Below are 448,696 nucleotides of genomic sequence, written 5' to 3' on the forward strand. Positions count from 1 at the left end.
GAATGCGTTGCTCAAGCCGCCGGCGCCGACGTCATGGATCGCCAGGATGGGATTGGACTCGCCCTGCTGCCAGCAATGGTTGATGACCTCCTGCGCGCGGCGCTCGATTTCGGGATTGCCGCGCTGCACCGAGTCGAAGTCGAGCTCGGCCGCGTTGGCACCGGTCGCCATCGAACTCGCAGCGCTGCCGCCCATGCCGATGCGCATGCCGGGGCCGCCCAGCTGGATCAGCAACGAGCCGGCCGGGAACCGGACCTTCTTCGTCTGGCCGGCGTCGATGCTGCCCAGGCCACCGGCGATCATGATCGGCTTGTGATAGCCGCGCTGCACCGTGCCGTCGTCGGAGGCGACAGCCTGCTCGTATTCGCGGAAATAGCCGAGCAGATTGGGCCGGCCGAATTCGTTGTTGAACGCAGCGCCGCCGAGCGGGCCCTCGGTCATGATCTGCAACGGGCTGGCAATGTGCTCGGGCTTGCCGTATTGGCCGTCCTCGGGCCAGAGCTTCGACACCGTGAAGCCGGTCAGCCCTGCCTTGGGCTTCGAGCCGCGGCCGGTGGCGCCCTCGTCGCGAATCTCGCCCCCTGCGCCGGTGGACGCACCCGGAAACGGCGAGATCGCGGTCGGATGGTTGTGCGTCTCGACTTTCATCAGCACGTGGCTGAGCGCACTTTCCTTCGTGTAGCCGCCCTCGCCGCGCGGCACGAAGCGCTCGACCTGCGTGCCTTCCATGATCGACGCGTTGTCGGCATAGGCGACCACCGTGTGCTGCGGGTTCTGCCGTTCGGTGTGGCGGATCATGCCGAAGAGGCTGTGCGACTGCGGCTGGCCGTCGATCACGAAGTCGGCATTGAAGATCTTGTGCCGGCAGTGCTCGCTGTTGGCCTGCGCGAACATCATGAGTTCGACGTCGCTCGGGTTGCGGCCGAGTCTGGTGAAGGCCTCGACCAGGTAGTCGATCTCGTCCTCCGCCAGCGCCAAGCCGAATTGCGTGTTCGCTGCGACGAGCGCTGCGCGCCCGCCGGTGAGCACATCCACATGCGCCATCGGCTGCGCCGGCAGTTCGGCGAACAGCGCGGCCGCGCTGTCCAGCGTCGGCAGCACCGATTCGGTCATGCGGTCGTGCAGCATGGCCGACACGCCCACCAGTGCGTCGGTGCCGAGCACCGGCGCCTTGCCCAGCAGCGGTCTTTTCAACAGCAACTGGTACTCGGTGACACGCTCGATACGCCGCACCGCAAAGCCGCAGTTGTGGGCAATATCGGTCGCCTTGGAGGCCCACGGCGACACGGTGCCAAGGCGCGGCGCAACGACGACCGAAGCCCCTGCGCCCCGCTCCTCGAATGGCTCGCCGTAGGTCAGCAGTGCCTGCAACTGTGCCTGCTGCGCGGCGTCGGGCGCCGTATCGGTGGCAACCAGGTGGACGAAACGCGCCGAAACGCCATCGATGCGCTCATCGACCGCCTGCAGGCGGGGCAGCAACTGGCGGGCCCGGAAATCGCTGAGTGCGTCGCCGCCTTCGAAACGCGTTACGACGAGGGGATGGTGCGGGGTCACGGGCTGCGTCACGGGTCGGGATAGGCCTTGAAGACCTGGTTTGAAATGGAACAGACGGGGGGCAAAAAAGGCGGCTGGCCGCTGACTGGGGCCATCCGCGCAGGCCAGGGATTTTAGTCGAGCACAGAGAGATAATTGACAGTTATGAGCATTACCTACAACGACGCCGCCGGCATCGCAGCCATGCGAGTCGCGTGCCGCCTTGCCTCCGAGGTGCTGGACTACCTCACGCCGCTGATCAAGCCCGGAATCACCACCAACGACATCGACCGCTGGGCAGCCGAATACATGGTGAAGCAAGGCACCACCTCGGCCACGGTCGGCTACATGGGCGCGAGCAGCACGCCGTACCCGAAATCGCTGTGCACCTCGGTCAACCACGTGGTGTGCCACGGCATTCCCAACGACAAGCCGCTCAAGAAGGGCGACATCGTGAACGTCGATGTCACGGTCATCAAGGATGGCTGGTTCGGCGACAACAGCCGCATGTTCATCGTCGGCGACGCCTCGATCGCGGCCAAGCGGCTGTGCGCAGTCACCTTCGAGGCGATGTGGCACGGCATCCTGCAAGTCAAGCCGGGTGCCCGCCTCGGCGACGTGGGCCATGCGATCCAGAAGTTCGCGGAAGGCAACGGCTACTCGGTGGTGCGCGAGTTCTGCGGGCACGGCGTTGGCCGGCACTTCCATGAAGAGCCGCAGGTCCTGCACTATGGCCGGCCCGGCACCATGGAAGAGCTCAAGCCCGGCATGATCTTCACGATCGAACCGATGATCAACGCCGGCAAACGCGACATCAAGGAAGACGCCAAGGGCGGGCAATACGACGGCTGGACCATCGTCACGCGCGACCATTCGCTCTCGGCGCAGTGGGAACACTCGGTGCTGGTCACCGAAACGGGCTATGAGGTGTTGACCTTGTCGGCCGGCAGCCCGCCGCTGCCATCGTTCGTGAAAGCCACAGCCACTTGATCGAAACCGCCGCGGTAGACGTGCCGATGTTGCGCGAGGCCTATCGCGCGCACAAGCGAGCACTGTTCGACACACTGCGATTTGCACGTGCCCCCACGCGCAGCGTCCATACCGTGCTGCGCCAGTTGTCGGCGCTGGCCGACGAGACCTTGCGCGCCCTCTGGAACGACGCCGACTTCGGCAACCAGTTGGCGCTGGTGGCGGTGGGTGGCTTCGGACGGGGCGAACTGTTCCCCTACTCCGACGTCGACGTGCTGCTGTTGTTGCCCGAACCGCACGAGGGCGAAGTCGCGCCGGGGCGCCTGGAGGCTTTCATCAGCCGTTGCTGGGACGCAGGCCTCGAGATCGGCTCCAGCGTGCGCACGCTCGGCGAATGCCTCGCGGAAAGCGTCAGGGACGTGACGGTGCAAACCTCGCTGCTCGAATCGCGTGTGGTCGCGGGCGACAAGAAGCTGTATGCGGCCTTCCGCAAGGAATTCCAGGCCGCCATCGATCCGCAGGCCTTCTTCATCGCGAAGTCGCAGGAGATGCGGCATCGCCACCAGAAGTTCGACAACACGCCCTACGCGCTGGAGCCGAACTGCAAGGAGTCGCCGGGCGGCCTGCGCGACCTGCAATGCATTCTGTGGATGACCAAGGCGGCAGGCTTTGGCCAGCGTTGGGACGACCTCGCGAGGAACGGCCTGGCCACCGCCTTCGAGGTGCGGCAGATCAAGCGCAACGAGGCCCTGCTGAGCCTCGTTCGCGCGCGCCTGCACGTGATTGCCAACCGGCGCGAAGACCGCCTGGTGTTCGACATGCAAACCGCCGTGGCGGCCACCTTCGGCTACGAAGGCGAATCGCAGCGCAAGGCCAGCGAAGCCCTGATGCGGCGCTACTACTGGGCGGCCAAGGCCGTGACCCAGCTCAACCACATCCTGCTGCTGAACATCTCGGAGCGGCTGCAACCGCTTGGCGAAGAACTGGTGCGCATCAACGATCGCTTCTTCGAGAAGGCCGGCCTGATCGAGGTGGCGAGCGACGACCTGTACGTGCGCGACCCGCACGCCATCCTCGAGACCTTCCTGCTCTACCAGAAGACCATCGGCGTGAAGGGCCTGTCGGCGCGCACGCTGCGTGCGCTCTACAACGCCAGGCATGTGATGGACAGCAAGTTCCGCAACGACCGCGTGAACCACATCACCTTCATGCGCATGCTGCTGGAGCCGCGCGGCATCACGCACGCCTTCCGGCTGATGAACGAGACCTCGGTGCTCGGGCGCTACCTGCGCGCCTTCCGCAGCATCGTCGGGCAGATGCAGCACGACCTGTTCCACGTGTACACGGTGGACCAGCACATCCTGATGGTGCTGCGCAATATCCGGCGTTTCTTCATCGCCGAGCATGCGCACGAATACCCGTTCTGCTCGCAGCTGGCGGCTGGCTGGAACAAGCCGTGGATCCTGTATGTGGCGGCGCTGTTCCACGACATTGCCAAGGGTCGAGGCGGTGACCACTCGCGGCTCGGCGCGCTCGACGTGCGGCGCTTCTGCGCCCGGCACGAGATCGAGCGCGAAGATGCCAGGCTCATCGAATTCCTCGTGGGCGAGCACCTGACCATGAGCACGGTCGCGCAGAAGCAGGACCTGAGCGACCCCGAGGTCATCAGCGCGTTCGCGAAGAAAGTCGGCAGCGAGCGGTATCTCACCGCCTTGTACCTGCTGACGATCGCGGACATCCGCGGCACTTCGCCACGCGTCTGGAATGCATGGAAGGGCAAGCTGCTGGAAGACCTCTACCGGGTCACGTTGCGCGCCCTTGGCGGCCATATGCCGGATGCGGGTGCCGAAATCGAGGCGCGCAAGCACGACGCACTGGTCGAACTGGCGCTCTACGCGCAGCCGGCCGATGCGCACAAGGCCCTGTGGGAGACGCTCGACATCGGCTATTTCATGCGCCACGATGCGGGCGAGATCGCGTGGCATGCGAAGCAGTTGTCGCGCCGCGTGCCGATGGCCGGCGTGCCGATCGACCCGCATGCGGCGGCCGTGGTGCGCGCACGCCTTTCACCGGTGGGCGAGGGCCTCCAGGTCGTTGTGTACACGCCCGACCAGATGGACCTTTTCGCGCGCATTTGCGGCTACTTCGAGCAGGCATCGTTCAGCATCCTGGATGCAAAGGTGCACACCACCACCAACGGCTATGCGCTGGACACCTTCCAGGTGGTTGCCACCTTCATTCCCGAGCACTACCGCGACCTGATCAGCCTGGTCGAATCCGGGCTCAGCAAGACGCTGGACGAAGCCGGCGCTCTTCCCCCGCCGGGCAAGGGCCGCGTGTCGCGCCGGGTGCGCAGCTTCCCGATCAAGCCGCGCATCAGCCTGTTGCCCGATGAGAAGGCGCAGCGCTGGCTGCTCAACATCTCGGCCAGCGACCGCGCCGGCTTGCTGTATTCGGTGGCGCGCGTGCTCGCTCGGCATCACCTCAACCTGCAGCTCGCCAAGGTCACGACGCTGGGTGAAAGGGTGGAAGACACCTTCCTCATCAGCGGGCCGGAGCTGCAGGGGCAACGGGCGCAGTTGGCGATCGAGACGGAGTTGCTCGAAGCGTTGGCATCCTGACCGCATGGCCGCCGCGCCTCATCACCGCGCGCGGGGCTTCCAGAACAACTACGTCGAGTTCGAACCGCGGTCGCTCGCCGACGTCTTGCGTTGGCGCATGGCAGCGGCGCGCGAGGGCCTTCCGCGGCCCCCGACCGCGCCGATTCCACAGGTGCCGCCGATGCTCGACTTCCTGCGTACGAATGCGCGCGGTCCGGCGCAGCAGCCGGCGGTCACCTGGATCGGCCACTCCACCGTGCTGGCGCAGATGGGCGGCGTCTCGCTGCTCACCGACCCGGTGTTTTCGGATCGCGCCTCTCCGTTCGGCTTTGCCGGGCCCAAGCGCCGCCAGCCGCCGGCCGTGGCGCTGGTGGACCTTCCCCACATCGACCTGGTGGTGGTGTCGCACAACCACTACGACCACCTCGACCGCCCGAGCGTGGAGGCGCTTCGGCGGCAACCCGGCGGTTCGCCCCTGTTCGTGGTGCCATTGGGGCTTGCGGCATGGTTCACCGGCCTCCGCCTGAGGAACGTCGTCGAACTGGACTGGTGGCAGAGCCATCCCCTGGCAGTGCCCGGACGTGCGGATGTCGAGGTAATGCTGGTCCCCGCGCAACACTGGTCGGCGCGCGGCATGCGCGATCGAATGCTGACCTTGTGGGGCGGGTTCGCGGTCCTGGCGCCGGACTGTCATCTGTTTTTTGCAGGCGACACCGGCTATTCGCGCGATTTCATGGACATCCGCGAGCGCCTCGCAAGCCGGCAGACCGCGGCGCTGGGAGGTGGTTTCGACATCGCGCTGCTGCCGATCGGCGCCTACGCGCCGCGCTGGTTCATGTCGGCGCAGCACATCGACGTGGCCGAAGCCGTGAAGATCCATCTGGACCTCGACGCCAAGCGATCACTCGGCATCCATTGGGGCACGTTCGAGTTGACCGACGAGCCGTTGGACGAACCGCCACGAAAGCTCGCCACCGAACGCGAGGCGCGGCGAATCAGCGACGATGCGTTCTTCACGCTTGCGATCGGCGAAACCCACCGGCTGCCGCCTCGCACGTAGTTCCTGTTACCGCGCCTGAGTGCCCAACCTGCGCTCAAGCCAGGCGCTGTAGCGCGACAGCCCGAAGCACATCACCCAATACACCAGCGCCAGGAACAGGTAGCCCTCGAGGTAGAACGGCCGCCAGGTCGGGTCGCCGCCCAGCGCCAGGCCCAGCGCGCCGGTCAGTTCGAACAGGCCAACCACCGTCACCAGCGATGTGTCCTTCAGCGTGCCGACGACGTTGTTGGTCAGCGCCGGCACGACAAGCCGCAAGGCTTGCGGCAGGATGATGTCGCGCTGCACCGGCCAGCGGCCGAATCCGAGTGCCATGGCCACCTCGGTCTGGCCGCGCGGCACGGCCTGCAGCCCGCCGCGGATGATCTCGGCCAGGTAGGCCGCCACGAACAGGCTGAGCCCGGCCAGTACGCGCACCAGCACATCCGGTTGCCAGCCTGCCGGCCAGAGCAACGGCAACAGGAACGACGCCATGAACAGCACCGAAATCAACGGCACGCCGCGCACCAGTTCGATGTACGTCGCACTCAGCGTGCGCGCCGCCGGCCACAGCGAGCGCCGTCCCAGCGCGAGCAGCAAGGCCAGCGGAAACGCCAACGCCAGCCCCACGACGGCCAAGCCGATGGTCAGCGGCAAGCCGCCCCATTGGCTCGTCGGCACCAGCGCCAGGCTAAACACGCCGCCGCGCATCAGCACGACGAACACGGCCAGCGCCATCATCCACAGGGGCAGCAACCACCACCGCCAGAAGCGGGGCCAGGCGCTCAGTAGCGTCACGGCCGACAATACGGTCACGGCGACGGCCGGACGCCATTGGTCCGCGTAAGGATAGCGACCGAAGAGCATCGGCCGCCACTTCTCCGCGACGACGCCCCAGCACGCACCCTGCGCGGCACGGCATGCATCGGCATCGGGACGAAGGACAGCATGCCGCACGGCCCAATCGAACAGATGCACGCCGGCCCATGCGAACAACGCCAGCAGCAGCAAGGTCGCGACGGCACGCAACGGCGAACCGAACAGCTCGGTGCGCACGCCTGCGCCGGCGCCGGCGTTCATTGCCACCCTCGCAATGCCACGCGCGCGTTGTAGCGATTCATCAGCGCGGAGATCAGCAACGACAGCGCGAGGTACACGGCCATGATCACCGCAATGCATTCGAACGCCCGGCCGGTCGAGTTGAGCGAGGTGTTGGCGATCGAAACCAGTTCCGGATAGCCGACCGCGACCGCAAGCGAAGAATTCTTCGTCAGGCTCAGCAACTGGTTGGTCAGGGAAGGCACGATCACGCGCAGCGCCTGCGGAAGCACCACGATGCGCAGTTGCTGCCCCGGCGTGAGGCCAAGCGCCTGCGCTGCGAGCTTTTGGCCAGCCGACACCGACCCAATGCCCGCGCGCACGATCTCCGCAATGAAGGCCGCGTTGTAGAGCGCGAGCGCCAGCACCACCGCCAGGAATTCGGGACTCAGCGCCGCGCCGCCGGTGACGCTGAAGCTCCCGTGCTCGGGCCATTCGAGATGGCTGGGCCAAAGAGTGCCCGGCTCGCTCACCGGCCAAGGCATCGCCAGTCCGCCCTTGCTGAGCCAGACACCGGGCACCAGTTCGATGGCCTCGGTCGAGTCGGGCAACAGTTGCGTAATCGCAAAGTACAGCATCAGCAGTTGCAGCAGCAACGGCACGTTGCGAATCGTCTGCACATAGATTGCGCACAGCCAACGAACCAGCATGTGCGGCGCCAGCCGGCCGATGCCCAGCAACGTGCCGAGCACCACGGAGATCGCCGCCGCGAGCACCGATGCACGCACCGTGTTGATCAGGCCTGCGAGGAATGCGCGCCACAGCGGCTGGCTGCCCTCGAAGTCGAGCCAGCCCTCGGCCACTTCGAAGCGGGCCGGATCCATCAGGAAATCGAAGCCGGAACGCACACCCCGCGCACGCAGCGTTTCGAGCGCATGGTGAACGAGCCAGAACGCGCCGCCCACCACGGCGATCACCAGCAACGCTTGCAGCGCCCAGGCCAGCCAAACTGCGCGCCGGGTTCCCGGCGCTGCGCGAGTCATTTCACCGGCAACGCGTAGAGCAGGCCGCCCTTGTTCCACAAATTGTTGGCACCGCGTGGCAACTTCAGCACCGACTTCGGCCCGACGTTGCGCTCGAAGATCTCGCCGTAGTTGCCCACGGCCTTGATCGCACGGTACGACCAGTCCTTGTCCAGGCCAAGCAGCTTGCCGAGGTCGTCGCCGCTGCCGACCAGGCGTTGTTGTGCCGGGTCCGTGCTGGTGGCCTTGAGCGCATCGATGTTCTCCTGCGTGATGCCGGCCTCTTCCGCTTCGATCAGCGCATTCGGCACCCACTTGACGATGGCAAACCATTCGTCGTCGCCGCGCCGGACGGCAGGCGCGAGCGGCTCCTTCGAGATCAGCTCCGGCAGGATGACGTAGTCGTCAGGGTTCGTCGCTTCCTTGTTTCGCAGGCCCGCCAGCGCCGACGTGTCGGTGGTGAAGGCCTGGCAACGACCCGCGAAGAAGGCCTTGAAAGAGGCTTCGAAGCTCTCGAACACCACCGTCTTCACCGCAATGCCGTTGGCCTTGGACCAGTCGGCCACGTTCTTCTCGTTGGTGGTGCCGGACTGCGTGCAGATGGTCGCGCCCTTGAGTTGCTTGGCGCTGGTCACCTTGATCTTCTTCGGCACCAGGAAGCCCTGGCCGTCGTAGTAGTTGATGGTGGTGAAGTTGAAGCCCAGCGAAGCGTCGCGCGTCAGGTTCCAGGTGGTGTTGCGCGCAAGAATGTCGACTTCGCCGGCCTGCAATGCGGCGAAGCGCTGCTGCGAGTTCAGCGGCACGAAGTCCACCTTCTTCGCATCGCCGAGCACCGCCGCGGCAATGGCTCGGCATGTGTCCACGTCGAGGCCCGACCAGTTGCCCTGCGTGTCCGGCGCCGAGAAGCCGGCCACGCCATTGGTCACGCCGCACTTGACTGTGCCGCGTTGCTTGACGGCGTCGAGCGTCTTGCCGGCGAAGGCCGGAGTGGCGGCAACGAGCGCGAAGGTCGCCGCAACAGCGGAAACAGCGGCAAGGGCGGGTCGAAAACGATGGGTCATATTGGTTCCTCGGGTGTCAGCAGCGGGCAGTTTACGGGGATGCCCCTTGTCGCTGCAAAGGAGAGAATTGAACACCCCCGATGCGCCTGCGGCGCCTCCCCCTCAAGGGGGCGATACCAGCGGCCCGGCAAAGCCGGATCCGCGGTATCCCTGGTATCCGGCGGCGCCAGTTTCATGCGGCGTGGATCACGCGATAGCGTGGTGGAAAACTGAAATGAAACACCCCCGAAGCGCCTGCGGCGCCTCTCCCTCAAGGGCCTCAAGCGGGCGCACCCGGCGGCCCGGCAAAGCCGGTTCCGCGATATCCCTGGCTTTTGACGGCGCCGGTTTCATTCGTCGCGGGTGCCCACGAACAGACTTCGCCGTGCTCGTCCTGGTTTCATGCGTCGCGCAAGACGCTCGGCGTCATGGAGAACTGACATGACAGACAATCGCAGCCCATCTTCAATCCAAGTCAAGAGGTTTCCCCGCATGATCCGTTCCGATGACACTGGCAAGCTGATTCTCCGCCTGGTTTTGGGCGTGCTGATTCTGCTGCACGGTATATCCAAGCTCAGTACCGGCGTCGGCTTTGTCTCCAACATGCTCGCCGCGCACGGTTGGCCTACCGCGCTGGCCTATCTGGTGTATGTCGGCGAGATCGTTGCGCCGGTGCTGCTCATCGTCGGCATCTATACCCGGCCAGCCGCATGGATCACCGTGATCAACATGCTGGTCGCCATTTCGCTGGTCCACATCAAGGACATCCAGTCTTTCGGCAAGAGTGGCGGCTGGGCGCTGGAACTCCAGGGCATGTACCTGTTCACCGCGCTTGCCGTGGCATTCCTTGGCGCAGGCCGGTTCAGCGTTGGCGGGACCAGCGGCAGGTACAACTGAGGCACGTCACTTCAGTGCGCCATGACACCCAGCGTCTTGCGCGACGCATGAACCCGGGACGAGCACGGCGAAGTCTGTTCGTGGGCACCCGCGGAACCGGCTTTGCCGGGCCGCTGGGTGCGCTCCCCTGGAGGGGGAAGCGCCGCAGGCGCTTCGGGGGGGTGTTTTATCCTAGTCGTCCTGCACTGCATCGAGGCCCGGGAACAAGACCTCGGTGAAACCGAAGCGCGAGAAATCCCGCACGCGCATCGGGTATAGCTTGCCCAGCAGGTGGTCGACTTCATGTTGCACCACGCGCGCATGGAAGCCGCTCACGGTGCGGTCGATGGCGTCACCGTACGGGTCGAAGCCGGTGTAGCGGATGTTCGCGAAGCGCGGCACCACGCCGCGCAGGCCGGGCACCGAAAGGCAGCCCTCCCAACCCTCTTCCTCTTCATCACCGATGGGCGTGACGACGGGGTTGAGCAACACCGTGCGCGGCACCAGCGGTGCATCCGGATAACGGGGGTTGACGACGTCGGTGCCAAAGATCACGAGTTGCTGGTCGACGCCGATCTGAGGGGCAGCGAGGCCGGCGCCGTTCACCGCTTGCATGGTCTCGAACATGTCGCGCACGAGCAAGTGCAAAGCATCGGTGTCGAATGCGGCCACGGGTTGCGCGACGCGCAACAAGCGCGGGTCGCCCATCTTCAGGATCTCGCGAATGGTCATGGGGCATTATCGCGAGCGTTACTTCAGCACGTCAGGGGCCGGTGGGGCCCGGGGCGCCTGGCGGACCCTGGATGACTCTCTCGCCGCCTGTCCTCCAATCCGGCCTTCCTGGTGCGCCTGCACCCGGTGCAGCCTGACGAGGCCCGGAACCCTGGCGCTGTTCATAGCCAGGACGGGGCCCGTGGGCCGGACCCGGCCCGTACGCCTCCGGTCGCCCATAGTAGCCAGGATGGCCGTAATAGCCGGGGCGACCGTAATAACCATTGCCGCCCCAATACCCGCCGACGCCAATGCCCACCGACACCGGCGGTGCAACGACGACCGGACCAGGGTCCGCGTAGTAGGGTTGCGCATAGCCCTGGTTACCGTAGTAGTAGCCTGGCGCGACGCATCCTGTCACCGCGGTCACGGCGCCGACCGCGGCCAGCACACTGAGCAAACGAAATCTGGTCATGGCAAATGCCTCCTGGTTACCTTGAACAACGGCCCACCGCGATGCGTGTTGACCGCAGCAGGACGACCCGAGGTAAACCCAAGGTAAACCTCAAGCCGGCTTTTCCAACATTTCGAGCATTGTTGCCTCGTCGATCACTTCGACGCCGAGTTCGCGCGCCTTATCGAGCTTGCTGCCCGCTTCGGCCCCTGCAACGACAAATGTCGTCTTCTTGCTCACGGAGCTTGAAACCTTGGCACCGGCTGCTTCCAACTTGTCCTTTGCTTCGTCGCGGCCCAGCGTAGGAAGAGTGCCGGTGATGACGAAGGTCTTGCCCGCGAGCGGCTTGGGCGTGCGCGCCGCGGGCTCGCCCTCTTCCCAATGCACGCCGCAGGCGCGAAGTTGCTCGACGACTTCGCGGTTGTGCGGCTGGTCGAAGAAGGTGCGCAGGCTCTGCGCGACGACCGGGCCTACATCGTTGACTTCCAGCAGTTGCTCTTCGCTCGCATCCAGGATGGCGTCGAGCTTCCCGAAGTGCTTTGCCAGGTCCTTGGCCGTGCTCTCGCCAACGTGCCGGATGCCGAGGCCGAACAGGAAGCGCGGCAACGTCGTCTTCTTCGATTTTTCGAGCGCTGCCACGATGTTCTGCGCCGACTTCTCTGCCATGCGATCGAGCCCGACCAACGTCACGAAGCCGAGCTTGTAGAGATCGGGCAAGGTGCGGATCAGGTTGGCGTCGACGAGTTGTTCGACCAGCTTGTCGCCGAGCCCTTCGACCTCCACCGCGCGGCGCGCCGCGAAATGCAGGATCGCCTCCTTGCGCTGTGCGCCGCAGAACAACCCGCCGGTGCAGCGATAGTCGGCCTCGCCCTCCTCGCGCACCGCGTCGGAGCCGCAGACCGGGCATTTGTGCGGCATCGTGAAGACCGGGCCGCGCTGGTCGGCCGGCTTGGCGATGCTTTCGGGCACGACGCCGACGACCTCCGGAATCACATCGCCGGCACGCCGCACGATGACCGTGTCGCCTACGCGCACGTCCTTGCGCCGTGCTTCGTCTTCGTTGTGCAGGGTGGCATTGGTGACCGTGACGCCGCCGACGAACACCGGCGCAAGCTTGGCTACCGGGGTGAGCTTGCCGGTACGGCCGACCTGGATGTCGATGGCCAGCACTTCGGTGAGTTGCTCCTGCGCCGGGTACTTGTGCGCCACCGCCCAGCGCGGCTCGCGCGACACGAAGCCGAGTTGCCGCTGCAGCGCCAGGCTGTCGACCTTGTAGACCACGCCATCGATGTCATAAGGCAAGCCGTCGCGCGCCCGGCCCATCGCCTCGTGGAACGCCACCAGCGCCGGAGCGCCCAAGGCCCGTTGCGTCTGCGTCGCGACCGGAAAACCCCATGACGAAAACTGCTTCAACCAATCGAATTGCGTCGCGCAATCTGGACCGCCTTGCTCGGCCGGCGTGACTTCGCCCAGCCCGTAGGCGAAGAAGCTCAACGGTCGGGCCGCCGCAATCGCCGGGTCGAGCTGACGCACTGCGCCGGCCGCTGCATTGCGCGGATTGACGAACACCTTCTCGTTCTTCTGCCCGGCTGCGATTTTCTCGCGCTGGCGCTCGTTCAGCGCCTCGAAGTGGTCGCGGCGCATGTAGACCTCGCCGCGCACTTCCACCACGGGCGGCGCCTTGCCGCTGAGCCGCAAGGGAATCTGCTGGATGGTGCGGATGTTCTGCGTGACGTCTTCGCCCACTTCGCCGTCGCCGCGCGTGGCGGCCTGCACCAGCACACCGTCTTCGTAGCGCAGGTTCATCGCCAGGCCGTCGAACTTGAGTTCGCAAACGTACTCGATGGGCGGCGCATCCTCCGCCAGGCCAAGTTCGCGACGCACGCGCGCGTCGAAGGCGCTGGCGCCGCTGGCGGTGATGTCAGTTTCGGTGCGGATCGACAGCATCGGCACCTTGTGCCGCACCTTGACGAAACCGTCGAGCACCTTGCCGCCCACGCGCAAGGTGGGTGAATCGGGCATGCGCAATTCGGGATGGTCGGCTTCGATCGCTTGCAGCCGCCGGAACAGCTTGTCGTACTCGGCGTCCGGCAGCTCGGGTGCGTCGAGCACGTAGTAAAGGTGCGCGTGGTGGCGCAGTTGTTCGCTCAATGCAGCGGCTTCGCGTGCCGCCTGCTCCCGCGTCGTCATCTGTGGATCCTGGAACGGCCAGTGGCCGGTGTGTCATGGGGTCGCCCGTGGCCAGGAGTCGGCGCGCGGGCGGGTCGGGTCAATGATAGGTCAGCGCTGCGGGCGAATCTTGTAGATCGCGTTGTTGCCGTTGGCGCTCATGTAGATGGTGCCGTCGCGGCCGACCGCGACGCCGGTCACGACGTAGGGCGGCGGCATGCCGGGGCCGCCGGCAATACCGATGGGCAGGTTCTCCGCGACAACGCGGCGCTTGCCATCGGCCGGGTCGATCTCCACCAGGCGGCGTGCTGCCGCCTCGGCCACGATAAAGGTGCCCCACGGCGTCTGCGACAGCCCCTCGGGCAAAGCCAGCCCTTCGGCCACCGCACGCAATGGCGCGCTGGCATCGAGCGGCACACGCGTGAGTTTGCCGGCAGCCTCGGTGACATACAGCGCGCCGTCCTGGCCCATCACCATTTGCACCGGACCTCCCAGCCCGCTGATCAGCACCGTCTTCCTCGCGAAGTCCTTGCCGCTGGCACGCGTGATGGAGCCGGTGGCGATCTCGGCATAGATCACGCTGCCATCGGCCATCGGGATGGCGTCGTAGGGTGCCTTCAGGCCGTGGATGATGTAGTCGGTCTTGAACGTCTGACGGTCTACCAGTTGTACCGTGCCGGTGAACCACGATGCCAGCGCAATCTGCTTCGTGGACAGTCCCACGGAGAAGGGATAGTCCAGCTCCGGCTCGCGCTGCATGCGAAACACGTCGCGCACTGCGCCCGAACGCACGTCGACCTGGCGAAAGCCGAAGATGTCGGCCACCCAGAGGGTGTCGCCATCGATCTTCATGCCCGCGGGCACGGCGACCTTGCCGCTGGTGAGTGTGCGCAGATCACCGGTGGCGGGGTTGAAAGCCTGCACCGAGTTGTTGGCCATGTTCGACACATAGATGGTGCCGTCCGGCGCGATCGCGAGGTTGTCGAGAGAAGCTTCGAGTTGCTTGGCGACCGTCTTGCGACCTGTCGCCAGATCGACCCGGACCAATTCGCCCGAGCGCGTATCCACCACCCAGAGGTTGCCCTTGCCGTCCAGGTTGGCCGCCGCCGGGATTTTGAATCCGTCGGCGATCACGGTCATGTTGCCGTTGGCCGGATCGATCCTGACCACCTGCCCCTTGAACCACAGAGGCCCGTAGAGCATGCCGTCGGGTCCGACCTCGAATCCATTGAAGCCGCCCATGTCTTTCTTGATGAGCCGCGGCGGCGCCTTGCCGGCACGATCGATTTCCCACAGCGCATCGCCGAGGAACACCTGCGATGCATAGAGCTTGCCGTTGCGGCGGTCGAAATCGAGCGAATTGAGGCCCGGGAGGTCCTTGGCCAGCACCTCCATCGGCGCGCCGTCGCTCTCGCGGTAGCGCAGCACGCCCATCAGGTAGTTGGTCCACGCCATCTCGCCGCGCGGACCAATGGCGATGTCGTCGGCCTGCCCTTCAGGCGAAGGAACGAAGACCTTTGCGGTCCCCGTGAGGCGATCGACTTCCCACATCGAATTGCCGACCACGGACCCTGCCAGCAGACGGCCCTTCTGGTCGACTGCAAGGCCATGCACGCCAGAGAAGGCTGAAGGCAGGACAAGGACCTCTGGCGCGGCCCAGGCCGCCGGCCGCGTCGGCGGCGCGGTGGACGCGGCGGACGGAGTGAACGGGGTGGTCGGGGCGGAGGTACATGCGCCCAGGAGGGTGAGCGTCGCGGCACACAGGGCGGCAGGCAAGGTGAATCGCTTCAAGTGAGTCTCCTTTCGCCGCGACAGGCGCGCGGCAATCAGCTGAACAGGCGCCGTGCCAGCGACGAGCCGGCTGAGAGGTCGCGGGAATCGAGCGTGTCGTAGAGCTGCTGGAGGTCGGCGCCGATCACGTCCATGACCTCGTCGCGCAGCAGTTGGCCGTCGCCGTCGGTCACCACCCCATCCATTTCGGCCGCCAGGGCCGCAGCCACTTCGCGCATGCGCTCGAACGGGCGCTCGCTGCGATCGACCTGCGGCACGTCCAGGCTCAACGTCAGCTCGCGGATGGCCGATTGCGCCGGGTCATCGGCCAGCGCGGCCTGCGTATCGAACGAGAGGCCGAGGATCGGCGGCATGCCGGGTTCGCTCGTCGGCAGGACCATGCGGCCAGGAATCATGCCCGCGACGAAGCCGTGCCGTGCCGCGCTCTGCTGCACATAGCCGGGGCTCCATGCCGCATGCAGGGCGCGCAGCACGAAGCCGAGTTGGGCATCGTGCGCACTGGCGAACTGGTCGAGTTCGCGGCCGCGCGCCACTTCGTCGAGCATCTCGGGAAACTCGGGCGCTCCGTTGACCATGTCGGCAAAGGCCTGCGCCTTGACCACGAATTCGGAGTACTCGATTTCGTTGAGCGCGCCGGTCCGGTTGGCCAACTGCACACCCACCTGGAACGCCCCGTAGCGCTGACCGGGCACCGGCTGCTCCCAGTTGGCCGTGTGTTCGTTGAGGCCTTCGATTGCCACCGGCTTGCTGCCGGCGCGTCGCGTCGCCGGCATTGCCGCCAGTGCCGCATCGCCCGAGGCCAGTCCGTCGAGCGATACCGGTGCGATCACGTCGATCAGCGGATCGAGGCCGCCCCGTTTGTCGGCAGCGGAGAGGGTCGAGCCGCTTGGCGCAGGCAGGTCCGGGTCGAACAGGGGCTCGTGCCGCTCGCTGCCTGGCTGGTGATGCGCATCGAGATGCAGCACCGGCTCCGTGCCGAAGGCCGACGATGACGCGGCTTCGAGCGGCGCCGGTTGCGATGCCGCATCGGGCTGCCTGGGCGCATTGCGGCGCGACATCCAGGCGTTGTAGCCAATCACTGCGGCCAGCACGAGGCCGCCAAGGATGGCAAGGGCAACCGTCAGATTGCTCATGCCGCTTCAGCCATCGATTTCGCGGCCTCCATGTCGACTGCGACGATGCGCGAAACGCCCTGCTCCTGCATCGTCACGCCGATGAGTTGCTCGGCCATTTCCATGGCGATCTTGTTGTGGCTGATGAAGAGGAATTGGGTTTCGCGGCTCATGGCGGTAACGAGTTTGGCATAGCGCTCGGTGTTGGCGTCGTCCAGCGGCGCGTCCACTTCGTCGAGCAGGCAGAACGGTGCGGGGTTCAGCTGGAAGATCGCGAACACCAGCGCGATGGCCGTGAGCGCTTTCTCGCCGCCCGAGAGCAGATGGATGGTCTGGTTCTTCTTGCCGGGCGGCTGGGCCATCACCTGCACGCCGGAGTCGAGTATCTCGTCGCCCGTCATCATGAGCCGGGCGGTGCCGCCGCCGAACAGCTCGGGGAACATGCGGCCGAAATGGTCGTTGACGATCTTGAAGGTGCCGCCCAGCAGTTCGCGAGTTTCGCCGTCGATCTTGCGGATGGCGTCCTCGAGCGTGCCGATGGCCTCGTTCAGGTCGGCCGATTGCGCGTCGAGGAAGGTCTTGCGTTCGCTGGCAAGGGCCAGTTCGTCGAGCGCCGCGAGGTTCACTGCACCGAGCGCCGCAACTTCACGATGCAGCCGGTCGATTTCACCTTGCAGGCCGGTGAGGCGCACCTTGTCGGTTTCGATCGACAGGGCCACCGCTTCGATGTCGGCCTGCGCGTCGATCAGCAACTGGGCGTATTGCTCGAAGCCGAGGCGCGCGGCCTGTTCCTTGAGCTGGAATTCGGTGATGCGGCTGCGCAGCGGCTCCAGCTCGCGTTCGAGCTGCAGGCGGCGTTCGTCGCTGGCGCGCAGTTTGATCGTGAGGTCGTCGTACTGGCTGCGCATGGCCCCCAATGAAGCTTCGCGTTCGAGCTTGAGCGCCAGTGCGTCCTGCAGGCCGGCTTGCGCCGCCGCGTCGGAAAGCCGGGTCAGTTCTCCCTGAGCACGCTCCTGTTCCTCGGCCAGCGCGACCGATTGCTGCGTGGCGGTTTCGATCGCGCGGTTCAATTCGCCGCGACGCGCTTCCAGCGTGCGCTGCGAGAACGTCGCTTCCTGTGCCTGGCGTTCCAGGCTGCGATGCTGCTCGCGGCTGGCTGCGAGCAGGCGCGCGGCTTCGATGACGCGCTCGTCCAGCTGTGCGTGGCGCTCCTGGCTGTCCGCCAGCTGCATGTCGAGTTCTTCGAATCGCGCCTCGGCGGCGACACGGCGCTCGTGCAGTTCTTCAAGCTGCGCATCGACTTCGCCAAGGTCGGTAGCGAGTTGCTGGCTGCGGGCTCGGGTCTGCTCGGCCAGTTGGGTCAGTCGCAGCGTTTCGACCTGCAGTTCATGCGTACGCGATCGGGTCTCGGCCGCTTCACGGCGGGCAGTGACCAGGCGCGACGCGGCATCGCCGTAGGCGGCCTCGGCGCGCACCAATGCGGTTCGGGCCTCGTCGCTGATGAGTGCCTGCGCACGAATCTGGCGTTCCAGGCTTTCCATTTCCTGCTGGCGAGCCAACAGGCCGGCCTGCTCGGAGTCTTGCGCATAGAAGCTCACGCCGTGTGCGGACACCGCATGGCCGCTTTTCACGTAGATCACCTCGCCGGCCTTCAGGCGATTACGTTGCGCCAGGGCTTCATCGAGGTTCTCCGCGGTGAAGCAATCGTGCAGCCAGTCGACCAGCAAGGCCTGCAAGCCGGCATCGTTCAGCCGCAACAGGTCGGACAGGCGCGGCAGTTCCGATGGGGCCGCCGCAACGCCCGCGCTCGGCGGGCTGTAGAAGGCCAGCTTGGCCGGCGGCGCGTCGTTGCTGAAGGCGCGCACCATGTCGAGGCGGCTGACCTCCAGCGCGCCCATGCGTTCGCGCAGCGCTGATTCGAGTGCGCTTTCCCAACCCTGCTCGATGTGGATACGGCTCCACAGGCCCTGCAGGCCGTCGAGGCCGTGCTTGGCGAGCCAGGGCGCGAGCTTTCCATCGGTCTTGACCTTTTCCTGCAGCGCCTTGAGCGCTTCCAGGCGGGCGGAGAGCTCGGTGAGCCGGCCGCCCTCGGCGTTGACGGCCTGCTGGCGCGTTCGGCGGTCGTCGTCGAGTTGCGGTACCGCTTCCTGCAAATCGTGCAGCCGGCCCTCGGCTTCGCTCGCGGCTTCCTGGCCCGCGGCCAACTGCTCGCGCAACGCGGCGAGGCGTGCTTCGTCGGGCGCATCGAGCGAGCGCTGGTCGTTGCGCAGGCGTTCTGCGCGCTGCTGCAACTGGCGCGTCTGCTCTTCGATGTTGCGCTGGTCGGCGGCCAGCACCTGGATCTGCTGCTGCACCTGCACGACGCTCCCGCGCTGTGCGTTGGCCTGGTCCTGCGCGCGTTGCTGGGCCTCTTCCAGCTCCGGCATGCGCGCGTCGTGCTCCTCGAGCTGCGCAGCCAGCAAGACGGCCTGTTCTTCGGCATCGATACCCTGCCCCGCCAGCGTTTCGATTTCGGCTTCGGCGTCTTCGCGGCGCGTGCCCCATTGCCCGATCTGCTCGCGCAACTGCACCAGGCGCTGTTCGACGCGTGCCCGGCCTTCGACCACGAAGCGGATTTCGCCTTCGAGCCGGCCCACTTCCGCACTGGCTTCGTAGAGCTTGCCCTGGGCCTGGTTGACCTGGTCGCCGGCCGCATAGTGGGCCTGACGCACGGTTTCGAGTTCGGACTCGATGCGGCGCAGATCGGCCGTGCGGCTCTCGAGATCATTGATCGCCTTCTCGGCCTCGGCCTTGACCTTGGCCTGGTCGCCTTCGCTTTCGGTGCGCTTCAGCAACCAGAGTTGGTGCTGCTTGCGCGTGGCGTCGCCGTTCAGCGCGTTGTAGCGCGCTGCGACTTCGGCCTGCTTCTCGAGGCGTTCGAGGTTGGTGTTGAGCTCGCGCAGGATGTCTTCCACGCGCGTGAGGTTTTCACGGGTGTCGCCAAGGCGGCTCTCGGTCTCGCGGCGGCGCTCCTTGTACTTGGAAACACCTGCCGCCTCTTCGAGGAACAGGCGCAGTTCTTCTGGCTTGGATTCGATGATGCGGCTGATCGTGCCCTGCCCGATGATGGCGTAGGCACGCGGTCCGAGGCCGGTGCCGAGGAACACGTCCTGCACGTCGCGGCGGCGCACCGGTTGGTTGTTGATGTAGTAGCTGGAGGTGCCGTCGCGCGTGAGCACGCGCTTGACCGCGATTTCGGTGAACTGGCTCCACTGGCCGCCGGCGCGATGATCGGCGTTGTCGAACACAAGTTCGACGCTGGAACGGCTGGCTTGCTTGCGGGTGGTCGTGCCGTTGAAGATCACGTCCTGCATCGATTCGCCGCGCAGTTCGGATGCACGCGATTCGCCGAGCACCCAGCGCACGGCGTCCATGATGTTCGACTTGCCGCAGCCATTGGGCCCGACCACGCCGACCAGTTGGCCCGGCAGCATGAAGTTGGTGGGTTCGGCGAAGGACTTGAAGCCGGAAAGTTTGATGGAATTGAGGCGCACGACGAGTCGGCCAAGGCGTTGATTTGTAAGGAAAAATGCACAGCTCGAGAGGCTGTCTCGCAAGGGGGCGATGATAACGTGCGACTGATGAGTGATATGCCCCGTTCGCCCGCCGGTTCAACCACCTTTCGCCGCTGGACCGTGCTGTGGGGCGCGACCGCGCTGTCGCTTGGCCTGGCGGGCTGCAGCAGCGTGCTCCATTCGACGGAACGGGCCGAGCCGTATGCCAACAACGAAATCATCCAGTCCAGCGCCAACCGCATCGCGAACCTGGCCCTGCGCGACAACCTGCAGTCGATCCGACGGGTGCAGTTGTCGCTCTACCGCCGCAACCCGCGCGAGTGGCGCAAGTGGGCGCAGAGTCCGGAGGACGCCATCCAGCGCACCTGGGAAACGATCATGCAGGGCACGCCGCTGCCCGAATTGCGTGGCGCCACCGGCATCGACGCCATCCGCATGGCCTTCGAGACCAGCCCGCAGGGCTACCAGGGCGACCGCGTGGCCGCATTGGCGGTCGGCTGGGCGAGCATGCTCAAGGAAGCCAACGGCAACACCTGGGACCAGACCATGATCGACGGCGTCAATGCCGAGAACAGCTATCGCGCGGCGCGCAACGTGGAGATCTCGCTCTGGCTCATCTCCTCGAAAACCGGCCCGGACGGCCAGCCGTTGCTGCTGTCCACCGAGATCAGCGACCGCGGCCGCAATCTGGTGGCGGACCGCGAGTTGTCGAAGGTCGTTGCGCGGCTCGACCTGATGGCCGCGCAGGCCGACGAAAAATACCGGCGCGCGGCACTGGACTTCGGCCAGAACTTCGTGCTGGGGAGCCTGACGCCGTTCCTGGCCATGATCAAGCCGTGATTTCCGCAAGACCCGGCACCTAAAATGCTTCGCGCTTTCTCCCCTCCACTCTTCCCGGGCACCACGACATGAGCTCCATCAATTTCATCGGCGGCGAAAAAGGCGGCGTCGGCAAATCGGTTACGGCGCGGGTGCTCGCGCAGTACTTCATCGATCGCAGCCGGCCTTTCGTGGGCTTCGACACCGACCGTTCGCACAGTTCCTTCACGCGCTTCTACGAGGGCTTTGCCTCGCCGGTGGTGGTGGACAGCTTCGAGGGGCTCGACACCGTCGTGAACGGCTTCGAGACCCAACCGCAGCAAAGCGTGATCGTCGACCTGGCCGCGCAGACGCTGGCGCCGCTGTCCAGTTGGATCAAGGAATCGGACCTGTTCGACGTGTTCAAGGAACTCGGCGTCGCCGTGAACTTCTGGCACGTGCTCGACGATGGCCGCGATTCCACCGACCTGCTCGGCAAGCTGATCGACACCTTCGGAACACAGCCGAACTACATCGTGGTGCAGAACTACGGTCGCGGCAGCGATTTCGGCATGCTGCTCGGCTCGCAAGCACTGGCCAAGGCGACTGCGGCCGGCGCCCACGTCATCGCCATGCCGCGCCTGCACGAAACCAGCATGCGCAAGATCGACGCGCAGAACACCAGCTTCTGGAAGGCCGTGAACGACAAGGCCGGGCCGAATGCGCTCGGCCTGCTCGAGCGCCAGCGCGTCAAGACCTGGCTGGCAACGGCGTACGCCGCTTTCGACACGCTGCCGCTTTGATTTCTTTGCTTTTGAATCGTCCCATCGATCGTCAATCGCACGTACCTTGTTTAGCGATGAGACGGTTTTCTCGGCCGCTCTTATACGGTGAAATGCATCTCACGGCCCTCCGGAGGCTTCGTCTTTGGGCATCGCGGCGACAAGCTGAGCCGCCGCTTTGCGCTCCTCGCCACTGGTCCTGATGGGCGCAGCCCTCGTCTATGCCTTTGTTGGTGGCGGCAAGACGACAGTTGAAGCGAGGCCGTGATAGCTGGCGACCTGACTCTTCAAAAAGGCGCGCCTGCTGCTGATGCTGCATCAGGCGTCACCGCGCAGGACGTACTTGAGCGCGCGTACGATCCCGTGGATGACGCCCACGGCTCTCGCGGATGGCAAGCCGCGGCGCGGCAGGATGTTTTGGTCGTTCGCCACCAAGCGGCTGGCCGCCTGGGTGGTCGCCAACACCACCGGTGAGACTCGCCTGCGCGCCAGCCCGTGTCGGACTACTTGGCTGAAACCGACGGTCCGAAAAACCAGCGCGACGCGGCGCTGGCCAATGGCGCCAGGCTTATGGCCGAGCTGGTCGGCGCACCATCAGCACGATCAGCAGCAGCCCGAACACACCGAACGCGACGAAGGACCAGTTGGCGATCGACAAGCCGAGGAAGGTCCAGTCGACCTTGGAGCAATCGCCGCTGCCCTTGAAGATCATCGGCAGCGCGCGTTGCAACGGAAAGGTCTCGATCATCCCGTAGATGTCGCGGCCACAGCTGATGAATTCGGGCGGATGCCATTGCAGCCAGCTCTGGCGTGCAGCGGTAAATCCTCCGCCCACGGCCGCCAGCAGCGCCAGGAGTGCGGCCGGCACTTGCAAGGCCTTGCGGCCCGTGGCCGCGGCCACGGCGGCGAACACGGCAACCAGCACCAGCGCATAGCGCTGCACCACGCACATCGGGCAAGGTTCGAGTCCCACCACGTGCTGCAAGTACATGCCGAAAGCAAGCATGCCGATGCAGGCGATGCAGATAAGCGCGAAAGCGCGGCGCGGTGCGCCGAAATACCAATCTATCAAGGAGAAACCCAGTCTTCTACGAACACCCTGGCCTTGCGCGGCTGGGCAACAACGGTGTCGCCCTCGTGCAAGCCCAGGTCACGGAACTGTTGCGCAGGGAGTTGCGCTTCGATGATGGTTCCGGAGCCCGGATTATCTGGATTCGAATCCGTGGGCTCAAGTTCCAGCCGCGCGATCGGGCCGACGACGATTGCGCGTGTGAGCGTCGCAACGATACCGCTGGCGCCTGGCGTGAAGCGCGAGATGTCGAGGTCGTGCGGCCGGACGTAGGCCAGCGCCTTGCTGTCCTGCACTGCGCTGTGCTCGGGCGCCTGGAGGCGAATACCCTCGACCTGCACTTCGCCCTCGTGCGCGCGACCGTGGAAAAGGTTCACGTCACCAAGGAAGCCATAGACGAACGGGCTGGCCGGGTGATCCCACACGTCCTGCGGCGAGCCGACCTGCTCGATCTGGCCCTTGTTGATGACGACCACGCGGTCGGCCACCTCGAGCGCTTCTTCCTGGTCGTGCGTGACGAAGATCGAGGTGACGTGCAACTCGTCATGCAGACGGCGCAGCCAGCGGCGAAGTTCCTTGCGCACCTTGGCATCGAGCGCGCCGAAGGGCTCGTCGAGCAAGAGCACTTTCGGCTCGACCGCGAGTGCGCGCGCCAATGCGATGCGCTGGCGCTGGCCGCCGGAGAGCTGCGACGGATAGCGGTCGGCCAGCCAGTCGAGTTGCACCAGCTTCAGCAGGTCCATGACTTTCTGCTTGATTTGCGATTCGCCCGGGCGCAGGCTGCGCGGCTTCACTCGCAGACCGAAAGCCACGTTTTCGAACACGCTCATGTGGCGGAACAGCGCGTAGTGCTGGAACACGAAGCCGACGTTGCGCTCGCGCACATGCACGTCGGTGGTGTCCTCTCCGGAGAACAGGATGTTGCCCGTGTCAGCCGTTTCCAGGCCCGCGATGATGCGCAGCAGCGTGGTCTTGCCGCAACCCGAAGGTCCGAGCAGCGCGACCAGTTCGCCCGACTCGATGTCGAGGTTGACGTTGCGCAGCGCCTGGAAATCGCCGAATCGCTTGCTGACGTTTCGAATTTCAATGCTCATGATGTTTCTCTCTGTCTTCAGGCGGTCGGCCGCTCTGGCGGAAGATCCGCAATCGCCTTCATCTCGCGCTCGTGCCGCCACTCGATTACCGACTTGATGACCAGCGTGACCAGCGCCAGGATGGCCAGCAGCGAGGCGCACGCAAAGGCAGCCACCGACTGGTACTCGTTGTAGAGCACTTCGACGTGCAGCGGAATCGTGTTGGTCTGCCCGCGGATATGGCCCGACACCACCGACACCGCGCCGAACTCGCCCATGGCCCGTGCGTTGCAGAGGATGACGCCGTACAGCAGGCCCCACTTGATGTTGGGCAAGGTCACGCGCCAGAAGGTCTGCCAGCCGGTGGCGCCAAGCACGATCGCCGCCTGCTCCTCGTCGCTGCCCTGCGCCTGCATCAGCGGGATCAACTCGCGCGCGATGAACGGGAAGGTCACGAACACGGTGGCCAGCACGATGCCGGGCACCGCGAAGATGATCTTGATGTCGTGATCCGCCAGCCACGGCCCGAACCAGCCCTGCGCGCCGAAGACCAGCACGTAGATCAGGCCCGACACCACGGGCGACACGGCGAACGGCAAGTCGACCAGCGTGGTCAGGAGCGCCTTGCCGCGGAACTCGTACTTGGCGATCGCCCATGCGGCTGCCACGCCGAACACCAGGTTCAACGGCACCGCGATTCCAGCCGTCAACAACGTGAGGCGGATCGCGCTCCACGCATCGGGCTCCTGCAGCGCTTCGAGGTACGCGCCAAAGCCCTTGCGCAGCGCCTCGGCTGCGACGGCGGCGAGTGGCAGCACCAGGAACAACAGCATGAACAGCAGCGCGACCGTGATCAGGGTCCAGCGGACCCATTTCGACTCGGTGGTGCCAGCACTGGCGCGGCGAATGACGTTTGCCGGCGCGCTCATTCGGTAACCTCCATGCTTCGCACTCCGGTGCGGGTGCCTTCGGGCGGCCGGGCGGCACTCATCTGAAAACCTCCGTGCTTCGCACTGCGGTGCCGAGCACCTTCGGGCGGCCGGGCGGCGCTCATCTGAAATCCTCCGTGCTTCGCACTGCGGTGCCGAGCGGCACTCATGCCAGTGCTCCCGACGACCGACGACGCTGCCACGCCTGCAACCCATTGATCACAAGCAGCAGCACGAACGAGAAGATCAGCATCACCAGCGCGACCGCCGTCGCACCCGCGAAGTCGTATTGCTCGAGCTTGCCGATGATGATCAGCGGGGTGATCTCGGACACCATGGGCATGTTGCCCGCGATGAAGATCACCGAACCGTATTCACCGATGGCGCGCGCAAAGGCCATCGCAAAGCCGGTCAGCAGCGCCGGCGTGATCGACGGCAGGATGACCTTGGTGAAAGTCTGGAATCGGGTGGCGCCGAGCGAGGTTGCAGCCTCTTCGAGTTCTTTCTCGGTATCTTCGAGCACCGGCTGCACCGTGCGCACGACGAACGGCAATCCGATGAAGATCAGCGCAATCACGATACCTGCCGGCGTGAATGCGAGCTTGATGCCATGCGGCTCCAGGAACTGGCCGACCCAGCCATTGCCCGCGAGCAGCGCAGTCAGCGAAATGCCGGCCACCGCGGTCGGCAACGCAAAAGGCAAATCAACCAGCGCGTCGACGATGCGCTTGCCCGGAAACTTGTAGCGCACCAGCACCCAGGCCACGAGCAAACCGAACACCAGGTTGATCAACGCCGCAATCAACGAGGCGCCGAAAGTGAGCTGATAGGAATGCGCCACGCGTGGCGCGCTCACCGCTGTCCAGAATTGCTCCCAGGTCAGCGTGAAAGTCTTGAGCACCAGCGCCGACAGCGGCAACAGCACGATCAGGCTCAGGTACAGGATCGTATAGCCGAGCGTGAGATTGAAGCCGGGCAGCACACGACGCGACGCCCTTGGGGCGCCGGCAAGCGAAAGCGGCGCCACCGCGGACGGCAGCGCCGAAGAAACACCACTGCTCATTTACTTCGAGCCAGGTACGTAGAGTTTGTCGAACTGCCCACCGTCATTGAAGTGCACCTTCTGCGCTTCGCTCAGGCTGCCGAACAGTTCCTGCACGGTGAACAGTTGCACCGGCTTGAAGGTCGATGCGTACTTCTTGAGCACCGCTGCCGAACGCGGGCGCAGGGCGTGCTTGGCGGCGATCTCCTGCGCTTCGTCGGAATACAGATAGTCGAGGTAGGCCTTGGCGAGTTCGCCGGTGCCCTTCTTGGCGGTCGTGCGCTCGACGACGGCCACCGGGTTCTCCGCCACGATGCTGATCGACGGATACACCGCATCGACCTTGCCGGCGCCGAACTCGCGGTCGATCGACACGACTTCGGATTCGAACGTGATCAGCGCATCGCCGATGTTGCGCTGCAGGAAGGCCGTGGTCGCATCGCGGCCGCCGCGCGCCAGGATCGGCACGTTCTTGAACAGCTTTCCGACGAACTCGGCCGCCTGCGCGTCGGTGCCGCCCTTCTTCTTCACGTAGCCCCATGCGGCCAGGTAGGCGTATCGCCCGTTGCCGCCGGTCTTCGGGTTGACGATGACGACCTGCACGCCGGGCTTGACCAGGTCGTCCCAGTCCTTGATGCCCTTCGGGTTGCCGTTGCGCACCAGCATCAGCATGGTCGACGTGGTCGGCGCTGCGTTGTCGGGGAAGCGCTTGGCCCAGTCCTTGGCCACGATGCCCTTGTCGGCGAGAAACTCGACGTCGGTCGTGGTGTTCATCGTGACCACGTCGGCGTCGAGGCCGTCGGCCACGGCGCGGGCCTGCGCGCTGGAGCCCGCGTGCGACTGGTCGATCTTCACGTCCTTGCCCGTGGTCTTCTTGTAGTAGGCCACGAAGGCGGTGTTGTAGTCCTTGTAGAACTCGCGGGCCACGTCATACGACACATTGAGCAGCGTGTTGCTCTGTGCGTAGCTGGCGACGCTTGCAAACAGCGCGAGGCTGGCGAGCAGGAACTTGGAATACTGGATCGGAGAAGTCATAAGGATGCGAGAGGTTCAATGGAATCCCGACGCGCCGACCGATGTGCCGGCGTGCCTGTCAGCGACTGCAGCAATGCGAGGCCAAGGGGCCAGTCGCCGTGTCCGGAGTCGATGTTGATGTGGCCTGCATTCTGCATGCGGACGAATTCGCTGCCCCAGGCGCGAGCATAGGCGCCCGCCAGGCGGATCGGGCAAAAAGGATCGTTGCTGCTGGCCACGACGATGCTGCGATAGGGCAACGGCGCGTAAGGAACGGGTGCGAAATCGTGCAGCACCGCCCGGCGCTCCGGATCGGCCGGGGCCACGAGCAAGGCGCCTGCGACACGCTCGACCGCTTCATTGCCCAGATGCGCCGTCGCAATGCACCCAAGGCTGTGCGCGGCAATCACGACCGGCTCGGGGCGCGAAAGAATCAGCTTTTCGAGGCTCCCGACCCAGGCTTTGCGCGTCGGAGCGATCCAGTCGTCCTGCGTTACGCGTTCGGCGCCGCGCAATTGCTCCGCCCACAGGCTTTGCCAGTGGCCGGGGCCGGAATCACGCCAGCCGGGAACGATGATGAGTCTTGAGGTCACTTGGTGGGGTCGGCCCATCGGGAATCGGACCCGCGATTGTCCGGACCTCGCTTCAGATAACAAACGAATATCTGCTTGTATGAATATGGCGAATTAAGCATAAGAAGTCAGTTGGATGACATATACCCTCGGCACAATCGGCGCCTTTGCGGACCGGGTCCGTTACTTTTCTCGCGTCCGCACCGATGTTCGACAAACGTTCTTTTCCCCGCCAGGTCGTCGCATCCGGCGGCAACCGATGGGATTGGGCCCTGCTGCCGCTGGTGCTGGCACTGCTTTTTGCACTCGCGTACGGCGGGTCGCAGATGGCGCGGCCCTACGAGTTGGGCCAGACGCTGCCGATCAGCCTCGACCCGTGGATGCTGCCGTACTACCTGCTGCGCACCACCTTGCGCATGTTCCTGGCGCTGGCGGCATCGCTGGTGTTCAGTTGCGTCTTTGCGGTGGTGGCGACCAAGTACCGCGCGGCCGAGAAGGTGCTGGTACCGCTGCTCGACATCCTGCAGTCGATCCCGATCCTGGGGTTCCTGTCGATCACGGTGACCGGCTTCATCGCCCTCTTCCCTGGCAACCTGCTCGGCGTGGAATGCGCCGCCATCTTCGCGATCTTCACGTCGCAGGCCTGGAACATGGCGTTCAGCCTCTACCAGTCGCTGCGCACGGTGCCGGCCGAACTGCGCGAGGCAGCGCAGGTATTCCAGTTGTCCGGCTGGCAGCGCTTCTGGCGGCTGGAGTTGCCGTTCGCGATGCCGGGGCTGCTGTGGAACATGATGATGTCGATGTCCGGCGGCTGGTTCTTCGTGGTGGCCTCGGAGGCCATCTCGGTGTCGAACCAGAACATCAAGCTGCCGGGCGTCGGCTCGTACATCGCGATGGCGATCGAGGCGCGGGACCTCGGCGCGATCGGCTGGGCCATCGTCGGCATGCTGATCGGCATCACGCTGTATGACCAACTCTTCTTCCGGCCGCTGATCGCCTGGGCCGACAAGTTCAAGTTCGAGGAAGGCAGCAGCGAGGATTCGCCCAACTCCTGGCTGCTGACCTGGCTGCGGCGCACTGACCGGATCAAGCACGCCGTGCATCGCGTGACGGCGTTGCTCGATCGCACGGTGACGCTGTTTCGCAGGGATCACGACGGCACGTCGATCAAGGCTCGCCCGCGCCCGGCGAACGCCACCGCCATGCGCGTGTGGGACGCGATCATTGCCGCGGCGGTACTGATCGCGGTGCTGTGGCTCACGCGCTTCATTCACACCGAAGTCGGCTGGAGCGAGGTCGGGCACGTGTTCCTGCTGGGTTTCTTCACCATGCTGCGGGTGCTGGTGCTGATCGCGCTGGCGGCGCTGGTGTGGGTGCCCATCGGCGTTTGGATCGGCATGAATCCACGCTGGGCCGGGCGGCTGCAGGGCGTGGCGCAATTCATGGCTGCGTTTCCGGCGAACCTGATGTTTCCAGTGGCAGTGCTGTTCATCGTGCGCTGGCACCTGAACCCGAACATCTGGCTGGCGCCGCTGATGGTGCTGGGCACGCAGTGGTACCTGCTCTTCAACGTGATCGCGGGTGCGTCGAGCGTGCCGACCGAACTGCGCTTTGCGGCCCAGAACCTGGGCCTGCGCGGCTGGCTGATGTGGAAGCGTTACCTATTGCCGGCGGTGTTCCCCAGCTTCGTGACGGGCGCGATCACGGCCAGCGGCGGCTCGTGGAACGCAAGCATCGTGGCCGAATACGTGACCTGGGGCGACACCACGCTGAAGGCCGCGGGACTCGGCAGCTACATCGCCGAGATGACGGCCATCGGCGACTTCCCGCGCATTGCGCTGGGCATCGGCGTGATGTGCGTGTTCGTCATGGGCATGAACCATTTCGTCTGGCGCCGGCTCTATGACCTGGCCGAGAACCGGATGCATTTTTGAGGAGCTCTGGATGGCCGAAGGCATTGTTGAACTGAAGGGCGTCGGCAAGTCATTCCGCGCCTCCGACGGCGCTGCGCGGTCGGTGCTCGAGGGCGTGGACCTGCGCCTGGCCGAGGGCGAGATCGTTGCGCTGCTGGGCCAGTCGGGCTCGGGCAAGTCGACCCTGCTGCGCATCCTGGCCGGCCTGATCAGCGTCGATGGCGGCTCGGTGCGCTATCGCGGCCAGCCGCTCTACGGGCCGGCGCGCGGCATTGCGATGGTGTTCCAGTCGTTTGCGCTGTTCCCGTGGCTGACGGTGCAGCAGAACGTCGAACTGGGTCTGGAGGCCCGCGGCGTGGACCCGGCCGAACGCGCACGCCGTGCCGAGGCCGCCATAGAACTCATCGGACTGGCGGGCTTCGAAGGCGCCCTCCCACGCGAGTTGTCGGGCGGCATGCGGCAGCGCGTCGGCATCGCGCGGGCGCTGGTCGTCGAGCCCGAAGTGCTGCTGATGGACGAGGCGTTTTCAGCGCTGGACGTGCTCACCGGCGAACGCCTGCGCGACGACATCCTGCAGCTGTGGGATGGCGGCTCGATGCCGACGAAGGCCATGCTGATCGTCTCGCACAACATCGAGGAAGCGGTGCTCATGGCCGACCGCGTGCTAATCTTCGCGACCGATCCGGGACGTGTGCGCGCCGAATTGCCCATCCACCTGAAGCGCCCGCGCGACGCGGACAGCCTTGAAGTGCGCGCCCTCATCGACGAGGTCTACTCGCTGATGACCCAGACCGCGCCGGTCGGCGGCCCGGCACGCGCCGAACCCACGGTCATCCACCTGACCGACCGCCTGCCCGATGCCGACGTCGGCCGCATGGAAGCGCTGCTCGAAATGCTGGTCGACGATGACCGCGATGGCCGCGCCGACCTGCCGCAACTGGCCGAGGAAGCCGAACTCACCGACCATGAGTTGCTGCCGCTCGCACAGGCGCTGACGCTGCTCGGTTTTGCGCACCTGGCCGATGCGGACCTGCACCTGACCGAACTCGGCCGACGCTACGTTGCGGGCGCCCACACGCTTCGCCAGCAACTGTTCGGCCAGCAACTGCTCGCCCATGTGCCGCTGGCCGCGCACATCCGGCACAGCCTCGAACAGGCGGCCTCCGGCGAATTGCCGGAAGAGCCCTTCCTCGAACTGCTGCGCGAGAGCCTGGATGCGCCCATCGCCGAGCGCGTCCTGCGCACGGCCATCGAATGGGGGCGCTACGGCGAAGCCTTCGAATACGACTTTCACACCGGCCTGATCCACCTTCCGGAGGGAGAGGACGCGGCTTCGGCCGAGGCCGGTTGATGGCAGTCGCTGGCCATCCGGACGGCACTCAGACGACGACCTCGTGCGGCTCGGCGCCGTCGAGGTTCTCGGCAAGGAAGTCGATCAGCTTGCGCACCGCCGGTACCAACGCGCGGCGCGCTGGAAACATGGCGTGGCAGATGCCCGGTGCAGGGCCCCAGCCGGGCAGCACCTCCACCAGTTGGCCGCTGCGGATCTGCGGGCGGCACATGTAATCCGGCAGCACCGAAGCACCCGTTCCCCCGAGCACCGAAAACCGCACCGCCGCCAGGTCGTCGACAACACAGCGCGGCGAGTGCTGGTGCACGTAGACCGCGCCGTTCGGTCCTTCCAGCCGCCAGTTCTCGCGGCCATCGCCATCCGAGGCCATCGCGACCGTGTCGAGCCGCGCCAGGTCCTCGGGCTCGAGGACCGGCCCCTGCCTGCGCAGCAGGTCGACACTCGCGACCAGCAGGCCGCGGCTCACTCCGAAACTCTTCGCCACCAGCGTCGCGCTGTTTTCGATGACGGGCCGCACGCGCAGCGCCAGGTCAACGCCCTCTTCGACCGGATCGACCGGACGGTTCAGCACCATCATCTGCACCCGCACCGCCGGATAGCGACTCATGAAGATCGGCAGCAGCGGCCCCAGGCTGCTCTGTGCCAGCGTGACCGGGCAACTGATGCGGATGGTGCCGCGCGGCTCGGTCTGGATGCGCGCCACCGACTCGGCTGCCGCCTGGGCCTCGTCGCGCATCGCGGCGCAGTGGCGCAGGTACAGCTCGCCGGCCGGCGTCAGCGACAGGCTGCGCGTGCTGCGCTGCAGGAGCTGCACGCCCAATTGCGTCTCCAGCTCCGCCACACGGCGCGACAGGCGCGACTTCGGGATTCCCAGCGCGCGACCCGCAGCTGCGAAACCACCCCGCTCCGCCACCTCGGCGAAATAGACCATGTCGTTGAGGTCTTGCATTGGGATTGTCCTGAATTTGGAACGATGTAGGCCATTTTCAGCTACTTATCAATCAATCGCCACAAATTTAGACTTCTCCCCATGCCGACGCGTTTGCCGGCTCACTTACTGAAAGAGAGCGAAAGATCATGAAACTGCTGCACGTTGATTCCAGTGTTCTGGGCACGAATTCCGTTTCCCGGCTGCTCACGGCCGAAGTGGTCGCCGAATGGCGCAAGTCGCATCCGCAAGCCACCGTCGACTACCTCGACCTGGCCGTGGACACCCCCAACCATTTCACCGCTGACGCCATCGGCATCAAGACCGGCCTGCAAGAGGAGCCGACCGAAGCCCAGCGCTTGGAGAATGCCGTGTCGGAACGCCTGGTGAGCCAGTTCCTCGCCTCGGACGTGATCGTCGTCGGCGCACCGCTCTACAACTTCAGCGTCCCGACGCAACTGAAGGCCTGGATCGACCGCCTCGCGCAGATGGGCCGCACCTTCAAGTACACCGACAAGGGCCCGGTCGGCCTGGCCGGTGGCAAGACGGTGATCGTGGCGTCCAGCCGCGGCGGCTTGTACTCGACCAGCGAAGGCGGCAACGCGATGGAACACCAGGAGAGCTATCTCAAGGTGGTCTTCGGTTTCTTCGGGATCACCGACGTGCGCTTCGTGCGCGCTGAAGGCCTGAGCATGGGCGAAGCAGCCAAGGATGCCGCGCTGGCTTCAGCACGGTCGGATATCCAGATTGCAGTGGGTGCCGCTGCCAATCAGGATCTGGCGGCCATCGCAGCCTGAAACAAGCATAGAGGGCCTGCCCATAGGCCCTTGCCTTCGCGCCCCTGCGCCATCTCCGGCAATCGACTAAAAGCGTCCTCGGGCAATCGGATGCCCGAGGAGCAAGCCAATGAGATTTCTGGTGGTGGGCGCTGGCGCGCTCGGCGGGTATTTTGGGGGGCGGCTGTTGCAGGCCGGACAGGACGTGACCTTCCTGCTGCGGCCGCGTCGTGCGGCGCAACTGGCGGCCAACGGGCTGTGCATCAAGAGCCCCGCGGGCAACGCACGCATCCCCGATCCGCCACATGTCCTGTCCGACGACATCGGCGCACCATTCGATGTGATCATCGTCGCGTGCAAGGCCTACGACCTCGCGCACACCATCGAGTCCTTTGCGGCAGCGGTCGGGCCCGATTCCGTGGTGCTGCCGTTGCTCAACGGCATCCAGCACCTGGACGTCATCTCCGAGCGCTTCGGCAGCGAGCGTGTGCTGGGCGGACTTTGCCTGATCTCCGCAGTGCTCGACGAAGCCGGTAGCGTGCTGCACCTGAACGACATGCACGGCCTCACGTTCGGCGAGCGTGGCGGCGGCCGGTCGGCGCGGGTCGACGCCATCGCAGCAGCCTTTGCGCCGGCCAACTTCACCAGCACCGCGAGCGACAACATCATGCAGGCGATGTGGGAGAAGTGGGTGTTCATCGCCTCGATGGCCGGCATCACGACGCTGATGCGCGCGAGCATCGGCGACATCGTCAGCGCCGGTGCACAAGACATGGCGCTGGCCCTGTTCGAGGAGTGCCGCGCCGTCGCCGCGCACAACGGCTTTGCGCCAAGCGCCGAGGCGGTCGAGCGTGGCCGCGCGATGGTGAGCGCCGCCGGCTCGCCGATCACCGCTTCGATGCTGAAAGACATCGAGCGCGGTGCGCCTACCGAGGCCGACCACATACTTGGCGATCTGCTGAGCCGCGGGCCGCAAGCCGATCCTGGCCCGTCGATGCTGCGCATCGCCTACGCGCACCTGAAGACCTACGAAGCGCGCCGATCTCGCGAAGAAGCCGCACGGGCTGCCTGACGCAGCGCTGCTTCGCCATCGCGTCGGGCTACGAGCATGAGTTTGCGGTCAACGGCGTATTGCTGGTGGCCGGCGGAATCGTCGGCCCGAGGTGGGTGAACCCCGGGAAATCGGTCGCACGGCTTGAGGCGGCGCCATGAGAGGCCAACCTCGAGATATCCCTGTCGCCATCGGCCCGCGCGTATGAAAAGATGGCCTCCGTCGCTTCGCGTCCCAGGAGAAGTCATGCCGCGCATCCGCCCGCAGAAGTTCGTCCATGTTGTCTATCGCACGCGCCGGTTCGAGGCCATGCTTCGCTGGTACGCGACGGTTTTCGATGCCCATGTCCAGCACCAGAATCCGGTGCTGGCCTTCCTGACCTACGACGACGAACACCATCGCTTCGCATTCATCAACCTCGCGGTGCTGCAGCCCGAAGGCACCGAAACCGATCGCACCGGCATCATCGGTGTGGACCATGTTGCCTACACCTACGCGTCGCTCGACGACCTGTTCGAGAACTACGCGCAACTCAAGGAGAAGGGCATTGCGCCTTACTGGTGCATCCACCACGGCGTGACGGTGTCGATGTATTACGCCGACCCGGACGGCAACCAGATGGAGTTCCAGGTCGACGCCTGCGCGAACAACGACGAGGCCAATGCCTTCATGGAAGGCCCGCACTTTGCGGCGAATCCGATCGGCGTCGAGTTCGATCCTGAAGACTGGATCGCCCGCATGCGCGCGGGAACGCCGTCCGCCGAATTCCTGCCGCGCAGGGTGCACTTGCCGGTGTCGCCGGTTCGAGGTTCGGCTGCATGAGCGATGAATTTGTGGACGTGCTGGTGGTTGGTGCGGGACTGTCCGGCATCGGCGCCGGCTACCACCTGCAAACGCTTTGCCCGGACCGCAGCTATGCCATCGTCGAGGCGCGCAACGACCTGGGCGGGACGTGGGACCTGTTCCGCTATCCGGGCGTGCGATCGGATTCCGACATGCACACGCTCGGCTATTCCTTTCGCCAGTGGACCGACCTGAAAGCCATCGCCGCCGGGCCGACCATCCTCAACTACCTGCGCGAGACGGCGCGGGAGTACGGCATCGACCGCAAGATCCGCTTCGGCCATCGGATGCTTCGCGCGGACTGGTCGACACCGGATGCGCAATGGACCGTCGAGGTTCGCCGCGAGACCGATGGCAGCATCGTGAACCTGCGCTGCGGCTTCCTGTTCATGTGCAGCGGGTACTACGACTACGCCGGCGGCTACCAGCCCGACTTTCCGGGGAGGGAGCGCTTCGGCGGGCGCATGGTGCATCCGCAGGAGTGGCCCGAGGACCTGGACTACGAAGGCAGGAAGGTCGTCGTGATCGGCAGCGGCGCGACGGCAGTGACGCTGGTGCCGGCGCTGGCCGGGAAGGCCGCCCACGTGACCATGCTGCAGCGCTCGCCGACGTGGATGGTGGCGCGGCCTTCGGTCGACCCGCTCGACACCAGGCTGCGGCGGCGCCTGCCCTTGCGGATGGCGCTGACGCTGACGCGCTGGAAGAACGTGTTGCTAGGCATGTTCATCTTCCGCCTGTGCAAGCGAAGGCCGCAGCGCATGCGTGAACTCCTGCTGGGCGGCGTGCGCCGGGCGCTCGGACCCCAGGCCGACATCGCCACGCATTTCACGCCACGCTACAACCCGTGGGAGCAGCGCCTGTGCCTGGTGCCCGACGGCGATTTCTTCAAGGCCATCAACACCGGGCGCGCATCCGTGGTCACGGACCACATCGAGTCGTTCACCGAAACCGGTTTGAAGCTGAAGTCCGGCGCCGCGCTGGACGCCGACATCGTCGTCAGCGCCACGGGTCTCAAGCTGGCCATGCTCGGCAACACCGCGCTGTATGTCGACGGCCAGCGCGTGGAACCGGCGCGCACGGTCAACTACAAGGGGCTGATGTACACCGGCGTGCCGAACATGGCCAACACGTTCGGCTACACGAATGCCTCCTGGACGCTGAAGGCCGACCTCACCGCGAAGTACGTCTGCAGGCTGCTCAACCACATGCGAAAGACAGGTGCGCGCCGGTGCATCGTCCCCCCGACGGGACCGGATACACCGCTGATGCCGTGGGTGGATTTTTCTTCTGGCTACTTCCAGCGCGCTGCGGAAATGCTGCCCAAGCAGGGCACTACCAAGCCGTGGAAGCTCAACCAGAACTACATTGCCGACCTGTTCGCGATGCGCTTCGGGGCAGTCGCCGATGGCGTGCTCGAGTTCACCTGATCACTCCGCCGCCGCGCCCTTCAACGGCAGGCTCGGCCGCCACACCTTGTCGATGGTGTCGACAGTGACCGGCTTCGACTCCGAGAGGCGTCCGAAGTGGTCCGTCACGAAACAGGCCCGGTCGATGTACTTGCCCCGGTTCCACTCGGTGACGAAGACAGCGCCAGCCGTGCCGTCCGCATTGCGGCGCACTTCCTCGACATAGGCCACGCGTTCGCTGTTGCCACGGTCCTGGATGTACATGATGACGACGTCACCGGGCTGCACGTCCCTCGGCTCGACATTGCCGCGCCATGCCTTCGGCTGGCCGCGCTGCCGCTTGCCGGTCTTCAGGACGATGTAGTCCAGCGAGTAGCCGTGCTGCTCGATCCATTTCGCGCAATCGCGGTTGAAGTCGAACGCCTCCTCGGCATGCACAGCGGCCGCTGCGCATAACCACAAGGCGGCGATCAACACAGGACGCATGGCCTGGCCTCAGGCGTTATGGGTCTTGATCCAGGCCACGTACTTGTCCATCCAGCCCTGCAGGAACTTCTTCGTGGACTCGATGCCTATGTGGCCCTTGTCGTCGAACAGACCTTCCTTGTTCTGCACGAAAGCCTCGGGTTGGCCCATCGTCGGCACGTCGAGGTAAGCCAGCACATTGCGCAGGTGCTGTTGCGCCATCGCGGTTCCGATGGCGCCGACCGAGATTCCGACGACGCCGGCGGGCTTGCCGGCCCAGGCGCTTTGGCCATAGGGGCGCGAGGCGTTGTCGATCGCGTTCTTCAGCACGCCGGGAATGGATCGGTTGTATTCGGGCGTGAGGAACAGCAGGCCCTGGCAGGACACGATCTCGGTCTTGAAGCGCTTGACCGACTCGGCCTGGTTGCCGTCCTGGTCCTGGTTGTACAGGGGCAGGTCGTCGATGCGCAGGTGCTCCAGCACGAAGTCGTCAGGTGCGAGGGCAGCCAGCGCGAGGGCCAGCTTGCGGTTGAACGAGTCCTTGCGGAGGCTGCCGATGACAACGCCGATCTTGAATGTGCTCATGAATTCCTCGTTGGTGAGTTGAAGAAACGACTGACTCATTGGCCGGATTCGGCCAGCGCCGTGTCGATCACCTTGTGCAGGTGATCGAGCCCGAACGACACGTCGCAGAACGCGCCGTTGACATAGAAGGTAGGTGTGGACCGCACGCTGAGGCGGCGGCCGCTTTCGAGCTGCGCCTGCACGCGCTGCAGGTAGACGTGGTCGCTCATCTCATTGGAGAAGCGCGGCATGTCGAGGCCGGCCTGCGTGGCGTACTGGCGGATGTGCTTCGCGTCGAGTTGGAGCTGGTGTGCGAACAGCAAGTCGTGGAACTGCCAGAACTTGTGCTGCGCGGCGGCGGCCTCCGAGGCCTCGGCCGCGATCTCGGCATGCGGATGGACTTCGCGCAGAGGAAAGTGGCGGAACACGAAGCGCACGTCATTGCCGAAATGCCCCAGCACGATCTTCAGCGCAGATTGCGCCTGCCGGCATGAAGGGCATTCGAAGTCGCCGTATTCGACCACCGTGACGCGGGCCGACGCCGGGCCGCGCACATGGTCGGTTGCCGGGTCGACGGCCAGCAGAGCCGCCGGGTTGAAAGGATGGGCCATGGCAGTTCCTTTCGCGATGGATCGTGTGGATGCTATTTGGCGGATACCGCGGCCGGCACCGCATTGGGGTCGCGCGCGAGTTCGCGCGACAGGGCCTGGGTGACGCTGCAGCCCGGCGGCACGTCCTGCGTGACCCACACGTTGCCGCCCACGGTTGCACCCTTGCCGATCGTGACGCGACCGAGGATGGTGGCGCCGGCATAGATCACCACGTCGTCCTCCAGCACCGGATGACGCGGCAGGCCCTTCATGAGGTGGCCGTCGCTCTCGATCGGAAAGCGCTTGGCGCCGAGCGTGACGTGCTGATAGAGCCGCACGCGCTCGCCGATGACGGCCGTCTCGCCAATGACCACGCCGGTGCCGTGGTCGATGAAGAAGCCCGCGCCGATTTGCGCGCCGGGGTGGATGTCGATCCCGGTCTGCGCATGCGCGCGCTCGGCCACGATGCGGGCCAGCAGCGTGAGGCCGAGCTTGTAAAGCCGGTGCGCCATGCGGTGATGGATCATCGCCAGGACGCCCGGATAGCACAGCAGCACTTCGTCGACGCTGCGCGCGGCCGGGTCGCCGTGAAAGGCGGCCATCACGTCGGTGTCCAGCAACTGCCGGATGCCGGGCAAGGCGGCGGCGAATTCGCGCACGCGCTGCTGCGCTTCGGCACTCAGTTCCGCCAGTTCGGCCGCTGTGCGACGACGCTCGTGCCGCAGTTCCAGCGTGGCTTGCGCATGCAGGTGGTGCAGCGCGTTGTCGAGCGTGTGGGCGACGTAGAAGTCCTCGCTCTCCTGGCGTAGGTCGGTCGGGCCGAGCCGCATCGGAAACAGCGCGCCGGTGAGCGCCTCCACCACATCGGCCACCACCTCGCGCGAAGGCAACTCGCGCTCGCCGCCGGTCTGCATGCGCTGCTGCGTGTCGCGCCATTCGCGCCGCACGCCTTGCAACGCCGCAACGACCTCATCGACCTGAAAAGCTGACATATCAATTCTCCGCGCGCCCTGCGCATCTGGCCACTGCAAATTCGTGCGCATCCTCGCATTGTTTCGCGGCCCGTGCTACGAGGCGCCGCATAAAACCATGGCGCCGCGCCTTCAACCCGGCCGCAGGAAATGAAGGTGCTCCTGGACGAGGTGTCCGCTTCAAGCGGCGGCTTGGCGCGCTTCGAGTTGCTTGACGGCCTCGCGCTTCGAATCCTCGATCAGTTTCTCCGCCGCGTCGGCGGCGAGTTCCACGTTGCCCGCTTTCAGGGCTTTTTGCATGGCCCGCCAATTGCGCGCCGATTCCTTGCGTCGCGCCGGTGTGGCCAGGCCAAGTTGTGTGTAGCGCAGCGTCTGGCGCGCCAGCGACGCAAGGATGTCAGCCATGCGTTCATTGCTGCAACTGTCGCGCAGCATGCGGCTCAGGCGGAACGAGGTATCGAAGTACGCAGCGGCGGCTTCCGGGTCCTGGGCCAGCGTGTCCAGCGATTTGATGTCCGCTTCCATGCTCGCCGCCAGAGCGACCGCCTCCTCGGGACTCAGCCGGCCCACCATGGCCCCTGACAACTTGCGACGAATCTCGAAGATGTCGCCGACCTCCTTCATCGAGAGTTGCGTGACGTGCGCGCCGCGATTGGGCAGGATGCGCACGACCGAATCGCTTTCCAGGATGCGCAAGGCTTCACGCACGGGTCCGCGGCTCACCGCGAACTCCTCGGCCAGCGCCTCCTCGCGAATGCGATCACCCGGCGCGTATTCGCCGCTCGCAATGGCGTTGAAGATGCGCTCGGCGATCTGCTCGGGCAGCGTCATCAGTTGGCGGGTGGGCTTGCCCCGCATCGATGCATCGGGCCGAATCATCTGTTTTGTCATGTCGGATACTCTGGATGTCTACATGAGTTGAAACGATGTTGTCAACAATCACGTTGTAGTCAGCCGATTAAACCACAGGACATTTTCATTGGGGCGCGCGTGCCCTCCCCGGCGCCGCCCGCTCAAGACTCGCGCCGCGGCATATGCGCTAAGGCGTCCAGTACCAGACCGTCGAATTCGTCAGGAAGGTCTCCCACATTGCATGCGGCTTGGCGGGATCATCGCCGTCGTTGAGTCGGGCGAGATGCCAAAGCGCCTCGATGCGCTCGCGCGACGAGTCGCCGAGGCCATCTTCCGTGCCCTTGGCAAGGTAGCGGCCGGTAAAGCTTGTCAGCGAGCCGTGCTGCTCCTTCTGATTCTTCCAGAGCACCGTGAACCCGATCAGCATGCCGTCGGTCATTCCGTGCGCGTCGAACCACGCGCCGGGATCGGGAAATCCGACCTTCGTCTGATAGCGTCCCGTGAGGTGGCCGCCCTCCCCGATGGAAAGAATCTCGAGGCCGCTCCCATTGCGGCCGAGCCAACGTCCAATCCGGATAGTCATGGTTGTCTCCTCTATTGAGATTGCGGGGGATGGCAAGACGTCCCGGCACTTCGAAGGCCCCGCAAGAACCGCCATCGCCTCCATCGTATGACGACCTAGCCTCGTTGGGAAATCATCGCCGCGGCTACGAGGACATCAGTTGCGCATCATCGAGGAGCGTGACCCTGCCGGTCCCCAGCGAATATTCTGCACCGACCACGCTCAATTGGCCGCTTTCGATCAGGCCTTCGAGGATCGCCGAGCCGTGGCGCAACTGGTCGACCGACTGGCGCACATTCGCCCGTACGCTTTCGCAGATGAGCGTCTCGCGGTCGTAGCCGAGTTCCGGCGCCAGCAGTCCGGCCACGGCGGGCTCGATGCGCTCGGCGATGAAGCGCATGTTCGGCGAACGGGCTTCCGCCGGCCGCCGCAAGCGCTCCAGGGTGCCGAGAATGGCGCCGCAGTGGGAGTGGCCCAGTACCACGACCAGCGGCGTGCCGAATGCGGCGGCGGCGTACTCGACGCTGCCCAGTTGCGAGGGCGCGACGATGTTGCCCGCGACGCGAATCACGAACAGGTCGCCGAGGTCCTGGTCGAACACGATCTCCACCGGCACGCGCGAGTCCGAGCACCCGATGACGATGGCGAACGGCTCTTGCTGGAAGTCGGTCCGCGCGCGTCGCAAGCGCTTCATGAATGTCTCTTCGTTCCCGACGCCCGAGGCGAAGCGCTCGTTGCCTTCCCGCAGGCGCTGCAATGCTTCCTGTGCTGTCATCATGGATGTCATCTCCTGTTTGTGGATGCCTTCGCGCGAGTGGACTCAGCGCGCGATGTGGATGAACGCGACCACCAGGATCGCGAGGAACACGGTCTCGCTGACCATCAGCATGATCGGCTTCATGCCGACCTTGGCAAAGTCCCGCATGTTCGACTTCATGCCGACGGCAGCCATGGACACCACGAGCAGCCAGGTCGACAGCGTCTGCAGCGACTGCTGTGCGACGGCCGGGATCACGCCGGTGCTGTTGATGGCGACCAGCACGGCAAACGCCACCACAGACACGAGGATGCCGTGGAAGTCGGTGCGCGCGGGCGCGTGCCAGGCGGGCAAGGTCGCAGAGAGATTCACGGCAGGAAAAGTTGGGGAATCTTGCTGGCGGCGTTCAGCCGGCGTTCTGCGCGACCCGGGCACGAATGCGCGCCGCATCCGCCTCGTAGCTGCGCGAGGTCAGCACGAAGAAGAAGGCCGCCGCGAGCGCCATCGCAGGTGCCACGGTCAGCGCGAGCTTCAGGCCCAACACGTCCGACAACATGCCGACGATCAGCGGGCCCGGCGCGAGCCCGATGAGGTTGTTGGCCAGGGCCATCGTCGCGGTCACAGTGGCGCGGACGCCGGGATGCGTGACGTCGCAGGCAATCGCGGCGGAACAGCCACCCTGCGCAGCAGCGAACAAGGCACCCGCAAAGATCAGGCCCATCGCCAACGAGCCCGGCGGCAGTGCGAAGCCGGCAATGAGCACCAGGGCCGTCAACGCGGAATAGACGGCCGGCACCAGCGCCCGCAGCCGCGGATTCTTCGCGCTCAGCCGGTCCGCCAGGCCACCACCGAAGACCATGCCGACGCCCGCCGCCATGACGGCAACGGCGGCCATGAGCGCGCCGTGCTTCACGTCCATGCCGTAGTAGCGGACGAAATAGGTGGGCAGCCAGGCAATGAGCATCGCCGGCATCGCCATCTGCAGCCCGCTCGCGATGTACGCGAGATTGCCCGAGCGAGCGGCAAAGACTTCACGCCCGACTTGGCGGGCACTCAGGCGCGCCGTGGCACCGCCGCCCCGCACCTCGGCCGTCAAGGCGACTGTCTTGTAGTCGCGCACGACGAAGGGATAGATCAAGGCCAGAAGCAGGCCCGGCGCACCCACCGCGAAGAAGGCCATGCGCCAGCCCGCCTGGGCCGCCACCGCGCCGCCGATGACCACACCCAGCACCGAGCCGAACAGGCTCGCCGACAGGAAGGCACCAAGCACGGCCGCGCGCTGCTTCGCAGGAAACACGTGCGCCAGCAATGCGGCACCGGCAGCGCCGTAGGCCGCTTCACCCAGGCCCACGAAGGCCCGCGCCCACAACAGCTGCCCATGGCTTTGTGCGAGACCGCAGGCGATGGTCGCCAGGCACCACACGAACGCCATGAGCGTGATGCTCCTGACGCGACCCCAGCGGTCGGCGACCAGCGAGATCGGCACCGTCAGCACGCCGACAACCAGCGAGACAACGCTCACGAGCATCGCCAGCTGCGAATCCAGCAGCGACCACTCGAGCTTGAGGACCGGCATGACCGCCCCAATGACCTGCCGCGACAGGTAGTCGGACATCATGAGGCCGAAAGTGAGGGCGAAGACGCACCAGGCGTAGAGGCGCGAGAACCGGACCGGCTCCGGCGAGAAGGCGCCGACTGGCGCGGTCGACAAGGCGTGGCTCATGGTTTCGACTGGCTCACTCGGGCTGGAAGTTGATCGATTTCAGGACGGCGCCATTGCGCTCGAAGTCGGCGCGCAGCGTGCTGGCCAATTCATCGGGCGTGCGCGGCTGGCCGGCATCGAGGCCGAACTCCCGCAGGCGCTCGCGCATTGCCGGTTGCGCCATCACTTTCAGCGCGGCGTCGCGCAGGCGGGTCTGCGCCGCGGCAGGCACGTCAGGCGTGATCCACAGGCCGACCCATGCCAGCGCTTCGAGCTGCGGATAGCCCACCTCGGCAAACGTGGGCACGTTGGGAAGGTTGGGCGAACGCTGAGGCAGGCTGACGGCGTAGGGCACGACCTTGCCGGCCTTGACCAGCGGGATGGCATTCGGGATGCCGGCGAACATCAGCGGCACATGCCCGCCGACCACGTCGACCAGTGCCGGTGGCGAGCCTTTGTAGCCGACGTGCGCCATGTCGATGCCGGCCGCCCGGTTCAGTTGCAGCCCCATGATGTGCGAGACCGTGCCCGCGCTGTAGGAGGCATAGCTCACCTTGCCAGGATTGGACTTCACGTAGGCGATCAGCCCAGCCAGGTTCTTTGCCGGCACCGCGGGGTTGCCCACCAGCACGAGGCCGCCGCGCGCGAGCTCGACCAGCGGCTTGATCTCCTTTGCCATGTCGAAGCGCAGCTTCACGATGTGCGGGATCTCGCTGACGATCGCATCGAGCGTGACGATCATCGTGTTGCCGTCGTGCGGCGACTGCATCAGGTCGCTGACCGCCACGGCGCCGCCCGCGCCGGGCTTCGAATCGACGATGACCGTCTGGTTCAGCTCTTTCTGCAGGCCGTCGGACAGCAGGCGCGACACGACGTCGAGCGTGCCGCCGGGCGGCCCGGCCACGATGATGCGTACCGGCTTGTCCGATGGCGCCTGCGCGAACGCAGGGGCCGCAGCGAGCAAGGCAAAAGCTGCGCCAAGAATGGCACCGAGCTTGCGGCGGTTGGATGAATAGGTCATGAATGACTCCGCTTGTCTTGTCTTGCGTTGTGTTGGGTGGGCTGGTGCTGCGCATGCGTTCAGATGTAGGTCGGCCACGAGCGCATGTCGTGCTCGCCGATGCCGCCGTTGCGTTCGCGGCGATGGGTGGCCATGGCTTCGATGAGCCAGCCGCGGGTCTGCTGCGGGGCGATCACCACCTGCACGCCGAAGGCGCCGGCCAATGCGTAGGCCGAGGTGTCGCGCGACAGTTCGGTCTTCAGCTGGTCGAAGCGCTCGGGATCGTCCTCGCGCTTGATGCCGTGCAGCACGCTGACGCCGATCTGCGGGTCCATGAAGCTGGTGTCGGCACTCGTCCAGGCCGCCACCTCGTCGCTGTTGCGCCCGCCACCCATGTTGATGTAGGCCTGCCCGTAGCTCTTGCGCAGGATCACCGACAGCTTGGGCACGCTGCACAGCTGCACCGCGTGGATCATGTTCATGATGTGCGCCGGCGCGGCCTTGCGCTCGCCCTCGATGCCGACCAGGAAGCCCGGGGTGTCGACCAGGAACAGGATCGGGATGTTGAAGGAATCGCACATCACCAGGAACGAGGTGACCTTGCGGCAGGCCTCCGGGTCCATCGCACCGCCCTTGAACATCGGGTTGGACGCGACGATGCCCACGCTCTCGCCGTTCAGGCGCGCCAGGCCGGTCACGGCGGCGCGACCGAAGCGGTCCTTCAGGTTGAAGAAGCTGCCTTCGTCGACGATGCCGGCGATGACCTTGCGCATGTCGTAGGTCTTGCTGCGCGCGGACGGCACGAGTTCGAGCAACTTGTCCGGGTCAGGGGCAATCGCCTCTTCCGCGGGAAGGCTGGGCGGCCGGGCACCCGCATGCGAGGGCAGGTAGCTGAGGAAACGGCGGATGGCCGCGAGCGCTTCCTCGTCGCTGTTGACGATCACGTCCACGAGCCCCGTCTGGTCGGCATGCAGCTTCCAGCCGCCGAGTTCCTCGGGGTCCACGGCTTCGCCGATCGCCAACGACGTGACGCGCGCGCTCGACACCGCGAGGAACGCGCCCTTGCGCATCACCACGAAGTCGGACAGGCAGGTGTACCAGGTCGACGAGCCCAGGCACGGGCCGAGTACGGCGCTGACCCAGGGGATTTCGCGGCGCCGGCAGTATTGCTGCGGGTCTTGCCCGGCTGAGGCCATGGCTTCGGCACCCAGGCTGTCTGGCACCCGTGAACCGCTCGATTCGCCGAGGAAGACCAACGGCATGCCGTTGCGTGTGGCGGTCTCCTTGAGGCGGGCGATCTTGCGAATGTTGATGGCAGAGGACGACGCACCCATGACCGTCATGTCGTTCGACACCACGGCGACACGCCGCCCTTCGATGCGTCCGGTTCCGGTGATCTTGGCATCGGCCGGCGAAGATTGGCGATCGGCCGCCATCACCGAGACGGCCAGCATCCCGGTCTCGCTGAACGAGCCGGCGTCCACCAGGTGCTCGATGCGTTCGCGCGCGTTGAGGTGGCCAGTGGCACGGCGCTTCGCGAGCTTGGCTACGCCGCCCATAGCGAGGGCGATGCCGACGCGGGCGTCGAGGTGGGCGCGTTGCTCCTCGTAGCCGCAGAGGCTGGCGGCCGCGACGGGGACAGACGCGCTGGGCGCTGCAGACGTGGCCATCATGCGGATGCCTCTTCGAAGAGCGCGAGTTCCTGGCCGTCGCGCACCGGCGCGCCCTCGGCGACGCACAGCTCGACCAGCCGGCCGGCCTCGGGCGCGAGCACCGGGATCTCCATTTTCATGGATTCGAGCACCATGAGGATGTCTTCGGCCTGGAGGGTGTCGCCCGGCCGTGCCAGGATTTTCCATACGGTGCCGGTGATTTCGGAGCGGATCCTTGTCTGTGTGGTCATGTTCGGGTGTCTCATGTATTTGCCGGGTTGAATTCGGATGAGCTGAACTTTACTCGACATTAGGATTGTTGACAAGTGGAATGTGCCCATATGTTGGCGGGGATGAAATCCTTCCCGATTGAAGTTGAAAGATTGGCGCGAGGACCTGGCTTGAAGTAGGCTCCAACCTGGTGTTCGACGGCTATCGTCAACAGCGCTGGTATCTGCAACGACACCGCCTCCAGCAATGACATCTCGCTTGTTGGCTGGCCACCCGGCGCAGGGCCGGCCTGATCCTTGCAATACCCCAAGGCGAAGACGAATTGCTCGCGCTGTGCCAGATCAAACGAAAGAGGTCCAATGATTCAACTGCCAACTTCACGATGGTGCCTTGCCGCCTGTGCGCTGCTGCTCGGCGGTTGTGCCACTCGCCCGATCAACCCGCCGATCACGCAGGCCGATCCGGGCAAGGGCTATCGGTTCGAGACGCGCCAGGCCGAGGTCAAGGACAAGGACACGCTGGTCATCCTCGCCTTCTCCGGCGGCGGCACGCGGGCCGCGGCGTTCTCCTATGGCGTGCTCGAGTACCTCCGGCGCACCGAGATCGTCAACGCCAAGGGAAGAGGTCGCCTGATCGACCAGGTCGACATCATCACGGGCGTCTCGGGTGGCAGCTTCACCGCGCTGGCCTACGGCCTGTACGGCGACAAGCTGTTCGACGACTACGAGCAGCGCTTTCTCAAGCGCGACATCCAGGGCGAGATCGTCTCCCGGTCGCTGAACCCGCTCAACTGGGCCAAGCTGTCGTCCACCGCCTGGGGGCGTTCGGAGCTCGCCTCCCAGATGTACGACGAGTACCTTTTCAAAGGCGCCACCTTCGGCGACCTGAATCGCGGCAAGGGACCGTTGATCCTCGCCTCGGCGACCGACATCTCGAGCGGCTCGCGTGTCGTGTTCCAGCAGGGCGTCTTCGACATTCTTTGCTCGGACCTGAATGCCGTACCGTTGTCGCGCGCCGCGGCGGCCTCTTCGGCGGTGCCGGTGGTGCTCTCGCCCGTCACGCTCAACAACTACGGTGGCACCTGCAAGCTCACGCCTCCCCAATGGGTGAACCGATTCATCGACACGGACAACCCGCCGCGGCCGGCCGCGCGGGCGATCCGCTCACTCCGGTCCCTGAGCGACTTCGGCGACAGCGCCAAGCGGCCCTACCTTCACCTGGTGGACGGCGGCGTCTCCGACAACGTGGGCATGCGCGGCGTGCTCGATTCGCTGGAGATCCTCGAAGCCATGCAGGAAGCCGGCGTGCCGACGCAACTCGACCAGGCCAAGCGCATCGTCGTCATCATCGTCAATTCGCTGTCGTCGCCTCCCACGAATTGGGATCAATCGGAGTCGCCGCCCGGCAGCGTGGAGATCCTGCTGAAGTCGAGCGGCGTTCCGATCGACCGCTACTCGTTCGAGGCCGTGGAACTGCTGCGCGACATGGCCGCGCGATGGAACACCATGCGCCGAATCCGCACCTCGTCCACGATGGCCGCCAACAAGGATCCAGCGCTTGCGGCTGCCATACGCGGGCCGGACGCGGAGATCTATGCCATCGACGTATCGTTCGCAGCGCTGAAGGACAAGGCGGAACTGGAATACCTGAACCAGCAGCCCACCACCTTCGTACTGCCCGACGAAGCCGTCGACCGCCTGCGCGCCGCGGGCGGGAAGATCATGGCGGATTCACCCGAGTTCAAGCGCTTGCTCAAGGATGTGGGCGGCACGCTGGCCGAGCCAGCGGCCGCGCGACGAAACGCCAGTCCGTGAATTCGCGAACCGGAAGGGCCTGGCGCGAGCAAACGCCGGCTCGACCCAGCCATCGCGCTCCTTGCCGCGGCGGTTTTCCTCCAGCCTTGATCCTCAGCGCATCGTGCGACCAACCGGGCCGAGACGCCGGCCGGTTGCCTGGTACGCGTCCTCCACCCAGGCGCACAGCAGCGGTCGCGTCGATGCCGGCTCGATGATGTCGAGCACGCCGAAGCGTTCGGCGGTGCGCATCGGCGAGGAGATCGCGTGATAGTGCGCTTCCAGGTCGAGGCGATGCGCAACCGGGTCTTCGGCGGCGGCAATGTCCTTCTTGTAAGCCGCGGCGACGCCGCCTTCGACCGGGATCGAACCCCAACGCGCGGAAGGCCAGGCATAACGATTCGGTAGCGAGGTGCCCGAAGGACCATGCAACGGGCTCAGCATCGCACCAGCCAGCCCAACGCAGCGCCGCAGCACGATTGCCAGCCACGGCACACCCGACTGCTCGATCGCGTGCATCGCCTGCAACGCGGCCGAGATGGTGCCTTCGCGCTCGGCATCGGCCCCGGTCATCACGCCCGGCTGGTCGGCCAGGTTGACGATGGGCAAATGGAAGGTATCGCACAGGTCGACGAAGCGCGCCATCTTCAGCGCGGCCGAGCGCGTCAGCGCGCCGCCCATGATCATGGGGTTGTTCGTCATCACGCCGACCGCGTGGCCGTTCAGGCGCGCGAAGCAGGTGATGGTCGAGCCGCCGAAATCCGGCGACATCTCGAAGATCGAGCCCTCGTCGAAGATGGACTTCAGGATCTTGCGCGGCTGGAAGATCTTGCGCTTGTCCGCCGGGATCGCCTTGTTGAGCCACGCGTCGCAGCGGTCGACCGGATCGTCGCAGGCGACGACCGGCGGGCGCTCCCACACGTTGCCGGGCAGGTACGACAGGAAGCGGCGCGTCACTTGCATTGCCTCTTCCTCGGTATCGACGGCCAGGCCGACGGCGCCGCTGTAGCGGTGCATCGCGTCATAGCCGCCGAGCGACTCCTTGTCGATGTCGATGCCGAGCGCCTGCTTCACCACCGGCGGGCCGCCGGCGAAGATCTGGCTCTTGCCGCGGATCATGATGCCCAGGTGCGAAGCACCCACGCGCACCGCGCCAAGGCCAGCACAGGCCCCGAGTGCGATGCCGACCACCGGCACCACGCCGAGCAGTTGCGTCATCGGGAGCATCGGATAACCCGGGATCTTGGTGTGGCCCAGCTTGTCGAGCAGCTTCACGCTGCCGCCGGCGCTGTCGATCATGCGAACCAGCGGCAGTTTGTATTCCCAGGCGTAGCGATCGGCGTAGATCCACTTCTCCGACACCGAGCCCTCGGACGAGCCGCCGCGGATGGTGAAGTCATCGGCCGCGACGACGGTGCGCCGCGAGTCGATCTTGCCGATGCCGACGACGGCATTGCTGGGCGTGAAGGATGCGCGCTTGCGATCCGCACCGTACTTGACGGAGCCTGCCAACACGCCGATCTCGCCGAAGCTGCCGGCGTCGAGCAGATGGTCGATGCGCTCGCGCGCGGTGAGCTTGCCCAGCGCACGGTGCTTGGCAATCTGCTCCTCGCCGCCGAGTGCAGTCGCGATGGCGCGGCGCTCGGCGAGTTCCTGGAGGTCCTCGGCCCAGTCGCCTGTGGCTGATGCTGCTGCTGCTGCTGTTGCTGCTGTTGCTGCGGCTGCTGTTGCTGCGGCTGCTGCCGCGGCGGGAGGGGAAGTCAGCGCGGTGTTCATTTGGAAATGGCTCCTTCGGGGTGGCGCGCGAGGTAGGCATCGCGCAGGTCGTTCTTGGTTACCTTGCCCGCGTGGTTGCGCGGCAGCGCGTCGACAAACTCGATCACGCGGGGTTTCTTGTAGCCGGCGATCAACTCGCCGCTGTGCCGCGCAAGCGCCGCGGCATCGATGGATTCGCCGGGCCGGCGCACCACGAATGCGGCGACCACTTCGCCCCACTCGGCATCGGGCAGCCCGAGCACGGCCACCTCGGCAACACCCGGATGCGCGTGCAACGCGTCCTCGACTTCGCGCGCATAGACGTTGAAGCCGCCGCTGATCATCATGTCCTTGTTGCGCCCGACGATGTAGAGGAAGCCCTCGTCGTCGAAGCGGCCGAGGTCGCCGCTGTAGTACCAGCCGCCACGGATGGATTCACGCTCCAGGTCGGGTCGGCGCCAGAAGGCCACTTCGCCGATGCCGCGGTGCGCGATCGCGATCTCGCCGATTTCGCCGGCTTGCACCGGATTGCCGTCGGCGTCGCGCACCGTGATCTCGACATCCTTCGTGGGCCGGCCACACGAGGTGGTGCGCTGCGAGGGCTTGCCGTCCTGCAGGTGGTCCTGCGGATAGAGCACGCACAGGGGCTGCACGGCCTCGGTCATGCCGTACTGCTGGCGCAGGATCGGGCCCAGGCGTTCCAGCGCCTCGTGGATCATGTTCGTGGGCGTCGGCGCGGTGCCGTAGTGCACGCGGTCGAGCGACGACAGGTCGGCGCGCGGGTTGGCCGCCACCACTTCGAGCAGGCGGCCCATCATGGTGGGCACGACCATCAACTGGCTGATGCGCTCGCTGCCGATCTGGGCCACCACGTGCTCCGCATCGAACTTGTCGGCCACGATGTTGCGTGCGCCGCGCAGGTAGCACGGCAGCAGGTGCACGCCGGCGGCGTGCGTGAGCGGGCCGACGTGCAGCATCGCGTCATCGGTGCCGAGGCGATATTCCATGGCGGCGAACTGGTTGGCCAGGCGCGCCTCCCAGCGCTCGATGCTGTAGGCCACGCCCTTGGGCTTGCCGGTGGTACCGGAGGTGTAGGCGATGCGCAGGAGCAGGTCGGCCGGCACCGTGAGATGCGGCGCCTGGTCCGAGGCGCGCGCCAGCAGCTCGTCGTATTCGCGCACGCTCGCGTCTTGCCAGCCCACGCCGATCACCACGCGCAGAGAGGGGACCCGCAGGCGCGCCTTCAGTACCGAGTCACGGAACTCGGGGCCGGCGATGAGCACCGAGGCCTCGGCGTCGTTGAGGATCGCCGCCTGCTCGTGCACCGTGTGGCGCGCATTGAGGGCAACGTAGCCCTGCGCGGCCTTCTCGGCGGCGAACTGGGCCTCGATGCTCTCCACCGAGTTGTTGAGCAGGACCGCGATGCGTTCGCCGGGGCGTTGGCCCAGGCCGATCAGCGCATTGGCGAGCTGGTTGCTGCGCCGCTCGATCTGCGTGTAGGTGAAGCTGCGGTCGCGAAACACGATCGCGGTGCGGTCGCGGAACTGGCGGGCGGCCCATGTCAGGGCGTGGCCTGCGATTCGGGTGGAACTCATTGGAGTGTGTCCTGTGGATGCTGGGTGCCCGCTGCGGGCGCAGCAGGCGTTTCTTCAGGGTTCGAACGGCGTGCCGCGGCCTTCCTGGGCTGCAGTTGCCGCGCGGCCTCGCGTGCCGACGCGTCGATCATTTCTTCGGTGGCCGCGGCGGCACTCTCGAGATCGCCCGCCTTCATCGCGTCGACCATGGCGCGCCAGAGCCGTGCCGATTCCTTGCGCCGGGCGGCTGTCGCCAAGCCCAGCTTCGAATAGCGGCGCGTCTGCCGCGCCAGCGAACCGAGGATCTCCGCGAGCCGCTCGTTGCCGGAGCTCTGCGCCAGCACGCGGGCGAGCTGGTAGGTGACGGCGAGGTAGTCGTCGCCCGCACCCGGATCCCGGGCCAGGGCTTCGAGCTCGCTGACCCTGCCTTCGATGTGGGCGATCAATTTGTCGTCGGGGCGCCCGAGGCTGCGGACCATCGCGCCCACCAGCTTGCTGCGGATCTCGAAGATGTCGGCGACCTCCTTGACCGAGAGTTGCGTGACGTGGGCACCGCGGTTGGGCAGGATGCGCACGACCGAGTCTTTTTCGAGGATGCGCAGGGCCTCGCGAACCGGTCCGCGGCTGACCTCGAACTGCTCGGCCAGCATTTCCTCGCGGATGCGATCGCCCGGCGCGTATTCGCCGTTGGCGATGGCCGCAAAGATGCGCTCGGCGATCTGCTCGGGCAGCGACATCAGCTTCACGAGGCTCACTCCTCTTCGAAGATCGCGATTTCCTGGCCCTCGCGCACCGGCGCGCCCTCGGCGATCAGCAGCTTGATCAGCCGGCCGTTCTCGGGCGCCAGTACCGGGATTTCCATCTTCATGGATTCCAGGACCATGATGGTGTCGTCGGCTTGCAGCGCATCGCCTTCCTGCACCACGATCTTCCACACCGTACCGGTGATGTCCGATCGAATCGTCGTTTGTGTCGTCATGTCGAGTCCTTCGTTAAGCCCGACCCTGCGTCGGAATGAACGTACTGTAATCGACATTTGGATTGTTGACAATAGGCATATCTGCATGTTTTAATTCATTCCACTGCAGCAGACGGCTGCGCTGTCAAAGCGGACACTTCCGCCCAAACCCCCTGGAGACAAATCCATGCCTCTTTCCCATACCGACGTACGTCGCATCCTCGAGATCCTCGATAGCGCCGAACACCTCGAATCGCTGGACGTAACAGTTGGTGAGTTCGAACTCCATGCACGCAAGCCAGGGGCCTCGGCCTCCATCCGCGAGCGCGCACCGCAGGCCAGTGCAAGCCGCCCTGCCGCTTCGGCGCAAGGCGCCGCGGACGCCGCCGCATCTGCGGCCCCTCCGGCCCCTGCTGCCGCCGCAACTGCCGGATCCGAAGCGCTGACCGAAGTGCCCGAAGGCCTGGTTGCGGTGCGCGCGCCGATGGTCGGCACCTTCTACTTGCGCCCGAGCCCCGACCAGCCGGAGTTCGTGACGGTCGGCGCCGCCGTGCAAGCCGGCGACACGGTCTGCCTGGTGGAAGTCATGAAGATGTTCAACACGGTCCGCTCCGAAGTCGCAGGCACCGTCGAACGCATCCTGGTGGGCAACGGCAAGCCCGTGACGCACGACCAGATCCTGATGTTGGTCAAGCCTGTGAAAGGAGTTTGAAGTCATGAACACGACTGCCGCAATCCCCGTCGCTACGCGCGACATCCGCCGCGTCTTCGTCGCCAACCGTGGCGAAATCGCCGTGCGCGTGATTCGCGCCTGCCGCACGCTGGGCATCCAGGCCGTGGTCGGCGTCTCCGAAGCCGACACCGACACACTCGCCGCGAAGATGGCCGACGAAGTGGTCGTGCTCGGGCCGCCGCTGGCCGCCGAGAGCTACTTGCGCGCCGACAAGATCGTCGAGGCGGCGCTGCGCACCGGCTGCGACGCGGTGCATCCCGGCTATGGTTTCCTGTCGGAGCGCTCCTCCTTCGTGCGCGCCTGCGTGGAAGCGGGCCTGGTGTTCGTCGGCCCCTCGGCGGACTCGATCGACGCCATGGGCGACAAGATCACCGCCGTCGGCCTGGCGCAGAAGGCCGGCGTGCCGCGTGTGCCGGGCACGGGCGCGCTGGCCGACGTGGCGCAGGCAAAGCGCGCCGGCGCGGAGATCGGCTATCCGGTGCTCATCAAGGCGACCGCCGGCGGCGGGGGCCGCGGCATGCGCATCGTGCGCGACGAGAGCGAACTCGAGTCGCTGATGAGTTCCGCAGCGAATGAAGCCAAGTCCGCCTTTGGCGACGACACGCTCTACATGGAGAAGTTCATCGAGCACGCGCGCCACATCGAGATCCAGGTGATGGCCGACTCGCACGGCAACGTGGTGTATCTGGGCGAGCGCGAATGCTCCACGCAGCGCCGCCACCAGAAGTTGATCGAGGAAGCGCCCTCCCCGGCCGTCGATCCGGCCATGCGACAGGCCATGGGCGAATGCGCGGTGAGCCTCACCCGCAATGCCGACTACTGCGGCGCCGGCACCATCGAATTCGTGGTCGACCAACGCGACAACAAGTACTTCTTCCTCGAGATGAACACCCGCATCCAGGTCGAGCATCCCGTCACGGAAATGATCACCGGCTTCGACCTGGTGGCCGAGCAGATCCGCGTGGCGGGCGGGCTGCCGCTGTCCTTCACCCAAGCCGACGTGCAATTGAAGGGCCACGCTATCGAATGCCGCATCAACGCCGAAGATCCGGAGCGCAACTTCCTGCCGCGTCCCGGGCTGATCTCGGTGTGGGACGTGCCCTCGGGCGAAGGCATCCGCGTCGATTCGCACTGCTATGCCGGCTACACCGTGCCGCCTTACTACGATTCGCTGCTCGGCAAGCTGATCGTGCATGCGGCCACGCGCGAGCAGGCCATCCAGCGCATGCACCAGGCACTGGCCGGCCTGCGCGTCGAAGGGCCGTCCACGACCGCACCGTTCCATGACTCGGTGCTGGCGCACGAGGACTTCATCAAGGGCAACGTCACCACGCGCTGGGTCGAGGAGACCTTCCTGCCCCAGCGCAAGGCGGCACAGAAGGCCGCGGCCCGGGCGCTCGCCCAGGAGCAGCCATGAGCGCATCCACGATCCGATACACCGACGTCAGCCTGACCGACGGCCAGGGCGCGCGCTGGGCCGGCGCCATGACGACGCCGATGGCGCTGGCCGTCGCCACCCGGCTGGCGGCGGCCCAGCCCGCGGCCATCGAGGTCGTCTCCAGCGCCACGATGCAGCAATGCGTGGCTCGCGGTGAAAACCCGTGGCAACGCATCGAGCTGCTGCGCGAACGCTGCGCCGGTATCGCGCTGCGCGCATCGCTCTCGCTGTTGACCGCCCACGGCAAGCGCGGCGCCGACGTGGTCACGACCGAGGTCGCCACGCTGTGGCTGGGCGAACTCGCCCGGCGCGGCCTCACCGAAGTCGTGCTGATCGACCCGTTGATGGACATCCAGCGCCTCGCGCCGGTGATGAAGGCGGCCACGGCGCTCGGGCTGACCGCCATCGCCGCACTGCCCTGCGCGTCCGGATCGACGCACGGCGACGAAGCGTTGCAGGCGCAGGCCGCCGCACTCGTGGCCGCAGGCGCAACGCGCGTCATGCTGCGCGACGAAGCCGGTTTGCTGACGGCGGATCGCCTGGCAACCCTGCTGCCGGCGCTGCGCGTTGGCCTGGGCGCCACCCCACTCGATCTGCACCTGCGCTGCCAGACGGCGCTCGGGCCCATGATCGCCCTCGAAGCGGTACGCATCGGCGTCGACGGGCTGGACACCGCCTTTGCGCCGCTGGCCAACGGCGCCTCGGTGCCCGCGCTGGGCACCTTGCTGAAGTCGCTGCGACTGCTGAAGATCGGAACGCCGGCCAGCGAGCAGCGGCTGCATGCGGTGCGCGAAGCCGACCGGCTGCTCGCGGAAATCGCCGACCGCCATGGCTTTGCGTCGGGTCGCGCCTGGGTCTTCGACCTCGCGCCGTATGCCCACCAATTGCCGGGCGACGTCGCCGCGCAGTTCATGCAACGCCTGTCCGAAGCGGGTTTGTCGCACCGGCTGCACGCCTTCGCCAACGAGTGCGCGCGTGTGCGCAACGACATCGGCACGCCGCCGATGCTCGCGCCCTTCGCGCAGCCCGTTGCCGAACAGGCGCTGCTGCATCTGCAGGGCATGCCCCGCTACGCCGAGCTCCGGCCCGGCGTGCGGAGCGCCTTGCAGCAAGTGCACGGCACAGCCTCGGGCGCCGTCGACGACAGGCTGATGAAGCGCGTCGGTGCGCTGCCGCCAACGCCGGCGCCGGCGCTGTCAACGCTGCGCGCAGCAACCCCCGGCGCCACCGATGCCGAGCTCGTGCTCGCGCACGTTTGCGGCGTCGCACCCCAGGCGCAGCCTGCGGCGGCATCGTCCGACGCCCTGCGCTATCTCGGCGCGACGCCCGAGGATGCACTCCTCGCCGCCCTCACCGCACGTGCCTCGCGCTACGCGCAGCTCGGCGTGCGCGGCCCCGGCGTTTCCATCGAAGTTCAAGGCACCAAGGACTGAAGCCATGCTCGAACATCTCAGACAACTCGTCGCCGCGGAAACCGCGCGCACCGGCAAGCGCCGCACCGTCCACCTCACCGACGACACCCTGCGCGACGGCCAGCAATGTCTCTGGGCCACCCGCATGCGCACCGAGCAGATGCTGCCGATCGCCGAGCGCATGGACCGCGCGGGCTACCTGTCGATCCAGGCAATTGCCCTGGTGCAGTTCGATGCCAGCGTGCTGTTCCTGAACCAGGACCCGTTCGAGCGCATCCGCCAGCTGCGCGAGCGCATGCCGCGCACGCCCCTGCGCGCGGCCATCCGAAGCAACCTGATGCGCGGCTTCTTCCCGGTGGCCGACGACATCACCGAACTGTTCGTCGAACGTCAGATCGCCAACGGCGTGCGCGAAATCGGCATCTTCGACGCGCTCATGTGCTCCGACAACCTCGCCCCCAGCATCGCCGCGGCGAAGCGGCACGGCGCCAACGTCACCTACCTGCTCGGCTACAACATCGCGCCCGGCTACGACGACGCGCTGTATGCGAGCAAGGCGCGCGAAGCCGTCGAACGCTTCGGCGTGCAGACGGTGACGCTCGGCGACGCGGCGGGCATCCTGACGCTCGAGCGCGTGCGAACGCTGGTGCCGGCGATCAAGGCCGCGATCGGCGACCGGGCCAGGCTGGAGTTCAACACGCACTGCCTGACCGGCCTCGGCCCGCTGCTCGCCATCGAGGCGGCCGTGCATGGCGCCGACAGCCTGCTCACGGCGGTCGACCCGCTCGCCAACGGCAACTCGCTGCCGGCCGCGCAGATGATCGCGCGCAACCTGCGCGAGATCGGCTTCGACGTCAACGTCGACGACCGCCTGCTCGACGAGGTGGGCGACTATTTCGGCGCGCTGGCCGAACGCGAGAGCCAGCCGGTCGGCGTGCCGGCCGAATACGAGCCCAGCCACTACATCACGCAGTACGCGGGCGGCGCCATGAGCAACCTGGAATCGCAGCTCAAGCTCGCTGGCATGTCCGACAGGATGCCGGCCGTGCTGGAAGAGATCGGCCGCGTGCGCGTGGAGTTGGGATCGCCCATCATGGTCACGCCCTACCCGGCCATCGTCGGCGCGCAGGCGGTGATGAACGTGCTCAACGGCGAGCGCTACAAGGTCGTGCCCGACGAAGTCAAGAAGTACGTCTGCGGCTATTTCGGCGACCTGCCGCTGCCGGTGGAGGGCAACGTGAAGGACAAGGTCATCGCCAACGGCTCGAAGGACGTGGCGCTGAAGCCGCCGGTCATCGAGCCGGTTCTGCCGGGCCTGCGCCAGCGCTACAAGAACATCGGCGACGACGAACTGCTGCTGCGCTACATGTATGGCGACGAGAAGATCAACGCGCTGAAGCCGACCGGAACAGGCGACATCTACAGCCTGAACGACCCGGTCGTCGACCTCGTGTCCGGCCTGGCGCAGCGCAAACGCAAGTCGCATGTGCAGGTGTCCGGTGGCGGCTTCTCGTTGAGCGCGAATTGACCGGAGGACGAACCCGTGGCCAATTCAGAGTCAGAGAGCGATTCGAGGAGCACCTTGTGAACCCAACCATCCAGCCCCCCCAGCCCATTCCCACCGCCGAGACCACGCACTACTGGCAGTCGGCGCTCGAAGGCCGGCTCAAGGTGCAGTACTGTCCGGCCTGCAACCGGCACCAGTTCTACCCGCGCCGCTTCTGCACCACCTGCCTGTCGGAGCAGATCGAGTGGGTGCAGGCCAGCGGCAACGGACGCGTCTACACCTACACCGTGTGCCACGTCGCCGCGCATCCCGCATTCGAGTCGCGCGTTCCCTATGCGATCGGGATGATCGAGCTCGACGAGGGCGTTCGCATGCTCGCGGGCATCGTCGGCTCGGACTTCCGGCACCTGGCCGTCGACGCACCCGTTGAGGTGTGCTTCGAACCCGTCGGCAACGAGATCGCGCTGCCGATGTTCCGCCTCACGGGCGGCGATTCGCCGGCCGCCTGAAGGCCCCAGCGGCCCTCAAGTTCACATATCTGGAGACAACATGATCATCGATTCCTTCGACGCCGGCGCCACGGCGTTTCCCGACCGCATCTTCGTGCAGGGCGGCGGCATGCACATGAACTACCGCGAAGCGGCCGACGCGTCGCACGCCGTCGCCGCGGCGCTGGTGCGCGACGTCAAGCCCGGCACGCACGTGGCCGTGCTCTCGCCCAACCACCCGATGGTGCTGCCGGCCATGCTGGGCGTGATGCGCAGCGGCGCGGTGTACGTGCCGCTCAATGCGCGCGACCCGATCGAGGACATCGTTTGGTTCGCCCAGTTCTGCGAGATCGCGGTACTGGTCTGCCACTCGCAATATGCGCCGCACCTGGAGCGCATGAAGGCGGAGATCCCCTCGCTCCAGCGCATCATCGGCCTGACCGAGCCGCTGGAGCCCGGCGCCGCCTCCATCACGCAGTGGCTGGCCGACTTTGCCGGCCAGCGGGTGAACGTGCGCCGCGGACCCGACGACGTCGCGCTCATCAAGTCGTCCGGCGGCACCACCGGCCGCCCCAAGGCAATCATGCAGAGCCACCGCTCGCTGGAGACCGCCTATCGCATCGCCAACCAGTTCACCCCGCCGAAGAAGGACCCGGTGCACCTGGTGGTCGCGCCGCTGACGCATGCCGCGGGCGCCACCATGGTCGCACTGGCGCGCTTCGGCACGCGCAACGTGATCGCGGCCTCGGCCGACCCCGCGGTGATCCTGGAGGCGATCGAGCGCGAGCGCGTGACGCACATGTTCCTGCCGCCCACCATGATCTACCGCCTGCTCGCGCACCCCGACGTGGCCACGCGCGACTGCTCCTCGCTCGAGTACGTGATGTACGGCGCGGCGCCGATGTCGGTCGACAAGCTGCGCGAAGGCATCGCCCGCTGGGGCCCGGTGTTCATGCAGAGCTATGGCCAGTCGGAAGTGCCCGGCGTCATCACCTGCCTGTCGCGCAAGGACCACTTCGTGCACGGCGACCCCGAGCTCGACAAGCACCTGGCCTCCGCCGGCCGCCCGTCCGGTGCCTGCGAAGTGGCGCTGATGGACGACGACGGCAACATCGTGCCCACCGGCGAGCGCGGCGAGATCGTTGCGCGCGGCGACCTGGTCTCGCCCGGCTACTACAACAACCCCGAAGCCACCGAGGCGGCACGCGCCTTCGGCTGGCACCACACCGGCGACATCGGCGTATTCGACGAGAACGGCTACCTGTACGTGGTCGACCGCAAGAAGGACATGGTCATCTCGGGCGGCTTCAACATCTACCCGAGCGAGATCGAGCAGGTGATCTGGGGCCACCCGGCGGTGCAGGACTGCGCCGTGGTCGGCCTCCCCGACGCCGACTGGGGCGAACGCCTGACCGCGGTAATCGAGCTCAAGCCCGGCAGCAGCGCGACGGCCGAGGAAATCACCGAGATGTGCAAGAAGCGCTTCGGCAGCCTGAAGACACCCAAGCAGATCGAGTTCTGGCCCACCCTGCCGCGCAGCCCGGTGGGCAAGGTGTTGAAGAAGGACGTCCGCGCCAAGCTCACGGCCGACGCCGCGGCTCACGCCTGAAGGGAGCGAAATGGACCCCAAGAGTTTGAGCGGGCGCTATGCCATCGCCGGCATCGGCGAGGCGGGCATGGGAAAGGCCCAGCCGGGCGATACCGCGCTGTCACTGCAATGCGAAGCAGCGCGCCAGGCGATCCTGGACGCCGGACTGAAACCCTCCGATGTCGACGGCGTGTTCGCGCACTGGGACGACCGCGCCGCCGGGCTGCTGGTGACGGAGTACATGGGCCTCTCGCCGAGCTATGTCGACAGCACCGTCGTCGGTGGGCAGTCGAACCTGACCCACGTCGCCCATGCGATGGCGGCGATGGAAGCGGGCCTGTGCGACGTGGCGCTCATCACCTACGGCAGCACGCAGCGCCTGGACCGCAGCCGCGCGCGCGGCGGCCACGCGCAGGACGCGCGCATGCCCAGCGGGCAGTTCGTGCTGCCCTACGGCATGCTGAGCCCCATCGGTTTCTATGCGATGCAGGCGCGGCTGCACATGCACCGCCACGGCACGCGCGCGGAAGACCTCGGCGAAGTCGCGCTGGCGGCGCGTCGCTGGGCGCAGCTCAACCCGGATGCGATTGCCCGCACGCCGTTGACGATGGACGACTACCTGGCCTCGCCCCTGGTCGCCGACCCGCTGCGCAAGCTCGACATCTGCCAGGTCACCGACAGCGCCGGCGCCGTGGTGCTGGTACGGGCCGATCGCGCACGCGACCTGCCCCGCAAGCCGGTGCTGGTGCAGGGCTTTGCCGAGCGCTACATCCACCACAGCACGCCTTTCGGCATGGACGACTGGATCGACAACGGCGTGCTCGCCGAGATGGGCCGCCTGGCGCTGGAGCGGGCCGACCTGAGCCGCGCCGACATCGACCTGGTGCAGATCTACGACGCCTTCACCATCGGCGTGCTGATCGGCCTGGAAGCGCTGGGCTTTTGCGGGCGCGGTGAAAGCGGCGCCTTCGTGCAAGGGGGACGCATCGCGCCCGGCGGCGCGTTCCCGATGAACACCTCGGGCGGTGGCCTGTCCTTCAACCACGGCGGCATGTTCGGCATGCCACTGATGATCGAATCGGTGCGCCAGTTGCGCGGCGACTGCGGCGACCGCCAGGTGCCGGGCGTGCGCAACTGCCTGATGCAGGCGGGCGGACTCGTGATGTCTGCCTACATGGTCATGGTGCTGGGCACAGACTCGCCATGAACGGCAGCAAGTGGTCGACGATCCAGCTCGCGACGTTGGATCCGCACATACGTGTTCTGACGATGTGCAGGCCTGATCGACGCAATGCGATCAATGCGGAGATGGCAAGGGAGCTGGAGGACTGCCTGATCCGACCGGCCGCGTTCCGGTCGGGTGCGGACCAGGTACATCACCGGATCGACGAGCCCCCACGCAAGCAATGCAGCCGAGGGCCGCGAGTTGTTTCAAGGCCTTCGGGGCTGCGCGGCGCATGAGTTCAGGTGCATCTGTAAGCCTCCGCAACAGTCCGCCGAAAAACCACCTCCGGCAGTAGCATGCCCCGCCACTCCACAAAGGACTCACCATGGACCCGATCCTGGGATCGATACAGCTCTTCGCCTTCAACTTCGTCCCGCAGAACTGGATGTCGTGCGACGGGTCACTGGTCCAGATCCGCCAGTACACGGCGGTCTTTTCGCTGGTGGGGACCACGTACGGCGGCGATGGCATGACGACTTTCGGGTTGCCCAACCTGAAGGGCAAGGAGCCGGTTCCCGGTTCCATCTACTGCATCTGCATGCAAGGCGTCTTCCCGTCGCGGCCTTAGTAGTCACCCGCAACGCCGGTCCGGTACGATGCGGGTCCCCCATCCGTATCCGCCTGACATTGCCGGCTTCATGAACTGCCTCCTCAAGTACCCTGCCCTCGTGTTCGGAATCGCCCTCGCCGGCTGCGGCGTGGTGCCGAATGATGTCATCCAGATGCGTGACGGCAACCTGCGTGCGTCAAGCTACAACGGGGCTGCGACCTACTGCGAGAAAAAGCAGTTGATCGCCGTCAACCTGCGCAAGGCGCCGGGCGATTCGGGCGTGGATTTCCGATGTGAGTGAGCAGCACTGCGAAGTCTGTTCGTGGGCACGCGCGGGCCCGGTTTTGCCGGGCCGCCGGGGTGCGCCCCCTTGAGGGGCTTGAGGGGGAGGCGCCGCAGGCGCATCGGGGGGTGTTGAACCTCCCCGCGGAACCGGCTTTGCCGGGCCGCCGGGTGCGCCCTTGAGGGGGACGCGCCGCAGGCGCATCGGGGGTGCTTCTTTTCAGCTCACCACTTGTTGCGCAGTTCGCGCAGCTTGATGAACACCGTCTTCGCGTCCGGCTGCTCCGGCAGGTCGGGAAACTCCGCCCGCAGCACGGCGATCACGCTCGGACTGCTCAGGCGCAAGAAGGTGTTGATCTCCTTCTCCTCCTGCAGCGTGGTCACGCGGGCCTTCGCCGGGTCTTGTGCGGCCGCTTCCGGCAGCAGCGCCCTGGCAGCGGCGTTGTCGGGTTCGCGGGCGAGCGTGAAGCGCAGGTTGTTCTCGATGTAGTCGTGGCCCGGATACACGCGCGTGTTGGCCGGCAGCTTCGCGAGCTGGTCGACGAAGGTGGTGTAGAGGCTGTCCGCGCTGCCGCCGTTGTGGACGTTGCCGGCGCCGGCGTTGAACAGGGTGTCGCCGGAGAACAGCGCCGGCTGGTCGGTGTGGGAGCGCAGGCAGATGTGGCACATGGTGTGGCCGGGCGTGTCCATGCATTCCAGTTCGACGGTCTTGCCGACCTTGATGATGTCGCCGGCCTTCACGCCACGGTCCACGCCAGCGATTCGCGAGCCCGACTGGTGATGCGCGATCACCTTGGCGCCCGTCGCCGCGACCACGGCCTCGTTGCCGCCGGTGTGGTCATGGTGCTCGTGGGTGTTGAGGATCTGCGTGATGTCCCAGCCCTTGTCCTTGGCCGCGGCCAGGCACTTCTGGTGGTCCAGCGGGTCGATGGCCAGCGCCTCGCCCGTCTCGGGGCAGGCGATCAGGTAGTTGTAGTTGCGGTAGGCGTTGCCGGTCCAGATGCGCTCGACGATCATGGGGATGCTCCAAATTTCACGGCGATCATGCCACCGTGCGGATCGCGGCGCAGAGCCAGCCTTTCGTCACGCCGGCGCAACGGCCTTGGCTGCCGTCCAGCGCTGCAGGATCTCGCGCGCGCCGTTCTTCGCCGGGTCCATCATCTCGTCGTGGTTGGCCCGCTTGGCGCACAGCTCGATCACGTACCCGTTCGGGTCGCGGAAATAGATCGAGTCGATGACGCCGTGGTCCGATGGCCCCCGGCATTCCATGCCCTTTTCCCGGGCCTTGGCCATCATCGGCTGCAAGACCTCGGCGCCGACTTCCAGCGCGATGTGCAGGTCGAAATCATGCTGCGCCTTGAATTCGAAGGGCATGTCGTCGACCTCGAAGAAGGCCAGGTGCGAGCCGTCGTCCAGCCGGTAGAAGGTGTGCAGCGCATGCGTCTCGCGGCCGGTCTTGGTGCGCCCGAGTTCCAGGGTGGTCACCAGCGGCAGGCCCAGGAAATCCTCGTAGAACGCGCGCGTCTCTTCCGAGTCGCGGCAGCGGTAGGCGTTGTGGTGCAGCTTGCGGATCATGGGGGTCACTCCTTGGTTGATGAAGGCACTGACGAAGGCGCACTCTCAGACGGCCATCATCGGCTTGCTCTTCAGCGAAGCCGCATAGCCATCGATCACCGAGAAAACCTGTGCCCAGCTCTTGAGCGCCTTCATGCGGCCGAGCCAGGCCCGGACGTTGGGAAAGGCGGCCAGGTCGCTGCCGATCACCTCGGCCAGTGCCACGTATGACACGGCGTGGTAGTCGGCGATGGTGATGGCGTCGCCGCACAGGTACTTGCTACCCGCACCCAGCACGTTCTCGTCCAGCACCTTCAGCCAGCCCTGCGCGCGCTCGCGCCCGCGCTCCAGCGTCGCAGCCTGGGCTTCGTCGCTTCGGCGCTTGTGGGTATCGAAGATCTGCGGGTAGACCAGGCCATAGACCAGGTCTATGCACAACTGCGTGTTGACCCAGTCCATGCGCTCGTTGACGCGGGCGCGCTTCTGCAAGTCCTTCGGGTAGGCCGGCGAATCGGTCTTGTCGGCCAGGTACTTGAGGATCGCCGAGTTCTCGGTCAGCACGAAGTCGCCATCTTCGAGCGTGGGGATCAGCTTGTTCGGGTTGAGGCCCGTGTAGGGCAGTTTCGTGTGCTCGCCGGTGAAGATGTCGACCACCTGCATCTCAAGCGGAATACCGGCTTCCGCAGCGAACAGCATGATGGGGCGGCTGGTGGTGGAGATCGGGTGGTAGTAGAGCTTCATGGCTTGTGTCTCGCGATGGTTGGATGGGGCGCCGATATGGCATCCGTGCGCGGCAAGAACGATAGGCGCTGCGGCCGCGGCTGTCCATGCTCGCCGCTGCAAACGCCGCGTGCAAGAATGCGGCGCAACAAATCGGCAGTCGCGCCCGGCCTCCGGACCGCCCGCCAACCACCTGCACGAAGGGCCCGCCCCATGACGCCTGAGTGGAGTGATTTCAAGGTGCTGCTCGCACTGGCCCGCGCGGGCTCGGTGGCGGGTGCCGCGCGCGAACTGCAGGTCGACCACTCCACCATCAGCCGCCGCCTGGCCGCGCTCGAAGAAGCGGTCGGCGCCAGGCTGTTGATCCGCGGCGGACGCGAGTTCGCTTTCACGGCCGAAGGCCGCACCCTCCTCGAAGCCGGCCAGGCCATGGAAGCCACCCTGACGCAGGCCTTGCGCACGGTGCGCTCGGCCAAGGCCGAAGTGGATGGCAACGTCCGCGTCTCGGTTTCGCCTGGCTTCGTGCCGGTGCTGATCCGCCTGCTGCTGCCCGCCCTGCGCGAGACCCATCCGGAACTGCGGGTCGAACTGGACGGCGGCTTCCAGCGCGTCGACCTGGCACGCGGCGACGCCGACATTGCCGTGCGCATGGCCCGCCCCGAGGAGCCCGACCTGGTCGCTTGCCATGTCTTCGACTGCGGCTGGTCCGTCTATGCGGCCGAGTCCTATCTGGCCGCACGCGGCTACCCCGCGACCTTCGACGAGCTGGCCGGGCATGAACTGGTGCTCTACGCCGAGGACATGCACCACGTGGTGCCGTTGAAGTGGATGGAACGCTACCGCGGCCCGGCAGGCAAGCTGTCGCGCATGGACAACCTGGAGATCGCCTGCCAGGCCATTGCTGCCGGCGGCGGCATCGGCGTGCTGCCGTGCTTCATCGCCGACGCTGTACCTGGCCTGCGGCGCGTGTTCGCCGAGCGCGTGGCCGTCAACCCCGGCTGGGTCGTGTACCACGAGGCGGCGCGCGATACCCCGCGGATACGCGTGGTGGCCGATGCGCTTGGGGCATTCTTCCGCGCCCATGCGGCGATGTTCATGGGCGATGCGACCTCCGGCGGCACGATGCCGACGTACCTGCCTCAGCCGGGGGATGCACCGCAACCGGATGCCGCCTAGGTACCAGACCGCGCTGAACCTGGTCTGAGCTCCATGCTTCGCCCCGATTGCGGACAATGCACCCATGACCCTCCACACCTGGTTGCTCTACCTCGTCGCCGCCACCGGCCTGTCGCTCACGCCTGGCCCGAACAGCCTGCTCGTGCTCACCCACGGCGCGCTGCACGGCCATCGAAAAACGCTGTACACCGTCGGCGGCGGGGCGCTTGGATTTGTCGCGCTGATCGCGTTGTCGATGCTCGGCATCGGCGCGCTGCTCCAGGCGTCGGCGCATGCGCTGACCGTTCTCAAGTTCGTCGGCGGCGCCTACCTGATCTGGCTCGGCATCCAGCTCTGGCGCGCGCCGGCGATCCAGTTGCGTGCCGATGCCGCGACAAGCGACACGCGGCGCCACGATGTTTCGCCAGGGCCTGCTGACTGCGGTGTCCAACCCGAAGGCCCTGCTCTTCTACGGCGCCTTCCTGCCCCAGTTCATCGACCCCGCCCGCGACCTCGCCACCCAGCTTGTGATCATGGCCGTGGTCTTCGTGACGATCGAGGTCATCGTCGAATACCTGCTTGCCTTGCTGGCGCACCGCATTCGCCCGCTGCTCGAACGCGCGGGCCGCAACTTCAACCGGGTCTGCGGGGGGATGTTCGCGGCGATGGGTGCGGCGTTGCCGATGACACGATGAGCGGCCCCACGGCCAGCGCCTGACCGGCTCGCCTGCGCCATGGCACGTCCCGTTCACCTCCCGTTCACCAATACCCAAGCGCCTTCCACCACAGACCGCCGATCGTGGCGAAGATCAGCAGTTCGACCATGCACATGACGAAGCCCACGCGCCACCAATTGCCCAGCGTAACGAAACCGCTGCCGAAGATGATCGGCGAGGTGCCCGTTGCATAGTGCGTCAGCGTCATCATGATCGACGAGCCGGCAGCCATCATCAACATGAAAGGCGCCACGTAGCCGGCCGGGATCAGCTGTGCCCCTACCGAGAGAAATGCCAGCAGCATGGCGCTGATGTGCGCCGTGGTGCTGGCAAACAGGTAGTGGGAGAAAACGAAGGCCAGCACCAGCGTCGCGGCGATGGACAGCCGCCCCATGCCGCTGGCCACGATCGCGTCTTTCATGGCCTCCGAGAACCAGGTGATCACGCCAAGCTTGTTCAGTTGCTCGGCCATCATCACCAGCGCGCCGAACCACACCAGCGTGTCCCAGGCGCTTTTCTCCGACAGCACGTCGTTCCAGTCGATGGTGCCGGTGATGATCAGCACGAACAGGCCGAGAAACGCGACCACCGTCGGATCGAGCGTGAACGCCGGCCCCAGCAGCATCGCCGGCACGTTGGCCCACAGCAGGAGCAGCAGGCCGAAGGTGCCCAGCATGACCTTCTCCTTCGGCGCCAGCGGGCCCATCCGCGCGAGTTCGCTGCGCGCGTATTCCACCGCGTTGGGTGTGACCTTCAACTGCGGCGGCGACAGCAGGTAGATCACGAGCGGCATCACCAGCAGGCATGCCAGGCCCGGAAGGAGCATGCACAGGGCCCATGCCGTCCAGGACAGATTCAGGCTCTGGTTCGTTGCCTTGGCGATGTAGTCCACCACCAACGGGTTGGGCGCGGTGGCGGTGAGGAACATCGCCGACGTCACCGGGTTGGCATGGTAGTTGACGAGCGCCAGGTAGGTGCCGACCTTGCCCTCGGTGCCTTTGTCCGGATCCGAATCGAAGGCGGCCGCGATGGACCGCATGATCGGGTGCACGATGCCGCCGCCCCGCGCGGTGTTGCTGGGTGTGAAGGGTGCCAGCACCAACTCGCAGACGGCCAGGCCGTAGCCGATGCCGATCGTGCGCCTTCCCAGCAGCGAGATGAACATCAAGCCGATGCGGCTGCCCAGGCCCGTCTTCTTCAGGCCGTGGGATATGAAGATCGCCACCACGATCAACCAGATCAGGGGGCTGTCGAAGCTGCTCAGTGCATCGGCGATGGCGCCCTTGGACGAGTCCGATGTCACTTGCGACAACGAGACGATCACGATCGCCATCATGGCCATGACCCCGATCGGCATGACCTTGAGAATGATCGCGACGATCGTCGTCAGGAAGATCGCGACCAGGCCCCATGCCTTGGGTGTGAGCCCTTCGGGACATGGAATCACCAGCAGGATCCCCAGGACGGCCGTGGTGATCAGTGCGGGTCCGAGCCGGAACGGCACCGCCCCGTTGAAATAGCGAAACGTCGCCTTGAGACGGGTGAACATGGTGCGATCCTCGGCGTTGAAGCAGTCGAATTTGCAGGCGGGCGGGACGCGCGGCGGCAGGCGAGCGGATCTTCTGCTCGCCCTTCACCGGCACGGCGGGACGCCAGTGTCCCGCGGGCTCGTATTGAACGCAACGCAAGCGCCATCGCACGCATGAAAGGCAAGTTCACCAACTTGCCAGGAACGAAGGCCCCCAGCGCCATTGCCGAATGACAAGACTCGCCGTCCCGCGCATGATGGCGCTCCTCGCGACTCCGAAAAAAAGGAAAGGCAATGACACTCCGCTCCACCCTGCGCTCGACCTCCCTCGCCGCCGCGCTGGCGGCCGGCGCAACGCTCGCCCACAGCGCAGGCTTCGAACTCGCCAGCCCGACCATCAAGCCCGGCAGCATGCTGTCGGACGCACAGGTCTTCAACGGCTTCGGCTGCACCGGCAAGAACATTTCGCCCACGCTGAAATGGAGCGGTGCACCGAAGGACACCAAGAGCTACGCCGTGACGGTGTACGACCCGGACGCACCAACCGGCTCGGGCTGGTGGCACTGGGTGGTCTACAACATTCCGGCCAGCGCCAACGAGTTGCCCGAAGGCGCGGGCGGTGCCGACGGCAAGGGCTTGCCGGCCGGCAGCGTGCAGGGCCGCACCGACTTCGGCGCGCCGGGCTTCGGCGGCGCCTGCCCGCCGCCCGGCGACAAGCCGCACCGCTACGTCTTCACTGTCTTTGCGCTGAAGACCGACAAGCTCGACATACCGGCAGACGGCAGCGCGGCGCTGGTCGGCTACATGGTCAACGCGAACAAGATCGGCTCCGCCACGTTCACGGCGAAATACGGCCGCAAGAAGTAGCGGCAGCGGTCCAGGCTCAGGCGACGAGGCCCAGCGCGCGGGCCTCGTCCTCGTAGGCCGGATACGAGGCCTTCATCACCGCGCCGTTGAGGATCATCTCGGCCACCAGTTCGCGCGAGGCGGCATCGAAAACGCGGGTTCGCACCCAGACCGATTCGGTCCGGGCGCTTTCGCTGAGCGCGATGATCTCGCGCTCCAGTTCATAGGGCTGGTCGACGAACAGCGGCCCCTTGAGCAAGCGGATTTCCTGGCCCGCGAACAGCCCCACGGCCGGCCTGCGCCCGCTCAGCCCGGACTCGGCGGAGGTCGAGCCGAGCAGCACGCTGATCATCTCCGTCGGGATGATCGGCCGACCCCAGGGCGACTGGTTGCCGGTATCGCGTGAATACCAGGCACATGGCTCGGTGATCACCTCGAGCTTGTCGGCCAGCGTGAACGGATAGTGGTCGCCCATGTGATCGTCGAAGCCCATGCGGATCTTCTCGACGACCGCGCCGCGCTGTCCCACCTTGAGGTCGCGGTTGATCACCAGGCCCGTGGCCGGGCGCAGTTTCGCGATGCGCTGCCGGATCTCGTGCGGCAGGCCGTTCGCATCGCCCACGGAGGCCGAGCCGGTAAGCACCGGTGTGCCGTCGCGCTTCTCGGCCCAGATGCGCACGAAGCGTGGTTGCGACGGCGTCGATTCGACGAACGCCCGCACCTCCTCGCCCTCGACCACCATGTTCTGGTAGTGCGCGCTGATGCAGCCCGTCTCGAACCAGGCCTGGCCGAACACCTTGTAGAGCAGCGGATCGAACTGGCTGAAGTGCGTCGGCCCTTCGATCGGCCCTGCCCGCAGGCCGAGCCCCTCGGCCATGGCGTCGTCGTGGATGGACTTGTGGCCGTCGTAGCGCTGGTCGGCCAGCATCTGGCGCGGCTTGCGCAGCGGGCCGCAGAGGAACGGGGATTCGGCGAAGGGCTGGGTCATGGTCGGGTCCGGAGTGGTCGCAAAAATTCTATGGCGATACGTGCATGTGCGAAGTCACGCAAGTGCCTCGCCGATGCGCGGCCTCCGGGCCGGGCGTCGCATGCGCTCGACGGCTTTCTGCAGCGTCAGGTGCAGCACGTCGCGCTGCGCATGGCTGCCGCCGAGCCGGTGCGCCGTCGCGGGCAGGCTGGCCAGCAGCGTGATCGCCAGCGCATCGTTGCCCGTGCCGAACGCGATCAGCGCGCGGCACGAGGCCAGGCCGAGTTGCCGCGTGGTCTCGCCGTGCCGCGTGGGCAGTTGCTGCGCATGGGACAGCGACTGTTCGAGGCGGTGCGCCCTGCCCCAGTCGCGCGCGCCGACGAAGGCGAGCGTTGCATGCAGGTCGTTGAAACTGCAGAAGCCGTCATCGATGCGCGGCTCCCACGCTTGCGCGAGTTCGGCCCAGCGCACCCCCGGATCGCCGCCGGCCAGTTCGGCGCGCCACAGCAAGGCGGCCGCGTCGATCAGGTCGGCGATATCGCCCGACCCTGCCCGCATGTACCGGTCGTACAGCGCCAGCGCCACATCGAATTCGCCGCGCGCCAGATGGAACAGTGCCAGGTGCCACCGGCAATGCGTCGCGACCACCGTGTCCTTTCCCCATGCATCGATGTGCCGGTTCATCCATTGCACGCCGTCGTCGGCACGGTCGGTCATCTCGAAGACGTGCGCCAGGGCATGGTGCGCGCGCGCGTTCAGCGCATTCGCCTTCAATGCGGCGTGGGCGGCCTCCTCGGCACGCGCGTAGTCTCCGCATTCCTCCAGCGCGAACGCATGCATGGCCAGCACCGCGTGATAGCCGGGCATGGAATACGACCAGTCCGGCAGCACGGCGGACACCCGCTCGCGCATCGCGGCCATGTCGCCGGTGACATGGTCCAGCGCATGCACGACCTGCAAGGCCAGCACATCGCGCGGGTGCAGCTTCAGCAGCGCGCCCAGTGCGGACTTGGCGCCTTCGTAGTCATCGCCCAGCACCGCGGCGATGGCGGCCAGATGCCGCTGCTCGCGAAGGCTGCACGGCAGGCTGGCCGCGCACGCAAAGACCGGCCGGGCCAGCCGCACGCGCTGCGGGTCGCGGCTGCACAGGAGCAGCCAGGCGCGCAGCACATGCGCCATCACCAGGCCCGGCGCCTCCTGCAGGGCGAGGTCCACCTCGGCATCGGCACCAGTGCGCCAGTTCTGGAAGGCGGCGACCGCGCGTTCGAAAGCGGCAAGGCCTGCGGGCGTGGCGCCGGTGATGCGGCATCCGCGGGCGTCGACGCTCGTCATATCGCCACCCGCCGATGTGGAGGCGCCGCCGGCGCGATGTTGAGGTTCATGCGCAACAGGTTGTCCGGGTCGAAGCGCTGCTTGACCTCCTGCAGGCGCGCGTAGTTGACGCCGTAGCTTGCGCTGACGCGCTCGGCCTCGTCCTCCGTCAGGAAGTTGACGTACCCGCTTCCGGTGGCATGCGGCGCGGCCTCCTCGAAAGCGCGGCGAGCCCAGGCGCGCACCTTGTCGTCGTCCTGGGGGTCGGACCAGCGGCCATGCAGGTTCATGATGTAGTGCGCGTCGCGGCCGGCGAAAGCCGTGGCGGTGGGTCGCACGCGCGCCATCGCGCCGCCGAGCTGTGCAATGAATATCTCGCACTCGGGCCCCGGCAGGAAGGCGGCCGACGCGATGACGACATCCAGCGCCGCATCGCTCATCTTGCTGAAATTGTTCGACTTCCAGTAGTTGCGCCCGCCTGCCGTCAGCAGCGGATCGAACGCGGTCTGAAAGCCGGCATAAGGCGTAGGCCCCACCGCAACGCCGACTGGGTCGCCGAACTTCATTACCGCAGCCGCCGCGCGCTCGCCCTCGTCGAGGCTGCCGCTGTAGACCAGCGCAAGCACCACCACCTCCTTGCCATGCACCGACTCCGGCAGGAACGGCAGCGGCGGCGCCTTGCGCAGCACCGCCCACACGCTCAGTTCATCAGGCGCATCGACCGTGAAGTCACGCCATGCCCGCATCACCTGGCGGGCCTGCGCGAACGGATAGACGACCAGGCCGCTGTAGAGCTCGGGGCCGACCGGATGCAACTGGAACTCGAACGAAGTCACCACGCCGAAGTTGCCGCCGCCACCGCGCAGCGCCCAGAACAGATCCGGCTGCGAGGTGGCCGATGCCACGCGCCTGGCGCCATCGGCCGTCACCACGGTGGCACTCCTCAGGTTGTCGATGCTCATGCCGTAGCGACGCGTCAGCCAGCCGAAGCCACCGCCCAGCGTGAGCCCCGCCACGCCGGTCGTGGAGTTGATGCCGAGCGGCGTGGCCAGCCCGTGCGCCTGTGCCGCGCGATCGAAATCGCCCAGCAGCGCGCCGGCGCCGACACGCGCCGTGCGCTTTTCTGCATCGATGTCGATCGAACGCATGCCCGACATGTCCAGCATCAGCCCGCCTTCCGCCACCGCATTGCCCGCGATGTGATGGCCGCCGCCGCGCACGCTCACCAGCATGCGATGTGCGGCGGCAAAGCGCACGCCGGCCTGCACGTCGCTGTCCGTCAGGCACCGCGCGATCAGCGCCGGGCGACGGTCGACGGTGCTGTTCCAGACCTTGCGCGCCTCGTCGTACGTCGCATCCGCGGCCGTCAATACACCACCGCTGACCTGCGCCGCGAAGGCGGCAATGTCGAGCTGAGACACTTGCCGGACGTCCTTGTCCAGCGTAAGGTAGGTCGTTGATTGCATGAGGTGCTCCTGTGACGAACGTGTTGAAGAACAAGCCACCGCGATGGGTTCTCGACGGGTGCCACCATTTTTTTTCTTCGCCTCGTTGCGCGCTTCACCGCGCGTCCACCGCACTTGATTGCGAATCCGTCGTTGTGCACGTGCAGCCCGCCGGCTTGATCGGATGTCCGCGCGACTTGATCGAAACGCCGCGATGATCTGCGCATGAGCCACGACACGCTGTCCGACGTGCTGCGCGGCGTGCGCCTGCGCGGTGCCGTGTTCTTCAACATCAGCGGCAACAGCGACTGGGCCGCCGAAGCCCCTTCCGCCAAGGAACTCGTGCCGATGCTGATGCGCGGCGTCGACCACGTCATCGAATACCACGCAATCGCGCAGGGCAGCTGCTGGGCCGGCATTCCTGGCGGACCCTCGGTGCAACTGTTTGCCGGCGACGTCGTGATGTTTCCGCACGGCGACGCGCACGTCGTGTCGAGCGCGCCGGGCATGCGCGGCGACGGCGATTTCAGCTGGTTCCCCGGCGTGGAGGCGGCGGGCCAGTTGCCGCTGCGCGTGGCCTACAACGGCAGCAACGTCCTGCTGCCGCCAGCGACGCAGCAAAGCGAGGATGCCGACGTCAACATCGTATGCGGCTTCCTCGGCCTTGACCTCCAACCCTTCAACCCGCTGATCGACGCGCTGCCGCGCCTTCTTCATCTGCGCGCCAGCGAAGACGATGCCTGGATCGCGAAGTTCACCCAGCAGGCCGTGGCCGAGTCGCATGCGCAGCGCCCCGGCGGAGAGGCCATGCTGGCGCGCATGAGCGAGATGATGTTCGTCAATGCGGTGCGCCGCTATGCCGACCACCTGCCGGCGCAGAGCGCCGGCTGGCTCGCCGGCCTGCGCGACCGCTTCGTCGGCCGCGTGCTCGCGCTGATGCACGAGCAGCCGTCGAGGGAGTGGACCGTCGACGAACTCGGCCGCCTGGTGGGCTTGTCGCGCTCGGCACTGCACGACCGCTTCGTGCAACTGGTCGGCGTGGCACCCATGCAGTACCTGGCGCAGTGGCGCATGCAGGCGGCGGCGCGCATGCTGCTCGAAACGCGCGCCACCGTTGCGGCCGTCGCACTGGATGTCGGCTACGACTCCGAAGCTGCGTTTGCGCGTGCGTTCAAGCGTGTCGTCGGCAAGCCGCCCGGCGCGTGGCGACGCGAGCGCGATGGCGCTGCGCAGTAGCCGGCGGTCCGGGCACTGACAACCACGTCAAACGGCGCGATCATCGGCAGCATGCCCAACGCGTTCGACTTCACGGCCTCGCCTTTCGACTGCCTGGATGCCGCCGAGCAGGGAATGGTTCGCGACAGCGTCGACATCGCCTACTTCCGCGCGGGCGAGACGCTGCTGGCGCCCGGCATGGAGCCGCTGCACCTGTTCGTCGTCATCAAGGGCCACGTTTCGCAGTTCGACGGCAACGAAGCCATCGCCAGCTACGGCCCCAACGACTGCTTCGACGGCCGTGCGTTGGTGGCCGGACGCGCGAGCAGCCGCTTCGTCGCGGCCGAAGAGGTGCTGGCCTACCAGCTCGCCAAGGCGACCGTCAATGACCTGATCGCGCGCAACGCGGGATTTGGCGCCCTGCTGTTTTCCGACCTGTCGAACAAGCTCGGCGCCCTGTCCCAGCGCCACGGCCAGCGCGAGATGCAGGCACTGGCGATGTCGCGCGTCGAAGACGCGTTCCTGCGACCGGCGCATGTGGTCGAGGGTGCCGCCAGCATCGTCGAAGTTGCCCGGGTGATGCAGGCGAACCATTCGAGCAGCGTGCTGGTTCGCGACGGCGAGCGGCTCGGCATCTTCACGAACACCGGTCTCCAGCGCGCCGTGGTCGACGGCCGCCCGCTGGCAGGCTGGCCGGTGCGTGAGCTGGCCACGTTTTCGCTGGTGAGCATCGCGCCCGCCGCCCCGCTGTTCGATGCGTTGGCACTCATGATCCAGCACCAGGTACACCGGCTGGTCGTATCGCAGGACGGGCGCATCGTCGGGTTGCTGGAACAACTCGACCTGTTGAGCTTCCTGTCGAACCACTCCTACCTGATCACTGTGCAGATCGTGCGGGCGCAAGACCTCGATGCCCTGCGGGCGGAGGCAGAGAAGATCACGCGCTTCGTCGCCCTGCTGTACCGCGGCGGCACCCGTGTCGGGCAGATCGGCAGCCTGGTGCAGGCGCTCAACGCCAAGTTGTTCGAGCGCGCGTGGCAATTGATTGCCCCGCCCGACCTGCTGGCCGACAGCTGCCTGTTCGTCATGGGCAGCGAAGGACGCGGCGAGCAACTGCTCAAGACCGACCAGGACAACGGGCTGATCCTGCGCGACGGTTGCAGCGTGGATCCCGCCGTCGTCGAAGCGGCGTGCAAACGCTTCTCCGCGGCGCTGCGCGACTTCGGCTACCCCGACTGCCCCGGCGGCATCATGGTCAGCAACCCGGCCTGGCGCCGCGGCGCGAGCGAGTTCGCGGCCGTCGTGCGCCACTGGCTGCGGCAGCCCGACGCCAACGGCCTGATGGCGCTCGCCATCTTCATCGACGCGCATGCCGTGGCCGGCGACGCTGCGCTGCTCGCAGGCGTGCAGGCCGGGATCGATCAGCTCGTCGCGGCCGACGACGCATGGCTCGGCCGCTTCGCCGCCGCGGTCGATGCGTTCCCCGACGCAGGCGGCGGCTGGTGGAACCGCCTGCTCCTCGGCGAGCACGACAAACAAGCAATCGACCTGAAGAAGGCGGGCATCTTTCCGATCGTGCACGGCGTGCGCAGCCTTGCCCTGCGCGACCATGTGCAAGCCACCGGCACGGCGGCCCGGCTCGACGCCCTGGTCGCACTCGGCCGCCTGTCGCAGGAACTTGCGAACGACCTGGCCGACAGCCTGCATTTCATGATGGGCCTCAAGCTGGCGGCCGGCCTGGCCGAACTGGACGCGGGCCATGCGGTCAGCGGCGCCATCCCGACCGGGCAGATGAGCAGCCTCGAGCGCGATCTGCTGAGGGATGCGCTGGCTGTCGTCAAGCGCTTCAAGGTGTTGGTGCGGCACCAGTTCCACCTGGAAATGGCATGACGCCGCGCTGGCTCGATGCGGTGCGCCGCCGCTGGATGCTCTATCACCTGGCCGATACGCGCTTTTCCTTCATGTACGACGCACCACCCCAGGAGGAATGGGTCACGCTGGATTGCGAGACCACCGGCCTCGACGTGCGGCGCGACCAGATCATTTCCATTGGCGCGGTGCGCATCGTCGGCAATCGGCTGTTGACCAGCCAGCGCCTCGAACTGCTGGTGCGACCCGAGCGCGCCTTGAAGAGCGAGAGCGTGCGCGTGCACCGGTTGCGCGAACAGGACGTCGCCATGGGCATGGCGCCCGCCGACGCGATGCGCCGGCTGCTGGACTTCATCGGCAGCCGGCCGCTGGTGGGCTACTACCTCGAGTTCGATGTCGCCATGCTCAACCGCGAGATCTGGCCCATGCTCGGCGTGCGCCTCCCGCAGCCGAAGATCGAGGTCTCGGCGATGTACTACGACTACAAGAACCGGCAGCTGCCCGCGCCTCAGCGCGGCGGCACGATCGACCTGCGCTTCTCGACGATCATGAAGGATCTCGGGCTGCCGCTGCGCGATGCGCACGATGCGCTGAACGACGCCGTGATGGCGGGGCTTGCTTTCGTGAAATTACGCAACATGAAGTGAGCGATTGACGCAGCGGCCGGGCCCGGATGGCCGCTGCTACGGCCGCTACTACGCCGGCTTGCCTTGCGCCTCCGCGTTCCGGCGCAAGGTCGGCAAGCCCACACCCGACGCTTCGAAACCGCCGTCCACGGCCAGCACCTGTCCATTGACATAGCCCGCTTCCTTGCTGCAGAGAAAACCGGCGGCCGACGCGATTTCTTCCACCGTGCCGTATCGGGCCAGCGGAATGGTGTCGTAGTAGTCCTCGCGGATGGCTACGGAGTGAACCAGCTTTGCCATCTCCGTTTCCACCGGCCCGGGCGCGATGGCGTTGGAGCGGATGCCGACCGTCCCGAGTTCGACGGCCTGCTGCTTGGTCAACTGGATCAGCGCGGCCTTGCTGGTGCCATAGGCCACGCGCAACGTGCTGGCCCGCAAGCCCGAGATGGACGCGATGTTGACGATGGCGCCGCCACCCGTCTTCAGCATCACCGGCACGCAAGCCTGCGAGCAGAGGAAGGCACCGTCCAAGTTGGTCGACAGCACGTGACGCCACTCGGCGAAGCTGGTCGTCCCGATGGTCTTGAACACCGCGACACCAGCGTTGTTGACCAGCGCGTCGATGCGGCCGAACTGCGATTCGACTCGCTCCACAGCCTCCTGCACTTGCGCCGGGTTCGAGACATCGCATTGGATCGGCAGCACGCGTTCCGCTTCGCGCAACCCCGCCGCCGCCTTGAACAGTTCGACGCGGTCGATGTCCAGCAGCGCAACGCGGTGCGCGTGGTCCAGGAACCATCTGGCAATGGCCAGCCCGATGCCGCGCGCCCCACCCGTCACCACGGCCACCGGCATGGCCGGACGATCATCGTGCTGCTCGATCTTTGCTGCGTTCATTCGCTTTCGCCTTTAAAGAAAACCAATCGACAACCAGGGAACGGCGGCCACGAGGATCGTGCCCAACAACAGGGCGACCATGTAGCCCACGATCGGACGGATGCCCCGGTCCGGGTTGACGCGGCCGATGGCGCAGGCCGCGTAGTACCCGACGCCCAGCGGCGGCGCGAACAGACCGAGACCCATCGACAGCACCACGACGATGGCGTAGTGCACTTCGTGGATGCCAAGCTGCCGCGCAATCGGAAACAGCAAAGGGCCGAGCAATACGATGGCCGGAATCCCTTCGAGCACGGAGCCGAGCAGCACGAACGCCACGATCGACACCGCCAGGAACATCGGTGCGCCGCCGGGCAGCGACCCCATCATTTCCGCCAGCGAGCGAGAGAAGCCTGATTGCGTCAGCCCCCAGGCCATCGCGGTGGCCGTGCCGATGATGAACAGGATGGCGCCGGACAGCGAAGCCGTTGCCACCAGCATCGGGCCGAGCCGCTTCCAGTCGAACTGCCGGTACACCAGCAGCCCGGCAACGATGGCATAGGCGATGCCCAGCGTCGAGACCTCGGTCGCGGTCGCGACCCCTTCCACCACCGCGGCTCGGATCACGAACGGCAGCGCCAACGCAGGCGCGGCAATCGCGAAAAGCTTGCCGACTTCCTTCCAGGTCACGCGCTTGACATGGCTCAGGTCCTCCTGCCGATAGCGAAACCAGACCACGCCGCACAGGAACAGCCCGAGCACCAGCGCCGGCAGCAATCCCCCGGTGAAAAGCGCCGCGATCGACACGCCGGTCACCGAGCCGATCGTGATGAGCACCAGGCTGGGCGGAACGGTTTCGGTTTGCGCCCCGGTGGCGGCAAGCAGCGCGACCAACTCGCCATCGTCCGCGCCGCGCTGCTTCATCTCGGGAAAAAGAGCCGGCGCGATCGCCGCCATGTCCGCAGCCTTCGAGCCGGAGATGCCGGACACGAGATACATCGCGCCGACCAGCACATAGGACAGCCCGCCACGCGCATGGCCCAGCAAACCGGCCAGGAACGCGACCATTGCACGGGCCATGCCCGTCATCTCGATCAGCAGCCCGAGGAATACGAACAGCGGCACGGCCAGCAGGATCAGGTGCGACATGCCTTCGTCCATCCGGCCCACGATGACCAGCAAGGGCGCGTCGGTGGCAAGCGCGATGTAGCCGAAGGTTCCCAGGCCGAAGGCAAAGCCGATCGGAATCCCGGCGAACACGCAACCGGCGACCACGCCCACGAAAAAGACCAGCAGGTTCAGCCGCCCCAGGTCCTCGAACAGCGGCTTGCACAGCCAGAAAGCGAACGCGATCGCGCCCACGGCGACGAGCGCCTGCACGCTGTGCCTGAAAGTGGCGTACTTCAGCAACCTGAGCACCGCAAAAAGCGTCATCAACGCGAGCCCCACCGGCAATGCCGCGGCACGCCATGCATTGGAGATGCCGAGTGCCGGCGTGGTGACCGCCGCCTCCTCGGATGCGAAATCCCATGCCGGATACAGCACCATGGCCAGGAAGACCAGGCATGCGCCCGTGGCAACGGCCTCCAGCAGCGCGGCGCCTTGCGGCCCGGCGCTGCTGACGACCGCGGTCATGCGCATGTGTTCGCCCCTGCGCAGCGCGACCGCGGCACCGAACATGGCCAGCCAGAGGAAAAGAATGGACGACAACTCGTCCGACCAGACCAGCGGGGCATGCAGCACGAAGCGCGCAACGACCCCGGCAAACAGCACGATGACTTCGGCCAGCACGAGCACTGCGGCGGGTACCTCGACCAGCAGGCCAAGCGCGCCGTCGAGCCGGCCCACCCACGGGCGCCCCTGGATCGCAGTGGATGGCGCATGCAGGTGCGGGTCTTCCCCTTGCGCACCTTCGATCGCGCCGTCTGCCACCACGCTCACGCCAGCTTCTTGGTGCTGCGCTCGAGGATCGCCCAGGCCTCGTCGCCGAATTTGCCCTTCCATTCGGAATAGAAGCCGGCCTCGCGCAGCCGGGCACGGAAGGAGTCCGACTTCGCCTCGTTGAAGACCATGCCCTTGGCGGCCAGTTCCTTCTGGAGCGTCGCATTCAGTTCGGCGACGTCCGCGCGCTCCTTCACCCCAGCCGCGTTGATGTGCTTGGCGACGATGGTGCGGACGTCCTCGGGCAGCTTCTCCCACGACCGCTTGTTGGCCAGGAACCAGAAGCCGTCCCACATGTGGTTGGTCACCGAGCAGTACTTCTGCACTTCGTTGAGCTTGGCCGTGGAAATCACCGCCATCGGGTTTTCCTGCCCGTCCACCACCTTGGTCTGCAGCGCGGTGTAGACCTCGCTGAAGTTGATCGAAGCGGGCGCGGAGCCGAAGGCCTTGAACATCGATGTCCAGAGCGGCGCCACGGGCACGCGGATCTTGAAAGCCTTGAGATCGTCCGCGGTCTGGATCGGCTTGCTCGACGACGTGATCTGGCGGAAGCCGTTGTCCCAGTTCTTCTCCATCACGACCAGGCCGGCCTTCTCGATTTCCTTGCGGACGTGTGCGCCCAGTTCGCCGTCGACCGCCTTCCACACCGCGTCGTAGTTGTCGAACGCGAAGCCGACGCCGGTGATCGATGCCGCGGGCACCAGCGTCCCGAGGATCAGCCCCGACAGCGTGAAGAATTCAACCCCTCCCGAGCGCACCTGGCTCAGCGTGTCGGTGTCGGACCCGAGCTGGCTGCTCGGATAGATCTGGATGTCGACGCGGCCGTTTGTCTCCGCCGCGATCGCCGCCGACATCTCCTTCGCCCGGATGTTCAACGGATGCGTCACCGGCAGGTTGTTCGCGTACTTGAGCGTGAACTGAGCCTTCTGCGCCAGCGCAAGCCCCGGAATGCCGAGGGTCGGAATGGCAATGGCGCTGGCGGCCGAGGTGACGAGATTGCGGCGCGTGATGTTCATGGATGTCTCGGGTTTTGGATGGAACCGGGCGAGTTTAGATGTGCGCCCAAGCACGCCGCCTCCGGGGAAACGTTGCACTTCAGTGCGCCGTGACGCGGGGCGAGCCACGGTACTTGGTGTGCACCAATTGGGCATCGCGGTGCCGCACTAGCGCGGCTTGCGCAGCACGGCCACCATCTCGGCGACGATCGACGCCGCAATCTCCGCCGGCCCGATCGCACCGATATCCAGGCCGGCGGGGCCATGGATCCTGGCGCTCTGTTCGGCCAGCACGCCGGCCTGCTCCAGCCGCGCCAACCGTGCCGCATGCGACTTGCGGCTCCCCAGCGCCCCGATATAGAAGACGTTCCTGCGAACGGCTTCGATAAGCGCCGGGTCGTCGATCTCCGGCGCATGCGCCAGCACCACCACCGCGCACCGGCTGTCGAGCCGAAGGTCGCGCATCGTCGCGGCCACGTCGCCCACCAGCATCGCCGCGCCGACGAACTGTGGCCCGCCGGCCATTTCGGCGCGCGGGTCGATGATGGTCACCTCGAAGCCCAGCAATTGCGCGGCATCGCGCAAGGCGCGCGCGGTGCGCACCGCGCCCACCACAAAAAGACGCAGCGGCGCATTGAACACCTGGAAAAGCACCTCCTCCCCGTCCACCAGCGCGATGGCGGTGTCGTCCATTCGCGCCCGCTTGTGCGCCTCGCTCGCCCACGCGCCCGAGGCAGGCCCGTCGCCCGAGATAAGCAAGCGACGCCCATCGGACAGCGCCGTGCACAACACGACGCTGTGCCCGCTGTGCAGCGCTTCGAGCATTTCGCGTAGCACGCCGACCTGGGCACCCTGCCCGCTGCCGATGCATTCGAGCCGGATCTCCAGCGCGCCACCGCAGGCCATGCCCGCGGCCGAGGCGGTGGCGTCGTCGACCGACACGTTCACCATCGCGTCCTTGCCCTCTGCCAGCGCGCCCAGCGCTGCCGACACCACGAGCGTGTCGACACTCGTGCCGAACAGGGTTCCGAAATGGGTGCCGTCTTCGTGTACCGCCATCTGCGTGCCGGCGCGCCGTGGCGCGGTGGACCAGGCCTTCACCACCGTGGCCAGCGCCACGCCGGCGCCGGCGTCTTTCCATTTCAGCACCTGCTCCACCACCGCCGCCGCCGGCAGGCGCGTCTTGTCACCGTGTACATCCGTCATGCCAATTCCTTTGCAATCAAAAGGGCCGTTCCAATCAGGCGTCGACGACCGCCAGCAGGCTGGTCATCGAGCGGATCTCGGCTTTGCAGGCAGCCGTCGCTGTCGCCTCGATGTTGCGGTAGTGCGCGATCAGGCGCCGGCCCACGTCTGTGACCACGCTGCCGCCGCCGTGTTCCCCACCCTTGGCCGATTCGACGGCCGGCTTCTTCAACGCGCCGTTGAGTTCGTTGATCAGGATCCAGGCGCGTCGGTAAGACATGTCGATGCTCTTCGCACCAGCCGTGAGCGAGCCCGTCTCGAGGATCGCTTCGAGCAGGCGGATCTTGCCCGGACCGATCGCAATGGTGTCGCCCGCGGTGATGCGCATGCGGAAGCGGACGACGGGCTTGATGGAAGGCGATTTTGCAGATCCCGCAATCTTCGCGGATTTCGCAGGGGCAATGGGCATGTCGGCGTGAAGGCAGGATTTCGTGGGAACCGCAGGTTACCCCGAAGCCGAGCGACAGGGTAAATCTCTCGAGGTGCCGATAGAGGGTGCTGCAGTTGCCACCACCAGAGCTAACCTTCGCGCGGGCTGCCGAGCAGCGCCGCGTTCGCATGAAGCCGGACAATGTCGTCCTTCGATTGCTCGAGGGGCCGGAGGGGCGTCCCTTCCTCACGCGCTCGCGGCTTGTCACCGACGAGGAGTGGCGGCAACTGGAACCGGCCCAGTTATCGTAATATCCACCAAAACATATCGCGCGGCCTTCAATCCGTGGCAGGCTTGCGCGATTCTTCTCCGGGTTCGATGGAGCGTCCGATTCATGTCAGCATCCTTCGCCCTCAATCTGTCGCGCTCTTCAGGCCTTGCCATCGGCCCGGTGCCGAACGCATACCGGCGGGTCGTTTGCTGCGAAGACGAGGTGGCCGAATCCACCAGCGAGAGCAAGGGCATGCTGGTCGGCGCGCAGATCGTGGTGTTTCCGGTGGACTGCGTCGATCACGACTCGGTGACCAATCTCAAGCGGCTGTGCGCCCGGCACGAGGTGCCATTCCTGCCGCTGCGTACCGCGAGCGTGACGTGCTTTGCAGCAGCCCTGCTCGCGCACGCGGCGCAAGAGGCTCCGGCGAAACCAGCCTTCCGCATGTGCCTGCGGCACGGCTGAAAAATCGACCGGCAGGGTCAGTCGGTACCGACCATCACGCTCGACGCCTTGATGACGCCGTACGCCTTGGCGCCCTCGACCAGCTTCATGGCTTCGGCCGAGTTGGAGGTGATGGTCGAGACGATCTCGACGCCGGGTGCGATCTCGAGCGTGACTTCGGTGGAGACCGGACCACGGACGATCTTGAGGATTTTTCCAGCGAGGACGTTGCGTGCGCTGATCTTCATTGCGACTCCAATGAGGGGGATCGAGGGTATCGACTGGCGCGGACCTTGGACCGTGAATGCTGCCCACACGAGAACTTTTCACGAGCGTTGTATTCCGTAGATCATATCGCGACGACAACCGTCGCTCTCCGGGTCAACCCTCGCGCGGCGCCTTCCCCACCATCTTTTCCGCACGCAGAAAGTCGAAGTCAACGCCCTTGTCCGCCTGCGTCACGGATTGCAGGAAGAGCTTGCGATAGCCGCGCCCGGCGGTCGGCTCGATCACCGGCGACTCTTTCGCGCGGCGTTCCATTTCGTCGTCCGGCACCAGCAGCGCAATTTCGCGGTTGGCCACGCTCAGGCGAATGCGATCGCCGTTTCGCACATGGGCCAGCGGACCGCCGATGGCGGATTCCGGCGTGACGTGCAGCACGATGGTGCCGAACGCCGTGCCGCTCATGCGGCCGTCCGAGATGCGCACGATGTCTTTCACGCCGGCGCGTGCGAGCTTGCGCGGGATCGGGATGTAGCCCGCTTCGGGCATGCCGGGCGCGCCCTTCGGGCCGATGTTCTTCAGCACCAACATGTCCTGCGCGGTCACGTCGAGATCGTCGCTGTCGATGCGCGCCGCCAGATCCTCGATGTTCTCGAAGACGACGGCGCGGCCTTCGTGCTCCATGAGCCTTGGGTCGGCCGCGGACTGCTTGATGATCGCGCCGCCCGGCGCCAGGTTGCCGCGCAGCACCGCGATGCCGCCCTGCGGATAGATCGGGTTGGCGGCCTGGCGGATCACGTCCTGCCTGAACCCGGGGCCGGCGCGTTCGATCTCTTCGCCCAGCGTGCGGCCCGTCACCGTGATGGCGCCGAGCTTCAGCAGCGGCTTGAGCTCACGCAGCAACGTCGCCATGCCGCCGGCACCGTGAAAGTCTTCCATGTAGTGCTGGCCTGAAGGCTTCAGGTCGAGCAGCACCGGTGTGTTGCGGCCCATGCGGTCGAGCGCGGCCAGATCGATCTCGAGGCCCATGCGGCCTGCGATCGCCGTCAAGTGCACGATACCGTTGGTCGAACCGCCGATCGCCAGCAACACGGTCATCGCGTTCTCGAAGGCCTCGGGCGTCAGGATCTTGTCGATGGTCAGGCGGTCGCGCGCCATCTGCACAGCTTGCCTGCCGGTCTGCTCGGCGATGCGGATGCGGTCCGCCGTTACCGCGGGTGGAGAAGCGCCACCCGGCATCGTCATGCCCAGCGCCTCGGCAATGCACGCCATCGTACTGGCCGTGCCCATCACCGAGCAGGTGCCGACACTGGCCACCAATTGGTTGTTGACGTCGACGCTCTCCTCCACGTCGATCTCGTCAGCGCGGTACTTGGCCCAATAGCGTCTGCAGTCGGTACACGCGCCGACACGCTCGCCACGGTGGTTGCCGGTGAGCATCGAGCCGGTGATCAGCTGGATCGACGGAATGCCCGCCGACGCCGCGCCCATGAGCTGCGCCGGCACCGTCTTGTCGCAACCGCCGATGAGAACGACGGCGTCCATGGGCTGCGCGCGAACCAGTTCTTCGGTGTCCATCGACATGAGATTGCGCAGGTACATGCTGGTCGGCGCGGCAAAGCTCTCGTGGATGGAAATCGTCGGGAATTCCATCGGCAGGCCGCCGGCCAGCATCACGCCGCGCTTCACCGCGTCGATGAGTTGCGGTGCGTTGCCGTGGCACGGGTTGTAGGCACTGCCGGTGTTGGCGATGCCGATCACGGGTCGGTCGAGCGCCGCGTCGGTAAAACCTGCCCCCTTGATGAAAGCCTTGCGCAGGAAGAGCGAAAAGCCCTGGTCGCCGTAGCTGGTGAGGCCTTTGCGCATGCCCGAGTTGTCGGGCCGGTCACCGGGTTCGAATGGGGATTTGGGCATCGTGGTCCTGCTGATCGTGGGGGATCATGCCAACTTGAACACACGCTGAGCACTGCCGGCAAGGAGGGCCGATCATCATGGATCTCCAGCCGGCTCCGGAATATTGAAGCGATCCTTGAAGCGATCCGGGGGCGAATTTGCCCTCCTCGGGAGGGCAGACGCCCTTGCGTTTGCCGCCCATACTTTTGAAGCGGTTGGCTGCCGCGTGCGGCCACGGCCCCTCGAACGGAACTCCGTTCGCGTCGAAGTGGCGCCCGTCGCGTAGCCGCAGCCGCGAGCAAAGGAGAAGCTCATGAACAGGAACCTGTTGGGATCGAGCTGCCGACACCTCGCGTGGTCGCTGCTCACGGCACTGTCCATCGCATCCTGTGGCGGTGGAGGCGGAGAGACGTCCGGCTTCGCGGCATCCGCGCCGTCCACGTCGTCCGCGAAGCCGTCATCGACCGCGACGGAATCGTCGACATCGGCACTTCCGGCCACCGACGAAACGGCTCCTGGCGTGGAGACGGCGGACGTCGGCAATGCCAAGCCGGAAGCGGGCAACCAAAAACTGACGCTGGTGTCCATTCGGCTTCTGTCGAGTGCACCGCAGTGGGTCTCGGGTGGCGATGCACGCATCGAGGTGCAAGCGCCGCCCATCCTGCACGACAAAGTGGAGATCTGGATCAATGGGCAGAAGCCTGCGCAGGCGCCGGTCCTGGTTTCCAATGGACGCCGGTTGGAGGGCGTGGTCAGCGGCTTCGTCAACGGTGACAACACGCTCCAGGTCCGTTTCCTGCATGGCCTGGTCGTCGCAGCGTCGATGCGCCTCACCAACTACCCGATCGAGGGCCCGATGTTTTCGGGCCCGCACCAGGTTCCGTTCGTCTGCACCACGAGCCAGTTCGGACTGCAGCCGAAAGTCGACACGGCGACCTCGCCTGGCTACAAGGTGCTCGACGCTGAAAGCCACATCATTGGCTACAGCCGCGACTGCTCCATCGAAAGATTCACTACTTATTGGTATCGGGCTTCCGACAACACCTGGAAACTGCTGCCGCCCGGTGATTCAGTGCCGGCCGACATGACTCAGGTGACCCTGCCAGACAAACGCACGGTGGAGTTCATCGTGCGCCGTGAAGTCGGCACCATCAATCGATTCCTCTACAGCTTTGTCATGCTGGCGCCACGTAAAGACAATCTTGAGCACACGGACACAAGTCTGTGGAACGGCCGCCTCAGCTACTATTTCGGCGGCGGCGTCGGGATCGGCCATACACAAGGATCCGTGAGTGACACGCTCGTGCCTGAAGTATTGGCGCAGGGCTACGCCATCGCGCACTCGAGCGGTAACAGCACACGCAACCATTACAACCTGCAGTTGGCCGGCGAGACCGCCATGATGACCAAGGAGCGCTTCATTGAACGCTACGGCGTGCCCACCTTCACCGTGGGCCTGGGCGGCTCCGGCGGTGCCGTCCAGCAGTACAGCCTGGCGCAGAACCATCCGGGCGTTCTGGACGCCCTGATGCCGCTCCAGTCCTACCCCGACATGGTTTCGCAGGTGACCCACGTCGGCGATTGCGAGTTGCTGGAGTACTACATGGACATGACCGACCGAAACAACACGCGGTGGAGCAATGTCAAGAATCGCACGCTGCTGGTGGGCATGAACGGCGAGCCGGCGGTGGTTGATCCGATGTTGCTGTCGAAGCAGATCCTGGGCCTGGTCTTTCCGAGCACGAGCACCGGCTCGACCGAGTGCGTGAAAGGCTGGCGTGGCGCCTTTCCGCTGGTGATGAACCCGTGGTTTGGGAGCGTACCCAACGCGACGTTCTATGAACCGATGACCGACACCGTCACCACACAAACCAATGGCCCCCCCCACATCCAGTGGTCGCACTTCAACGACGCGGTCAACATCTACGGCCACGGCGCGGACGGCTACGCTCGCCATACGTGGGACAACATCGGCGTGCAGTACGGCTTGAAGTCAATGAAGGAAGGCAGTATCACGACGGCGGAGTTCCTTGACCTCAACTTCAAGGTGGGAGGTTGGGTGCAGCCGAAGGACATGGTGCAGGAGGAGTATCCGTTCGTCGTGGACGCGTCGCCGGTGTTCGACCCCTGGAGCCATCTCAACATGACTTTCTCCCCGGCCCCCGACGTGCCGGCGCCGCGTACCGAAGGCAACATTGACGCCATGAAGGCGGCCTACGCCTCCGGCCTCGTGTTCAGCGGCAACGATCCGCTGCCGACCATCGACAACCGTCAGTACCTGGAGCGCGAGGTCAACATGCATGACGCGCATCAGTCGTTCGCGGTGCGCAAGCGCGTGCTGCAGAAGACCGGGACCACCGACAACCTGGTGATCTGGTTCACCGACACGGTGCCCGCCGCGCCGGGCAGCCCGCCGCAGGTGGACAAGAACCTCTTCGCGTTCAGCGTCATGGACCAATGGATGGCCAGCATCCGCGCTCATCCGGAACTGGGCGTCGCCGGGAACCGGCCGGCCGATGCGGTGGACAGCTGCTTCGACGTCAGCGGCAATCTGATCGCTCGTGGGCCAACAGTCTGGGACGGGATTCTCGACGACAAGCCGAAGGGCGAATGCACGAAGGTCTTCCCGCTGTTCAGCAACTCGCGCATCGTCGCGGGCGCGCCTTTCGAAGAAGGGGTCTACAAATGCGCGCTCAAGAGCGTGGACGCCGCACTGGGCGATGGCACCTATGAACCGTGGAAGCCGGACGACGCGTCAGTCGCGAAGCTCAAGCTGATCTTCCCGCAGGGCGTGTGCGACTACAGCAAGCCGGATCTGGGCCGCCCGTCGCCGTCATGAATGTTTCGATAGTCATCGGCGTCGGGGGCATGGGATTGGCCTGCGCGCGCCGTATGGGTGCGGGACAGCGACTGCTGCTGGCCGACTGCGACGATGGCGTACTGGCATCGGCCGCAGCGGGGTTGCGAGACGCCGGCTACGACGTCCTGACGCACGCGGTGGATGTGGCGGATCCGCAGTCGGTGCAGCGGCTCGCCGCAGCGGCACAAGCGGCCGGCCGGCTGCGAGTCCTTGTGCACACTGCCGGGCTGTCACCGACGATGGCGCCACCCGAGCGCATCTATGCCGTGGACCTGCGCGGTGCCGCGCTGGTCATGGATGCCTTCCTTCCTCTCGCACAGGAGGGCAGCGTCGCGGTCATCATCGCCAGCGCAGCACCCCAGATCATGGCGACGCCGGTCGAGCTCGAACGACAACTCGCCACAGCGCCGAGCGACACGTTGCTCGACGTGGTCGGCACACTGCACAAGGACGACTCCTATGGCGCCTATGCGGTGTCCAAGCGCGGCAATCAATTGCGCGTCGAAGCAGCCGCGGGCGCCTGGGGCGAACGCGGCGCGCGCATCGTCTCGATCAGCCCCGGCCTCATTCGCACGGGCATGAGCGTGCGGGAGGAAAAGGCGAGCTCCCAGATCGCAGCGCTCCGCGCCGCGGTGCCGCTGAAGCGCGTCGGCACGCCGGAGGACATTGCGGCGGCGGTCGAATGGCTTGTCGGGCCGAATGCGAGCTATGTGTCCGGCATCGACTTGCGCATCGACGGGGGCGTTGTCTCGCTGGTCAAATGGACACCCTCGACCTGAAATCGCTCACGAGCGGCTGAGCTTGCGCAGGGCCTCCTCACGGGTGTGTACGTCGAGTTTGCGGTAGACACGATCCGCATAGTCCTTTGCCGTTGCAAGACTGATGTGTAGCCGCGCCGCGATGGTGGTAAATGAATGGTTCTGCTGCAAGAGCAAGCACAGTTCCTTCTGCTTGTCAGAGAGCCCGGCAGCATGCATGTTGCGCATCATCACCAGGACCAGGGGCTCCTGCTGCTGCACCGTGACGCCGACCAATCCATTCGCACAGTCCGAGACGGGGTCAAGCCAATGGGCCCGGAACACAAAGCGCCCAAGAAGGCTCTCGCAATGCGCCACAGGCGGGGCGGCATCGCGTCCCTGGGATATGCGCACCAGGTTGGCGAAGACGTTCAGCACCGGCGGCGGAACGTGCACCGCTTTCGTGCGCCGACCTCCATTCGCCGACGCGCCCGGCTGTGCCGAAAGATAAAAAATCTCCCGGGCCCGTGCGCTGATGAACGCCACTTCCGCATGCGTATTGAGGATCACCAGTCCACTGTCGCCGCTGTCTGCAAACTCGGTCGTGGCGCCGTCGGCACTGCACGTGTCGCGCGGCTGCATGGCATGCGCAACGTACGGCAGCATCTGGCGCAGGGTGTCTTTTTCCGCGGCACTGAATTCAGGTTGCCGCGCCGATCGTCCCAATATCAAGGCTCCCAGCCCCTTGCCGCTCGCCGTATCACGCACGATGCCGTCGATGACGTGATGCAGGGTGTACGGCCGATAAATCAAGTGATAGATGTCTCCACGGTAGAAGTCCCGCGTAAATATCGGGAGCAGGTTTCCGACCTCGCGACCACGACGCATCGTCGTCTCGAAGTCGAAGGGCAGCGCGCGCTCCACGACCCCCGCGAAGTTCTCCGTCAGCGTCGTCACTACTTCGGGAATCACGTATTCCGGCGTGAAGCCGGCCAGATGCCCGGTTTCGTCAGCCCAGAAAAATCCATTTGTCTCCAGAGGAAGCAGTTCGTGCGCTGTCGCCAGCAGACTGGGCATCACGGCCTGAGGGTCCAGGCCGAGGCAACACAGGCGCCGGAAGTGAGCCATGGCCGACATTCGTTTCATGTCATGTCCCTCCTGGGTTTTGCGACCGCAGCCGAGTGGCGCGATGCCCTCCGGCATCACAGGAAAAAGCGCCAATTGCCCTCCCAGGAGGGCAGACTCTCAAGGGCCAACCGCTCTCTGGTATGACAGGGAAGAAAGTTCTTCAGTGTCGGAAAGAGGCTGATTCTGGGATCGTTGAATGGGCCTGCCACGGGATGTTTGGATCGGTTGCTTCTGTTGCCGGACATGCCTTGACAGCGAGCGTGCCGCGCACCGCAAATCGAGCCAGCCAATATGGACTTCAGAGAAGAAGCCCATGGAAGGCGTACTCACGAGATCGAGCCTGCGACGCCTTGCCGTGTCGCTGTTACCCGGGCCGGTATGGCCCGAGACCGTGGGACTGTTGCTCGGCACTTCTGTCAAGCCGTCCGCCAGGGCTTTGGCGGCGCATCGCAGATCACCGTACCGTCGGCGACCGGCTTCGCAAAGGGCGGCGCCCGGGTGCCACGGCAACCCGGCTTCGGATGCAATGCGGACCCGAGCGGCAAGTGCACTGCGGATCACCCATCGACGCTGGGCCACCTGATCATCGCGCGCTTCGTGCCGAGCGAAATGTATCGGCAGGGGCTTTTCTGAAACCTCGTGCGGGGTCGCCCTCTACAACTTCGCGATCGACACCTCCGTCGACTTCACCAGCGCGACCACATCGGAGCCGGGCTTGAGCTGCAGCTCATCGACCGAACGCGTGGTGATGACCGAGGTGACGACGCCCCAGGCGGTCTCGACGTCGACTTCGGAGACGACATCGCCGCGGATGATTTCCTTCACCTTTCCGCGGAACTGATTGCGGACGTTGATGGCTTGAATGGACATGGAATAGCTCCTTTGGTTTGAGAAAAATCAGAGTGCCCAGCGCAATGCGTGGGCGGGGCCGTTGGCCCAATGCGGGTCGTTGCGGGCCGGTTCGCCATCGGGCTTTTGCAGCACGCGATCGAGGATGCGTTTCTCGATGGCAGCAAACTCAGGATCACCTTGCGAGCGCGGCCGGGCCAGCGCGATGTTCTCGTCGAGCGCAATGCGACCGTCCTCGATGAGGATCACGCGATCGGCAAGCGCCACCGCCTCCTGCACGTCGTGCGTCACCAGCAGCGCGGTGAAGCGATGGCGCTGCCACAGGTCTTCGATGAGGCGGTGCATCTCGATGCGGGTCAGTGCGTCGAGCGCACCCAGCGGCTCGTCCAGCAGCAACAGCCGAGGGTGATGCACCAGCGCTCGCGCCAACGAGACCCGCTGGCGTTGCCCACCCGACAAGCGCGCCGGCCACTCGCCCGCGCGATCGGCCAGGCCCACTTGCGCCAGCACTTCCTTGCCACGCACACGCGCCTGCGCCGGCAGCCCCAGCAAGACGTTGTCGAGCACGCGCCGCCAGGGCAGCAGCCGCGCTTCCTGGAACATGATCCGCGTGTCGTCGTGCAGCCCGTCGACGGCGCGGCCGTCGGTGAAGAGCGCGCCTTCGCTGGCCTGCTCCAGCCCGGCCACGAGTCGCAGCAAGGTACTCTTGCCGCAACCGCTGCGTCCGACGATGGCGATGAACTGGCCCGGCTCGACGGCAAGCCGCGTATTGCGCAACACCTCGCGCTGCCCATAGCGCTTGTAGAGGCCGCGCGCTTCGAGCTTGACGCCGCCTTCGATAGCGGAGGATTGTTCTGTCACAGGTCTTCCTTCAGGTCGATTTCTTTTGATAACCGGGGTGCCAGCGCAGCCACCAGTGCTCGAGGCCCCGTGCGAACAAGTCAGCCAGCTTCCCCAGCAATGCATACAGCAGGATCCCCACCAGCACGATGTCCGTCTGCAGGAACTCCCGCGCATTCATCGTGAGGTAGCCGATGCCAGCCTGCGCCGAAATGGTCTCGGCCACGATCAGGATCACCCACATGAGGCCCAGCGAAAAGCGCAGTCCCACCAGGATCGACGACAGCGCCCCCGGCAGGATCACTTCGCGATAGAGCTGCCAGCGCGTCAGTCCGTAGGTGCGGCCCATCTCGATGAGTTGCGGGTCGACGTTGCGGATGCCGTGGAAGGTGTTGAGGTAGATCGGGAAGAACACCGACACGCTGATGAGAAACAGCTTGGCCGTTTCATCGATGCCGAACCACAGGATCACCAGCGGAATCAGCGCGAGCGCGGGAATGTTGCGCACCATCTGGATGGTCGAGTCGAGCAGCTTCTCGAAGAACTTCACCGATCCGGTCAACAGCCCGAACGCCAATCCGAGTCCGCCGCCAATCGCAAGCCCGGCCAGCGCCCTTCCCGCGCTGACCTTGACGTGCGTCCACAGCTCGCCCGACAGGGTCAGCGTCCATGCCGCCTTGACCACGTCGATGGGTGCGGGCAGCACGCGTGTCGACAGCCAACCCAGCGACGAGGCGATCTGCCATGTGACGATCAGAGTGACCGGCACCAGCCACGGCACGAGTCGCACGGCTACGCCCGATGCAAATGCCTTGATGCCACCGCTTGCGGAGGGCGTTTCGCCGAGAGCCAAGGTCTGTACTTGTTCTGTCATGGTGCGGCGCTTTTTCAACTTTGCGAATGCAGCCGCGAAGGCGCATCGAGATTGGCGACCACTTCGCCGAAAGGCCCGCCCAGCGTGCCGCCGCGCAATTGCGTCTTCGACCTCTTCGACAGCAACGGGAACACCAGCTCGGCGAAGCGATAAGCCTCTTCGAGGTGCGGATAGCCCGAGAGGATGAACTTGTCGAGCCCGAGCGCCGCGTACTCCTCGATGCGCGCGGCAACGGTCTTCGGATCACCCACCAGCGCGGTGCCCGCACCGCCCCGCACCAGGCCCACGCCGGCCCAGAGGTTCGGGGAAATCTCCAGATCGGCACGCGTGCGCTTCCTGCCGCCCGCATGCAGCGCGGCCATGCGGCGCTGCCCCTCGGAATCCATGCGCGCGAACGCGGCCTGCGCGCGATTCACGGTGTCGTCGTCGACTCGGCTGATCAGGTCTTCGGCCGCCTGCCATGCGGCTGCTTCGGTCTCGCGCACGATCACATGCAATCGAATACCGAACTCGACCGTGCGCCCTTTGCGCGCAGCCCGCGCCCGCACGTCGGCCACCTTCCTGGCCACCTCGGCCGGCGGCTCACCCCAGGTCAGGTAGGCCTCGACCTGCTCCGCGGCCAGCTCATGCGCGGCCTCCGAGGAGCCGCCGAAGTACACCGGCGGATACGGCCGCTGCACCGGCGGGAACAGCAGCTTCGCGCCCTTCACGCTCAGGTGCTTGCCCTCGAAGTCGAACGACTGGCTATCGTGGCTGCGCGCAAGCACTTCGCGCCAGATGCGGATGAATTCGGCCGACTGCTCATAGCGCGCCGCATGGTCCATGAACACGCCATCGCCTTCGAGCTCGGCCTGGTCGCCGCCAGTAACGAGGTTGACCAGCAACCGCCCGCCCGAGAGCCTGTCGAAGGTCGCTGCCATCCGCGCAGCCAGGCTCGGCTGATGCAGGCCCGGCCGCACCGCAACCAGGAACTTGAGCTTGCGCGTGGCGCCGATCAGGCTCGACGCGATCACCCATGGGTCTTCGCACGAGCGGCCGGTCGGAATCAACACGCCTTCATAGCCGAGTTGGTCGGCGGCACCCGCGATCTGTTGGAGGTAGGCCAGGTCGACCTGCCGCGCACCTTCGGTGCTGCCGAGGTAGCGACTGTCGCCGTGCGTGGGGAGGAACCAGAAGATGTTCATCGAATTGCTTTCAGGGTTGTGCCGGACGCCAGACGACTTGCGACACGTTCACAGGCTTGGGAATCAGCCCCAGTTGAAAAAAGGCGTCCGCCACGCGTTGCTGGTCACGCACCGTGGCGCCCTGGATCGGGCCGGCTGGAGACGGCGGGCGGCGCTGCAGGAAAAGACTCACGACGCCCGCATCGAGCCCGCTGAAGTCGGCGATGAGCTTGATCGCGCCGGCCCGGTCCTGCTGCGTCAACCTGTCGGCACGCGTGAGGTCCTCGAACAACGCAGTGAGCACATCGGCATGCTGCTCGGTGAAGGCGCGCGACGCGAGATAGAACGAGTTGTTGCCGGACAGCCCGCGCCCGCTGGTCAGCACGCGCGGCTGGATGGCCAGTTCAGTCGCCGCATAGAACGGATCCCAGATCGCCCAGGCGTCGACGGCCTTGCGCTCGAAGGCGGCGCGCGCATCGGCCGGCGTGAGATACACGGGCTGGATGTCGGTCCACTTCAAGCCGGCCTTCTCCACCGCGCGCACCAGCAGGTAGTGCGCGCTCGAACCCTTCTGCAGCGCGACCTTCTTGCCGCGCAGGTCCGCCAGCGACTTCAGCGGCGAATCCCTCAGCACGAGGATGGCCGAGCTGTCCGGCTTCGAAGGCTCGGCGCCCACATAGAGCAAGTCCTTGCCGGCCGCCTGCGCGAACACCGGAGGCGAGTCGCCGGTGAGCCCGAATTCAAGGCTGCCGACCGCCAGCGCTTCGAGCAACTGCGGCCCCGCAGGGAATTCGATCCATGCGATCTTCGCGTTCGGATAGCGCTTTTCCAGCCAGCCCGATTGTTTGACGATGACCAGGTTGGCAGCGGACTTCTGATAGCCGATGCGCAGTTGCTGCAGCGGTTGCTGCGATGGGCCCGCGGCTTGAGCCAACGCGATCGGCCCGCCGACGCCCCACGCGCCTGCGCTGATCGCCAGCAACCGCAGGAGTTCGCGCCGCTTCATGCGACCCCCGCGCCAGCGGCCTCGAGCAAGTTGATCTTCTTCGGAATCAGCTTCAGCTCGAAGAAGGTGTCGGCGATCTGCTGCTGCTCGCCGAGGATGGCCCGGGTGATCGCCGACGTGCCATAGGCCGCGCGATTCACCGACACATCGACCACCGGCTTGGGCAGGCCCCACAGCGCCGACAGTTCGGCCGCATACGGCCCCTTGTTCGCGACGGCCCATTGGTCGAGCTTGTCGATCTCCTCGATCACGACCTTGATCACATCCTGGTTCTTTGCCACATACGGCAGCGACGAGAAGTAGTAGCCCCGGTTGCCGACCACGCCCTTGCCGTCGGCCAGCACGCGTGCACCGAGCGTGAGTTCGGCTGACGCGAGGAATGGATCCCAGATCACCCAGGCGTCGATCGAGCCCTTCTCGAACGCAGCCCGCGCATCGGGCGGCGGCAGGAAGACCAGGTTGAGATCGCTGTATCGCAGCCCCGCCTGCTCTGCCAGCTTGACGATGAAGTAGTGGACGTTGGAGCCCTTGTTCAGCGCGACCTTCTTCCCCTTGAGATCGGCAACGCTGCGGATCGCGGAATCCTTGTGCACCAGCACGGCCTCCGCACCGGGACGCGGCACGGTTGCAGCCACGTAGGCCAGCGGCGCGCCGGCAGCCTGCGCGAAGATCGGCGGCGCCTCGCCGACGTCGCCGAAGTCGATCGAGCCGACGTTCAGCGCCTCGAGTTGCACCGGCCCCGCATTGAACTCGGTCCAGGTCACCGCGACACCGAGCGGCGCGAGCCGCTTCTCCAGCGTCCCGCGCCCCTTGAGCACGCTGAGTGCGCCCTTCTGGTTGCCGACACGAAGCGTGCGGGTCGGGCTCTGCGCCAGCGCCGACGGCAGCGCGATGGCGGTGGCCGCGCCCCGGATCAGGCGGCGGCGTTGAATCGAAACGGATGAGGTCATGAAGTGTTCCTTCGGGCGTGCGTTGTCCCGCGCCGCGCGCTGGCGGCGAAAAAACCGGGACGATGAATGGAGGGAGGCAGCGACCGCCGCGCAACGAATCGGCGCGGCCACAGGGTCAAAAACTACATCGCACCCGCGAGAAATGCACCGGCTCGAAACCCCGCATCGGCGGCAGCTTCAGCCCTTCCGCGGCCAGCACTTCAGCCGCGTCGTCGAGCCGGTGCGCCAAGTCGTCATGCACGCGAAACTCACCTTGCGGCGTCGCCGTGATCTGCGCATCGGTCGCGTAGATGCCCGGCAGGATGTGCCGCGCCGCCAGCGCCTGCAGCACCGGCCGCAGCGCATAGTCGAGCGCCAGCATGTGGTTCGCGCTGCCGCCGGTGGCCAGCGGCAACACCGTCTTGCCTTTCAGCGCGCCTTGCGACAGCAAGTCGAGAAACACCTTCAGCACGCCGCTATACGCCGCCTTGTAGACCGGCGTGGCAACCACCACCACGCGCGCCTGTGCCACCTGGGCGATGGCATGCGCAATGGCAGGATGCTCCCACTCGGCCAGCAACAGCGGCTGGGCCGGAAGCTCACGGGCATTGACGCGCTCGATGCGCGCACCACGCTTCAGGAGCCGGCTTCCCACCGCTTCGAGCAATGCGGTGGAACGGGACGGCGCCGACGGGCTGCCGGCAATCAGGAGGACGGTCACGAGAAGCTGCTTTCCTGGAATTTCAGGGTGAGTTCACCCACGACGCCTGCTGCACAGGCGCATTTCGGTAGATAGGAAAAGGCGCGCGGCCTACTTCAGCTTCGCGGTGTAGATCTGGTCGAAGGAGCCGCCATCGGCGAAGTGCGCCTTGTCCGCCTTGGTCCAGCCGCCGAAGGCCTCGTCGATGGTGAACAGCGTCAGCTTGGGAAACTGCTTGTCGTACTTCACCTTGGCCTTGTCCGAGGTCGGGCGATAGTAGTTGCGGCCGGCGATGTCCTGGCCTTCGTCGGAATACAGGTACTTCAGGTATTCCTCGGCCACGGCCCGCGTGCCCTTCTTGTCGACCACCTTGTCGACCACCGTCACGGTCGGCTCGGCCAGGATGCTGATCGATGGCGCCACCACCTCGAACTTGTCGGCGCCGAATTCCTTCAGCGCCAGGTTGGCTTCGTTCTCCCAGGCCAGCAGCACGTCGCCCACGCCACGCTGCACGAAGGTGATGGTCGACCCGCGCGCGCCGGCGTCGAGCACCGGCACGTTCTTGTAGAGGCTGCCGACGAAGTCCTTCGCCTTCGCGTCGCCGCCGTACTTGCGCTTCGCAAACTCCCACGCGGCCAGGTAGTTCCAGCGCGCGCCGCCCGATGTCTTGGGGTTGGGCGTGATCACCTGAATGCCGGGCTTGACCAGGTCGTCCCAATCCTTGATGCCCTTCGGGTTGCCCTTCTTCACGAGGAACACGATGGTCGAGGTATAGGGCGCCGAGTTTTGCGGCAGGCGCTTTTGCCAGTCGGGCTTGACCAGGCCGCCGTGCGTCACCAGCGCCTCCGTGTCGCCGGCCAGTGCCAGCGTTGCCACGTCGGCGTCGATGCCGTCGATGATTGAGCGAGCCTGCTTGCCCGAACCGCCATGCGACTGCTTGATGACCACGTCCTGCCCGGTCTTGGCCTTCCAGTAGGCGGAGAAGGCCTTGTTGTAGTCCACGTACAGCTCACGCGTCGGGTCGTACGACACGTTCAGCAGGGTGACGGTCTGGGCGAACGACGGCAGCGCCGTCAGGGCCATGGCAGTGCCGAGAGTGGCGCCGAGGGAAAGCTTGATAAAGTCGCGGCGAAGGCTCATGGGGGTCTTTCGAAAGCAAATCTGCGGTTGAATACTGCGGATTCTGAGAGTCCCCTTAAAAAACTGGAACAACCGTTTTCTCAGTTCTTAATAGCCAAATCAACTAAAGGCAACCCCAAATGGCGCGAATGGTTCAGTGCGTAAAGCTCGGCAAGGAAGCCGAGGGACTCGATTTCCCCCCCTACCCCGGCGAGCTCGGCAAGCGCCTGTGGGAAAACGTCAGCAAGGAAGCCTGGGCCGCCTGGCTCAAGCAGCAGACGATGCTCGTCAATGAAAATCGCCTCAACCTTGCTGACCAGCGGGCGCGCGAGTACCTGAAGCGCCAGATGGAAAAGCACTTCTTCGGCGACGGCGCAGACGTCGCGCAGGGATACGTTCCGCCGACGAACTGAGCACTCCCGCGGGCTCCGCACGTTTCGGATCGCTCTCCGGCGATGGGTGAACCGATAACCTGGCGCCCTGACGGCGTTCCACGCAGCGAGCGATTCGACGACATCTATCACACGGAGACCGGCGCCCTCGCCCAGTCGCGCCATGTGTTCCTTGCCGGCTGCGGCCTTCCCGCAGCCTGGGCACATCAGCCGCAATGGCTGATTCTCGAAACCGGCTTCGGTTTTGGCTTCAATTTCCTGACAACGTTGCAGGCTTGGCTCGCTGACCCGGCGCGACCTCGCATGCTGCATTTCGTATCGATCGAGGCGCATCCGGTCGGCACGGAAGACCTGCTGCGCGCCGCTTCGGCCTACCCCGAACTGGCCGACCTCGCCCGGATGCTGGCGGCGCAATGGGTGGAATTGCTGCCCGGCTTTCACCGCATGAGCTTCGAAGGCGGCCACGTCCTGCTGACGCTGTGCATCGGCGACGTGCAAGCCATGCTGCGCGCGCAGCGCTTCGAGGCCGACAGCGTCTTCCTCGACGGCTTCAGCCCCGACCGCAATCCCGCGATGTGGTCGCCAGAGACGCTCAAGGCGGTCTCGCGATTCGCCAGGCGCGGCACCGGCATCGCAACCTGGACCATTGCGCGCGCCGTGCGCGATGCGTTGACCCAATGCGGGTTCCAGGTGAAGAAAGCGCCCGGACTGCCCCCCAAGCGCGACTGCCTGCGCGGAACCTTCGACCCGGCGTGGACGCCACGCCGCCGAACCCCCGCGGCCGAACGCGCCGTGCCAGGCCGATGCGCAGTGATCGGCGCTGGCCTCGCAGGCGCCGCCGTGGCCACAAGCCTTGCCCGGCGTGGCTGGCAGGTCGACGTATTCGACAAGGCCCATCACGCGGCGGCCGGCGCCTCGGGTTTGCCTGTGGGCATGCTCGCGCCGCACGTCTCGTCCGACGACGCCCTGCTCTCGCGGCTGACGCGCGCCGGCATCCGCGCGACCTGGCAGCAGTTGGAAACCCTGTTGTCAGAGGGCAGCGACTGGTGCGCGAGCGGCGTGCTGGAACGTCGCCCCGACGGCGACGTGCGCGTGCCGCCCGGCTGGTACGCCGATGGACCCAACCTCTCCTGGCCGGCGAGCGCATCGCAGGTCGACAGGATTCGGTTGCCCGAAAACGCCCCCGCGCTGTGGCACCGGCGCGCCGGATGGGTGCGACCACATGCGCTCGTGGCGGCGTGGCTCGAATCGCCGGGCGTTCATCTGCACACGGGTTGCGAGGTCGAGCGCATCGGGCCCTCGATGGCGGGTTGGTGCCTGTTCGGTGCCAACGATCGACTGCTGCGCGAGGCCGACCGCGTCGTGATCGCTGCGGGCTTCGAAAGCGGCCGCTTCATCGCATCGCTTCCGTTGCAACCCGTGCGCGGCCAGGTCGAATGGGGAACCGTGCCACCTGGCGCGACGTTGCCGACGACACCCGTCAACGGCGACGGCCACCTGATCGCCGGCGTGCCCTATGGCGACGACCTGCTGTGGCTCACGGGCGCGACCTTCGACCGCGACAGCGTCGACGTCGCACCTCGCCGCGACGATACCGATGCCAACCGCGAGCGCCTCGCCCGGCTGCATCCGGCAGCCGCATCGGCGCTGGCCGCAAGCTTCGAAGCCAACGCGCCCTGGACCGGCGTGCGCTGCGCCTCCGCCGACCGCAGGCCGCTGGTCGGCCCCGTGCCCGGCCCTCCTGGGCTCTGGGCCTGCACCGCATTGGGCTCGCGCGGCCTGAGCTTCGCTGCGCTGTGCGCGGAACTGTTGGCAGCGCAATGGCACGCGGAGCCGCTGCCGCTCCCCGCCACGCTGGCCAGGGCGCTCGATACGCGCCGAATGAACTGAAACACCCCCGATGCGCCTGCGGCGCCTCCCCCTCTAGGGCTCTAGGGGGCGCACCCGGCGGCCCGGCTAAGCCGGTTCCGCGGGGGAAATCAAGCACCCCCGAAGCGCCTGCGGCACTTCCCCCTCGAGGGGGCGCACCCAGCGGCCCGGCAAAGCCGGTTCCGCGGGTGCCCACGAACAGACTTCGCCGTGCTCGTCCTGGGTTCATGCGTCGCTGGTCCCGCGATTGCGTGGTGGAGATTGCGCACCCCCGAAGCGCCTGCGGCGCCTCCCCCTCGGGGGGCGATACCAGCGGCCCGGCGAAGCCGGTTCCGCGGTATCCCTGGCATTTGACCCGGTTTCGTGCGTCGAGGGTCACGCAATAGCGTGGTGGAAAACTGATTTGACAGGGCTGCCAGCTACCTCACGTTAGCTTTAGTCGTCGTCCGCCACGCTGGCAAACCGCGGCAAGTGCCAGTCATATCGCACCGCCAGGAAGCGCAATGCAAAGCACACGGCCAGCGCCACCGCCGTGCGCCAGTCCGAAGACCACAGCGCGCTGCGGCCATAGATTTCGATGAAGGCTGCCGCCAGCGCCGCCAGCGCGTAGATCTGCCCCTTGAGGATTGCCGGCACACGGTTCAGCAGGATGTCGCGCAGGATGCCACCACCCACCGCCGTCAGCATGCCGAGAAGTACCGATGCCTCGTTCGTCAGGCCGTACGCCAATGCCTTTTGCGCACCCGACACGGCGAAGAGCCCCAGACCCAGGCTGTCGAACAACACCACCGGAAGCTCCAGCCGCTCCCGCACGATGCGCGAATACATCGCCATCACGGCCGCCGTCGACGAGATCGCCATGTATCGCCAGTCGGAAATTCCGGCCGGTGGTACCGCGCCGATGCACAGGTCGCGCAGCACGCCACCGCCGCAGGCCACGATGAACGCGACCACCAGAATGCCGAAAACGTCGAGCCCCCGGGTGCGCGCCGCCACCGCGCCGCTGAACGCAAACGCGAAGGTGCCCGCGAAGTCGAGCAGGTTGAACAGGAAGTGAGGGGTCATGTGGGTGCCGCCAGTGGGTGCCGCGCATTCTGCCGTTGCGCGCACCGCAGCCCAAGCGTGGAGAATCCCGCATGGCCATCCGTTACGACATCCAGCACACCACCATCTACAGCTACAACCAGCCCGTGACCTTCGGGCTGCATCGTGTAATGTTCCGCCCGCGCGAAAGCCACGACCTGCGCGTGCTCGCGACCGATCTGCAGATCAGCCCGCAAGCCAATGTGCGGTTGATCCAGGACCCGCATTCCAATTCGGTCGCGCTGGTGCAACCGCTCGGCGAGGCGACCGAACTCAAGGTGGTGTGCTCCTTCACCATCGAACAGGTGCCGCCCCCTGTGGACTTTCTCAGCGAGCTGGACCCGGCTGCCGAGTTCCTGCCCTTTGCCTATTCCCTCGAAGACCGGGCCGACCTGGAGCACTACCTGCGACCGCATCACCCCGACCCCGACGGCACCCTGATTCGCTGGGCGCACCAATTCCTCTACACCGACGAGCCCAACGGCACGCGCGACGTGCTCGCCCGCATGAACGCGCACATCGGAAAGACCCTCATCTACAAGTCGCGCGACGAGGAAGGCACGCAGAGTCCGCTCGAAACCCTGAACCTCGGCACCGGCAGTTGCCGGGACTATGCGCTGCTCATGATGGAAGCCGCAAGGCGCCTCGGCGTGGCCACGCGGTTCGTCTCAGGCTACCTCTATGACGCGGCACTGGACAAGGCCGCCGCTTCGGTGGATGCAGAGGACGAGGACGGGGCCGCGGAGGCCGGCGTCACGGTGGGCGCGGGCTCCACGCACGCATGGCTGCATGCCTACCTGCCCGGCGCCGGCTGGGTCGCCTTCGACCCGACCAACAACCTCATGGGCAGCAGCCAGTTGATCCGCGTCGGCGTGGCGCGCGACCCGGCGCTGGCCACGCCCATTTCGGGAAGCTGGTTCGGCGAGCCCGATGCCTACGAAGGGTTGACCGCGACGGTGCAGGTCCGACGCGTCAGTGCCTGATTCACCCTGATCCAGAAACACCCGCGCGCTTGACAAGCCGCGTGCTTCGGCTCAACACTTAACCAAATGGTTCAGTTATCGGATCCCGATCTCGACCTGGTCTTCGCAGCCCTGGCCGACCGCACGCGGCGTGATGTGCTGATCGCTCTGGGCCAACGCGACCGGAGCGTCTCGGAGCTGGCGCAGCCACACGGCATGTCGCTCACCGGCTTCATGAAGCACCTGCGCGTGCTCGAAGCGGCGGGGCTGATTGCCCGTTCGAAGGAAGGTCGCGTGGTGCGCTGCGAGCTGTCGGCCGGACCATTGCAGGAGGCCGCGGTGTGGTTGTCCCACTATGAAAAGTTCTGGACCGCGCGACTCGATGCGCTGGGCCGCTATCTCTACCGCCAGGAAGAAGTCACCCCATGCCCGACTACAAGCCAGACTCCGGTGCCACCACCCGTGAACGCCCCGCTCTCCGCCTCGAGCGTGACTACCCGGTCCCGCCAGAAAAGGTCTGGCGCGCGTGGACCGACCCGCAAGCGCTAGTCGAATGGTTCGGCACCGGCGCGCCCGGCTCGGTGACGCTTGCCGAGACCGACGTGCGCATGGGCGGGCAATTCCGCATCGAGTTCCACACCCCCGACGGCGAACAGCACCGCGTGGGCGGCCGCTACCTTGACGTGGCGCCGTACCGCCGCCTGCAGTTCAGCTGGGCCTGGCGCAGCACGCCGGAGCGCGAGTCGCTGGTCACCATCGAACTCGCGAAGACGCCGACCGGCACGCACATGGACTTCATTCACACCCAGTTCTTCGACCAGGCCGCGCGCGACGGCCATGAAGGCGGCTGGATCCAGACCTTCGAAAAGCTCGCGCGCCACCTCCATCAACCCTGAACGGCAACAAAGGAAAGTCCGATGCAAAAGATCACCCCGTGCCTCTGGTTCGACGGCAACGCCGAAGAAGCGCTCAACTTCTACGCAAGCATCTTCAAGAACTCGCGCGTCTACGACGTCAAGCGCTACGGCGATGCCGGCCCCGGCCCCAAGGGTTCGGTGCTGGCCGCCAACGTCGAACTCGATGGGCAGCAATTCATGGCGCTGAATGGCGGGCCGATGTTCAAGTTCACGCCGGCGATCTCTCTCTTCGTGACCTGCGAGTCACAGGAAGAAGTCGACCACTACTGGAACAGGCTGCTCGAAGGCGGGCAACCCTCGCAATGCGGCTGGCTCAGCGACAGGTTCGGCGTGTCATGGCAGATCGTGCCCAGGGCGCTCGGCGAGATGCTGCAGGACAAGGATGCGGCGAAGGCCAATCGCGTGATGAAGGCCATGCTCAAGATGGTCAAGCTGGACATTGCGGCGCTCCGGCAGGCTTACGCCGAGGCCTGATCGATCGCCCCCTGGCGTCAGAGGCTCAAGTCGGGCCGCGCCAGTCGCCGCAATCCGTCGCGCATCCGGACCGCCATGCGCCGCAGCCGCGCCATCCGACCCTGCGCGATCGAACGCTGCAACTGTGCGAATTGCCGCTCGGCCTCGGCGGCACGCGCCCGAGCCCTGTCGAGCTCGCGCCGCAGCGCCACCCGGTCCAAGGCACCATGATCGGGAAAGCCCGGGCCGAGCGTGAACGTTCCACCAGCGCCCGCGAGTGGGCCGTTGGCGTCAACGGCCAGGTCGCGGCCGACCCGCACCTTGCCCGGCTCGGCCAGCCGCTGGTGCGCCTCGAGCGCCCGCGCACGCGAAACCTTGTCGCCGAGCACCGGCTGCAACTTGGCGCAGAGGTATTGCGCGTCCTCGACGAAGCGCGGGAAGTCGAGCAGCACGATCGGCACTTCCTTCTTCACCAGTGCATGCACGAGTTCATGGAACCCCACCGCGAGCAGGCGCGCCTGGTCGAGCGGATTCAACGAGTACACGATGCCCCCGGGCGTGGTGCCCCACGACTCCCAGAGCGTGCAGTCGTCCGGCACGGTCTCGATCGCGCAGCGCGCACGCAACTCGTTGAGGGTCCGGCTGGCCGCCGCTTCGACGATGCCGCGCATCGGCAGGATCACCGCGTCCACCACGATGTCGTCGCGGACGAGCAAGCGCTCCGCGTATTCGTAGAGCCAGGGCGACTTCAATACGTAGGGATGGTCGGCCGCTTGCATGGGCACGTCTTCCAGCCCGGCGTTGGCGTTCTCGTCGTATGTCGGGGTTGCGTGCTTGCCGATGTGCGTTTCCAGGCCGCACCCGTCCAGGTATTCGACCAGGAAGGTCGTGCCGGCGCGGCCGGTACCGCCGATGATCAAGTGATGTTTCATGAGGGGCGAACCGCGCTAGGCAACGGCCTGCCCTCCTTCGCTGATGGAGGAGAAGAGAAAATCTACCGCCGATGGCAGTTCGCATGTTGAGGTGTCGATTAGCAAGTCCGGATGAAGCGGCGGCTCGTAGGCATCCGAAACACCGGTGAAGCGCGCTATCTCGCCCCGCCGTGCACGTGCATAGAGCCCCTTCACGTCGCGCTGCTCGCACACCGCCATCGGCGTGTTGACGTAGACCTCCAGATACGCCGGCCCGATGATTTCCTTTGCCAGGCTGCGTTGCCCGCACAGGGGCGAGACCGCGGCAACGATGACGACGATGCCCTGGTCGCTGAGAAGGCGCGCGACATGCGCGATGCGGCGAATGTTCTCCAACCGGTCTTCCGGCCCAAACCCGAGGCCGTGACTCAGGCCGTCTCGAATGTCGTCGCCATCGAGAACGGCCACCGCCGCGCCATGCGAGACGAATCGTGTGCGCAGCCCTGCCGCCAATGTCGACTTGCCCGCCCCCGAAAGTCCTGTGAACCATGCCACGCGCGAAGTGGTTGAAACGAGGTTCAAGGGGAAGCGGGCGCGGGTGTCGGCTTGCATGGAGTGCTTGGCGGTGGCTGGGCACCCAAGAGACTAGGCACGCGTCTTGAACGTTTCCTTTCGCCCAGGTAAAGAATTGTTTCGATTGCCCTGCCGCCCTATGCTGGCAGGCTCTTTGCGAACGGAACCCGACTCATGCGCTACCACCCTCTTGGCCGTACCGGCCTCTACGTTTCCGAGCTGTGCCTGGGCACCATGACCTTCGGTGGCTCAAGCGGCATCTGGAACAAGATCGGCGAGCTTCAGCAAGCCGAGGCCGAGAGCCTGATCGGTGCCGCGCTCGACGGCGGCATCAACTTCATCGACACCGCGGACGTCTATTCCGAGGGCGTATCGGAGCAGATCACCGGGCAAGCCCTGAAGAACCTGAAGGTGCCCCGCGAAAATGTGGTGGTCGCCACAAAAGTCTTCGGCGAGACGGGCCCGGGCCCCAACGCACGCGGCGCCTCGCGCGGCCACATCATGGACGGGGTCAAGGCGAGCCTGAAGCGCCTTCAGCTCGACCACATCGACCTCTACCAGATCCACGGATTCGACCCCGCCACGCCCATCGAGGAAACCGTGCGCGCGCTCGACCAACTGGTGCGACATGGCCATGTGCGCTATGTCGGCGTGTCGAACTGGGCTGCGTGGCAGATCGTCAAGGCACTGGGCGTTGCGGAGCGGCTGGGCCTCGCGCGCTTCGAGTCGCTGCAGGCCTACTACACCATCGCCGGCCGCTACCTGGAGCGCGAACTGGTGCCGATGCTCCAGAGCGAAGGCGTCGGCCTGATGGTGTGGAGCCCGCTGGCCGGCGGACTGCTGAGCGGCAAGTACGGGCGCGGCCAGCAAGGCGAAGCGGGCAGCCGCCGCACCAGCTTCGACTTTCCGCCGGTGAACCGCGAGCGCGCCTGGGACTGCGTCGATGCGATGCGGCCCATCGCGGTGGCGCACGGCGTGTCGGTGGCGCAAGTCGCGCTCGCCTGGCTGCTGCACCAGCCGCAAGTAACGAGCGTGATCGTCGGCGCCAAGCGGCCGGAGCAGCTCGCCGACAACATGGCCGCCACCAAAGTCGCACTGAGCGCTGCCGAACTGCAGGCGCTCGACGAAGTCAGCCGCCTGCCCGCCGAATACCCGGCCTGGATGCTGGAGCGGCAAGGCGACGTCCGGCGACAGCAGATCGCCACTGCCGCGGCACCGCGCGAGGCGTGATCCGGCGCGCTACAACCGGCCGCCGCACCCACTGAACAGACACTTCAAAACGGAGAAGCTTCATGGCAGACAGTCCACTCGCCGGCAAGATCGCACCCGCCTCGATGCGCGCCAACCTGCCGCGCCTCGTCACCGCCTACTACGCGCTCGCGCCCGACCCGGGGGTGGCCGCGCAGCGCGTGGCCTTCGGCACCTCGGGCCACAGGGGATCGTCGTACAACGCCGCGTTCAATGAATCGCACGTGCTGGCCATCTCGCAAGCCATCTGCGAATACCGCGCCGGGAAAGGCATCGACGGCCCGCTGTATCTCGGCATCGACACGCACCCGCTGTCGGAGCCGGCCGCCGCGAGCGCGATCGAGGTGCTGGCGGCCAACGGCGTCGAACTGATGCTGGCCACCGATGACGACTACACGCCGACGCCCGCGATCTCCCAGGCGATCCTGGTCTACAACCGGGGGCGCACGGCGGGCCTGGCGGACGGCATCGTCATCACGCCGTCGCACAACCCGCCCGATGACGGCGGCTTCAAGTACAACCCGCCCAACGGCGGGCCGGCCGACACCGACGTCACCAAGTGGATCGAGAACCGTGCCAACGAACTGATCAAGGCCAACCTGCAGGGCGTCAAGCGCATCCCGTATTCCAAGGCGCTTCACGCCCCCACCACGCACCGGCACGACTACATCGCCAACTACGTCGCCGACATCGGCAACGTGATCGACTTCGACGCCATCCGCTCGGCTGGGGTGCGCATGGGCGTGGACCCGATGGGCGGCGCGGGCGTGCACTATTGGTCGCGCATCGCCGACCACTACAAGCTCGACCTCACCGTGGTCAACCCGGACGTCGACGCCACCTTCAGCTTCATGCCGCTCGATTGGGACGGCCGCGTTCGCATGGACCCGTCGTCGATTCATGCCATGCAGAACCTCATCGGCCTGAAGGACAAGTTCGACGTGGGCTTCGGCTGTGACACCGACCATGACCGCCACGGCGTCGTCACGCGCAGCGGCGGGCTGATGCGGCCGAACCACTACCTCGCCGTGATGATCGACTACCTGTTCCAGCACCGGCCCCATTGGGGCGCCAACGCCGCCGTCGGCAAGACCCTGGTCAGCAGCACCATGATCGACCGCGTCACCGCACGGCTGGGGCGCCCGCTGCAGGAAGTGCCGGTCGGCTTCAAGTGGTTCGTGGGCGGCCTGATGGACGGCAGCCTTGGCTTCGTCGGCGAGGAGAGCGCGGGAGCGTCGTTCCTGCGACGCGACGGCACGGTGTGGACCACCGACAAGGACGGCCTCGCCCCCGCGCTGCTGTCGGCCGAAATCACGGCGGTGATGGGGCGCGACCCAAGCGAGTTGTACCGGGGGCTGACGCAGGAATTCGGCGACCCGGCCTACGACCGCGTCGACGCGCCGGCCACGCCGGAACAGAAGGCCAGGCTGTCGAAACTCACGCCCCAGCAGGTCGCCAGCACCGACCTGGCCGGCGAGAAGATCGAGAAAGTGCTGTCGAACGCGCCCTCCAACGGCGCGGCAATCGGCGGCATCAAGGTCATGTCCGCCGACGGCTGGTTCGCCGCGCGACCATCTGGCACCGAGAACATCTACAAGATCTACGCCGAGAGCTTCAAGGGCGAGGAGCAACTGCGCCGGATCATCAGCGAAGCGCAGGCCATCGTCGACAAGGCGCTGGCCGGCTGACGCGCCGGCGCGAGACCTGACCTGCTTCCAGTTGCAGCACAAGCCGCCAATCCGGCGGCAGCAGCGCGGCGGACGAGGAAACGGGGGGATGGCAAAGCTACATCAGCGACCGTTTGCCCGGGGCCATTCTCTTATCCGAATTTGAGTGAAAACCCTTCGGAAACCCGCATGAACACTGGTGAATAAGCTTATCCGCATAAAGCGCGCACCAAAAAATCGTTTGTTTCCATAAGCGCTGCTTTCAGAATCCCGCCTTCTTGGGCTGGCGTTGGCCGCACCATTCTTCAAGATCTTTTCACGATGTACCAATACACAGATTTCGATCGCCAGTTCGTGCAGCAGCGCGCGGCGCAATTCCGCGACCAGCTCGAACGCTGGCAAGCCGGCAAGCTGCATGAGGACGAGTTCCGTCCGCTGCGCCTGCAAAACGGCTGGTATGTGCAGCGCTACGCGCCGATGCTGCGCGTGGCCGTGCCCTATGGCGAGCTTTCCAGCAAGCAACTGCGCGTGCTCGCAAGAATTGCCCGCGAATACGACGAGCCGGAGGCCGAGGTCTACAGGAACGCGCTCAAGACCCAGGGCAAGCTCGGCACGCAGAAGCTGCCGACGCACTACGCGCATTTCTCGACGCGCCAGAACGTCCAGTACAACTGGATTCCGTTGAGCAAATCGGCCGACGTGATGGACCTGCTCGCTTCGGTCGACATGCACGGCATCCAGACCAGCGGTAATTGCATCCGCAACATCACCAGCGACGAGCGTGCCGGCATCGCCATCGACGAAGTGGCTGATCCGCGCCCCTTCGCTGAAATCATGCGCCAGTGGAGCACGCTGCACCCCGAGTTCGCTTTCCTGCCGCGCAAGTTCAAGATCGCCATCACCGGCGCGGCCGAAGACCGCGCCGCCACCGGCTGGCACGACGTGGGATTGAACCTGCGCAAGAACGAAGCCGGCGAGATCGGATTCCGCGTCCAGGTCGGCGGCGGCATGGGCCGCACGCCAGTCATCGGCACCGTCCTGCGCGAGTTCCTCCCGTGGAACCAGATCATGAATTACCTCGAAGCGGTGATTCGGGTCTACAACCGCTACGGCCGCCGCGACAACATCTACAAGGCGCGCATCAAGATCCTGGTGAAGGCCGAAGGCCAGCGCTACATCGACGACGTCGAAGCCGAGTACAAGCAGATCCTCGAGCACGACGGAGCGCCTCACCTCATCACGCAAGCCGAATATGACCGCGTGGCCGCGTGCTTCGTGCCGCCGACGCTGGCCACCCGCGTGCTGCAAAGCGCCGAGCAGACCGACGCCGAATTGCGCGCCCAGGCCGCCGACGACGTGCTGTTCGCACGCTGGCTCGCCCGCAACGTCGCGCCGCACAAGAATCCCGCGCTGCGCGCCGTCACGCTGTCGTTCAAGCGCCTGCGCCAGGCCCCCGGCGACGCCGATGCCGACCAGCTCGACACCATCGCCACGCTGGCCGACCGCTTCTCGGCCGGCGAAGCCCGCGTCACGCACGACCAGAACGTGGTGCTGCCCTGGGTACATGCCGAAGATCTGCATGCGCTGTGGCTCGCCGCCCGCGCGGCCGGCTTCGCCAGCGCCAACGTCCACCTGCTGACCGACATGATCGCCTGCCCCGGCGGCGACTTCTGCGCGCTGGCCAATGCCCGCTCGATCCCGATCGCCGAAGCCATCACCGAGCGTTATCAAGACCTCGACGAGCTCGACGACCTCGGCGAAATCGACCTGCACATCAGCGGATGCATCAATTCCTGCGGCCACCACCACAGCGGCCACATCGGCATCCTCGGCGTCGACAAGGACGGCAAGGAGTGGTACCAGGTCACGCTCGGCGGCTCCGACGGTTCCGAGCTCAGCGGTGCGGCACAACCCGGCAAGGTGGTCGGCCCTTCGTTCTCCGCGGCCGAAGTGCCGGAAGTGATCGAAGCCGTGCTCGGCACCTACCGCGACACCCGCCAATTGGGCGAAACCTTCATCGACACGCTGCGCCGCGTCGGCCTCGACCCGTTCAAGGTCTCGGCCAACGGCGCGCGCTTCAAGGCGGAGGTGGCGGCATGAACCGCAAGCTGCAAATCCTCGCTGCGGAAGAGCACATCGACGACGGCGACCCGAAGGTCCTGCAACTCGCCAACGACGCCGATCCGCAAGCCATCGAGGTGTGCCTGAACGACATCGAGCGCATCGACCTGGTCTTCCCGAAGTTCACCGACGGCCGTGCCTACAGCCAGGCCTTCCTGCTGCGCCGCCGCCTCGGCTTCAAGGGCGACATCCGCGCGACCGGCGACGTGCTGATCGACCAACTGGTGCAGATGCAGCGCACGGGCTTCTCCAGCGCGGTGCTGAAGGAAGGCGTGGACGCCTCCGATGCGCAGCGGCAGTTCGACCGTTTCGCAGCCTTCTACCAGGGCGACGCGGTCGAGACCGCGCCCGTATTCAGCCGCTGATTGCCGCCAGATGAACGCAATTTCCCTCTACGCCAAGCCATCGGCCGACTTCGATGCGAAGGTTGCCGAAAGCGTCGCATTGCTGCAGAGTGCCGCGCGCGACTACGCGCCGATCACCCAGGCTTCGAGCCTTGGCGCGGAAGACATGGTGGTCACCGACCTGCTGCAGCGCCACCATGTGCAGTCGGCCATCTTCGTGCTGGAAACGGGCAAGCTCCATCCCGAGACGCTCGCACTGATCGATCGCCTGCAAGCGCACTACGCCCGCGACGTCGAGCGCTACTATCCCGACCCGGCTGCCGCGGCCGCCTTCGTCGCCGAGAACGGCGAACAGGCGATGTACCGCAGCCTCGGCCTGCGCAAGAATTGCTGCGACATCCGCAAGATGGAGCCGCTGGAGCGCGCCCTGTCGGGCAAGCGCGCCTGGATCACCGGCCTGCGCCGCGAGCAATCGGGTGCGCGCGCCGTCGTCGAATTCATCGAGCACTCGCCGCACACCGGCAAGGACGGTGTCGAGTCCACGCGGACCAAGATCAATCCGCTCGCCCGCTGGACCTGGGGCGACGTGTGGCACTACATCGCCACGCACAAGGTGCCCTACAACCCGCTGCACGACCAGTTCTTTCCAAGCATCGGCTGCGCACCGTGCACCCGCGCCGTCACGCTCGGCGAAGACTTCCGCTCCGGCCGCTGGTGGTGGGAGCAGGAAAGCGCCAAGGAATGCGGCCTGCATGTCGCGGCCGACGGTACGCACGAGGGTGAAGAGCCCGCTGCGTTCGAGCCGCTGGGCGCCGTGTCGGTCATTCCCATCCGCGCCATCCCGAACTGAGCCCACAGAGCTTCTTCCATGAACGCCCGTACCGACATCGAACTGCTGCAACCAATGCACTCCCCTGCGCGCCTGTCCAATACCCACCTCGACGCGCTCGAGGAAGAAACCATCTTCATCCTGCGCGAAGTGGCCGCCGCATTCGAACGGCCGACGCTGCTGTTCTCCGGCGGCAAGGACTCGCTGGTGCTCCTGAAGTGCGCCGAGAAGGCGTTCGGCGCAGGCCGCATTCCCTACCCGCTGCTGATGATCGACACGGGACACAACTTCCCGGAAGTGACCGACTACCGAGACCAGCGCGCAAAGGAACTCGGCGCCGAGTTGATCGTGCGCAGCGTCGAAGATTCGATGGCCCGCGGCACCGTGCGCCTGGCGCATCCCGGCGAATCGCGCAACGCACACCAGTCGGTGACGCTGCTCGAAGCGATCGAGGAATTCCGCTTCGACGCGCTCATCGGTGGCGCTCGCCGCGACGAGGAAAAGGCCCGCGCCAAGGAACGCATCTTTTCGCACCGCGACTCGTTCGGCCAATGGCAACCGAAGGACCAGCGCCCCGAGCTCTGGACGCTGTTCAACACCCGCCTCGCGCCCGGCGAACATTTCCGCGTGTTCCCGATCTCGAACTGGACCGAACTCGATGTCTGGCAATACATCGAGCGCGAACATGTCGGCCTGCCGGCGATCTACTACACGCACAAGCGCGAAGTGGTCGAACGCCGCGGCCTGCTGGTGCCGGTGACCGGTCTCACCCCCGCGCGCGACGGCGAAACCATTCAAGTGCGCGACGTGCGCTTCCGCACCGTCGGCGACATCACCACCACCTGTCCGGTCGAGAGCCTGGCCGCCGATGCCGGCGATGTGGTGCTCGAGACACTCAACGTGGACGTGAGCGAGCGCGGCGCGACGCGCATGGACGACATGACCTCCGAAGCTTCGATGGAGAAGCGCAAGAAAGACGGATATTTCTGAGATGACCACGAACGTTCTGAACGTCCCGGCCGAAGTGCACGGCCATGGCGACACCGGCACTGCCCTGCGCTTCATCACCTGCGGCAGCGTCGACGATGGCAAGAGCACGCTGATCGGCCGCCTGCTGGTCGACAGCAAGACCGTGCTGCAGGACCAACTGGCCGGCGTGCAGCGTGGCGGCGAAACCGATCTGGCCCTGCTGACCGACGGCCTCTCCGCCGAGCGCGAGCAAGGCATCACCATCGACGTCGCCTACCGCTATTTCTCGACCGCCAGGCGCAAGTTCATCATCGGCGACGCACCCGGCCACGAGCAGTACACGCGCAACATGGTCACGGCCGCCTCGGCCGCCGACGCCGCGGTGGTGCTGGTCGACGCAACCAAGCTGCCCTGGGCCGGCGAAGTGCCCGATGGCGAAATCGTCCAGCAAGACCTGCTGCCGCAAACCCGTCGCCACACCCTGCTGTGCAACCTGCTACGCGTCCAATCGATCGTGTTCGCGGTCAACAAGCTGGACGCAATGGACGATGCCGAGGTCGCCTTCGAGCGCATCTCGACCGCATTGAACGCCTTCGCCGAGGCAGCCAACGTGGAGGTCGCGGCCATCGTGCCGATCTCCGCACTCAAGGGCTGGAACGTGGCCACGCGCCATGCCAACTGGTGCAACTATGAAGGCCCGAGCCTGCTCGAGTTGCTGGAGCAACTGCCGGTGACCGAAAAGGACGAGGCGGTGCCCTTCGCCTTCCCGGTGCAGTGGGTCGAGAAGTTCTCTGCGTCGGCCGACACGTCGCAAGGCCGCCGCATCTTCTGGGGCCGCGTCGCCAGCGGTCACGTCGAACCGGGCCAGCGCGTAACCGTGCTGCCGAGCAAGCAGACGGCAACGGTGGCGCAGGTCCTGAATCACGTGCGACAGCAGTACGCCGTGCATGCGGGCCACAGCGCCGGCATCGTGCTCGACCGCGAACTCGACGTTTCGCGCGGCGACTGGCTGCTGGAGCCCGAGGCGTTCGAGCCGGTGCGCGAGATCACCGCCACCATCGCCTGGCTCGACGACGAGCCCCTCGTGGCCGGCCGGGTCTACTGGGCGCTGCAGGGCCATCGCTGGGTCAAGGCCAAGGTTGCGCGCATCATCGATCGCGTGAACATCACGACGCTCGGATCCGAGCCCGCCACGCAGCTCGAGGCCAATTCGATCGGCGACGTGGTGCTCTCATTGCAGCAACCGCTGGCTGTCCTGCCTTTCGCGAAATCACGCGCGCTCGGCTCATTGGTGCTGGTCGACACCGCCTCGCACAAGACCTCGGCCGCCGTCCTCGTGCAGCCTTCTGTCACAACCAACTAAAATATCCGGTTTCCCCCGATTACCTGCTTTCGCCAAGAAAATGACACACGTCGTCTCCGAATCCTGCATCCGCTGCAAATACACCGACTGTGTAGACGTGTGCCCCGTGGACTGCTTCCGCGAAGGCCCCAACATGCTGGTGATCGACCCCGACGAGTGCATCGACTGCGCAGTCTGCATTCCGGAGTGCCCCGTCAACGCGATCTATGCCGAGGAAGACCTGCCGGCCAACCAGATCGCCTTCATCAAGCTGAACGCCGAGCTGGCGCTGGCCGATGGCTGGAAGAGCATCACCAAGCGCAAGCCCGCGCTGCCCGATGCCGAAGAGTGGAAAGACGTGACCGACAAGATCGGGGAGCTGGTCCGCTGAACGCGGCTGCCGACCCCGCTGTCGTCGAAACCGACGCGCTGATCATCGGCGCAGGCCCGGTTGGCCTGTTCCAGGCCTTCCAGCTCGGACTGCTTGAAATCTCCTGCCACATCGTTGACGCCCTGCCCCGTGCGGGCGGCCAATGCGTCGAGTTGTACGGCGACAAACCCATCTACGACATACCGGGCACGCCACGCACAACCGGGCAGGGGCTGGTCGAATCTCTGCTCGAACAGATCGCGCCGTTCAAGCCGACCTTTCACTACGACGAGCAGGTCGCCACGCTGGCGCGGCAGCCGGATGGCAGGCTGTTGATGGGCACTTCCCGCGGAACGACCTTCCTGGCAAAGACGGTGTTTATCGCGGCTGGCGTCGGCGCCTTCGTGCCGCGCCGCATGACGGTCGAAGGCATTGCGCGCTTCGAAGGATCGAAGCTTTTCTACCACCCTGAAGCGCTCGAGCAATTTGCCGGCCGAACAGTGGTGGTGCACGGCGGTGACGATGCCGCCCTCGAAACCGCATTGGCGCTTGCGGGTCAGGCGAAGCAGGTCACCTTGCTGCACCGCCGCGATGCCTTCAACGCCGACGATGCACTGGTTGCACGATTTCGCAAAGCCGTGTCGGCGGGCGATATCAGGCTCGCCATCGGCCAGCCCACCGGTTTCGACGGCACACGGGTTCAGGTTGCGACACCCGACGCCCAAACCGTCGACCTGTCCGTGGACGCCTTGATCGCCTGCCTCGGCATCTCCCCACGCCTCGGCCCCATCGCCGATTGGGGCCTTGAACTCGAGCGCAAGCAGGTCCCGGTCGACACCGAGCGCTTCGAAACCCGCGAGCGCGGCGTATTCGCCGTCGGCGACGTCAACACCTATCCCGGCAAGAAGAAGCTCATCGTCTGTGGCTTCCACGAGGCCACGCTGGCCGCCTGGGCCGCCACGACCGTTGTCTTCCCGGGACAGTCGATCCCGCTCCAATACACCACGACCAGCACGCGGTTGCACACGCTGCTGGGCGTCGGCTGAAACTACAATCCACAAAGTTGCGCACATCGCGCGCAGCCACGCTAGGGGTGCCGGCCGTTCACCAGACGGTTGGCTGAGAGAGTCCCTTTGAACCTGATTGAGGTAATCCTCGCGCAGGGAAGCTGGTCCGGCGGCCGTCACGTTGTCTCGCGTGCATTCACAGCCATCGAACCGCGACCTGCCAATCGCTTTGCAATGGAGCAAATGGATGGCGCAGCCTTCTGACATTTCTTCGGCGTCCCGCAACGAGGCGCTTACGCCCTTGCCGGATTCCGCCCGCGCCTTCGGCTGGCACGACCATGTGTCCCTGTGGTTCAGCCTCGGCGTCGGCCTGCTCGTGATGCAGGTCGGGGCGTACCTGGTGCCCGCCGTGGGCACGCAGGCCGCGGCCGCCGCGATCGTGATCGGGTCCTGCGTCGGCGCTGGCCTGCTGGCCTGGACCGCGCGGCTCGGCTGCGAAAGCGGATTGGCCAGCGCGGGGCTCATGCATGCGACCTATGGGAGTGCCTTTGCGCGGCTGCCGGTGCTGCTCAACATCGTGCAGCTCGTGGGCTGGACCACCTTCGAGATCGTGATCATGCGCGAGGGCACGCAGGCCATCGGCAAGCAGGCCTTCGGCCTTGCGCTCGACAGCACGCTGGGCACGCTGCTCACCACCTTGCTATGGGGTGCAGTGCTGCTGGCGCTGCTCGCCGGCTCGATGGTCAGGTTGGTGCGGCGCTTCGTCAGACGCTTCGGCCTGCCGCTGGTGGTGATCTCGCTGGCCTGGCTCACCTGGCAGTTTGGCGGGCAACTCGCCGCCAAGGGCTTCGGAGCGTTCTGGTCGCGTACGGGTGACGGCACCATGGGCATGTTCGGCGCACTGGACCTGGTGATAGCGATGCCGGTCTCGTGGCTGCCGCTGGTGGCCGACTATGCACGGCATGGCAAGCGCAGCGCCGGCGCGCTCGGCAGCGCGTTCAGCGGCACGTGGGTCGGCTACGTGGTGGCGAACATCTGGTGCTATGCGCTCGGCGTGATGGTCGTGAGCGCGGCCGACACCGGCACCGGCCTGGTCACGGCGCTGCTGCTGGCGCAGGGCGGTCTGCTTGCCCTCGGGTTGATCCTCATCGACGAGCTCGACAACGCCTATGGCGACGTGTATTCGGGCGCCGTTTCCACCCACAGCCTGCTGCCGCGCCGGAGCGTGAAGCAATGGGGTCTTCTGATCGGCGTGCTGTGCATTGCGCTCGCAATGGTGCTGCCCATGCATGCGCTGGAGCGCTTCCTGTTGCTGCTCAGTTCGGTGTTCGTCCCGCTCTACGGCGTGATCCTCGGGCGCCTGGGCATAGGCGCCGCGCCGTCCGGCATCGGCACGCATCGCGTCGACTGGGGCGCCGCGACCATCTGGATCGTGGGCATCGCGCTGTACCATGGCCTCGCGGACTGGGCGCCGCAATTGGGGTCGGCGCTGCCGACCCTGGCACTGACGTTCGTAACCGCGTGGCTCAGCCGGCCGACACCGGAAAGCGATGCGTCGGCACTGGCGCAAAACCGTGGTTGAGCGGGCCGTGGCCCGCGCCGACCTTTACGTCGGCCCCGGCCGTCATCGCACCGATCACGTAGGCACGCGCGTGTTGCACGGCCTCGGGCAGCGCATGGCCGAGCGCAAGATGCGCCGCGATGGCCGAGGACAGCGTGCATCCGGTCCCATGCAGGTTCTGGCTCGCAATGCGGGCCGAACCGAAGCGTCGCGGCGGGCTGCCAGCCTCGGCGAGCACGTCGACGATCTCCTCGCCCTTCAGATGGCCACCCTTGAGCAGCACGGCATGCGCACCGAGGGCGAGCAAATCGCTGGCGGCGCGATCAAGGCCATCCACCCCATCGATCTCGCGCCCGATCAGCAAGGCCGCTTCATCCAGATTCGGCGTGATGACCATCGCGCGTGGGAACAGTTCGTTCACCAGCCGCTGCACCGTTTCGTTCTCGATCAAGCGGTCGCCGCTGGTCGCGACCATCACCGGGTCGAGCACCACGTTCGGCAGCCTGTAGTGGTCGATCGCCCACGCCACGACCTCGACCACCTCGGGCGCATGCAGCATGCCGAGCTTGACCGCATCGACGCCGATGTCTTCCACCACCGACTGGATCTGTGCCTTCAGAAATGCGGGCGGCACCGCGAAGATGCCGCTCACGCCCATCGTGTTCTGCGCGGTGAGCGCAGTGATCGCGGTCATGCCGTAGCACCCAAGCGCGCTGAAAGTCTTGAGATCGGCCTGGATGCCGGCGCCGCCGCCACTGTCGGAGCCGGCAATCGAAAGCACGCGCGCATAGCGCAAGGGAGCATTGGTCATCCGCAAAATTATCGACCACTCGCATGACGAATCGCGACGCCCTTCCGTTTGACGCAGCCACGGTGCTCGGCGCCGGCCTCATGGGCCGGCTGCTCGCGTTGTCGCTGGCGCGGCGCGGATGCCAGGTCTCGCTGCACGATGCGGGCGGTCCCGAGGCCGACGGGGCGGCCGCGCGCGTAGCCGCAGCGATGCTGGCGCCGCTGGCCGAATCGGCCGTGGCGCCGGCTTCGATCGTGCGGATGGGCCAGTACGGGCTCGAACGCTGGCCCGAACTGCTGGCATCGCTCGCGCAACCGGTCTTCTTTCAACGCGAAGGCACGCTGGTGCTGTGGCATCGACAAGACGCGCCCGAAGCCGCGCGCTTTGCCGGCGTGCTCGCGCGCACGGCGCAAGAGGTGCCCGAGTTGCCGGCAATGCAGCGGCTCGATGCCACCGGCGTCGAAGCGATCGAGCCCGCCATCGGCAGGCGCTTTGCGCAGGGCCTGTTGCTGCCCGGCGAAGGCCAGCTCGACAACCGCGAACTCCTCGCCGCGCTGCTGGCCTCGCTGCAAGCGTTACCGAACGTGCAGATGCATTGGCACAGTCCGCGCGCACCCAAAGATTTCGTGGCCGGCGCGTCGGAACGCATCATCGACTGCCGCGGCCTCGGCGCCAAGCCGCAATGGCCCGAGTTGCGCGGCGTGCGCGGCGAGGTGATTCGCGTGCATGCGCCCGAGGTGACGCTGCGGCGGCCGACCCGGCTGGTGCATCCGCGCTACCCGCTCTACATCGCGCCCAAGCCGGATGGCGTGTTCGTCATCGGCGCGACCGAAATCGAGTCCGAAGACATGTCGCCCGCCAGCGTGCGCTCCACGCTCGAATTGCTGAGCGCCGCCTACTCGGTGCACAGCGGCTTTGCCGAGGCGCGCATCCTCGAGATCGCGACACACTGCCGCCCCACGCTGCCGAACAACCTGCCCGCCATCCGCTGGGTGGACCCGCGAGTGATGCAGGTCAACGGGCTGTACCGCCACGGGTTCCTGATCGCACCCGCGATGCTGGACACGGCCATCGAACTGCTTGCCACCGGCGCGTCGACACTGGCGCCGCGCTTTGCCCTTGAAACCTGAATGAACATCCTCATCAACGACACCCCGCGAGAGCTGCCCGCCGGCGCCACGCTGGCCGACGCCATCGCGCTGCTGGCGCCCGTGCCGCCCTTCGCTGCCGCCGTCAACCAGCAGTTCGTGCCGCGCTCGGGCTATGCGGCGCACGCGCTGCAGGACCAGGACCGCATCGAAGTGATCCGCCCCGTGACCGGAGGTTGAACAAGCCATGAAGAGAGACATCATGAACCCAGACGATCCACTGGTCCTCTACGGCCAGACTTTCAACAGCCGCCTGCTGCTCGGCACCGCGCGCTACCCATCGCCCGACGTGCTCGAGGCCGCGGTGAAGCGCGCGCAACCCGCGATGCTCACCGCCTCGCTGCGCCGCCAGACCGCGACGCCCTCCAACGGCAGCGACAACGGCTTCTGGGAGCTCCTGCGCAGGCTCGACGTGCCGGTCCTGCCCAACACCGCCGGCTGCCATAGCGTGCCGGAGGTGATCGTCACCGCGCAGATGGCCCGCGAACTGTTCGACACCCCATGGATCAAGCTCGAACTCATCGGCGACGACTACACGCTGCAGCCCGACACGCTAAACCTGGTCGATGCCGCATCGCAGCTCATTCGCGACGGCTTCCAGGTGCTCCCGTACTGCACCGAAGACCTGGTGCTGTGCCAGCGCCTCGTCGACGTCGGTTGCCAGGCGGTAATGCCCTGGGCCGCGCCCATCGGCACCGGCCGGGGCCCCGTCAACCCCTACGCACTGCAGCTGCTGCGCGAGCGGCTCGACGTGCCGATGCTGGTGGATGCCGGCCTCGGCCTGCCGTCGCACGCATGCCAGGTCATGGAATGGGGCTACGACGGGGTGCTGCTGAACACCGCGGTCGCGCTGGCGCAAGACCCGGTCGCCATGGCCGGTGCCTTCGCCGACGCGGTGCAGGCGGGCCGTTCTGCACGCCGCGCCGGCGCCATGGCCGCGCAGGAATCCGCCCAGCCCAGCACGCCAGTCCTTGGCACACCTTTTTGGCACCAGTCATGAGCACCGTTTCCGCCCAGGCCATCTTCGACGCGCACACCGCCCGCTTCGGCGCCGCCGATGCCTTCGACACGCCCGACTTCACCCGCGACGATCCCGTGTACCGCGCCGCCAAGGAGGCCTGCCTGCGACTCGGCTTCATCGACGCCGATGCCGAATGCCTGGCACAGGCCTGGGAGGCGCGCAGCGCGCGCCTGGGCTTCGACGCGGGGGCATGGCCAGAGGAGCCGGTCGACTTCGGCCTCGCGCCCTGGCCGCGCAGTCTGGCCTTCGCGCCCTGCCCCCGGGCCTTGGGCCTGTACGCCGTGCTGCCCGATGCCGAATGGGTCGGCCGCATGGCCCGTGCCGGCGTGCCGACTGTGCAACTGCGCTTCAAGTCCGACGACACGCGCGCCGTCGAACGCGAGGTGCGCGCCGCCATCGAGGCGGTGGCCGGCACCCCGGCCCTGCTCTTCATCAACGACCACTGGCAGGCCGCCATCGAGGCCGGCGCCTACGGTGTGCACCTCGGCCAGGAAGACATCGGCGTGGCCAACCTGTCCGCCATCCGTGCGGCCGGCCTGCGGCTGGGCCTCAGCACCCACGGCTATGCGGAGATGCGCCGGGCCGACGCATTGAGCCCCAGCTATATCGCCATGGGCGCGGTGTTCCCGACCACGCTCAAGCGCATGGCAACCGCGCCGCAAGGCACGGCCCGCCTGCGGGCCTACGCACGCCTGCTGCGCGCCTACCCGCTGGTCGCCATCGGGGGCATCGACTTCGAGCGCCTGCCCGCCGTACTGCAGAGTGGCGTCGGTTCGGTGGCCGTGGTCCGCGCGCTGGTTGCGGCGGCCTCCCCCGAAGCCGAGGTCGCGCGCTTCCGGCTTGCCCTGCAGGGCAAGCCCGGACAGGAAACCGGTCCTCTGGGGCACTTGGCCTAATTTTCAAACGGATCTAGCTTTTTCCGACTAGTGCTTTGCGACGACCATAGGTCCATCCCAATCACTTCCTCAAGGAAAAAGACATGTCGAACCCATCGCTGAGCACCGTTGCCCTCCACGTCGTCGACCAATACGGCGTCGCCGGCAAGACCCTGGCCCAAGCCTATCGCAGCGGCGTCGAGCGCCTGGTCGACACCGCCAAGTCGCGTTTCGCTTCCGCCCTGCAAGAGCGCTCGGTGCCACTGGTCAACGACCAGATCAAGTCGGACCTGATCAACGCCCAGCAAGTGCTGGCCGACTTCATGCTGAAGCGCGCCAACGCCGCTTCGGACCGCGCTGTGCAAGCCATCGACGCCATCAACGCCCGCGCCGCCAACGGCATCGAAGCTGTTGCCAAGACCGTGTCGCGCTTCGAAACCGCATTCGAAATCTCGAACCTCGAAGCCGTCCGCACGCTGAACCAGCCGGCCGCCACGATCGTGACGCAAATCGCCGATAAGATCGTCGAAGGCGCCAAGGCCATCGAAGCCCGCGTCGCTGCGGTCGCCGGCACCGAAGTGGCCGTCGTCGCAACGCCCGCCAAGCCGGCCCGCCGCGCTGTCCGCAAGGCCTGATAGGCTTCGGTCGCGCACATTGATCCGCTGACCTAGCTCACACCATCCGCATGCCATCGCCCACCGCCAAGAAGACTGCCGCGAAAAAAGCCGCCGGATCCAAGACCTCCAGGGCCAATGTCGCTGGCAAGGTCAAGGCTGAAGCGGCTGCGCCAGGGGAAACCGGCGGCAAGGGCGAAGGCCTGTTGCGTGCGGGCCTCAAGGTCCTCGGGGGTCAGACGCGCGTCGTCGAATCCTTGCTGGGCATGCCTGCCGCCACCGCGCGGCAGGCTATGCCCGCCGTCAAGAAGAACTCCCTCGAAGCACTCGGCGAAACGCTGGGTTTTCGCAAGCTGGAAGACGTGTTCGACCAGCGCATAGCGACTGCGCTCGAGCGCCTGGGCATGCCCTCGGTCGACGAGCTCAACAGCCTGCGCGAGCAGGTCCGCCAGTTGGTGGCAGAGCGCGACAAGGCGCTGGCAGCCGCCTCCACCCGCCGCAAACGCTGAATCCCCGCCGCGCCTGCCTGCCTGTGGCCAGCTCCAATACCCGGGACCGGATTCTGCAAACCAGCCTCGCGTTGTTCAACGCGCAAGGCCTGCCGTCGGTATCGACGCACCGCATCGCTGCTGAAATGGGCATCAGCACGGGCAATCTTCACTATCACTTCCGGGCCAAGCGACTGATCGTCGATTGGCTCTTTCGTCGTTTCGAAGACAAGCTCGCCACGCTGGACGAAGCCGCCGGCGAGGTTCGCGCGATCGACGACCTCTGGCTGGCACTGCACCTGCGCTTCGAGGCCATCAGCGAGTACCGCTTCGTCTTCCGCGACATGGCGCACCTCGAGAGCGAGTATCCCGACGTCGCCGCCCGCTCCCGCGCGCTGATGGCACGCAACCTGCTAAACGCCCGCACGCTTTGCGAAAACCTGGCGGCCCAGGGCGTACTCGAGGCCACTGCCGACGAGGCCGAGATGCTGGCATTGCAGCTCGTCTTCACGACCACCTGCTGGCTGTCGTTCGAGCGGCTCGTCGTGCAGAACGCGAGCAACTCGGGGCGGTTCGATGCCGGACTTGCCGCCTACTACACCCTGACCTTGCTCGCGCCCTACGTGGACCCGCAGTCGAAGGCCTACCTCGTCTACCTGCGTTCGAAATACGTGCAATAGCGCAGTCGGGGCGCAATCCGGCGCAGTCCGGTTCGTTCCGCTGTCAAAACGCTTCACAGCATGAAAGAAGACTCACCCATGACAACAGCCGCTTCCCACGCCGCCGTCGCACCGCCGTCCCGCGTGCTGCAGTACGCCGAGTTCCGCGCCGCCTGGGAACTGGGTGCCACGCTGTCCCTGTGGCCATTGCTGAAGCTTGCACCGCGCGGCGACGGGCATCCGGTCATCGTCTTCCCGGGCCTCGGCGCCACGGACTGGTCGACCCGGCTGCTGCGGCGCTACCTGCGGGGCCGGGGCTACGACACCCATGGCTGGGGCCTGGGTCGCAACCTCGGTCCGCGCATGGGCGTGGAGGCCGGCATGCTCGGCCTGCTGGAAGAACTGCATGCGCACAGCGGCCGCAAGATCAGCCTGATCGGCTGGAGCCTCGGCGGCGCCTACGCGCGAATGCTGGCATCCAGGCGGCCTGAATTCGTCCGCAGCGTGATCACCCTCGGAAGCCCCTTCGCAGCCGGCCCCCAATCCACCCACGCCTGGCGCATTTATGAAGGCCTGAGCGGCCAGAATGCGGACGACAACGTCCGAATGAAATACGTGCGGCCGACCCCGCCGGTGCCAACGACTTCCATCTTCAGCCGCAGCGACGGCGTCGTCGCCTGGCGCGGCAGCCTGGAAACGCCCGGCCCCACCACCGAGAACGTCGAAGTGTTTGCAAGCCACATTGGCCTGGGCGCCAATCCCACGGTGCTCTATGCCGTGGCCGACCGCCTGTCGCAGCCCGAGGGCGAGTGGAAGCCCTTCAACCGAAATTCCATCAAGGCCCTGGTCTACCCCAACCCGCATCGCGGGCTCTGAGTATCGAGCCCTCCCGCGGGGCGTGATCGTCTTCTACCGAAGCAGCGATCCGCCCTGCGCGAAGTCATGCCCATCGCGCATGGACAGTCTGGAACTGATCAAGGTATTCAGCGAGGTCACGTTGCAAGGCGGCTTCGCCCGCGACGAGTGCGGCCGACAAGTCAGGCTGCCAATGGCAGTCGAGGTCAACGCCGCGCGGACGCGGTTGGCATGAAGGCCGAAGCAGGGTCTCGCCACGAATACTCCACGAAGCGCCGGATCACCAGGCCCGGCGGCGAGTCGATCGACGCAACCGAGGAATTCGGCTCCTTCGCATCGACATACCGCATGGACGGGAAGGGTCATAGTCTTGGCGGACACCCCTGAATTTGTAACAGGCGGGATTCAGGCGTTCCTCCAGGAGAGGAACAACTAGGGTTTGAACAACCCTCCCCGCCGCTAGGCATTCCAAAAGGACGCTATGCCTACGCATCAGTTAGCTCTCATCCCGCACAAGGTCGCCGAGTCGGTAATCGACCAGCGTGCCCGTGACGGGTACATCGGTACATCAACGCCTCGGCCATGTCTAGGGCGGCTGGCAAACTCATGGCGGACTTCAACCGTTTGGGCCAACAAAGGACTTCCTCAGTGAACTCGCGGCCGATATGGGAACTCCCATACGGACCTCGCACAGGCCGTAAAAGGCGGCGAGCCGCAGCATCAGGGCACTTGGGCACACCCACAAGTGGCCATCCACTTGGCCACTTGGCTGTCGCCAAAGTTCGCGGTCCAGGTCTCGAAGTGGGTGCGCGAGCGGATGTCGGGCAAGCATGCGTCGACGAAGCTGCCGCATCACCTTGAGAGGCACATGATCAACCTGCACAAGATTCCGCGCGGCAATTTCTCGGCGCTGCAAGAAATGACCAACTCCATGATCGGCCCCATGGAGGTCAACGAGTATCGCCTGCCGGAGCACCTGAATGCCTGACATTTCGCCGGCCAAGATGTTGTGCAAGTACCTTCGTGAAATCTGCGACATCGACACGACAAAGCTCTTCAAGTACACGCACACCTTTCCTGACGGCCGGGAGGTAGAAGCCAACCTCTATCCTGACGCCTACGTTGCGATATTCCGAAAGCTGATGGCTGAAAAATGAATACCCATCAACGCGATCGAGTATTTCAAGAAGCGCGACCCATCGGCGCTCCCGGCATTGGACAAGGTGTTGCTGGTATTCAACCAACAAACCTACGGTGCGACTCGGGACTAATCGCGCAAATCCGAACCGCTAAGGGCGACACCCATCGATTCAAGACCGATGTGCGAGGCTGTATGCTTCCACAGTGTTTTGCATCGTCAATCTCTCGCGTTTCCGCGGCTCTTGGCTGGGCCGAAGCCAAGTTGTTGAAGCGCACCCTCTGCGCGGCGACCTCGACTTCCGGCGGGTGGCACCAGAGGCCCGCCACCGGTTCGGCCCTCAGGCCATGGCGGCGAATCTCCTCGATCCGCGCCGGCTGGAACACAGCCTCACGCACGATCTGCACTGGGCCAGGGTGGTCCAGATCAAGGGAGGCGGCGTGATGATGAAAGGCACGGAATTGCTCTTCAAGGGCTCCAAGAGCGCGGCAATCCAGTGCGTGCAGACCTGGTGGTGCATCGTCGACCCCCGAGCAGGGTTGGCCGCGCTTGGATCGCATGCGCGCCAGGCGTCACTACCGGATTCCATCCCGACGACGATCGAGGGGTAGCGCGACAGGCAGCACGCGGCCAAGAGCATACCCTTGGCGTTGCTCACAACGAGGCCGTCGGCATCGCGTGTGTGTGCCTGCCGGGCAGCGCTCGAATCGGCGGAGGAAGTTTGAACCGCTGGCAATCTTGCGTTCTCAAGGCGACCGCGCTTCCCGGCCCACCCGGCGCTGATCAGTGGTAGTCGTCAGGCTGGCACGAGGGCTTTTCGACGATGGCCACGACCCATAATAAATGAACGGCAAGGTTTTTCAATCCACAAGTGAGCAGCGGATGCCATTGCCAAGACACTTCCCCAGAATAGAAAAACTCCGAATGACGATTGTGCCAACGATAGATGCTGTTCGAACCAAAATAAAATGGTTGCATGAAAAAGGTAAAGCGCAAAACTCGCTTCGCCTAAAAATACGAGGACCGGGAACGCAAGGACTTTCGATACGAGGCCACGGCCAAACGCGAATACCACAACAGCGATTGCGAATACAGGTGCCGACCCGCTTCCGATGAGAAAGTATTGGACGACGGGCACCCATTGTTGGGGAAGAATTACTCCGAGCGGTAATCGTGGGGTTAAATGCATTGAAAGAGCTATGAGGCACACAATAGCGACTTCCACGACTGTCCATGAGGTAATACTTGAATGATCGGTCTTTCCTACATACATGAAGACTTTACAGGCGATCATTCCTAGTACAAATTCTGAAAGTCTGGCGATTGGATTCGTATAAATCATGCCCATAGCGTTCAAGGTGGAAGTATTGACATCCATCGGAATCTCGTAGCGCACCACGAGCCACAGAAAAAGGATCGTGAGTAAAACGACGAGAGCTAAGACTAGTCCCCACGCTCGGCGCAAGCCGATCAGGGCCATCGGGAAAACAACATAGAAAAACGCTTCGGTGGAGATGCTCCACGCAACCCCGTTGAACGTCAGATACGAATCTCTGAACGGAATCCACGATTGAATCAACAGAACATTTCCGACCAATACATAAGCCACACCGAGCGGATTCAAGCCGGCTATATTCCACATGCCTGTAATTGTTGGAACTGCTAGCAGAGCAACTATGTGTAACGGCCACAATCGCGCAAAGCGAGCTTTATAAAATGAGAAAAGACCTGTTTCAACGTTTGGATAGTTGTAGGTGAGGATGAATCCGGACAGCACAAAGAAAAATGAAACGCCTTGTGCGAGCGAGAAGTTGAGCGCCAGCCCCAAGGAGCCAAACAGGCCATGTGCGTGACCGAAGACAATCATGGCAGCGGCGAAGAATCTCAACGACGTCAGCGCGTCCAAGCGCATCTTTCCATGCGTTAACCCGGTCTCTATGAAGTTTGTCATTTACCAGACGCTTGAAAAATACGGTATGCTACCGCATCGCATTTCGTGCCAACTGCAGGTTTGCGCGCATTGACGTTGAACGGACGAACGTGGGCCCCTTCAACACAGACGATATAAAACGACGAACATGTTTGTCGGACCTTGATGCTGGCTCTGGTTTGGGCCCAATGTGCCGACCGCATCGCTTTGCATGCCAGCCGCTCGCCCCCTCGAAAGAAGTGACGCCCGGATGAATTGCGCAGCGCGCGTGACGAAGATCCAAGGGCGGGGTGCTGATCGATGGATAGGAGCGCCACCCCGGCAAAGCCTCAACCCGTCAGACCTGGTGGTGCCTGATCGGGCCGATGGACGACATGACGGTGCCCCAATGAGAAAATCCCCGGCCGAAGCCGGGGGACGGGGTGTCAGGGCTTGAACGCCCTACTTGGGAGCAGGCTGTAATCCGTCGGCGTACCGCTCGCAGGCAACCCCGGCGATGCGGGCAGCGTCAAGGCCCTTTGCCAGTTCGCCCGCTCTGCTGTCAGCGCGTCCGAACACGTCGGCGAGCACACCGATAGGGTCGCCGGCTGGCGGGCTTCCGCTGGCAGGGCCGGGATCCGCGCTGGCTTCACGGACGGCGGCGACGTACCGGGCGAGCTGGCCGCGCAGGCTTGCAGCAGCAGCGTCAGCCCGACCGACAGCAGCAATCGCTTCTGCGGCTTGTTTCCTTGCGTCATCGACGATCTCCTGTTTCTGGGCCTCGCGGCGGAATTCCTCGGCACGAGCAGCCTGATCGGCAACCTGGGCGGCCTGGGCGTACCGCGCGCGGTCGTTGGCCAGTTCGGTACGCGCGTCCCGCAACCTGGGCCTTGTAGTGGCTCACGCGAGCCTGCTGCAGCCCGCACAGCGCGATCAAAGCGGCGAAGGCTATGGCCACTTACCCCTGCGGCGAAAGCAGCGCCATCATGCAACCACCTCCCCCACGGGCGAAACAACAGGAGCCAGAAAATCGCTCTCACGACAGCACCGCCATGTTCTTCTCGTATTGCATGGTCCGCTCGGCCAGGTGCATCAGGGCCTTGCCGTTCACCCGCAGCGTCACTCCGCGCATGTCCGCGGAATCGGCCGGCCCATTGCAGTTGTTGGTGCCCCAGAACCAGCCCGCCGTCAGGGCTGCATGCTGGGGCTCCGTCACAAGGCTCGGCTGATTGATGTAGTCGAACCCCAGTGCATCCCCTGCAGCGCGGTAGTTCTTTTCCCAGGTCAACTGGATCAAGCCCCGGCCCCAGTACCCGGCGTAGAGCAGGCGCCCGAGTGCCATGGGGTTGCGGGTGTAGGCCTGTGCTTCGGCCGCGTTCTTGAAGGCGCGCGGGTAGATCGAGGCCAGGCGCGTGGCATCCTTGTAGTAGAGGCTCTCCTCCACTTGGGAGAGCTTCGCCGACTCGATCGCAACCGTGGCGAGAAACGCTGCCTGCCGGGTCGGCGTGTCGATGCCAAAGCGCTCCATCGCAGCAGTCAGGGGTTCGGCATAGGTCTGCGCGTCGGCCAGCGTCGAACTCGTGCAGTTCGCCAGTATTTGTGCGTCCATCATTCCTCCATCAGGGTTCCGAAGTCGGTATTGCCACCCCTGCGCTTGGCGACGCGGTACTTGAGCGCGTAACCGAGGCAGGCGACGGCGATCCCCGCGCGCAGGCACATTCCGGCGTTGAATGCGTAGACGTCCTGCTGTGCCGACAGCGCCGCAGAGGCCAGCAACGAGAGGATCATCAGTATGAGCCCGAGCTTGATCATCAGCCCTTAGTGAATCCGGGGGTGCAGCACGACAACAGACAGCGTCAGCACGCAAAGCAGCACGGTGTCTACGGTCGGTTCGTAGGTGCCACCGGGCAACCGCTCATTGGGTGTGCCGAGCCACAATGCCCACGCAGGAAGATCGCCCCGGATCGTCAGCACGGCGTGCGCAAGCTGCGCCACCAACAGAACAAGGCGGGGGTGTGGCTCAAGATCGCCCTGCCCGACAAGCTGGTGAAGATGATCGATGTCGCGATCGGCCGCGTAAAGAAGGTCACACGGCTGCAGCAGCACCTGATGCACAGACTCGACGGCAAGCCCTACACCTACGACGGCCTGGCCTCGATGCTGCGCCGGTCAATCGAGGCCACCAACGAGTCGCGCAAGGCGCGCGGCCGTGAGCCGATGGAGTCCTTCGGGTTTCGGGACCTGAAGGGCAAAGGCGCCACCGACATGTGGAAGAGCGGTGTCCCGATCGAGCAGATTCAGTTGCTGCTCGGCCACAAGAGCAAGAACACCACCGAGATTTACATCAAGCAGCGCTGGCGCGAAACCGCCCAGCCAAACATGGTGGACGTGGCTTAAGAGTACTGGATATTTGGCAACTGCCAAATAGAAAAAGGTCCTGCTACCTTTTCGATAGCAAGACCTTCAATGCCGATGCGGCTAATTTGGCTCCTCGACCTGGGCTCGAACCAGGGACCTACGGATTAACAGACCCGGATAGGACTCCGCGAGCCTCTATCGTACACGTAACGACACGTGCCGCAAGTTACATTCAGGGCCGGATCAATCCCGGAGTTTGCATGTTCGATTTCTCGTCTCCCCTGAAGCTCGCGGACATCGCGACGATCGCGGTCACATTTCTGAGCCCTTTTTTTGCCGTGCAGGCGTCCGAGTGGCTTCGCAGCAGGGCCCGAGACTACGAGTCGAGAGAACAGGTTTTTCACACGTTGATGAGCACTCGCAAGGCGCGCATGGCGCCGATGCACGTCGGCGCTCTGAATCGGATCGACCTGGTGTTTCCGGCTAAGCGGTTCCCGAAAGTCAGCGACGCGTGGAACTTCTACTTGGCGCATCTGATGATGGATCAAGGCACCACGGATGCCGAAATCAAAGCTTGGCTCAAAGTCTCGGACGACCGGTTTTTTCCCCTACTGCGGGCGATGGCTGCGGCACAGAAGGTGTCGTTCACAGACACGTCGATGCAACACAACGGCTACTACCCAATGGGCTATGTTTTCAGCGAGGGCCAGCAGCAAGAGGTGCGGGCCGCTGCGCTCGAAGTGTTGCGAGGCGATCGGGCCATCGCGATCAAAGCTGCGCCGTCTCCCAAACAGGGTTGATGCTGTGGCATTGACACTCGACTGGCTGCTCGACGCTACCCACCTGGTCACGTTTTTAGCCGGGACCGCCGTCGGCGCCGCCGGCACCTATCTTGCCGACAAGGCCACAGACAAGCGGCGCGATGCGGAGAGGGTCGACGCGCGGCTCGTTCGCTTTCGCCAGTTGAAGGCGCATATGCTGCTCCTGATCGCCGAGATGCGGAAGGACATCTCAGACCCTAGGCTGGCGCTGATCCGCGACATCGCGGTTCTCCCGACCGCCAGCACTGGTTTCATTCCATCCAAACCAACCTTGGTCTACCACGAGGACGAGCACGAGGACTTGATTGTGAAACTCGACGCGCTGGCTGCCGCCGGCTTCGCGGTGTGCGTAAACGAGACCCGACCTCAGCGCTACCGGATGGGTGAGGACCTCGCGTTTCTCGTGCTGAACGACAAGTGAGATGGCGGCTCACAATGGCTTGCCGGCACGGCCGAGGCCGCTATTCACAGGCGGCAGGATGTCGGACTCAGGGCGAGCGCGGCCCCACGCATCGAGGTCATCGACCAGCCAGCCGACGCGGCCCTGACTGAGCTTGCGGGGCTTCGGTGCGTCGCCTCGAGCGACCAGGTTGTCCAGCGTGCCCACCGACAGTGCAAGGTAGGCCGCGGCGTGGTCGCGCGCCAAGTAGAGCGGGCGAATATTGAAGACGGGTTGTGCGTCGGTCGTGCGAGGTCTTTTCAAGCGCGGTGCTCCTTTGAATTGGAAAATAATTAGGGCCCAATCGGGGCCTTCTGTTCGGGGTGGGTCGTAATCTTTAGGCGGCCATCGCTGCCTCGCAACCGTGGTTGATCGACCATGCTCGGCCGCACATCGCGCAGGCTTTTGGAAAACTCAGTCCAGCGCTCGCCGCGCCCCCGACTGCGCAGCAATTGCGCGGACGTGGCCGGCTCGTTCAATTGCGCGCTCAAACGCAAGCCCTACGCGCTCCAATTTCGGCATTGCGGAATTGACCCCCGCATAGGCCGCCGTGTACGCATCCTCGGCGCTGCGGATCGCCAGGCGTTCGTCGCAGGTCATGCTGAATTCGACCTCGTCGCAGAAGTCCTGCAGCGTGGCCAGACGGTCGTCGAACGGCGTGCCGTTGGGCATCTTGGGGATGTCGCGGGGGCCGCTATAGCGTGTGCCGGGCGCGCGGAGGTACTCGAGCACCAAGACGATCGTTGCAGGATGGGTCGAGGGGATAGATGAATGCATTTAGTTTCTCTTTAGGTGCCGCCCGATCTTGGTGCGGTCATTAACTGTAGCGAAATATTAGGTTGCGGGTAAGAAAACATCGCTATATTGCCCGTCCCATTAATTACGACTTACCTGTTTTCTTTAGCAATTGCACAACAAAGTTCTTTGGCAATTGCTAAACAAAAGAGCCCTGAAAGGTGAGGGCCAATCGGGGCGTTGTGCCAGACTGTCCCGGTCCACGTCGGTTACATTTCTTGTTACACAACTCTGAGACCTTTGCAATGCCGATGGCGAAACGCACCGCTCTGATCCTGACCTCCGCCCTGTTCGCGTGCTCACCAGCGTGGGCCCTCTACAAGTGCACCGAGGGCGGGAAGACCTCGTTCCAGGAGATGCCCTGCGCCGCCGGCGGCGTGGTCATCAAGGAGCAGTACGCCCCGGAGAAGCTCGGCAGCAAGCCGGCGCGGCCGTCGGTCCAGGAGCAGAGCGCGTCGCTCGAGAAGGAGCGCCTGCGCAAGGACGCCGAGTACGCGCTGCGCGACAAGCAGAACGAGCTGGACAACTTCCGCGAGCGCTGCGCGCGCACCGTGGCGGTCATCAACGGAAACCGGACACGCTACAACGACAACCTGACCGGCGCTGCGCTCGCACAGGCCGACGCCACCGCGGCGCAGGCCCAAGCGACCAGTTGCAGCGGGCAGACACAGGTGCTGCAAGGCCAGGTTGACTCGCTGCAGAGGAAGTGCGACGCGATGGGGTGCAAGGCGCCGCTATAGGCGGGAGTTTCCGCAGAAACCTCCGAGGTTTTCAGGAAACCCCGCGGGCCCGGCTGAGTTGCCCCAATAGCGCCGTCAGCACGTTCGCATCGCTCGGTGACGCCACGTTGACCGACCCGCTGGTGCCGTTGGGCAAGTTGATGTTCACGGTGTGGGTGGTGCTCTGCTGCGCCGCTTCCGGTCGCACCGGCGCGTGGTCCGCGGCGTCCTTGGCGGCCCTCTGGCGCTCATCGGCCGCCGCCTTGCGTTGCGCATCCTCCAGCGCGCTCGCTGTCGCTGCCTGAAGCGTGCGCGTCGAACTGAAAGCCTCGGGGCTGATCGACCCGGCGCCGCCGGACTTCATCATCGCCTGAAGCCACGCACCGGCGTCGTCGGCCTGCCTCTTCGCGGCCTTCAGTTCCTCGACGCTCATGCCCTCGCCGCGGGTGCGTGCCGCCTCAAACGCCTTGTCGAGCGGGGCCAAGTTGTTGAACGTGCCCTTGGCCGACCCGTCCTTGTTCTTCTCGAACCCGTCGGCGGTCTTCGGCTTGTTTTCCTCTTGCTGCTGCGTCCGCTTGCGCTCCAGGTCGAGCAGGCGCTGCAGCTTGTCGGCCAGGATGGCCGCCGCATCGCTTTCCTGCTGCTTGGCTGCGGCCGCTGCGAGCGTGGCCTGAATCTCTGCCTCTTTCGCCGGAGTCAACTGGCCCGTTGCGCGCAGTTCGTTCTCCTTCGCTTCGGCGGCCTCGCGGATGGCCTGCGCCTCGCGACTGGCGGTGTCGGCCGCGGTGCGCGCCGCGTTGATCTCCGACTGCTGTGCAATCGCATGTGCACGGGCCGCGCCAGCCGCGTCTCCGCTTGCCCTTGCCACCTCTTCCAGCGCGCCAGCGCGCAGGCGATCCACGTTGATCGCGCCTTGCGCCAACCGGCTGTTGATCTGCTCGGCCTGCACCTTGCGCTCGGCGGCTGCGGTCGCATCCTTCAGTGCATCACGATATAGCAGCAGCGCTGCCGATGCCTTCGCATGTGCGTCGGCAACCTGCTCGCTGGTGGCCTTGCCGTCCTTCTGCGCAGCGACCAGGCGCTCGACCTCCGTTGCGGCAGCCTGCGCCGCGCCGCGCAGTTCGTAGACGCGTGCCGAGTTGTCGGCATAGGCGGCGGCACTGGCTTTCGTGGCTTCCGCCTCGATGCCCTTGGACGTGGCAAGCGCGCGCGAGCCGTCTGCCTCTGCGCGTTTGGCCGCGGCGTTCTGTTGCGCGGCTTCGATCTCTTTCTTGGTCGCCTCCGATGTGTCGTTGCGCTTCGCCGCTTCCGTCTGCAGCGCGAGGGCGCGCGACTGTGCAAGGATGGCTTCGAGTTCAAGCGCGCGCGCCACGTCGCGGGATGCGGTGGCCTGCACCTGCGCAGCGGCGGCGGCCGCTTGCCGCTTCTCGATGTCGCTGCCATACACACCGACCAGTTGCACGAGCACCGCGCTTTCGGCTTGGTGCGCGATTGATTGGGCCTTCACCAGGTCGGTGTACTTCTCCGCGCCCGTGGACAATTCGGCATAGTGCGCCTTCATGGCGAGCGCCGACTCGCCGGCCGCCTTTTGTACGGTCGTGGCACGCGTCTGCGCGTCTACGGCGTTGTCTACGGCGCGCGCCTGGGCTTGCGTTGCGTTCGTCGCGCCGTTGAGCGCCTTGTCGACCAGGCCGGCCGCTTCGGCGGCTTGGCGTAGTTGCTTGTCGTACTTGGCGTTAAGTTCGGCTGCGGTGCCAAGCTCGTAGTTGCCCGTGGCAACTTTCGCGATGAATTCACCGATTGCTGTGCCAGCAACATCAGTCGCGTGCGACACCCCTTGCACGCCAACTGCGAGAGCGCTCAGCCCCTTGGCGATGCCCTTGGATGCCCCGCCTTCACCAACCGCAACCATCGTGTCGGTGATCGTGTTCTTCAGGCGCGCCCACTCGCTCGTGATCGTCTGTGGAGGCGCAGCCTTCGCGTACAGGTCGTTGAGACCCTTCGTCAGCGCCGGCAGGATGTCGGCCGCCAGGACCTGTCCGTTGCTCACCATCGCAACCAACTGCTCCACCGTGATGCCGGCACCGTCCGCCGCGGCTTTCATCGCGCCGGGCAGGGCTTCGCCAAGCTGGCCGCGGAGTTCCTCCATGCTGGCCGTGCCCTTTGATGCGATCTGCGAGACCGCGACCAGGGCGTGCTCCGTCTCGGCGCTTGTCTTGCCGAGCACGGACATGGCGCGCGAGACTGCCTCGAACACGTCGCGGGTTGCTTGCCCCTCCAGCACCGTGCCCTTAGTGCTGGCTGCCAAGCTCTGATAGCTGCGGGCCAGGGTCTGCACCTCGATGCCGAGCTTATCGGCAGTGGCGCGGATGAACTCCATCTCCGATCGCGCTTTACCTGCGCTTCCGAAAATCTGTTCGAAGCCACGGTTGAGAGACTCCTGCGCAGCGATCGTGCGAACGAACTGATCCGCAGAAAACGCCGCTGTCATGAGCGGCCCCAGGCGCCGCAGCAGGTCGGACGCTTCGCCGGTGCTCTTCGATACGCGATCAATGCTTGTGCTTGCGCCGGCGGCGCCCTTCGATGCTGCTGCGAGTGCGGCCTTCGCTTCGGTCTCGAGCGCCTTCTGAGCCACGGCCGCGGCCTTCGCTTCGGCGGTGGCCTGCTTGAGCGCGGCGGCTTGCGCGCGCAGGGCTTTCTCCTCCGCGAAAATTTCGAGGTTGGCTGCCTTCGTTGCGGCTTGATATTCCCCGGTCTTTTTGGCCGCGCTGTCGGTCTCGATGCTGGCCAGGCGCTGTGCGTCCTTCTTCTCTTGCAGACTTGCCTTCGTCGCGTCGATCGCGGTGCGGGCGCTTTTCTCGGCTTCGCGTGCGCGGGTCAGCGCGGCATCGTTCGCGTCGACCGCAGCGGCCAGTTTCTCGAACCCGGGCGCCGCTTCGCCGCCAGCCTTCGCCAGGTCGCGGACCTGATCGCTAAGTTTCTTGATGTCGTCGCCGCCCTCGACTTGCGTCTGGAGGGTCATCTTCACATCGCGATTCGTTGCCATTGCTTTCTTTCGTGTTTGGGTGTGAGTGCGGCTAGGCGCTGTTCAAAGGCGCCGATCCAAGTGGCCTGCACGTGTCGGTCGAACGCGGTCACCGGTGGGTGTGCCGCGCAGTAGTCGGCGAGGGCGCGCTGGCGGCGCAGCAGCCGCCGCAGTTCCGCCGCACGGTGCTCTGCGCCGCGTTGCATGCCGTCAGGCTTCGCGGGGCGCGAGGTCTTCACCGAAGTGGGGCTGCAGGTCGGAGACAAGCACGTCGGTGATCGTCGCTGCGGTCAGGTCAACACCGGGGCCGACGATGCGCACCGCGCCGGCTTCCCCGAGGGGCACGATGCGCAGACGGTTGGCTTTGACCGCAGCGTGCACGCGCTGCTCAATGCGCCGTGCGGTCTCGGGACTCACGATGCGCTCTTGATGAGAGGTCGCACCGCGATCGTCCGAAACGGCACGAACCAGGCCAGCGCCGCGGCGACGCGAAGTTGCCTCTCTTGCGGAGTGCCGCGGGTCCAGGCGCGCGCCCTGCGCGGGCACCTGATTTCGAGGTCAATCATGACTGCCCCATCCGACGAGAATGGCCGCGTGGGGTCGCTGGCCGGGCCGCGGGTCGATGATTTCGCCGCGTGCTTCGGCCTCCAGGGCCAGTGCTTCTTCGCGCAGTTCCAGCGCGATGAGTTGGCGCTCCAAGTCCGCGCGCTTCTGCGCGCGGACTTCGGCGTCGAGACCTTCAGGCAGTGCGACAGCGAGCAGTTCCCTGAAGCGCTCCACCATCGCGTCCTTGCCGACAGCTACCGTGATCCATGCGCGCGTGTTGTCTTGCAACATGGATACGGCCAGCGTAGGGTCTACGCTGCACCCGTACGTGTCGGTCGTCATTAGGTCGATACTGCTGCCCTTGGCGGCCTTCTGCATGTCGGCCACCACGCGTTCGGTCTCGGCGGCGTGGATCGCTTCGATCTGCGCAACGATCGCCGTATCGATCTCGGCGCGTGACGCCTGGGTCAGCGTCGGGTCGGCCAGTTGCCCGTTGATCGCAACGATGGAGGCCTGCACCTCGGTAAGAGGTGATCGATTGATGTTTTTCATTGCAGGTTCACCCCGTGCTTTTGTGCGAGGGCGCGCAGTGCGCCGGAATATTCGGCCCACACCTGGGCGCGTTTTGCGAGGGCTTCGTGTGCCGTACGGTGACGCTCGATGCGCGCGGTCAGCGTAGCGAGGATGCCGTCCTCCGTGCGGCATTGGCGTGCTTCGGCTTCGGCGTCGGCTGCGGCCTCCTCGTCGCTTTTCATGCGCCGGAATGCTCCAGACGTCTGAGCGTTTTGCTTGCGCTGTCGCGCCTCCTGCACGGCTTCGATGTGCCGGCGCATATCTGTCTGTGCTTCCTGCATGGATGCTGCAGCCGTGCGTGCCGCAGACATTACGTCCTTGGCTTGGTCCAGCTTCACCATAAGGCGCTCGACGTTGACGTCTTCCATTACTTGGTTCTCCGGTGATGTGCCCACAAAGTGGACGGTGTGATAACTGGTTGCACAGCTGCGAGTACGGCGGCGTGGGGCGTGGGTGTGCTGAGCGGTTTGAACACGGCCTTGACGTGCGCCGGCAGGTCCGCGCGACCCATGTCGAATGAAGCCCGGGCCTCGATGGCGTCGGTCACGACCGTGGCGAACTTCATCGACACGGCTTCGTCGGCCGTCAACCAGGTTTCGGCTGCGAGCAGTTCCTTCATCTTGTCGGCGGGCATTCCGGTCCGCGAGACGTAGATGGCCAGCAGCGCGGCGCCGATCTTGTCGAGCACGTCGGCGCTCTCGCGCAGGTCGGCGGCGTTGCCGTAGACGCCCGTGATCGGGTTGTGAATCATCATGAAGCTGTTGCTCGGCATGCTGATCGTCGTGCCCGCCATCGCGATGACCGATGCGGCCGATGCTGCAATGCCGGCCACGTTCACATTGATGATCTTGCCCGACCCCTTGAGCATGTTGTAGATCGCCAAGCCGGCGAACACGTCGCCACCAGGCGAGTTGATCTCGACCGTGAGCGTCGAGCCCTTGACTGCGTCGAGCGCAGTGCGGAAGGCTGCGGCGTGGGTGCTGAAAATCTCGTCGTAGATCGAGAGGGCGGCGCCGGACGCCGACGCTTTGAAGCTGAAAAAGGGCTTCATGCGACTGCAGGCACGGCGGTGGCACCGAGCTTCTCGATGATGGTGCTGATGGCGTCATTCGGGATGAGCCGGTAGCCGAGTGCCTCGGCCTCTTCGGTGATGTGCGCCAGGCGCTGCTCGGGGGGTGCTACCGTCGCGTTGCGCAGCACTGCGGCTACGGCGTCAATCAGGGCGTCGACAGCACAGGTTGATTCGTCGGCTATTTCGTTGGCGCGGCGCGCTGCGGCGGCGAGTGCTGTGTCCGTGGCGCGATTTGCGGCATCGACTCGCCGTACAGCCGCGGCAACTGTGGGTTTGGTGGTGAGCACAGACTCGTCGACCCGATACAGGGTGTGCATCTTGATTTCTTTCAAGGTAGGTGATTCAGCGAAACAGGTCGGCGGGGCTGGCGGGTGCCGGCTCGCCGCAGATGAAGTGCTCGAGCAAGCGGCTATGCACGTAGCACTCGGAGCCGATCTCGACCAGCCACAGGCCGCCGAGTTCGCCCGCCGTCACGGCGGCTTTGAAGCGTTTGACGCCTAGGCCGAGTCGATCGGCGGCGGCGGCGGCGGTGATGAGCGCCGGTGCGTTGGGGTTGCTGTGTGTCTGCATGGTCCGCATGGTGGCGGACGGTGCCGCTTGGGGGACTGCGGCCAAATTTCGCAGGGCGCGGTGCCGGTAGCGTGCGGACAGTGCAGCTAGGGTGCGGACGGTGGAGCTGCGCGGCCCGGTTTGGCCGGGCGCGCGCCCTCATCAGTCGATATAGTTATGATATATAACGGTTATCAAGATGAAAAATCCGAAATTCGTCTGACGCGTGCCCGTCCACGATCCCACACGGGTATGGCAGACCTCCAGGAGCCTCCCTTGTCGCCAATGAGCCGGCGAGTCACCCCCGGCGGTGGGACGCGCGGGCCATCAAGCGGCCCACCACGGGGCAATCAGGGCTGCAGTGGGGGCAAGGGTGCATGCGCGGCTGCCAGCGCGTCCACGGCTGCGAGCCAGCAACGCATGTCGAACGCATCGCCGAGGCACGCCGCGTGTGACCAGGCGCATGGCACCCCGAGGTGTGCGACCAGCGCTTCGAACTCCGGCCACGGCGTATCACCGGCACGCGCATGCAGGTCGCGCAACAGCGCGGTTGCCCATGTGTCGGGCAGTTGCAGTGCGGCCAGGTAGATGCACGCGTAGCGCGCGGCCGTTGGGCTGAGGGTGCGTACGTCATCGCGCAGTGCGGCCAGCGCCGGGTGCGGGCTCATGCTGCGGGCCCTTGCGCCATCCAGCGGATCGCGGATCGCGCGGCCTCGAGCTCGCCGTGGCTGGCAACGATTGCCCAAATGCTCACGTCATCCTCGCGCGCCAATTCGCCACGCTGGTGCGCGGTCCAGGCTGCGGCTACTGCGCGGTGCCGATCGCTGATCGCGCCGAGGTCGGCGAGGTGGTGGCCGGCTGCTGCCTGCAGGGCGGCTCTATACGAGGTCTCGGTATTCATGGTGCGCTGGTGCACGCCGGGTTACAGCGTTACAGCGGTTACGTCGGGTGCCTATTGCCAGATTTCTTTCTATAAATTAGTTTTTCGTTTTCTGTGGGTAGAGCGGGCTGTAACTGCTGTAACCCTGTAACCGGCCTAGAAGAGAGGGTCGCCCCCGGCGTCGGCCGCTTGGTCTGCCGGAGGCACGCGGCAGGCTTCGGCGACTTGCTCCGCTGGCGATGCGGCTTGCCACCTGCCGACGTTGCGGATGGTCCAGCATCGTGCGGCCGTGCCGTTGATCTTCAGCGGTCGCGACAGGCTCTCGCATCCGAGTTCTTCGAGGGCGCGCCGCATCGCGGGGGTTGGCGTGTCGCATGTGCCGTCGGACAGCGCTTTCGCCACGTCGCGGTTTGTCACGATGTCGACTGGCCAACCCGCCACGAACTCATCGGCGTACTTCTGTGCCAGTGACTTTGACGCCGACACTGCGGCCTTCTTCGCCTCGCTCATCGGGGGGCGCTCGCCGGGGTTGAATCCGCGGATGTCCCGATCGCGCAAGAAACACCCCACGCTGTTGACGAACTCCGCGTCTGCCAGCGCCGCGTAAAGCTGGCTGTAGACGATGGCCGCGCGCGGTGCAGACGTGTGTTGGACAACCCACCAGCGCCGGTCCCCGTTGTCGATCGGGAGCGCGTTTTTGTGATTCGAGAACACGAGCCACCTGCACGCGTTGTGCTCCTGATATTCGGTCTTCCCCTTGGGGTTAACGTTCCGAACGTCCGCTGTCATGAGGGCGCGTAGCTTGTTCGCATGGCGGTGCGGGTTCTCGCCGGCCCCCGCTTGTATCTCGTCGACGATAGCGAGGGTTCGCCCGCTCAATGGCCCGTTGAACTGCGAGTCGAGCATGTTCTGCAGGTCGACATTTGGCGCGACCGATCCGCGCCATACACGTGCGAGCAGACTGGCAAGCCAATTGCGACCGGTCCCCATGTTGGAAGCGAAGTGAAGCCATCCATAGTGTGGCAACTCGCCGGGTCGCTGCTCCAAGTGCGCAAGCCAGTCGAGAAACTTGCCGCGCTCCGTCGCGTCGGGGAATAGGTAGTCCAGTTGATCCAGGAACAAGCGGATATTCCCGCTCGCTGGCCAGCGCTCGCTTGGCCGCCAGGTGTTCAGTGCGGTCCTGCCGTCTGGGTCGCGGCATATGCGCCGCGCGCCGGGGTGGAAGGTGCGCGTGGTCACCGTCTGGCGCACTGGCGACTTTTTCCAAATGAGTGCATTTGGAATCTCGCGCACCTTTGCCCCGTCGCCGTTCTTTGTCGGGCGGCCTTCGATCTCGGTCACCGATGCGGCCGTGAGCGCAGCGAAGTCCGAGAAACTCAGCACTTGCCTCGGTTCATCGATCCGGCCAACGCCGGAGCCTTCAGCAATCCAAACGCAATTAGCCTCCATCTCGGCGACGGTCATGATGGCGGGCATGACATCGATGACGGCCTCTTGCAACTTGACGTTCTCAGCCTTCTGAGCCTCGCGTCGATCATCGTCACGGTGCACCGGCGAGTCGCAATCGCTGAACCCGCTGAGGTCGACCAGGTCGAAATATCGACCGTTGTGCATGTGGCTGTAGATCGTCGGGCCGCCGCCGTTCGTTCGCTTCAGCATCATCTTCCCGACGCGTAGGTCCTTGCCGCCGTCGGCAGGGTCTGCGCACTGCATGCCGTCGTAGATGTCGGGCGCCGCGAGAATCTCGTCGACTGTTACAACGGTGCCGTTCTCCAGAGTCACGGGGAAACTGCCGGCAATCTGGCTGCCCTGCGCCCGAGTCGCGTGTTCGTTGGCGATGGCTGCAAGCTCGCCGTCGGACGCACCCGCCGCCGCGTTCTGCTTCGCCTTCTCGAGTGCCCATACCGCACGGATGCGCGCGGACTCCGCGAGCACCTCCGGCGCGCGCGTCAGGCGGTCGCGGACCTGTGCAACCTGCCGGCGCTCCGTCGCGGTCAGCGGCGCGAGTGCGTCGATGTTCAGCACGCTGTCGCCGAACAGGTCCGATGTGAGCCCGTTGCCAGACTCGAACATCCGCGACGGTGCCATGCGTTGCACGAGACCCGGGCCGCAGTCGGCGCGCACAAAGTCGAGGCGCTCCGGCTGGTACATGCACTCGTCGATGAGCGTGCGCACCATTGGCTTTCCGTCCCCGGCGTAGCGCGTATAGCCGTGCCCGGCCAGCAACAAGCGATCGAAGATCAGGTCGCCCAACTCTCGAGACCGGCTCGCATCGCTGATGAGCAGATACAGGCGCTGGCCTTTGACGCCAAACACCTCGACGCCGGATTTCGCGTCATAGATGCAACTCGACGTGCTCGGCGCCCAAATCATGGTGGCCATGCTGAGGCCAGGCACCGCGGTGCAGACCGCGGCGTGCAGGGCATCGGGGGAAAACAGAGGCGCTCCGGCCAGGGGGTCGTGATCCAGGACGAACACCCCCACACCGGCGGGGTAGGCCACGTGGGCCCCTGCGCGCGCAACGGTCGTTGCTGCGTGTCCACCCTTGGCCAGCGCCTTCTTCGTCACCACGGCTGCGTGCGCATGCTCCGTGACGCCGAATGCCAGGGCCTCGCAGTTCGTCAGCGTGTCGCGCAGCGCTGCCAGGCCGGCCAGTCCGTGCACGTGCTCAGTCCGCACCGTGCCGTCAAAGAACTGCGCGTGCACCTCTTTGACGATTGCACCGTCGGGTCCGCGAGCAATGCGCTTGCCCAATGGGGTTTGCCGCTTGAACACGCTTACCGGGACAGGTTGCGACGTGAGCGAATAGCCTGCCAATGCAGGGGCATGCGCCTGATCGATGGCACCGCTCATGCCGCACCTCGCTGCGCGATTGCGCAATTTTCTGCTTGCCCGTTTTTTGAGCAGCCTCTAGAATTGAGCGCAAGGTTGAATTCGAACGCAGCCTGATCCTCATGAACGCCGGCCCCTGCCAGGGTCGGCGTTTCCACTTGTGGGCCCATGCAACGGTGCGCCTCCGCGTGCGCGTCGCGCAGAATCTCGGGCCAGTAGGTTCTAACCAACGCCATGCATGTCGCAACGTCCCCCTCCGTGTGCCCCGCTGCGAACGGTTCGTCTGTAGACGAAAGCTCACCGTCGCCACACTCGAGCGAATCGGAAATTTCAAAGGCTTCCATATCGGAGTCCTCGTGCATGCGCTCAGCGACGTATCCGGCTAAGCCGATGGCTCGCCTGGCCGCCACCGTGGCCGGCACTTGGAACATGTAGAACCGGCCGCCCCAATGTTTTTCTTCGAGCCCGCCTCGATGGTTGTGCTCGATCGTGACGACCCCTCGCATCCCGTGGTGCCACGCGACCCATCTATGCGCGTGCTCGTGTATGCAAGCCTTGAGCAGGTCGTGTGCCGCCACGGCGTTGGTGCCTATGATCTCGCTCATACTGCGCCCCCTGCTCCGATTTCCAACACGCAACGGTCGAATTTCGGCGCGTGAACCCACAGGCGGCCGGCGATGGTCAGCAGCGCGCCGGAGCGCGCGAGCGCGTCACGATGCTGGCGGACGTACCAGCGAATTGATTGACATCCCGGAAAAATGTGGGACGTGCATTGCTGGTAATCGTCCAGTTTCTTGAGGTCAGCGAGCGCCGACGGTGCCGAGATATCCATTGCAAAACTCCTAAGTTGACGAGCCTGTCAGAGCCCGCACGACACAGATGCGTGTCGTTAGGAGGAATGTCGCGTCTTGTGGTGCGCGGCACCATCGAAGCAAATCAGCGATTTGCCTCTAACCCGCGGATGGTTTGCTCGCCCTCTCGGCCTCCCACCGCGCGAAGTCAGCGAGCATGCGTTTGTGACCATCAATGACTTCGACGCGGTGTTTGTAATAGGCCTTGCCGACGACACCGCCGATTCCTTGATCGGCGCGGCCCTGCGCGACTTCGATGGCCGCAATAGCCTCCTCGACGGTCTCGCCCTTGTGGATGCGCTCGTACACAGCGCAGGCGGTCTCGTACTCGGTTTCTTCTTGCGCAACCGTCGGCTGCCGGCCGCGGGGTCGCTTGAGGACCAGCGGGTCGGCATGCCCTTCGCGCGCGCGGCGGCAGACTTCCAGCAGGTATGCCGCCGCTTCCGGATCGAGCGGTGCGCCCTCCTCGATCGACGCTTCTATGCGATGCAGCGCGTGAAGCGCGGTAAACCGTTCGCCGAACGATTCGTCACAAAGGGCGTGCCACTCATAGAACCTGCGCGTCTTCTCGTCTTCTGTCATCCGATGGTGCCCAAAACGCGATTCACGAGCGCGGCCTTGTGGCCGGTGGCCAGATGGCTATAGCGCTTCGTGACCTGAAGTTGTCGATGCCCTAACAAGTCGCCGATTTCCAGCAGTGTGGCGCCGTTCTGCGCCAGCATCGACGCGCAAGTGTGCCGCAGGTCGTGAAAGCGGAAATTGCGCACCTTGGCGGCCTTGAGAGCTTCTTTCCACCGCTCCTCGAACCCGTAGCGCTGCGAAGGGATGCGCGTCGAGGCGAACACCAGCCCCTCGGGTCTGGCGTCCCTGCCGTAGGACTTGAGCAGGTCCATCACGCCGTCCACCAGCGGCAAGGTCTTTGGGTCGCCGTTCTTGCTGCGTCCGACGTAGGCCACGCGGTGCTCGTGGTCGATGTCTCTCCAGCGCAGCCCCGTGAGTTCGCCCTTGCGTGCGCCGGTCGTGAGAGCCATAAGCACGAGCAGATAGAGCCGCGGCCAGGGCGACGCCTTGCATGCTTCCATCACGCGCTGGCGCTCCTCCAGCGACAGGAAGCGGGTTTTTTCGTTGTTCTCTGCCCTGCGCTCGACGCTGCGGCACGGATGAATGAAACCCTTGGGAGCGATCCGCTTTTTGATCGACCAAGTGAGCACGGCCGCGATGCTGGCGCTGTAGCGGTTGATCGTGGCGGGAGCGATCGCCTTGCGCTTGGCCTTGTAAATGGGCTGGCCGGCGGCGTCGAGCCCCGCGTAATAGGTGGCCGGCTGCTGCGCCAAATCCTCGAGCGCCGCGTGGATGTGGTCATCCGTTACGTCTTGCAACGCGGTCGAGCCTATTCGCGCGATCCACCACGAGAGCCGCTGCAAGCGGGTGCTGTCGCGTCCGTCGTAGTGCGCCATGTAGAGGCCGACGAGCTTGGACACAGTGATGTCACCGGCGCGCATGGGGAGGGAAGGCAAGCCGCCCGCGAATGCGGGGGCAGGAAGGCCGGTTTGCGCTGTGCTGACAGACACAGTGCCGTCACCGGCGGACTTGTTCACGATTGCCATTTAAAAGCTCCTGACGATTTAGACACCGCCGTTACCGGCGGACTACTCGCGGAGACCTAAAAGGCCCGTCAACTATAGGATTCTGGCTCCTCGACCTGGGCTCGAACCAGGGACCTACGGATTAACAGTCCGGCGCTCTACCAACTGAGCTATCGAGGAATTTGTGCAGCCTCAAATTATAGCGTGGTTTTGGGGCCTTGGAAAACTTACAACATCGGGCGAACTTCTCGCGCCGCCTCGAACAAGAGTGGCAGCAGGTCGTGCTGTAGCTGCGATGCCGGACGAGGTGCACCCGGAAGCACGACGTTGAGCGCGGCCACGGTGTGGCCCTGCATGTTGCGCAGGGGCACTGCCAACGCCTGCACGCCCAGTTCGTGCTCCTCGGTAGCAATGCAATAGTCATCGGCGCGCACCTGAGAGATGCGCTGGCGCAGCGCCTTGGCCTGTGTCAGCGTGTGCGACGTCAGCCGAGGCAACACCCGCCCTTTGAGCCACGCATTGAGGCCCGCCGCGCTCATCGTCGCGAGCAATACGCAACCCGTCGACGTGGCATGCACAGGCAATCGGGCGCCCAGATGCAGACCGTAAGCCAGGGCGTGCGTGTGCGCGCCATAGCCGCCACCGCGCGCAATGATGACGACCTCTTCGCCGTCCAGCACCACGGCGGAAAACGACTCATGTGTTTGTGCGGCAAGACGGTTCAGGGTCGGCTGCAAGGCGCGCGGCAATCTCGACGAGGCAAGGTAGCTTCCCGAAAACCGCAGCACCTTGGGCGCCATCCAGAAATAGCTGCCATCGGTCTCCAGGTAGCCAAGATGCGTCAACGTCAGCAGGTGGCGCCGCGCCGCCGCACGCGTGAGCCCGGCACGCTCGGCCGCCAGCGTCGCGTTGAGCCGCTGGCGCTCGGTATCGAAGCTCTCCAGCACCGCCATGCCCTTGGCGACACCTTCGATGAAATCGGCTTTGGCGATGGCCATCTGAAGTGCCCTGGAAGACTCGCTGCGCGATCATCGCGCAGACGTTTTGATCATCGCACACATCCGTCGATTCGGGCTTTCGAGTTCGACGCCCGCCCCCTACGCTTGCAGCCGACAAAGGAGACACCCCATGAGAACGCAAGTCGTCATCGTCGGCGCCGGCCCCGCGGGCCTGTTGCTCGGGCAGCTTTTGTACCGCGCAGGCATCGACAACATCATCATCGAGCGCCAGAGTGGCGACTACGTGCTGAGCCGTATTCGCGCCGGCGTGCTGGAGCAGGTGACGATGGACCTGCTGCAACAGGCCGGCGTCGATGCGCGCGCACAGCAAGAGGGCCTGCCGCACGACGGCATCGAACTGCTGTTCAAGGGCACCCGGCATCGCATCGACCTTCACGGATTGACGGGCGGCAAGAAGGTCACCGTGTACGGCCAGACCGAAGTCACGCGCGATTTGATGGCAGCCCGGGCCGCCGAAGGCCTCACAACGATCTACAACGCGACGCCGGTCAGCCTGCACGATTTCGAAACCGCGAGGCCCTCCGTGCGGTACCAGAAAGACGGCGCCACGAAAGAGATCAAGTGCGATTTCATCGCCGGATGCGACGGTTATCACGGTGTCAGCCGCGCCAGCGTTCCCACTGATGCGCTACATCTCTATGAAAAGGTTTATCCGTTCGGCTGGCTCGGCATCCTGGCCGAAGTGCCGCCGGTCTCGCACGAACTGATATATGCCAATACCGGGCGCGGATTCGCACTGTGCAGCATGCGCAGCGAGCACCGCAGCCGCTATTACCTGCAGGTGGCAAGCGACCAGAAAGTCGAGAACTGGAGCGACCACGCCTTCTGGGACGAACTGCGCAATCGCCTGGACCCCGAAGCGCGGGAGTGTCTCGTCACCGGACCATCGCTGGAAAAGAGCATCGCGCCACTGCGCAGCTTCGTCGCTGAGCCGATGCGCTTCGGCAGCCTGTTGCTGGCCGGAGACGCCGCTCATATCGTCCCACCGACGGGCGCCAAGGGCCTCAACCTGGCAACCGCCGACGTCGGATTCCTGTCGCGCGCACTCGAGATCCATTATCGCGAGCGGAGCGCATCCGCCCTCGATCGCTATTCCGAGTTGTGTCTGCGCCGCGTCTGGAAAGCCGAGCGATTCTCGTGGTGGTTCACCTCGCTGATGCACCGGTTCCCGGAAAACGGCGAGTTTGGCCAGAAGATCCAGGAAGCCGAACTCGACTACCTCGTCAACTCGCGCGCGGCGTCGACCTCACTCGCGGAAAACTACGTAGGCCTGCCGCTGGAATCCTTTTGAATCACGAGGCAGACACGCAAACGCGTGTATACCTCCAGCATGCAAATCACATGGATCGCGCCCGGCGAATCGTTGCCCGACCCTGCATTGGCCTGGGGCCCTGACGCGCCCGTGCCCGGCCTCCTCGCGGCCGGGGGCGAGTTGGGCGTCGAGCGTTTGCTGGAAGCCTACGGCAACGCCATCTTTCCGTGGTTCAGCGACAACCAGCCCATCCTGTGGTGGAGCCCCGAGCCGCGCATGGTGCTGGAGGTGGCACGCTTCCGCCTGCACCGGTCGTTGCGCAAGACGATCGACCAGTTTCGGCGTCGGAACGGCTGCGAGGTTCGCATCAATCACAACTTCGAAGCAGTGATCCGGGCCTGCGCCGCCACGCCGCGTGCCGGCCAGTCCGGCACCTGGATCGTGCCGGACATGGTGGAAGCCTATGTCGCCCTGCACCATTCCGGCCATGCGCACAGCGTCGAGACCTGGATCGACGGCCGGTTGGCCGGCGGCCTCTATTGCGTGGCGATCGGCCGCGCGGTGTTCGGCGAATCCATGTTTGCGCGCCAGGCCGATGCTTCCAAAATCGCCCTCGCCGCATTGGTGAGCTTCTGCCGCCGCCACGGCATGCCGATGATCGACTGCCAGCAGAACACGGCCCACCTGGCCAGCCTGGGCGCCAGGGAGATGCCGCGCGGTGCATTCATCTCGCACGTGACGCGCGCTCGCAACCAGCAAGGCCCCACCTGGCATTTCGACCCCGTATACTGGAACGAACTCCTGCTTGCGCGACCTTCGCCACTGACGTGACGCACCTCAAGGATCTTCCGCTCCACACGCTGCAGTTCTATGCGACAGCGCCCTATCCGTGCAGCTATCTGCCGGACCGACAAGCGCGCTCCCAGGTCGCTACGCCCAGCCACCTGATCCACAACGATGCCTATTCCGACCTGGTGTTGGCCGGCTTCCGGCGCAGCGGCATGTTCACCTATCGCCCCTATTGCGATGGTTGCCGTGCCTGCGTGCCGTTGCGGGTAAAGGTCGAAGAGTTCACTCCCACGCGCAGCCAGCGCCGCGCCATGGCGCGCCACGGCAACCTGCAGGCGCGCGTGCTCAAGCTCTGCTTCGTCCCCGAGCACTATCAGCTGTACCTGCGATATCAGAATGGCCGCCATGCGGGCGGCGGCATGGACCACGACAGCATCGATCAGTACACCCAGTTCCTGCTGCAGAGCCGCGTCAACTCGCGCCTGGTCGAATTTCGGGAAACCCTGCCCGATGGCGGCGTCGGCGCGCTCAAGATGGTGTCGATCCTCGACGTGCTGAACGACGGACTTTCCGCCGTTTATACCTTTTATGAACCTGATGCTGGTGCAGGTTACGGCAACTATGGCGTACTGTGGCAAATCGCGCAGGCGCGCACGCTGGGGCTGCCGCACGTCTACCTTGGCTACTGGATCGCGGGCAGTGCCAAGATGAACTACAAGGCGCTCTACAGACCGCACGAGTTGCTCATTGACGGGCGTTGGCAAGCGCAAAGCGATTTCACAAAGTAAAATCGCGGGCGATACAACCCTGTACCGCCGCCCATGAGAAAACCCCAATCCGACGTTGCAGCGACACCTGTCATCCAGGTGATCGAGCGCATGTTTGCCTTGATCGACGTGCTGGCCTCCCGCGAGGAAGCCATCTCGCTCAAGGAGATCAGCGAGAAGACTGGATTGCACCCTTCCACCACACACCGAATACTGAACGACCTGGCCGTCGGCCGATTTGTCGATCGGCCCGAAGCCGGTAGCTATCGGCTCGGGATGCGCCTGCTGGAACTGGGCAATCTGGTCAAAGGCCGACTCAACGTGCGCGACGCTGCTTTGACGCCCATGCGAGAACTCCACAAACTCACGCAGCAGCCGGTCAACCTGAGCATGCGCCAGGGCGACGAGATCGTCTACATCGAGCGCGCCTACAGCGAGCGCTCTGGCATGCAGGTGGTACGCGCGATCGGCGGCCGTGCGCCGCTCCACCTTACCTCGACCGGCAAGCTGTTTCTCGCGGCCGACGATCCGCAGCGCGTGCGCAGCTACGCCACGCGCACCGGGCTGGCCGGCCATACGCGCAACAGCATTACGCAGTTGCCGGCACTGGAGCGCGAATTATCGAAAGCGCGCCAATACGGGATCGCCCGCGACAACGAGGAGCTTGAACTGGGTGTCCGCTGCATGGCCGCCGGTATCTACGACGACCAGGGCAAGCTGATTGCCGGGCTTTCCATCTCTGCGCCCGCAGATCGGCTCGACGACGGGTGGCTGCCGAAGCTGCAAGCCACTGCAAACGAAATTTCCGGCGCGCTAGGCCACAGCACCGACACGCCTGCGACGACGCCTCCAGCCTGAAGGCAGTCGAGGGGAGGTGAAAGCCGTTGTCAGGCTTCCGCCTGAGTCGGCCTGAGTCGGCCTGAGTCGGCCTGAGTCGGCTGACCGGAGAAGGTCGCCGGCAGAAGAGCCCGCCGGCCGCCTGAAGGGTGCCGCTCAACCGGCAGCGCCGACCGTCACGATTTGATGGCGCGCCGCAGGCGCCGTCATCAATTGAGTCGCTTCCACCCAGCGGCGAACGCGCTCGGCGTCGCCGATGCGGCTCAGCTTGCCGGCGGAATCCAGGAACACCATGATCAGCTTGCGACCGGCGATCTTCGTCTGCATGACCAGGCACTGGCCTGCTTCCGAGATGTAGCCGGTCTTCTGCACGCCGATGTCCCAATCCGGGTTCTTGACCAGCCGATTGGTGGTGTTGAATTGCATCATGCGATTGCCGACCTCAACCTGGTATTCCGGCGATGTCGACAGTTCGCGCACCGTGGCGTCGGCCGATGCTGCATTCACAAGCAGCGCCAGATCCTGCGCGCTCGACTGGTTACTACTCGACAAGCCGGTCGGCTCGACATAGCGGGTGTCCTTCATGCCGAGCGAACGCGCCTTGGCGTTCATCATGCTCACAAAGGTCGCCAATCCACCCGGATAGGTGCGACCTAGCGCATGCGCTGCGCGGTTCTCACTGGACATCAACGCCAGGTGCAGCATCTCGCCACGCGACAAGGTGGTGCCCACGCGCAGGCGCGAGCGGCTGAATTTCTCGGTGTCGACGTCGTCTTCGGTGATGGTGATCGGCTCGTCCATCGGCAGATGTGCTTCGCTCACGAGCAAGCCCGTCATGAGCTTGGTCAGCGATGCGATCGGCAACACCGCATGGTCATTCTTGCTGAACAGCACTTCGCGTGTGTCCTGGTCAATGACCAATGCCACGCTCGACTTCAGGTCGAGTTCGTCCTGGCTGTGCAGGCCGGCGAGTTGTCCATACGAAAGCTTCGGCGGCGCTGCGTCGGCCAATCGAACCACAGAGCGACGTTGCACGGCGACAATCGTCCTGCCGTGGCGCGTGCGAACCGTGGCCACCACGTTCTTGCCAGCGCGAACCGAGCGGTCGGCCTTTTCAGCCTTGGTGGCAACTGCGGCCTTGGCTGGCGCAGACTTGGAGGCAGTGGTCGCCTTCTGCTTCGACGAAGCACCGGCCTGGGACTTTTTGGCGGAAGCAGAGTCAGGGTGCTTGGCGGCCTGCGCTGCGGACAACAAAAACGCCGTAGCACACAGAGCGACGGCGATCATACGAAATGCGGGTTGAAACCGCTGGCTGGAAACTCGGTGTAGTCGGGCTTCAGGCATCAATAAATCTCCAGCGGCGACGAAAGAAGTGCGCAGTTTAACGATATCGAAAAAGACACGCAATATCAGTTAGTTGCATTCGCTTCCTCAATCGAACACAAAGGAACTCAAAAAAGCTAACCTTGTGCGGCAATTCTCTCAGCTTGGCTCTGTAACTTGTTGAGCGCACTCAGATATGCCTTGGCCGAAGCCACGACGATATCCGGGTCTGCCCCAACGCCATTCACCACCCGCCCGGCGTTCTGCAGCCGCACGGTCACTTCTCCCTGGCTCTCGGTCGATCCGCTGATCGCATTCACCGAATAAAGCACCATCTCCGCCCCACTCTTCACAAGTGACTCGATCGCCTTGAGCGAGGCATCGACCGGGCCGTTGCCATCCGATTCACCCGTGACTTCCTTGCCATTGGCAGTGAACACCACGCGCGCCTGGGGCCGCTCCCCGGTTTCGCTGTGCTGGGACAGTGAAACAAAAGCAAACTGCTCTCCAACGTGCGACCCGTCCTCGTCGCTGACCAACGCGAGGATGTCTTCATCAAATATTTCGCTCTTGCGGTCGGCCAGTTCCTTGAAGCGGGCAAAGGCGGCGTTGATGTCGCCCTCGCTTTCCATGGCGACGCCCAGGTCCAGCAGTCGCTGCTTGAACGCGTTGCGACCGCTGAGCTTGCCCAGCACGATCTTGTTGGTAGTCCAGCCGACGTCCTCGGCCCGCATGATCTCGTACGTATCGCGGGCTTTCAAAACGCCATCCTGGTGGATGCCGGACGCATGCGCGAAGGCGTTGGCGCCAACCACGGCCTTGTTCGGCTGTACGACGAAGCCCGTCGTCTGGCTTACCATGCGGCTGGCCGCAAGTATGTGCTGGGTATCGATGTTCATGGTCAGGCCGAAATAGTCCTTGCGGGTCTTCACAGCCATGACGATTTCTTCCAGCGAACAGTTGCCGGCCCGCTCACCCAGGCCATTGATCGTGCATTCGACCTGCCGAGCGCCGCCCAGCTTCACGCCGGCCAGCGAATTGGCCACGGCCATGCCGAGGTCGTTGTGGCAATGCACCGACCAGATCGCCTTGTCGCTGTTCGGGATGCGTTCGCGCAACGTCTTGATGAAGTTGCCGTAGAGCTCCGGGATCGCGTAGCCCACGGTGTCCGGCACGTTGATCGTCGTCGCACCTTCAGCGATCACGGCTTCCAGGACGCGGCACAGGAAATCCACGTCGCTGCGATAGCCGTCTTCAGGGCTGAATTCGACATCCGCAATCTGGTTGCGCGCAAAGCGCACGGCCAGCTTCGCCTGCTCGAACACCTCGTCGGGCGTCATCCGCAGCTTCTTCTCCATATGCAGCGGCGACGTGGCGATGAAGGTGTGGATGCGCCCGCGTGCGGCGCCCTTGAGTGCCTCGGCTGTGCGCGAGATGTCGCGGTCATTGGCTCGCGCCAGACCGCACACGGTCGAGTCCTTGATGACGCCGGCGATCGCCTTCACCGCCTCGAAATCGCCATTCGAACTGGCCGGAAAGCCGGCCTCGATCACGTCGACCTTCAGCCGCTCGAGTTGCCTTGCGATGCGCATCTTTTCGTCGCGCGTCATGGACGCGCCCGGCGATTGCTCCCCGTCGCGCAAGGTCGTGTCGAAAATGATCAGTTGGTCGGTCATCGTGTCTCTCCGTTTTCTTGCAATTGCCGAGCTGCGCCTCAGGCCGGCTCAGCCACCGATTGTGCGCTGCGGGCACCTCGTTCTCGCGCCCGCTTCAGGCCCGAAACGATGGCTTTCAGCGAGGCGGAAATGGTGTCTGCATCAATCCCCACGCCGAACAGAGTTTGCGACTCGTCGACGCGCAACTCAAGATAGGCGACCGCCTTGGCGTCGGCGCCCGCGCCGATGGCATGCTGGTGATAGTCGATCACCCGCACGGCATGGCCGGTGGTGTCGACCAGCGCATGAATGAAGGCGTCGATCGGACCGTTTCCGCGCCCCTCGATCGGGCAAATCTCGCCGTTCCACGGCAGATCGCCGCGCAGCACCACCGAGGCGCCCTCCCCCTCGCCTTGCTCCTCGAGCACCCGGTGTTGCAAGGCATGTACTGTGTTCAGTCCGTACTCGCGCTCGAACAAGGCGTAGAGGTCGGCCGCGCTCAGCTCCTTGCCGGCAACATCCATCACGCGTTGCACAGTCTGCATGAACTCCATCTGCAAGCGGCGCGGCATCTCAATGCCGTATTCGCTTTCGAGCAGATACGCCATACCGCCTTTGCCCGACTGACTGTTGACGCGGATCACGGCTTCGTAGCTGCGCCCCACGTCCTTTGGGTCGATTGGCAGGTAGGGCATGTCCCAGATGTCGCCTTCCTTCCGCGCCGAAAACGCTTTCTTGATCGCGTCCTGGTGCGAACCCGAGAATGAGGTATAGACCAGGTCACCCACATAAGGATGGCGCGGGTGCACCGGAATCTGGTTGCAATGCTCGACCGTCGCGCGGATGTCGTCGATGCGGGAGAAGTCCAGCTCGGGCGATACGCCCTGGGTATAGAGATTGAGCGCGACGTTCACCAGATCGAGGTTGCCAGTACGCTCGCCGTTGCCGAACAAGCAGCCTTCGAGGCGATCGGCGCCAGCCATCAGCGCAAACTCGCCGGCTGCGGTGCCGGTGCCCCGGTCGTTGTGCGGATGCACCGACAGCACGATGCCGTCACGCCGCTCCAGATGGCGATGCATCCATTCGATCATGTCGGCAAAGATGTTCGGCGTGGAGTGCTCGACGGTCGAGGGCAAATTGATGATGCACTTGTTCTGCGGCGTCGGTTCCCAGACCGCAGTCACGGCATCGACCACACGCTTGGAAAAAGAAAGATCGGTGCCCGAGAACATTTCCGGCGAGTACTGGAACGTCCACTGCGTGTGAGGCTGCTTTGCAGCACAGTCCTTGAACATCTCGGCATGCACGGTTGCGAGTTCGACGATCTCGTCCTCGTTCATTCCGAGGACCACCTTGCGCATCACCGGCGCGACGGCGTTGTACAGGTGGACGATTGCACGGGGCGCACCCTGCAGCGAATCGAAGGTGCGCGCGATCAAATGGTCGCGCGCCTGGGTCAGCACCTGGATGGTCACGTCATCGGGAATGCGGTCTTCCTCGATGAGCTTGCGTACAAAGTCGAATTCGACCTGCGAAGCCGAGGGAAAGCCGACCTCGATCTCCTTGAAGCCGATCGCCACGAGCTGTTCGAACATGCGCATCTTGCGCCCGATGTCCATGGGCTCGACCAGCGCCTGGTTCCCGTCGCGCAGGTCCGTCGACAGCCAGATCGGGGCCTTGGTCAGCACGGCATCCGGCCAGGTGCGATCCTTGAGGCCGATCGGTGCGAACGCGCGGTACTTGCGGTCGGGTTGCTTCAACATTTGATTCTCTCCATTGGGGGTGGTGAACCAGCAACCCCAAACAAAACGGCCCGTTGCTGGTGCGAACGGGCCGTGAAAAAAGGTTTGCGCGTGCGCTACCGTCTCCGCCCGAAGGGGATCAGTAGTAGGGCCAGCGAAATCTTTTGCATGAAGAGAGCGAGTGTAGCAGAGCGAGAGCGCCTGGCAATCAGTTGTGCAGGCCGCGTTCGTCCGGCTCATCGGTCGAGGTGCTGATCACGCTCACCGGATGACCCTTGGCCTTGCGCCATGCATAGACCACATAGCCGCTCAATCCGTAGGCCACGAACACACCGAACAACACCGTCGGCGGATCGATGTTGATGATCGCGATACCCAGCGCAATCAGCACCATCACTGCGAACGGCACGCTCTTCTTCATCTGGATGTCCTTGAAGCTGTAGAACGGCACGTTGGTCACCATCGTCAATCCCGCGTAGAGCGTGAAGGCGAAGGTGATCCACGTGATCTGGTTCCACGTCAGGAACAACACTTCGCCGCCCCGCCGTCCGGACTCGGTGATAAGCCAGATGAATCCGGCCACCAGGGCAGCGGCCGCAGGCGACGGCAGCCCCTGGAACCACCGCTTGTCGACCACGCCGGTGTTGACATTGAACCGCGCCAACCGAAGGGCTGCGCAGGCGCAGTAGACAAAGGCGGCGATCCAGCCCCATCGGCCCAGCCCCTTGAGCGACCATTCGTAGGCAATCAGCGCCGGCGCGGCGCCGAAGGACACCATGTCGGACAGCGAATCCATTTGCTCGCCAAACGCGCTCTGGGTGTTGGTCATGCGGGCCACGCGACCGTCCAGGCTGTCCAGGATCATCGCGGCCCCTACGCCCATCGCCGCCAGGTCGAAGCGCGAATTCATCGCCATGACGATCGAATAGAAGCCACCGAACAACGCGGCCAGCGTGAACAGATTGGGAAGGATGTAGATGCCCTTGCGGCGCTTGCGCGGCAGGACCGCGTCAGGCACGGTGTCGTCATGCATCAAATCGGCCTCCAGCGCACGTGAGTTGGGCGCATTCAGCTATCGGATTCATAGCAGGACAGGGTTGGATTCGCATTGTCGGCAGTGTAGTTCAGGCAGTCTCGTGCGCCTCTAAAGAAAAAGGTCCTTCGGACTTTCCAGTGGGTCAAAACGCCGCGGCAGTTCCGGTCGCTTGGAGGCACAAACAGCCCCGCCAGACCGGAACCCGCACCAGCGCTCGCTTTCCGAGGCATCGAGGGAATTCACGAAGGTGCGATTGGGCAGTTTCATGTCGGTTGCAGCCGCTCGAATTTCCCCAGGCGACCCACTCCAAACCCTGAAGGACCAAGAAAAAAGGCCACCCGCGGGGTGGCCTCCTGTGGTCGCAGGGGCGATCAGTTGCGGGTCTGGTCGACCAGCTTGTTCTTCTTGATCCAGGGCATCATCGCGCGCAGCTTGTCACCGACGACCTCGATCTGGTGCTCGGCGTTCAGGCGGCGGCGGCTGATCAGCGTCGGTGCGCCGCCGGCGTTTTCGAGCACGAAGCTCTTGGCGTATTCGCCAGTCTGGATGTCCTTCAGCACCTGCCTCATGACCTTCTTGGTCTCTTCGGTCACGATGCGCGGGCCGGTGACGTACTCGCCGTATTCGGCGTTGTTCGAGATCGAGTAGTTCATGTTGGCGATGCCGCCTTCATAGATCAGGTCGACGATCAGCTTGAGCTCGTGCAGGCATTCGAAGTACGCCATCTCGGGCGCGTAGCCGGCTTCCACCAGCGTCTCGAAGCCGGCCTTGATCAGCTCGACGGTACCGCCGCACAGCACGGCTTGTTCGCCGAACAGGTCGGTCTCGGTTTCTTCGCGGAAGTTGGTCTCGATGATGCCGGCCTTGCCGCCGCCGTTGGCGGTGGCGTAGCTCAGGGCCAGGTCACGGGCCTTGCCGGACTTGTCCTGGTGCACGGCCACGAGGTGGGGCACGCCGCCGCCCTGGGTGTAGGTGTTGCGAACCGTGTGGCCCGGGGCCTTGGGGGCGACCATCCAGACGTCGAGGTCGGCGCGCGGCTGCACGAAGCCGTAGTGCACGTTGAAGCCGTGCGCGAAGACGAGCGATGCGCCTTCCTTGATGTTCGGCGCGACATCGTTCTTGTAGACGTTGGCGATCTGCTCGTCGGGCAGCAGGATCATGACCACGTCGGCCGATTTCACGGCGTCTGCGACTTCGGCGACCTTCAGGCCGGCCTTCTCGACCTTGGGCCAGGAAGCGCCGCCCTTGCGCAGGCCGACCACGACCTTCACGCCGCTGTCATTCAGGTTCTGTGCGTGGGCATGGCCTTGCGAGCCGTACCCGATGATGGCGACGGTCTTGCCCTTGATCAGGCTCAGATCCGCGTCCTTGTCGTAATAAACCTTCATGAATTGCTCCTTCGTTGATTCGGGGTGTGTGTTGAAACTGGATTCGTGGAATTCAGACGCGCAGGATGCGCTCGCCGCGGCCGATGCCGCTGGCGCCGGTGCGCACCGTCTCGAGGATCGCGCTGCGCTCGATCGCCTCCAGGAATGCGTCGTTCTTGCCATGGTCACCGGTGAGCTCGATGGTGTAGCTCTTGTCGGTGACGTCGATGATGCGGCCGCGGAAGATCTCGGCCATGCGCATCATTTCCTCGCGCTCCTTGCCGACGGCGCGCACTTTCACCATCATCAGCTCCCGCTCGGTGTAGGAGCCTTCGGTCAGGTCGACGACCTTCACGACTTCGATCAGGCGGTTGAGATGCTTGGTGATCTGCTCGATGACTTCATCGGAACCGGTGGTGACGATGGTCATGCGCGACAGGCTCGAATCTTCGGTCGGGGCGACCGTCAACGATTCAATGTTGTAGCCACGGGCCGAAAACAGGCCCACCACGCGGGAGAGTGCGCCGGGCTCGTTTTCGAGCAGCACGGCAATGATGTGTTTCATAAGCGGAAGACTCCTCTTTTCGGTGCCCTCCCCTCGCAGCGGTAACCGCGAGGCTCGGCAGCCAATAGATTCGTCTGGATCAGGTTGAACAGGATGCCGACTCGCCTGGCGAGCCGGCCGGTGGTCTCTTTACAGGTCTTCGGAACCCAGCAGCATTTCCGTGATGCCCATGCCGGCCTTCACCATCGGGAAAACGTTCTCGGTGGGGTCGGTGCGGAAATCCATGAACACGGTCCGATCCTTGAGCTTGCGTGCTTCGCGCAGCGCCGGCTCCACGTCCTGCGGACGTTCGATCAGCATGCCGACGTGACCATAGGCTTCCGCGAGCTTCACGAAGTTGGGCAGCGCATCCATATAGCTGTGGCTGTAGCGGCCGGAGTATTCGATCTCCTGCCACTGCCGCACCATGCCGAGGTAACGGTTGTTCAGCGACACGATCTTGATTGGCGTGTTGTATTGCAGGCAGGTGGAAAGTTCCTGGATGCACATTTGCACCGAGCCTTCGCCGGTGATGGTGAACACTTCCGAATCGGGCTTCGCGAGCTTGATGCCCATGGCGTAGGGAATGCCCACGCCCATGGTGCCAAGGCCGCCGGAGTTGATCCAGCGACGCGGCTCGTCGAAGCGGTAGTACTGCGCAGCCCACATCTGGTGCTGGCCGACGTCGGACGTGATGTAGGTATCGGCGTCCTTCGTCATGTTCCAGAGCGTTTCCACCACGTACTGCGGCTTGATCACGTCCTTGTTGCCGCGGTCGTAGGCCAGGCAGTCCTTGCTGCGCCAGGCTTCGATGGTCTTCCACCAGTCAGCCAGCGCACCGGCGTCTGGCCTGGTGGTGCTTTCGCGGATCATCGAGATCAGTTCGGTGAGCACATCCTTCACGTCGCCGACGATCGGAATGTCGACCTTCACGCGCTTGGAGATGCTCGACGGGTCGATGTCGATGTGGATGATCTTGCGTTCGTTCTGGGCGAAGTGCTTCGGGTTGCCGATCACACGGTCGTCAAAACGCGCACCGACGGCCAGCAGCACGTCGCACGTCTGCATCGCGTTGTTGGCCTCGATCGTGCCGTGCATGCCCAGCATGCCCAGGAACTTGCGGTCGCTTGCCGGGTAGGCACCCAAGCCCATCAGCGTATTCGTGACCGGATAGCCCAACATGTCGACCAGCGTGCGCAGCTCGTTGGTGGCGTTGCTCAGCAGAACGCCACCGCCCGTATAGATATAGGGCCGCTTGGCATTGAGCAGCAACTGCAACGCCTTGCGGATTTGCCCGCCATGGCCCTTGCGCACGGGGTTGTACGAGCGCATTTCAAGCTTTTCCGGATAGCCGGCATAAGGCGTCTTCTTGAAGGACACGTCCTTCGGCACGTCCACGACCACCGGGCCCGGACGCCCGCTACGGGCAATGTGGAAGGCCTTTTTCATCGTCAGGGCCAGATCCTTCACGTCCTTGACGAGGAAATTGTGCTTGACGATGGGACGCGTGATGCCGACGGTGTCGCATTCCTGGAACGCGTCGAGTCCAATGGCGGCGGTCGGCACCTGCCCCGAAATGATGACCATCGGGATCGAGTCCATGTACGCCGTCGCGATACCTGTGACTGCGTTGGTCAGGCCGGGGCCGGAGGTGACCAGCGCCACGCCGACTTCACCGGTGGCGCGGGCATAGCCGTCTGCCGCATGGACCGCCGCCTGCTCATGCCGGACCAGCACGTGCTGCATGGTGTCCTGCTTGTAGAGCGCGTCGTAGATGTAGAGAACCGCGCCGCCCGGGTAGCCCCAGATGTACTGGACGTTCTCGGCCTGCAGTGCCTTGACCAGCACTTCAGCGCCCATGAGTTCTTGTGTTTGGTTGCCCATCCCCGAGGATGCGGCTGCTGCGGAAACGAGTTCCGATTTGGTGATTTCCATGATGAACCTTTTGTGATTTTCGGGAACGAAAAACCTTGGGTGCCCCTTGCCAACCCTTGTGAGGTCGCGTCGGGACTTGAGGCCAAAGCCATGAGCGGACTGGATGCTCCGCCGGACCGTGACCCGTTTGCGTTTTGACGTGCGACTTCGATTATGACACCTCCAAAGGCCGAATCCTGACCAAAACGGCCGATGCGATAATTCGCGCCGTCCAAAACATAACGCCTCCAAGAGACACCCCACGCAGCGCCTCACCGCGTCGACCCCCGTTTGGCTACCGAAAAAGAACTCTCCGATTTCCTCAAAAGCGTCGAAAAGCGCGCCTTCAAGCGCTCGATCTATCACGTGCGCGATGAGGAAGCGGCACTCGACATCGTGCAAGACAGCATGATGAAGCTGGCCGAACACTATGGCGACAAGCCGGCTGATGAACTGCCGATGCTGTTCCAGCGCATTCTGTCGAATTGCACGCTCGACTGGTTCCGTCGCCAAAAGACCCGCCGGGCGCTTTTTTCGAACCTGAGTGACTTCGAAGCCCCTGATGACGACGGCGAATTCGATCTGCTGGGAAACTTCAGGTCGCCTGCAGATTCCCGCGAAACCGAGAGTGCCGAGGACACAACCCGCCGTGCCCAGATTTTTCATGCCATCGAAGAGGAGGTTGCCGCGCTGCCGGCGCGTCAACGCGAGGCGTTTCTAATGCGTTACTGGGAGGAAATGGACGTTGCCGAAACAGCCGCCGCGATGGGCTGCTCGGAAGGCAGCGTCAAAACCCATTGTTCGCGCGCCGTTCATGCCCTGGGCAAAGCGCTCAAGGCCAAAGGTATTTCGCTATGAACGTAACACTTTCGCAAACTTCCGCCGCTGTTGAAGAGCAATTCGCCCGCCGCGTAACGGCTCGTCTGTCAGCCGGCAACGCCGATCTCCCGCACGACATTGGAGAGCGCCTGCGTGTGGCGCGCCAGCAGGCAGTCGCCCGACGCAAGATCGCCCCGGCCCTCCGCCCTGCGCAGGTGGTCATGACTTCAGGTGGGGCAGCCACGCTGGGTGGGGGATGGTGGACGCGCGTGGGCGCCGTGGTGCCGTTGATCGCGCTCGTGATCGGATTGATCACGATCAGCATCGTGCAGGACGAGAACCGCGTCAACGACATGGCCGAAGTCGATGCCGCCCTGCTGACCGACGACCTTCCGCCTGCTGCGTTTACCGATCCGGGCTTTGCGCAGTTCCTCAAGACCGACGCCGGCGACACCGCTTCACGTTGAATTTTCGCCACACTGACCGCATGCTCCAACGCCCCGCCTTTTGCGCATCCGCGCGCACACCGCTGCGCCCGCAACCGTCGGGCGCAGTCGTTTGGGGCAGTTCGCTTCTCGCAGCCATGATTGCAGCGTTGGCATTTCTGCAGGCAGCGCCGGCCGCCGCCCAGCCCGGCGCCCCCGCTGCGCCAGCCGAGGCCAATGCAAAGCCTGCCGTACCGTCGAAGCCGCTTTGGGCCAGCCTGTCGGCTGACCAGCAGGCCGCTCTAAAGCCCTTGGCGTCGCAATGGGACACCATCAGCGGCTTCCAGAAGAGCAAATGGCTGGCGATCTCGCGCAATTTCGAATCCATGAAACCCGAAGATCAGGCGACGCTGCACAGCCGGATGAGCGAATGGGTCACGTTGAGTGCGCACGAGCGCGCCCTGGCCCGGCTGAACTTCGCCGAAGTCAACCGCTTGCCGGTGGACGAGCGAAAGGCCAAGTGGGAGGCATACCAGGCGCTCAGCGAAGAAGAAAAGCGCGACCTGGCTGAACGCGCGCGCGTACGCCAACCCAGCGCCGCCCTGCCGGTGCGACCGGTCCCGGAAAAAAAGCTGGCGCCGGTGCCGCCATCGACTGCAATGCTCGGCAAGGGCGCGCACAGTCCGCGCATCCAGCTTGCGCCACCTCCGACAGCGCCTGCGGCTGCCGCGACCGCGGCGGCACCGCCGGCTCCGATCGCAACAGCCGTCCCTGCGACTCCTGCGGCGGAAGCCGGCACACCCGTGCCGGCTTCCGCCGAAGCCCAGGTTCCCGCGCCTGCGGCGCCTGCTACGATTCCGCCGGTCCGCACAACCGAGCAACCTTCCTCCGCGCCTTGACCCGGCGCCGGGCCCATGAACGCTGGCGCCACCACCCATTCCGACTCCGCAAGCTCCGCCACCCCATCGACGCCACCGCTGCCTGATTTCACCGCCCCGGGCCTTTGGCGTCGCATGGCCTGCTGGACCTATGAGGGCATGCTGCTGTTCGCCGTCGTCTTCGTGTCTGGTTGGCTGTTCAGCACGCTCGGGCAAATGCGTGACGCGATGGACCAGCGCCGGCACCTGCTTCAGGCCTTCCTGTTCGTCGTGTTTGGCGTGTATTTCGTCTGGTTCTGGATTCACGGCCAGACGCTCGCGATGAAGACCTGGGGCCTGCGCATGGTCGATCGTCATGGCCAGCCGCTGAAGCAAGGCCGCGCCCTGGTGCGCTATCTGCTGAGTTGGATCTGGTTTCTGCCGCCATTGGCCGCCATGGCGCCTTTCAAGGTGTCGGGCGGCGAATCGGTACTGCTGCTGGCCGGCTGGGTCGCCGTTTGGGCGATGCTGGCGCGATTCCACCCCGAAAAGCAGTTCTGGCACGACGCCTGGGCCGGCACGCGCCTGATCCCCTCCCAGCCGATGAGCCGTCGATGAGCCTGCCCGACCCGGCCGTCAACCCTCAAAAAAACCGCAGCGGCCTGACGCGGCTTTTCCACGCGACGTTGATTTCGGTGAACGGCCTGCGCGCGGGCTGGGGCGAGACCGCGTTCCGGCAAGAGGTGCTCGCCGCGATCGTGCTCGTTCCGCTGGCGGTCTGGCTTGGCCGCACCTGGGTCGAAGTCGCGCTGCTGGCCGGAAGCGTGGTGGTGGTGATGATCGTGGAACTGCTCAATACCGCCGTGGAAGCGGCCATCGACCGTATCGGGCCTGAATGGCACGACCTGTCGAAGCGGGCGAAAGACATGGGCAGCGCGGCGGTGTTGCTGGCCCTGCTGCTAGCGGGCGGGATCTGGCTCGCCGCGCTGTGCAGCCGATTCCTGAGTTGAACGCGGCATGATCGGGGCATGAACCCTGATTTTTCGATTTGCGTCTATTGCGGCTCCCGATCCGGCGAGCGTCCCGAACATACCCTCGCAGCGCAGTCTGTCGGCCGCTGGATCGGCGAGTGCGGCGGGCAGCTTGTCTACGGCGGCGGCCGCACGGGCCTGATGGGCACTGTCGCCGAAGCCACACGCGCGGCCGGTGGCCGGGTGGTCGGCATTATTCCCAAGGCGTTGGTCGACAAGGAACTGGCCAACCCGCTCTGCGACGAGCTACACGTCGTCGAGACGATGCACGAACGCAAGGCGATGATGGGCGAACGCGCCAATGCATTCGTGGCGTTGGCCGGCGGCATCGGCACGTTCGAGGAGCTTTTCGAAATCTGGACCTGGCGCCAGCTTGGCTACCATGACAAACCGGTTGGCGTTCTCAACACCGCGGGCTACTACGACACCATGCTCGCGTTCCTCGCGCAAAGCGTGCGCGAAGGCTTCATGGGCGACTGGCAGATGAGCCTGGTGCGCAGCGGCACGGAGCCGGCCACGCTGCTGGGAGAACTGCTGGAAGAAGCGCGCCGCCACCCGAGCGGCGACAAGCTGGCCCAGGTGCTGTAGCCAGCGGCGGCGAAATCAGATCGCCGCTTCGTCCAGCTCGCCGGTGCGGATCCGGACGATTCGCTCGACGTTGGTGACGAAGATCTTGCCGTCGCCAATCTTGCCGGTGCGCGCGGCGCTCACGATGGCTTCGATGCAGCGCTCGACGTCGTCGGTGTTCACGACCACCTCGACCTTCATCTTCGGCAGGAAATCGACGACGTACTCCGCACCGCGATACAACTCGGTGTGACCCTTCTGGCGGCCGAAGCCCTTGACTTCGGTGACCGTCAGGCCGGTTACACCGACGGTTGCCAGCGCCTCGCGCACATCTTCGAGCTTGAAGGGTTTGACGATGGCAGTGATCTGTTTCATTGCGGAGGTTCTCCCGGCGGTTTCGGAAAAGGGGGCGGCCGATTATGTCATTCGCGCACTGTTAGGCTTCGGGTCGATGAGTGCAAGTCCTCCCGTTACCCGCCCTGCTTCGGTCTATGCGACGCTGGTCCAGTGGGTCAACGGCCAAGCCTGGCTGCTGCTGGTGTTCACCACGCTGATCTGGGGTGCCAACGCAGTGGCGGCCCGCCTCGCGGTAGGAGAAGCCTCGCCGATGCTGGTGACCTCCGCGCGCTGGGTCGTTTGTTGCGTGGCGCTGGGCCTGACTTCGCGCAGCGATATTGCCACGCACTGGCGCGCGCTGATCCCGCACTGGCGCTTCATCGCCTTGATGGGCACGCTGGGATTTACCGGCTTCAACGCCCTTTTCTACACCGCCGCGCATCACACCACCGCGATCAACATTGCAATCATCCAGGGCACGATTCCAGTGTTCGTGCTGGTTGGCAGCCTGTACCTCTACCGCACCCGGATCAGGGCGCTGCAAGTCGTTGGCGTGACGCTGACGCTTGCCGGCATTGCAGTGGTCGCGTCGCAGGGGCATCTGGAGCGGCTGGCCCAGTTCCAGTTCAATGTGGGCGACGTCTGGATATTGATCGCCTGCCTGCTCTATACCTTCTATGCGCTCGGCTTGCGGCGGCGGCCGGCGGTGCCGTCGATCGTGTTCTTTGCGGCCACCGCCGCAGTGGCGAGCATCGTGTCGCTGCCACTGCTGGCGGCCGAAATGGCGATGGGCAACTTCACGGTGCCGACGGTGAAGGGCTTGTTGCTGATCCTTTTCATCGGGACGTTTCCGTCATACATCTCGCAGCTCACATTCATTCGCGCCGTGACGCTGATCGGGCCGGCACGGGCCGGGGTGTTCCTGAACCTGGTGCCGATCTTCGGACCGCTGCTCGCGGTGCTGGTGTTGGGCGAGCCGCTCTCGACCTTCCACGCGGTCGCGCTCGCATTGGTGCTGGGCGGGATCTGGATTGCCGAATACCTGGGCGCACGCAAATTGTGACGAAGCGCCATGTGACTGACGACGCCATTCTGCGCATTCACCATGCGCCTTCGGAGATCGACGCGGCCGCCTGGAATGAGTTGCTCGCACTGCAAGCCGATCCAAGCCCCTTCATGCGGCACGAATACCTGCATGCGATGCACGAGAGCGGAAGCGCCGTGCCGACAAGTGGATGGACTGCGTCGTTCGTGACGCTGTGGCAAGGCGAACGCCTGACCGGCGCATGCCCGGTCTATATCAAGGACCACTCGTACGGCGAATACGTGTTCGACTGGGCCTGGGCCAATGCCTATGAGCAGCACGGCTTGGCCTATTACCCGAAAGCCGTCGCGGCGGTGCCGTTCACGCCCGTTCCGGGTGCACGGCTGCTTGCACGAGATTCGGCGAGCAGGGCATTGCTCGCGCAAGGACTCGTGCAGTGGTGCAAGCAAGCCGGACTGTCGTCGTTGCATTTGCTGTTCGGAGCCGACGAAGACATTGCCGCTTGCACCGATGCCGGGCTGATGCTGCGCCACACCGTTCAATTCCATTGGTCGAATGCGCATTACCTGAACTTCGATGCCTTCCTCGCCAGCCTCTCCCACGACAAGCGCAAGAAGATTCGCCAGGAGCGCCGCAAGGTGGCGGACGCCGGCGTGACTTTTCGATGGGCCCGCGGCGCCGACATCTCTCCGGACGACTGGGATTTCTTCTACCGCTGCTATGCCCGCACGTACCGCGAGCACGGCAATCCGCCCTACCTCAAGCGGGACTTCTTCCAGCGAATGGCCGACAACATGCCCGACGCATGGCTGCTGTTTGTCGCCGAGCGCGGCGGGCATCCAATTGCGACGAGCTTGATAGCGCTCTCGGACGACAAGCCGCGCATCGATGGGGGCCGCGGACCCGAAGTGGCCTATGGCCGCTACTGGGGTGCACTGGAGCGCGTGGATTGCCTGCACTTCGAGGCATGCTATTACCAACCGCTGCAGTGGTGCATCGCGCATGGGGTGCAGCGCTTCGAAGGCGGCGCGCAAGGCGAGCACAAGATGGCCCGCGCGCTGATGCCCGTGAAGACCACCAGCGCGCACTGGCTGGCGCATCCGTCGTTCGCGGACGCGGTCGAACGCTTCCTCGAGCGCGAGGGCGAAGGCATCGCCAATTACCTGGAACACCTCGACGAGCGAAGTCCTTTCAGGGCGGCTTGACCGGCTCGGCAACAGGCCGAAGCGCGACGACTGTCTGCCCGAGGTGCTTGGGACTCGGCCAGTCGGCGCCACACCAAACGGTGTCGAGAAATAAAAAAGCGCCGGGGCCGGCGCTTTTCTTGTCGTGATCCGCTATGGAGGGATCAGCCCTTGGCCTTGTTGTAGTTGGCGACGCCGTCCACGACTTCTTTCCGGGCTTCGTCGAGGCCCTTCCAGCCCAGGATCTTGACCCACTTGCCGGCTTCCAGGTCCTTGTAGTGCTCGAAGAAGTGGGCGATGGTCTTCAGGCGCATCGCATTCACGTCGTCGATCGACTTCCAGTGGCTGTAGATCGGCAGCACCTTGTCGGTGGGAACGGCCAGCACCTTGCCGTCGACGCCGGCCTCGTCTTCCATCATCAGGATGCCCAGCGGACGGCAGGGGCAGACCACACCGGGCATCAGCGCGTAGGGCGAGATCACCAGCACGTCGACCGGATCGCCGTCGCCGCTCAGCGTTTGCGGCACATAGCCGTAGTTGGCGGGATAGTGCATCGACGTGGTCATGAAACGGTCCACGAAGATCGCACCCGATTCCTTGTCCACTTCGTACTTGACCGGATCGGCGTTCATCGGGATCTCGATGACCACGTTGAAGGCGTCAGGAAGGTTCTTCCCAGGAGAAACTTTATCGAATGACATGTCTTTGTTGGTTGATTGGATGAAACAGCACGGACTCGGAAAAACCCGGAGTTTAAGACTCGCCTCACCACCAAGTCATACGGAATGCGACTTTTCACTGTAAATTGGCTCTGTTGGCCAATCGGCCTCCCATTTTTTGCGGGAGGCTTCGAGGAAGCAACGCGGCGGAAGCTCAGGCCCGTACGTGTTGCGCGCAGGGCTTGGGCTTTCCGTCTCCACCAGTCCCCACGAACTCCTGGAGAAAGCAAAGCATGATCGGCAACACCCCCCTGATACTCGCCATGGTCTGCGGCCTTGTGGCCGTAGCCTATGGCTTCTGGGCCCGCAGTTGGATCCTCGCCAAAGACGCCGGCAACGCGCGAATGCAGGAAATCGCCGCGGCAATCCAGCAAGGCGCATCGGCCTACCTCGCGAAGCAATACACGACCATCGCGATCGTTGGCGTGGTCCTGGCGGTGCTCATCGCCGTGTTCCTCGACCTGACCACGGCCGTCGGCTTCATCATCGGCGCGGTGCTGTCGGGTGCCTGCGGCTTCATCGGCATGAATGTGTCGGTGCGCGCCAATGTGCGCACGGCCCAGGCCGCGACGAAGGGCATCGGCCCGGCGCTGGATGTGGCGTTCAGGGGCGGCGCGATCACCGGCATGCTGGTGGTCGGGCTCGGGCTGCTGGGCGTCTCGGCATTCTTCTGGTTCCTGGGCGGGGGCAATCCCGTCGCGGGCAAGAGCCTGGCGAGTGTGCTCAACCCGCTGATCGGCTTTGCCTTCGGCTCTTCGCTGATCTCGATCTTTGCGCGGCTTGGCGGCGGCATCTTCACCAAGGGTGCCGACGTCGGCGCCGACCTGGTGGGCAAGGTCGAAGCCGGAATTCCGGAAGATGATCCGCGCAATCCGGCCGTGATCGCCGACAACGTGGGCGACAACGTGGGTGACTGCGCCGGCATGGCGGCCGACTTGTTCGAGACCTATGCGGTGACGCTGATCGCGACCATGGTGCTCGGTGCATTGATGGTGACCGCTGCGCCAATGAACGCCGTCATGTACCCGCTGGCGCTGGGCGGCGTGTCGATCATCGCGTCGATCATCGGTTGCTTCTTCGTCAAGGCCTCGCCGGGCATGGTCAACGTGATGCCGGCGCTCTACAAGGGCTTGGCGGTGGCGGGCATCCTGTCCCTGATCGCCTTCTGGTTCGTCACGAGCTGGCTCATTCCCGACAATGCGATCGCCGCGAGCGGCAGCCAACTCAAGCTGTTCGGCGCGTGTTTCGTGGGCCTCGCACTGACGGCTGCGCTGGTGTGGATCACCGAGTACTACACCGGCACGCAATACAAGCCGGTTCAGCACATTGCGCAAGCTTCGACCACTGGCCACGGCACCAACATCATCGCGGGCCTCGGCGTGTCGATGCGTTCGACGGCGTGGCCAGTGATCTTTGTCTGCATCGCGATCCTGGCGTCGTATTCGCTGGCTGGTCTCTTCGGCATCGCGGTGGCTGCCACGTCGATGCTGAGCATGGCCGGCATCGTGGTCGCGCTCGACGCCTACGGCCCCATCACCGACAACGCCGGCGGCATTGCCGAGATGAGCGAACTGCCGGACAGCGTGCGCGCCGTGACCGATCCGCTGGACGCCGTGGGCAACACGACCAAGGCCGTGACCAAGGGCTATGCCATCGGTTCTGCCGGCCTTGCATCGCTGGTGCTGTTTGCCGACTACACGCACAAGCTCGAAGGCTTCGGCCAGGCGATCGACTTCAACCTGAGCGACCCGATGGTGATCGTCGGCCTGTTCATCGGCGGGCTGATCCCCTATCTCTTCGGTGCGATGGCGATGGAAGCCGTGGGCCGCGCCGCCGGCGCGGTGGTCGAGGAAGTGCGCCGCCAGTTCCGCGACATCAAGGGCATCATGGAAGGCACCGGCAAGCCTGAGTACGGCAAGGCCGTGAGCATGCTGACCGGCGCGGCGATCAAGGAAATGATGATTCCGTCGCTGCTGCCCGTGGTGGTGCCGATCCTGGTCGGCCTGCTGCTCGGGCCGAAGGCGCTGGGCGGCCTGCTGATGGGGACCATCGTGACCGGCCTCTTCGTCGCCATCAGCATGTGTACCGGCGGCGGTGCATGGGACAACGCCAAGAAGTACATCGAGGACGGCCACCACGGCGGCAAGGGCAGCGAGGCACACAAGGCCGCCGTGACGGGCGACACCGTGGGCGACCCCTACAAGGACACCGCCGGCCCGGCCGTCAATCCGTTGATCAAGATCATCAACATCGTCGCGCTGCTGATCGTGCCGCTGGTGGTGCAGGTTCATGGCGTCAAGGCGGCTGCAGTGCCGGCCACGCCGGCGCCTGTGATCGCACCAGCCCCGGGGGCGAGTGAAGACGCGATGATCAAGATCGAAAAAGGCATCGTGAAGTTCTACTTCGCGACCGGCAAGACCGACGTCGCGCCGAACGCGAAGGAATCTCTGGCCGACGTGGTGAAAGCCGTACAGAGCGGCAGCATTGCGCTGGTGAGCGGCTACCACGACGCCAGCGGCGACCCGGCCAAGAATGCGGAACTGGCCAAGCAACGCGCCGAAGCCGTGGCTGAAGCCCTGAAGGCGGCCGGCGCCCCGGCCGACAAGGTCGAGCTGACAAAGCCCGAGCAAAGCCAGGCCGATGGTCCGGCGGCCGAGGCGCGACGCGTCGAAGTCAAGATCAAGTCCTGAACATGCCCAGCGCCGCGCGGCTCGAGGCTTTCATCGCCGCAGTCGAAGGCGGCGACCACGTGAAGGCCGTGGAGGACTTCTACACCGAGAACGCGAGCATGCGCGAAAACCAGGCCGAGCCGCGTCGCGGCCGGCCGGCGCTGATCGCCAACGAGACCGCGGCGAAGGAACGCACGGCCTCCGTGTTTTCAAGGTGCGTGCGGCCTGTGCTGGTGAATGGCGACCACGTCGTCATTCGCTGGATCTTCGACTTCACCGGCAAGGATGGACGCAGCATGCACATCGAGGAACTCGCCTGGCAACGTTGGGAAGGCGACCGGATTGCCGAGGAAGAGTTCTTCTACGACCCGGCACAGATGAAGATGCGCTGAAACGGCGCCGCCATGCCGGTGGCTCGCCGGCCGACATGACCATTGCGCTTGCCATTGCCGCGCGTTACTGTCGTGCAGCAACTCCGAAGGCGAAGCAATGATCAGGCGACGGCGGTTCGTTCTGGCTGGATTGATCTCGTCGATCGACGTGGTGATTGCCGACACGCTCGCGCCCACTCGCGGCGGCGCCCTGAAAGTGGTCCATATCGCCACGCTGGTTCCAGGCCAGCCCGGCTGCAATACCGTCCCCGCGGGCGACGCCTTTCGCAGAGGGCTCACCGATCTGGGTTACGACCCGCTTGCAGGCGTCGATTCCCGGTGCGTCATCGACTACTCCGATTTACCGCGTCTTGTCGCAGAGATGCTAGGCAGCAAGCCCGCCCTCTTCGCGGTGTGGGCCCTCCCGCAGACGGTGCGTGCCGTGCGCCAGGCTGCGCCGACGATTCCGATCGTCTTCGTGGATGTCCCCGACCCGGTGCAACTCGGGTTCGTGGAATCACTCAGCCACCCGGGCGGCTATTCGACGGGCATCTCCAATGTCAGCCACGACCTGATCGCGAAGCGCGTGCAACTGCTGCGCGAGGCATTGCCTCATTCTTCCCGCCTCGCCGTGCTGGGCAACCTGGCCAATCCGCTTCAGGCCGACTACCTGCGCGCAACCCGGGAAGCGGCACTCACGCTCCACCTGGAGCCCCGAACGTACGCGGTTCAAGAGACGAGCGATTTGCCGCGAGCGTTCGCTGCCATGCGCCAGGACGACATGGAGACCGTGGTGCTCTTGCCGGATGCCTGGTTCTACCCGAGACGCGCGGAAATCATCGGGCTTGCACAACGCCATCGCATTCCGGCGATGTACACGAACCTGGGGTATCCGGCGCTTGGCGGACTGTTCACCTACGCGGCAGACCTGATCGACATGAGCTATCGGGCCGCGGCCTACGTCGACAAGATTCTGAGGGGCGCGAAGCCGGCCGATATCCCCGTCCAGCAACCAACCGCGTTCGACTTCGTCATCAACGCCCGGTCGGCGCGCGAAATCGGGCTGATTGTGCCGCCCTCGGTCATGCTGCAGGCCTCGCAGGTAATCGAGTAACCGCCGGGTGTGGCGCAGCACACCGCTGACCGTGTGCTACAGCAAACTCTCCGGCACCAGTGGCCCGACGACCCGGATCTTGAAGCGCTGCAGCCAGGTCGATTCAGGCTCGTAATGCAGGATCACTTCCTTGTCTTCGTCCATGGTGAGCCACTCGATCGTGCTCTTGTTGGCCAGCAGCCGCAGGCGATAAGCGCTCTCCAGCTTGCTGATGTTGATGATGCGCAGCATTTCGCGCGCAAGCTGCGGGCTGTCGACCATGATGCCGAGCTCGGTGTTCTCCGTGGCAGAGCGCGGGTCGAGATTGACGGAGCCGAGGTACAGCTTGCGCTTGTCGACCACCGCAGTCTTGGCATGCAACCGGCCCAGCGACTTGCCGAACATGCCGAGGCGCTCGTTCTTGGTGGTGCGTGCAGGACTCAGCTCATAGAGGTCGCAGCCGGACGCCAGCAGCCGTTGGCGATAGCGCGAATAGCCGCTGTGCACCAGCGGCTCGTCATTTGCCGCGAGCGAGTTGGTCAGCAGGGTGACGCTCACGTCGCGCTCGCGCAACGACTCGAAGGCTTCCATGCCCTTCTCTCCCGGCACCAGGTAGGGCGAGGTCAGCAGCACCTCGTTCTCGGCAGTGAGCAGTTGCGTCCAGAAGCGCATGGTGACGCTGGTGGCCAGCGCCTCGTCCTCGGACATGTAGCGCAGCTTCGTGGGCGGATCGGATACCGCGTTGGCAGGCCCCCACAGCAGGCCGATGCGGCCCCCGTCGAGTTCTTCGCCGATCGGACCATAGCCGAGCACGTCCGTCGCGGGCAGCACCACCTTGGGCGGCCGGGCGCGCATGCCGACACGCCTGTCGAAATCCTCGACCATCGCGGCATGGCCACGCTGCGGCTTGACGATGTCGGCGATCGGGTAGACAACATCGCTGTTCCAGTACGCGTCGTAGATGCCCTCGAGCTGCGGAACGATCTTGCCGACCGCGAGGGCGTCCATGTCGACGAAGTTGGTCGCATCGTTTAGCACGAAATATTCATCGGCAATATTGCGTCCGCCCAACACCGCCATCACGCCGTCCGCAATGAATAGCTTGTTGTGCATGCGGTGGTTGAGCCGCGGTATGTCGAACGCCGAGGCGGCGAACCGGCCCGCAAGGCCGCCGCGCGCACAGCAGAACGGGTTGAACAGCCGCACCTCGATGTTCGGCGTGGTCGACAGTGCCAGCAGTAGCTGGTCCGTGTACTCCGTGTAGAGGTCGTCGACGAGCAGCCGCACGCGCACGCCGCGCAAGGCGGCCTCCTTCAGCGAGCGCAGCAGCAATCCTCCGGCGCCGTCGTTCTCCAGCACGTAGTACTGCAGGTCGAGCGAGTGTTGGGCACGCCGGGCGAGCTGGATGCGCGCATCGAGCGAGAAGACGCCCAGCGGCATCAGGCGAAAGCCGGAATGCTCGCCTGGAGGCGTCGATGCGGCGACGATTCTTGCGAGTACGGTGTCGGCGCTTGGCGCGAGCGCGGCGTTCTGCGGAGTCGCACTGCGCTCCGGCAGCGTGCCGCAGGCCGTGAGCGCCCCCGCCAGCCCCATTGCCAGCACGGCCCCGAGGCAGCGACGAAGCAGGCGGCGGAATAAGATGGCGCGCATCTGTTTGAAGGAATTGACCATGACGTTCCGATTCAACCGGTTACTTGCCTGGGTGCCGATGATGCTCGCATTCGGGTCCGCGGGGCCAGCCGTCGCGGCCCTGGATGTGGGGCAGAAAGTGGCGCCATTCACCACACCGGCCGCGTTGGCCGGCAAGCCCTTCACCTACTCGCTGCAAGAAGCGCTGGCCAAGGGGCCGGTGGTGGTGTATTTCTTTCCGGCGGCGTTTTCGGTGGGCTGCTCGATCGAGGCGCATGCCTTTGCCGATGCCATGGAACAGTTTGCCGCACTGAATGCGACGGTGATCGGCGTGTCGACCGACGACATCGAGACGCTGTCGAAGTTCTCCAACCAGGCCTGCCAGGGCAAGTTTCCAGTGGCTTCGGACGAGAGCAAGAACATCACCAAGTCGTTCGATGCGGTCATGCAGACGCGACCGGACTACGCTAATCGCATCTCGTACGTGATTGCGCCGAATGGCTCAGTGGTGTCTTACTACCAGAGCCTGAATCCATTCAAGCATGTCGAGAAGATGCTCGACGCGGTCAAGGAGATCAAGAAGTAGCCTGGGCTCAATACTTGATCTTCACGCCGGCCTTGGCGCCTGTGTTGTTCTTGCCGTCGGAGAAGCCTTCGGCCGAGAACGAAGTCTTGCCGCCCGTCTCCCCGCCTGCCGAATAGGTCGGCCGCGGACCTGAGGTATCCGTTCCCGCGAAAGTCTTGCCCCCGTCGGGACGCTCCACGCCCACCTTCGCGCCCTTGCTGTTGAGCGAGTCCTCGGTAGAGGTCACGTTGGGGCTGACGTACACAGTGCCTTTTTCCCCGCTTTCGACGGGGAGCTTGAGTTCATCTGCAACGGCGGTACTGCATGCGGCGGCAAGGCAGAGCGAGAGAACAACGTAATTGCGCATTGCACCATTTGCGACCACGATCCAGCATCTGGCTGTAGGTGAAGGACTGAACCCTGCGAACGACGCGATGCTTGCCGGGGTTGCGCGCGCGCCCGTAAGATTCTTGCGCTGGTGAACGGGCTACGTTTGCTGACCCGCGATGCCAAAGGCCATCGCAGCTACTACACGAAAACTCGACATCATCTCGCCCTGACCGGCTCGCATCCTTCCCTCGCCATGCAACTCAACTACATCGCCAACACCAGCGTCGTCTCCGCTTCGGGCCGCACGCTGCCGGTTCTTGATCCGTCCGATGGCCAGGCGTTCGACGAACTGCAGCGCAGCAATGCGGCCGACATCGACGATGCCGTCGGCGCTGCGCGCGACTGCTTCGACAATGAGTGGCACAAGGTCAGTGCGGCTGAGCGCGGCCGGCTGCTCCATAAGCTCTCGCAGAAGATTGCACAACACGCCGATGAACTGGCGCTGCTCGAACAACGCGACTGCGGCAAGCCGGTGAAGCAGGCGCGAGCCGACGCACTGGCGTTGGTGCGCTACTTCGAGTTCTATGCCGGCGCTTGCGACAAGCTGCATGGCGAGACCATTCCCTACCAGGACGGCTACAGCGTCTTCACCTGGCGCGAACCGCATGGCGTCACAGGCCACATCATTCCGTGGAACTACCCGATGCAGATCTTTGGCCGCAGCGTCGGCGGCGCGCTGGCGGCGGGCAATGTCTGCGTGGTCAAGCCGGCGGAGGACGCGTGCCTGTCGCTGATTCGCGTGGCGCAACTGGCGGCCGAGGTCGGCTTTCCGCCAGGTGCGCTCAATGTCGTGACGGGTTATGGCCACGAGGTCGGCGATGCGCTGGCACGGCACCCAGGCATCGACCACATCAGCTTTACAGGCAGCCCCGCGGTCGGCACGCTGATCCAGCAGGTCGCGGCCGAACGGCATTGCCCGGTGACGCTGGAGCTGGGCGGCAAGAGCCCGCAGATCATCTTCGCGGACGCGGACCTCACCGCCGCAATCCCGGTGCTGATCAACGCCATCGTGCAGAACGCGGGACAGACCTGCTCGGCCGGCTCGCGCGTGCTGATCGAGCGCAGCATCTACGAGCCGCTGCTCGAACGGCTCGGCCACGCGTTCGAAGCGCTGCGGGTCGGTCCTGCGGCCATGGACCTCGACGTCGGTCCGCTGATTCGCCAGTCGCAGCTACAGCGCGTGTGGGACTTCCTGAGCGACGCGCAACATGCCGGCATTCCGATGGTGGCGCAAGGCGTGATCGTCGACGAGGCGCCTGAAAGCGGCTTCTACCAGGCACCCACGCTGCTGCGCGACGTGCCGGTGACGCACCGGCTGGCGCAGGAAGAAGTGTTCGGACCCGTCCTGGCGGCGATGCAATTCGCCGACGAGGACGAAGCAGTCTCGCAGGCCAACGCCACGCCGTTCGGCCTCGTCGCCGGCATCTGGACGGCCAATGGCGCACGCCAGTTCCGCATGGCCAAGCGCGTACGCAGCGGCCAGGTGTTCATCAACAACTACGGTGCCGGGGGCGGCGTCGAATTGCCCTTCGGCGGCGTGAAGTCCTCGGGCTACGGCCGCGAGAAAGGCTTCGAGGCGATGTACGGCTTCACGACGCTCAAGACCGTCGCCGTGCGACACGGTTGAAGTCCGGGGTGCCCTCCGAGCCGTGCGGCGCCAGCGATCCAATCACCACAACTCCAGGAGACTCCATGCGCGTCAAGGACAAGTCCATCATCGTCACCGGGTCGGGCGGCGGCATCGGCGAGGGTATCGCCAGGCGGCTTGCGGCGGAGGGTGCGCAAGTCATCGTCAACGACGTCAACGCGGCGGCAGGCCAGCAAGTCGTCGAGGCGATCCTGCGCGATGGCGGGCGCGCCTCCTTCTTTGCGGCCGACGTCACGAAGACGGCGGACGTGAAGGCACTGGTCGACGTCGCGATCGAGCGCCATGGCAAGCTCGACGTCATGGTCAACAACGCGGGCTGGACGCACCGCAACCGCCCCGCCCTCGAAGTGAGCGAGGAAGAGTTCGACCGTTGCTTCTCCGTCAACGTGAAGAGCATCTACCTGTCGACCATTCATGCAGTACCGGCGTTTCGCGCCAACGGCGGCGGCAGCTTCATCAACATCGCGTCGACGGCCGGCGTGCGCCCTCGCCCGGGCCTCACCTGGTACAACGGATCGAAGGGCGCGGTCATCACTACCAGCAAGTCACTGGCTGCCGAACTGGGGCCGGACAACATCCGCGTGAACTGCATCAACCCGGTGTTCAATCCGGACACCGGCCTGGCTGCCGAATTCGCCGGCGGACCGGTCACCGAAGAGCGCAAGGCCATGTTCCGCGCCACCATTCCGCTCGGCCGCTTCTCGACCGCACTCGACGTGGCCAACGCGGCGCTGTACCTGGCGAGCGACGAGGCCGCCTTCATCAGCGGCGTGTGCATCGAGGTCGACGGAGCGCGCTGCGTCTGAAAAATTAGACAGCTCCGAAGCGCCTGCGGCGCCTCCCCCTCGAGGGGGCGCACCCGGCGGCCCGGCAAAGCCGGTTCCGCGGAAAGGTTAAAGCACCCCCAAAGCGCCTGCGGCGCCTCCCCCTCGTGGGGCGCACCCGGCGGCCCGGCAAAGCCGGTTCCGCGGGTGCCCACGTACAGACTTCGCCGTGCTCGTCGACGGTCACGCGATAACGTGGTGGAAAACCGAGATGAGTCGAAGCTATCCCTCGCCTCGTGCGAATGCCCTGTCGAGTCCCTGTGCGCGTCATGGATAGCCCGATGCACCCTCCGGGTGCAGGCGATGGGGTAAATTGACAATTCCCATGAACAGCAAAGTCATCCCCGTCTCCGAAATCGGCCGCGCACATCGTGCCGCCGCGGTTGCGCAGGCGCGGGTTCCTGCGGTCGGGCACCTCGAGGATCAACTGCGCCGGCCGTTGACCGACCTGCGCATCAGCGTGACGGACCGGTGCAACTTCCGTTGCAGCTATTGCATGCCGAAGGAAGTCTTCGACAAGGACTACAAGTACCTGCCCCACGCGGCGCTCCTTAACTTCGAGGAAATCGCGCGGCTGGCGCGGCTGTTTACCGCGCATGGCGTGCGCAAGATTCGCCTCACGGGCGGCGAGCCGCTGCTGCGCAAGAACATCGAAGTCCTGATCGAGCAGCTAGCCCAGTTGCGTACCGTGGATGGCGCACCGCTGGACCTCACGCTGACCACCAATGGTTCCCTGCTCGCGCGCAAGGCCGCCACCCTCAAGGCTGCCGGCCTGCAGCGCGTGACGGTCAGCCTGGACGGCCTCGACGACACGGTCTTCCGCCGCATGAACGATGTCGACTTTCCGGTTGCCGATGTGCTGATGGGCATCGACGCCGCGCAGGCCGCCGGGCTCGGGCCGATCAAGGTCAACATGGTCGTCAAGCGCGGTACCAACGAGCAGGAAATCCTGCCGATGGCGCGCCACTTTCGCAGCACAGGCGTGGTGCTGCGCTTCATCGAATACATGGACGTGGGGGCCACCAACGGCTGGCGCATGGACGAGGTGATGCCTTCTGCCGAGGTCATTGCGCTCATCGCGAACGAGTTTCCGCTGCGGCCGCTCGAAGCCAGCGCGCCCGGCGAAACGGCGCAGCGCTGGGCCTATGCCGATGGCGCGGGCGAAATCGGCGTGATCAGCAGCGTCACGCAGGCCTTCTGCCACGACTGCAGCCGCGCGCGCCTGTCGACCGAAGGGAGGCTCTACACCTGCCTGTTTGCAAGCCGCGGCCACGACCTTCGCCCGCTGCTGCGCGGCGATGCGGACGACACGCAATTGCTCTCGGCGATCGGCCACATCTGGCAGGGCCGCACCGACCGGTATTCCGAGCTCCGCGCGCTTCGCGATCCCGACCTGGCGACCGAAACCGGCGCGGCACGTCGCGTCGAGATGAGCTACATCGGCGGCTGACAATGGGTCGCAACATGCCCCACGTAGCGGCGGACATCACCGGGCTGGTTCTTGCCGGCGGCCGCGGCTCCCGCATGGGCGGCGTCGACAAGGGCTTGCAGACCTTCAATGGGACGCCGCTTGCACGACACGCGGTGCAGCGACTCGGGCCACAGGTCGGCAGGATGGTGATCAATGCCAACCGCAACCTGCCGACCTATGAATCGTTCGGTGTGCCGGTGTGGCCCGATGGCATCGCCGACTATGCAGGGCCGCTGGCTGGCTTCCTGACGGGCCTGGAACGCTGTCAAACGCCATGGCTGCTGACCGTGCCTTGCGACACGCCGCTGTTTCCGCCGGACCTGGCCAGCCGCCTCGCCGATGCACTCGCGCAGGCGGATGCCGAGATCGCCATGGTCAGCGCCCCGGAGCCCCAGGACGAAGGCGGCCCACCGGTCCTGCGCGCTCAACCCGTGTTCTGCCTGCTGCCCGTCAACTTGCTGGCCAGCCTTCGCGAATTCACCGTGGCCGGCGGCCGCAAGATCGATGCGTGGACTGCGCGGCATCGCACCGTGCTCGTCCCGTTCGACCGCGAGGACGATGCGCCCGACGCCTTCTTCAATGCCAACACGCTGGCAGAACTCGCGGCGCTGGAAACACACCGCGCCAAATGAGCCGCATCGCCGATATCGCGGCTGCACTGGCCGGCTATGACCCGAAAGCGCTGAGCGTCGACGGCGTTCAGGCCTTTCTCGCCGAACTCGTCGCGCCCGCCATCCTGCGCGAGCGGGAACGCGTGCCGCTGTTCGAGGCCCTCGGCCGCGTGCTGGCCGAGGACGTGGTCTCGCCCTTCAACGTCCCGCCACACGACAATTCGGCCATGGACGGCTTCGCCTTCGATGGTGCGGTGCTCGACACGCCTTCATCCGGATTCGTCAGCCTGCGGGTGGCAGGCACCGCATTCGCGGGCACAGCCCGGCATGGCGCTTTGACCCGGGGCGACGCCCTCAAGATCATGACCGGCGCGGTGATGCCGGCGGGTTTCGACACCGTCGTGCCGCAGGAGTTCTGCACCGTCGACGGCGATACCGTGCGCTTTCCTGCCAACGCCCTGCGCCCCGGCGACAACCGCCGCTTTGCCGGCGAAGACTTGAGGCAAGGCCTCCCCGCGCTGCTGCAGGGCGAGCGCCTGACGCCGGCCGGACTCGGCCTGCTCGCCAGTCTCGGCCAAGCCGAAGCGCCGGTGTTGCGCCGCCTGCGCGTGGCGTACTTCTCGACCGGAGACGAGATTCTCAGCCTCGGCGAGCCGCCGCGCGAAGGCGCCGTCTACGACAGCAATCGCTACACGGTGTTCGGCCTGCTCACGCGGCTGGGCTGCCAGGTCGTCGACCTCGGCATGGTGCGCGACGACCCGGCCGCGCTCGCCGACGCGCTGACTGATGCTGCCGAGCGCGCCGACGCGATCATCACCAGCGGCGGTGTCAGCGTCGGCGAGGCCGATCACACCCGCGCCGTGATGAAGCAACTGGGTGACATGGCGTTCTGGCGCGTCGCGATGCGGCCGGGCCGCCCCATGGCGGTCGGGCTCATTCCCAGGTCGTCCGCGGGCGATGCCCATGAGGGCGCCGCGGTGCTCTTCGGCCTGCCGGGCAATCCGGTCGCCGTGATGGTCACCTTCCTCGCCTTCGTGCGCCCCGCCCTGCTCCGGCTCATGGGATGCAACGCAGCCAATGCCGCGCCGCCACCCATGCTGCGCGCACGCAGCGTGGCGCCGATCCGCAAGAAGCCCGGCCGCACCGAGTACCAACGAGGCCGGGTCACCTGCCTGCCCGGTGCGCTACCGGAAGTCCGCATCGCCGGCAACCAGGGCTCGGGCGTGCTGAGTTCGATGGTCGAGGGCAACGGACTCGTCGTCCTGCACCATGCGCAAGGCAGCGTGGCGCCCGGCGACGAGGTCGACGTGATGATGTTCGACGGCGTTGTGTAGCCATGCTCGCCGCCCGCGTCGACATGCTGCAGCAGATGCCCATATTCGGCGGCATCAGCGCGGACACGCTGGAGTTCCTGCTGGAACCTGCGCCCATTGTCGAAGTTCCCACCGGCGACTTCTTTTTTCGCGAAGGCGACCCGCCGCACGGCATGTTCGTACTCGAGGCGGGTCAGGTCACCGTCTTCAAGAGCTGGAAGGGGCGAAACCTGTTGCTGCATCAGTTGAAGCAAGGCGACTGCTTCGGCGAGATGTCACTGCTGGACCTGTCGCCGCGCAGCGCATCCGTGCGTGCCGGTGCGCCCTGCACCGCGGTGGCACTGACGCCAGCCAATCTTTATCGGCTGTATGAGCACAACACGGCCCAGTTCGCGCTGATCCAGATGAACATCGGGCGCGAACTGAGCCGGCGAATGCGCGTCGTAGACGACCTGTTGCTGCGCGCCAGGATGGGCGAGGTGCTGCCGCCGCCACAGCATCTCCCGCCATAGCCTAGATTCGGCCCAGCGCCCGGTCCACGCCCTTGTTGGCCAGCATGTCGGCGCGCTCGTTGCCCGGATCGCCAGAATGGCCCTTGACCCAGCGCCACTCGATGGTGTGGCCGCCGTCCTGCACAAGATGGTCGAGCCGCTTCCACAACTCGACGTTCTTCACCGGCTGCTTCGCGGCAGTCATCCAGCCCTTTGCCTTCCAGCCCTTCACCCATTCGGTGATGCCTTGGCGCACATACTGGCTGTCGAGATAAAGCACCACCTTGCACGGCCGCTTCAGCGCGGCCAGGCCCTCGATCACGGCGGTGAGTTCCATGCGGTTGTTGGTGGTGTTCAGTTCGCCGCCAAATATCTCTTTCTCGGTCGCGCCCGACTTGAGCCATGCGCCCCAGCCGCCCGGGCCGGGGTTGCCCTTGCAGGCGCCATCGGTGTAGATCTGTACCTCGTTCAACTCGTTCGTCCTTGCTTCTTGAAAATCACGGTCGAGGCGGCGGGGGGGCACGGTGCACCTTGCCCGCGACGGGCATCGGCGCACTGGCGCGTGCGCCGGCGCGGCGCCAGTCGGCACTTAACAGCCGCAACCCGCGTACACGCTTCACCGCCACCAGAAAATAAACAGCGCCAAATATCGGCCACCAACGCTCGCCCGCCGCATCGAACCAGCGAAATCGCTCTAGCCACGCCTCGCTGCGCACCGCAGGCCGATACGCCCCAAAACGGCCCGATTCGACCTCGAAACTCAACAGCCGCAGCCAGTCCCGCATGCGCCGGTAGGCGATGAATTCCCCGGCTTCGGGCAAGAACAACTCGCCGAAACCCAGGCGACGCCATAAATGGGCACGCCGCTGCCGCATTCCCCACAGGCTGTGGGGGTTCAGTCCGCAGATCACCACGCGCCCTTCGGGCACCAGCACGCGCTCGACCTCGCGCAAGGTGGCATGCGGGTCTTCACTGAGCTCCAGGGCGTGCGGGAGCAGCACCAGATCAAGACTGTTGGCCGAAAACGGCAACGCGGTGAAGTCCGTGAACAAAGCCGCAGAAGAGGCCTCCCCCTGCTGCGGCACCTGCGGCAGCGCCAGCCAGCGGTGCCGCATCCGGTTCGCACGCAGCGCGTCTATGGCAGGCAATCCGAGTTGAAGCGCGTGGTAGCCGAACATGTCGGCGACGGCCTGGTCGAATTGCAGTTGCTCCCAGGCCAGCAGATAGCGGCCGGGCGGGGTCTGGAACCAATCCTGCAAACCTATAATTTGACCGCTCATGACCTTCGTTCCGCTGCCCGCTTTGGCTGACAACTACATCTGGATGCTGAGGCACGGGCCCGATGCCATCGAGGTAGACCCGGGCGATGCCCAGCCGACGTTCGAAAACCTTGGGCGCGGCGAGCCGCAACTGGCCGCGATTCTAGTCACGCACCGTCGCGCGGATCGCGCCGGCAGCGCCGCCATCCAACCCCGATGGTCGGATGCCGGACGCGACAACCACCTTTTTCTTCGCAGCCGCGAAACCACCCTCCTTGAAGCAATGCACGTCCGCACCGGCCTTTCCGCCGCGGCCGACGCCGGCGGGGTGTTCACCGCACTGCACCAATGGGAACCCGACCTCTGATGAAATTTTTGCTAGCCGCCTGCATTGCGGGCACCCTGCTGCTCGCGGGCTGCGCGACCGGTACCCGGCCTGCCGGTTCCACCGCGACTTCTTCCGCCGCAAGCGCGACCCCGAAATATCCCAGCGATCCGCTAATGCCCATCACGACGGGCAAAGCCACTTCCCAGAGCGTGGCGCCATTGGCACCGCCCACGGACATGTGGGACCGCATCCGCCGCGGGTTCAAGATGCAGAACCTCGACAACGACGCGGTTCACGAGCGCGAGCAGTGGTACGCGAGCCGGCCCGACTACATCCAGCGCATGACCGAGCGGTCGAACAAGTACATCTTCTACATCGTGGAAGAACTCGAGCGCCGCGACATGCCGACCGAGCTTGCGCTGCTGCCGTACATCGAGAGCGCCTTCAACCCGCAGGCCGTGTCGAGCGCGCGCGCCGCCGGCATGTGGCAATTCATGCCGGCCACCGGCACTGACTATTCCCTGAAGCAGAATATCTTCCGCGATGACCGCCGCGATGTGCTCGCGTCCACTCGCGCCGCGCTCGACTACCTTCAGAAGCTCTACAACATGTTCGGCGACTGGCAGTTGGCACTGGCCGCCTACAACTGGGGCGAAGGCAGCGTCAGCCGCGCCATTGCCAAGAACCAGAGGCTGGGCCTGCCCACCACCTACAGCGACCTCACGATGCCGGGCGAAACGCGCCTGTATGTGCCCAAGCTGCAGGCCGTGAAGAACATCGTGGCCAATCCGCAGGCGTTCAACACCGACCTGCCGCTGATTCCCAATCACCCCTACTTCCAGACCGTCACCTTGACGCGCGACCTCGACGTGGCGTTGGCCGCAAAGCTTGCCGACGTGCGCATCGAAGACTTCCGCGCGCTCAATCCCGCCGCGCACAAGCCGATCATCCTGGCCGCCGGCACCCCGCAGATCCTGCTGCCGTGGGACAACGCGGCGGTCTTCACGCGCAACTTCGAGGCCTACAGCCAGGGCCAGTACGCCAGTTGGACCGCCTGGACCGTCGAGACGACGATGACCGCCTCCGACGCAGCCCAGCGCACCGGCATGAGCGAGGCCGACTTGCGCGCCGTCAACAACATCCCGCCGCGCATGCTGATCAAGGCCGGATCCACGCTGATCGTGCCGCGCTCGGCCAAGGTGCAGGAGGACGTCGCCGCGGTGGTGGCCGACACCGGCCACCTGAGCTTCCAGCCCGAGATCGTGACGCGCCGGACTACCGTGAAGGCGGGCCGCAATGACACGCCGGCCAGCATCGCCAGCCGCTACCGGCTCAGCGCCGGCAGCGTGGCCGACTGGAACGACGTGCGGATCAACCACAAGTTCCCGCGCGGCGCCAGCGTGGTGGTCTATGTGCAGGTGCGCACCATGGCGACCGCAAGGGTTGGCAGCGGCGCGGCGCCGGCGCATGCCGCGGCGTCGCAGCGCGGCGGCGCCGCTCGGGTGCAGGTTCCCAGCAAGCAGGTCGTTTCGGTCTCGACGAGGCCAACCGCCCAAGGATCCGGCAAGCGGGCCGTGCACGAAACCAGCAAGCAAGCGGCCCACGAAAAGCCCGCCGGCACGCCGACCAGGAAGAAGCACTAGCCTCGGGTTCAGCGCGCAGCGGCCTGCGCGCGCGACTGCCGCCGCCACACGGCCTCGAGCAATGCCACCGCTACCATCACTGCGGTGGTCAACGCTCCCACCGTTGCCACCGACAGGTGCGATGCAAACGGCACGATCAAGGCCAGCGCGGCCAGGCCGCCAATGTGCGACTGCGGCAGGAAGCCATACACCACGCGCTTGAAGAGCGCGTTGCCGAACAGGTAGATGGCCGGCCCGCCCAGCAGCGCACCGAGGTACTTCCACTCGAAGTGGTGATCGCCATGGCCGATGACGAGCTCGTCAGCCACGGCCGAGACGATGATGCCCGCCACGAGCACAACATGCGTGTAGTGGAACTTGGCGCCGATGCCGCCCGGATCGTCGGAGTGTTCGATCACGTGGGCCGCGTCCTTGCTGCTGGTGTCGAAGTACATCCACCACATCGCGATGCTGCCGAGAAAGGTCACCAGCATCGTCAGCACGGCGCCCAGAGCCCACTCCTTCGCCTGCCCGAATGCAACGCCGCTCGCCAGCACTGACTCGCCCAGTGCCACGATCACGAACTGTTGGCAGCGCTCCGCCAGGTGGCCGCCGTCGATGGTCCAATCGGCCGTGGTGGATCGTCCAAGGCCCGGAAACCTGAAGCCAATCATTGGGGCGACGTACTCGCAGAGCACGCCGGCAGCCCAGAGGGCGAGCCGCAAGTTACCGTCCGCCAAAGCCCCAGTCACCCACAACACCGCGACCACCGAGGTCCACGCCAGGATGCGCCGGAAGTTCGGGACCAGCGCGTGCCGTTTGCCGAGCGCCAGCAACACCCAGAGCGTCCGGCCCACCTGGATCACCGCGTAGCAACCGGCAAACACGAGCGCCCGTTCGCCAAACGCCTGCGGCAACGCGGAAGCCATCACCAGCGCGACCAGCATGATCGCGAACAGCACCAGCCGGATCGGTATCGCCGTCGGTTCGAACCAGTTGGTCACCCATGCCGTGTACTGCCAGCCCATCCAGACCGCGAACCACAGCAGCAGCGTCTGCAGCGCGCCGAGCAAGGTGAGATGGTCGAGCAGGTAATGCGACAGTTGGGTGACCGCAAAGACATAGACCAGGTCGAAGAACAATTCTTCGTTCGACACCCGCGCCGCCGCATGGCGCGAGCGCAGCAACGCAGGTGAGTGGCGTCCAGGCTCGTTGCTGTCGTTCAACAAAATCTCTCCTGTCTTGCTTACAGCTTCTCGGTTTCGCCGCTGCGCGGTTGCCACTTCATCAAGCGCCGCTCGATCACCCCCACGACGCCATCCAGCACCAATGCAAAGATCGTCAGCACGACGATTCCGGCGAACACCGTGTTGACGTCGAAGGTACCCTCCGCCTGCAGGATCAGGTAGCCCACGCCCCGCGCCGAACCCAGGTACTCGCCAACGACCGCACCGACGAAGGCCAGGCCAACGGAAGTATGCAGGCTGGAAAACACCCAGCTCGTCGCGCTCGGCAAGTACACCGTGCGCAGCAGTTGCCGCTGATTGGCGCCGAGCATGCGCGCATTGGCCAGGATCACCGGGCTCACCTCCCGCACACCCTGGTAGACGTTGAAGAACACGATGAAGAACACGAGCGTGACGGCCAGCGCAACCTTGCTCCAGATGCCGAGCCCGAACCACAGGGAAAATATCGGCGCGAGGATCACCCGCGGCATCGAGTTGGCCGCCTTGATATAGGGGTCGAGAATCAGGCTGGCCGTCGGCGCGAGCGCCAGCCACAGCCCGCAGGCCAACCCCACCGCGGTGCCGATGGCAAAAGCCAGCACGGTCTCGACCAGCGTCGTGCCAAGGTGCAGGTACACATCGGCATTGCCCTTCAAGCCATCGGGAAAGAACATGCTGGCCGGCAAGTCGACTGGCACGAACCAGCTCCAGATCCGCCCTGCCACCTGGATCGGCTCACCCAGGAAAAATGCAAACTGCTGGTTGCGCGACGCGACGTGCCATACCACCAGGATGACGGCAAGCAGCGCGAATTGCCAGAAACGGGCATTGCGTTCGTTGAGCAGCATGTCAAGCCGCCTTCTTCAATTGCTGCGCATAGCCCTTGAGCACTTCGTCGCGCAGCACGTTCCAGATCTGGGTGTGCAGTTCGACGAAGCGCGCATCGGTGCGCACCTCGGCGACGTCGCGCGGGCGCGGGAGGTCGATGCTGAATTCGCCGATCGGACGCGTCGCGGGGCCTGCCGACAGCACAACCACGCGGTCGCTCATCGCGATGGCTTCGTCGAGGTCGTGCGTGATGAAGAGCACTGCCTTCTTCTTCGCGGCCCAGAGGTCCAGCACCTCGTTCTCCATGAGTTGGCGGGTCTGCACGTCGAGCGCGCTGAAGGGCTCATCCATCAGGATGATGTCCGGGTCCAATGCCAGTGTCTGCGCCAGCGCCACGCGCTTGCGCATGCCGCCCGACAGTTGATGCGGGTAGCGATCGCCAAATCCCGACAGGCCGACGCGCGCCAGCCAGGCCTCGCCCTGCGCCCTTGCGTCCGCATCCGGCACACCGCGGTACTGCAGGCCCACCATGACGTTGTCGAGCGTGCTGCGCCAAGGCATCAGGGCTTCGCTCTGGAACATGTAGCCGGCGCGCCGGTTGATGCCAACCAGCGGCTCGCCAAAGACTTTGATCGCCCCCGACGATGGCTCCAGCAACCCGGCCCCCACGTTCAGCAAGGTCGACTTGCCGCAGCCGGTGGGGCCGACCACCGACACGAACTCGCCGGCCTCGATGCGCAGCGTGGTATCGGCCACGGCCGTGTACCGTTGGCCGGGGTCGTCCTTCGAGCGAAAGGTACAGCTGATGTCGAGGAGTTCGAGTGCGTAGTCAGACATGAAACAGGACGAAATCTTGGCATTCGGGCCCAAACAAAAAACCCGGCCGAAGCCGGGTCTGGTGCGCCTGCAGGTCAGGCCTTGAACTTGTCTTTGGCTCGCTTGGCAAAGTCATTGGTGTACAGCTTGTCGATATCGATTTTCTCGGGTTTGACCGTGTTGTCGAAACTGCCGATGGCGGTGAGCGCGGTCTTCGGCCCCTCGGAAGGCACCAGGCCGTCGACGGCAATCGATTCGCGCACCTTGTCGAACGACGCAAGGTACAGCGCGCGGTCGCCCAGCAGGTAGGTCTCAGGGACGGTCTTGATGATGTCGCCCGGTCCGGCCGTCTGCAGCCACTTGAGGCCATGCACGATCGCGTTGGCGAGTGCCTGGCATGTGTTGGGATTCTTCTGGATGAACTCGGAAGATGCGTAGAGGCAGGCCGCCGGCATCGGCCCGCCGAACACTTCCTGCGTGCCCTTGAGCGTGCGCGTGTCGCTGATGATCTTCACGTCGCCCTTCTGCTCGAGCATGGTCATCACAGGGTCCGTGTTGCTGATCGCGTCGATCTGCCCCGCGCGCAGCGCCGTCAATGCGCCAGCCGCCACGCCCACGCCGATGTAGCTCACGTCGCTCGCCTTGACACCGCCGCGCGACAGCACCAGGTTGGCCACCATGTTGGTCGACGACCCGGGCGCGGAGACGCCGATCTTCTTGCCCTTGAGGTCGGCAATGGTCTTGTACGCGGGCATGTTCTTCGTCGACACGCCCACTGCGATCTGCGGTGCCCGGCCTTGCAGCACGAAGCACTGGAAGTACTGGTTCTTTGCCTGCAGGTTGATGGTGTGTTCGAACGCGCCCGAGCACACATCGGCCGAGCCGCCCACAACGGCCTGCAGCGCACGCGAGCCACCGGCGAAATCGGAGATCTCGACATCCAGTCCCTCGGTCTTGAAGTAACCAAGTTGCTCGCTGATGGTCAGCGGCAGGTAGTAGAACGCGGCCTTGCCCCCGACAGCGATGGATACCCTAGTCTTTTCAAGCTTGCCCTGCGCGTGCACGAAGGGAGCGGATATTGCGACAGCACCGAGTGCTGCAGCAGTGGTGAAAGTACGGCGTTTGAGCATGGGAGCCGGCGCGAAAGCCGTCGGTGCCTGTGTGAAGTTGATCCGAGCTTAGGGAGCGCCATCCCCACCTGCATCAGGAACATCCCGTGCGGGTTTTCACGTAAGAACGAAGTCCTCCCCTCGGTCGGGAAAGGCATCGCGGCTTCTAGCAGGATGCGAGCGTCCACGAAGCGCTGCGTGCGTTGCGAAAAGCCTTCGCACACAGCGCGATGCAGGCAATCCGCAGCGTCAACGCCGGTCTACAAGCGCGTGCGCAATGGTCCCGAGATCGACGTATTCGAGTTCGCTGCCAGCGGGTACGCCGCGCGCCAACCGAGTGACCGTGAGGCCGCGCTGGCGCAAGGCCTCGCCGATCACATGGGCCGTGGCTTCCCCCTCGGCCGTGAAGTTGGTGGCAAGAATCACCTCGGCCACATCGCCATCCAGTGCGCGGTCGAACAGCTTCTGCAAGCCGATGTCCTTCGGTCCGATGCCGTCGAGCGGGCTCAGCTTGCCCATCAGGACGAAGTAGTAGCCGCGAAACGCGCCGGTGCGCTCGAGCGCGGCCTGGTCGGCTGGCGTTTCGACCACACAAAGCTTTCCGGCGTCACGTCGCGGGTCGCTGCAGACACTGCAAATCGCCGCTTCCGTGAACGTGTTGCAGCGATCACAGTGCCGCACCTGGAGGGCCGCCTGCTGCAAGGCGCGCGCAAGCAGTTGTGTGCCTTCGCGATCATGCTGCAACAGATGAAACGCCATGCGCGAGGCCGACTTGACGCCTACACCCGGCAGGCGGCGCAATGCCTCGACCAGCGCGTCGAGCGAACTGGAATCAGCCATGCATGTGCAACAGGACTAGAACGGCAGCTTCATGCCGGGCGGCAGGCCTGGCATGCCAGCGGAAAGCTTGCCCATCTTCTGCTCGCTGGTCTCCTCGGCCTTGCGCACGGCGGCGTTGAAAGCGGCAGCGACGAGGTCTTCAAGCATGTCCTTGTCGTCCGCCAGCAGGCTGGGGTCGATGGTGATGCGCTTGACGTCGTGCTTGCAGGTCATCACAACCTTTACCAGGCCCGCGCCGGATTCGCCTTCGACCTCGATGGTGGCCAGTTCTTCCTGCGCCTTCTTGAGGTTCTCCTGCATCGCCTGGGCCTGCTTCATGAGGCCGGCAAGTTGTCCTTTGTTGAACATGGGTTTGATCCTGAATGGTTGAAAAAATCGGGTGAATGCTAAACCGCCGCAACAGGCGCCGGGTGTCACGCCGGCCGCAGCGTCCCCGGCACGATGCGGGCATCGAAGTCGCGCATCATGCTCTGCACGAGCGGGTCGTTGTGGATTGCCTCTTCAGCCGCCTTCTGCCGCGCTTCGGCGGCCAGCTTGTTGCGCCGCGCCGGGCTGTCGACCACGTTGCCAATCTCGACGGCGAGCTTGACGCCGTGCCCGAGTGTTGCCAATGCCGCCTGCAACTTCTCGCGACTGGCAACCTGGTTGAGGGATTCGCGCTCGACACGCAGCAACCACTGGTCGACGTCGCGCGCCACCAGCTGCGACTGCAACGCCAATTCGCGTGTAAGCGCGCTGATGGCTTCGGCCGCCACCAGTTGCGAGACCGCCTCGTGCCAGAAGTCGCCGTCCTCGCTGGTCACGAGCGGCGTGCTGGATGACTGCTCACGGGCCATGTCACGCATGCCGGGAGGCGGCTGAACGCGGACCTGCATGGCGACGACGCCGGGTACGCCCTGCGCGGCATCCACGGCCGCTGCAATCTTCCTCGGCTCCGCAGCCGCAAGTGCAGGCGGCTCGACGATCGCAAGGCGATGGCCCGGTGGCGCATGGATGACGGGCGCGACCGTCGCGACCCGAGACTTCGCGGCAACGGGGGTGTCCGCCGGCGAGGCCACGGCGACAGCCCGTTCCACCGGCCTGACCGCCCGAACCGGCTCATTCAGAGTTTTTTTTTCCGCGGACGGCTTGAATGCGAGCAAGCGCAGCAACACCATCGTGAGCGCCGCGTACTCATCGGGCGCAAGCCCCAATTCACCCCGGCCATGCAGGCACAGGCTGTAGAGCAATTGCGTTTCATCGGGCGGCATGGAGGCGGCCAGGCGCGCCGTCTCGGCGGCATCCGGATCGGTGCCGTCGGCGGCATGGTCCGCGCGCGCGGGCACCGCCTGCAACACCGCCATGGCCTGCAGCACGGTGGTCATCTCTTCCAGCGTGGAAGCTGCCGATAGGCCGTCACGCCGCAATGTCTCGGAGGTTTCGACCACGGTCTTGCCGTCGCCCGCCGCGAGCGCGTCGATGAGCCTGAACACATGCCCGCGGTCGACCGTGCCAAGCATCTGCCGCACACCTCCCTCGACCAGGGTGCCGTTGCCAAAAGCGATGGCCTGGTCGGTCAGGGAAAGCGCATCGCGCATCGAGCCACGGGCCGCGCGCGCCAGCAATCGAAGCGCCTGTACATCGGCCGGCACGTCTTCGGTTTTCAGCACCTGCGTCAAATGTTCGAGCACGGTCTCCGGCGCCATCGGCCGCAGGTTGAACTGCAGGCAGCGCGACAGCACCGTGACCGGCACCTTTTGCGGGTCGGTGGTCGCCAGGACGAACTTGAGGTACTCGGGCGGTTCCTCCAGCGTCTTCAGCATCGCGTTGAAGGCGGTGCTGGTGAGCATATGCACCTCGTCGATCATGAAGACCTTGAAGCGCCCCTGCACCGGCTTGTAGACCGCCTGCTCCAGCAGCGACTGAACTTCGTCGACGCCACGGTTGGAGGCCGCGTCGAGTTCGGTGTAGTCGACGAAGCGACCTGAATCGATGTCCTTGCACGCCTGGCACACGCCGCACGGCGTGGCCGTGATGCCACCCTGCCCGTCCGGGCCCTGGCAGTTGAGCGACTTGGCCAGGATGCGCGACACCGTGGTCTTGCCCACGCCGCGCGTGCCGGTGAACATATAGGCGTGATGCAGGCGCTGGGTGGTCAGCGCATTCGACAGGGCCTGCACGACGTGCGCCTGCCCCACCATCTCCTCGAAGTTCCGGGGACGGTATTTGCGGGCGAGCACGAGATAGGACATCGGGCCATTTTAGGGGCCGGTCCTATGCCGTTTCAGCGCGGGATGTATGCCGTTGTGCAGTTGAAAACCCTGTAATGGCTCACTAGTATGAAATGTCAAACGGAGGAGAACCGACATGGCCGTTGCTCCCAGCACCAAGCGCAGCGCGAAAGCTGCCAAACCCGCAGATCCCGCAAAGTCCAACCGGCTGCGCTACTGCGCGCAACCGGTCCAGACCCCGCGCATTTTCGACAGCAGCGTGCCTGCTGGCCGGGCCTTTGCCATCATGAGCGCAAGCAAGAAATGGGTGAACGGCACCACGCTCACCTACTACTGCTTTCGCAAGGGTGATGCGGTGCCGGCGGCCTGGTTCGGTGTCGCAAGCGACATAGCCGCCGTCGACAACGCCTTCGAAACCTGGGCCAAGCTGGGCCTCGGCATCACATTCAGGCGCGTCGACCATCCCGCCGACGCCATGATCCGCATCGGCTTCGACCAGAACGATGGTTCATGGTCATACGTCGGACGCGACGTGCTCAACACGAGGGACCCGGCCGAGCGCACCCTCAACTTTGGTTGGCCGCTGACGACGCCGTACGGCGGCGACACCGCACTGCACGAGATCGGCCATTCGCTGGGCCTCGAGCACGAGCACCAGAATCCGAATGCCGGCATCACCTGGAACCGCCAGGCCGTGCTGGACTACTTCAGGGGTCCACCCAACTCCTGGCCCGACGACCAGATCGACTGGAACATCCTGCGCAAGATTCCCGCGGCCGAAGTCAAGGGCACCAACTGGGACCCTGATTCGGTCATGGAATACCAGTTCGAGGCGGGCCTGATCCAGGCCCCGGCGAAATACGTGAATGGCCTGACACCAAAGGGCGGCCTCTCCGCAGCCGACAAGAGTTGGGTGATGCAGTCCTATCCCGGCGCCAAGGCACCGGCGGTGCCGCAACTCAAGGTGGGCTTGTCGCAGTTGCTGAAACTCATGGCCGGCGAGACGCGTGTGTTCGAGTTCGCGCCGACGCGCACCCGCACCTACGACATCGGTACATTCGGCACGTCGGACACGGTGCTGGTGCTGTTCGAGGTCACGCCCGCGGGCAATGTGCAGATCGCAGGCAACGACGACAGCGGCACCAACCTGAATGCCCATGTGCAAATGCGCCTGCAAAAGGGCCGCAAGTACCAGGCCGGCGTGCGGCTTTACTACGCCGATGCGGCGCTGGAGACCTCGTTGATGGTCTGGTGAAAACCGTCATCTACAATAGAGATTGACGGGCCTCCCCGCATGGTGAAGCGGCCAACCGGGTCAGGTGGGGAACCAAGCAGCCCTAACTGTGGAGTCAGTGCCGGGGGTAAGGCTCGTCAACCTCATTTCGATGGCTGCCAGTGGCAGCCATCGCCCCGTCAGCGGACGCAAGCCCTACTTTTATCGGCACTCTAGGATTCAAGAGATGGCCGTCGCGCGCGCCCGCAGGTTCACCGGGCCTGCCGGGCCTACTGGGCAAATGCAATCATTTGCCATGCGCTACACCCATCGCAGGACCGAGTGCGCGGCGCACAGGCCGCTGGCCATGCTGAGCGTGAGCAAATACCCACCCGTCGGCGCCTCCCAGTCGAGCATCTCGCCGGCGCAGAAGACGCCCGGCAGCGCCGCAATCATCAGGTTTGCGTCGAGCGCCTCGAAGCGCACACCGCCTGCGGTGCTGATCGCTTCATCGACCGGCCGCGCGGCCCGCACGCGCAACGGCAACGCCTTGATGGCCTCGGCCAGGCGCTGCGGCTGGTGCATATCTTCCCGGGTAAGCTGCTCGTGCAACAAACCCGACTTGATGCCGTCCAGGCCGAGCCGGCTCTTCAAATGGCTGGACAATGACCGGGCACCGCGTGGGTGATTGACGGCCGCCAAAACCTGCGCGGCAGTGCGATCCGGCAGCAAGTCGATGCGACAGGTCGCGCCCTCGCCCCCCGATGCATTGATCTCGTCACGCAAGAGCGCCGAGGCTGCGTACACCAGGCTGCCTTCGACACCTGTATCCGTTGCGACGAACTCGCCCTTGCGCGCGAACGAGCGCCCTTGCCTGTCGGTGAACGACAAGGCCACCGACTTGAACGGATGGCCCGCAAACCGGCCGGCGAAATGCGCGCTCCAGCCCACGTCGAAGCCACAGTTGGCCGGCTGCAGCGGCGCCAGCGGCACCTGCCGCGCCTGCAGCCAGGGCCACCAGGCGCCGTCGGAACCCAGCCGCGCCCAACTCGCGCCCCCCAACGCCAGCACCACGGCATCAGGCCTTGCATGCTGCTCGCCTTGCGGGGTAGCAAATCGCAATGCGGTCGGCGGCGCCTCGACGCCCTCCCAACCGATCCAGCGGTGGCGCATGTGGAACTGAACGCCCGCCGCGCGCAGGCGGTGCAGCCACGCGCGCAAGAGCGGCGCGGCCTTCATGTCCTTCGGAAACACCCGGCCCGACGTACCGACGAAGGTCTCGATGCCGAGGCGGTGCGCCCACTCCTGCACCTGCCGCGGCCCGAAAATTTCAAGCATCGGCTGCACCTGCGCACGGCGTTCGCCGAAGCGGCTCGCGAAAGCCTCGAACGGCTCCGAATGCGTGAGGTTGAGCCCGCCGCGCCCAGCCAGCAGGAACTTGCGGCCGACCGAGGGCATCGCGTCGTACACATGGACTTGCGCGCCGGCTGTACCCAGCACTTCAGCGGCCATCAGGCCCGCGGGGCCGCCTCCGACAACGGCAATGGTTTTTTTCTTCTCGGTCATTCAACTCGATTCGTGCGACAACATGCTCGAAAGACGGACTTCCGGGGGCTTCTGTCAGGGGGAAAACTATGGCGGCGATAGCCCTTGCCCTCGGCACGGCATATCTTGGTTTCTGTCACAATGACCCGCACTTTAGCGGCCTCACTGCTCACCGCATCCAAAGGACAAAACATGGCAAGCGATCTCATCAAACACATCTCCGATTCCTCATTCGAAGCCGACGTGCTGCAAGCCGGCAAGCCCGTGCTGGTGGACTATTGGGCCGAATGGTGCGGCCCGTGCAAGATGATCGCGCCGATCCTCGACGAAGTCTCGAGCACATATGAAGGCAAGCTCCAGGTTGCCAAGATGAACGTCGACGAAAACCGCGACATTCCTGCCAAGTTCGGCATCCGCGGCATTCCAACGCTCATGCTGTTCAAGGACGGCCAACTCGCCGCGACCAAGGTCGGCGCAATGAGCAAGGCCCAACTGACGGCGTTCATCGACCAGCAACTCGCCTGATTGCACGCGGAGGGCGGCGCGCAACGCGCCGCCCTCCAGATTTGCTGCATAATCCGCAGCAGATCACCGGCACGCCACAAGCGCCCCGGTTCGAGTTCCCCGGTTTGTGAGGCACCTCTCGCCTCACATTTCAAACCTCCCCCCGTTTTTCAGTCGCTCACCCCGAAGAGGGGTCATTCAATGCACTTAAACGAACTCAAGGCACTCCACGTGTCTGAAGTCCTCAAGCAGGCCGAAGCGCTTGAGATCGAAAACACCGGCCGCATGCGCAAGCAGGAGCTGATGTTCGCCATCATCAAGAAGCGCGCGAAGGCCGGCGAACAGGTGTTCGCCGATGGCGTGCTCGAGATCCTGCCCGACGGCTTCGGCTTCCTGCGCAGCCCCGACACCAGCTTTACGGCCAGCACCGACGACATCTACATCAGCCCGAGCCAGGTGCGCCGCTTCAACCTGCACACCGGCGACATGGTCGAAGGTGAAGTCCGCACGCCGAAGGACGGCGAGCGCTACTTTGCGCTGACCAAGCTCGACAAGGTGAACGACGGCGTGCCCGAGCAGAACAAGCACAAGGTGATGTTCGAGAACCTGACGCCGCTGTTCCCCAAGGAGCAGATGAAGCTCGAGCGCGACGGCATCAAGAGCGACGAGAACATCACGGGCCGCATCATCGACATCATCGCGCCCATCGGCAAGGGCCAGCGCGCCCTGCTCGTGGCGCCGCCCAAGAGCGGCAAGACGGTGATGATGCAACACATCGCCCACGCGATCAGCGCCAACTACCCCGACGTGCACATGATGGTGCTGCTGGTGGATGAGCGGCCCGAGGAAGTGACCGAAATGCAGCGAACGGTGAAGGGCGAAGTGATCGCTTCGACCTTCGACGAGCCCGCTGCGCGCCACGTGCACGTCGCCGAAATGGTGATCGAGCGCGCCAAGCGCCTTGTCGAACTCAAGAAGGACGTGGTGATCCTGCTGGACTCGATCACCCGCCTGGCCCGCGCCTACAACAACGTCGTGCCCTCTTCGGGCAAGGTGCTGACCGGCGGTGTGGACTCCAACGCGCTGCAGCGCCCCAAGCGCTTCCTGGGCGCCGCGCGCAACGTGGAAGAAGGCGGCTCGCTGACCATCATCGGCACCGCGCTGGTCGACACCGGCAGCCGGATGGACGAAGTGATCTTTGAAGAGTTCAAGGGCACCGGCAACTCCGAAATCCACCTCGACCGCCGCCTGTACGAAAAGCGCGTGTTCCCATCGATCCAGCTCAACCGCAGCGGCACGCGCCGCGAAGAACTCTTGCTCGCACCCGAGATCCTGCAGAAGACCCGCATCCTGCGCCAGCTCATGTACAACATGGACGAGATCGAGTCGATGGAACTGATGCTCAAGAACATGAAGGCGACCAAGACCAATGTCGAGTTCTTCGACATGATGCGCCGCGGCGGATAACGAGCGCTGCACCCCAGGGTACGTGTCGCCTGGCACCGCGGGGGCGGCACCGAACCGCCCGGCAAGCCCGCCCGATGACACCCTTCGAATTGATGCCCGTCACCTGACGGGCATTTTTCATGGCGCCAGCGCGCGGCCTTCTGCGGCACTGAGGGTGCCGAGGTCGAGCAGTTCCATCAGCGCCACGGCCTGCTCCGGCGGCACCGGATTCGGGCCGGCGCCGAGGATCGCGTCCCGTACGGCCGCGTAGTAGTCGACGTAGTTGCCACGGCGATTGGGCCATTCGATGGTCTGCACCCAGTCGTCGACCGCGACCACCTTGAGTTCACCGACCTGGGGATCGACACCCCAGCCCTCGCCGCCAGGGCGCTCTCCCGCCTTCAGCGCATCTTCCTGCACGTCGACGCCGTACTTCACATAGCTGCCTCGGTTGCCATGCAGGATGTAGCGCGGCGCGGCATGCGCGGCCAGCGTACTCGCGTGCAGCACCACGCGCAGCGGAGCGTGCGGACCGGTTTCGTAGCGCAGCATTGCGTGGAAATGGTCGTTGACCCTGGCGCCGTCGCGCAGCGCAGCGATGTCGAGCTGGAGCGTGTCGGGCTTGCCGAACAGCCGCACGGCCTGGTCGACCAAATGAGCGCCAAGGTCGACCCAGACGCCGGCGCCGGGCACGTCCTGCTCGCGCCATCGCGCCCGTACGTGCGGACGAAAACGGTCGAAATGCGATTCGAAATACACCAGGCGGCCCAGCCTGCCGCTGGCGATGACGTCCTGCAGCGTCAGGAAATCGGCGTCGAAACGCCGGTTCTGGTAGACCGCGAGCACCCGCCCCTGTTGCCGGGCCAGCGCCGCCAACTCGCGCGCCTGGGCCGCGTTCAGCGTGAACGGCTTGTCCACCACCACGTGCTTGCCGGCCTCCAGTGCGGCCCTGGCCACCGGGAAATGCGCCTCGTTGGGCGTCGCGACGACGATCAGGTCGATGTCGGGCAGCGCCAGCAATGCCGCCATGTCCGGCACGATGGAGGCGCCGGGCCACTCGGCCTGCGCCTTGGCGGCCTGCGAGGTCATGATGGCGCCCAGCGCCATTCCGGGCACGGCGGAAAGCACCGGTGCATGAAAGGTCTGGCCCGCAAATCCGTAGCCGACGAGGCCGGCGCGCAAGGTTCTGGAAGTCATGAAGTGACGATTTGCCCGGAAATGCATCAGTATGCGATAATCGTAGGCTCCGCGAAAAGTGCGGCCGGGTATTCGCTCGGCGTGGCTCTCGCATCGACCCCCAAAGGAAAGACCATGAAAGCAGGCATCCACCCCAATTACCGCGAAGTTCTGTTCGTCGACATGTCGAACGGCTTCAAGTTCGTGACCCGTTCGTGTGCGAACACCAAGGAAACGGGCACGACCGATGACGGCCGCGAACTCCCGTTGTTCAAGCTGGACACCACCAGCGAATCGCACCCGTTCTACACCGGCACGCAGAAGTCGGTCGACAACATGGGTGGCCGCGTCGAGAAGTTCCGCAACCGCTTCGGCAAGACCACCGGCGCTGCTTCCAAGTAAGCTTGCCGTTCCAGGTCCAGGCAGCCCGGTTTACCGCGCTGCCTTTTTTTTCGACTCAGACGCCCCCTTTCACGCCCGTCCGTTGAGCCAGCCGACGCCCGCCATCGTTGCCCAGGCCGCAGTGCGCCGCTTGCCGCGTGTCGCGCTGATCTTGCTTTGCGCCGCCTACCTGATGCCAGGGCTGGTCGGCCGTGGACCGTGGAAGAACGCGGACGTCGCCGCGTTCGGCTACATGGCCGAACTGGCTCGCAGCACCGAAGGCGCGGCGCGCTGGTTCGATCCGCTTCTGTTCGGCCTGCGGCCGGAATCGCCCGCACTGCTGCCTTACTGGATCGGTGCCTGGGCGATCAAGCTGGCGCCCGCGTGGATCAATCCCGACCTTGCGGTGCGCTTCGTGTTCGCGTTACTGCTCTGGGGCACGTTCACCGCGACCTGGTACGCCGTCTACTTCCTCGCGCGAACGCCGCGAGCGCAGCCCGTGGCATTTGCCTTCGGCGGCGAGGCCCAGCCCGCGGACTACGCCCGTGCCATCGCCGATGGCGCCCTGCTGGCGCTGATGGCGACCCTGGGGCTGCTGCAACTTGGCCACGAAACCACGCCTGCGCTGGCGCAGCTGTTCTTCACGGCCAGCCTGTTCTACGGCATTGCCGCCTTGCCGTACCGCCCGATTGGTGCGCTGGCGGCGCTGGTGCTGGGCGCGGTCGGCATGACGCTCAGCGGCGCACCGACGCTGGCACTCATCCTCTGCGCTGGCTGCGCGTTGTTCCTTCTGTGGGATCGCAAGCAAAGCCGATCGGGCGATGAACGCGATCCGCAGGCCGAGGGCAATGCCTACCCGCTGTATGCGCTGCTGGCGATCATCGTCGTGGGTGTGCTGGCAGGTAGTCTTGCAACTTCGTACGGGCTGATTCGCTGGCACATCGTGTTGCCGGGCACCTCGGCGAGCTCATCGCTGAGCAAGGACCTGCGCAGCCAGGTCAAGCTGCTGTTGTGGTTTCCGTGGCCGGCGTGGCCGCTGGCGGGCTGGACGCTGTGGCGCTGGCGCCGGCAACTCAATGCCCGTCACGTGATCCTGCCCTTGTGGTTTGTGCTGGTACCGCTGGCAGCCACGCTCACCACCGACTTCTCGGACCGTTCGCTGCTGCTCTCCCTGCCCGCGTTTGCAACGCTGGCGGCGTTTGCGCTGCCGACTTTCCGTCGCAGCGTGGCGGCGCTGCTCGATTGGCTGACGCTGCTCACGTTCACCACGTGCGCAATCTTCATCTGGCTCTACTGGATCTCGCTGCAGACCGGGATTCCGCCCAAGCCGGCCGCCAACGTGGCCCGGCTCGCGCCAGGATTCGTCCCAAGCTTTTCCGCCACCGCCTTCGTGTTCGCGCTGGCCGCCACGGTGGCCTGGTTCTGGCTGGTGCGCTGGCGCACCGGGCGCCATCAGGCTGCGCTGTGGAAGACGCTGGTGCTGCCGGCCGGCGGCACCGCACTGTGCTGGATGCTGGTGATGACGCTCTGGCTGCCCGTGCTCGACTACGCGCGCAGCTATGCGCCGCAGGTGCAGATGATCTCGCAACGGGTCGGCAACACGCCGTGCTTGTCGGAGCTCGGCCTCCAGCGCCCGCAATTGGCGGCGCTGCTGCACCATGGCCATTTTGAATTGCGGCCGCTCACGGGGACGAACGACTGCCGCTGGCTGCTGGTCAATCCGGAGGTGATCGGCCGCCTGCAGAGCCTCATCGACCTGAACCAGTGGCGATTCGACGGCACGCTGCGCCGCCCGTCCAGTGACACGGACGACCTGCTGCTGTACCAGCGCATCGCGCCGTGACCGCGGCCGCGCGGGTCGGCGAATGGCGAGTGATCGCGCACCACGCCGGCACGGTGCTGGTCGGGCAACTGGCCGTGATGGCCTTCAGCGTCTGCGACACCATCGTCGCAGGCCGCTATGCCGAAGGCGCATTGGCGGCCCTTTCCGTCGGCTCGGCCATCTTCATCAGCGTGTATGTGTCGCTCATGGGCGTGCTGCAGGCGCTGCTGCCGGTGTGGGCCGAACTGCATGGTGCACAGCGCACGGCGGAGGTCGGCCGCTCGGTGCGGCAATCGCTCTATCTCTGCGGCCTGGCGATCGTGCTGGGAATGGCGATCATGCTGCATCCGGGCGCGCTGATGCGCTGGACGGGTGTACCGGATGCAATGCAGCACGACGTGGGCCAGTACCTGTCGGTGCTGGCATTCGGCTTGCCGCCGGCCTTGTTGTTCCGTCTGTTCGGCACGCTGAACCAGAGCCTTGGCAAACCGCAACTGGTCTCCTGGCTGCAGTTCGCTTCGCTGGTGTTGAAGGTGCCGCTGTCGGTGTGGCTTTGCTTCGGCGGCGCGGGGCTGCCGGCGCTTGGCCTGGTCGGCTGCGGCTGGGCCACGCTGATCGTGAACTGGAGCATGCTGGCGTGCGCGCTGTGGCTGCTGCGGCATGCCGGCCTCTATCGCCGCTACAGCTTCTGGCAGCGCATCGAGCCGCCGGACTGGCGCCAGTTGGCCCATTTCCTGCGGCTTGGCGGACCCGCTGGTCTCGCCGTGCTGGTGGAGATCACGTCGTACACGCTGATGGCGCTGTTCATCGCGCGGTTGGGCACGGTCGCCGCCGCAGCGCACCAGGTCGCATCGAACCTCACGGGCGTGGCCTACATGATGCCGATGTCGCTCTCCATCGCGACCAGTGCGCGCGTGAGTTTTTGGCTGGGTGCGGGCGAGCCGCAGAGGGCGCGTCGCGCGTGCCGCGAAGGCTTCGCGTTGGCAATCGGCATGGCGTTGTTGATGGGTGGGCTGATGGCGCTGTTGAGTGGCCCCTTGTCCGGTATTTTTTCGGCCGATGCGGAAGTCTCGGCGCTCGCGGCGCTGCTGTTGTGCGCCGCGGCGGCGTACCACGGCGCAGATGTGGTGCAGACCATGTGCGTCTACGTGCTGCGCTGCTATCGCGTCACCGTGGCCCCGCTCGTCATCTACTGCGCGCTGCTGTGGGGCGTGGGACTGGGCGGCAGCTACCTGCTGGCCTATCGCGGGCTGGGTCCGTGGGCGGCCATGCAATCGCCGCTCGCGTACTGGCTGATGAGCACGGCGGCGCTGTGGCTCACCGCCCTGCTGTTCGGCGCCCTGCTGTGGCGCACGATCAAGCCGCCACGGCGCGCGCGACCCGAACCCGCGTGACAGGGAACAGCAGCGCAAAGCGCGAGCCTTGGCCTGGCGTGCTCTCGATGCGCAGCTCGGCTCCGTGGCGCTGCGCGATGTGCTTGACGATAGCCAGCCCGAGGCCCGTGCCGCCGGTCTCGCGCGAGCGGCTGCGGTCGATGCGATAGAAGCGCTCGGTGAGCCGAGGGATGTGCTCGGCCGCAATGCCCGGCCCACTGTCGCGCACGGCGTATTCGCCACGGCCGTCCGGCAGCAGCTTCCACGTCACTGCGATCTCGCCGCTGCCGGGCGTGTAGCGGATCGCATTGCTCAGCAGGTTCGACATGGCGCTCTGCAGCTCGGTCGATGCGCCGGCGATTTCCGAATCGGCCTCGATCGCGAAGCTCAGCGCGTGGCCCTGCGGCGCCAGCCTGCCCGAGAGTCCGCGACCCTCGTCCTCGCACTGCGCCAGCAGCGCGCGCACGCGTGTCCACTGGTTCGACGGCGGTGCGGCGCTGCCTTCGAGGCGCGACAGTGTCAGCAGGTCGTTGACGAGCATTTCCATGCGTTGCGACTGCTGGCCCATCAGTCGCAGGTAGCGCGCGCGCTCCTGGGCGTCCAGCGGGAGGTTCTGCAGCGTCTCCACAAAGCCGGCCAGCACGGTGAGCGGTGTCCGGATCTCGTGCGAGACGTTGGCGACGAAATCGCGCCGCATGGTTTCAGCCTGTTCCAGCGCCGTGACGTCGCGCGTGAGCAGCATGCGGCGATTGCCGGCGTATGGATGGACCTGCACCGACAGTCGCACGGGATGGCCGGGCATGCTCGAGCGCGCCGGCGCATCGATCAGCACCTGCCTGCTGTAGTTCCACGACGCAAGGTAGGCCACGAAGGCCGGGTCGCGCACGAGGTTGGCCAGGTGCTGCAGCAGGTCCCGCTCGGTGTCGATGCCGAACTGCGCCGCCGCCGTCTGGTTGCACCATTCGATGCGGCCCTGCTCATCGATCAACACCACGCCGTTGGGCGACGCCTGGATGGCGGCGAGGAACTCCTGCAAGCGGTCTTCGGCTTGCTGCGTCTGCTTTTCCCGCTCGCGCAGCAACTTGCGGATGCGCTCCGACAACTCACCCCATACGCCCGATCCGCGCGATGGCAGGTTGGCCACATCGGTACGCAGCACGCGCAGCAGCCGGCCCGCGCGCCATGCGTCGAGCACCAGCCAGAGCAAGGCTCCGAGCCATGCGCCCGCCCACGCATGCTGCAAGCTGAAAAGGCCCGCAGCGCAAGCAGCCCCCATACAGGACGCTATCAAAAACGTAGCAATTCGGAAGGGCATGGCGGGAAATTATCCGCGCCTCGGGAGGCGTGGGAAGCCTGCGCACTCAGGATGCGATCAGGCGGTGATCTGAGCGGTCAGGCGATAGCCGGCGCCGCGCACGGTTTCGACCATGGACGCCGCCGCGCCGAGCGATTCGCGCAGACGCTTGACGTGCACGTCGACCGTGCGTTCCTCGATGTAGACGTGGTCGCCCCATACCTTGTCGAGCAGTTGCGAGCGGCTGTGAACGCGCTCGGCATGCCGCATCAGGTAAGCCAGCAGCTTGAACTCGGTCGGGCCGACCTTGAGCGACTGCGTTTGCCAGGTCACGCGGTGCGTCGACGTGTCGAGCACCAGATCGCCGATCTCGACGCGCTCGGCCACCATCTCAGGCGCGCGTCGGCGCAGCACGGCCCGGATGCGCGCGAGCATTTCCTGCGTGGAAAACGGCTTGGTGATGTAGTCGTCGGCCCCGGCGTCGAGGCCCGCCACCTTGTCGGGCTCGTCGCCGCGTGCGGTCAGCATGAGGATCGGAACCGCCTTGGTGCGCGGATCCTTGCGCCATTGGCGCGCCAGCACCAAGCCGCTCTGGCCGGGCAGCATCCAGTCGAGCAGGATCAGGTCGGGCAAGCCGGCATCGATCTCGCGCTGCGCAGAGACGCCGTCTTCGGCCCAGATGGGGTCGAAGCCGTTGTGGCGCAGGTTCACGGCGATCAGCTCGGCGATCGATGATTCATCTTCGACGATGAGGACTCTGGGTTTCTTCATTCGGTCAGGCGTTACTGCAGTGCAGACTCGATTTCTTCCATCGAAGTGTGCCGCACATCGGCGCCCTTGACGACGTAGATGATGAACTCGGCGATGTTCTTCGAATGGTCGCCGATGCGCTCGATGGCCTTGGCCAGGAAGAGCAGATCCAGGCTTGCGGAAATGGTGCGGGGGTCTTCCATCATGTAGGTGACCAGCTTGCGCACGAAACCGTCGAACTCCTTGTCGATCTCGTCGTCTTCCTTCAGGATCGACACGGCCGCCGCGGTGTCGAGCCGCGCGAAGGCATCGAGTGCCTTGCGCAACAGGCCCGAGGCCAGGTCGGCGGCGATGCGGATCTCGCTGGATGGCAGCGTGCGGGCCGAACCGCTTTCGATGATCGACTTGACCATGCGTGCGATCTTGTTCGCTTCGTCGCCGACGCGCTCGAGGTTGGCCGTGGTCTTCGAGATCGCGATCAGCAGGCGCAGGTCGCGCGCGGTCGGCTGGCGCCGCGCGATGATGGACGACAGGTCGCGGTCGATCTCCATTTCCATCGTGTTGACGCGATGCTCGGTCTCCATCACGCGATCGGCCGCATCGGCGTCGAATTGCGAGAGCGCATACACGGCCTTGTGGATTTGCGACTCGACCATGCCGCCCAGCTCCATCACGCGCGACGAAACGCCGTTGAGCTCGCTGTCGAACTGGCTCGAGAGATGTTTTTCGGTCATGTGATGTCTCCTCAGCCGAAACGGCCGGTGATGTAGTCTTCGGTTTCCTTGCGCTGCGGCTTGAAGAACATCTGCTCCGTCGCACCGAACTCGATCAGGTCGCCGAGGTACATGTAGGCCGTGTAGTCGCTGCAGCGTGCGGCCTGCTGCATGTTGTGGGTCACGATGACCACGGTGTACTCGCTCTTGAGTTCCGCGATCAGCTCTTCGATCTTTGCCGTCGAGATCGGGTCCAGCGCGGAGCATGGCTCGTCGAGCAGCAGCACCTCGGGCTTGATCGCGATGCCGCGTGCGATACACAGGCGCTGCTGCTGGCCGCCGGAAAGGCCCGAGCCGCTTTGCTGCAGCTTGTCGCGCACCTCGGTCCAGAGCGCGGCCTTCTTGAGCGCCCATTCGACGCGGTCGTCCATGTCGCTGGCGCTGAGGTTCTCGAACAGCTTCACACCGAAGGCGATGTTGTCGTAGATCGACATCGGGAACGGCGTCGGCTTCTGGAACACCATGCCGACCTTGGCGCGGATCAGAGCCACGTCCTGCTTCGACGTGAGAAGGTTCTCGCCGTCGAGCGCGATGGTGCCTTCGGCGCGCTGCTCCGGGTACAGCTCGAACATGCGGTTGAAGGTGCGCAGCAAGGTCGACTTGCCGCAGCCCGACGGGCCGATGAAGGCCGTGACCTTGTTCTCCGGAATCTCGAGGTTGATGCCCTTGAGCGCGTGGAACTTGCCGTAGTAGAAGTTCAGGTCCTTGACCGAAATCTTGGAGCGCGCGGGTTGCGCGAGTATGGCGGACATGTTTTCTTTCAAAGCTTGTTGCGCGTCAGGACTCGCGCGAGGATGTTGAGGCCGAGCACGGCAATCGTGATGAGGAACACGCCGGCCCAGGCCAGCTCTTGCCAGTTCTCGTACGGGCTCATGGCGAACTTGAAGATGGTCACCGGCAGGCTGGCCATCGGCTGGGTGATGTCGGCCGTCCAGAACTGGTTGTTGAGTGCGGTGAACAACAGCGGCGCGGTCTCGCCCGCGATTCGCGCCACGGCCAGCAGCACGCCGGTGACCACGCCGGCACGCGCGGCGCGCAACGTGATGCTGATGATGACCTTCCACTTCGGCGTGCCGAGCGCGTAGGCCGCCTCGCGCAGTCCCGGCGGCACCAGCTGCAGCATGTTCTCGGTCGTGCGGATCACCACCGGGATCACGATCAGCGCCAGCGCCAATGCACCCGCCAGGCCCGAGAAGTTCTTGAAGTACGCCACCACTAGCGCGTAGACGAACAGGCCGATCACGATCGACGGCGCCGACAGCAGGATGTCGTTGACGAAGCGGATCAGGTTCGAGAGCCAGCCCTTGGGGTTGTACTCCGCGAGGTAGATGCCGGCCATGATGCCGATGGGCGTGCCGACGAAAGTAGCCATTGCCACCATCACCAGCGAACCGAAGATCGCGTTGGCAATGCCACCCGCCTCGTTCGGTGGCGGCGTCATTTCGGTGAAGGTGGCCAGCGCGAGACCGCCGACACCCTGGCGCAGCGTCTCCCAGAGGATCCATACCAGCCAGAACACACCGAAGGCCATTGCGGCCAGCGATAGCGTCAGTGCAATCTGGTTCACGCGCTTGCGGCTTGCAAACCTCGCCGAGCGCGTTTCATGGAGGTCCTTGATGGCAAGCAGTTTCTCCGCGGTTGTCATGCATTCTTCCCTTCGCTCTTCTGCATGCGTTGCAGCAGCAGCTTCGACAGTGTCAACACCACGAAGGTGATGAAGAACAGCACCAGGCCCAGGTACATCAACGCCGCCTGGTGCATGCCGGCGCCGGCTTCGGCGAACTCGTTGGCAAGCGCCGAGGTGATGCTGTTCGCAGCCTCGAACACCGACAGCGAGTTGAGCTGGTTGGTGTTGCCGATCACGAAGGTGACGGCCATCGTCTCGCCGAGCGCACGACCCAGGCCGAGCATGATGCCGCCGATGACGCCGGCCTTGGTGTAGGGCAGCACCACCTTGGAAACGACCTCCCACGTGGTCGAGCCGAGCCCGTAGGCCGATTCCTTGAGCAGCGGCGGCGTCACCTCGAACACGTCGCGCATCACCGAGGCGATGAACGGAATGATCATGATCGCGAGAATGATGCCGGCCGACAGGATGCCAATGCCCACCGGCGGGCCGGACACCAGCGCGCCGAGGTAAGGCACGCCGGCCAGCAGCTTCTGCAGCGGTTGCTGCACAAACGCACTGAGGATCGGGCCGAATACCAGCAGGCCCCACATGCCGTAGACGATGGAAGGCACGGCCGCGAGCAGTTCGATGGCCGTGCCGAGCGGGCGCTTCAGCCACGAGGGCGACAGTTCCGTCAGGAACAGCGCGATGCCGAAGCTCACCGGCACCGCGATGACCAGCGCGATCAGCGAGGTCGCCAGCGTGCCGTAGATCATCACCAGGCCGCCGTACTCGTCTTGCACGGGGTCCCACACTGTGCTGCTGAGGAAGCCGAGGCCGTACTTTGAAATGGCAGGCCAGGCACCGACGAAGAGCGACAGCAGGATGCCGATCAGGAGCGCGAGCGTCAACAGCGCGGAGCCTTTCGCGGCCCAGGCAAACAGCCGGTCGGTGAACGCGCCCGATCGCGGGCGCTTGACCGGCGGTGGGCTCAGCGCCGCTTGCTCGGCCGCTTGGTCGGCCGCTTGGTCGAACGCCGCGCCGTTGGCGGGAAAAGTGGATGACAAGGATCGCTCCGTTACTGATGAAGTGGCGCGCGTTCGGCGTTCGAGAATTACTTGACCAACGCAGGCGAGACAGGCTTGCCCGAGGTGTCCTTGATGTCGCCCCAAGCCTTGGTGATGGCGGTCTTCACAGCGTCAGGCATCGGCACGTAGTCGAGGTCGTCGGCCGTCTTGTCGCCGCTCTTGTAGGCCCAGTCGAAGAACTTCAGCACCGAGGTCGCGTTGGCCGGCTTGTCCTGCACCTTCTGCATCAGGATGAAGGTGGCGCCCGTGATCGGCCAGGCGTCCTTGCCGTTCTGGTTGGTCAGCACCTGGTAGAAGGTCTTGTTCCAGTCGGCGTTGGCGGCTGCCGCCTTGAAGGCGTTGTCGTCGGGCGAGACGATGGTGCCGGCCGCGTTCTGCATCTGCGCGTACACCATCTTGTTCTGCTTCACGTAGGCGTATTCGACGTAGCCGATCGAGTTGGGCAGTTGCTTCACGAACTGGGCAACGCCTTCGTTGCCCTTGCCGCCCGTGCCCACCGGCCAATTGACGGCCGTGCCTTCGCCGACCTTGCTCTTCCAATCGGCGTTGACCTTGCTCAAATAGTTGGTGAACAGGAAGCTGGTGCCCGAGCCGTCGGCGCGGCGCACGGGGGCGATGGCTGCGTCAGGCAGCGCGAGCGAGCCGTTCAGGGCCTTGATCGCCGGGTCGTTCCACTTCGTGATCTTGCCGAGGTAGATGTCGGCCAGCACGGTGCCGTTGAGCTTGAGGTCGCCGGGCTTGACGCCGGCAATGTTGACCACGGGAATGACGCCGCCGATGACGGTCGGGAACTGCATCAGGCCCTTGGCCTTGAGTTCATCGTCGGTGAGTGGCATGTCCGAAGCGCCGAAGTCGACGGTCTTGGCTTCGATCTGCTTGATGCCGGCGCCCGAGCCGACAGACTGGTAGTTGACTTGCGTGCCCGTGGCCTTGTTGAAATCACCGGCCCATTTGGCATACAGCGGTGCGGGGAAGCTGGCGCCGGCACCGGTCACGTTTTGTGCATACACGGGAATGCTGGCGAAGGCCGCGGCCACGAAGCCGAAGGCTGCAAATTGATTAGTCGTTTTCATGAGGACTTCCTTTGAAGTAGAGACAAACCCTGAGCCAGGGTCTGCCGGCACTCTAGAAAGCTTGTGTGACAGCCTCGTGACATTACCGCGCGGCTGTCACAGTGTTGTCATGCGCATCCACACAATCGGGTCCGGGCCGTCCGTATGCCATCCGGACTACCATCAACGCCCCGCCCGTCCCCCGGAACCATTCCCTCATGCAAAACGGCACCCGCCTCGCCGCAGTCGATCTCGGCTCCAACAGCTTTCGCCTTGAGATCGGGCAGCTGGACCACGGTCAAATCCACCGTACCGAATATTTAAAGGAGACCGTGCGCCAGGGCAACGGCCTCGACAGTGCACGCAACCTCACGCCTGATGCGATGCAGCGCGGCTGGGACGCACTGGCGCGGTTTGGCGAACGCCTTGCCGGTTTCAAGGGTTCGCAGGTGCGCGCCGTGGCTACGCAGACACTGCGTGAAGCGCGCAACCGTGACGAGTTCCTGTTGCGCGCACGCACCATCCTGGGCTTCGGCATCGACGTCATACCGGGACGCGAAGAGGCGCGCCTTATTTATCAGGGCGTGGCGCACATGCTGCCCCAGACCGATGCGTCCGACCAGGAACGCCGCCTTGTCGTCGATATCGGTGGCCGCTCGACCGAAATGATCTTGGGCCGGGCGCTGCAGGCCGATGTCATGGAGTCCTATCGTGTCGGCAGCGTCGCCTGGTCGATGAAGTATTTCGAGAAGGGGCAGTTCACGGTCGCCGCGTTCCGCGCTGCGCAAATCGCCGCCACGGCCGTGCTGGACGAAGCGCTGTCGCTTTACGCGCGCGACCGTTGGGACGAGGCTTATGGCGCGTCAGGCACCATCGGTGCGGTGGGCGACGTGCTGGCCGCGGCGGGCGTGGCTCCGATCGGCATGGTGACGCGGGACGGTCTGGCCTGGCTGGTCGACCGGCTGCTGAAGGCCGGCCACACCGACAGGCTGCGCATGGAAGGCATGCGCGAGGATCGCAAGGCCGTGATCGGAGGCGGCGTGAGCGTGCTGCGTGCGGTGTTCGACCTGCTCGACGTCGAGGAAATGCATGTCGCACAGGGCGCGCTGCGGCACGGCGTTCTCTATGAATTGCTGGAGCGGGACGAAGGCGTTGCCGACTTGCGCGCACGCACCGTCACGCGCCTGGCCACGCGCTTCCAGGTCGACGCGGCGCAAGCCCGCAGGGTCGGCGATGCAGCCGCTGCCCTCTACGTTCAGCTCGACCCCGCTGCGCGCGGCGGCCAGACCACGAGCCGCGCAGGACGCGCGCTGCGCAAGCTGTCCTGGGCCGCGCAATTGCATGAGATCGGCACGCAGATCTCGCACAGCGAATACCACAAGCACGGCGCCTACATCCTCGACAACACCGACGCGCCCGGTTTCGCCGTCAACGAAATGCACGCGCTGGGCCAGTTGGTGCTGGGACATCGCGGCAAGCTGCGCAAGCTGGGGCCGATCCTGGACGATGAGGTCTTTGCGCGCCAATTGCTCGCACTGCGGCTCGCCGTGATCCTGTGCCATGCCAGGCGCGACCCGGAGGCCGATGCATTGAAGATCACGGCGCCGGCAGGACGAACCTTCGGCATCGCCGCGCGTCCCGGCTGGGCCGACAGCTATCCGCAGTCGGCGCACTTGCTGCGGGAAGAGGTCGTGGCCTGGCAAAAGACCGATTGCGCCGTGACCTTGCGCGGCTGCTGAATTTCTAGAGCAGCTCCGGCGACTGCACGCCGACCACGATGGTCTGCACGTCGCCATCGCGTTCGCGCGCGCGAATCCACCAGACCGCCCCCTTGCGTACCGCGCAACTCTCGGCGCGCAAGCCGAGCAACTGCGCGATCGACTGGCCCAGCGAAGGCTGATGCCCGACCATCAGCACCACCGACTTGCCATTCGGCCAACCGGCGGCAGTCAGCAATGCATCGGCCGTCGTGCCCGGGCTGAGTTCTTCCCGAAGCTTGTATTTGCGGCCCAGCGCCAGCACGGTTTGTTCGCAGCGCCGCGCGGGGCTCGACATGATGCGGGTGCCTTCGGGCAATTGGCGGTCGAGCCAGCCAGCCATGCGCTTGGCTTGCTTCTCGCCGCGCGCAGTGAGCGAGCGCTGCATGTCGTCGCAGCCTTCGGTCCAGTCGTCGGCTTCGGCATGTCGCCAGAAAATCAGATCCATCTCCGTCCTTGAAAAAATGTTCAGTCGCGTACCGCGGCACGGCTCAACCCGCGTGAGGCATAGCGGCCCATGAGTGCACTCTGCGCACCGTGGCCCTCGATGTTGCGCGAGGCGCCGCTTTCGTCGGCATGCGTGTCGCGATCGACACGGCGATAGGTGCCGTTGGCCTCCAGGTCCCAGGCATCGCGCCCGTCATGCAGGTAGGCCACCAGGCATTCGTCGATGAGGCGCTGCCGCAGGCCAGGGTCGGTCACTGGCCAGGCCACCTCGATGCGCCGCATCATGTTGCGGTTCATCCAGTCGGCGCTCGATAAATAGAGGCTCTCGTCTTCGCCGACGCGGTAGTAAAAGACGCGCGAGTGTTCCAGGAAGCGGCCGATGATCGAGCGGACGCGAATGTTGTCGGTCAGGCCCGGCACCTGCGCCGGCAAAGTACAGGCGCTGCGCACGATCAGGTCGATCTTCACGCCCTTCTGCCCCGCGCGCACGAGGGCCGCGATCAACGCCTCGTCGGTCAGCGCGTTCATCTTGGCAACCAGGCGCGTCGGCTTGCCAGCGGCCGCGGCCGTGCCGAGGGCATCGATCTGCGCGACCGTGTTCTTGTGCATGTCGAACGGCGCCAGCCACATGCGATGAAGCTTCGGCACCTTGTTCTGGCCGGCCATGTGCACGAACACGGCCTCCATGTCCGCCGTGAGCATCGGGTCGGCCGTGAGGTGACTGATGTCGGTATAGAGCCTGGCGGTGCGCGGGTTGTAGTTGCCGGTGGCCAGGTGCCCGTACCGGCGCAGCTTGTTCCCTTCGCGGCGCGTGACGAGCATCATCTTGGCGTGAGTCTTGAGCCCGACCACGCCATACACTACCTGCGCGCCGATCGACTCCAGCATCTCGGCCCAGTTGATGTTGGCCTCTTCGTCGAAGCGCGCCTTCAACTCGACGACCACGGTCACTTCCTTGCCGCGGCGCACGGCTTCGCGCAGCAGGTCCATCAACGCCGAGTCGGTCCCGGTGCGGTAGATGGTCTGCTTGATGGCGAGCACGCTCGGGTCATAAACGGCCTCGCGCAGGAAAGCGATCACGCCGTCGAAGCTCTCGAAGGGCTGGTGGATCAGCACGTCGCCGAGCTGCAGGCGCTCGAAGAACGATTGCACCGGCGAGAGCGCCACCGGGTACGAAGGCTGATACGGCGGGAACAGCAGCGCGGGGGCGTCGATCAGGTCGACGAACTGCGTGAGACGTGCGAGGTTCACCGGTCCGTGCACGCGGTAAAGCGCCTGCGCCGGCAAGTTGAACTGCGCCATCAGGAAGCCGGCAAGCGATTCCGCGCAACTGGCCGACACCTCCAACCGCACCGCCTGCCCGAAGTGACGATGCTGCAAGCCCTGGCGCAACGCGGTTCGAAGGTTCTTCACGTCCTCCTCGTCGACCGCAAGATCGGAATGCCGCGTGACGCGGAACTGCGAGAAGTCGCCCATCTCGCGCCCCGGAAACAGGCTGGCCAGGTGCGCACGGACGATGCTGGAGATGGCAATGCACAAGGTCTGGCCGCCCGAGATCTTGGCCGGCATGCGCACCACGCGCGGCAGCACGCGCGGTATCTTGACGATGGCGATCGGATTCTCGCGGCCGAAGGCATCCTTGCCCGCGAGACGCACGATGAAGTTGAGCGACTTGTTCGCCACCTGCGGAAAGGGATGCGCCGGGTCGAGGCCCACAGGAATGAGCAGCGGACGCACTTCACGCTCGAAGTAATCCTGCACCCACTTGCGCTGCGCGGGGTTGCGCTCGCCGTGCGAGATCATGCGGATGCCGTGCGTCGAGAAGGCCGGCATCAGTTCGTCGTTGTAGAGCGCATATTGCTGCGCCACCAGTGCGTGCGAAGCCGAGGCCAGGGCCTCGAACGACTCCACCGTGTAGTTGCCCTTGCGGTCGCCGGCATCGGCCGCGATCAGGTGCGGCGCAGCGCGGACTTCGAAGAACTCGTCGAGGTTGGACGACACGATGCACAGGTAGCGCAACCGCTCGGTCAGCGGTACTTCGGGCCGGTAGGCCCAGTCGAGCACGCGCCGGTTGAACGCGAGGATGGCATGGTCGCGGTCCAGCAGCGTGAGGGTGGGCGCGTCGGACGGCGCGGATTGGGCAAGTTCAGGTCGGGCAGGATCTTCGGAAGCGGGGAACATGTTGTTGATTTTGGGACAAGTCGCCTAGTTTGCGGCCGTGTCCGACCGTATGACAAGCGTATGACGGTTTCATGACAGCCTGTCACCGCTATCGTTCCAGGAAGTGCCTCCGCGCGCGCGGCGGCAGGTCGTCGATGCGGATCAGCATGGGCAGGTCGGCACTGTTGAAGTCGGGATCCCAGGCCGGTGGGCCGAGTACCCAGGCGCCCATGCGCAGGTAGCCCTTGATGAGGGCAGGCGGCTCGATCTGCAGGCTGCTGTCGAGCCGATCCACCGGCAGCGGCAGGCGCGGTTGCACCTGGTACTGCACCGGTGCCAGGTGCATGGCCGACAACTGGCGCCAGATGCTGGCCGCCGCATTGCCCCCGGCGACACCGAGGTGGCACATCGGGATGCTGGCACTGCCCATCATGGTGTCGAGCCGGTTGCGGCTCATGAAGTCGCCCAGCGCACGCCAGAGCGCCAGGATCACGCCGCCGTGGCGATGATCGGCATGCACGCAACTGCGGCCCAGCTCGACCATGCGCTCGCGGAAAGCGCGCAGGCGGGTCAGGTCGAACTCGGTATCGCTGTAGGTGCCGCCGACGCGGCGTGCCTGCGCGGGCGTCAGCACGCGATAGGTGCCGATGACTTGCTGCGTCGCCTGGTCGCGTACCAGCAGGTGCTCGCAGAAGTCGTCGAACAGGTCGATGTCATGGCCGGCGAGCGGCGTCGGGAGGCGCGCGCCCATTTCGCCGACGAAAACCGCATGGCGAAGGCGCTGCGCGGCGCGCACCTCGTCCTGGTGTCGGGCCCAGTGCACGGTCAGGCCGGCCTTGGTGTCCGGCGCGGGGAGTTGCGGCCTGTGCAACAGCACCGGCTGTTGGGGGACTGCGCAGGCCGAGCGGGGAGATGGCGGAAACGGGGTGGGGTAGCTCGTTCATGTCCCGGGAGTCTGGTCAGGCACGATGAAAGGTGCGTGTCACCGCCATGGCAAATGCGTGAAACTCGGCGTTCGCAGGGAGTTGCTTTCCAGGAGATTGCATGGCAACCGAAGCCCGGATCGAAGTCGAAACCCGCCGGCACCAGATGTTCCCGGTGCTGGGCGCAGCGGATATCGCCCGCATCACGCGCTTTGGCAGCGTGCGCCGCTACCCGGCCGATGCCTGCCTGTTCAGGGCCGGCGAGCCGGGGCCGGGGATGTTCGTGGTGCTCAAGGGCGTGGTCGCGATCTCGCAGCGAGACGGCCTGGGGCGTGTGACCCCGATCGCCGAACAAGGACCGGGGCAATTCCTGGCCGAGGTCGGGCAACTGTCGGGCCGCGTCGCGCTGGTCGATGGCCATGCGATGGGTGAAGTCGAGACGCTGCTGGTGCCGCCCGACCAGTTGCGCGCACTCATCATTGCCGAGGCCGACCTGGGCGAACGCGTGGTGCGCGCGCTGATCCTGCGGCGCGTCGCGCTGATCGAAGCCGGCGCCAGCGGTCCGGTGCTGATCGGGCCACCGGACTCGGCCGACGTGCGCCGGCTGCAAGGCTTCCTGGGCCGCAATGGCTATCCGTACCACGTGGTCGATGCCACGCACGACGCGGATGCGGCCGCCTTGCTGGAACAGTACGGCGAAGCGCCCGTGATCGTGGTCTGCCCCAACGCCTCGGTGTTGGTGAACCCGAGCGAAGATGCGCTGGCGCGCTGCCTCGGCATGGTCGACACGGTCGAGCACTCGGAGTTGTTCGACGTGGTGGTGGTGGGCGCCGGTCCGGCCGGGCTGGCAACGGCGGTGTATGCCGCGTCGGAGGGGTTGCGCGTGATCGTGGTCGACTGCCGCTCCTACGGCGGACAAGCCGGCGCCAGTGCGCGCATCGAGAACTACCTGGGCTTTCCGACCGGCATCTCCGGTGGCGCATTGGCCGGCCGTGCGTTCGTGCAGGCGCAGAAGTTCGGCGCGGAGATGCTGATCCCGGCCAAGGTGATGTCGATGGATTGCAGCCGCGCGCAAAGCCACGGCGAGCTGTCGGTCACGCTGGCCGATGGTCGCGAGTTGCGTTCGCGTACCGTGGTGATTGCCAGCGGCGCACGCTACCGGCGGCCCGCGGTGCCGCGCCTGGCCGACTTCGAAGGCCGCGGCATCTGGTATTGGGCGTCGGCATTGGAAGCCAAGCTGTGCTCGCAGCAGGAGATCGGGCTCGTCGGCGGCGGCAACTCGGCCGGGCAGGCGGCCGTGTTCCTGTCGCAACACGCGGCCAAGGTCAACATCCTGGTGCGCGCGCCCTCGCTCTCGGCCAGCATGTCGCGCTACCTGATCGACCGCATCGAGGCCACCCCCAACATCGAACTGCATCCGCACACCGAATTGCAAGGGCTGCATGGCGAGCCTGAGACCGGTCTCGAAGGAGCCACATGGCGCAACCATCGCAGCGGCGCCGAATACCACTGCCCGGCCCGCAACATCTTCCTGTTCGTCGGCGCCGAGCCGGAGACCACCTGGCTCGAAGGCTGCGGCGTCGCGGTCGACAAGCATGGCTTCGTGCTGACCGGCACGGCGGCCAGCGCCGGGTTCCCGTCGCGGCCTGCGGCGGCGCTGGAGTCCACCGTACCGGGCGTCTTCGCCGTGGGCGATGTGCGCTCGGGGTCGGTCAAGCGGGTGGGTGGCGCGATCGGCGAAGGCGCTGCCGCGGTCGCGCTGATTCACCAGCACCTGGCGGGCACGCACGCGGTGGCGTAAGCAGGAAAATCGCGCCGCGCTTATCCTGCGCGGCATGAACACGCAAGCCCCCATCGACGTTTTCTCCTGGCCCACGCCGAACGGCCACAAGGTCCACATCATGCTGGAGGAGTGCCGCCTGCCCTATGTCGCGCACCCGGTCAACATCGGCGCCGGCGACCAGTTCGCGCCGGCGTTCCTGAAGATCAGCCCGAACAACAAGATTCCCGCGATCACCGACCCGAACGGGCCGGACGGCAAGCCGATCTCGCTGTTCGAATCGGGCGCGATCCTCGTGTACCTGGCCGGCAAGACCGGCAAGCTCATGCCCGCCGGCGACCGCGCCCGCTACGAGGTGCTGCAGTGGTTGATGTTCCAGATGGGCAGCGTCGGGCCGATGCTCGGGCAGGCGCACCACTTCCGCCTGTATGCACCCGAAAAGCTCCCCTACGCGATCGACCGCTACAGCAACGAGGCCAGGCGCATCTATGGCGTGATCGACAAGCAACTGTCGACCAGCAGGTTCATCGCTGGCAAGACGTATTCGATCGCCGACATCGCCATCTTCCCGTGGCTGCGCAGTTGGGAAAACCAGGGCATCACACTTGCCGACTTCCCGCACTTGAAGGCATGGTTCGACGCGATCGCCGCGCGCCCCGCTGTGCAGCGGGGCGTGAAGGTGCTGGCCGAATTCCGCAAGCCGCTCACCGGCGATGCGGCGCGCGACATTCTTTTTGGCAAGACGCAGTACGAAAAGCGGTGAGCTGGCGAGCGGGGCGAGTGGGCGGGCTATAATCGCGGGCTCGTCGGGGTGTAGCGCAGCCTGGTAGCGCATCTGGTTTGGGACCAGAGGGTCGAAGGTTCGAATCCTTTCGCCCCGACCAACAGTTGATACAAAGGCCGCCAAGGTCATCTCCTTGGCGGCCTTTTTCATTGGGGAAAATCAATATGTATCGTGCAGGGCAGTACAGCACGATACACTGACTGCCATCGCAAACCGGGGGTACAGACGGGGGTACAAAGCAGCTCTTGGGGGGACTTGGACGCCCTGTACCCCCACTCCCCAATGAAAACACCCCCGGTTGCCACCCCCACCGCCCGGAGTTGTACCCCATGCCGCTGACCGATGCCCAGTGCCGGAATGCTCCCATCCCGACCGACCGCAAACAAGCTCGCTACAGCGATGCCGGCGGCCTCTACCTCCAAGTCAGCCCGGCCGGCTCGCGCCGGTGGTTCTGGAAGTACCGCCTCGGCGGCGTAGAGAAGCAGCTCGCCCTTGGCTCTTACCCTACGGTCGGCCTGACTGCGGCGCGCAAGGCTCGCGACGCGGCAAAGCTGGAAAAGGCTGATGGTCGTGATCCTGTGCAAGCGCGCAAGCTTGCCAAGCTCAAGGCCGTGGCCGTCGCGTCCGACACGTTCAAGGCTACGGCGCTCGAGTGGTTCGGCAAGCACGAATCGCGCTGGAGCACCCACTATGCCATCCGGGAGAAGCGCAATCTCGAAAAAGACCTGTTTCCGTACTTCGCGCCGCGACGCGTCGCCGACATCGAGCCCATTGAGTTGCTGGCCGCACTGCGTCGCGTAGAAGAGCGTGGCGCGCTCGACGTGGCCGGCCGGGTGCTTATCACCGCGCGTGCCGTGTGGCGCTATGCAGTCGCCACGGCCCGCGCCCCGCGCGACATCACCGCCGACTTGAAGGGCGCACTGACGCCGCACAAGAAGCGCCACTTCGCGGCCATCACCGACCCGGACAAACTGGGCGACCTAATCCGCGTCATCCGGGGCTATCAGGGCGGCGCCATCGTGCGCACGGCGTTGCAACTCGCGCCCATGCTGTTCCAGCGCCCCAACGAGCTGCGCGGCGCAGCGTGGGCTGAAATCGACCTTGACGCTGCCCTGTGGACCGTGCCGGCCGCCCGCATGAAACGACGCAAAGACGGCAAGGAAAACGGCGACCCGCACTTGGTGCCGCTGCCCCGCCAGGCCGTGGACCTCTTGCGCAAGCTGCACCCGCTCACCGGGCACGGCGTGATGGTTTTCCCCGGCGAACGCAGCCATGAGCGGCCCATCAGTGACAACACGCTGCGCGCTGCGTTGTTGACCCTGGGCTACGGGCCAACCGTGCAAACGGTGCACGGTTTTCGGGCGACGGCGCGCACGCTCCTGGCCGAAGTGTTGGAAGTCGACCCGTTGGTGATCGAAGCCCAACTGGCCCACGCCGTGAAAGACGTAAACGGCAAGGCATACAACCGCGCTACGTACTTGAAGCAGCGCGCCGACATGATGCAGTCGTGGTGCGACTACCTCGACAAGCTGGCCATCGATGTGATCCCGCTGCGCACTATGGCCTGACATCAACCTGTCTTATTCGCCGGCCCTGGGCTAAATCCGAAACCCGTTTCCCTGACGGGCTGGGCTGGCACCTTCCTTCAGGGCGCGTGAGGGACGCTTTGGAAAAACGCAATCGACAATTGGAACTGACCTCAAGAGCCGGGCACTTGCTTTCGTATTCGGACAGGAAACTCGATGCCGAGGCCATCGAAGTTTCGGACGATGCCGAGCGCAACCTCGCTCACATCATCGCGGAAGAGACCGAGCGATCGCGCGAGTCACAGCGGGGCAAGCATGGGTTGTTGCCTCCCAGAGGGTTTCCTGTGAAGACCCTGGACTACGTTGACACGATGTACTGGGACGAATTTCTGCAGGATGACGTGCTGCAGGCTTGCGGCGAGCGCGCAAACTTGTCGCCACCGGAGGTACTCGGCTTCGTACTCAAAAAGTGTCACCCGTCGAACTGGCACGCGCTCTTCTGGATGAGGGCTTGGTACGAAGAAATCCACCGCCGAGTGCGCACTGACGTGACTGAGATCGCCGCAGACTTAGGAAAGGTCTATGCCCAAAAACGCATTGAGGACGCGCGAAATCGAGTTGCGCCAGCGGCGGAGGAAAGGAGAAGGATTGGCGCTAAGGTCTCAGCCAAGATCGCCGAACTGGCTGAGCCGTTGCGCGGCAAGAAGTCCAAAGAGACAGCCGCGATTCTGATTGCTTCGGCCATTGGCAAGTCCCCGGCAACAGTCAGAAGAAAACTGAGCGAACTTTTCCCGAAGGAGGCGTGGAAGGCACCAAAAAAGTGACGGATCGATGAATTGGCGTGCCAGCATGAACGATGCACCGGAGAGGCAACCGAGATGGTCGCCACAGTCCCTATCAATCGCCAGCAACCGCCAGCGGGAGATAAAGGACTCCAACCATGATTCTCAGAATGCCGGCCGTCAAGGCTGAAACCGGGCACCGCAGCCACGCGAGCATCTACAACGCTATCCGCGCCGGGCTATTCACCAAGCCTGTGCAAATCGGTGAGCGATCGGTAGGCTGGCCATCGCACGAAGTACGGGCCATCAACGCGGCGCGCATCGCCGGAAAATCTGACGACGACATACGCGACCTGGTGAATCGCCTGCACGCCAAGCGCGCAGAGCTGGCCACGGCTTGAGGGGGCACACATGACCTCCGAAAAGACGAAAACCCCAATGGTGGCAGCCGAAGGGGTTCTCAAGAAATCACAAACCAGCCTGAATTCTGCCGACGAGGACGCTAACGCCAAAGCGCCGCACTCCGAAGAGAAGCAATTCGCAATACTGGTGGCGCAGTACGCACTCAAGGGCCACGCGCTGTTTCGCGGCAACCCAGCCGACGGTGCAGCCGTCTACTACGCGATGCGTTGGGGCATGGTCAAAATGCTCCCCACGCTCGAGGCAGCCCGCGCATTCCTGTCGGGGATCGGGGGTGCGCAATGAACGCCATCGATCGATTCATCACCGCAATCGAAGCGGCCGGCCTGGCGCCACCGACGACGATCAACGACGACGGCAAGTTGCACCGCTTCAGCCCCACCGGCAAGCGTGGCGACGATGCAGGTTGGTACGTGCTTCATCAGGACGGCGTGCCGGCAGGTTCGTTCGGTGACTGGCGTTCCGGTGAATCGCGGAATTGGTGCGCGAAGGCCGACAGCGACATGAGCGAAAGCGAACGTCGAGCACAAAGCGAACGCGTCAAGGCCGCGCAGCGCATGCGCGACGCCGAGACGGCTCGCCGGCAAGGTGAGGCCGCAGCTACTGCGCTCTCACTGTGGGAAGCCGCGGCCCCGGCAGTGGCACACCCCTATCTGACCGCCAAAGGCGTGAAGCCCTACGGGATCCGCGCGGACGGTCATCAATTGTTCGTGCCGATGCGTGACGCTGCGGGAAAACTTCACAGCCTCCAGACCATCGCGCCGGACGGCGAGAAACGCTTCATGCCTGGTGGTCGCGTCAAGGGCTGCTACCACGCGATCGGCAAGCCCAGCGGCCGGGTGATCGTCTGCGAGGGCTATGCCACCGGCGCAACGCTGCACGAAGCAACCGGCGATGCCGTGGCGGTGGCGTTCAATGCCGGCAACCTGCAAGCGGTTGCAGTTGCGGTGCGCTCCAAGTACCCCTGTCTGACCATCATCATCGCGGCCGACGACGATTGGCAAACGCCCGGCAACCCGGGCCTGACGGCTGCAAAGCAAGCAGCGCATGCTGTGCGTGGAAAGGTCGCGGCGCCCGACTTCGCCGGACTGCAGCGCGGCGACAAGGACACCGACTACAACGACCTCCGGCGCCTTGCTGGCGCGGTGCGGACCGGGGGTGAAGCGTGAGCGCGGGCCTTGTAGCTGTGCGCGCCAGCGTCGACGCAGCGGTTCTTGTGCTCGATGGATGGGGCGTGCCGCTGCCGCTGCCCGACGCTTTGCCCCCAGTGATGCCGTTCGATGCAGACCTGCTGCCCGTCGAGATCCGCGGCTGGGTGATGGACATCGCGCATCGTATGCAGTGCCCACCGGACTTTCCTGCTGTGGGTGCCATCGCAGCCATCTCCAGCCTGATCGGTGCTCGTGCGGTCGTGCAACCCAAGGCAAAGGACGACTGGCAGGTGGTGCCGAACATGTGGGGCCTGATCATCGGCAGTCCGGGCGTGATGAAGTCGCCAGCGCTGAGCGAAGCCTTGCGCCCGTTGCATCGCCTCGAGGCCGCAGCCCGTGAAGCGTGGGAGCTGGAAAAAGAAACCTGGGACCTTGATGCCAAGGTGGCCGAGATGGCGAACGACGCCAACAGCAAGTCGGCGCGCGCCCTTGTTGCGAAGGATCCGGCCAAGGCGCGGGCGTTGCTCAAGCCAGCCGATGTCCCTCCTTCGCCGCTCGAGCGTCGATTCATCGTCAACGATGCCACCGTCGAAAAGCTCGGCGACTTGATGAGTTCCAATCCTTGGGGCTTCCTGGCCTACCGCGACGAAATTCATGGATTGCTCAAGGGCATGGACCGCGAGGGGCAGGAGGGTGCTCGAGCGTTCTACCTGCAGGCGTACGACGGCAATCAGGGCTATACGTTCGATCGCATCGGGCGCGGCACGGTGCGCATTCCTCGCGTCTGCCTGTCCATGCTCGGTGGTATTCAGCCAGGCCGGATACAGAGCTATGTGCGTGACGCCGTTTCCGGTGGTGCCGGCGATGACGGGCTGCTCCAGCGGTTCGGCCTGACGGTGTGGCCCGATGTCAGCGGCGACTTCAAGAATGTCGACCAGTGGCCCGACACCCCGGCCAAGCAGATGGCGGGCGACGTGTTCGACCGTCTTGGCGCAATCGGCACGACGGGCGAGCCGCGCATCTGGCGTTTCGATCCGCCCGCTCAGGGGCTGTTCAACGAGTGGCGCGAGCCGTTCGAGCGCGAGATCCGCAGCGACGAAATTCACCCTGCTCTTATAGCCCACCTGTCGAAGTATCGGAAGTTGATTCCGGCACTTGCGTTGGTGTTCGCCATGATCGAAGTCACCGATGCCGGCGTGATTACCGAGTCGCACCTCACGCGGGCGCTTGCCTGGAGCGACTACCTTAGGAGCCACGCCGAGCGGCTCTACAGCGCGGCCGTGATGCCGGAAACAAGTGCAGCTAAGACCTTGCTCTCCAAGATCGTTGCCGGCGCCCTGGGCTCGACCTTCACGCCCCGCGAAGTTGCGGTGAAGCATTGGACCGGGCTGACGACACCCGACGCCGTGCGCAAGGCGGCTGAGCTGCTTGCGGACTACGATTGGTTGCGTGGCGGCGTCGTGCGTACCGGCGGGCGTCCGAGCGAACGCTACGAAGTCAATCCGCGAGGTGCGGCATGAACTGGCTCGCAAGGCTCAAGAAATTGAGCGAAGGTACCCCTGGGGACGCTACAAAAGATACAGAAACCCCTTTCGTAGCTTTCGTAGCCCCACCCCCGGCACTTTTCGCTGAAATTGACGGGGTCAACGACCCTGAGTTTGCGGACCAGACCGCAGCGGCGTGTGGCGATCCGCACCCAGTGCGGGTCGTGCCAAGCGATCAGCACATGGCCATGGTGATGCTGTTCCATCGGCGCGGGCTTCGCAATGACGATGCCGAACAACTTGCGCTTGATGTCGCCCGGCGTGCTCGCGATCTGGATGACCGGCGAATATGCATGGAGTGCCGGCACCTTCAAGGCAAGAAGTGCGCTATTCCGGTCATAGCGGGCGCTGGCGAGATCGTTACGCCCTTCCTGAGGCTACCCCAACGGTGCCCTGGTTTCGAGAGCGCCGCCCTACCCTAAGAACTTTCACACGAAGCGCGTCGTAGTTCGCGTCCTCGTGCGCGAGCAGCTTCGCCAGCTCGCTGTCGGTCTCGGCGGGGTTCTCCATGCGTAGCCTGTTCGGCGTCCCAACAGGCAAGGACCGCACCTAATGAAATAGTATTGGTGACGTTCCCCGGGACCCGATTTGACGGTGACTGTAGTCGGCCGTGTCCACGAGACCTTTGCCCGACAGTACCCCTGCCCCGTCTCGATCATTTGAAAAACATACTGCGCACTGAGATGAAAACCAACTACAAAAACACAATGATCGGACTTGCGGTCGCGACGGCCATGCTCGTTTTGGCCACCGCCGCCACCGCCCAGGTGCACCGCTGCATCGACGCCGGCGGCAAGGCCACGTACAGCGACGTGGCCTGTCCCACCTCGGCCAAGAGCGCGGAGCAAGTGCTCGGGCGAGAGGCCACCGCGCCCCGCTACGACCCTAATGCGGCTCAGCGGACCATGGACAGCATTCAGAGAGCCGGCGCGCTGCAGCGCGCGACAGTGGAGGGCGTCATCCGCCAATCGCAAGGGCAACCCACCGGCACATATGACGCCGAGCCGCCGCCTCAGCAGAGGTCCGCGCAGAGCGACCAATCTGCCGGCGAGAGTTGCGACACGTATTCGACGCGCAAGGGCTGCATTGGCGGCCGCCGGGCCGACAACCCGAACTGGTCACCGCGTCGGGGGTACTACGGCAACGGCGGGCCCGCCGATCAGAAATGGGAACAGGAAGCGGCGGCCACAGCAGCTCGCGCCGCAAACCCGGCACCACCCACGATGCTCTCCAACTGCAATGCGACGGGCTGCTGGGGCAACAACGGCCAGCGCTACAACCAGGCAGGTAACGGCGACCTGATCGGGCCGAACGGGTCGCGCTGCCGCCCGGCCGGTGGTGGCAGGTTCCAGTGCAACTGAGGTCTCGTTTACCGACATCAAGGTGGTGTCGATACAGCCGACATCCCAAGTCATCGAGGTTTTCTACCACATGCAAGCCTGCCGGGCGGAGATGCTGGTAATGACCGATAGCCGATACGCGCAGGGGAGCGTCATCTCGCGCCCATGTCCGACTGCACGCTGGCCTCCAGCACGTTCACCGAAGGCGCGTTTGCGCCGCCCAAGAGATTGGGTTGCTCGGTGCTCGTGTCGGCACCCGCACGGCGCTGGAGCGCAAGCGAGACCTCCTGGCGCACGAAACCAACCTCGGGCAACGCCGCGCGCCGGTTCAACTCCTTGACCCAGTCCGGCCCGATCAGCACCAGCACGACGCGAGCCACTTGGATGGCGTCCCTCAGGTGCTCGGGAAAGTCTTGGCCGGGGACAATCGACTCGCGGGTCGTAAAACAACTCCTTCTCGTCGAACAATTGCGACAGGCGGTCGTGCAGACGCCCCGCATGGCGGCCCGATTCACCGCGTCGGTAGCTGACAAAGATTGCTGCCAAGTTCATCCCCTTCGCAGGCGGCGCTCAAGGCGAGCGACAGCAGGCATTGTGCTTCGGGTCGGTGCCGGTCGGGCCATTGGCCTGACTTAATCCCGCCCGGCTGTCACTCCCTCGCTGGCCCCTCCGCGTCCTGGCAGCGATGAACGGGCGCCGCAGCCGTTGAGACTGCGGATGTGGACAAAGTTATCGTAAAAAGGCGAAGCTCGACGTGCGAAGTACGCGCCGGCCGTAGGCGCGAGGGTCCGGTCACGGCTGCACGATAGTGGGGGCTCAGTGCAGCCGTGAGTCTTCGGCGTCGTCATCGGGCGTCGGGTTCGCGACCACCGTCAAGGCACTGCGGCCGATGCGCTGGAGCAGTGACGCCAACGGGTCGGTGGTGCCCGCTTCGACCGTGGAGATGCCGTAGGCTTCGCGCTCCAGGCGCACGAGATTCTCCAGCATTTCCGTGACCTTCTTGGCGCTGTCGATGCGACCGACCGTCGAGATCACTTTTCGGTAGGTCTCGTTCAAGCGGTCGCGGCGGGGCGACCGTTGTCATCGGTGCCCGAGGTGTCCATGGCCTCGCCCAGGCGCAGAAACAGGTCGAGGTTCCCGGTCTGCGCCTCCAACTCGGCCAGCAAGGCCCGAAACAGCCATGTGGTGCATGCGATGTCGGCGCGTTGGGACAGGCGCACCTGGAACATCACGTCGGCGTTCGCATCGACGATGGCGCACTCGGCAATGCGGGTGGCGGTGCGCACGGCGTTGCGCACCGCGGCACTGCGTATCAGTGTTGCGGCCTTCGCCTGGATCTTCGCGCCGAGGTCGCGCGACCAGTCTTCCTTGCTCGCACGCTTGTGGATGGTGGACTCGGCTACGCCATGCTCACCGGCGAGCGGCACAGGTATGTCAAGGAGAGCGCGCGCCGTTGCAATCCCAAACGTCTTTGGTGTGAGTAGCCCGGGCTAAGCCGCATTGGCGACCGCCATGGGGGCGCTGTTTGTCGGACGTGATGAAACGCGGCTTCTCGCACTCGATGTCCGGGTAGGCAGGAAGTGCACGACTGAACCACGTGCACCTGTGAACGGCGGTCAGGAACCGCAACCGATTCGGTTGGTGATCTGCAAGTGAATCGTTCGGCATCTTGAGCACAGGCTGCATCGGTCCTTGCCGGAATACCCTGTCTAGTGGCGCAAGGGCAACTTACCTTGGCGATCGCGACCCGGCATGAGTAGCCGCAGGAAGGCGGCCAGCGATCGCAGAGAGCGGCGAAATCATCACCCGAAGGGGGTTGGCAAGGGGCGAGACCAAATCAACGCGCAGGCGATGCGAAATACTAGGGCACCTCCACGTTGGGCAGACGTGCGCCGCTGTACAGCGCAGTCCGTTGCACGCCATGCTGCCCGCGAAGCCCGTCCGCCCCTTGGTTTGAGGTATCCGGCGTAGCGCAGTACGATGTGCCCGCTTGCCAATACCCTATAGCGCGCCATGTCCTCCACCATCGAAGTCATTGCCTGCATCGAGTTCGACCTTGGCGCGGATGACAAGAAGGTTTGGGTCATCGAAACGCCGGTCAAGCCAGGTGATTTCGTCGTCGTTGGTGACACGATCGTCACGCTGGAAAACGAGCTAGCGACGCTGGAAATGCCGTCTCCGAAGTCGGGAAGGATCATAAGGGTGCTGGTCAAGGTGGGCGACGTGGTGACAAAGCACAGCCCCATCATCGAAATCGAGGCTCTCAAGGTCTCCCGCGACATGCCGGACCTGCCGTCGAACGCCTCGACGCAAAAGGAGTGTCGAAATAACTGCGTGTTCCTCGTCCATGGGCACAACGAGGCCCTTCGGGAAATGTGTGCGCGCTTGATGGAAAAGTTGGGCCTCAAGGTGATCATCCTGAACGAGCAGGTCAAACGAGGCGAGACCATCATCGAGAAGTTGGAGCGGCATTCTGTGGTGCAATTTGCGGTTGTTTTGATGACAGGCGATGACATCGGCGGCAAAAAGGGGGCGGGAGCAGACAGCCAGCGATCTCGCGCGCGACAAAATGTTGTGCTGGAGCTTGGCTACTTCATGGCGCGGATCGATCGAAAGAACGTTTGTGTCCTGTATGAAAGCGGCGTCGAATTGCCGTCGGATTACTACGGGGTGGACTACATCGAAATCGACGAAAAGGGAGCGTGGCGATACGCACTGGCCAAGGAGTTGCGGCAGGGCGGCCTTGACGTAGACCTGAACAAGTTGTGAGCGTGGCGTCGATGCATTGGGGCTTGGCAACGCCCGCCTTGCCACAAGTAGAACTGCGGGTGCGGTCGATCGCGCGCCGGCGGCTCGATTTCCAGCCCCCACCCGCGCTTGCTCATTGGGGGAGGCACAGTTGAAAAAAGCGGACGTGCTGATGGGTGCTGACGCCGGTGGAGGCATTTTTGACCGGGAGTAGTACAGCCCGCGGTGTTGGCGCCTTGAACGTGCCCGCGCGGTCGCGGTCAGCAGTCGGATCAACTGTCGGAAGGGCGGCAGCCGGGTTGCCGGCCTCTCGAACGGCATCGACCACCACCTCCTGGATTAAATGCTCGCCGATGGGCGCCCACACGGTGAACCCCAAGCGCCCCCAGCGCGCAACACCCTGTGCGACTCGGCCAGCGCCCGCAGCGGAAACGCGAAATGGTGAACGCCAAAGCCGATGACAACGGCGTCGAACGTGTTGTCCGCGAACGGAAGAGCTTCAGCGTCAGCTACCCGGAATGACAACGCCGGGTAATGCGTCGTCGCCGCATCGACCATGCTCGGCGAGAAATCAACTGCCTCAACCTGCGCGCCAAATTGCGCAGCCATCGCTGCCATGTATCCACTTCCACATGCCACATCGAGCAACTTGGTCCCCGGCCCGGCGCCGACTGCGTCAAGGAGCTGTCTGGCAAAGAGGCTCGTTATGGCCTCGAACGAGCCTGCATAAAACGGCGACGCGCGCTCCCATCCGGCATGCTCGAAATCACGGTAGAGATGATCTGCCACGTTCGATGGCACCAAGATCTCCTCGTTCGCGTAGCGCCCAACGCCTTTCGCTCGCGCCTCCTGGTCAGCGACTCAGCACCTTCCCTCCTGGCACCGCACTTCGGCGGCGGTCAGCCGACCTCGTCATCGCCAACATGCTCGCCCGTCGCCGACCCGATGCCCCAGCATGCGATTGCTACTGCTACACCTGCTACTTTTGCAGCGCCATCGGGCGGAGCTGCTCGAAATGTAGCAACGGAAGCGAAAGTAGCAGTAGCACCGCCTCGGACGGTAGGTGAGCGACGACCACGCCGAGGCCGCCCGCCTTCAGAACATTTCGTCGTGCGATCGCCGGTGGCTTGGCGGGCGCGATGTACGGCGTCGAGGGCATTGCCGCTCACTGGTTAGCGGCACTCCGAGGGCGAATGAAGGCAGACGGGCTGCTTGCGAGGGTCGATGCTTCCAAGACAGGCAAGCAAGGCGAAGGCTGTTGACGGCAAACTCGCGAGCGCGCAAAACACCTCGCAAATCTGTGGAATCGTTCACAACTGCAATTCGGCACTGATGCCTATTCTTCAGCGTTGTGATGGGCCGTTTAAGAAAAGTCGTACCAACCTGAGCCAATGAAATCTGAGACTGAGAAGAAGATCTACATTCCGGGATTCGTCGGCCCCCACGTTATCATCGACGCCGCCGCGCCAAAGGAGGCCGTGGTCCTTCTTGATCAACACGGACAACGCTTGGCTCCTCTCAAGGTCAAGCCACCTGCTCCAAACAATGAGGTTCGTTATAGGTCATGCCTCACACCACTTATAACCTCGGACAGATCGGCGATTGAAGAGAAGCGCCTGCCGCCCATTCAAGTAGCACAGAAAGCCAGGATTGAACGGATGGCTGCGCTTCGCGCTAGCTTTACGGATCGGCACCCCGCTACGAATTGGATCCCCACGCAGCTTCTACGATGTAGCGATCGGACAGACAAATGGCGCAAGGTCCACACAGAGTTGGACGAACGTGTACCGGACTGGGAGCGCGTTGTCGTTTCGCCTTCGTTCCTTGCATGGTTGAAGGCCGTGAATCCGTTCACCCAAGTGCCACGTGGCAACCTCTTCCAAAGTTTGGACAGCTTCGCGTCGCGCTATGAGCGCCCAATTCTCATCTTCTTCTTGCTCCGTTTTCTGCAAGAGCAAGTTTCGGGGGTAAAGCCGTACAGGCAATTTGTTGAAGGCACCAGCTTTCAACGCGGCGAGCTTATCCTTGGGCGCTACGAAGTTCTGGACAAGCTTGGTGCGGGCGGTGTTGGAAATGTTGTGCTGGTGTACTCCCACGAAGTTTCGCGTCTCTATGCCCTGAAAGTCCTTCGGCATGAGCATCGGGCGAACGCCGCTGCGGTCGCGCGCTTCCGAAAAGAAGCTGAATTGTGGGTTGCGATCGGTGAGCACCCTAATCTTGTCTCAGCGGAGATCATCGAAAGCACAGCGGGCGAACTCCTGATCTTTATGGAGTACGTCGAGTCTGACAGCCGAGGCCGCGCAACGCTCGCCGATCACCTTTCAGGCCCCATCGATCTCCAACAGGCGATTCGCTGGGCGCTACAATGTTGTGATGGAATGACCCATGCATATGGGCGCGGCATGCGGGCTCACCGGGACATAAAGCCCGCCAACATTCTGGTCGATCGCGACGGTAGCGCCCGGATCACAGATCTTGGCTTGGCTGGCATGCATCTCCAAGAGCCAAAGCCTTCGGGCGCAGTCCCGACGACGCAACGTGCGTTCGAGACTGTGGTTGGCTCCACATTTGGGACGCCACCATACATGTCCCCCGAGCAATTCCTCGATGCAACCGCATGCGACCAGCAGAGTGACATCTACAGTTTCGGCGTAGTACTCTTCCAGCTTGCGACTGCCGGCACACTGCCGTTTATGCCTTCGCGCGACGACGGATCGGGAATCTTTGCGCAGTTCGCGCGCCTCCACATGCGACAACCTGTACCGATGGTTGCGTCGCCCCTAAATGGCGTTGTCCAAGGTTGCCTTCGCAAACGCCGCGTGGAACGTTTCTTCACTTTTGCAGAGGTGCGGCAGGCGCTCTGCCGGGTGGCGGCAGCCGTGGGAATCGATGTACCAGCCGATGCCATGCAGGCGCCGGAAGTGCGCTCTTGGGACGTTGGCCAACGGGCCGTCAATCTCGAACGGCTTGGAAAGCACGATGAGGCGCTTGAGGTTTACCGAGAGTTCGCAAGCACTCCGTTGGCGGGGACAGGTGCGCAATTTGATCTCGGGGTCGCATTGATGCGAAACCGCAAATATGCAGAGGCTTACGAAGCCTTTGTCAAAGCCATGGAGCACTCCCCGGCAGCGACTTATGCGCTCCGTGCGGAGTGCATGATGGAACTCAATCGCCCGAAGGAGGCACTTCGCGATGCAGAGTGCGCGCTGCAACTCGAGCATGACCTGCCCAAGGCTTGGCATGCGAAGGGATGGGCGCTGCAATCAGCGGCTAGGTTCAAGGAATCGGTGGAGGCACTAAGGCATGCACTGCCTCACGAATCAGGAAATGGGCGCTTCTGGCTGCGTTTCGCTGTCTCAAATCTTAGGCTCCACAACCACATTGACGCCAAGGAGTTTGCAAAGAGGGCAATTGAGCGTTTGGCGCCATCTGAAAGGGATGCTCGCAATGAGGCGCAGCGAATTATCGATGCTCCGGTGCCCTGGCGGAGTTGATGTAAGGATGCGGAGCATCTAGCGAGTCGGCCCAACTGCGGTCATGACGCCGAACCGCGCCGCAGTATTCTGTCTGATTGCGATCGACGCGGCTGGCCATCGCCCCGAATCGCATGAAAGCGCACTGCGCCCCTAAAACAGATCTACAAGAGGCGCGCATTGAGCATGGACCTATAAGATTGGCGACCATACGAAAGCTGCCCCACCTTTATGCTCGAATCAACCAAGAAGACCCTCTGGGCCACCGCTGACAAGCTTCGCGCCAACATGGACGCCGCCGAGTACAAGCACCTTGTGCTCGGCCTGATATTCGTCAAGTACATCTCTGACACCTTCGCCGCACGCCGATCGGAACTCACGCGCCGCTTCGGCGACAGCGCCGACCCGTATCACTTGGCCGACAGCACCGATGAGGTGATCGAAACCGAGCTCGAAGACCGCGACTACTACAGGGAGGTCAACGTCTTCTGGGTGCCCGAAGCGGCACGTTGGGAAGCCCTCCGCGCCGCAGCCAAGCAGCCCGACATTGGCAAGCGCATTGACGAGGCGCTATCGCTGGTCGAGGTCGAGAACTCGAAGCTCAAGGGCATCCTGGACAAGCGATTCGCACGTGCGCAACTGCCTGACGGCAAGCTCGGCGAACTCGTAGATCTGGTCTCGACCATCGGCTTCGGTCACGACGCCGCGCAGGCGCGCGACGTGCTCGGTGAGGTGTACGAATACTTCCTCGGCATGTTCGCGAGCGCCGAGGGCAAGCGCGGCGGCCAGTTCTACACGCCGCGCAGCATCGTCAAGACACTCGTCGCAGTGCTCGCGCCGCATCACGGCAAAGTCTACGACCCGTGCTGCGGGTCCGGCGGGATGTTCGTGCAGAGCGAGGAGTTTATCGAAGCGCATGGCGGCAAATTGGGCGATGTGTCGATCTATGGGCAGGAGGCCAATCCAACCACGTGGCGTCTGGCTGCCATGAACCTTGCGATTCGAGGCATCGAGTTCAATCTCGGGCGCGAGCCTGCCGATACTTTCGTGCACGACCAGCACCCCGATTTGCGTGCTGACTTCATTCTTGCCAATCCACCGTTCAACATCAGCGACTGGTGGCATGCAAGCCTGACCGGCGACGCGCGCTGGCACTACGGCGATCCTCCGCAGGGCAATGCCAACTACGCATGGTTGCAGCACATGCTGCACCACCTGAAGCCCGCAGGGCGCGCCGGCATCGTGCTTGCTAATGGGTCGATGAGTTCAAGTCAGAACACCGAGGGCGACATCCGCCGCGCGATGGTGGAGGTCGACGTGGTTGAGGTCATGGTGGCCCTCCCTGGACAACTGTTTTTCAACACGCAGATACCCGCTTGCCTATGGTTTCTGGTCAAGGAAAAGCGGGCACGCAGGGGCGAGGTGCTCTTCATTGACGCTCGAAAGCTTGCAACCATGATCAGCCGCGTGCAATGCGAATTGACTGACGAAGTCATCGACCGCATCGGTGCCACTGTCGCTGCCTGGCGCGGCGAAACGACGGCAGCTCAGTACGAAGACATTGCAGGCTATTGCCGCAGCGTGCCGTTGGCCGAGATCGGCGAGCACGGGCATGTCCTCACGCCGGGTCGATATGTCGGTGCCGAAGAAGTCGAGGATAACGACGAAGACTTTGCCGACAAGATGCAAAAGCTCACGGAGAAGCTGGGCGAACAGATGGCCAAGGGCGCGGAGCTTGACCAGCTTATCCGCCAGAAGCTGGAGGGACTCGGGTATGAGTTCTGACTTGCCAGACCTGCTGTTAGAGGACTGCCTTGACGCCTTGATCGACTACCGAGGAAAGACGCCCGAAAAGACGAGTTCGGGCATTCCACTGATAACTGCCAAGATCATCAAAGGCGGTCGGATCGAAACGCCGACAGAGTTCATCCCGAGGAACAACTACGACTCATGGATGCGTCGCGGTTTGCCGAAGGCGGGCGACGTTGTCCTGACCGTTGAGGCTCCTCTCGGCGAGGTGGCACAACTGGGGCCGGAAAAGGTTGCACTCGCCCAACGGGTGGTCACTCTACGCGGCAAGACAGGGGTGCTTGACAGTACGTACCTCCTCTACTTGCTCCAGACCGATGAACTGCAGTCACAGCTCAGGGCCCGTGCGACTGGAACCACGGTCCTTGGAATTAAGCAGAGTGAGCTGCGGAAAGTTCGCCTGAAACTTCCGCCGTTCGATCTGCAAGTCGCAGCGGCGGCGACACTGAAAGCCCTCGACGACCGCATTGCCCTCCTGCGCCAGACCAACACCACCCTCGAAGCTATCGCGCAGGCGCTTTTCAAGTCGTGGTTCATCGATTTCGATCCGGTGCGTGCGAAGCAGCGAGGGATCGCGCCCAACGGAATCGACGAAGCCACCGCGACGCTATTTCCGGACAGCTTCGAGGAGTCGGAATTGGGCTCGGTGCCGAAGGGATGGCTGGCCACCATTCTGGCAGAGGCATTCGACATCAACCCGCCGAGAAGGCTGAAGAAAGGCGGTGCGTCACCGTATCTGGATATGGCGAGCTTGACCGCCAGCGGACATTGTGTCGCGTCGCCGATCCAACGTGAAATGGGATCGGGCGCCAAGTTTCGCAACGGCGACACCTTGCTTGCACGTATCACGCCTTGTTTGGAAAACGGGAAGACCGCCTTCGTTGATTTTCTTGAAAATGAACAAGTCGGCTGGGGATCGACGGAGTTCGTTGTGCTGCGTCCAAGGGCGCCTTTACCTGCGTATTTCGGCTACCTGCTTTGTCGCCACCCGGCATTCAGGGAGTACGCCGTGCAGAGCATGTCCGGCACGAGTGGCCGACAGCGGATACAGAATAATGTCCTCGGGCGCTATGTGGTTGCGGTCCCAAGCGATGAAATCGCGGCGGCCTTCGCCGCCATCGGAGAGCCAGTGCAAAGATCTATCGCGGCAAATCACCAGCAAGCTCTGACCCTCGCCACCTTACGAAACACTTTGCTTCCCCGTCTGATCTCCGGCCAACTGCGTCTGCCCGAAGTTGAGGGCCGGATTGCCGAGGCCAGCGCAGCGTGAAGTATTCGTTCCACTGCTGAGAACACATGAACGCACGTCCTCGCACAATTCAGATCTTCTTGCCGACTGGCGACCCCCGCGGTATCCAGGTGGCGGCTTTGACAACCAGTATTGTTCAGGTAATCGAGGTGCCGCGACCGCTGCTTCCCGAGTTCCTTCAAATGCCCGAGTCACGCCAGGTAGGTGTTTACTACTTGATTGGTGATGACGAGGAAAGGGATCAACGCGCCGTCTATGTGGGGCAGACTGGGACGCTGGGTAAGCGGCTCAGCGAACACGACTTGGACGCCAAACGCCAGTTCTGGAACCGTGCTCTGGTTGCTATCTCATTAACTCATAGCCTAACCCAGACGCATGCGATGTACTTGGAATGGCGAAGCATTCAGCAAGCCAACATGGCGCAGCGTTACAGCGTGGAAAATGGAAATGCGGGCTCCAAGCCGCATACCCCAGCGTGGTTGGAAGCGGATTGCGGAGAAATCTTTGACACGATCCGCACGTTAGTAGCCACCTTGGGTCAGCCTGTATTTGAGCCGTTCGCCGTCCGGCGAGAAAGTTCGCTGCGGCAAAGCGATGACTCAGGGATAGGAGTGCCAGCCGCAGCCGTTGAGGCGTTTCGATGCAAAGGGCCTGAGGCCGATGCTGCGGGGCAATACACGGAAGAAGGAATGGTGGTCCTCAAAGGTTCTCGATCTCGCGCGCAGATTGCCCCAAGCATGATCTCAATGTCCGCTGGCAAGCACCGACAGCGCCTGCTCGACGCCGGTGAGTTGGTGCTGGACGGCGAGTCGTATGTCTTTCAACGCGACGTACTTTTCGGCACCCCCAGCGGGGCTTCGGACGTGGTGCTTGGACGCAGTTCCAATGGCTGGATGGAGTGGAAGGACTCCGCGGGCCGAACACTGGACGAGTTAAAGCGGAAAAAAGCTGCGGGCCTCACCGCAGCGGCGTAATGAACCCCTTTCTCGTCCCGGGCAAAGCGTATGACAGAAGATCAGCTTGAACAAGAAGCCCTTGGCTGGCTCACCGATGTGGGCTACACCCATGTCTACGGTCCCGACATTGCGCCTGACGGCACGTCGCCCGAGCGCCATGACTATCGCCAAGTGGTGCTTGTCGAGCGACTTCGCAACTCGATTGCCAACCTCAATCCCGGCATTCCGCCTGCCGCCCGCGACGACGCGCTCAAGCAGGTGCTGGATCTCGGAATCCCCGCGCTGCTATCGGCCAACCGACGCTTCCATCAGCTTCTCGTCACGGGCGTTCCGGTGGAGTTCCAAAAAGACGGCGAAACGCGCGGTGATTTCGTCAAGCTGATCGACTGGGCCGAGCCCGCGCGCAACGAGTGGCTTGCGGTCAATCAGTTCAGCATCAAAGGCCCGCATCACACGCGCCGCCCGGACATCATCCTTTTCATCAACGGGCTGCCGCTCGTCCTAATTGAGCTGAAAAATCCAGCTGACTTGAAGGCGGATATCTGGAAGGCATACGACCAAATCCAGACGTACAAGGAACAAACGCCCGATGTGTTCCAGTACAACGAGGTGCTCGTCATTTCCGATGGCACCGACGCGCTGCTGGGTTCGCTGTCGGCGGACCGCGAACGCTTCATGGCATGGCGCACCATCGATGGTGTCACGCTCGATCCACTAGGCCAGTTCAACGAATTGCAGACTCTAGTTCGCGGCGTGCTTGCTCCGGCTTACCTGCTCGACTACCTGCGTTTTTTTGTGCTCTTCGAGGATGATGGCAAGCTCGTCAAGAAGATCGCGGGCTATCACCAGTTCCACGCCGTGCGGGCTGCCATCGCGCAGGTGGTTGCAGCATCACGCCCTGATGGCGCTGCATCGACCAAAGGCAAAGGGGGCGTGGTGTGGCATACCCAGGGAAGCGGCAAGAGCATCACGATGACGTGCTTTGCGGCCCGCGTGATGCAGGAAGCCGCGATGGAAAATCCAACCATCGTCGTCATCACCGACCGTAACGATCTTGATGGTCAGCTCTTCGGCGTCTTCTCGCTGGCACAAGACCTGTTGCGCGAGCAGCCCGTGCAAGCGAAGACCCGGCAAGAGCTTCGTGCGTTGCTCGGCAACCGGCCTTCTGGCGGCATCGTCTTCGCCACCATCCAGAAGTTCATGCCCGGTGAGGATGAGGACACATTTCCCCTGCTCTCCGACCGGCACAACATCGTCGTCCTGGCCGACGAAGCCCACCGCACGCAGTACGGCTTCGAAGCCAAACTCAAGACGGTCAAACAGCGTCCATCTCCGACGGCCACGGTTCTAACCACTGGCTCTGGAGAGCCCGCCACGCACGTCGTTGCCCTTGCTCCGCCGCCCTCGACAGTCGAGAAGTATCAAGTCGGATACGCGCAGCACCTGCGCGATGCTCTCCCCAATGCGACCTTCGTCGCGTTCACCGGCACGCCAGTCTCCAGTGAAGACCGCGACACGCGCGCCGTGTTCGGCGACTACATCCATGTCTATGACATGCAGCAGGCGCGCGAGGATGGTGCCACGGTGGCGATCTACTACGAGTCGCGGCTCGCCAAGCTTGGGCTGAAGGACGAGCTGGCTGACATCGACGCGGAAGTCGATGAGCTGGCCGAAGACGAGGAAGACAGCGAGCAGGCCAAGCTCAAGAGCCGCTGGGCCGCGCTCGAAAAAGTCGTGGGTGCTGAGCCGCGCATCGCCAGCGTTGCGGCGGACCTTGTGGCGCACTTCGAGGAACGCAGCAAGGCGCAGACCGGCAAGGCGATGGTCGTCGGCATGAGCCGCGACATCTGCGTCCACCTGTACGATGAGATCATCAAGCTGCGCCCCGACTGGCACGACGCCGATCCCGAAAAGGGCGCCGTCAAGATCGTGATGACGGGCTCGGCCAGCGACAAGGCTCTGCTGCGCCCGCACATCTACAGCGGCCAGGTCAAGAAACGGCTGGAGAAGCGTTTCAAGGACCCCGCCGATCCGTTGCGGATGGTGCTCGTGCGCGATATGTGGCTCACCGGCTTCGATGCACCCTGTGTGCACACCCTCTACATCGACAAGCCGATGAAGGGTCACAACCTGATGCAGGCCATCGCACGGGTCAATCGTGTCTTCAGGGACAAGCAGGGCGGCCTAGTGGTCGATTACATCGGCATCGCGAACGAACTCAAGTCAGCCTTGAAGGAGTACACCGCCAGCAACGGACGTGGGCGGCCAACCGTCGATGCGCATGAAGCCTACAGCGTGCTGGCCGAGAAACTCGACGTGCTGCGCGCCATGCTGCACGGCTTTGACTACAGCAGCTTCTTGACCGAAGGGCACAAGGCGTTGGCAGGTGCCGCCAACCATGTGCTTGGCGTCAAGGACGGCAAGCAGCGTTTCGCCGACACGGCCCTTGCGATGAGCCAGGCATTCACGCTCTGCTGCACCCTGGACGAAGCCAAGGCCGTGCGCGAGGAAGTCGCGTTCTTCCAGGGCGTCAAGGTGATTCTCACCAAGCGCGACCTCACGAAGAAGCGCCGCACTGACGAAGAACGCGAACTTGCGATCCGCCAGATCATCAACTCGGCGGTGGTCTCCGATCAGGTCGTCGATGTGTTCGATGCGGTGGGCTTGGACAAGCCCAACATCGGCATCCTTGACGATGCATTTCTCTCAGAGGTACGCAATCTGCCCGAGCGCAACCTTGCGGTTGAACTGCTTGAGCGTTTGCTTGAGGGTGAAATCAAGAGCCGCTTTGCCAGCAACGTTGTCCAGGAAAAGAAGTTCTCCGACATGTTGGCCAACGTCGTGCAACGGTATCAAAACCGATCTATCGAGGCCGCGCAGGTGATGGAAGAGCTGATCCAGATGGCCAAGAAGTTCCGCGAGGCGGCTGGACGAGGCGAAGTCCTCGGCCTGACCGAGGATGAAGTTCGTTTCTACGACGCGCTCGCCAACAACGAGTCCGCAGTGCGCGAACTCACTGACGAGACGTTGAAGCTGATCGCGAGCGAGCTGGCTGCCAACCTTCGCGCCAACATGACTGTCGATTGGTCCGCGCGCGAAAGCGTCCAGGCCAAGCTGCGCCTGATGGTCAAGCGCATATTGCGCAAGTACAAATACCCGCCCGATCAGCAGGAAGGCGCAGTGGACCTGGTGCTGCAACAGGCGAAGGCGCTGGGCGAGGCTTGGGCTTAGCTAGGTCACCCGGTATGCGATGTATAGGAGAAGCACAGCGCAAAAGTAGATGGAGGTTCGCACTTGCCCGATGGCTTTGAGCATTGGCGCCTGAAGGCACAGCACCGTTGCGACATCCTGGCGCGCATAGAGGATTGCCAATCCCTCTTTTTCCTTGTCCCATTCCAATTCTCCATATTCCCCGCGCCACGGCAGCATGCCGTACTGATCGGATCCACCCAGCGAGATGAGTGATGCTTCGGCCATCACGTTATCTGGCCAAGGCTTGCTGCGCCTTGCCACCAGTTCTTCGCGTTGCCGCTTCAGGGCTTGCTGATCTTCCTCACGCAACCTCTTCCGAGTCTCTTTGTCCATACTCGATTCCTTTCACATGGTGGACACCAGTCCGCAACAGATCGGATCAGAACCTGCAGACAGAAAGGGTAGCGCGGCAGTTCACAAACACTCGCGCACGTAGCGGTCGATCTCACGCTGCGCCGTCAGCAACGCTGCGGTAAGCAGTTCATGTGAACGTGGCTGGATTTCTTCCCACAGCTTGACTGCACCCGCCTGTGGCGCCGCCAAGCCAGCACGAATGGTGTTCACGTGTTTGTCGGTCCAGATGGTTAGTTGAGGTGCCGCCCTGAGCAATGCCCGGTATGGCCTCCACGTGACCCACGCTCCATCCCAGCCATCTTCTTTTCCAAGCAGTATGAGCTGTCCGACCAACGGCACGTCGCTGACCGTGCACACATAGTCGAGAAGCGAACGCGCCTGTCCGAGGTTGACACCCGCGCGCGGGCTCGCGCCGACATCCTCCAGGATCGAGCTTCCTGATATCGGCTTGATGAGCCCACGGTCATCCCGCCGCCGCAAAAGGGCATCGAGAAACTGCGTGGCGTGTTCGCCTTGTGTCATGCCCATTTCGATTTCCTTTGCCTCAGTCGGAATCCGGACCCACATCCGGTAGTTTGCGCTTTGCGTTTTCCCGCCATTCCCACGGCGCCATCGGAGCCGGTTCAACTCACAGACCCAGCCGCTGGGTACGTGCCATCCGTTCGGCATCGGCATAGGCCACGCCGTCGGTTGGTGTCTGCTCCTTCGGGTAGGCCACGTAGATCCAGGCCATGCCGCGCTTCACCTGCACCCGGTTCATGTCTTGTCCTTGCTGCAGCACTTTGCCCACCACGCGACCGTAGCGGTCCAGCTTCTTCCAGTCCACCGTTAGCTTTCGCCGAGGCATCATGTACAGCAGCGCGGGCCCGGCGATTAAGTGCGAGAAAGCCCCGTCGGCAAAATTCTAGAAGGTTGCCCACCCGCGACGGCCTGAGCAAGGCCGGTCTGGCCTTCACTTCCCTCGCGGGTCGGGCCCAGCTCGCTCGCCACGTCCTCTCTCCTGCGTGCGGGCCGGCGCGATGCGCTTGCGTAGCTGGCAGGTTCTCTCATGGCTCGGCTCTCATACCCGGCCTACTGGAGTCGAGCTTTGCGAGCCTGCACCTGGGCCAGCGCCTCGCGCAGTTCCTCGCTCGTGCGTGGGGCGAGTCCGTTGCGCGAGCCCTTGCCACCGCGCCGGGGCACAATGACCTTCGATGACTTGAAGTGCTCCAGAAGGGCCTTGGCGGCACGCACCCGGGCTGCGGCGCTGGCTCGGGGATCGCCGGCAACGGCCTGAAGCGTGTCGAGCATCGCGCGCTCGGGCTCGCGCCGCTCGGCCTCGGGCAGGAGGGACTGGAGCGCGGGCATCACGGGCGCGGTCATGCGGGCTGCTCGTCGTCGCCCTTGTCCGGCACGCCCGCATCGTCCTGGGCCGGCACGGTGCGGCAGGGGTAGGGTCAGGCACAGGTTGCCCGCCCTGCTGCGGCACGGGCTTGCGCTCCTCGACATGGAAGGGCCATGGACGGTTCGGGGTGGTCACGCCGGCCATTGTTGCGCGGGGTGTCGGTGGCGTCCACCTGAAGTGGCGCGGCCACGAAATTCCCCAAAGGCGCCCGCCTTCCCCTGTACCCCGACCGGCAGCATTTGGCGCAAGGACTTCTGGCGGCCGAAGCCCGGCAGCACGCGACCGTGGAAGCCTTACACGCGCGGTGATCTGGACAAGGTTGCCAAGGCGGGCGGCAACTTCGGGTTGGCGCTGGGCTCGACCTCCGGGCGCGGGCCGACTGCGGATGCATTGAACATGGCGGCCATCGACTTCGACACCAAAGAACCGGCCACCGCCCTGCTGTTGACCCACGCAAGGCGATTCACCCTGGCACGGTACGGACGGGAGGCCGCCCGGCGCTTCGGCCGGGTCGGGCGCGCGATGCTGCTGATGCGTACCAGTGAGCCCATGCGCAAGACTGCCATCGAGTTCGAGGGCGGGCAGAAGATCGAGCTTCTCGGGGAAGGCCACCAGATTGTGACCGACGGCACGCACCCGAGCGGCGCACCTTATCGACTCGTGCCGCCGCTGAACAAGATGCGTCCGGCCGACCTGCTTGAAGTGACGGTAGCGGAAATGCGGGAGCTGATGGTCGAACTGCGCGAGGTAGCTGAGCTGGCGGGCCTGGTTGTGGTCAGCGACGCCAAGACCCGGGCCGTTGGCGGGTCGCACGCGCCACCCGACCCCGCCGAGCTTGGTTGGCGACCTGACCGAAGTGAATAAGCTGCTGCCGCACATTACGGGCCTTGATGGCCGGGCGAAGTGGGTGGACTTCATGCATGCGCTCAACCCGTCCGACTATCATGAGCGTTCACCGCGCCGCACTGTCCCCCACGAGAATTCAAAATGACTCGCACTCTCGGCACTGACGCGCCCGATCCTTGCGAATTCAGCTTCGTGTGCTCGAAGACCTGGGCCGAACTGCGCCCGACCTTTGCGCCGGACGTACGCTATTGCGACAACTGCAAGCGCGACGTGTTCAAGATCACGACCCGCGCCCAGCTCGATGAAGCCCGTGCTCTGGGTCGCTGCGTGGCTTGGGCGCGGCTGGCTTCCTCACGCGCACGCGGGGGCCCGTCCATGCTGGTGGGCGACCCGGTAATGCCGCCGTGGCCACCGAAGTCATGACCATGGGTGGCGTGCCCCGCATCGACCTCGACCGGCTGCTGATGCCGCCGATGAACGAGGGGTTGTTCGAGCAGTCATGGTGGAACGAGTGCAGTGCGTACTGGAAGCGCCGCCGCGAGGGTGATGACCGGACCGCGAAATGCGCCATGCTGGCCGAGGGCCTGGAGCGCATGGAGCAGCGACGGGAAAAGGACCGGCGCTTTCAGGAGAAGTACGACGAATGGCGCTGGTTTGTCAGCACCGAGGAGCTGGAACTGCTGGTCGAGCAGTCCACCGACGAGGCCGGCTGCCTGCTGCGGCACGAGTTGCGCATGATGCGCACCTACACGGCCCCGGGCGAGTGGCACTTCGCCATGCGCGTGCTGCTGGAGGAGGCGCCCAAGCATGTGCTCGCGCACCTGCTGCTGTGGACGGCGGTCGAGGTCCGCATTGCCCGGGCGCGCATCACTGGCAGCGCGCATTGGCGGCCTCACGAAGCCGATCCTCCGGAGCCGGAGCCCGCATTCCGCGCCTCGAAGTTCAAACCTCGGTCATATGGGCGGTGAATCTCGAATGGGCGGTGAACCTCGCGGCCCGCGGGGTTGCTGGCGAGTCGCCGGATAGCACTCAGAGCTTTGGTCCAGGACAACCCGCACATGCACACTTACAGTGGTGACCCCACCTATTCCCCGTGGTTTCCGGCGACCCTCCGGCCCGAGCGACGGGGCACGTATGAGGTGCTGCTGGCGGTAGGCAGCCAGCGTTGCTTCGCGCATTGGGATGGCTCGGCCTGGTCGGCCAATTGGGATGACCACGGTGCTATAGGAAGCCACGCCGAGGATCTCGCGACCGTCACTCACTGGCGCGGCTTGACCGAGCGCGCGGCACAGCGTGGCCGCATCAGGGTCAGTGTTGGGCGATTGAGGGGGCACATTGGCCCATGAGATTCGTCGGAGGGACCGTAGGTCTGCAACGTCACCTACCACATGCCATCGACCCACACCGCCTTGCATCGGGCATCATCGAAGCAGAATGACGGTCTCCTCGCATCCGACTGTCACGTGATCGATAGCCAGCAACCCCAACCCCAGCCCCTCAACCTGGCCGAGCTTTTCTCCGATGGCGAGTTAATCCGACGCGCCACCGCGCCAGTACTCGACGCATGTGCCCGCGGCCTCGGCCGCGACGAAGTCATTGCGATTTCTCGTGCAACACGGCCGGGCATCCGCGCCAGTTTCGCGGAGGAGCGAGCCGCCGCGCTACCTGAGTTGGTCCAGTGGGCTGGCCTGTGTGACGATGAGTTGGCGTGCCTCGCCCGGTGGCTGCGCAAGCTCGACACGATGCCACCCGACATCGAGACGGCAGGAGCGTAAGTTGAGCGAGCTGGACGATGACGCCCACCTTGCCAAATTGCTGGAAGCCAGCGAGGCTCTGGACGAAGACATGGACAACCTGCTGCGCAAGTGCCAGCCACGGTCGAAGCGGGGCGTCATCACCTTGGCGTTATGTGGCACCGCCTTCGAGCATGCCCTAAGTCAGCGCTTGCTGATCGAGGCTGGATTGACCGGCACGGCCTTGGCTCTGTGCAGACTGCACTTCGAGGCCGTGGTGCGGGCCGCTTGGACCGCGCAGTGCGCAGACGACGAGTGGCTCGACAAGTTCACCACGCCCATTGAAGGGCCTAGGCATCGGGAACCCGCAGAGCAGTTGCCCATCGCAACGATGCTCAACCACATCGGCCAGCAGATTCCACTCCTTGCCGTCGAACTATCGCGGCTATTGTCTACGATCAAGGCAATGCATTCGTTTGTGCACAGCGGATCGCAGGCAGTCGCTCATGCCCTGATGCCGTCATACCCCAGCGATAAATTGATGGCCGTGGTCTGGAATCGAAACCTGATGCTGTTGTACGTGGCAAATGCCGCGGTCATTGCAGTCCAAGACCCCGCCTTGGTGCCACGCATGCGCCTACTGCGGGAAAAGCATGGTTCATGCATGCCACCGACCTCACAAAGCTAACTGCATGCATTGCACGCCGGCTGCGCGGCGGAAAGCCTCCTGACGCAGAAACCAAGACTATCCATGCCACTCGCAAGCCTCCTAGCAATCCACGAACGTGAAAGTCTGTACTCGGGTGCCAATGCCGCGATCTGGCACTCGCATCGCCTCGCTGGGGAGCTCGCCAAAAAAAGAGCCCGTGAAGAGGACTACGTTGCGACATTGGTGACGGACGGAGTTGGAATTTTGGCGCATCGATGGGCCCCGATGCTGCGATCAAAAGGCATCTATCTGAAATTGTCAGGAGTGTTCTGTCATGGACATCCTCAAGTGTCGTTCGGAACGCCTCCAAGCCGAGTCGAGCTCGCCGATCTGCTCGTGGTCCACCAACACACCAAGGCAAGTCGAAAGTCTGCACGTGCCATCCTGCTGCAAGCAAAGATGTCAACTAACGGGACCCATAGCCTGTCGTCCTCGGACGCACAACTTCAGTTATTCAGGGGATGGCCACCATTTGAATTTGTGTCTGGAGGGCTCGCGCCGGGGATGCGACTCCTCAAGGAAAAAGGTCGAGGTTCACGCTACGCTCTTGTGCATGACGGCGTTGCGTATCCCGAAGACATTCCGTGGGCCGATCAATGTCCATGGGCGGTAAGCCGAGCAGATCAAAAGCTAACTGCCGACCGTTCGCTAGCTCGCCTTCTCGGTGACATTCTTCTGAATAGGGACGGGCGGCCGTTTCAGCTAGGTGTGCCCAATGATGACTGGTCGAGGACGATTCACGAGTTGCTGAAGACTACTGGGCAACGAACCTACAAGCGGGCAAACATTGGGCGTGGGGAGGTGCCGCGAATCACCGAAGCATTTTCCTCAGCGCCGGGGCTGATGCTGACTTTCTCTCAAGACTATCCATTCGCCCAGCGGTCCGTTAGTTCGCGCACATCGGTTCTTGAACGCTACTTTGGTGGTGTGGCGAAAGTGCAGAGGGGCGGCGAGATCCCCACCTATCCTTCAGGTGAGCAGAGCGATGGACCCGACGGAGGCATTTCTAGCCTCATCATTGAAACGGCGGAGGGCTTCGAGTAGGCAGGTCAATAAGTCGCCGACCAATACGGTCAGGCGGTTCGAGTTTGCCTTTTAGCCATGGGCGGCGGTGGGTGAGATGCGAGCCGTCGCAGCAACTCACTCGCCGGCTCATCGGCAGGGTCCTGCGGCACGAGCTCGCCGCGGAAGGCTTTGGCCAGCAGCGCAGGCGTCAGGCGGTCGGTGGCCGCTTGGGCTTGAACAACGCGAGCTTCAAGGCGATCAGCGAATGCATATATGGCCTCCACCTTCGAGACTATGTTGGCCTGTTCTTCGGGATCGGGTAGCCGCGATGTGCTTCGTCAACAATGATGCAGTCATATTCATCGACGGGTGGCGGAGCGTCGCTCCCAAAGATTCGCTTGACCATCGCCTGCACGGTCGCCACCTGAACGCGGGTTTCGGCCTCGGCAGCCATGTCGCCCAACTCCGCGACGTTGAATATCTTGGACAACGGCTGGTTCTGCTCCAGGGGGGCCTCGTTGAATGCATCCTGAGCTTGATTTCCCAAGGCAGTCCGGTCTACGAGAAACAAGATGCGGTGAAATCGTTCAGCTTTCAGCAGCCGGTACATCAAGCCGATGATCGTCCGGGTCTTGCCAGTGCCTGTTGCCATGGCAACAAGGCAGTTTGTCTGGCCGTTTCCGATTGCGCTTTCGACCGCCGCAATCGCCTCGTTCTGATAATCACGCAAGCGCAGGTACGCGAATCCCTCATCCTTCAGCCGCTGCTGCGCTGCCTCCCGACTTCGGGTAAGGAGGTTGATGAGCCCATGCGGCGAATGAAATCCCGGAAGCGATCTTGATGTATTCGATGGTTCCCGAACATCTCGGTGCCACGTACCGCTGAGTTCGGCCAATTGCTTGACCTGCGCGTGACCATTGCTGGAATAGACGAAGGGCAGCTCGAAGTGGCCACCTTGGCCGTCCGACCAAGGGTCCGCTCGACCTGCAACCCTCCAAGCGGGCTCGTGATCTGTTCCTTGCACGAACCCACGTGCATAGCGTTCCGCCTGTGGAATTTTCCCGGAGACATTGACGTTCTGACGTTGGCTTCGACGGCCGCGACGGGCGTCAATCCTGCGAACAGCACGTAGTCAGCGGCCTGGCGCCCCTTGATGGGCCATTCCGCGATGGCCTTGTTCTTTCCGCGTTCAGGCTGCACGCCCCGCGAGTAGGTAAGCTGAATCGTGTCAGCCTCCCATCCTGCCTCCATCAATTGCAGATCGATAATCTGGCGGGTGGTCGCTTCGTCGATCTGGACCTTCTTGGCAGCCTCTGCCGCGCGATTGGCGAACTTGCTGACGGACTCTTCACCGGCGCGAACGCGATCTTTTTCGAGCTGAGCGTCAAACTCGGCCTGAAGCTGCACAACACGTGGCTGGCCTCTTCTGCAAGCTGCTGATAGATGGCGTTTTTCTTCGTGGGCTCGCTGGGCCATGGCGCGCTCATGCGCAGCATGCTCTTCCAGTAGTTCCGCCGCCCTAGCTTGAGCCGCCTGTACGGTCTGCGCGTCCTGAAGTTGCGCATCAAGATGCTGTATCTGCTGCTGTAGTTCGCTCAATCGGCGGCTCGGATCGTCCGGCATGACGAAGGGGCCGGCCTTGAAGTCTGGGTTCTTGCCGAAGCTGCGATGAAACCAGACCGATATCTCGCGAGCAACCTTGATCGCATCCAAACCTTCTCGGAAGCCAATCCGATGTTCGACTTCATGTGCGGCCAGGTTGCCAGTGCGTCGCAGCAGGTGGAACAATTGCCGGACTTGCGCATCCATCCCGAGCCGCATATCGACTGCCCGCAGCAACTCGGCCTGGGTTGGCTGTGAAAGGGTCACGCCGATCCGTGCTGCAATATCTTGCGTGATCGCCTCCGCGAGCAACCTCAGCTTCACGACGCAGCTCGCAGGCTCGAAGGGGAACAGCCTTTCTGCGCTGGCGCCCAGTTCTGCTAGCAGTTGCGAGTGTTCGGACAGGAAAGCGAAATTGCTCGACGATGCCATCGTTGCCATGCGGGAGGTAAGAACGCCCGGACGATACATGAATCGTCCACGGGCTCCATCAACAAGTTTCACGGAATGACGTTGTCGCCATTGCGTCGCCTGCCTTTAAAGGTCCGGCGATTCACCGAGCGAGCAGGGCTGCTACACAACCTGAGGCCCGCAGGGGCTTTCGTGAACTAGTGCACGGAGCACTTCGCTCAAGTATTGCCGTTTGCGACCCAAAGGGTCGGTAAAATTCATTCCGTGGTGCAGCGATAACGCAGCGCCCTCACCCCTACAAGGACGTACACCGATGAATCCATTCGCAGCCTCCAAGCCGCCGTGACGGTTTCCAGCGACGACCACGCGAAGCCGATGCGAATCACGCCGCCGGTCACTGACTATCGCGCGCCGACACCGAAAGACCTCCAAGATCTCAAGGAGCAGTTCGGGCTCACGGCCTATGAAATGGCGCGCCTGTTCGCAGTGCAGCCGGAGCAGTGGCGCAAGCACACAGGCGGGCAAGCACCGCGCGAAATCAGCGTGACGCGAGCGTTCTTCATGGCGGCATTCCAGGTGCTCAGCGATGACGAGATCGAGCGCGTTGTGGCGTACATGGCGAGCTTCGGCGCGCGCTGGAACATGGACGCCGAGCCACCGCCGCGGCCTGAGCCGCGCTACCGCCAGCGCAACGAAGCCTCCTGAGGCTTGAGCCCCAAACAAGGGGCACCAGTCCCGTTCACGGGGCATCACGACAGGCGTCGACGCATGCACTGCATCTGAGTGCATGCGTGGGTGATGTCACCCTCTTTATAGGAAAACAAAATGTCCGAGGTCCATCGCAATCTCACAGCCGCATTGCTTCTTCACTGCAGTCAGTCCGACAAGATGACGCTCGCCGTCGAATGCCGCAAAGCGTCGCAGGAGTTCTGAACATGAAGCGCCTCAGGATGATCACCTTTGCCAGCACCATCGCTGCTTCGGCAGTGGGCGCTTCGGCGCAGACTGGCCCGGACGCGACCTTCAGCCTCAAGGGCTACGCCCTTGGCGCGGACATGGCGAGCTGCCCGGCTGGTTTCACCACACGCAAGAGCGGCGCCAAGACGCTGTGCGGCAGCCCCAGCCAGACGCTCGCCGGCCAGCCAGTAGAAGTCTTTCTCATCAACCTGTACCGGGGCAAGGTCATAGGGGTTGCTGCTGCCGGCGTGGAGAACCCAAGGGACGTTACCCAGGCGCTGGTATCGAAGTTCGGTGAGCCGACGACATCGAATCCGGAGGCCAACGAGTACGCGTGGACCAGGGGCGGCCATGCGTTGGTCGTGAAGCCGTACAGCTCGACGACTGCCATCGTAGCGGTGAAGGACTTCGCGGCCTACGACGCTGTCAAGGCTGAAGACGCCAAGGATCTGTGATGACGCAAGCCATAAAGCAAGCAATCCTGACTGCGGCTCGCAGCGCCGGGCGCAAACTACTCGTTCAAAAGAACAGGACTAAATTTGCCGTGACCGCTGCTCTGATGACATGCATGGCTGCGCAGGCCGATGTGACTTACGTCAAGCACCTGACATCCGTTGCAGACATAGTGTCCACCCCCAGCTTGCTGAACAACACGCCCGGCTCGCTGTACCTGACCGACGAGCAGGCTGGCACATGCGCTCTATCCAGAGGATACGTGGCGTATGTGCGCGGCGCCACAGGCCGAACCATATTCGGCTGCTGGACGAACTACAACGGGATGGTGCAGTGGTGGGACCAGCACGGCGCATCGGCCATGCTTTACCCCACCGACTTCACCAAGGTCGAGCTGCACAAATGACGACAACGATCTGGGTATTCATATGGTTCATGCACGGCCTGGGCGCGCCGCCCGATCTCGTCCACGCCAAAGCCAGCTCGACTGCCAGGAAATGCTCTCCGCGACGCTCGCAAGCAATCCGGGCGAACTGGTGCAGTGCTCGGCGATGGACTTATTCACAACCGAGCCTCTCATCAAGCCTTCGCTAAGGAAAACGTAGAGGAAAGGGCTCGCCTCGCGTCATTTCCATCTAAGTCAATTATGAATCTCATCGTCACTGCGGCGCTGGTCGCCGCTTCCATCAGCGCCAACTCGGGCATATCCAGCGCGGCACACAACCCCGAACTTGTCTTCATGAGCAAGCAGGCCGTTGCAGCCATCTCATGGGCAAAGGGCAAGGAGGCCCAATATTTCCAGGACGGGAACTATGGCAAGGAGGCCCAACGCCTGCGGGCCTTTGTGCATCTGCCCGATGGCTACAGCGTAGACCTCTGCTGGATGCTCAACGAGGAGACTCGACGTACTCTCGTCTGGTCCCAGCGAAGCGGGCCTTTGTAAGGTTGCGAGGCTGAAATGAAGCGCCGCATCAGTTGGCGTCGGCTGGCGCTGGTCCTTTCCCTGCTGTCCATGCTCGTAGGGCCCATATGGGTCCGCAGCAACCAGATGGACGAAGCCCAAAGCATCTACACGGATATGAGCGCCGCCTGCTACCGCGAATGGGCAGGCCACAAAGAAAATCGCCCCAACTGCTCTGAAGTGGCGTCGGGGTGGCGCAGGGAATTCATGAAGGACGGTGACATCCGCTACCGCAACGACCTGCTGTTCATGGCTGTCGTTCCAGTAGTGCTGTTCTGGTTGTGCTTCCTAATTCTTTGGGGTCTGTACCGTGCTGTCTCGGTCAGGAAATCATGAAGCGCCTCCTCATCGCGGCGCTGGCCGTCGCATCTCTCGGCTCCCATGCTGGCCTGACCGACCCGCATGTCTCCAACACCCTGCGCCTGTACGGCGAGTGCGCGTGGTATCGCGCAAGGTCGGGGGGCACCTACGCGGAAAGGCAAAAGGACGGCCCTGCTCTCGACCGCGCCGCCTTGGCGCTGGCCCGAGAGTTCTGGGGGTACTTCTACGATGTGGGGTCGGCTGACATCAAGCGCGGCATGAGCCGCGACTTCTTCATCGGCATGTACTTCGGTCGGGACACTGCGGAGGGGGAGGCCGACGCCGAGCGGCGTTTCGTGGGGCGGGTCGGCGGTGTTGCCAAAATTGATGAGCAAGCCACGCAGGCCGCGCGCTACCTGTACACCGAGCGCAACTGCAACCTGCTCGCGAGGTCGCCATGACGGCGGCTCAGGGGTGAACTGAAGCGGGATTGCCGATGACTCCCGTCTATGACGTCTTCACCCTTGGCCTCTTCATCTCCGTCATCATGTACTGGGCTTGCGCTTCCTCCTGGCAACCGACATACCCCCGGAGATCCAATACTGACCTGAGGAATAGATCCCACCACTCGGGTACCAACCTTTAACAAATGGGGGCTCCGGCGGAACAAGAAACTCCTGCAACGAACTGGAGTCAGCAAAGCGATCAAAACCATTTCGTGCAAGTGCGGCCTCCGCCTCAGCGAAATCCTTGAAGGGCAGCCGGTCGAACACGCGAGACAGATCGTCAACGAAGTAGACGGTGCACTGCTTTGAATCTGTGTCGTCGTCGATGAGTGCCCAGTTCTGCTGAAGCATTTCAACAACCTTGACCCAGAAGTCTCGGCTGCGAATTTCTACGGAATTCTGATTGCGATACATCACGTCCTTTATTGAGTTGGGAACGCAAAATTGACTTGGACTTGCCGGGTGCGTTTGAAACGCACGTCACTCTGCTGAAAGACTGCCGGTTGCGAAGTTGACCTGGGCATTCGGCGAAGCTCGCCACCTGCTCGCCGGCCGCGCTTTGATCGCGTAAACGCAACCACCTTTATCAAACTGACCGGCCGGTCGGCCCCTTGCCCGTCAAGCGTGGCACGCGCGGTCGGCACGGCGATGTCGAGATCGCCATAGCGCAAGCGGCCGTGCTTGAGTCCGGCCAAGCACCGAGGCGCGACCGACCGTGAGGCCGCAGCACCGCATTTTGACGGCGCCACATGGCGTCTCTCGCGACGACATCCATACATCCATAATGCCCCGCGTCATCGTCCAGCCTCGGCAGCATAGCGGCGGGTCGCGCCAAGCGCGCAGGCGACAGCATTTACCCATTGATACAAGTCTTTCGGCCATCACGGCTTCCCATACTTCGCGGTGATGCTTGCTGCGAGCCTGGCAATCGACGCGGACTTTTTGTCGATGATTTCTGCAAGTGCATGCTCAGTGATCTCAAACGCCGCAAGCAGATCATCAGCGTTGACGTAGTCAGTGTGGCTGCCGACATTGCCCAACCACTTTAGTGCCATAAGGTGTGCACCGTTCGCCGGGTCATTCTTGGAAAAGGCATCGATTCGCTGGTCGAGCGGCAGGTAGCCGCCCTTCTTGCTTTTCGCGGGTATCCCGAGATGATCAAGAAGTCTTTCAACCGCCACCCGAATTCGACCCGCCGCAGCGGGACGATCCACCCAATAGAGTGAGAAGGCAAATGTCAAAGCCTCTGCGACGCTATCTGGGCACTGTTTAGGAAGTGTGATCAACCGCAGCGTTGGATGACAGTAGCGCAACTCGAAAGCATCCTCGTAGTCTGCGCCGCCTTGCTCGTCCGGAACTATCTCCACTGTTCCCGTGCCGGCCAAGCTAAACGCCTCCGAGCAGAGTGCATTGCTGCACATGCCCCAAGCGACGAATGAATGCACCACGTTCTCTGGCCCCCACCAATCCTCGGCGCTCTCTGCAATTGACGCCTTCGTGGGCGCATGCTTGAAGGACCCGGGCTCGACTGCAACCACTCCCGCGCTGCAACTTGGGCAAGGCCAAGGCGGGCACTTCTGATCCCAGATCGATCTCTTCCAGATTTCTTTGTTCATGCAGCAAGCCTAACCGAGTGACATGCCGCCTCGACTGTTCAAAATCGACCGATTTCGTACATCCTCACTGCATATGTCCAAAAAATAGCTCGACTCACTTATGGACATGTGTCAATATACGGACTACGTTTTCGGACATGTACTGGAGTTTTTTTCATCATGACTCGCGTCTTCGCGTACTGCCGCGTCAGCACCTCTGATCAGACCACCAACAATCAAGTGCAAGAGATCGCTGCGGCCGGCTTCACTGTCACCCCGCAACGCACGATCACCGAAACCGTCTCAGGTTCGGTTGCTGCTTCGGAGCGGGCAGGCTTCGGCAAGCTCTTGGACAAGTTGGAGGCTGGCGATGTTCTCGTCGTCACCAAACTGGACCGGCTTGGGCGCAACGCGATGGACGTACGGGCAACGGTGGAGGCACTGACGGGACTCGGTGTCCGTGTTCACTGCCTGGCGCTTGGAGGCGTGGATCTCACAAGCCCGGCGGGCAAGATGACGATGGGCGTCATCGCTGCCGTCGCGGAATTCGAGCGAGACCTGTTGATTGAACGGACGCAATCCGGCTTGGCGCGCGCAAAGGCGGACGGAAAAACTCTTGGACGGCCGTCGGCCCTTAAGGCATCCGAAGTTGCCGACGTGGTGCGTCGCCTGGATGCGGGTGAGGCGATTGCGGCGATCGCCCGGGGGCACAAGACAAGCCGGCAGACGATTATGCGGGTGCGAGACGCTCAGCAGGACGGGGCACTCCGATAGCCTCGACTCTGGCGGCTCAGCAGAGCCCGCTAATCGCCGTCGCTCGCAGGCACCAATGTGCCATCCAGAGGGCCGCCGACTATCATTTCGCCCGATCTACCGGGCATGAGGGTGCCTGCAGCGGGCATTGGACCGCGCGGAGCCCAATGGCATCATTCCTTTTCGACGAAAAACGACAGGACAATCAGTCGATGAAAATCGTGTCGTACAACCTGAGAAACCGTGGCAACACTCGGGCTGACAATCATTGGGTTCAGCTACTTCGCCAGTTTGAGCCGGACATTGTTTGCGCTCAAGAGTCACTGCATCCCGGTCAGTACTTTCCAGAGGATGAGTTTTCGACATTCAAGAGCTGCGTGCATGCCCTGGTCCCGCAGCACCGGAAATGGGGGAGCGCAATATTCTCGAGAAAGCATGTCCTCGAACCAGTCGAACTACCAGAACTGAACGGCTGGGTCGTTGCGGCAAAGGCCCATGGCGTGATTGTCGGAGGGCGAACTCAGGCCGTATTCGTAGTCAGCATTCATGCGCCTTCGCCAGGTCCGTATCTGCCAGTTGTCAGCGCGGTCCTTGACCAAGTTGCAAGAGTTTGGGATGGCACGCCCCTCGTCATCTGCGGCGACTTCAACGTGACCACCGCGTTGCGGCATCCTTCTGAGGCACCCATGACGAACTCCCTGGGCGAACGGCAGCTCCTTACGCGATTGCGCAGGGAGTTTGGCGTGGTCAACGCATGGCAGACTATGAGCCCGAATGAAAATCTGCCGCAGACACTGCGTTGGACGCGCAACCCTGCGACGGCCTACCACTGCGACGGGATTTTCATCAGCCACCATTTCTTGCCGCACCTTGTGAGCGCCAGCATTGAATCCGCTGGCGAATGGGCAACCATGAGCGACCACAATCCAATCGTCGTGTCGCTCGAAGAAGGAGAATGAGTCCTTGGCAAATTCGGATTCCACGCGCTTGGCAGTTTTGATCGATGCAGATAATGCGTCCTCTTCGGTTGTCCAGGAACTCCTTGAGGAAGTTGCAAAGTACGGCACGGCTACGGTAAAGCGTGCGTACGGAGATTGGACAACCACCAACCTGACTGGTTGGAAGGCGCATCTGCATCGTCATGCGATCCAGCCGATTCAACAATTCGCGTACACGCAGGGCAAAAACTCTACCGACTCGGCCTTCATCATCGATGCGATGGACCTGCTGTACGCCGGCAATGTGGACGGTTTCTGCATTGTTTCGAGCGACAGCGACTTCACACGCCTGGCGACTCGCATGCGCGAGGCTGGGAAGGTGGTCTACGGGCTTGGGGAGCGCAAGACACCGGAGCCGTTCATCGCCGCCTGCGACAAATTCGTCTTCTTTGAGGTGCTGAAAAAATCTCCCGAGTCGGCTGTTACTCAACCCGTACTCGATGTTCCGGATCTCAAGGGGCTGTTGCTGCACGCGATCCGCGAAACGCTTCGTGAGAACGGTTGGACCCGCCTCGCAACTGTTGGTTCTTACCTCGGCAAGAACCACACCTCGTTTGACGCGCGCAACTATGGATTCAAGCGACTCAGCGAGCTTGTCAGGAAGCAACCCTACCTCGAAGTGGCGGACGTGCCCGATGCAACTGGGTTCGTGCACGTTGAAGTACGCCCAAAGTGACAGCAGCGCGGCTGTAAAGAGCGGAATGGGAAGATTCATGAATCGATGGAACATCCCGAGCCCACTTGAGCAAGAGGTGCTGGCACGAGATACGGCGTGCGTCTATTGCCAAATCGACCTTTCGATTCCCGCATTAGCCACGACCCACCGGCAGTGTGGTTCCGCTACTCGCCGGACCGCCAGGGCAAGCACCCGCTCGAACACCTCAAGCGCTACCACGGCATCCTGCAGGCTGACGCATACTCGGGCTATGAGGGCGTGTGCTGCTTTGCCGCCATGTCGCGGCGCGCCCTGTCGCGGTGCCCCGGGGGGGTAGCCCGTTCGGAGGAGCCACGGTAGGCTGTCTTGCATGCATCAGTTTGGAAACAATTGTCTTAATATTTCCCGCCTTCGGAGCCAATCCCAGGTTAGCCGTGAGAACGGCAATCGCCTTCCAAAAACCCTGGTTCAGGACATTGCATGAATTACAACCTTGCGCTCTCGGTATGGAAGCACGGCCGTTCAACCCCGGATGCATTGGCGATCGCTTCCGAAGGACAGACGATCACATATGGCGAAGCTGCCAGTCAAGCCGCGCGACTGGCGGCATGCTTGCGGCAAAGTCCGCTCTGGCAGCGGCCCGATGGGGCTCGTCCACGTGTCGGCATCCTTGCTTCCCGCAGCGCCATCGCTTGTCTTGGCGTGCTGGGCGCTGCGTGGGCTGGCGCAACCTATGTGCCGATTGGCCCGAAGATTCCGACGGAGCGCTTGCTGACCCTGCTGTCGCTGTGCGACCTGTCGGCGATCATCGCTGATGACCAGGGCGTGAAGCTGCTCAGCGCGGAGGTGCTGCAGGCATGTCCACCGCTCGTGATATGCCCGCGCGCCAGTGAACTCCCCGCGGACGGAGGAACGTGGCAGACGCGCGTCGACCTGAAAGCCTTACCGCCTGCGGATTCCAGCGAGCCAGTTGCAGTCGGCGCCCGCGACACGGCGTACATCATTTTCACGTCGGGCACGACCGGGACGCCCAAGGGCGTCATGGTGTCGGCCGGCTCGATATGCATCTATGTCGAAGAGGTGGGGAAATTGCTCGACCTGAACCCATCGGATCGTGCGATCGAGACCTGCGAACTGACTTTCGACTTTGCGGGGCACAACATGCATCCCACGTGGCACGCGGGTGCTTCCCTGCATGTGATGCCGGCATTGCGCGCCATGAACGCAGTGAGATTCGTCCGCGACAACGCCTTGACCGTGTGGAGCTCGGTGCCGTCCCTCGCCGGCATGTTGCGTCAGGTCAAGGCACTGGTTCCCCACGCGATGCCGAGCTTGCGGATCACCACTTTCGGTGGTGAGCAGTTGCCGGACGGCGTGGTCACGGCATGGCAAAGGGCCGCTCCCAACAGTTCCATCGTCAATCTCTACGGCCCCACCGAAGCCACCATTTTTTGCCTGGCCCAGGACATCGGCGATCCCCATCCGCTGACGCCGGGCCGCAACATCATGTCGATCGGAATTCCGATGGTCGGCAGCGAGGCGGCAGTGCTGGACGAACATGGAAAAGAAGTGCCGGACGGTACGCACGGCGAACTCGCCCTGGCAGGCGTGCAGCTCGCCGACGGCTACCTTAATGCGCCGGAACTCACCGCCAAAAAGTTTCCGATGATCGACGGCAAACGCTGGTACTTGACCGGCGACCTTGCCATGCGGGATTCGACGGGAGCATTCCACTGCCTCGGTCGCATCGACAACCAGGTCAAGATCCTGGGCCATCGCATCGAGCTCGAAGAGGTCGACGCGCATTTGCGCAATGTGACGAATGCCGACGTGGTTGGAACCGTGGCCTGGCCGTTGAATGACGGCAATGCCCAGGGCCTCGTGGCTTTCGTCGGGGCGAGTGACCTCGACGATGTGCAAGTGCGCGCGGAACTGAAGACGAGGCTTCCTGCCTACATGGTTCCGAGCCGGATCGTGGCCCTGGAAGACATGCCATTCAATCAGAGCGGCAAGGTCGACCGGAATGCCCTGCGGCAATTGCTCGCGCAAGAGGTTGCCTGATGCCTATGTCGGCGGTACAGGCAGCAGTTGGGCGCGAGGGGAAAAGCCGTGGCTCCGTTCTTGCCGACCTTCGCAACCTCTGGGCCATCGACGAACGGGAGAGCAGCGTTCGCTTCGCGCAGTCGCCACTCGGCAAACTGGTGCTGGTGGCCCTGTTCGCCGCCATTGCCAAGGGAATTTCGGCGGGGTTCATGGTCGTCTTGGCCGCTGCGGCTTGCGCCTACCTGCCTCGCTATCGCAGTTGGGTCGTGGTGGTGGCTTCGCTTGGCATCCTTGTTCGTCATCCGTACTACGGCCTGGAGGAAATCGGCACCATCCTGGCGCAGGAAGGTCTTTCGGATGCCATGGCCCCTCGGCTTGCCATTGGGGCGCTGGTACTGTTTTTCGGCTGTGCATGGGGTGCTTTCGCCCTTGCACGCCGGCACAGGGATTTGCTGTTTGTTCGACGCCCCGTCGTGGCCTTGCTGTTGCTCGAGACTGCCATCTGCATGCTGGCCTGCTCGCCGCTGGTGCACGGTGCGGCGCGGGCCGCCCTGTGGGCCATCTTGAGCGTGCTCACGGCCTACACATGGTTCCTGGCCTATGGCCTGGCGGACCAACGCTCGCGCTCGCGGGGCCCGCTCTCTTTCCAGATGGGCATTCTTCATCCCTTGTGGGGATCGACCACGGCGCCCTTTGGCAAGGGCGCGGCCTTTCTGCGAAAGCACGAAGCTAAAACTCCCGAGGAATTGGCCATCACGCAAATCAAGGGGTTGAAGCTGATGGGCTGGGCGGCCGTGCTGTGGATGCTCGAGAACGCATTGTCCTGGGTCTGCGAACGTCAGTTGCACATCCCGTTGACCGAGTCGGCGGTGAGCGCTTTCCTTCGAGGCGATCCGTATCAGATCGCCGTGAGTTGGGGCAGTCTGATCTGGGCAACGTTGCACGGCGCGATCGCTCTCGCCGTCTTCGGGCATCAGATCGTCGCGATCGCGCGGCTTGCAGGATATCGGTTGCCGCGCAACACCTGGCGGCCGTTGGAGTCGCGCACGCTGGCGGAGTTCTGGAACCGCTATTACTACTATTTCAAGGAACTCCTGGTCGAGCTCTTCTTCCTTCCAACCTTTCTCAAGGTCTTTCGCAATCATCCGCGGCTGCGCGTCTTCGTGGCAACCTTCATGGCGGCCGGGGTTGGTAACGCGATCTTCCATTTCATCAGGGACATCAAGTTTGTTGTCTCCATGGGCCTGCAGGGCGCCCTGGAGAGCTTCACGAGCTACCTGTTCTATTGCTCGATACTGGCCTTCGCGATTGGAATTTCCCAGGCCCGCATGAATGCAGGCAGGAAGTTGTCTACGAGCTTCGTTGGAAAGCTCTGGTCGGCGCTTTGCGTGTGGTCTGTCGTGGTCTGCATTCACATCTTTGGCGACGAGTCGCGCAGCGTCGCATTGGTTGACCGTCTCCGCTTCATGTTCAGTCTCTTCGGAATCAACGTATGAAATCCAACGACAAAACCAGACTGCGCGAATTCATTCTGCAAAGCCTTGCAGGGCTGGGCGACAAAGGCGCCGTTTCGGATGATGACTCGCTGTTCGCGAGCGGCCGGCTCGACTCGCTCTCGATGACCAAGTTGGTTATGTACCTCGAAGACGCATGCGGCATCGATTTTGGTGACGTCGACTTCGACGCGGACCTGCTCGATTCGATCAACCTGATCGAGCAGTTCGTCGACGCGGAACAGTCAAGGGCCGTGCGTTAAAGCTGCGGCAGTCGCAGTTCGCCACTCGCCGCAGAGCCGGCCGCGCAAATCTGAACACGCCGCAAAGTGGATAGGCTGCTCCCATGGGCGAGGACAGAGCCCGGATGACAGGAGCAGACGACATGAGTAAAAGACCCCGCCGCAATCACTCAGCGGCATTCAAGGCCAAGGTGGCGATCGATGCGCTGGCCGACGGCAAGACGATCGCCGAAGTGGCGCTCAAACACGACGTCCACTCCAATCAGGTGCCTGAGGGGGTTGACCATGAGTACATGGCTCAACCGGGGGCGCCTTCGGCGGCCTGGCAGCGGCCTTAAGATTGAAAGAATAAACCCGCAGCCAATCCACTTATCTCAGGTCGCCGCGTGTTCAAACGAGCGGGGCCGGCTCTGAGTTCACTGCCTGGCACTCGGCGGTGTAGACCTCACCAGCCCCCGCGGGCAAGATGACGATGGGCGTCATAGCGGCTGTCGCAGAGTTTGAGCGAGATTTGTTGATTGAACGAACTCAATCGGGTTTGGCGCGAGCAAAGGCGGAGGGCAAAACGCTCGGACGGCCGTCGGCCCTTGATGCGTCCGAAGTTGCCGATGTGGCGCGACGCCTCGGGGCGGGTGAAGCGATTGCGGCGATCGCCCGGGCGCACAAGACGAGCCGGCAAACGATCATGCGGGTGCGCGACGCTCAGGTGGTTCGGGCATAGTTCGCTGGCATTCGGTCGTGCCGAAGCAAACAGGTGCGAGCGGGCACCTGGACCTGCAATCGGCCACGAGCCGTCAGTCAGTTCGCGCCCACCGACGACCGCAAAGCGCCCATCAGCGGCCGCTCGCGTGCGCCGCGATATTGCTCCCCAAAACGTCTTCGCGAATCCGGTTGTCGAGCGGATTTTGGCAGACCACGAAGGGGGTCTGGTCCGGTGGCTGGAGGTCAGGGAGCAGGCGTACACTTTTCGGTCCAGAAGAACGCGAGGCGGAGCGATCAAGATGATGGATCGACGCAAGCTGATCGGCGCGATGGCTGCGTTCAGCGCGACGCTTGCCGCTCGAGCGCAAGTGCCGGGCCGCATCTATCGCATCGGCTACCTCGGCAACACGAGCCCCCAATACGACACGCCGGCTGAAACGCGCATCATGAACGGACTCGTGGTTCGGCTGCGCGAGCTTGGTTTTTCGGAGGGTGAGAACACGGTCATCGAACGGCGCTTTGCCGATGGCAGGAACGAACGCTACGTCGATTTCGCTGCCGAAATGGTGAAGCTCAATGTCGATACCGTTGTCGCCGGCAATGTGGCGGGCGTGCGGGCGGTCCTGTCGGCGAGTCGCACCATGCCCATCGTCACGACAACCGGCGATCCGGTTCAAGCGGGTTTTGCCGCGAGTCTCGCGCATCCCGGCGGTCAAGTGACTGGAATGGCCAATCTGGGCACCGAACTCATTCCCAAGCAGCTCGAACTGCTCAAGGCGGCGGTGCCCACGGCCAGGCAAATTGCCATTGCTCGCTGCCCGGATTGCCTTCTGAAGGCCGGCGTGAGTGCGGCGGAAGTCGATGCCCTGACTGTCGAGTTTGAAGAAGGCGCGCGATCATTGGGATTGAAATTGCGGCATCTCAATGTCAATGCCAAGGACGACTTCGACGCGGTCGCCGCCGGATTGCGGCGGGAACCGCCTGATGCCCTGCTGATCGGGCCGACCCAGATCAACCAGGTCTTGCGCGATGAGTGGGTGGCCTTGGCCGGCGAAATGCGCTTGCCGACGCTTGCGCTGTATCCTGGGTTCGGGGCGATGTTGTCTTACGGTGCCGACTTCGTCGCCATCTACCGCAGGGCTGCCGAATTTGTCGCAAGAATTCTCAATGGAGCGAGGCCGGGAGACCTGCCCATTGAACAACCGACGAAGCTCGAGTTTGTCGTCAATCTCAAGGTCGCGAAGTCCATTGGCGTCACGGTTCCGCCCGCGCTCCTCTTGCGCGCTGACGACGTGATCAGATGAGAGGGTCTGACGTCGCAATGCCAGACCGAATTCAGTGTAAGGAGACCCAATCGAGGGCGCTTTGCGTTCTGGTTGAGAGAAAGTCGAGTGACTGATCAGTGTGCGAAGCAGCCCCGCGCGGTGACAGCTTGAATGACTGCAACGGGCCCAAACTTGCCGGTCGCGCGATCCCGCGAATCTGCACACCATGTTGGTCCAAGCTACTTTGAGGGCCACCACGGTCACCCAGCCGGCCGTTGACGCGGGCCGCGCTGTGGGCCCTGCAGCGGGCATTAGAGCGGCCGGAAGCGCCCGCGGTGCAGGACACATCGCTCAGGACCACCCTATACGAACCGTCGTACGGGGGGCAGCGATCGGCCAGGCTTGGCATCAGGCAGCGTCGGTCAACGTAGGTGGCCTGGATCCGGTTTTCCTCGCTGACTAAGGCAGTTGCTCCAGGATCTCCCATAGGTTTGGGCTCTCGTCGGGCGACTGTCTCAGGATTCCCGGTCTGTCCCAGTCGATCCGGTTGAACAGACTCTCCGCCGAGTCGCTGCTCGCTATTTGCATCCCCCAATGGCGGGGCTCCGACTCCTGTGATATTGCCATCAGGTTCGGGGCGTGCTCCGTTGACATTTCCATTGCCTGACGCGCCTTCGCCGGCCCCACTCCGTCCAGAAGGCGCTGTACCTTTTGGCCCCACATTTCCCGGTAGATTTCCAGATCCTCCGGCTTGTGGTCCCCTCGCACCGACAGGGCTTCTTGTTGCCCCGGTGTCAGGTCGCCCTGCGGCATCCATTGCATCTCGATACTGGTCATAGACTTGGTCCCATGTTTCGGCGCGCAAGATCTTACGCGGCGCCGGGTCAAAATGCGGGCAGATTGCAGCCGCTCCGTGATGTTGATGACACGCACCGGCTATCGGCGCTTCGGCCTCGAGGTCTTCCATAGCGGGCATACCGGCCCCCATCAGCCGATCGAGCGCAAGGCGCTCGTCCGGCGTCCTGAATGGCAGGAAATCCGCGAGCTACGCAGGGCTGTACATGTCAGGCAGCATCATCCACCGTCTGGGGCTCAGCCAGTTGCGCCGCGGCCTGACGCGCCCGCAGCCCGGCAAAGATCGTCGCGATGCGACTGGCGCGCTCGGCGTCGGTCAGCACCTTGCCGGTGCTCTGCTCGGCGGCCTCGGTCTTGTCGTTGATGCCGTAGGCGACTCGCTCGGCGTTAACCAGCGTCACGATCTGGTCGACCAACTTCTTGCTGATGTCGGCGCGCTCGCCAAGCGCGAACGCTCGGTCGATTGCGGCCTTTTGCTTGTCGCGGCGTTTCTTCTGGTCATCCTTGGTTTCGTCGGCGGGCGCGTTGACGGCCTCGGTCAGCACCTCGATCAACCCAAGTCCTTCCGGGCTCGATAGACATTCCAAGTCGCCGAACAGGACTTGAACCAAGTTGTTCGCGCGGTCGATGAAACCGCGATGCTTGATCCGAACGTGGGCAATCAGGCTTGCGTTTGCCGCAACAAGTTGCCGCTCGGTTTCCGTGGAAACCAGACTGGGAACCGACGCTTTGGAAACCAGCAGATCGGCCTTGGCGTGGATCTTCGCATTTAGGTCGCGAGTCCATTCGTCACGCTTGGCGCGCTTTCGAATGGCTGGGTGCGAGACTCCGTTTTCCTCTGCGATGAGGCGGAGTGGTTTGATGCCGGCACGGTAGTCGGCCTCTATCTGTTCCCAGTTCGGGGATGGTTTGCTGTCGGGGGTATTGCTCATGGGGAGTGATGGTGGTCGATGTGCGTGGGAACCGGAAACGCCAATGGGGTGAAAGGGTTTGGGAACCGGGTCAGCGCGGGCACCAGCGGCAGATTCGGCGGTGTCGGTCATCGTGTCCGTGCCCGACTTGGGGGGCAGGACTCGGCTGGAAACGGCAGGAGTGGACAAATCGAGGGATCCATGGCTCCCATCCGGCCAGCGGGACGTGCATGGTGCCGCCCTGGTCGGCGGCCCTTGCACCGTCCACCCGATCAAGACGGACCGCGACTTGGCCGGATGGTCTGCGCTCATGGATGCTCTGCGCCGGCGCTCAGTCTGGCTCGATGGCTTCCCAATCGACCTTGGGGCGCGCTCGGGACTTGGATGATGCTGGGCTATGACCACGTCTGGCCATGATTCGCCCGCATGAGTGATTGTCTCGGGCGAGAGAAAGCCAGCTTGCGGCGGTCGAGGGGGGGCGCACGCGCCCGGGATGGGTTCGCCGCGGCGAAAGCCTGCGGCGCTGTCTTGGGCGTCGTGGACGCGGCGCTGGCGCCAGTAGCCGGCGATCTCGGGCCGAGCTTGGCGAGTTTTGTAGCAATTGCTCCTTTTTTGATAGGAGTTTGCTTGGTCATTTGCTACGTCGGAGGATCCGCGGGTTGACGTGGACACGGCTGTGACAGGTCGTGAAATCACCTGCCCTGTTCGTAGACGGGGTCGGCGTGAGGCAGGCGGACTTCCTCGCGTGCTCCCACTTGAAGCGCCTCCGTTCGGTTCCAAGAAATAACGGGTATCAAGATCAAACCGGGGGTACAAACGGGGGTACAAAATCACCCCGATGACCTGTAGATCCAACATTCATGCGGGCTACGGGCGATCTTTCAAGCGGTTTCGCCCCGACCAATGAAAGTTCAATGCCGGTACGGGTTTGCAGCCTGTACCGGCATTTTGCTTTGATGGCCGGATGTCTACGTTTTCCGCGGGTGTCTGCGTTTTCACGCGCGGGCGCGGAGTGCGCGCGGAGGGAAGTTGTGATACTTTGCAGCGCCCGTATCGGCCACAAGCGGAAGTACGCGGTCATCGCCACTTCAGGCGGCCTGGTCAAAGGAGAATCTGATGACAAAGACGCAGGTGCTGGTGATTGGGTTGGAACCGAACCTGGTCGACTTCAGCACGATGCCAGACATGAACGCCGAAAAGGTTCGGGCTGGGCTGGAAGCGGACCAAGCAAAGCTTGCCGCTCTGGGGTACGAGGCAGAACTCTGCCTGACTGACCTAGGGGACACGGCTGCGGACGCGGTTGCTCGGAAGCTTGCTGAAAAGCCGTTCAATTGCGTGGTCATCGGTGCCGGTATCCGGACCATCCCCGCTTACTTTCTTCTCTTCGAACAGCTGCTCAACGTGGTTCACCGGGCTGCCCCGGGAGCCCGAATTTGCTTCAACACCAAGCCGAGCGACACGGCGGAAGCCGTCCAGCGTTGGGCATAGCGCTGCGTTTCGCCGGCAGCAGTCGGCCATGAGCCGACCTTCGCGGCTGTGGCACGATGAATGCAGGAAGCGGCCGCTCCCCGTGGCGCGACACACCGATGACCCCGAACCAGCACAATCGCCGAATGAGTTGAGGCTTAGAGCGATGACACCACCTGCAATCACAGTCCGCGCAGCGTATGAAGGCGATGCTCTCGCGGCGGCGGCCTGCGTCAACGCTGCTTTCGAGCCCTATGTGGAGCGAATCGGCAAGCCGCCCGCACCGATGCTCTCTGACTATGCAGCACTCGCCGCCGAAGGGAAGGTCTGGGTCGCCGAGCTGGGCGGACAGGTGGTTGGTGTTCTGGTTCAGTACGAGACCGCAGACGGCTTCTACATCGATACGGTCGCAGCGTACCCGCAGACGCACGGTACCGGGGTGGGCCGTGCATTGTTGGAGTTTGCCGAAGGCGAGGCTTGTGGACGAGGTTTCGAGTCCATCTACCTCTGCACGAACTCCAAGATGACTGAGAACCAAGTGCTTTATCCCAAGATTGGTTACGTCGAGTACGACCGCCGAGCCCAGAGCGGCTACGAGCGTGTGTTCTATAGAAAGCGACTTTAACCATGGGGGGCGAGCAACAAGGCCTCACATGGGAAGGACTGCAGGGAGCCCATTTAAGTCAATCGCCCGCGACGTGGTTCGCCAGTTGACGAGCAAGCCGGCCAAGCCAAGCAAGATCCCAAAGAGCACGCCGAACTCGGATGACACAGGCCAGCCGAGGTAGCGGCCGGCGCCGTGGTTTGGGTGGGCATCGTGGTCCCTGATGGACCGCGAGCCCCGGTGTGTGCTCTGCGTTTATGGGGTTCGACCCACCCCGGATTCAAGGGGGGTCAATCAACGATCATGCAGAGTCAATTGAGGCGCCAAGCCTGAGACGCCGGTGCTTCAGAACGACCACAAGCCGCCGATCGAGATGCGACTGCGAATGACTGATTGCTTTCTTGGCCGCAGGCGAGTAGTGCCCGCAAAAGGTCTCTTACCAAGTGAGCATAGTCATCGTCGATTGCGATGTTGCTTCCGCGGGCACCATCGTAGACTCGCGACCCAAGGTGGAGACAACATGGCAATCAACTTCAAACTCGCAATCGCGGTCGTTTGCCTCGCGGCCCTGCTTGGGTGTTCGACCAGCAACCTGCAGGTCGCCGAAGTCGGCAGTTATCACGTGGGTGGACGCGCCGTGACGCTGTCGGGCTTGCCGGAAAAAGAGCTGCTCTTCACCCCAGGTGCGCCACCGCTCAAGCTCAATCCCAATGGCGATTTCGAGGTGGAAGCGCTCTACACGCGCTATACGCTGCTCGCGAATCCCAAGAGCAGGTATCCGCTGTTGCTGTGGCATGGTGGTGGCCTTTCCGGAGTGACTTGGGAGACCAAGCCGGACGGTGCACCTGGTTGGGAGAACTACTTTCTTCGGGCAGGCTATAGCGTCTACGTGAGCGACGCCGTCGAACGCGGCCGGGCATCCTGGGCGCGCTACCCCGAGATATTCAAGAGCGAGCCCTTCTTCCGTCCGAAGAAGGAAGCCTGGGAGTTGTTCCGCATCGGCGACACCGATTCGTACAACACCGCCCCGGCACAGCGCACGGCCTTGCCGGGCACGCAGTTCCCGGTCGCCGCCTTCGACCAGTTCGCCAAGCAGTCGATCCCGCGCTGGGGCACCAACGATCCGGCCACGCAGGCGGCCTACGACGCCTACGTCGACAAGGTCTGCCCGTGCGTAATCGTGGTGCACAGCCAGGGCGGCAACTTCGCTTTCAACTCGGCGTCGAAGTACCCGGACAAGGTCCGGGCGCTGGTGGCGGTGGAGACATCGGGCTCGCCCAACCCGGACACCTTCGACTTCGCGCGCGTCAAGGGCGTGCCGATGCTCTGGGTGTGGGGCGACAACCTCGGCAAGTTCCCGTTCTGGGGACGCATCGCGGCCCAGCAGGAGAAGTTCCGCGGCAACCTGATCGCGGCCGGCGGCATCGGCGACCGCATCGTGCTGCCCGACGTGGGCATCAAGGGCAACACGCACATGCTGATGATGGACCGCAACTCGGACCAGGTCGCTGGCCTGATCGATCAGTGGCTCGCCAAGCAGGGCCTCAAGAAATAGGAGACTCTGATGAATACACACAAGAGAACATTCCTGCTCGCCGCTCTCGCGGCGCCCTTCGCCACTCCCATGGCCGCGTTCGCGCAGCAAACGTATCCGACGAAGCCGGTGCGCATGATTGTTCCGTTTCCACCGGGCGGCGGCACCGACATCCTGGCCCGACTGGTGGCCAGCAAGCTGGGCGAATCCGCCAAGTGGACGATCGTCGCCGACAACCGCGCAGGCGCGGGCGGCACCATCGGGATCGCGGAGGCGGCAAAGTCCGCGCCCACCGGCTACGACATGGTGATGGGGCAGAAGGACAACATGGTCGTGGCGCCCTGGCTGTACAAGCACCTGAGCTACGACCCTACGCGGGACTTGGTCGCAGTCGCCAGCGTGGCCTACACGCCGGTCATCATCGCGACCGGCGCCAATTCGCGTTTCAAGACGCTGGCGGACGTGGTGAGTGCGGCGCGCGCGGCGCCCAATGGCGTCACCTATGGCTCGCCCGGCAATGGCACAACGATCCATCTAGCGGGCGACCTCTTCGGCAAGGCGGCCAAGGTCGAACTTCGCCACGTGCCTTACAAGGGTTCGGGGCCCGCGTTGATGGACGTCTTGGCAGGCAACGTCGATCTCCTGATGTCGTCCGTGCCTTCAGCTATGAATCAGATCAAGGCGGGCAAACTGCGGCCGCTCGCAGTGACATCGGCGGTGCGCAGCAGTTCGCTGCCCGACGTGCCCACGGTGGCGGAACTCGGCTACAAGGGCTTCGACGTAAGCACCTGGTACGGCATCTTCATGCCGGCGCGGACGCCGGCGGAGGTGGTCGAAACAGTAAATCGGAAGATCAACGAACTGCTGGCGACACCAGAAATGAAGGCAGCCATCCAAGCGCAGGGTGCGGAGCCGCTGCCGATGACGCCGCAGCAGTTTTCGACCGTGTTTCAAGACGACTATCGGAAGTGGGAGGCCATCGTGAAAGCCTCCGGCGCTACGATTGAATAGTGCAAGTTGCAAGTGCCTGGCACCCATGGTTTTTCGCCAAGGGACGGCGACCGCTTCCAAGTGAACATGGTGATCGACCAACGAATCGTGATGACAGCATCGGGCTCATTTGATTCATCCGCCCGCTTGCTTCCGGATGATGCCCCGGCGCTAGCCAGACCTTCTGCGAAATCAGATAGCCCCCGGCGAGGGCAATAGCTCCAGCGACCCAGGCAGACAAGGTGGCCACCACCACGCCAAGCAAGATGCTTGCAGTGCTCAATTCGCAGCTCCTTCGGTCAGTTGCTCACGGACCTCGGCACGGATGGCCTTCGGTGCCGCCTTGGCAATGCGGGTCGCCTTGTCGGCGAGCATCGCCATCACGCGGCGCCGAACAGCTGCCATGTCGATGGTGAGGGGTGAGTGGGGGTTTTTGCGGTTCCACTCGCGCACTTGATCGCACACCGCTTGCTGCGCCACTGCGTCCTTCTCATACACGGCCTCGGCTATGTCACCCGCGAAGTCCTGCTTGGCCAGCACCGCCGCGCACCTGGTCGATACGGATGCGATCGGTGAAATACTTGAGTCGCTGTTCCTGGCCGTCGAGAACCTGGTCACCGATCAACGGCTCCGTGTTCATCGGCATGAGCAGCGACGGTCACTTCGTCGCCGGCACCGGACTCGAGGTCGTCGATGCGCTGGATGGGCAGGGCGCGCGTCCTCGCCCTCGCCGACGAACTTCTTTGGACCAGTACGACGCCTTGGTTGATGGCCACAGCCATCAAGGACGCCCACTCTTTACGGCTTGGACATCGCCCACGCCTATGAGGGTACGCATAACACGCTCCTATGCCGACTCTGCGGCGAGGTAGCGCGTCTTGCGCATGAAACCGGGACAGCCCCCGGAGGCTGGACCTGCTCCAGACTCAATGCGTCTGCAGATCCGACACGAAGAAATCTATATCAGGTTTTGGGAAATACAACAGCCCTCGCCTTCCCGGCGCGCGCACGTGCGCTGCGGCAACATGAATGCTGATGCCTGAAAGGGCCAAGACCCGCAGTGAAAAATGTTTATGGCAGTAGGACTTCCAGCATGAGCAATCCGTCGGCCGTCTGAAAAGTGTCGGCGCCCGTCCGGATGACGCTGCGGCCTACCTCGAGACGGTACTCAATGACCTCCGTTGTCGGCTGATGTTCCCCTGGGGTAGGGGTCGTCTCCACCTCCACGTATCGCAAAACGACATGTCGCTTTCCGACCTGGTCCGTCACGGGGATGCGTTCAGCCGGTACCTTTCGTATCATCGCGAAGTCCATTTATGCTGCAGTGCAGCAATTTTCGCGCTAACCCCCTTGTCTGCGCCAGTAACACCCCCACGCCTGACACGGTGTCTTGCCCGCGTCACTCGGCTGACACACTTTTGTCACAAAACCGCCAGCTGAGGGATATTCGTCGTTGACAGGTTTCGCCACCCGTCGCTTGCCGCGCAATCCGATAAAGCAACTACCCGTTAGTAACAGATGTAATCTCGCGGGTTGACCGGGGGCTGACGGGTGGCGGTGGCGCACGTTCTGCTAGTTGGCCATCACGGCGGGACATGCGCCCGCTTACCCATCCTTGGAGAGACCCGCATGAACGCAATTAAGAAAGCCCGCGAAATCATCATGGCCGATCCGACCAGTGACACGGCCCGCACGCTGTCTAGCCTGGTAGTCGCGCTGGAGACTGAATCGGTCTTTCCACTTGCCAAACTCTACGAGTTGGATCTCAAGGACTTCGCCGTCGCGATTGAGATCCTCGACGAGTGGCGGCTCGACCGCTATTACGCGCGCAAGGGAAAGCTTTTGGATGTGTCGTATCTGGTGAACAACCAATCGGCACCCTGATTCCGTCAAAAGGCACGACGCGCACCCGCGGCCGCAGCGATGCATATGTGGCGGCCAAAGGATGGTTCGGCGTCCCATCTCCTGTGGTCAGCCGAGGCTTGTCGCCAAAACGATTCATCCAGCGGCGGTCGGTGCGCTGACAAGTGCAGGGAGGGATGCCGGTGCCACAGGCCAACCCTAGGGCTGGGACGAACTGGCGCGCGCCGGAGCGCTGCGGGCAGACTTCGTCATCACCCTGGACGAGCCCACATTGGCGTTCGAGCCGATGTGGCCCCGATCAACCGTATACGGCGTTGTGGGCCTTTGCCGACGCCGCTGCCCTTGACGACCGGGAGCAGACGGCGCACCCGGATCAGCCGGTCACTTGGCCCTGATCGCGCGCAAAATTGCCGCACGCGCGCACTGGGCGGCCACTCGCTAGCCGCGCCATCATCAGTAACCACAGTGCACAAAGAGGCCGCCATGACAGATTCAGAACTGACGTCGGATGTCCGCGCGTTCTTTGATAAGTACAAAGATGCCTTCGACTCAATAGACGGTCAGCGGATCGCTGCGCTGTACCACATCCCGACCGTGACGATGCGGGGCGATGGCTCGATTCACACTCTTCAATCCCGTCAGGAGCTTGCGCGTTTCTTCCAGGGCGTGGCCGACAACTATCAGAAGGACGGCTACGCTGGCGGGCGGTTTGACGAGCTTCAGGTCAGCCCGATCGGCGGGCGCAGTGCCCTGGCGACGATGGATTGGGAGATGTTGCGACGCGACGCCAGTCTCATCCGCAAGTGGCGCCAGTCCTACAACCTTGTCCGTGATGGTTCCAGCTGGCAAATTCTGGTTTCTACGTTCCATGTGCCTCGCGCAGGCACCACATAGTCGCAACGTCTGGCAGCCGAGCTGTCGTGCGCCGGCGGCGGACAGGGATTCAGGCCCGGTGCCTCACAGCCTCGGGTCGAGCGCAAGGAACAAGGCGGCGGCCGCCACTGATGCGCGCGACCAATGCGCTTGAGCCTTCGTAGCGACTCGAGGCTTGTCGACGACCACATCCTCGTGCAGCGTGAGCCGCAGGCGGGCGGTCTTCGGCGAGTTGCCGTCCAACCCGAGCACGATGCGCCCGTTGTCGAACGACAGGCGCTCACCGATGCGGAGGTTGCGGATCAAGGTCGACAGGTTGGTGGTTCCGAGTTCGCCGAGTTCATCGAAGACAACTTCGCGGACCTTCAAGGCGAGGAAGCGCGGATCACCTTGAGCGACGCATCGAGGAAAAACCCCGCGCGCCCGCCCATCACGACCGCACCGAGGCCAGCGCCCTGCGCTGGGCGATCGGCTAACTGGAATCCAAGAAAGGGCAGTCAGAGTGACCTACCCACCCCTTAGCACCCCCCGCACCTGTCCACCAGCTTGGGTCGTCGAGTTCAGGATGCGTGAGCCGTGAACTTTTCAAGCTCCGCGCGCAGCGCGGCGATGGTTGCCTCGAAATGCCAGCGACGCTTCCATTCTTCAGGATCAGGGTATGGCCCACGCCCAGCTGCAAAAAGGGCAATTTTTTCTCTGAGCGCACGCTCCGAGGTGCCGAGTTCTCGCATCGCGACATGGAGTCGATCGAGGAGATCGGTCTTCGTATCAGCTTCCATATGGGTATTCCGAGCTTCAGGGTTCTGAAGCCTGACGCCACTATCCAAATCTATTTGGAGCCTGATCCCTCAACTTCACGTAGGCAACAGCCTGCAAGCGCCGCTGCTGCCCTGGAGGTCGGCATGACCACCTATATCTTCACTCTGCTTGGCGAGGCATACAACCGCCTAGCCGACGCCGCGCACGCACTCAAGGCCAAGATCGACACCGGCAACGCGAAGCCGCAGAACCCCATGTTCGCCACCAGCCGAGGTCGGCGGTGCTCATTCAAGGATCGGCACGTGAGTCGCAAGGGACCGCTTTCAGCGCAACAATCGACAGATCAAAACACCGACTGCTGCGCCGATCAACTCCGCCACCACGAAGCCAGTCGCGCTGCCGGGGGCGATCCCGGCAAAGCTGTCGCTGAACATGCGACCGAACACCGCCGCCGGGTTGGCGAACGAGGTGCTGGCCGTGAACCAGTAGGCAGCGCCGATGTAGCAGGCCACCCACTGCGCAGCCTTGCCTGCTGGCGCGCGCAGGATCACCAGCACCAACCCCGAAGTGGCCACCAATTCAGCTAGCCATTGCCCCGAGCCGCTGCGCATCCTGGTACTCCACTGGAGCACGCTCATATCGAACATGGCGTTGGCCAGCCAGGCACCCAGCATCGCGCCTGTCAACTGGGCCGCTACGTAAACGCCCAAGCTCGCCGCCGGCAGTTCGCGGCGCAGCGCCATGACGACGCTGACCGCAGGATTGAAGTGCGCGCCACTGAGGGGACCGAACACCTCGATCAGCACGTACAGCGCGAACACGGTAGCGAGAGTGTTGGCCAACAGTGCGATGGCCACGTTACCCCCTGCCAGCCGCTCGGCCATGATGCCCGAGCCCACGACCGTGCATAGCAAGGCGGCCGTGCCAAGCAGCTCGGCCAGCGCATTGCGCCAGGGGATCATGACTTGCCGGCCAGTTCTCGTGCCTGCGTCTGGAGCACCAACTTGTCCACCCCGGCCAGCGGCAGGTTCACCAGCAGTTCCAGCCGGCGCCGGATGGCATGCAGCGTCTGGCGAAAGGCTTCCAGCTTCTGCTCCGGCGAACCCTGAGCGTCCGAGGGGTCGGGATAGCCCCAGTGCGCCGTGGCCGGTTGCCCGGGCCAGTACGGACAAGCCTCGCCGGCGGCGTTGTCGCACACGGTGATGACGAGATCCAAGGGCGGTGCGTCAGGTTTGCCAAATTCGTCCCAGCTCTTGCTGCGCAATCCTTCGGTCGCGATGCCTGCATTGCTCAGCACTTCCAGCGCCATCGGATTGGGCTGCTGATTCGCGCGCGGACTGCTGCCGGCCGAGAAGGCGTGAAAGCGCCCGCCGCCCATGTGGTTCAGGGTGGCTTCGGCCAAGATGCTGCGCGCCGAGTTGTGGGTGCACAGAAACAGCACATTGATCAGTTTGGTCTCGCTCATGTCGGCTCAGCAGCAGTTGGCTTTGTTCTCGATGGTCGCGTTCACTGCCTCGCCCGACGCACCCGGGGCGTGCAGCACGCTGCTTGGTCAGGCGCCGGCGGGGCTTCACGGAAGGTGGGGATGCTGTCCAGCGTCTGGAATTGCTCCCAGGCGATTCCCTGCGGGTCGGTGATCCAGTGTTTCTCGCTGCGCGCATAGCAGCAGGTGGTAGCGCCCTCGTCCAGCAGAGCGCGATCCGCGGCAGCGGCGCGGCCCTTCAACTCGGCAAGCTCTTCTGCGTTCTGCGCCTGGATGCCCAGGTGGTCGATACCCGGCGCGCCACCGGTGGACAGCGCGAAGTTCACGGGCGGGTCGGCCAGCATCCACTTTGCGTAGTCGGCTTCGACCCGCGTCGGCTCGGCCGCGAACAGCCTGGAATAGAAGGCGATACTTGCTGGCAAGTCCTGCACCTTCAGGTGCACATGGAATCGTTTCATGGGGTTTTCCTTCAGCACGAACAGGCGGTCGGCGCGTCCACGGCACATGCTGCGCCTTGGCAGCAGTTCTCGGTCAGATAGCCCAGCAGCGCATTCATGCGCTCGAACGAGGCCCGATAGATGAGCTTGCGGCCTTGGCGCTCCTGGCTCACCAGGCCTGCATTCATCAGTTCCTTGAGGTGGAAGGACAGCGTTGCGGGCGGAATGCCGGATCCCTCAGCCATCACGCCCGGTGTCATGCCCTGGCGGCCGGCGATCACCAATGCACGAAATACGCGCAGGCGGGCACCTTGAGCCAAGGCAGCAAGTGATCGGACAGCATCGTTTTCTTCCATATTTCCATCATACTGGAACTATGGATATTTAGGAGCGAGTCGGCAGATCCCGATGAATGAGATGACGGCTTTTGGACGCTGCAGATCATCGCCGTAAATCTCGCCAGGCGTTCCGAGGCGGTACGCCTGCACCAGATTTGCTGCGCCTTGACGCGCGCCTGCGCTGCTTCAGTGTGGGCGTCGTGGCTGCGTCAGGTTCCGTCAACGTTGTACTTGCCCCCGCATCGCAGGCCTGGCCTCCTTGCCGATCGACCCATCGGCCCGTCCGGCAAAGTAGCGATAGATGCCTTCGATGTTCGCGTCGACAAGCGGGTTGCCGCGGTAGGCCGGCATGCCCCGAACGGCATTGCCGTCGAGCACCGCGCGAACGAAGGGCTCACGGCCCTGCGTGCGGACGTAGTCGACGATGGATGGCGCTGCCAGGCCCTCGTAGTCTTTGCCATGGCAGCGCTCGCAGTTGACGGTGCGCAGGACTTGCCACGCGCTCGCGACGGCTGGATCGTCGATCGAAATGCGAAGTCCCTCCGTCGTCGTCTGGTTGTCCGGCGCGCCGAGTTCGCCGGACAGTACAAGGAAGAGCGGCGCGGCATAGCGGGCCAGTCGGCCAGCACTCAAGAGCTTGTTGAAGCACGCTGCGAACCACATCGCTCGCTCCCCGTGCCAATCCTTCGTTGGTACCCATTGCAGCTAAGGGCCGGCGTTTGCGATCTGCCCGACAAACTTCCACCCTTCGTCGAAGGCATACATGAAAGTGAAGCCGGTGGGACCGTCGATAAACACCGTCAATGGCCGCGCCAGTACCGGTTGCGGTTCGGACGGAAGCGTGGGTGGCTTCAGCGCCGTCTTCATGGACTGGGCACCACCACCCTGCCCTTCTTGCGCAACGGCGTCCCAGCCTGCACGCAGACGCCAACCGGCGTCCGCCGAATAGACGAGTGTCGAGTGTTCGCCCTTGGGGCCACTGAGCAGCAGCGTCAGCGGCGCGCCCTGGGCCTGCGCCTGCGGCGGTGTGAAAGCGGACTGGCCAAAGGCCGCGGATGCTGCGCCAGCCAGCGCAAGGACGGCGGCCGCGGCAACGGGCATATGCCATGACGAACGGGAAGAATGGAACAGCTTCATCATCAACTCCTCGGATCCGACTGTTGCAAGCGTCCGATCCATGTCGATTGCGTGCGTGTCAACTACAGGGCGCCATCGGCTTGTTCGAACTGGACAAATCGTAGGCACCGAGGCATTTTTTCGATGTGCTGTCGCGCACACGAAAAATGTGCGGTGCAGTTTTCATCCACTGGATGAGGGAGGCCCGGCAACCGAACGATAATCGACAGCTTTGCGGCGCATGCCATTCCCGCATCACTGCCCGTAGCTCAGTTGGATAGAGCACCTGCCTTCTAAGCAGGTTGTCGGGGGTTCGATCCCCTCCGGGCAGGCCATAGGTGCATACCGTACGACACGGCGTTCAGTGCGCGGTGGCACCACGAGGTTGGACGCTTGAAGATCCCAAAGTGCGGACGTAGCACTGCAAGTCTGCCCCGTAGCAGCTGCACGAAACCGCCTCCAGCGCCGGCCTGTCGAGAATCGTCATCTCGCCGCGCTTGTACGAGATGAGCCCCTCGCGTTGCAGCAGCGTCGCTGCTTCCGAGATTCCGCTTCGGCGCGCGCCCAGCATGTAGGCCAGGAATTCCTGTGTGACGCGAAACGTATCGGACTGCGCCCTGTCGTGACTCATCAGAAGCCACCTCGCGAGGCGGGGCCCGACCTGGTGAAAGCGCACGCACGAGGCCGAGGTCGTGAGCTGCGAATTGATGACATGGACATAGCGGTCCATCGTCTTCTTGAGCGCCTTGCAGCTGTCGAGTTCTAAACGGAATGCATGGATCGGGATCCGCAACGCCGACCCTGCGCCCTGGACGAGTGCCCGGACCGGCGCTTCCACGACTCCCAGGACGACCTGCGTTCCGACCATGCCCTCGGTGCCCACCATGCCAACCTCCAGGCTCGGGTTGCCCTCGGTCGTCGCCACGAGCGACACGAACCCGCTGGTCGGGAAGTAGACATACCCGGGAGTTTCCCCGGCGTCGACCAGCACGGCGGACAGGTCCAGCGGCACAGCCGTCGCCAGCAACAGCAATCGCTTTCTGTCGCGCGCCGGCAGAACGGCAAGAAGGTGGTTTCCGATGGTGCCCAAGCCGTCGCTCCCGGAGTTGATCCTCCATGGGCGGAGGCGCACTCGAGGCGATGCGTTGGCTGGTGCCGTTGGATGGAGACCCAGTATGCGCTATTCGCCGACGCCCAGCCTTGGCAGCAGACGCTCGTACTCTTTCTTGACGACCCGGTAGCACTCGCAGGTGCGCTTTTCCAGGCCAGGACGATCCAGCACGGAAATCCGGCCTCGCGAGTAGCGAATCAGGCCCGCTTTCTGCAGTTGCGATGCCGCCTCCGTCACGCCGGTGCGACGCACGCCCAGCATGCTGGCAATCAGCTCCTGCGTCATCACCAACTCGTCGCCCTCGAGGCGATCGAGGCTCAAGAGCAGCCAGCGGCAAAGCTGCTGATCCAGCGAATGATGGCGGTTGCAGACCGCCGTCTGGGACATCTGGGCGATCAGGGCCTGGGTGTAGCAAAGCAGCAGGCGCAACACCGGTCCGGCGCGACTGAACTCGGCATTCAACGCCTGCGCGGCAAGCCTGTATCCCTTGCCCGCGCTCTGCACGACTGCGCGATTGGGCGTCGAGTTTCCGCCCATGAAAAGCGAGACGCCAACCAGTCCCTCCCTGCCGACCACCGCAATCTCGGCCGACGCACCGTTCTCCAGGACATACAACAGCGAGACGATCGCCGTCGTCGGGAAGTAGACGTGCCGCAATCTCGAATCGGATTCGAACACGACATGCCCGAGCGGCAGGTCGACGGGTTCCAGGTCGGGTAGCCAACGCTCGAGTTCGGCATCGGGCAAGGCCGAGAGCAGGTAGTTCTCTCTCACATCGAACGCTGTCGCCATCTTCCGTTCACCCCGCCAAACGCGCGACGCCTCAAGACATCGACGCCATCAGGGCCAAAGTATAAATAGCGCCGCCGGCCAGTATGTCCGCTACCGAACATAGTTACATTGCGGTCGATGTCTTCCACACGGCCTCGGCGGGGGGACATTGCCGTTCGAGATTTGCGCGGCTCTTGCCCCTGGAGCCGTGCGCATCGATTGCGTTCCGGCCAAAAAACGCGCCCTGTGTCCGGTAGCGGACGTCACTGGGGGCGCTGCTGCGCTAAGGTGGTCGGACCGGGCGCATGCGCGGCAATTCCTGGAGCAGCAAATGAGTGCAAGGAATCCATGGCATCCCGATCAGCCATTGCACCGCGACAGCGCCGCGTCCCAACCCTCGCTGCCACTGCAGCCTCCGGGCGATTCGGCTCATGAGGCGGGGATGTCGGATGCCTGGGAGCAGTGCGGCTTGGCCAGCCAGGAGCGGGCCGCCGTACGCAATATCTACCTGCTGTTCGGATCATCCCGATCCGGTGGGATGCGGGTCGACACATCGGCCGATTTTCAGTCGTCGCATTTCCATCCGCATTCGGACCGCGCATGGGGCGATGCCCCGCCACGGTCCACGGGCCGCTTGTGGATTCGCGCCGTGTGTGTGCTGATCGCGGCTGGCGTGGTCTTGGCAGGCTGGATCTGGCTGGTCCGACTTCTATTGGCCGCGTAGCTTCGATGTCCAGCGCCCCAGCCCTGCCTCACTTCCAGCCCGACCCGTTTGTGAAGGATGGCTGGCTCGGCACGCCCGAGTTTCCCGGCTACCGCGCGAACAATGTCGTCGCCAGGCTCGATGACGAGCCTCAGGTCGATCCCAAGCATTTGTACTTCCACCTGCTCCTGCTCGATGCCAGCGGTCAACTCCAGGACAACCACTCGGGCCCTTGCCTGGCACTCGCCCGGCAGCAGTCACTGCCCGAGCGAATTCGCTTCGTGCGCGTCGTCGCCGAACTGGTCCGTTTCGCCCCCTGCGAGGATCGCGGACTGTCGGCGATCGGTCAGGCACTGACGCTCGTTCGCGAGGCGGGAGTGGACCGCGGCTGTCTCGTCGTTGCTGCGCAAGTGCTCGACAATGTCTGCAGCGAAGAGGCCGTCGTCGCGAGCCTGGTCCAGCTCCTCAAGCTGTCCCTGGGTGAAGAGGACGCGCGACGGGTGATATCCGGCGTCGCAGGAAGCCTGGCGCGCCGGTCGGACATCGATGCGACCCTTGCCGCAGGCGTTGAATGGACGACCGCCGAGGGGTGCAGCAGCGCCGATCTCTCGCGCGAAAGCAATCTCCACGCGCAGATGTTCCACATCGTGCGCACCGTGGGCAAGTCGCATGCGCGCCGCTATCTGCGGGAACTCGTTGGCAGTGACCTGGTGCCGTTGCCCAAGATGCTCGGCGTGTGAGTCCGATGGTTGCCGTGTGCAGTTGCGAACAGCCGCGACAGCGCCGGATGATCTTCGAGATCCCAGCAATCTCATGCTGGCCGGGATCGGCTTCGGCTGTTCAAAGCAGTTGCGCGATCGTCACCCCGGCATCCGACCCAAGATTTCCGCCAACGTCAGCTCGTCATGGAGCGTGCGCGTGAGCGCGCGCTGACAGGCGGGCCGTTGAGCGTGAGGGTGGCGACGAAGTCGTTCAGTTCGTAGTTGAGTGGGGTCAGGTCGTTCATGGTCTCCGTTCCTTCGCCTGCGCCTCACAGCGCCACCTGCTTGCGCAGGAAGGCCAGTTGCGTGCGCACGTTCTCCTCCAGGAAATCGCCGTAGTACGGCTGGAAGTGGTCCGACGCATGCAGCGTGAAGCGCGCATCGGCCATGCGCCCCGCCGCCTTGCGCGCAACCTGGGCCGAGACGATGCTGTCGTTGGCGCCCGCAATCACCAGGGTCGGCACACGCACCCCGCGCGCCTTGCGGATCGGGTTGTAGCGCGGAATCTTCAGCGCAACGCGCGCCAGCACCTTGTTCTCCCAAGGCCCGTCGACGATGGCCTGGAGCTGCTGCATGCCACCCCAGGCCTCGGGGCCGGTCAGCACGGCGAGGTCGCCGGGGCGGCCGACCACCGGCAGGTAGTGCGGCCGGCCGATCAGGCTGCCGGCCAGGTCGCGCAGTCCCGCGAGGGTGAGCCTGAGCACCTTGAGGAAGGGCATGTGCGCGACCGCGGCCAGCCCACTCATCAGCGGATGGCCGGCGATCACCGCGGCGATGCGGTGTCCGCGCGCCGCCATGCACACCACGTGGCCGCCGGAAAGCGAGGTGCCCCACAGCACCATGCGCTCCCCGTCCACCTGCGGCAGCGACTTCACATGCCGGATGGCCGCGTCCCAGTCCTCCAGATGGCGGAAGGGGTCGACCCAGTGGCGCGGCTGGCCTTCGCTGTCGCCGAAGCTGCGGTAGTCGAACAGATAGACGGCATAGCCGGCCTCGACGAAGCGTCGTGCATGCGGCATCAGCATGGCGCGCACGCCGGCAAAGCCGTGCGCCATCACGATCACCGGCGGGCACTCGCCCTGGCCGGGCAACAGCAGCGTGCCGGCACAGCGCAGGCCCTTGCTCTCGAAGGAGGAATCGATGTTTTTCATCGTCGCGACGCCCCGGTTCACGCGCCCACCGAGACCGGTGCGCGGTGCGGCGCTGCTGCAGCGGCCCGGGGGGCCTGCGCGCTGCCGAACTCCAGAGCCGCATCCTCCACCGGATCCTTCAGCAGCATCACATGGTCTTTCTCGGGGCTGTGCAGGATGCGCCACGGCAGCCCGCGGCCCTGGCGCGGCAGCTCGGACGCGCCGCGTTGCGCGTAGCCCGACTGCAGCGCCGCGACGATCGATTCGTCCTGCATCTGGCCCTGCGGCGCGCGGGCAGTGACGACAGCGATGCCCTTCTCGTCCATGTGATTGAGCAGGCGGCAGATGTAGGCCGCCGACATGTCCACCTTGAGCGTCCAGGAGGCATTGACGTAGCCGAAGATCCAGCCCATGTTGGGCACGTCCTGCAGCAGCACGCCCTTGTAGGTCATGCGCTGGTTCACCGGCACGGCCTTGCCGTCCACGCTGAGCTGCATGCCGCCGAAGGACTGGATCTGCAGGCCGGTGGCCGTCACGATGATGTCGGCCTGCAGTTCCTTGCCGGACTTCAGGCGGATGCCGCTCTCCGTGAAGGTGTCGATCTGGTCGGTGACGACCGAGGCCTTGCCGGCGCGGATGGCCTTGAACAGGTCGGCATCGGGCACCGCGCACAGGCGCTGGTCCCAGGGGTTGTACTTGGGCGAGAAGTGCGTCATGTCGAAGTCCTCGCCCAGCTGCTTGCGCACGCCGGCCAGCAGCAGCTGCCGCATCTTGCCGGGCCAGCGCTTGGAGGCCTTGTAGATCACGCGCGAGATCAGGAGGTTGCGCTTGCGCGCCATGCCGAAGACCCAGCGATCGGGCAGCACGCGCCGCAGCACTTCGGAGATCTTGTCGTAGGAGGGCAGCGAGAACACATAGCTCGGCGAGCGCTGCAGCATCGTGATGTGGGCGGTGTCCTTGGCCATGCTGGGCACCAGCGTCACCGCGGTGGCGCCGCTGCCGATCACCACCACGCGCTTGCCGCGGTAGTCGAGCTGTTCCGGCCAGAACTGGGGATGGATGGTCTGGCCCTGGAAGCGCTCGATGCCCGGGAAGCTCGGCAGGTAGCCGGCGTCGTGGTTGTAGTAGCCGGTGCAGCTCACCAGGTAGCTGCAGGTGAAGGTCACGGCCTCGCCCGTGGCCTCGTCGATGGCGCCCAGGGTCCAGCGCTTCTGCTCGCTGCACCAGGCCGCCTGCGTGGTCCGGATGCCGAAGCGGATCTTCCTGTCGACGCCGAACTCGCGCGCCGTGTCGCTGACGTACTGGCGGATCGAGGGCCCGTCGGCCAGCACCTTCAGTTCGTGCCAGGGGCGCAGCTTGTAGCCAAAGGTGAACATGTCCGAGTCGGAGCGGATGCCCGGGTAGCGGAACAGGTCCCAGGTGCCGCCGATGGCCTGGCGCCGCTCCAGGATGCCGACGCGCTTGCCGGGGCATTCCTTCTGCAGGTGGCAGGCCATGCCGATGCCGGACAGGCCGGCACCGATGATCAGGACGTCGTAGTGGTTTGTCTCCATGTCTTTCTTTCTCTCGCGTTGGGGTGGATGGGTTGTTGAGTCGATGGCAGGAGTATTCCGGGCATCCGCCTTCTGTTCTTGACATGACGAGACTTCTATTTGACATTCCGAGACATGACGGCCATGGTTCGGGCAAGCGGTCTGCGGGGCTACCTGGCGCTCATGCGCAGCCTGGGGCACGACCCGGTCGCGCTGCTTCGCCGCTGCCGCATCGCGCCGGAATCGCTGGCCGACGAGGACGCCCTGGTGTCGCTGCGCGCCGGCGTGCAGCTGCTGGAGGCCAGTGCCGCAGAGACCGGCTGTGCCGACTTCGGGCTGCGCCTCGCGCAGGCGCAAGACGCCAGCGTGCTCGGGCCGCTGGCCCTCGTGCTGCAGAACGCGCCCACGGTGCGCGAGGCCTGGGGCTATGTGTCGAGCCACATGTTCGTGCACAGCCCCGGGCTGGTGGTGGGCGTGCATGAGCGCAGCTCCCTGATCGATGGTGCCGCGGAGATGAGCTTCGAGCTGCACCTGGCGCGCTTGCCGGCACAGCGCCAAACCGTCGACCTGTGCCTGGGCGACATGCACCGCATCACGCGCCTGCTGGCCGGTCCAGGCTACCAATTGCGGGCGGTCTCGCTGCCGCATGCACCGCTGGCCCCGCTGGCGGCCTACAGGCGCTTCTTCGACGGCGCACCGGTCCATGCCGAGCAGCCGCGCGCCGCCCTGCACCTCGGGCCCGCGACGCTGGACGCGAGGCTGCAGGACACCAACCCGGCCTTGCGGCAGATCACCGAGGACTACCTGGCGCGGCACTTCCGCATGCCCGGAGAAAGCGTCTCGGCGCGCGTGCGCCTGGCCTTGCGCCGCACGCTGGGCACGCCGCGCGGCAGCAAGGCCGACGTGGCCGACCTGCTCGCGCTCCATCCGCGCACCCTGCAGCGCCACCTGGCCGCCGAGCGCACCAGCTTCGAGGCGCTGCGCGAGGAGACGCGCAGGAATGCGGCGCTGCATTACCTGCGCGAGACCCGCATCCCGATGGGGCAGCTGGCCGACCTGCTCGGCTTTTCCGAGCAATCGGCAATGACGCGCTCCTGCCGGCGCTGGTTCGGCATGCCGCCGACCGAGGTCCGGCGCGGCGCCGAAGCGTCGCCTGCGGCCAGCGCGCGCCACCCCGGCCCGCGATGACGACGCGCCTTGCCGCCCGACGCGGGCGGCACCCGGCACTGGCGCACGCCTTGGCCGGGCCTGATCTCAAGGGTATTCCCCCATTTGTCGGCAATTGACCAGCAGCTGTCAACCACGGACTTTGTTCGATCCGGCGAATTTTTCGATCATCCCTGCACGCCATCCGATGCGGATCACGCGTGCCACTTGACCACCTTTTCAGACCCCAACTCATACAGGAATCCCACCATGTTTCACCACCAGGTCGACACCTCCGTCATCGACGACGCCTCCACCCCCTGGGTGCCCTTCTCGCCCTACAGCAACGACGTGCTGATCAAGTACTTCAAGGCCGACCCCGTGCGCGGCGAGACCATCACGCTGCTCAAGGCCCCCGCCGGCGCACAGATGCCCAAGCACCACCACTCGGGCACCGTCATCGTCTACACCATCAAGGGCAGCTGGAAGTACATCGAGCACGACTGGGTCGCCGGCCCCGGCAGCATCGTGTTCGAGACCGCGGGCTCGGCCCACACCCCCACCTTCGTGGGCGACAGCGACGAGGTCATCACCCTCAACGTGGTGGTCGGCGACCTGCTCTACATGGACGACAACGACAACGTGCTCGCCATCGAGAACTGGAAGACCGCGGTGCAGCGCTACGAGGCCTTCTGCCAGGCCAACGACATCGCACCGCGCGACATCACCGCCTTCAACTGAGCCACCCGGCACGCAGGCGCCGCGCGGCGCCTGCTTCACCACCTTCACCGAGATTTCCATCATGAAAGCTGTCGTCTGCCAAGACGCTGAGCTCAGCATCGCCGAGCTCCCCGAGCCGCAGCCCGGCCCCGGCCAGGTTCTGCTCAAGGTGCTGCGCTGCGGCATCTGCGGCTCGGACCTGCACGTGCGCCATCACTGCAACCACATGGGCCAGCTGGCCGGGCGCATGGGCTACGCCAACTTCCCGCGCGCCGATCAGCCGATGGTGTTCGGCCACGAATTCTGCGGCGAGGTGATCGAGCACGGGCCGAAGACCAGCCGCAAGCTGCGCGCCGGCACCCGCGTGTGCGCCGTGCCCTTCCTGCGCCACGGCACCGCGGACTTCGAGCTGATCGGCTGGTCGACGCGCTATCCGGGCGCCTACGCGGAGCGCATCATCGTCGAGGAGTCGATGATGGTGCCGGTGCCCAACGGCCTCGATGCCGACCAGGCCGCGCTGACCGAACCGATGGCGGTGGCCCTGCACGCGGTGCAGCGTGCCGAGGCGAAGAAGAACGACGTGGCGATCGTCGTGGGCTGCGGCCCGGTCGGTCTGACCATCATCTGCATCCTCAAGGCACGCGGCGTCCGCACCATCATCGCGAGCGACTTCTCGCCCGGTCGGCGCGAGCTCGCCAGGCGATGCGGCGCGCACGTCGTGATCGATCCGGCCAAGGAGTCGCCGTACGAGAACTGGGAACAGTACGGCTTCGTCGGCACGCTGCCCGGCCTGCTCGAGCTGGCCATCGGCACGCGCGAGAAGCTCGGCAAGCTGCCGCTGCCCTGGTGGCAGGTCTGGCGCGTGGCCGAGAAGGCCGGCCTGAAGCCCAAGCGTCCGCTGGTCTTCGAATGCGTGGGCGTGCCTGGCGTGCTGCAGAACATCATCGAGGGCGCACCGCTGTTCTCGCGCGTGGTCGTGGCCGGCGTGTGCATGCAGCAGGACAAGATCGAGCCGGCATTGGCGATCAACAAGGAGATCGACCTGCGCTTCGTGCTGGGCTACTCGCCGCTGGAGTTCCGCGATGCCCTGCACATGATCGCCGAGGGCAAGGTCGATTGCTCGCCGCTGATCAGCGGCCTGGTCGGGCTCGAAGGCGTGAACCATGCCTTCACGGCGCTGGGCAATCCCGAGGAGCACGCGAAGATCCTGATCGACCCCGAGCGCATGGGCGCCGAGCTGGCATCGATGCCCCGCGGCGCGCCGCTGATGGCGGCCTGAGGACCAACGGGGCGCGCTGGCCGCCAATGCGCCGGCGCGCCCACCGGCTCAGGCGCCGCGCCGCGCGGCGGCCTGCTGCTGGAACTCGCCGGGCGTCATGCCCGCCTGGCGCCGGAAGGCCCGGCCGAAATTGGCCGGGTCGCTGAAGCCCAACTGCAGCGCCACCTGCGCCACCGTCGCGTCGCCACGGGCCAGCATCGCGCGCGCGCTCTCGAAGCGCACCTGCTGCGAGAGATCGCGAAACTGCAGGTGCTCCTTCTTCAGGTTGCGGTCGATGGTGCGCGCCGAGATGTTCATCCGGCGCGCCAGGTCTTCCAGCGTGACCTGCTGGCCATGCGCCTCGCGCAGCATCATCGTGACGTACTCGCCCCACCCCGCATCCGGCACCGGACGGTGGTGGCGCGGTGTCTTCATGCGCTCCTCGAACTGCTCCACCACCCGCGGCAGCGCCATCGGCAGCGGCCTGTCGAGCACCGCGCTGCCCATCTCGATGGTGATGCCGGGGAGTGCCCCCTCGTCGAAGTGGAAGCGCACCGGCAGCAGCCTCGTGTAGCGCGCGTGATGTGCGGGCGCGGGCATCGCCATGCGCACGTCGTATGCGGGCGGGTCGGATTCGAACAGCAGCTGGAACTGCGCCTGCACCGACACCGCGATCATCTCCATCGCAAAGCGCATGGTGTCCGGTGGCATGGCGACCACCGGGCTGAACACGCTCTCCCCACCGCCGGGCCCGCGCCGGTAGCGCATCGTGAACAGCTCGTTGATGAAGTGGTAGTAGCGACTCGCGAGGCGCAGCAGGTGGTCGAGGTTCTGGCAGCTGAGCAGCGCATAGCCGAGCTCGTCATGCGCGTTGAGCTTGATCATCCGTCCCACGTCGAAACCGAGATCGCCGCGTCCCGTGAGGCGACAGGCCGCGACGACCAATGCGTCGACCTCGCCCGGCAGCAGCGTGCCGTCGCCGCGCTCGAAGCGCGCCGGCTCGATCTGCGCCATGGCCAGCAGGCGTGCGGTGTCGGTGCCCTGTGCCGACAGGTAGCCCAGCATCAGCGAGAAGTACCGCACCGGCACGCGCTTGGTCGAAAGGTTCATGGCTTGGTTTTTTACGTCCTGGCCGGGCTCGCGGGCTACCCCAACGCACAGGGTATTCCCCCGTTTGTCGGCAATTGACCAGCAGCTGTCAACCACGGACTTTGTTCGATCCGGCGAATTTTTCGATCATCCCTGCACGCCATCCGATGCGGATCACGCGTGCCACTTGACCCCCCCTTTTCAGACCCCCACTCACACAGGAATCCCACCATGTTTCACCATCAGGTCGACACCTCCGTCATCGACGACGCCTCCACCCCCTGGGTGCCCTTCTCGCCCTACAGCAACGACGTGCTGATCAAGTACTTCAAGGCCGACCCCGTGCGCGGCGAGACCATCACGCTGCTCAAGGCCCCCGCCGGCGCACAGATGCCCAAGCACCACCACTCGGGCACCGTCATCGTCTACACCATCAAGGGCAGCTGGAAGTACATCGAGCACGACTGGGTCGCCGGCCCCGGCAGCATCGTGTTCGAGACCGCGGGCTCGGCCCACACCCCCACCTTCGTGGGCGACAGCGACGAGGTCATCACCCTCAACGTGGTGGTCGGCGACCTGCTCTACATGGACGACAACGACAACGTGCTCGCCATCGAGAACTGGAAGACCGCGGTGCAGCGCTACGAGGCCTTCTGCCAGGCCAACGACATCGCGCCACGCGACATCACCGCCTTCAACTGAGCCACCGCACGCCCGCGCATCGACCCATCCCGGGCGGGCCATGCGGCCCGCCATTCCTTTCCACCTCGAGAGTCTTTTTCGTGCCCTCTGCCCTTTCGCGCCTTTCCGTCGCAAGCCATCGCCTGAGTGCGATCTCCAGCGCCGCCCTGGCCCTCATCGCCGTCGCCCTGCCCGCCCACGCCATGGAGATCGACACCGGCAATCCGGATGTCGTCCTGCGCTGGGACAACACGCTGCGCTACAACCTCGGCGCACGCACACAGGCCCAGGACCCGGCCATCCTGGCGAATCCCAACTTCGATGACGGCGACCGCAACTTCAGCAAGAACTCGCTGATCGCCAACCGCCTCGACCTGCTGAGCGAACTCGACCTGGTGGTGGACAAGAAGTACGGCTTCCGGGTGAGCGGCGCGGGCTGGTACGACAACGCCTACACCAGCCTGGACGACCGCAACAATGCCACGGCCAACACGCTGGTCAACGGCGTGCCCACCGCGGGCGCGTTGTCGCCCTACACCTCGCGCTATGCGAAGGGGGCCTCGGGCGAACTGCTCGATGCCTTCGTCTTCGGCAGCACCACCCTCGGCGACACCGACGTCAGCCTGCGCGCCGGCAAGCACACCGTCTACTGGGGCGAGAGCCTGCTCGGCGGCGGCGCGGTGCACGGCATCTCGTACGGCCAGTACTCGCTCGACCTGTGGAAGGCGCTCGCCACGCCGGGCATCGAGGCCAAGGAGCTTTACCGGCCGCGCAATTCGATGACCTTGCAGGTGCAGCCGACGCCCGAGCTGTCGATCTCGGCACAGACCTTCTTCGACTGGGAAAGCGCGCGCTACCCCGAGTCGGGCAGCTACCTCACCGTCAACGATGCGCTGCTGCATGGCGGCGACTCGCTCATCGCCGGCCCCGGCCAGCGCCTGCTGCAAGGCGCGAGCGGCGATCCCCGCAAGACCGGCGACTTCGGCCTGTCGGCGCGCTGGAGCCCGAGCTGGCTCGACGGCACCGCCGGCCTCTATGGCCGGCGCACCGCAGACATCCAGCCGCAGCTCGCGTTGCTCCCGGGCGTGGCGGCCGGCGTGCCGGCCGGCGCGTGCAGCGCCGCGGGCCTGCGCCCGCTCGGACCGACCACCTGCCAGATCAACCCGGGCGTGGCCACGCTGGCGCAGATCCAGGCGGGCCAGGTCGGCCAGTACCGCGCCTACTACGGCCGCGACATCGACATCTACGGCCTGAGCCTGGCCAAGAACGTGGCCGGCCTGAGCCTGGGCGCCGAGCTGAGCTACCGCCACAACATGCCGCTGCAAAGCGTGCCGGTGACCGTGCTGCCGGCGGCCCTGGCCAACCCGGCCGCTGGCCAGGTCTCGCTCGGCGCGCTGGCCGCGCTGGGCAACGACACGCCCGGCGCACGCGGCAACACCATGCACGGCGTGTTCAACCTGCTGGGCACCGTCTCGAAGACGCCGCTGTTCGATGCCGCGAGCTGGAACGCCGAGCTGGTGTGGAACCGCTGGCTCGGCGTGACTCAGAACCCCGGCGCCTTCAAGGGCAGTGCGGCCTACCGCGCCAACCCGGCCAACATCGACGCGGTCAGCAAGGACTATTTCGGCCTCGGCCTGAACTTCACGCCGACCTGGTACCAGGTGTTCCCGGGCGTGGACCTGTCGATGCCGCTGAGCTGGTCGGGGGGCCTGTCGGGCAACTCCGCCGTGACCTCGGGCGGCAACGAGAAGGCCGGCTCCTTCGGCATCGGCATCGCTGCCGACCTCTACAGCAAATACAGCGTCGCGCTGCGTTATGTCGGCTTCTATGGCGACTACGTCAAGACGCCGGCCGGCGCCCTGAACGTCGCCAACGGCACCAACGCGGTGCTGTCCGATCGCGGCCACGTGCTGCTGACCTTCAAGACCACTTTCTAAGTCGAATCCACCCCCACCCCACCCCAAGGAGACATCCCATGAACACCCTTTCCAAGACCGGCACCCTGTGGGCCGGCGCAGTGCTCGCACTGGCCAGCCACTGCGCACTGGCAGCCGTCGCGCCCGAGGAAGCCAAAAAGCTCGGCACCACCCTCACGCCGACCGGCGCCGAGCGTGCCGGCAATGCCGACAAGAGCATCCCCGAGTACACCGGCGGCCTCACCGCGCCGCCGGCCGGCTACGAGAAGGGCTCGGGCATCCGCCCCGACCCGTTCGCCGCCGACAAGCCGCTATACGCCATCACGCAGCAGAACATGGCGCAGTACGACGCGAAGCTCACGGCCGGCACCAGGGAACTGCTGAAGAAGTACCCGACCATGCGCGTCGACGTGTACCCCTCGCACCGCTCGATGGCATTCCCCAAGTACGTGCTGGACAACTCGGTGAAGAACGCCACCTCGGTCAAGACCACCGACGACGGCCTCGCCCTCGAAGGCACCTTCGCCGGCATCCCGTTCCCGATCCCCAAGACCGGCAACGAGGTGATGTGGAACCACCTGCTGCGCTACACCGGCCAGAGCTACTACACCCAGTACGACTCGATCAACGTCGATTCCACCGGCAAGGCGGTGCTCGCCACCACGGGCCAGATCTACATGGACTACCCGTACTACGACCCCAAGCGCAGCCGCCCCTCGGCGGACAGCGACATCTACTTCCGCACCAAGATCGCCTACACGGCACCGGCGCGCCGTGCCGGCGAGGCCCTGCTCGGACAGGACTACATCAACCCGATGAAGAACGGCCGCCGCGCCTGGCAGTACCTGCCCGGCCAGCGCCGCGTGAAGCTGGCACCCGACATCGCCTACGACACGCCCAACCCCGGTTCGGCCGGCGCCTCGACCTACGACGATGCCTGGATCTTCAACGGCGCGATGGACCGCTACGACTTCAAGCTGGTGGGCAAGCAGGAAATGCTGGTCCCCTACAACACCTTCAAGCTGCTCTACGCGAAGGACCCGTATGCGGCGACCACGCCCAACCACATCCACCCGGATTTCGTGCGCTGGGAAGCCCACCGCTTGTGGGTGGTGGAAGCGACGCTGAAGGCCGACAAGCGCCACATCTATGCCAAGCGCACCTTCTACATCGACGAGGACAGCTGGATCGCCGTGGCTTCCGACCAGTACGACGCGCGCGGCCAGTTGTATCGCGCGGGCTTTGCCTACACCAATCCGTCCTATGACGTGCCGGCGCCGGCAAGCATCGGCCAGTCGATCCACGACTTCACCACCGGCGGCTACAACATGACCGGCCTGATGGGTGCCTACAACGTCGGCGTGAAGTACACCGAGCCGCAGTCGGCCAACGCCTGGTCGGCCGACGCGCTGGCCGGCAGCGGCGTGCGCTGATCCGGAGACGACCCGTGCAACGCAGAAGCATGCTGCTGGGCGCCCTGGGCGCGCTGGCCGCCTCGGGCGCCACGCCCGCAGTCGCCGCGGCCGGCGAGGTGCTGGAGCGCCCGGCGCGCGCCAGCGCGCTGGCCGGCGCGCGCCTGATCACCGGGATCGCGCGTGCCGGCAACTGGCTCGTCGCGATCGGACAGCGCGGCCACGTCGTGCTTTCCGACGACGGCGGCCAGCGCTGGACCCAGGCCACCGTGCCGGTGAGCTCGGACCTCACGGCCGTGCGCTTCGTCGACGCCCAGGTGGGCTATGCGACCGGGCACGACGGCGTCGTGCTCGGCACGCGCGACGGCGGTCTGCACTGGAGTCGCCTGCTCGACGGGCGCCAGGCCAACGCACTGGCCCTTGATCGCATGCAGCGCCGCGCCGCTGCACCCCACGCAAGCGAGGAGGACCGCCGCCTGCTGGCCGAGGCCCAGCGCAATGCCGAGGCCGGCCCCGACAAGCCCTTCCTCGATGTCTGGTTCGCCGACGCCGACAACGGCTTCGTGGTCGGCGCCTACGGCCTGGTGCTGCACACCGCCGATGGCGGCAAGACCTGGGCGTCGTGGTTCGACCGCGTCGACAACGCCGGGCTGCTCAATCTCTACGCGATCCACGCCGCGGGTGGCGCGCTCTACATCGCCGGCGAGAGCGGCCTGCTGCTCAAGCTCGATCCCGAGGCCGGACGCTTCCGCGCGCTGGCCTCGCCCTACAAGGGCAGCCTGTTCGGCCTGGCCGCCACCCAGGCCGGCCTGCTGGCCTTCGGCATGCGCGGCCACGCCTTCCTGAGCATGGACGAAGGCGCAAGCTGGGCGGCGGTGAAGACCGGCCTCGGGGCCAGCATCGTGGCCAGCGCCGTCGGCGCGGACGGCACGCTGGCGCTGGTCGACCAGGGCGGCGGCATCGCCATCAGCGGCGATGGCGGCCGCAACTTCGCGGTTCCTGCGCTGCAGTCGCAGCTGCCGCTGGCCGCCGTCGCCTTCAGCGGCAACACCGCACTCGTGCTCGGCGGCCCACGCGGCCTGCGCAGCATCGAACTGATCTCCAAGGACAAGTAAATGGCTATCTCATCAGGGCTGGACCGCATGCCGGTCGTGCGCGACCTTGCCCGCTTCCCGCGCGATTCGGGCTCGTGGCTCGAGCGCGCCGTCTTCAACCACAGGCTGCTGGTGGCGCTGGCCTGCCTGGCCGCGACACTCGTGCTGGGCTTCCTCGCGACCCGCGTGTCGCTCAACGCCAGCTTCGACAAGATGATCCCGGTGGGTCATCCCTACATCCAGAACTACCTGCAGAACCGCAGCGACCTGCGCGGCATGGGCAACACGCTGCGGGTGGTGGTGGAGAACGACAAGGGCGACATCTTCGATGCGCGCTACCTCGACGCACTCAAGCACATCAACGACGACCTGTTCCTCACCGAGGGCGTGGACCGCGCCTGGGTCAAGTCCCTGTGGACGCCCGGCACGCGTTGGACCGAGGTGACGGAAGAAGGCTTCCAGGGCGGCCCGGTGATGCCCGACAACTTCGACGGCAAGGCCGCAAGCGTCGACAAGCTCAAGCTCAACGTCGCGCGCGCCGGCCTGGTGGGCAACCTGGTGTCCAACGACTTCAAGTCGAGTGCCATCGTCGCGCCGCTGCTCGACGGCGGCAAGGACAAGCGCCTGGACTACTGGCGCCTGTCGCGCGAGATCGAGACCAGGATCCGCGACAAGTACGAGCGCGGGCTGGCTGCCGACGGCCAGCCGTGGGGCGTGAAGGTGCACGTGATCGGCTTCGCCAAGATCATCGGCGACCTGCTCGATGGCCTGGTGCAGGTGATGATGTACTTCGGCGCGGCCACCGTCATCGCGGCGTTGCTGCTGTACGGCTACACGCGCTGCGTGCGCAGCACGGCGATGGTGCTGGCGTGTTCGCTGGTCGCGGTGCTGTGGCAGGTCGGGCTGGTGCAGTTGGCCGGTCTCGAACTCGACCCCTATTCGATGCTGGTGCCCTTCCTGGTCTTCGCCATCGGCGTGAGCCATGGCGCACAGAAGATGAACGGCATCATGCAGGACATCGGCCGCGGCACGCACCGGCTGGTCGCTGCGCGCTACACCTTCAGGCGCCTGTTCCTGGCGGGCGTCACTGCGCTCATGGCCGATGCGGTCGGCTTCGCGGTGCTGATGCTGATCCCCATCCCGGTGATCCGCGAACTCGCGATGACCGCCAGCATCGGCGTCGCGGTGCTGATCTTCACCAACCTGATGCTGTTGCCGGTGCTGCTGTCCTATGTCGGCGTGAGCCCGGCGGCAACCGAGCGCAGCCTGCGGGTGGAACAGGACCAGGCCGCCGGCCGCGGCGCAAGTGCGTGGGGCGTGCTGGACAAGTTTGCGCAGCGACGCAGCTGGGCACTGGCGGCGGTGCTGGGCTCGCTCGCGCTGGCCGCGTTCGGCTTCGCCGTGAGCCTGAAGCTGCAGGTGGGCGACCTCGATCCCGGCGCACCCGAGCTGCGGCCCGACTCGCGCTACAACCGCGACGACGCCTTCGTCGCAAAGAACTATTCGCTGTCCAGCGACCTGTTCGCGGTGATCGTCAAGACGCCCAAGGAAGGCTGCCTGAAGTACGAGACGCTCGCGCATGTCGACCGCCTGGCCTGGGAACTGCAGCAGCTGCCCGAGGTGCGCGCCACGCTCGGCCTGCAGGACGTGGTGCGCCAGATCACGGCCGGCTCCTTCGAGGGCAACCCGAAGTGGCTGACCATCTCGCGCAACCAGGACGTGCTGAACTACGGCGCGCAGCAGGCCACGGTGAACAACCCGGAGCTGTTCAACACCGAGTGCTCGGTGATGCCGCTGGTGGCCTATCTCTCGGACCACAAGGCCGAGACGCTGCAGAAGGTGCTGGCCGTGGTGGAGGACTTCGTCAAGGCGCATCCGACCGATCCGGCCATCGTGCAGGTGCTGCCGGCCGCGGGATCGGCGGGCATCGAGGCTGCGACCAACATCGTGGTGCGCGAAGCCAACCGCACCATGCTGTTCTATGTCTACGCGGCGGTGATCGCGCTGTGCTTCCTGACGTTTCGCTCGTGGCGGGCGGTGCTGGTGGCGGTGATCCCGCTGGTGGTCACCTCGATCCTGTGCGAGGCGCTGATGGTGTGGCTCGGTATCGGCGTGAAGGTCGCGACCCTGCCGGTGATTGCACTCGGCGTGGGCATCGGGGTGGACTACGCGCTCTATCTGCTTTCGGTGCAGCTGGCCGGGCAGCGCCGCGGCCTCCCGCTGGGCAAGGCCTATGGCGACGCGGTGATGTTCACCGGCCGCGTCGTCGCGCTCGTCGGCATCACGCTCGCCGCAGGCGTCATCACCTGGGCCTTCTCGCCCATCAAGTTCCAGGCCGACATGGGCATCCTGCTGACCTTCATGTTCCTCTGGAACATGGTCGGCGCGCTCGTGCTGATCCCCGCGCTGTCGCACTTCCTGCTGAACGACAGCCACTTCAGGAAAGCCAATCCGGCCGGCCTCGCCGTGCCGGCCTGACCCACCACCAACGATCAAGGAAAGAACATATGAACGGACTCATGATGCAGCAATCGCTGCTGATCTCCTCGCTGCTGACGCATGCCGAACGGCACCACGGCGAGCAGGAAATCGTCTCGCGCCGTGTCGAGGGCGACATCCATCGCTATACCTTCCGCGACATGGCCGCGCGGGCGCGCCGCATGGCCAACGCCATCGCCGCGCTGGGCGTGAAGCACTCCGAGCGCGTCGCCACGCTGGCCTGGAACGGCCACCGCCACATGGAGCTGTACTACGCGGCTTCGGGCTCCGGCGCAGTGCTGCACACGCTCAACCCGCGCCTGCATCCGGACCAGGTGAGCTGGATCGCGGACCATGCCGAGGACCAGGTGCTGTTCTTCGACATGAGCTTCCTCCCGCTCGTGGAAGCCATCGCGCCGCGTGTGAAGACCATCCGCCACTTCGTCGCCATGACCGACCGCGCCCACATGCCGAAGGACGCGCGCGTGCCCGGCCTCCTGTGCTACGAGGACCTCATCGACGGCAGCAGCGACCGATTCGACTGGCCCGAATTCGACGAGAACACCGCCGCCTCGCTGTGCTACACCTCCGGCACCACCGGCAACCCCAAGGGCGTGCTCTACAGCCACCGCTCGACGCTGCTGCACACCTTCGCGGCGGCCTTGCCCGATGCACTGAACTGCTCGGTGGCCGACGTGATCCTGCCGGTCGTCCCGATGTTCCATGTCAATGCCTGGGGCCTGCCGTACGTGGCCTGCATGGTCGGTGCCAAGCTGGTGTTCCCCGGCCCGGCGCTCGACGGCAAGTCGCTGCATGAGTTGTTCGAGCGCGAGGGCGTGACGCTCTCGGCGGGCGTACCCACGGTCTGGCAGGGGCTGCTGGCCCACGTCGAGTCCCATGGCCTCTCGTTCCGCACGATGCGGCGCACCATCATCGGCGGCTCGGCCTGCCCGCCGGCGATGATCCGCACCTTCCAGGATCGCTACCAGGTCCATGTGCTGCATGCCTGGGGAATGACCGAGCTCAGCCCGCTGGGCACCGTGTGCAGCTTCAAGCCGAAGCACCTGGCGCTGTCGCAGGAAGAGCGCTTCGCGGTGCAGGCCATGCAGGGACATGCGCTCTACGGCGTCGACATGAAGATCATCGACGAAGACGGCAGCGAGCTGCCCTGGGACGGCCAATGCAGCGGCGACCTGCTGGTGCGCGGACCGTGGATCGTCTCGCAATACTTCCGCGGCGAAGGCGACCCGCTGGTCCATTCGGACGGCAAGGGCTGGTTCCCGACCGGCGACGTGGCCTCCATCGATGCCGACGGCTTCATGCGCATCACCGACCGCAGCAAGGATGTCATCAAGTCCGGCGGCGAATGGATCGGCTCCATCGACCTGGAGAACATCGCCATGGCGCACCCCCAGGTGGCGATGGCGGCCTGCATCGCGGCCTACCACCCCAAGTGGGACGAGCGACCGCTGCTGGTGGTCGTGAAGAAGCCCGAGCAGGCCCTCAGCCGCGAGAAGCTGCTGGCCTTCTACGAAGGGAAGATCGCGAGCTGGTGGACCCCCGACGACGTTGTCTTCGTCGACGAGATCCCGTTGGGCGCGACCGGCAAGATGCTCAAGCACAAGCTGCGCGAGACCTTCAAGTCGTACCAGCTGCCGACCGCCTGGAGCGCGACATGAATCGTTCCCTTCGTGCCGCCCTGAAGGCGACCGTGGCCGCCCTCATGCTGATCGACGGCCTGGCTCAGGCCGTGGCGCAGACCGCGCTGCCCTTCCCACGGCCACCGTCGGCCAGCGTGACCGGTCCGTCGCTCGCCGAGTCCAGGCACATCCGGCGCCAGGCACCGGCGCACCTGGCCGCCGACGCGCCCAACGTGCTGATCGTGATGCTCGACGACGCCGGCTTCGCGCAGGCCGACACCGTCGGCGGGCCGATCCACACGCCGACCTTCTCGCGCATCGCGAACACCGGCGTGACCTACAACGCCTTCCACACCGCCGCCATCTGCTCGGCCTCGCGCGCGGCGCTGCTGACCGGGCGCAACCACCACCGCGTGGGCAATGGCGTGATCGCCGAGCTCGGCACCGACTGGGACGGCTACACCGGCGAGATCCCGAAGAGTTCCGCGACGATCGCCGAGGTGCTGCGCGACTACGGCTACCTCACGGCCGCCTTCGGCAAGTGGCACAACACGCCGCCGACGCAGACCACGGCAATGGGCCCTTTCGATCGCTGGCCCACCGGGCACGGCTTCGACAGCTTCTACGGCTTCATGGGCGGCGAGACCTCCCAGTACCAGCCGCGCCTCTACCGCAACACCACGCCCATCGAGCCGCCGCACGACCCGGCATACCACCTCACCGAGGACCTGGCCGGGCAGGCCGTCGACTGGCTGCAGCAGCGCCGCGCCACCGCGCCGGACAAGCCCTTCTTCATGTACTGGGCGCCGGGCGCAGTCCATGGCCCGCACCAGGTGAACAAGCAGTGGGCGGACAAGTACAAGGGGCAGTTCGACGGCGGCTGGGACGCCTACCGCGAACGCGCCTTCGCACGCCAGAAGCAGCTGGGCTGGATCCCGCAGGACGCGCAGCTCACGCCGCGGCCGTCCACCCTGCCGGCCTGGGACAGCCTCGAGCCCCAGGAAAGGAAGTTCCAGGCGCGCCTGATGGAGGTCTACGCCGGCTTCCTCGAACACACCGACACCCAGGTCGGCAAGCTGGTCGATGAGCTGGAGAAGGAGGGCATCCGCGACAACACGCTGATCTTCTACGTCTTCTCCGACAACGGCGCCTCCGCCGAAGGCATGCTCGGTTCGATCGCGGAACTCAACGCGCACAACGGCGTCAACCTGGGCGCGAAGGAGCACATGGCGGTGCTGGAGCGCGACTACGGCGGCCTTGGCGCGCTGGGTGGCCCGAAGCTCGAGAGCATCTACCACGCGGCCTGGGCCTGGGCCGGCATGACGCCGTTCCAGGGCACGAAGCTGGTCGCCGGCTACTTCGGCGGCACCCGCACGCCGCTGGCGGTTTCCTGGCCCAAGCGCATCAAGCCCGACGCCAGGGTGCGCAGCCAGTTCCACCATATCAACGACATTGCCCCGACGATCTACGAGACGGTCGGCATCACGCCGCCGCAGACCGTAGACGGCGTGACGCAGGACCCGATCGACGGCGTCAGCATGGCCACCACCTTCGGCGATGCGCAGGCCAAGTCCAACAAGCCGGCGCAGTACTTCGAGAACCTGGGCAGCCGTGGCCTCTACAAGGACGGCTGGATCGCCTCGGTGTGGGGTCCGCGTACGCCGTGGGTGCCGGGCTACGCCCAGTTCATGGGATGGAAGCCGGCCAACGACCAGTGGGCGCTGTACAAGCTCGACGGCGACTACTCGCAGGCAGTCGACGTCTCGGCCGCGAACCCGCAGCGGCTGGAGGAGATGAAGCGCGAGTTCGACGCGCAGGCCCGGGCCAACAAGGTCTATCCGCTGGGAGCCGGTCTCTACCCCGCCATCGACCCGCAGGCACGGATCGAGTCGCCGTATTCCGAATGGCACTTCAGCGACCGCGTCACCCGCCTGCCGGAGTTCGCGGCGCCGAACCTGCGCTCGCGCAGCAGCGTGGTCACCGTCGACGTCGATCTGCCGGCCGATGCCCAGGGAGTGCTCTATGCGATGGGCGGCATCGCCGGCGGCGTGAGCCTGTACGTCGATCGCGGCCAGCTCGTCTACGAATACAACGCGCTGGCGCTCCAGCGCCACGTGGCGCGCTCGACCACGCCACTGCCGCGCGGCCGCACGCGCATCGAGGTGGAGACGCTGGTGGACTCGCCCAAGCCAGGGTCGGCGGCACAGGTGCTGCTGCGCATCAACGGCACCGAGGTGGGCCGCGCCGCCCTGCCCTACACGCTGCCGCTGTTTTTCACGGCGACCGAGACTTTCGATGTGGGTCGCGATCTGGGGTCGCCGGTGGCGCTGGCCTACTTCGACCGCGCGCCGTTCAGCTTCAACGGGCGAATCCACGACGTGCATGTGGCCTATGCGCAGGCGGCGCATTAGGCCGGCGCCGACCGGCGCCAGGCTTCAACCGCGATGCGCCATCTGCGGGCAAGCGCCTCAGCGCGGGATGCATTCCTCACTGCGTCAAGCTGTTGACGATCTTCGTCTTCGCCGCGTCGTAGTCGCTCTTGCTGATGAGCTTCTGGTTGTAGAGGGACTGCAACTCGGCGAGCTTCTGCTTCGGCGTCTTGGTGCCTGCCGCGGCGCTCGCTGCGGCGGCCGCCTGGTTGGCGGCTGCAGCCGACTGCTGGGCCGCGGCTTCCGAGGCCTGGGCCGCAGCCTGGGCCGACGCGGAGGCCGCTGCGTCCCTGGAGGCATTGGCCGCCACGGCCGAAGTCTCGACCGCCCCGGCCACCACCGCGGTACGCACCGCCGTTCTGCGCCACACGCCGAGGATCGCCCACGCGGGCTCGGCGCAGGCCCACAGCGTCAAGGCCGCCAGCACGCTCGACAAGGCCCTGCGGGGCAGCCTGCTTCGCATTTCGGTTCGCGTCATGTTCGTTCTCCTGTTCGCGGCGGCTTCACTTGGCCCGGGTGTAGTGGAGTTCCATCATCTTGAACATCTTGCTGCCCGCGCCCTGGCCCCAGAGCTCCGACATGTGGTCGCCGTTGTCCAGGATCGACACGCGCAGCTCGAGCGGCGTGGGCTTGGCCGTGAGCGGGTCCAGCACGCTGGCCTTCAACGACGCGGATTTCGTCGCGCCCGCAAAGCCGCCCCGGTACAGGGTCATGGCCGTGCTGCCGGCGTCCAGCCAGGCGATCTGGTAGTTCTTGCCGACGTTGTCGTAGGCGACGTAGCCGATGCCATTGAAGGGTTCGCCCATCACGTTGGCCGACAGCATGATCTGGATGTAGCGATGGTCCAGGACCCAGACATTGACGCACGATCCCTGCGCATCGATCGGCGGCTGGTCCGGGCCCAGCCAGATCTTCATCTTGACGTCGAAGGTGCCGATCATCGGCTCGAGCCGGGCCTGGCCCGGCCCGGGCGTGTTGGCCTTGACCAGGGCCTTGGCCAAGGCCGCTTCGCTCGCTTGGGCGCGCGCGGCGTTGCCGCCCGGTTGCTGGGCCCACGCGGGCGCCGCCAGGTGCAGGACGGCAACCGCGAGGCCCATGAGGCGATAGATCTTCATGGGGTTTCCTTTCGCATCTAGAGGGTTCTGCGCCGGACGGCAACCAGCAGCAGCGTGATAAGCACATGCAGCGCGACGACCGGCCAAAGCAACACGCCGCCCACGTGCGCGATGGCACCGAGACAGGCGAGGTACAGCGCGACCAGCGGGTTGTAGATCAGCATCGCCCGGTACGCCGCCGATGCGCCCTGTGCGCGCCCTCGGGCCGGCCAGCACGCGATGCCCAGCGCGAGCAGCGCAATGCCGACGAAGCGCCCGAGTGCCTCCGACATGCTGGACCGCTCGATGCCGAGCAGCACCAGCACGAGCATGCCGGGCGCGATCATCAAGGCGCCGCCGGCGGCGATCTCGCTCAAGGCGGCGAGCATGAGGACCTTGGCGGGCGCGTCGAAGCTCATGGGTTGCTCCGGTGATCAGCGCACGCCGACCCGGTTCACGGGACCGCCCCGGTTCATCGGTGTCCCGGGCCGGGCGCCCACGCCAGGCGCGCCGACCCCGACAGTGGAACGCCGGGCCACGCCGGCATAGCTCATCGGCGTCGCGGGCCTGCCGATGATGGCGTGCGCCGGCGCGATCACGCCCTCCGGCCCGGTGCCGGCCCAAGCGGCAGCCGCCAGCGCCACCACGAACGCCGTCCTGCAAATCGTGCGTGTCATTTGCCTTCTCCTGCCGGTACGCCCGGCGGCAATTCATCGAAACCGCCCAGTTGATCCGGCTGCAGTTTTTGCGCGCCGGCGGGGGGAACGAACGCGAAGGCGTCCCGCGCAATCCTGGGATCGGTCTTCCAGTTCGTCACCCTGATCGTGTATTGCGGCGCGCCAGCCATGGTCTTGCTGGTGATGACCAGCTTGCAGGGAATGGGCCGCTCGCCCACTTCCACCCACAGTTGCCAATCGGTATCGAAGTTGCGGAAGGCGAGGTGATCGCAGGCCCGGCCATCGACGACGCCCTGGCCAATGTGCTTGGCTTCCATGATGTCGGCGGCGAGGTGCTCGTAGGAATTCGACAGCAGGAGGTCGCCGCCGGGAAGCGCGATCCCGTGGCCTTCCCGCAGGGCCACGATCAACTCGTCCACGGTGCCCGGCGCCTCGAACTGGGCGTAGCTGTTGCTGCCCTTGCTGACGATGCCGACGGTGTTGCCGTCGTAGTTCAGCGCCACGTCGGCATAGCCGCCGACGCGGTGCGCCCGCAGCTTGTTCGGCCGGCTCAGCAGGATGTCGCCGGAGTTGGTGAACTGGATCTTCTCCATCTGCGGCGTGATGACTTCGATGTCGCTGTCAAAGCTCAGTCCGACGGTCGGCTGGCGCCCGACGTAGTCCGACATGGCCTTGAGGATGGCCTTCGGGTCGCGCGCCTGGGCCTGCGCGCCGGGTCCCGCCATGGCCAGCGCAACCGTCGCTGCCACCGCCAGCATGCGCCCGCGCCGGAACGACGCGCGCGCTGGCTTGATTCGACTGTCCGTGTTCGTCATTTCCATCCTCCATGGATGCCGGCACCCGGCGTTCTCTTGCAGCAATTCAACAGTTCATCCGGCAAGCCGGCGGATCGCCGCGAGCACGTCGGCACCGGGATCGTGCTTGCGGAAATAGGCGGTGCATCCCACGGCCTGGGCTTCGACACGCGTCTCTTCGTCGTCATGCGCCGTGATGAAGATGAAGGGCGCATGCCCACCCTTCGCAACGAGCCGGCGAGCCAGCTCGATGCCGGACATGCCGCCGAGCTTGACGTCGAGCACCAGGCAGTCGAAGCCGGGATGCTTGGTGTCGGCGAGGAAGTCCTCGGCCGAGGCATAGGTGACCGGTTGCATGCCCGCGGCGCGCAACAGCCGTCCGAGCGAACGGCAAAGGCTTTCATCGTCATCGACGACTGCGACATAGATGGGGGTCCTCGTGCTCATGGGATGTCCATGGGCACTGTGGGCGCCGGCGTGCGGACTGTCTACTTCCCTTTAGGGAAGGTCGGTGCGCTCATGGCCGCCCATGCGCCCGGCTTCCTGCACGAGTTGCGTGAGTGCCGTGACGGAGCGGACCTGGAGCTTGGCCATGATGGAGGTGCGATGAAGCTTCACGGTGCGTTCGTTGATGGCGAGGTCGCCGGCGATCTGCTTGTTGAGGCGTCCCCTCAGCACATGCGAGAGCACCTCCAGCTCGCGCGCGGACAGCGCGTCGAAGCGCCCTTGCAACGCCTGCCGGTGGGCGCGTGCTTCACGCTCCCGTGCATCGCGTTCGAGCGCGCGACGCACCGCATCGAGCAGCTGTTCCTTGGGTGCATGCTTCTCCAGGAAGTCCTCGGCACCGCTGCGCATTGCGCGCACCGACGACGAAATGTCGCCATGGCCCGTCAGGAAAAGCAGCGGCAGCGGGTTGGGGGTCGCCGCCAGGGCCGCCTGCAGTTCCAGCCCGTTCAATCCCGGCATCTGCATGTCCGCCACCACGCAGCCCGGCGCGTCGGCCTCGCGCTGTGCAAGAAAGTCCATGGCCGACTGAAAGGTCTTCACGATGAATCCGCTGGCCAGCAGGAGGCGCGCCGTGGCGGTGAGGAAGGACGCATCGTCGTCCACGATGTGCACGGTGCCTTCGGCCGCATTCATCGGGTCGGTTCCTGCAGCGCGACCGGCAAGGTGAAGCGAAGACTCGCGCCTCCACCTTCGAGGTTTTCCGCCCAGAGCCGGCCGCCATGGGTTTCGATGAGCGTGCGCGAGATCGACAGGCCCATGCCCATGCCGCTCGGCTTGGTGGTGAAGAAGGAACCGAAGACCTGTTCGAGCTTGTCCGGCGGAATCCCGAGGCCGCTGTCGGTCACCGCGATCTCCACGGCCTGAAGTCCGTTGCGCACCGCGCTCACCACGATGCTGCGGGCCTTGCGTCCCGCTTCGTCGATGGAGTCCATGCCGTTGGAGATGAGATTGAGGAGCACCTGCTGCAGGTGCACCCGGTCGCCCAGCACCAGCGGCATGTCGTCCGCGATCTCCACGACCATCTTCACCTGCCGCGCCGTGGCGTCGGGACGCACCAGGGCCGCAACATCGCCGACGATGTCGTCCACGGCGAGCGGCTGCATCTCGATGTCGCGCCGCTTCAGCAAGCCGCGCATGCGGTCGATCACGGCGCTCGCGCGCTGGTCGTCGCCGAGGATGTCTTCCACGATGGCGCGCAGCTCGTCGAGGTCCGGCGGTTGCGCCTCCAGCAGCAGCGTCGCGGCTTCGGCATTGCGCAGGATGGCGCCCAGCGGCTGGTTGATCTCGTGGGCCAGCGCCGACGCGAGTTGGCCCATCACCGAGACCCGACCCACATGAGCCAGTTCCTGGCGCAGGTGCAGCATCTCCTGCTCCGCTTCCTTGCGCACGGTGACGTCGCTGCAGGTGCCGCGCGTGCGCACCGGTCGATGCCGCTCATCGAACTCCACGCGCCCCTGGGCGGCGATCCAGCAGGTTCGGCCAGCCGGCATCACGGTGCGGAATTCGGTCTGGTAGTGGCCATCGCCAGCATTCGCCTGTTCCATCGCCTGGCGCACCAGGTCCCGATCGGCCACATGCACGCGCTGCAGCAGTTTCTCGAACCCCGCAGGCTCCGTCGGCGTGAGGCCGAACAGTTCCCGCATCCTGGCACTCGCCCAGACCTCGTCACGCGCGAAATCCCGAACCCAGAGCCCGAGCTTCGCCGCTTCGACGGCGAGGATCATGCGCTGCTCGCTTTCACGCAGGTCCCGCACGAGCTTCGACGCGCGCATCACGTCCCGGCTGAGTTCGTAGGCCATCGCCAGCACCAGGCCCAGGGAGAACAGGCTGATCGTGACGGGCGCCTGGATGATTCCCCAGAAGATGAGCATGGTCTGAAGATTGCCCGCCAACGCGAAGAAGGTCGCGCCGACCCCGACCGTGAGCACGGCACTGCGCTGGCGGCGCCGCCACGCGGTGAGACTCGCATCCGCCACGAAGACCACCAGCGCGATCGAGCTCAATTGCCCGACGAGCATGCTCGGGTTGGGTGTACCGATCGGGACGGCCACGAGGTCGCCGAGGAACGGGATCCGGTCCAGCGCAGTGATCTCTCTGTAGTTGAGGTTCTGGCCGGTGGTGAAGTTGAGCAGCAGCGAGATACCGCGCAGTCCGATGACGCCCCACCCGAGCCAGGGGCGGCCGGCCTCGAAGTAGGTCCGCACGAAGAACACCAGCGACACGATCACCAGCCATATCGGCACATGCGCCCAGCGCACTGCCATGGCGAATTGCTCCGGCGTCTGTGCGAGCAGCACCGACACCTCGCAAAAGGCGAAGAGCGCGGTCGACACGGCCATCATCGAAAAATAGAAATTCGGCCATGCCGTCCGGTCGCGCATCCAGACCGGCAGATGAACGCCGGCCAAGGTCAGGCTCGCCGCCGCGACCATCGACCAGACGACGGTGACCCAGCTCATGACCATGCACCCGGCCCTTCGCGCGTTTCGCAACGCGCTCGGCCCGCATGCATGGTCCGGATGGCCCTCAGCGAATTCGTCTGCATCGTTTGCCCCGTCCCGAACAATCGCCCATTGTGTCCCCGGGCGCCGCGCCTTGAAAGCCCCGCGCCGCCAGCCGCGCGCCGCCAGGAACGCGCCGTCAACTGCCCGAAGGGGAAGGTGCGCCCACAGGCCGAAGTCCATATTCTTGCGGCGCGAGCAAGGTCCAGCGGTCGCGCTGCCGTTCGCTCGCAGCGAAGGAGCCCACCATGCACAGACTCAGTTGGATAGCCGCCGCCTTCACGCTCTCCATGCTCACGGACGGCATGGCGATCGCGCAGCAGGTGACCGGCGTGCTGGGCACCCCCGGTGCCACCACCACGCTCGACGGCAGGCAACTGCCGCCGCCCGACCCGAAGTTCGGCGGCGAGATCACGCAAAAGGCTTCGGAGTCCAAGGAATGGTGGGCGCCGCGCGTGGTGCCGCCGAAGAACGCGCCCAACGTGCTGCTGATCATGACGGACGACGTCGGGTTCGGTGCGCCAGGCACTTTCGGCGGCGTGGTCCCGACGCCGGCGATGGATCGGATCGCGAAGAGCGGCGTGCGCTACACGAATTTCCACTCCACCTCGCTCTGTTCTCCGACCCGCGCCGCGTTGATCACCGGGCGCAACCACCATGTCGCCGGGTTCGGCGTGGTGGGCGAGATCGCGACCGGATTCCCGGGCTACGACTCGGTCATCCGCAAGGAGAACGGCACCATCGGCGCGATCATGAAGCAGAACGGCTACTCGACCTCCTGGTTCGGCAAGAACCACAACACGCCCTTCTACCAGGCGACGCAGGCCGGCCCCTTCGACCAGTGGCCCAACGGCATGGGCTTCGAGTACTTCTACGGCTTCATGGGCGGCGATGCCAGCCAGTGGCAGCCCAACCTCTACCGCAACACCACCGCGATCTATCCCTTCGAGGGCAAGCCCGGGTGGAACCTGACCACGGCGATGGCCGACGAGGCCATCCAGTACATGAAGGCGAACAAGGAGGTCGCGCCCGAAAAGCCCTTCCTCGTCTACTACGTCCCGGGCGGCACGCATGCGCCGCACCATCCGACGCCGGAGTGGATCAAGAAGATCGGCGACATGCACCTGTTCGACGGCGGCTGGAACAAGCTGCGCGAGACCATCTTCGCCAACCAGAAGCGCCTGGGCATCATGCCCGCCGAGGCGAAGCTCACGCCCTGGCCGAAGGAACTGCCGCAGTGGGACGCGCTCGGCCTGGAGGAGAAGAAGCTGTTCATCAAGCAGGCCGACGTCTACGGGGCCTACCTCGCATACACCGACCATGAGATCGGCCGCGTCATCCAGGCCGTCGAAGACCTCGGGCAGCTCGACAACACCCTGATCATCTACATCAGCGGCGACAACGGTGCGAGTCCCGAAGGCATGCTCAACGGCACGCCGAACGAATTCACCACCTTCAACGGCGTGCCGGTGCCGGTCAAGGACCAGTTGCTCTGGTACCCCTTCTGGGGCTCCGACCGGACCTTCCCGCACTTTGCCGCACCCTGGGCATGGGCGATGGACACGCCCTTCAAGTGGACCAAGCAGGTGGCCTCTCACTTTGGCGGGACGGCCCAGGGCGTGGCCATGTCGTGGCCCGGCCATATCAACGATGCCGGTGGAATCCGGCGCCAGTTCCACCACATCATCGACATCGCGCCGACCATCCTCGAAGCCGCCGGACTCTCCGCGCCGGACACGATCAACGGCATCAAGCAACGCCCCATGGACGGCGTGAGCATGGCCTACACCTGGGACAAGGCGAATGCAGCCGCCCCCTCGAAGCGCCCCACGCAGTATTTCGAGATGCTCGGCAACCGTGCCATCTACAACGACGGCTGGGTCGCGGCCACGACCCCGGCGACGCTGCCGTGGGAACTGAGCACCGCCACCCCGCCCGATGTCATGACCGGCTACAAGTGGGAGCTCTACAACGTCGCGGAAGATCCGACCCAGTCGAACGACCTCGCGGCGACGATGCCCGAGAAACTCAAGCAACTGCAGGACGTCTTCTATGCCGAGGCCAAGAAGCATGACGTGCTGCCGCTCGACAACTCGTCGCTGGCGCGCTGGAACGCGCCGAAGCCCACCCTCACCGCGGGACGCACCGTCTTCACCTACAAGGGAACGCTGACCGGCGTGCCCAACAGCGGTGCGCCGAGCATCCTGAACAAGTCCTACACGATCACGGCCGAAGTGACCATCCCCAAGGGCGGCGCGGAAGGCGTGATCGTCACCGACGGCGGGCGCTTCGGCGGCTACGCACTCTTCCTCAGCAAGGGCGTGGCGGGCGTTCGCAGCGGCAAGCCGGTGTTCCTCTACAACCTGCTCGACCTCAAGCGCACCGTGTGGGCCGGGCCCGAACTGGGCGCCGGCAAGCACACCATCGTCTTCGACTTCAAGTCCGCCGGCCCCGGCCTGGGCAAGGGCGGCACCGGCGTGCTGCTGGTGGACGGCAAGGAAGTGGCCCGCAACTCGATCGAGCACTCCACCCCGGTCACCTTCCCGGAGGACGAATCCTTCGACGTCGGCCAGGACACGCGCAGCGGCGTCGCCATGCTCGAATACCGGTACGAGCCGCCGTTCAAGTTCACCGGCACCATCGACAAGCTCACCTTCAATATCAAGCCCGAGCAATTGAAGGCAGAAGAGCTGAGGCAGGCACCGGCCAGGGCGCATGCGCTGGCGCGGGCGAGAGACTAGGTCGGGCGCAGGCACGGCGTGCCTGCTTGCGGCGGCCGTCGGTGAAGAACCGAAGCGGTCATTTTTCTTCCCCAACTTTCCCAGGAGCGAATCATGAGAACCAAGCTGTTGACTTTGGCGCTGTGCGCTGCCGTACTCGCCGGCGGTTGCGTGTCGGAGCAGAAGTACAAGTCGGAGGTCGCCACGGCCACCAACTACCAGGCGCTCAACACCAAGCTCTCGAGCGAGCTGAGCAGTGACCAGGCGCAGATCACGCAGATGCAGAACCAGCTCAAGGTGACCATGGTCAACGAGGTGCTCTTCCCCGAAGGCGGCTGGACGCTGAGCCCGAAGGGCGAGCAGGCGCTCGGCAAGATCGCGCCGACGCTGGCCAACCTGCCCGGCCAGCAGATCGTCGTGCAGGGCTTCACCGACAACGAGCCCATCGGTCCGGCGCTGAAGGCACGCTTCCCGTCCAACCTCGAGCTCTCGTCGGCGCGAGCGGACGCGGTTGCACGCTACCTGGTTTCGAAAGGCGTGCCGCAGAACACCGTTTCGGCCCAGGGCTTCGGTGACGCACGGCCCGTCGCCGGCAACGACACGCCGCAGGGCAAGGCGAAGAACCGCCGCGTCGAGATCGTGATCGCGGCGGCCGGTCGGCCCTAGCGTCTCATTACTTGCCATCACCTGGCCTGGCATGACAAATACTTAGACGTGATGCGGTACGTCCTGGGCGAATCGAGGGTGTACCGCAAGCTCGCCCCATGCCATTCGGAAGCTGGTCATGGCCACAAAGCGGCGCCATCGCTACGCTTGCTGCCTGTCGCGTCCGTTCGATGTGGGTCAGGTCCCACTCTGCAGGCGCTCGGCATTGGAAGCGGCCAGGTCTTAAGGGAACAATAAGGGGAACTATCGAAACATCGAAACCGACGTTGCCAGGAATAACGCTGGCTCCATGGGCTTTTTCGATTCCCTCCGTGCCAGGCCATTCGCTCTCATCGCTTTCGCTACGATCGGCCAGTCAATCACCGCCGACTCCAGCACGACATGAGGGCCTTCAACCGATTTCACCGCCGACTTGGCGTCGACCGCGACGATGCAGACGTTCGCTCGACCGTCTACATCGCGATCGGTGCCGGGGTGCTGCTCGCGCTCGTCAAGTCGCTTGCCGCCGGGATGACCGACTCGGCGTCGATGCTCGCCGAGGCGGTGCATTCATGGGTGGGCACGCTGACGGACGGCTTCCTGGTCGCCGCGTACCTGGCGGCCCGGCGCCCGCCCGACGAAACGCATGTGCTGGGCTATGGACGCGAGTCCTATGTGTGGTCGCTGTTCGGGTCGGTGGCGATGTTCACCGTGGGCGCGGAGGTCGGCATCTGGCGCGGCATCCGTCAACTCGGCGCCGCCGACATGGACACCGAATACCTGATCGGCTACGTGGTGCTGGCGGGCTCTTTCGTGTGGCAAGCCTGGTCTTTCGCGCAGGCGGTGTCCTTCGTGCGCAAGCGCGCGGCCGAGCTCGACCACGGGCTGTTCGCGCATGTGTTCAGGACCTCCGATGCGCAATTGCGCACCGTCGTCACCGGGGACTTCATTGCGCTGGTCGGGATTGTCGTGGCGGCGGCCGGCATGGCGCTGCACCAGTTCACCGGCAACGTGGCCTGGGACGCGGCAGGGTCGTTCATCGTGGGCCTGCTGATGGGCGCGGCCGGCCTGTTCCTGATCAACACCAACCGACGTTTCCTGGCGGGTGCAACCCTCACGCCGGGACAGCGCGCAACCGCCATACAGGCGCTGTATGCGCTACCCGAGGTGAAGCGGGTCACCTACCTCTACGCGGAATTCATCGGGCCCCAACGCATCGTCGTCGCGGCACGCGTCGAACTGCGGGGCGAACTTTCGCAAGCCGACCTTGCGCGCACGCTGCGGCGTCTCGAGCAGACGATCATGGAACACAAGCACATCGGGCGCGTCACCCTGAGCCTCGCGGCGCCGGAAGAGCCGGACGCGCACTGACTCCCTCGGATCGCGGATCGCGGGTCGCGTGTCGCGTGTCGGGTGTCGCCGATCGCGGGTCGCGGATCAGCCTGACTCGGCGTCCTCGAGCGTCGAGAACATCACTGCGAAGATCTCGCGCGTCGTCAGCGACCCGCCGGCATCCTTCTCGACCACGATGAGTTGCTGCGCATCGGGCAGCCCGGCCGGTATCACCATCTTGCCGCCGGGCTTCAACTGGTAGGTGAGCGCGGGCGGGATCAGTTCGGGAGCGGCCGTCACGATCACCTTGTCGAACGGCGCGTGTTCGGGCCAGCCGTGGCAGCCGTTTCCGACCTTGATGTCGACGTTGGGATGGTCTTGCTGCGCGAGCCTGCGCCGGGCCTGATCGGCCAGTTCTTCGATCAATTCCACGCTGAAGACCTGCGTCGCGAGTTCAGCCAGGACTGCGGACTGGTATCCAAGGCCGGTGCCTATCTCCAGCACCCTGTCGGTCGGCTGCACATCGAGCAGGTCGGTCATCACCGCAACGATGAAAGGTTGCGAAATCGTCTTGCCGAAGCCGATGGGCAACGGTGAATCGACGTACGCGTAAGGCCGCAGTTCGAAAGGCACGAACTCGTGGCGCGGCACCTTGCCCATCGCGTCCATGACGCGCCGGTTCAGCGCCGCCTTGCCCAGATACGAGGTCGCAAAGATCGTCTTCGCGGCGATTTCCGCGAGCATGAGTTGCCGCAAGTTCGTGAAGTCGGGTTCGCTCACTGAGTAACCTCCGTGCCGCGCACTGCGGTGCGAGCGCCTTCGGGCGGCCAGGCGGCGCTCTGGGTAACCTCCACGCTGCGCACTTCGGTGCGAGCGCCTTCGGGCAGCCGGGCAGCGCTCTGGGTAACCTCCGTGCTGCGCACTTCGGTGCGAGCGCCTTCGGGCGGCCGGGCAGCGCTCACGGACCTCGTGAAGCAGCGTGCTGCACCGCCCATGGTACGCCTGCCGGGCGCTCAGCGGACCGGATCGATCGGCGTGGCGAGCGCGCAGCGCTGCTCGATGGCTTCGGCGGCGTCCAGGCACTGGTCGTCGCGGAAACGCGCGCCGGTCAACAGCACCCCGATCGGCAGTCCGGTGGCCTCGTCGCGGTCGGCCGGCACGCAGGCCGAGGGCAGGCCCATCAGGTTGGCCGGCAGCACCGGGCGCACCATCTCCATGGTCGCCTTCGCGCCCGCCTCGGAGGCCGCATCGAAGCCTGCCTCGAACGGCAGTTGGCTCCAGGTGGGCGATAGCACCAGCGGGTATTCGGCCAGGAACTGCGACCAGGCCCGGGCAACGCCGTCGCGCTGCATGAGCATGATCGACATGGCGGCTGCGTCTGGCAGCGGCGGCACGGCGGACTGCATCATCGCCAGGAAGGTCGCGCCGCTGCCGCCGATCAGCGGCATCAGTTGCGGCATCACGGCGGCAAAGTCACCGAGCAGGAATTGCGTCCACACGGCGATCGCGTCCTCATAGCGCGGCGGGCAGGTTTCGACCACCGCGTAGCCGGCATCGGACAGCGCGTCGGCCGCCCGTCGCACGGCGGCAGCCACACGCGGATCGGTCCCGCCGCCGGGCGGCTCGGCAACCACGGCGACGCGCAGGGGCCCGGGCGCCGCACTGCCGGCCAACGGCGCGGTAATCGACCAAGGGTCGCGCGGATGGGCGCCCATCATGACCTGCAGCGCCGCCCGCACGTCGGCCACGCGCCGCGCCATCGGCCCCTGCACCTGCATCAGCTGCACCGCCAGCAGGCGATCCTCGCCCGGGACCAGGCCGGCATCGGGCACGCGGCCGGCGGAGGGCCGGATCGAGGCGATGCCGCAGGCATTGGCCGGGTTGCGCAGCGAGCCGCCGATGTCATTGCCCAGGCCGATCGCGCACATGCCGGTGGCCAGCGCGACCGCATCGCCGCCGCTGGAGCCACCGGCCGTGCGGGCGGCGTTCCAGGGGTTGAGCGTTGCGCCATGCAGGCAGCTGTCGGTGTGCACGCGCAGGGCCATGTCGGGCAGGTTGGTGCGGCCGATGGGGATCGCGCCGGCCGCCCGCATGCGTTCGACGACCGGTGCGTCCAGCGGCACCACGGCGTCGGCCAGCCCGGGCACGCCCCAGGTCGTGGGCAGGCCGGCCATGTCGATGTTTTCCTTGACGGTGATCGGCACACCGTGCAGCGGGCCGAGCGCTGCACCGGCGGCGACCTTGCGATCCGCCGCCTCCGCCGCAGCGCGAGCCTCGTCGGCCAGCACCCGTACCACGGCGTTGACTCGCGGGTTGACGGCCGCGATGCGCGTCAGGTGGGCTTCAACGACCTCGGCACACGAGACCTCGCGCCGCGAGACCATTCCTGCCAGTTCGAGCGCGGAATGTGTCCACAGCGGATTCATGGATGGCCTGCCGGGTGGAGGCGGCCGTCACCGCTTGCAGAGGGCCAGCACCACCTCCTGCTCCGTGCAGGGGCGGTTGCGCGGTTGCGGCGGCGCCGACGACGCCGCGCTGACGGCCGCCGTCTTGCCGGCAATGCAGGCGCGCAGGCGCTTTTCCATCGGCGGGTAGTAGCGCCAACCCTGGCCAAGGGGCGGCAGTTCCAGACGCACCTGTTTCCACTTCGGATGGCCGTTGGCCTGGAGCTTGTCGAAGTTCGCGCAGAGCGATTCGGCAAATTGGGTGAGGTTTCCTACGGTCGACTGCAGGCCGTAGTCATAGGTGACCAGATAGGCCTTGACGGTCCAGGTCGGAATGTCGGCCGTCAGCCAGGACGAATAGCTGGACGCGCGGATCGTCGCGGGGAAGTAGGTCTTCTTCCCCCGCGTGGTTTCCGGTGCCTTCTCGTCGAGCTTCAGGATCTTGATGTAGTTGCGCGCCTCCGGCTGCATGTCGGTGAACAGCTTGGCCGGCTGCCCGGCGACGATGATGGCAATGTCGATCGTCTTGTCGACGGTCAGCGCGACCAGCGCGTCTTCATTGCTCAGGAACTGCGCGTTGGCCGCAGGAATCGGCTCGCCGAACATCAGCTGGTAAAGCGTTCTCGACGTCAACGCGGTGCCGCTGCCGATCGGCCCGACGCCGAGCTTCTTGCCCTTGATTTCGTGGATGAACTCCAGCGGCGAGTCGGCGCGGGCGACGAAATAGATCTCTTCGTCATAGAGCGGCATGATCAGCCGCAGCGGCCGGATGATGTTGCCGGCCTCGGAATTGCCGGCCTTGGCCTCGTCCAGAAAGGCCTGGAAGACGTCGGACTGGACCAGCGCCAGCTTGACGCCGGGCTCGAAGCGCATGCGCTGGACGTTCTCCGCCGAACCCTTCGAGTCCAGCACCTCGAGGTCGATGCCGGCAGGGTCGGCAATCCACTTGGCGAGGTCGCGGCCGATCTGGATGTAGGTGCCGCTCTTCGACGCGGTGACGATCTTGTACTGCGTCCGGGTCTGCGCGAAGGCCGGCAACAGGAAGGCCATGAATAGCAGTCCCGCGAGGATGGATTTGATTCGCATGCTGGCTCCAACTAAAGGTGGAAGTCGCGCCAGGCAATGCCGGGCCCGTTCTTGGTGCTCCCTGTCGTCTGGTTCTATCTTTTTGCGCACAGCGCCAATGCCGCGAGCGCATCACTGCAAACTTTGTTCCCGGCGGCTGCCGGGGCGCTCGCTGGCTCACGGACGGCAATCTTCGGCACAACCACTGTCGCGGCGGGCGGGGCCGGGGGCTCGGGCGCGACGGCAGGCGCAGCGACGGTGGCGGCGGTCGGCGCGACGGCGGCCGCGGCGACCGGAGCCGGTGCTGCGGCGGGCGCATCCGCGACGTTGTCGGGCACCTCCTCGCGCACCGAGGCCGATTGCCGCTGTTCCTGAAGTTTGCGATCGAGCGTCTGCTGCAGCGACTGCACGGTCGGGTTGTTGGCATGGTCGGTGTCGAGGACCTCGAGCCCGCGCTCCGCCACCACCAGGTCGCCGCTTTTCAATGCGCTGCGCACCATCTCCACATTCATCTTGAACTCACGCAGCTTGGCGTCCTCGCGCTGCTTGTCGAGATAGAAATGGTCGAAAGCGAAGGCGAATGCGAGCAAGCCCACCAGCGATGCGGCAATGCCGAGCACGAGGCGGTTCGGCGTGATGCCACTGTCGGCCCAGTCCACTCGCCCCTCGCCGGCCGCGTTCCGCCGCCAAGGCACGCCGGGGCGGACAAAGCCCACATTGGAGCCCACTTCCTCCATGATCGCGGTCGACGGGACGGGGTGGCTGGTCACATCGCTCGGCTCTTGCGGGTCCATGAGCGGGTAGTCGACCTCGTACGTTGCCAGCGACCTGCCCACGCCGTGCTCGATCGCGACCTCGACGTCGTACCTTGGATCGCGTGCGCCATCCGCCCCGGTGCGATCGGTACCGCAGAACGGGCAAAACCGCTCACGCTCCTGCAGCAGCTCACCACAATGTTTGCAGGGCTCCAGCAACGATGTGTCCGAAAAATCGGCCAGATTCACCATGGTTCTGAACGGGGGTCGTGCGCAGGACGGGGCATGCTCGTTTCATTTTGGCCCTGATTTCGTGCTGCACCAACCCCATCGGGCGGCCGACTTGACAACCCGGCCGTTACCCCGATTGCCGGAGGACCAGTCGAGGCTCCACCAGGAAGGTCTGCCTTGCCCGGCCGGGTGTCTGGATGCGGCCGAGCAGGATCTCCGCGGCATGTTCTCCCAGCTCGCATGGGCGGATGTCCACCGTGCTCAGCGGCGGATTGGAGAGCGCGGCGTCCTGCACGTTGTCGAAGCCCATCAGCGCAAAGTCCTCGCCGGCGCGCATTCCGCGTTCGCCCAGCGCCGACAGCGCGCCAAACGCCACCACGTCGTTGTAGCAAACCGCAGCGGTCGGACGCGGCGTCCTGTCCAGCAAGGCGTTCATGGTTTCGTAGCCGCCGGTGCGCGTCGGCTGCGCAGGCACCAGCAGGTCTTCGTCGAAGGCGAGATTCCGCTCGGCCAGTGCCGCCCTGAATCCCTTCAGCCGCTGTTCGAGCACCACGCCAGTGCGCCCGCCGATGAATCCGATGCGCGTGTGCCCCGCCTCGATCAGGTGCCGTGTAGCGGCATAGATGCCACGCTCGTTGTCGGCGCCTGCGAAGTCGTACTTGCCGGGCCCCAGTGTGCGGACCATCACGACCAGAGGCATTCCCCACCCCTCCACATCCCGGGTCAGGCTGCGCGGAGTTCCATAGGCCGGGCACAGGACAAGGCCCGCCGCGCCCTGCTCCCTCATGGTGCGCAGGACCCGGTCCTGGCGGTCGACGTCCTCGCTGGTGTGGGCCATCAGGACGATGTATCCCGCCTCGACCAGCTTGCGCTCGACACCGACCAGGATCTCCGCGAAGAAGGGGTTGGTGAGGTCGTTGACGATGACGCCGATGGTCTTTGACGTCTTGCCGCGCAGTTCTCCTGCACGGCTGTTGTAGACGTAGCCGATCTTGCGCGCCGCCTCCCGTACCCGCTCAGCCGTGTCCGGCGGAATCAGCGGGCTGTTCTTGAGGACCAGCGAAACGGTCGACTTGGAAACCTCCGCCGCCGCGGCGACGTCGAGGATCGTGACTGCGCGTGTCGAGTTCGATTTGCTCATGGTGGTCTAGGTGTTTTCCCGCACTTAAATAAAAGCGCTTGATCTTTTACTGGAACGTTCCAATAATTCATTCAACCGTTCCAACAAATGTAGCCGCAAAGGAGACGACATGGACATCAGAGACAAGACCGGATGGGGCCTGATCGGCGCGAGCACCATCGCCTCGGAGCACATGATCGAGGCCATTCGCGCACAGCAAGGGCATGAGGTCGTGGCCGTTGCCAGCAGCAGCGCGGACCGTGCCCGCGACTTCGCCGCGAAGCACGGGATTGCGGGCGCGTACGACTCGGTCGGGAAGCTCCTTGCCGATCCCGCCGTGCAGGTGGTCTACATCAGCACCACCAATGAACTGCATCGCGACCAGGTGATCGCGGCAGCGGCAGCCGGCAAGCACGTTCTCTGCGAAAAGCCGCTGGCCCTGGACCTGGACGACGCGCAGCAAATGGTGCGCGCCTGCGTCGAGGCCGGCGTGGTGATGGCCACGAACCACCATCTGCGCAACGCGGCCACGCATCGCAAGATCCGCGAGCTCGTCCAGGGTGGTGCGATTGGCCGCCCGCTCTTTGCGCGCGTTTTCCATGCCGTGTACCTGCCGCCGCATCTGCAAGGCTGGCGCATCGACAAGCCCGCGGCCGGCGGTGGCGTGATCCTCGACATCGCCGTCCACGACGCCGACACGCTGCGCTTCATCCTGGGCTCGGAACCGGTCGAAGCGGTTGGCGTCTCGCAGTCCGCCTCCCTCGCCCGCGAAGGCCTGGAAGACGGCGTGATGGCGGTATTGCGCTTCGACAACGGCGTGGTCGCGCAACTGCACGACGCCTTCACCGTGCCCTTCGCCGGGACGGGCATCGAGATCCACGGCGACAAGGGCTCCATCATCGGCCGCAACGTGATGACCCAGAAGCCGATCGGCGACCTGCTGCTGCGCGACGCGCAAGGCGAGCGCGCCGTACCCATTGACCACGAAGGTCTCTATGCCCGCGGCGTGGCCCGGTTCTGCGCCGCCCTTCGCGGCGAAGGCGAGCCCGCCGCCACCGCGAGGGATGGGGTGCGCTCCCTCGCCACGGCACTGGCCATTGCACAAGCCTGCCGCACGGGCAAATCCGTCCGCGTGGCCCCACTCGAAGCCTAGGAAATTCCATGAAAAAAGTGATATCCGCCGACCAGGCGGCGGGACTTGTTCGTTCCGGAGATGTCGTGAGCATCAGTTCGTCGAGCGGCCTCGGCTGCCCTGACAAGGTATTGGCCGCCCTCGGCGCGCGCTTCGACAAGGAAGGCCTTCCGCGCAACCTGACCACGCTGAACCCCATTGCCGCCGGCGACATGTACGGCATCAAGGGCATCGACCACATCGCCAAGCCGGGACTGCTGTCCCGCGTGCTGGCCGGGTCCTATCCGAGCGGCCCCTCCTCGCTGCCGATGCCTGCCATCTGGCACATGGTGGTGGACAACGAGATCGAGGCCTACAACATCCCCAGCGGGATCCTCTACGACATGCATCGGGATGCCGCCGCGAAGCGCCCCGGCGTGCTGACCAAGGTCGGCCTCGGCACCTTCGTCGACCCGGACCTGCAGGGCTGCGCCATGAACGAGGCCGCGGCCGCCAACCCGGTCGTGCGCAAGGAGACATTCGACGGACAGGAGTGGCTCTACTTTCCGGCGATCGCGCCGCAGGTCGCCATCATCCGTGCCACCACGGCCGACGAGCACGGCAACCTGACCTACGAACATGAGGGCGCCCTGCTCGGCGGCCTGGACCAGGCCCTGGCCGCTCGCAACAACGGCGGCATCGTCATTGCGCAAGTCAAGCGCGTCGTCAAGCAGGGCAGCCTGCGCCCGCATGACGTGCATGTGCCCTGCAACCTCGTGGACTACCTCGTGGTCGACCCCGAGCAATGGCAGACCACGCAGACGCCCTACGACCCGGCCATCAGCGGCGAAATCGCCCAGCCCCTTGCGACCTTCGAGCCGCAAGCGTGGGGCGCCGAGAAAGTGATCTCGCGCCGCGCGGCGATGGAACTGGCGCACGGCCATGCGGTGAACCTCGGCTTCGGCATCTCGGCCAACGTGCCCCGCATCCTGCTGGAGGAAGGGCTCCATGGCGAAGTCACCTGGGCCATCGAGCAAGGCGCCGTGGGTGGCATGCCGCTGCTTGGCTTCGCGTTCGGATGCGCATCCAACGCGGACGCGATCATGGCCTCGCCGAACCAGTTCACCTACTTCCAGGGTGGCGGCTTCGACGTGACCTTGCTGTCCTTCCTGCAGGTTGACGGCAACGGCAGCGTCAACGTCTCGAAGCTGGGTTCGAAGCCCTACCTCACCGCGGGCTGCGGCGGCTTCGTGGACATCACCGCGCATGCCCGGCGCATCGTGTTTTCCGGCTTCTTCACGGCAGGCGCCAAGCTCGAAGTGGGCAACGGCAGGCTGACGATCCTCAAGGAAGGCAAGACCCGCAAGTTCGTCAAGTCGGCCGAGCACATCACCTTCAGCGGCGTGATCGGGCGCCAGCGCGGGCAGCGCGTGACCTACGTGACCGAGCGCTGCGTGATCGATCTCGAGGACGATGGCCTGGTCGTGCGCGAGATCGCACCCGGCGTCGACTTGCAGCGCGACGTGCTCGACCAGGCCGAGGTGGCGCTTCGGGTGGCGAAGGACCTGCGGGTGATGGACGCGGCACTGTTCACCGACGCGCCGTTCGGCCTGCAGCTCAAGGCCGAGGAGCCGCGTCGAGGCGCCGTATCCGAGGTCGCGGCAAAGCGCCGTGCAGCCGAGGCAGCGTTGCTCGCCGACGCGGTCGACCTGCCGGTCATGGTCGAGGAGAGGCAACGTGTCTGAGTCGCTGGTCCATCTGGAGCGCGACGCACACGTCGCGACGGTCACGCTCAACCGGCCGGCCAAGCTGAACTCGTTGACGCCGGCGATGCTGGATCGACTGGAACTTGCAGCGCGGGAATTGGACGCCGACACCGATGTGCGGGTCGTCGTGCTCTTGGGCGGCGGCGAGAAGGCGTTCTGCGTGGGCGCCGACATCAACGAATGGGCCGCGCTGCAGCCGCTGGACATGTGGCGCCGCTGGGTGCGCCGCGGTCACCAGGTGTTCGACCAGTGGGCGCGCCTTCGGCAGCCGGTCATCACCGCCGTCAATGGGCACGCGTTCGGCGGCGGCCTCGAACTGGCGATCACGGGTGACATCCGCATTGCCGTCGACACAGCGCAGTTCGCGCTGCCCGAAGCATCCATCGCGACGTGTCCCGGTTGGTCCGGCACGCAGCGACTGGTGCAGCTGATCGGCGCGAGCCGTGCCAAGTACCTGGCGCTGAGCGGCACCCGCTTGTCGGCCCGCGATGCGTTGAGTGCCGGGCTGGTTCACGAGGTAGTGCCTGCCTCCGAACTGAGGACCCGCGCCGCCGCGCTGGCCCGCGAGATGGCGACGAAGGCGCCGGTGTCGTTGCAGCTGACCAAGCAACTCATCAACGCGGCGGCAGGCGAAGACGCTGCCGCCACGCTGGAGGCGATGGCGGGCGCCCTCGCCGCTTCGACGCAGGACGCCACCGAAGGCATCCAGAGCTTTCGCGAAAAGCGCGCACCCAGCTACCTGGGCCGCTGATCTTTCAAACACAGGACAACTCCATGAGCACCCTTTCAATCACCCAACCCGACGTACTGAGCCGCACACCTTTCCAGGGCAAGCTCCTGATCGACGGCAAGTGGGCCGATGCAGCCGACGGCTGCACGCTGGACCGCCGCTCACCGGCGCACGACACCCTGGTCGCGGTCTATGCCAAGGCGGGCGTCGTCGACGCCGAACGCGCCATCGCCGCGGCGCGCAAGGCCTTCGACAAGGGACCGTGGCCGCACATGAAGGGCGCCGAACGTGCGCGCATCCTGCGTGCTGTCGCCGAAGGCATCCTGGCGCGCAAGCACGAACTGGCATTGATGGAGACGCTGGAGAACGGCAAGCCAATGAGCCAGTCGCTGGCCGAGATCGACGGCGCTGCCGACCTGTGGCACTACGCCGCGACACTGGCGCGCAACCTGCACGGCGACAGCTACAACACGCTCGGCGAGACGACACTTGGCGTGGTCCTGCGCGAACCCATCGGGGTCGTCAGCATCATCACGCCCTGGAACTTTCCGTTCCTGATCGTCAGCCAGAAGCTGCCGTTCGCCATGGCTGCAGGCTGCACCGCGGTGGTGAAGCCGGCCGAGGTGACGTCCGGCACGACCGTGATGCTCGGCGAGATACTCCAGGCCGCCGGCGTGCCCGATGGCGTCGTCAACATCCTGGTCGGCCGCGGCAGCGTGGTAGGCGACGTACTGGTCACGCACCCGGATGTCGACATGCTGTCTTTCACCGGCTCCACCGCCGTTGGCAAGCAGGCCGTTGCCAAGTCCGCACAGACCTTGAAGAAGGTCTCGATGGAACTGGGCGGCAAGAACCCCCAGATCATCTTCCCGGACTGCGACTGGGACGCGGCCGTCGATGCCGCAGTGTTCGGCATCTACTTCAACGCCGGCCAGTGCTGCAACAGCGGCAGCCGCATCCTCGTGCATGAAGCGATTGCGCAGCGCTTCACGGCCGCGGTTGTCGAGCGCTCGAAGCTGGTGAAGGTCGGCGACCCGCTCACGCCCGGCGTGCAGGTCGGCGCGATCACCACCGACAAGCAACTCGAGACGATCCTGTCGCACGTCGAAGGCGCGCGCCGCGGTGGCGCCACGGTCGCACTCGGCGGCTCGCGCATCGACACGACCGGCATGTACGTCGAACCCACCGTCGTCACGGGCGTCACCCGCGACATGGCGATCGCCAAGGAAGAAGTCTTCGGGCCCGTGCTGGCAGTCCTGACCTTCAAGGACCTGGACGAAGCCGTCGAGTTGGCCAACAGCACGCTCTATGGCCTGTCGGCCGCGGTCTGGAGCCAGGACTTCAGTACCTGCCTGGCGGCAGCACGGCGCATCAAGGCCGGCACGGTCTGGGTCAACACCTTCCTCGAAGGCCATGCCGAGCTGCCCTTCGGCGGCTACCACGAAAGCGGCATCGGCCGCGAGCTCGGCCGCTTCGCGACCGAGGACTACACCGAGACCAAGACCCTGCACATGCACATCGGCGCGCGCACCGACTGGTACCTGCCGCGCTGACTTTCCCTCGCCCGACCACCGCTCCGACCCCTGAACCCCCGCCCCAACTACTTACTGGAGACATCATGAAGAAGCAGCTCATCACCCTCGCGATCGCCGCATCCTTTGCGGTCCCCGCCCTCGCCCAGCAACAAAGCGTGGAGGTCCTCCATTGGTGGACCTCCGGCGGCGAAGCCTCGGCGCTCAACGTGCTCAAGCAAACGCTCGAGAAGCAGGGCGTGACCTGGAACGACATGCCCGTGGCCGGTGGCGGCGGCGAGGCCGCGATGACCGCGGTGCGCGCCCGCGTCACGGCCGGCAACCCGCCGACGGCCGTGCAACTGCTCGGCTTCGACGTACAGGACTGGGCCAAGCAAGGCGTGCTCGCCGACCTGAACGACCTGGCCGCCAAGGGTAATTGGGACAAGGTGGTGCCACCTGCGCTGCAAAAGTTCTCCAAGTTCAACGGCAAGTGGATTGCGGTGCCGGTGAACCTGCACACGACCAACTGGATCTGGGCCAACAAGGAAGTGCTGGCCAAGGCCGGCGTGACCAGCGAGCCCAAGGACTTCGACGAATTCATCGCCAGCGCCGAGAAGGTGCAGAAGGCCGGCTTCATCGCGATCGCGCACGGCGGCCAGCCTTGGCAGGACGCGACCGTCTTCGACAGCGTCGTGCTGGCGACCGGCGGCGTCGACTACTACAAGAAGGCCTTCATCGACCTCGACACGAAGACGCTCGGCTCGCCCACGACGCTGAAGGTGTTCCAGCGCATGTCGCAGATCCGCAAGCTGGTCGACAAGGACTTCTCGGGCCGCGACTGGAATGTCGCGTCCGGCCTGGTGATCAGCGGCAAGGCAGGCTTCCAGATCATGGGCGACTGGGCCAAGGGCGAGTTCGTCAATGCGAAGAAGGTGCCGGGCAAGGACTTCAATTGCTACCGCTTCCCGGGCACGCAGGGCACGGCGGCATTCAACACCGACAACTTCGCGATGTTCAAGCTGAGCGATCCGGCCAAGACAGCCGCGCAGATGAAGATGGCTGCGGACGTCATGGACCCGTCCTTCCAGTCGTCCTTCAATGTCATCAAGGGTGCCGCACCTGCACGTTCCGACGTCGCGGATGCAGCCTTCGACGAGTGCGGCAAGAAAGCCATCAAGGACGTGGCCGAAGCCAGCAAGAACAATACGCTGGTCGGCTCCATCGCGCACGGCCATGCGGTGCCGGCCTCGATGAAGAGCGCCTTCTACGACGTGATCACGCGTCACTTCAACGGCCAGATCGACGACAAGAAGGCTGTCGCGGAACTGGTGTCGGCCGCCAAGAACTGAGCGCCCGACCTTCCCTCGACCTTCGGGTGGCGCACGCCACCCGGCCAGCGGAGCCCTGCCATGAAATCCGGTTACCTACCCAAGCTGCTGTTCAGCCCCAGCGTGTTTCTCGTGCTGGTGTGCGTGTATGGCTACATCATGTTCACGATCTACCTGTCCTTCACCACGTCGACGATGCTGCCGACGACGGAATGGGCCGGAACTGCCGCCTACGCGCGACTGCTGGGGCTGGAGAACTGGCAGGTGTCGCTGTCCAACCTCGCGACCTTTGCCAGTCTCTACATCCTCATCGCGATGGCAATGGGCCTGGGCCTGGCGATCCTGATCGACCAGAAGATCCGCTCGGAAAGCCTGTTCCGGTCCATCTTCCTCTATCCGATGGCGCTGTCCTTCATCGTCACCGGCACGGCCTGGAAGTGGCTGCTCGACCCCGGCGTGGGACTGGAGCGATCCATCCATCTGCTGGGCTGGGAGAGCTTCTCCTTCACCTGGATCAAGGACAGCGAGATGGCGATCTACTGCGTGGTGATCGCCGCCGTCTGGCAGACCAGCGGCTTCGTCATGGCGATGTTCCTGGCCGGCCTGCGTGGCGTCGACACGGAGCAGGTCAACGCGGCCAAGGTCGACGGCGCCAAGACCTGGCAGATCTACCTGCGGATCATCCTGCCGCAGCTCGGGCCGGTGTTCGTCTCGGCCTTCGTGATCCTGGCGCACATGGCCATCAAGTCCTACGACCTGGTGATCGCGCTGACCAATGGCGGACCGGGCCGATCGACCTGGCTGCCTTCCGTCTTCATGTACCAGTACACGTTCACCCGCAACGAGATGGCTGTTGGCGCCGCCAGCTCGGTGCTGATGCTGGTCGCCATCGGTGCCGTGGTGCTCCCCTACCTCTTCAGTGAAATGCGGAAGGTCAAAAATGGCTAATGCAGCAACCCATGCCGCGCCGCACGCGCACGGCGCCAGTGGCATCCAGCCCCGGCTGGACATCGCCCGCATCGTTCTCTACGTCGTCCTGTTCGGCTTCGCCGTGGTGTTCCTGATGCCGGTCTACGTGATGGCGGTGAACTCGTTCAAGCCGCTCGACGAGATCCGTACCGGCAACATGATGTCGCTGCCGATCGACTGGACGATCGCACCTTGGCTGAGCGCTTGGAGCACCGCGCAGATCGGCGTGCAACCAACGGGACTGAAGCCCTTCTTCATCAACTCGTTCCTGCTGGTGATTCCGTCCGTGGCGCTCTCGACGCTGATCGGCGCGTTGAACGGCTACATCCTGACGCAGTTCAAGTTCCGCGGGGCCAACCTGATGTTCGCGGCGATGCTGTTCTCGGTGTTCATTCCGTTCCAGATCGTGCTGATCCCGATGGCCAAGACCTTGGGCTTCCTGGGCCTGGCGGGCACGGTGAAGGGCCTGATCTTCGTCAACACGGTGTATGGCATCGGCTTCACGACGCTGTTCTTCCGCAACTACTACGCGGCGTTTCCGACGGAGTTGATCCGCTCGGCCCGCATGGACGGCGCCGGCTTCTTCGGTGTGATGGGTCGCATCCTGCTGCCCAACAGCACGCCGATCATCGTCGTGACCGTGATCTGGCAGTTCACCAACATCTGGAACGAGTTCCTGTTCGGCGCGTCGTTCAGCGACTTCAGCTCCTACCCGCTCACGGTGGCGTTGAACAACCTGGTCAACAGCAGCACCGGGGTCAAGGAATACAACGTCCATTTCGCGGGCGCGTTCATCGCGGCAATTCCAACGCTCGTCGTGTACCTCGTGTCCGGCAAGTACTTCGTTCGCGGCCTGATGGCCGGCTCGGTCAAGGGCTGAACGCCCCTATCGCCCAAACCCTTTCAGGAGATAAATCATGGCATCCCTCGACCTCGTCAACGTGCAGAAAAGCTTCGGCCCGATCAAGATCCTGCACGACATTTCCATCGGCTTGCAGGACGGCGAGTTTCTCGTCCTGGTCGGCCCCTCCGGCTGCGGCAAGAGCACCTTGATGAACATCATCGCCGGGCTGGAAGAGCCGACCGCCGGCTCGCTCAAGCTGCAGGGCCGCGACATCACGAACGTGGCGCCGGCCGAACGCAACATCTCGATGGTGTTCCAGTCGTACGCGCTGTACCCGAACATGACCGTCGCCAAGAACATCGAGTTCCCGCTCGAGATGCGCAAGGTCGAGAAGTCGGCGCGCGCCGAGCGGGTCAAGTCGGTGTCGAAGCTGCTCCAGATCGAGCATCTGCTCGATCGCAAGCCGCGGCAGCTCTCCGGTGGCCAGCGCCAGCGTGTCGCGATCGGCCGGGCGCTGGCGCGTGAACCGCAGCTCTATCTCTTCGATGAGCCGCTGTCGAACCTCGACGCACAACTTCGCGTAGACATGCGCACCGAGATCAAGAAGCTGCACCAGCGGCTGAAGGCGACCATCGTCTACGTCACGCACGACCAGATCGAGGCGATGACGCTCGCGACGCGCATTGCAGTGATGAAGGGCGGAGTCCTTCAACAGCTCGGCACGCCGTATGAGGTCTACAACCAACCGGCAAACACCTTCGTCGCGAGCTTCATGGGATCGCCGCGCATGAACCTCGTCAAGGCGCGCGTGTCCGGAACGGGCGGCGCGTTGAGCCTGGACATCCAGTCCGGCCAGGGCGCGCGCGTGAGCATTGCGTTGCCGCCCTCGGCGACGCCGGCGGGGTTGCAGGCCTATGCCGGCCAGGAAGTCATCGCCGGCATTCGTGCCGAGGCTGTGAGCCTGGCGCGGGACGGCATGGTCGCGGGGCCGACGCATTGCTTCGTCGATGCCCGCGTCGAAGTGATCGAGCCGACGGGCGCCGACACGCTGGTGGTGCTGAACCTGGGCGGCAACGAGTTCACGGTTCGCCTGGAGCCCGACGCGCCGCTCAAGCCCGAGCAGAACGCGCGCTTCCTCATCGACCTGTCGAAGCTCGTGTGCTTCGACGCGAAGACCGAATCGCTGATCGCGTGAGCGCCATGACGACACGCGACGTTTACGACGTGGTAATCATCGGCTCCGGGGTCGGCGGCGGCGCCGTCGCCCGCCAGCTGGCGGGCACCGCTGCGCGCGTGTTGATCCTGGAACGCGGCCCGGTGTTGCCGCGCGAGCCCGAGAACTGGAGCCCGGAATCGGTGTTCGTCGACCTACGTTATCGCAGCGCGGAGACCTGGACCAGCGGTGAGCGGCGGTTCAGGCCGGGCCAGTATTACTTTGTCGGCGGCCATACCAAGTTCTATGGCACGGCCATGTTCCGCTTCCGGGAGCAGGACTTCGGCGCACTCGAGCACGAAGATGGTGTTTCGCCAGCGTGGCCCATCAGCTACGGGGACCTTGAACCCTGGTACGCGCAGGCCGAGCATCTCTTCGGCGTTCGCGGACAGGCCGGGCTCGATCCGACCGAACCGCCGCGCGGGGCGCCCTACGAGCATGCACCCATACCGCATGAGCCGGTGCTTGCCGACATCGCCCGGCGCCTCGAAGCGCAGGGACTGAAGCCCTTTCCAATGCCTGCGGCGGTCGACTTCGGACCGGGCGGCCGTTGCCAGCGCTGCGGCACCTGCGACGCATTTCCTTGTCGCATCGATGCGAAGGGCGATGCCGAGACATGCCTCGTTCGGCCGGCCCTGCTGCAACCCAACGTCCAGTTGACCTCCGAGGCGTATGTGGATCGCCTCATCACCGACGACACCGGACGCCGCATCGTGGCAGCGGAAATCATCGAGCGCGGCGTGAAGCGGCGCATCCGTGGCGGCCTGTTCGTGTTGAGCGCGGGTGCCGTCAACTCGGCGGCGTTGCTGCAACGCTCGGCGACAGCGCGCCATCCGCGGGGCCTGGCCAATTCCAGCGATGTCGTCGGCCGCCACTTCATGAACCACAACTGCACCGGGCTGATGGCCTTGCATCCCGTCAAGCGCAATCACACCAGGTTTCCGAAGACGCTCTCCATCAACGACTGCTACTTCAGCGACCTGGAAGGCAAGGGACCGCCGTTGGGCAACCTGCAACTGCTGGGCAAGTTGAGCGAACCGATCCTGCGTGGGGCCATGCCGGCATGGACGCCCCGCGTGCTGCGCCAGTGGGTGGCCGAACACAGTGTCGACTGGTATGTCATGTCCGAAGACCTGCCGCACCGTGACAGCACCGTGCGCGTCAACACCGACGGCACCATCGACCTGCGCTGGCACCGCACCAACATGGGCGCCCATCGCAAATGGGTGCGGACCGCGAGCCGCATCATCCAGCGCACCGGGTATCCGATCGTGCTGGCGAAGCCCTTCACGATGGACACGCCTTCCCACCAGTGCGGCACCGTGCGTTTCGGCAACGACCCCGCGACCTCGGCGCTCGATCCGCTGTGCAAGGCCTGGGACCACGAAAACCTCTACGTGGTCGACGCCAGCTTCTTTCCCTCGTCAGCGGCCGTCAACCCCGCGCTGACCATCGCGGCGCAGGCGCTGCGCGTCGGCCATCACCTTCGAACGGAAGTCCTTCAATGACAATGACCCGACCCCTGGCGGTGGTGACCGGCGCGCGCCGCGGCATCGGCGCCGGCATCGCGATCGAACTCGCATCGCGTGGCTTCGACATTGCCCTGACCGACATCGAAGCAACCGGCGCGGAGCCCACGCTGGCCGCCGTCGAGGCGCACGGCGCGCGCTGCAAGCTCTTCGAGTCCGACCTCGGCCACGTCGAGGAACATGCCGCGGTCATCCGGCGTATCGCCGAATGGCACGGCCCCATCTCGGCCCTGGTCAACAACGCAGGCATCCCGGCACCGAGCCGCGGCGATCTGCTCGACGTGACGCCCGCATCGTTCGACCGCGTGCTCGAAGTGAACCTGCGCGGCACCTTCTTCTTCACCCAGGCCGTGGCGCGCCACATGGTCGAAACGCATTCCACGCACTCGCGCGCCATCGTCACCGTTTCATCGGTCAGCGTGGAGATGGCCTCGATCGAGCGTGGCGAGTATTGCGTTTCCAAGTCGGGCCTGGGCATGCTGACCAAGCTGTTCGCGCTGCGGCTCGCACCGCTGGGTATCGGCGTATTCGAAGTCCGGCCCGGCGTGATCCGCACACCGATGACCGAAGGCGTGGCCGGCAAGTACGAGCAACGCATCACCGATGGCCTGGTGCCCATGGGGCGCTGGGGCTACCCCGAGGACGTGGCCCGCGCGGTGGCAGCGCTGGCCAGTGGACAGCTCGGCTTCTCAACGGGCAGCGTCATGCACGTGGACGGCGCCCTTTCCATTCCGACGCTATGAAAACCGAAAACTACGACTACATCATCACGGGCGGCGGCTCCGCCGGCTGCGTGCTGGCGAACCGGCTGAGCACCGATCCCTCCGTGAAAGTACTGCTGCTCGAAGCGGGCGGCTCGGATCGACACCCGTTCTTCCACATGCCCGCGGGCTTCGCGAAGATGACCAAGGGCATCGGCTCATGGGGTTGGCAAACCGTTCCGCAAAAACACATGAAGGACCGCGTGCTGCGCTTCACGCAGGCGAAGGTGATCGGCGGCGGCTCGTCGATCAATGCCCAGCTCTACACGCGGGGCGTTGCCGCCGACTATGACGAGTGGGTCAGCGAGGAAGGCGCCACCGGCTGGTCCTATCGCGACGTGCTGCCCTACTTCAAGCGCTCCGAGAACAACCAGCGCTTCGCCAACGAATTCCACGCATACGGTGGCCCGCTCGGTGTGTCGAATCCGATCAGCCCGTTGCCGATCTGCGAGGCCTACTTCCAGGCGGGGCAGGAGCTCGGCATTCCGTTCAACCCCGACTTCAACGGTGCGTCTCAATGCGGCCTCGGCTATTACCAGCTCACGCAATTGAATGCGCGCCGCTCGTCGACCTCGACCGGGTTCCTGAACAGGCAGGTTCGCGCGCGGCCCAATCTGACCGTGATGATGCAGGCGCGTGCGCTGCGCGTGGTGGCTGAAAACGGGCGCGCGGTCGGTGTCGAGGTCGTCAGCGGAAGCGACACGACACCACGCGTGATTCGCGCCGATCGCGAAGTGATCGTGTCGTCCGGCGCGATCGGTTCGCCGAAGCTGCTGATGCAGTCCGGCATCGGGCCGGCCGACCACCTGCGCGCCGTCGGCGTGCCGGTGGTCCATGACCTGCCGGGCGTGGGCGGCAACCTGCAGGATCACCTGGACCTGTTTGTCATCGCCGAGTGCACCGGCGACCACACGTACGACAAGTACAACAAGCCGCAGCATGCCGCACTGGCCGGCTTGCAGTACCTGCTGCTCAAGACCGGACCCGTGGCTTCCAGCCTGTTCGAGACCGGCGGCTTCTGGTATGCCGATCCCAAGGAAAACGCGCGCTCGCCGGACATCCAGTTCCACCTCGGCCTCGGCTCCGGCATCGAGGCGGGCATGGCCAAGCTGAAGAACGCCGGCGTCACGCTGAACACGGCCTACCTGCGGCCGCGTTCGCGCGGCACGGTGCGACTTGCCAGCAGGGACCCTGCGGCGGCGCCATTGCTCGACCCCAACTACTGGTCGGATCCGCATGACCGCGAGATGTCGATCAAGGGACTGCGCCTGGCGCGCGACATCCTGCGTCAGCCAGCCATGAAGCGCTACGTCCAAACGGAGATCCTGCCGGGCACGCGGCTGGAAACCGACCAGGAACTCTTCGACTACGCCTGCGCCAATGCGAAAACCGACCATCACCCCGTCGGCACCTGCCGCATGGGTCCGGCGAGCAACCCCGACAGCGTCGTCACGCCGGACCTGCGCCTGATCGGCATGCAGGGCCTGCGTGTCGTCGATGCCTCCGTCATGCCGCGCGTGCCTTCGTGCAACACGAACGCGCCAACCATCATGGTGGCGGAGAAGGCCGCCGATCACATCCTCGGGCTGAAATGACGCCCACCCCCGCGCGCCTGCGGCGCTCCCTCCGAGGGGGCGCACCCAGCGGGCCGGCAAAGCCGGTTCCACGGGCGCCCACGAACGGGCCTCCGACAACTGATACGCCGCACATGTTTCCACCCACATCCAGGAATCCATCATGCAGATCACTCTTCCCCAGGCCGATGGCACGCTGATGCCGTACACGCTGAAGGCCCAGCCGATCGTTCCGACCGGAACGCCGGCCCCCTTCAATCGCACCGTATTCGCCGCCGCCCACGTGGTCGTGAATCCACTGGCAACGGTCGACCCCTGGGACGCTTCGCCCGTCATCGACTGGGAGCGCACGCTGGCGTTTCGCGAGCACCTCTGGTCGCTCGGCTTCAAGATTGCCGAAGCGATGGACACCGCGCAACGCGGAATGGGTGTGGATTGGCCCGTCGCGCGCGAACTGATCCAGCGCAGCTTGCGCCACGCGAAGACCATCCCCGGCGCGGATCTCGCCTGCGGTGTCGGGACGGACCAACTGGTGCCCGGCCCCGACGTGACGCTGGCCCAGGTCGAGGCCGCGTATCGGGAACAACTCGAAGTCGTCGAGGCCGAAGGTGGCCGCGCGATCCTGATGGCAAGCCGCGCGCTCGTGCGCTGCGCTCGCAGTGCCGACGATTACCTGGCGCTCTACGGCCGGCTGCTGAAAGACGCCTCGAAGCCGGTCGTGCTGCACTGGCTCGGCGAGATGTTCGACCCCGCCTTGTCCGGCTACTGGGGCTCGACCGATCTGCCGACCGCGCTCGACACCGTCGCGCAACTCGTGCGCGACAACGCCTCGCGCGTGGAAGGCATCAAGGTCTCCCTGCTCGACGCGAAGTGGGAACTCGACCTGCGCCGACGCCTGCCCGCCGGCGTGAAGATGTACACGGGCGACGACTTCAACTATGCCGAGTTGATGGCCGGCGACGCGCACGGTCATTCGCACGGACTGCTCGGCATCTTCGACCCGATCGCGCCGGTAGCAGCGGTGGCACTTGGCGAGCTGGCCGCGGGCCGGACCGAACGCTTCCGCGAACTGCTGGACCCCACCGTGACGCTCTCGCGCGAGATCTTTCGTGCGCCGACCCGCCACTACAAGGCAGGCGTCGTGTTCCTGGCCTGGCTCAACGGCCACCAGGACCACTTCTCGATGGCCGGCGGCCTGCAATCGGCACGTGGCGCGGCGCATTTCGCCAAGCTCTTCGAACTGGCCGATGGCTGTGGCGTGCTCAGCGATCCAGAACTCGCACTGCTGCGAATGCAGCGCTATCTGTCCGTCGCCTGCGGGTGAAACGAACCACCCCCGATGCGCCTGCGGCGCCTCCCCCTCCAGGGGGCGCACCCGGCGGCCCGGCGAAGCCGGTTCCGCGGGTGCCCACGAACGGACTTCGCAGGCTCGTCCTGGATTCGAGCGTCTCGGGTCACGCGGTAGCGTGGGGTGAAATGAAACACCCCCGATGCGCCTGCGGTGCCTCTCCCTTTAGGGGGCGCACCCGGCGGGCCGGCGAAGCCGGTTCCGCGGGTGCCCACGAACGGACTTCGCAGGGCTCGTCCTGGGTTCATGTGTCTTGGATCACGCGATAGCGTGTTGGAAAACTGAAATGACTACGACTTTCCCCAATGCAGCCGCCTTGGCGCAACACAAGCCCGGCGTTTCCAACCCGGATCTCTATCGCGCCGCATGGGCCGCCTCGATCGGCAGTGCCCTCGAGTACTACGATTTCGCCCTCTACAACCTGGCCTCGGCGCTGATCTTCGCGCCATTGTTCTTTCCGTCGAGCGACCCCAGCATCGGGCTCATCGCGAGCTTCGGCACCTACTTCCTCGGGTTTGCCATTCGCCCGGTCGGCGGCGTCGTGTTCGGCGTGCTGGGCGACAAGTACGGGCGCAAGTTCGTGCTGATGGCGACGATTCTGCTGATGGGCCTCGCCAGCACGCTGATCGGCCTGCTCCCGACCTACGCCACGGCCGGCATCTGGGCGCCCATCCTGCTGGTCGGATGCAGGCTGATGCAAGGGTTCGGGGCCGGCGCCGAACAGGCCGGTGCGTCCGTGTTGATGTCGGAGTACGCCCCGGCCGATCGGCGCGGATTCTTTGCCGCGCTGCCCTTCATGGGCGTGATGCTCGGAACCGTGATGGCGGCGGCAATCTACTTCATGCTGGTTCGCGTCGAGGACATCTCGCAAAGCTGGCTGTGGCGCCTGCCGTTCCTGCTGAGCGTGATCATCATCGCGGTCGCGGTGTGGATCCGGCTCAAGCTGAAGGAGTCGCCCTCTTTCACCAAACTCGAAGCGCGCCACGAGGTCGATGCGCATCCGCTGCGCCACCTGATGCAGAACTCGAAGGCCTCGGTGCTGAAGGTGATCGGCTTGCGGATGGCGGAGAACGGCGGCTCGTCCATCTACCAATCGCTGGCGATCAGCTATATGGCGACGGCGACCGGGCTGAAGGGAACCATCGGCCCGCTGGCATTGCTGGTCGCGGGCGCCACCGGGGCGCTGATCATCCCGTTCGCGGGCATGCTCAGCGATCGGCTGGGCCGCGTCCCGGTGTATCGCGGCTTCGCGATGTATCAACTGCTGACGGCGTTTCCGGCCTGGTGGATCTTCAGCCAGGGCAATGCGACGGCGAGCATCGCGACGCTGTCGGTGAGCCTGATCGGCGTGTGGGGCATGTTCGCGACCCAGGGCGCCTTTCTGCCGGAGATGTTCGGCGCGCGCCATCGCTATGCGGGCGTGGCGCTCGGCAAGGAGGTGTCTGCCGTGATTGCAGGCGGCATCGCGCCACTGATCGGTGCATCGATCATTGCGTGGGCAGCAACACGATGGGCGGACGCGGGCGGCGCCGTGGTCGCGTGGATTCCACTGGCCTCCTACGTCGCGGTGCTGAGCCTGACCGGCGTCATCACGACCTACCTGACGCCGGAGACGCGAGGCCGCGATCTCGATGCGATGAACGATGCCTGAGGCACACGCATGAACATCGAACGAGACCTGGAACGCATGGCCATCCAGGAGCAAAGGCTGTGCTTCGCGCAATTCGACAATGCTGCTGCCTGGGACCTTGGGACGCGGCTGCGCTCGCGTGCCGAGGTCATCGGCATTGCACTCGCCATCGAGGTTCGCGTCGCACGGGAGACCGTCTTTTTCTTCGCGATGCCCGGCACGACGCCCGCCAATGCCGACTGGGCCCGGCGCAAGCGCAACACGGTCGAGCTGCTGCACAACAGCTCCTACGCAGTCGGGTTATCGCTTGAAGGCGAAGGCATGTCGCTGGAACAGAAGATGGGGCTGCCGGCGCGTGATTTCGCGGTGCACGGAGGCGCCTTCCCGATCCGTGTGGGCACCATGGGCTGCGTGGGCGTCGTCACCGTCTCAGGTGCGCCGCAACGCCAGGACCATGCCGTCGTCGTTGCCGTGCTGGCCGAAATGTGCGGCGTGCCGCCGGCGGACGTGGCGCTGGACTGACCTCATGCGACTTTGCATTTGAAAGCACGAGTGTTCGGGCATCGCCTCTGGATGCGGCTGGGTGTTTGACATGGGTCGTCGAGGTGTTCTGTCGTGGCATCCAAGGCTCGAAACACCTCCAGACCGTCTTGAGCAAAGGTGCCTGCGGGCCCGGCTTGGCGCGCCTGTGGAGCGCCGAGAAGCGCAGCGCAGCCGGCCGCACGCGCTTCGGGGGTGCCTTGCTTTTTAGTTCTTCTCCGCGAGCTGCGCCAGCACCGCGGGATTCTCCAGCGTCGAGGTGTCCTGCGTGATCTCCTCGTCCTTGGCCAGCGAGCGCAGCAGGCGCCGCATGATCTTGCCGCTGCGCGTCTTGGGCAGGTTGTCGCCGAAGCGGATCTCCTTCGGCTTGGCGATCGGCCCGATCTCGCGGCCGACCCAGTTGCGCAACTCGGTGGCGATCTTTTTCGCTGCCGCGCCGGTCGGACGCTCGCCCTTCAGCACGACGAACGCGCAGATCGCCTCGCCCGTGGTGTCGTCGGGGCGCCCGACCACGGCCGCCTCGGCCACCAGGTCGGTGCAGGACACGAGCGCCGATTCGATCTCCATCGTGCCCATGCGATGGCCGCTCACGTTCAGCACGTCGTCGATGCGGCCGGTGATGGTGAAGTAGCCGTTGCCGGGGTCGCGGATCGCGCCGTCGCCGGCCAGGTAGTAGCCCTTGAGTTCCGGCGGAAAGTAGCTGCTCTTGAAGCGATCCGCCTCGCCCCAGATGGTGCGGATCATGCTCGGCCACGGCTTCTTCACGACCAGGATGCCACCTTGCCCGTTCGGCACATCGTTGCCGGTCTCGTCGACGATGGCCGCCGCGATGCCGGGGAACGGCAGCGTGCAGGAGCCCGGCACCAGCGGCGTCGCGCCGGGCAGCGGCGTGATCATGTGGCCGCCGGTCTCGGTCTGCCAGAAGGTGTCGACGATCGGGCAACGGCCGCCGCCGACGTTCCGGTGGTACCACTCCCAGGCGGCGGGGTTGATCGGCTCGCCCACCGAGCCGAGGATGCGCAGGCTCGACAGGTCGTAGCTTTTCGGATGCACGGCGTCGCTGGCGTCGGCCAGCTTGATCAGCGAGCGGATGGCCGTGGGCGCGGTGTAGAACACGCTGACCTTGTGATCCTGGATCATTTTCCAGAAGCGGCCCGCATCGGGGTATGTCGGCACGCCCTCGAACACGACTTCGGTGGCGCCCAATGCGAGCGGGCCGTAGGCGATGTAGGTGTGGCCGGTGACCCAGCCGATGTCGGCGGTGCACCAGAACACGTCGTCGTCCCTGATGTCGAAGGTCCATTTCGTCGTGAGCGCGGCATGCAGCAGGTAGCCGCCGGTCGAGTGCTGCACGCCCTTGGGCTTGCCGGTCGAACCCGAGGTGTACAGCAGGAACAACGGATGCTCGGCACCCACCCATTCGGGCTCGCAGACCTCGGGCTGCCCTTCGGTTTCATCGTGCATCCAGTGGTCGCGCGATGGATGCCAGCCGGTCTTGCCGCCGGTTCGGCGATACACGATCACGTCCTTGACCGATTCGCACCCACCCAGCGCGATGGCGTCGTCGACGATGGCCTTGAGCGGCAATTGCTTGCCGCCGCGCACTTGCTCGTCGGCAGTGATCACCATCACCGCGCCGGCACCTTCGATGCGGTCGCGCAGGCTCTGCGCCGAGAAACCGCCGAACACCACGGAATGGGTGGCGCCGATGCGCGCGCAAGCCTGCATCGCGACCACGCCCTCGATGCTCATGGCCATGTAGATGACGACGCGGTCGCCCTTCTTCACGCCGCGCGCCTTCAGCGCATTGGCCAGTCTGCAGGTGCGCGCCAGCAGGTCGCTGTAGGTGACGCGGGTGACCTGGCCATCGTCCGCCTCGAAGACGATCGCGACCTTGCCGCCAAGGCCGCGCTCGACGTTGCGGTCGAGGCAGTTGTACGAGACGTTCAGCGTGCCGTCTTCGAACCACTTGAAGAACGGGGCATTGCTGTCGTCGAGCGACTTCGTGAACGGCGTCTTCCAGGTCACGAACTCCCGGGCGAGGCGCGCCCAGTAGCCGCCATAGTCGGCCTCGGCTTCGGCCACCAGCGCCTGGTGAGCGGCCATTCCGAATACGTGGGCGCCTTGCATGGTGGCTTCAGGCACCGGGTGAACGGTTGCTGCGTCGTTGCTCATGGTCTTTGTCCTTGAAGTCTGGTTGAACATGGGGATGCGGGAATTTCAGTCGTCTTCATGCGCTCGCAGCCAGCTTGCGATGGCGGCCGCGCTTCGGAAGTCGTCGCAGGCGCGCGCGGGAATGTCGGGGTAGCGGTGGTTCCACATGCGGGTGAGCGCCTGGCCCGGGCCGACCTCCAGCACGCAGCGCACCTGGCGTGCGGCGATGTTTTCCATGCACTCGTCCCAGCGCACCGTCTGCGCGATCTGGGCGGCGAGCGCGGTCCTTGCGGCGCTTGCATCGCGAAGGCGGTCGCCGGTCGCGTTGCTGAACAGCGCGATGCGCGGCGATTGGAATGGCACTTCCGACAACGATTGTGAGAAGCGCTCCGCCGCGTCCCGCATCCAGGGCGTATGAGACGCGACGTTGATGCGCAAGCGGGTGCATTGCGCGCCGTGGTCTTCGGCCCTGCGTTGCGCCAGAACGAGCGCTGCCACCGGGCCGCCGAGCACGACGCTCTCGATGCCGTTGCGGATCGCGAGCGCCAGGCCGGTTTCTTCGCGCAGGCGCTCCAGCGCGGGCTCCGCAAGACCGCTGACGGCGAGCAGGCCGCCGACAACGCGCGAGGCGCTGCTGTCCATGGCCTCGGCACGTAGCGGTGCCAGCGACGTTGCCGTGGCGCTGTCGTACACGCCTGCCGCTGCGAACGCCGCCAGCTCGCCGACGCTGTAGCCAGCGACCACCGCCGGCTGCGGCGCGAGCGGCGCCAACTGGCCCCAGGCGGCGAGCCCCAGACCGGTCAGCAGCGTCTGCGCGCGGGTGTTGTTCGCAGCCCAGACCGGGTCTGCAAGATGAGCACGCCAATCGTCCACGCCCAACCGGGTGCGCACCTCGGCCACACGCGCATCGTCGGCCAACCAAGGCAGCATGGCCGGGTGCTGGGTGCCTTGGCCTGAGAACATCAGCGCGAAAGTCATCGGGTCATTTCCGTGCTTCGCACTGCGGTGCGAGCGCCTTCGGGCGGCCGGGCAGCGCATTGGATAACCTCCGTGCTTCGCACTGCGGTGCGAGCGCCTTCGGGCGGCCGGGCGGCGCATTGGATAACCTCCGTGCTTCGCACTGCGGTGCGAGCGCCTTCGGGCGGCCGGGCGGCGCTCATGAAACGCCACAAATCCGCATGACCCAGCATGCCGCCGCAAGCGTGTCGGCAGCGCCGCCGGGCGACAGTCGGCGCGCAACGAAATCCTCGGCGATGCCCTGTGCCTGCGCGAGTGCGCCTTCCCCTGCCGCGCCGCCGCCGTCGATGAAATTCCTCGCGGTGTCTTGTGCATGGCGCAAGCCGGCGAGGCCACCACGGTGGGCAAGGTTGCTGTCGTCCAGCACGGCCATCACGTGGAACAGCGTGTCGAGCCGCGCCAATTGCGGCGTCAGGCCATTCGCAAGTCCTCTTGCCAGCGCCGGCACTGCAGTCTCGAACAGCACCGGAAACCCCAACGCCGCTTCCTCCGACGCACCGCGCAGACCCAGCCGCCGCGCGGCAATGCCGCCCGGCAGCGTCGACACGCGCCGGCTGCGTGCCAGCAGCGCGGCGCCCCAGTGCCGGCGCAACACGTCGCGCAGTTGCGCCGGTTGCCAGGGTCCTTCACATTCACATTCGCGCGAAACGGCGCCGGCGGCAGCGCACAGCAGGCCCAGCATGAAGATCGCGCCGCGGTGCGTGTTGATGCCCCGGGTGGCAGCCAGCATGCGCGCCTCGGCTTCGATCCCGCAGCGCTCGAGCACCGCGAAGTCCGCGCCGGCATGGCCAGCCTCGGCAATCCGCACGAAGTAACCGCGCAGCGAGAACAGGCTGCGCATGAAGGTGTGCGCGTCCATGTCGTCGTGGCTGCCGTTGTCGACCAGCGTGACCAGCCCCGGCTTGGGAGTCAAGGCAAGTTCGTCGTGCAACGCCAGTGTGGCGGCGCGGCCGATCGCCGCCGGCGTGAGCCGCTCGACCAGCGGCAGGGGCCTCTTCGCAGCGTTCAGGCTGCGCGCGCCCTCCGGTGAAAAAGCGGCGGCATTCATGCTGCGAGTTCCGTTGGGTGGACGCTTGCGCACCAGGACGTATCCTGCTGCAGCGATGCGCCTGTCAGCCGCTTGACCATCACGGTCCGCGCGCGTCCCGCGCGCCATTGCGACCATTCGCGCCAGGCCACCGCCCGGCCGTCGGCAAACATGAGTTCTCCGTCCAGTCGCGGCTGCGCCACATCAAGGCGGGCCAGTTGCAACACGACCTCGTCGGCATGCGCGGCATCTTTCACCGCGACCCACACATCGAGATCGGAGCCCGGCCGGATGTGATCCAGGCGGCTGAGCGCTTGCCAGCCATAACTGCCGTAGACGCGCGCCGTTGCATCGCAGGCGGCGAGACCGGCTTGCAGATCCCCGGCAGCGACACGCGCGGATTGCGGCAGCAAATGGCTCACGTCGGCCAGCGCGGGAAATTCGTCGAAGCGCAGCAAGGCAGACGGCGGAACATGCAGCGCCAGCCGGCGCCGCGCCCACCGGGACGGCGCCGGCAATCCCAGGGCCACCAGATCGCAGTCGCCAATTCCGGCCGTCTGCCGCGTCACGACCAATGGCAATCGATGTGTTGCCCAGTGCGCCAGGCACTCAGCTGCCTGCACGTCCCACGGCCGGGCAAGCACCGCGGCCCAGCCTTCGCCGGAGAGCCGCACGAGTCGATGTCGGCGCAGCGTTTCCATGGTGCCCGCCCTGCCCCGTCAAGCCGCTGCCAGCACGCGCTGCACGACGGAAGCCGCGAGCTTGCGTCCACCCCGCTCGGCGCCATCCCGCGCGCGCGTGTCCTCCACCGGCGTGTTCCTCAGCGCCTCGCGCAGCGCCCCTGCAAGGTCACCCTCCCACAGCGCGCGAACGCCGCCCATGGCCACGTAGTTGCCCACGCCCGGCGCAAACACCGGGTTCGATTGCGACAGCGCGGTGAGCGTTTCCTCGGAGAGCTTGGTCACCCGCGCCATCGCCGGAATGCGCATCACGCGGATCTCGGCCTCGGGCAGCGCGTAGCAGCCGTCAGCGATCAGGCCGGAGGTGATGAAGCCACCCGAGAGCGCCTGGTCGTACACCAGCCCGATCACCGGATGGCCGCGTCGCCGCGCCAGGTCGATGCACATCCCCAGGTGCGCCATCGCGCGGTTGATGCCCAGGGTCTCATCTCGCCGGCGCAACTGCTGGCCCTGCGTATCGATGAAAAGCAGGATCGGGCGGCCCGGATGCTGCGCGATCGTGTCCAGGATCACGCGCGCCTGTTCCAGCGCCACCGCGACGCCGATCGGTGCGTGATTCGTCGTGCCGACGACCGTGATGGGCTGGCCTTCGAAGATCACGTCGCCTTGCAGGAAATCCCCCGCGGCGCGCATGCCGTGAAAGGAGCCGAAGAGCTGCGTCGCGAGTTGGTTCCAGTGCATGTTCATTCTCCTGGTCATGCCGCACGCAACGCGCGCACTTCGTCCACATCCAATTCGGGTACGCGCCCGGCGTTGTCGATGCCGAGTTCGTGCCAGAGCAGCGTTGCCTGGTCCTCGCCGTCGGTTTCGCACGGCAGCATGCGCAGGCGAGCGTCGAGCAGCGCATGCTCCGCTTCCAGCGCCTCGAGGGTCACCGGCCGCGACACCTTCATCGCGGCGATGGCCGCGGCGCGGAACGCCTGCACGTCGTCCTCGACCAGCGCGTCGCAATCGCCGGTCAGCCAGCGATGCTTGCCGCCGCTGGTGCGCCATACGAGCGCCCGGTCGCGCGAGTCGTATTCCTCCACGCCGTGCGATGCCTCGATGACTTCGGGGCCCGACATCGCGAGGCGGCCCATATCGCTCATCACGATGAAGTCCGCGCAGCGCGCCACGATGCCCATGCCGCCGAAGCAGCCGTTCGCGCCGCCGATGAGAAAGACGACCGGAATGCCCGCGGCGCGCACGTCGAGCACGGCCCGCATCACTTCCGACACCGCGATCAGGCCCGCGTTGGCTTCGTGCAGGCGCACACCGCCCGACTCGGCCAGCACCAGCACGGCAGCCGGCTTGTCGCGCAAGGCGCGCTGCAGCAGGCCGACCAGCTTGGCACCATGCACCTCGCCGACGCCGCCACCCATGAACTCACCTTCCTGCGCGGCGACGAACACCTCGTGCCCATCGAGCCTTGCCCGCCCGATGGCCACGCCGTCGTCGAACGCGGAGGGCACGCCAAGCTGCGCCAGGTGCGGACTGGTCAAGCGCTCGGCCGGCGGAATCCATTCATGAAAACTGCCCACGTCGAGCAACAGCGAGAGCCGCTCGCGAGCGGAACATTCGGCAAAGCTGATCATGCGCACGCTCCTTCCGGCAGTTCGGCCACCGCCTGGTCCAGGCGCAGGCTCACCACGGCGGGCGTGGCGCCCATGTCGTTGATCGAGACGCGCACGCCGCCGATGGGATGGCGTGCGAAGAAGTCGTCCGCCACGGCCTGCCAGATCGGGCCGAAGCCGCGTGCGGAGGTCTCGACGCGCACCGCGCAGTCGTCGCCACCGGCCGCCTCGAGCATCACTTCGAGATTGCCCGAGCCGACCACGCCGACCAGCACCGGCTCAAAGGGCTTGACGCGCCGGCCGCCCGAAAAGGAAAAGTCGAGGGTTTCAAGGCCCACGGGAATGTCGCTCATGTCGTTCTCCTTACCAGTTGCGGAAGCGCTTGGGCGGCTGGTACAGCCCGCCGGATGCGCGCACAAGGTCGCGCATGCTGCGCGCGGCCAGCAGGTTGCGCGTGGCGTCGCGCGGATCGATGCCGAGGTCTTGCGGCCGGCGGATCACACCGCGATCGCGCAGGTTCTCCACCGCGCGCTTGTCGCGCCCCAGTCCTACCGCCGTGTAGCCGGCCACGCCGCGAATCGCCTGCTCGCGCTCCGCGTCGCTGCGGCACATCAGCAGGTTGGCGATGCCTTCCTCGGTGAGGATGTGCGTCACGTCGTCGCCGTAGATCATGATCGGCGGCAGTTCCATGCCGGCCTGTTCCTGCAGCGTCCAGGCGTCGAGCCGTTCGACGAAAGCCGGCTGCATGTGCTCGCGGAAGGTCTCGACCATCTGCACGACGAGCTTCTGCCCGCGTGGCGTACCGGCGGCGCCGCTGCGGCCTTCGCGGGACTCGCGGCCGGCCTTGAGCCAGGCCGGGCTGGAATGGCGCCGGCCGCGCGCATCGGCGCCCATGTTGGGCGCCCCGCCGAAGCCGGCGATTCGGCCCAGCGTCGCGGTCGAGCTGTTGCCGTCGAGGTCCATCTGCAAGGTCGAGCCGATGAACAAATCGCAGGCGTAATGGCCTGCCGCCTGGCAGAACGCGCGGTTGCTGCGCAGGCTCCCGTCAGGCCCGGTGAAGAACACGTCGGAACGCGCACGGATGTAGTCCTCCATGCCCAGCTCCGAGCCGAACGAATGCACCGACTCGACCCATCCCGCTTCGATCGCCGGAATCAGCGCCGGATGCGGATTCAACGCCCAGTGCTTCGCGATCTTGCCCTTCAGGCCCAGCGATTCACCATACGTCGGCAGCAGCAGCTCGATGGCCGCCGTGTCGAAGCCGATGCCGTGGTTCAGCCGCTGCACGCCGTACTCGCCGTAGATGCCCTTGATCGCCATCATCGCCATCAGCACCTGGATCTCGCTGATCTGCGCTGGGTCGCGCGTGAACAGCGGCTCGATGAAGTTGGGGCGTGGCGCCTTCACCACGAAGCTGACCCAGTCGGCCGGGATGTCGATGCGCGGCAGCGTGGTCGTCGTGCCGTCGACCAGTTCGTTCACCTGCGCGATGACGATGCCCCCTGAAAACGCCGTGGCCTCGACGATGGCCGGCGTGTCTTCGGTGTTGGGGCCGGTGTAGAGGTTGCCCTCGGCATCGGCCGCCTGCGCCGCCACCAGCGAGACCTTCGGCGACAGGTCGACGAAGTAGCGCGCGAACAATTCGAGGTACGTGTGGATCGCGCCGATTTCGATGCGCCCGGCCGACACCAGCTTGGCCAGCCGCGCACCCTGCGGCCCCGAGAAGCTGAAGTCGAGCCGCGATGCGATGCCGTTCTCGAAGATGTCCAGGTGTTCCGGCAGCGCCAGCACCGACTGCACCATGTGCAGGTGATGCACGCGTTGCGGATCCAGTTGCACCAGCGCCTTCGCCAGGAAGTCGGCCTGCTTCTGGTTGTTGCCTTCGAGGCAGACGCGGTCGCCGGGTTCGAGCACGGCTTCGAGCAGCTTGCCGATGCCTTCGGTCGCCACGCACTTGCCCTTGAGTTGCGAGCCGAGCGCTTGCGAGACCCGCGCCAGCCGCTCGGCGCGGTTGTCGGCCTTGGTGTTCCAGTTCATGCGGTCCATGTCGGCAACCTCAGTGCACAAGTGCCTTGACGGCGAAGAACAGCAGCGACGGCCCCAACAGGCAACCGAGGCCGGTGTGGAAAGTCGCGACCAGCGCGCCGTACGGCACCAGCTTGCGGTCGGTGGCGGCAAGCCCTGCCGACACGCCGCTCACCGTGCCCGCCAGGCCGCCGAATACCATCGCCGAACGCGGCGTCTTCAGCCCCAGGAACTTGGCCGCGATTGGCGTGCCGACCATGACGATGATGGCTTTCACCAGCCCCGTGGCGATGCTCAGCGCCATCACGTCCGGCGTGGCGCCGATCGCTGCGCCGGTCACCGGTCCGACGATGTAGGTCACCGCACCGGCGCCGATGGTCGTCATGCTCACCGCGTCCGAGTAGCCGAAGCTCCAGGCGATCGCGGCGCCGACGATGAAGGGCAGCACCGTGCCCAGCAACAGCGCCACCACGCCGATCAGCCCCGCCTTGCGCGCCTCGGTCGCCTGCACTTCGAAGGCCGTTGCGACGATCGCGAAATCGCGCAGCATCGCGCCGCCCATCAGGCCGATGCCGCCGAACAGCGACATGTCCGCCAGCCCCTTGTGGCCGCCGGTCTGCGTGCCGCCCCAGTAGGCCAATGCCAGGCCGATCACGATGGCGATGGCCGAACCGTGGACGCGGCCGAAGGTGAGCCGACGCGAGATCTGTCCCGAGACCAGGACGATGAAGCCGACGACGGCGAAGGCGGTGACGAGGCCGTTCAGGGCCGCGGCTTTTTCAAGGATTTCGAGCATGGCGTTCACTCCGCGTCAGCAAGCAAGGGGTTGTCGTGAAGCATCGGCGTGGAGACCGGTTCGTCGTCGGCCGGGCGCTCCATCCGGTTGATCACCGCGATGGCGACGGCGCAGGTGCCCACCGCCGCGATTGCCGACAGCAGTGCCACCGGGCCGCCGCGCAGTGCCGAGACCATGTCCTGCTGGGCCGCCATGGCAACGACCACCGGGATGTACATCGCGCCCCAGTACTCCACGCCAAGCTCGGTGAGCTTGGGCAGCATGTCCTTCTTCTGCATGTAGAGCCTGGCAAAGATCAGCAACAGCATCGCGATGCCGACACCGCCCACGTTGGTCTTGACGCCGAGCGCCTGCCCGAGCAAGTCGCCGATGAAGATGCCGAGCAGATGGCAGACAGCCAGCAGCGCGGTGCCGTAGATGATCATGGTTGGGTCTCCTGGGTTCGTGCCGCGCGACTGCGCGACCCGGAGGAACTTGGCGCTGTTTTCTGCCGTTCAGATGCAGCGCTGTTCCCTGGAGACGAAAGGTACCGACCGCACCCGATACGATCAATTAACCACCCGAGCGCAAAAACGCGCGCGGTGAAATGATCGAGGGTTAACCCGCAATCGACCGTGGCGCGTCCGCGCCGCTCAGGCCAGTTCCGCCCGGGCCTTTCGGCACACCGCCAGCAGCGCCAGAAGATTCGGATCGCGCTCGCGCGTGCGCAGGAAGCTGACGCCGATCTTCTGCCGCATCAGGTAGCGCTCCTGCAGCGGAATCAGTTGCACCCGCTGCGGCATCACGCTGCGCACGCGGCCGGGCAATAGCGTGTAGCCGATGCCGCCGCTCACCAGGTTCATCAGCGAAAAGATGTCGCCGGTTTCCATGACGACATTCGGCGTGAAGCCGGCGATGCGGAACGACTCCTGGAAGCCGGTGTAGGTCACGAAGCCCTCGCCCAGGCTCACGAAGTGCTCGTCCGCGCAGGTACTCAGGTCGACCTCGGGGAGATCGGCGTAGCGCGAGCCGGTCGGCGCGGCGAAGAAGATGTCGTCCTCGAACAGCAGCTCCGACTCGACGTCGGCCGCACCTTCGGGCTTGCCGATCAGCGCGGCATCGACCGTGCCGTCGCGCAGGCGCTGCAGCAGGTCGGCATTGGAACCCAGCACCAGTTCCAGGTGCAGTTCCGGCTTGCGGACTTTCATTCCCATGACGATCGCCGGCACCGTGCGGCTGGTCAGCGAAAAAAGCGAACCGATCCGGATGCTGTCGGCCGAATAGCCAGCCAGTTCGCGCGTAGAGCGGATGCCGTCGGCCATGGTGCGCAACACCTCCCGTGCCACCTCGGCCAGTTCGCGCGCGGCGTCGGTGGGATGCAGGTTGCGGCCCTCGTGGCGAAACAGCGCGCATCGAACGCCGGCTTCCAGCGAATGCAGCGCCCGGTGCACGCTCACCGTGCTGATGTCGAGTCGCTCCGCGGCCCGCGCGAGATTGCCGGTCTCCATGAACGCCAGGAGGATTTCGAGCTTGCGGAATGTGATTTCCTCGTCGATGCGGATGAGCATGGGAAGGGTTTCGCTGGTGGGGTTCCGGGTGTGGCGGATTATTGAGGCGAAGCGGGGCCGCAGGCCTTCTCAAATTCCAAAGCGATTCGACAATGACCCTTGCCACTTGGCCGTGAATAACACCAAAGGTCAGCCCAAGCGTCGGCGCGCATCAGCGTAGCCGAGTTCGAATGCCGCCTTCACACTCGATTTCCCGGTGCAGTCCCAAGTAGACACCGGAATCCTTTGGCTCGGCTGCCAGTAGGTACGTCCGTTTTGATGGAAGTACGCCGGGCGGTCAGGATAGTGGCGCGTCAGCAAGATCAACGTGCGCGCCTGCTCTTCAGTGGATTGGCTGGACTGGCGCGTTGTCCATGTAGCCGCCATCGAACGCCCACCGGCCGTCCAGCATCACCGGATGCGTCACCGGGGGTGCTGCGGCCGAGGCATTCAGCCGTTCCTGCGCCGCTTGGAAGGAACTGCAATGCTGAAGGTCGTAGAACTGCTGTCGCAAGCCCAAGAATCGCGGCAGACGCGGATGAATGCTGTGGCTGATCTTCTTGTCCACGATGTACGCCGGGTGGCCGCGACCGTTGATAAATGGCTGACGAGACCTTCATTCCCGGCAGAAATCCGATGCTGCAACTGCTCCATTTCCTGCCGGCTCTCGCCTTGCATGCGACTCCACCGCATGGCGCTAGTAGTTCATTGAGTCTGTCGACCAATAAGGCCGGCAGGCGGACTGCTATCACAAAGTTGCGTCAGCCACGCCTGTTCAGCAGGGCTGGTTTCGCTCATTCTTGCCGCGCTCAGAATCGTCGAGGTCGCATTCGCGGATATTTCGCGGGCATTCGCAGGGCGACTTGTATTCAACAGGAGCCATGTGAGAACGTGCTCCCGTGCAAGGGGAAGGGATGTCTTGCCGCTCGCTGAAGGCCATGTGTTTCCGTCGGGGTCAATGGGCGCAAATTGAATCAGATTCGGCGACCCGACACGCGAGAGGATCACCGGACAAACGATCCCGTATTTCTGGTCCGAGAGCATCGTACAAACCGCTCCGTTGCGCATGCCTGCGTTGAGAATCTCGCAGCCCTCGCGGGTCACTGTCAAACGGACCGGAATATTGGCAATGCCCAGTGCTCTGAATGTGGCGAGCGCAACGGCACTGAAGTTGCCGAGCATGCACAGCACAAAAATCATGGACAGCACGGCAAAGATGACGCCCCTGACCATTGCTTTGGTCGTGCCGAAATGCGTAACGACTGCGTTCTGAATCACTTGCAGTACGCACCAGATTGCCATCGCCCTATATACCGGCCATTCGGACTTCTCTCCCGGATCTCGCAAATTGATGAGCCACTCCAGCGACAGCGAGAGAGTGAGTACCCAGATCGAGCCGAGCCACCAAAACTCGAATAGAACATCTGCGCCGGTCCACCAACTTCGTTTTCCTGAGTTTGTCCGCTTTACTGAATGCAGTGCAAGACAGCACGCAAGCAACAGGCTCCATGAGATCAATTCAAAAAGTATCTGATCGCTTGAAATCCGCAACCAGTCAGGCCAAGCGACTTGGCCCCATCGGCTGTATTGCAGAACGATAAGGAGGACGAAAAGCAATGCCGGAACGCTGCTCCAGGCAACGTATTCGGCTCTCAGCTTCGCCGGCAACCGGGAACTCAACATTCCACTGGCAATCAGTGCGGGTACCAACCCAGTGCTGCCGAGGAAAAAGAAAATCATCAATCCCAGCACTGACACGGCTGCAAGAAGTGCCGCCGAGCCCGCCAAATCGAGATCCGGCATGTGCTTGAGCGAGACAAAGAGTTGCAGTGTCATCAAGCCGCCGACGACCAGGACCAAGGTGAAGATGGTCTTGATCTGGCTCCCTATTTCCGAGCCAATCCACCGAGCCTGGCTGGATGGCGACTTTTGAGTTCCGCGCCGAAGCTCCTTTCTAAATTTGAACTTCATGTTGCCTCTCCATGCATGCGTTTCCTCCTTGCTGCGATCCATGTGTTCACCGTTCACTTCGAAAGTGCACCGTCAACTCCATTTGCGACTTCGCCGCTCTCCGTCGTGCGCACGGACACAGCGCCGGGGCGCGGGCGGATCGAGGGAAAGATTTGGTCCCACAGTTCGAGCGCCTGTAGATCTGAAATGCTCGATGGGCCCTTTGGGGCGATCTTCTTGCCGCCAACAATCACCGACTCGCCCGTGATCATGAGGACGAACATGTAGGGTTGAGCGACGCTCTGGTTCTTCGCGTCGGTCTCGGCCATGAAGACCTGCTGATAGGCGGATTGAGAACCAGCGGTTCTTGCATTCTCGGAAGGCGCCGTGGCAAGAACCTCCTGCGCCTTCATGCCACCGAGCGCTTGCTTGCTCTGGCGCAGAACATCGATGCTCGGGACATCGATGCGCGGGCGAAATGGTCCAGGCTCTGGCGGACGCCTTGCGCGGGAGAACAAGCTCTCGCTCGGCTGGCCGGCGAGCGCGTTGTATTCGATCTCCAGGCGAAGGTCGGGCGCGGACCCGCTCTCGAAATTGAAGGACGTAGCCTCGTTGCTCTGGCCGATGTCGAAGACCACGCCCTGGAAGCAGAATCCGGCCTGGGCATCGCGGGACTGCGGGTTCCAGGGGCGCAATTGGGCTGCGATCTGCTTGAGCCGGACTTCAGCGGGTTTGGGGTCGATGTTGCGGTAGTTGATGGACGCCAATGAGGACTTCTTGTCGTAGGAGTGCTGCTGATAACGAACATAGCGCTGCCCGACCAGTTGATGCACTTCGCTCTGGATGATGTTGTCGTAGATCTTGTCGTCATGCCGCCGAAACAGCGCCGCACCACTGGCGATCTTTTCTGCATGCAGCAGCATCGGTCCCTTGGTCGCCCGGTTGATCGTCTCGTTCAGTTCCTTGTATCGCGCGGCGACTCGGGCATTGAACTGTTCGGGCGTGAACAACTCGGGCTCCATGGTGGCGTCGACCGTTTCGAAATCCTTGTCGAGCCCGTAATAGAACCTGATGGCGAGTGCCGGGCCGGAGTCTTGCTGGAAGTCGGCTGGCAGATCGATGAGGAAGCGACCCAGGCAGTGGGTACGGCGTTCGGTGGGGATGGTGGCCATGGGTGTGAAGGAGGGAGGCTGGACCTGCGCGCAGGCGACCACAACGAGCGCTGCCGCGAGCGCCCAACCCGTGCCCACGAGCCGTTTCAAATCCGGCTTCATGCGCTCCCCTCTCCGCCACGCCCCTTCTGCGCTCGCACTCGCTGAGCCTCCTGCTTGCGAGCCAAGTCTTCACCCCACACATCCAGTTCGCGCCGCCACGTCCATTCCGTATACGGCCGGAACTGCGGCTCATCGGTGACGTCGGGTTGGAACACCGTGCCGGCCAGTCGCGGCTGGAAGATTCGTGGCTCCGCGTAGTACGCGTTAAATCGGTAGGCTGGATGATTCACCTGCTTCATCCAGAAGCCGCCGCGCGGACACACGTCGCCGAAGCGGCAGCGCGGCGTGACGTCGCCCATCTGCGTCATGCCCATGGGCAGCGCGCCGGGGCGCGGGCGGATCGAGCCGATGGCCTCGCTCCACAGCTTGAGGGCCTGCGCGTCGGAGATGCTGGATTCGCCTTCGGGTTTGATCTCCTTGTCTCCCTCCATGACGCTGGCGCCGGTCCTGAGCCGTATCGACATCTGTGGCTGGGCGAAGTTCTGCTGGTCCGTCCGGGTTTCGGTCCGGAAGACGTGCTGCACCACCGGGGCGGTCGCCTTCGCGAGCACCTCCTCGGCGTTCATGCCGCCCACGGTGCGTGTGTTCCAGCCGAGGTACTCGATCTTGCCGCGCAGAGCGGGAGGCATCGGACGCTTCATTCGGTCGAACAAGCCTTCCTCGGGTTGGCCGGTGACCGCGTGGTAGTCGACAGTGAACCAAACATCGGGTATCGATGCGCTACCGAAGCTGAAGGTTGCGACCTCATCGCTCTGTCCGATGTCGAAGACCACGCCCTGAAAGCAGAAGCCGGGCTGGGAATCGCGGGACTGCGGGTTCCAGGCGCGCACTTGGGCTGCGATCTGCTTGAGGCGGTCTTCGGCGGGTTTGGGGTCGATGTTGCGGTAGTTCTTGGCGCCCAGGGGAGACTTGCTGTCGGTGGAGCGTTGCTGATAGCGAACGTAGCGCCCCCCGACGAGTTGGTGAACTTCGCTCTGAATGGCGTTGGCATAAAACTCACTGTCCAGCCTTCTCAGCAGCACGGCATCGTTGGCGATCTTCTCGGCATGCAGCAACATCGGAGCTTGCGTCTTCCGATTGATCGTCCGTTCCAACTCCTCGTGGCGCGCCATGCCACGTGTACTGAACTGCTCAAGCGTGAACAAGCCGGGCTCCACGGTCGCATAGACCCGTTTGAAGTCCTTGTCGAGCCCGTAATAGAACTCGGTGGTGAGCGCCGGGCCGGAGTCTTGCTGGAAGTCGGCTGGCAGATCGATGAGGAAGCGGCCCAGGCAGTGGGTGCGCCGTTCGGTGGAGATGGTGGCCATGGTCGTGGGTGTGAAGGAGGGAGGCTGAACCTGCGCGCAGGCGTTGGCGAGGAGCGCCGCGGAGAGCGCCAGAAGAGGACGCAGCCGTGCGCACAGGCTGAAGCGGAATGCCGGACTGGTCGTCATTGCGCGATCTCCCGCGTGGAGGCTTTGATGGGCAGCGCCTGCGCCGCGATCTTGATCAGGCTGTAGACGGTGACCTGCTGCGCGGTGGCATGCCTGTAGGCTGCTTCGTGCTCCACGCCCGAGATGCGGAACACCTGCTGGACGCGGTCGCAATCGGCCGGTGCGCGGCCCGAGGAAGCAGGCACGGTGCCGTCACCCGTGCCGTCATGGCCGCCGGCGTGCAGCTCCCAGAAGCCTGCACCGTAGCCCTCGCCTTTGACGTGCTCGGGCGTGAGGCCCCGCAGGTCCACCTGCTGGGGCGTCATGCTGAAGACTTCCTGAGGTGTGCCGGGTGGCGGCGTTTGCGCGGGCGGCTGGGAGAGTTCGTCTCGCTGCGCTGGCTGTATTCCCTCCTTCATGCGCCAGACGATGCGCTCGAAGCTATTGATCCTGGTCTTCTTGATCGTTTCGTCGGCCGTATCCGCGCCGTAGAAGACATAGGTGTTGGCGTGGTAGTCAGTCCGCGGGGAGAGGGTTTGATGAAAATTGACGGCGCTATCGAGGTACGTTTCCACGTAGTCCCCCCACTCTATGGGTTGTCCATCCTTTGGCGAGAGCCATTCCTCCTTGACCAGTGCCCACCATCGGTCGCGGCGCGCATAGATTTCGCTGTATGGATTCTGCTGCGGCAGTGCCTGCTCCACGGTTTTGCCGTCCGGCCCTTTCACCTCCAGCCATCCTGGGCTGTAGTGCTGCGTGGGCAGCAGTTGCAGTGCGCCGGGCGCCTGGGCGAAGACTGCGGTGGTCTCCTTGCCGCTGTGGCCAATCACCCAACTCGTGAGCCAGTCCTCATCGGCCATGCCGACCTTGCAGCGGCGGTAGGCCACGGCCGCGCCGTTGGTGGGCATCACGCCATGCACCACACCGGCAATGAGTATGTCCATGTCCGGCAGCTTGGCGCAGGCACGCGCTACCATCCCGCCCATGCTGTGCGTCACCACGATGACCTGCTGGCAGAACGAGTTCACGCCGTCGTGGTGGCGCTTGATGATTTCCTGGATGCGCGCGGCCAGGCGTTCGGCCGACACGCTGTTGTCGTCCAGCCAGTTGTAGCCGCAGGCGTAGACGGGCATGAGCCAGTCTCCGGTGCGCTTGATTTCTTCTTCAGTTGGCGGCGGTGCATCCTTGATCGGGCGCCAGGGCGCATCGCGCTCGCCGCCGGGCGGGCGCTTCTTCTGGAGTTCCTCGTACTTCTGCCCCACGGTGGGTCCGTCGCCATTGCCCTTGCGCGGCCCGTTGAGCGTGTCTTCGAGCAGGCACAGGAACGCGTGGTAGCTGCCTTCGCCGACTTCACCCCACCCGCGCTCGGTGTAGATCTTCGGGTTGTCGACCGAGCCGTGTGACTTCTTGGGTACCGCGCCGCGTTCGTCGACCTGCGTTCGGGCCGGATGCAGCACCTTTTGACGCTTGGCTGCGTTTTCTCCCATCTTGTTGATGAGCAGCCCAACCGGTGGCCCGAGGGGGCTGTTGTCGAGCCGCCAGACGGTCTCCCGTTCTTTGCTCTTATCGCGCAAATTGCTCCCCATGATCCCCGGCACGAACACCACCGGAAGCACGTGCGCGGGCTCGTATTGAAGGAACACCGGGTCGGTGCGCGAGGTCTTGGTGAGTTGAACGAGGTATTCAGGCCCATCCGGGCCGCTGGCCATGGGCCGGGCGATGCGCTCGCCCGTTTCTTGAGTTGTTGTCACTAAAGCTCCCTGTTGTGTTGTTGTGACGATTCAGTTCATGGGTCTGGCCGGGCTCATCGTCGTCGGCCCAGCAGCTTGATTCGCAGGCTGGCAGGATCGATGTTTTTCTGCATTGAAATGCGCCCCGCCGCGTCGGTCACGCCTTCCTCGGTGCTGCCGTCGGCGTGGGTGAGCCGGTAGCGCACGTCGGCTTGCGGCTCGTTGGTGCGCGGATGCCTGACGACGTAGCGGTCGTCGAACCGGGTGTCCGCCCATTCGCGGCTGGCGATGCCCGCGCTCTTCGGTCCGGTGAAGTTGCTGCTGGCGCTGTGGACGACAAATTCGCCTTCGCAGCCGATTTCGACACGGCCGCGCGTGAGGCGTATGTAGCTTCCGTCGCCGTTGAACTGCACGCCCTTCTTGCCGGTGATGTGCACCCAGTCGTCGTTGGAGAGGATCTCGACCACCTTCTGCGCCACCAGCTCGATGTGCTCGCTTTGCGCCTCGATGCGCACCGGCCCGTGCCGCGAGAACAGGGCAACGTCCTTGCTCGCGACGAAAGCGATCTTGCCGTTCACGGTGCCATGCCAGGAGCCTTGTACGGCAAAGCTCAGGTGCTTGCCGGTGGTGATGGCAGTGTGGTCCGCGCTGTGCAGGTGGGTGCTGCCGGCCGTGGTGGCGGCGATGCCGGCCGGGCTGCTCCACACCAGATGCGGCTGGCTGAATTCGGGGAAGTCGCCCGATGCATCGCCCTTGATTTCGGCGTTTTGTGCTTTCAGCGCGGCGGCGGTTTCGCTCTGTTCATGATCCTTCTGCTGGGCGCCGGCCTGCTGGGCCAGCTCGGCAAGGGTTTCCTGCTGCTCGCGCGCCAGGGTGAGCCGGCCAAGCGTTTCGGCCATGGCCTTGATCGCGCCTTGAGCGCGCGGGCGTGGCTCGGTCGTGACGAGCATGCCGTGCGCTCTGACCACGCCCTGTGCGTCGGTGCGCAGTTCGAAGCCTTCTCCGCGCTGGTCTTTGCGCCCTTGATGGTCTTCCACCCGGGCGATGTGGCCGAGGGCCAGGCTGCTGTCCTTGTGGTCACTCTTGAGCTGGGCCTGAATCCTGCCCTCGGTGTCGTCGAGCAGAAGATGGTTGCTGCGCCCGGCGCTGGCATTGCCGCCGCCGGGGGTGAGTTCGCGGCTTCGGAATCCGCTGAGGGCGGCTTGGCCGGGCAGGCTCCATGGAGGCAGGTTGTTCTGGTTGTGAACACGGCCGGTGCAGATCGGAAGATCGGGGTCGTTGCCGATGAAATCGATGACCACTTCCTGGCCGATGCGGGGGATCTGCACGCCGCCCAACTGGTTGCCTGCCCACGGGCTGCTGACGCGCACCCAGCAACTGCTTCGCTGATTCTTCTGGCCAAGGCGGTCCCACGGAAACTGGACCTTGATACGGCCGAGTTCGTCGGTCCAGAGTTCCTTGCCTTCCGGACCGACAACAAGTGCGGTTTGCGGACCGCTGAGCGGCTTCGACCGAAGGGGCTCAGGCCGGAGCGGCTGGCTGGTCGGATGAGCCGTGAGGTCGACTTGAACATGCCATTGCTGCCCGCGCTCGCGGTGCGCGTCAGGAGGCTGGCTATTGCGTCCGACATCTTCGATCACCAGCCGGCTTTGCAGCAGGAGGTATTGGATGTTCGCGGCATTCCGGGGATGGTCGTGCAGCTTGAAGCTGTGGCCTGGCACCATGCCGCGCAGGTTGCCCTGCCCTTGCGCGCGTTGCCCGTCGCCGCGCAGGGATTCCACGCGCATGCGGGCAAACTGCCGGCCTTCGTCGTGTGGGTCGTTGGGGTCCTTGGCGCTGCCGGCGCGGGGCTGGGCGTAATGGCTTGCGGCTTGGTCGGCGTGCCACTCGTAAATCTCGCCATCGGCCAGGCCCGTCGGCCGGGGATCATGGCGGCTGATGCTCAGGTCTGCACGCGGCCGCGTGTAGTCGTAGTCTCGGGTGGCATAGCCGCCGCTGGTGAGGCGGTTCGTGCAGGCAAAGGCGTGAAGGTATTCGGCGTCGGTCTTCCATCCGGGCGGGTGGTAGTCGACGGTCTGATACGCGACGCTAGGCATGGCCTTGTAGGCGCCCATGTTGTCGATGAGTACGAGGCGGTGCGCGCCGTCGCTGTGCTCGAAGAAATAGTTGATGCCCCATTCCTGACACAGCCGCTCGAAGAAGGCGAAGTCGGTTTCGTTCAGCTGGGTCTGGTAGTCGCGTACGGGGTAGGTTTCCACGAGCCGCTTTACCACCGGGAAGGTGTACGCGCCCAGCAGTTCATCGAGTGTCTCGACCACCGTCTGGTTCTGGAAGACCTTGCAGTCGCTTCGGAGGTCGGCGCGGTGCAGCCACGGCCGCAGGGTGAGCGCGTAGCGAAAGTGCCGGCCTTCTTCGCCGAGCATGCGAGCGTCTGTAACGATCGCATTGATCTGGCGTTCGCCGGCGCCAAGGTGATCGGCAACTGCGCCGACTCTGCCGGGGACGAAGGTGCCCGCACCATCGAGCTGAATGGTGCAGTTGATCTCGCGGCCGATGAGTCCATCGAGATCGATGTTGGCCCCTGCGGCTCGCCCGGTGCCGGAGAACTCGAATTCGGGTGTCTTCAGCAGCAGTTCGTATTCGAACAAACTGTTTAGACCTTCAGTTCCCGACAGGCGTACCGGATGCAGTAACGGCTGGCCGAGGTACTCCGGCAGTGCTGAGCCAGAGATCGAAAGGGTATGGGTGTGCTTGCCTCTGAATGGGCTGTTCATGTCGCCTCCTTGACGTTGACATCGATGGTTTTTGATTCTTGTGTAGGCGTTGCTGGCAGCATTGGCGGCGTCTTGCCGGAAATCGGCCGGCTGATCGATCAGGAAGCGGCCTGAACAATGGGTGCCCCGCTCATTCGGGTTGGTGCTAGCGCTCGTGGTGGGTGTGGGGGATGGCTGGACCTGTGCGCAGCCAGCAACGGCAAGTGCCGCCCACTAGGCCAGTCCCGCACCCACTAACAGGATGGAGTCCGGCTTCATGTCTCTCCCCTTCCCTCGCGCCCCTTCTGCGCCTGCATCCGTGCGTGCGCTTCCTCTTTGAATCGGGCGCTGCGTTCGCCGCTCTCGTTCAACTCGCGCCGCCAGGTCCATACGGTGTAGGGCTGGAACCGCGGCTCGTCGGCGCTGTCAGGGCGAAACACCGTGCCTTCCAGTTGCGGGTGGAACACGTGGGGGTCGGCGTGATAGGCGTTGAATCGGTAGTCGGGATGGTTGATCTGCTTCATCCAGTAGCCGCCGCGCGGACACACGTCGCCGAAGCGGCAGCGCGGCGTGAGGTCGCCCATCTGCGTCATGCCCATGGGCAGCGCGCCAGGGCGCGGGCGGATCGATGCGATGGCCTCGCTCCACAGCTTGAGGGCCTGCGCATCGGAGATGCTGGATTCGCCTTCGGGTTTGATCTCCTTGTCTCCCTCCATGACGCTGGCGCCGGTCCTGAGCCGTATCGACATCTGTGGCTGGGCGAAGTTCTGCTTGTCCGTCCGGGTTTCGGTCCGGAAGACGTGCTGCACCACCGGGGCGGTCGCCTTCGCGAGCACCTCCTCGGCGTTCATGCCGCCCACGGTGCGTGTGTTCCAGCCAAGGTACTCGATCTTGCCGCGCAGAGCGGCAGGCATCGGACGCTTCATTCGGTCGAACAAGCCTTCCTCGGGTTGGCCGGTGACCGCGTGGTAGTCGACAGTGAACCAAACATCGGGTATCGATGCGCTACCGAAGCTGAAGGTTGCGACCTCATCGCTCTGTCCGATGTCGAAGACCACGCCCTGAAAGCAGAAGCCGGGCTGGGAATCGCGGGACTGCGGGTTCCAGGGGCGCAGTTGGGCTGCGATCTGCTTGAGGCGGTCTTCGGCAGGTTTGGGGTCGATGTTGCGGAAGTTGATGGACTCCAATGAGGACTTCTCGTCGTAAGACTTTTGCTGATAACGAACATAGCGCTGCCCGACGAGTTGATGCACTTCGCTCTGGATGGTGTTGTCATAGAACTCAGCGTCATGCCTTCTCAACAGTACGGCATCGTTGGCGATCTTCTCGGCATGCAGGAGCATCGGAGCTTGCGTCTTCCGATTGATCGTCCGTTCCAACTCCTCTTGGCGCGCCATGCCACGTGTACTGAACTGCTCGGGCGTAAACAACCCGGGCTCCACAGTCGCGTAGACGGTCTCGAAATCCTTGTCGAGCCCGTAATAGAACTCGGTGGTGAGCGCCGGGCCAGAGATTTGCCGAAAGTCGGCTGGCAGATCGATGAGGAATCGGCCCAGGCAGTGGGTGCGTCGTTCGGTGGGGATGGTGGCCATGGTCGTGGGAGTGAAGGCGGGAGGCTGGACCTGTGCGCATGCAGTGGCGAGGAGCGCTGCGGACAGCGTCAGAAGGGGACGCAGCCGTGCGCACAGGCTGCAGCGGAATGCCGGACGGGGCGTCATTGCACGGTCTCCCGCGTGGCGGCTTTGATCGGCAGCGCCTGCGCCGCGATCTTGATCAGGCTGTAGACGGTGACCTGCTGCGCGGTGGCGTGCCTGTAGGCTCCTTCGTGCTCCACGCCCGAGATGCGGAATACCTGCTGGACGCGGTCGCAATCGGCCGGTGCGCGGCCCGAGGACGCGGGCACCGTGCCATCGCCCGTGCCGTCATGGCCGCCGGCGTGCAGTTCCCAGAAGCCTGCACCGTAGCCCTCGCCTTTGACGCGCTCGGGCGTGAGGCCCCGCAGGTCCACCTGCTGGGGCGTCATGCTGAAGACTTCCTGAGGCGTGCCCGGTGGCGGCGTTTGCGCGGGCGGCCGGGGGTGTTCGCCTTGCTGCGGTGGCGGTATTCCCTCCTTCATGCGCCAGACGATGCGCTCGAAGCTGTTGATCTTGGTCTTCTTGATCGTTTCGTCAGCCGTATCCGCGCCGTAGAACACATACGTGTTGGGGTGGTAGTCGGTGCGTGGAGAGAGGGCCTGATGGAAGTCAATAGCCTTCTTGAGATAGTCCTGTAGGTAGTCCTTCCACTTGATGGGCTGTCCGTCCTTTGGCGAGAGCCATTCCTCTTTGACCAGTGCCCACCATCGGTCACGGCGCGCATAGATTTCGCTGTATGGGCTCTGCTGCGGCATGGCCTGCTCCACGGTGTTGCCGTCTGGCCCCCGGACTTCGAGCCACCCCGGCGTGTAGTGCTGCGTCGGCAGCAGTTGCAGTGCGCCGGGCGCCTGGGCGAAGACTGCGGTGGTCTCCTTGCCGCTGTGGCCAATCACCCAACTGGTGAGCCAGTCCTCGTCGGCCATCCCGACCTTGCAGCGGCGGTAGGCCACCGCCGCGCCGTTGGTGGGCATCACGCCGTGCACCACGCCGGCAATGAGTGTGTCCATGTCCGGCAGCTTGGCGCAGGCCCGCGCCACCAGCCCGCCCATGCTGTGCGTCACCACGATGACCTGCTGGCAGAACGAGTTCACGCCGTCGTGGTGGCGTTTGATGATTTCCCGGATGCGCGCGGCCAGGCGTTCGGCCGACACGCTGTTGTCGTCCAGCCAGTTGTAGCCGCAGGCGTACACGGGCATGAACCAGTCTCCGGTGCGCTTGATTTCTTCTTCAGTGGGTGGCGGCGCATCCTTGATCGGGCGCCAGGGCGCATCGCGCTCGCCGCCGGGCGGGCTCTTCTTCTGGAGTGCCTCGTACTGCTGCCCGACCGTGGGTCCGCCATTGCCCTTGCGCGGGCCGTTGAGCGTGTCTTCGAGCAGGCACAGGAACGCGTGGTAGCTGCCTTCGCCGACTTCGCCCCAGCCGCGCTCGGTGTAGATCTTCGGGTTGTCGACGGAGCCGTGTGACTTCTTGGGTACCGCTCCGCGTCCGTCGACCTGCGTTCGGGCCGGATGCAGCACCTTTTGACGCTTGGCTGCGTTTTCTCCCATCTTGTTGATGAGCAGCCCAACCGGTGGCCCGACAGGACTGTTGTCGAGCCGCCAGACGGCCTCCCGCTCATTGCTCTTATCACGCAAATTGCTCCCCATGATCCCCGGCACGAACACCACCGGCAGCACGTGCGCGGGCTCGTATTGAAGGAACACCGGGTCGGTGCGTGAGGTCTTGGTGAGTTGAACGAGGTATTCAGGCCCATCCGGGCCGCTGGCCATGGGCCGGGCGATGCGCTCACCCGTTTCTTGAGTTGTTGTCACTAAAGCTCCCTGTTGTGTTGTTGTGACGATTCAGTTCATGGGTCTGGCCGGGCTCATCGTCGTCGGCCCAGCAGCTTGATTCGCAGGCCGGCAGGATCGATGTTTCTCTGCATCGAAATGCGCCCCGCCGCGTCGGTCACGCCTTCCTCGGTGCTGCCGTCGGCGTGGGTGAGCCGGTAGCGCACGTCGGCTTGCGGCTCGTCGGTGCGCGGATGCCTGACGACGTAGCGGTCGTCGAACCGGCTGGCCGAGGTACTCCGGCAGTGCTGAGCCAGATATCGAAAGGGTATGGGTGTGCTTGCCTCTGAATGGGCTGTTCATGTCGCCTCCTTGACGTCGACATCGATGGTTTTTATTCTTGTGTAGGCGTTTCGTGTCGAATGTGGCGACAAAAAGGCCGGGAACACTTTAGCAGGGCACTTGGTGCAAATGCCAATGTCGGCGGTCCTCCAAAAGGAGGACGTGCACGTGGTGGCCGGGTAAACCGTCGCCAGCTCGGTTCAAGCGGCCGAGCCTGCCGGGCTCCGACCTCGGCCATGACGGCGTCGGTGACCGTGCTCACAGCGAGCCGCGCCGCGGCTCGCGCTGCTGCACGGCGCGAGGGTCTGGCCGAGTCCTACGGATTCAGCGGTTGCTCGATCCGGGCGTAACGCGAATAGATCGCCGCGCGCCGGGCCGGATCCTGGTCGACATTGACGCGCGACAGATCCCCGTTTACGTGCGGCAGCGCCAGCAGCCGCGGGTCCATGACACGGAACCACAGCGCCGGGACATACGAGAGCGGAAACATGCCGAAATAACCGCTCGGCAATTGCGGAAGCTGTTCGAAATGCCGCAGCGACTGGTAGCGCCGCGACGGATAGGCATGGTGGTCCGAATGCCGCTGCAGGTGGAAAAGCGCCAGGTTGGTGACCAGGTGGTTGGTGTTCCATGAATGGTGGGGCTGCGGCGTTTCGTATTTGCCGTTCGGAAGCCGGTTGCGAAGCAGTCCGTAGTGCTCGACATAGTTGGCCGATGTGAGCTGCCACCATGCCACCACGTTGTGCACGGCCAGGAACGGCAGCATGACCCAGCCGAAAGCGATGATCAGCCCGACCTGCAGCACCGCCGTCACGGCATAGCTCTGCAGCATGGTGTTGTGCACGCTCCAGACCGGCTTGCGCAGAAGCGCGAGCCGCTCGGCTTCCAGCGTCCACGCGCGGCGCATGCCGCCCGGCAGTTCCCGGCAGGCGAAGCGATAGATGCTCTCTCCCATGCGGGCGCTCGCATGGTCCTCCGGCGTCGACACCGACCGATGATGGCCCCGCCCGTGTTCGACCGTGAAGTGGCCATAGGCCGGCACGGCCAGCACCAGGCGGGCCAGCCATTGCTCGATCGCCGTCTTCTTGTGTCCGAGTTCGTGCCCCGTGTTGATGCCCAGGCCCGAGTCGGTGCCGGCCACGTAGGCGAGCATCAGCAGCGCCCACCACGACAACGAATGCGTTCCCACCCACCAGGCACAACCGATGAGCGCGACGAAATGGAGCGGCACCGTCACCCACGTCAGCCACCGGTAGTAGCGCTCCTGCTCGAGTTGGGGCACGACGGCCTCGGGCGGGTTGTTCCGGTCTTCTCCGATCAGGAAATCCAGCAGCGGCATCAGGCCATAGCTGATCAGCAGCGGCAGGCCCAGCGCGATTTCCTGCCCGGTTACGGCATGCAACGCCATCCCGGTGAACGGCAGCAATGGGTAGACCACGGACAGCAGCCACCACCAGCGCTTCCGGTCGCGATACTCGACGCGCTGGTGGTCGGAATCGACGGAACGATACAGCCTCGTCATGCGATGCACCTCGGTGCGAACGTCGGCATTGTTGGCCTAAAGCCCCCCAAAGGCAATCCGTTGGAAACCGGGTGCCTCCTTGCAGAATGCACCGTCATGCAACCCAATCAAATGGAGACAGATGCCCATGCAGATGCGATCCAAGGCCGTGGTTTTCCGCGGTGAAAAACTGACCGTCCACGTCGAGGACATCCTGGTGGATCCGCCCGGCCCGGGCGAGGTGATGATCAGGATGGCGGCCTGCGGCGTCTGCCACAGCGACCTTTCGGTGACCAACGGCACCCTGCCCCTGGCGCCGCCCATCATCCTGGGGCATGAAGGCGCGGGGGTGATCTCGCAGGTCGGCCCGGGCGTGGCCGGCCTGCAGGTTGGCGACCACGTGATCAGCAGCTTCGTCCACACCTGCGGCAAGTGCCGGCACTGCGTGACCGGCCGGGCCAACCTGTGCGACGCCGCCAGGGCCACGCCGGGCGCCCTCTTCGGCGGCCATCTGCGCACCAGCGACGCCAGCGGCCGGCCGCTCAACGTCATGGCCGGCTGCGGCGTCATGGCCGAATACGCCACGCTGCACGAAAACAGCGTCGTGAAGATCACGCCGGACGCGCCACTGGACCGCTGCGCCCTGATCGGCTGCGGCGTCATGACCGGCTGGGGCGCCGTCTGCAACACCGCGAAGGTGGAGCCCGGCACGGCCTGCGTGGTGTTCGGCGCGGGCGGCGTCGGGCTCAACGCCATTCAGGGCTGCCAGGCGGCCGGCGCGACCCTCATCGTGGCGGTCGACACGCTCGCCAGCAAGCTGGAACTGGCCAAAACCTTCGGCGCCACCCACGTCGTCGATGCATCGAAGTCCACCAACCTCGTGAAGGAATTGCGCGGTCTCACCGACGGCGGCGCCGACTATGCCTTCGAATGCGTGGGCCACGGCGATATCGTGGCGCAAGCCTATGGCTGCCTGCGCAAGGGTGGCACCGCCATCGTGGTGGGCGTCGCGCCGCCGGACAACACCACCTCCATTCGCACCGCCAGCCTGGCCTTCGAGGAGAAGACGCTGAAGGGCAGCTTCTACGGCTCGACCCGCCCGCGGCACGACTTCCCGCGGCTGGTGTCGCTCTACCAGGCGGGCAAGCTCAAGCTCGACGAACTCATCACGCGCCGCTACCCGATCGAGGAAGCGCCGCAGGCCTTCGACGACCTGGCCCAGGGGCGCAACGCGCGCGGCGTGATCGTGTTCGATTGACGCGAGTTGCCGCTACCAGAATCCGACGCCGTAGTAGCGGTGCACCGTCCGGCCAAACTCGTCGTTGTAGTCCGGCACGTCCGCGTCGTCGTAGCGCGGCGCCTTTTCCAGCATGGCCTTGTCGAGCGGCACGACATAGCCATTCATGGAAGGGTCGTAGCTCAGCAGGTCCCACGGGACCGGGTACCGGTCGGTGCCCACCCCGAGGAAGCCGCCGAATTCGAGCACGGCGAAGCGGACCTGGCCGGAGCGCTTGTCGATCATCAGGTCGTCGATGGTGCCCAGCTTGTCGCCGGACTTGTTGAAAACGGCCGAACCCTCGACTCTCTCCGAGGAAATGACGTCGCTGGGTGTCGTGGTGACGGGTGTCATGGAACGCTCCTTGGTTGCGAGGAGCCTTTCAGCATGCGCGCAACGGCCTTCGCGGGGATCGGGATTCACCGCATCGGCGTGTAGGCCGCACGCCATCCCGCGCCGCGGCGCACGGACGGCGAGACTCCGTCAGGCGCCGGGGCGCGCCGTTGTCGCGGTAGCCGGCACGGCTACGGGCGCCGCCAGCGTCGCCGGCGCCACCTCATCGGCATCCTCCAGCCAGTCATTGATCAGCGTGTAGGCCACTGCCAGCATCACCGGCCCGACGAATATGCCGACCAGCCCGAAGCCCAGCAAGCCCCCGATCACGCCCGCGAAGATCAGCAGCAAGGGCAAGTCGGCGCCTCGCTTGATGAGCATGGGCCGGATGAAGTTGTCCATGGTGCCGACGATGACCGTCCATATGCCGAGGAAGATGCCCCAGCCCGTCTCGCCATTCCAGAAGATCCAGATCGTCGCCGGAGCCAGCACCAGCGTCGGGCCGATCTGAACGATGCACATCATGAACATCACCGCCGTCAGCAGCGCGGCGAACGGCACGCCCACGATGGCCAACCCGAGGCCGCCCACCACGGCCTGCACGATGGCTGTCACGCCGACCCCCAGGGCCACGCCGCGAATCGCCTTGCTGGCCAGGATGACGGCATCTTCGCCGCGCGCACCGGCGAGCCTGCGCCCGAATCGCCGAACCACGACCGCGGCCCCTTCTCCGTTGGCATACATCGCGCCCGCGATGGCCACGGTCAGCACGAACTGCAGCGTCAGTGCACCGACCACCCCCGCCTGCGCAAACAGCCAGGTCGTGACCTGCCGCGCATAGGGCGTGACCTTGGCCTCCACGCCCGACACGCCCGACGCCACCAGGTCGCTCCACGCGGTCGCCGCCTTCGGCCCGACGAAGGGCAAGGTAGCAATCCAGCCAGGCAGCTGCGGCGGGCCCTCGCTGATCAGCGACTTGACCCAGACGACGACGTCATCCGCGTTGGCGGCGATGGTCGAGATGGCCAATGTCAGCGGCAGCACGAACACCAGCAGCAGGATCAACACCATCACCAGCACGGCCAGGGCGCGCTTTCTCCACAGCTTCGCCTCGATCCACAGGAGCGCGGGCCATGTGGCCACCACCACCATGGTGGCCCAGATCGTCGCGCCCAGGAAGGGCCGGAGAATCCAGAGGGACGACGCGATCAACAGAACGATCGTCAAAACGCCAAACGTAATCTTGGCCAGGTCGGAACGGGGCTCGGTCATGGTGGACACCTCTCTTGCTGCGATGCCCGGAGTGTGCGCGAGCCGCGGCAAGGATGTGTCGCTTGAGTGCCACAAGTGGCGAGCGCAGGATCGAACAACCCGCGCCCATCGCGCCGGTTTCGATCAAGCCGCCGCTTCGGCCTGCGCCATCAACTCCTGCTTCCTCGCTGCAAGCTGGTCCTTGAGGGCGACGAGATCCATCGCCGAGGCGCGCGCCTGCGGGAACATCTCTTCGCGCTCTTCCTTCACGTGATGGTCGATCTGCTCGCCCAGCACGACGACCTTTGCGTCGAACAGCGGTTCGTCGGCGGACATGGCTTCGATCTGCGCGATCAAGTCCTTGGCACCCGCATGCTCGACGGTGGCTTCGTCCATCAGGGGATCGTCGTCCAGCGCCGCGCGCGCGGCGGGATAGAAGATTTCCTCCTCGATAGTGGCGTGCACCGTCAACGCGCGGCAGATTTCGTCCGCCAGCGCCTTGCGCTTCTGAGCAGGGGCCTTGGCTTCGGCGAGCTTGTTGAACGCCTGGAACTGCTTCTTCACCGCGATGTGGTCGGCATCGAGTAGATCGACAGCGTCATTCTTCTTCGGGGGTGCTTTGCTCATGATGGGTTCCTTTGTGGGGTGGGGGTGGGGTTGGCACCGCTGGTGCGGCGACGATCGAACATAGTCGCAACCATTCCCGCGAACGTGAGCCACCGCACCCCCTCGCTGTAGGCGATCTGGCAATTGGGGCATTGGCCGGCCGCGCAGTTGGCGGACGTGTCGACGGCGATCCCCGCGACGGGATGCTTTCCGACAGCCGTGGCAGACGACATCTCCACATCGCGCAGGACAAACGCGCAATGCGCGGTTTGCCCGTCCTCAGTGGCGTACCGTGAGCCATTGCTTTCAGCGCCGGCTGCGACCCGGTTTCATTCAATCAAAGAGGAGCACTGCCATGATCAAGATCGGAATCGTCGACGACCACGCCATCGTCCGCAACGGACTGCGCGACTACTTTGCAAGCCACGTCGATCTGCGGGTGGTTGGCGAAGCCAAGAGCGGGCGCGAGGCCATCGACCTCGTGCGCAACAACGAGATCGACGTTCTGGTGATGGACCTCCTGATGCCGGGCCAGAGCGGCATCGATGCGATTGCGATGATTCGCGCAAAGGCGCCGCAGGTGGGCATCCTTATCTTGAGCGGCTACCCCGAAGAGCACTATGCGATGAACATGATCCGCCAGGGTGCTTCGGGGTATCTCAACAAGGAATGCGATCCGGCGGAGATCGTGAAGGCGATCCAGGTCATCGCCTTGGGGCGGCGCTACATCACGCCTGCCGTTGCCGAACTGCTGGCGCGCCAACTCGACCGTAAGGACAATGCGCCCGCGCATGAGCACTTGTCGGAGCGGGAGTTCCAGGTGTTCCTCAAGCTCGCCAAGGGCGAAAACATCGCCTCGATCGGCGAAGCGCTTTCGCTCTCGGTGAAGACCGTGTCCACCTACCGTACGCGCCTGATGGAAAAGATGAATCTCTCCAGCAACAGCGACCTCACCTACTACGCCTTGAAGTCTCAGCTTATCGATTGAACGGCGGGCCATCCCACCTGCAGGCCCATGAGGGCGCGTGCATAGAGGTAGTTGTGCCGCGCCCTTTCGCTCAGCGAGTCCATGTCGACGTTTCCGCAAGCGTCGCATGGAAACGCATAGAGCTGATTGCCGTCCTGCAACCGGCAAAAGCAAAGTACAAATCCACCGGTAGCTTGCGATCCGTTCATGGTCATCTCCTGCTTTCTGTTCACGACTTCAGTGTGGACCGCAAGACGCGCCATGGATGTCAGTTGGTAAGCCCTGCGCGACGCGAGCGCAACCTGTGAGCAGGTAGGACGCCAACCGCCGCGCGCGCAGGCTACGGGTCAGCCTCCGAGTGCGCCATAGGCGTGCATCCAGAAGTCGGTGAACACGGGCGGCGGTTCGGGCGAATCCATCAGGCGTTGCGTCAGCAGGATGCCGATGAAGTCGTTCTTCGGGTCCGACCAGGCCGACGTGCCGTAGCCGCCATCCCAGCCGAACCGGCCAGGCACGGTCCACGGCTTTTGCGCGTGGATGTTCACGGCCATGCCCAGACCCCAGCTGCTGTGGCGGCCGAAGAACATGTCCGAGCCCTGCCTCTGCGCGGGCAGGAGCTGGTCGCGCGTCATCGCCTCGACCGCGGCCTCGGACAAGACGCGCTCGTTGTCCCGACGGCCCTTGTTCAGCAGCATGCGGCAGAACGCGTGGTAGTCGTCCACCGTCGAGACCAGCCCGCCCGCGCCAGACTCGAAAGCGGGCGGGCTGGCCCATTCGGGGTTGCCGGCGCTGTCGAAGACTTCCAGCTTCCGGCTCTCGCGGTCGAAGCAGTAGCAGCCCGGCAATCGGTGGAGCTTCGACGCGGGCACGGTGAACGACGTGTCCTTCATGCCCAGCGGATCGAACAGCCGTTCGCGCAGGAAGTCTTCCAGCGATTTGCCCGACACGCGTTGGACCAGCACGCCCTGCAGGTCGGAGCCCGTGTTGTAGGCCCAGCGCTCGCCCGGCTGGTACATCAGCGGCAGCGCGCCCAGCCTGCGCAGCCATTCATCGGTTCCGGGCATCCGCATCCTGTTCGGCGGCCCGTCGCCGCCCAGGTAGCCGTCACGGATAGGCTGCTGGATCGGGTACGTTCCGGGCATCGCCATGACGCTGCCGAAGCCGAGGCAAAAGGTCAGCAGGTCGCGCACCGTGATCCGGCGAATGGCGGGCGTCACGTCATCGAGTTGCGCATCGATACGCCGCAGCACCTTGCGATCGGCAAGCTCCGGCAGCCAACGGTCCACGGCATCGTCGAGGTGCAGCTTGCCGGCGTCGACCAGCATCATCGTGGCGGCTCCGGCGATGGGCTTGCTGATCGACGCGATCCTGAAGATGGCGTCGCGGCGCATCGGCTCCGCGCCGCCGGTCGTCATGGTGCCGATGGTGTCGACGTGGATGTCGTCGCCACGTGCGATCAGCGTGACGATGCCGGGGATTTCTCCGCGTTCGACGTAGCCGCGCATCGCGGCGCCCAGGCTCGTGGGTTGAAGCGTCTGGCTCATGGTTGTGACGGGAGCGGGTGTTGACGCCGATTCTTCTCCGGGCCATCTGCGGCGCCACGTCCTGCCACCTAGGGAAATCCCTTAAAACACTGAACGGCTTTCCATAGCGGCCAATCGGCACCCGCACGAATTGTCGTGGCCCCGCGGCTTCCAGCGGCCCGGCGTCGCCCAGCTTTTCTCTTTGAAATCAAGCACTTGAATCAATCGTCGGCCCGGTGCAGCGGGTGGCACGGCCGTTGCTCTTTCCATTGCGACCGACCACCCTGGCAACGCTCTGGAGACAACACCATGAAGACACCCGACGCAACACTTCCGGCACCCGCCGAATCGACACAACAAGGCTTCTGGCCGCAAGGCTGGTGGAAGCTGATGGAATTCCGCATCGGCATCATTCCACTGCCGATCTACGTGCTGTCCGGCGCGCTGATCGCGGGCCTCGTCTACACCGGCAAGCTGCCCAACGAGATCTCCCTGGCGATCGTCATGTTCGCCTTCTTCGGCTTCACGCTGGCCGAGATCGGCAAGCGGATCCCGATCATCAAGAACATCGGCGCGGCAGCCATCTTCGCGACCTTCATTCCGTCGGCACTGGTCTACTACAAGGTGCTGCCGGACCAGATCATCAAGGTCACGACCGACTTCACCAAGGTCAGCAACTTCCTCTACCTGTTCATCGCGTCCATCATCGTGGGCAGCATCCTGAGCATGGACCGGCAGGTGCTGATCAAGGGCTTCCTGAAGATCTTCGTGCCGCTGGCTGCCGGCACGGTCGCCGCAGGCGCCGTGGGCACGCTGGTCGGCACGATGCTCGGGCTGGGCGCGTACCACACCTTCTTCTTCATCGTGGTCCCGATCATGGCCGGCGGTGTCGGCGAAGGCGCGATCCCGCTGTCGATCGGCTACGCCGAAATCCTGCACCAGGACCAGGGCGCACTGTTCGCGACCGTGCTTCCGCCCGTGATGCTCGGCAGCCTGACCGCGATCATCCTGGCCGGTACGCTGAATTTCGTCGGCAAGCGCTATCCGCACCTCACCGGCGAAGGCCGCCTGCAACCCGGCGAGCATGACGACATGGACACAACGCAGGAAGAGATCACCGGCCACATGGACGTGACCCACATCGCCGCCGCGGGCATCACCGCGCTGACGCTGTATCTCGTGGGCATCATGTGCCAGCGCCTGTTCGGCCTGCCGGCACCGGTCGCCATGCTGTTCATCGCGGTCATCGTGAAGCTGACGCAAGCCGTCTCGCCGCAACTGCAGGAAGGCGCTTTCGTCGTCTACAAGTTCTTCTCGACGGCCGTGACCTATCCGCTGCTGTTTGCCATCGGCGTGTCGCTCACGCCATGGGACAAGCTGATGGCTGCCTTCAACCTGCCGACCATCATCACCATCGTGGCCACGGTCGTGACGCTGATGGCGACCGGCGCCGGCGTCGGCATGCTGGTCAAGATGTACCCGATCGAGGCAGCCATCGTGAACGCCTGCCACAGCGGACAAGGCGGCACCGGCGACGTCGCCATCCTGACGGCTGCGAACCGCATGACGCTGATGCCCTTCGCGCAGATCGCCACCCGCATCGGCGGCGCGCTGACCGTGACGATCGTCCTGATCGTCCTCACGCACATTTCATAGCGCCATGGCGCACTTCTGCTGGCGCGCATTCCGGCGCGCCTGAGCCAGCGCGCTTCGCCGCGCGCCCCCCCTGCCTCCCACTGCCTGACGCGCCCTTCCCGGCGCGCCACGGCCTCCCTTTGTCTTTTTTCCTGGAGTCATCATGCAAGTTACAGGTATGTTGCACGGAGCAAAAATGCTCCAGTTCGTCGGGTTCCCGACGACCGAAGTCCTCGGGCCGAGCGCCACCGAGGAAGAGATCAAGGCGATGCTCGAAAGGCACAAGCTGATCTTCATCAAGCCAGTGTTCAAGGGCGGCGTCGGCAAGAAGGGCAAGGCCGGCCTGATCGGCAAGGCCAGGGACCTGAAGACCGCGCTGGCCGAGAAGGAGCGCCTCTACTTCGTCGAGCATCGCGTCGGCAACGTGGTCTCCAAGGCCAACGGCGTGACCTTCGAGGCCGGCGTTCCGGCCGAGCACGAGATCTATTTCTCGATCACCGATTCCACGCATTTCCGCGCGCCGACGATGACGCTCACGCATCACGGCGGCATGGACATCGAGGAACTCGACAAGACGCAGATCGTGCAGATTCCGTTCGACCCGCTGACCGGCCTCAAGGCCTTCGTAGTCGCCAATGCGCTGTCGGCGCTGGGTGCGCCCAAGCAGATCATTTCGCCGCTGGTGCAGCAGTTGCCCAAGCTGTGGGAGCTGTATCACGACTTCGGCATGACCACGCTGGAGCTGAACCCGATCCGCATGCGCGAGAACAGGAAGGGCCGCCTCACGCCGATCGCCTGCGACTTCAAGTGCGGCTTCGACCGGGACGATCCGCGCTGGCAACGGCTCAACCTGCCGAACAGCCTGTTCGCGGTCGACTACTCCGACTTCGAGCAGGAGATCAACCAGCTTCGCACCTACCAGGGCCAGAGCGACGTGTACGTGATCAATTCGAAGGGCACCATCCTCGCGCCCACCTTTGGCGGCGGCGCCAATTCGCTGGTCACGCAGATGCTGGGCGACCAGGCCATCATCTCGTCGGACTTCGGCGGCAACCCGCCCTACGAGAAGATGAAGGAGGTGGCGCGCATCTGCTTCAAGCACTGGATCAAGCAGACCAACGTGCTGTTCATCATCGGCGGCAAGTCGAACAACACCGATATCTTCGAGACCTTCCGCGCCATGGCCGATGCCCTGCGCGAGCATTTCAGCCAGCATGGGCCGACGCCACTGTACGTGGTGATCGGCCGCGGCGGACCGAACCTGGTTCGCGGCATGGGCGCGATGCGCGACACGCTCGACGCGCTCGGCGTGCCCTACAGCTTCTTCGGCTTCGATTCGGACATGAGCGAAGTGGTTCTCTATGCCAAGGAAGTCGACGAGTGGATGAAGGCCGGCGGACGCGAACAGGTCGCCGCCCGCCTCGGCATCAACGCGCTGCAAGCCGCCTGACCCCATCCATCCACTCTCCAGGAGATCACCATGTACAACAAGCAAGGCGTCGGCGAGTTCAAGTACTTCGTCGGCGTGAGTTCCCTCGCACAGATCGCAACCCGCGAAGACCGGATCTGCGTGCTCAACATCCTCGGCGGCGAATCCAGCGAGGTCACGCCGGTGGGCCACGTGTACTCGGGCGGCAACGTCGTCTTCGGCACCTCGCCCGGGCGCGCCGGCCAGGTGCTCGAGACGTCGATGGGCAACGTGCCCGTCTACAACAACGTACTCGAAGGGCTGAATGCCGGGCATCGGTTCAACTGCGGCGTGATCTACCTGCCGCCCTCGGCCGCTCGCGACGGCGTGGCCGAGCTGATTCGCGTGAATCCGGAGCTGAAGAAGATCTTCATCGTCACCGAGAAGCTGGCCGTGAGCGACTCGCGCGAGATCCGCGCCATGGGCCAGGCCAACGGCATCGACATCTTCGGCGGAAACAGCCTCGGCGTGGCCGACACCTGGAACCAGGTGCGCATCGGCGGCGCGCTCGGCGGCGACAGCCCGGAAGAAGCGCTGCGGCGCGGCTCGATCGCGATCTTCTCGAACTCCGGCAACTTCACGACCACCATCGCGACCTACATGCGCATGGCCGGATGGGGCACCACCACTGCGATTTCCAGCGGCAAGGACGTCTACATCCAGTTTGCGGCGCCTGAGTTCGCATTCGCGCTGGCCAACGACAGCCGCAGCAAGGCAGCCGTGCTGTACGTGGAACCCGGCGGCTACTACGAACTCGACGCACACTTCACCAAGCCGGTGGTGGCCTGCGTGGTCGGGCGCTGGAAATCGCAACTCACGCGCGCCGTCGGCCACGCCGGCGCCATGGCGGGCGGCGCGGACGATGCCGCATCCAAGGAGCAGTGGTTCCTCGACAAGTTCGGGCTCGACCGCATCTTCACGCCCGACGACCCGGTCGTCTCGTCGAAAGGCGCGGTGGTCACCAACATCGCCCACATCCCCGCCGCGCTCACGGCCGTCATGCGCGAAAACGCCTGCCGCCCCGACTTCGAGCCCGAAGGCACTCTCGCGCTCAAGAGCTGGTTCAACAGCCATCGCGGCCTGAAGGTGCCTGCCGCACTCGACCTGCCTACGGTGGAGGCGCCCGTACCCTACGGCGTGCAGATCGCGGCGCTGAACCGCCAGGTCGGCGCCGTAGCGCCGCGCCAGACCATGAAGGACGCATCGGGCGCATCGCAGATGGATCCGAAGTCGCAAGTGACCAGCCTGCATGGCGCGTCGATGCTCGATGCGGCGCAGTTTCCGCTCGAAGCCAACGTGAGCCTGTCGCTACTGCACGAGCCGGGCGGCGTGAACGACCGGGCGCTGATCAACGTCGCGATCGGTGCGCATCTCAACCTGCATGGCAAGCCCGCGCTCGCCGCGGCACAGGCATCTCGCGAAGCGGGCAACGCGCCCAACAGCGTGCTGGCCGCTGCGGCGAGCATCGTCGGGCCGCGTTGCCAGGTTCGTGCACGCAAGGCCGTCAAGGCGTTGATCGATGGCTTTGCCACGGCCGGCCTGACCGATGCGCTCGACGAGGCATTCGACACCGGCAAGGTGCAGATCGCCGACACCGGTCTCTTCACCGCCAGCGAACCCGATGCGGCCGCACAGGCGATGCTGGCGGGCTTGCGGGCGCGCGGCGCCAAGTCGTCGTTCGTGAGGTACCTCGAAGGCCTGCCGGGCCATCCGAACGCAGACGCCGTGCTCGCCGCCATAACGACGACCCTGGCCTGGGGTCCGCTGATGCGCAAGCGCGTCTCGCGCCTCACCGCGGAGAGCCTGCCCTGGTGGATGCACCTGTTCGGCACGCTGATTGGCGCGTCGGTCACGGCCGACCAGCATGGGCCCGACAGCTTCTGCGGGATCTCCACCGCGGACATCCTCGAGCAACGCCCCATCAGCGAGGTCGCCTTCACCGCCTTGTTCGGGCTCAAGCCCAATGCCAGCGACCTCCATGGCTTCCAGTTGCTGGTGGGCTTGCTGCTGTCGAACGGTCCCGGCACGATTTCGGCGCAAGGCTGCAAGGGCGCGGTGTCGGCGGACGGCCCGGAAGACCCGGACCGCGTGCAGTTGAACAAGGGCCTGATCGGCTTCCTCACCCATACCGGTTTTGCACACGGCGGCAACGGGTTCGAAGGCATTGCGTTCCTGATCGAGCAATTCAAGGATTCGGGCCTCGCCAACCCCGGCGATCCGGCGCATGGCATCGACCTGAAGGCCCTGGCATTGCGCTACGTCGACGCCTACGCGCAATACAAGTCCGACAAGAAGACCACCGGCAGCCTCGACATCCAGAAGATCCCCGGCGTGAACCATCCGGTGTTCAAGGACAAGCCCGTCAACCACGACCCGCGCGAAGTGTTCATCCGCGAGCTGCTGGCCGCGCGCGGCGAGTACAACGTCTTCCACGAGTTCTACAGCACGCTGGTGCAGACGCTGTTCGAGGCCGGCGTGTCGCGCAACGTCTATTGCGTGAACATCGACGCGGTGATCGCTGCCTTGCTGCTGAAGATGCTGTGGCAGCCCTATCTGCGCGGCGAATACAGCGGCGAGGCGCTGGAGACTGCGGCCTTCACGATCTTCCTGTACCCGCGCATGCTGGGCTGTGCCGCCGAGATCGACGACCACATGAACCGTGGCCGCAACATGGACACGCGCACGCCTGCGTCGCGCTGCGTCTTCGTGGCTTGAAACCGATGGATGCGCTTCATGCCAAACTCGGATGGAACGCACCCATCGGAGCCAACTTGAGGCGTTTCAAAGTCCCGCCGCTGCTCGTGCTTTGCGCAGCGATTGCCTTCACCGTCGCCGCGGCGCTGCTCGCCAACGGCGCGGCGATGCGTGCTGGCCTGGAGCGCCTGGGCGATGCCGCGCGGCACCGCCTCGACATGATCACGGCGCAACTCGACGGCGAGCAGGCGCGCTTCGGCTACCTGCCCTCGCTGCTCGAAATGTCGCCCAGCGTGTTCGAGTTGCTCAAGACGCCAGACAATGCGCCCCTGCGCGATGAGGTCAACCGGTATCTGCAAGGCATCAATGCGACGGCGGGCGCCGACACGCTCTACGTGCTGGACGGCAACGGCCGCGGCGTGGCCGCATCGGACTGGAACGAGTTCAGCACGCCCATCGGCGTCGACCTCTCGTTCCGGCCCTATGTGCAGGACGCGCTGACGCTCGGACACGGGCGCTTCTACGGCGTCGGCGTGACCAGCAAGCGCGCCGGCTTCTACCTCGCCTATGCGCTGCTGCAGGACGGCAAGCAGCGCGGTGTCGCCACGGTCAAGGTCGACCTGGAAGACATGGAACGCGGCTGGCGCAAGTTTCCAGGTGACGTGCTGGTCGTCGACGAGCGCGGCGTCATCATCCTGTCGTCGCGCGAGGAATGGAAATTCCGGCCGCTTCAACCGCTCGCGCCGCAGGTGCTCGCGGAGATTGCGAGGACCCGGCCCTATGGCGATGCCGACCTGAAACCAATGGCATGGAAGGTCGGTGAAAGGCCGGCCGGGGATGCGTCGCTGGTCAGCGTCGACGGCCACGGCTACCTGGTCACCGCACGCCCCGCCAACGCGAAGCAGTGGCAACTGCTGGTGGTGGACGACACCACCCCGGTGAAGACCGACGCCCGCCACTCATGGGAAGTCGCGGCGCTGAGCATGATGCTGGTCTGGATGCTCGGCGCGATGCTGTGGCAGCGGCAACGCGCGGTGCGACAGAAGCTCGCGAGCCGGGCCGCCTTGCAGCAGGCGCACGACAGCCTGGAAACCAAGGTCGAGCTTCGCACCGCCGAACTGCTCGGCGCCAATGCGAAGCTGGCCGACGAAGTCGAGGCGCGCAAGGCCATCGAGACCGACCTGCGCGAAACGCAAAGCGAGCTGGTGCACGCAGGCAAGATGGCCGCCCTGGGCCAGATGTCGGCCGGCATGGTGCACGAACTCAACCAACCGCTCGGCGCGTTGCGCACGCTCTCGGACAATGCCTGCGTGCTGCTCGATAAGGAGCGCATCGACGATGCTCGCGGCAACCTGCAGCGCATTGCGCACCTGGTCGACCGCCTGGGCCGCCTCACCTACCAGTTGAAGGCCTTTGCCCACAAGACCGAGGCGCCGCGCGTGCCCGTCGCGATCCAGACCGTCGTGAACAACGCGAACTTCCTGGTGTCGCACCGGCTGCGTGCGAATGGCGTGGAACTCGACGTGCAGATCGAACCGCCGGAGCTGGCCGTGCTCGCGGAAGAAGCGCGCCTGGAGCAGGTGCTGGCCAACCTCATGGGCAACGCGAGCGATGCGATGGCGTCTTCGCCGGTGCGGCGGCTGCGCGTCGAGGGCAGCGCCGCTGATGGACAATGCCGCATCGCCGTCAGCGACACCGGACCGGGTATCCGCGAAGACGTCTTGCCGCGCCTGTTCGAGCCCTTCACCACGACCAAGCCGGCGGGCGAAGGACTGGGCCTGGGCTTGATGATTTCCGCGCACATCGTCCGGGAGTTCGGCGGCACCCTGAAAGCGTTCAACCTCGACACCGGAGGCGCCTGTTTCGTGATCGAGATGCCACTCGCCACAACGCCCCCATCCCCGCGAAGGAATTCCAATTGAGCACCGCCACGGCTATCCGCGTGATCTTTGTGGAAGACGACGCCGACGTGCGGCTGGGCAGCAAGCAGGCGCTCGAACTGGCGGGCTTCGAAGTCGATGCGTTCGGCTCGGCCGAGGAGGCGCAGCCGCGCATCGTGGCGGGCGTGCCGGCGGTGGTGCTGTGCGACGTCAACCTGCCCGGCATGAGCGGCACCGAATGGCTCGGGCGCATCCGCTCGATCGATGCCGACCTGCCCGTGATCCTGGTGACCGGGCATGGCGACATCGCGATGGCAGTCCGCGCCATGCGCGATGGCGCCTACGACTTCATCGAGAAACCCTTCCCTTCCGAGCACCTGGTGGCGGTCGTGCGGCGGGCCACCGACAAGCGGCAGCTGACGCTGCAAGTGCAATCGTTGCACGAACAACTCGAAAGCTGGCACGGCATCCAGGCCGCGATGATCGGCCGCTCGCCGCAGATGGAGCGCGTGCGCCGCACCGTGCTCAAGCTCGCATCGACCTCGGCCGACGTCATCATCTACGGCGAGACCGGCACCGGCAAGGAACTGGTCGCGCGCAGCCTGCACGACCACAGCGATCGACGCCGCGGCCACTTCGTGCCCTTGAACTGCGGCGGCTTGTCCGAAGCCCTGGTCGAAAGCGAACTGTTCGGCCACGAGGTCGGCGCCTTCACCGGCGCCACCCGCACGCGCGTCGGCAAGTTTGAATACGCGGACCGCGGCACGCTGTTCCTCGACGAGATCGAAAGCATGCCGATGCCGGTGCAGATCAAGTTCCTGCGCGCATTGCAGGAGCGCAGCATCGAGCGCCTCGGCACCAACAAGCCCATCGCCGTCGATTGCCGCGTGATTGCCGCCGCGAAGGACGACCTCAAGCTGCTCAGCGACAAGCAGAAGTTTCGCGCCGACCTTTACTACCGCCTGGGCGTGGCCTTCATCGAGCTGCCGCCGCTGCGCGAGCGCCGCGAAGACATTCCGGTGCTGTTCGAGCACTTCACGCTGCTGGGCGCGAGCCGATACCAATGCCCGGCGCCGATACTCACGAACAGCCAGCTTGCCGAACTGATGGCGCACGCATGGCCCGGCAATGTGCGCGAACTGCGCAACGTCGCGGACCGCTTCGTGCTGGGCTTGATGGGCGACCGCCTCGACCTGTCGAAAGGCGCCCACGAAGAAGCGTCGGGCTTGCCGGAACAGCTCGAGCACTTCGAGCGCGCAGTGATCTCCGAGGCATTGCGCCGCCACCAGGGTGACGTGGCCGCCACCGCGAAGGTCTTGAGCGTGCCGAAGCAGACGCTTTACGACAAGCTGAAGCGGCTGAAGATCGCCACCGAAGCGTTTCGTGGCGCCGAATGAGCTGCTGAGCTGCTGAGCTGCTGAGCTGCTGAGCCGCTGAACCGGTTGCCGCCGAGCCGCTTGCCGCCGAGCCACTTAAGGCCCTGCGGCTCGCCTCGCGTCACACCAGCTGCGTCAGCGCATTCTCGAAGGCAGTCTTCGCAATGCCCGTATGCGCCTTCGAGCGCCCGTGGCAGCTTTCGAGCGCCGTGGCAATCGTGGTCGACACGTCGCGGAAGATCGCATCGTCCGAAATCTCCGCGCCGCCCTGCATCATGAAGGCGAATGCGCGCGCCATGCCGCAGTTGGCGATGAAGTCGGGGATCACCGCCACGCGCGAATCGGCGTGCTCGTAGATCGGGCCGTAGAAGATCTCCTTGTCGGCGAAAGGCACGTTGGCGCCGCTGGCCACGAGTTCGAGCCCCCCCTCGATCAGCTGCTCGACCTGCTCCTGAGTCACCAGGCGTGAGCCCGCGCACGGCAGGAACACTTCGGCGCCCACGCTCCACACCTGCTCGTTGATCTCATCGAACGACAGCATGCCCTCGGTGGCGAGCTGGTTGCCGTTCTTGTTCAGGAACATCGTGCGGATCTGCGTGAAGCTGAAGCCTTCGGCATTGAGCACCCCACCCTGCCGGTCGATGATGCCGACCACCTTGGCGCCGGCCTGCGCCAGGTAGTACGCCGCGGCCGCGCCGACGTTGCCCCAGCCCTGCACGACGACGCGCTTTCCGAGGATCTTGCCGCCGTAGAGGCTGTAGTAGTGCAGCACGGACTCCGCAACGCCCCAGCCGGTGATCAGGTCGGCCACCACGTACTTGCGGCCGCTGATCGGCGTGTAGCGCGGGTCCTCGACGACCTTGGCCACGCCCATGCGAAGCTGGCCGACCTTCTGGATGCGCTCGCTGTCGGTCGGCTGGTAGTGGCCGTTGACCACGCCTTCCTGCGGATGCCACAGGCCGTAGCTTTCGGTGATTGGAATCACCTCATGCACTTCGTCGACGTTGAGGTCGCCGCCGGTGCCGTAGTAGGTCTTGAGCAGCGGCGTCACGGCCTTGTACCAGCGTTGCAGCACGCCTTCCTTGCGTGGATCGGCCGGGTCGAAGTCGATGCCCGACTTGGCGCCGCCGATGGCCGGGCCGGAGACGCTGAACTTGACCTCCATGGTCTTGGCCAGCGACACGACTTCGCGGCGATCCAGGCCCGGCCGCATGCGCGTGCCGCCGCCGGCTGCGCCACCGCGCAGGGAGTTGATGACGACCCAGCCCTTGGCGGGCGTCTCGGCATCGTGCCATTCGAAAACGATCTCGGGGGCCTTGTTCTCGAAGCGGTTCAGGAGTTCTTTCATTTCAATTCTTTCGGTGTCGGGTTGGAGGCATCAAGCCAGGAGGAGCTTGTCGTCGTCGAGCTTTTCGCCGCGGGTCTTTTCGAACATGTGCAGGAGGTCGGGCACGTCCATGCCGGCGCGTTCCTCGCCCTCGACGTCGAGGATCACGCGGCCCTCGTGCAGCATCACGGTGCGCGTGCCGTAGTCCAGCGCCTGGCGCATGCTGTGCGTCACCATCATGGCGGTGAGCTTGCTGCCCTCGACGATCTTCGCGGTGAGCTCCAGAACGAACGCGGCCGTCTTCGGGTCGAGCGCCGCGGTGTGCTCGTCGAGCAGCAGGATGCGCGACGGTTGCAGCGAGGCCATCAGCAAGCTCACGGCTTGCCGCTGTCCGCCCGAGAGCAAGCCCATGCGGTCGGCCAGGCGGTTTTCCAGCCCGAGGTTGAGCATGCCGAGCTTCTCGCGGAAGAACTCGCGCAGGCTGCGCTTCACCGCGAAGCCGAAGCCACGGCGCGCGCCGCGCTTGCAGGCCAGCGCCATGTTTTCTTCGATGGTCAGTGCCTCGCAGGTGCCGGCCATCGGGTCCTGGAACACGCGGGCCACCAGGTCGGAGCGCTGCCAAGCCGACAGGCGCGTGACGTCGGCATCGTCGATCCTGATGCTGCCGCTGTCGACCATCAGGTCGCCGCTGACGGCATTGAGGAAGGTCGACTTGCCCGCGCCGTTGGAGCCGATCACGGTGACGAACTGCCCCGTGGGAATGGTCAGGTTCAACCCGCGCAGCACGCGGTTCTCGATCGGCGTGCCGGCGTTGAAGGTGATCTCGAGTCCTTTTGCGCGCAACATTACTTGGCCTCCTTGATGGCAGTCACTGCATTGCCGCGCACGCCGGGGAACAGCCCCGCCAGCTTGCGCCTGAAGTTGGGAACCAGCAGCGCGAGTGCCACCAGCACGGCAGTCACGAGGTTCAGGTCCTGCGCCTTCAACCCGATGAAGTCGCTGTTGAGCGCCAGCGCGATGAAGAAGCGATACAGCACCGCACCCAGCACGCAGGCCAGCGTCGTGATGACGAGGCTGCGGGCCGGCAGGATGGTCTCTCCGATGATCACCGCGGCCAGGCCGACCACGATGGTGCCGATGCCCATCGAGATGTCCGCCCCGCCCTGCGACTGCACGAACAGCGCGCCGGCCAGCGCGACCAGCGCGTTGGAAATCGCGAGCCCCCACACCGTCTGGCGGTCCGTCGAGATGCCCTGTGCACGCGCCATGCGCGGATTGCCGCCGGTGGCACGCATCGCCAGGCCGATCTCGGAGGCGAAGAACAGGTCGATCAGCACCTTGGCCACGATCACGATCACCAGCAGCACGATGGGCTTCAGCCAGTAGTCCGGCATGCCGCCGAAGTCGAGCATGCTGAACACGGTCGCATCGTTGATCAGCGCCACGTTGGGCTTGCCCATGATGCGCAGGTTCACCGAATACAGGCCGATCATCACGAGGATGCTGGCGAGCAGCTGCATGATGCGCAGCCGCACGTTGAGCCAGGCCGTGAGATAGCCCGACATCGCGCCGGCCACGACCGCAGCCGCCGTCGCGGCAAACGGATTCCAGCCCGCGACGATCAGCGTCGCCGCCACGGCGCCGCCGAGCGGAAAGCTGCCGTCGACCGTCAGGTCCGGAAAGTTGATGATGCGAAACGAGAGGAAGACACCCAGCGCGACCAGTCCGAATATCAGACCGATCTCGATGGCGCCCAGGGAGGCGATGAGCGACATGTTCGGCAGCCCTGCTTACTTCACCACGACCTGGGCCGACTTGATGAGCGCTTCCGACAGCTTCACGCCCTGCTTCTCCGCGGCCGCGGGGTTCACGTGCAGTTCGAAGTTGTTGCTGGTCTGCGAGGCGATCGTGCCCGGTGCCTGGCCCTTGAGGATGCTCACCACGATCTTGCCGGTCTGGTGGCCGATGTCGTAGTAGTTCAGGCCGAGTGCCGCGACGGCGCCGCGCTTGACGGCGTCGGTATCGGCCGCAACCACGGGAATCTTGGACTGTTGCGCGACCTTGACGATGCCTTCGAATGCCGACATCACGTTGTTGTCGGTCGGTGCATAGATCACGTCGACCTTGCCGACCAGGCTTTGCGCGGCGCTGGCCACGTCGACGGTGCGTGCAGCGGAGGCTTCCACCAGCGTCATGCCGGCGGCCGACGCGGCCTTCTTCAGCGACTCGACGATGGCCACCGAGTTCGCCTCGCCCGGGCTGTAGATCACGCCGACGCGCTTGGCATTGGGCACCACGCGCTTGATCAGGTCCAGGTGCTTTTCCAGCGGCGACAGGTCCGACACGCCGGTCACGTTGGTGCCCGATGCATCCCAGCTCTTGACCAGCTTTGCCGCGACCGGGTCGGTCACCGCGCTGTACACCACGGGGATGTCCTTGCTCGCGGCCACCACCGCCTGGGCCGACGGCGTGGCGATGGCCACGATCACGTCAGGACGTTCGCCGACGTACTTGCGAGCGATCTGCGCGGCCGTGCCGGTGTTGCCTTGCGCGCTCTGGTATTCGTACTTCAGATTCTTGCCGGGCTCGAAGCCTGCGGCCTTCAGCTCGTCCTGGACGCCATCGCGCACGGCATCGAGGGCCTTGTGTTCCACGATCGCTGTGACAGCGACCGATTTCTCGGCGGCATAGGTGGGGGCGGCGGCGACGCCGGCGAGTGCGACGGCAAGCAGGGACAAGGGGGTACGCAAGAAAGAATATTTCACGGTGGAGTCCTGAAGTGATGAGGAGCGGGTGGCTCGATGCCCGAAGAGCCGTCCGAGCGAAACAGCTTTTGGCTGCCATCGTCGAACCGCTTTCGAGGTGAAGAAGTGTGAACTTTTGCACGAGGAATCTGTTTTCATCCCACGCTAGGGCGAACCCTCAGGCGCGCAATATGATTGCGCCGATCACCAGAAAAAGGAGAGGATCTTGTACGAAGCCGATTTCGACCGTATCGACCGGAAAATCCTGGCCTATTTGCAGGACCACGGACGCGCCTCCAACCTCGAGTTGGCCGAGGCCGCCGGGCTCTCGCCCGCGCAGTGCCACCGCCGCCACAAGCGGCTCGAGGAAGCCGGCTTCATCGCCCGCTACGAGACGCGGCTGGCCGCGGCAAGGCTCGACCTGAACGTCATCGCCTTCATCCACGTCGCGATGGAAAAGGGCCACATCCGCGAGATGTCGAAGTTCACCGACGTGGTGGTCCACCTGCCGGAAGTGCTGGAGTGCTACTCCACCACCGGTGACTACGACTTCATGATCAAGGTCATCGCGCGCGACCTGAAGTCGCTGTCGCAGTTCCTCATCGACAAGCTGATGCGGCTGCCAGGCGTGGATGCCGTGCGCTCCAGCGTGTGCCTGGACGAGTTCAAGTGCACGAGTGCGTTGCCGTTGCCGGAGTGAGTCGGCCGCCGCCCTTGCGCATCGTGATCACATGGAAGGGGCACTTCACGGCGCAGTCGCTGCAGCCCGTGCACCGATCGGCGTCATGCAGCGTCGAGATCTTTCTCCATTGCACGACTTCGAGGCTGAGCAGGTGAAGGTCGCACGCGGCCACGCACCATCCGCAGCCCGTGCAACGGGCGGCGTCGACCTCGGGCAGCCAACCGGGTCGGGCCGGCCGGGCAGGCCGAGGCGATGGCATTGCCGGGTCGGGGGTCATGGGGGTCATGGGGGTCATGGCGGTCACGGCGTTCATGGCGGTCACGGCGTTCATGGGCGGAGCAACCATCCTTTCGCTGGGATTGGCCCGAGTCTTGAGTCATCATAGCCACCGTTTCGCCGCGGGTTGCCACCCGGCCGGCGAGGCCCATGCAACCCCACTTTCAAGTCCCGCCCATGCCCACGTTTCCCGAAGACATCTACACCGAGCCCGCCAACCTGGACGGCAAGACCCTCGCCAACCTCGGCCCGTTGCGCAGGATGGCCGGCCTGTGGAGCGGCGAAAAAGGCGTGGACGTCAAGCCCAAGGCGCAGGGCCCGAAGACGCAGACCTATATCGAGCACTACGAACTGCAGCCGATCGATCCCCAGACCAACGGCCCGCAAGTGCTCTACGGCCTGCGCTATCACACCTTCATCCACAAGCCGGGCCTGACCAAGATGTACCACGACCAGGTCGGCTACTGGCTGTGGGAACCCGCCACCAACATCGTCATGCAGACACTGGCGATTCCCCGCGGCCAGATCGCGATGGCGACCGGCACCGCCAGTGCCGACGCGGACAGCTTCGAACTCGTGGCCACGCATGGGAGCCTGGTGAACGGCATCGTCTCGAACCCGTTCATCGAGCATGCCTTCACCACGCTGGAGTGGCGCATCAAGGTGGCATTCAACGCCGACGGCACCTGGTCATACGACCAGGACACCGTCATGCAGATCCAGGGGCTGGCCGAACCCTTCCACCACACCGACCGCAACACGCTCACGAAGATCGGTGAGCCGTCCCCGAATCCGCTGGCCATGCAGGCTTGAGGCCGGCATCCCCTGAGGCGCGGTACACCAGTCCAGCGGCCGCGATGTCTTCCACCGCGACGCCGACCGACTTGAACAGCGTGATGTCGTCTTCGTGCTGGCGGCCGGGCCGCTGTCCGCCGATGACCTCGCCGATCTCCGCGAAGATATGGCCGGCGGCGATCACGTCGCCCGATTCGCGGGACGCGGCCTCCCGCGCTTCGACGTAGAGACGGCAACGCCCGAGCGCCTCGTCATCCAGTTCGCGCCAGTCGGGCCGCGGGGCTCCGACCGCATTGACGTGAACGCCCGGCGACAGCCAGCTGCCTTGCAGTACCGGCGTCCGCGACGTCGTGGCGACGACGACCACATCCGCGCCGCGCACCGCATCCTCGGCCGAAGTCGCCGCGCGCACGCCGTGCTCGCGTGCGAAGGCCTCTGCGCGGGTCGGACTCCACACGCTCACTTCCTCGAACTGGCGCACCAGCCGCATCGCTTCCAGATGACTCTGCGCCTGCACGCCGGAGCCGATGATCGCCAGCGAGCGCGCGTCCTTGCGGGCGAGCCGGCGCGTGGCTGCCGCCGACACTGCCGCCGTGCGCATCTCCGTGATGAGCCGCCCATCCATCACGGCCAGCGGCTCGCCCGTTTCCGGCCTGAACAGCATGATCAGCGCATGGTGCGTGTGCACGTCCTTGTTGTCCGGATAGAAGGTCACGAGCTTCGCGCCCAGTTGCCCCGAGACACTCGCCGGCATGGTGAAGAAAAAGCCGCCGTGCCCGGGGACGGACAGCACATTGCGCAGCGGCTGCACCGCCTCGGCGGACGACAGCGCGCGCAAGGCGTCCTCCATGACGGGGATCAATGCTTCCATGCGCAGCAACTCGCGCACGGCCTGCTCGTCGAGGAATTTCATGAGGGTCTCAATGAATTGCGGTGTGCATGATCTTCTCCTGCATTGCCTCCGGCGTGGAGAACTCGACCACCACCTTGCCGGCGTCGGCGAGCCGGTTGATCTCCGCGCGCAAACGCTTCAGGAACAAACAAGCCCCGGCCGCTATTGAAGGACCCCGAGGCCAACCACTTCGAAGGCCCACAAGCCCAGCAGGACGTGTGACACCGACACGCCGACGAGCCCGCCCTGGCGCGCATACAGCCAGCCCCAGAACAGGCCAGCCACGAAGGCAATCCCGGCCAGCCCCGGCGACACGTACAGGTGCGCCGCCGAGAAGATGATGTTCGCGCCGACGATGGCCAGCCAGGTGCGCCAGCGTCCGGTCAGGAAATGCGACAAGGGGCCTTGCACGCCGCCGCGATAGATCAGTTCCTGGAACGGCGCGAACACGATGTAGGCCGCGGCCAGCCACGGGTTGAATCCACCAGCAGGCGGCCCGGACGGCGGCGAGGACATCTGGAACACCGGCAGGCCCTGCATGGCCGGCACCCACGCGACCAGCGCGAGCTTCAGCAACACCGTGGCGGCCATCAGCGGCAGCGTGAAAAGCAGCGCCTCGCCGACATCGCGCCCGGCGTGTTCGGTCGTCAGGCCGAAGAAGCGCGCCGGATAGCCCGACACGCGCATGAAGGCGAACAGGATCGCGCAGCAGACAAAGATCGCCGGCACCGTGATGAACTCGCTGTGGCCGAAGGTCTCCTTGACCTTGATGGCCGTGCCGAGCACCCAGGTGTAGAGCGTGTAGGCCAGCATCAGCAGCAGCGTGAAGCGACCCATCACGGCGCGCGTCTGCTCTTCGGCCAGCATGCGGTCGGCAGCGGCCGCGGCGTTGGCGCTACTCACGCGCAGGCGGTCGGCCACGAGGGCGCCGATGTCCATCAACACCGGCACCAGCGACGGCCGCGTTTCGGCCAGGTCGACGATGTCGGCCAACGGAAGCAGCAGGCTGCGCACCGGTCCGTCGGCGCGCACGGTGGCCGACCGCGGCACGATGTCGAACAAGGCCATCTCGCCGATCGAGTCGCCCGGTCCGACGCGGTTGATCACGTGCTCGTCGCCATTGGCCCCGCGCTTGATCACCTGCGCGTAGCCATGCTCCAGGACCAGCAGTTCCTGCGGCATGTCGCCTTCGCGCACGAGATCGGCGCCGTCGGCATGCTCGATCCAGCGGGTGCTGCTCGCCAGGGCCGCGAGGTCGGCGGCGCCGCAACGCCGGAAGATGGCGCAGCGCCCCAGCAAGGCCCGGGCTGCTGCGTCATCGTGCTGAACGGGATGCTTGACGTCCACGTTGCCGATCCTCTTCATGGGACCCCCCGGCTCTGCCGGGGCAGTCGCAGTACCGCCGGGGCACACAACAGCATCAGCAGGCCTGCGAGCGCCACGGCCGCTTCGATCCCTGTGCGCGCATCGCTGCCTCGTCCGGCGACATGGCCCATCAGAACGCTGCCGAAGAGCAGGCCGACGTCGGTCAGCCAGGCCACCGCACCCTGGGCCAGCGCCTGCACTTCGGGCGGCAGCGCGCGCGCCGCGGCATAGCGCAGTGGCCCGCCCGACAGCAAGCCAATGCCAAAACCCATCGCCGCGCCGCCGGCCATGAAGAAGCCTCGCCCTGCCGGTGCGGCCACCACCATCAGCACGCCCGCGATCGCGGTCGCCAGGCCGATCACCACCATGGACCGTGCGCCGAGTCGGTCCAGGGAACGGATCACGAAGGCCGTGGCGCACAGGCCCCCGAGCAACAGGGGCACCATGAGCGGCGCCGTTGCGGTCATGCCCAACCCCAGCCGAACGGCCGCCACCGACGGCATCCATACCAGCACCGCCTGCCCGGCGCCCGTGCCCAGCGCCAGCACCGCGGTCGCGTGCATCGGCCGGCTGAAGGCCAGCCACCAGGGAGGCGGTCGCCGAGCGTCGCCGGACGTCGCAGCGGGCGGCAGCGGCCAGGCCAGCGACAACAACGCCAGGCACGCTCCCAACGTGAATGCGCTGCGCCAGCCGAGTTGCAGGAGCCAGGGCGTGCCGATGGTGGCCGCCACGTAGCTCAGGCCATAGGCCATCGACGTCTGGCCGAGCAATCGGCCATGCTGCTGCGGCGGCCAGTGAATCACGATGACGGCTGCCACCAGGGGCAGCAAGGGACCGAGAGCCAGGCCTTGCAACGCACGCGCGAGCAGCACACCGTCGGGACTGGGCAACACGGTGGCCAGGCCGCCCGACACCACGGCCAGCAGCAGGCAGCCGCGCAGCAGGCGCGTCGCACCCCTGCGTCGCGCAGCCAGCGCGGCCAGTGGCACCGCGACCAGCGTCGCCGCGACAAAGATCGACAGCAGCCACGAGGACAATTGCGCCGAAGCCCCGGTGGCCGTTCGCATGGCTGGCAGCACGTAGCCGATGGCGCCGGCCTCGAAGCCCGCCGTCACCGCCGCGCACAGCAGTGCCGGCATGCGGCGCAAGGCCACGTCGATCGAGGCGGAAGGCGGCTGGGACATCCCCGCCAGGGGTCTGCCATCGATCTCCGGTTTCAAGGGTTCGGGCATTGGGCCAGTGTAGAGCCGGACCCTTGCCCTATGCTTGCATCTCGTGGCCCGTACCATCTTCAACACACCCATGCTGGAGCCGCTGCTGCGGTCGCTTTCGCGCGGCGTGCTGCGCCTGCTCGGCTGGCGCTTGCAGGGTGAGTTGTCGCCGTTGGCGGCGCGTTGCGTGGTCATCGCGGCACCGCATACGAGCAATTGGGACTTCCCCTTCACGCTCCTGGCCGCGTTCGGCCTGGGCATGCGCATCCGCTGGCTCGGCAAGGCTTCGCTGTTCCGGCCGCCGTTCGGGTGGCTGATGCGCTGGCTTGGCGGCATTCCGGTGCATCGCGAGCGGGCCAACAACCTCGTCGCGGCGTCCGTCCTGGCCTTGACGACAGCAGCCGGCCCGCTGCAGCTCGTGGTGTCGCCGGAAGGCACGCGCAGGCGCACCGCCCAATGGAAGGCCGGCTTTCATCACATCGCGCGCGGCGCCGGGCTGCCCATCCAGTTGTCCTACCTGGACTGGGGCGGCCGCCGCTGCGGCCTGGGGCCGCTGATCGACCCGGGCGAGGATGTCGATGCAGACATCGCCCATATCCGGGCGTTCTACGCGCCATTCCGGGGCCGCAACGAAGATCAGTTCGACGCGGGCTGAGGCGCGGCGCCGGCGCGGGCCCGCCATTCGTCGATGCACCCGAGCATCAGCACCGTGTCCGCCGGCTTGACGAAGTGCCTGTCGAAGCCGGCGTCGGTCGCGGCCTGACGGTCGCTGCTCTGCCCGTAGCCCGTCAACGCGATGAGCAGGATGTCTTTGCCCTCGGGCAGCATGCGGATGCGCCGCGCCACCTGGTAGCCGTCCAGGACCGGCAGGCCGATGTCCAGGATGACGACCTGCGCCCGGAAACCGGCCAGTTCGGCCAGCGCCTGCTGCCCGTCGCGCGAGACTCGCACCTCGTGGCCATCGAGTTCGAGCACGGCCGCGATGGCGACGGCGGCGTCGTGGTTGTCGTCGACCACCAGGATGCGCAGCGCTTCCTTGCGCAATGGCACCGCCGCCATCACGGCACCGGGCGGCGGATTGTCCGGCATCACGCCGGGCAGGCGCACCCTGAACTCGGAACCCTTGTCGAAGCCCGCGCTGAACACCTCGACATCCCCGCCGTGCAACTGCGCCAGCCGGCGCGCCAGCGTCAGGCCGACGCCCAGCCCGCCCTGGGAGCGGTCCAACCCGCGCTTGCCCTGCGCGAACAAATCGAAGATCCGAGGCAGCAGTTCGGGGTCGATGCCCATGCCGTGGTCGACCACCGAGACCACGACTTCCTCGTCCACGATGCGCGAATGCAGCGAGATGGTCGTTTCCTCGGGGCTGTATTTCGACGCGTTGTGCAGCAGGTTGGCCACGACCTGTGTCAGCCGTGCCACATCGCCATCGAGCCAGACGGCATGCGGGGGCAGATCCACGCTGAGCTTCTGCCTGCGGGACTGGATGAGGCCGTGCACCGTCTCCACGCCCTGCGAAATCACCGCGTTCAAATCCATGCGCTCGCGCTTCAGCACAATCTTGCCCTGGCTGATGCGCGTGACGTCGAGCAGTTCCTCGATCAGTCGTGTCATCTGCCGAAGTTGCCGGTTGGCAATGTCGATGGCCCACGCCACCTTGGGGTGCGGGGCCGCGGTGCGGCGCACCACCTCCACCGCCATCTGGATCGGCGCCAGCGGGTTGCGCAACTCGTGCGACATCATCGCGAGGAACTCGTCCTTGCGCTGATTGGACTCCTGCAACTCTTCCTGCGCGGCCATGCGCTCGTGCACCTCGCGCTGCAGCACGCCGTAGAGCCTGACGTTCTCGAATGCGCTCGCGGCCCGCGTGGCAATCTCTTCCAGCAACATCGACAGATGCGCCTTCCACGGGCTCTCGCCGTCCGTCGCGATCAGGATCGCACCCAGCACGCGCTCGCCCAGCAGCAGCGGCACGGCCATGAACGAATTGAGCGTCGACAGGCGCCGTGCGTGAATCAGCTCCAGCGCGGGCGAGCCGACACCCGGGGCGCGGATGGCCTGGACCGCCCGCCGCTCCCTTGCGTCGATTGCGTCCTTCATCGTTTCGCGAAGCAGCGGGTCGAGATCAGCCTCGGGCTGCCGCGAGGCGTAGACGCGTCCTTCGGACACGGAGGCCACCAGCGGCTCGGCCTGGCCGAAGTCGGGGTCGGTGAGCTGGATCAGCGCGAACGAGGCCAGTTCGGGAATCAGCAACTCGGCGCACTGGTTCATCGCCACTTCGGCCTGCAGCGAGCCGCTGAGCATGCGGCTGGCGCGCGCGAGAAAGGCGGAGCACCGGTCGTTTTCTTCCGCGATGCGGCGCGCCGCCTCGGCCGCGAGCACGGCCGCCTTGCCGTCGGCCTGGCGACGGATCTGGCGCGTCATCAGGTAGAGCGATACGAACACGCCCACCTTGCTGCGCAGGATCTCCGGCACCACCGGAGAGAGGATGTAGTCGACAGCGCCCAGCGAATAGCCGCGCGCCGTCTGTACCTCGTCCGCATACGAGGTGATGAAGATGATCGGCGTGTGCGCCGAGCGGCGGTGCTTGCGGATGAGCGCCGCGGTCTCGAAGCCGTCGATCTCCGGCATGTTGACGTCGAGCAGGATGACCGCGAACTCGCGCTTCAGGATCTCGCGCAATGCCGCGGCACCGGACTGCACCGGCACCAGGTTCTGGCCCAGTTCCTCCAGCACGGTCTGGAACACCAGCAGCTTCTCGGGCAGGTCGTCGACGATGAGGATGTTGGCCTTCTCTTCGCCGCCGGCGTCGCCCGGGCTCTCGTTGACGAGAAAGTCGGACAGTGACCGGGCTACTTGCATAGCCAGCCTCGCAGCACGACCAGCAGGTGCGCCGTTTCAACCGGCTTCGACAGGTAGTCCCACGCGCCGGCCTCGATGCATTTCTCGCGATCGCCCTTCATCGCCTTGGCCGTCACCGCGATGAGCGGCAGGTGCTTGCCGGAGGGCAGCTTGCGCAGCTCGCGCATGGTCTGCATGCCGTCCATCTCCGGCATCATGATGTCCATCAGCACCACGTCGATGTCCGGATCGTCCTGCACGAGCTGGATGGCGTCGCGACCGTTCTCGGCCGACACGACTTCCATCCCCTGCTCCTCCAGCACCGTTGCCAGCGCAAAGATGTTGCGCACGTCGTCGTCGACGATCAGCGCTTTCTTGCCCGTCAGGATGCGCGACGCATCGTTCGCACTCTCCACCGCGATGCGTTCCTGCTGCGTCATCGAGGCAATGCCGCGATGCAGGAGAAACGCGGTCGCGTCGATCAGGCCTTCCAGCGTATCCGCGGTGCGCAGGATCGAACCATGGTGGCCATATTCCCAATGCGTCGCCGAGCCCGCGTCGGACGAACGATGCAGCAGCACCGGAAGCTGGCGGGCGGCGGTACGCGCATCGATGTATTCGGACAGGTCGCTGCGCCCGAATCCCTTCAGCAGCCCATCGGTCACGAGGCAGTCGACGTCGCCCTTCGCAAGCTCGCTTCGCAGCACGTCGGCTGCCTCCACCACCACCGGCCGCAGGTCGCCATTGCCCAGTGCCGCGAGGTACTTGTCGCGTACCGGCGAAGGCTGCATCACGACGACCAGCTTCTTGGCACTCGACTGCACGAAGGCATGCAGGTGGCGCAGCGCCACGTCCACCTCGTCGATCGATTGCAGCGGCTTGGCCAGGAACCCGATGGCGCCGGAATTCAAGGCGCGTTCACGCGAGTCGTCCGTGGAGACCACGCAGATCGGAATGTGCCGCGTGCCCAGGTCGGCCTTGAGCCGCTCGAGGATGCGCAGGCCCTGCATGTCCGGCAGGTGGATGTCCAGCGTGATGAGCGCCGGGCGGTAGTCGCGGATCAACGCGAGCGAGCCCGCGCCGGTGGGGCTCACCAGCCCCTTGAAGCCACAGCGCCGACCTGCCTGCAGCAGCATCTTCGAGAACGGCAAGTCGTTCTCCACGATGAGCAGCACCAGTTCGCCGGGCAGGATGCTCTCGCGATCGTCGTCCGCGACGTTGATCGAACCGAGGTCCTCGACATGCAGGTCCGCCAGCTCGGGCGCGGCGACGGGGAGGACCGGCTTCAGCGCGCGCTGCAGCGACTCGTCGGCCAGGCTGCGTTGAGCCAGTGCTGCATCGTTCGCCGCGGTCCGGCCGGGCCGCAGGCTGCGCGACGGACTGTAGCTTTGCGGCAGGTACAGCGTGAAGGTGCTGCCCTCCGTTGGCGCGCTGATCAGGCGGATCTCGCCGCCCAGCAACCTTGCCAGCTCCCGGCTGATGGCCAGGCCCAGGCCCGTGCCGCCGTACTTGCGCGACGTGGAGCCATCCGCCTGCTGGAAGGCCTCGAACACGATCTGCTGCTTGTCCGCGGAGATGCCGATGCCGGTGTCCGACACCGAGAACGCGATCACGCTGCTGGCACGGTTCAATTCCTCGTTGTCGCGCGACCAGCCGCCGTTCGCCGTCGCGATCGACAGCGCCACCGACCCCTGGTGCGTGAACTTGAACGCGTTCGACAACAGGTTCTTGACGATCTGCTGCAGCCGCTTGACGTCGGTGACGATGGTCTCGGGCAGCATGCCCGTCGCGCGAATGTGGAAGCCGACGTGCTTGGCCTCGGCCACATGCCGGAAGCTGCGCTCGACCGAGCGTTGCAGGTCGTCCAGCCGCAACTCGCTGACCTCGACCGCAACGGTGCCCGACTCGATCTTCGACAAATCGAGGATGTCGTTGATGAGCATCAGCAGGTCGTTGCCAGACAGGTGGATGGTCTTCGCGAACTCGACCTGCTTGGACGTCAGGTTGCCGCCGCTGTTCTTGCACAACTGGTCGGAGAGGATCAGCAGGCTGTTGAGCGGCGTGCGCAACTCGTGCGACATGTTGGCCAGGAATTCCGACTTGTACTTGGAGGTGAGCGCCAGTTGCTCCGCCTTTTCTTCCAGCGCCTGGCGGGCCTGCTCGACCTCCTGGTTCTTGCGCTCCACTTCCTGGTTCTGGTGCACCAGCAGGCGGGCCTTTTCCTGCAGTTCCTCGTTGGTCTGCTGCAGCTCTTGCTGCCGGTTCTGCAACTCCTCGGCCAGCGATTGCGACTGGGTCAGCAAGTGCTCGGTGCGCATGTTGGCCGAGATGGTGTTGATCACGATGCCGATCGATTCGGTCAACTGGTCGAGGAACGCCTCGTGCGACGGGTTGAATCGTTCCAGCGAGGCCAGCTCCATCACGCCGCGCACTTCGCCTTCGAAGATGATCGGCAGCACGATGACATCCATCGCCGCGCTTTCGCTCAGCCCTGTGGCCACGCGGAATGCGGTACTCGCGACGTTGGTGAGGAGGATCCTGGCCTTGTCGACCGCGCACTGGCCGACCAGCCCCTGGCCCAGATCGACTTCCTTGCCATGCGCGTTCTGCCCGCCCGACGCATAGCTGGCGACCAGCTTGAGCCGGCTCGTGTTGCCGGTGGTGCCCAGTACGTAGAACTCGGCTTGCTGCGCGCCCACCACCGGCGCCAGTTCCGAAAGGATGAGCTGGCCGACCGTGAGCAGGTCCTTCTGGCCCTGCAGCATGCGGCTGAACTTCGCGAGGTTGGTCTTGAGCCAGTCCTGCTCGGTGTTCTTCTGCGTGGTGTCCTTCAGGTTGCGGATCATCTCGTTGATCGTGTCCTTCAGCGCTGCCACTTCGCCTTGCGCCTTGACTGTGATGGAGCGCGTCAGGTCGCCTTGCGTCACGGCCGTCGCCACTTCGGCGATGGCGCGCACTTGCGTCGTGAGGTTGGCGGCCAGCTGGTTCACGTTCTCGGTGAGGCCCTTCCAGGTGCCCGCGGCGCCCGGCACCTTGGCCTGGCCGCCGAGCTTGCCTTCGACACCCACTTCGCGCGCGACCGTGGTCACCTGGTCGGCAAAGGTCGCGAGCGTGTCCGTCATGCTGTTGATGGTTTCGGCCAGCGCCGCGATCTCGCCCTTGGCCTCGACGGTGAGCTTCTGCTTCAGGTCGCCCGTAGCCACGGCGGTCACCACCTTGGCAATGCCGCGCACCTGGCCCGTCAGGTTGCCGGCCATGAAGTTCACGTTTTCGGTCAGGTCCTTCCATGTGCCCGACACGTCGCGCACCTGCGCCTGTCCGCCCAGCCGCCCTTCGGTGCCCACCTCGCGCGCCACCCGCGTGACCTCCGCGGCAAAGGACGAGAGCTGGTCCACCATCGTGTTGATCGTGGCCTTCAGTTCCAGGATCTCTCCCTTCACGTCCACCGTGATCTGCTTCGACAGGTCGCCCGCGGCCACGGCCTTGGTCACGTCGGCGATGTTGCGCACCTGCGAGGTGAGGTTCGACGCCATCAGGTTCACCGAGTCGGTCAGGTCCTTCCAGGTGCCGGCCACGCCTTGCACATCGGCCTGCCCGCCCAGGATGCCTTCGGTGCCCACTTCGAGCGCCACGCGCGTCACTTCGGCGGCGAAGGAGCGAAGCTGGTCCACCATCGTGTTGACGGTGTTCTTGAGTTCAGAGATCTCGCCTTTCACGTCGACGGTGATCTTCTTCGACAGGTCGCCCGCGGCCACGGCCGTGGTCACCTCGGCGATGTTGCGCACCTGCGAAGTGAGGTTGCCGGCCATGAAGTTCACCGACTCGGTCAAGTCCTTCCATGTGCCCGCCACGCCTTGCACGTCGGCCTGCCCGCCAAGAATCCCTTCGGTGCCGACTTCGCGCGCCACCCGCGTCACTTCCGCCGCAAAGGAACGAAGCTGGTCCACCATCGTGTTGACCGTGGCCTTCAGTTCCAGGATTTCGCCCTTCACGTCCACCGTGACTTTCTTGGACAGGTCGCCCGCCGCAACAGCCTTCGTCACGTCGGCGATGTTGCGCACTTGCGATGTGAGGTTCGACGCCATCGAGTTCACCGATTCGGTCAAGTCCTTCCACGTGCCGGCCACGCCCTGCACGTCCGCCTGGCCGCCCAGCTTGCCCTCGCTGCCCACTTCGCGCGCCACGCGCGTCACCTCGGCCGCGAAGGACGAGAGCTGGTCCACCATCGTGTTGATCGTGTTCTTCAGTTCGGAGATTTCGCCCTTCACGTCCACCGTGATCTTCTTGGAGAGATCCCCGGCCGCCACTGCCGTCGTTACCTCGGCGATGTTGCGCACCTGCGATGTCAGGTTGCCCGCCATGAAATTCACCGACTCGGTCAAGTCCTTCCACGTGCCCGCCACGCCTTGCACGTCGGCCTGACCGCCGAGCCGTCCTTCGGTGCCCACCTCGCGCGCCACCCGCGTCACTTCCGCGGCGAACGACCGAAGCTGGTCCACCATCGTGTTGATCGTCGCCTTCAATTCGAGGATCTCGCCCTTCACCGCCACGGTGATCTTCTTGGAGAGGTCGCCCGCGGCCACCGCCTTCGTCACGTCCGCGATGTTGCGCACCTGGCTCGTCAGGTTGCCGGCCATCGAGTTCACCGAGTCGGTCAGGTCCTTCCAGGTGCCCGACACGCCCTCCACTTCCGCCTGCCCGCCGAGCCGCCCTTCCGTACCGACCTCGCGCGCCACCCGCGTCACTTCCGCGGCGAAGGACGAGAGCTGGTCCACCATCGTGTTGACAGTGGCCTTCAGTTCCAGGATTTCGCCCTTCACGTCGACCGTGATCTTCTTGGACAGATCGCCTGCCGCCACGGCCTTGGTCACGTCGGCGATGTTGCGTACTTGCGATGTGAGGTTCGACGCCATCGAGTTCACCGAATCGGTCAGGTCCTTCCACGTGCCGGCCACGCCCTGCACGTCCGCCTGCCCGCCCAGCTTGCCCTCGCTGCCCACCTCGCGCGCCACCCGCGTGACCTCGGCGGCGAAGGAGCGAAGCTGGTCCACCATCGTGTTGATCGTGTTCTTCAGTTCGGAGATCTCGCCCTTCACGTCCACCGTGATCTTCTTGGAGAGGTCCCCGGCCGCCACCGCGGTCGTCACCTCGGCGATGTTGCGCACCTGCGATGTGAGGTTGCCCGCCATGAAATTCACCGACTCGGTCAAGTCCTTCCACGTGCCGGCCACACCCTGCACGTCGGCCTGCCCGCCCAGCTTGCCTTCGGTGCCCACCTCGCGCGCCACCCGCGTCACTTCCGCGGCGAACGACCGAAGCTGGTCCACCATCGTGTTGACGGTGTTCTTAAGTTCCAGGATCTCGCCCTTCACGTCCACCGTGATCTTCTTCGACAGGTCCCCCGCAGCCACCGCCTTCGTCACGTCCGCGATGTTGCGCACCTGGCTCGTCAGGTTGCCGGCCATCGAATTGACCGAGTCGGTCAGGTCCTTCCACGTCCCCGACACGCCTTCCACCCGCGCCTGCCCGCCGAGCGAGCCTTCGGTGCCCACTTCGCGCGCCACCCGCGTCACTTCGGATGCGAACGATCGAAGCTGGTCCACCATCGTGTTGATCGTGTTCTTCAGCGTCAGGAACTCGCCCTTCACGTCCACGTCGATCTTCTTCGAGAGGTCGCCCTTGGCCACCGCCGTCGTCACATCCGCGATGTTGCGCACCTGGTCGGTCAGGTTGCCTGCCATCGAGTTGACCGAGTCGGTCAGGTCCTTCCAGGTGCCCGCCACGCCCTTGACCTTGGCCTGGCCGCCGAGCTTGCCTTCGGTGCCCACCTCGCGCGCCACCCGCGTGACCTCGGCCGAGAAGTCGCCAAGCTGCTCGACCATCTTGTTGATCGTCTTCGCCGTGCGCAGGAACTCGCCCTCGAGTTCGCGTCCGTCGACTTCCAGCGCCATGCTCTTGGACAAGTCGCCCTGCGCGACCGCGCCGATCACACGCGCCACCTCCGTGGTCGGATGCACCAGGTCATCGATCAGCGCATTGACGCATTCGATCGACTGCCCCCAGAAGCCGCGCGTCTCGGTGAGGATGGCGCGCTGCTTGAGCTTGCCTTCCTTGCCCACCACCCTGCGCAGGCGGATCAGCTCGGCAGCGAGCGTGGCGTTCTGGTCGACCACGTCGTTGAAGACCTCCGCCACCCGGCCGGCAATGCCGGTCCAGTGCATCGGCAGCCGCACCTTCGCATCGCCGATCCGCAACCTCGCGAGCGCGTCCAGCAGTAGCTCGTATTCCTCTTGGGGCGCGGCCAATTGGAGCGTGTCGGGTGCGTTCATTTTCGATCTTCCAGTCGATGGGGCAACACAAGTACGACGCCCGCGAACACGCGGGCAATCTGACTGGCACTACGCCGAAATGTGTTGCCCTCATCCCCATGGAAACATCGGCAGGCCCGCAAACCGAGGCTGAAAAAACCAGTGTTCCGCTTCCCGGCCGTCGATCTTCAAGACTGCTCTGGCGACGACGCCGGCCATGGGCAGGCGCTCGCGCGGCCCTCATCCCCGGCGCGCGCGATAACCCGCCACGGCTGCATGTTGCACGCCGTCACATACGTCGCATGTAGGAGAAAAGCGCGCCTTGGCGTCTCGTCTTACGAGAATTCGATCTGATTCTCGAACCCGAAGTCCTCGCTCGACAGCACGACCGGCTTGTGCGACGTTGTCCGGTAGCGCTGCAAGGCCTTGCCCTCGATGCGAGAGGCATGGGCGACGAACGCGTCGACGAGCGATTCAGCGCCGCCGGTCGCCCCGAAGTAGTCGCGCAGCGGGTCTTCGCCGACCTGGGCAATGATGCGCGGCCCATCGGGGCCCTCCGGATAGATCGCAAACTTGACGCTCGCGGTATCGAAACAATAGATAGCTTCGTGCATCGCTTGTCTCCGGAATTTGTGTCCGAGGACGTTAGTACGTGAAGCGGACTTTTGCAGAGGTGCCGACGCCTTTTTTGTGTCAGGCTGTTCCTACGAAAACGGGCGCCCTCGACAGCCTCCGTTCCCGCCAGGGCATCTGGAAATTCTGGTTTCAATTTGTTCGCGGATGCCGTTCCGGCGCCGTCGACCACCCGGCCTGCGAGATTTCAATTGCGACTTCCGGCAGGCGTTCGGCACCGCAGCGCAGCCCTCGGACATCGGCCAGGATCGGCCAGAATTGGCCGGATCATGCATGTCCACGAAGCCGTCACCTCCCGCCGATCGATCCGGTCCTTCCTCCCCGACCCCGTACCGCCCGAGGCCATCCGCCGGGTCCTGTCGCTGGCCATGCGCGCGCCATCGGGCGGCAACCTCCAGCCCTGGCAGATCGACGTGATGGCCGGCGAACCGCTCGCCGCGCTCAAGGCCGAGATGCAGCACAACCTGCGCACTGGCGTCCAGGAGACGCCCGCCTACGACGTCTATCCGCCGGCCCTCGCATCGCCCTGGCGCGACAGGCGCTTCCAGGTCGGCGAGGCGATGTATGCGCGCCTGGGCATTCCGCGTGAAGACAAGGCTGCGCGCAGGCGCTGGTTTGCCCACAACTACGCCTTCTTCGGCGCGCCGATGGCGCTGTTCTGCTCGATCGATCGCGGCATGGGCCCGCCGCAATGGTCGGACTGCGGAATGTTCCTGCAGACGGTCATGCTCCTGCTGCGCGAAGAAGGGCTCGACAGTTGCCCGCAGGAATGCTGGGCCCACTACCCCGACACCGTCAGCCGAGCGCTACAACTGCCGCCCGAACGCATGCTCTTCACCGGCATGTCGATCGGCTGGGCCGATACCTCGCATCCGGTCAATGCGCTGGTCACCGACCGGGCGCCTATCGAGGAGATCGTGCGCTTCAGCGGCGTTTGAGCCTTTCACCGCGAGACCGAGCCGACCGGGCCGGGTCCGGCCAGTCGGATCACATCTCAGGTCGGATCGGCAAACCGCGGCGCACGCCGCTCCATGTTGGCATTGACCGCTTCAGTCTGGTTCGCACTGCCCACCAGCGCCTTCTGCTCGACCGACTCGGCAAACAGCAATTCAGCCTGATCCATTTGCATCGACGCATTCAGCAATCGCTTGCCCGCGCGAATCGCGTCAGGGCTCTTCGCTGCAATCTCGTGCGCCATCTGCAATGCTTCGGCCAGCGGGTCGGCCGCGACGCGCGTGGCAAACCCGATGCGCAATGCCTCCTCACCGGAAAAAATCCGGCCGGAGTAGGTGAGTTCGCGCACCAGGTCCGCCCGCGCCAGTTCGCGCATCAGCACCATGCCGGCCATGTCGGGCACCAGGCCCCACTTGATCTCCATGACCGACATCTTCGTGTCGGGTGCAACGATGCGCACATCCGCCCCCAGCGCCACCTGCAAGCCGCCGCCGAAGGCCACGCCGTGCACAGCGGCGATCACCGGCACCGGCACCTGCCGCCACACCCATGCCACCTGCTGCGCGGCGTTGGCGATTCCGTGCGTACGCACGGCAAGGTCCGCGCCGGCGGCGCCTTCGCCCAGCAGCTGGAGGCCATCCGCCTTCCCCATGCGCTGGAAGGACTGCATGTCGAGCCCGGCGCAGAAGGCCTTGCCCCGGCCCGCAATGACCACTGCGCGCACCGTGACGTCGTGCCGCAGTTGCTCGCCGGCCTCGATCAGCGCGTCGAACATCGCGGGGTCGAGCGCGTTCATCTTGTCGGTGCGTACCATTTGAAGTTCGACCACGCCATCGGGGTGGCGGGTCCGTTCGATACGATCATTCATCGGCAACTCCTTTTTCGCGAGTATGCGGCCCGGGCAGGGGGAGATGATTCGAGTCGCGTCGCACCGGCGACGCCAACCTGCACAGCATGAGAAAGCAAGACCATGAGTATCCGCATCGTCCGCCTCGGCACTGAACGCGCGCCCGGAGAAGGGCTGCGCATCGGCACGGTTCGGCGACCGCCGCGCGGCGTGCCGAAGACCGAGTTCGCCAGCCAGAACTGGTACGACGTCTGGTACCCCAATCTCGCGCCGTCGGCCGAAACCATGAAGCTCGGACAGGACGCCGAGACACCCACGCAATGGAACGCCTTCATCCGCGCCTACAAGCGCGAGATGGCCGAGCCCGACGCCAGCCGCAGCCTCGATCTGCTCGCCGCGCTGTCGCACCAGAGCGCGTTGGCGGTCGGCTGCTATTGCGAGGACGAATCGCGCTGCCATCGCTCGCTGCTGCGCGGCCTGCTGCAAGAACGCGGTGCGGACATCGCCGGCTGATCAGCCGCTCGTTCCGCAGCGTTCCAGCGCATCGAACGACACGATCTCGATCTTCCCGTAACCCAGCGAGATCATTCCTTCCCGCGCCAACGCGTTGAGCTCCCCCGAGAGTGTCTGCCGCGTCACCCCGAGCATCATCGCCAGCGCCTCCTGCGACAGCATCACGCGATCCCGCGCCTGCGGCGATTGCGTCGCATCGCCCCGCGCCAGCGTGCAGAGCCGCCGCGCCACGCGTGCCCGCAGGTCGCGCAGCGTCGCGTCCTCCATCAACGCATAGAGAAAGCGCACCCGCGCTGCCAGCAACGCGGTCATTGCATTGGCGAACACCACGTCCTGCATCAGTTCCGCGAAAGCCTCCTGCGGCACCACCAGCAGGTCGAGCGCGGTGAGCGCGGTCGCATCGTGCGTGCGCGGCGACCCGTCGATCAGCGAGAGTTCGCCGAACCAGTTGCCGGGCTCGATGACCGACAGGATCGCTTCGCGCCCGTCGTGTCGCAGCGTCGAAGCCTTGACCATTCCGCGCGCCAGCCCGTACAGGCCGCTGCCGGCGACGGTGACCGGATCACCCTGCCGGAACAGCATCGCACCGCGCCGCCAGTGCGTCAGCTCCGCCGCGCCCAGCAAGGCCTCGCGCTGCGCCCGCGGCATGCCCGCGAACCAGGGATTGGCGCCCATCGCGTCGCGGTGCGCAGCCGAAAGGTGCAGCCTGGGGAGCGCGGCCATGGCAAGAGACGTTGGGGTTTACGTGCGTATCAGACTGTCCGTTTTCCGACAGTTTCGGAACTGGCCGAAGTCTACAGTGGGCCCACCCCACAGGAGAGACAACGTATGAACGCAAGAGCAAGCTTCGTCCGCATGCAGGACAGCACGCGCGAAGACTGGCAGATCATCAGCGGCGAATTCATGCAGTTCGCACGCGGCCTGCCGGCACGCGTGGTCAAGCACCTTCAGATTCTCGAAGGCGACTACGGCGGCTTCCCAGTCGACCGCTACACCCACTCGCTGCAGACCGCTACGCGCGCCCTGCGCGCCGGTCGCGACGACGAATACGTGGTCTGCGCCCTGCTGCACGACATCGGCGACACGCTCGGCACCATGAACCACCCCGACATCGCCGCCGCCATCCTCAAGCCCTTCGTCAGCGAGGAGAACCACTGGATGGTGCAGCACCACGGCATCTTCCAGGGCCACTATTTCTTCCATCACGTCGGGCTCGACCGCAACCTGCGCGACAACTTCAAGGCGCACCCCTGCTACGAGCGCACCGCGGAATTCTGCGAGCTCTACGACAACCCGGCCTTCGACCCGAAGGGCGAGACCCTGCCCATTTCCGAGTTCATGCCGATGCTGCAACGCGTGATGGCGCAGCCGAAGCAGAGCATCTACAAGGCCGCGCTGCAGGAACCGGCCGCCGCCTGAATCCCGTCGCCAACAAGGAGCCCACCATGAACGCCACCACCCAATCCGAAGTCCAGAAGGTCGTCTCCGCCGAAGAATGGCAATTGCGGGTCGACCTCGCCGCGTGCTACCGCCTCGTGGCGATGCACGGCTGGAGCGACCTGATCTTCACGCACATCAGCGCGCGCATCCCCGGCCCCGAGCATCACTTCCTCATCAACCCCTACGGCCTGATGTTCGACGAGATCACCGCGTCGAGCCTGGTCAAGGTCGACCAGGACTGCAACAAGCTCATCGATTCGCCCTACCCCGTCAACCCGGCCGGCTTCGTGATCCACAGCGCCATCCACGCGGTGCGCGAAGACGTCCAGTGCGTGCTGCACACCCATACCAAGGCCGGCGTCGCCGTGAGTGCGCAAAAAGGCGGCGTGCTGCCGATCAGCCAGCAGTCGACCTTCGTGCTCGCCTCGCTGGCGTACCACGGCTATGAAGGCGTGGCGATCCGCGACGACGAAAAGGCCCGCCTGCAGGCAGACCTCGGCCACGCCAACTTCTTCATGCTGCGCAACCACGGCCTGTTGACCTGCGGCAAGACCATCGCCGACGCCTTCCTTTCGATGTATACCTTCGAGAACACCTGCCAGATCCAGATCGCGGCGCAAGCCGGCGGCGGCGAGTTGACGCAGGTCGACCCGCGCATCGTCGAAGGGGTGGGCCAGGCGCTGAAGGTGCAGACCGGCGGCCTGGGCGGCGCGTTCGTCTGGCCCTCGCTGATCCGCAAGCTCGACCGCGTCGACCCGAGCTACAAGGACTGACGCACGCGCGCCGCCGGGTCGCAAGCAGCCCGCGTTCACCTTGAGACCAAGTCAGCAGGTGAGCGAACTGCTGCCCATCGAAGGCATCGACTTCATCTGCGAGCCGTCGGCCGAGGTGCAGCGCGGGACGGTGTTCTCCTCGGGCAAGGCGGCCTTCGCCTTGCTCAGATATCGAGCGCCGAGGTGTCCTCGGGATTGTCCTCGCGCCCTTCTTCCGCCGCACGGCAGTACTCGCGCAGCTTGAGCAGCGCGCGGTACATCGCATCGCGCTCATCGGGCGGCAGCACACGGATCGCCGCCGCCTGGCGCCGCCGCGCGATCGGGATGGCTTCGGCGTGCAGCGCCTGGCCTTCGGGCGTGATGCGGCAATAGATTTTCTTGCGCGGCGTATTGCCCTCGGGCTCCAGCACGACGAGCCCGCGGCCCTCGAGCAGCTTCAACGTGCGGCTGACCAGCGCCTTGTCGGATGTGGACTGCACCACCAGGTCGCTGAACGCGATCCGCCCCGCGTGGGCCACCAGCGCCAGCAAGCGCCACTCCGACACCGACAGGCCGAACTGCTCCGCATACGGCATCGTGAGGGTGCGCCGCAATGCGTTGCCCACCTGGCTCATCATGGTCGTGATGAAGGCGTCGACATTCAGCGTCGAACCGGCTTCGTCGAGATCGGTCCAGGGCGTGCGGGAGGCGTCAGGAGCGGCTGGAGGGTTGTGTGCGTCGGTCATTGGAGCCGCATTGTTCCACGCTGGCCCGACTGCGAAACACCTATCACCACTAGTTTAAATATCAATACGTCAATAGGTGTTTGCAGTAAGTTGATCTATCAACATACGATTCACAATCCACATTCATTGGTGGATCGTTGTTTCACCAATGAATCACACCCGCTTTGATCCCTCAATTGCCAGCCGCCACGCATTGCCTGCACGCCAGCGTGGCCCCTTTCAGGAGCCAGTGATGTTCTCGACCCGTCGCCAAGTCCTTCTTGCGGCCACGATGGCGGCCTGCGCCATGACCGCCGGCCATGCCGTCGCCCAACCCGACTACCCTTCCAAGCCCGTCACGGTCGTCGTGTCGTACCCGCCGGGCGGCGACACGGATGCCATCGCGCGCCTGTTCGCCGAAAAACTCTCGGTGCGCCTGAAGCAGCCCGTCATCATCGACAACAAGCCCGGTGCCGGCGGCGCACTCGGCAACACCTCGGTGAGCCGCGCCCTGCCCGATGGCTACACGCTGCTGTTCACGCCCAACCCCTTCACGACGGCGCCGCTGGTGATGAAGCTGACCTCCGGCGCCAACTACGACGTGCTGCACGGCTTCGAGCCGGTCATCAACACGGCGACGCAGCCACTGGTGCTGGTCGCCAACCCGGGCATCGGCGTGAAGACGCTGCCTGAACTGATCGCGGCTGCCAAGGCGGGCAAGGCCGTCACCTATGCCAGCCCCGGCGCCGGCTCGCCGATGCACATCGTCGGCGAATGGCTCAACCAGGCGGCTGGCGTGAAGATCACGCACGTGCCCTATCGGGGCGTCGCCCCCTCGGTCACCGACGTGGTGGCGGGCCATGTGGACACCGCCTGGGTCACCTTCGGCGCGGTGCGCCAATACCTGCAGGCCGGCCGGCTGATCCCCCTGGCCATCGGCGATGCGCAGCGCTCGCGTCTGGCGCCCAACGTGCCGACGCTGGCGGAACTGGGCTACCGGAACGTCGTGGTCGGAGCCTGGAACGGCTTCTTCGCGCCCAAGGGAACGCCCGCCTCCATCGTCAAGTTGCTGAACGAGAACCTCGACGAGATCCTCAAGTCACCCGAGGTCGTCGAGAAGCTCGCCGTCTTCGGCGCCCTGCCCGCCGGCGGCGCGCCGGACGCGCTCGGCAAGATCAACGCCACCGACTACGCCGTGATGGGCAAGGTCATCCGCGACCTGGGGATCTCGGCAGAGTGAAACGCGACGCCGAAGCCAGCACGGAGCCGTCGATGGCCACCACCAACCGATCGACCCTGGGCGCGCACATTCCCCAAGTGACGGCACGCGCCAAGGTGCTGGGGCGCGCGGTCTACGCGGGCGACATCAAGGTGGCGGGCATGCTGCACGGCAAGGTGCTGCGCAGCCCCTATCCGCATGCGCGCATCGTCTCCATCGACACCTCGGAAGCGCTTGCGCTGCCGGGCGTCAAGGCGGTCGTTACCGGCATGGACACACCTCGCGCCATGTGGGGGGTGCATCGCAAGGAGCGGCGCATCCTGGCCGAAGGCGTGGTGCGCTTCGCGGGCGAGGAAGTGGCCGCGGTCGCGGCCACGACGGAGGAAATCGCCCGCGATGCACTGGACCTGATCCGCGTCGAATACGAGGAACTGCCGGCGATCCTCACGCCCGACGAAGCGCTCGACGAGGAAGCGCCCGGCGTGCATCCTGGCCGCGACAACGTCGCGCACGAGATCCGCTTCGAACGCGGCGACGTCGAGGCCGGCTTCGCATCGGCCCACGTGGTGCACGAGGCCACCTACGAAACGCACGCGCAGTACCCTGGCTACCTGGAGCCGATGGGCACCGTGGCCAGCATCGACCCCGAGGGCCGGCTCGTCGTGTGGACCTCGACGCAATCGGTGACGCAGGCACGCCTGCGCCTGGCCGCCGCGCTCGAACGCCCGGTCTCCAGCATCCGCGTGAGGCAGGCGACCACCGGCGGCGGCTTCGGCGGCAAGCTGGTGGAAGACGCCAACAACCTCGTCGCCGGCCTGCTGGCAGTGAAGACCGGCAGGCCGGTGCGCGTGGTCAACAACCGGCTGGAAGACTTCCAGGCGGCCTGTTCCAGCGTGCCCGAGCGCATCACCCTGCGCCTGGGCATGGACCGCGACGGACTCATCGTGGCCAAGGACGTGCGCATCGTCGCCGAATGCGGCGCCTACTGCGGACTGGCGAGCGAAGTGATGCACGTGAGCGCCATGCGCAGCGACAACATGCACCGCAACCCCAACGTGCGCTCGCATGCCACGCTGGTCTACACCCACACGCCGCCGCATGGCGCCTTCCGCGGCTTCGGCGGCACGCAGATGCTGTTCGCGCTCAACAGCCACATCCACACGATGGCCGGCATGCTGGGGCTCGACCCGGTGGACATCCACAAGCGCAATGCCATCGGCCAGGGCGAAGTCTCGGTGCATGGATGGCAGATCGGCAGCACCGGGCTGGTCGAGTGCATCGACCAGGCTACCGAGGCCATCGGCTGGCAGGCCAAGCGGGCGGCAGCAAGATCCTCCACAGGCCCGAAGCGCCGCGGCATCGGCATGGCCGCGGCCATGCACGTGAGCGGCAACCGCACCATCGGCAACTGGGACGGCTCCACCGTGGTCGTCAAGATCAACGAGGACGGCCGCGTGTTCATCCAGAGCGGCGAGTGCGACATGGGCCAGGGCGCGATGACCATGCTGAGCCAGGTCGTCGCGCACGAGCTGGACCTGCCGCTGGCACACGTGCACGTGCTGCCGCCCGACACCGACACGTCGCCGATCGCCATCGGCTCGCTGGCCTCGCGCGTGACCATCGCGGGCGGCAACGCGGCCATCGTCGCGGCGCGCATGGCGCGCGACAAGCTCTTCGCGCTCGCGTCGCGGCAATGGAGCGTGCCCGTCGAGCAGTTGAGGATCGGCGACGGCGCCGTCTTCCTGGCAGATGCGCCCGATCGCCGCGCGACCATCGCCGAGCTGGCCAGGCTGCACGTCTGGCGCGACGGCGGCGAAGGCATACAGGTCAGCGGCTCCTGGGACGCGAAGACCGTCATGCACGATGACAAGGTCTACGGCAACATCGCGCCGGCCTATTCCTTCGCGGCGCAGGCCGTGGAAGTGGAAGTCGACACCGAGACCGGCCAGGTCACCGTGCTCGACAGCTACGTGGCCGACGATTGCGGCAAGGCGCTGAACCCGGTCGCGATCCACGGCCAGACCAACGGCGCCACCGTGCAGGCCTTCGGCTGGGCGCTCTACGAGCAGATGCAGTTGGACGGCGGCCGCCTCATGAACGGCAACTTCGCCGACTACACGATGCCCACCGCCGACGCGGTGCCGATGCTGCGCGGCGGCTTCGTCGAATCGAACGACCCCAACGGCCCCTACGGCGCCAAGGGCGCGAGCGAGACGGCCATCCTGCCCGGCGCGCCGGCCATTGCCAACGCGGTGTTCGACGCGGTCGGCGTGCGCATCACCGCACTGCCGATCACCCCCGAGAAAGTCCTCGCCGCGCTGCGTGCGCGCCGGGAACAGGAGAAGCGCGATGCGTGATTTCGACTACCTCGAGCCGGACTCGGTCGACGAAGCCAGCCGCATGCTGGGCGACCTCGGCGACGACTGCCGCGCGATCGCCGGCGGCACCGCGTTGATGCTCGGCATGCGCCAGCGCATGCTGGCGCCGACGCACCTCGTCTCGCTGGCGCGCCTGCAGGCCCTGCGCGGCATCGACTTCGACGAACGCAACGGCCTGCGCATCGGCGCGCTGACGCGCCATGCCGACGTCGCCAACTCGCCGCTGGTGCGCACGCACTATCCGGTGCTGGCGAGCATGGCTTCGCGCATGGCGAATCCACAGGTGCGCAACCAGGGAACGATCGGCGGCAACCTCTGCTATGCCGATCCGTCGACCGACCCGCCGGGCTGCCTGATGGCACTCGATGCCCAGGTCGTGCTCGGCAGCTCGCGTGGCGAGCGTGTGCTGTCGATCGAGGAATTCCTCGTCGACTACTACGTGACGGCGCTGGAGCCCGACGAGATGGTGGTCGAGATCCGCGTGCCGCCTCTGGCCCAGGGCACCGCCGGCATCTATTCGCGCTTCCTGCGCACGGCGGCCGAGCACCGGCCGCTTGCCAGCGTCGCATTCATCGCGCGGCGCGATGGCGCGCTGTGCCGCGAAGCCAGGCTCGCGGTCGGCGCGTCCACCCCCATCCCCACCCGGCTGCGGCGCGCCGAGGCCTTCCTCGAAGGCCGGACCGTCACGGCCGACACCGCGGCCGAGGTGGCCGACATCGTGGCGGCCGACATCGTGCCGGTGTCGGACACGCGCGGCTCGGCGGATTTCCGCCGCGACATGGTGCGTGTCGTCGCGCGCCGCACCGTGGCCGAGCTGTTCGGCCTGGAACACATCGAGGAAGCCCTGCAATGAGCCACCACCGTATCGAATGCACCGTGAACGGCGAGGCGCACAGCGTCGACGTGCCATCGCGCCGCCTGTTGTCCGACTTGTTGCGCGACGACCTTCACCTCACCGGCACCAAGCGCGGCTGCGAGACCGGCATCTGCGGCGCCTGCTCGGTGCTGGTCGACGGCGAGGTCGTCAAGTCGTGCCTGATGCTCGCCGTGCAGGTACAGGGCCGCGCGGTCTCGACCGTCGAGGGACTTGCCAGCGGCGACGAGCTCCATCCATTGCAGGACAGCTTCATGCAGTGCGGCGGCCTGCAATGCGGCTACTGCACGCCGGGCCTGCTCATGACCTCGTGCGCGATGCTGAAGCACAACCCCGAGCCGACCGTCGACGAAGTGCGCCATGGCCTCAGCGGCAACCTGTGCCGCTGCACCGGCTACACGCAGATCGTCGAATCCATCCTGACTGCTGCGGAGAAGATGCGTGGAAATTGAAAAGACATTGACCGTCGCGGCCGACCCGCAACGCGTGTGGGCCCTGCTGCTCGACCCGCAGGTGATGGGCGGCTGCGTGCCCGGCATGAAGTCGATCGACGTCGTCAGCGACGTCGAGTACGTGGCGGTGATGCACGTGAAGATCGCCTTCATCAACGCCAAGTTCAAGCTGCGCACCACCATCGTGGAGCAGCGCGCGCCAAGCTACCTGCGCACCGAAGGCACGGGCGAGGACGCCTCGGTGGCCAGCTCGCTCAAGCAGCAGAGCGAGATCTTCCTCACGCCCACGGCCGACGGCGGCACCGAGCTGCGCATCAAGGTGCAGGTCGACGTGCTGGGCCGGCTGGGCACGTTCGGACTCAGCGTCATGAAGACCAAGGCCGACCGGATGTGGGAGGAGTTCGGCGCGAACCTCGCGGCGCGAATCGATGGCGGGGTTGCCGTGCCTGCGGTGACGGCGGGGACTGCGGTGACGACAGTGCCAGCAGTGCCCGCAGTGGCAGCAGTGACGGTAGCTGCGGGAGCGGCGACACCTGCGGGAGCTGCCATCATCGCCGTCCCTGCGCCTGCGCCTTCGGCAATGCCCGCACCTTCGGCTGCGGCGGCACTTTCGACCGCACCCGCAAAGGGGTCGATGCCAACGGCGGCACCGACCTCTTCGGAGCGCGTAGTACCCGCGCGCGCGGCGACTCCGCGGCAGGTCGAGGCGACCTTGCCCGACGCCAGCCCCGGCTGGTGGTCGCGCCTGACGGGCGCCCGGTCCGGCAGCGGCGCGAACGTCGCCGCGAACGGCCGCTTCATCCACATCGAAGTACGCCAGCTCGACAAGACCATCAGCATCGACTGGCCGCTGGAGAGCGCAGACCAGTGCAAGGCATGGCTGCGCGAACTGGTGCAGTGAAGGGTTCGCGGCCCGCGCCGGCGAGCCCGCCGCGACGGCCCGAACCGCGACTAAACTTGCCGCGATTCGCCGCCGCAGAACCATGACCCGCAACGCACCCATCGACCCCTCCCTCGTCGCCGCCTTCGCACCCCATGGCGTGCTGCGAGCCTCCATCAACCTCGGCAACCCGATCCTCGCGAATCGCGACAAGACGAACGGCGAGCCCGTCGGCGTGTCGGTCGACCTGGCGCGTGCGCTCGGCAGGCGGCTCGGCGTGGGCGTCGAGCTGGTGGTGTTCGACAAGGCGGCGCAATCCGTCGATGCGGTGAAGAGCGGCAAGGCCGACATCGGTTTCTTCGCCATCGATCCCGCGCGCAGCGAAGGCCTGAGCTTCACCGCGCCCTACGTGCTCATCGAAGGCTCCTACCTGGTGAAGCAGGACTCCTCGCTCCAGGACAACGCGGAAGTGGATCGCGATGGCCTGCACATCGCCGTCGGTTCGGGCAGCGCCTACGACCTGTTCCTGACCCGCGAAATCAAGCACGCAACCATCGAACGCATCGTCCATGTGCCGGACGTGCTCACAGCCGTGCAGCAAGGCCGTGTCGATGTCGCAGCGGGCATCCGCACGATGCTGGAAGGCTGGGCTTCGCAGCATCCCGGCTTGCGCCTGTTGCCGGGCCGTTTCATGGTGATCCAGCAGGCCATGGGCATGCCGGCCGATCGCGGACCAGCCGCTGCCGCAGCGCTTGCCGCGTTCGTCGAGGACATGAAGGCCGCCGGTGAGGTAGCGGCGTCATTGGCTCGCCACGGCATCGTGGGCGGGACAGTGGCGCCTGCGGCGAGCTGAGAGACACCACGTAGCGTCGGCCTGTCACGCGCCAATCACGCCGCCGTCAGTCAGCGCGGTTCAGAGGCCGAGCGCGCTGCACATCGCCGCCGGCGACAGGCGCTCCGGCGGATTCGGCCAGCCACCATCGAGCAACTCGACCATCTTCGCGTTGCGCGGCGCGTTGCGGCCATGCGCCAGCGCGAGGCGCACCACCTCGCCACACAACGCATCGACCTCCGTGCGCCGCCCCAATGCCAGGTCATCGGCCATGCTGGAGCGCGCCTTGGCATCGATCTTCAGCATGCGCGCCGCGACGATGCGGAACAGCCAGTTCGGCAGGCGCAGCAGCGTGGGCAGGCGCCGCGCGGGCACGGCAGCCACCTGCGCCGGCTCGATGCCGGCCGCCTCCAGCGCCATGATCGCTTCCTCGATCAGCGCCGCGAAGGACCGCCGGTAGCCGTGCTGGAGCAGTTCGTCGCGCAACGGCAACCCCGACAGCGCATTGACCGGGTTGTTGAGGTTCAGCAGAAGCTTGCCCCATTGGACCGACAGCACGTCCGCGCGCAGGTCGAGCGGCACGCCGGCTTTTTCAAAGATGGCGGTCCAAGGCGTCAACGCGGTGTCATCCAGCGACATGAGCCGGCCAGTGGTACCGCGATGGAATGCACCCGGCGACAACTCGGCCACGTTGTACGGAACCATCGCGGGCAGCACCTTGAGCGTCGGCGCCGCGGCCGTGGCGACTGCCGCGTTCGAAATGCCGTTCTGCAGGGAGAGCACCAGCGTGCCCGCCGGCAAAGCCGCACCGAGTTCGGCCGCGGCCTCCGCCGTGGCGCCGCTCTTCACGCACAACAGGACAACCGATGGCGCCGCTCCCGCCGGCACGGCTTGCACGAGCTGGATGCCGCTGGCTTCCACCTTTCGCCTGGCGCCATCGAGATCCGTCAGCGTGAGTCCGTTCCGCGCGATGGCATCGAGCACGCGCGGACGACCGACGAGCGTCACCGGAACACCCGCGGCCGCAAGGCAGCCACCGACGTAGCAGCCGATGCTGCCTGCACCCATGACGAGCACCGATCCTGCCGTCATGTCAGGCGCCTTCAAACCGCGCGTTCGGCCACCCAGCCCCGGACCGACTGCAGCGCAGCAGCCAGGCCGCTCGCATCGGTGCCGCCGGCCATGGCCATGTCGGGCTTGCCGCCGCCCTTGCCGCCCACTTGCTGCGCGACGAAGTTGACCAACTCGCCGGCCTTGACCTTGCCCATGGTGTCGGCCGTGACACCGGCCGCGAGCTGCACCTTGAGGCCGTCGACGGTGGCCAGCACGATGGCAGCGGTCTTGAGCTTGTCCTTGAGCTTGTCCATGGTGTCGCGCAGCGTCTTGGCATCGGCGCCATCGAGCTTGGCGGCGAGCACCTTGATGCCGTTCACGTCGACGGCTTGCAGCACCAGTTCATCGCCCTTCGAAGATGCGAGCTTGCCCTTGAGCGCACCGACTTCGCGCTCCAGCGCGCGCACCTGGTCGAGGACTTGCGTGAGGCGGCCCTGCAGTTCGGCAGCCGGCGCCTTGAGTGTTTGCGCAGCCGCCTGCACCGTCGATTCGAGGTCTTGCAGATAGGCGAGCGCGTTGGCGCCCGTGATGGCTTCGACACGGCGAATGCCGGCCGCGACGCCGCCTTCGCTGACGATCTTGAACAGGCCGATGTCGCCGGTGCGCGAGACGTGCGTGCCGCCGCAGAGTTCGCGGCTGCTGCCGATGTCGAGCACGCGGACGGTCTCGCCGTACTTCTCGCCGAACAGCATCATGGCGCCGGTCTTCTGGGCCGATTCGATGTCCATCACGCGGGCTTGCGTCGCCTGGTTCGCGAGGATCTCGGCATTGACGCGCTTCTCGATCTCCAGGATTTGCGCCTGCGTGACCGGCGCGTTGTGCGTGAAGTCGAAGCGCGTCTTGTCGGCATCGACCAGCGAGCCCTTTTGCGTCACGTGCTCGCCGAGCACCTCGCGCAATGCCTTGTGCATCAGGTGGGTCACGCTGTGGTTGCGCATGGTCGCCGCACGGCGCGCACCGTCGACCGCCGCCTTGACCGTGTCGCCGACCTTCAGCGTGCCTTGCGTCTGCGTGCCGTGGTGGCCGAACACGTCGGCCTTGATCTTCTGCGTGTCCTCGACGCCGAACTGCACGCCCTCGGCGCTCAGCACGCCCTGGTCGCCAACCTGGCCGCCGCTTTCCGAATAGAACGGCGTGCTGTCGAGCACGACGATGCCGGGCTGGCCTTCCTTCAACTCATCGACCGAAGCGCCTTCGAAGTAGAGCGCCACGACCTTGGCGCTTTCTTCCAGGTGCTCGTAGCCGGTGAAGGTGTTGCCTGCGCCGGTGTACTCCACGGCGCGGTCCATCTTGAACTTGCCGGCTGCGCGGCCTGCGGCCTTCTGCTTTTCCATTGCGGCGTTGAAGCCGGCTTCGTCGACAGCCACGTCGCGCTCGCGGCAGACGTCAGCGGACAAATCCAGCGGAAAGCCGAAGGTGTCGTGCAGCTTGAACGCCACTTCACCGGGCAGCACCTTCGCACCGCCGGCCAGGGCTGCGTCGAGGATTTCCATGCCATTGGCCAGCGTCTCGAAGAAACGCTCTTCTTCAGCCTTCAGCGTGGAGGTGATGCGCTTCTCGTCGGCCACCAGCTTGGGATAGGCGTCGCCCATCAGCACCACCAGATCGGGCACCAGCTTGTGGAAGAACGGCTTCTTCTGGCCCAGCTTGTAGCCGTGGCGGATGGCGCGGCGGATGATGCGGCGCTGTACGTAGCCACGGCCTTCGTTCGACGGGATCACGCCGTCAGCCACGAGGAACGCGGTCGCGCGGATGTGGTCGGCGATCACGCGCAGGCTCTTGTTGTCGAGGTCGCTCGTACCGGTCTCGCGCGCCGCGGCCTTCACCAGCTTGTCGAAGATGTCGATCTCGTAGTTGCTGTGCACGTGCTGCAGGATCGCGGCCAGCCGCTCCAGTCCCATGCCGGTGTCGACGCAGGGCGCGGGCAGCTTCTTCACGCTGCCGTCGGGCTGCATGTCGAACTGCATGAACACGTGGTTCCAGATCTCGATGAAGCGGTCGCCGTCTTCATCCGGGCTGCCGGGCGGGCCACCGGGAATGTGCGGGCCGTGGTCGTAGAAGATCTCGGAGCACGGGCCGCAGGGGCCGGTGTCGGCCATCATCCAGAAGTTGTCGGAGGCGTACTTGGCGCCCTTGTTGTCGCCGATGCGGATCACGCGTTCGGGCGGCAGGCCGATCTCCTGGGTCCAGATGTCGTAGGCCTCTTCGTCCTCGTGGTAGACCGTGGCCAGCAGGCGCTCGGCCGGCAGCTTGTAGACCTGCGTGAGCAGTTCCCAGCCCCACTTGAGCGAGTCACGCTTGAAGTAGTCGCCGAAGCTCCAGTTCCCCAGCATCTCGAAGAAGGTGTGGTGGCGCGCCGTGTAGCCCACGTTCTCCAGGTCGTTGTGCTTGCCGCCGGCGCGCAGGCAGGCCTGCACCGAGGCAGCGCGCACGTAGGGGCGCTTGTCTTCGCCGAGGAACACGTCCTTGAACTGGACCATGCCCGAGTTGGTGAACATCAGGGTCGGGTCGTTGCCCGGCACGAGCGGGCTGGAGGCCACCACCGTGTGCCCCTTCGATGCAAAGAAGTCGAGGAATGACTTGCGGATGTCGGCGACGGAAAAAGTGGGCTGGATCATCGGGACTCGGCTTCAAGACGCCAGGTGCAGGAACACACCTAACTGGTTGATTTTTTTGAACATTCGATTATAGGTTTCGCCCCTGGGCAGACAGCCCGCGCGCGACGCTTCGGGCCTGGCCATGCAAGCCGGGCCACCGCCCATTGGCGCCGCGTGAAATTAACACTTTCGCCGCGCGTATCGAGGAAGGGAAATATCGCTCCCCCGATGTCCAGCACTCCGAGGGCCCGCGCATCGATGAAGTGTCCGAGCGCATCCACCCGTCCCGTTCCGGCGACGGCATCTACTTCCCCGGCCCATCCCCGCACATGAGTCGCCAGGAGCGCGACCGGGCGCCAGGCAACGGAAAGTCGGTGTCACAGGACGTCGACATCTGCACCTCAGTCACCTTGCGGGCGCGGCGCACCACTGCCGCACCGGCGCCTGTCGGCGGCAGCTATTTCGCCTGGAGGGCGACCTTCAGTTCGGCCGACATCGGAATGCCGAGGGTCTTGGCCTTTCCGCCCAGCGAAATCGGTTTCACGAACCACTTGTCGTACCAGTCGTTCGCCTTGCCCGAGGTGACGGCGTTGGCGATCACGCCGTTCACCAGCGCCGTCATCCCCGCGTCGTCCTTGCGGAAGGCAATGGCAATCGACTCCGTCGACAACCGCTGCGGCAGCAGCGCGTACTGATCGGAATTGGCAACGCTGGCCATCTGCAACACGAGCGGTACCGTGTCGCGCGCATAGCCTTGCACCCATCCAAGCTGCAACTGGCTGAACGCCGCGTCGGGGTTCAGCGCGGCCTCGATCTTCCATGACCCCGGCTTCTTCTGCCGGTAGGCATCCAGCGCGTCGGAGGTGGTTGTGGTCTTGATCACGACGAGCTGCTTGCCGTCGAGTTGGTCCACGTTTTCAATGCCGTCCTTCTTGCGCACGGCGATGCTCACGCCATCGAAAAAAATCGGTTTCGAGAAAGAGACCAGCGCGCGGCGCTCGGGCGTATCGGAGGTGTTGGCGCACAGCAAGTCGACCACACCGTCGTTGACGAATTTCATCACGCGATCCACGTCGACGGATCGCATGTTGACGCGCAGGTTCGGCACGCTTTGCCTGATCTGCGCGACGACAGCGTTGCAGTATTCGATGGCATAGCCCGCGGCGTTCTTTTGCCCGTCGGTAAATGAAAACGGCGCGGCGTCATCGCGGTAACCCACGGTGATATGGCCCTGGCGCTTGATTTTCTCCAGCGCCGTCTCGGCATGCGCGGCACCAGACGAAGCCAGCCAGGCTGCGGCAATCGCCACGGGAATGGATGCGCGCCACAGGTGGTTGAATTTGGCGTCGATCATTTTGGACATCGCTCTCTCCTCCTTGTTGTAAACATTGAATGCCGGGGAAACATTAACAGTTGTTTACAAGCTTGAGCAACACCCTTGCCTCAAAAACTCGCCGCCAATCCGAGCGAAAAGCCCGAAACGTTGTTCCCAAACACATACCGGAGCACTGCCCGCAGGCGCGTGACGAAAACTTCGTGTGCGCTGGTGTCCAGTTCGAGCCCGAGGCCCAGGGTGGTCAGCCGATCGAAGCCCAGGATGTCCGCCTGGCTGCCCAAATACCGGGAGTGCGAAAACTCCAGCACGTAGCGCAGCGGCCGATCGAGCGCCTTCATCCCTGTGGGTGCGCGGTAGCGGGCCCAGACATTGGCCGTCCGCGCCGATGCGCTGCCCTGCAAGGAGGGGTTGTCCATCCCGTAGGTCTTCAGCTGGATGTCGCTGTAGCGCAGTTCCACGTCGACTTCATAGTTCTCGCGGTAGTGCTCCCAGTCGAGCATGAGGGAGCCGCCCAGGCCGTAGGCATCGAGGCGGCCGCCATTGATGAACTCGATCTGCCGGTCGGTGATGTGATTCAGATAGGCCTGCGCAACCCGGAGATCACTGGCCACGGTGCCCAGCGAGAAGTTGAAGATCGGCCGAAAAGCGAGTTCCGACGTAATCGGAAAATCCCAGCCGATACCGCCCGTACCGGTCAGGGTGTTCCACTTCGCGGGCAACCGGCGCGTTTCAGTGCCGTCGCTGGCGACGAAGACCGGGTCGTAGCGACTGTAGGCCGCCGCGCCCTCCAGGTAGAGCGGCACGGACTTGCTGAGTGTGAAGCCGCCACCCAGTTGCGTCATGAAGATGCCCGTCTTCTCGCCACTGGCGCTCTTGATCGAGAGGCTGCTTGACGTGAGGTCCGGCACCACCGAATACGCCATCAGCGCCAGCACGCCATTGGCCTGCTCCTGCACCCTTGGCCCCAGGATCCTGAGGTTCTGCGCGAACACGCCCGCCGGGGCCCACGCGAACGCGGCCATTGCCAGACCGCACCACAAACGAACAGACATTCTTGAACTCACCCTGGAGATTTGTTTTGATTTTCGGACCGGCATGCTACTGGCATGCCGCAAGCAAGCACGCAGTTCATGGCCTGGCGCGTCATGTTGCACTCGTCTGAAAGCTCGGCCGGTCGCAGGCTCCCGGGCCTCGGGCGTCGGGCCTCAGGCTCGGGCTCGGGCTCGGGCCTCGCGGATCTTTGGCGTAAAGTATTTGTACTGTTGCTGTTGCGTACAGATTTTTTGCGCGAGGAGTGTGCCATGAGCGAAGCCGGTTCATCCACGGAACAAGAGGTCATCCGCGTCGGCCAGATCGAGATCCGCTACCTGCACGAGGCCGGCAGCGGCCGGCAAATGGGCTGCTTCGAAATGCGGGTGCCGCCGGGCTCCAACGTGCCGCCGCCCCACAGCCATTCGGCCAACGAGGAACTCGTGTACGCCCTGGAAGGCACCTTGCGCTACTCCGTGGGCGACGAGACGCGCGACCTGCGGCCCGGCGACTCGATGACCACCCCGCGCGGCGTGGTCCATGCCTTCAGCAACCCGCATGCTGTCGAGGCGCGTGCGTTGGTGATCAACACGCCGGACATCGGCGCAGCGTACTTTCGCGAGGTCGGCGCGATCATCGGCGCTGGCGGACCGCCGGACAAGGCGAAACTTATGGCGACGATGCAGCGTTTTGGCCTGGTGCCCGCCGCGCCACCGGCCTGATCGCCAGCGAACGAGCGCGGCACCCTTCCCGCCCGGCCCCGGTCAATGCGCGCCGAGCACCCGATACAGGATCAGCAGGCAGGACGCAATGACGACCACCCCCGTCAGCCCGGCGCCGGCCTGGCGCGGCATGGTCGGGCCCAACGAACGGCTCAGGCCGAACGCGTTGGCCAGCCGCGCGATCAACAGCGCCACGCCGAGCACGTGAATGATCGTGATGGGCGTTCCCACCACTTCCGCGAGCACGATCAGCAGCAGGGCCAGCGGTGCATGCTCGGCAAAGTTGCCATGCGCCCGGATCGCCTGCGCCAGTCGCGCGTTGCCGCCGTCGCCGGCCTGGACACCGGATTTCACACGATTCAGGATCACGCGCACGGTCAGGACGAACGCAAGCAACCCGATGAGCGCGGCATAGAGGGCCGAAACGGCCGGAACGTTGGTGGACATAGGTAGCCTTTCGGTGTTGTGTGCAACCCCGACGATCGGGGTCACTCCATGACGTCGCGGCCCACGGCCTTTCGACAGGCCGACCGCGGATTCCTTCGAATTCCATGACTACGGCTGACGAATGCCCCGCGCCGATTCGTCCCGTCGCACGATTTCATCGACCAGCGCGGAGAACTGCCTCGCCAGCACGCTGCGCACCACCAGCGCGCCGACGACGGGCGGCACCGGAAAGTCCGGAATCAGCCGCCCTGAATAGCTGAGCCGCACGACGCCCGCGGGCAGGCGCTCCACCGCATAGACACCGTCGAACTCCTTGACGTTGCCGCTGACAGCGCGCGCCACGATCCGCCGTTGCGGCGACTCGACCACCTCCATGCGCACCTCGACGGCCTGACGAAACAGCAGGAAGCGAAACTGGCCCTTCTGCTCGACGAGCAACTTGTCGCCATTGCGCTCCAGCACCCGCGATGCGCTCATGTCCGGGATGAAGTCGGCGAGATTGTCGTAGTCGGTGATGGCGTCCCAGACCGCGCGCGCTTCGACCTGCATGTCCGCCGACGCGGCCACGGTGATGAGGTTGCCCTGCCCCGCCGTCTCGATGCTGATTTGGGAAGGCGAAGGCGAAGGCGCCGGCACCTGCGCCTGCAGGCTGGGGGCCATGGCGAGGATCAGGACGGCCGCAGCCATGCGCGCACACTGTCCGGGCCGCATCCGCTTCATTCGGGTGGGCTGCTTGCACGAACCGCGAAGCGCAGGCTCAGCCGGTCTTGCACCTGCACGGCACCACCCAGAATCGAGAAGGGCGCGATCCCGAAGTCCGATTGGTTGAACTCGATCAGCCCGCTCGCGCTGACTTCGCCAGGGCTGATCTCCAGCATCACCGGCACGACCAGATTTCGCTGGACGCCGTGCAGAGTGATCGCGACATCCAGCGTCGCCCTGCTTTCCATTTTGTCGACGGTATCGATGCGGATGAGTGCGAACGGAAATCGCTGCGTTTCGAGCACCATGGCGTGCATGTTGTCGCGTGTGCCGGCGATGTCGGCTTCACCTGGTTGCGTGTCGAACCCCGCCTGGGCCCGCAGCGCCGGTTCGTCGACCGTCAACTCGGTCAGCGGCACGAACAGGTCAGCGCGCCCCGCGTCCGGTGCCACAAAGCCTTGCACCCCGTGGCTGGCGACAACGTGGTCGTGGCCGAAGCGCGCCAGCGATCCGCCGCGGCGCACCGTGATGACGACCACCGATCGCGCAGGATCGACGCGATACACGCGCTTCCCCTGCGCGGTGGCCTGGGCATAGTCCTGCGTCGGAAAACCCTGCGGCGCCGGCTGCGCCGACAGGGCGCCCTTCTCGCGCACAGGCTGCGCACATGCCGCGACAAGCACGGCAAGGACGAGCACCACAAGGCGCGCGGCGCGCAGCATCGGGGCTCAACCGGCCTTGCGCAGCCGTACGCGGAATTTCACCGTCACGTCAGGGCCGATGACGTCCGTCGCGACCCACTCGCCGGTGCCAATGCCAAAGGGCGCCCGCTTGACCACGAACTGCCCTTCCATCGTGGCGGCATCGGCCGTGGCATTCCACGTGAAAGGCACCTCCACCGCTTGCTGTACGCCTTTCAATGCGAGCGTGCCGCGTGCCACGTAGCGGCCGGGTTGCGCCGCGCGAATCTCGGTGGCATGGAACTCGGCCTGCTGGTACTTGGCGAAATCGAACCACTCGGCGCCGGCGATGGCCTTGTTGATGTCGGCGCTCGCCATGTCCGCGCTCGCCACGCGGATGGTCACGTCCAGGCGGCCGTCCGCCGGCTTGTCCGGATCGAGGCTCAGGCGAACATCGAAATCCTTGAAGGTGCCCGGCGCGGCTGCCCCCTCGAAACTGGCGACGAATTCAAGCCGGCTGGCCGCGGGGTCGATCTTCCAATCGGCTGCGCAGGCAGGTTGAAGGGCGGCGCAAGTGAGCAGCGCGGCAATGCAGACAAGGTTTTTCATCTTGGATTGGCCCTGGTGGGCAGCATGCGGGTCAGCACATTGTCCCGTTGGATGAAGTGGTGCCGCAATGCCGCACCCACGTGAACGATGAGCAGCAGCGCCAGCGCGAGGCCCAGCGAAAAATGAACCAGGGCCGCAAGGCTGGCCGTGTTCTTGTCGGCCGCGACGATCGCCGGCAGCGGAAGCCGCCAGAAGATCCTGAACGGAATCCCCGCAGCGGAGTTGATGACCCATCCCGTGAGCGGAATGCCGAACATCAGCAGATAGAGCAATACGTGGCTCGCGTGCGCGGCCATGCGCTCCCACGCCGGCATGTCCGCGGGCAACGGTGGCGTTGGCGTCGCAAGGCGGCACAGCAGACGGATGACAACCAGCGCCAGCACCACGATGCCGGTGGACTTGTGCAAGACGAACAGCGTCAGCTTCGTCGGCGACAGGTGCCAGCTGGCGGCCAGCCAACCCAGCGCGAACTGGACGAAGATCAACAGGGCGATGAGCCAGTGCAGGAACTTCATCGCCGCGCTCCACGACATGCTCCCGCTCGGCTGGAGCGGGGCCGAGGGGCGGGAGCTGCCGGTGAGAAAGTGCGGTCGCATCGGTGCGGGTGTACAGCCTGGGGCCCAATTGCACAACACATGCGTTTCCCGCGCCGCAAGGTATGGGCAAAGCGCAACGCAGGGGCCGCTCCTGCGCTCGCACATGGCGACGGTGCCGGGGAGCCTGCCGTACCTGATCTCTGTCTACAGTTCCTTGCAGCACTCCTCCCACCAGTCGTTCAATGCATCGAGCGTGGAAATGGACGCTTGGGTTCGTCGATGTCCTTGCCTCATTTCTTGTGCGATAGTCTCGCCCCTTCGCCGAGATGCCCGTCCCCTTGCCTCGCCCGCCTTTGGAGTGTGTGATGACGCCTTATTCGCTTGCCGCCCTGTCCCTCGCCGTCACCTTGGTCTGCGCCGCGCCGGCCCAAGCCGACACGCTCAAGAAACCCGAACTCGACAAACTCGCCGCCATCGAACAAGCCACTCCATCCCCCGACTTCCAGGTCTTCCTGGACGCCGCGCTCAAGGCCAACCCGGCTCTGCAATCGGCCGTCACCGCCTACCGCGCGAAGACGCCACTTGCCGGCGACGACCTCGTCAACATCGGCCGCCTGCTCGGCCTGTGGAACCGGGCGCACAACCAACGCGCCGTGCTCGCCATGCTGGAGAAGATGGTCGAACTACCCACGGTTCGCGACGACAAGGTGCCGCCGCACCAGAGCCCCGCGATCATCGCGTTCGGCACGCTGCTCGAAGGCGCCGCGCGGGACTTCGGCCTCGCGTACCGCAACGTCGACAACCGCATTTTCGAAGTGAAATTGCCTGGTCGCGGCAACGATGAGTTCGGCATCCTGACGCACGCCGACGTGGTGCCCGTGACCGCCGACGAGTGGGTGCTGGACGACGGCCGCAAGATCGACCCGTTCAAGGTCACGCGTGTGGGCGATCTGCTCTACGGTCGCGGCACGATCGACGACAAGGGATCGATCGCGGCCACGCTGTTCGCGATGAAGACGGTCAAGGAAAGCGGCCTGCCGATCGAGCGAACCATCCGCCTGATGATCGAGACCACCGAGGAGACCGGCGGTGACGCGATGAAGTATTACCGCGAGAAGACGCCGCTGCCCGACTACAACATCGTGCTCGACAGCAAGTACCCGGCGGTCGTGGCCGAGAAGGGCTCCGGCGCGGTGAAGGTGTTCTTGCCCGTCGAACCCGCCAGCGCGAACATCACGGCCATCACGGCAATGGCCGGCGCCGCCGCGGCCAATGCCGTGCCGCAGACCGCGACCGCCACGCTCAGGGGCGGTGACTTGGCCGCTGTAGCGGCGAAGCTCGAAGCGGCCAAGCCGGCCTTCCTGCGAAAGCACGAAACGCAAGGTGGCAAGTTTGCGATCGACATCACCCCGGCCGCCGACAGCCTGGCCGTGAAGGTGACGGGCGTTTCAGCCCACGGATCGCGGCCGGAAGAAGGCGTCAACCCGCTTCCTCGCCTCGGCTTGTTCTTGCGTGATTCCGGCATCCCGCTCGCCGACAACCACTACGCGAAAGCGTTGCGCTACCTCGACGACCTGTACGGCACGGGCTACCTCGGCGAGAAGATGGGCGTGGGCTACCGGGATGACTTCATGGGCCCGCTAACGATATCTCCCAACCTGATCCGCGAGCGCGACGGCAAGCTGGAGGTCACTGCCAACGCGCGCATGCCACGCGGCCGCACGCCAGAGGCGCTCGTGGAATCCGTGAAGGCAAAGATCGACGCATGGGCTGCGGCGAACAAGGTGAAGCTGGAGGTCAGCTACGAGCAGGGCAACTGGATGGCGCGCGATCCGAAGGGCGCGTGGCTGTCGACGCTACTCAACGTGTTCGGCGACACCACGGGCTTGGAAGCGAAGCCTGTGGCCACGGCAGGCAGCACGACCGCGAAGCCGATGCCCAACGCGATCAACTTCGGCCCCGCAATGCCGGGCAAGAAGTACACCGCGCATAACGCCAACGAATTCAAGGAGGCGCAGGACCTCGACGCGGACATGCAGATGTTCACCGAGATGCTGGTGCGCATCGGCAACCTCAAGCAGATGCAGTGAGAAGCGGATGGGGCGCCTTGGAATGGCCCGCGGACGCGAGCCGCGCGTCAGTTCCGCGGCCGCTGGCTGACCCTGACCCGGTTTCCTTACCGCCTTCAAGTCGGATTTTCCGATGCCTGATCGCTCTGCATGGTGGCCCTGGTCCTCTGGTTCAGAGCGAATTCCTTGAGTGTTTTCCAGTCCACTAGCCGCGCGAGCAATGGCGCGCCAGGATCTCGTAGCGGACGGGGTTGGACCTGTGCGAACAGACCAGCAGGAACTCGTTCACCGGCCATGGGATCGCCGGGGGTTCCGGCGGAGGGATGGCGCCGCGGCACCTTCGCGCCAAGGTCAGGTGCGGGATCCAGCGGCCGCGTTCCGGCGCGAGTCCCGCACGAACGATCGGGCGTTTCAGGCGCTCGTGCAATTCGCGCAGGACTTCGTTCTCGTCGGGCCGCAACACCGCAACCGGATTGCGCCAGACCTCGGACCTTCGCAATGCCAGCGTCAGCGGGTGCATGGGCACTTCGGCGAGGCCTTCTTGCAACACGATTCGCTGCGCAGCCTCGACTTCTCCGAGGAAGTGCAGCGTCATGTGAATCCGCGCAAGTGCGGTCGGCCTGGCACCGCGCGGCCAACACCAATTCTTTCGATAGGCATCGATCGCCGATTGCACCGCGGGGTCCGGGAACAGGCCGAGAAAGAGACGAAGCCTGGGCACGGCTGCGGATGTCATGAATTCGACGTTACGCTTTCCGGCGCCGCGGGGACATCGTGGGATTTCCGGCGAGGCAGCGAATCAATGAAGGATCCTCAGGATCGACCCCATGGTCATCGAACTCACGCCAGGCTTTGAGCCGCCTGGTGTGCATTCATGGAATATCTCGGAGGTATCACTTCTACCCGTGGGTCACAGAGCATGCAACGTGTTTGGATGGGCGCGGCCTGCGGCGGGCCGAGAAGCAGAGAGTTGTCGATGGGACGATGGTGCTCGGTGAGCGCGACCTCAGTTCATTTCTTGAAAACTGGGCAGCGCTCAAGGCACTGACGAGAGCCAAGTAATTTTGCTCATCCGTCATAGACCGCTCGACGGATGGTGGCCGACGCGCACCGCGGCACCTCGTGATCGACGCGACGCCAGCGCTTGCCCGATCCGCACGATTCGCGGCGACGTTGCGTATGATCCAATCGTGCAGCGCGCCGCCGCGATCATCGGTTCCGCAATTTTCCTGGTCATCGCTCCGGGCACGCTCGCCGTGTACGTCCCTTGGTACCTCACGCACTGGCACTTCGCGCCTCCCCTCTTCCCGATCGCGCCCGTGCTCGGCGGCGCCCTGATCGTCGCCGGGTTGCCCATCCTGCTCGATTCGTTCGCTCGCTTCGCGTTGCAGGGCCTCGGCACACCGGCGCCCGTGATGCCTCCCAAGCGCCTCGTCGTCACCGGGCTCTATCGCTACGTCCGCAATCCGATTTACGTCGCAGTCACGGCGTTGATCGCCGGCCAGGGCCTCCTGTTCGGGAGCGTCACGGTGCTGGCGTACGGCGCGATCGTGTGGGCCGGATTCTTCTTGTTCGTTGTCGCCTACGAAGAGCCTGCGCTGGGCGAGCAGTTCGGCGACGAGTACAAGCACTACCGGGCGAACGTGAGGCGATGGTTACCGCGCCTCACCCCATGGCGCAGGTAGGTGGCAAGAACGCTGCGTGCGCGTCGTCGTCCAGCATCGCAGCCGCTACCGCTATCCGAGACCGGCGCTGCAGCTAAACCGGCGCTGCAGCCAAGCCAGGCCCCGTCCTCGACAATGGACATGCTTGATGCTTGGCGAGTCTGGTGCGCCAACCATGTCGCTCCCCTCGCATGCCATGGACAGATGCGAGTTCACGTTCTTCGGGCCGGACCAAGGATTCGACTCGCAATGGGAGTGGTGTACTCCAGTTGCTGCCAGTGGCGTTCGGCAAGGCAGCCCGACCCTGCGAGATCCAATTGAAACGTTCGGGATCTTTTCGAACGGACGGGGCCTGTTTTCATTTCTTTTCTTTTCTTGTCTGGAGCATTCTCTTGAAGCTTTTTCGTTTTGGCCATGTTCTGCTGGCCGCCATACTGGCGGCGCCGGCCGCCAGCGCCCAGAAGGTCGACTATGACCACCAGGAAGCCTGGAAGGCCATGCACGACAGTGCCCAGTCGCCCATCGACATCGAGAGCGCCAGGGCCAAGCCCGCCGATGCGCTTGAGCAGCAGGGCATTCGACTGCTCAGGATGCGCAGCGCTCTGGAAGCCGTGGACAACGGCCATGCCGTGGAAGTCGAGGTGAAGGGGCCTGAAGCCGTGATTCGCGGTCGGCACTTCGTGATGCAGCAGTTCCACTTCCACGTCGAGAGCGAACACACGTTGAACGGCAAGCATGCGCCGTTGGAAGGCCACTTCGTATTCAAGGCCACCGACGGTCGTCTGGCCGTTATCGCCGTGATGTACCGCGAAGGGGCCACGAATGCGCTGGCCAGCAAGCTGCTCGAGGCCATCGGCAAGGGCAGCAAGGCCGAGTTGCCGGCCACCGACATCTCGACCCTGCTGCCGAACAGCAGGGCGTATTACCACTACCTTGGCTCGCTGACCACGCCGCCGCTGACAGAGAATGTCGAGTGGTATGTGCTCAAGGATCCTGTAGCGCTGTCCAGCGCGCAACTGGACGAGTTCCGTCGCCACTACCCGCACAACAATCGCCAGATTCAACCGCTCAACGACCGACCGGTGACTGCCTACCCGGGACCTCGCAAGAGTTCCTGATGGGGCGGACGAGACGGCCTCTCAATCGGCGGCGGGTGCGCTTTCGGAGGTCGCAAAGGGATGTCCTGTCGGAACAGCCGGTAGAATTCACACCGGTCTGCGGGTGTAGTTCAATGGCAGAACGGCAGCTTCCCAAGCTTCATACGCGAGTTCGATTCTCGTCACCCGCTCCAGTCCGACCACCAGCAGCCTCGCACCTTGCGCAACCCGCACCGGGTGGCCTTCACTAGAGGCAGGTATTCCTCGCTGCATTTACCGATACCTTTGCGGGCCAGGCGTCCAAAGATCGCTGCCGACGAGATCGCCGTCAACCTGCAGATTGCTCGGGTCGCGGAGCCCACCTGAAAGTGCACCTGTTGTTGTGATTTTGACGACAGACAGGGCAGCGTTTTCCCCCAAAGTGCCACCGCCGTTCACTTCAGGCGCCGATGCGCGCATAGAGTGGTTTCCACGCGTGCACCGAGACGCGCGGACGCAGACATCCCGGACTGAAGCGAAAAGGCTCCCGATGATCGGACGACCCAGATTCCAGCAATTGAATGGCGAGGACGCACGGCTCCTTGCGTCGGAAGCGCCGCATGCGCGCGCGCATGCCACGCTGGTCCATATCTACGACCCCTCGACGGCGCCGGGTGGCATGGTCCGCTTCAAGGCGGTGCTGGCGCAGATCGAGAGTCGTCTGCACCTCGCGCCGCTGTTCCGGCAAAAGCTGCTTCACATGCCCATGGAGCTCGATCGGCCGTATTGGGTCGACGATGAAAGCTTCGACATCGAAGCGCACGTCACTCACTCGGCACTGCCCAAGCCGGGCGACTGGCGCCAGTTCTGCATCATGGCCTCGCGCATTCATGCGCGCGTGCTCGACATGGACCGCTCGCCCTGGGAGATCCATGTCATCGAAGGACTCGACATGCTGCCCGGCTTGCCGCCCGGCTGCTTTGCGCTGCTCACCAAGGTGCATCACACGCTCGTCGCCATGGACGGCAGCGACGGCATCACCGCGCTGATCCACGATCACACGGCCAAGGTCAGCATCCCCGAGCCGCCCGTGCCATGGTTCCCGCGGCCTGCGCCGCGTAGCGGATCGCTGTACCTGCGCCCTCGCCTCGGCACGCTCAGGGACCCGCCGACCTTCGCATGGCCTGTGATGCGCGCCTTCGAAGGCCTGTCGTCGATGTCGCGCGTGATGGCGCACGGGTTGCTTGAAGCGCCGGCTGCGACAGCCGTCACACGGTTCAATGCGGTCGTCTCCGCGCGCCGCATCTTCGAAACCCGGCTGTTCGACCTCGAGACGTTCCGCAGGATGCGCGAGCTGGCGCGGGACGCGGCCGTCAACGATTGCCTGCTCGCGGTCTGTGGCGGCGCGTTGCGGCGCTACCTGCAACACCACGGTGATCTGCCGGGACTGGACATGTCGGCGCTCGTCCCCTTCCTCAAGGTGGAAGCGACCGATCCCGGGTCGCAGCGCCACAAGATTGGCCGGGTCCGAGTCGACCTGGGCACCACGATCGACAACCCAGCCAAGCGCCTGGCGCACATCTGCGCGCAGACGTCCGACTTGCGCAGCCGCGCCGTGGGGGCGCGCGACCTGATCGACGGCGAAAAGCATTCGTCGTCGGCAACGCTGGCGCTGTCCGGCAAGGTATTGAGCATGGCGCAGTCGGACCAGCGCCAGGTGGCGCCCCTGGCCAACTGCTCGATCATCAACGTGCCCGGGCCCTCCGCACCGCTGTACCTTGTCGGCGCGCGACTCGCCCGCTTCACCGCCCTGATGCCGATTTGCGATGGCATGGGGCTGGTACTGGCAGCGACCAGCTACGACGGCGGGATGAACATCTCCGTCACCTCCTGCCGGGAGCAACTGGCCGATCCGGCGGTTTTCGCGCAGTGCCTGCAGGAGAGCTTCGACGAGTACGCGGCGGCGGCCGGGGCAAAGCGCGCGCATTCCGGAAACAGGCGCTCGGCCCGTGCCCTCGTCAAGTGAGCGACGAGGGAAAACGACCGAACCAACCCCACACACGCACACGCAGACGCACTTGCCCATCATGAATCAAGTCACACCCGGACGCCGCAAGATCAGCCTATGGCAAACCGCGCTTGAAGTCCCGCGCGCCATGGCGGAAGCAACCGTGTCGACATGCTCGTGGCCTCTGCTGGCCTCGGCGCCCAAGGGCGACGGCCATCCGGTGCTCTTGCTGCCCGGGTTCATGGCGCCCGAGTCGAGCATGCTGCCGCTCAGGGCCTTCCTGTCGAATCGCGGATACGCCGTGGAGAGCTGGGGCTTCGGCCGCAACGTCGGCTTCCAGGCCAGGCATGCCGCTGCGCTCGAGCGCAAGCTCGAATACATGCACCATCTTCACGGCCGCAAGGTCAGCATGGTCGGCTGGAGCCTGGGCGGCGTGTTCGGGCTCTATGCGTCGCATCGCGCGCCCGATTGCGTGCGCTCGCTGATCACGCTCGGCAGCCCGATCACGCCCGGTGTCGACGGCACCGGCGCCGCGCCCGGCGTGCTGGCCCTCTACCGCACGGTCGCGCACCGGCTGGGTCCCGACGCGCACATGCTGCAGCCCCAGGTGCGCAAGGCTTTGTCGCATTCGCCCGCACATCCGATGAGTTGCCTGTGGTCGCGCTCGGACGGCGTGGTGCCGCCGATGGAGGCGCAGGTGGCCGACGACTCGCCCGTGCATGAAAACATCCTGGTGCCCGGCAGCCACTGCGGCCTTGTCTTCAACGCGATGGTGCTCTGGATCATCGCGGAGCGGTTGGCGCAACCCGAGGACGACTGGCAGCCTTTCGCGCCTGCGGGCATGCCCGGCGCAACCTACCGGGCACTGGCCGCAGCCTTCTGAAATGAAACACCCCCGATGCGCGTGCGGCGCTTCGGGGGTGATTCATTGTTCGGCGGCGTTCACGGCCAGGGTGTCCTGGGCGTCTTCATCGAAGCCCTGGACCGGCTGCGCCTTGGCCAGCGCCATCCAGACGCTGAACGGGATGCGCTGGACCGGACGGTGCAGCGCCGCACGCGCCACTGACAATCGGCCGCCTTCGAGCACGAGCACACCGCACCCTTCGGGTACTTCGTCGGGTGAGGCAATGCAGCGGCCTTTCGCATCATTGCCCAGCACGTACCAGCATTCGCCGCCGAGGTCGAGATAGGCAGCGCGCTTGTCGGGCTTGCGCAGGTCGCCGAGCAGGTCGGCGCGGCTCACCTTGACCTCGTGCACGATGGGGTGCGCATAGGCCTCGACGGTGGTGTTGCGGATCGAGAAGACATCGGGCCTGGCGATGCACCAGCGCGGCTTGCCGCCCTCTTCCGCCGGCGCCAGGCGGGCACGCAGGCTCAGGCCGCGCCAGGCGATCCGGCCGCCGCGCGTCATTTCGCGGGCGACCTGTTCGACGAGCGCCTCGTGCGTGGACAACGCCGAGCGGTTGACGACGAGCGAACTGGCCACGAAGGCGATGCCGCAGTCGGTGAGGCGCAGGGTTTCGTGGCCCTGGGCCGAGCGCACGCGTTCCAGCAAACCCGCGGCGAGCAGGTCGATCTCGACGGGGTCGCAGCAGGGCCAGCCGGCCGAGCGATAGACCTCGCGCAAGCGGCGTGCGTGCAGGCGGCTGAGTTCGAGGTTGAGGAGAGGCTCCTTGACCGGCGGCGCGGTGCCAGGGTCAGTGACGGGTGGAACGATGCTCGGTGGATCGCCCTCGGGCGGCGGCCCCGGCGGCACGTAGGGCGGAGGCATCGGCGGCACGCCGGTGGGCGGCGGGTCGACGGGCACCTCATGGGCGGTGATTGCGGCGGCTGGCATGACCAAAGGTTAATGGCTAATGAAAGTCACGGCTCGTGTGGTTCGCAGCCAGCCGACCCATCAGCGGGGTCAAATCGCGGAAGCCCGTGGCGACCACGTGGCAGACCTTGCCGCCGCTGTCGACGTCGCGCTGCCAGGTGCCCTGCACGGCCAGCAAATGCGACTGCAGCAGCGGGGCTCGCCAAGCTTCGACGATGGAACTCCAGACGATCACGTTGACGTTGCCGGTCTCGTCTTCCAGCGTGACGAAGATGGTGCCGTTGGCGGTTTGCGGGCGCTGCCGGCCCATGACGATGCCGCAGGCGCGCACGGTGCGGCCGTTGGGCAAGTCATGCAATTGCCGGGCGCTGAGGAGCTTCATGCGAGCCAGGCGTGGGCGCAGCAGTTCGAGCGGATGGCGACGCAGCGTGAGGCGCAAGGATGCATAGTCGCCGACGATTTCCTCGCCCTCGGGAGCTGGGGGCAATTCCAGGGGACGCTCGTGAATTGGCACGCCCTTCAGCAGCGCCGGTGAACGGCGCTGGGCGGTCGCGTCCCAGACTTGCTGGCGGCGGTGGCCCGAGAGCGCCATGAGCGCGTCGGCGCCGGCCAGGGCGGCCATGTCCTTGGCGTCGAGTTCGGCGCGCAGGGCGAGGTCTTCGGTGCTGCTGAAAGGGGCCCGGGCGCGGGCTTCGAGGAGACGATTTGCGCCAGCCTCGCTCAGGCCGACGATCCGGCGCAGGCCGAGCCTCACTGCAGGTTGGTGGGGGTTGCCGCCCTCACCCCGGCCCTCTCTCGCTTTCGGGAGAGGGCCGGGGTGAGGTGCCTCCAGCGTGCAATCGTTCTCGCTGACCGTGACGTCGACGGGGCGCACATCCACGCCGTGGCGGCGGGCGTCCTGCACAAGTTGCGAAGGCGAATAGAAACCCATCGGCTGCGAGTCGAGCATGGCGGCAAGGAAGCAGGCCGGCTCGTAGCGCTTGAGCCAGCAGCTCACGACCACCAGCAGCGCAAAGCTCGCTGCATGGCTCTCGGGAAAGCCGTATTCGCCGAAGCCCTGGATCTGCTTGAAGATGGCTTCGGCGAAGGCCGGGTCGTAGCCGCGCTCGACCATGCCGTTCACCAGCCGGTCGTAGAAATGGCCGACGCCGCCCTTGCGCTTCCAGGCCGCCATCGAGCGGCGCAGCTTGTCGGCCTCATCGGGTGTGAACTCGGCCGCGATCATCGCGATCTGCATCACCTGTTCCTGGAAGATCGGCACGCCGAGCGTGCGGCCCAGCGCTTCATGCAGGCCCTTGGGATAGTCGATGAGCTTCGGGTTCTGGCGGCGCTTCAGGTACGGATGGACCATGCCGCCCTGGATGGGCCCGGGCCGCACGATCGCGACCTCGATCACCAGGTCGTAGTAGTTGCGCGGCTTGAGGCGCGGCAGCATCGACATCTGCGCGCGGCTCTCGATCTGGAACACGCCGATGGTGTCGGCCTCGCAGATCATGTCGTAGACCTTCTCGTCGTCATTCGGGATCTGGTGCATCTGCAGCGACGTGCCGCGCCACCGGTTGACGAAATCCAGTGCGCGGCGAATGGCGCTCAGCATGCCGAGCGCGAGCACGTCGACCTTGAGCATGCCCATGGCCTCGAGGTCGTCCTTCTCCCACTGGATGACGGAACGGTCTTTCATGGACGCTTTCTCGACCGGCACCAGCCGCGTGAGCTTGCTCTGCGTGAGCACGAAGCCGCCGACGTGCTGGCTCAGGTGGCGCGGAAAACCCTTGAGCTGCTGCGTGAGTTCGAGCCACTGGCGCAGCTTGAGCGCGCTCTCGCGCACGCCGGCCGCAAGCATCGCCTGCTCGATTCGTTCGTCCTGCACCTCGTGGTCGAACCAATGGTGGTCCTTGGCAAACGCTTCGATGAGGCGCTCGTCGATGCCGAGGGCCTTGCCCACGTCGCGCAGGGCACTGCGCGTGCGGTAGCAGATGACGACGGCCGCGATGGCGGCGCGGTCGCGGCCGTATTTCTCGTAGATGTACTGGATGACTTCCTCGCGCCGCTGGTGCTCGAAGTCGACGTCGATGTCGGGTGGCTCGCGGCGCTCGCGGCTCAGGAAACGCTCGAACAGCAGGTGGCCCGTCTCGGGGTTGATAGCGGTGATTTCAAGGCAATAGCAGACGGCCGAGTTGGCGGACGATCCGCGGCCCTGGCACAGGATGTGTCGCCCGCGGGCGAAGCGCACGATGTCCTCCACGGTGAGGAAGAACATCTCGTACTTCAGTTCGATGATGAGGTCGAGCTCGCGCTGGATCTGCAGGCGGATCGCGTCTGAGACGCCGTTCGGATACCTGACACGGGCGCCTTCCCAGGTTCGGCGTATCAGCGTTTGCGTCGGCGTCTCGCCGCCGCCGACGTTTTCCAGCGGGTACTTGTAGTGCTCGCGGATCACTTCGAGGTCGAAGCGGCAGCGCGCCATCACTTCGAGCGTGTTGGCCAGCAATTCGGGTGGATGGAGATCGGCCAGCCGCATGCGAGAGCGCAGGTGGCGCTCCGCATTGGGCTGCAGCGCAAAGCCGCACTCGGCCACCGGCTTGCCTTCGCGGATCGCGGTGACCACGTCCTGCAGCGGCTTGCGCGAGCGCTTGTGCATGTGCACGTCGCCGGCGGCCACAAGGGGCACTTGAACCCGCACGCCGAGTTCTTGCAGCGCGGCAAGCCAGAGGTCGTCGTCAATGTCGTTCTGCAACTCGGCAGCGATCCACAGGTGGGCGCCGAACAGCTCGAAGGCGCTCGCCAGGTCGGCGCAAGCCGTCGTCATGTCCATCGCAACACCGGGCAGGCGTTGCGGCACGAACAAGACTTCGCAATGGCGCAACGAAGCCACGTCGCTCGTCTCCCAATCCACGCGGTATTCGCCTTTGGGTGCCGCGGTGTTGCGCGCGGCGGTAATGAACTCGCAGAGATTGCCCCAGCCTTGGAGGTCGTGCGCGATCACCACGAGCTTGAAGCGCCCGAAGGCGAACTCGCTGCCGAACAGGATGCGGAAGCCCGGGTTGCGTGGCAGCGGCGCCTCGTCGGGATGGACGCGCTCGTACTCGGTCAGCGCTTCGAGATACTCGCGCAAGCCGACATGCGCGCGCACCACCCCGGCCACCGAGCATTCGTCGGTGATGGCAAGCGCCCGGTAGCCGAGTTGATACGCACGCTCGACCAGTTCCTCGGGGTTCGACGCACCGCGCTGGAAGCTGAAATTGCTCAAGGCATGCAGTTCGGCATAGTCGGGCAGGCCCGGCAACATCACGCGCTTCGGCGGTGCGCGCAACGGATGCGGCTTGCGCCCCTGCAGTTGCTTGTCGCTGAGTTCAGGCATAGAGGCCTTGCAGGTACCAGCGCGGCAACACGTCCGACCGCAGCGGGGCCGATGCTCGCTCCCGGTAGATCCACACCAGCCCGGCGCCGGGGCTTTCGGCGATGTAGTAGTCGCGCACGGCCGGCTCGCCGCTGTTCCACCAGCCGGCCGCCACCTGGTGCGGGCCGGTCAGGCGGCGCAGACGGCCCTGGTAGCAAGGGCGCTCGCCATCCATCTCCAGCCGCAGGGGTTCGCGCAGGAGCCATGGCGGGTACAGGGCATCGGGCTGAGGTGGCGTCGGCGCCGAGCGTTTGGCGGCCAGCGCCGGCTGCCACTCTTGCATGGCTTCGGGCCGATGGTCGGCCCGCCTCACCGGCACCACCACCTGAGGCGCGCCGAGCCGCGCGCTGAGGCGCTCGACCAGTTCGTGCAGCTTGTCGCCCTTGCGCGAGTCCTCGGGCAGGAAGCTGGTGCTGGCCGCAGCCCAGGGCGAGGTCTCGACCGTGCGCAGGCGCAGCCAACTGGCGGGCGCGGCCAGTTGGGTCAGCGCCAGTTTTTCGCTCATGAGGCGACGCAGGTGCGCCATGTCCTGCGTGGGCTGGGCCGTGCGCACGATGATGGCCTGGTGCGGTGGCAGGTCGACGCCGTTGAAGCGCTTGAGGTCGAGCGTCCATTGCAACTCCAGCGCCACCGCGCCGCGTTGGCGTGCGCGCAGCCAGACCTGCAGCGCAGAGAGCAAGCGGTTGGCCGACCACATGAGTTCGGGCGCAGTTTCGGCAAGCGCGGGCAGCTCCAGCTTTTGCTCGAACACGTCGGGCAGCGTGAGCCACTTGTATTGATCGGGGCGCTGGCCCCAGGCGATGTCGAGCGCCTCGCGCAGGACTGTGTCGAAGCGCCGCGCCAGCCCGCCACGCGGCAATGCCGCCACCTCGCCCCAGGTCTGGCAACCCAGGCGAGCCAGTACGTCGAGGTGCGGTTGCGCGGCCGAAAGTGTGTCCAGCGGCAAGGCGGCCGGAACGTCGGCGGGCGGCTTCTGGCCACGCGCGAACAAGCGCAAGCGGGCCAATGCAATGAGGCTGGTCGCGCCCTGCGCCTGTTGCACGCGCGCTTCTGACGGATTCGACGCAGAAATCTGGCGCATCAACGAAAGTCGGCCACCCCACAGGCGCTCGCAGGCGGAGACTTCAAGCAGCAAGCCCTCGTCGAGCCAGGCCACGCGAGGCGTGAACTGCAGCGCCCACCAGCCGAGCGCTTCGCGCGAGAGCTCGGCTTCAGGCTGCCAGCGCAACGCGATCCAGTGCACCGTGTACTCCTTTCCAGGCGCCGTCATCCACCCCCACGCCGGGCCCGGCGCGGCGCTCGATGCGCACCACCATGGCGCTCGCCTCCACCGGCATCACGCCCTGCGCCTGCAGCCGTGCCTTGCGGCGCAACTGGCTGGCAGCCAGCAAGGCGGTCATGCGCCCGTTGCGCGCGGGCAGTGTGAGCGGCGCCGCGAGCGGCGGGCCGCGTCGCTTGAGCAAATGAACCTGCATCCGCCCTTCCGACTCCGGCACGACCTGCAACCGCAGCCGCGCCGGCGAAGCGGTCTGCGCGACCGACTCGGGCCGGAACACGAACAGCAAGCCCTCGTGCTGCGCAGCCGCCAGTTGCAGCCGCCGCAACTCGCCCACGCGCGCCTGCGGCAGCCAGGCCAAGACGGCCGCCACATCAGCACAACGCAGCGCTTGTTCGCAGGCCCACAAATGCAAGGCATGTGCCCCCACGCTCGGCACTCCGTGTCCTCGCTGCCCCCCGAGGGGGCGCTCGCTTGCTTGGGGCGGCCCGGCGCGGCGCTCGGGCGGTCCCCCCCGAATCCACAGCAACGCCTCCGCCGGCAAGCCCCCGGCCGCCAGCGCCGGCCCGAACGGCTCATGCGGCGCACCGATCAACACGACCGGCCCGCCACGCTCCTGCACCGCCTGCGCCAGCGCGGGCAGCAGCAACTGCCAGACATGCGCCTCGGGCGTGGACTGCAGCACTTCCGTCATCGCACCCACCGGCCAGCCGCCGCCGGGCAACTGCGCATCGAGCGCGGCGTGGCCGGTGGCAACGACCTGCGCGTCGGCACCGCCCAGTTCGTCGCCGCGCCAGACGTTAGGACGCCCGGAGGTCAAGAAAGGGTCGAGGGAAAGGAGGCCCATGATGGAATCGATAGCTGCATGGAAGGAGATCCGCTTGGCTCCAGACGAATCGAAGTACTGGATGAATATCCAGTAATATTAGCCCTGTTTTGCGGACTCTGCCGCCTTTCGCACCACTGGGCCAGAGGTCAAACGCCGCAGATCCGCGCCAAATATCAATCCCTCTGGCAGAACCACGCCGGCCGCCCGCATCCGCTACAACCCTGATAGAACGCGCCAGCCCGATTCCTATAATCCGCGTCGCGAAATCGGTTCAATCCGCTGCGGCGGCACAGTGCGAAGGGCACTTCATGGAAGCGTGGTTCAGTTCGGAATTGCAGCCGATTTGCGAGTCGCCGCTGTTCGTCTCCGACGACCCCGACGTGGTCAAGCAGCAGACGGCAGACGCCTTCAAGGAGCATGACCTGTTCTGGGGCCGGGGCAAGGTCGATGCGGCGCTGTACGGCACGCGTGTCGGCGCCCTCTCCTTCTTCGTTCTCCAATACGGCGCCGCGGTGCACATCGAGCCGGGGCAACTCGACGGCTTCGTGCTGTTCCAGGTGCCCCTCGCCGGCTCGGCCGAGATCCGGGTGAACGGCCGGCCCGTGGCCGCATCACCGAGCACGGGCGTCGTGATTTCGCCGAGTCTCAGCCTGGAACTGGACTGGCACGAGGGCTGCCGCCAACTGCTCGTGAAGATCCCGCGGGAACGGGTGGAGAACGCCTGCCGCAACCTTCTCGAGGACGACGTGGCCCGGCCGATCGAGTTCGATCCGGAACTGCATCTCGACAACGACGCGGGCCGCAGTTGGCAGCATCAGCTTGCCAGCCATTTCTGCAACCTGCACATGCCCTCGCCCGCCTTTGCGCCGCAACTGCTGCCGGCGCAGGAAGAAGCGCTCATCCATCACTTGCTGCTGCGCCAGGGCAGCAACTATTCCGAACGCCTGTCGCATGCGCCGCGCGCTGCCGCGCCGCGCCAGGTGCGCGCGGCCCAGCACTTCATTCATGCGAACCTGTACGACTCGCTCACCCTGGAGATGATTGCGAAGGCCAGCGGCTCCAGCGTGCGCAGCCTGTGCCTGGCGTTCCAGAAGCACCTGCAGCAATCGCCGATGGCCTATGCGCGCATGGCCCGGCTGGAACGTGCGCGGGAGGAACTCGTCAACGCGCCGGCCGGCACCCAAGTCACGGATGTCGCGTTGCGCTGGGGCTTCAACCATGTGGGGCGGTTCAGCACCGCCTATCGCAAGCGCTACGGCGAATCGCCGCTGCAGACGCTGAGGGCGGCGTAGGTTTCTTCCGAATCACAGACACCCAGGTCCCGGTTCCGGATATCCGGCGCAGCGTTCCAGCAGCAGCGTCGCCGTCACTTCGATTCGTTCGCGCGTGAGAACCACACGCGCGGCGAGACGCCCTGGTCGGGGCCCAGCGCCGAGTAGCCACCGTCCACCGGAATGTCGGCGCCCGTGATCCACGACGCCGCATCGGAGCACACGAAGGCGACCGCATTGCCCACCTCGGCGCCGTCGCCCACGCGGCCGAGCGGATGCAGGGGCGCCGCCACGGCATCGGCATGCGCGCGCGATCCCTCGCTCAACGATTCGACGGATGGCGACCAGGTCCACGCGGGCGACACGGCCACGACGCGAATGCCTTGAGGCGCCACCGTCACGGCCATGCTCCTGGTGAGTTGCAGCATCGCAGCCTTGGAAGCCGGATACAGCGCGCGCCCCGCGGAACCGAACTTGCCGCCGACACTGCCCAGGTTGACGATCACGCTGCCGCGAAGCATGTGCGGCAGCACCTTCTGCGAAAAGATCGCCGCCGAGATCAGGTTGACGCCGAGCGTCTGGTGCCACTGTTCGCGGGTCGATGCGATGCCCTGGTCGGTGTAGATGCACGCGTTGTTGACCAGGATGTCGATGCGGCCGAAGCGCTCCAGCGTCGTCTTCACGCACTGGTCGATCTGCTCGTCCTGCTCGATGTCGACTTCGCAGTAGATGGCCTTCACGCCCGGCCGTTCGGTGAGTTCCCATACGAGCGCGTGGCCTGCGTCCTTGTTGCGCCCGACCACCACGACATGCGCGCCCGATGCGGACAACACGCGCGCGATGTCGGCGCCCAGCCCCTGCGTGCTGCCGGTGACGATGGCGACCTTGCCGCTGAGAGAAGCGTTCATTTCGGCGCTCACTGGGTAACCTCCGTGCTTCGCACTGCGCTCATGAAAACACCGCCTCGCCACGGGCGATCTGCGCGATCAGGCCCATGCTTCGCAGCGAGGCCTCGTGCTCCACCATCTGCGCCGACGCGCAGGCGTCAGCGGCCACTGTCACTTCGTAGCCCATGTCCACCGCGTGCCGCACCGTGCTCTCGACGACGGAATGCGTGGCCACGCCGGCGACGACCAGGCGCCTGGCATTCACGATGCGCAGCAATTCCTCCAGTTCCGTGCCGTAGAAGGCATTCACACGGCGGTGCCGCACCACGAACTCGTTGGCGCGCGCGGTGTCCGGCCCCAGCGGCTCGTAGAACGCCGAACCCCAGGCGCCGTCCATCACCGCGCCGATGGCCGCGACGTTGCGAAAAATCGGCGCGTTCTGGATGAGGTCGGCGTAATCCGGACGAAACGCAATGCGCACATGCACGATCGGCCATTCCCGCTGCCGGGCGCCTTGCAACAACGCTTGCGCCGCTGCAATCACCGCACCGCGCACCGGGCTGTCCGCGCTCATGCCGACGCGGATCTTGCCTTCCGGATGCAGGACGTCGTTCTGATAGTGCAGCGCGAGGACTGCCACACCTTGGGACACGCCTTGCGACAAGTCTTGGGACTGCGCCGCCATCAGATGAAGATTTCCAGGTTCTCGTGCGCCGCGTCGCAATTGACGAGGTTCACGCGCTTCATGCGCAGGCGCCAGCCATCCCCTTCCGTCGCGAGCTTGTAGATGTAGTCGCCAGCCAGTTGGCGCGTCTGCTTCTTGCGCCACTCCGTCATCTGGAACACGGCGCGTACCACGAGGTTGCCGCCCGCATCGACGCCATCGACGCTCACGCTGCCCACCAGCCGTGTCGCATGCGTCGGCGGCTGCTGCGACCAGTTGCGCGGGTTCTCGATGCGGCGCACCCGCACTTCGCGCAGCATCCTGTCTTCCCACGCGAGCGAGATGTGGTCGTAGGGGCTGGCCTGGCCGTGTTGCTGTGGCAGCCAGTACATGCCGCCGTCGGTCCATAGCGCCAGCCACTCGTCCCAACGGCGCTCGTCGAGCAGGCGGGCTTCGCGGTAGATGAACTGCTGCAGACGCAGCCAGGTCTCCATCGGCACGTCGACCGGCCTCAGCTTGTCGACGGACACATCGAAGTCGAGGTCAAGCAGCATGGGCTGGCTCCTGCAGGAACGCGTTTTCGCTCATCATGAACTGCCTCCAGGCCTTGAACTGGTTGCGCATGGGCAGCTCGCTGGTGCCGTTGGTCGACACCATGCCGCCGGGCATGGCGCGGTCGGTGCCGTGATAGCGGTGCATGCTGACCCAGTCGCCGCCTTTGTTGAGGTTGCCGTCCTGGCAGCGGCCGTACACCTCGATGTCGTCGGGCATGACGTTCGACGAGGGCGAATTGATGAGGTTGGCATACACCAGCGCGCGCTTGAACAATGCGGGCGGTGCATCCTTGAGCCGGAAGACCTGGATCTCGACCAGCGTGCGGTCCACCGAGATCGGGCGGATCACGCGGAACTGCTGGAACACGGTGTGCGGCGATCCGCTGCCGTAGATGATGGTGTTGTGCCGGTTCATTCCGAGGATCTCGCGGGCCCTCTGCTCGCCGTAGGCTTGCTTCAGCGACTCGAAGTGGGCGCGCGTCACCGGGTCCTTGTCGGCCGCACCCGGGTCGAAGATGCCTTCCATGTAGCCATGGCCGTTGTCATAGGCGCAGAGGTCGAGCTTTTCCCAGAACTCGTAGGGCTCGCCGTTGCCGTCCATGATGTGCAGTTCCAGCGGCATGCTGCCGATGGCCTTGGCCTCGTCGCGTGCAGCCATGAAGGAGGACTCGTGCGTCACGCGGGCGTGCATCGTGTCGTGCAGGTTTTCGTAGAACACCTTCCAGTTGGAGGGTTGCAGCACGCGAAAAACGCCGCCGGCCACCTCGACTTCGCCCGAGGGCGAACGGTCGCAGAGGTTGTCGATGGAACTGATCACGCCGCCGAGGAAGGCCTTGAGATCCGGCCCCTCGGCCGACTGGTTGACGAACACGAAGCCGCGATAGTTCTCGACGCGCGCCAGCCGGCGCATCGAGAAATCCGGATGCTGCGGGTCGAAGCAGGTGCCCTCCAAGCCGAGCTTCATCGGCGCGGCAAGGTGCTGGCCGTCGAGCTTGAAAGTCCATGCGTGGTACGGGCAGCGAAAGAACTTGCCGGCGTTGTTGTCGCCCTCGGGCACCAGCTTGGCGCCCTTGTGCGGGCAGCGGTTGTAGAGCACGTGCACCTGCTTGTCGCCCGCGCGCACCATCACGACATCCTGGTTGCCGATGCGCGTGGTGTGGGTGTCGCCGGGGTTGGGCACCTGGCTTTCGTGGCCGGCGTAGATCCACACGCGGCCATAGATGCGCGACATCTCCAGCTCGAAGAGCGCCGGGTCGGTGTAGACCGACTTGTGCACGCTGTCGCCGCGCACCAGTGCGGCGATCTGGTCGTCCGGGCGCGACATCAGTATTTCCAGTTGCGCATCAGCGTGTTCGACGGTTGCGACTCGTCGAGCAGCTTTCGCGCGGTCGATGCGCCTGCGACCGGCAGGCCGTCGGGGCTGAGCTTGCCGATCTGCACCAGCACGCTGGCCTGGTCCCAGTAGATGTGCTCGTGGTAGAGCTTGTCGCCGCGGAACTTGACGATCGCCACGAGCGGGATCTCCACGTACTTGCCGGTGGGTTCGACGCCCGGCAGCATCCAGTCGATCTCGCAGGTGTGGGTGAAGCAGAACAGCATCTCGTCCACGATCTGCGTCGCACCGATGGTGCGCGACAGCGGCACGAGCTTCGTGTCCGGCGGGTTGCTGTTCACGAAGTGGTTCGCATAGAAGTGCTTGAGCTGCTTGTGCCCGACGCCGCCCGTCATCGTGGGGACATGGTTCACGTAGGGCTCGGCGACCATCGTGGCCATGGTGTCGTCGACGTTGCGCGTGGCGAACTCGTACTCGCAGTGCTTGTCCCACAGCGCCGACAGGTCGTGCTCCGGCCCGATCGCCCGCTTGAACGCCGCGATGGAACGCTGGTGTGCCATCAGCGCCGACGGCTTGTCGAAGTGGTCGCCGCCGGTGCGCGCGAACGCATGGTCGACGCCGGGATACACGTACATCTCGACATGCGGATTGCCGGCCAGCGACTGCATGATGGTGTTGCGCGCCTCGGCCGGACAGAACTGGTCGAGTTCGGCAAAGTGCAGCACCAGCTTGCCGCGGATGTTCTTCGCTTCATCGAGGTTGTTGTCGATGCCGACGCCGTAGTAGCTCACGCTGACGTCCGCGTCGGTACGGCAGGCCGCGAGGTAGGCCAGCTTGCCGCCGAGGCAGAAGCCGAGCATGCCGACGCCGCCGGCCACTTCAGGCCGCTTGCGCATCGCGGCGATGGTCGCGGCGAGGTCGTCGACGCCTTTGTTTTCGTCGAAGCCCTGGTAGAGCTTGAAGGCCTTCTGCCAGTCTTCCGGCGTGTAGCCCAGCTCGACGTTCGGCTCCTGGCGCCAGAACAGGTCGGGTGCGAGCACGACGTAGCCTTCCTCGGCGTAGTAATCGGCCACCTCGCGGACATAGGCATTGATGCCGAAGATTTCCTGCGCGAGCACGATGCCCGGGCCCTTGCCCGAGGCGGGCTGCGCAAGGTAGGCGCGGAACTGGCCGCTGCCGTCGGCTGCCGGGATGGTGATGTAGCTTCCCATGGAGGTCTTCCGGTTGGTGGTCGTGGGGTTGTGTCGAGAAGCCGGGCGCATCGTCACTGCAGGTCGGAGATTGCTTCTCTGGCCGGATGGTGCAGCGGCTTGCGCCAATAGTGCAAGCCAGTTTCAGCAGGTTCGGGACATATCCGGCAGTCGCTTCGGTGTCGCGCTGTCGCGGATGCGCCGCGCAGATCAAAGGCCGGCAGTTTGGCCACAACCTCTCCCGCGCTTCGATTCGCGCTTCAGCTTGATGTCTCGATGCCGGCAATGAGCGCTCGCGCGCAACGCAAGGACTTGAAGCCAAGCATGGACTGCACGATGCGTTTGACGGCCCGACGTTCCACTTGATCATCTTTCGCAGCGCCTCGATCATTTGACTTCGGCCTGATAGTCGGTCTCGCCCAGCCCGGCGACCTGAATGCGGCCGAACCCTTGCTCACACCCCTCGGCATGTCTCGTTCTGGGACTCAGTCAGTTCGTCTCTCGGGCGATGAGTTCTAGCAGCCCTGGGAAACATTTCTCGATGTCTCTACGCCGCAGCTGCGCCATGCGGCTGTTGCCGCGGTCCACCTGACGGATAAGACCGGCCTCGCGCAAGACACGAAAGTGATGGGAGCGGGTGGCTTTGCTCAATTGCAGCCCAAAAGATGTGCAGAGCCTTTCGGCCCCATCCGCATCCTCCAATAGCGCCTTGACCACACGGCGCCGCGTTGGATCGGCCAATGCAGTCAGAACCGTCCCCAGTTCAATCTCGTTCAGTGCGGGGTGCCCTTGGTCATCAGGCATAGCTTCTCCTAGGTTGATTTACTTGACGTGGTCAATATACGTACGATATAAATCAGACGTTCGAATATTATCGAACATTCGATTTTATTAGAACCTTCTGGGCATGAGATGCCTTCATTGCAGAACAGGGAGTGTCAACCAATGAGATTTGATTTCGAGCAGGAAGTGCGCTGCAGAGTGTACGAGAGCACCGTGTCGTGCCACATGGTGCACCGTGCCGCGGTCAGCGAAGTGTTCCTTACTGGGGCGACCCGTTGCGACGACATGCACTTCCAGTGCACAGCGCAGCTGCCACGCGCTCACAGCTACTTCAGCGACCACCAAAGTGGTCTACACACTCCTTGCAGCGCCGCCACTCTGGCAGTCACTGGTCAAGGATCCATCCCGCATTCCTGACACCGTTGAGGAATTGCTGCGCCTCATTCCATTGGGCACGAACTCGACCTTCCCGCGTGTGGCGGGCGACGACGTGGATGGTTCTTGGGGGCGCATCAATGCCGGCAGCGTGGTCTACCTCGACGTGTTTGCTGCCAACCGTGACCCAGCGGTTTTTGGCGATCCCCTCGCCATCGTGCCTGGCCGCAACGGCCCGAAGCACTTGCAGTTCGGGTACGGGATGCACCACTGCATGGGGGCGGCGCTGGCCCGCATGGAAATAGTCACTGTCCTGGAGATCCTGGTTGCCCGCTTGCCCGGCCTGGAACTCGCAGTTCCGGCCGTCGAGGTGCCTGGGGTCCACGGAACCATCTTGCGGCGCCCAGCTGCCCTACCGGTACGTTGGCCCTCCCTTCGTTAAACCAGACAAGAATGCAATAACACATCATGAACAAATCCGTTACCAGCAAAGGACTGCTGGTGGTCATCCTATTGGCAATCTTCGTTGTTCCCAGCTCGATATCCGGCACCGCCGTAGCGCTGCCCGCGATCGGGGTAGACACCCATGCGTCGCTTACAACTCTGCAGTGGGTCGTCAACGCCTTCAACCTAACTTTTGCATGCTTTACTTTGGTCTGGGGTGCATTGGCAGACGCCTTCGGCCGCAAGCGCTGCTTCATATTGGGGGCCGTGCTCTATTCGACTGGATCGTTGCTATCGGCAATGGCCGACAGCCCGCTGGTATTGGATCTGGCACGGGCGCTGGCTGGCGTGGGTGCCGCCGCGATCTTCTCTTGCGGCATCGCTTTACTGTCTACCCACTTCGACGGGGCCGCGCGCATGCGCGCGTTCGCGATGTTCGGCACTGTGGCAGGACTCGGGGTCAGCCTCGGTCCGACGCTTTCCGGTCTGGTGCTCGACAATTTCAATTGGCGCGCAATCTTCTGGTGGCATACCGGCGCCCTAGTGCTGGTCCTGCTGGGCAGTCCGCTGATTCATCGCGACAAGCAACGTGCGCCTATTACGTTCTCGCATTTCGACGCACTTGGCTCCCTACTGTTCATCCTCGCTCTCCTGGCCCTCATGATCGCTATCGTGCAGGGATCGCAGTGGGGCTGGGGCAGCCACGGCGTGCGCGCCCTGATTTTCAGTTTTGTCGTGCTTCTAGCTGTATTTGTCTGGCAGGAAAAGCGCCACCGCCAGCCGATGCTCGATCTGTCCTTGCTGGCCAATCGGAGGTTCGTCGGCATGGCGTTGGTGACTGTGGCGGCCTCTTTCGGATTCGTGACTCTGCTAACCTATTTGCCCAGCTATCTTGTGAGTGTGCTGCGCCTGGCTCCCACCGAGGCGGGGCTAACCATGCTGCTGCTGACCCTGCCGATGTTGGTTTGCCCGATATTGGCCGGCAGACTGGTGACACACGGTGTTTCGCCTACCGGCGTACTCAATACCAGTCTGCTGTGCCTGCTGGCCGGGATTTCGTCGCTCGCAATTGCGAGCCATCCTGGCATGCCGCTGTGGCAGTTGGCCATGCCATTGCTTCTGGTCGGGGTCGGGATGGGGCTCTCGGCCGGACTAGTGGATGGCATGGCTCTCAAGGCGGTCCCGGAAGAGAGAGCAGGCATGGCGGCTGGTCTGCTCAACACCTTTCGTTTGGCCAGCGAAGCGATTGCGGTTGCCCTCTACGGTTCGCTGTTGGCCACTCTGCTCGGAGAGCGTTTGCGCGGCCCCCTGTCCACCTTCGCGAAAAATGACGATGTCCTACTCAACTGGATCAACAACGTGGCGGCGGGCAACCTCGACACCCCTGTGCTCGCGGTGGCCGCGGAGAAAGCCGAACTGATGCGAGGCATGTTGATCGGTGGCTACGACAACGCCTTCCATATTGTGCTGTGGGCGATCGCCTCCATCCTCACTGCTCTTCTGGCCCTGATTGCATGGCTGCTGATTCGGCCGCGCAAGGCGCTGGTGGGGGTGCCTCAGCCCTTCTGAGCGAATGTCCATCGGCTCGGCGGCCAGTCAGCCGGCTTGAATCTCGATCACGGCAGTTGGCTCATCGAGGCTGCGAAGTCGGCCATGACCTTCCCGCGCTCCGATTCGCGCTTCATGTAGGCGGTAGGCGTGAGCCCCGACCAGCGGCGAAAGGCGCGCGCGAACACTTTGTCGGACTCGTAGCCGGCCGTCTCGGCAATCTCGGCCAACCGGCAGTTGCCCGTCTCGAACTGCTCGGCGGCCAGCGCCATGCGATGGTCCGTGAGATAGCCGATCGGTGTCGTGTCCATCAGGTCCTTGAAGCGTTCGCTGAAGCTCGACCGCGACATGGCGGCTTCCCTCGCCAGCAGTTCCACTGTCCATTTCTTCCGGGGCTCCAGGTGGATGCGCGTGAGGGCGCGTGCGATGGCCGGATCGGTCAGGCCGCGCAGCCAGCCCGCGTCCTGGACCGTGGCCTTGCCCAGGCGTTCGCGCAGGATATTGACCAGCAGCAGTTCGCCCATTCGCGCCGCCGATACGCGCCAGCCCGGACGGCGCGCCAGCGTTTCCACGATCAGCGACTGCATCGTCGTCGCAAGGCAACCCGCCAGCGGCAACTCCCGCTCGCGGATGTGGATCAACGGCGGCAGGATGCCGAAGACCGAATGGCGCGTGTAAGCCGGAAACCACATGAGCACGGAGAACATCTCGGTGAGCGCGCCGCCATCGCCGCCATGACTGAACACGAGCGGGTTCTCGTCCTTGGGGCCTTCGGCATGTTGCGCGATCAATCGGGCGAATGCATGGACCGGCGCCCCGAGTTCCGACGCCACGAGGTGCGGCGCGCCCATCGGCAGCATCGTCAGGTCGCCTGCGTCGACGCGGACGGGCGCAGCCCCGTCGAGTTGCAGCCACCAGGGCGCACCGCGTGACATCCGGATCATGACGCCCGAAACGCCTGCCGAGTGAAGTGCCCAGGGGCCCGTCAGCTTGAAGTGCGCGGTCACCGCGCGCTGGGCACGGCAGTTGGACAAAACCTCGCTCAATGCGTCCATGGCGTGCTCGGGATGCGGGCAACGATGTGGACGAATGGTGACCAGAAGCGGCGTCCCGGCGGTTGAGCGCGCCGCCCCCCGATTGAACAATCCATCACTGACCTGAAAGACCTCATCTTGCTTGCACCTCCGGTGCGCTTCATGCCCGGCACGCATCATAAGAAAGTCCATCCCGGGCGCAGTTCCTTCCGATACGTGACTCCTTCCAAATCCTTCGAGAGACAGACCATGAATTCATTGAAGATCGGCGTCGTTGGCGCCGGAATCGGCGGCCTCGCGGCAGCCAACGCACTGCATCAGGCCGGCCACGATGTGGTGGTGTTCGAACAGAGCCGGCAGTTCCTGCGGGTGGGCGCGGACATCAACCTCACGCCGAATGCCGTGCGCGCGCTCGACGGCCTGGGCAGCAGCATCGCCGCCGCGGCCCGTGCTTCGGGGGCACGGCCGACGCACCGCATCAGCCGCACCTGGGACAGCGGCGAGGAGACTTCGCGACTGGCGATGGGCGACGAGGCCGAGCGCAAGTACGGCGCACCACAACTGACCATCCACCGCGCCGACCTGCTGGCCGCGCTGGCCGATGCCTTCCCGGCCGAGCGCGTGCAGTTCGGCAAGCGCGCACAGGCCATCGCCGAGCAGGCCGATGGCGTGTCGATCCGGTTCACCGATGACAGCGAGCCGGTGAAGCTCGACGTGCTGATCGGAGCCGACGGCATCCACTCGGTGGTGCGCACTGCGATGTTCGGCGCCGAAAGCCCGCGCTTCACCGGCGTGGTCGCATTTCGCGCAGTGGTGCCGACCGAGCGTGTGAAGGGCGTGCCCAATATCCAGGCCTTTACGAAGTGGTGGGGCCCGACGCCGGAAAGCCAGATCGTGACCTTCCCGCTCAATCAGGGTCGCGACACCTTCATTTTTGCGACCACCGCCCAGGATTCGTGGCATGAGGAGTCATGGACCACCGAAGGCAGCGTGGCGGAGTTGCGTGGCTTCTATGGCGATTTCCACCCCGATGCGCGCGCCCTGCTCGAGGCCTGCGACAGCGTGCTGAAGACCGCGCTGTACGAGCGCGATCCGCTCTCGCGCTGGTCGAGCGCGCACATGACGCTGGTTGGCGATGCCTGCCATCCCATGATGCCCTTCATGGCGCAAGGCGCGGGCATGGCGATCGAAGACGGCGTGGTGCTGGCACGCAGCCTGGCGGGCATCGACAAGCCGGCGCAGGTCGGTGCCGCGCTCGCGCGCTACGAGGCGGCGCGGCTGGCGCGAACCAGCCAGATCCAGGTAGGTTCGCGCGGCAACAACTGGCTGCGCGAGGGAGGCAATGCCGACTGGGTCTACGGCTACGACGCGTGGGGCGTGCCCCTGGAAATCGCGTCGATGTGAAGCCATCGTGGCGGGGCTTTCCGGGCGGGAAAAAGCCCATCGAGCCTCGCCCGGACTCAGGTCATGTGCTACAGCCCCGCAGCCTTGAACGCGCCCACGGTGCGTTCGTTCGCCAATTCCGCCGAGGATTGGTCATAGTGCTCCCCGCCGACCCGCGCGAACGCGTGGTCCTGGCCGGGATAGACATGCAGCGTGATGTTCGGTCGACCCGTGAGCGTCTTCACGATCTTGTCGCGCGCCTCGGGCGGGCAGAACTTGTCGAGCTCGGCGATGTGCAGCACCAACGGTTTCTTGATGTTTTCGGCCTCGGCCAGCGCTGCGTCGATGCCCACACCGTAGTAGCCGACGGACACGTCGGTGTCGGTGCGGCAGGCCGCGAGGTAAGCCAGCTTGCCACCGAGGCAGAAGCCCATCGTGCCGACCTTCGCGTTCTTCACCTCGGGGCGGCTGCGCAGGGTTGTGATCGCGGTCTGGATGTCCTCCACGCCCTTGGCCTCGTCGAAGCCCTGGTAGTAGCCGAAGGCGCGCTGCCAGTCGGCTTCGGTGTAGCCCAACTCGACATTCGGCTCCTGGCGCCAGAAGATGTCGGGCACAAGCACGACATAGCCCTTGGCGGCGAACGAATCGGCCACCTCGCGCATCGTCTTGTTGACGCCGAAGATTTCCTGCGCGATCACGAGCCCCGAGCCGGTGCCAGAAGGCGGCAATGCGAGGTAGCCGCGGAAGGTGCCGCTGCCATCAGCGGCTTTCATGTCGATGTACTGACCTGCCATAGGGTTCTCCTGAGTGAAGTGGCGCATGCTGCGCTCCTACAGTTTAGAAGTAGAGAAAGAGACCACCATGAACATCCAGAAGTCCATCGCCCTCGTCACCGGTGCCAACCGCGGAATCGGTCGGGAGCTTGTGCAACACCTGCTTGCCGCCGGTGCGCAGAAGGTCTATGCGACTGCGCGCAACACCGACACGCTCGGCGATCTCGTCAAGGCGCATCCGGGACGGCTCGAAGTGCAGACCCTCGACATCACGCGCCCCGAACAGATCGCGGCAGTGAAGGCGCAGTGCCTCGACGTCAATCTGCTGATCAACAACGCCGGCATCAACCGCCACCAGGGCTTCCTCGCGGCAGAGTCGCTCGAGCATGCGCAGGCGGAAGTCACGACCAACTACCTCGGCACGCTCGCGATGTGCCGCGCCTTTGCGCCGCAACTCACGGGCGACGGCGCGATCGTCAACATGCTGTCGATCCTCGCAAAGGTCACCATTCCAGGCATGGGATCCCTGTGCGCGGCCAAGGCCGCGGGCCTGCGCATGACCGAAGGCGTGCGCGCCGAACTGGCGGCGCGCGGCGCGCTCGTCATGGCCGTGATGCCCGGGGCAGTCGATACGGAGATGAGCAAGGACTTCAAGGGGCCCATGTCGTCTCCCGCAGAAGTTGCGAAGGCCGTGCTGGCGGGTCTCGAGCGCGGCGACGAGGATGTCTATGTCGGTGACTTTGCCGACTGGATCAACGGCGGGATGAAGGACGACCCGAAAGCCATCGAGCGCGAACTGGCCAAGTACCTGCCGGGTTGAGATCGATCGGTTTTCGGGCCGCCCCGGGGCGATGCGGATCGTGTCCCGCGTCGAAGGCATCGGCCTCGCCACGAATCGCGCGGCTGTCTAAACTGCCGGCACGACAAGGAATGGGTGATCACCAATGTTTTCACAAAGAAGCGCGCGGCGCGCATGGCCCCTGATGCTCGCGGCAGCGGTCTGCCTGCTGGACGCCTGCGCGACCAAGGCGCCTGCGGTCTCGCAGGACCAGATCGCCGCCATCCTCTCGAGCCCCGATCGCACCGGCCCCGACCGCACCAACGACCTGCGGCGCAAGCCCGCCCAGATGCTCGCCTTCATCGGCGTGCGTCCAGGCATGTCGGCGCTGGACGTGAGCGCGGCCGGCGGCTACACCACCGAGTTGCTCGCACGCGCGATCGGGCCGACCGGCGTGGTCTACGGGCAAATGCCGCAGCGCGATCCCGGTCGCGCGACGCCGTCGCCCACCGCACCGGAGGGTGTGTCCGGCGGCGTGGCCGCGACGCCGAATCCGGCAGCCGCGCCGGCCGCTCCCGCCGGTCCGCGCCCTTCCGCCGTCGCGCTGGCCGATCGCAGCGCCAGGCTGAAAAGTGCCAATGTCCTCGCCGCGCCGATCATCGCCGTGCCGCAACGCTTCGAAGACCCGGCGCCGACTGCGGTCGCCAGCGGCGGCCTCGACCTGGTCACGCTGATGTTCAATTACCACGACCTCGGCTTCCTGGGCGTCGACCGTGCGCAGATGAACCGCGCCATCTTTCGCGCATTGAAGCCGGGCGGGATGTTCGTCATTGCAGACCACGCCGGGCGGCCGGGCACCGGCATTTCCGAATCCGGCACGCTGCATCGCGTGGAGGAATCGTTCCTTCGCGGCGAAGTCGAAAGCGCCGGCTTCAAGCTCGTGGCCGAAGGCTCCTTCCTGCGCAACCCGAACGACCCGCGCGACAAGAACACGCCCGAGCCGCTTCAACCCAAGGACGAATTCGTCCTCAAGTTCATCAAGCCATGACCATCGAGATCCCGCGCGAGGCGCGCCAGCAGGCCATCGCCTTCGTCGAGCGCTATTTCAACGAGCACATGGAAGAGCGCATCGGCAACATCGCGGCCGGCGCGCTGCTGGGCTTCTTCCTCGAGGAGGTCGGCCCACTCGTCTACAACCAGGCCGTGGCCGAAGTGCAGGAGCGCTTGCAGGCGCGCATCGCGGAAATCGACATCGAAGTCCACGAGGACCCGTTCCTGTACTGGCAGAAGTACGACAAGGCGAAGAAGTCAAGATGAGAGCCAGCGCAGCAAGAGCGCGTTGACCTCGTCGGCCCGCTCGTACTGCGCCCAATGGCCGGCGCCGTCGATCACCACGCCCTCGCGATTGGCATGACCTTCGACCAGGCCGGCCACCAACGGCCGCGGGTCGGCGGTCACGTCGAATTCGCCCCACACCAGCAATTGCGGGCATGCCAGCGCATCGAGCGCCGCCTGCAACCCACCCGCGAGCGACACGTCCTTGCTGCGAAAGCGCGTGCCGTGGCACGAGATGTCGTGAATCTCGAAGGCCAGCGCATCGAAGCGCTTGTCGTGCAGCATCAGCGCGCCGAGGTTGTGCTGCAGCGCCGCGCGCTCGTCTTCGCGGTTGACGGACTTTCGCCAATTGATCATCTCGATGCTCAGCCGCCGAAGCGTGGCGTGACCACCGCTGCCCATCAGCATGAGTCGATCGATTGCGCCGCGTTGCACGGCGAACCGGGCGGCCGTCAATCCACCAAATGAGAATCCGCCCAGGCTGATCGGCGTGCCGGCGCCGATCAGCATGTCGAGCGTGCCGCCCAGCGCCCGGAGCAGCGGCGCAATGGCAGCCTCGCCCGGCGCAGGTGCAGGCGGCTTGTCCGACTCGGCGAAGCCCGGCATGTCGGGGAGCCACAGCGTTCGCTCCGCCGCAATGGCCTCCACGTTGCGCAGCCAGTGCATCCAGCTCCCATGGCCGCCATGCAGCAGCACGACCGGCGGCTTGCTGCCGTCAACCCCGAAGCGTCGCCAACGAACCCGCACGCCTTCGTGCACCGGGTCTTGCCGGGTTCCGAGCGCATCGATGCGCTCGATGATGGCGCGCGCGCCCGCGTTGGAATCGGGTGGGAAGTTCATCATGGCAGCATGCGTTGCAGTTCCTTTTCGCGGTCCAGTATCTGGTGCTTGAGCGCGCCGAGCACGTGCAGTGCAAACAGCACGTAGAGCAAATTGCCCAACCAGAGATGCACCGCGCCGAAGAGGTCGTGCAGTCCTTCCTTCGACAACGGCTCGATCGCCATGATCCAGCGAATGCGCGGCCACTCGAACAGGCCGAAATACTGCATCGGATGCGTTGCTGCATCCTTCCACGCCGAGTCATGCATCCAGCCCGACAGCGGCAACAGGAACATCACCCCGTACAACGCCCAGTGCGCCAGATGCGCCGCGACACGCTCGAGCCGGCCGTAGCCTTGCGGCATCGCGGGCGGCTCGTGGGTGGCGCGCCAGAGCAATCGCAAGATCGCCAGGCCCAGCAAGGTGATGCCGATGGACTTGTGCGTGTCCACGATCGGCCGCACCCACTCGTCGCGCACATTCTCGGCAGAAAGGCCCAGGATGACATTCAGCACCATGAGCACCGCAATCACCCAGTGCAGGATGATGGCGGGCTTCGTATATCGATCGGGGATGGAAGGCATGAGGAATCTTTTGGCGTGGGCGGAGTCTGTCAGCATTGTCCCGGGTCGGGATATTTGTCGAAACCATAACCTCTAGTCCCGCTTACCCTTTCGATCGACCGGGTCCAATTCTTGAAAGACTCCCTCCAGCGCGCCTTTGCCGCAGCCTCCCCGCGACTGGCGCCGCCTCCTACGCCGGCGCGCAGCCGTGCTCATCCACGGCAGTGTGCTGCTGCTCTGGATCGGGCTGTTCAGCATGGCGTTCATGGCCGGCGGCGTGTGGAGCTGGTCGGTCGGCGTGGCCTACGTGGCCTACGACACCGCGCTGCTGCTGTTCACCGCATGGGCGACCTTGCCCATCCTTCGGCCAACACGCGCCACACCGGCGAGCACGCGCCCGTGCACGGTCGGCGTGATCGTCGCGTCGCACAACGAAGCCGCGGTGTTGCCCGTGACCCTGGCCGCCCTGCTCGGCCAGACCGACCCGGCCGACCAGATCGTGATCGCGGACGACGGTTCCACCGACGGCACGGCCGAGCTGCTGCAAACACGCTACGGCCTCATCGCACCCTTGTTGGGCGAACTGAGCGCGGCCAGCGCGCTGCATCCGTCGCTTCACTGGTTGCGCCTGCCGCACAGCGGCAAGGCCCGCGCGCTGAATGCCGCGATGCTGTGCATTCGCACCGACACCGTATTGACGGTCGACGGCGACACGCTGCTCGACGACAAGGCCATCGCCGCGGTGCGCCGTGCCTTCTCGGCGGAACCCGGACTGGTCGCCGCCACGGGCGTCATCACGCCGGTGTGCAGCCGCAGCTTGAGCGGGCGCTGCTTCCAGTGGTTCCAGACCTATGAGTACATCCGCAACTTTCTCTCGCGCTATGCGTGGATGCGGCTCAACGGGCTGCTGCTGATCTCCGGTGCCTTCGCCGGCTTCCGGCTCGATGCGGTTCGTGCCGTGGGCGGCTTCGACCCGGATTGCCTGGTGGAAGACTATGAACTCATCCACCGCCTGCATCGCTATGCCGAGGCTCATGGCCTGCCGTGGCGCGTGCGCGTGCTCGGCGACGCCCAGGCGCACACCGACGCACCGAGCAGCGTGCCATCGTTCCTGCGGCAGCGGCGACGCTGGTTCGGCGGGTTCCTGCAGACGCAGTACCTGTACCGCGCGATGGTCGGCGACAGGCGCTACGGCTGGCTCGGCACCTTGATGCTGCCGGTGAAAGCGGTCGACACGCTGCAGCCGCTGTATGGCCTGGCCGCTTTTTTCCTGCTGCTGGTGTACATGGCGCGCGGCGACCTCGGCATCCTTGCGCCCGTGGCCGGCGTGATCGGCGCGAAGATCGCGCTCGACCTGGCGTTTCACCTCTGGTCGGTCTTTCTCTACCGGCGCTGGGTCGGCAACGACAGTGAGACCGGGTTGTTTCAGGCTTTCATGGCCGCGCTGGTCGAGCCTTTCAGCTTCCAGATACTGCGGCACACGGGTGCGGCGATGGGGTGGTGGGTGTTCCTGACCGGCAACCGAAGCTGGGGGCGGCAATCACGCGCCGGGCTGCGGGCGCGGGACGAGGAGGAACGGTCGAACCCGGGCGACGATTGAGACCGTCCTTGCCCGGTTGATCAGCCGTTCGCCGCAGCCCCGAAGCGGAAGCTCGACACCACCAGGCCGCCCATGAACGCGTCCTCGTGATACACGCGCGTTCCCTCTTCCGATTCCGCCGCGCCGACCGCGACCATCAGCGGGATCAAGTGTTCTTCCCGCGGATGGGCCACTCGTGCCGCCGGCGCCGCCGCCCAGTTGGCCAACTCTTGCGCACGACTGCCCGGCGCGCCCTGCACCACCGCCTCGTCGAGCCAGTCGTCGAAGGCCTTTGACACGTCGTGCGCCTGCGGGCCGAAATTGCGCAGGTTGTGATAGCTCAGGCCGCTGCCGATGATGAGCACGTCTTCATCGCGCAGCGGCGCCAGCGCGCGTCCCAGCGCGAGGTGCTCTTTCGGATCGAGGCCTCGGCGCAACGACAGTTGCACCATCGGCACCTCGGCATCCGGGTAGATCGCGGCCATCGGCGAGAAGGCGCCGTGGTCGTAGCCGCGCTGCGCATCGATCGAGGCCGGCAGGCCAGCGCCTTCGATCAACGCCTTTATGCGCAGTGCCAGTTCCGGCGCGCCGGGCGCGTCGTAGTGCACCTGGTACGTGTGCGCCGGAAAACCGCCGTAGTCGTAGATCATCGGCGGCTTCGGGCTCGCTTGCACCGTGAAGGCAGGCTCTTCCCAATGGGCCGACACCATCAGGATGGCGCGCGGCTTGCGGCCGATCTGGCGCGGCATGTCGGCGAGCGCGGCTTCGAGCCTGGCATAGGCGTTGCCCATCTCCTTCTTCATCCAGGGCCAGGGGCCGCCGCCGTGCGAGATGAAGTAGGTCGGCAAGCGTGAATTCGTCGTTGAGGTCATTCTGAATATCCTTGCCATCGAATGTAGTGATTTCCCATGCAGAATTCGAGAGGCATCTATTCAATGGTTTGTTTCTCCATGGGAAAGCATCGATGGACCGCATGACCAGCCTGCGCGTGTTCCGCGAGGTCGTCGACTCGGGCAGCTTCACCGGGGCGGCCGAGCGGCTGGCCATCTCGGCACCGATGGTCAGCAAGCATGTGGCCCAGCTCGAGAAGTCGCTCGGCGCACGTTTGCTCAACCGCTCCAGCCGCCACCTGAGCCTGACCGAGGCCGGCTTGGCCTGGTATGCGCAGAGCGGCCAGGCGCTCGACCTGCTCGATGCCGCGGAGGCCGCCATCGGCCAGCGCAACGAAACGCCACGCGGCCAGCTCAAGGTGAGCGCGCCCGTCTGGTGTGCCACGCCGCGCTTCGCCCGCGTGCTGGCGGACTATCGCGAGCGCCACCCCGAGGTGCTGGTCGACATGCATCTGGAAAATCGCAAGGTCGACCTGGCCGCGGACGGCTATGACCTTGCATTGCGCGCGACCCACGAGCCGTCGCCGGCACTCATCGCGCGGCCGCTTTGCAAGGTGCAATTCCACCTCGTTGCCGCGACGGAATACGTCAGGCGCGCCGGCAGGCCGGCAGCGCCCGCCGATCTGGCAAGGCTCGGCGCCATCGTGCCGAGCTACGTGAACATCGAGGGCCTCTCGCTCAAGGCCGCGGGCGGCCGGCAGGCGCCGCTGCGGCTGTCGCCGGTGCTGCGCTCCGACGACACCACGCTCACGCTGCATGCGGTGCGCGCCGGCATGGGCATGGCCTTCCTGCCGGAGTGGCTGGTGGATGACGACCTGACGGATGGCCTCCTCACCCGCCTGGTGCCCGACTACACGGCGCCTGCGATCACACTGTTCGCGGTGTACACGAGCCGGCAATACATGGCACCGAAGCTGCGGAGTTTTATCGATTTCCTGGCGGAGCGGCTTTCGGCGTCGGCGCCTTGATGCGCAGACGCAATTGCGCCGGTGGCACGGTCATCTGCATCGCCCGCATGCAGCGCTCCAGGCGACCCTCGCGACTCGACAGTTTCTGAATGGCCTTTGCAAGGTCGCTGTCGATGCTTTCGCCGCAAGCATTCGTGGCCTTCTCGCGTGACTGCTTCAATAGCCCGCCGCCTCTGCAGCTGTGGTCGCGCTGACGCGCAAGGCCTTGCGGCGTTGGCGAATGCAGACCCCCGCGTGCCGAGGGCATCGGCAGCGTCTGCCTTTGGCGTGGGCGCCTGGCGCGCATAGCTTTTTCCCGAATCAAGACCTTTGCCCACCGCGTTTCCGCGCATGGCCCAGAATCCACGCTGAGCCCGACTGCCGTCGCGTCCTGGAGCCGATTCCCCTTGTTCCGCCTCTTCGAAAAACTCCTCCATCCCTACCCGCCCACCGAACCGGCCCTGCCCCCGTCCGGCTTCTTCGCCTTCGTCTGGGCCTGCACGGACGGCGTGCGCGGCAAGGTCCTGGCAATGGCCTTGCTCACAGCGGCGATGTCGGCGTTCGAGGCGGTGCTGTTCGCCGTGCTGGGCCGCATCGTCGACTGGCTCGGCGGCCAGGAGCCCGCGCACCTGTGGCAAGACCGGGGCATGACGCTGATGTGGCTGGCCTTCGCGCTAGTTGCCAGCATCGGCGTGGTGGCGCTGCAGACCATCGTCAAGCACCAGACGCTGGCGGTGAACCTGCCAATGCGCCTGCGCTGGAACTTTCACCGCCTCATGCTCGGCCAGAGCATGGCCTTCTACCAGGACGAATTCGCCGGACGCATCACCGCCAAGGTGATGCAGACCGCGCTGGCCGTGCGCGACACCGTCTTCGTGCTGGCCGACGTGCTGGTGGCCATGGCCGTCTACGTCGCCACGCTGATCGTGCTGGCCGCGGTGCTCGACCGGCAACTGATGCTGCCCTTCATCGTGTGGCTCGTCTTGTACATCGTGCAGCTCTGGGTCTTCGTGCCTCGGCTCGGCTCGATCGGCAAGAAGCAGGCCGATGCGCGGGCGATGATGACCGGCCGCGTGACCGATGCGTACACCAACATCGCCACCGTCAAGCTGTTCTCGCACACGCACCGCGAGGCCGGCTTCGCACGCTCGGCCATGCAGGACTTCATGCGCACCGGCTACGGCCAGATGCGGCTGGTGAGCGCTTTCGAGATCAGCAATCACGTCCTGAGCATGGGCCTCACCGCCGGCATGGCGGGCACCGCGCTTTGGCTGTGGTCGCATGGTTCGGTGGGCATCGGCGCGGTGGCGGCGTCGACCGCGATGGCGTTGCGGCTGCAAGGCATGTCGCACTGGATCATGTGGGAGATGACCAGCCTGTTCGAGAACATCGGCACCGTGCAGGACGGCATGAAGACCTTGTCGCGCCCGCGCACCGTTCTCGATGCGCCCGATGCCGTCGAACTCGACGTGCCGCGCGGCGAGGTGCGCTTCGACCATGCGGTGTTCCGCTATGGAACGACTGCCGAAAAGGGCCGCAACGTGATCGACAACATGAGCCTGACGGTGGCACCGGGCGAGAAGATCGGGCTGGTCGGCCGTTCCGGCGCCGGCAAGTCCACGCTGGTCAACCTGCTGCTGCGTTTCCATGACCTGGAAAGCGGGCGCATCCTCATCGACGGACAAGACATCGCGCATGTCACGCAGGACTCGCTGCGTTCGCACATCGGCATGGTCACACAGGACACGTCGCTGATGCACCGCTCGGTGGCCGACAACATTTCGTATGGCCGGCCCGATGCAGGCGCCGAGGCCATCCGTGCCGCGGCCGAGCGTGCCGAGGCGCACGACTTCATCCAGACCCTGAGCGACGCCAGCGGCCGCCACGGCTACGACGCGCACGTGGGCGAGCGCGGCGTGAAGCTTTCCGGCGGCCAACGTCAGCGCATCGCCATCGCCCGGGTCATGTTGAAGGATGCGCCGATCCTGCTGCTCGACGAAGCCACCAGCGCGCTCGACTCCGAAGTCGAAGCCGCGATCCAGGCCAGCCTTTACCAATTGATGGAAGGCAAGACAGTGATCGCCATTGCGCACCGGCTCTCGACCATCGCCGCAATGGACCGGCTCGTCGTACTCGACGAAGGCCGCATCGTGGAGCAAGGCGACCACAAGACCCTGCTGGCGCAGGGCGGTCTCTATGCGCGGCTGTGGTCGCACCAGAGCGGCGGCTTCCTGGGGGAGCTGAACGAGGAACCGGAAGAAGAAGCGGCCTGATTCCTACACCACACAGCCACGCCTTCCGACAGCTTTGCAACGCGGCGCGCTCAACACTATGCAGGTCTTAAACAGAGGAGTCCTCCGTGAATTCCATCATCTACATCGTCGGTCTGGTCGTTGTCGTGGTTGCGGTTCTGTCGTTCTTCGGCCTTCGCTGAAGCCCCCTGCATCCCACATCAGTTTCCGTCCGCAGGCGGAATAGCGCAGGGCTGCCTTGGCAGCCCTTTTCCATGGTGTATCGCCGGGCATAATTTCAGCGCTCTGATGCCCGAGGGAAGCTATTGAACACCGCACTGCGCGAACCCGATCTGCTGTTGAAGGATGCGGTGCTCACCGAGGCGGTGCAACTCATCGAGCAGGCCGGGCCGCTCGACGACGCGGCCGCCATGCGCGAAGCAGCGCTATCGCGATCGTCTCCCGCCGGCCGCATCGCCCACCGTGCCGCCTTGCTCGGCCAACGTATCGGGCTCCAGGCTGAATTGCTGCGGGCACTGCATTGGGCACCCTGGGTCGCACTCGCGCTGGTCGTGGTGGTCGTGATGGCCGGCCTTTCGCTGGCCGGCAATGTGGTCGGCGGCAGCGAGCGCCGCATCAACATCATGGTGGCGCTGGTCAGCCTGCTCGGCGTGCACATGCTGACATTGCTGCTCTGGCTTGCGGGGTTGGTGCTGCCGCTGACGTCGTTCAACACCTCTCTGGGCTGGCTCTGGATGGCCTTGACCGCACGCGTCGCAGGCGGCAAGCGCGGCCAGGCGCCGGTGCTGCTGCGAGCGGCTACCCAGTTGCTGTCAGGCGCGCGGCTGGTGCCCTGGGCCTTCGGCTTCGTTAGCCACTGCATCTGGGCGCTGTCGTTCGCCGCGGTGCTGGGCGCAATGCTGTTCGCGCTGGCGTTTCGCAGCTACACGCTGAGCTGGGAGACGACAATCCTGGAGACCGGCTTTTTCGTGAACGGGGTGAAATGGCTGGGCTGGGCGCCGGGCATGCTGGGCTTTCCGGTGCCGGACGCAGCGACCGTGCTGGCCCCCGTCGCCAACGCGGCCGAGCAGCGCGCCTGGGCGCTGTGGCTGACCGGCTGCATCGTGGTCTACGGGCTGCTGCCGCGCGTGTTCTTCGCGATCGTCAGCGCGCTGGTGTGGCAACGGCGCAAACGCGGCTTGCAGCCCGACCTCGCGCAGCCTTACTACCGCAAGCTGCTTGCGCGCTTCGACGCAATGGCACCGGCGCGCATCGTCGATGGCGATCCGGGGCTCGTGCGCGATCAGCCACCCGTTGGTCTGAAGGCGGGCGACACCAGCGACAAGCTGATTCTGGTCGGCTTCGAGCTGCCGCAGGAAACGCCATGGCCCCCGGCCGGGCTGCCGGCCTCCGTCGCACCGGTGCTGCATGTCGACGGCAGCGCCGGCCAGCGCCATGCGTTGCTCGACACCATCGCGCGCCTGCGGCCCCGCACGCTGCTGATGGCCTGCCACGCCGCATCGAGCCCCGATCGCGGTACCGAGCGGCTGTTGCGCGAGTTGCTCGGGCACTGCGGCGAATGCCGGCTGTGGCTGCTGTCCGGCGACGAAGCCGCGCACGGGCGCTGGCGGCGCTGGCTCGGCGACGTGGGGCTGGAGCACGTCGCGGCCTGCGACGATCTCGAGGCGACACTGCGGGGATGCGCATGATCGACCCCAACGCCAACAGCATCCGCATTGCGGTCGTCGGCCACACCAATGCCGGCAAGACCTCGTTGCTGCGCACCCTCACGCGGCGCATTCGCTTCGGCGACGTATCGGAGCGTCCCGGCACCACGCGCCATGTCGAGAAGATCGCGCTGGAGGTGTCCGGCCGCGCCGCCGTCACCTTTTTCGACACCCCCGGCCTTGAAGACGCGGTCAGCCTGCGCGAGCATCTAGAAGCTTTCACGGCCACCGCGCCGACGCCGCCCGACCGCATCCGCGCGTTCCTCCAAGGTCCCGAGGCGCATGGCGCTTTCGAGCAGGAAGCCAAGGTGCTGCGCGCGATGCTCGATGTCGACGCGGCGTTTCTCGTGATCGATGCGCGCGAGCCGGTGCTGCCGAAGTTCCGTGCCGAGATCGAGCTGCTGAACTCGTGCGCACGGCCCGTGCTTCCAGTGTTGAACTTCGTGCGCAGCGACGCCAGCCGCGAGCCCGCATGGCGCGAATTGCTTTCCGCCTACGGCCTCCATGCCGTCGTGCGCTTCGACGCCGCCGCCCCTTTCGTCGGGGCCGAGCGCGAACTCTACGAGGACCTGGGCACCTTGCTGCGCGACCGCCGCGACCAACTGACGCAGGTCGTTGCATCGCTCGCAGCCGAAGCCGCCGAGCGCCGCAGCGCTGCCGCCGCGCGCATCGCCGAACTGGCGGTCGACACAACCGCATTGCGCCGCACCGTATCGTCCGGCGAGTTCAACGATCCCGAACGGCGACAGAAGCTCATTGCCGACCTCCAGGCCACTGTCTCCAGCAAGACCCAGCGCTGCGCCGACGACCTGCTTGCGCTGTACGGCTTCCGCGACGGCGATGCCGACGAAGCGCCGCTGCCGCAACTCGAAGGCCGCTGGAGCATGGACTTCTTCAGCGCCGAGGCGATGAAGGACGCGGGCCTGCGCCTCGGCAAGGGCGCGGCGGTCGGCGCGGCAGTCGGCGTGGTGGCGGACATCGCGTTGGCCGGCCTGTCGCTCGGCACCGCCACTGCGCTCGGCGCGACCATTGGCGGTGCGCTGTCGCAAGGCTTCGGGCCGATGGGCCGCAAGCTGATCAACCTGATGAACGACGTGCAGGAACTCACCGTGGAAGACCGCGTGAGGCAGGTGCTGCTCGCCTGGCTGCTCACTTTGGTCCATGCGCTGGAGCAACGCGGCCATGCGGCCACCGGCCGTATCGCCACCTCCCGAAATCCGCAAGGCGAGACCCCGATGGGGCGACGGCTCGAAGCCATCGTCGAAGCCGCCGAGCCGGCGCGCGGCCATCCCGACTGGGAAGCCGGCTTGGCCACGCACTGGTACGCGCCGCCGGATCGCCGAAGCCTGGTCGACGAGGTGGCACGCGCCGTGCGTCCGGCCATCGACCGAACCTGAAATCAACGGACGCTTCAAATGGAAGATGCCTACCCCCACCCGCTCGTCATCATCAAGGCAGGCGATACCTTCGACGAACTGCGCAATGAACGCGGCGACTTCGAGCACTGGATTGCCAGCGGCCTCGGCGACACCCGCCTGCCCGTGGTGGTGCTCGACCCGCGCCGCGGCGACAAGCTGCCCACGCCCGCCCAACTCTCGGCCGTGGTGTTGACGGGTTCGCATTCGATGGTGTCGCACCGCGAAGACTGGAGCGAGGCCACCGCCGCCTGGCTCGCCCATGTGGTGCATCAGGGCAAGCCGGTGCTCGGCATCTGCTACGGCCACCAGTTGCTGGCGCATTCGCTCGGCGGCGAAGCCGACGACCACCCCGGCGGCCTGGAGATCGGCACGGTCACGGTGGCCCTCACCGACGCATCCGCGGACGACACGCTGTTCCGCGACATGCCGCGTGATTTCCCGGCCAACGTGGTGCATCGGCAAAGCGCCCTGCGCCTGCCCCCGGGAGCCGTGCGCCTCGCCGGCAATGCCTTCGAGCCCCATCAGGCCTTCCGCATCGGCGAGCGCGCCTGGGGCGTGCAGTTCCATCCCGAGTTCGACGCGGCCGCGATGCAGGCTTACATCGACGCGCTGGCCGACGACCTGCGTGCCGAAGGCGCCGACCCCGACGCACTGCGCCGCAACGTCAAGGCGACGCCAGCCGCGGCGCGCTTGCTGGAGCGCTTCGCGCAATTGGCCGAAGCGCACGATGCCGCTTCGCCCAGCTTGCGTTAAGGTGCGCCTGTTTCCCCCCGGAGATTCCTCATGCCCCTGCCCGACCCCGCCACGCGGCCACGCAAGCACTTCTCGATGATCCGAGGCTTTCACCTGGCCGACGCCTTCACGCTCGGCAACGCGGCCTGCGGCGTGGGTGGCGTGTTCCTGGCCATGGCGTATGCGGCGAAGGGTGACCTGTCGCTGTTCATGTGGGCGGCGGCGCTCGCGCCCGCGGCCTTCGTCTTTGATGTGTTCGACGGCCGCATCGCGCGCTGGCGCCAGACGCACTCGGCGCTGGGCCGCGAACTCGACTCGCTGGCCGACGTGATCTCGTTCGGCGTGATGCCTGCCTCGCTGGCCTTTGCCGCCGGCGCCAGCGGCGGCTGGGATGCGGTGCTGCTGATCTATTTCGTCTGCTGCGGCGTGAGCCGGCTCGCGCGCTACAACGTCACGGCCGAGGCACTTTCCGAGGGCGCCGACAAGGTCAAATACTTCGAAGGCACGCCCATCCCGACCAGCGTGGTCCTCGTCGGCGTGCTGGCCTACGCAGCGTCCCATGGCGGCGTCGGCGCGACGCTGTGGGGCGGTGCCTGGGTGCTCGGCCCGTGGGTGTTGCATCCCATCACGTTACTGTTCGGGCTGTCTGGCACGCTGATGATCAGCAAGACGCTTCGCATACCAAAGCTCTGAGGAGACCACACATGCAGCTCTACTACAACCCGCACAGCCGCGCCGTTACCGCCAAGTGGATGCTGGACGAGTGCGGCGTCGACTACGAGCTTGTGCACATCGACTTCCTCAAGCGCGAGCACAAGCAGCCCGCTTTCCTGCAAATCAACCCGGCGGGCAAGCTGCCGGCGCTGGTGGATGGCCGCACGAAGCTCTTCGAATGCGCCGCCATCTGCATGTACCTGGCCGAGAAGTTTCCGCAGAAGCGGCTCGCCCCGTCCGTCGGTGCGCAGGACCGGGGGCGCTACCTCTCGCTGATGGTGTATTCGACCTCGCAGCTCGAACCGGCGATGGGCGACGCCTTCATGAAAGTCAGGCCGACGGCTGAACGCGGCTGGACCGGGTTCAACGAGGCCGTCCATGTCATCGAGCGCGAACTGGGCTATGGTCCCTGGCTGCTGGGCGCACAGTTCAGCGCGGCCGACGTGATGATCGGGTCGGTGTTCATCTGGCAGAAGCTCTTCGGCGGGCACTCGGGCAGCCACAAGATCGAGGCGTACGTCCAGCGTTTGCTGGCGCGGCCTGCGGCGATGAAGCTGGGCATACGAGCCGGCAAGACAGCGTGAGCAACTCCACTTCACTGGTCACCCCGGCCCATTTCAAGCCTGCAGGGCTGGACGAATTGGTGCAGCTTGCCGCTGCCGAACCGATCTCGCCCGCCTGCGAGCACTTCTACTTCCTGCGCCACGGCCAGACCAACCGCAACGCGCTGCGCATCTTCCAGGCGCCCGACGAGCCCTTGAGTGAACTCGGCCTCGCGCAAGCAGCGCAGGCCGCGACTGTGCTGGCCGGCGAGACGATCCGCAGCATCGTGTGCAGCGACGCGCCGCGCGCCCATGTCACGGCGCAATCCGTGGCCGCGCCGCACGGGCTCACGCCCCTGCCCGATGCCGGCTTGCGCGAGCGGCATTTCGGCGTGCTCATCGGCACGTCGTCCGCCAGCATCGACTGGGCCTGCGCGCCGGAGGGCGGCGAAACGCTGAAGCAGTTCGTCGACCGCAAGCGCATCGCCCTCGCCGCCGCGCTGGCCCGGCCAGCGCCTGTGCTCGTGGTGGCGCACGGCGGCAGCCTGTTCGTGCTGGCAGCGCTGCTCGGCGTGACGATCGACCTGAGCGTGCTGGGCAACGCGCAACCGTTGCGTTTCGAGCGCAGCGGCCCCATATGGACGGTCAAGCCGCTGCAGGCCAAGGGCGACGCAGAGGCCTCTATCGCATAGCCCCCTTTTTTGAATCCACAGGACCATGGAATTCAAGGACTACTACAAGACCCTCGGCGTCGAGCGCGGCGCCTCTGAAGACGAGGTACGCAAGGCCTACCGCAAGCTGGCGCGCAAATACCACCCCGACGTCAGCAAGGAAGCCGACGCCGAGGTGAAGATGCGCGACATCAACGAGGCCAACGACGTACTGCGCGACAAGGAAAAGCGCGCCGCCTACGACGCGCTGGCCGACCGCGTTGCGCGCGGTGGTTCGCCGCACGGCGACTTCCAGCCGCCGCCGGACTGGGACACCGGCTTCGAGTTCCACCGCGGCCCCGGCGCCGGACCGGCCGACCATGCGGACTTCAGCGAATTCTTCTCGTCGCTGTTCGGCGCGGCCGAGCGGCGCGGCGCCGCGCGCCAGAACATGCGCATGCGCGGCGAGGACCATCATGCAGCCATCGAGATCGCACTCGAAGACGCGCTCAACGGCGCCGAGCGCGAGATCAGTCTGCGCGCGCAGACAGTGGATGCCCAAGGCCTGCCGCAATGGGAGAACCGCACGCTCAGCGTGAAGATCCCGCCTGGCGTGCGGCCCGGCCAGTTCATCCGGCTCGCGGGCCAGGGCATGCCGGGTCACGGCGGCGAACCGGCTGGCGACCTGTACCTGGAGGTGCGCATCGCAGCGCACCCGCACTACCGCATCGAGGAGCGCGATCTCTACATGACGCTGCCGGTGACGCCAAGCGAAGCCGCGCTCGGCGCCAAGGTCGAAGTGCCAACGCCGACCGGCGGCGTGGTCGAGGTCACCGTACCGCCGAATGCGCGCAACGGCATGAAGCTGCGCCTCAAAGGGCGCGGGCTTCCCGGCAAGACGCCCGGCGACCTCTACCTGCTGCTGGAAATTGCCCTGCCGCCCGCCGACAACGACGCTGCCCGCGCCGCCTACGAGGCGCTCGCGAAGGCGGCAACTTCCTTCAACCCACGCCGCCATCTGGGAGTCTGATCATGGCGACTCGTTCCGTCATCGCTGCCACCTCGGTGGTCAGTTCCGCGCAACCACTCGCCGTGGGCGAACTCGCTCACGCGGTCGGCGCAGACACCGCCTGGGTGGTGCAACTGGTCGAAGTGGGCATCGTGCATGTCAGCGTGCAGGACGCCGAGCCGGCGCAATGGCGCTTCGGCAGCGCCGACCTGCAGCGCGCCCTCGAAGCCCGTCGGCTGGAACGCGACTTCGGCGTCGGGCTCGACGCTGCAGCGCTGATCCTCGATCTGCAGCATGAGGTACGCAGGCTCAAGGCGATGTTGTACGCCCGCGGACTCAGCCGCGGGGATTGAAACACCCCCGATGCGCCTGCGGCGCCTGCCCCTCCAGGGGGCGCACCCAGCGGCCCGGCAAAGCCGGTTCCGCGGGTGCCCACGAACAGACTTCGCGTTGCTCGTCCTGGAATCATGCATCGCGGGTCGCGCGATAGCTCGGGATGCAGCCGTGCAGCGTGAATGCATCGGCCGCGACATCGCCGACGCCGGGCTGTCGGATGCGCAGCATCAAGCCAGCATCTTGTCGGCGATCAGATGCCAATGCGCCGCGTCCACCGGCGTGATCGACAGCCGGTTGCCCTTTCGCAGCACCAGCATGTCGGCCAGCGCAGGCGTCGCGCGCAGTTCGGGCAAGGCCAGCACACGCGTCTTTCGGACGGCCTGCACGTCCAGCAGCAACCAGCGCGGGTCTTCCGGCTTCGACTTGGCGTCGTAGTAAGGCGACTTCGGATCGAACTGCGTCGGATCGGGCCGTGTGCCCGAAGCCACGCGCGCGACGCCGTAGATGCCCGGCTCGGGGCAGCTCGAGTGATAGAACAGCACGCCGTCACCGACCTTCATCGCATCACGCATGAAGTTGCGCGCCTGGTAGCTGCGCACGCCGGTCCACGGCACCGTGGCATCGGGCGCAGCCAGCGCATCGTCGATCGAGCACTCTTCGGGCTCGGATTTCATCAGCCAGTACTGGGTCATGGACGCACCTGTAGTTGCTTTCGAGTGTGGGCAAGGATTTTGCCGTGGCAAACTCCCGCGCGCATCACGACCCCGCCCGCGACCCGCTTCACCCGTCGACCTGATTCTTCAAATGAGCACTTCCGAGATTTTCCTGATCGCGATGCTGATCATCTTTACCGGCCCGTACCTGATCTGGCGGCTCGGGCGCACCGAGTATTTCGCGCCGCTGGTGGTGGTGCAGATCATCACCGGCGTGCTGCTCGGGCCCGGCGTCCTCGGCGCCGTCTATCCGGACTACTACAAGTTCGTCTTCAACGCGCCGGTGATCCAGTCGCTCAATTCCATCGCGCAATGGGCGGTGATGCTGTTCGTGTGGATTGCCGGCATCGAGCTCGACTTGCGCGAGGCCTGGACGCATCGCCGCGAAAGCGGCATCACGGCGGGCCTGGCGCTGGGCGTGCCGCTGGCATTCGGCAGCGTGGCCGGCATCGGCATGGCGATGTCCGCGGGTTGGATGGGCGAGCACGCGGCGACCTGGCAATTCGTACTGGGCATCGGCATGTCGTGCGCGGTCACTGCGCTGCCGATCCTGATCCTGCTCATGGAAAAGCTCGATATCCTTCGCCAGCCGATCGGCCAGCGCATCCTTCGCTATGCGAGCCTGGACGACATCGCGATCTGGAGCGTGCTGGCGCTGATCCTGCTGGACTGGGAGCGCGTCGGCAAGCAGGTCGCCTTCCTCGCGCTGTTCGCGGCGGCCAGCGCCGCCTTTCGCTGGCTGATGGTGCGGATTCCGGCGCATGACCGCTGGTATGCCGGCATCATCTGGCTGGCCGCCTGCGGACTGGGCGCCGACTGGTGCGGGCTGCACTACATGGTGGGCGCCTTCATCGCCGGCGCGGTGATGGATTCGCATTGGTTCGACCAGGCCGAGATGGACTCGCTGCGCCACAAGTTGCTGATGGTGGTGATGCCCGTGTACTTTCTGAGCACCGGCCTGCGCACCAACTTCCAGGGCGGCGGCGCGGCGGTGTTCGTTGCCTCGGCCGTGCTGCTGGTGGCATCGGTCGGCGGCAAGCTGATCGGCACGCACATCGCCGGCCGCATTCTTCAGTGGAAGCCCGGCGAAGGCTCCCTCATCGGCTGGCTGTTGCAGACCAAGGCGCTGATCATGATCGTCTTTGCCAACGTGCTGCTCGACAAGGCCATCATCACCAACGCGTCGTTCACTGCCCTGCTGCTGATGGCCGTGGCCAGCACGATGCTGACCGTGCCGATCGTCTCGCCCAAGCTGGTGCGGATGAAGGAAATAGTCTTCCGCAACAAGTAGGGCTCCTTTCAGTTTTCCACCACGCTACCGCGTGACCCGCGACACATGAAACCGGCGCAGTGAGATACCAGGGATACCGCGGAACCGGCTTTGCCGGGCCGCCGGTATCGCCCCCTCGAGGGGAGGCGCCGCAGGCGCTTCGGGGGTGTTTCATTTCACTTTTCCACCACGCTACCGCGTGACCCGCGATGCATGATTCCAGGACGAGCAACGCGAAGTCTGTTCGTGGGCACCCGCGGAACCGGCTTTGCCGGGCCGCTGGGTGCGCCCCCTCGAGGGGGAGGCGCCGCAGGCGCTTCGGGGGTGTTCATCCTCGCCTCTAGTCTTCCTTCATGCCGGTGGCCTTGACCACGCCACCCAGGCGCGCGCGTTCCTCTCCGACGAACTTGACGAATGCCGCGCGTGTACCACCGATGGGCTCGATGCCCATGCCCTTGAGGCGATCGACCGTGGCCTTGTCCTTCATGGCGGCATCGACGGCCGAGGCCATCTTGTCGAGGATGGCGTCGGGCGTGCCCTTGGGCGCATGCACGCCCGCCCAGTGCGCGATCTGGATCTCGGGGAAGCCCTGTTCCTTCGCGGTTGCCAACTCCGGATAGGCCGAAATGCGGCTGGTCCAGGTGTCGGCCAGCGCCTTCAGCTTGCCGCTCTTCAGATACGGCAGCACCACGATGCTGGCTTCCGACGTGGCTTCGACCTGGCTGCCGAGAACGGCCGTGATCGACTCGGAACCGCTCTTGTAGGGCACAACGTCGAGCTTGGCGCCGTACTTGGTCTGGAGCAGCCCTTCCACGAAGTGCGGCGTGCTGCCTGTGCCCGCCGTCGCCCAGTGGAATCCGGCGCCGGATTTCTTCGACGCGTCGATGAACTCCTTGAGCGTCTTGTAGGGCGCGTCCGCAGGCACCACGATCACCGAGGGCGCCAGGCCGATCATCGCGACCGGCACCAGCGCCTCGTCCTTGTAGGGCATGCTCTTGCGAATCATGCTGTTGGAGATCACGCCAGCCGCGCTCACCAGGAAGGTATAGCCGTCGGGCGCAGCCTTCGAGACGAGGTCCGCGCCGAGCGCCGTGCCCGCGCCGGGCTTGTTGTCCACGATGATGGGCTGGCCAAGCGCCTTGGAGGCGCCCTCCGCCGCGGCCCGCGCCATCAGGTCATTGGCGCCGCCGGCCGAGAACGGAACCACGAGGCGGATCGGCTTGGTGGGCCATGTCTCGGCACTGGCAACAGTGGCTGAAAGCAGTGCCGCGGCGATGACGGCGGCCCGGGGGAAATGGCGAAGCAAATTCATGCGGCTGGCTCCATGTGTCGTTGTGGATCCCGGGCGTCGGCGCGCACGGGCCACGTCATGATGCCATCACCAGATCCCGAGCGCGGCAAGCAGCGTGCGCAGCGTCATGAAGACAAGGATGAGCGAGCCGACAGTCCATAGCGTGGCGCGCATGTCGTGGGTCTGCGCGGTCACATATGCGGCAAAGTGCAGCAGCCGCGAAACCACATAGCCATACAGGAGCACCTGCGCCAGCAGCAACGCGGGCTCGGTCAGCACATAGAGAAAGCCAGCGGCCAGGAAGAACGGCAGGTTCTCCAGGTCGTTGAGGTGAATGCGCCGGATGCGATCCACTCGCTCGTTGCGCTCGAGTTGCGCCGGATCGGGTTGCGGATTGAGCGGTGTCTTGCGGATGTCCTCGGGCGAGCGGAATCCGCCCTTGACTTGCAGCATGCGCGCGACCGTCAGCCACGACATCGCCACCGCCTTCAGGATCATGAGCGTGGCCGCGATCACGTACGTCGCAAACAATGGGTTGTTGAGGCTCAGGTTGTTCATGGCGCTTCCCGATGGGTCGTGATCAGTGCGTCCGGATCATCGCGTCGTACGCATCGGCCAACTGCGAAAGCGCTTCACCGCAACGGGTGCGCTTGGAGGATCCGTGCATCAGCGCAAGCGTCTGGGGATCGAGCTTCGCGAGCGCACGAATCGTGGGCGCTGTCGCCGGTGAAAGCGACGTGGCATGAAACATCTCCTCTGCCGCCAGTGCGGGGCCGACGATGTCGCCATCGACAAGCGCAGGCCCGTCGCCGCAGTGCGTGAAAAGGTCGCCGCAAAAGAGCGTGCCGGTGCTTTCCTCGAACAGCACGCGGGCTTCCCAGTTGTGCGGGACATGGGGGGTGTCGATGTGCCTGACGCGCTTGCCGCCGAGGTCCATCACTTCGCCATCGGCCAACTTGCGCGGCGGCCGGTCGCACAGGTCGTCCAGCGACACCATGCAGCCGGTTGCACCGTGCGCCACTTCGGCCCTGGGTGCAGCGGCAATGAATTCGTTCATGGCGCCGCACTCGTCGGCCTCGACATGGCCGAAGGTGATCCAGCGCAGGCGCTGTAACGCAACGATGCGCGCGACGGCCTCGGACACGAGCGGGAACATTCGTCGCGGCCCCGTGTGAAAGAGCAGCGGCTCATCGGCGTCGATGAGGAACTGATTGAAGGTGAAGCCGCCGGGCGCCACGTCGGGGACGCAGGTCGAGATGCGGTAGATGCGGTCGGCAATCTCACGAGTGCTGGTTTGCATGTTGGTTCTCCTGTTGCGGATGCGAAGCATGCTCTTTTTTCTACCATTGGTCAATAAACTATCTTTTGGTTGGTTTTTTTGACCTTCGGTGGAATAATCGACGCGAATCGCTCCCCGAATCGCACGACATGCCCGCCCCTAAGACACGTCCCGTAACCGCCGAGAGTCCGGAAGTCACCGCACGCGTGGCCCGGCGCGAGCAACGGCGCAACCGGTCACGCGAGGAAATCCTGGAAGGCGCACGCCGCGTGCTGTTGCGAAGCGGAATCGCTGCCACCACGCTGGACTCCGTCGCAAGGGAAATCGGCGTGTCGAAGGCAGCGCTCTACTACTACTTTCCTTCAAAGGATGCGTTGCTGTTCGAGCTTGTCTACGGCGCCCTCGCATCCCACGCGCAATCGGTCTATGTCGCCACCGAAAAGGCGCGCGATGGCGGCGAAGCGCTGCGCGCGATCGTGCGCGAGACGGTCAATGCCTTTGCGCCGCGCATCGACGACTTTCGGCTGGCCTTCCTCCACGGACAGGTCGCCAGCCCGGGATCGGTGCATTGGGACGACCAGCAGTTCCAGCGCATTCGTCCGCTCAACGACTTGTGCTTTGCCGGCACCGCGAAGAAGCTCGCCGAAGAACGGAAGAAGCGCCCCGGCAGGGCGCGCGTCGAGCCCAGGCTGATGGCGTTTCTGGCTTACCTGGCAGCAGTTGGCATGCTGACGATGAAAGGCATGGTCGAGAGCCTGGACGACCCGCTCGCCTATTCCGACGAGCAACTCATCGAAGGCTTTGCCCGCGTGTTCGAGGCTGCCGCTGCGCCGTAACCCACGCCACGCTCATATCGGCGTTCCACCACGCCATCGCGATGAAACCGGCGTTGCCAAATGCCAGGGATACCGCGGAACCGGCTTCGCCGGGCCGCTGGTATCGCCCCCTCGAGGAGGAGGCGCCGCAGACGCTTCGGGGGTGTTTCATATCAGCTCTTCACCACGCTATCGCTTGACCCGCGACGCATGAAACCGCGCCTTCAGATACCAGGGATACCGTGGAACCGGCTTCGCCGGGCCGCTGGTATCGCCCCCTTGAGGGGGAGGCGCCGCAGGCGCTTCGGGGGTGGGTCATTTTCACTGGGCCTTTTGCACCAGCTTGATCACGCTCGAGAAGTCCAGCGCACCATTGCCGGCAAGGCTGTGCGCCGCGTAAAGGTTGCGCGCCATGCCACCCAGCGGCGTGGCCGCGCGCACCGCGGCGGCATTCTCCTGCGACAGGCCCAGGTCCTTCAACATGAGGTCGGTGCCGAAGCCACCGGCATAGTTTTTCGACGCCGGTGACGTCTCCATCACGCCGGGCATCGGGTTGTACTTCTCGAGAGCCCAATTGCCGCCCGAGCTGCGGCGCATGATTTCGGACAGCACCTTCGGGTCAAGCCCGTTGGCCACGCCCAATGCGAGCGCTTCCGACGTGCCGATCATCAGGATGCCGAGCAGCATGTTGTTGCAGATCTTGGCCGTCTGGCCAGCGCCGGCATCGCCCGCGTGGAAGATGTTGGCGCCCATTTTCTCGAGCACCGGGCGCGCGCGTTCGAGGTCTTGCGTGCTGCCGCCGACCATGAAGGTGAGCGTGCCGGCAATGGCGCCGCCGGTGCCGCCCGACACAGGTGCATCGATGACCGCGATACCGCGCCTTGCGGCCGCTTCAGCCACCTTGCGCGAGGTCGCCGCCGCGATGGTGCTGCTGTCGATGACCAGCGTGCCCGGCGCGATGTTCTCGAGAAGGCCCGGCTTGCCGTCACCGCCGAGATAGAGCCCTTCGACGTGCGCGCTGGCCGGCAACATGCTGATGACCACCTCGGCACCGGCGACCGTCTCGGCGGCCGATGCGGCAATCGGCAGTCCGTCCGCCGCGAACTTCCTGCAGGCGTCGGCCGACAGGTCGAAGGCGAGGACGGAGTGACCCGCCTTGAGCAGGTTCATGGCCATCGGGCCGCCCATGTTGCCGAGGCCGATGAATGCGATCTTCATTTGTGTCTCCAGGTTATGTGAAGGTTTTCTTCAAACCAGCCCGGCAAGCTCCGGCGCCATCTGGCCGCGCGCCCGCAGGTAGTCTTCGATGAATGCCGGCGTGATCTCTTCGATCGATGGCGGCGTCCACTTCGGATTGCGGTCCTTGTCGATGAGCAAGGCGCGGATGCCTTCCGCGAAGTCCTTGTTGGCGCAGCAGCCGAGCGACGCCCAGTATTCGAGCCGGAACACTTCCGCGAGCGACATGCGGTGCACGCGCTGCCACAACTCGAAGCTCAAGGCCGCGCTACTCGGTGCGCCCTTCATGAAGGTCAGGGCTGCGGTCTGCATCCAGGCATCATCGCTCTTCAGCGCCCGCAGGCGGTTGGCGATGTCCAGCAGGTCGTCGCCGGCCATCAGCGCATTGATCTCGTCGAAATGCTCACGCACCTTCGACGCGGGCGCCTCGGCGCCCTCGCCCGCTTTCAGCAGGATGCGCGAGAGCGCGGCGCGGTCTGCCTTGGCATTGCCTGTCCAGGCGCCCGCCGCGATGGCATCGATCACCTGCGCCTTGCGCTCGTGCGGCACCACGATGTCGGCCTGGCCGCAGAAGATCGCATCGCTCGCATTGAAGTTGGCGCCTGTCAGCGCAAGGAACAGGCCGACGCGGCCCGGCATGCGGCGCAGGAACCAGCTGCCGCCCACGTCGGGATACAGCCCGATGCTGATCTCGGGCATCGCAAGCCGGCTCTGCAGCGTCACCACGCGGTGCGAGGCACCGGCGACGAGGCCGACGCCGCCGCCCATCACGATGCCGTGGCCCCAGCAGAGGAAGGGCTTCGGAAAGGTGTGGATCAGGTAGTCGAGTTCGTACTCCTGCGCGAAATAGCGCTCCGCGTATTCGTTGCGCGCAGGCCCGCACTCGCACAGGGTCTGGTAGAGCTGCCGCAAGTCGCCGCCAGCGCAAAAGGACTTCTCGCCGGTCGCTTGCAAAAGCACGCCAACCACGCCGCTGTCGGCTGCCCACTCGCGCAGCTTCGGCGTGAGCAGCGCCACCATGAAGACCGAGAGTGAATTGAGCGACGCCGGCGCATTGAGGGTTGCCACGCCGAAGCGCTGGCCGCCGGCGGTCTTTATTTCATCGAACAGGACGACGGGGTCAGTCATTTTCTTAGCGGATATCCGCGTCACCTTCCAGCAGCTTTCGTGCGACGATCACGCGCATGATTTCGTTGGTGCCTTCGAGGATCTGGTGCACGCGTGCGTCGCGCACCAGCCGCTCCAGCGGGAATTCGCTCAGGTAGCCGTAGCCCCCGTGCAACTGCAGCGCCTCGTTGCACACCGTGAAGCCGGCGTCGGTGGCAAAGCGCTTGGCCATCGCGCAATAGGTGCTCGCATCGGCGTGGC

Annotated in this window: 436 protein-coding genes, 4 tRNA genes, 1 other RNA gene, 7 pseudogenes and 1 riboswitch (2 of these 449 only partly in view); of the genes and pseudogenes, 217 read left to right on the top strand and 231 right to left on the bottom strand. The window is 65.2% G+C overall.

Annotation, left to right across the window (positions count from 1 at the left end; genetic code table 11):
* Window positions 1-1,566 carry the 5' end (the start) of a phosphoribosylformylglycinamidine synthase gene (gene purL / locus WKW80_RS04560; protein ID WP_340362360.1) on the bottom strand. Its footprint begins 2,466 nt before the window's first position, so only the first 1,566 of its 4,032 coding nucleotides appear in the window; the start codon lies at window positions 1,564-1,566; its stop codon lies beyond the left edge, outside the window.
* Window positions 1,567-1,698: 132 nt separating this feature from the next.
* On the opposite strand from purL, the gene map reads away from it, so the two are divergent.
* From map to WKW80_RS04575, 3 genes are read left to right on the top strand one after another with little or no spacing between them, the layout of a single operon-like run.
* Window positions 1,699-2,523 carry a type I methionyl aminopeptidase gene (gene map / locus WKW80_RS04565; RefSeq protein ID WP_340362361.1) on the top strand — a complete coding sequence of 275 codons (825 nt, stop codon included), beginning with the start codon at window positions 1,699-1,701 and terminating at the stop codon, window positions 2,521-2,523.
* Window positions 2,520-5,123, top strand: coding sequence for a [protein-PII] uridylyltransferase (locus WKW80_RS04570; protein ID WP_340362362.1), 2,604 nt, complete (start codon window positions 2,520-2,522; stop codon window positions 5,121-5,123). Before map ends, WKW80_RS04570 begins: the two co-directional genes overlap by 4 nt.
* A 4-nt stretch (window positions 5,124-5,127) precedes the next feature.
* Entirely contained in the window at window positions 5,128-6,162 is a 1,035-nt protein-coding gene (locus tag WKW80_RS04575; protein WP_340362363.1) for an MBL fold metallo-hydrolase, read from the top strand.
* 6 nt (window positions 6,163-6,168) lie between these two features.
* Here the strand turns inward: WKW80_RS04575 and WKW80_RS04580 are convergent, their stop codons facing one another.
* Genes WKW80_RS04580 through WKW80_RS04590 form a run of 3 tightly spaced genes read right to left on the bottom strand, consistent with a single transcriptional unit; the run spans window position 6,169 to window position 9,259 of the window.
* Window positions 6,169-7,218, bottom strand: coding sequence for an amino acid ABC transporter permease (locus WKW80_RS04580; RefSeq protein ID WP_340362364.1), 1,050 nt, complete (start codon window positions 7,216-7,218; stop codon window positions 6,169-6,171).
* Window positions 7,215-8,219: an ABC transporter permease subunit gene (locus WKW80_RS04585; protein ID WP_340362365.1), complete on the bottom strand. Its 1,005-nt coding sequence runs from the start codon at window positions 8,217-8,219 to the stop codon at window positions 7,215-7,217. Before WKW80_RS04585 ends, WKW80_RS04580 begins: the two co-directional genes overlap by 4 nt.
* Entirely contained in the window at window positions 8,216-9,259 is a 1,044-nt protein-coding gene (locus WKW80_RS04590; RefSeq protein WP_340362366.1) for an amino acid ABC transporter substrate-binding protein, read from the bottom strand. The genes WKW80_RS04585 and WKW80_RS04590 overlap by 4 nt, the downstream gene beginning before the upstream one ends.
* 471 nt (window positions 9,260-9,730) lie before the next feature.
* On the opposite strand from WKW80_RS04590, the gene WKW80_RS04595 reads away from it, so the two are divergent.
* Window positions 9,731-10,135, top strand: a complete 405-nt coding sequence (locus tag WKW80_RS04595) for a DoxX family protein (protein WP_340362367.1) — start codon at window positions 9,731-9,733, stop codon at window positions 10,133-10,135.
* Window positions 10,136-10,306: 171 nt separating this feature from the next.
* On the opposite strand, the gene def is transcribed toward WKW80_RS04595, so the two are convergent.
* The 6 genes from def to smc form a co-directional block, all read right to left on the bottom strand.
* Window positions 10,307-10,846 (bottom strand): peptide deformylase, encoded by a 540-nt coding sequence (gene def / locus WKW80_RS04600; protein WP_340362368.1) that lies wholly within the window; start codon window positions 10,844-10,846, stop codon window positions 10,307-10,309.
* Window positions 10,847-10,877: 31 nt separating this feature from the next.
* Entirely contained in the window at window positions 10,878-11,300 is a 423-nt protein-coding gene (locus WKW80_RS04605; RefSeq protein WP_340362369.1) for a hypothetical protein, read from the bottom strand.
* 90 nt (window positions 11,301-11,390) lie between these two features.
* On the bottom strand, window positions 11,391-13,469 hold the full coding sequence (ligA, locus tag WKW80_RS04610) for an NAD-dependent DNA ligase LigA (protein WP_340362370.1): 2,079 nt from the start codon (window positions 13,467-13,469) through the stop codon (window positions 11,391-11,393).
* Between the two features lie 90 nt (window positions 13,470-13,559).
* Entirely contained in the window at window positions 13,560-15,239 is a 1,680-nt protein-coding gene (locus WKW80_RS04615) for a hypothetical protein (RefSeq protein ID WP_340362371.1), read from the bottom strand.
* A 35-nt stretch (window positions 15,240-15,274) separates the two neighbouring features.
* A complete protein-coding gene (locus WKW80_RS04620; RefSeq protein WP_340362372.1) occupies window positions 15,275-16,372 on the bottom strand; it encodes a cell division protein ZipA C-terminal FtsZ-binding domain-containing protein in 1,098 nt (365 codons plus the stop codon).
* Window positions 16,369-19,884 carry a chromosome segregation protein SMC gene (gene smc, locus WKW80_RS04625; protein ID WP_340362373.1) on the bottom strand — a complete coding sequence of 1,172 codons (3,516 nt, stop codon included), beginning with the start codon at window positions 19,882-19,884 and terminating at the stop codon, window positions 16,369-16,371. Before smc ends, WKW80_RS04620 begins: the two co-directional genes overlap by 4 nt.
* A gap of 87 nt (window positions 19,885-19,971) precedes the next feature.
* Here smc and WKW80_RS04630 point away from each other — a divergent pair, with 87 nt between their 5' ends.
* Window positions 19,972-20,745, top strand: coding sequence for a hypothetical protein (locus WKW80_RS04630; RefSeq protein WP_340362374.1), 774 nt, complete (start codon window positions 19,972-19,974; stop codon window positions 20,743-20,745).
* Between the two features lie 68 nt (window positions 20,746-20,813).
* Window positions 20,814-21,506, top strand: coding sequence for a P-loop NTPase family protein (locus WKW80_RS04635; protein WP_340362375.1), 693 nt, complete (start codon window positions 20,814-20,816; stop codon window positions 21,504-21,506).
* Between the two features lie 547 nt (window positions 21,507-22,053).
* Here WKW80_RS04635 and WKW80_RS04640 read toward each other — a convergent pair.
* From WKW80_RS04640 to WKW80_RS04665, 6 genes are all read right to left on the bottom strand, one after another.
* On the bottom strand, window positions 22,054-22,557 hold the full coding sequence (locus WKW80_RS04640) for a disulfide bond formation protein B (protein ID WP_340362376.1): 504 nt from the start codon (window positions 22,555-22,557) through the stop codon (window positions 22,054-22,056).
* The gene (locus tag WKW80_RS04645) at window positions 22,554-23,648 is read right to left on the bottom strand and encodes a sulfate/molybdate ABC transporter ATP-binding protein (RefSeq protein WP_340362377.1); all 1,095 of its coding nucleotides are present in this window, start codon (window positions 23,646-23,648) and stop codon (window positions 22,554-22,556) included. Before WKW80_RS04645 ends, WKW80_RS04640 begins: the two co-directional genes overlap by 4 nt.
* 17 nt (window positions 23,649-23,665) lie before the next feature.
* On the bottom strand, window positions 23,666-24,556 hold the full coding sequence (cysW, locus tag WKW80_RS04650; protein WP_340362378.1) for a sulfate ABC transporter permease subunit CysW: 891 nt from the start codon (window positions 24,554-24,556) through the stop codon (window positions 23,666-23,668).
* A 166-nt stretch (window positions 24,557-24,722) separates the two neighbouring features.
* Window positions 24,723-25,619 carry a sulfate ABC transporter permease subunit CysT gene (gene cysT, locus WKW80_RS04655; protein ID WP_340362379.1) on the bottom strand — a complete coding sequence of 299 codons (897 nt, stop codon included), beginning with the start codon at window positions 25,617-25,619 and terminating at the stop codon, window positions 24,723-24,725.
* Window positions 25,620-26,633 (bottom strand): sulfate ABC transporter substrate-binding protein, encoded by a 1,014-nt coding sequence (locus tag WKW80_RS04660; protein ID WP_340362380.1) that lies wholly within the window; start codon window positions 26,631-26,633, stop codon window positions 25,620-25,622. It lies immediately after the preceding gene.
* Entirely contained in the window at window positions 26,630-27,223 is a 594-nt protein-coding gene (locus tag WKW80_RS04665) for an RBBP9/YdeN family alpha/beta hydrolase (RefSeq protein WP_422822849.1), read from the bottom strand. The genes WKW80_RS04660 and WKW80_RS04665 overlap by 4 nt, the downstream gene beginning before the upstream one ends.
* Window positions 27,224-27,390: 167 nt before the next feature.
* Here WKW80_RS04665 and WKW80_RS04670 point away from each other — a divergent pair, with 167 nt between their 5' ends.
* Window positions 27,391-29,118 (top strand): ABC transporter permease, encoded by a 1,728-nt coding sequence (locus WKW80_RS04670; protein ID WP_340362382.1) that lies wholly within the window; start codon window positions 27,391-27,393, stop codon window positions 29,116-29,118.
* 10 nt (window positions 29,119-29,128) lie between these two features.
* The gene (locus WKW80_RS04675; RefSeq protein WP_340362383.1) at window positions 29,129-30,448 is read left to right on the top strand and encodes an ABC transporter ATP-binding protein; all 1,320 of its coding nucleotides are present in this window, start codon (window positions 29,129-29,131) and stop codon (window positions 30,446-30,448) included.
* 28 nt (window positions 30,449-30,476) lie between these two features.
* On the opposite strand, the gene WKW80_RS04680 is transcribed toward WKW80_RS04675, so the two are convergent.
* On the bottom strand, window positions 30,477-31,397 hold the full coding sequence (locus WKW80_RS04680) for a LysR family transcriptional regulator (RefSeq protein WP_340362384.1): 921 nt from the start codon (window positions 31,395-31,397) through the stop codon (window positions 30,477-30,479).
* A 128-nt stretch (window positions 31,398-31,525) separates the two neighbouring features.
* Between WKW80_RS04680 and WKW80_RS04685 the strand changes: the two genes are divergently transcribed.
* The 4 genes from WKW80_RS04685 (at window position 31,526) to WKW80_RS04700 (ending at window position 35,473) form a co-directional block, all read left to right on the top strand.
* The gene (locus WKW80_RS04685) at window positions 31,526-32,173 is read left to right on the top strand and encodes an FMN-dependent NADH-azoreductase (protein WP_340362385.1); all 648 of its coding nucleotides are present in this window, start codon (window positions 31,526-31,528) and stop codon (window positions 32,171-32,173) included.
* A gap of 109 nt (window positions 32,174-32,282) precedes the next feature.
* A complete protein-coding gene (gene panE, locus WKW80_RS04690) occupies window positions 32,283-33,224 on the top strand; it encodes a 2-dehydropantoate 2-reductase (RefSeq protein WP_340362386.1) in 942 nt (313 codons plus the stop codon).
* A 225-nt stretch (window positions 33,225-33,449) separates the two neighbouring features.
* A complete protein-coding gene (locus tag WKW80_RS04695) occupies window positions 33,450-34,025 on the top strand; it encodes a VOC family protein (RefSeq protein WP_340362387.1) in 576 nt (191 codons plus the stop codon).
* Window positions 34,022-35,473 (top strand): flavin-containing monooxygenase, encoded by a 1,452-nt coding sequence (locus WKW80_RS04700; protein ID WP_340362388.1) that lies wholly within the window; start codon window positions 34,022-34,024, stop codon window positions 35,471-35,473. Before WKW80_RS04695 ends, WKW80_RS04700 begins: the two co-directional genes overlap by 4 nt.
* Here the strand turns inward: WKW80_RS04700 and WKW80_RS04705 are convergent, their stop codons facing one another.
* The 12 genes from WKW80_RS04705 to WKW80_RS04760 all read right to left on the bottom strand — a co-directional run bounded on the left by WKW80_RS04705 (window position 35,474) and on the right by WKW80_RS04760 (window position 44,818).
* Window positions 35,474-35,938 carry a hypothetical protein gene (locus tag WKW80_RS04705; protein WP_340362389.1) on the bottom strand — a complete coding sequence of 155 codons (465 nt, stop codon included), beginning with the start codon at window positions 35,936-35,938 and terminating at the stop codon, window positions 35,474-35,476.
* A 9-nt stretch (window positions 35,939-35,947) separates the two neighbouring features.
* Window positions 35,948-36,502, bottom strand: a complete 555-nt coding sequence (locus WKW80_RS04710) for an NADPH-dependent FMN reductase (RefSeq protein WP_340362390.1) — start codon at window positions 36,500-36,502, stop codon at window positions 35,948-35,950.
* 35 nt (window positions 36,503-36,537) lie between these two features.
* Window positions 36,538-37,092, bottom strand: a complete 555-nt coding sequence (locus tag WKW80_RS04715) for a DsbA family protein (RefSeq protein WP_340362391.1) — start codon at window positions 37,090-37,092, stop codon at window positions 36,538-36,540.
* A gap of 32 nt (window positions 37,093-37,124) precedes the next feature.
* A complete protein-coding gene (gene epsC, locus WKW80_RS04720) occupies window positions 37,125-38,063 on the bottom strand; it encodes a serine O-acetyltransferase EpsC (protein WP_340362392.1) in 939 nt (312 codons plus the stop codon).
* Between the two features lie 159 nt (window positions 38,064-38,222).
* Window positions 38,223-38,933: a GntR family transcriptional regulator gene (locus WKW80_RS04725; RefSeq protein ID WP_340362393.1), complete on the bottom strand. Its 711-nt coding sequence runs from the start codon at window positions 38,931-38,933 to the stop codon at window positions 38,223-38,225.
* Window positions 38,934-39,081: 148 nt separating this feature from the next.
* Complete coding sequence (locus WKW80_RS04730; RefSeq protein ID WP_340362394.1) at window positions 39,082-39,477, bottom strand: avidin/streptavidin family protein; 396 nt, start codon at window positions 39,475-39,477, stop codon at window positions 39,082-39,084.
* A 124-nt stretch (window positions 39,478-39,601) separates the two neighbouring features.
* A complete protein-coding gene (locus tag WKW80_RS04735; protein WP_340362395.1) occupies window positions 39,602-40,234 on the bottom strand; it encodes a carbonic anhydrase in 633 nt (210 codons plus the stop codon).
* 42 nt (window positions 40,235-40,276) lie between these two features.
* Complete coding sequence (locus WKW80_RS04740; protein WP_340362396.1) at window positions 40,277-40,585, bottom strand: putative sulfate exporter family transporter; 309 nt, start codon at window positions 40,583-40,585, stop codon at window positions 40,277-40,279.
* A 34-nt stretch (window positions 40,586-40,619) separates the two neighbouring features.
* The gene (locus WKW80_RS04745; RefSeq protein ID WP_340362397.1) at window positions 40,620-41,936 is read right to left on the bottom strand and encodes an MFS transporter; all 1,317 of its coding nucleotides are present in this window, start codon (window positions 41,934-41,936) and stop codon (window positions 40,620-40,622) included.
* Window positions 41,937-41,949: 13 nt separating this feature from the next.
* A complete protein-coding gene (locus WKW80_RS04750) occupies window positions 41,950-42,936 on the bottom strand; it encodes a Bug family tripartite tricarboxylate transporter substrate binding protein (protein WP_340362398.1) in 987 nt (328 codons plus the stop codon).
* A gap of 59 nt (window positions 42,937-42,995) precedes the next feature.
* Entirely contained in the window at window positions 42,996-44,588 is a 1,593-nt protein-coding gene (locus tag WKW80_RS04755) for an acyl-CoA carboxylase subunit beta (RefSeq protein WP_340362399.1), read from the bottom strand.
* Window positions 44,585-44,818, bottom strand: a complete 234-nt coding sequence (locus WKW80_RS04760) for an acyl-CoA carboxylase biotin carboxyl carrier protein subunit (RefSeq protein ID WP_340362400.1) — start codon at window positions 44,816-44,818, stop codon at window positions 44,585-44,587. Before WKW80_RS04760 ends, WKW80_RS04755 begins: the two co-directional genes overlap by 4 nt.
* 339 nt (window positions 44,819-45,157) lie before the next feature.
* Here WKW80_RS04760 and WKW80_RS04765 point away from each other — a divergent pair, with 339 nt between their 5' ends.
* A complete protein-coding gene (locus tag WKW80_RS04765; protein WP_340362401.1) occupies window positions 45,158-46,612 on the top strand; it encodes a patatin-like phospholipase family protein in 1,455 nt (484 codons plus the stop codon).
* A 93-nt stretch (window positions 46,613-46,705) separates the two neighbouring features.
* Here the strand turns inward: WKW80_RS04765 and WKW80_RS04770 are convergent, their stop codons facing one another.
* Genes WKW80_RS04770 through WKW80_RS04785 form a run of 4 tightly spaced genes read right to left on the bottom strand, consistent with a single transcriptional unit; the run spans window position 46,706 to window position 50,899 of the window.
* Complete coding sequence (locus WKW80_RS04770; RefSeq protein ID WP_340362402.1) at window positions 46,706-48,367, bottom strand: acyl-CoA carboxylase subunit beta; 1,662 nt, start codon at window positions 48,365-48,367, stop codon at window positions 46,706-46,708.
* Window positions 48,364-49,941 carry a class I adenylate-forming enzyme family protein gene (locus tag WKW80_RS04775; RefSeq protein ID WP_340362403.1) on the bottom strand — a complete coding sequence of 526 codons (1,578 nt, stop codon included), beginning with the start codon at window positions 49,939-49,941 and terminating at the stop codon, window positions 48,364-48,366. The genes WKW80_RS04770 and WKW80_RS04775 overlap by 4 nt, the downstream gene beginning before the upstream one ends.
* Complete coding sequence (locus WKW80_RS04780) at window positions 49,938-50,657, bottom strand: GntR family transcriptional regulator (protein ID WP_340362816.1); 720 nt, start codon at window positions 50,655-50,657, stop codon at window positions 49,938-49,940. Before WKW80_RS04780 ends, WKW80_RS04775 begins: the two co-directional genes overlap by 4 nt.
* A 14-nt stretch (window positions 50,658-50,671) precedes the next feature.
* Window positions 50,672-50,899: a biotin/lipoyl-binding carrier protein gene (locus WKW80_RS04785; RefSeq protein ID WP_340362404.1), complete on the bottom strand. Its 228-nt coding sequence runs from the start codon at window positions 50,897-50,899 to the stop codon at window positions 50,672-50,674.
* A gap of 166 nt (window positions 50,900-51,065) precedes the next feature.
* Between WKW80_RS04785 and accB the strand changes: the two genes are divergently transcribed.
* The 10 genes from accB to WKW80_RS04835 all read left to right on the top strand — a co-directional run bounded on the left by accB (window position 51,066) and on the right by WKW80_RS04835 (window position 60,120).
* Window positions 51,066-51,590, top strand: a complete 525-nt coding sequence (accB, locus tag WKW80_RS04790) for an acetyl-CoA carboxylase biotin carboxyl carrier protein (protein ID WP_340362405.1) — start codon at window positions 51,066-51,068, stop codon at window positions 51,588-51,590.
* Between the two features lie 4 nt (window positions 51,591-51,594).
* A complete protein-coding gene (gene accC, locus WKW80_RS04795; RefSeq protein ID WP_340362406.1) occupies window positions 51,595-53,028 on the top strand; it encodes an acetyl-CoA carboxylase biotin carboxylase subunit in 1,434 nt (477 codons plus the stop codon).
* Complete coding sequence (locus tag WKW80_RS04800) at window positions 53,025-54,482, top strand: acetyl-CoA carboxylase biotin carboxylase subunit family protein (protein ID WP_340362407.1); 1,458 nt, start codon at window positions 53,025-53,027, stop codon at window positions 54,480-54,482. Before accC ends, WKW80_RS04800 begins: the two co-directional genes overlap by 4 nt.
* Window positions 54,483-54,486: 4 nt before the next feature.
* A complete protein-coding gene (locus tag WKW80_RS04805) occupies window positions 54,487-55,989 on the top strand; it encodes a carboxylase (RefSeq protein WP_340362408.1) in 1,503 nt (500 codons plus the stop codon).
* A gap of 56 nt (window positions 55,990-56,045) precedes the next feature.
* Window positions 56,046-56,477, top strand: coding sequence for a Zn-ribbon domain-containing OB-fold protein (locus tag WKW80_RS04810; protein WP_340362409.1), 432 nt, complete (start codon window positions 56,046-56,048; stop codon window positions 56,475-56,477).
* Between the two features lie 40 nt (window positions 56,478-56,517).
* Window positions 56,518-58,065 (top strand): AMP-binding protein, encoded by a 1,548-nt coding sequence (locus tag WKW80_RS04815; RefSeq protein ID WP_340362410.1) that lies wholly within the window; start codon window positions 56,518-56,520, stop codon window positions 58,063-58,065.
* A 10-nt stretch (window positions 58,066-58,075) separates the two neighbouring features.
* Window positions 58,076-59,251 (top strand): acetyl-CoA acetyltransferase, encoded by a 1,176-nt coding sequence (locus tag WKW80_RS04820; protein WP_340362411.1) that lies wholly within the window; start codon window positions 58,076-58,078, stop codon window positions 59,249-59,251.
* Window positions 59,248-59,505: a hypothetical protein gene (locus WKW80_RS04825; protein ID WP_340362412.1), complete on the top strand. Its 258-nt coding sequence runs from the start codon at window positions 59,248-59,250 to the stop codon at window positions 59,503-59,505. Before WKW80_RS04820 ends, WKW80_RS04825 begins: the two co-directional genes overlap by 4 nt.
* Before the next feature lie 89 nt (window positions 59,506-59,594).
* A complete protein-coding gene (locus tag WKW80_RS04830; RefSeq protein ID WP_340362413.1) occupies window positions 59,595-59,837 on the top strand; it encodes a phage tail protein in 243 nt (80 codons plus the stop codon).
* A 70-nt stretch (window positions 59,838-59,907) separates the two neighbouring features.
* Window positions 59,908-60,120: a hypothetical protein gene (locus WKW80_RS04835; RefSeq protein WP_340362414.1), complete on the top strand. Its 213-nt coding sequence runs from the start codon at window positions 59,908-59,910 to the stop codon at window positions 60,118-60,120.
* 206 nt (window positions 60,121-60,326) lie between these two features.
* On the opposite strand, the gene WKW80_RS04840 is transcribed toward WKW80_RS04835, so the two are convergent.
* From WKW80_RS04840 to WKW80_RS04850, 3 genes are all read right to left on the bottom strand, one after another.
* On the bottom strand, window positions 60,327-61,118 hold the full coding sequence (locus tag WKW80_RS04840) for a hydroxyacylglutathione hydrolase (RefSeq protein ID WP_340362415.1): 792 nt from the start codon (window positions 61,116-61,118) through the stop codon (window positions 60,327-60,329).
* 66 nt (window positions 61,119-61,184) lie between these two features.
* Window positions 61,185-61,676, bottom strand: coding sequence for a VOC family protein (locus tag WKW80_RS04845; protein WP_340362416.1), 492 nt, complete (start codon window positions 61,674-61,676; stop codon window positions 61,185-61,187).
* A gap of 45 nt (window positions 61,677-61,721) precedes the next feature.
* A complete protein-coding gene (locus tag WKW80_RS04850) occupies window positions 61,722-62,396 on the bottom strand; it encodes a glutathione S-transferase family protein (RefSeq protein ID WP_340362417.1) in 675 nt (224 codons plus the stop codon).
* Window positions 62,397-62,588: 192 nt separating this feature from the next.
* Here WKW80_RS04850 and WKW80_RS04855 point away from each other — a divergent pair, with 192 nt between their 5' ends.
* Window positions 62,589-63,551, top strand: a complete 963-nt coding sequence (locus WKW80_RS04855) for a LysR family transcriptional regulator (RefSeq protein WP_340362418.1) — start codon at window positions 62,589-62,591, stop codon at window positions 63,549-63,551.
* A 64-nt stretch (window positions 63,552-63,615) separates the two neighbouring features.
* Window positions 63,616-64,225 (top strand): annotated as a pseudogene (locus WKW80_RS04860) (LysE family translocator).
* A 64-nt stretch (window positions 64,226-64,289) separates the two neighbouring features.
* Here WKW80_RS04860 and WKW80_RS04865 read toward each other — a convergent pair.
* The gene (locus tag WKW80_RS04865) at window positions 64,290-65,795 is read right to left on the bottom strand and encodes a DASS family sodium-coupled anion symporter (protein WP_340362419.1); all 1,506 of its coding nucleotides are present in this window, start codon (window positions 65,793-65,795) and stop codon (window positions 64,290-64,292) included.
* Window positions 65,796-66,068: 273 nt separating this feature from the next.
* Between WKW80_RS04865 and WKW80_RS04870 the strand changes: the two genes are divergently transcribed.
* Entirely contained in the window at window positions 66,069-66,641 is a 573-nt protein-coding gene (locus tag WKW80_RS04870; RefSeq protein WP_340362420.1) for a YbhB/YbcL family Raf kinase inhibitor-like protein, read from the top strand.
* 16 nt (window positions 66,642-66,657) lie between these two features.
* Here WKW80_RS04870 and WKW80_RS04875 read toward each other — a convergent pair whose 3' ends face one another.
* The 3 genes from WKW80_RS04875 to WKW80_RS04885 are packed head-to-tail and all read right to left on the bottom strand — an operon-like array spanning window position 66,658 to window position 70,364.
* The gene (locus WKW80_RS04875) at window positions 66,658-67,608 is read right to left on the bottom strand and encodes a hypothetical protein (protein ID WP_340362421.1); all 951 of its coding nucleotides are present in this window, start codon (window positions 67,606-67,608) and stop codon (window positions 66,658-66,660) included.
* Window positions 67,609-67,662: 54 nt separating this feature from the next.
* The gene (locus tag WKW80_RS04880; RefSeq protein WP_340362422.1) at window positions 67,663-68,919 is read right to left on the bottom strand and encodes a tetratricopeptide repeat protein; all 1,257 of its coding nucleotides are present in this window, start codon (window positions 68,917-68,919) and stop codon (window positions 67,663-67,665) included.
* The gene (locus WKW80_RS04885) at window positions 68,916-70,364 is read right to left on the bottom strand and encodes an FAD-binding oxidoreductase (RefSeq protein ID WP_340362423.1); all 1,449 of its coding nucleotides are present in this window, start codon (window positions 70,362-70,364) and stop codon (window positions 68,916-68,918) included. The genes WKW80_RS04880 and WKW80_RS04885 overlap by 4 nt, the downstream gene beginning before the upstream one ends.
* A 204-nt stretch (window positions 70,365-70,568) precedes the next feature.
* Between WKW80_RS04885 and WKW80_RS04890 the strand changes: the two genes are divergently transcribed.
* The 3 genes from WKW80_RS04890 to WKW80_RS04900 are packed head-to-tail and all read left to right on the top strand — an operon-like array spanning window position 70,569 to window position 74,074.
* Entirely contained in the window at window positions 70,569-71,579 is a 1,011-nt protein-coding gene (locus WKW80_RS04890) for an AraC family transcriptional regulator (protein ID WP_340362424.1), read from the top strand.
* A gap of 51 nt (window positions 71,580-71,630) precedes the next feature.
* A complete protein-coding gene (locus WKW80_RS04895; protein WP_340362425.1) occupies window positions 71,631-73,448 on the top strand; it encodes a DUF294 nucleotidyltransferase-like domain-containing protein in 1,818 nt (605 codons plus the stop codon).
* Entirely contained in the window at window positions 73,445-74,074 is a 630-nt protein-coding gene (locus WKW80_RS04900) for a 3'-5' exonuclease (protein WP_340362426.1), read from the top strand. The genes WKW80_RS04895 and WKW80_RS04900 overlap by 4 nt, the downstream gene beginning before the upstream one ends.
* Before the next feature lie 48 nt (window positions 74,075-74,122).
* On the opposite strand, the gene WKW80_RS04905 is transcribed toward WKW80_RS04900, so the two are convergent.
* The 5 genes from WKW80_RS04905 to WKW80_RS04925 all read right to left on the bottom strand — a co-directional run bounded on the left by WKW80_RS04905 (window position 74,123) and on the right by WKW80_RS04925 (window position 79,438).
* A complete protein-coding gene (locus WKW80_RS04905) occupies window positions 74,123-74,950 on the bottom strand; it encodes an SDR family NAD(P)-dependent oxidoreductase (RefSeq protein ID WP_340362427.1) in 828 nt (275 codons plus the stop codon).
* A gap of 12 nt (window positions 74,951-74,962) precedes the next feature.
* Window positions 74,963-76,816, bottom strand: coding sequence for a TRAP transporter large permease (locus WKW80_RS04910; RefSeq protein ID WP_422822858.1), 1,854 nt, complete (start codon window positions 76,814-76,816; stop codon window positions 74,963-74,965).
* Window positions 76,817-76,866: 50 nt separating this feature from the next.
* Window positions 76,867-77,886 carry a TRAP transporter substrate-binding protein gene (locus WKW80_RS04915; RefSeq protein ID WP_340362428.1) on the bottom strand — a complete coding sequence of 340 codons (1,020 nt, stop codon included), beginning with the start codon at window positions 77,884-77,886 and terminating at the stop codon, window positions 76,867-76,869.
* 147 nt (window positions 77,887-78,033) lie between these two features.
* On the bottom strand, window positions 78,034-79,071 hold the full coding sequence (locus WKW80_RS04920; RefSeq protein ID WP_340362429.1) for an XdhC family protein: 1,038 nt from the start codon (window positions 79,069-79,071) through the stop codon (window positions 78,034-78,036).
* Window positions 79,072-79,105: 34 nt separating this feature from the next.
* Complete coding sequence (locus tag WKW80_RS04925; protein ID WP_340362430.1) at window positions 79,106-79,438, bottom strand: winged helix-turn-helix domain-containing protein; 333 nt, start codon at window positions 79,436-79,438, stop codon at window positions 79,106-79,108.
* Window positions 79,439-79,874: 436 nt separating this feature from the next.
* Between WKW80_RS04925 and WKW80_RS04930 the strand changes: the two genes are divergently transcribed.
* Complete coding sequence (locus WKW80_RS04930; RefSeq protein WP_340362431.1) at window positions 79,875-80,216, top strand: DUF2325 domain-containing protein; 342 nt, start codon at window positions 79,875-79,877, stop codon at window positions 80,214-80,216.
* Window positions 80,217-80,233: 17 nt separating this feature from the next.
* On the opposite strand, the gene WKW80_RS04935 is transcribed toward WKW80_RS04930, so the two are convergent.
* Together WKW80_RS04935 and WKW80_RS04940 are read right to left on the bottom strand one after the other, a co-directional pair.
* Window positions 80,234-80,443, bottom strand: coding sequence for a TOBE domain-containing protein (locus tag WKW80_RS04935; protein WP_340362432.1), 210 nt, complete (start codon window positions 80,441-80,443; stop codon window positions 80,234-80,236).
* A 133-nt stretch (window positions 80,444-80,576) separates the two neighbouring features.
* Window positions 80,577-82,331 carry an IlvD/Edd family dehydratase gene (locus WKW80_RS04940; RefSeq protein ID WP_340362433.1) on the bottom strand — a complete coding sequence of 585 codons (1,755 nt, stop codon included), beginning with the start codon at window positions 82,329-82,331 and terminating at the stop codon, window positions 80,577-80,579.
* A gap of 292 nt (window positions 82,332-82,623) precedes the next feature.
* Between WKW80_RS04940 and WKW80_RS04945 the strand changes: the two genes are divergently transcribed.
* Together WKW80_RS04945 and WKW80_RS04950 are read left to right on the top strand one after the other, a co-directional pair.
* On the top strand, window positions 82,624-85,149 hold the full coding sequence (locus tag WKW80_RS04945) for a DUF6351 family protein (RefSeq protein ID WP_340362434.1): 2,526 nt from the start codon (window positions 82,624-82,626) through the stop codon (window positions 85,147-85,149).
* Complete coding sequence (locus WKW80_RS04950) at window positions 85,146-85,949, top strand: SDR family oxidoreductase (protein WP_340362435.1); 804 nt, start codon at window positions 85,146-85,148, stop codon at window positions 85,947-85,949. The genes WKW80_RS04945 and WKW80_RS04950 overlap by 4 nt, the downstream gene beginning before the upstream one ends.
* A 6-nt stretch (window positions 85,950-85,955) precedes the next feature.
* Here WKW80_RS04950 and WKW80_RS04955 read toward each other — a convergent pair whose 3' ends face one another.
* The 9 genes from WKW80_RS04955 to WKW80_RS04995 all read right to left on the bottom strand — a co-directional run bounded on the left by WKW80_RS04955 (window position 85,956) and on the right by WKW80_RS04995 (window position 94,536).
* Window positions 85,956-87,053: a helix-turn-helix transcriptional regulator gene (locus tag WKW80_RS04955; protein ID WP_340362436.1), complete on the bottom strand. Its 1,098-nt coding sequence runs from the start codon at window positions 87,051-87,053 to the stop codon at window positions 85,956-85,958.
* Window positions 87,054-87,689: 636 nt separating this feature from the next.
* Window positions 87,690-87,905 carry a TOBE domain-containing protein gene (locus tag WKW80_RS04960; RefSeq protein ID WP_340362437.1) on the bottom strand — a complete coding sequence of 72 codons (216 nt, stop codon included), beginning with the start codon at window positions 87,903-87,905 and terminating at the stop codon, window positions 87,690-87,692.
* Between the two features lie 27 nt (window positions 87,906-87,932).
* Window positions 87,933-88,745: an ATP-binding cassette domain-containing protein gene (locus tag WKW80_RS04965; protein WP_340362438.1), complete on the bottom strand. Its 813-nt coding sequence runs from the start codon at window positions 88,743-88,745 to the stop codon at window positions 87,933-87,935.
* 10 nt (window positions 88,746-88,755) lie between these two features.
* Window positions 88,756-89,598 (bottom strand): aliphatic sulfonate ABC transporter permease SsuC, encoded by an 843-nt coding sequence (gene ssuC, locus WKW80_RS04970; RefSeq protein ID WP_340362439.1) that lies wholly within the window; start codon window positions 89,596-89,598, stop codon window positions 88,756-88,758.
* A gap of 14 nt (window positions 89,599-89,612) precedes the next feature.
* On the bottom strand, window positions 89,613-90,782 hold the full coding sequence (gene ssuD, locus WKW80_RS04975; protein ID WP_340362440.1) for an FMNH2-dependent alkanesulfonate monooxygenase: 1,170 nt from the start codon (window positions 90,780-90,782) through the stop codon (window positions 89,613-89,615).
* Window positions 90,783-90,792: 10 nt separating this feature from the next.
* Window positions 90,793-91,767 (bottom strand): aliphatic sulfonate ABC transporter substrate-binding protein, encoded by a 975-nt coding sequence (locus WKW80_RS04980; RefSeq protein WP_340362441.1) that lies wholly within the window; start codon window positions 91,765-91,767, stop codon window positions 90,793-90,795.
* Window positions 91,764-92,717 carry a sulfonate ABC transporter substrate-binding protein gene (locus WKW80_RS04985; RefSeq protein WP_340362442.1) on the bottom strand — a complete coding sequence of 318 codons (954 nt, stop codon included), beginning with the start codon at window positions 92,715-92,717 and terminating at the stop codon, window positions 91,764-91,766. The genes WKW80_RS04980 and WKW80_RS04985 overlap by 4 nt, the downstream gene beginning before the upstream one ends.
* A 115-nt stretch (window positions 92,718-92,832) precedes the next feature.
* Window positions 92,833-93,417: an NADPH-dependent FMN reductase gene (ssuE, locus tag WKW80_RS04990; protein ID WP_340362443.1), complete on the bottom strand. Its 585-nt coding sequence runs from the start codon at window positions 93,415-93,417 to the stop codon at window positions 92,833-92,835.
* A gap of 90 nt (window positions 93,418-93,507) precedes the next feature.
* Window positions 93,508-94,536 carry a sulfate ABC transporter substrate-binding protein gene (locus WKW80_RS04995; protein WP_340362444.1) on the bottom strand — a complete coding sequence of 343 codons (1,029 nt, stop codon included), beginning with the start codon at window positions 94,534-94,536 and terminating at the stop codon, window positions 93,508-93,510.
* 119 nt (window positions 94,537-94,655) lie between these two features.
* On the opposite strand from WKW80_RS04995, the gene WKW80_RS05000 reads away from it, so the two are divergent.
* Window positions 94,656-94,928, top strand: coding sequence for an oxidative damage protection protein (locus WKW80_RS05000; protein ID WP_340362445.1), 273 nt, complete (start codon window positions 94,656-94,658; stop codon window positions 94,926-94,928).
* A 42-nt stretch (window positions 94,929-94,970) separates the two neighbouring features.
* Window positions 94,971-96,797, top strand: coding sequence for a bifunctional tRNA (5-methylaminomethyl-2-thiouridine)(34)-methyltransferase MnmC2/FAD-dependent 5-carboxymethylaminomethyl-2-thiouridine(34) oxidoreductase MnmC1 (gene mnmC, locus WKW80_RS05005; RefSeq protein WP_340362446.1), 1,827 nt, complete (start codon window positions 94,971-94,973; stop codon window positions 96,795-96,797).
* Between the two features lie 414 nt (window positions 96,798-97,211).
* On the opposite strand, the gene WKW80_RS05010 is transcribed toward mnmC, so the two are convergent.
* Window positions 97,212-97,841, bottom strand: a complete 630-nt coding sequence (locus WKW80_RS05010) for a trimeric intracellular cation channel family protein (protein WP_340362447.1) — start codon at window positions 97,839-97,841, stop codon at window positions 97,212-97,214.
* Between the two features lie 71 nt (window positions 97,842-97,912).
* Between WKW80_RS05010 and WKW80_RS05015 the strand changes: the two genes are divergently transcribed.
* From WKW80_RS05015 to WKW80_RS05030, 4 genes and pseudogenes are all read left to right on the top strand, one after another.
* Window positions 97,913-98,842, top strand: a complete 930-nt coding sequence (locus tag WKW80_RS05015; RefSeq protein ID WP_340362448.1) for a transglutaminase family protein — start codon at window positions 97,913-97,915, stop codon at window positions 98,840-98,842.
* Between the two features lie 66 nt (window positions 98,843-98,908).
* On the top strand, window positions 98,909-99,370 hold the full coding sequence (locus WKW80_RS05020; RefSeq protein WP_340362449.1) for an ArsR/SmtB family transcription factor: 462 nt from the start codon (window positions 98,909-98,911) through the stop codon (window positions 99,368-99,370).
* A gap of 11 nt (window positions 99,371-99,381) precedes the next feature.
* Window positions 99,382-99,717 (top strand): annotated as a pseudogene (locus tag WKW80_RS05025) (SRPBCC family protein); the annotation flags it as partial.
* 21 nt (window positions 99,718-99,738) lie between these two features.
* Window positions 99,739-100,212, top strand: coding sequence for a VOC family protein (locus tag WKW80_RS05030; RefSeq protein ID WP_340362450.1), 474 nt, complete (start codon window positions 99,739-99,741; stop codon window positions 100,210-100,212).
* 17 nt (window positions 100,213-100,229) lie between these two features.
* On the opposite strand, the gene WKW80_RS05035 is transcribed toward WKW80_RS05030, so the two are convergent.
* The gene (locus WKW80_RS05035) at window positions 100,230-101,123 is read right to left on the bottom strand and encodes a hypothetical protein (RefSeq protein ID WP_340362451.1); all 894 of its coding nucleotides are present in this window, start codon (window positions 101,121-101,123) and stop codon (window positions 100,230-100,232) included.
* A 15-nt stretch (window positions 101,124-101,138) separates the two neighbouring features.
* Window positions 101,139-101,714, bottom strand: a complete 576-nt coding sequence (gene cysC / locus WKW80_RS05040) for an adenylyl-sulfate kinase (protein WP_340362452.1) — start codon at window positions 101,712-101,714, stop codon at window positions 101,139-101,141.
* A gap of 135 nt (window positions 101,715-101,849) precedes the next feature.
* Here cysC and WKW80_RS05045 point away from each other — a divergent pair, with 135 nt between their 5' ends.
* The 10 genes from WKW80_RS05045 (at window position 101,850) to WKW80_RS05090 (ending at window position 113,154) form a co-directional block, all read left to right on the top strand.
* Complete coding sequence (locus WKW80_RS05045; RefSeq protein ID WP_340362453.1) at window positions 101,850-102,905, top strand: aldo/keto reductase; 1,056 nt, start codon at window positions 101,850-101,852, stop codon at window positions 102,903-102,905.
* A 62-nt stretch (window positions 102,906-102,967) separates the two neighbouring features.
* Window positions 102,968-104,611, top strand: a complete 1,644-nt coding sequence (pgm, locus tag WKW80_RS05050; RefSeq protein WP_340362454.1) for a phosphoglucomutase (alpha-D-glucose-1,6-bisphosphate-dependent) — start codon at window positions 102,968-102,970, stop codon at window positions 104,609-104,611.
* 300 nt (window positions 104,612-104,911) lie between these two features.
* Window positions 104,912-106,690 (top strand): nitrite/sulfite reductase, encoded by a 1,779-nt coding sequence (locus tag WKW80_RS05055; RefSeq protein ID WP_340362455.1) that lies wholly within the window; start codon window positions 104,912-104,914, stop codon window positions 106,688-106,690.
* Complete coding sequence (locus WKW80_RS05060) at window positions 106,687-107,076, top strand: DUF934 domain-containing protein (protein ID WP_340362456.1); 390 nt, start codon at window positions 106,687-106,689, stop codon at window positions 107,074-107,076. Before WKW80_RS05055 ends, WKW80_RS05060 begins: the two co-directional genes overlap by 4 nt.
* A 10-nt stretch (window positions 107,077-107,086) precedes the next feature.
* Window positions 107,087-107,905, top strand: coding sequence for a phosphoadenylyl-sulfate reductase (locus WKW80_RS05065; RefSeq protein ID WP_340362457.1), 819 nt, complete (start codon window positions 107,087-107,089; stop codon window positions 107,903-107,905).
* An 18-nt stretch (window positions 107,906-107,923) separates the two neighbouring features.
* Window positions 107,924-108,874, top strand: a complete 951-nt coding sequence (cysD, locus tag WKW80_RS05070; protein WP_340362458.1) for a sulfate adenylyltransferase subunit CysD — start codon at window positions 107,924-107,926, stop codon at window positions 108,872-108,874.
* A gap of 1 nt (window position 108,875) precedes the next feature.
* Window positions 108,876-110,216, top strand: coding sequence for a sulfate adenylyltransferase subunit 1 (locus WKW80_RS05075; RefSeq protein ID WP_340362459.1), 1,341 nt, complete (start codon window positions 108,876-108,878; stop codon window positions 110,214-110,216).
* A 40-nt stretch (window positions 110,217-110,256) separates the two neighbouring features.
* Window positions 110,257-110,586 carry a ferredoxin FdxA gene (gene fdxA, locus WKW80_RS05080; RefSeq protein ID WP_340362460.1) on the top strand — a complete coding sequence of 110 codons (330 nt, stop codon included), beginning with the start codon at window positions 110,257-110,259 and terminating at the stop codon, window positions 110,584-110,586.
* Window positions 110,544-111,611 (top strand): NAD(P)/FAD-dependent oxidoreductase, encoded by a 1,068-nt coding sequence (locus WKW80_RS05085; RefSeq protein ID WP_340362461.1) that lies wholly within the window; start codon window positions 110,544-110,546, stop codon window positions 111,609-111,611. Before fdxA ends, WKW80_RS05085 begins: the two co-directional genes overlap by 43 nt.
* 33 nt (window positions 111,612-111,644) lie before the next feature.
* A riboswitch (TPP riboswitch) is annotated at window positions 111,645-111,748 on the top strand.
* 71 nt (window positions 111,749-111,819) lie between these two features.
* Complete coding sequence (locus tag WKW80_RS05090; protein WP_340362462.1) at window positions 111,820-113,154, top strand: purine-cytosine permease family protein; 1,335 nt, start codon at window positions 111,820-111,822, stop codon at window positions 113,152-113,154.
* On the opposite strand, the gene thiD is transcribed toward WKW80_RS05090, so the two are convergent.
* Window positions 113,099-113,944 (bottom strand): bifunctional hydroxymethylpyrimidine kinase/phosphomethylpyrimidine kinase, encoded by an 846-nt coding sequence (gene thiD, locus WKW80_RS05095; RefSeq protein ID WP_340362463.1) that lies wholly within the window; start codon window positions 113,942-113,944, stop codon window positions 113,099-113,101. The two genes, WKW80_RS05090 and thiD, sit on opposite strands and share 56 nt — an antisense overlap.
* A gap of 23 nt (window positions 113,945-113,967) precedes the next feature.
* On the opposite strand from thiD, the gene WKW80_RS05100 reads away from it, so the two are divergent.
* From WKW80_RS05100 to WKW80_RS05145, 11 genes and pseudogenes are all read left to right on the top strand, one after another.
* A complete protein-coding gene (locus WKW80_RS05100; protein WP_340362464.1) occupies window positions 113,968-115,053 on the top strand; it encodes an FAD-dependent oxidoreductase in 1,086 nt (361 codons plus the stop codon).
* Window positions 115,054-115,251, top strand: a complete 198-nt coding sequence (gene thiS, locus WKW80_RS05105) for a sulfur carrier protein ThiS (RefSeq protein ID WP_340362465.1) — start codon at window positions 115,054-115,056, stop codon at window positions 115,249-115,251.
* 22 nt (window positions 115,252-115,273) lie between these two features.
* On the top strand, window positions 115,274-116,071 hold the full coding sequence (locus WKW80_RS05110) for a thiazole synthase (RefSeq protein WP_340362466.1): 798 nt from the start codon (window positions 115,274-115,276) through the stop codon (window positions 116,069-116,071).
* On the top strand, window positions 116,068-116,988 hold the full coding sequence (gene thiE / locus WKW80_RS05115; protein ID WP_340362467.1) for a thiamine phosphate synthase: 921 nt from the start codon (window positions 116,068-116,070) through the stop codon (window positions 116,986-116,988). The genes WKW80_RS05110 and thiE overlap by 4 nt, the downstream gene beginning before the upstream one ends.
* 83 nt (window positions 116,989-117,071) lie before the next feature.
* Window positions 117,072-117,602, top strand: coding sequence for a hypothetical protein (locus tag WKW80_RS05120; RefSeq protein WP_340362468.1), 531 nt, complete (start codon window positions 117,072-117,074; stop codon window positions 117,600-117,602).
* A 50-nt stretch (window positions 117,603-117,652) separates the two neighbouring features.
* Window positions 117,653-118,090, top strand: coding sequence for a phasin family protein (locus WKW80_RS05125; RefSeq protein WP_340362469.1), 438 nt, complete (start codon window positions 117,653-117,655; stop codon window positions 118,088-118,090).
* Between the two features lie 23 nt (window positions 118,091-118,113).
* Complete coding sequence (locus WKW80_RS05130; protein WP_340362470.1) at window positions 118,114-118,749, top strand: TetR/AcrR family transcriptional regulator; 636 nt, start codon at window positions 118,114-118,116, stop codon at window positions 118,747-118,749.
* Between the two features lie 78 nt (window positions 118,750-118,827).
* The gene (locus WKW80_RS05135) at window positions 118,828-119,604 is read left to right on the top strand and encodes an alpha/beta fold hydrolase (RefSeq protein WP_340362471.1); all 777 of its coding nucleotides are present in this window, start codon (window positions 118,828-118,830) and stop codon (window positions 119,602-119,604) included.
* Between the two features lie 691 nt (window positions 119,605-120,295).
* Window positions 120,296-120,571 (top strand): annotated as a pseudogene (locus WKW80_RS37695) (KilA-N domain-containing protein); the annotation flags it as partial.
* The gene (locus WKW80_RS05140; RefSeq protein ID WP_340362472.1) at window positions 120,564-120,740 is read left to right on the top strand and encodes a BstA C-terminal domain-containing protein; all 177 of its coding nucleotides are present in this window, start codon (window positions 120,564-120,566) and stop codon (window positions 120,738-120,740) included. The pseudogene WKW80_RS37695 and the gene WKW80_RS05140, both read left to right, overlap by 8 nt.
* Window positions 120,741-121,068: 328 nt before the next feature.
* Window positions 121,069-121,332 (top strand): hypothetical protein, encoded by a 264-nt coding sequence (locus WKW80_RS05145; RefSeq protein WP_340362473.1) that lies wholly within the window; start codon window positions 121,069-121,071, stop codon window positions 121,330-121,332.
* A gap of 185 nt (window positions 121,333-121,517) precedes the next feature.
* Here the strand turns inward: WKW80_RS05145 and WKW80_RS05150 are convergent, their stop codons facing one another.
* The 4 genes from WKW80_RS05150 to WKW80_RS05165 all read right to left on the bottom strand — a co-directional run bounded on the left by WKW80_RS05150 (window position 121,518) and on the right by WKW80_RS05165 (window position 124,442).
* Window positions 121,518-122,672, bottom strand: a complete 1,155-nt coding sequence (locus WKW80_RS05150) for an acyltransferase family protein (RefSeq protein WP_340362474.1) — start codon at window positions 122,670-122,672, stop codon at window positions 121,518-121,520.
* A gap of 420 nt (window positions 122,673-123,092) precedes the next feature.
* Complete coding sequence (locus WKW80_RS05155) at window positions 123,093-123,512, bottom strand: DUF2514 family protein (protein WP_340362475.1); 420 nt, start codon at window positions 123,510-123,512, stop codon at window positions 123,093-123,095.
* A gap of 154 nt (window positions 123,513-123,666) precedes the next feature.
* On the bottom strand, window positions 123,667-124,239 hold the full coding sequence (locus tag WKW80_RS05160) for a glycoside hydrolase family 19 protein (RefSeq protein WP_340362476.1): 573 nt from the start codon (window positions 124,237-124,239) through the stop codon (window positions 123,667-123,669).
* Window positions 124,239-124,442 (bottom strand): hypothetical protein, encoded by a 204-nt coding sequence (locus WKW80_RS05165; RefSeq protein ID WP_340362477.1) that lies wholly within the window; start codon window positions 124,440-124,442, stop codon window positions 124,239-124,241. The genes WKW80_RS05160 and WKW80_RS05165 overlap by 1 nt, the downstream gene beginning before the upstream one ends.
* Window positions 124,443-124,463: 21 nt before the next feature.
* Here WKW80_RS05165 and WKW80_RS05170 point away from each other — a divergent pair, with 21 nt between their 5' ends.
* The 3 genes from WKW80_RS05170 (at window position 124,464) to WKW80_RS05180 (ending at window position 126,230) form a co-directional block, all read left to right on the top strand.
* Window positions 124,464-125,027 carry a tyrosine-type recombinase/integrase gene (locus tag WKW80_RS05170; RefSeq protein ID WP_340362478.1) on the top strand — a complete coding sequence of 188 codons (564 nt, stop codon included), beginning with the start codon at window positions 124,464-124,466 and terminating at the stop codon, window positions 125,025-125,027.
* Between the two features lie 221 nt (window positions 125,028-125,248).
* Window positions 125,249-125,788, top strand: coding sequence for a DUF6680 family protein (locus tag WKW80_RS05175; protein ID WP_340362479.1), 540 nt, complete (start codon window positions 125,249-125,251; stop codon window positions 125,786-125,788).
* Window positions 125,789-125,792: 4 nt separating this feature from the next.
* A complete protein-coding gene (locus WKW80_RS05180) occupies window positions 125,793-126,230 on the top strand; it encodes a hypothetical protein (protein ID WP_340362480.1) in 438 nt (145 codons plus the stop codon).
* A 9-nt stretch (window positions 126,231-126,239) separates the two neighbouring features.
* Here WKW80_RS05180 and WKW80_RS05185 read toward each other — a convergent pair whose 3' ends face one another.
* Both WKW80_RS05185 and WKW80_RS05190 read right to left on the bottom strand, forming a co-directional pair.
* Window positions 126,240-126,512: a helix-turn-helix transcriptional regulator gene (locus tag WKW80_RS05185; protein ID WP_340362481.1), complete on the bottom strand. Its 273-nt coding sequence runs from the start codon at window positions 126,510-126,512 to the stop codon at window positions 126,240-126,242.
* A gap of 150 nt (window positions 126,513-126,662) precedes the next feature.
* Window positions 126,663-127,025: a hypothetical protein gene (locus WKW80_RS05190; RefSeq protein WP_340362482.1), complete on the bottom strand. Its 363-nt coding sequence runs from the start codon at window positions 127,023-127,025 to the stop codon at window positions 126,663-126,665.
* A 269-nt stretch (window positions 127,026-127,294) separates the two neighbouring features.
* Here WKW80_RS05190 and WKW80_RS05195 point away from each other — a divergent pair, with 269 nt between their 5' ends.
* Window positions 127,295-127,783: a hypothetical protein gene (locus WKW80_RS05195; RefSeq protein WP_340362483.1), complete on the top strand. Its 489-nt coding sequence runs from the start codon at window positions 127,295-127,297 to the stop codon at window positions 127,781-127,783.
* 31 nt (window positions 127,784-127,814) lie between these two features.
* On the opposite strand, the gene WKW80_RS05200 is transcribed toward WKW80_RS05195, so the two are convergent.
* The 17 genes from WKW80_RS05200 to WKW80_RS05280 all read right to left on the bottom strand — a co-directional run bounded on the left by WKW80_RS05200 (window position 127,815) and on the right by WKW80_RS05280 (window position 140,674).
* Window positions 127,815-130,808: a tape measure protein gene (locus WKW80_RS05200; protein ID WP_340362484.1), complete on the bottom strand. Its 2,994-nt coding sequence runs from the start codon at window positions 130,806-130,808 to the stop codon at window positions 127,815-127,817.
* Window positions 130,787-130,993 (bottom strand): hypothetical protein, encoded by a 207-nt coding sequence (locus WKW80_RS05205; protein ID WP_340362485.1) that lies wholly within the window; start codon window positions 130,991-130,993, stop codon window positions 130,787-130,789. Before WKW80_RS05205 ends, WKW80_RS05200 begins: the two co-directional genes overlap by 22 nt.
* 4 nt (window positions 130,994-130,997) lie before the next feature.
* On the bottom strand, window positions 130,998-131,204 hold the full coding sequence (locus tag WKW80_RS05210) for a hypothetical protein (RefSeq protein ID WP_340362486.1): 207 nt from the start codon (window positions 131,202-131,204) through the stop codon (window positions 130,998-131,000).
* 141 nt (window positions 131,205-131,345) lie between these two features.
* Window positions 131,346-131,885 carry a hypothetical protein gene (locus tag WKW80_RS05215; protein ID WP_340362487.1) on the bottom strand — a complete coding sequence of 180 codons (540 nt, stop codon included), beginning with the start codon at window positions 131,883-131,885 and terminating at the stop codon, window positions 131,346-131,348.
* Window positions 131,882-132,274 (bottom strand): hypothetical protein, encoded by a 393-nt coding sequence (locus WKW80_RS05220; RefSeq protein WP_340362488.1) that lies wholly within the window; start codon window positions 132,272-132,274, stop codon window positions 131,882-131,884. The genes WKW80_RS05215 and WKW80_RS05220 overlap by 4 nt, the downstream gene beginning before the upstream one ends.
* The gene (locus WKW80_RS05225; protein WP_340362489.1) at window positions 132,274-132,957 is read right to left on the bottom strand and encodes a head maturation protease, ClpP-related; all 684 of its coding nucleotides are present in this window, start codon (window positions 132,955-132,957) and stop codon (window positions 132,274-132,276) included. Before WKW80_RS05225 ends, WKW80_RS05220 begins: the two co-directional genes overlap by 1 nt.
* Window positions 132,954-133,295, bottom strand: coding sequence for a hypothetical protein (locus WKW80_RS05230; RefSeq protein WP_340362490.1), 342 nt, complete (start codon window positions 133,293-133,295; stop codon window positions 132,954-132,956). The genes WKW80_RS05225 and WKW80_RS05230 overlap by 4 nt, the downstream gene beginning before the upstream one ends.
* A 25-nt stretch (window positions 133,296-133,320) precedes the next feature.
* A complete protein-coding gene (locus tag WKW80_RS05235) occupies window positions 133,321-133,548 on the bottom strand; it encodes a hypothetical protein (RefSeq protein WP_340362491.1) in 228 nt (75 codons plus the stop codon).
* A gap of 329 nt (window positions 133,549-133,877) precedes the next feature.
* The gene (locus WKW80_RS05240; RefSeq protein WP_340362492.1) at window positions 133,878-134,195 is read right to left on the bottom strand and encodes a hypothetical protein; all 318 of its coding nucleotides are present in this window, start codon (window positions 134,193-134,195) and stop codon (window positions 133,878-133,880) included.
* Window positions 134,192-134,428, bottom strand: coding sequence for a hypothetical protein (locus WKW80_RS05245; RefSeq protein WP_340362493.1), 237 nt, complete (start codon window positions 134,426-134,428; stop codon window positions 134,192-134,194). The genes WKW80_RS05240 and WKW80_RS05245 overlap by 4 nt, the downstream gene beginning before the upstream one ends.
* A gap of 135 nt (window positions 134,429-134,563) precedes the next feature.
* Window positions 134,564-137,260, bottom strand: a complete 2,697-nt coding sequence (locus WKW80_RS05250) for a primase-helicase family protein (protein WP_340362494.1) — start codon at window positions 137,258-137,260, stop codon at window positions 134,564-134,566.
* Window positions 137,257-137,844 (bottom strand): hypothetical protein, encoded by a 588-nt coding sequence (locus tag WKW80_RS05255; RefSeq protein ID WP_340362495.1) that lies wholly within the window; start codon window positions 137,842-137,844, stop codon window positions 137,257-137,259. The genes WKW80_RS05250 and WKW80_RS05255 overlap by 4 nt, the downstream gene beginning before the upstream one ends.
* Complete coding sequence (locus WKW80_RS05260; protein WP_340362496.1) at window positions 137,841-138,071, bottom strand: hypothetical protein; 231 nt, start codon at window positions 138,069-138,071, stop codon at window positions 137,841-137,843. The genes WKW80_RS05255 and WKW80_RS05260 overlap by 4 nt, the downstream gene beginning before the upstream one ends.
* Window positions 138,072-138,189: 118 nt before the next feature.
* Window positions 138,190-138,672 (bottom strand): hypothetical protein, encoded by a 483-nt coding sequence (locus WKW80_RS05265; RefSeq protein ID WP_340362497.1) that lies wholly within the window; start codon window positions 138,670-138,672, stop codon window positions 138,190-138,192.
* Window positions 138,669-139,688, bottom strand: coding sequence for a tyrosine-type recombinase/integrase (locus WKW80_RS05270; RefSeq protein ID WP_340362498.1), 1,020 nt, complete (start codon window positions 139,686-139,688; stop codon window positions 138,669-138,671). The genes WKW80_RS05265 and WKW80_RS05270 overlap by 4 nt, the downstream gene beginning before the upstream one ends.
* A gap of 92 nt (window positions 139,689-139,780) precedes the next feature.
* Window positions 139,781-139,856, bottom strand: a tRNA-Asn gene (locus WKW80_RS05275).
* A 47-nt stretch (window positions 139,857-139,903) separates the two neighbouring features.
* Window positions 139,904-140,674 (bottom strand): IclR family transcriptional regulator domain-containing protein, encoded by a 771-nt coding sequence (locus tag WKW80_RS05280; protein ID WP_340362499.1) that lies wholly within the window; start codon window positions 140,672-140,674, stop codon window positions 139,904-139,906.
* A gap of 130 nt (window positions 140,675-140,804) precedes the next feature.
* Here WKW80_RS05280 and pobA point away from each other — a divergent pair, with 130 nt between their 5' ends.
* From pobA to WKW80_RS05300, 4 genes are read left to right on the top strand one after another with little or no spacing between them, the layout of a single operon-like run.
* The gene (pobA, locus tag WKW80_RS05285; RefSeq protein WP_340362500.1) at window positions 140,805-141,986 is read left to right on the top strand and encodes a 4-hydroxybenzoate 3-monooxygenase; all 1,182 of its coding nucleotides are present in this window, start codon (window positions 140,805-140,807) and stop codon (window positions 141,984-141,986) included.
* Between the two features lie 39 nt (window positions 141,987-142,025).
* Window positions 142,026-142,778, top strand: coding sequence for a leucyl/phenylalanyl-tRNA--protein transferase (gene aat, locus WKW80_RS05290; RefSeq protein ID WP_340362501.1), 753 nt, complete (start codon window positions 142,026-142,028; stop codon window positions 142,776-142,778).
* A complete protein-coding gene (locus tag WKW80_RS05295; protein WP_340362502.1) occupies window positions 142,775-143,524 on the top strand; it encodes an arginyltransferase in 750 nt (249 codons plus the stop codon). The genes aat and WKW80_RS05295 overlap by 4 nt, the downstream gene beginning before the upstream one ends.
* Before the next feature lie 33 nt (window positions 143,525-143,557).
* Window positions 143,558-144,361 (top strand): IclR family transcriptional regulator, encoded by an 804-nt coding sequence (locus WKW80_RS05300; protein ID WP_340362503.1) that lies wholly within the window; start codon window positions 143,558-143,560, stop codon window positions 144,359-144,361.
* A gap of 135 nt (window positions 144,362-144,496) precedes the next feature.
* Here WKW80_RS05300 and WKW80_RS05305 read toward each other — a convergent pair whose 3' ends face one another.
* The 7 genes from WKW80_RS05305 to WKW80_RS05335 all read right to left on the bottom strand — a co-directional run bounded on the left by WKW80_RS05305 (window position 144,497) and on the right by WKW80_RS05335 (window position 153,942).
* Complete coding sequence (locus tag WKW80_RS05305) at window positions 144,497-145,684, bottom strand: serine hydrolase (RefSeq protein ID WP_340362504.1); 1,188 nt, start codon at window positions 145,682-145,684, stop codon at window positions 144,497-144,499.
* Window positions 145,685-145,800: 116 nt separating this feature from the next.
* On the bottom strand, window positions 145,801-147,339 hold the full coding sequence (locus tag WKW80_RS05310) for a 2-isopropylmalate synthase (protein WP_340362505.1): 1,539 nt from the start codon (window positions 147,337-147,339) through the stop codon (window positions 145,801-145,803).
* 38 nt (window positions 147,340-147,377) lie between these two features.
* Window positions 147,378-149,081 (bottom strand): 2-isopropylmalate synthase, encoded by a 1,704-nt coding sequence (gene leuA, locus WKW80_RS05315; RefSeq protein WP_340362818.1) that lies wholly within the window; start codon window positions 149,079-149,081, stop codon window positions 147,378-147,380.
* 187 nt (window positions 149,082-149,268) lie between these two features.
* Entirely contained in the window at window positions 149,269-150,093 is an 825-nt protein-coding gene (gene pssA / locus WKW80_RS05320; RefSeq protein WP_340362506.1) for a CDP-diacylglycerol--serine O-phosphatidyltransferase, read from the bottom strand.
* 374 nt (window positions 150,094-150,467) lie between these two features.
* On the bottom strand, window positions 150,468-151,484 hold the full coding sequence (gene ilvC / locus WKW80_RS05325) for a ketol-acid reductoisomerase (RefSeq protein ID WP_340362507.1): 1,017 nt from the start codon (window positions 151,482-151,484) through the stop codon (window positions 150,468-150,470).
* A 52-nt stretch (window positions 151,485-151,536) separates the two neighbouring features.
* Complete coding sequence (ilvN, locus tag WKW80_RS05330) at window positions 151,537-152,028, bottom strand: acetolactate synthase small subunit (protein ID WP_340362508.1); 492 nt, start codon at window positions 152,026-152,028, stop codon at window positions 151,537-151,539.
* Between the two features lie 129 nt (window positions 152,029-152,157).
* Entirely contained in the window at window positions 152,158-153,942 is a 1,785-nt protein-coding gene (locus tag WKW80_RS05335) for an acetolactate synthase 3 catalytic subunit (protein WP_340362509.1), read from the bottom strand.
* A 270-nt stretch (window positions 153,943-154,212) separates the two neighbouring features.
* Here WKW80_RS05335 and WKW80_RS05340 point away from each other — a divergent pair, with 270 nt between their 5' ends.
* The 6 genes from WKW80_RS05340 (at window position 154,213) to WKW80_RS05365 (ending at window position 157,641) form a co-directional block, all read left to right on the top strand.
* Window positions 154,213-154,779, top strand: a complete 567-nt coding sequence (locus tag WKW80_RS05340) for an RNA polymerase sigma factor (RefSeq protein ID WP_340362510.1) — start codon at window positions 154,213-154,215, stop codon at window positions 154,777-154,779.
* On the top strand, window positions 154,776-155,207 hold the full coding sequence (locus WKW80_RS05345; protein WP_340362511.1) for a DUF3619 family protein: 432 nt from the start codon (window positions 154,776-154,778) through the stop codon (window positions 155,205-155,207). The genes WKW80_RS05340 and WKW80_RS05345 overlap by 4 nt, the downstream gene beginning before the upstream one ends.
* A 20-nt stretch (window positions 155,208-155,227) precedes the next feature.
* Window positions 155,228-156,064: a DUF3106 domain-containing protein gene (locus WKW80_RS05350; protein WP_340362512.1), complete on the top strand. Its 837-nt coding sequence runs from the start codon at window positions 155,228-155,230 to the stop codon at window positions 156,062-156,064.
* A 114-nt stretch (window positions 156,065-156,178) separates the two neighbouring features.
* A complete protein-coding gene (locus WKW80_RS05355; protein ID WP_422822859.1) occupies window positions 156,179-156,640 on the top strand; it encodes an RDD family protein in 462 nt (153 codons plus the stop codon).
* Window positions 156,637-157,032, top strand: coding sequence for a diacylglycerol kinase (locus WKW80_RS05360; protein ID WP_340362514.1), 396 nt, complete (start codon window positions 156,637-156,639; stop codon window positions 157,030-157,032). Before WKW80_RS05355 ends, WKW80_RS05360 begins: the two co-directional genes overlap by 4 nt.
* 18 nt (window positions 157,033-157,050) lie before the next feature.
* Window positions 157,051-157,641 carry an LOG family protein gene (locus WKW80_RS05365; RefSeq protein WP_340362515.1) on the top strand — a complete coding sequence of 197 codons (591 nt, stop codon included), beginning with the start codon at window positions 157,051-157,053 and terminating at the stop codon, window positions 157,639-157,641.
* 15 nt (window positions 157,642-157,656) lie between these two features.
* On the opposite strand, the gene WKW80_RS05370 is transcribed toward WKW80_RS05365, so the two are convergent.
* On the bottom strand, window positions 157,657-157,995 hold the full coding sequence (locus WKW80_RS05370; protein WP_340362516.1) for a P-II family nitrogen regulator: 339 nt from the start codon (window positions 157,993-157,995) through the stop codon (window positions 157,657-157,659).
* Between the two features lie 76 nt (window positions 157,996-158,071).
* Here WKW80_RS05370 and WKW80_RS05375 point away from each other — a divergent pair, with 76 nt between their 5' ends.
* Window positions 158,072-159,019, top strand: a complete 948-nt coding sequence (locus WKW80_RS05375; protein WP_340362517.1) for a DMT family transporter — start codon at window positions 158,072-158,074, stop codon at window positions 159,017-159,019.
* A gap of 11 nt (window positions 159,020-159,030) precedes the next feature.
* Entirely contained in the window at window positions 159,031-160,206 is a 1,176-nt protein-coding gene (locus tag WKW80_RS05380; protein WP_340362518.1) for a GNAT family N-acetyltransferase, read from the top strand.
* 143 nt (window positions 160,207-160,349) lie between these two features.
* Here the strand turns inward: WKW80_RS05380 and ppa are convergent, their stop codons facing one another.
* Window positions 160,350-160,886, bottom strand: a complete 537-nt coding sequence (ppa, locus tag WKW80_RS05385; RefSeq protein ID WP_340362519.1) for an inorganic diphosphatase — start codon at window positions 160,884-160,886, stop codon at window positions 160,350-160,352.
* Window positions 160,887-161,137: 251 nt separating this feature from the next.
* Here ppa and WKW80_RS05390 point away from each other — a divergent pair, with 251 nt between their 5' ends.
* The 3 genes from WKW80_RS05390 (at window position 161,138) to WKW80_RS05400 (ending at window position 165,058) form a co-directional block, all read left to right on the top strand.
* Entirely contained in the window at window positions 161,138-163,594 is a 2,457-nt protein-coding gene (locus WKW80_RS05390) for a sodium-translocating pyrophosphatase (RefSeq protein WP_340362520.1), read from the top strand.
* Window positions 163,595-163,596: 2 nt separating this feature from the next.
* A complete protein-coding gene (locus WKW80_RS05395; protein WP_340362521.1) occupies window positions 163,597-163,965 on the top strand; it encodes a nuclear transport factor 2 family protein in 369 nt (122 codons plus the stop codon).
* A 97-nt stretch (window positions 163,966-164,062) separates the two neighbouring features.
* The gene (locus tag WKW80_RS05400) at window positions 164,063-165,058 is read left to right on the top strand and encodes an ABC transporter substrate-binding protein (protein ID WP_340362522.1); all 996 of its coding nucleotides are present in this window, start codon (window positions 164,063-164,065) and stop codon (window positions 165,056-165,058) included.
* Window positions 165,059-165,094: 36 nt separating this feature from the next.
* Here WKW80_RS05400 and WKW80_RS05405 read toward each other — a convergent pair whose 3' ends face one another.
* The gene (locus tag WKW80_RS05405; protein ID WP_340362523.1) at window positions 165,095-166,708 is read right to left on the bottom strand and encodes a phospholipase D family protein; all 1,614 of its coding nucleotides are present in this window, start codon (window positions 166,706-166,708) and stop codon (window positions 165,095-165,097) included.
* Here WKW80_RS05405 and WKW80_RS05410 point away from each other — a divergent pair.
* Window positions 166,707-167,252, top strand: coding sequence for a peroxiredoxin (locus WKW80_RS05410; RefSeq protein WP_340362524.1), 546 nt, complete (start codon window positions 166,707-166,709; stop codon window positions 167,250-167,252). The genes WKW80_RS05405 and WKW80_RS05410 overlap by 2 nt on opposite strands.
* 7 nt (window positions 167,253-167,259) lie before the next feature.
* Here WKW80_RS05410 and WKW80_RS05415 read toward each other — a convergent pair whose 3' ends face one another.
* Window positions 167,260-167,598, bottom strand: a complete 339-nt coding sequence (locus tag WKW80_RS05415) for a hypothetical protein (RefSeq protein ID WP_340362525.1) — start codon at window positions 167,596-167,598, stop codon at window positions 167,260-167,262.
* Window positions 167,599-167,814: 216 nt separating this feature from the next.
* Here WKW80_RS05415 and WKW80_RS05420 point away from each other — a divergent pair, with 216 nt between their 5' ends.
* The 6 genes from WKW80_RS05420 (at window position 167,815) to WKW80_RS05445 (ending at window position 174,000) form a co-directional block, all read left to right on the top strand.
* Entirely contained in the window at window positions 167,815-169,248 is a 1,434-nt protein-coding gene (locus tag WKW80_RS05420; protein ID WP_340362819.1) for an aldehyde dehydrogenase family protein, read from the top strand.
* A 65-nt stretch (window positions 169,249-169,313) separates the two neighbouring features.
* Window positions 169,314-170,075, top strand: a complete 762-nt coding sequence (locus WKW80_RS05425; protein ID WP_340362526.1) for an SDR family oxidoreductase — start codon at window positions 169,314-169,316, stop codon at window positions 170,073-170,075.
* Between the two features lie 343 nt (window positions 170,076-170,418).
* The gene (gene moaA, locus WKW80_RS05430; RefSeq protein WP_340362527.1) at window positions 170,419-171,543 is read left to right on the top strand and encodes a GTP 3',8-cyclase MoaA; all 1,125 of its coding nucleotides are present in this window, start codon (window positions 170,419-170,421) and stop codon (window positions 171,541-171,543) included.
* A gap of 14 nt (window positions 171,544-171,557) precedes the next feature.
* Complete coding sequence (gene mobA / locus WKW80_RS05435; protein ID WP_340362528.1) at window positions 171,558-172,196, top strand: molybdenum cofactor guanylyltransferase MobA; 639 nt, start codon at window positions 171,558-171,560, stop codon at window positions 172,194-172,196.
* Window positions 172,193-173,509, top strand: a complete 1,317-nt coding sequence (moeA, locus tag WKW80_RS05440) for a molybdopterin molybdotransferase MoeA (protein ID WP_340362529.1) — start codon at window positions 172,193-172,195, stop codon at window positions 173,507-173,509. Before mobA ends, moeA begins: the two co-directional genes overlap by 4 nt.
* Before the next feature lie 2 nt (window positions 173,510-173,511).
* A complete protein-coding gene (locus tag WKW80_RS05445; protein WP_340362530.1) occupies window positions 173,512-174,000 on the top strand; it encodes a Crp/Fnr family transcriptional regulator in 489 nt (162 codons plus the stop codon).
* A gap of 1 nt (window position 174,001) precedes the next feature.
* On the opposite strand, the gene rnhA is transcribed toward WKW80_RS05445, so the two are convergent.
* Together rnhA and WKW80_RS05455 are read right to left on the bottom strand one after the other, a co-directional pair.
* Window positions 174,002-174,451 (bottom strand): ribonuclease HI, encoded by a 450-nt coding sequence (gene rnhA / locus WKW80_RS05450; protein ID WP_340362531.1) that lies wholly within the window; start codon window positions 174,449-174,451, stop codon window positions 174,002-174,004.
* Between the two features lie 25 nt (window positions 174,452-174,476).
* A complete protein-coding gene (locus WKW80_RS05455; protein WP_340362532.1) occupies window positions 174,477-175,259 on the bottom strand; it encodes a class I SAM-dependent methyltransferase in 783 nt (260 codons plus the stop codon).
* On the opposite strand from WKW80_RS05455, the gene WKW80_RS05460 reads away from it, so the two are divergent.
* Together WKW80_RS05460 and WKW80_RS05465 are read left to right on the top strand one after the other, a co-directional pair.
* Window positions 175,258-175,605, top strand: coding sequence for an MBL fold metallo-hydrolase (locus WKW80_RS05460; RefSeq protein ID WP_340362533.1), 348 nt, complete (start codon window positions 175,258-175,260; stop codon window positions 175,603-175,605). The two genes, WKW80_RS05455 and WKW80_RS05460, sit on opposite strands and share 2 nt — an antisense overlap.
* Window positions 175,605-177,209, top strand: coding sequence for a transglycosylase SLT domain-containing protein (locus WKW80_RS05465; RefSeq protein WP_340362534.1), 1,605 nt, complete (start codon window positions 175,605-175,607; stop codon window positions 177,207-177,209). The genes WKW80_RS05460 and WKW80_RS05465 overlap by 1 nt, the downstream gene beginning before the upstream one ends.
* Window positions 177,210-177,217: 8 nt before the next feature.
* Here the strand turns inward: WKW80_RS05465 and WKW80_RS05470 are convergent, their stop codons facing one another.
* From WKW80_RS05470 to dnaX, 7 genes are all read right to left on the bottom strand, one after another.
* Window positions 177,218-178,414, bottom strand: a complete 1,197-nt coding sequence (locus WKW80_RS05470) for a low temperature requirement protein A (RefSeq protein WP_340362535.1) — start codon at window positions 178,412-178,414, stop codon at window positions 177,218-177,220.
* 20 nt (window positions 178,415-178,434) lie between these two features.
* Entirely contained in the window at window positions 178,435-179,262 is an 828-nt protein-coding gene (locus tag WKW80_RS05475) for an ABC transporter permease (protein WP_340362536.1), read from the bottom strand.
* A 1-nt stretch (window position 179,263) separates the two neighbouring features.
* Window positions 179,264-180,079 carry an ABC transporter ATP-binding protein gene (locus WKW80_RS05480; protein ID WP_340362537.1) on the bottom strand — a complete coding sequence of 272 codons (816 nt, stop codon included), beginning with the start codon at window positions 180,077-180,079 and terminating at the stop codon, window positions 179,264-179,266.
* A gap of 74 nt (window positions 180,080-180,153) precedes the next feature.
* On the bottom strand, window positions 180,154-181,188 hold the full coding sequence (locus WKW80_RS05485; RefSeq protein ID WP_340362538.1) for an ABC transporter substrate-binding protein: 1,035 nt from the start codon (window positions 181,186-181,188) through the stop codon (window positions 180,154-180,156).
* A gap of 228 nt (window positions 181,189-181,416) precedes the next feature.
* Window positions 181,417-182,007 (bottom strand): recombination mediator RecR, encoded by a 591-nt coding sequence (gene recR, locus WKW80_RS05490; RefSeq protein WP_340362539.1) that lies wholly within the window; start codon window positions 182,005-182,007, stop codon window positions 181,417-181,419.
* Between the two features lie 15 nt (window positions 182,008-182,022).
* Entirely contained in the window at window positions 182,023-182,355 is a 333-nt protein-coding gene (locus WKW80_RS05495) for a YbaB/EbfC family nucleoid-associated protein (protein WP_213959265.1), read from the bottom strand.
* Between the two features lie 65 nt (window positions 182,356-182,420).
* On the bottom strand, window positions 182,421-184,238 hold the full coding sequence (dnaX, locus tag WKW80_RS05500; protein ID WP_340362540.1) for a DNA polymerase III subunit gamma/tau: 1,818 nt from the start codon (window positions 184,236-184,238) through the stop codon (window positions 182,421-182,423).
* Window positions 184,239-184,353: 115 nt separating this feature from the next.
* Here dnaX and WKW80_RS05505 point away from each other — a divergent pair, with 115 nt between their 5' ends.
* Entirely contained in the window at window positions 184,354-185,472 is a 1,119-nt protein-coding gene (locus WKW80_RS05505) for a M12 family metallopeptidase (protein WP_340362541.1), read from the top strand.
* A gap of 24 nt (window positions 185,473-185,496) precedes the next feature.
* Window positions 185,497-185,593: signal recognition particle sRNA small type (gene ffs, locus WKW80_RS05510), an RNA gene on the top strand.
* A gap of 158 nt (window positions 185,594-185,751) precedes the next feature.
* Here the strand turns inward: ffs and WKW80_RS05515 are convergent.
* Complete coding sequence (locus WKW80_RS05515; RefSeq protein WP_340362542.1) at window positions 185,752-186,996, bottom strand: TIGR03862 family flavoprotein; 1,245 nt, start codon at window positions 186,994-186,996, stop codon at window positions 185,752-185,754.
* 171 nt (window positions 186,997-187,167) lie between these two features.
* Between WKW80_RS05515 and trxA the strand changes: the two genes are divergently transcribed.
* Window positions 187,168-187,500, top strand: coding sequence for a thioredoxin TrxA (gene trxA, locus WKW80_RS05520; RefSeq protein WP_213959260.1), 333 nt, complete (start codon window positions 187,168-187,170; stop codon window positions 187,498-187,500).
* A gap of 180 nt (window positions 187,501-187,680) precedes the next feature.
* On the top strand, window positions 187,681-188,946 hold the full coding sequence (gene rho / locus WKW80_RS05525; RefSeq protein ID WP_340338134.1) for a transcription termination factor Rho: 1,266 nt from the start codon (window positions 187,681-187,683) through the stop codon (window positions 188,944-188,946).
* Between the two features lie 117 nt (window positions 188,947-189,063).
* Here rho and WKW80_RS05530 read toward each other — a convergent pair whose 3' ends face one another.
* Window positions 189,064-190,122 carry an oxidoreductase gene (locus WKW80_RS05530; RefSeq protein ID WP_340362543.1) on the bottom strand — a complete coding sequence of 353 codons (1,059 nt, stop codon included), beginning with the start codon at window positions 190,120-190,122 and terminating at the stop codon, window positions 189,064-189,066.
* 114 nt (window positions 190,123-190,236) lie between these two features.
* Here WKW80_RS05530 and WKW80_RS05535 point away from each other — a divergent pair, with 114 nt between their 5' ends.
* The 3 genes from WKW80_RS05535 (at window position 190,237) to WKW80_RS05545 (ending at window position 193,698) form a co-directional block, all read left to right on the top strand.
* The gene (locus WKW80_RS05535; RefSeq protein ID WP_340338136.1) at window positions 190,237-190,503 is read left to right on the top strand and encodes a type B 50S ribosomal protein L31; all 267 of its coding nucleotides are present in this window, start codon (window positions 190,237-190,239) and stop codon (window positions 190,501-190,503) included.
* An 82-nt stretch (window positions 190,504-190,585) separates the two neighbouring features.
* Window positions 190,586-192,325: a hypothetical protein gene (locus WKW80_RS05540; RefSeq protein ID WP_340362544.1), complete on the top strand. Its 1,740-nt coding sequence runs from the start codon at window positions 190,586-190,588 to the stop codon at window positions 192,323-192,325.
* Window positions 192,326-192,402: 77 nt separating this feature from the next.
* On the top strand, window positions 192,403-193,698 hold the full coding sequence (locus tag WKW80_RS05545) for an MATE family efflux transporter (RefSeq protein ID WP_422822860.1): 1,296 nt from the start codon (window positions 192,403-192,405) through the stop codon (window positions 193,696-193,698).
* On the opposite strand, the gene phoR is transcribed toward WKW80_RS05545, so the two are convergent.
* The 7 genes from phoR to pstS are packed head-to-tail and all read right to left on the bottom strand — an operon-like array spanning window position 193,661 to window position 200,264.
* Window positions 193,661-194,992: a phosphate regulon sensor histidine kinase PhoR gene (gene phoR / locus WKW80_RS05550; RefSeq protein WP_340362546.1), complete on the bottom strand. Its 1,332-nt coding sequence runs from the start codon at window positions 194,990-194,992 to the stop codon at window positions 193,661-193,663. The two genes, WKW80_RS05545 and phoR, sit on opposite strands and share 38 nt — an antisense overlap.
* A 57-nt stretch (window positions 194,993-195,049) precedes the next feature.
* On the bottom strand, window positions 195,050-195,742 hold the full coding sequence (gene phoB, locus WKW80_RS05555) for a phosphate regulon transcriptional regulator PhoB (protein ID WP_340362547.1): 693 nt from the start codon (window positions 195,740-195,742) through the stop codon (window positions 195,050-195,052).
* Window positions 195,743-195,753: 11 nt separating this feature from the next.
* Window positions 195,754-196,455: a phosphate signaling complex protein PhoU gene (gene phoU, locus WKW80_RS05560; RefSeq protein ID WP_340362548.1), complete on the bottom strand. Its 702-nt coding sequence runs from the start codon at window positions 196,453-196,455 to the stop codon at window positions 195,754-195,756.
* Window positions 196,456-196,466: 11 nt separating this feature from the next.
* Window positions 196,467-197,246 carry a phosphate ABC transporter ATP-binding protein PstB gene (pstB, locus tag WKW80_RS05565; RefSeq protein ID WP_340362549.1) on the bottom strand — a complete coding sequence of 260 codons (780 nt, stop codon included), beginning with the start codon at window positions 197,244-197,246 and terminating at the stop codon, window positions 196,467-196,469.
* Between the two features lie 8 nt (window positions 197,247-197,254).
* Window positions 197,255-198,139 (bottom strand): phosphate ABC transporter permease PstA, encoded by an 885-nt coding sequence (pstA, locus tag WKW80_RS05570; protein WP_340362550.1) that lies wholly within the window; start codon window positions 198,137-198,139, stop codon window positions 197,255-197,257.
* On the bottom strand, window positions 198,136-199,170 hold the full coding sequence (pstC, locus tag WKW80_RS05575) for a phosphate ABC transporter permease subunit PstC (protein ID WP_422822850.1): 1,035 nt from the start codon (window positions 199,168-199,170) through the stop codon (window positions 198,136-198,138). The genes pstA and pstC overlap by 4 nt, the downstream gene beginning before the upstream one ends.
* Before the next feature lie 47 nt (window positions 199,171-199,217).
* Complete coding sequence (pstS, locus tag WKW80_RS05580; RefSeq protein ID WP_340362551.1) at window positions 199,218-200,264, bottom strand: phosphate ABC transporter substrate-binding protein PstS; 1,047 nt, start codon at window positions 200,262-200,264, stop codon at window positions 199,218-199,220.
* A gap of 197 nt (window positions 200,265-200,461) precedes the next feature.
* On the opposite strand from pstS, the gene WKW80_RS05585 reads away from it, so the two are divergent.
* Window positions 200,462-201,982 carry a Ppx/GppA phosphatase family protein gene (locus tag WKW80_RS05585; RefSeq protein ID WP_340362552.1) on the top strand — a complete coding sequence of 507 codons (1,521 nt, stop codon included), beginning with the start codon at window positions 200,462-200,464 and terminating at the stop codon, window positions 201,980-201,982.
* 4 nt (window positions 201,983-201,986) lie between these two features.
* Here WKW80_RS05585 and WKW80_RS05590 read toward each other — a convergent pair whose 3' ends face one another.
* The 3 genes from WKW80_RS05590 to WKW80_RS05600 all read right to left on the bottom strand — a co-directional run bounded on the left by WKW80_RS05590 (window position 201,987) and on the right by WKW80_RS05600 (window position 205,484).
* Window positions 201,987-202,448: a SixA phosphatase family protein gene (locus tag WKW80_RS05590; RefSeq protein ID WP_340362553.1), complete on the bottom strand. Its 462-nt coding sequence runs from the start codon at window positions 202,446-202,448 to the stop codon at window positions 201,987-201,989.
* A 20-nt stretch (window positions 202,449-202,468) separates the two neighbouring features.
* Entirely contained in the window at window positions 202,469-204,628 is a 2,160-nt protein-coding gene (gene ppk1, locus WKW80_RS05595; protein ID WP_340362554.1) for a polyphosphate kinase 1, read from the bottom strand.
* Window positions 204,629-204,716: 88 nt separating this feature from the next.
* On the bottom strand, window positions 204,717-205,484 hold the full coding sequence (locus WKW80_RS05600) for a GNAT family N-acetyltransferase (RefSeq protein ID WP_422822851.1): 768 nt from the start codon (window positions 205,482-205,484) through the stop codon (window positions 204,717-204,719).
* Between the two features lie 167 nt (window positions 205,485-205,651).
* On the opposite strand from WKW80_RS05600, the gene WKW80_RS05605 reads away from it, so the two are divergent.
* The 9 genes from WKW80_RS05605 (at window position 205,652) to WKW80_RS05645 (ending at window position 213,493) form a co-directional block, all read left to right on the top strand.
* Window positions 205,652-207,331, top strand: coding sequence for an FAD-dependent oxidoreductase (locus WKW80_RS05605; protein WP_340362555.1), 1,680 nt, complete (start codon window positions 205,652-205,654; stop codon window positions 207,329-207,331).
* A 34-nt stretch (window positions 207,332-207,365) separates the two neighbouring features.
* Window positions 207,366-208,073, top strand: a complete 708-nt coding sequence (locus tag WKW80_RS05610) for a glutathione binding-like protein (RefSeq protein WP_340362556.1) — start codon at window positions 207,366-207,368, stop codon at window positions 208,071-208,073.
* A 44-nt stretch (window positions 208,074-208,117) separates the two neighbouring features.
* Window positions 208,118-208,194, top strand: a tRNA-Pro gene (locus tag WKW80_RS05615).
* 229 nt (window positions 208,195-208,423) lie between these two features.
* Window positions 208,424-209,662 carry a tyrosine-type recombinase/integrase gene (locus WKW80_RS05620; RefSeq protein ID WP_340362557.1) on the top strand — a complete coding sequence of 413 codons (1,239 nt, stop codon included), beginning with the start codon at window positions 208,424-208,426 and terminating at the stop codon, window positions 209,660-209,662.
* Between the two features lie 98 nt (window positions 209,663-209,760).
* Window positions 209,761-210,444, top strand: a complete 684-nt coding sequence (locus tag WKW80_RS05625; RefSeq protein ID WP_340362558.1) for a hypothetical protein — start codon at window positions 209,761-209,763, stop codon at window positions 210,442-210,444.
* A 128-nt stretch (window positions 210,445-210,572) separates the two neighbouring features.
* Window positions 210,573-210,803: a helix-turn-helix transcriptional regulator gene (locus tag WKW80_RS05630; protein WP_340362559.1), complete on the top strand. Its 231-nt coding sequence runs from the start codon at window positions 210,573-210,575 to the stop codon at window positions 210,801-210,803.
* 10 nt (window positions 210,804-210,813) lie between these two features.
* Complete coding sequence (locus WKW80_RS05635; protein ID WP_340362560.1) at window positions 210,814-211,107, top strand: hypothetical protein; 294 nt, start codon at window positions 210,814-210,816, stop codon at window positions 211,105-211,107.
* Window positions 211,104-211,991, top strand: coding sequence for a toprim domain-containing protein (locus tag WKW80_RS05640; protein WP_340362561.1), 888 nt, complete (start codon window positions 211,104-211,106; stop codon window positions 211,989-211,991). Before WKW80_RS05635 ends, WKW80_RS05640 begins: the two co-directional genes overlap by 4 nt.
* 65 nt (window positions 211,992-212,056) lie before the next feature.
* Window positions 212,057-213,493, top strand: a complete 1,437-nt coding sequence (locus tag WKW80_RS05645) for a YfjI family protein (RefSeq protein ID WP_340362562.1) — start codon at window positions 212,057-212,059, stop codon at window positions 213,491-213,493.
* On the opposite strand, the gene WKW80_RS05650 is transcribed toward WKW80_RS05645, so the two are convergent.
* Window positions 213,463-213,831 (bottom strand): hypothetical protein, encoded by a 369-nt coding sequence (locus WKW80_RS05650; protein ID WP_340362563.1) that lies wholly within the window; start codon window positions 213,829-213,831, stop codon window positions 213,463-213,465. The genes WKW80_RS05645 and WKW80_RS05650 overlap by 31 nt on opposite strands.
* Before the next feature lie 369 nt (window positions 213,832-214,200).
* Here WKW80_RS05650 and WKW80_RS05655 point away from each other — a divergent pair, with 369 nt between their 5' ends.
* Window positions 214,201-214,878 (top strand): DUF4124 domain-containing protein, encoded by a 678-nt coding sequence (locus WKW80_RS05655; protein WP_340362564.1) that lies wholly within the window; start codon window positions 214,201-214,203, stop codon window positions 214,876-214,878.
* Between the two features lie 131 nt (window positions 214,879-215,009).
* On the opposite strand, the gene WKW80_RS05660 is transcribed toward WKW80_RS05655, so the two are convergent.
* The 3 genes from WKW80_RS05660 to WKW80_RS05670 all read right to left on the bottom strand — a co-directional run bounded on the left by WKW80_RS05660 (window position 215,010) and on the right by WKW80_RS05670 (window position 216,284).
* Entirely contained in the window at window positions 215,010-215,237 is a 228-nt protein-coding gene (locus WKW80_RS05660; RefSeq protein WP_340362565.1) for a hypothetical protein, read from the bottom strand.
* Between the two features lie 436 nt (window positions 215,238-215,673).
* Complete coding sequence (locus tag WKW80_RS05665) at window positions 215,674-215,913, bottom strand: hypothetical protein (RefSeq protein ID WP_340362566.1); 240 nt, start codon at window positions 215,911-215,913, stop codon at window positions 215,674-215,676.
* Entirely contained in the window at window positions 215,910-216,284 is a 375-nt protein-coding gene (locus tag WKW80_RS05670; protein ID WP_340362567.1) for a hypothetical protein, read from the bottom strand. Before WKW80_RS05670 ends, WKW80_RS05665 begins: the two co-directional genes overlap by 4 nt.
* Before the next feature lie 586 nt (window positions 216,285-216,870).
* Here WKW80_RS05670 and WKW80_RS05675 point away from each other — a divergent pair.
* Window positions 216,871-217,626, top strand: coding sequence for a TIR domain-containing protein (locus tag WKW80_RS05675; RefSeq protein WP_340362568.1), 756 nt, complete (start codon window positions 216,871-216,873; stop codon window positions 217,624-217,626).
* A 318-nt stretch (window positions 217,627-217,944) separates the two neighbouring features.
* On the opposite strand, the gene WKW80_RS05680 is transcribed toward WKW80_RS05675, so the two are convergent.
* Complete coding sequence (locus WKW80_RS05680; protein ID WP_340362569.1) at window positions 217,945-218,406, bottom strand: class I SAM-dependent methyltransferase; 462 nt, start codon at window positions 218,404-218,406, stop codon at window positions 217,945-217,947.
* A 590-nt stretch (window positions 218,407-218,996) separates the two neighbouring features.
* On the opposite strand from WKW80_RS05680, the gene WKW80_RS05685 reads away from it, so the two are divergent.
* The 5 genes from WKW80_RS05685 to WKW80_RS05705 all read left to right on the top strand — a co-directional run bounded on the left by WKW80_RS05685 (window position 218,997) and on the right by WKW80_RS05705 (window position 228,323).
* Window positions 218,997-221,099, top strand: coding sequence for a protein kinase domain-containing protein (locus WKW80_RS05685; protein ID WP_340362570.1), 2,103 nt, complete (start codon window positions 218,997-218,999; stop codon window positions 221,097-221,099).
* 210 nt (window positions 221,100-221,309) lie between these two features.
* Complete coding sequence (locus WKW80_RS05690) at window positions 221,310-222,863, top strand: type I restriction-modification system subunit M (protein WP_340362571.1); 1,554 nt, start codon at window positions 221,310-221,312, stop codon at window positions 222,861-222,863.
* Window position 222,864: 1 nt separating this feature from the next.
* The gene (locus tag WKW80_RS05695; RefSeq protein ID WP_340362572.1) at window positions 222,865-224,157 is read left to right on the top strand and encodes a restriction endonuclease subunit S; all 1,293 of its coding nucleotides are present in this window, start codon (window positions 222,865-222,867) and stop codon (window positions 224,155-224,157) included.
* 26 nt (window positions 224,158-224,183) lie between these two features.
* On the top strand, window positions 224,184-225,110 hold the full coding sequence (locus WKW80_RS05700) for a GIY-YIG nuclease family protein (RefSeq protein ID WP_340362573.1): 927 nt from the start codon (window positions 224,184-224,186) through the stop codon (window positions 225,108-225,110).
* Window positions 225,111-225,140: 30 nt separating this feature from the next.
* Complete coding sequence (locus WKW80_RS05705) at window positions 225,141-228,323, top strand: type I restriction endonuclease subunit R (protein ID WP_340362574.1); 3,183 nt, start codon at window positions 225,141-225,143, stop codon at window positions 228,321-228,323.
* Here WKW80_RS05705 and WKW80_RS05710 read toward each other — a convergent pair whose 3' ends face one another.
* The 4 genes from WKW80_RS05710 to WKW80_RS05725 form a co-directional block, all read right to left on the bottom strand.
* Window positions 228,324-228,677 carry a hypothetical protein gene (locus tag WKW80_RS05710; RefSeq protein WP_340362575.1) on the bottom strand — a complete coding sequence of 118 codons (354 nt, stop codon included), beginning with the start codon at window positions 228,675-228,677 and terminating at the stop codon, window positions 228,324-228,326.
* An 81-nt stretch (window positions 228,678-228,758) separates the two neighbouring features.
* Entirely contained in the window at window positions 228,759-229,226 is a 468-nt protein-coding gene (locus WKW80_RS05715; protein ID WP_340362576.1) for a hypothetical protein, read from the bottom strand.
* Window positions 229,227-229,326: 100 nt separating this feature from the next.
* The gene (locus tag WKW80_RS05720; RefSeq protein WP_340362577.1) at window positions 229,327-229,548 is read right to left on the bottom strand and encodes a thermonuclease family protein; all 222 of its coding nucleotides are present in this window, start codon (window positions 229,546-229,548) and stop codon (window positions 229,327-229,329) included.
* 221 nt (window positions 229,549-229,769) lie between these two features.
* Window positions 229,770-230,060: a hypothetical protein gene (locus tag WKW80_RS05725; RefSeq protein ID WP_340362578.1), complete on the bottom strand. Its 291-nt coding sequence runs from the start codon at window positions 230,058-230,060 to the stop codon at window positions 229,770-229,772.
* Window positions 230,061-230,478: 418 nt separating this feature from the next.
* Between WKW80_RS05725 and WKW80_RS05730 the strand changes: the two genes are divergently transcribed.
* From WKW80_RS05730 to WKW80_RS05755, 6 genes are all read left to right on the top strand, one after another.
* Window positions 230,479-230,946, top strand: a complete 468-nt coding sequence (locus tag WKW80_RS05730) for a bifunctional DNA primase/polymerase (RefSeq protein WP_340362579.1) — start codon at window positions 230,479-230,481, stop codon at window positions 230,944-230,946.
* A gap of 123 nt (window positions 230,947-231,069) precedes the next feature.
* Window positions 231,070-231,351, top strand: a complete 282-nt coding sequence (locus tag WKW80_RS05735; RefSeq protein ID WP_340362580.1) for a hypothetical protein — start codon at window positions 231,070-231,072, stop codon at window positions 231,349-231,351.
* Between the two features lie 11 nt (window positions 231,352-231,362).
* Complete coding sequence (locus tag WKW80_RS05740; protein ID WP_340362581.1) at window positions 231,363-231,896, top strand: hypothetical protein; 534 nt, start codon at window positions 231,363-231,365, stop codon at window positions 231,894-231,896.
* A 420-nt stretch (window positions 231,897-232,316) separates the two neighbouring features.
* On the top strand, window positions 232,317-232,703 hold the full coding sequence (locus tag WKW80_RS05745) for a hypothetical protein (protein WP_340362582.1): 387 nt from the start codon (window positions 232,317-232,319) through the stop codon (window positions 232,701-232,703).
* A gap of 1 nt (window position 232,704) precedes the next feature.
* Window positions 232,705-233,349, top strand: a complete 645-nt coding sequence (locus WKW80_RS05750) for a DUF6988 family protein (protein ID WP_340362583.1) — start codon at window positions 232,705-232,707, stop codon at window positions 233,347-233,349.
* A gap of 63 nt (window positions 233,350-233,412) precedes the next feature.
* Window positions 233,413-234,414, top strand: coding sequence for a hypothetical protein (locus WKW80_RS05755; RefSeq protein ID WP_340362584.1), 1,002 nt, complete (start codon window positions 233,413-233,415; stop codon window positions 234,412-234,414).
* Between the two features lie 253 nt (window positions 234,415-234,667).
* Here the strand turns inward: WKW80_RS05755 and WKW80_RS05760 are convergent, their stop codons facing one another.
* Window positions 234,668-235,105: a DEAD/DEAH box helicase family protein gene (locus WKW80_RS05760; protein ID WP_340362585.1), complete on the bottom strand. Its 438-nt coding sequence runs from the start codon at window positions 235,103-235,105 to the stop codon at window positions 234,668-234,670.
* 26 nt (window positions 235,106-235,131) lie between these two features.
* Window positions 235,132-236,418, bottom strand: a complete 1,287-nt coding sequence (locus tag WKW80_RS05765; RefSeq protein WP_340362586.1) for a DUF4145 domain-containing protein — start codon at window positions 236,416-236,418, stop codon at window positions 235,132-235,134.
* A gap of 312 nt (window positions 236,419-236,730) precedes the next feature.
* Between WKW80_RS05765 and WKW80_RS05770 the strand changes: the two genes are divergently transcribed.
* From WKW80_RS05770 to WKW80_RS05795, 6 genes are all read left to right on the top strand, one after another.
* Window positions 236,731-237,093 carry an XRE family transcriptional regulator gene (locus tag WKW80_RS05770; protein ID WP_340362587.1) on the top strand — a complete coding sequence of 121 codons (363 nt, stop codon included), beginning with the start codon at window positions 236,731-236,733 and terminating at the stop codon, window positions 237,091-237,093.
* 230 nt (window positions 237,094-237,323) lie between these two features.
* The gene (locus WKW80_RS05775) at window positions 237,324-237,800 is read left to right on the top strand and encodes a hypothetical protein (RefSeq protein ID WP_340362588.1); all 477 of its coding nucleotides are present in this window, start codon (window positions 237,324-237,326) and stop codon (window positions 237,798-237,800) included.
* Complete coding sequence (locus WKW80_RS05780) at window positions 237,800-238,204, top strand: hypothetical protein (RefSeq protein WP_340362589.1); 405 nt, start codon at window positions 237,800-237,802, stop codon at window positions 238,202-238,204. The genes WKW80_RS05775 and WKW80_RS05780 overlap by 1 nt, the downstream gene beginning before the upstream one ends.
* 240 nt (window positions 238,205-238,444) lie before the next feature.
* Entirely contained in the window at window positions 238,445-238,741 is a 297-nt protein-coding gene (locus WKW80_RS05785) for a hypothetical protein (RefSeq protein WP_340362590.1), read from the top strand.
* 15 nt (window positions 238,742-238,756) lie between these two features.
* Window positions 238,757-239,095: a hypothetical protein gene (locus WKW80_RS05790; protein WP_340362591.1), complete on the top strand. Its 339-nt coding sequence runs from the start codon at window positions 238,757-238,759 to the stop codon at window positions 239,093-239,095.
* Entirely contained in the window at window positions 239,092-239,520 is a 429-nt protein-coding gene (locus WKW80_RS05795) for a hypothetical protein (RefSeq protein ID WP_340362592.1), read from the top strand. The genes WKW80_RS05790 and WKW80_RS05795 overlap by 4 nt, the downstream gene beginning before the upstream one ends.
* Window positions 239,521-239,604: 84 nt before the next feature.
* On the opposite strand, the gene WKW80_RS05800 is transcribed toward WKW80_RS05795, so the two are convergent.
* Complete coding sequence (locus tag WKW80_RS05800; protein ID WP_340362593.1) at window positions 239,605-239,979, bottom strand: hypothetical protein; 375 nt, start codon at window positions 239,977-239,979, stop codon at window positions 239,605-239,607.
* Window positions 239,980-240,446: 467 nt separating this feature from the next.
* Window positions 240,447-241,181 (bottom strand): DUF4145 domain-containing protein, encoded by a 735-nt coding sequence (locus WKW80_RS05805; protein WP_340362594.1) that lies wholly within the window; start codon window positions 241,179-241,181, stop codon window positions 240,447-240,449.
* A 159-nt stretch (window positions 241,182-241,340) separates the two neighbouring features.
* Here WKW80_RS05805 and WKW80_RS05810 point away from each other — a divergent pair, with 159 nt between their 5' ends.
* The 10 genes and pseudogenes from WKW80_RS05810 (at window position 241,341) to WKW80_RS05855 (ending at window position 249,350) form a co-directional block, all read left to right on the top strand.
* Complete coding sequence (locus WKW80_RS05810) at window positions 241,341-241,934, top strand: recombinase family protein (protein ID WP_340362595.1); 594 nt, start codon at window positions 241,341-241,343, stop codon at window positions 241,932-241,934.
* A gap of 146 nt (window positions 241,935-242,080) precedes the next feature.
* A complete protein-coding gene (locus WKW80_RS05815) occupies window positions 242,081-242,872 on the top strand; it encodes an endonuclease/exonuclease/phosphatase family protein (RefSeq protein ID WP_340362596.1) in 792 nt (263 codons plus the stop codon).
* 4 nt (window positions 242,873-242,876) lie between these two features.
* Complete coding sequence (locus WKW80_RS05820) at window positions 242,877-243,587, top strand: NYN domain-containing protein (RefSeq protein ID WP_340362597.1); 711 nt, start codon at window positions 242,877-242,879, stop codon at window positions 243,585-243,587.
* 135 nt (window positions 243,588-243,722) lie between these two features.
* Window positions 243,723-243,842, top strand: a pseudogene (locus WKW80_RS05825) (IS66 family transposase); the annotation flags it as partial.
* A 204-nt stretch (window positions 243,843-244,046) separates the two neighbouring features.
* Window positions 244,047-245,627, top strand: coding sequence for an AMP-binding protein (locus WKW80_RS05830; protein ID WP_340362598.1), 1,581 nt, complete (start codon window positions 244,047-244,049; stop codon window positions 245,625-245,627).
* A 5-nt stretch (window positions 245,628-245,632) separates the two neighbouring features.
* Window positions 245,633-247,105 (top strand): hypothetical protein, encoded by a 1,473-nt coding sequence (locus tag WKW80_RS05835; protein WP_340362599.1) that lies wholly within the window; start codon window positions 245,633-245,635, stop codon window positions 247,103-247,105.
* Window positions 247,102-247,365, top strand: a complete 264-nt coding sequence (locus WKW80_RS05840) for a phosphopantetheine-binding protein (protein WP_340362600.1) — start codon at window positions 247,102-247,104, stop codon at window positions 247,363-247,365. The genes WKW80_RS05835 and WKW80_RS05840 overlap by 4 nt, the downstream gene beginning before the upstream one ends.
* Window positions 247,366-247,487: 122 nt before the next feature.
* A complete protein-coding gene (locus tag WKW80_RS05845) occupies window positions 247,488-247,682 on the top strand; it encodes a transposase (RefSeq protein ID WP_340362601.1) in 195 nt (64 codons plus the stop codon).
* A gap of 76 nt (window positions 247,683-247,758) precedes the next feature.
* A pseudogene (locus WKW80_RS05850) lies at window positions 247,759-248,065 on the top strand (recombinase family protein); the annotation flags it as partial.
* Between the two features lie 280 nt (window positions 248,066-248,345).
* Window positions 248,346-249,350 carry an ABC transporter substrate-binding protein gene (locus WKW80_RS05855; RefSeq protein WP_340362602.1) on the top strand — a complete coding sequence of 335 codons (1,005 nt, stop codon included), beginning with the start codon at window positions 248,346-248,348 and terminating at the stop codon, window positions 249,348-249,350.
* 420 nt (window positions 249,351-249,770) lie between these two features.
* On the opposite strand, the gene WKW80_RS05860 is transcribed toward WKW80_RS05855, so the two are convergent.
* On the bottom strand, window positions 249,771-250,148 hold the full coding sequence (locus WKW80_RS05860) for a hypothetical protein (RefSeq protein ID WP_340362603.1): 378 nt from the start codon (window positions 250,146-250,148) through the stop codon (window positions 249,771-249,773).
* A 227-nt stretch (window positions 250,149-250,375) separates the two neighbouring features.
* Entirely contained in the window at window positions 250,376-251,098 is a 723-nt protein-coding gene (locus WKW80_RS05865) for a hypothetical protein (protein ID WP_340362604.1), read from the bottom strand.
* Window positions 251,099-252,193: 1,095 nt separating this feature from the next.
* Here WKW80_RS05865 and WKW80_RS05870 point away from each other — a divergent pair.
* The 4 genes from WKW80_RS05870 (at window position 252,194) to WKW80_RS05885 (ending at window position 255,693) form a co-directional block, all read left to right on the top strand.
* Entirely contained in the window at window positions 252,194-252,565 is a 372-nt protein-coding gene (locus tag WKW80_RS05870) for a hypothetical protein (protein WP_340362605.1), read from the top strand.
* Window positions 252,566-252,710: 145 nt separating this feature from the next.
* Window positions 252,711-253,169, top strand: a complete 459-nt coding sequence (locus tag WKW80_RS05875) for a GNAT family N-acetyltransferase (RefSeq protein ID WP_340362606.1) — start codon at window positions 252,711-252,713, stop codon at window positions 253,167-253,169.
* 499 nt (window positions 253,170-253,668) lie between these two features.
* Complete coding sequence (locus tag WKW80_RS05880) at window positions 253,669-254,703, top strand: alpha/beta hydrolase (RefSeq protein ID WP_340362607.1); 1,035 nt, start codon at window positions 253,669-253,671, stop codon at window positions 254,701-254,703.
* A 9-nt stretch (window positions 254,704-254,712) separates the two neighbouring features.
* Window positions 254,713-255,693, top strand: coding sequence for a Bug family tripartite tricarboxylate transporter substrate binding protein (locus WKW80_RS05885; protein WP_422822852.1), 981 nt, complete (start codon window positions 254,713-254,715; stop codon window positions 255,691-255,693).
* Window positions 255,694-255,951: 258 nt separating this feature from the next.
* Here the strand turns inward: WKW80_RS05885 and WKW80_RS05890 are convergent, their stop codons facing one another.
* Window positions 255,952-256,212, bottom strand: a complete 261-nt coding sequence (locus tag WKW80_RS05890; protein WP_340362608.1) for a hypothetical protein — start codon at window positions 256,210-256,212, stop codon at window positions 255,952-255,954.
* Window positions 256,184-256,318, bottom strand: coding sequence for a DUF4043 family protein (locus tag WKW80_RS05895; RefSeq protein WP_340362609.1), 135 nt, complete (start codon window positions 256,316-256,318; stop codon window positions 256,184-256,186). The genes WKW80_RS05890 and WKW80_RS05895 overlap by 29 nt, the downstream gene beginning before the upstream one ends.
* Before the next feature lie 983 nt (window positions 256,319-257,301).
* Between WKW80_RS05895 and WKW80_RS05900 the strand changes: the two genes are divergently transcribed.
* The gene (locus WKW80_RS05900; protein WP_340362610.1) at window positions 257,302-257,556 is read left to right on the top strand and encodes a hypothetical protein; all 255 of its coding nucleotides are present in this window, start codon (window positions 257,302-257,304) and stop codon (window positions 257,554-257,556) included.
* Between the two features lie 462 nt (window positions 257,557-258,018).
* A complete protein-coding gene (locus WKW80_RS05905; protein WP_340362611.1) occupies window positions 258,019-258,429 on the top strand; it encodes a nuclear transport factor 2 family protein in 411 nt (136 codons plus the stop codon).
* A 63-nt stretch (window positions 258,430-258,492) separates the two neighbouring features.
* On the opposite strand, the gene WKW80_RS05910 is transcribed toward WKW80_RS05905, so the two are convergent.
* The 8 genes from WKW80_RS05910 to WKW80_RS05945 form a co-directional block, all read right to left on the bottom strand.
* Window positions 258,493-258,777 (bottom strand): hypothetical protein, encoded by a 285-nt coding sequence (locus WKW80_RS05910; protein WP_340362612.1) that lies wholly within the window; start codon window positions 258,775-258,777, stop codon window positions 258,493-258,495.
* Between the two features lie 191 nt (window positions 258,778-258,968).
* Window positions 258,969-259,187 (bottom strand): hypothetical protein, encoded by a 219-nt coding sequence (locus WKW80_RS05915; protein WP_340362613.1) that lies wholly within the window; start codon window positions 259,185-259,187, stop codon window positions 258,969-258,971.
* Between the two features lie 303 nt (window positions 259,188-259,490).
* Entirely contained in the window at window positions 259,491-260,129 is a 639-nt protein-coding gene (locus tag WKW80_RS05920) for an aquaporin (protein WP_340362614.1), read from the bottom strand.
* On the bottom strand, window positions 260,126-260,632 hold the full coding sequence (locus WKW80_RS05925; RefSeq protein WP_340362615.1) for an arsenate reductase ArsC: 507 nt from the start codon (window positions 260,630-260,632) through the stop codon (window positions 260,126-260,128). Before WKW80_RS05925 ends, WKW80_RS05920 begins: the two co-directional genes overlap by 4 nt.
* Window positions 260,633-260,673: 41 nt before the next feature.
* Entirely contained in the window at window positions 260,674-261,108 is a 435-nt protein-coding gene (locus WKW80_RS05930; RefSeq protein ID WP_340362616.1) for an ArsI/CadI family heavy metal resistance metalloenzyme, read from the bottom strand.
* An 11-nt stretch (window positions 261,109-261,119) separates the two neighbouring features.
* On the bottom strand, window positions 261,120-261,443 hold the full coding sequence (locus WKW80_RS05935; RefSeq protein WP_340362617.1) for an ArsR/SmtB family transcription factor: 324 nt from the start codon (window positions 261,441-261,443) through the stop codon (window positions 261,120-261,122).
* A 201-nt stretch (window positions 261,444-261,644) separates the two neighbouring features.
* The gene (locus WKW80_RS05940) at window positions 261,645-262,088 is read right to left on the bottom strand and encodes a c-type cytochrome (protein ID WP_340362618.1); all 444 of its coding nucleotides are present in this window, start codon (window positions 262,086-262,088) and stop codon (window positions 261,645-261,647) included.
* Between the two features lie 42 nt (window positions 262,089-262,130).
* Window positions 262,131-262,562, bottom strand: coding sequence for a hypothetical protein (locus WKW80_RS05945; protein ID WP_340362619.1), 432 nt, complete (start codon window positions 262,560-262,562; stop codon window positions 262,131-262,133).
* A gap of 237 nt (window positions 262,563-262,799) precedes the next feature.
* On the opposite strand from WKW80_RS05945, the gene WKW80_RS05950 reads away from it, so the two are divergent.
* Window positions 262,800-262,876 (top strand) — tRNA-Arg (locus WKW80_RS05950).
* A 26-nt stretch (window positions 262,877-262,902) separates the two neighbouring features.
* Here WKW80_RS05950 and WKW80_RS05955 read toward each other — a convergent pair.
* Both WKW80_RS05955 and WKW80_RS05960 read right to left on the bottom strand, forming a co-directional pair.
* Window positions 262,903-263,631, bottom strand: coding sequence for a Crp/Fnr family transcriptional regulator (locus WKW80_RS05955; RefSeq protein ID WP_340362620.1), 729 nt, complete (start codon window positions 263,629-263,631; stop codon window positions 262,903-262,905).
* Between the two features lie 90 nt (window positions 263,632-263,721).
* Window positions 263,722-264,444, bottom strand: a complete 723-nt coding sequence (locus WKW80_RS05960) for a Crp/Fnr family transcriptional regulator (RefSeq protein WP_340362621.1) — start codon at window positions 264,442-264,444, stop codon at window positions 263,722-263,724.
* Window positions 264,445-264,892: 448 nt separating this feature from the next.
* On the opposite strand from WKW80_RS05960, the gene WKW80_RS05965 reads away from it, so the two are divergent.
* Complete coding sequence (locus WKW80_RS05965) at window positions 264,893-265,147, top strand: hypothetical protein (protein WP_340362622.1); 255 nt, start codon at window positions 264,893-264,895, stop codon at window positions 265,145-265,147.
* A gap of 50 nt (window positions 265,148-265,197) precedes the next feature.
* Window positions 265,198-265,866 (top strand): hypothetical protein, encoded by a 669-nt coding sequence (locus WKW80_RS05970; RefSeq protein ID WP_340362623.1) that lies wholly within the window; start codon window positions 265,198-265,200, stop codon window positions 265,864-265,866.
* 290 nt (window positions 265,867-266,156) lie between these two features.
* Here WKW80_RS05970 and WKW80_RS05975 read toward each other — a convergent pair whose 3' ends face one another.
* Complete coding sequence (locus tag WKW80_RS05975) at window positions 266,157-267,038, bottom strand: alpha/beta hydrolase (RefSeq protein WP_340362624.1); 882 nt, start codon at window positions 267,036-267,038, stop codon at window positions 266,157-266,159.
* A gap of 17 nt (window positions 267,039-267,055) precedes the next feature.
* Entirely contained in the window at window positions 267,056-268,570 is a 1,515-nt protein-coding gene (locus WKW80_RS05980; protein WP_340362625.1) for a flavin-containing monooxygenase, read from the bottom strand.
* A 114-nt stretch (window positions 268,571-268,684) separates the two neighbouring features.
* On the opposite strand from WKW80_RS05980, the gene WKW80_RS05985 reads away from it, so the two are divergent.
* From WKW80_RS05985 to WKW80_RS05995, 3 genes are all read left to right on the top strand, one after another.
* Window positions 268,685-269,737, top strand: a complete 1,053-nt coding sequence (locus tag WKW80_RS05985; protein ID WP_340362626.1) for an AraC family transcriptional regulator — start codon at window positions 268,685-268,687, stop codon at window positions 269,735-269,737.
* A 228-nt stretch (window positions 269,738-269,965) separates the two neighbouring features.
* Window positions 269,966-270,436 (top strand): 2,4'-dihydroxyacetophenone dioxygenase family protein, encoded by a 471-nt coding sequence (locus tag WKW80_RS05990; protein ID WP_340362627.1) that lies wholly within the window; start codon window positions 269,966-269,968, stop codon window positions 270,434-270,436.
* A 61-nt stretch (window positions 270,437-270,497) separates the two neighbouring features.
* A complete protein-coding gene (locus WKW80_RS05995; protein WP_340362628.1) occupies window positions 270,498-271,694 on the top strand; it encodes a zinc-binding dehydrogenase in 1,197 nt (398 codons plus the stop codon).
* A 48-nt stretch (window positions 271,695-271,742) separates the two neighbouring features.
* On the opposite strand, the gene WKW80_RS06000 is transcribed toward WKW80_RS05995, so the two are convergent.
* Window positions 271,743-272,783 (bottom strand): helix-turn-helix domain-containing protein, encoded by a 1,041-nt coding sequence (locus WKW80_RS06000; RefSeq protein WP_340362629.1) that lies wholly within the window; start codon window positions 272,781-272,783, stop codon window positions 271,743-271,745.
* A 210-nt stretch (window positions 272,784-272,993) separates the two neighbouring features.
* On the opposite strand from WKW80_RS06000, the gene WKW80_RS06005 reads away from it, so the two are divergent.
* The 7 genes from WKW80_RS06005 to WKW80_RS06035 all read left to right on the top strand — a co-directional run bounded on the left by WKW80_RS06005 (window position 272,994) and on the right by WKW80_RS06035 (window position 284,394).
* Entirely contained in the window at window positions 272,994-273,464 is a 471-nt protein-coding gene (locus WKW80_RS06005; RefSeq protein WP_340362627.1) for a 2,4'-dihydroxyacetophenone dioxygenase family protein, read from the top strand.
* An 80-nt stretch (window positions 273,465-273,544) separates the two neighbouring features.
* Window positions 273,545-275,380 carry a DUF1302 domain-containing protein gene (locus WKW80_RS06010; RefSeq protein ID WP_340362630.1) on the top strand — a complete coding sequence of 612 codons (1,836 nt, stop codon included), beginning with the start codon at window positions 273,545-273,547 and terminating at the stop codon, window positions 275,378-275,380.
* Window positions 275,381-275,418: 38 nt separating this feature from the next.
* Window positions 275,419-276,792: a DUF1329 domain-containing protein gene (locus WKW80_RS06015; RefSeq protein WP_340362631.1), complete on the top strand. Its 1,374-nt coding sequence runs from the start codon at window positions 275,419-275,421 to the stop codon at window positions 276,790-276,792.
* Between the two features lie 14 nt (window positions 276,793-276,806).
* A complete protein-coding gene (locus WKW80_RS06020; protein ID WP_340362632.1) occupies window positions 276,807-277,886 on the top strand; it encodes a WD40/YVTN/BNR-like repeat-containing protein in 1,080 nt (359 codons plus the stop codon).
* Entirely contained in the window at window positions 277,887-280,343 is a 2,457-nt protein-coding gene (locus WKW80_RS06025) for an efflux RND transporter permease subunit (protein ID WP_340362633.1), read from the top strand.
* A gap of 29 nt (window positions 280,344-280,372) precedes the next feature.
* Complete coding sequence (locus WKW80_RS06030) at window positions 280,373-282,022, top strand: 3-(methylthio)propionyl-CoA ligase (protein WP_340362634.1); 1,650 nt, start codon at window positions 280,373-280,375, stop codon at window positions 282,020-282,022.
* On the top strand, window positions 282,019-284,394 hold the full coding sequence (locus WKW80_RS06035; RefSeq protein ID WP_340362635.1) for an arylsulfatase: 2,376 nt from the start codon (window positions 282,019-282,021) through the stop codon (window positions 284,392-284,394). The genes WKW80_RS06030 and WKW80_RS06035 overlap by 4 nt, the downstream gene beginning before the upstream one ends.
* Before the next feature lie 76 nt (window positions 284,395-284,470).
* On the opposite strand, the gene WKW80_RS06040 is transcribed toward WKW80_RS06035, so the two are convergent.
* The 8 genes from WKW80_RS06040 to WKW80_RS06075 are packed head-to-tail and all read right to left on the bottom strand — an operon-like array spanning window position 284,471 to window position 289,943.
* A complete protein-coding gene (locus WKW80_RS06040; protein WP_340362636.1) occupies window positions 284,471-284,890 on the bottom strand; it encodes a hypothetical protein in 420 nt (139 codons plus the stop codon).
* A gap of 25 nt (window positions 284,891-284,915) precedes the next feature.
* Window positions 284,916-285,527 (bottom strand): DUF1579 family protein, encoded by a 612-nt coding sequence (locus WKW80_RS06045; RefSeq protein WP_340362637.1) that lies wholly within the window; start codon window positions 285,525-285,527, stop codon window positions 284,916-284,918.
* Between the two features lie 17 nt (window positions 285,528-285,544).
* Window positions 285,545-285,925: a hypothetical protein gene (locus WKW80_RS06050; RefSeq protein ID WP_340362638.1), complete on the bottom strand. Its 381-nt coding sequence runs from the start codon at window positions 285,923-285,925 to the stop codon at window positions 285,545-285,547.
* A 15-nt stretch (window positions 285,926-285,940) separates the two neighbouring features.
* A complete protein-coding gene (locus WKW80_RS06055) occupies window positions 285,941-286,183 on the bottom strand; it encodes a hypothetical protein (RefSeq protein ID WP_340362639.1) in 243 nt (80 codons plus the stop codon).
* Window positions 286,180-286,998 (bottom strand): DUF2092 domain-containing protein, encoded by an 819-nt coding sequence (locus WKW80_RS06060; RefSeq protein WP_340362640.1) that lies wholly within the window; start codon window positions 286,996-286,998, stop codon window positions 286,180-286,182. The genes WKW80_RS06055 and WKW80_RS06060 overlap by 4 nt, the downstream gene beginning before the upstream one ends.
* A gap of 54 nt (window positions 286,999-287,052) precedes the next feature.
* Window positions 287,053-287,424: a response regulator transcription factor gene (locus WKW80_RS06065; RefSeq protein ID WP_340362641.1), complete on the bottom strand. Its 372-nt coding sequence runs from the start codon at window positions 287,422-287,424 to the stop codon at window positions 287,053-287,055.
* Between the two features lie 51 nt (window positions 287,425-287,475).
* Window positions 287,476-288,117, bottom strand: coding sequence for a response regulator transcription factor (locus tag WKW80_RS06070; protein ID WP_340362642.1), 642 nt, complete (start codon window positions 288,115-288,117; stop codon window positions 287,476-287,478).
* On the bottom strand, window positions 288,114-289,943 hold the full coding sequence (locus WKW80_RS06075; RefSeq protein WP_340362643.1) for an ATP-binding protein: 1,830 nt from the start codon (window positions 289,941-289,943) through the stop codon (window positions 288,114-288,116). Before WKW80_RS06075 ends, WKW80_RS06070 begins: the two co-directional genes overlap by 4 nt.
* 290 nt (window positions 289,944-290,233) lie before the next feature.
* Here WKW80_RS06075 and WKW80_RS06080 point away from each other — a divergent pair, with 290 nt between their 5' ends.
* The 3 genes from WKW80_RS06080 to WKW80_RS06090 all read left to right on the top strand — a co-directional run bounded on the left by WKW80_RS06080 (window position 290,234) and on the right by WKW80_RS06090 (window position 294,721).
* Window positions 290,234-292,726, top strand: a complete 2,493-nt coding sequence (locus WKW80_RS06080; protein ID WP_340362644.1) for an arylsulfatase — start codon at window positions 290,234-290,236, stop codon at window positions 292,724-292,726.
* A gap of 93 nt (window positions 292,727-292,819) precedes the next feature.
* Window positions 292,820-293,371: an OmpA/MotB family protein gene (locus WKW80_RS06085; protein ID WP_340362645.1), complete on the top strand. Its 552-nt coding sequence runs from the start codon at window positions 292,820-292,822 to the stop codon at window positions 293,369-293,371.
* Window positions 293,372-293,752: 381 nt separating this feature from the next.
* Window positions 293,753-294,721, top strand: a complete 969-nt coding sequence (locus WKW80_RS06090) for a cation diffusion facilitator family transporter (protein ID WP_340362646.1) — start codon at window positions 293,753-293,755, stop codon at window positions 294,719-294,721.
* A 66-nt stretch (window positions 294,722-294,787) separates the two neighbouring features.
* Here the strand turns inward: WKW80_RS06090 and WKW80_RS06095 are convergent, their stop codons facing one another.
* From WKW80_RS06095 to WKW80_RS06120, 6 genes are all read right to left on the bottom strand, one after another.
* Window positions 294,788-295,462, bottom strand: a complete 675-nt coding sequence (locus WKW80_RS06095) for a protein-L-isoaspartate(D-aspartate) O-methyltransferase (protein ID WP_340362647.1) — start codon at window positions 295,460-295,462, stop codon at window positions 294,788-294,790.
* Entirely contained in the window at window positions 295,459-295,644 is a 186-nt protein-coding gene (locus tag WKW80_RS06100; protein ID WP_340362648.1) for a hypothetical protein, read from the bottom strand. The genes WKW80_RS06095 and WKW80_RS06100 overlap by 4 nt, the downstream gene beginning before the upstream one ends.
* Window positions 295,645-295,695: 51 nt before the next feature.
* Complete coding sequence (locus WKW80_RS06105; protein WP_340362649.1) at window positions 295,696-297,108, bottom strand: amidase; 1,413 nt, start codon at window positions 297,106-297,108, stop codon at window positions 295,696-295,698.
* A gap of 27 nt (window positions 297,109-297,135) precedes the next feature.
* Window positions 297,136-298,212: a TAXI family TRAP transporter solute-binding subunit gene (locus WKW80_RS06110; RefSeq protein WP_340362650.1), complete on the bottom strand. Its 1,077-nt coding sequence runs from the start codon at window positions 298,210-298,212 to the stop codon at window positions 297,136-297,138.
* A 74-nt stretch (window positions 298,213-298,286) separates the two neighbouring features.
* Entirely contained in the window at window positions 298,287-299,198 is a 912-nt protein-coding gene (locus WKW80_RS06115; protein ID WP_340362651.1) for a zinc ribbon domain-containing protein, read from the bottom strand.
* Between the two features lie 106 nt (window positions 299,199-299,304).
* Window positions 299,305-300,318, bottom strand: a complete 1,014-nt coding sequence (locus WKW80_RS06120) for a LacI family DNA-binding transcriptional regulator (RefSeq protein ID WP_340362652.1) — start codon at window positions 300,316-300,318, stop codon at window positions 299,305-299,307.
* 109 nt (window positions 300,319-300,427) lie between these two features.
* Here WKW80_RS06120 and WKW80_RS06125 point away from each other — a divergent pair, with 109 nt between their 5' ends.
* The 14 genes from WKW80_RS06125 (at window position 300,428) to WKW80_RS06190 (ending at window position 317,136) form a co-directional block, all read left to right on the top strand.
* Complete coding sequence (locus WKW80_RS06125) at window positions 300,428-301,450, top strand: Gfo/Idh/MocA family protein (protein WP_340362653.1); 1,023 nt, start codon at window positions 300,428-300,430, stop codon at window positions 301,448-301,450.
* 8 nt (window positions 301,451-301,458) lie between these two features.
* The gene (locus WKW80_RS06130; protein WP_340362654.1) at window positions 301,459-303,153 is read left to right on the top strand and encodes an acyl CoA:acetate/3-ketoacid CoA transferase; all 1,695 of its coding nucleotides are present in this window, start codon (window positions 301,459-301,461) and stop codon (window positions 303,151-303,153) included.
* Entirely contained in the window at window positions 303,146-303,925 is a 780-nt protein-coding gene (locus tag WKW80_RS06135; RefSeq protein ID WP_340362655.1) for an enoyl-CoA hydratase/isomerase family protein, read from the top strand. Before WKW80_RS06130 ends, WKW80_RS06135 begins: the two co-directional genes overlap by 8 nt.
* Window positions 303,926-303,948: 23 nt before the next feature.
* Window positions 303,949-305,457 (top strand): aldehyde dehydrogenase family protein, encoded by a 1,509-nt coding sequence (locus WKW80_RS06140; RefSeq protein WP_340362656.1) that lies wholly within the window; start codon window positions 303,949-303,951, stop codon window positions 305,455-305,457.
* Between the two features lie 65 nt (window positions 305,458-305,522).
* Window positions 305,523-306,767, top strand: coding sequence for an ABC transporter substrate-binding protein (locus WKW80_RS06145; RefSeq protein ID WP_340362657.1), 1,245 nt, complete (start codon window positions 305,523-305,525; stop codon window positions 306,765-306,767).
* Between the two features lie 60 nt (window positions 306,768-306,827).
* Window positions 306,828-307,694: a carbohydrate ABC transporter permease gene (locus WKW80_RS06150; RefSeq protein ID WP_340362658.1), complete on the top strand. Its 867-nt coding sequence runs from the start codon at window positions 306,828-306,830 to the stop codon at window positions 307,692-307,694.
* Window positions 307,695-307,737: 43 nt separating this feature from the next.
* On the top strand, window positions 307,738-308,595 hold the full coding sequence (locus WKW80_RS06155; protein WP_340362822.1) for a carbohydrate ABC transporter permease: 858 nt from the start codon (window positions 307,738-307,740) through the stop codon (window positions 308,593-308,595).
* Between the two features lie 37 nt (window positions 308,596-308,632).
* A complete protein-coding gene (locus WKW80_RS06160; protein ID WP_340362659.1) occupies window positions 308,633-309,754 on the top strand; it encodes an ABC transporter ATP-binding protein in 1,122 nt (373 codons plus the stop codon).
* A gap of 5 nt (window positions 309,755-309,759) precedes the next feature.
* On the top strand, window positions 309,760-311,280 hold the full coding sequence (locus WKW80_RS06165) for a GMC oxidoreductase (RefSeq protein WP_340362660.1): 1,521 nt from the start codon (window positions 309,760-309,762) through the stop codon (window positions 311,278-311,280).
* Window positions 311,277-312,044 carry a 3-ketoacyl-ACP reductase gene (locus WKW80_RS06170; RefSeq protein ID WP_340362661.1) on the top strand — a complete coding sequence of 256 codons (768 nt, stop codon included), beginning with the start codon at window positions 311,277-311,279 and terminating at the stop codon, window positions 312,042-312,044. Before WKW80_RS06165 ends, WKW80_RS06170 begins: the two co-directional genes overlap by 4 nt.
* Window positions 312,041-313,657 (top strand): GMC family oxidoreductase, encoded by a 1,617-nt coding sequence (locus WKW80_RS06175; RefSeq protein ID WP_340362662.1) that lies wholly within the window; start codon window positions 312,041-312,043, stop codon window positions 313,655-313,657. Before WKW80_RS06170 ends, WKW80_RS06175 begins: the two co-directional genes overlap by 4 nt.
* A gap of 142 nt (window positions 313,658-313,799) precedes the next feature.
* Window positions 313,800-314,960 (top strand): dihydrodipicolinate synthase family protein, encoded by a 1,161-nt coding sequence (locus WKW80_RS06180; RefSeq protein WP_340362663.1) that lies wholly within the window; start codon window positions 313,800-313,802, stop codon window positions 314,958-314,960.
* A gap of 310 nt (window positions 314,961-315,270) precedes the next feature.
* Window positions 315,271-316,635 (top strand): MFS transporter, encoded by a 1,365-nt coding sequence (locus tag WKW80_RS06185; protein WP_340362664.1) that lies wholly within the window; start codon window positions 315,271-315,273, stop codon window positions 316,633-316,635.
* A 9-nt stretch (window positions 316,636-316,644) separates the two neighbouring features.
* Window positions 316,645-317,136 (top strand): heme-degrading domain-containing protein, encoded by a 492-nt coding sequence (locus WKW80_RS06190; RefSeq protein ID WP_340362665.1) that lies wholly within the window; start codon window positions 316,645-316,647, stop codon window positions 317,134-317,136.
* A 225-nt stretch (window positions 317,137-317,361) separates the two neighbouring features.
* Here the strand turns inward: WKW80_RS06190 and acs are convergent, their stop codons facing one another.
* From acs to WKW80_RS06295, 21 genes are all read right to left on the bottom strand, one after another.
* On the bottom strand, window positions 317,362-319,329 hold the full coding sequence (gene acs, locus WKW80_RS06195; protein WP_340362666.1) for an acetate--CoA ligase: 1,968 nt from the start codon (window positions 319,327-319,329) through the stop codon (window positions 317,362-317,364).
* Window positions 319,330-319,374: 45 nt separating this feature from the next.
* Entirely contained in the window at window positions 319,375-320,286 is a 912-nt protein-coding gene (locus tag WKW80_RS06200; protein WP_340362667.1) for an acyltransferase domain-containing protein, read from the bottom strand.
* A 178-nt stretch (window positions 320,287-320,464) separates the two neighbouring features.
* The gene (locus tag WKW80_RS06205; protein ID WP_340362668.1) at window positions 320,465-321,373 is read right to left on the bottom strand and encodes a triphosphoribosyl-dephospho-CoA synthase; all 909 of its coding nucleotides are present in this window, start codon (window positions 321,371-321,373) and stop codon (window positions 320,465-320,467) included.
* Window positions 321,370-322,053 (bottom strand): malonate decarboxylase holo-[acyl-carrier-protein] synthase, encoded by a 684-nt coding sequence (mdcG, locus tag WKW80_RS06210; RefSeq protein ID WP_340362669.1) that lies wholly within the window; start codon window positions 322,051-322,053, stop codon window positions 321,370-321,372. Before mdcG ends, WKW80_RS06205 begins: the two co-directional genes overlap by 4 nt.
* Before the next feature lie 18 nt (window positions 322,054-322,071).
* The gene (locus WKW80_RS06215) at window positions 322,072-322,773 is read right to left on the bottom strand and encodes a biotin-independent malonate decarboxylase subunit gamma (protein WP_340362670.1); all 702 of its coding nucleotides are present in this window, start codon (window positions 322,771-322,773) and stop codon (window positions 322,072-322,074) included.
* Between the two features lie 14 nt (window positions 322,774-322,787).
* Window positions 322,788-323,666 carry a biotin-independent malonate decarboxylase subunit beta gene (locus WKW80_RS06220; RefSeq protein ID WP_340362671.1) on the bottom strand — a complete coding sequence of 293 codons (879 nt, stop codon included), beginning with the start codon at window positions 323,664-323,666 and terminating at the stop codon, window positions 322,788-322,790.
* The gene (gene mdcC, locus WKW80_RS06225; RefSeq protein WP_340362672.1) at window positions 323,663-323,998 is read right to left on the bottom strand and encodes a malonate decarboxylase acyl carrier protein; all 336 of its coding nucleotides are present in this window, start codon (window positions 323,996-323,998) and stop codon (window positions 323,663-323,665) included. The genes WKW80_RS06220 and mdcC overlap by 4 nt, the downstream gene beginning before the upstream one ends.
* A gap of 10 nt (window positions 323,999-324,008) precedes the next feature.
* The gene (gene mdcA / locus WKW80_RS06230) at window positions 324,009-325,691 is read right to left on the bottom strand and encodes a malonate decarboxylase subunit alpha (protein ID WP_340362673.1); all 1,683 of its coding nucleotides are present in this window, start codon (window positions 325,689-325,691) and stop codon (window positions 324,009-324,011) included.
* Window positions 325,692-325,701: 10 nt separating this feature from the next.
* Window positions 325,702-326,466 (bottom strand): malonate transporter subunit MadM, encoded by a 765-nt coding sequence (gene madM, locus WKW80_RS06235; RefSeq protein WP_340362674.1) that lies wholly within the window; start codon window positions 326,464-326,466, stop codon window positions 325,702-325,704.
* Between the two features lie 5 nt (window positions 326,467-326,471).
* Window positions 326,472-326,891, bottom strand: coding sequence for a malonate transporter subunit MadL (gene madL, locus WKW80_RS06240; protein WP_340362675.1), 420 nt, complete (start codon window positions 326,889-326,891; stop codon window positions 326,472-326,474).
* Between the two features lie 207 nt (window positions 326,892-327,098).
* A complete protein-coding gene (locus tag WKW80_RS06245; protein ID WP_340362676.1) occupies window positions 327,099-328,013 on the bottom strand; it encodes a LysR family transcriptional regulator in 915 nt (304 codons plus the stop codon).
* 322 nt (window positions 328,014-328,335) lie between these two features.
* Complete coding sequence (locus WKW80_RS06250) at window positions 328,336-328,560, bottom strand: patatin-like phospholipase family protein (RefSeq protein WP_340362677.1); 225 nt, start codon at window positions 328,558-328,560, stop codon at window positions 328,336-328,338.
* Between the two features lie 137 nt (window positions 328,561-328,697).
* Window positions 328,698-329,963 carry a hypothetical protein gene (locus WKW80_RS06255; RefSeq protein WP_340362678.1) on the bottom strand — a complete coding sequence of 422 codons (1,266 nt, stop codon included), beginning with the start codon at window positions 329,961-329,963 and terminating at the stop codon, window positions 328,698-328,700.
* 53 nt (window positions 329,964-330,016) lie between these two features.
* Window positions 330,017-331,216: a T6SS immunity protein Tli4 family protein gene (locus tag WKW80_RS06260; protein WP_340362679.1), complete on the bottom strand. Its 1,200-nt coding sequence runs from the start codon at window positions 331,214-331,216 to the stop codon at window positions 330,017-330,019.
* Window positions 331,213-332,649 (bottom strand): T6SS immunity protein Tli4 family protein, encoded by a 1,437-nt coding sequence (locus WKW80_RS06265; RefSeq protein ID WP_340362680.1) that lies wholly within the window; start codon window positions 332,647-332,649, stop codon window positions 331,213-331,215. The genes WKW80_RS06260 and WKW80_RS06265 overlap by 4 nt, the downstream gene beginning before the upstream one ends.
* Window positions 332,646-334,379 (bottom strand): esterase/lipase family protein, encoded by a 1,734-nt coding sequence (locus tag WKW80_RS06270; protein WP_340362681.1) that lies wholly within the window; start codon window positions 334,377-334,379, stop codon window positions 332,646-332,648. Before WKW80_RS06270 ends, WKW80_RS06265 begins: the two co-directional genes overlap by 4 nt.
* Window positions 334,380-334,432: 53 nt before the next feature.
* The gene (locus tag WKW80_RS06275; RefSeq protein ID WP_340362682.1) at window positions 334,433-337,132 is read right to left on the bottom strand and encodes a type VI secretion system Vgr family protein; all 2,700 of its coding nucleotides are present in this window, start codon (window positions 337,130-337,132) and stop codon (window positions 334,433-334,435) included.
* Between the two features lie 254 nt (window positions 337,133-337,386).
* Window positions 337,387-338,703 carry a T6SS immunity protein Tli4 family protein gene (locus WKW80_RS06280; protein ID WP_340362683.1) on the bottom strand — a complete coding sequence of 439 codons (1,317 nt, stop codon included), beginning with the start codon at window positions 338,701-338,703 and terminating at the stop codon, window positions 337,387-337,389.
* Between the two features lie 122 nt (window positions 338,704-338,825).
* On the bottom strand, window positions 338,826-340,556 hold the full coding sequence (locus WKW80_RS06285) for an esterase/lipase family protein (RefSeq protein WP_340362684.1): 1,731 nt from the start codon (window positions 340,554-340,556) through the stop codon (window positions 338,826-338,828).
* A gap of 53 nt (window positions 340,557-340,609) precedes the next feature.
* Window positions 340,610-340,741, bottom strand: coding sequence for a hypothetical protein (locus WKW80_RS06290; RefSeq protein ID WP_340362685.1), 132 nt, complete (start codon window positions 340,739-340,741; stop codon window positions 340,610-340,612).
* Window positions 340,742-341,172: 431 nt separating this feature from the next.
* A complete protein-coding gene (locus tag WKW80_RS06295) occupies window positions 341,173-342,378 on the bottom strand; it encodes an alkane 1-monooxygenase (RefSeq protein WP_340362686.1) in 1,206 nt (401 codons plus the stop codon).
* 127 nt (window positions 342,379-342,505) lie between these two features.
* On the opposite strand from WKW80_RS06295, the gene WKW80_RS06300 reads away from it, so the two are divergent.
* Window positions 342,506-343,615, top strand: coding sequence for a zinc-binding dehydrogenase (locus WKW80_RS06300; RefSeq protein WP_340362687.1), 1,110 nt, complete (start codon window positions 342,506-342,508; stop codon window positions 343,613-343,615).
* Between the two features lie 12 nt (window positions 343,616-343,627).
* On the opposite strand, the gene WKW80_RS06305 is transcribed toward WKW80_RS06300, so the two are convergent.
* The 3 genes from WKW80_RS06305 to WKW80_RS06315 all read right to left on the bottom strand — a co-directional run bounded on the left by WKW80_RS06305 (window position 343,628) and on the right by WKW80_RS06315 (window position 345,844).
* A complete protein-coding gene (locus tag WKW80_RS06305) occupies window positions 343,628-343,987 on the bottom strand; it encodes a PRC-barrel domain-containing protein (protein WP_340362688.1) in 360 nt (119 codons plus the stop codon).
* A gap of 129 nt (window positions 343,988-344,116) precedes the next feature.
* Window positions 344,117-345,238, bottom strand: a complete 1,122-nt coding sequence (ydiK, locus tag WKW80_RS06310; protein ID WP_340362689.1) for an AI-2E family transporter YdiK — start codon at window positions 345,236-345,238, stop codon at window positions 344,117-344,119.
* Between the two features lie 123 nt (window positions 345,239-345,361).
* Window positions 345,362-345,844, bottom strand: coding sequence for a hemerythrin domain-containing protein (locus WKW80_RS06315; RefSeq protein ID WP_340362690.1), 483 nt, complete (start codon window positions 345,842-345,844; stop codon window positions 345,362-345,364).
* A 334-nt stretch (window positions 345,845-346,178) separates the two neighbouring features.
* Between WKW80_RS06315 and WKW80_RS06320 the strand changes: the two genes are divergently transcribed.
* Window positions 346,179-346,811 (top strand): response regulator, encoded by a 633-nt coding sequence (locus WKW80_RS06320; protein ID WP_340362691.1) that lies wholly within the window; start codon window positions 346,179-346,181, stop codon window positions 346,809-346,811.
* On the opposite strand, the gene WKW80_RS06325 is transcribed toward WKW80_RS06320, so the two are convergent.
* A complete protein-coding gene (locus WKW80_RS06325; RefSeq protein ID WP_340362692.1) occupies window positions 346,796-346,999 on the bottom strand; it encodes a hypothetical protein in 204 nt (67 codons plus the stop codon). The two genes, WKW80_RS06320 and WKW80_RS06325, sit on opposite strands and share 16 nt — an antisense overlap.
* A gap of 138 nt (window positions 347,000-347,137) precedes the next feature.
* Window positions 347,138-348,334 carry a serine hydrolase domain-containing protein gene (locus WKW80_RS06330; RefSeq protein ID WP_340362693.1) on the bottom strand — a complete coding sequence of 399 codons (1,197 nt, stop codon included), beginning with the start codon at window positions 348,332-348,334 and terminating at the stop codon, window positions 347,138-347,140.
* A gap of 288 nt (window positions 348,335-348,622) precedes the next feature.
* Here WKW80_RS06330 and WKW80_RS06335 point away from each other — a divergent pair, with 288 nt between their 5' ends.
* From WKW80_RS06335 to WKW80_RS06355, 5 genes are all read left to right on the top strand, one after another.
* Entirely contained in the window at window positions 348,623-349,969 is a 1,347-nt protein-coding gene (locus tag WKW80_RS06335) for a 2-hydroxycarboxylate transporter family protein (RefSeq protein WP_340362694.1), read from the top strand.
* A gap of 142 nt (window positions 349,970-350,111) precedes the next feature.
* Window positions 350,112-351,398: an ATP citrate lyase citrate-binding domain-containing protein gene (locus WKW80_RS06340; protein WP_340362695.1), complete on the top strand. Its 1,287-nt coding sequence runs from the start codon at window positions 350,112-350,114 to the stop codon at window positions 351,396-351,398.
* Between the two features lie 30 nt (window positions 351,399-351,428).
* Window positions 351,429-354,131, top strand: a complete 2,703-nt coding sequence (locus WKW80_RS06345) for a CoA-binding protein (RefSeq protein ID WP_340362696.1) — start codon at window positions 351,429-351,431, stop codon at window positions 354,129-354,131.
* A gap of 56 nt (window positions 354,132-354,187) precedes the next feature.
* The gene (locus WKW80_RS06350; RefSeq protein ID WP_340362697.1) at window positions 354,188-356,032 is read left to right on the top strand and encodes a sensor histidine kinase; all 1,845 of its coding nucleotides are present in this window, start codon (window positions 354,188-354,190) and stop codon (window positions 356,030-356,032) included.
* Window positions 356,029-357,387 (top strand): sigma-54-dependent transcriptional regulator, encoded by a 1,359-nt coding sequence (locus WKW80_RS06355; protein ID WP_340362698.1) that lies wholly within the window; start codon window positions 356,029-356,031, stop codon window positions 357,385-357,387. The genes WKW80_RS06350 and WKW80_RS06355 overlap by 4 nt, the downstream gene beginning before the upstream one ends.
* A gap of 100 nt (window positions 357,388-357,487) precedes the next feature.
* On the opposite strand, the gene WKW80_RS06360 is transcribed toward WKW80_RS06355, so the two are convergent.
* From WKW80_RS06360 to WKW80_RS06375, 4 genes are read right to left on the bottom strand one after another with little or no spacing between them, the layout of a single operon-like run.
* On the bottom strand, window positions 357,488-358,714 hold the full coding sequence (locus WKW80_RS06360; protein WP_340362699.1) for a Glu/Leu/Phe/Val dehydrogenase dimerization domain-containing protein: 1,227 nt from the start codon (window positions 358,712-358,714) through the stop codon (window positions 357,488-357,490).
* Between the two features lie 30 nt (window positions 358,715-358,744).
* Entirely contained in the window at window positions 358,745-359,539 is a 795-nt protein-coding gene (locus tag WKW80_RS06365; protein WP_340362700.1) for an ABC transporter ATP-binding protein, read from the bottom strand.
* Window positions 359,539-360,468: an ABC transporter permease gene (locus WKW80_RS06370; protein ID WP_340362701.1), complete on the bottom strand. Its 930-nt coding sequence runs from the start codon at window positions 360,466-360,468 to the stop codon at window positions 359,539-359,541. Before WKW80_RS06370 ends, WKW80_RS06365 begins: the two co-directional genes overlap by 1 nt.
* A 15-nt stretch (window positions 360,469-360,483) precedes the next feature.
* Window positions 360,484-361,458, bottom strand: a complete 975-nt coding sequence (locus WKW80_RS06375; protein ID WP_340362702.1) for an ABC transporter substrate-binding protein — start codon at window positions 361,456-361,458, stop codon at window positions 360,484-360,486.
* Window positions 361,459-361,663: 205 nt separating this feature from the next.
* Here WKW80_RS06375 and WKW80_RS06380 point away from each other — a divergent pair, with 205 nt between their 5' ends.
* Window positions 361,664-362,137, top strand: coding sequence for an Lrp/AsnC family transcriptional regulator (locus WKW80_RS06380; RefSeq protein WP_340362703.1), 474 nt, complete (start codon window positions 361,664-361,666; stop codon window positions 362,135-362,137).
* On the opposite strand, the gene WKW80_RS06385 is transcribed toward WKW80_RS06380, so the two are convergent.
* Complete coding sequence (locus tag WKW80_RS06385) at window positions 362,103-362,465, bottom strand: ATP-binding protein (protein WP_340362704.1); 363 nt, start codon at window positions 362,463-362,465, stop codon at window positions 362,103-362,105. The two genes, WKW80_RS06380 and WKW80_RS06385, sit on opposite strands and share 35 nt — an antisense overlap.
* Before the next feature lie 107 nt (window positions 362,466-362,572).
* Between WKW80_RS06385 and WKW80_RS06390 the strand changes: the two genes are divergently transcribed.
* Complete coding sequence (locus WKW80_RS06390; protein ID WP_340362705.1) at window positions 362,573-363,208, top strand: FABP family protein; 636 nt, start codon at window positions 362,573-362,575, stop codon at window positions 363,206-363,208.
* Here the strand turns inward: WKW80_RS06390 and WKW80_RS06395 are convergent.
* The 3 genes from WKW80_RS06395 to WKW80_RS06405 form a co-directional block, all read right to left on the bottom strand.
* Window positions 363,159-364,103 carry an ornithine cyclodeaminase family protein gene (locus WKW80_RS06395; RefSeq protein ID WP_340362706.1) on the bottom strand — a complete coding sequence of 315 codons (945 nt, stop codon included), beginning with the start codon at window positions 364,101-364,103 and terminating at the stop codon, window positions 363,159-363,161. The two genes, WKW80_RS06390 and WKW80_RS06395, sit on opposite strands and share 50 nt — an antisense overlap.
* Window positions 364,104-364,244: 141 nt before the next feature.
* Window positions 364,245-365,447 carry a cyclic nucleotide-binding domain-containing protein gene (locus tag WKW80_RS06400; protein WP_340362707.1) on the bottom strand — a complete coding sequence of 401 codons (1,203 nt, stop codon included), beginning with the start codon at window positions 365,445-365,447 and terminating at the stop codon, window positions 364,245-364,247.
* Window positions 365,444-366,679 (bottom strand): MFS transporter, encoded by a 1,236-nt coding sequence (locus WKW80_RS06405; RefSeq protein ID WP_340362708.1) that lies wholly within the window; start codon window positions 366,677-366,679, stop codon window positions 365,444-365,446. The genes WKW80_RS06400 and WKW80_RS06405 overlap by 4 nt, the downstream gene beginning before the upstream one ends.
* Window positions 366,680-366,722: 43 nt before the next feature.
* Between WKW80_RS06405 and WKW80_RS06410 the strand changes: the two genes are divergently transcribed.
* A complete protein-coding gene (locus WKW80_RS06410; protein ID WP_340362709.1) occupies window positions 366,723-367,313 on the top strand; it encodes a lysophospholipid acyltransferase family protein in 591 nt (196 codons plus the stop codon).
* Here the strand turns inward: WKW80_RS06410 and WKW80_RS06415 are convergent.
* From WKW80_RS06415 to WKW80_RS06425, 3 genes are all read right to left on the bottom strand, one after another.
* Window positions 367,295-369,520, bottom strand: a complete 2,226-nt coding sequence (locus tag WKW80_RS06415) for a response regulator (protein ID WP_340362710.1) — start codon at window positions 369,518-369,520, stop codon at window positions 367,295-367,297. The two genes, WKW80_RS06410 and WKW80_RS06415, sit on opposite strands and share 19 nt — an antisense overlap.
* A complete protein-coding gene (locus WKW80_RS06420) occupies window positions 369,511-375,828 on the bottom strand; it encodes a HAMP domain-containing protein (protein WP_340362711.1) in 6,318 nt (2,105 codons plus the stop codon). The genes WKW80_RS06415 and WKW80_RS06420 overlap by 10 nt, the downstream gene beginning before the upstream one ends.
* A 314-nt stretch (window positions 375,829-376,142) precedes the next feature.
* Window positions 376,143-376,421: a hypothetical protein gene (locus tag WKW80_RS06425; RefSeq protein ID WP_340362712.1), complete on the bottom strand. Its 279-nt coding sequence runs from the start codon at window positions 376,419-376,421 to the stop codon at window positions 376,143-376,145.
* A 288-nt stretch (window positions 376,422-376,709) separates the two neighbouring features.
* On the opposite strand from WKW80_RS06425, the gene WKW80_RS06430 reads away from it, so the two are divergent.
* Window positions 376,710-377,378: a nitroreductase gene (locus tag WKW80_RS06430; RefSeq protein WP_340362713.1), complete on the top strand. Its 669-nt coding sequence runs from the start codon at window positions 376,710-376,712 to the stop codon at window positions 377,376-377,378.
* Between the two features lie 56 nt (window positions 377,379-377,434).
* Here WKW80_RS06430 and WKW80_RS06435 read toward each other — a convergent pair whose 3' ends face one another.
* On the bottom strand, window positions 377,435-378,262 hold the full coding sequence (locus tag WKW80_RS06435) for a crotonase/enoyl-CoA hydratase family protein (protein WP_340362714.1): 828 nt from the start codon (window positions 378,260-378,262) through the stop codon (window positions 377,435-377,437).
* A gap of 102 nt (window positions 378,263-378,364) precedes the next feature.
* Here WKW80_RS06435 and WKW80_RS06440 point away from each other — a divergent pair, with 102 nt between their 5' ends.
* On the top strand, window positions 378,365-378,754 hold the full coding sequence (locus WKW80_RS06440) for a DUF488 domain-containing protein (protein WP_340362715.1): 390 nt from the start codon (window positions 378,365-378,367) through the stop codon (window positions 378,752-378,754).
* Here the strand turns inward: WKW80_RS06440 and WKW80_RS06445 are convergent, their stop codons facing one another.
* The gene (locus tag WKW80_RS06445; protein ID WP_340362716.1) at window positions 378,755-379,477 is read right to left on the bottom strand and encodes a Crp/Fnr family transcriptional regulator; all 723 of its coding nucleotides are present in this window, start codon (window positions 379,475-379,477) and stop codon (window positions 378,755-378,757) included.
* Between the two features lie 105 nt (window positions 379,478-379,582).
* Here WKW80_RS06445 and WKW80_RS06450 point away from each other — a divergent pair, with 105 nt between their 5' ends.
* Both WKW80_RS06450 and WKW80_RS06455 read left to right on the top strand, forming a co-directional pair.
* Entirely contained in the window at window positions 379,583-380,173 is a 591-nt protein-coding gene (locus WKW80_RS06450) for an HD domain-containing protein (RefSeq protein WP_340362717.1), read from the top strand.
* Between the two features lie 26 nt (window positions 380,174-380,199).
* Complete coding sequence (locus WKW80_RS06455; protein WP_340362718.1) at window positions 380,200-380,967, top strand: class II aldolase/adducin family protein; 768 nt, start codon at window positions 380,200-380,202, stop codon at window positions 380,965-380,967.
* A 164-nt stretch (window positions 380,968-381,131) separates the two neighbouring features.
* Here the strand turns inward: WKW80_RS06455 and WKW80_RS06460 are convergent, their stop codons facing one another.
* Window positions 381,132-381,692, bottom strand: coding sequence for a MarR family winged helix-turn-helix transcriptional regulator (locus tag WKW80_RS06460; protein ID WP_340362719.1), 561 nt, complete (start codon window positions 381,690-381,692; stop codon window positions 381,132-381,134).
* Window positions 381,693-381,924: 232 nt separating this feature from the next.
* Here WKW80_RS06460 and WKW80_RS06465 point away from each other — a divergent pair, with 232 nt between their 5' ends.
* From WKW80_RS06465 to WKW80_RS06490, 6 genes are all read left to right on the top strand, one after another.
* A complete protein-coding gene (locus tag WKW80_RS06465; protein WP_422822853.1) occupies window positions 381,925-382,911 on the top strand; it encodes a Bug family tripartite tricarboxylate transporter substrate binding protein in 987 nt (328 codons plus the stop codon).
* A 32-nt stretch (window positions 382,912-382,943) separates the two neighbouring features.
* Entirely contained in the window at window positions 382,944-385,247 is a 2,304-nt protein-coding gene (locus WKW80_RS06470; RefSeq protein ID WP_340362720.1) for a xanthine dehydrogenase family protein molybdopterin-binding subunit, read from the top strand.
* The gene (locus tag WKW80_RS06475) at window positions 385,240-386,121 is read left to right on the top strand and encodes an FAD binding domain-containing protein (RefSeq protein ID WP_340362721.1); all 882 of its coding nucleotides are present in this window, start codon (window positions 385,240-385,242) and stop codon (window positions 386,119-386,121) included. The genes WKW80_RS06470 and WKW80_RS06475 overlap by 8 nt, the downstream gene beginning before the upstream one ends.
* On the top strand, window positions 386,118-386,594 hold the full coding sequence (locus WKW80_RS06480) for a (2Fe-2S)-binding protein (RefSeq protein ID WP_340362722.1): 477 nt from the start codon (window positions 386,118-386,120) through the stop codon (window positions 386,592-386,594). Before WKW80_RS06475 ends, WKW80_RS06480 begins: the two co-directional genes overlap by 4 nt.
* The gene (locus WKW80_RS06485; protein WP_340362723.1) at window positions 386,584-387,495 is read left to right on the top strand and encodes an SRPBCC family protein; all 912 of its coding nucleotides are present in this window, start codon (window positions 386,584-386,586) and stop codon (window positions 387,493-387,495) included. Before WKW80_RS06480 ends, WKW80_RS06485 begins: the two co-directional genes overlap by 11 nt.
* Before the next feature lie 82 nt (window positions 387,496-387,577).
* Window positions 387,578-388,327, top strand: a complete 750-nt coding sequence (locus tag WKW80_RS06490; protein ID WP_340362724.1) for an ABC transporter substrate-binding protein — start codon at window positions 387,578-387,580, stop codon at window positions 388,325-388,327.
* Window positions 388,328-388,387: 60 nt separating this feature from the next.
* On the opposite strand, the gene WKW80_RS06495 is transcribed toward WKW80_RS06490, so the two are convergent.
* The 4 genes from WKW80_RS06495 to WKW80_RS06510 form a co-directional block, all read right to left on the bottom strand.
* Window positions 388,388-389,398 (bottom strand): 2-dehydropantoate 2-reductase, encoded by a 1,011-nt coding sequence (locus tag WKW80_RS06495; protein ID WP_340362725.1) that lies wholly within the window; start codon window positions 389,396-389,398, stop codon window positions 388,388-388,390.
* Window positions 389,399-389,409: 11 nt separating this feature from the next.
* Window positions 389,410-392,037, bottom strand: a complete 2,628-nt coding sequence (gene alaS / locus WKW80_RS06500) for an alanine--tRNA ligase (protein WP_340362726.1) — start codon at window positions 392,035-392,037, stop codon at window positions 389,410-389,412.
* 436 nt (window positions 392,038-392,473) lie between these two features.
* Window positions 392,474-393,379, bottom strand: coding sequence for an amino acid ABC transporter substrate-binding protein (locus WKW80_RS06505; RefSeq protein ID WP_340362727.1), 906 nt, complete (start codon window positions 393,377-393,379; stop codon window positions 392,474-392,476).
* Window positions 393,380-393,459: 80 nt separating this feature from the next.
* Window positions 393,460-394,404: a hypothetical protein gene (locus tag WKW80_RS06510; RefSeq protein ID WP_422822854.1), complete on the bottom strand. Its 945-nt coding sequence runs from the start codon at window positions 394,402-394,404 to the stop codon at window positions 393,460-393,462.
* Between the two features lie 249 nt (window positions 394,405-394,653).
* Here WKW80_RS06510 and WKW80_RS06515 point away from each other — a divergent pair, with 249 nt between their 5' ends.
* Window positions 394,654-395,103 carry a cupin domain-containing protein gene (locus WKW80_RS06515; RefSeq protein WP_340362728.1) on the top strand — a complete coding sequence of 150 codons (450 nt, stop codon included), beginning with the start codon at window positions 394,654-394,656 and terminating at the stop codon, window positions 395,101-395,103.
* Between the two features lie 42 nt (window positions 395,104-395,145).
* Here WKW80_RS06515 and WKW80_RS06520 read toward each other — a convergent pair whose 3' ends face one another.
* From WKW80_RS06520 to WKW80_RS06540, 5 genes are all read right to left on the bottom strand, one after another.
* Entirely contained in the window at window positions 395,146-395,550 is a 405-nt protein-coding gene (locus WKW80_RS06520) for an MAPEG family protein (protein WP_340362729.1), read from the bottom strand.
* A gap of 108 nt (window positions 395,551-395,658) precedes the next feature.
* Window positions 395,659-396,237, bottom strand: coding sequence for an SRPBCC family protein (locus WKW80_RS06525; protein ID WP_340362730.1), 579 nt, complete (start codon window positions 396,235-396,237; stop codon window positions 395,659-395,661).
* A 29-nt stretch (window positions 396,238-396,266) separates the two neighbouring features.
* Window positions 396,267-396,974, bottom strand: a complete 708-nt coding sequence (locus WKW80_RS06530; protein ID WP_422822855.1) for a YceI family protein — start codon at window positions 396,972-396,974, stop codon at window positions 396,267-396,269.
* Window positions 396,975-396,980: 6 nt separating this feature from the next.
* Window positions 396,981-397,541 carry a YceI family protein gene (locus tag WKW80_RS06535; protein ID WP_340362731.1) on the bottom strand — a complete coding sequence of 187 codons (561 nt, stop codon included), beginning with the start codon at window positions 397,539-397,541 and terminating at the stop codon, window positions 396,981-396,983.
* Entirely contained in the window at window positions 397,538-398,056 is a 519-nt protein-coding gene (locus WKW80_RS06540) for a cytochrome b (protein WP_340362732.1), read from the bottom strand. Before WKW80_RS06540 ends, WKW80_RS06535 begins: the two co-directional genes overlap by 4 nt.
* A gap of 386 nt (window positions 398,057-398,442) precedes the next feature.
* On the opposite strand from WKW80_RS06540, the gene WKW80_RS06545 reads away from it, so the two are divergent.
* Window positions 398,443-400,167 (top strand): dipeptidase, encoded by a 1,725-nt coding sequence (locus WKW80_RS06545; protein ID WP_340362733.1) that lies wholly within the window; start codon window positions 398,443-398,445, stop codon window positions 400,165-400,167.
* Window positions 400,168-400,351: 184 nt separating this feature from the next.
* Here WKW80_RS06545 and thpR read toward each other — a convergent pair whose 3' ends face one another.
* Window positions 400,352-400,882 carry an RNA 2',3'-cyclic phosphodiesterase gene (gene thpR / locus WKW80_RS06550; RefSeq protein WP_340362734.1) on the bottom strand — a complete coding sequence of 177 codons (531 nt, stop codon included), beginning with the start codon at window positions 400,880-400,882 and terminating at the stop codon, window positions 400,352-400,354.
* A 454-nt stretch (window positions 400,883-401,336) separates the two neighbouring features.
* On the opposite strand from thpR, the gene WKW80_RS06555 reads away from it, so the two are divergent.
* The 5 genes from WKW80_RS06555 (at window position 401,337) to WKW80_RS06575 (ending at window position 405,777) form a co-directional block, all read left to right on the top strand.
* Window positions 401,337-401,831 (top strand): methyltransferase family protein, encoded by a 495-nt coding sequence (locus tag WKW80_RS06555; RefSeq protein ID WP_340362735.1) that lies wholly within the window; start codon window positions 401,337-401,339, stop codon window positions 401,829-401,831.
* Between the two features lie 371 nt (window positions 401,832-402,202).
* Window positions 402,203-402,928, top strand: coding sequence for a carbonic anhydrase (locus tag WKW80_RS06560; protein WP_340362736.1), 726 nt, complete (start codon window positions 402,203-402,205; stop codon window positions 402,926-402,928).
* Window positions 402,929-403,027: 99 nt separating this feature from the next.
* Window positions 403,028-403,101 (top strand) — tRNA-Gly (locus WKW80_RS06565).
* Between the two features lie 335 nt (window positions 403,102-403,436).
* Window positions 403,437-404,912, top strand: coding sequence for a wax ester/triacylglycerol synthase domain-containing protein (locus WKW80_RS06570; RefSeq protein WP_340362737.1), 1,476 nt, complete (start codon window positions 403,437-403,439; stop codon window positions 404,910-404,912).
* Between the two features lie 61 nt (window positions 404,913-404,973).
* Complete coding sequence (locus tag WKW80_RS06575) at window positions 404,974-405,777, top strand: esterase/lipase family protein (RefSeq protein WP_340362738.1); 804 nt, start codon at window positions 404,974-404,976, stop codon at window positions 405,775-405,777.
* Window positions 405,778-405,819: 42 nt separating this feature from the next.
* On the opposite strand, the gene WKW80_RS06580 is transcribed toward WKW80_RS06575, so the two are convergent.
* From WKW80_RS06580 to WKW80_RS06595, 4 genes are all read right to left on the bottom strand, one after another.
* Window positions 405,820-406,731: a hypothetical protein gene (locus WKW80_RS06580; protein ID WP_340362739.1), complete on the bottom strand. Its 912-nt coding sequence runs from the start codon at window positions 406,729-406,731 to the stop codon at window positions 405,820-405,822.
* Window positions 406,732-406,747: 16 nt separating this feature from the next.
* On the bottom strand, window positions 406,748-409,999 hold the full coding sequence (locus WKW80_RS06585; RefSeq protein WP_422822861.1) for an error-prone DNA polymerase: 3,252 nt from the start codon (window positions 409,997-409,999) through the stop codon (window positions 406,748-406,750).
* A gap of 64 nt (window positions 410,000-410,063) precedes the next feature.
* The gene (locus WKW80_RS06590) at window positions 410,064-411,353 is read right to left on the bottom strand and encodes a Y-family DNA polymerase (protein ID WP_340362741.1); all 1,290 of its coding nucleotides are present in this window, start codon (window positions 411,351-411,353) and stop codon (window positions 410,064-410,066) included.
* On the bottom strand, window positions 411,322-412,233 hold the full coding sequence (locus WKW80_RS06595) for a hypothetical protein (protein ID WP_340362742.1): 912 nt from the start codon (window positions 412,231-412,233) through the stop codon (window positions 411,322-411,324). Before WKW80_RS06595 ends, WKW80_RS06590 begins: the two co-directional genes overlap by 32 nt.
* A gap of 290 nt (window positions 412,234-412,523) precedes the next feature.
* Here WKW80_RS06595 and WKW80_RS06600 point away from each other — a divergent pair, with 290 nt between their 5' ends.
* A complete protein-coding gene (locus WKW80_RS06600) occupies window positions 412,524-413,507 on the top strand; it encodes an AraC family transcriptional regulator (protein WP_340362743.1) in 984 nt (327 codons plus the stop codon).
* A gap of 74 nt (window positions 413,508-413,581) precedes the next feature.
* Here WKW80_RS06600 and WKW80_RS06605 read toward each other — a convergent pair whose 3' ends face one another.
* The 6 genes from WKW80_RS06605 to WKW80_RS06630 all read right to left on the bottom strand — a co-directional run bounded on the left by WKW80_RS06605 (window position 413,582) and on the right by WKW80_RS06630 (window position 418,918).
* The gene (locus WKW80_RS06605) at window positions 413,582-414,394 is read right to left on the bottom strand and encodes an SDR family oxidoreductase (RefSeq protein ID WP_340362744.1); all 813 of its coding nucleotides are present in this window, start codon (window positions 414,392-414,394) and stop codon (window positions 413,582-413,584) included.
* Window positions 414,395-414,434: 40 nt separating this feature from the next.
* Complete coding sequence (locus WKW80_RS06610) at window positions 414,435-415,058, bottom strand: cysteine hydrolase family protein (protein WP_340362745.1); 624 nt, start codon at window positions 415,056-415,058, stop codon at window positions 414,435-414,437.
* Window positions 415,058-415,591 (bottom strand): aromatic-ring-hydroxylating dioxygenase subunit beta, encoded by a 534-nt coding sequence (locus WKW80_RS06615; RefSeq protein WP_340362746.1) that lies wholly within the window; start codon window positions 415,589-415,591, stop codon window positions 415,058-415,060. The genes WKW80_RS06610 and WKW80_RS06615 overlap by 1 nt, the downstream gene beginning before the upstream one ends.
* Window positions 415,581-416,915, bottom strand: coding sequence for an aromatic ring-hydroxylating dioxygenase subunit alpha (locus WKW80_RS06620; RefSeq protein ID WP_340362747.1), 1,335 nt, complete (start codon window positions 416,913-416,915; stop codon window positions 415,581-415,583). Before WKW80_RS06620 ends, WKW80_RS06615 begins: the two co-directional genes overlap by 11 nt.
* On the bottom strand, window positions 416,915-418,135 hold the full coding sequence (locus WKW80_RS06625; RefSeq protein WP_340362748.1) for a dienelactone hydrolase family protein: 1,221 nt from the start codon (window positions 418,133-418,135) through the stop codon (window positions 416,915-416,917). The genes WKW80_RS06620 and WKW80_RS06625 overlap by 1 nt, the downstream gene beginning before the upstream one ends.
* A gap of 468 nt (window positions 418,136-418,603) precedes the next feature.
* Window positions 418,604-418,918 carry an ArsR/SmtB family transcription factor gene (locus WKW80_RS06630; protein ID WP_340362749.1) on the bottom strand — a complete coding sequence of 105 codons (315 nt, stop codon included), beginning with the start codon at window positions 418,916-418,918 and terminating at the stop codon, window positions 418,604-418,606.
* Between the two features lie 204 nt (window positions 418,919-419,122).
* Between WKW80_RS06630 and WKW80_RS37285 the strand changes: the two genes are divergently transcribed.
* From WKW80_RS37285 to WKW80_RS06640, 3 genes are read left to right on the top strand one after another with little or no spacing between them, the layout of a single operon-like run.
* Complete coding sequence (locus WKW80_RS37285; protein ID WP_422822862.1) at window positions 419,123-419,314, top strand: AfsA-related hotdog domain-containing protein; 192 nt, start codon at window positions 419,123-419,125, stop codon at window positions 419,312-419,314.
* Window positions 419,244-419,714, top strand: a complete 471-nt coding sequence (locus tag WKW80_RS06635; protein WP_340362750.1) for a cytochrome P450 — start codon at window positions 419,244-419,246, stop codon at window positions 419,712-419,714. Before WKW80_RS37285 ends, WKW80_RS06635 begins: the two co-directional genes overlap by 71 nt.
* Before the next feature lie 26 nt (window positions 419,715-419,740).
* Entirely contained in the window at window positions 419,741-421,285 is a 1,545-nt protein-coding gene (locus WKW80_RS06640; protein ID WP_340362751.1) for an MFS transporter, read from the top strand.
* A 47-nt stretch (window positions 421,286-421,332) separates the two neighbouring features.
* On the opposite strand, the gene WKW80_RS06645 is transcribed toward WKW80_RS06640, so the two are convergent.
* Window positions 421,333-422,319, bottom strand: a complete 987-nt coding sequence (locus tag WKW80_RS06645; RefSeq protein WP_340362752.1) for an AraC family transcriptional regulator — start codon at window positions 422,317-422,319, stop codon at window positions 421,333-421,335.
* A 228-nt stretch (window positions 422,320-422,547) separates the two neighbouring features.
* Between WKW80_RS06645 and WKW80_RS06650 the strand changes: the two genes are divergently transcribed.
* Window positions 422,548-423,702 (top strand): FAD-dependent monooxygenase, encoded by a 1,155-nt coding sequence (locus WKW80_RS06650; protein ID WP_340362753.1) that lies wholly within the window; start codon window positions 422,548-422,550, stop codon window positions 423,700-423,702.
* Window positions 423,703-423,779: 77 nt separating this feature from the next.
* Here WKW80_RS06650 and WKW80_RS06655 read toward each other — a convergent pair.
* Window positions 423,780-424,475, bottom strand: a pseudogene (locus WKW80_RS06655) (dienelactone hydrolase family protein); the annotation flags it as partial.
* A 25-nt stretch (window positions 424,476-424,500) separates the two neighbouring features.
* On the opposite strand from WKW80_RS06655, the gene WKW80_RS06660 reads away from it, so the two are divergent.
* From WKW80_RS06660 to WKW80_RS06670, 3 genes are all read left to right on the top strand, one after another.
* Window positions 424,501-425,274: an SDR family oxidoreductase gene (locus tag WKW80_RS06660; protein ID WP_340362754.1), complete on the top strand. Its 774-nt coding sequence runs from the start codon at window positions 424,501-424,503 to the stop codon at window positions 425,272-425,274.
* Between the two features lie 124 nt (window positions 425,275-425,398).
* Window positions 425,399-426,280, top strand: coding sequence for a class I SAM-dependent methyltransferase (locus tag WKW80_RS06665; RefSeq protein WP_340362755.1), 882 nt, complete (start codon window positions 425,399-425,401; stop codon window positions 426,278-426,280).
* Window positions 426,277-426,549, top strand: a complete 273-nt coding sequence (locus WKW80_RS06670) for a DUF2164 domain-containing protein (RefSeq protein ID WP_340362756.1) — start codon at window positions 426,277-426,279, stop codon at window positions 426,547-426,549. The genes WKW80_RS06665 and WKW80_RS06670 overlap by 4 nt, the downstream gene beginning before the upstream one ends.
* Here the strand turns inward: WKW80_RS06670 and WKW80_RS06675 are convergent.
* The gene (locus WKW80_RS06675; RefSeq protein WP_340362757.1) at window positions 426,541-427,410 is read right to left on the bottom strand and encodes an alpha/beta fold hydrolase; all 870 of its coding nucleotides are present in this window, start codon (window positions 427,408-427,410) and stop codon (window positions 426,541-426,543) included. The two genes, WKW80_RS06670 and WKW80_RS06675, sit on opposite strands and share 9 nt — an antisense overlap.
* Complete coding sequence (locus tag WKW80_RS06680) at window positions 427,407-427,970, bottom strand: cytochrome b (protein ID WP_340362758.1); 564 nt, start codon at window positions 427,968-427,970, stop codon at window positions 427,407-427,409. Before WKW80_RS06680 ends, WKW80_RS06675 begins: the two co-directional genes overlap by 4 nt.
* Window positions 427,971-428,081: 111 nt before the next feature.
* Here WKW80_RS06680 and WKW80_RS06685 point away from each other — a divergent pair.
* Window positions 428,082-429,549 (top strand): annotated as a pseudogene (locus WKW80_RS06685) (glycosyltransferase family 2 protein).
* Between the two features lie 20 nt (window positions 429,550-429,569).
* Here WKW80_RS06685 and WKW80_RS06690 read toward each other — a convergent pair.
* On the bottom strand, window positions 429,570-430,400 hold the full coding sequence (locus WKW80_RS06690; RefSeq protein WP_340362759.1) for a DODA-type extradiol aromatic ring-opening family dioxygenase: 831 nt from the start codon (window positions 430,398-430,400) through the stop codon (window positions 429,570-429,572).
* Window positions 430,401-430,492: 92 nt separating this feature from the next.
* Here WKW80_RS06690 and WKW80_RS06695 point away from each other — a divergent pair, with 92 nt between their 5' ends.
* From WKW80_RS06695 to WKW80_RS06740, 10 genes are all read left to right on the top strand, one after another.
* On the top strand, window positions 430,493-431,386 hold the full coding sequence (locus WKW80_RS06695; protein ID WP_340362760.1) for a LysR family transcriptional regulator: 894 nt from the start codon (window positions 430,493-430,495) through the stop codon (window positions 431,384-431,386).
* A 386-nt stretch (window positions 431,387-431,772) separates the two neighbouring features.
* Entirely contained in the window at window positions 431,773-433,638 is a 1,866-nt protein-coding gene (locus tag WKW80_RS06700; RefSeq protein ID WP_340362761.1) for an ABC transporter ATP-binding protein, read from the top strand.
* Window positions 433,639-433,922: 284 nt separating this feature from the next.
* The gene (locus tag WKW80_RS06705; RefSeq protein WP_340362762.1) at window positions 433,923-435,305 is read left to right on the top strand and encodes a DUF2868 domain-containing protein; all 1,383 of its coding nucleotides are present in this window, start codon (window positions 433,923-433,925) and stop codon (window positions 435,303-435,305) included.
* Entirely contained in the window at window positions 435,302-436,720 is a 1,419-nt protein-coding gene (locus WKW80_RS06710; RefSeq protein ID WP_340362763.1) for a GTPase/DUF3482 domain-containing protein, read from the top strand. The genes WKW80_RS06705 and WKW80_RS06710 overlap by 4 nt, the downstream gene beginning before the upstream one ends.
* Before the next feature lie 18 nt (window positions 436,721-436,738).
* Entirely contained in the window at window positions 436,739-437,494 is a 756-nt protein-coding gene (locus tag WKW80_RS06715; RefSeq protein WP_340362764.1) for a glutamine amidotransferase, read from the top strand.
* 30 nt (window positions 437,495-437,524) lie between these two features.
* Window positions 437,525-438,166 (top strand): CDP-alcohol phosphatidyltransferase family protein, encoded by a 642-nt coding sequence (locus WKW80_RS06720; RefSeq protein WP_340362765.1) that lies wholly within the window; start codon window positions 437,525-437,527, stop codon window positions 438,164-438,166.
* 11 nt (window positions 438,167-438,177) lie between these two features.
* The gene (locus tag WKW80_RS06725; protein WP_340362766.1) at window positions 438,178-438,771 is read left to right on the top strand and encodes a glutathione S-transferase family protein; all 594 of its coding nucleotides are present in this window, start codon (window positions 438,178-438,180) and stop codon (window positions 438,769-438,771) included.
* The gene (locus WKW80_RS06730) at window positions 438,768-439,421 is read left to right on the top strand and encodes a histidine phosphatase family protein (RefSeq protein ID WP_340362767.1); all 654 of its coding nucleotides are present in this window, start codon (window positions 438,768-438,770) and stop codon (window positions 439,419-439,421) included. The genes WKW80_RS06725 and WKW80_RS06730 overlap by 4 nt, the downstream gene beginning before the upstream one ends.
* Before the next feature lie 25 nt (window positions 439,422-439,446).
* Window positions 439,447-440,409 (top strand): DnaJ C-terminal domain-containing protein, encoded by a 963-nt coding sequence (locus WKW80_RS06735; RefSeq protein ID WP_340362768.1) that lies wholly within the window; start codon window positions 439,447-439,449, stop codon window positions 440,407-440,409.
* Window positions 440,410-440,411: 2 nt separating this feature from the next.
* Complete coding sequence (locus tag WKW80_RS06740; protein ID WP_340362769.1) at window positions 440,412-440,741, top strand: chaperone modulator CbpM; 330 nt, start codon at window positions 440,412-440,414, stop codon at window positions 440,739-440,741.
* Window positions 440,742-440,951: 210 nt separating this feature from the next.
* Here WKW80_RS06740 and WKW80_RS06745 read toward each other — a convergent pair whose 3' ends face one another.
* On the bottom strand, window positions 440,952-441,416 hold the full coding sequence (locus tag WKW80_RS06745) for an EVE domain-containing protein (RefSeq protein ID WP_340362770.1): 465 nt from the start codon (window positions 441,414-441,416) through the stop codon (window positions 440,952-440,954).
* Between the two features lie 112 nt (window positions 441,417-441,528).
* Here WKW80_RS06745 and WKW80_RS06750 point away from each other — a divergent pair, with 112 nt between their 5' ends.
* On the top strand, window positions 441,529-442,728 hold the full coding sequence (locus WKW80_RS06750; RefSeq protein WP_340362771.1) for a cation:proton antiporter: 1,200 nt from the start codon (window positions 441,529-441,531) through the stop codon (window positions 442,726-442,728).
* Window positions 442,729-443,047: 319 nt separating this feature from the next.
* Here WKW80_RS06750 and WKW80_RS06755 read toward each other — a convergent pair whose 3' ends face one another.
* The 3 genes from WKW80_RS06755 to WKW80_RS06765 form a co-directional block, all read right to left on the bottom strand.
* The gene (locus WKW80_RS06755; RefSeq protein ID WP_340362772.1) at window positions 443,048-444,019 is read right to left on the bottom strand and encodes a Bug family tripartite tricarboxylate transporter substrate binding protein; all 972 of its coding nucleotides are present in this window, start codon (window positions 444,017-444,019) and stop codon (window positions 443,048-443,050) included.
* Between the two features lie 66 nt (window positions 444,020-444,085).
* The gene (locus WKW80_RS06760) at window positions 444,086-444,556 is read right to left on the bottom strand and encodes an MAPEG family protein (RefSeq protein WP_340362773.1); all 471 of its coding nucleotides are present in this window, start codon (window positions 444,554-444,556) and stop codon (window positions 444,086-444,088) included.
* 22 nt (window positions 444,557-444,578) lie between these two features.
* Window positions 444,579-445,298 carry an oxygen-binding di-iron domain-containing protein gene (locus tag WKW80_RS06765; RefSeq protein WP_340362774.1) on the bottom strand — a complete coding sequence of 240 codons (720 nt, stop codon included), beginning with the start codon at window positions 445,296-445,298 and terminating at the stop codon, window positions 444,579-444,581.
* A gap of 128 nt (window positions 445,299-445,426) precedes the next feature.
* On the opposite strand from WKW80_RS06765, the gene WKW80_RS06770 reads away from it, so the two are divergent.
* Window positions 445,427-446,113 (top strand): TetR/AcrR family transcriptional regulator, encoded by a 687-nt coding sequence (locus tag WKW80_RS06770; RefSeq protein WP_340362775.1) that lies wholly within the window; start codon window positions 445,427-445,429, stop codon window positions 446,111-446,113.
* Between the two features lie 300 nt (window positions 446,114-446,413).
* Here the strand turns inward: WKW80_RS06770 and mmsB are convergent, their stop codons facing one another.
* The 3 genes in view from mmsB to WKW80_RS06785 are tightly spaced (at most 30 nt apart) and all read right to left on the bottom strand, a layout consistent with a single transcriptional unit that may run on beyond the window.
* On the bottom strand, window positions 446,414-447,310 hold the full coding sequence (gene mmsB, locus WKW80_RS06775) for a 3-hydroxyisobutyrate dehydrogenase (protein ID WP_340362776.1): 897 nt from the start codon (window positions 447,308-447,310) through the stop codon (window positions 446,414-446,416).
* 30 nt (window positions 447,311-447,340) lie between these two features.
* Window positions 447,341-448,456, bottom strand: coding sequence for an enoyl-CoA hydratase/isomerase family protein (locus tag WKW80_RS06780; protein ID WP_340362777.1), 1,116 nt, complete (start codon window positions 448,454-448,456; stop codon window positions 447,341-447,343).
* A gap of 4 nt (window positions 448,457-448,460) precedes the next feature.
* On the bottom strand, window positions 448,461-448,696 hold the end of the coding sequence (locus tag WKW80_RS06785; RefSeq protein WP_340362778.1) for an acyl-CoA dehydrogenase family protein. The gene runs 919 nt beyond the window's last position; 236 of the gene's 1,155 nt are visible here — the last part of the coding sequence; the start codon falls outside the window, past its right edge; the stop codon is at window positions 448,461-448,463.

This window comes from Variovorax humicola (assembly GCF_037889915.1).
GTDB lineage: Bacteria > Pseudomonadota > Gammaproteobacteria > Burkholderiales > Burkholderiaceae_C > Variovorax > Variovorax humicola.

Excerpts from the sequence above, each read along its gene's own strand:
- map (WP_340362361.1), top strand. The coding sequence starts at position 1,699 with ATGAGCATTACCTACAACGACGCCGCCGGCATCGCAGCCATGCGAGTC.
- WKW80_RS04575 (WP_340362363.1), top strand. The coding sequence starts at position 5,128 with ATGGCCGCCGCGCCTCATCACCGCGCGCGGGGCTTCCAGAACAACTAC.
- WKW80_RS04580 (WP_340362364.1), bottom strand. The coding sequence starts at position 7,218 with ATGAACGCCGGCGCCGGCGCAGGCGTGCGCACCGAGCTGTTCGGTTCG.
- WKW80_RS04585 (WP_340362365.1), bottom strand. The coding sequence starts at position 8,219 with ATGACTCGCGCAGCGCCGGGAACCCGGCGCGCAGTTTGGCTGGCCTGG.
- WKW80_RS04590 (WP_340362366.1), bottom strand. The coding sequence starts at position 9,259 with ATGACCCATCGTTTTCGACCCGCCCTTGCCGCTGTTTCCGCTGTTGCG.
- WKW80_RS04595 (WP_340362367.1), top strand. The coding sequence starts at position 9,731 with ATGATCCGTTCCGATGACACTGGCAAGCTGATTCTCCGCCTGGTTTTG.
- def (WP_340362368.1), bottom strand. The coding sequence starts at position 10,846 with ATGACCATTCGCGAGATCCTGAAGATGGGCGACCCGCGCTTGTTGCGC.
- WKW80_RS04605 (WP_340362369.1), bottom strand. The coding sequence starts at position 11,300 with ATGACCAGATTTCGTTTGCTCAGTGTGCTGGCCGCGGTCGGCGCCGTG.
- ligA (WP_340362370.1), bottom strand. The coding sequence starts at position 13,469 with ATGACGACGCGGGAGCAGGCGGCACGCGAAGCCGCTGCATTGAGCGAA.
- WKW80_RS04620 (WP_340362372.1), bottom strand. The coding sequence starts at position 16,372 with ATGAGCAATCTGACGGTTGCCCTTGCCATCCTTGGCGGCCTCGTGCTG.
- WKW80_RS04630 (WP_340362374.1), top strand. The coding sequence starts at position 19,972 with ATGAGTGATATGCCCCGTTCGCCCGCCGGTTCAACCACCTTTCGCCGC.
- WKW80_RS04635 (WP_340362375.1), top strand. The coding sequence starts at position 20,814 with ATGAGCTCCATCAATTTCATCGGCGGCGAAAAAGGCGGCGTCGGCAAA.
- WKW80_RS04645 (WP_340362377.1), bottom strand. The coding sequence starts at position 23,648 with ATGAGCATTGAAATTCGAAACGTCAGCAAGCGATTCGGCGATTTCCAG.
- cysW (WP_340362378.1), bottom strand. The coding sequence starts at position 24,556 with ATGAGCGCGCCGGCAAACGTCATTCGCCGCGCCAGTGCTGGCACCACC.
- cysT (WP_340362379.1), bottom strand. The coding sequence starts at position 25,619 with ATGAGCAGTGGTGTTTCTTCGGCGCTGCCGTCCGCGGTGGCGCCGCTT.
- WKW80_RS04660 (WP_340362380.1), bottom strand. The coding sequence starts at position 26,633 with ATGACTTCTCCGATCCAGTATTCCAAGTTCCTGCTCGCCAGCCTCGCG.
- WKW80_RS04665 (WP_422822849.1), bottom strand. The coding sequence starts at position 27,223 with ATGGGCCGACCCCACCAAGTGACCTCAAGACTCATCATCGTTCCCGGC.
- WKW80_RS04670 (WP_340362382.1), top strand. The coding sequence starts at position 27,391 with ATGTTCGACAAACGTTCTTTTCCCCGCCAGGTCGTCGCATCCGGCGGC.
- WKW80_RS04675 (WP_340362383.1), top strand. The coding sequence starts at position 29,129 with ATGGCCGAAGGCATTGTTGAACTGAAGGGCGTCGGCAAGTCATTCCGC.
- WKW80_RS04680 (WP_340362384.1), bottom strand. The coding sequence starts at position 31,397 with ATGCAAGACCTCAACGACATGGTCTATTTCGCCGAGGTGGCGGAGCGG.
- WKW80_RS04685 (WP_340362385.1), top strand. The coding sequence starts at position 31,526 with ATGAAACTGCTGCACGTTGATTCCAGTGTTCTGGGCACGAATTCCGTT.
- panE (WP_340362386.1), top strand. The coding sequence starts at position 32,283 with ATGAGATTTCTGGTGGTGGGCGCTGGCGCGCTCGGCGGGTATTTTGGG.
- WKW80_RS04695 (WP_340362387.1), top strand. The coding sequence starts at position 33,450 with ATGCCGCGCATCCGCCCGCAGAAGTTCGTCCATGTTGTCTATCGCACG.
- WKW80_RS04700 (WP_340362388.1), top strand. The coding sequence starts at position 34,022 with ATGAGCGATGAATTTGTGGACGTGCTGGTGGTTGGTGCGGGACTGTCC.
- WKW80_RS04705 (WP_340362389.1), bottom strand. The coding sequence starts at position 35,938 with ATGCGTCCTGTGTTGATCGCCGCCTTGTGGTTATGCGCAGCGGCCGCT.
- WKW80_RS04710 (WP_340362390.1), bottom strand. The coding sequence starts at position 36,502 with ATGAGCACATTCAAGATCGGCGTTGTCATCGGCAGCCTCCGCAAGGAC.
- WKW80_RS04715 (WP_340362391.1), bottom strand. The coding sequence starts at position 37,092 with ATGGCCCATCCTTTCAACCCGGCGGCTCTGCTGGCCGTCGACCCGGCA.
- epsC (WP_340362392.1), bottom strand. The coding sequence starts at position 38,063 with ATGTCAGCTTTTCAGGTCGATGAGGTCGTTGCGGCGTTGCAAGGCGTG.
- WKW80_RS04725 (WP_340362393.1), bottom strand. The coding sequence starts at position 38,933 with ATGACAAAACAGATGATTCGGCCCGATGCATCGATGCGGGGCAAGCCC.
- WKW80_RS04730 (WP_340362394.1), bottom strand. The coding sequence starts at position 39,477 with ATGACTATCCGGATTGGACGTTGGCTCGGCCGCAATGGGAGCGGCCTC.
- WKW80_RS04735 (WP_340362395.1), bottom strand. The coding sequence starts at position 40,234 with ATGATGACAGCACAGGAAGCATTGCAGCGCCTGCGGGAAGGCAACGAG.
- WKW80_RS04745 (WP_340362397.1), bottom strand. The coding sequence starts at position 41,936 with ATGAGCCACGCCTTGTCGACCGCGCCAGTCGGCGCCTTCTCGCCGGAG.
- WKW80_RS04750 (WP_340362398.1), bottom strand. The coding sequence starts at position 42,936 with ATGACCTATTCATCCAACCGCCGCAAGCTCGGTGCCATTCTTGGCGCA.
- WKW80_RS04755 (WP_340362399.1), bottom strand. The coding sequence starts at position 44,588 with ATGATGGCCACGTCTGCAGCGCCCAGCGCGTCTGTCCCCGTCGCGGCC.
- WKW80_RS04760 (WP_340362400.1), bottom strand. The coding sequence starts at position 44,818 with ATGACCACACAGACAAGGATCCGCTCCGAAATCACCGGCACCGTATGG.
- WKW80_RS04765 (WP_340362401.1), top strand. The coding sequence starts at position 45,158 with ATGATTCAACTGCCAACTTCACGATGGTGCCTTGCCGCCTGTGCGCTG.
- WKW80_RS04770 (WP_340362402.1), bottom strand. The coding sequence starts at position 48,367 with ATGAACACCGCGCTGACTTCCCCTCCCGCCGCGGCAGCAGCCGCAGCA.
- WKW80_RS04775 (WP_340362403.1), bottom strand. The coding sequence starts at position 49,941 with ATGAGTTCCACCCGAATCGCAGGCCACGCCCTGACATGGGCCGCCCGC.
- WKW80_RS04780 (WP_340362816.1), bottom strand. The coding sequence starts at position 50,657 with ATGTCGCTGCCCGAGCAGATCGCCGAGCGCATCTTTGCGGCCATCGCC.
- WKW80_RS04785 (WP_340362404.1), bottom strand. The coding sequence starts at position 50,899 with ATGACGACACAAACGACGATTCGATCGGACATCACCGGTACGGTGTGG.
- accB (WP_340362405.1), top strand. The coding sequence starts at position 51,066 with ATGCCTCTTTCCCATACCGACGTACGTCGCATCCTCGAGATCCTCGAT.
- accC (WP_340362406.1), top strand. The coding sequence starts at position 51,595 with ATGAACACGACTGCCGCAATCCCCGTCGCTACGCGCGACATCCGCCGC.
- WKW80_RS04800 (WP_340362407.1), top strand. The coding sequence starts at position 53,025 with ATGAGCGCATCCACGATCCGATACACCGACGTCAGCCTGACCGACGGC.
- WKW80_RS04805 (WP_340362408.1), top strand. The coding sequence starts at position 54,487 with ATGCTCGAACATCTCAGACAACTCGTCGCCGCGGAAACCGCGCGCACC.
- WKW80_RS04815 (WP_340362410.1), top strand. The coding sequence starts at position 56,518 with ATGATCATCGATTCCTTCGACGCCGGCGCCACGGCGTTTCCCGACCGC.
- WKW80_RS04820 (WP_340362411.1), top strand. The coding sequence starts at position 58,076 with ATGGACCCCAAGAGTTTGAGCGGGCGCTATGCCATCGCCGGCATCGGC.
- WKW80_RS04825 (WP_340362412.1), top strand. The coding sequence starts at position 59,248 with ATGAACGGCAGCAAGTGGTCGACGATCCAGCTCGCGACGTTGGATCCG.
- WKW80_RS04830 (WP_340362413.1), top strand. The coding sequence starts at position 59,595 with ATGGACCCGATCCTGGGATCGATACAGCTCTTCGCCTTCAACTTCGTC.
- WKW80_RS04835 (WP_340362414.1), top strand. The coding sequence starts at position 59,908 with ATGAACTGCCTCCTCAAGTACCCTGCCCTCGTGTTCGGAATCGCCCTC.
- WKW80_RS04840 (WP_340362415.1), bottom strand. The coding sequence starts at position 61,118 with ATGATCGTCGAGCGCATCTGGACCGGCAACGCCTACCGCAACTACAAC.
- WKW80_RS04845 (WP_340362416.1), bottom strand. The coding sequence starts at position 61,676 with ATGATCCGCAAGCTGCACCACAACGCCTACCGCTGCCGCGACTCGGAA.
- WKW80_RS04850 (WP_340362417.1), bottom strand. The coding sequence starts at position 62,396 with ATGAAGCTCTACTACCACCCGATCTCCACCACCAGCCGCCCCATCATG.
- WKW80_RS04855 (WP_340362418.1), top strand. The coding sequence starts at position 62,589 with ATGACGCCTGAGTGGAGTGATTTCAAGGTGCTGCTCGCACTGGCCCGC.
- WKW80_RS04865 (WP_340362419.1), bottom strand. The coding sequence starts at position 65,795 with ATGTTCACCCGTCTCAAGGCGACGTTTCGCTATTTCAACGGGGCGGTG.
- WKW80_RS04870 (WP_340362420.1), top strand. The coding sequence starts at position 66,069 with ATGACACTCCGCTCCACCCTGCGCTCGACCTCCCTCGCCGCCGCGCTG.
- WKW80_RS04875 (WP_340362421.1), bottom strand. The coding sequence starts at position 67,608 with ATGACCCAGCCCTTCGCCGAATCCCCGTTCCTCTGCGGCCCGCTGCGC.
- WKW80_RS04880 (WP_340362422.1), bottom strand. The coding sequence starts at position 68,919 with ATGACGAGCGTCGACGCCCGCGGATGCCGCATCACCGGCGCCACGCCC.
- WKW80_RS04885 (WP_340362423.1), bottom strand. The coding sequence starts at position 70,364 with ATGCAATCAACGACCTACCTTACGCTGGACAAGGACGTCCGGCAAGTG.
- WKW80_RS04890 (WP_340362424.1), top strand. The coding sequence starts at position 70,569 with ATGAGCCACGACACGCTGTCCGACGTGCTGCGCGGCGTGCGCCTGCGC.
- WKW80_RS04895 (WP_340362425.1), top strand. The coding sequence starts at position 71,631 with ATGCCCAACGCGTTCGACTTCACGGCCTCGCCTTTCGACTGCCTGGAT.
- WKW80_RS04900 (WP_340362426.1), top strand. The coding sequence starts at position 73,445 with ATGACGCCGCGCTGGCTCGATGCGGTGCGCCGCCGCTGGATGCTCTAT.
- WKW80_RS04905 (WP_340362427.1), bottom strand. The coding sequence starts at position 74,950 with ATGAACGCAGCAAAGATCGAGCAGCACGATGATCGTCCGGCCATGCCG.
- WKW80_RS04915 (WP_340362428.1), bottom strand. The coding sequence starts at position 77,886 with ATGAACATCACGCGCCGCAATCTCGTCACCTCGGCCGCCAGCGCCATT.
- WKW80_RS04920 (WP_340362429.1), bottom strand. The coding sequence starts at position 79,071 with ATGACGGATGTACACGGTGACAAGACGCGCCTGCCGGCGGCGGCGGTG.
- WKW80_RS04925 (WP_340362430.1), bottom strand. The coding sequence starts at position 79,438 with ATGCGCATCACCGCGGGCGACACCATTGCGATCGGTCCGGGCAAGATC.
- WKW80_RS04930 (WP_340362431.1), top strand. The coding sequence starts at position 79,875 with ATGTCAGCATCCTTCGCCCTCAATCTGTCGCGCTCTTCAGGCCTTGCC.
- WKW80_RS04935 (WP_340362432.1), bottom strand. The coding sequence starts at position 80,443 with ATGAAGATCAGCGCACGCAACGTCCTCGCTGGAAAAATCCTCAAGATC.
- WKW80_RS04940 (WP_340362433.1), bottom strand. The coding sequence starts at position 82,331 with ATGCCCAAATCCCCATTCGAACCCGGTGACCGGCCCGACAACTCGGGC.
- WKW80_RS04945 (WP_340362434.1), top strand. The coding sequence starts at position 82,624 with ATGAACAGGAACCTGTTGGGATCGAGCTGCCGACACCTCGCGTGGTCG.
- WKW80_RS04950 (WP_340362435.1), top strand. The coding sequence starts at position 85,146 with ATGAATGTTTCGATAGTCATCGGCGTCGGGGGCATGGGATTGGCCTGC.
- WKW80_RS04955 (WP_340362436.1), bottom strand. The coding sequence starts at position 87,053 with ATGAAACGAATGTCGGCCATGGCTCACTTCCGGCGCCTGTGTTGCCTC.
- WKW80_RS04960 (WP_340362437.1), bottom strand. The coding sequence starts at position 87,905 with ATGTCCATTCAAGCCATCAACGTCCGCAATCAGTTCCGCGGAAAGGTG.
- ssuC (WP_340362439.1), bottom strand. The coding sequence starts at position 89,598 with ATGACAGAACAAGTACAGACCTTGGCTCTCGGCGAAACGCCCTCCGCA.
- ssuD (WP_340362440.1), bottom strand. The coding sequence starts at position 90,782 with ATGAACATCTTCTGGTTCCTCCCCACGCACGGCGACAGTCGCTACCTC.
- WKW80_RS04980 (WP_340362441.1), bottom strand. The coding sequence starts at position 91,767 with ATGAAGCGGCGCGAACTCCTGCGGTTGCTGGCGATCAGCGCAGGCGCG.
- WKW80_RS04985 (WP_340362442.1), bottom strand. The coding sequence starts at position 92,717 with ATGACCTCATCCGTTTCGATTCAACGCCGCCGCCTGATCCGGGGCGCG.
- WKW80_RS04995 (WP_340362444.1), bottom strand. The coding sequence starts at position 94,536 with ATGAGCCTTCGCCGCGACTTTATCAAGCTTTCCCTCGGCGCCACTCTC.
- WKW80_RS05000 (WP_340362445.1), top strand. The coding sequence starts at position 94,656 with ATGGCGCGAATGGTTCAGTGCGTAAAGCTCGGCAAGGAAGCCGAGGGA.
- mnmC (WP_340362446.1), top strand. The coding sequence starts at position 94,971 with ATGGGTGAACCGATAACCTGGCGCCCTGACGGCGTTCCACGCAGCGAG.
- WKW80_RS05010 (WP_340362447.1), bottom strand. The coding sequence starts at position 97,841 with ATGACCCCTCACTTCCTGTTCAACCTGCTCGACTTCGCGGGCACCTTC.
- WKW80_RS05015 (WP_340362448.1), top strand. The coding sequence starts at position 97,913 with ATGGCCATCCGTTACGACATCCAGCACACCACCATCTACAGCTACAAC.
- WKW80_RS05020 (WP_340362449.1), top strand. The coding sequence starts at position 98,909 with ATGGTTCAGTTATCGGATCCCGATCTCGACCTGGTCTTCGCAGCCCTG.
- WKW80_RS05030 (WP_340362450.1), top strand. The coding sequence starts at position 99,739 with ATGCAAAAGATCACCCCGTGCCTCTGGTTCGACGGCAACGCCGAAGAA.
- WKW80_RS05035 (WP_340362451.1), bottom strand. The coding sequence starts at position 101,123 with ATGAAACATCACTTGATCATCGGCGGTACCGGCCGCGCCGGCACGACC.
- cysC (WP_340362452.1), bottom strand. The coding sequence starts at position 101,714 with ATGCAAGCCGACACCCGCGCCCGCTTCCCCTTGAACCTCGTTTCAACC.
- WKW80_RS05045 (WP_340362453.1), top strand. The coding sequence starts at position 101,850 with ATGCGCTACCACCCTCTTGGCCGTACCGGCCTCTACGTTTCCGAGCTG.
- pgm (WP_340362454.1), top strand. The coding sequence starts at position 102,968 with ATGGCAGACAGTCCACTCGCCGGCAAGATCGCACCCGCCTCGATGCGC.
- WKW80_RS05055 (WP_340362455.1), top strand. The coding sequence starts at position 104,912 with ATGTACCAATACACAGATTTCGATCGCCAGTTCGTGCAGCAGCGCGCG.
- WKW80_RS05060 (WP_340362456.1), top strand. The coding sequence starts at position 106,687 with ATGAACCGCAAGCTGCAAATCCTCGCTGCGGAAGAGCACATCGACGAC.
- WKW80_RS05065 (WP_340362457.1), top strand. The coding sequence starts at position 107,087 with ATGAACGCAATTTCCCTCTACGCCAAGCCATCGGCCGACTTCGATGCG.
- cysD (WP_340362458.1), top strand. The coding sequence starts at position 107,924 with ATGAACGCCCGTACCGACATCGAACTGCTGCAACCAATGCACTCCCCT.
- WKW80_RS05075 (WP_340362459.1), top strand. The coding sequence starts at position 108,876 with ATGACCACGAACGTTCTGAACGTCCCGGCCGAAGTGCACGGCCATGGC.
- fdxA (WP_340362460.1), top strand. The coding sequence starts at position 110,257 with ATGACACACGTCGTCTCCGAATCCTGCATCCGCTGCAAATACACCGAC.
- WKW80_RS05090 (WP_340362462.1), top strand. The coding sequence starts at position 111,820 with ATGGCGCAGCCTTCTGACATTTCTTCGGCGTCCCGCAACGAGGCGCTT.
- thiD (WP_340362463.1), bottom strand. The coding sequence starts at position 113,944 with ATGACCAATGCTCCCTTGCGCTATGCGCGCGTGCTTTCGATTGCCGGC.
- WKW80_RS05100 (WP_340362464.1), top strand. The coding sequence starts at position 113,968 with ATGACGAATCGCGACGCCCTTCCGTTTGACGCAGCCACGGTGCTCGGC.
- thiS (WP_340362465.1), top strand. The coding sequence starts at position 115,054 with ATGAACATCCTCATCAACGACACCCCGCGAGAGCTGCCCGCCGGCGCC.
- WKW80_RS05110 (WP_340362466.1), top strand. The coding sequence starts at position 115,274 with ATGAACCCAGACGATCCACTGGTCCTCTACGGCCAGACTTTCAACAGC.
- thiE (WP_340362467.1), top strand. The coding sequence starts at position 116,068 with ATGAGCACCGTTTCCGCCCAGGCCATCTTCGACGCGCACACCGCCCGC.
- WKW80_RS05120 (WP_340362468.1), top strand. The coding sequence starts at position 117,072 with ATGTCGAACCCATCGCTGAGCACCGTTGCCCTCCACGTCGTCGACCAA.
- WKW80_RS05125 (WP_340362469.1), top strand. The coding sequence starts at position 117,653 with ATGCCATCGCCCACCGCCAAGAAGACTGCCGCGAAAAAAGCCGCCGGA.
- WKW80_RS05135 (WP_340362471.1), top strand. The coding sequence starts at position 118,828 with ATGACAACAGCCGCTTCCCACGCCGCCGTCGCACCGCCGTCCCGCGTG.
- WKW80_RS05140 (WP_340362472.1), top strand. The coding sequence starts at position 120,564 with ATGCCTGACATTTCGCCGGCCAAGATGTTGTGCAAGTACCTTCGTGAA.
- WKW80_RS05145 (WP_340362473.1), top strand. The coding sequence starts at position 121,069 with ATGGCGGCGAATCTCCTCGATCCGCGCCGGCTGGAACACAGCCTCACG.
- WKW80_RS05150 (WP_340362474.1), bottom strand. The coding sequence starts at position 122,672 with ATGACAAACTTCATAGAGACCGGGTTAACGCATGGAAAGATGCGCTTG.
- WKW80_RS05160 (WP_340362476.1), bottom strand. The coding sequence starts at position 124,239 with ATGGACGCACAAATACTGGCGAACTGCACGAGTTCGACGCTGGCCGAC.
- WKW80_RS05165 (WP_340362477.1), bottom strand. The coding sequence starts at position 124,442 with ATGATCAAGCTCGGGCTCATACTGATGATCCTCTCGTTGCTGGCCTCT.
- WKW80_RS05175 (WP_340362479.1), top strand. The coding sequence starts at position 125,249 with ATGTTCGATTTCTCGTCTCCCCTGAAGCTCGCGGACATCGCGACGATC.
- WKW80_RS05190 (WP_340362482.1), bottom strand. The coding sequence starts at position 127,025 with ATGCATTCATCTATCCCCTCGACCCATCCTGCAACGATCGTCTTGGTG.
- WKW80_RS05195 (WP_340362483.1), top strand. The coding sequence starts at position 127,295 with ATGGCGAAACGCACCGCTCTGATCCTGACCTCCGCCCTGTTCGCGTGC.
- WKW80_RS05200 (WP_340362484.1), bottom strand. The coding sequence starts at position 130,808 with ATGGCAACGAATCGCGATGTGAAGATGACCCTCCAGACGCAAGTCGAG.
- WKW80_RS05205 (WP_340362485.1), bottom strand. The coding sequence starts at position 130,993 with ATGCAACGCGGCGCAGAGCACCGTGCGGCGGAACTGCGGCGGCTGCTG.
- WKW80_RS05215 (WP_340362487.1), bottom strand. The coding sequence starts at position 131,885 with ATGAAAAACATCAATCGATCACCTCTTACCGAGGTGCAGGCCTCCATC.
- WKW80_RS05220 (WP_340362488.1), bottom strand. The coding sequence starts at position 132,274 with ATGGAAGACGTCAACGTCGAGCGCCTTATGGTGAAGCTGGACCAAGCC.
- WKW80_RS05225 (WP_340362489.1), bottom strand. The coding sequence starts at position 132,957 with ATGAAGCCCTTTTTCAGCTTCAAAGCGTCGGCGTCCGGCGCCGCCCTC.
- WKW80_RS05230 (WP_340362490.1), bottom strand. The coding sequence starts at position 133,295 with ATGCACACCCTGTATCGGGTCGACGAGTCTGTGCTCACCACCAAACCC.
- WKW80_RS05235 (WP_340362491.1), bottom strand. The coding sequence starts at position 133,548 with ATGCAGACACACAGCAACCCCAACGCACCGGCGCTCATCACCGCCGCC.
- WKW80_RS05240 (WP_340362492.1), bottom strand. The coding sequence starts at position 134,195 with ATGAGCCCGCACCCGGCGCTGGCCGCACTGCGCGATGACGTACGCACC.
- WKW80_RS05245 (WP_340362493.1), bottom strand. The coding sequence starts at position 134,428 with ATGAATACCGAGACCTCGTATAGAGCCGCCCTGCAGGCAGCAGCCGGC.
- WKW80_RS05250 (WP_340362494.1), bottom strand. The coding sequence starts at position 137,260 with ATGAGCGGTGCCATCGATCAGGCGCATGCCCCTGCATTGGCAGGCTAT.
- WKW80_RS05255 (WP_340362495.1), bottom strand. The coding sequence starts at position 137,844 with ATGAGCGAGATCATAGGCACCAACGCCGTGGCGGCACACGACCTGCTC.
- WKW80_RS05260 (WP_340362496.1), bottom strand. The coding sequence starts at position 138,071 with ATGGATATCTCGGCACCGTCGGCGCTCGCTGACCTCAAGAAACTGGAC.
- WKW80_RS05265 (WP_340362497.1), bottom strand. The coding sequence starts at position 138,672 with ATGACAGAAGACGAGAAGACGCGCAGGTTCTATGAGTGGCACGCCCTT.
- WKW80_RS05280 (WP_340362499.1), bottom strand. The coding sequence starts at position 140,674 with ATGGCCATCGCCAAAGCCGATTTCATCGAAGGTGTCGCCAAGGGCATG.
- pobA (WP_340362500.1), top strand. The coding sequence starts at position 140,805 with ATGAGAACGCAAGTCGTCATCGTCGGCGCCGGCCCCGCGGGCCTGTTG.
- aat (WP_340362501.1), top strand. The coding sequence starts at position 142,026 with ATGCAAATCACATGGATCGCGCCCGGCGAATCGTTGCCCGACCCTGCA.
- WKW80_RS05300 (WP_340362503.1), top strand. The coding sequence starts at position 143,558 with ATGAGAAAACCCCAATCCGACGTTGCAGCGACACCTGTCATCCAGGTG.
- WKW80_RS05305 (WP_340362504.1), bottom strand. The coding sequence starts at position 145,684 with ATGCCTGAAGCCCGACTACACCGAGTTTCCAGCCAGCGGTTTCAACCC.
- WKW80_RS05310 (WP_340362505.1), bottom strand. The coding sequence starts at position 147,339 with ATGACCGACCAACTGATCATTTTCGACACGACCTTGCGCGACGGGGAG.
- leuA (WP_340362818.1), bottom strand. The coding sequence starts at position 149,081 with ATGTTGAAGCAACCCGACCGCAAGTACCGCGCGTTCGCACCGATCGGC.
- pssA (WP_340362506.1), bottom strand. The coding sequence starts at position 150,093 with ATGCATGACGACACCGTGCCTGACGCGGTCCTGCCGCGCAAGCGCCGC.
- ilvC (WP_340362507.1), bottom strand. The coding sequence starts at position 151,484 with ATGAAGGTTTATTACGACAAGGACGCGGATCTGAGCCTGATCAAGGGC.
- ilvN (WP_340362508.1), bottom strand. The coding sequence starts at position 152,028 with ATGAAACACATCATTGCCGTGCTGCTCGAAAACGAGCCCGGCGCACTC.
- WKW80_RS05335 (WP_340362509.1), bottom strand. The coding sequence starts at position 153,942 with ATGGAAATCACCAAATCGGAACTCGTTTCCGCAGCAGCCGCATCCTCG.
- WKW80_RS05345 (WP_340362511.1), top strand. The coding sequence starts at position 154,776 with ATGAACGTAACACTTTCGCAAACTTCCGCCGCTGTTGAAGAGCAATTC.
- WKW80_RS05350 (WP_340362512.1), top strand. The coding sequence starts at position 155,228 with ATGCTCCAACGCCCCGCCTTTTGCGCATCCGCGCGCACACCGCTGCGC.
- WKW80_RS05355 (WP_422822859.1), top strand. The coding sequence starts at position 156,179 with ATGGCCTGCTGGACCTATGAGGGCATGCTGCTGTTCGCCGTCGTCTTC.
- WKW80_RS05360 (WP_340362514.1), top strand. The coding sequence starts at position 156,637 with ATGAGCCTGCCCGACCCGGCCGTCAACCCTCAAAAAAACCGCAGCGGC.
- WKW80_RS05365 (WP_340362515.1), top strand. The coding sequence starts at position 157,051 with ATGAACCCTGATTTTTCGATTTGCGTCTATTGCGGCTCCCGATCCGGC.
- WKW80_RS05370 (WP_340362516.1), bottom strand. The coding sequence starts at position 157,995 with ATGAAACAGATCACTGCCATCGTCAAACCCTTCAAGCTCGAAGATGTG.
- WKW80_RS05375 (WP_340362517.1), top strand. The coding sequence starts at position 158,072 with ATGAGTGCAAGTCCTCCCGTTACCCGCCCTGCTTCGGTCTATGCGACG.
- ppa (WP_340362519.1), bottom strand. The coding sequence starts at position 160,886 with ATGTCATTCGATAAAGTTTCTCCTGGGAAGAACCTTCCTGACGCCTTC.
- WKW80_RS05390 (WP_340362520.1), top strand. The coding sequence starts at position 161,138 with ATGATCGGCAACACCCCCCTGATACTCGCCATGGTCTGCGGCCTTGTG.
- WKW80_RS05395 (WP_340362521.1), top strand. The coding sequence starts at position 163,597 with ATGCCCAGCGCCGCGCGGCTCGAGGCTTTCATCGCCGCAGTCGAAGGC.
- WKW80_RS05400 (WP_340362522.1), top strand. The coding sequence starts at position 164,063 with ATGATCAGGCGACGGCGGTTCGTTCTGGCTGGATTGATCTCGTCGATC.
- WKW80_RS05410 (WP_340362524.1), top strand. The coding sequence starts at position 166,707 with ATGACGTTCCGATTCAACCGGTTACTTGCCTGGGTGCCGATGATGCTC.
- WKW80_RS05405 (WP_340362523.1), bottom strand. The coding sequence starts at position 166,708 with ATGGTCAATTCCTTCAAACAGATGCGCGCCATCTTATTCCGCCGCCTG.
- WKW80_RS05415 (WP_340362525.1), bottom strand. The coding sequence starts at position 167,598 with ATGCGCAATTACGTTGTTCTCTCGCTCTGCCTTGCCGCCGCATGCAGT.
- WKW80_RS05420 (WP_340362819.1), top strand. The coding sequence starts at position 167,815 with ATGCAACTCAACTACATCGCCAACACCAGCGTCGTCTCCGCTTCGGGC.
- WKW80_RS05425 (WP_340362526.1), top strand. The coding sequence starts at position 169,314 with ATGCGCGTCAAGGACAAGTCCATCATCGTCACCGGGTCGGGCGGCGGC.
- moaA (WP_340362527.1), top strand. The coding sequence starts at position 170,419 with ATGAACAGCAAAGTCATCCCCGTCTCCGAAATCGGCCGCGCACATCGT.
- mobA (WP_340362528.1), top strand. The coding sequence starts at position 171,558 with ATGCCCCACGTAGCGGCGGACATCACCGGGCTGGTTCTTGCCGGCGGC.
- moeA (WP_340362529.1), top strand. The coding sequence starts at position 172,193 with ATGAGCCGCATCGCCGATATCGCGGCTGCACTGGCCGGCTATGACCCG.
- WKW80_RS05445 (WP_340362530.1), top strand. The coding sequence starts at position 173,512 with ATGCTCGCCGCCCGCGTCGACATGCTGCAGCAGATGCCCATATTCGGC.
- WKW80_RS05460 (WP_340362533.1), top strand. The coding sequence starts at position 175,258 with ATGACCTTCGTTCCGCTGCCCGCTTTGGCTGACAACTACATCTGGATG.
- WKW80_RS05455 (WP_340362532.1), bottom strand. The coding sequence starts at position 175,259 with ATGAGCGGTCAAATTATAGGTTTGCAGGATTGGTTCCAGACCCCGCCC.
- WKW80_RS05465 (WP_340362534.1), top strand. The coding sequence starts at position 175,605 with ATGAAATTTTTGCTAGCCGCCTGCATTGCGGGCACCCTGCTGCTCGCG.
- WKW80_RS05475 (WP_340362536.1), bottom strand. The coding sequence starts at position 179,262 with ATGCTGCTCAACGAACGCAATGCCCGTTTCTGGCAATTCGCGCTGCTT.
- WKW80_RS05480 (WP_340362537.1), bottom strand. The coding sequence starts at position 180,079 with ATGTCTGACTACGCACTCGAACTCCTCGACATCAGCTGTACCTTTCGC.
- WKW80_RS05485 (WP_340362538.1), bottom strand. The coding sequence starts at position 181,188 with ATGCTCAAACGCCGTACTTTCACCACTGCTGCAGCACTCGGTGCTGTC.
- recR (WP_340362539.1), bottom strand. The coding sequence starts at position 182,007 with ATGGCTGATTCCAGTTCGCTCGACGCGCTGGTCGAGGCATTGCGCCGC.
- WKW80_RS05495 (WP_213959265.1), bottom strand. The coding sequence starts at position 182,355 with ATGTTCAACAAAGGACAACTTGCCGGCCTCATGAAGCAGGCCCAGGCG.
- dnaX (WP_340362540.1), bottom strand. The coding sequence starts at position 184,238 with ATGTCCTATCTCGTGCTCGCCCGCAAATACCGTCCCCGGAACTTCGAG.
- WKW80_RS05505 (WP_340362541.1), top strand. The coding sequence starts at position 184,354 with ATGGCCGTTGCTCCCAGCACCAAGCGCAGCGCGAAAGCTGCCAAACCC.
- WKW80_RS05515 (WP_340362542.1), bottom strand. The coding sequence starts at position 186,996 with ATGACCGAGAAGAAAAAAACCATTGCCGTTGTCGGAGGCGGCCCCGCG.
- trxA (WP_213959260.1), top strand. The coding sequence starts at position 187,168 with ATGGCAAGCGATCTCATCAAACACATCTCCGATTCCTCATTCGAAGCC.
- rho (WP_340338134.1), top strand. The coding sequence starts at position 187,681 with ATGCACTTAAACGAACTCAAGGCACTCCACGTGTCTGAAGTCCTCAAG.
- WKW80_RS05530 (WP_340362543.1), bottom strand. The coding sequence starts at position 190,122 with ATGACTTCCAGAACCTTGCGCGCCGGCCTCGTCGGCTACGGATTTGCG.
- WKW80_RS05535 (WP_340338136.1), top strand. The coding sequence starts at position 190,237 with ATGAAAGCAGGCATCCACCCCAATTACCGCGAAGTTCTGTTCGTCGAC.
- WKW80_RS05545 (WP_422822860.1), top strand. The coding sequence starts at position 192,403 with ATGGCCTTCAGCGTCTGCGACACCATCGTCGCAGGCCGCTATGCCGAA.
- phoR (WP_340362546.1), bottom strand. The coding sequence starts at position 194,992 with ATGCCCTTCCGAATTGCTACGTTTTTGATAGCGTCCTGTATGGGGGCT.
- phoB (WP_340362547.1), bottom strand. The coding sequence starts at position 195,742 with ATGAAGAAACCCAGAGTCCTCATCGTCGAAGATGAATCATCGATCGCC.
- phoU (WP_340362548.1), bottom strand. The coding sequence starts at position 196,455 with ATGACCGAAAAACATCTCTCGAGCCAGTTCGACAGCGAGCTCAACGGC.
- pstB (WP_340362549.1), bottom strand. The coding sequence starts at position 197,246 with ATGTCCGCCATACTCGCGCAACCCGCGCGCTCCAAGATTTCGGTCAAG.
- pstA (WP_340362550.1), bottom strand. The coding sequence starts at position 198,139 with ATGACAACCGCGGAGAAACTGCTTGCCATCAAGGACCTCCATGAAACG.
- pstS (WP_340362551.1), bottom strand. The coding sequence starts at position 200,264 with ATGAAAACGACTAATCAATTTGCAGCCTTCGGCTTCGTGGCCGCGGCC.
- WKW80_RS05585 (WP_340362552.1), top strand. The coding sequence starts at position 200,462 with ATGCAAAACGGCACCCGCCTCGCCGCAGTCGATCTCGGCTCCAACAGC.
- WKW80_RS05590 (WP_340362553.1), bottom strand. The coding sequence starts at position 202,448 with ATGGATCTGATTTTCTGGCGACATGCCGAAGCCGACGACTGGACCGAA.
- ppk1 (WP_340362554.1), bottom strand. The coding sequence starts at position 204,628 with ATGTTCCCCGCTTCCGAAGATCCTGCCCGACCTGAACTTGCCCAATCC.
- WKW80_RS05605 (WP_340362555.1), top strand. The coding sequence starts at position 205,652 with ATGGCAACCGAAGCCCGGATCGAAGTCGAAACCCGCCGGCACCAGATG.
- WKW80_RS05610 (WP_340362556.1), top strand. The coding sequence starts at position 207,366 with ATGAACACGCAAGCCCCCATCGACGTTTTCTCCTGGCCCACGCCGAAC.
- WKW80_RS05620 (WP_340362557.1), top strand. The coding sequence starts at position 208,424 with ATGCCGCTGACCGATGCCCAGTGCCGGAATGCTCCCATCCCGACCGAC.
- WKW80_RS05630 (WP_340362559.1), top strand. The coding sequence starts at position 210,573 with ATGCCGGCCGTCAAGGCTGAAACCGGGCACCGCAGCCACGCGAGCATC.
- WKW80_RS05635 (WP_340362560.1), top strand. The coding sequence starts at position 210,814 with ATGACCTCCGAAAAGACGAAAACCCCAATGGTGGCAGCCGAAGGGGTT.
- WKW80_RS05640 (WP_340362561.1), top strand. The coding sequence starts at position 211,104 with ATGAACGCCATCGATCGATTCATCACCGCAATCGAAGCGGCCGGCCTG.
- WKW80_RS05655 (WP_340362564.1), top strand. The coding sequence starts at position 214,201 with ATGAAAACCAACTACAAAAACACAATGATCGGACTTGCGGTCGCGACG.
- WKW80_RS05675 (WP_340362568.1), top strand. The coding sequence starts at position 216,871 with ATGTCCTCCACCATCGAAGTCATTGCCTGCATCGAGTTCGACCTTGGC.
- WKW80_RS05685 (WP_340362570.1), top strand. The coding sequence starts at position 218,997 with ATGAAATCTGAGACTGAGAAGAAGATCTACATTCCGGGATTCGTCGGC.
- WKW80_RS05690 (WP_340362571.1), top strand. The coding sequence starts at position 221,310 with ATGCTCGAATCAACCAAGAAGACCCTCTGGGCCACCGCTGACAAGCTT.
- WKW80_RS05700 (WP_340362573.1), top strand. The coding sequence starts at position 224,184 with ATGAACGCACGTCCTCGCACAATTCAGATCTTCTTGCCGACTGGCGAC.
- WKW80_RS05705 (WP_340362574.1), top strand. The coding sequence starts at position 225,141 with ATGACAGAAGATCAGCTTGAACAAGAAGCCCTTGGCTGGCTCACCGAT.
- WKW80_RS05710 (WP_340362575.1), bottom strand. The coding sequence starts at position 228,677 with ATGGACAAAGAGACTCGGAAGAGGTTGCGTGAGGAAGATCAGCAAGCC.
- WKW80_RS05715 (WP_340362576.1), bottom strand. The coding sequence starts at position 229,226 with ATGGGCATGACACAAGGCGAACACGCCACGCAGTTTCTCGATGCCCTT.
- WKW80_RS05720 (WP_340362577.1), bottom strand. The coding sequence starts at position 229,548 with ATGATGCCTCGGCGAAAGCTAACGGTGGACTGGAAGAAGCTGGACCGC.
- WKW80_RS05725 (WP_340362578.1), bottom strand. The coding sequence starts at position 230,060 with ATGACCGCGCCCGTGATGCCCGCGCTCCAGTCCCTCCTGCCCGAGGCC.
- WKW80_RS05730 (WP_340362579.1), top strand. The coding sequence starts at position 230,479 with ATGGCGGCCATCGACTTCGACACCAAAGAACCGGCCACCGCCCTGCTG.
- WKW80_RS05735 (WP_340362580.1), top strand. The coding sequence starts at position 231,070 with ATGACTCGCACTCTCGGCACTGACGCGCCCGATCCTTGCGAATTCAGC.
- WKW80_RS05745 (WP_340362582.1), top strand. The coding sequence starts at position 232,317 with ATGCCATCGACCCACACCGCCTTGCATCGGGCATCATCGAAGCAGAAT.
- WKW80_RS05755 (WP_340362584.1), top strand. The coding sequence starts at position 233,413 with ATGCCACTCGCAAGCCTCCTAGCAATCCACGAACGTGAAAGTCTGTAC.
- WKW80_RS05765 (WP_340362586.1), bottom strand. The coding sequence starts at position 236,418 with ATGGCAACGATGGCATCGTCGAGCAATTTCGCTTTCCTGTCCGAACAC.
- WKW80_RS05775 (WP_340362588.1), top strand. The coding sequence starts at position 237,324 with ATGAAGCGCCTCAGGATGATCACCTTTGCCAGCACCATCGCTGCTTCG.
- WKW80_RS05780 (WP_340362589.1), top strand. The coding sequence starts at position 237,800 with ATGACGCAAGCCATAAAGCAAGCAATCCTGACTGCGGCTCGCAGCGCC.
- WKW80_RS05785 (WP_340362590.1), top strand. The coding sequence starts at position 238,445 with ATGAATCTCATCGTCACTGCGGCGCTGGTCGCCGCTTCCATCAGCGCC.
- WKW80_RS05790 (WP_340362591.1), top strand. The coding sequence starts at position 238,757 with ATGAAGCGCCGCATCAGTTGGCGTCGGCTGGCGCTGGTCCTTTCCCTG.
- WKW80_RS05795 (WP_340362592.1), top strand. The coding sequence starts at position 239,092 with ATGAAGCGCCTCCTCATCGCGGCGCTGGCCGTCGCATCTCTCGGCTCC.
- WKW80_RS05800 (WP_340362593.1), bottom strand. The coding sequence starts at position 239,979 with ATGTATCGCAATCAGAATTCCGTAGAAATTCGCAGCCGAGACTTCTGG.
- WKW80_RS05805 (WP_340362594.1), bottom strand. The coding sequence starts at position 241,181 with ATGAACAAAGAAATCTGGAAGAGATCGATCTGGGATCAGAAGTGCCCG.
- WKW80_RS05810 (WP_340362595.1), top strand. The coding sequence starts at position 241,341 with ATGACTCGCGTCTTCGCGTACTGCCGCGTCAGCACCTCTGATCAGACC.
- WKW80_RS05815 (WP_340362596.1), top strand. The coding sequence starts at position 242,081 with ATGGCATCATTCCTTTTCGACGAAAAACGACAGGACAATCAGTCGATG.
- WKW80_RS05830 (WP_340362598.1), top strand. The coding sequence starts at position 244,047 with ATGAATTACAACCTTGCGCTCTCGGTATGGAAGCACGGCCGTTCAACC.
- WKW80_RS05835 (WP_340362599.1), top strand. The coding sequence starts at position 245,633 with ATGTCGGCGGTACAGGCAGCAGTTGGGCGCGAGGGGAAAAGCCGTGGC.
- WKW80_RS05840 (WP_340362600.1), top strand. The coding sequence starts at position 247,102 with ATGAAATCCAACGACAAAACCAGACTGCGCGAATTCATTCTGCAAAGC.
- WKW80_RS05845 (WP_340362601.1), top strand. The coding sequence starts at position 247,488 with ATGAGTAAAAGACCCCGCCGCAATCACTCAGCGGCATTCAAGGCCAAG.
- WKW80_RS05855 (WP_340362602.1), top strand. The coding sequence starts at position 248,346 with ATGATGGATCGACGCAAGCTGATCGGCGCGATGGCTGCGTTCAGCGCG.
- WKW80_RS05860 (WP_340362603.1), bottom strand. The coding sequence starts at position 250,148 with ATGACCAGTATCGAGATGCAATGGATGCCGCAGGGCGACCTGACACCG.
- WKW80_RS05865 (WP_340362604.1), bottom strand. The coding sequence starts at position 251,098 with ATGAGCAATACCCCCGACAGCAAACCATCCCCGAACTGGGAACAGATA.
- WKW80_RS05870 (WP_340362605.1), top strand. The coding sequence starts at position 252,194 with ATGACAAAGACGCAGGTGCTGGTGATTGGGTTGGAACCGAACCTGGTC.
- WKW80_RS05875 (WP_340362606.1), top strand. The coding sequence starts at position 252,711 with ATGACACCACCTGCAATCACAGTCCGCGCAGCGTATGAAGGCGATGCT.
- WKW80_RS05880 (WP_340362607.1), top strand. The coding sequence starts at position 253,669 with ATGGCAATCAACTTCAAACTCGCAATCGCGGTCGTTTGCCTCGCGGCC.
- WKW80_RS05885 (WP_422822852.1), top strand. The coding sequence starts at position 254,713 with ATGAATACACACAAGAGAACATTCCTGCTCGCCGCTCTCGCGGCGCCC.
- WKW80_RS05895 (WP_340362609.1), bottom strand. The coding sequence starts at position 256,318 with ATGCCGATGAACACGGAGCCGTTGATCGGTGACCAGGTTCTCGACGGC.
- WKW80_RS05900 (WP_340362610.1), top strand. The coding sequence starts at position 257,302 with ATGAACGCAATTAAGAAAGCCCGCGAAATCATCATGGCCGATCCGACC.
- WKW80_RS05905 (WP_340362611.1), top strand. The coding sequence starts at position 258,019 with ATGACAGATTCAGAACTGACGTCGGATGTCCGCGCGTTCTTTGATAAG.
- WKW80_RS05915 (WP_340362613.1), bottom strand. The coding sequence starts at position 259,187 with ATGGAAGCTGATACGAAGACCGATCTCCTCGATCGACTCCATGTCGCG.
- WKW80_RS05920 (WP_340362614.1), bottom strand. The coding sequence starts at position 260,129 with ATGATCCCCTGGCGCAATGCGCTGGCCGAGCTGCTTGGCACGGCCGCC.
- WKW80_RS05925 (WP_340362615.1), bottom strand. The coding sequence starts at position 260,632 with ATGAGCGAGACCAAACTGATCAATGTGCTGTTTCTGTGCACCCACAAC.
- WKW80_RS05930 (WP_340362616.1), bottom strand. The coding sequence starts at position 261,108 with ATGAAACGATTCCATGTGCACCTGAAGGTGCAGGACTTGCCAGCAAGT.
- WKW80_RS05935 (WP_340362617.1), bottom strand. The coding sequence starts at position 261,443 with ATGGAAGAAAACGATGCTGTCCGATCACTTGCTGCCTTGGCTCAAGGT.
- WKW80_RS05940 (WP_340362618.1), bottom strand. The coding sequence starts at position 262,088 with ATGTGGTTCGCAGCGTGCTTCAACAAGCTCTTGAGTGCTGGCCGACTG.
- WKW80_RS05945 (WP_340362619.1), bottom strand. The coding sequence starts at position 262,562 with ATGAAGCTGTTCCATTCTTCCCGTTCGTCATGGCATATGCCCGTTGCC.
- WKW80_RS05960 (WP_340362621.1), bottom strand. The coding sequence starts at position 264,444 with ATGGCGACAGCGTTCGATGTGAGAGAGAACTACCTGCTCTCGGCCTTG.
- WKW80_RS05975 (WP_340362624.1), bottom strand. The coding sequence starts at position 267,038 with ATGAAAAACATCGATTCCTCCTTCGAGAGCAAGGGCCTGCGCTGTGCC.
- WKW80_RS05980 (WP_340362625.1), bottom strand. The coding sequence starts at position 268,570 with ATGGAGACAAACCACTACGACGTCCTGATCATCGGTGCCGGCCTGTCC.
- WKW80_RS05985 (WP_340362626.1), top strand. The coding sequence starts at position 268,685 with ATGACGGCCATGGTTCGGGCAAGCGGTCTGCGGGGCTACCTGGCGCTC.
- WKW80_RS05990 (WP_340362627.1), top strand. The coding sequence starts at position 269,966 with ATGTTTCACCACCAGGTCGACACCTCCGTCATCGACGACGCCTCCACC.
- WKW80_RS05995 (WP_340362628.1), top strand. The coding sequence starts at position 270,498 with ATGAAAGCTGTCGTCTGCCAAGACGCTGAGCTCAGCATCGCCGAGCTC.
- WKW80_RS06000 (WP_340362629.1), bottom strand. The coding sequence starts at position 272,783 with ATGAACCTTTCGACCAAGCGCGTGCCGGTGCGGTACTTCTCGCTGATG.
- WKW80_RS06005 (WP_340362627.1), top strand. The coding sequence starts at position 272,994 with ATGTTTCACCATCAGGTCGACACCTCCGTCATCGACGACGCCTCCACC.
- WKW80_RS06015 (WP_340362631.1), top strand. The coding sequence starts at position 275,419 with ATGAACACCCTTTCCAAGACCGGCACCCTGTGGGCCGGCGCAGTGCTC.
- WKW80_RS06025 (WP_340362633.1), top strand. The coding sequence starts at position 277,887 with ATGGCTATCTCATCAGGGCTGGACCGCATGCCGGTCGTGCGCGACCTT.
- WKW80_RS06030 (WP_340362634.1), top strand. The coding sequence starts at position 280,373 with ATGAACGGACTCATGATGCAGCAATCGCTGCTGATCTCCTCGCTGCTG.
- WKW80_RS06035 (WP_340362635.1), top strand. The coding sequence starts at position 282,019 with ATGAATCGTTCCCTTCGTGCCGCCCTGAAGGCGACCGTGGCCGCCCTC.
- WKW80_RS06040 (WP_340362636.1), bottom strand. The coding sequence starts at position 284,890 with ATGACGCGAACCGAAATGCGAAGCAGGCTGCCCCGCAGGGCCTTGTCG.
- WKW80_RS06045 (WP_340362637.1), bottom strand. The coding sequence starts at position 285,527 with ATGAAGATCTATCGCCTCATGGGCCTCGCGGTTGCCGTCCTGCACCTG.
- WKW80_RS06050 (WP_340362638.1), bottom strand. The coding sequence starts at position 285,925 with ATGAGCTTCGACGCGCCCGCCAAGGTCCTCATGCTCGCCGCCTTGAGC.
- WKW80_RS06055 (WP_340362639.1), bottom strand. The coding sequence starts at position 286,183 with ATGACACGCACGATTTGCAGGACGGCGTTCGTGGTGGCGCTGGCGGCT.
- WKW80_RS06060 (WP_340362640.1), bottom strand. The coding sequence starts at position 286,998 with ATGACGAACACGGACAGTCGAATCAAGCCAGCGCGCGCGTCGTTCCGG.
- WKW80_RS06065 (WP_340362641.1), bottom strand. The coding sequence starts at position 287,424 with ATGAGCACGAGGACCCCCATCTATGTCGCAGTCGTCGATGACGATGAA.
- WKW80_RS06070 (WP_340362642.1), bottom strand. The coding sequence starts at position 288,117 with ATGAATGCGGCCGAAGGCACCGTGCACATCGTGGACGACGATGCGTCC.
- WKW80_RS06075 (WP_340362643.1), bottom strand. The coding sequence starts at position 289,943 with ATGAGCTGGGTCACCGTCGTCTGGTCGATGGTCGCGGCGGCGAGCCTG.
- WKW80_RS06080 (WP_340362644.1), top strand. The coding sequence starts at position 290,234 with ATGCACAGACTCAGTTGGATAGCCGCCGCCTTCACGCTCTCCATGCTC.
- WKW80_RS06085 (WP_340362645.1), top strand. The coding sequence starts at position 292,820 with ATGAGAACCAAGCTGTTGACTTTGGCGCTGTGCGCTGCCGTACTCGCC.
- WKW80_RS06090 (WP_340362646.1), top strand. The coding sequence starts at position 293,753 with ATGAGGGCCTTCAACCGATTTCACCGCCGACTTGGCGTCGACCGCGAC.
- WKW80_RS06105 (WP_340362649.1), bottom strand. The coding sequence starts at position 297,108 with ATGAATCCGCTGTGGACACATTCCGCGCTCGAACTGGCAGGAATGGTC.
- WKW80_RS06110 (WP_340362650.1), bottom strand. The coding sequence starts at position 298,212 with ATGCGAATCAAATCCATCCTCGCGGGACTGCTATTCATGGCCTTCCTG.
- WKW80_RS06115 (WP_340362651.1), bottom strand. The coding sequence starts at position 299,198 with ATGGTGAATCTGGCCGATTTTTCGGACACATCGTTGCTGGAGCCCTGC.
- WKW80_RS06120 (WP_340362652.1), bottom strand. The coding sequence starts at position 300,318 with ATGAGCAAATCGAACTCGACACGCGCAGTCACGATCCTCGACGTCGCC.
- WKW80_RS06125 (WP_340362653.1), top strand. The coding sequence starts at position 300,428 with ATGGACATCAGAGACAAGACCGGATGGGGCCTGATCGGCGCGAGCACC.
- WKW80_RS06130 (WP_340362654.1), top strand. The coding sequence starts at position 301,459 with ATGAAAAAAGTGATATCCGCCGACCAGGCGGCGGGACTTGTTCGTTCC.
- WKW80_RS06140 (WP_340362656.1), top strand. The coding sequence starts at position 303,949 with ATGAGCACCCTTTCAATCACCCAACCCGACGTACTGAGCCGCACACCT.
- WKW80_RS06145 (WP_340362657.1), top strand. The coding sequence starts at position 305,523 with ATGAAGAAGCAGCTCATCACCCTCGCGATCGCCGCATCCTTTGCGGTC.
- WKW80_RS06150 (WP_340362658.1), top strand. The coding sequence starts at position 306,828 with ATGAAATCCGGTTACCTACCCAAGCTGCTGTTCAGCCCCAGCGTGTTT.
- WKW80_RS06160 (WP_340362659.1), top strand. The coding sequence starts at position 308,633 with ATGGCATCCCTCGACCTCGTCAACGTGCAGAAAAGCTTCGGCCCGATC.
- WKW80_RS06165 (WP_340362660.1), top strand. The coding sequence starts at position 309,760 with ATGACGACACGCGACGTTTACGACGTGGTAATCATCGGCTCCGGGGTC.
- WKW80_RS06170 (WP_340362661.1), top strand. The coding sequence starts at position 311,277 with ATGACAATGACCCGACCCCTGGCGGTGGTGACCGGCGCGCGCCGCGGC.
- WKW80_RS06175 (WP_340362662.1), top strand. The coding sequence starts at position 312,041 with ATGAAAACCGAAAACTACGACTACATCATCACGGGCGGCGGCTCCGCC.
- WKW80_RS06180 (WP_340362663.1), top strand. The coding sequence starts at position 313,800 with ATGCAGATCACTCTTCCCCAGGCCGATGGCACGCTGATGCCGTACACG.
- WKW80_RS06185 (WP_340362664.1), top strand. The coding sequence starts at position 315,271 with ATGACTACGACTTTCCCCAATGCAGCCGCCTTGGCGCAACACAAGCCC.
- WKW80_RS06190 (WP_340362665.1), top strand. The coding sequence starts at position 316,645 with ATGAACATCGAACGAGACCTGGAACGCATGGCCATCCAGGAGCAAAGG.
- acs (WP_340362666.1), bottom strand. The coding sequence starts at position 319,329 with ATGAGCAACGACGCAGCAACCGTTCACCCGGTGCCTGAAGCCACCATG.
- WKW80_RS06200 (WP_340362667.1), bottom strand. The coding sequence starts at position 320,286 with ATGACTTTCGCGCTGATGTTCTCAGGCCAAGGCACCCAGCACCCGGCC.
- WKW80_RS06205 (WP_340362668.1), bottom strand. The coding sequence starts at position 321,373 with ATGAATGCCGCCGCTTTTTCACCGGAGGGCGCGCGCAGCCTGAACGCT.
- mdcG (WP_340362669.1), bottom strand. The coding sequence starts at position 322,053 with ATGGAAACGCTGCGCCGACATCGACTCGTGCGGCTCTCCGGCGAAGGC.
- WKW80_RS06215 (WP_340362670.1), bottom strand. The coding sequence starts at position 322,773 with ATGCACTGGAACCAACTCGCGACGCAGCTCTTCGGCTCCTTTCACGGC.
- WKW80_RS06220 (WP_340362671.1), bottom strand. The coding sequence starts at position 323,666 with ATGATCAGCTTTGCCGAATGTTCCGCTCGCGAGCGGCTCTCGCTGTTG.
- mdcC (WP_340362672.1), bottom strand. The coding sequence starts at position 323,998 with ATGAGCGACATTCCCGTGGGCCTTGAAACCCTCGACTTTTCCTTTTCG.
- mdcA (WP_340362673.1), bottom strand. The coding sequence starts at position 325,691 with ATGGACCGCATGAACTGGAACACCAAGGCCGACAACCGCGCCGAGCGG.
- madM (WP_340362674.1), bottom strand. The coding sequence starts at position 326,466 with ATGCTCGAAATCCTTGAAAAAGCCGCGGCCCTGAACGGCCTCGTCACC.
- madL (WP_340362675.1), bottom strand. The coding sequence starts at position 326,891 with ATGATCATCTACGGCACCGCGCTGCTGGCTGTCTGCCATCTGCTCGGC.
- WKW80_RS06245 (WP_340362676.1), bottom strand. The coding sequence starts at position 328,013 with ATGCTCATCCGCATCGACGAGGAAATCACATTCCGCAAGCTCGAAATC.
- WKW80_RS06255 (WP_340362678.1), bottom strand. The coding sequence starts at position 329,963 with ATGAAGTTCAAATTTAGAAAGGAGCTTCGGCGCGGAACTCAAAAGTCG.
- WKW80_RS06260 (WP_340362679.1), bottom strand. The coding sequence starts at position 331,216 with ATGAAGCCGGATTTGAAACGGCTCGTGGGCACGGGTTGGGCGCTCGCG.
- WKW80_RS06265 (WP_340362680.1), bottom strand. The coding sequence starts at position 332,649 with ATGACGACCAGTCCGGCATTCCGCTTCAGCCTGTGCGCACGGCTGCGT.
- WKW80_RS06275 (WP_340362682.1), bottom strand. The coding sequence starts at position 337,132 with ATGAACAGCCCATTCAGAGGCAAGCACACCCATACCCTTTCGATCTCT.
- WKW80_RS06280 (WP_340362683.1), bottom strand. The coding sequence starts at position 338,703 with ATGGCCACCATCCCCACCGAACGACGCACCCACTGCCTGGGCCGATTC.
- WKW80_RS06295 (WP_340362686.1), bottom strand. The coding sequence starts at position 342,378 with ATGACGAGGCTGTATCGTTCCGTCGATTCCGACCACCAGCGCGTCGAG.
- WKW80_RS06300 (WP_340362687.1), top strand. The coding sequence starts at position 342,506 with ATGCAGATGCGATCCAAGGCCGTGGTTTTCCGCGGTGAAAAACTGACC.
- WKW80_RS06305 (WP_340362688.1), bottom strand. The coding sequence starts at position 343,987 with ATGACACCCGTCACCACGACACCCAGCGACGTCATTTCCTCGGAGAGA.
- ydiK (WP_340362689.1), bottom strand. The coding sequence starts at position 345,238 with ATGACCGAGCCCCGTTCCGACCTGGCCAAGATTACGTTTGGCGTTTTG.
- WKW80_RS06315 (WP_340362690.1), bottom strand. The coding sequence starts at position 345,844 with ATGAGCAAAGCACCCCCGAAGAAGAATGACGCTGTCGATCTACTCGAT.
- WKW80_RS06320 (WP_340362691.1), top strand. The coding sequence starts at position 346,179 with ATGATCAAGATCGGAATCGTCGACGACCACGCCATCGTCCGCAACGGA.
- WKW80_RS06325 (WP_340362692.1), bottom strand. The coding sequence starts at position 346,999 with ATGAACGGATCGCAAGCTACCGGTGGATTTGTACTTTGCTTTTGCCGG.
- WKW80_RS06330 (WP_340362693.1), bottom strand. The coding sequence starts at position 348,334 with ATGAGCCAGACGCTTCAACCCACGAGCCTGGGCGCCGCGATGCGCGGC.
- WKW80_RS06335 (WP_340362694.1), top strand. The coding sequence starts at position 348,623 with ATGAAGACACCCGACGCAACACTTCCGGCACCCGCCGAATCGACACAA.
- WKW80_RS06340 (WP_340362695.1), top strand. The coding sequence starts at position 350,112 with ATGCAAGTTACAGGTATGTTGCACGGAGCAAAAATGCTCCAGTTCGTC.
- WKW80_RS06345 (WP_340362696.1), top strand. The coding sequence starts at position 351,429 with ATGTACAACAAGCAAGGCGTCGGCGAGTTCAAGTACTTCGTCGGCGTG.
- WKW80_RS06360 (WP_340362699.1), bottom strand. The coding sequence starts at position 358,714 with ATGAAAGAACTCCTGAACCGCTTCGAGAACAAGGCCCCCGAGATCGTT.
- WKW80_RS06365 (WP_340362700.1), bottom strand. The coding sequence starts at position 359,539 with ATGTTGCGCGCAAAAGGACTCGAGATCACCTTCAACGCCGGCACGCCG.
- WKW80_RS06370 (WP_340362701.1), bottom strand. The coding sequence starts at position 360,468 with ATGTCGCTCATCGCCTCCCTGGGCGCCATCGAGATCGGTCTGATATTC.
- WKW80_RS06385 (WP_340362704.1), bottom strand. The coding sequence starts at position 362,465 with ATGGTTGCTCCGCCCATGAACGCCGTGACCGCCATGAACGCCGTGACC.
- WKW80_RS06390 (WP_340362705.1), top strand. The coding sequence starts at position 362,573 with ATGCCCACGTTTCCCGAAGACATCTACACCGAGCCCGCCAACCTGGAC.
- WKW80_RS06395 (WP_340362706.1), bottom strand. The coding sequence starts at position 364,103 with ATGAAATTCCTCGACGAGCAGGCCGTGCGCGAGTTGCTGCGCATGGAA.
- WKW80_RS06400 (WP_340362707.1), bottom strand. The coding sequence starts at position 365,447 with ATGAAGAGGATCGGCAACGTGGACGTCAAGCATCCCGTTCAGCACGAT.
- WKW80_RS06405 (WP_340362708.1), bottom strand. The coding sequence starts at position 366,679 with ATGCCCGAACCCTTGAAACCGGAGATCGATGGCAGACCCCTGGCGGGG.
- WKW80_RS06415 (WP_340362710.1), bottom strand. The coding sequence starts at position 369,520 with ATGCAAGTAGCCCGGTCACTGTCCGACTTTCTCGTCAACGAGAGCCCG.
- WKW80_RS06420 (WP_340362711.1), bottom strand. The coding sequence starts at position 375,828 with ATGAACGCACCCGACACGCTCCAATTGGCCGCGCCCCAAGAGGAATAC.
- WKW80_RS06425 (WP_340362712.1), bottom strand. The coding sequence starts at position 376,421 with ATGCACGAAGCTATCTATTGTTTCGATACCGCGAGCGTCAAGTTTGCG.
- WKW80_RS06430 (WP_340362713.1), top strand. The coding sequence starts at position 376,710 with ATGCATGTCCACGAAGCCGTCACCTCCCGCCGATCGATCCGGTCCTTC.
- WKW80_RS06435 (WP_340362714.1), bottom strand. The coding sequence starts at position 378,262 with ATGAATGATCGTATCGAACGGACCCGCCACCCCGATGGCGTGGTCGAA.
- WKW80_RS06440 (WP_340362715.1), top strand. The coding sequence starts at position 378,365 with ATGAGTATCCGCATCGTCCGCCTCGGCACTGAACGCGCGCCCGGAGAA.
- WKW80_RS06445 (WP_340362716.1), bottom strand. The coding sequence starts at position 379,477 with ATGGCCGCGCTCCCCAGGCTGCACCTTTCGGCTGCGCACCGCGACGCG.
- WKW80_RS06450 (WP_340362717.1), top strand. The coding sequence starts at position 379,583 with ATGAACGCAAGAGCAAGCTTCGTCCGCATGCAGGACAGCACGCGCGAA.
- WKW80_RS06455 (WP_340362718.1), top strand. The coding sequence starts at position 380,200 with ATGAACGCCACCACCCAATCCGAAGTCCAGAAGGTCGTCTCCGCCGAA.
- WKW80_RS06460 (WP_340362719.1), bottom strand. The coding sequence starts at position 381,692 with ATGACCGACGCACACAACCCTCCAGCCGCTCCTGACGCCTCCCGCACG.
- WKW80_RS06465 (WP_422822853.1), top strand. The coding sequence starts at position 381,925 with ATGTTCTCGACCCGTCGCCAAGTCCTTCTTGCGGCCACGATGGCGGCC.
- WKW80_RS06470 (WP_340362720.1), top strand. The coding sequence starts at position 382,944 with ATGGCCACCACCAACCGATCGACCCTGGGCGCGCACATTCCCCAAGTG.
- WKW80_RS06475 (WP_340362721.1), top strand. The coding sequence starts at position 385,240 with ATGCGTGATTTCGACTACCTCGAGCCGGACTCGGTCGACGAAGCCAGC.
- WKW80_RS06480 (WP_340362722.1), top strand. The coding sequence starts at position 386,118 with ATGAGCCACCACCGTATCGAATGCACCGTGAACGGCGAGGCGCACAGC.
- WKW80_RS06490 (WP_340362724.1), top strand. The coding sequence starts at position 387,578 with ATGACCCGCAACGCACCCATCGACCCCTCCCTCGTCGCCGCCTTCGCA.
- WKW80_RS06495 (WP_340362725.1), bottom strand. The coding sequence starts at position 389,398 with ATGACGGCAGGATCGGTGCTCGTCATGGGTGCAGGCAGCATCGGCTGC.
- alaS (WP_340362726.1), bottom strand. The coding sequence starts at position 392,037 with ATGATCCAGCCCACTTTTTCCGTCGCCGACATCCGCAAGTCATTCCTC.
- WKW80_RS06505 (WP_340362727.1), bottom strand. The coding sequence starts at position 393,379 with ATGTCCAAAATGATCGACGCCAAATTCAACCACCTGTGGCGCGCATCC.
- WKW80_RS06510 (WP_422822854.1), bottom strand. The coding sequence starts at position 394,404 with ATGTCTGTTCGTTTGTGGTGCGGTCTGGCAATGGCCGCGTTCGCGTGG.
- WKW80_RS06515 (WP_340362728.1), top strand. The coding sequence starts at position 394,654 with ATGAGCGAAGCCGGTTCATCCACGGAACAAGAGGTCATCCGCGTCGGC.
- WKW80_RS06520 (WP_340362729.1), bottom strand. The coding sequence starts at position 395,550 with ATGTCCACCAACGTTCCGGCCGTTTCGGCCCTCTATGCCGCGCTCATC.
- WKW80_RS06525 (WP_340362730.1), bottom strand. The coding sequence starts at position 396,237 with ATGGCTGCGGCCGTCCTGATCCTCGCCATGGCCCCCAGCCTGCAGGCG.
- WKW80_RS06530 (WP_422822855.1), bottom strand. The coding sequence starts at position 396,974 with ATGCTGCGCGCCGCGCGCCTTGTGGTGCTCGTCCTTGCCGTGCTTGTC.
- WKW80_RS06535 (WP_340362731.1), bottom strand. The coding sequence starts at position 397,541 with ATGAAAAACCTTGTCTGCATTGCCGCGCTGCTCACTTGCGCCGCCCTT.
- WKW80_RS06540 (WP_340362732.1), bottom strand. The coding sequence starts at position 398,056 with ATGAAGTTCCTGCACTGGCTCATCGCCCTGTTGATCTTCGTCCAGTTC.
- WKW80_RS06545 (WP_340362733.1), top strand. The coding sequence starts at position 398,443 with ATGACGCCTTATTCGCTTGCCGCCCTGTCCCTCGCCGTCACCTTGGTC.
- thpR (WP_340362734.1), bottom strand. The coding sequence starts at position 400,882 with ATGACATCCGCAGCCGTGCCCAGGCTTCGTCTCTTTCTCGGCCTGTTC.
- WKW80_RS06570 (WP_340362737.1), top strand. The coding sequence starts at position 403,437 with ATGATCGGACGACCCAGATTCCAGCAATTGAATGGCGAGGACGCACGG.
- WKW80_RS06575 (WP_340362738.1), top strand. The coding sequence starts at position 404,974 with ATGAATCAAGTCACACCCGGACGCCGCAAGATCAGCCTATGGCAAACC.
- WKW80_RS06580 (WP_340362739.1), bottom strand. The coding sequence starts at position 406,731 with ATGCCAGCCGCCGCAATCACCGCCCATGAGGTGCCCGTCGACCCGCCG.
- WKW80_RS06585 (WP_422822861.1), bottom strand. The coding sequence starts at position 409,999 with ATGTTGCCGGGCCTGCCCGACTATGCCGAACTGCATGCCTTGAGCAAT.
- WKW80_RS06595 (WP_340362742.1), bottom strand. The coding sequence starts at position 412,233 with ATGGGCCTCCTTTCCCTCGACCCTTTCTTGACCTCCGGGCGTCCTAAC.
- WKW80_RS06600 (WP_340362743.1), top strand. The coding sequence starts at position 412,524 with ATGGAAGCGTGGTTCAGTTCGGAATTGCAGCCGATTTGCGAGTCGCCG.
- WKW80_RS06605 (WP_340362744.1), bottom strand. The coding sequence starts at position 414,394 with ATGAACGCTTCTCTCAGCGGCAAGGTCGCCATCGTCACCGGCAGCACG.
- WKW80_RS06610 (WP_340362745.1), bottom strand. The coding sequence starts at position 415,058 with ATGGCGGCGCAGTCCCAAGACTTGTCGCAAGGCGTGTCCCAAGGTGTG.
- WKW80_RS06615 (WP_340362746.1), bottom strand. The coding sequence starts at position 415,591 with ATGCTGCTTGACCTCGACTTCGATGTGTCCGTCGACAAGCTGAGGCCG.
- WKW80_RS06620 (WP_340362747.1), bottom strand. The coding sequence starts at position 416,915 with ATGTCGCGCCCGGACGACCAGATCGCCGCACTGGTGCGCGGCGACAGC.
- WKW80_RS06625 (WP_340362748.1), bottom strand. The coding sequence starts at position 418,135 with ATGGGAAGCTACATCACCATCCCGGCAGCCGACGGCAGCGGCCAGTTC.
- WKW80_RS06630 (WP_340362749.1), bottom strand. The coding sequence starts at position 418,918 with ATGCCTGATGACCAAGGGCACCCCGCACTGAACGAGATTGAACTGGGG.
- WKW80_RS37285 (WP_422822862.1), top strand. The coding sequence starts at position 419,123 with ATGGTGCACCGTGCCGCGGTCAGCGAAGTGTTCCTTACTGGGGCGACC.
- WKW80_RS06640 (WP_340362751.1), top strand. The coding sequence starts at position 419,741 with ATGAACAAATCCGTTACCAGCAAAGGACTGCTGGTGGTCATCCTATTG.
- WKW80_RS06645 (WP_340362752.1), bottom strand. The coding sequence starts at position 422,319 with ATGGACGCATTGAGCGAGGTTTTGTCCAACTGCCGTGCCCAGCGCGCG.
- WKW80_RS06650 (WP_340362753.1), top strand. The coding sequence starts at position 422,548 with ATGAATTCATTGAAGATCGGCGTCGTTGGCGCCGGAATCGGCGGCCTC.
- WKW80_RS06660 (WP_340362754.1), top strand. The coding sequence starts at position 424,501 with ATGCTGCGCTCCTACAGTTTAGAAGTAGAGAAAGAGACCACCATGAAC.
- WKW80_RS06665 (WP_340362755.1), top strand. The coding sequence starts at position 425,399 with ATGTTTTCACAAAGAAGCGCGCGGCGCGCATGGCCCCTGATGCTCGCG.
- WKW80_RS06670 (WP_340362756.1), top strand. The coding sequence starts at position 426,277 with ATGACCATCGAGATCCCGCGCGAGGCGCGCCAGCAGGCCATCGCCTTC.
- WKW80_RS06675 (WP_340362757.1), bottom strand. The coding sequence starts at position 427,410 with ATGATGAACTTCCCACCCGATTCCAACGCGGGCGCGCGCGCCATCATC.
- WKW80_RS06680 (WP_340362758.1), bottom strand. The coding sequence starts at position 427,970 with ATGCCTTCCATCCCCGATCGATATACGAAGCCCGCCATCATCCTGCAC.
- WKW80_RS06690 (WP_340362759.1), bottom strand. The coding sequence starts at position 430,400 with ATGACCTCAACGACGAATTCACGCTTGCCGACCTACTTCATCTCGCAC.
- WKW80_RS06695 (WP_340362760.1), top strand. The coding sequence starts at position 430,493 with ATGGACCGCATGACCAGCCTGCGCGTGTTCCGCGAGGTCGTCGACTCG.
- WKW80_RS06710 (WP_340362763.1), top strand. The coding sequence starts at position 435,302 with ATGATCGACCCCAACGCCAACAGCATCCGCATTGCGGTCGTCGGCCAC.
- WKW80_RS06715 (WP_340362764.1), top strand. The coding sequence starts at position 436,739 with ATGGAAGATGCCTACCCCCACCCGCTCGTCATCATCAAGGCAGGCGAT.
- WKW80_RS06720 (WP_340362765.1), top strand. The coding sequence starts at position 437,525 with ATGCCCCTGCCCGACCCCGCCACGCGGCCACGCAAGCACTTCTCGATG.
- WKW80_RS06725 (WP_340362766.1), top strand. The coding sequence starts at position 438,178 with ATGCAGCTCTACTACAACCCGCACAGCCGCGCCGTTACCGCCAAGTGG.
- WKW80_RS06735 (WP_340362768.1), top strand. The coding sequence starts at position 439,447 with ATGGAATTCAAGGACTACTACAAGACCCTCGGCGTCGAGCGCGGCGCC.
- WKW80_RS06740 (WP_340362769.1), top strand. The coding sequence starts at position 440,412 with ATGGCGACTCGTTCCGTCATCGCTGCCACCTCGGTGGTCAGTTCCGCG.
- WKW80_RS06745 (WP_340362770.1), bottom strand. The coding sequence starts at position 441,416 with ATGACCCAGTACTGGCTGATGAAATCCGAGCCCGAAGAGTGCTCGATC.
- WKW80_RS06750 (WP_340362771.1), top strand. The coding sequence starts at position 441,529 with ATGAGCACTTCCGAGATTTTCCTGATCGCGATGCTGATCATCTTTACC.
- WKW80_RS06755 (WP_340362772.1), bottom strand. The coding sequence starts at position 444,019 with ATGAATTTGCTTCGCCATTTCCCCCGGGCCGCCGTCATCGCCGCGGCA.
- WKW80_RS06760 (WP_340362773.1), bottom strand. The coding sequence starts at position 444,556 with ATGAACAACCTGAGCCTCAACAACCCATTGTTTGCGACGTACGTGATC.
- WKW80_RS06765 (WP_340362774.1), bottom strand. The coding sequence starts at position 445,298 with ATGCAAACCAGCACTCGTGAGATTGCCGACCGCATCTACCGCATCTCG.
- WKW80_RS06770 (WP_340362775.1), top strand. The coding sequence starts at position 445,427 with ATGCCCGCCCCTAAGACACGTCCCGTAACCGCCGAGAGTCCGGAAGTC.
- mmsB (WP_340362776.1), bottom strand. The coding sequence starts at position 447,310 with ATGAAGATCGCATTCATCGGCCTCGGCAACATGGGCGGCCCGATGGCC.
- WKW80_RS06780 (WP_340362777.1), bottom strand. The coding sequence starts at position 448,456 with ATGACTGACCCCGTCGTCCTGTTCGATGAAATAAAGACCGCCGGCGGC.